The organism is Rhodoligotrophos appendicifer, from assembly GCF_007474605.1.
GTDB lineage: Bacteria > Pseudomonadota > Alphaproteobacteria > Rhizobiales > Im1 > Rhodoligotrophos > Rhodoligotrophos appendicifer.
On sequence record NZ_VHKL01000001.1, the window covers coordinates 341,551 to 799,052 of the forward strand.

Genomic DNA, 457,502 nt, shown 5'->3' on the forward strand with positions numbered 1-457,502 from the left:
TCGGCCGTTTACGTCATCCCGGGGGATCCTGCCACCGTCGCTCTCGGCCCGCGGGCAACCCCGGCCATGCGCGCCGCCTTATGGGAGCGGATGGGGTTGGACCAACCACTCTACATCCAGATCGGCAGTTTTTTCGCGAGGGTTCTTCAAGGTGACCTCGGCCTGGATGTCGTCGGACGACGGGAAGTCTCCACCATCATCGCCGAGACGCTTCCCAACACCCTGATCTTGGCCATCGCTTCCCTTGGCTGGGCATTGATCCTCGGAATTCCCCTCGGCTGCCTGGCGGTTGTTTATCGCGGCAGTTTCATAGACCGGCTGACGGGGATCTTGTCCGTAAGCGTCATCGCCCTGCCCTCCTTCGTGGTGGCGCTCTGCTCCCTGCTGATCTTTGCCGTTCAGCTGCGGTGGTTACCCGCCATGGGCGCCGGCCGGGCTGGCGACATCGGAAGTCAGCTCCGCGCCCTGATCTTGCCAGCCTTTGCTGTCGGCCTCGGCTGGGTCGGCTATCTCGCACGCCTGGTGCGCGCGTCCATGCTCGAGGTCATGAGCGAGACTCATATCAGGACCGCGCGCGCATTCGGACTGAGCGAGAGCCGCATTATATTCAGTTACGCCCTGCCCATCGCCATTGTTCCCACGATCGCCCTCGTTGCAGTGGGGCTTGGAGGCATCTTGTCGAGCTCGGTCTTTGCCGAGATCGTCTTTTCCCGCCCGGGCATCGGCAGTCTGACATATAGCGCTGTTCTCACCCGGAATTACCCGGTCGTCATGGGCGCCGTCCTGGTCATGACCGCCATCTACGTTGCCATAACGATCGCTGCCGATCTGCTGATTGCCGGAATTGATCCAAGGGTCCGTGATGCCCTCAGATAACCTTGCGGAAAATCTTACGGTGCCTCCCGAACGCTTGGCCGTGGCCTCTGTTTCTCCAGCCCGGCCCCGGCCTCGTCAAGCACAACTCCTGCATCGTCTCATCAGGGACCCTGTCGGCGCTTTTGCCCTCGGCATTGTCGCAACGATCCTCCTGATTGCCATTTTCGCGCCGCTCATCGCGCCCCATGACCCGCTGAAGATCAATGTCCTCCACAAACTCGCCAGCCCCAGCTGGTCGCACTGGCTGGGAACGGACAGCCTGGGTCGCGATACTCTCTCTCGCGTGATCTATGGCACCCGCGTGGCGGTATCCGTAGCCATGATTTCCATGGTGATCGCGGCCTCGATTGGCTTGGTACTCGGTATGCTGGCGGGCTATGGACCAAGGTGGCTCGACGCTATTTTCGTCCTCGTCTTCGATTCCGTAAGCTCCTTGCCGATGATCATGCTGGCCTTGGCGATGATCACCGTGCTCGGCCCCAGCACATTTACTCTTGTCCTGGTCATCGTGACCGTTTCCATCCCCGCTTATGCGAGGCTCATCCGCGCTCAGACCTTGAGCATGAAGCGTGCCGAGCACATTCTGGCGGAACGTTCCCTGGGAGCCGGCACGCCGCGGATCATCTTCGTGCATGTCCTCCCCAACGTCGTCGGGCCGCTGCTGATCCTTGTGAGCATGGACATTCCGGTAGTCATCATGCTGGAGGCGGGGCTGAGCTTCCTCGGGATCGGCATTCGGCCGCCTCAGGCCAGCTGGGGAACGATCCTCAATGAGGGTTACAGCAACATTCGCGACACCCCCATGCTGATCATCGCGGGTGGCGTGCCCCTGGTTCTGGCGACCCTGGGCTTCACTTTTCTCGGTGAGACCCTGCGTGATGCGCTGGATCCGCGATTGAAGCGGAGCGACGGTCTATGACGCCGCCGCTCCTCGACATTCGCAGCCTCTCCGTGACCTATGCCTCGGGTGCCGGTGACATCCACGCGCTGCGTGACGTCTCTTTCACCCTCAACGCCGGTCAAGTTCTCGGCATCGTGGGAGAAAGCGGCTGTGGCAAGTCCACTCTGGCCGCCGCAATTACGGGGCTGCTCCCCGACACGGCCCAGCTTTCTGGAGAAATCTTCCTGAACGGTCTAAATCTGTGGGGGATGACGCCGCGCCAGATGCGTCAGATCCGCGGGAGTTCCATCGCGACGGTGTTCCAGGACCCCATGACCACCTTCAACCCGATCAAGCGGATAGGTGATCAGATTGCCGACTACATGCACCACCGGACCGACCTCAATCCCGCTGCCCGCCGCCGCGAGATCATCGCCAAGTTTGAGCGCGTCGGCATCGCCGATGCGGCGCACCGGCTCAACGGTTTTCCTCATGAATTTTCTGGCGGCATGAGGCAAAGAATGTCGATTGCGGCGGCCCTTCTGACCAATCCGAGCCTGCTTGTCGCCGATGAGCCGACAACGGCCCTGGACGTCACCATGGAAGCGCAGATCATTCACCTGCTGCGAGAGCTTCGGAAGGATTTCCATGGTTCGATCGTCATCATCTCGCACCAGCTCGGCGTCATCGCTGAGCTTTGCGACCGCGTCGCCGTGATGTATGCCGCTGAAATCGTGGAACAGGGGACGGTCCACCAGATCTTCCATCGGCCGAGCCATCCCTACACAAAGGCTCTGCTCCGCTGCGATCCCGCGACGATCTCTGATCGACTCGACACCCTTCCGACGATCGAAGGCGAGGTCCCGGACCTGGCCTCTCTGACAGTGGGATGCGCCTTCGCTCCACGCTGTCCGGACGTTCTCCCGGTCTGCGCGGTCTCCCGTCCGCCGGACATTGATCTTGGGGAAACTCACGTCGCACGGTGCCATCGGATGACCTGTCATGACCTTGCTTGAGGTTCAGGAGCTATCCGTCAGCTTCCCCGTCTCCGGCGGACTCTCACTGCGCGCCAACCGGACCCTTGATATCGTCGCCGATATCTCCTTTTCCCTTCGCGCGGGAGAAACCTTGGGCGTCGTAGGGGAGTCGGGTTCGGGCAAGACCACGGTAATCCGAGCCGTCAACGGCCTGGTGGACCATGATCGCGGACGGGTGCTCCTCCAGGGCCAGGAGCTCGGCACGACCGACCGCTCCTACCGCCAAGCGCGCCGTGAAATGGCGATGCTGTTTCAGGATCCCATTGCCTCGCTCAGTCCACGTCTTAGGGTGGGCTCGCTCCTGCTCGAGCCCTTCCGAATTCAGGGCGTACCCGTCGCCGACAAACGCGCCAAAATCGCCGAATTGTTGCATACGGTCGGACTCGGGGCGCAGATCGAAGACCGCTATCCGCATGAACTTTCCGGAGGCCAGGCGCGCCGCGTCGGCATCGCCCGCGCGCTGGCGCTGGTCCCGAAACTAATCCTCGCCGACGAGCCTACGGCAGGGCTGGACGTTTCGATCCAGGGACAGATCTTAAACCTGCTTGTGCGGCTGCAGCGTGAGCGCGGCCTGGGTTATGTCATCGTGACCCACAATCTCGCAGTCGTCCGCCACCTCGCCCATAATCTGATCATCATGTATCTCGGCCGCATCGTCGAAAGCGGCCCCACAGCCGACATCTTCCGAGGTCCCCGCCACCCATACACGAAGATCCTGCTGGACGCCGAACCCAAGCCCGATCCTGACCGGCGCCGCACCGACATCGAGATAAAGGGTGAGATTCCCAGCATATTGCACCGGCCGCCCGGTTGCGCCTTTTCCTCCCGCTGCCCCCGCGTTCGCGATCTCTGTCATCGGCAGGAACCCCCACTGACCACAACAAGCTCGGGAAACCGAACCTTTCGCTGTCACTTTCCCCTTGAAGAGCCCATGGACACTCTCGTGAGCGCGGACATCATACCTCGACCCGTCGCCGTCGGCCGGCGGTAGGAACGATCTCCGGGAGGGAGCTCCCAAGCTGAGCTCCTGTTCGACTGGCTTCTCGAAAGAATCTCACCCTTGCGACGCTGGGGATAACCCTGCGAGCGCTGAAGGTCGATGTCATCATGGGACGGCTTTCCATTTCGCAGCGCAACTAAACTCTCCTCGCTTGTGGCTACTTGTGTTGCATTGCACTATGATAGAGCACAGGTGAGGATATGGAAATGTTGGTCTTAGCGTTCGCAGTCTGCGTTCTTTTCCTCGCGGCCCTCATCGGCAGATGGGCACTCGAGCGGCGGCGGAAGAGGCGTTCGAGGCTTCTTCGATCTCATCACAGGGCTCACGCACCCATTCTGAAACCTGAGGAAAAGAAGCAACCGGACTAATGATCCCACCAGCCTTCGCCCTCCTTGAGCAATGGCTGTGGACTGCGCCGCAGTTTGTCAGGAGCACAGTCGGTGGTAGACAAGCGCTCGAACGCTGTCCTGCCTGATCGAACGAGCGATTGATGCCGACCCTCATTGCGTATGCCCTGGCCGATTTTCCGATGGTCCGCCAAGGCGATGACGTGGCTCAGATGATCATTGATGCCGCCAATGCCATGGACCGGCCCCTGCTCGAAGGCGACAAGATCATTGTCGCCCAGAAGATCATTTCCAAGTCGGAAGGTCGGCTCGTAGATCTGAAGACAGTGCGCCCCTCCAACCGCGCCAAGGAGATCGCGGCTGCGAGCGGCAAGGACCCCAGGTTCGTCGAGGTGATCCTTCAAGAATCAGTCGAGATCCTCCGGGTGGCGCCAGGCATCGTCATTGCCGCCCACCATTGTGGAGCGATCATGGCCAATGCCGGTATCGACCGTTCCAACATCGATGGTGGCGGGACAGATGATTTCATCCTGCTTCTCCCTCAAGATCCCGATGAAAGCTGTCGCAAGTTGCGAGAGGCGATCTTCTTGCGCCTGGGACTGAACGTCGGGCTGATCATTGGCGACAGCTTGGGTCGGCCCTGGCGGATGGGAACCACCGGCACCGCCATCGGATCGAGCGGTCTCCCCGCGCTGCTTGATTTGCGGGGTCGGCCCGATCTCTATGGGCGGACGCTGATGGTCAGCGAGGAGGCCATTGGCGACGAGCTGGCAGCGACCGCATCGCTGCTCCAGGGTCAGGGAAACGAAGGACTACCTGTGGTAATCATCCGCACCGATTTCGATTGGGACGGGCCGGAGCGGCCAGCCGCTGCGCTGGCTCGCCCCAAGAACATGGATCTTTTCCGTTAACGGAGCTTTCGAGTTGGAGATTGCATTTGCCTAAGGTGGTGGCCCTTTCGGGAGGCGTGGGGGGCAGTAAGCTTGTCACGGGTCTAGCGTCCCTGATCGCGGGTGATGACCTCTTGGTCGTGGCCAATACGGGTGACGACTTCAAACACCTTGGCCTCCATGTCTCCCCGGATATCGACACGCTGATCTACGCCTCTACGGGGCGCAGCAATCCCGTGACCGGCTGGGGTCAGGCCAACGAAACCTGGTCCTTCATGGATATGCTCGGCACCCTCGGCGGTCCCGTGTGGTTTAACCTGGGCGACCGGGATCTGGCGCTTCATGTCTGGCGAACCCATCGCCTCAATGAGGGCGCAAGCCTCACCGAGGTGACCGACGAGATCGCAAGGCGCTGCTCTGTCCCCTTCCGCTTGATCCCGATGACGAATGATGAGGTCACCACAGTCGTGGAGACCGAAGTCGGCGCCCTCCCGATGCAGAATTACTTCGTCGAGCGCCGCTGTGTCCCGAGAGTGAAAGGCCTACGCTACGAGGGAGCTGCCGCCGCCAGGCCCAATTCCGAGCTTCTTGCTGCCCTGGCCGACCCCGCTCTCGAACTGATCGTGATCTGCCCGTCGAACCCATTCCTGAGCATTGATCCGATCCTTGCAGTACCGACGCTGCGCGCTGCGATCGAGTCCTCTCCCGCGCCGGTGGTGGGCGTGACACCGATTATCGGCGGCCAGGCGGTGAAGGGCCCAACGGCCAAGATGATGGGTGAGTTGGGCCTCAAGGTCGATGCCGCGACGGTCGCCGAACGCTACGGAAGCCTTCTCGATGCCTATCTTCTCGAGGACGCGGATCATGCATTGGCCGAGCGCGTCCGGAACGCCGGCATCCAACCGGTGCTCGCGCAGACGCTGATGTCGGATATGGACGCGAAGATCGGCCTTGCGAAAGCCGTCTTGGAAGCGGGACAGGCGCTGTTGGCTAGAAGTTCTGGACGATCCAGTCCTTAAACAGCTGCGATTCCCTGTTCGTCTTCCCCAGCCGCTCCACGAAGAAGAAGCCCTTCGGATTCTGCAAGCTCGCTTCGATGGGTCTCACGAGTTTACCCGAGGCAATCAGGTCGTCGGTCAGAACGCTCCAGCCCAATGCGATGCCTTGCCCCTCGCAAGCTGCCTGAATCAGCAGGGGATGGCTGTTGAACTTGAGAGTGCGGGCCGCGCGGCTTCCATCGACGCCGAGGGCCGCAAACCACTCGGGCCAATCGAGCCGTCCCGGTCGATCGTCGTCCATGCGCAGAAGTGTCTCTTCCATCAGATCTCCGACATCCCGCAACCCAGGACGATCATTCGCATACGCTGGCGAGCAGACCGGAAAGACGATGCTCTCCTTGAGGAGTGTTGGTGTGAAGCCTGGCCAGAAACCGTCTCCGAAGGCGACGCCGATATCGACCTGGTCCGCCACGTTGTTGAAGCCTCGGTCCGTGGCCGTAAGGTGCACCTCGATCCCGGGATGCGCGGCTCGAAAAGCAGGAAGCCGGGGAATGAGCCAGAAGGTGGCGACGGCAAACGTGACCCCGATGCGGATCACGGGGGGCCGGCTCGCGGAGCGCAGCGCCTCAGCCGTATGGGCGATCTGGGACAGCGCCGACGTGACCGTGCGAAACATCGCATGCCCGTTCTCGGTGAGTTCAAGGCCACGATGCAAGCGCACGAATAAGTTCACGCCCAATTCAGTCTCGAGAATACGCACCTGCTGACTGACTGCGGCCTGGGTGATCTTGAGCTCCTGCGCCGCGAGGGTGAAGCTCTGCAATCGGGCAGCCGCCTCGAACATCCGCAACCGCGTCAGCCTTGGAAGATGCTGGAGATAAGTGCTCATAGTCCTGTCATGTCGCCAATTCGTGGATCACTCTGCGACCGCGTCGGCGCTGTTGTCCAACGTGATATAGACGATCCAGCCCGGTGTCGCAAAAGCGCAGCTTGGCCAAACCCTCTCAAAAATCTTTGGTTGAGGAACCGCATCGGGCTGTTAGTCTCGTTCGTGCTGCATACCCCGTATTTGCCGCCTAGAGATGTATAAGAAGAATTTGAGACTGACGCTTCTTATCTGAGATCTAGAAGCGTCAACATGGAGAACATCTTGCTGAAGATCGGTTACAAGGCGTCTGCTGAGCAATTTGGCCCTCGCGCGCTTCTTGAGTTCTCGGAATATGCTGAGCAGCTGGGTTTCGACAGCGTGTTCATCAGCGATCACTTCCAGCCCTGGAAGCACACGGATGGCCACGCGCCTGCTGCCTTTGCTTGGCTGGGTGCCCTGGGCGCGCGGACGAGCCGGATCGTCATGGGCACCAGCGTCCTGACGCCAACCTTTCGGTATCACCCCTCCATTGTCGCTCAGACCTTCGCGACCCTGGGCGACCTGTTCCCCGACCGGGTCATTCTTGGTGTAGGGACCGGCGAGTCCCTCAACGAGGTACCTGCAACCGGTATGGACTGGCCCGAAGCCAAGGAGCGTTTCGCTCGCCTTCGTGAATCCCTCGCTCTGATCCGCAAGCTGTGGTCCGAGGACAGGGTGTCCTTCGAGGGCGAATTCTACAGGACCGAGAGCGCGACCATCTATGACCGGCCGGAAAAACCTGTTCCGATCTACATCGCCGGTGCAGGCCCCATGATCGCAAAATACACGGGCCGCACAGCCGAGGGCTTCATCTGCACCAGCGGTAAGGCGCCCGAACTCTATCGCGAGACCTTGCTGCCCAATGTGCAGGCCGGTCTCGACGACCAGAAGCGGTCCCACGACGCCATCGACCGCATGATTGAGATGAAGGTCTCCTACGACACCGATTATGATCGCGCTTTTCAGGACACCCGCCACTGGGCGGCGCTCGCCCTGTCGGCGGAGGAGAAGATGTCGGTCGAGGACCCGCTGGAGATGGAAAAGCTTGCCGATGCCCTTCCGGTGGAACGCGCCGCCAAGCGCTGGATCGTGTCCAGCGACCCCGAGGAGCAGGTCGAGAAGATCCGCCCCTATGTGGAACTCGGCTTCCGCCACCTCGTCTTCCACGCCCCGGGGCCGGATCAGAAGCGCTTTCTGAAGCTCTATGCAGAACAGGTCATTCCAAGACTGCGGAAGGCCTTTGGCTGACGGGGAGCCCCTTGGAGAAAGTGGACAGCTTGGCTGGAATTTGGGCGGTGCTACCCCTGAAGGCCTTCAACCAGGCCAAGGGTCGGCTCGGCTCGGCCTATGATGCGGGCTTCCGCGTACGGCTGGCGGGTGCCATGGCGGAAGACGTGCTGAGCGAGTTGGCAAAAGTTCCGGCCCTCACGGGGGTCTTGGTCGTGAGCGTGGATCCCGCAGCACATGAGTTGGCGAGAAAGTATGGCGCCAAAATACTGGTCGACGATGCGACGGGCTACACCGAAGCGGTCGCGGCGGCGGCCCGAATTCTGAGATCCTCAGGCGTGAAGACGATGCTCGTGGTTCCTGGCGACGTGCCCCTCGTCACCTCTGCGGAACTCGAGCATCTCCTGGACGTGCACGGTGACGACGGCGTCTTCACTCTTGTACCCTCTCGCGATCGTCAAGGGACGAATGCCGTCGTCGTGTCGCCTCCTGACGCGATGGAGCTGGCCTTTGGCCCCGGCAGCTTTGAACGCCATTGCGACATGGCCCACCTTCAAGGCGTCGTTCCGCGGATCGTGGAGAGCGCATTGCTGGCGCTGGACGTGGACACTGCAGCGGATCTGCGCGCGGCCGTTCAGGCCGGACACGATACGCGAACGGCACTTTTCGTCGCCCATGAGGAGGCGCATGCATGATGGTACATGGCGGACTGAGCCGAAGCGACGCTCTGCAGCTTGCAGAATCGTGCGACCTCGAATCTCTGATGGCGGCGGCCGCCAGGCTGCGCGATGAGGGCCACGGAGACCTCGTCTCCTATTCGCGCAAGGTCTTCATTCCTCTGACAAAACTTTGCCGCGATAGTTGTCACTACTGTACTTTTGCCCACCCGCCGAGAAAAGGCGAGCGCGCTTTTCTTCTTCCCGAGGAGGTGCTGGCGATCGCCGAGGCCGGCGCTCGCCTGGGATGCAAGGAAGCCCTTTTCACTCTCGGCGATAAGCCGGAGCTTCGCTACAAGGCAGCAGACACCGAACTGGCGGCACTGGGCCATCCCACGACCTTGTCTTATCTCGCCGCCATGGCGGAAAAAGTGCTGCAGGAGACGGGACTGCTGCCGCATCTGAATCCGGGCGTGATGACCCCCGGCGACCTCGTCGCCCTGCGCCGGGTATCCGTATCCCAGGGGATCATGCTGGAGACGATTTCCGACCGCCTCAGCGAGCGCGGCGGACCGCACTTCGGCTCACCCGACAAACATCCCTCAGCCCGGCTCGCCACGATCGAGGCCGCCGGCGAGGCAGCCATCCCGTTCACATCCGGCTTGCTGATCGGCATCGGCGAAACACGCCGCGAGCGTATCGAGGCCCTGTTGGCGCTCCGCGATCTCAACGAGACCCATGGCCATCTGCAGGAAATCATCATCCAGAATTTCCGTGCAAAGCCGGGAACGCGGATGGCCTTGGCACCGGAACCGACATTCGAGGACCATCTTTGGACGATCGCGGTGGCCCGACTGATCTTTGGCCCGGCCATGACGATCCAGGTGCCGCCGAACTTGAGTGCAGGCAGCCTCCATCGACAGATCGACGCGGGCATCAATGACTGGGGCGGCATTTCCCCCGTGACTCCCGACCACGTGAATCCCGAAGCCCCGTGGCCGGAGATTGCAGCGTTGGAACGGCAGACGGCGGCGGCTGGTAAGATCCTGACCGAGCGCCTGGCCATTTATCCTGCCTATGCCCGCAATCCCGATCGCTGGCTGGACCCCTCCCTGCGAACCACCGTGTTGAAGTCATCCGATGCGGAAGGCTTCGCTCGCGCTGACACCTGGACCCCGGGGACCGCGGTAGACCTACGCCACGCCGTTGAGCCGCCTCCTCCAGCTGCATCACCGTCGAGGAATGAGCTTACGGCGATCCTTGCCAAAGCCTCTCGGGGTGACGACCTCATGGAAGCGGAGATCATCCGGCTGTTTGCGGCGAGGGGGAGCGACGCTTTACGAGTGCGCACTGCTGCGGACCAGCTGCGCCGAGAGGTCGTGGGAGACACGATCGGCTATGTGGTCAATCGCAACATCAACTATACGAACGTCTGCTACTACCGCTGCCAGTTCTGCGCCTTCTCCAAGGGAAAGCTCAGTGAGAATCTGCGCGGGCGCCCTTATGACCTCGACCACGATGAAATCTGCCGCCGCAGCGTCGAGGCATGGGAGCGCGGTGCCTCCGAGGTCTGCTTGCAGGGCGGCATCCATCCCTATTACACCGGTGCGACGTATCTCGGCATCACCAGGGCGTTGAAGGCGGCGGCGCCCAGCATGCATATTCACGCATTCTCGCCACTCGAGATCTGGCAGGGCGCTGCCACGCTTGGCCTGCCTCTGAGGGATTTTCTGGGCGAGCTGAAAGAGGCGGGACTGAGTACGTTGCCGGGAACCGCGGCGGAAATCCTGGACGATGAAGTCCGCGCCGTGATCTGCCCTGATAAGATCACGACCGATCAATGGCTGGAAGTGGTTTCGACGGCTCATGAAGTGGGGCTGAAGACGACCTCCACCATCATGTTCGGGCATGTCGACCATCCTCGGCATTGGGCTCGCCATCTGATCCGCCTCCGGACCCTGCAGAAGCGCACCGGCGGCATCAGCGAATTCGTACCGCTGCCTTTCGTGCCCATGGAAACACCAATCTACCTGAAGGGCCGTGCCCGCAGCGGCCCCACTCTGCGCGAAGCGGTCCTCATGCACGCCGTCGCCCGGCTCGTGCTCCATCCGCATATCGTGAATATCCAAACCTCCTGGGTGAAGATGGGTGAGGTCGGCGCGAGGCTGTGCCTCGAGGCCGGCGCCAATGATTTGGGCGGGACGCTCATGAACGAGACCATCTCCAAGGCGGCCGGTGCCGCCCACGGACAGGAGATGGCGCCTGATCGGATGGAGCGGCTGATCCTGGATATGGGCCGCACGCCTCGCCAGCGGACGACCCTCTATGGCGATGCCGGCGAGGCGCAGCGCCGCATCTCATTCGCCGCTGCTCCGCTGACCGAAGTCATCGCCTCACCAGTGCGGAAATACGAACATTCGCCGACGCGCGCCGTCGGCATCGCCACGCCTGGCATCACGGCAAACTAAAAGGGAGACCAGATGATTGTTCTGTGCGCCTACTACAAAGGAACTGTCGCACCCGAAAATCGGGAGGCATTCGACGACTATGTCCTCAATGTCCATCTGCCGCTTGTCGCCACGTGGCCGCGACTTAAGGGTTTGCGTCTGCTGAAGAACGACCTTCAGCCCTATCTCGGCGAGGCGCCGCAATATTACCAGTGCTTCCAGCTCTTCTACGACAGCCAAGCCGATCTGGACGCCTCTCTCGACTCCGAGGAGCGCGAGGAGACCAAGCGCATCTCCATTGCCGATAGGCCCAAGTTCAAGAACCTTTTTGAGGGCGAGGTCCTCCACATGGTCTTCGACATTACCTCCTTCGACTGCAAGGACGCCAAGCTGGCAGCCTGACCTGACCATTTTCCGGAGATTGTTTCATGTTTGTCCGTTGCGCCCTTTATTACGGCACGGTGAAGCCCGAGAACCGCAAGCACTTTGATGATTATGTCCGCGATATCCATCTGCCGATGGTCGCCGATTGGCCGCACTTGCGCGACCTGAAGCTGCTCAAGAACGAAGGTGCTCCCTTCCTTGCCGAGCAGCCGAAATACTATCATGCCTTCGAGCTCTATTTCGACAATGAGGCCGATATGGACGCCTGCATGGCCTCCGAAGAGCGTAAGGAATGCCGCCGCGTGTCCGCCGAGGACTTCGACAGCTTCAAGGGACTGTTCGAGGGCGAAGTCCATCACGTGAACTTCAAAATCACGGATATCCCCCTCAATCCGAAGTGATGCCGGGCAGCGTCCCATAAGCAGCGCTAGGGCAAGGGGTCGGATTAATCTTTCGTTGTTGCCCCTGAATTGCAGCCGTATCATCTCTGAAACGCGGTTTAACAGAAGTATTCCTTTCCCGGATGATCGATCCGGGGAAGTGCGAAAATTGCTCAGAATTAATAAACAAACGAAAACCGACGGCCTACGATCTACCTAATAGAACACAATGATCTAGCCCAAATAAAAGGAGGTGGGGATGTTCACTCGACGTCATGTTCTGTCACTGTCGGCGGTCTCGACCGCAGCGTTGTTACTGCCAAAGGGCCTTTTGGCACAAACCGCTCCGGCGGTTGGAAAACCCGGGGGCACTCTTTCCGTAGCGATTTTTGCTGATCCGCTGTCTTTCGATCCGCACCTTGCGGCAAACCTCCAGGGTCGGGCGGCATGTCGCGCCATCCACGATGCGCTCTTCACCATCGACGAGCAGGGCCGCCTCGCGCCCGGTCTGGTCGAAAGCTGGGAGACGCCTGACGAAAAGTCGTACCTTCTCAAACTGCGCCAGGGCATCAAGTTTCACGACGGAACCGATTTCAACGCCGAAGCGGTGAAATTCAACATCGACCGCATCGGCGACAAGAGCGTCGGCTCGATCCGCGGTGGTGAGATCACGGCTCTTGAGAAGATCGAAGTCGTCGACGGCTCGACGATCCGTATGACGCTGAAATACCCTTTCGCGGCCTTCCTCTTTCCCTTCACCGACGTGACTGGGTGCATCGGCTCCCCCGCCGCCTTCCAGAAGTATGGCTTGGACTATGGCCTTCATCCCTCGGGGACGGGCCCTTTCAAGCTTGCTGAATACAGCAAGGACAACCAGACGGTCTTGGAGAAGAACGGGAGCTACTGGCGACAGGGTCTGCCCTATCTCGACAAAGTGGTCCTGCGCCCGATCCCGACCGACAGCACACGATTGTCCGAGCTGCGCGCCGGTGCGGTCCAGCTCGCAGAATCGCTCCCCTTGCAGGACATCCAGCGGCTTCGCGCCGCCAAGGAATTCGTCGTGTCCGAGAAGCCCGGTTTCCGCTGGGAATATTTTGGCTTCAACTTGCGCGACCAGTTCCCCGGGAAGTCGAAGCAGTTCCGCCAGGCCTTCCAGTGGGCCATCGACCGCCAGGCCCTGCATCAAGTCGCCTATTTCGGCACGGGTCAGATCGGTTATGACGGCATCCTCCCGGGAAGCCCCTTCTACGATCCTGACTACAAGCCATTCACGCGCGACATGGACAAGGCGAAGAAACTCATCGAGGAGTCGGGTCTCGACACCCCAATCGTCATCGGCGCTCCGCTCCAGCCGGATCCGGTGAAGCAGCGGGCGACGCAGATCTTCCAGGCGAACGCTGCCGAGCTCGGGGTCAAGGTCAATATCGAGCAGGTCGACTCCGCCGGTTACCGCAACCAGCTTCGTGATGGCAGCATGCCCATGGACGCGCAGGGCTGGTGGGGCTACCGCCCGGATCCCGATCAGTACCTGGCGATCCTGCTCCAGTCCTCCGGCTCCTATGCCAAATATCACGGCTATTCCAATCCGGAGATGGACAAGCTGATCCAGGCCGAACGCGCTGGCCGTACGGAGGCCGAGCGTCGCACGGTCTTCCGCAAGGTCTCGGAGCTGATGAACGAGGATGCCGTCTATGTGCCGTGGCACTACAGCTCGGACTTCAAGGGCCTGAGCCCGAAGGTCCAGGGCTTTGTGCACGCCGCCGACGGGATCACCAATTTCGCCATCCTGTCTTTGGCAAGCTGAGCGATTTCGAAGTCGAGCTTCACCGCCACCGCTGGGTCTAGAGCCGGTGTCTGGCGGTGATGCTCGAGCAAAAGAAAACCCTTACAGGAGAATGCAATGCCAGTTGTTCGCGTATCTTTTTTCGCCGGCCGCTCGCCCGAGAAGAAGCGGCAGATCGCCGAAGCCATCACCAGCGCGCTTGTCGACATCGGCGGCTCCAAGCGTGACGCCGTCAATGTGATCTTCGACAATTTTGCCAAGGAAGACTGGGTGATCGGCGGCGCCCCCGAATTCCAGAAAAAGGCCCCAGAATAGTTGGATGGAAGGGAGCGTCCCCATGAATCCGTCCCTCGGCCTGCTTCTCTATTCCGACGGCCCTCTGAGCGAACTCGTCAATTTGGCTCGCCAGAGCGAAACCCTCGGCTATGAATATCTCTGGTACACAGACGTACGTTTCGCTCGTGAATGCTATGTCGGTCTTTCAGCAGTTGCGGCGAACACCACTAAGCTCAAGATGGGACCAGGGGTCACCGACCCCTATTCGCGCCATCCGGCGATTACTGCGGCCGCCATGGCGACCTTGGACGAGTTGAGCAACGGTCGCGCGGTTCTTGGCCTCGGGAGCGGCGGTGCAGGCTTTCGCGAGCTCGGTCTTGAGCGTACGCTGCCCATCGCGGCCATGCGCGAGACGGTGAACATGTTCAAAGGTCTGCTCCGCGGTGAGACGGTGACGAGCCAGGGCAAGGTCGTGTCGCTCGACGGCGGAAAGCTGAGTTTCAAGCCGGTCCGCGATCACATTCCGGTCTACTTCGCGACGCATGGACCACAGATGACGAAGCTCGCCGGCGAGATCGCCGACGGAGTTCTGATCGCCAACACCCTGCAACCAGCGGCTTTCAATTTTTATGTCGGCAAGCTCATGGAGGGTCTTGCCAAAGCTGGTCGGGCGCCTGAGACGCTCGACATCGGCCTGCGCGTCGAGGCCTGCATCGACGAGGATGACGAGAAGGCTTTCACCGTCATGAGCCGTCGGGTCGCCTCCCGGCTGCTGAGTCAGTACCCGCACTGGGACTACCTCGATGAGCTCGGCGTCACCCTGCCTGAGGAGTTTGTCGCGATGGCCCAGGACAGAAGCCTGCACGACACGGCCAAGGCAGCGAAGCTTCTGCCCCCCGAGGTCGTCGAGTCCATGGTCCTGGCGGGCAATCCCAAGCGCGTGGCGGAACAACTGGCCAGGGCGCTGCACCCAAGGGTGACACAGCTCACTTTGCGTCCGCATGCAGTCCCCGGCGGCACCATGGCGTCCGTCGTTGCGGCTTTTGCCGAGCAGGTCTACCCATCCGCGCTGCAGATGAGAGCTGCAGCGGAGGCGGCATGATCCCTCGATGACGAAGTTCATCCTCCAGCGGCTCGCCTCAACGATCCCGGTCCTGATCCTCACGTCCCTGATCATCTTCCTGCTGATGCGGCTTCTGCCGGGAGATCCGATCATCATGATGGTGGGTGATCACACCGAGGTCAGCGAGGAGACGCTGGAGCAGCTGCGCATCCAGAACGGCTTGGATCGCTCTCTCCCGATTCAGTACCTCTATTGGGTGCAGAACGCGGTCCAAGGCGATCTCGGCCGCTCGATCAACGGCCGGCAGCCGGTGTGGGATGTCCTCGCGCCGCGTATTTTGCCGACCGCTCAGATCGGCCTGACCGCCTGGATCCTGGCCATGCTCGTCGCCATTCCGCTGGGTGCCTTGAGTGCTTCGCGGATGAACTCCTGGGCAGACTGGTGCGGCACCGTGCTTGCGCTGATCGGGGCGGCCATGCCCTATTTCCTGCTTGGCGGGCTCTTGATCTATGTCGTGGCCCTCCGCGCGGGATTGCTTCCGGTCTCAGGCTACGTGTCACCCTTCGTCGATGTGGGTCAGAGCATCCGTTCCACGGTTCTGCCGGCCATAACGCTCTCTTTGGCGCTTGCTGCGGTCATCACGCGCCAGGCCCGTTCGAGCTTTGCAGACACACTGCAGCACCCCTTCATCCGCACCGCGCGTGCCAAGGGGCTGTCCGAGACCAACGTCATCATCCGCCATGCGCTTCGCAACGCCATGCTGCCGATCATTACTATCCTTGGCCTCCAGCTCGGCACCCTGTTCAGCGGCGCGGTCGTCACGGAAATGGTCTTCGCGATCCCGGGCATAGGGCGCCTCTTGGTCGATAGCATCCTGAGCCGCGATTACCCCGTGGTGCAGGCAGTGGTTCTCTTCATCACCATGAGTGTCGTCCTGGCAACTCTTCTGGTCGATATCGCCTATGGGCTGCTCGATCCGCGGATGCGGCCGAAATGACAGCTGGCCAGCATCATGAGGACAGCACTGTAGCGCTCTCGATTGCGCCGCCGCCCTGGCGCAGGCTTGTTGCGATCGGAGCCGAGTTCCTCCGCAGCCGTCTCGCGACCGGCGGTCTGATCCTGGTCGCGATCATGGTTGGTTCTGCGGCACTGGCGCCCCTTCTGAGTGCCTATGCCCCTGAGGCCATGGATTACACGGCAATACTTCAGCCACCGAGCTGGGCGCATCTCTTCGGCACCGACGAATTGGGCCGGGACATTTTCAGCCGCTCCCTTTATGGCGCCCGCCTGTCCCTGGCTGTCGGCGTGGGCGCCGTCCTTCTCGCAGCCTCGATCGGCATCCCTCTTGGCTTGATCGCGGGATACAAAGGCGGCTGGCTGGACGCCGTCTTCATGCGCATCCTCGACAGTCTGATGGCTCTACCGCCTCTGGTTCTGGCGCTGACAATCTCCGCCGTTCTCGGGTCCGGCCTCGTGAATGCAACCGTCGCCATTGCGATCGTCTCTGTGCCGACCTTCGCCCGCCTCATTCGAGGGCAGGTCCTCTCACTGAAGCATCACGAGTTCGTTCAGGCGGCGGAATCCGTGGGCGTCCGGACGGTGCTCATCATCTTCCGCCATATTCTGCCCAACGCGGTCAATCCCGCCATCGTGCAGGCGTCCCTTGCCATAGGCTTCGCCATCATCCTTGAATCCAGCCTGAGCTTCATCGGCCTCGGAGCCCAGCCTCCTGCGTCAACCTGGGGCTCCATGGTGCAGGTGGGTTTCCAATATCTGGAGATCGCGCCTTGGTATCCCTTGATCCCGGCCACCCTGATCTTCATCGCGGTCCTCTCGTTCAATTTGTTCGGTGAGGGCTTGCGGCAGCTGCTCGACCCCGCAGCGAGGACGCGAGGATGAGCGGACTTGCGACGGAGACCCCCTTCCCGGCGGCAGTGACCGCACCCGCCCCGCGGGTTCTCGACATCCAGGATTTGCGGACGACGATACGCATGCGCAGCGGTGACATCGCCGCCGTGAATGGTGTGTCGCTTCACCTTGCAGCCAGCGAAACTCTGGGCATCGTAGGCGAAAGCGGCTGCGGCAAGAGCATGACCGCCCTGTCGATCCTGAGGCTTCTTCCTCCCGTGGCGCGCATCGCCGGGGGACGGGTCGAGTTTCAGGGTCGTGACCTGGTCCAGCTCTCTCCTGAAGAGATGCGGAAGGTTCGCGGCAAGGACATCTCGATGATCTTCCAGGAGCCGATGACATCCCTCAACCCGATGATGTCGATTGGCCGCCAGATCGGGGAAGTTCTGACCCTGCATGAAGGCGTGAGCAGCCGCGACGCCATGGACCGGGCCGTGGAGATGCTGCGCCTGGTGCGCATTCCGGAGCCGGAGCGGCGCGTCCATGAGCATCCGCACCAGATGTCTGGCGGCATGCGCCAGCGGGTGATGATCGCGATCGCTCTGGCCTGCAATCCCAAAATTCTCCTGGCGGACGAGCCGACAACGGCGCTGGACGTTACCATTCAGGCGCAGATCATGGAGCTCATGACGGATCTGCAGGAGCGGCTGGACACAGCAGTCGTGCTCATCACCCATGATCTCGGCCTCATCGCCGAGAATGCCGACCGTGTGGTGGTCATGTATGCCGGCAAGAAAGTCGAGGAGGCCGCCGTCAGCGGACTGTTCGAACATCCCTGCCACCCCTACTCACTGGGGCTGCTGGGCTCGATTCCACGCCTCGGCTCATCTGCCATGGGTGCTGGGCGGACGCGCCTCACGGAGATAAAGGGCAGCGTCCCCGCCTTGAGCCGGATGCCCAAAGGCTGCTCCTTCGAACCGCGTTGCCCCTTTGCGACCCAACATTGCCGCGAGCAGGAACCACCCCTCGACGAGAAACTCCCGGGGCAATGGGCAGCCTGCTGGCACACGGATAAAGTTTTGGCGGCCGGCCTATGACCAGCGTGAATGTCTCGAGCGATTCCACTTCTCCGACTTTGGTTGTGGACAGGCTGACTAAGCACTTTCCCCTGGGCGGAAATCTGCTGTCGAAGCCGAGCGAGTTCGTACACGCGGTCGACGGCATTTCCTTCTCCGTTCGCCAAGGCGAGACGCTGGGCCTCGTCGGCGAGAGCGGCTGCGGCAAGTCCACGGCAGGCAAGACCATTCTCCGCCTTCTGGAACCGACATCCGGCAAGATCGAGCTCATGGGTCGTGACATCACCCACCTCAGCCGCGCCCAGCTCCGTCCCCTGCGGCGGCAGATGCAGATGATCTTCCAGGACCCGTATTCATCCCTGAATCCACGGATGTCTGTGGGCAAGACGGTGGCCGAGCCCCTGTCCACCCATGGGCTGGGCAAGGGAAGCCGCGTCGAGATCGTGGCCGAGCTGTTTCGCAAGGTAGGCCTGCGCCCCGATCAGATGGCGGACTATCCTCAGCAATTCTCCGGTGGCCAGCGCCAGCGCATCGCCATCGCCCGCGCTTTGGCGGTGAACCCAAGACTGATTGTCGGAGACGAACCGGTCTCCGCGCTGGATGTCTCAATCCAGGCCCAGGTGATAAATCTGCTGATGGATCTGCAGGAGGAGTACGCACTCTCCTACGTTTTCATCGCCCATGATTTGGCGGTCGTCGAGCAGATCAGTCATCGCATTGCGGTCATGTATCTCGGCCGCATCGTGGAACTTGCCGACACGGCGGCATTGATGAGCACGCCGCTCCATCCCTACACGCAGGCGCTGCTCTCCGCCATCCCGGTGCCACAGCCAAGAAAGAGGCAACACCGGCAGACTCTGGGTGGTGATGTTCCCAGCCCCATCAGAAGGCCGTCGGGCTGCCACTTCCACACCCGCTGTCCCCGGGCAGTCGCGGATTGCCGAGTGACAGCTCCAATTCTGCGCGAGATCCGTCCCGGTCACACGGTCGCCTGCCACCTGGCATGAAGATCAGGCGACGAGCCGCGCTTCCGTTTCGACGTCGAAGAAGCTGAGGCTTTCCTTTGGCGCGAACACGGTCAGAGTGGCACCGGGTTCAGGCATGGGCTCCCGCCACTCAACGATGGCAACCAGTCGCACACCCCCGGGCGCTGTTTCCAGGTCGACGAGCAGGGAGGCGCCGAGAGGCTGCAGGGCAACGACCCGCGTGGGGAAGCTGACCCCCGGGTCCGGCAGCGCACTGAGCCGCAGATCTTCCGGCCGGCAGCCGAGTATGAATTTCGCGAGCCTCGGGATCTCACAGCCTCCGTTGAACTGTGCAGGCGCGCCGCCAATCGTGATCTGCGACGCATCCGTCTGAAAGGTGAGCAGGTTCATCCCCGGACTGCCGATGAACCGGGCCACGAAACTGTTTGCCGGCGTCTTGTAGACTTCGCGCGGAGTGCCGATCTGCTGGATCCTCCCCTCGCGCATGACAACGATCCGCTGTGCCATGGTCATCGCTTCGATCTGGTCATGCGTGACGTAGATCACCGTCTTGCCCTGCTGCTCGTGGAATCGAATGAGCTCTGATCTCATCTCTTCCCGCATGCTGGCATCGAGATTGGACAGAGGCTCGTCAAACAGGAACACATCAGGCTCGCGCACCATCGCTCGCCCCAGAGCGACACGCTGGCGCTGCCCACCCGACAGCTGCTTCGGCTTGCGATCGAGAAGCCGATCCAAGCCGAGCAAGCGGCTGACTTTTTCCACCTGCCGCACGCGCTCCGCCTTGGGGACTTTCTTCACCTTCAGCGGAAACGCGAGGTTCTCGCCAACGGTAAGGTGCGGATAGAGAGCGTAGGACTGGAACACCATGGCGATGTCGCGCTCGCTTGGCCGCAAAGCTGTGACGACACGGTCTCCGATGGCGATGTCTCCCGATGTCGGATCTTCGAGGCCCGCGACCATCCGGAGCAAAGTGGTCTTGCCGCAGCCCGATGGCCCGAGGAGCACCGTGAAGTCACCGCTATGAATGGTGAGGTCCAGCTCCGGAATGACATTGGTCGCGCCAAAGCTTTTGGAAACGCGACGGAAGGTAACGTCGGCCACATAGCCCCCACTTGCTCTGAAGGGACGGCGGCTCCCGCCGCCGCCAAGCTTTACTGCTGATAGCCCAGCGACTTCATGAGTTCGTCCAGTCCTGCATTCGCCTCCGCGATGGCGGCACCGGACTCCTTCTGCCCCGCCCAGGCCGCGAAGAGCTGATCATAGATCAGGCGTTGCATTTCCACATATTCTGCAAGGCCGGACGTCAGCGGCACCAGAACCTCGGTATCCTTCACAGGGACCAGGAACGGAAATTTGTCGAGCCACTTCTGATTGTCATAGACGTCTGTGCGGTAAGCCCCCGAAGCCCCCGCCTCGAGCATGATCTCCTGGCCCTCGTGGCTGGTGACGAAGGCGATGAACTCATAGGCCGCATCAGGTTTCGGCGCATTTGCAGCAATGGCGATTTGGTAGCCGCCGAGATAATCATGCCGCTTTGCGTCCAGAGTTTCCACCGGGGGAAGGGCATAGGCGACCTTGTCCGCGACCTTGCTGGTCTCGGGATTTTCGATATCGGGGAAGAAGCCGTACCAGTTGATGTACATGGCCCCATTGCCTTGCATGTAGGCATTGGTGGCCTCTGCATAGCCCATCTCGTTGGCGCCCGGCGCGGTGAACGGCTTGATCTCCAGCCAGCGATCCAGAGCCTTCTTGCCGTTGCCCTCATGCTCCAGCATGGCGTTGAACTTGCGATCCCATACGAACTGCGTGGAATCCGGAGGCATCGGGAAGCTGGCGAGCCGGACCGTCCATTCCGAATACCCGCCATCCTGCTCGCCAGGCATGGACACCACGCCATAGACGTTGTTGGCGGGATCATTCAGCTTCTCGGCATAGACCTTGAACTCGTCCCAGGTCTTCGGCGGCGCCTTCAGACCCGCTTTCTCGAACAGGTCGGTTCTGTAGGCGAGGACTTCGATGAAGAAGTCGATCGGTGCGGCCCAGTGCTGGCCGTCGATGACGTCATAAGCGTCGACGATACCGGGCAGGAAGGCGTTCCACTCGATCTTCTGCTTGGCCTTCGCCTCCAAAGGCTCCAGCGGCTGCACCCACTTGTTCTTCACAAAGATGGGCAGCCAGATGCAATCGAGCACCATGAGGTCATATTCGTCGGAGCCCGCCGTGCCCAGCAGGACTTCCTTGTTGTAGGCGTCTGAATAGGGAAACTGGTCGACCGAGACTTTGATGCCGGTTTTTTCTTCGAAGACCTTGGCCGCTGCCTTGAGGCCGAGACCATAAGGTTCTCCTGTAGCGATGATCCGAATTTCCTCGGCCGCACGGGCCGGCCCCGTGGCGAACGAGACTGCGCCCAGCATCGTTGCGCCCAGCAACATCGCTGCTGTGCGACGCGTCATAGTGGTGAGACTCACCCTCATCATCTCCCTCCGTCCGGTTGGCCGAGATCGGCAAATCCAGACTAGAGGCATTCAATCATAAAACGCAAATATTATGATCAATAATGATTGCATTCTCGATTTTCGGCGACGCATAGTGAGTTCATGGAGCGATCGAAACGAGCCCCTGGCGTGCGCCGTGCCGAGATCCGCCGCATCCTGCGTACGCAGCGATCGGCGACCGTAGAGGAATTGTGTTCGCTCCTAAAAGCTTCTCCGGCGACGATCCGGCGAGACCTTGCCGCGCTCGAGGAGAACGCGGAGATCGAGCGCAGTCATGGGGGCGCTGTCGTACCTCTGCTGCGCTCGGCGGAGCAGAATTTTGCGCAACGTGAGTCGCGCGATGCAGCCGAAAAGCAGGCAATCGCGGCTGCCATCCTCCCTTTGATCGAGGCAGGAAGCACCTTGTTCCTCAATGACGGTTCCACTGTCATGGCCATAGCCAAGGCAATCGTAGAGGCCGGGATCGAGGTCTTCGTCGCGACACCTGCAGTGAACGTTGCAGCGAAACTTGCGGAAAGCGATGCGGTGACCGCGTGCCTCCTTGGCGGATTCGTCCGGCAATCCTCTCTTGCGACCTCAGGCCCCTTCGCGGAAGCCATGGCGGCACAGATCAATGCAGACTTGGCGATCATCTCTCCCGATGCCCTGCACCCGGAACGCGGCATCACCTTCATCAACGCTGAAGACGCTGCCCTGGCGCGCCGCATGGCTGCACAATCGCGCGACGTCACGGTGGCAGCGACCAGCGCAAAGCTCTTGTCCGTCGCGCGCGTCGGCAGCATTCCCCTGACCGCCGTCAGCCGCCTTGTCTTGGGCTGCCACATTCAGGACGTGCCTCAGGCCATTGCTGAATGCGGTGCGGAGATCCTCGCTGTGCGGAGCCTTCCGGAATGACGGGCGCACAGGCACGATCAGGTCGCCAAGGATTGCTGTTCTTCGCTCCGGCAGCCGTGTTCCTGCTCGTCACCCTGATCTATCCACTCCTCTTTTCACTTTATGCGAGCTTCACGAACCTCCGTCTGACGAGCCCCATCACCCGATTTGTCGGTTTCGATACCTATGCAATGGTGCTCTCCGGCAGCCTGTTCAGGAGCTCCCTGTTTCTCACCGTCATCTTTCTTGTTGCGGCGATCGCTCTCGAATTCGTCATCGGTTTCGCTTTGGCGCTATCGTTCAAGTCCATGCGCCGCACGCATCCGATCCTGCGCGCTTTGTTGATGCTCCCATTGATGGCGACCCCGGTGAGCGTTGGCTTGATCTGGAAACTGATGCTGAACAGCGACTTCGGCATAATCTCCTATGCAGGCCAACAGCTGGGACTAGGCACCCTGCTATGGCTGGCCGATCCGATGCTGTCCATGGTGTCCGTCATCATCATGGACGTGTGGCAATGGACACCTTTCATGTTCCTAATCCTTCTCGCGGGCCTTGAGGGCCTGCCGGAGGATGTGTTCGAGGCCGCGGAGGTGGACGGCTCTCGGTCGTTCAATCTGTTGTGGAACGTGACCCTGCCGCTGATGGCGCGGATCATCGTCATAGCCCTCGCCTTTCGCATCATGTTTGCCATAGCGACCTTCGATACCGTTTTCGTGCTGACCAAAGGTGGGCCTGCTCGGGCGACCGATCTGATCACCCTGCTGATCCAACGGGAGGGATTGGTGAACCTCAACGTGGCCTCGGCATCCGCCATGTCGTTTCTGGTGCTACTGCTTGTGACGATCCTCAGCGCCATCACCTTCAAAAGGGTGATGAGCAATGGCTGAAAGGCGGCGCCCATATCTCCGTGAAGGCGCCCACATTGCGGCCAATGTCGCGGTCGTCGCGCTCTTCCTGTTTCCTCTGGCTTGGATGATCATCGGCGCCTTCAAGTCTCAGGCTGATCTCCTGTCGCCCAGCCCCGTTTGGTTCTTCACCCCGACACTTGAGCACTGGCACTTCATTCTCGACAACTGGAACGTCGAGCGCCATCTCGTGAACAGCTTGATCGTCAGCGTCATGACCACCGTGCTGACATTGACGCTCGGCCTTCCCGCAGCCTATGCGCTCGCCCGATTCCCGATCCGGGGAAAGGATGCCATCACCTTCGAGATCCTGAGCTTGAAGATGATTCCCCCGATCGCCGCCGTCGTTCCTCTTTTCGTGCTCTCTCGACAGACCGGACTCTACAACACACTGACGGTCCTTATCCTTCTCAACACCGCCTTCCAGCTTCCATTCGCCATCCTGGTCCTGAAATCCTTTATCGAGGAAATCCCACGGGAGATCGACGAGGCCGCTACAGTTGACGGCTGCCGTCCCTTTGGGGTTTTGTGGCGCGCCATCTTGCCCCTCTCCGTGCCCGGCATGATTTGCTGCGCAGTCTTCGTCTTCATCTTCAGTTGGAACGAGTTCATGATCGCCAACACCCTCGTCGGAGGAGATTTGCGGCCTTTGCCGCCGATCGTCGGATTGGCCCTGACACATCGCGGCATCCTGTGGGGACCGGCATTGGCACTGGGCGTGGTGGTTTTGGTTCCCGTCTTTGCCCTGACCTTTTCCCTATCGCGCTACATGGCCCGCGGACTGACCTTCGGAGCAGTCAAGGGATGAGCCCGGAAGAGATCTTGGCGACGCTTCCCATCTGGAAGGGAACGCCCGAACTGTCTGCCCTTATGGAGGGACGGACCAACAGGAACTTCATCATTCGAGACGCCGGAAGCACGTATTTTGGTCGTGTCGGCATAGATTTGCCGCATCACAATGTATGGCGCAGCAACGAACGCCTCTGTGCGACCATGGCCGCTGACGGAGGCGTGGCACCCCGGGTTCATTATGCGGCCAGCGGCATCCTGATCACCGACTTCATCCAAGGACGGACGCTGCATCTTCCTGAGATGCATGATGCCGAGGTGATCGCCGAGACGGCACGCACTGTGCAGCGCCTTCATGCCTTGCCCGTCGTGGAGGGGCTCAATTCCTATTGTGGCGTGGCAGTGTGTAAGCACTACCTTGCCGCACTTCCCGACGACGATCTGCCGGTGCCCCGCGCGCGTATCCTGTCCCGACTGGGGGAGCCGAGCCCGCTGGGGACGTGCCTCGTCCATGGCGACATCATCCCCGAGAATTTGATCCGGACGGAGGGGGGCATCATGCTGATCGACTGGGAATATGCCGGGCTCGGCATTCCCGAGGTCGATCTTGCTTCCATCATCGCAAACTGCGACCTGACTGCGCCCGAAATCGGCAATCTGCTTGAAGCCTACGGGCCGCACCGACCCGAACTGCTGGAGCAGCAGCGCGTCGCACTCGTCATACGCGAGGCGCTTTGGTGCCTCACCCAGTTGCGGCACAGCGGTCCGGAAGGCGATCTCGAATCTTATACGACCCTCTGCGTGAACCGCATGCTGAGGGAGTTTTGATGAGCATCTTCGACATTGCCGTCATTGGGGCAGGCGTCGTCGGCACGGCCATCGCCCGTGATCTGTCGCGCCAGGACTTGAAGGTGGTCCTTCTAGAGGCAAACCCCGACTTTGGAGACGAGTCCAGCAAGGGCAACTCAGCCCTCATGACGGAAGGTCACGATACGCCAGTCGGCACTCTCGAGCGCCAGTTGGTCGTTCGCGGCTATCAACGATACGTTGCGGAAGGGCCGGGCCTTGGTCTTCCGATGCGCAAGACCGGCGCCCTCATGCTGGCATGGACCGAGGCCCAGCGCGTCATTGTCGAGCATCATGTCGAGAACGCGAACGCGGAGGGATTTCCCAACGTCCATTTGATGGATGGGGATGAGGTTTCCCGACGCTGGCCTCAGTTTCGACCAGGCGTGCTGTGTGCGCAGTGGATGCCGGACGAGCTGATCGCCGACCCCTTTTCGACCCCCTATGCCTATCTGCTCGATGCCGTCACCAATGGCGTGGAGTACCGCAGCCACTGGCGTGTGAGCAAGGCCGAGCGCCGCTCCGGAGGCTGGCGCCTGGGCAATGATCGTGGCGATGAGATCGAGGCGCGACTGGTGGTGAATGCCGGCGGTCTCCGGGCTGACCATGTGGAGGCACTCGCCGGCTACCGAGACTTCGAGATGCGCCCGAGGCGCGGGCAATACATCCTTCTCGACAAGCCGGCCCAAGCGATCCATGACGTGATTGCCTACCCCACGCCGACCCCGACATCGCGCGGCATTCTGATCGCTCCGACGATTTTCGGGAATGTCCTGGTCGGGCCGACGGCAGAGGAGGTCGAGGATCGGGACGACCGCAGCGTGACAGACTCCGGGCTGGCAGCCCTGCAACAGGCAATCGACGATATGGTCCCGTCTCTGAGGGGCATGCCGGTGAACACGATTTACGCGGGAATGCGGCCGGCGACGAACCACAGCGAATACCAGATCATCCCACGCTTCGATGAAGACTGGCTGACCGTCGCAGGGATCCGTTCGACCGGATTTTCCGGCGCACTCGGTATTGCGGAATATGTGATGTCGCTGATCTTTCCGCAGGTCTTTGACCCTAAGCCCAAGGCCCAGCTGCAGGAGACCCGGGTGCCTGACCTGTCCGAGCAAAGTCTTCGCCCCTGGGCCGACCCCGGAAAGATCAATGCCGATCCCGCCTATGCCGAGATGCTTTGCCACTGCGAACGGATAACGATGGGCGAAGTGCGCGATGCCCTCGCCTCTCCCCTCCCTCCGCAATCGATAAAAGGGCTGAAGCGGCGCACCCGCGCCATGTTCGGGCGCTGCCAGGGTTTCTACTGCGGAGCGCGGGTGCAGGCGATGTTTGATGCCGCCAAAGGCAAACCGCATGCGTGATCCCGCCGTATTGATTGTCGGTGCCGGGCCTGCCGGCCTTGCGGCGGCTGCCGGGCTGAAGCGCCGGGGCATCCACGACATTCTCCTCATCGACCGCGACGATGAACCGGGAGGATTGCCGCGCTTCTGCCATCACCCGGGATTTGGCCTTGGTTATTCCTGGCTGCCGCGCTCCGGCCCCGGCTTCGCCGCCAAGCTCTTGAAGGACGCGGAAGACGTCGAGATTCTCTGCGGCACGACGATGATCTCTTTGGCGGAGGGGCCGATCGTGACGATCTCGGGTCCACTCTGCGGTCATCGCGAACTGCATCCGCGCGCTGTCATCCTGGCGACCGGCATTCGCGAAGCCAATAGGGGCAACAGGCTCGTTCCCGGAGCGCGCCCGGAATCGGGGATCCTCACCACCGGCTTGCTTCAGCAGATGGCGGCCCGCAAAGTTCCCTTTCCGCCCAAGATGAGGTCTCTGTTGGTCGTCGGCACGGAACATGTTTCCTTTTCCGCGATCTGGACGGCCCGCAACGCCGGTCTGAAGGTTGTTGCGATGGTGGACGACCACGCCAAGGTCCAGTCCTTGGCAGCTGCGGCCTGGATGGCCCGAATTGCCAAGATTGATCTTCACCTCGAAACGCGGATCGCCTCAATTGAGGCTGACGCCAACAAGGTGTCCGGCGTGGTGATCGACGGCGCCTCCGGCAGAAGAAAGCTATCCTGCGACGGAATCGTCTTTACGGCGGGATGGATTCCGGAGACGGCGGCTCTCGTTCAAGGTCCGGTCAAGCTCAGTGTGGAAAGCAGAGGCATTGTCGTTGATTCGTCCATGCGCACGAATGTGCCGGGCGTCTTCGCTGCTGGCAACGCACTCGGTTCGGTGAAGTCGAGCGGCACCTGCGCAAAACAGGGCGCCCGCACCGCTGCTAGCTTGGCCCTGTCCCTGAAGCAGCCTTGATCCTAGACCAGTGGTCGCCGACCCTCGAGTCAGCCGGCCGCCATGGCCTCATCCCAGAAGGCCGCCTCGATCTTGTGACCGTCGAGGTCGCGAACGAAGCAGCCGTAATAGGGATCTCCATAATGCGGCCGCGGCCCCGGAGCCCCCTCACCCGACGCACCGGCGTCCAGCGCCGCCTGATAGAAAGCATCGACCTCCGCACGAGATCTGGCGAAGAAACCGAAATGCGTGCCGTTGCCAACGCTGCCGGTTCCGCCGTCCAAGGGTCGCTGCACCCAGAATTCCGGGTAGAGCTTGCCATAGGCCACCGCCCCGTCGTGCTCCAGGATCCGCTTCGCCCCAATGGTGGCCAGAACATCATCGTAAAAGCGCACGGCACGCTTGAAGTCGTTCGTTCCTACGGAGACATGCGACATGATGCTTGGGTTCGGATCCACCATCAGAAACTCCATTAAGTTCTTTGTTTGTTCTCATATCACACGCAGAGAAGGTGGACAAGTCAGGCCCACAAGTCGCTGATCAGTTCGTTACAATCAGCAGTTCGAAAGTCACGCAAACCGGATTGCAGCCGGGCCGAAGCCGACCTTCGGCTATGGAGCCGTCGAGTCCGACCAACGCGATGTCGAGGCTGCAATGCCCCTTCCTCACTTCACCGTCGCGGATCAGCACCTCCGTTGCAAAGGAGTCAAAGAAGGGAGAGGTCTCGAATTCTGCCGAAACCAGGCTTCCGATCCCCATGATCCGAGCTTCCGTGACGTTCTGATTACGGCACAGAGTCTCGATCGACCGGCAAACATCGACATTGGGCTTGAGCACGGCAATGAACGCCCGGCCCCGCCCGACAGGATGTTCAGGCGATGTGATGGGCTGAAACAGACGGAAGTTCGTCTCCGGGTCGTCCTGCACCTCGAAGGCGGCTCCGGACACACCCCAGACCTCCGCCTTCGCCCGACGCGACAATCGCGACTCCAAAGGCAGAAGGTGACCCATGCGCAGGCTGCCATCGGGCAACCTCCAGAGCCCATGACAATGCAGGAACGACTCCCGGTCCCTGAGTCCCACGATGAGGCCGGCATCTTCGATGATGCATACGCCTTGCGGTGCAAACGTCTCGCTGTACCAGGCGGCATGCTGGCCGTCGGGTGAGACCGCAGGAATGACGTAACGCAGGGGCTCGACGGCAGCATCGCGCAGATGGACATATCCGCTGACGAGGCCGGCCGTGGCGAATGCCTCTGCTACGGATTGATTGAGGCTGCATCCGGCTTGCAACTCCATCGTCATTCGGTCGGCGCAACAGGCCATCGAATGCACACGTTCTGCGGCCGAAGGTCCTGGATGTTGAATGGTGCGCATGGTCTCGATCAACGAGCGACGCCCTCGAGGTCGCCCCGCTTCAAGATTTCCTCCCGGATCAGCTTCTTTGACATCTTGCCATAGGCCGACTTCGGAATCGCATCCCACCAGAGAAACCGCTTCGGCATCTTGTATCGGGACAGCTTGCCATCGAGCCATATCTCCAACTCGATGGTGCTGGCGTCGACACCTGCCCTGGCGACGCAGACGGCCACTCCGATCTCGCCCCAGAGAGGATCAGGCACCCCGAGGACCGCCGCCTCGCTTACATCCGGATGCGTCAGGATCTTCTCCTCGATCTCGCGCGGATAGATATTCGAGCCGCCCGAGATGTACATGTCGGAAATTCGACCCGTGATGTAGACGAAGCCTTCCTCATCCATGTGGCCGAGATCGCCCGTGCGGAACCAGCCGTTGCGGAAGGCTTTGGCGTTGGCATCCGGATCATTGTGATAGCCTGCGAAAACCCCAGGCCCGATGACGCAGATTTCCCCCGTCTCACCAGCTGCGCAAGAATTCCCCTGGTCATCCTGGATCTCGACTTGCATCCCCGTGCGCTCGAAGCCGCAGGTTCCGATCCGAGCCGCTTCATCTACAGAGGTATGAAGGTCCGGCGGCAAAACGGTGATGATTCCCGTGACTTCACCAAGACCGTAATACTGCACGAGAACGGGTCCCAAAATGTCGAGGGCCCGCTTCTGGTCCGACCTGTACATGGGAGCGCCGGCATAGATGACGTGACGCAGCGAGGAATGATCGAATTGCTGAACGCTCTCGTCTTCGATGAGCAATTTGAGGATGGTGGGCACAGTGAACGCATTGGTGACGCGCCACCTCTCGACCAGCGCCCAGAAAGCGGCTGCGTCGAGCTTGTCGGTGGGGAGAAGGATCGTCTTGACGCCCCGAGCCACCTGGACGAGCTGGTGGACGCCTGCGCCGTGAGACAGGGGGGCCACAACGATCGAGGCATCTTTTGCGGTGGTCCCGGGCATGAGATCGGACAGTTGATTGGTGACGACAAACGCCATCTGCCCATGGGTCAGAACCGCGGCCTTGGGTCGTCCTGTCGTGCCGGAGGTGAAGAAGAACCAGCAGGGATCGTCACGATTCACCGGAACGCTGCTAAAACGCCGCCCCATGAAACGGTCGACGATATCATCGTAATCTTCCCCAAAGCCGGACTCACCGATCGACAGAACGAAACGCAGCTCGGCAGCGGATTCGAGACTCTTCCTTGCATGCTCTGGAAATGCGGCCCCACAGATCATGCCCCGCGCGCCGCTGGCCTGCGCGAGATAGGCCACGTCTTCGGGCGATTGTCGAAAATTTGCCGGCACCCACACCGCACCAACGCGGAGGCAGGCGAACAGGGACTCGAACATCTGATTGCAGTTTGCTGACTGGATCAGGATCCGGTCGCCCTTGACGATACCGAATTCGGTCGTCAGCGCGACCGCCATGGCCTCGACGCGCGACTCCATCTCATGCCAAGTCCATGCCCGATCGCGCCAGACAAACCCGATATCATCGCGATGACGACGTGCCGTCTGGGTGAGAAGATGAGCCAGGTTCATGACCCGTGTCGAACTGGGCATCATGGCATCACTCACCTCTCGCCTCCCCGATGATATGCTGGCCAGCTTCAGCTCAGGCTGGTCCCAACCGCTTTCTCTAGAATGGCCCACGCATCGTCGCCATACTTCCCTTTCCATTCGGCGTAGAAGCCGGCATCCTTGAGCTTCTGGCGGAAGGAGTCGGGGTCCGTCTCGTTGATCTTCATCCCCTTCGCCGTCAATTGCTCCTTCAGCGTGGCATTCAGCTTTTCAACATCCGCACGTTCCTTCACCCCTGCTTCGTTGATGTTGCGGGCAACGATCTCGCGGACATCTTCCGGCATCCTCTCCCAGGCACGCTTGTTCGCCAAGAACCAGAAGCCATCCCACATGTGGTTGGTGATGGAGCAGTATTGCTGCACCTCGTAGAGCTTCGCCGTTGAGATGATGGCGAGCGGGTTCTCTTGGCCATCGACGATCTTCGTCTGCAACGCTGAATAGACTTCTGCAAAGTTGATGCTGGCTGGGGCGGACTGGAAGGCCTTGAACATGGAAGTCCATAAGGGGCTGACGGGCACCCGGATCTTGAAGTTTTTGAGATCGGCGGCCGTATTGATCGGGCCGATGGAGCTGGTGATCTGCCGGAAGCCGTTGTCCCAGATTTTATCCATGACGACGAGGTTCGACTTCTCGATCTCGCCGCGGACGTACTTCCCGAGCTCTCCATCCATCGCCGGCCAGACCGTCGCGTAGCTGGGAAACGCAAAGCCGATCCCGCTGATCGAGGCCTTCGGGACCAGTGTCGACAGAATGAGGGGAGACAGCGTGAAGAACTCCACGCCACCTGAACGCACCTGGCTCAGCATATCTGTATCTGCACCCAACTGATTGCTGGGGAAGATCTGTATCGCCACGCGTCCGTTCGTCTCCTCACGGATTTTGTCGACGGCCTCCTGCGCCCGAACGTTCATTGGATGGGTGATGGGCAGGTTATTGGCATATTTGTAGTTGAACTCGGCGGTCTGGGCACCCGCGTGGCGAAGGGTGCCGACGAGGGCCACCGATGCCGTGCCCGCCAGCATTGTACGACGTGTAATGGTCATGAGTTTTCCTCCGATATGCGTTCAGTTTCTTGTTCAGAGATAGGCCGTGGAGAGTGCAGGAATGGCGGCGATGAGCAAGAGCCCGACCAGCAGCGCTCCGAGATAGGGCCAGATCGCGCCCATGGCCACATCCGGTGAAACGTTGCCGATCTTGCAGGCGATGTAGAAGCCGATCCCGATGGGCGGCGCCATGAGTCCGATATTCATCGCCGTGACCACGACCATGGAATAATGGACGTCGTTGATTCCGAGATTGGCCGCAATTGGGAACATGATGGGTGCCATGAGCACGATCGCCGGCAGCCCCTCCAGGACGCAGCCGAGCAACATGAAAACGGCGATCGACACCAGCATGAATGTGAACCAGCCGCCGGGCAGCCCGACCATGGAGGTGGCAAGCTGATGGGCAAAGCCCGTCTGGGTCAGCGCCCATGCCATTGCCGACGCCGTTCCCAGGATGAGCAGGATGGCTCCTGATAGGGCGGCGGTATCCACAAGCATCGAATAGAATTTCTTCCAGGTGATACCGCCATACAGAACGATGCCGATGATCAAGGCATAGACGACCGCGATGGTCGAGACCTCGGTGGCAGTCGCGACCCCGCCGCCAACGGCTCCGCGGATGAGGAAGGGCAGCACCAAGGCTGGAACGGCGATGAGGAGCGTATTGCGAACGACGGACAGCGGTGCACGCTTGACCCCTTCCATCCGCTCACCCGATGCCTTCCATCGCGCGAGGATCGCGAGGACAAGCAGCAGCACCATCGCGATGATGAACCCGCTGGTGAACAGCGCCGCAATGGAGACGCCGGCCACGGAACCCAACACGATCAGGACGATGGAGGGTGGGACCGTGTCTGCCATTGCCGCCCCGGTGGCGAGCAAGGCGATCATTTCCTTCGGCTCGTGCCCCCGACGCTTCATCTCCGGGAACAAGGCGGGAGCGACGGTCGCCATGTCCGAAACCTTGGAGCCCGATATGCCGGAGACGAGGAAGAGTGACCCAAGCAGGACATAGGACATCCCTGCTTTGACGTGCCCGAGCAGCGATGCGAGGAAATCGACGATCGCCTTTCCCATGCCGGTGGCATCCAGGATGCAACCCAGCAAGACGAAGATCGGCACGGACAGGAGAATGAGGCTGGACATGCCTTCATCCATGCGGCCAACAAGGACGATCACCGGGACATACGTCGTCAGCACGATGAAGGCCAGGGTCCCCATGCCGAAGCAAAAGGCGATGGGAACGCCGAGCAGAAGGCATACCCCGACGAGACCCACGAGAAAGATCAGGATATTGTAATAGCCGAGCGTCAGCAGCACCGGCGACAGCAACCAGCCGAGGCCCGCAAACGCCGCGATGACTGCGAGCCCCCCAACGAAATTGAGCAATGTCGACTCGCGCACCGCATGGATGATGGCGATGACAAACATCAATGTGAGACCGAAGACGATGGCAGCGGCGCGATAGCTCATCGGAATGTTCAGTGCAGCAGAGGTGACGAACCATTCCTCCTGTACATATTCGATGGCGGGCAGGATGAGCGCCAGAATGACGGCCGCGATGATCTGCAAAGCAAGGGTGCTGACGAATCCCCGCGCCCTCTCAGGGATGAGATTGACGAAAATCGTGAGCCTCAGGTGCTCATTTCGATCGATGGCGATGGCGGAGCCGAGCATGGCGAGCCAAAGAAAGGATATCGACGACGCTTCGTCGATCCATACGATGGGGAGCGAAAGCACGTAGCGCGAGAAGACCCCGAGAAGCAGGAGACCGATGACGAGGACCAGCAGCAGGGAAGCCAGAACTTCGATCGGCCACATGAACCGTGATCCGGGGCGGCCATGGAGGGTCTCGGCCGGCGAGATGACGACCACAGTCTCGTTGCCGGCAGACGCCATGAACCCCCCTTGTTCTTTATCGCCAGTATCTCGGCCCATCTTCAGGATACCGGTCCGGCGTTGTCTTCGCGGTTATCTTCGCTGGGCGCCCCCAGCCGTTCGCATCAAACTAACCTGTTCGCCACAAATTCTCTGATTTTATACGGCTTTTCGCCACCCCTTCGCGACATAGCTGGAGTTCTGCAAGCAGAGAAATGGATATCTCCCTCGACATCAGGGGCAGCGCATTGCAGATCATGGTATGAGAGGAGCCGCCGAAACATTGCGGTCCGGAATGAGTTGAGGCAGCTTTCATTGGCTGGCGGTGAGACGATCATGAACATCCATCCTTTGCTGCCCTGCGAGACCAGACCTACGGACGAGGCGCGCGCGTGGCGCAATGAGGCGATGCGCCAGATCGAAGCCGACTTCAACCGTTCCGCCGATACCCATCTGGTCAGAGTCGAACTGCCGAGAGCTCCTGGAATCACGCTCTACCTCAAGGATGAGTCCAGTCATCCCACCGGCAGCCTCAAACACCGCCTCGCGCGGTCTTTGTTTCTCTACGCTCTTTGCAATGGCTGGATTGGACCTCACACCACGATTATCGAAGCCTCGAGCGGATCGACGGCTGTGTCGGAAGCCTATTTTGCCAAGCTCTTGGGTCTGCGCTTCATCGCCGTCATGCCCAGAACCACGTCGGCGGAGAAGATTGCCGCCATCGCGTTTCAGGGGGGCAAGAGCCACCTGGTCGATGACCCCAAGACCATTTACGCAGAGGCGGCCCGGCTCGCCCACGAAACCGGCGGACTTTTTATTGATCAGTTCACCTTTGCCGAACGGGCGACCGACTGGCGTGGCAACAACAACATTGCAGAATCGATCTTTCTCCAGATGGAACGCGAACCGCAGCCCATACCGGAGTGGATCGTCTGCGGCGCCGGGACGGGCGGGACCTCCGCGACCCTGGGGCGCTACATCCGATATCGCCAATATGCCACCCAGCTTTGCGTGGCCGACCCCCTGGGCTCCGTCTTTCACCGCCACTATGGCGATCGCAGCGTCCGCGAGGTGGAAGCCTGCGGGTCGGTGATTGAGGGCATAGGGCGGCCGCGCGTGGAACCGTCCTTCATCCCCACCGTCGTCGACAGGATGATTGCCGTGACGGATGCCGCGAGCATCGCGGGCAAGCGCATCATCAGCGAAATACTCGGCCGTCGTTGTGGCGGCTCGACCGGCACCAACATCTGGGCCTGCGCCGTCCTCATCTCCGAGATGCTGGCAAGCGGACAAAGCGGATCGATCGTTACTCTGCTCTGTGATTCCGGCGAACGCTACGGCACGACCCTCTATGACGACGTCTGGCTTGACGACCGCAAGATCGACATTGTCGGACCGCTCGCGCAGCTCAGAGAATTCTTCGAGAGAGGCGTCCCGGTCCTCGAGCAATCGGTTTGACCACCACCACGTAACGGGTCTGTCCGATCACTTCCCATATCTGGGGAAAGCACAGGCCAGCTTATTGCCATCCGGATCGCGGACATAGGCGACGTAGAAGTTCGGTCCGTAAGCCTCGCGTAGGCCCGGCTCACCCTCGCAGCTGCCGCCGTTCTGCAATGCCGCCGCATGAAAGGACTTCACCTCCTCAGCGCTCTTGGCCCCGAAGGAGATCATCGTCCCATTGCCAGCGGTCGCCGGTTGACCATCAAACGGTCTGCAGACGTTGAAACTCACACCGTCCTCATAGCTCGGACCCCATGTCGCCCAGCCGCCCGAAGGCTCGCCTTTGCGTCCGTGTCCAATCGCACCGAGAACCGCGTCGTAGAACGCCACGGACCGTGCGAGATCATTGCTGCCTACGCTGAGATAGAGAACTGGTGACATGGAGACTTCCTGGCTTCCAAAAAGATCAGACATTATAAGCGGCCGTCGAGATTTGCGAAGAGGCTAGGCTCCGAATCGAGGCTCCGGCACACCTTTGATTCCGAGATCATAGATCGCGAAAAGACTCCCCCGCAGCACGCCGTCTCCCGGGAATCGCGGCAGTGGCGGCTTTGCCATGGAGGTGATGAAAAGGATGTCGAGGTTCGGACCGCCGAACATGCAGCTCGTCACCTTTTTAACTGGCATCTCGATGATCCGCTCGACGGTCCCATCCGGCCGGTAGCGGACGATCTTCCCGTCATACACCTGCGCGTTCCACAAGCAACCTTCGGCATCGACGGTAGAACCGTCCGCCGCACCGCCTGTCGACGTGTCGAGTTTGGCGAAGGTCCGACGATTGGATACCGCTCCGGTCGCGAGGTCATAGTCATAGGACCAGATCTCGCCCGACCAGGAATCTGCGAAGTAGAAGATCGATCCATCCGGGCTCCAGCATGGGCCATTTGAGCAGATGATGTCCGTATCCAAGGTGTGGACCGAGAAATCCGGGTCCAGCCTGTAGAGGGCCCCATTGGGGCCTTCCTCCATCGTGTCCATGGATCCCGCGACGAAGCGCCCCCGTTTGTCGACCTTTCCGTCATTGATGCGATTCTTCTCTTTCCCGGGCTCCGGATCGACGATCAGGTCCACGTCACCGCTCCTGAAATCGAGCAGATGAAATCCGGTCGCGAGCGATAGTACCGCACCCTGGCCATCCTTGCGCAAAGCCATTGAGCCGATCTTGGCCGGAACGTCCCAGGCACGAACCTCGCTTCCCTCTACGGTGGAGCGAAAGACACGGCCATCGAAACTGTCGATCCAATAAAGACGCTGCTGTTCAACGTCCCAAAGCGGCCCCTCGCCCAGGGTCGTCTTGACGTCGACGAGAACTTCGATACGCATTGCTTCCTCCGCTTTATGTCAGCCGCCGAAGCGAGGTTCCGGGAGCCCACGCACCCCAAGACCATGAACCGCAAACAAACAGCCTGCCTCGCGTTCCCGGTGATATTCATTGCTCATGGGCCGCGCCATAGAGGTGACGTAAGCGATGTCCAGATCGGCACCTCCGAAGATGACGCTGGTCGTCGATTGAACGGGCAAACCTACGATCCGGTCCACAACCCCATGCGGATCGAAGCGAATGAGACGGCCGGAATAGACTTCCACGCTCCACACGTACCCCTCCTCGTCGACCGTTGCCCCATCGGGGAGGCCGCGAAGCTTATCGAAATTCGTGAATTGGCGGCGGGAGCGGACAGTGCCGGTCTCCATGTCATAGTCGTACGCGTAGATCGCGCGTGTACCTGTATCAGCGAAATAAAGCGTCCGCCCATCCGGACTCCAGCAAGGACCGTTGGAGCAGATGATCCCGGTGTCGAGAAGATGCAGCGACAGGTCGGTGTCCAGACTGAAAAGTTTTCCGACGGGATCCCTCTCCTCGAAATCCATGGATCCAGCGATGAAGCGGCCTCGCGCATCGACTTTGCCGTCATTCAGGCGCGGCCGTAACTCACCGGGCTGTGTTTCATTGATGCGCGTGACCTCGCCGCTGTCGAAGTCCAGAAAGTTGAATCCGCTGCGCAAGGCGAGAACTGCTCCACCCTGTCGCCTCAGCGCCATGGAACCGATGGGTTCGGGAACCGGCCATTTGCGCCGGTCCCCGCCACTCGCATCCATGCTGTAGATCGCCGGGGCATAGCTGTCGATCCAGTAGAGACGCTGCTCCTCAACATCCCATAAGGGCCCCTCGCCGAGACTGTCTCGCTGATCGCCGATCTGCTCGATCCGCAGCATGGTGCTTGATCCTCAGAAGTTGACCTGATCGCCACCCTTGAGGCTGAGGATCTCCCGGGCTTCGTCAGGCGTCGCCACTTGCTTGCCCAGACCTTCGATGATCTTTCGCGCCAGGGTGACCTGCTCCGCGTTTGACTTCGCCAAGATGCCCTTACCCGCCCAAAGGCTGTCTTCGAGCCCGACGCGGATGTTGCCGCCCATGGCTGCGGACATGGAAGCGATCCGAAGCTGAGCTGCGCCGGCACCAAGGACCGACCACCGATAATTATTGCCGAACAGGCGGTCGGCAGTCCGCTTCATGTGCATGACGTCTTCCGGATGCGTGCCGATGCCGCCGAGCAAACCGAAGACCGACTGCACGAAGAATGGCGCCTTCACCAGGCCACGATCCGCGAAATGGGCCAAATTGTAGAGATGGGCGATGTCGTAGCATTCGAACTCGAAGCGGGTGCCATTGTCGTAGCAAGTCTCCAGGATGTACTCGATGTCCTTGAAACTGTTCCGGAACACGAGATCACGTGTGGCCTCGAGATGCTGCTTCTCCCAATCGAACTTCCATTCCTTGTACTTGTCGACGAGATGATACAGACCGAAATTGATTGACCCCATGTTCAGCGAGGCAACCTCCGGCTTGAAGTGCGCGGCGGGCCGAACCCGCTCCTCGACCTTCATGTAGGGGCTGCCTCCAGTCGTGATGTTGATGGCCGCATTCGTGTTCTGCTTGATCCGCGGAAGAAACCGGGCGAAGGCCTCGGGCGTCTGGTCCGGTTTGCCAGTTTCGGGGTCTCGCGCATGCAGATGCAGCACCGCGGCACCGGCTTCCGCCGCGGCGATCGCCTCGGCAGCGATCTGATCCGGGGTGATCGGCAGATAGGGCGACATGGTTGGCGTGTGAATCGCGCCTGTGATGGCGCAGGTGATGACGACTTTACCTTCGACTGACATGGAGCTTCGCCCTTTCTTATTCGCCAATGCTCTGGGCCGCGCGCCGCTTGTGAGCGACCAGAGCCATGAGGTTTCGATCGCGCCAGACCTGGCGCTTCTGGAGATCCTCGGCTGCCAACAGCTGACGCCGATCCTTCTCGATGACATCGAGGACCGGACCCGTCCAGTCTGCTCGCCGCTGCATCTGCCCGAATAGGTTTGAATAAAGCGCGTTGTAGCGTTCGACATAGTCCCGCACGCCCGCTGGCGCATTAAGGTCGATGGTCTCGAAAGGACCGATGAATGCCCAACGAAGGGCAAGTCCCTCACGGATTCCGATGTCGACATCTTCGACCGATGCATAGCCGTCGGCCACGAGCCGAAATGCTTCTTCGAGCAGGGCTCCCTGCAGCCGGTTCATGACGAACCCATCCAGCTCCTGCTTCATGACGATGGGGGCTTGCCCGGCCGAGACCATCAGGGCCCGGGCACGCTCCACGGTTTCCGCACTGGTCCATGGCGCAGGGACGATCTCGGCAGCAGGCACCAGATAGGGCGGGTTGATGGGATGCACGACGAGACAGCGATGACGGCCCGGCAGGCTCTCGGTGAAGCGCGAGGGAAGCAAAGCCGAAGTCGAGCTCGCGAGAACGGCCGCCGGTGGTGCAAGGCGGTCCAGCTCGGCAAAGACGGCCTGCTTCACCTCCAGTTTCTCGGGCGTGTTCTCCTGCACATGATCCGCCTCGGCGAGCGCCGCAGCGAGATCAGTCTCCGCACGCAACCTCGACAGGACGTCATCGGCCGTTCGCCCGTTCAACAGGTCGTTCTCGATCAGATCCGGCAGGACAGTCGCGATATAGTCGATGGCTGCGAGAGGAGCCTCCGGAGCGGCATCCCACAACACAACATCATGGCCCCCGCGTGCGAAGGTGATGGCCCAGGCGCGCCCGATGAACCCGCTGCCGATGATAGTGACTTTCGCCATGAAATCCGCCTCACAATGTCTCGACGTTGCCGTCCACGCCGAGCGACTGCCCCGAGATGTTGCTCCCGGCATCGGACAGCAGGAAGGCCACCATGGCGGCGACGTCATGGACGGATACCATCCGGCGCAGGGATACCTTCTCGAGGTACTTCTGCTCCATCTCCTCGTAGGAGAGCTTGAGTTGCTCCGCACGAGCGCGAATGACGCCCGTCATGCGCGGTCCCTCGACGATGCCGGGCAGGATCGCATTGACGCGGATGTTGTCCGGCCCAAGCTCCTTCGCGAGGCTCTGCGTGAAGCCGATGACACCGAACTTGGCCGCGGAATAGGGAGAGCGGAAGGCATATCCATGCCGGCCGGCGGCCGACGACATGTTCACGATGGAGCCGCCTTGGGCCGCCATGAGCATGGGAACGGCCAATCGTGCGCAGAGAAACTGGCCGACCAGACCGACCTCGATGCAGCGGCGCCAGTCGGCCGGATCGAGCTCGTCGACCCGCCCCGTCGGACCGGCAATGCCGGCATTGTTGATCAAGGCATCGAGCCCACCCAGTTTCTTCTGGATCGCATCGAACATCCGCTCCACGTCATCGTCGCTGGAGACATCTGCCTTGATGTGACCGGCAGACGGGAATTCCTTCGCAAAGGACGCGAGCGCTTCCTCGGAGACGTCGCAGACGAACAGCCGAGCTCCATGCTTCGCGAGGCGCTGCGCGATGGCGAGCCCGATGCCGCCGGCCCCCGCCGTGATGAGCACCCGTTGCCCTTCAATTCCTCGAGCCAAGTCAGCTTCAGCCATGAACTATTCCTCTCATATCGTCAGACCCGCCGTTCTCTCAGCGCGATCACGGCGCCGAGGACCACCACACCATAGAGGATCGCACGCGTTGCATAGGGCAGGTTGCTGCCCGCCAGTAAGGTTTGCAGAGCGGTCAACAACAAGACACCACCGAGCATACCCAGATAATGACCGCGACCGCCGGTGATCAGGGCTCCTCCCACCACGACGACGGCAATCGAGGGCAGCAAGTACTCATCGCCCATTCCGAGGCTTGCCTGCCCCGAGAAGCCGGTGAGCATAATGCCGACGATGGCTGCGCAGACCGCGGAAAGGACATAAACCCCAATCAAAGTCCTGCCCACGGCGATGCCAGAGAGCTGAGCGACGCGCAGTCCGTTCCCGATGCCATAGACACGACGCCCGAACGGCGTTCGCGACAGCAGCGTAACCGCGAAGACGGCGAAGACGGCGACGAAAATGACCACCGGCGTCACCAGACCTCCAAGACGCGCCGTCATGAACCAGCGCAGCAGCGGCGATGAGAAGCCGGCCGGTGTCCCCCCGGAATAGAGCAGAGCGAGACCCTGCAAGATACCGTTCGTAGCAAGTGTCATGACGATGGGCGACAGTCCCAGAACCACGATCCCGATGCCGTTGACGAGACCGATCATGACGGCGACGATTAAGACGATCGGCAGAGCGTAGACGAGGGCCTGATCCGAGCCCTGAACGAGGCCGGCAAGCAGGATCCCACAAAAGCCTATGGTCCAGGGCACCGAAAGATCGAGCCCGCCCGTCAGGATCACGGTCCCCTGCCCCAAGGCGAGGATTGCCAGGAAGCTTGAGAGGACGATGAGCGAGTTCCAATACCCCCAGTGGAGGATGGTCCGCCCCAACCAGACCTCCGTCACGATGATGACGAGCATCAGGCAGACATAGGCGGGCAGCGCATAGCGGAGGGTCTCCGCATGCCGTGACCAGAAGCTCGCAGAAACCACCTCGCCTTTGCGGAAAGAAGCGCCCTTCAAGCTGAGCCGCTGGTCGCTCCCACCGATCTGTCGCGGCAAGGTTCCCGCCCGCCAGGCCGAGAATCGCAAGCTCGCGTTCCGGATCTGCCGCGCCAGGATCGAGTGACGACTGAGCGAAGCAGCAAGGACGGCCAGGATCAGGATCAACCCCTCGGCAATGGTGGAATAATAGGCCGAGACGTTCAGGACGAGCAGGATGTTGACGACGATCATCAGGATGTATGCGCCGAAGATCGATCCAACCGGACCTCCGCGCCCGCCGCCGAGGCGCGTGCCACCGACGACGACGGCAGCAAACACCTGCAGCAGCAGGGCGTTGCCCACCAGAGGGTCGCCCGACCCGGTCTGCGCACTGATGAACACGCCCGCCAGACCGTAGAACCCGCCGGCGATCACATAGGTGAAGAAGCGCACCAGGTCGACGCGCACTCCCGCAGAGCGCGCAGCCTCAGGGTCGCTGCCGATGGCATAGATCGCAGTTCCAAACCGCGTGCTTTTGAGCCAGAGCCAAAACAGGATGACGACGCCGAGAAGCACCAAAGGCATCGGCAGCCAGTTGGGGATCGCGTCGCCCATGTAGAATGTGCCGAGGGAAGGCGAGACGAAGCCACCAGGCTTGTCGAGAACGAGCAGCGTGATCCCCTGCAGGATGAACATGGTCGACAGCGTGACCACGATCGGCTGCAGCCGGAGAAATGCGACGAAGAAGCCGTTGAATGCGCCAGTCGCCATACCCACGGAGATGCCGACGAGAGTCCACAGCGCAACCGAAGCCTCCATGTCGGCCATGTCCATGCTCGAGGCGAGCACGGCGTTGACAAGCGATACGACGGCCCCGGCGGAAAGGTCGAACCCTCCGGTGAGGATCACGAGGGTCCCGCCAACCGCCGCGAGCGCCAGAGTCGTCCCGCCGCTTGCCAGGAAACTGACGTCGAAATAGGTCAGCGGCCCTGCATTGATCCCGTCGACCAGCAGAAACAGCACGATGAAGACGACGATGGCTGTGATCAGCCCGCGATGCCGCTGGAGCCACTGGCCCACGGGTAGCCTGCGATGAGCGGGGATGTCGGTGCTGGTCGTCACGCTCATGCCGCGAGACCGTCCAACGCGCTGCCGCCGAGGGCGGCCGTCATGATCGCCTGTTCAGTCGCGGCTTCTGCGTCAAGTTCGGCCGCCACCCGGCCCCCATAGAGCACCATGACTCTGTCGCAGAGATGCACGAGCTCTGGGATTTCCGTGGAATGGAACAGCACCGATCCTCCCGCCTCGGCGAAGTTCCGCATGAGCATATAAAGCTCGTGCTTCGTTCCGACGTCGATGCCTCTGGTGGGATCGAACAACAGCAGGATGCGGGATTCCGCCAGAAGCCATTTGGCGATCGCGATCTTCTGCTGGTTCCCTCCCGAGAATGACTTCACCGACGTCCAGAGAGCCCGCTTATTGACCTCCACCCGGTCGAACACCTCTTCCACGGCAGAAGTTTCCTCCCGATCGCGGATCAGCCCCATGCGGCTGAAGCGGCCGATGACCGGTAGCGAGACATTGTGCTTGCCACTCAGCTTGAGGAAAAGAGCCTCGGTCTTGCGGTCCTCCGGAACGAGCCCGATCCCGATATTGGAGCGCATCGCATCGGCGGGCGATGCGATGGTGACTGGCCGCCCATCGACCTTGATCTGCCCTCGATGGAGGTCGGCCATGCCGAAGCAGGCGAGGAAAAGATCCAGCTGCCCCATGCCCTGCAGCCCGGCAACACCCAGAATTTCGCCGCGGCGAAGGCTGAAGTCCACATCCCGCAACTTTTCGCCGACGGAGAGTTGCTGTGCGCTGAGCACCTCGGGGGCAGGGTCTGGCCTCTTTGGCGGCCGCTTTGGAAAAGCCTGGGACAGCGATCGTCCAACGATCATCTCGATGACCTGGGCTTCGCTCAGAGCGCCGACATCATCGGTTGTGATGTGTTTGCCATTGCGCAGGATCGTGAGCCGATCACAAAAGGCACGCACCTCTCTCATCCTGTGAGAGATGAAGACGATGGTGACGCCCTTTCCCTTCAACGTCGCGATGATCTCACCGAGCCAGTCGACATCCCGACCAGCGAGCGTTGAAGTTGGCTCGTCCAGGAGCAGAATCTTGGGTTGGCGCGATACAGCGCGAGCGATTTCGATCTTCTGTTGGATCGCCAGATCGAGTTCGCCGACCTCCGCCCAGAGATCGACGTCGATGCCGAGTTCGGTAAAGTGAGCTTCGACCCGCTCGCGTGCGGTCCGCCGCCTGATCATGCCGGTGACCCCTTGCGGCGCGTAAGGCAGCAGCATGTTATCGAGCACGGTAAGGTCCGGCACCAGGGTCATCTCCTGGAAGGCGGTTTGGATCCCGCGGGCATGCGCGATGCGTGGTGAGCGAAGACGCACCCGCTCCCCGGCGACCTCCAGGTGCCCCTCGTCCGGCTCGATCAAACCGGACATCATCTTGACGAGAGTGGACTTGCCCGCGCCATTCTCGCCCAGCAGGGCGTGCGCTGTACCGGGCTTGATGTCGAAGCTCACATCGTCGACGGCAACCGTTGCCCCGAAAACTTTGCGAACGCCGACGACGGATATGGCCGTTGCAGTTGGCGCGGACATGCACAAGTCCTGATAGGGGAGCGGAAACGGGGGCCCAGCCGACAAGCGGCCGTGCCCCAGGCGGGGAGGTTCAGTTCTCGGGTTGGCCGACCAACGCGGCGTTCAGGCCGACTTCCGGAGTTTCCTCGGAAAAGATGGACGCGAACCAGCCAGGATTGGGGACGATGGAAGGCTGGAATGCATTGCATCCGGCCTTCATTTCCGCCCAGGTTCCTTCGTCGCACAGCTTGATTGTCTCGTTGGTGACCAGCGGAAGCGGCAGCACGATGTTCTGGTCGACCTGCTTGCCCTCGAGGACCTGCACCGCGAGCTTGAGGGCGAGAGCACCGGAGTAAGGCGGTGAAGCGTAGGAAATGCGGGGAGCGTTCATGGGCGCGTAAGGAGATGCGGCACCCTCGACCTTGGTGTCGGCAGGCAGCATCTGAACGCGTCCGCCATTCGATCCTTCACCTGCGCACGGCAACAGCTGCTCAGGTGTCTTACCCGCCTCGAGCTGCATGGCGTTGGCCGTGTAGCATCCGACCTGCATCCAGAGTCCGTTGATCGAATCCCATCCTTGGGTTGCCAGGATCTTTGAGAGTTCGGTCCGCGCAACCGCCTGGCTCCACATGCCCACCGCTTCGGCGACGATCTTGATGTCGGGATGCTTGGCGAACACTTCCTTCGCCGCCTTGGTCCGCAGGGTGTCGACAGAGGTGCCGGGCACCCCTGTGATCGCCACGATATTGCCCTTTCCGCCAAGCTTCTCGACAAGCCATTCTGCTGTCTTGCGGCCAGCTTCTTCCTGGTCAATCGAGATGTTGTAGGCGCAAGGCTCGGTAATCTGCGCGTCATAGGCGAAGATCTTCACACCCTTCGCGCAGGCGCTTTTGACCACTTGGTTGAGAGCCGTCGGCGAGATCGGGTAGACGACGATCGCCTTCGCTCCGGCCTGAACCATGGCATTGATCTGTTGGATCTGCCGCTGGGCATTCGGACCTGCGACCTGCACCTGGAGATCGACCTTGTCAGCCATGTCCTTCGACGCGGCCATGGCCTTGACCATATTGGCAGCCTCGGCCTGCCAGTCATTGCCGATATAGCTCATGCTGAGAAAAATCTTGTGCTTCTCGGCAGCTTCGGCGCTGGAGCCTTGCCAGACCAAGCCAAGCGCAACGGCGCCAAAGGCCGTGGCGCGGAGAACCTTGCGTATCAATCCCATGGAGAACCTCCCAAAGATCCATCTTTGTTTTTCGTGATCATAGATCACAGATCAAAGATCGTGCAAGGGGGTGAGACCGCGGTTATAAGATTGACGGGATTACGCAGAGCTTGGGCCGACTTGAATGATGACTGATGAAACGGCGGCAAGGGCAGACTTTCAAATCGTGCCGCTGGCACGGGATACGCTTCAGGAGCGGGTCTATCGGCAGATGTCCGATCTCATCCTGGATGGCGAGATTGCTCCCGGCCAGCTGGTAACGATTCAATCTCTTGCCGACTCGTTCCACGTCAGCACGACCCCGGTGCGGGAGGCGTTGAAGCGCCTTGCTGCGGCTGGCGCGCTGACGTTGGTGACCGGCCGTGCCATGGGTATTCCGCGCCTCAGCGTGGAGCGCCTGGATGACTTGCGGAAAGTCCGGCTGGAAGTCGAGGGCCTGGCCGCAGAATGGGCTGCTCGGTCAATCTGCGGCGCGAGTCTGGCGCAACTCGAAAAGGAGGAAGCGAGGCTCGAAAGTTCAGTGGCGCGCAACGAGGTGCAGACCTATTTGCGAGCCAACCGCGCATTCCATTTCGCAATCTACAAGGCGGCGGGATCTCCGACCTTGTTGAGCATGATCGAAACGCTGTGGCTACAGATCAGCCCCTATTTCAATCTGCTTCATGGGTCAGGCAACTATGTATCCGCCAATGCTCAACATCGAGCGATCCTGAACGCTCTGAAGGCTGGCGACGGCAAAGCGGCACGAGCAGCACTTGGCGCCGACATTGATGGGGCCTACGCCGTCCTCTCCGAACTTGTGCGCCGCTAAGGACTGACCATTATACTGCCCTCCAGAGCCACCAGGTCGAAATCCGAAACCAGAATCTCGACTTGGATTTTCCAGAGCCCGGGGACCGGTATTCGGAGAGCGTCGATCCGCCAGACGCCGTCTCCCTCTGCGACCGCTTGTTGTCGCATCTTCTCGATGCCGATGGACGGATTGGCGAGGACGAGCGCGACCTCCTTGGCCTCCAGGGGCAAGTGCACATGGGTCATGACGCTGATCGTAGCCTGCACCACACCGGCCTGCCCCGGCGTGAGCACGACCACCGCCATTGCTGTATCGCCGTAAAGCTCCGCGGATGCGGCGCGGGCAGACGGCACGGGATGGGCGACTTCGACGGGCTGACTGCGCGGTGGAGCGGTGAAACGCCAGCCGGCGACGAGGCCGAGCACGATCAGGAAGAGGACAGTCTCAAGTGCGATTGTCTTGACCAGCAGCCGGCGTGCATCGTCGTCACCGATGTGAGTGCGATGGGTAAGGCGCCAACGATTGAACCCGGCGATGGCAAAGATCGCCAGGAGGAGAGCGAGCTTGGCCAAGAGCAGCTGGCCATAGGCGGTTTCGACAATGTCCCCGAGCCGCGGGACCTGTATCACGATGAGGGTGACGCCGGAGCACACCAGCACGAGCAGCACATAGGGGATGGCGCGCGAGAACTTTCTCAGCGCCTCTAGCGGGTGCCCTGCCGGCGCTTTGAGGAGAAGCAGCAGCGGGAGCAATGCACCGAGCCAGAACGCAACCGTCACGCCGTGGAGAAAGACGACCAACCGCATCCAAGGCTGCGGTTGCGCGGCACTCGCGTGGCCACTGGCTGCCAATGCAAGGCCAAGCCCGGTCAGTGCAGCCACCGCCAAAAGCTTTTGCAGGCTGCCCTTTGCCGCCAGCCCGATACCCGCGATGCAGAAAGCCGCCGCGGCGATGACCGCTGTGAGCCCATAGCTGCTCGCAAGCCCTGCCTCCCACACCGTCGGCGTAAACAAGCGGGACACAGGCTCAGCAAGAGAATCCAGTCCCTGTAAGCAGACGGATATGGGGACGGCAAAAACTCCAGCCGCCAGGAGACAGGCGATCGTCTTCGTCCCCGCTCTGCGGGTCTGAGCAAACCAGGCTCCAAAAAAAGCACCGCCAATCCCGAAGAACAAAGCGCAGTAGAGGACAAGCTTTGTGCTCCATATCATCATCCCTAATGCAACAGGCGGCGCCGTCATCACGCCGGCGCCAGATCCCGCACTTGGTGATCCGATGGAAAAGACCACCGAGCCGCCCACGGGATGCCCGTCTATTGACGTCACCCGCCAGCTCAGCACATGCGTACCGGAGGAAAGATCAGAGGGCATCCGAGCCCGAAGCAGGTTTCCACTGGCTTGAACATCATCAAGGGTGACGCTGGCACCACGTGAATCGATCAGCTTCAGGACGAGCGGTGAGACTGGCTCACTGAAGCTTAAGGTGAAAAACTCCGGAGCCTGTTCCAGGACGGCGCCGGCCTCCGGATCGGACGTTCTGAGAGCCGCATGAGCCCATCCCTGCACAACCGTCGCAAGCATGACGACGGCAACGCAGAGAACGAGGGAAAGCCTCTCCAACACGGTGCCGCGGATTGTGCTTCCCCCCGCCTTCATCACTTGGCCGGCGTAAGCTTCACGCCGGGAGCAGGATGCTCCAGATCATGGGGGTCCTTGCCGGCCGCGGGGATCTCGATCCACCGTTCCGCCCCATTCTCGCACTCCTGGACGGACGGGAAATAGAGGGTCGTCCCAGCAGGGAGGCCATCGCTGATCCTTCCCCGCAGAACGAACTCATCGTAATGCGAATCTACAAGATTTCCGGTCCAGATGACCTCCGTCACCCCCTCGGCGAGCGGCGTGCCATAATAGTCATAAGTCTTCTGGTATTTCCCTTTCACGGTTTCGAGCGTCCACCCCGCTTTGGGCATGGGCTTCACCGCGATGAAGCCCTCCGGAATTTTCACGCGCAGTTTGAGTGTAGGGGATCCATCGCATCCGTGTGGAACCTGGATGATGGCCTTGTAGGTGGAGTTGAGCGGAGCTTCCTGCACGGCGAGGGAAACGTGAGCTTCTGCTGTGGATGCAACCCAGACGAACGCAACGCAGGCAGAAGCGAGATAAGCGCTAACACGGCGCCAAAAGGGCGCCCGAAAATGACCAGACATGAATAGTCTCCGAAACGAACCAGGAGCGGGTGAACCCGCGGCGATCAGGTAGTTCTCTCGGATCTCGGTGGTGCTCGGCTCTGGTGTCGCTCATAGAGAGAGCTATGTTTTCGGGCGCTGGCGACGGCCCGCGGAGCTGGCAGGACCGTTGAACGGCGGTAAAGCTCTACGCCCGCAGACTCCGGAACGTCGGCGGCTGCAAACATACCGCAACTGGCCGAACAGCAGTCCGGGACGGCGTGATGCTTTGCGCCGGACGACGTTCTATCCGAAAGGCTGGCGATACCGCCGGGGGTGCAGAGACTGTGATGATCTTCCTGCTGGTCCCCTGCCAGGAGAGCTGATGCGTATCCGGAAAAGACGAGCTGGATCACGAGCATGTAGCCCGCGAGAAGCGCGAGCCACGAACTCCGCGATGTCCGCTCCCTGATCACAAGATGCGATCCCCCATCCAAAGATTGCCTAGCACGACCCGAGGAAATCCGTGGCGTCAGAATCGCCCATGCGGCGAGGTGGCGCTCCTAGCGCTTTGAGGCGTAATCCGCCAGATCCAGCATGAATTTGGAGCATTTTTCCATCTGTTGCAGGGTGATGAACTCGTTGGGCTGATGCGCCTGGGCGATGTCTCCAGGTCCGCAGACGATGGCCGACATCGCAGCCTCCTGAAACAGGCCGCCTTCGGTCGCATAGGAAACCGCAAAGGTTTGGTTGGTACCGGAGAGAAACAGGGCGAGCCGCTCTGCCTCCGATCCTGCATCCGGTTTCAGAGCCACGACACCCCCCACTTCGCTGGTGACGATGCCGGCTTCCGGATCGACCGCCCTCATATCGGCCATCAATTCATCGGCGAACGCATCGAACCGGCGGGGTATCTCGTTGGGATCTGCGCTCGGGAGGAGACGCATTTCCCAGAAGAAGTGGCAATGCCGGGGAATGATGTTCTGCGCGCCTCCGCCTTCGATGCGGCCCACCTGCAGGGTGGTGTAGGCCGGCTCGAACCGGCCTGACGGATCTCCGCGGTCTCTGAGTTCGCGCGACAGCCGCGCGAGCTCCGCCACAAGTTCGCCGGCCACCATGACAGCATTCACGGCGAGTTGCGGCATGCTGGAATGCGCTTCACGCCCCGTCACATCCGTGCGGAATCGGCGCGTACCCTTATGGGCATCCACCACTGTCATCATGGTGGGCTCCCCCACGATGACGGCCCGAGGCAGAGGATGACGGGCGGCGATCTCCGCGATCATGGGGCGGACACCGAGGCACCCCACCTCTTCATCGTACGACAGCGCCAAATGGATGGGCTGGCGCAGATCGCGGTCGAGAAAATCCGGGACATGGGCAAGGGCTGCAGCAACGAACCCCTTCATGTCGCAGGAGCCGCGTCCATAGAGCTTGCCCTCCCGCTCGGTCAGCGTGAAGGGATCCGTATGCCAGTCCTGCCCTTCGACGGGAACGACGTCGGTATGGCCGGACAAGGCGATGCCGCCTCGATCTTTTGGCCCGATGGTCGCATAGAGCGAGGCCTTGGTATTGTCCTCATTGGGGATGACAAGACTCTCGACGCCCCAGCCGCTCAGATAATCTTGAACGAAGGCGATGAGTGCGAGATTGCTGAGCCGGCTCGTTGTGTCGAAAGCGACGAGGCGGTCAAGCATCTCGACCGCGGTAAAGCGCTGCGGAGTGAATTCGGTCAATGGAGCCTCTTCTTTTCGTATGGGCTTTCAAGCGCAAAGACGGGGACGTCGACGTTGAACATTTCTCCGCCTACGGTTTCCATCTGATACGCCCCGACCATCATGCCCGACGGCGTCGGCAGCGGAGCGCCGCTGGTATACTCGAAACTTTCTCCGGGCTTGAGCAAGGGCTGTTCGCCTACGACGCCCTCCCCCCGGACTTCCTGGCTGCGGCCTAGGGCATCGGTGATCCGCCAATACCGCGTCCTTAGTCGGACGACCTCCTGACCAAGATTCTCTATGACGATCGTATACGCCCAGACGAAGTAATTCTCCTCCGGCGTCGATTGCTCGTCGAGGAAGGCAGGGGTGACAGTCACCCGGATCGCACGCGTCGTCTGATCGTACATCGCACCCTACGCTGAAAGAAGCCAAGCGGCAGCCACTCTGTCGCCCTGGCCGGCAGCAGGTCAAGAGCCGCGCGGATTATACGGCAAAACCATTGCGCCTTTCGGCGTTTCCGCTACGAAGGAGTCGATTTTACAGGCGCATCCAACAGGAGCGGATGAGTGTCCTCAAGCAGCGCATCGAAGATGACACCTGGGATTCTGCCGGCTCACGCCATACGGGGGATGCTGGAAGACGGCTCCCTGAGCACATCTCATCCTCTCGATGCCGATCAGGTGCAGCCGGCGAGCCTCGATCTGAGGCTCGGGGACACAGCCTATCGCGTGCGAGCGAGCTTTCTTCCCGGGACCCAGGCGACGGTTGCCGAGCGATTGGAAGATCTGGCCCTGCATCGCATGCCCCTCGACAACAGCGCGGTGCTCGAGACCGGCTGCGTGTACATCGTGCCCTTGCTGGAGCGGCTTGCCCTGCCCACCGGCATCCATGCACTGGCCAATCCGAAGAGTTCCACGGGACGCATCGACGTCTTCACCCGGGTGATCGCAGATCATGCGCGCGAGTTCGACAAGATCGCTCCAGATTACACGGGCCCTCTCTATGCCGAGATCTCGCCGCGCACCTTCCCGATTCTGGTGCGCACCGGCTCGCGGCTGGCTCAGATGAGGTTCCGGCGCGGCCCCGCCACATTTTCAGATGCAGAGACCGCAAGCCTCAATGAACGCGAACATCTGGTCTCATCGCGCCACATCGATATCGACAACGGCGTAGCGCTGTCCGTCGACCTGGCGGGGAGTGGCGATGGAGGTCCCGCGGGCTACCGCGCCAAGCGCCACTCCGCCCTGATCGACGTAGACCAGAAAGCCTCCCTCGACGTGCTCGACTACTGGGAGCCCATTGCCCGTTGCACGAGCCTGATCCTCGACCCGAACGAGTTCTACATCCTCGCCTCGAAGGAGGCTGTCAGGGTGCCGCCCACCCATGCCGCCGAGATGGTCCCGTTCAACCCTTTGGTGGGGGAATTCCGCGTCCACTATGCAGGCTTTTTCGACCCCGGCTTCGGCCACTCCTCAGGCTCTGGCGAGGGCAGTCGTGCTGTCCTCGAGGTTCGCAGCCACGAGGTCCCCTTCATTCTCGAGGATGGCCAGACCGTTGGCCGACTGATCTACGAAACCCTGACGGAGCCCCCCGAGCACGTCTATGGTTCCGGCATTGGCTCTCACTATCAAAAACAGGGTCTGAAGCTCTCGAAGCATTTCCGCCTGCCCTGAGCCTCATCAGCAGATGCTTTCACTTTGAAAGCATCTGCGCCTCTGCAGCCTTGTAGGCGGAGCTTAGGAGTAGGCCTCTGAGCCTGAAGAAGTCAGAGCCCTGGATTTAAGCGCGATAAAAGGCATCTGCATCACCCCACCGCGACGAGAAGGGCCGCATAGGCACTGCTCCCTATCGCAAAGGGCCAGAAGCGGCTTTCCCGTTCCTCCGGTAACTCCTCTTTGAGGACGTTGAGGACGACACTTCCCGCCAGGAAGGCAAACAGAAATCCGATGACGATCTGTGGAAGCTCGACGAACATCCCAAGGGTCCATCCTGCCATAATGGCCCCGGCAAGCATCCAGCGACCGGAACGGTCATACCGGTGCCTGTGATATTGGCGAAGCCCGAAGTCGCTCGCCATGAAGTGGAGGGCCATGGCTACGAAGTAGAAGACGAGGGACCCCAGGCCGGCCTCCTCCCGATGCAGGAGGAGATATCCAATGATGACGTTGTAAAGACCGAATGAACCTATATGGAGCCAGAATATTTTCATTTCAGCCCGCCCATTCTCTGTGACGCCGGAGATCTGCTTGCGGGATGATTTGGCAGCCTGTTCCAAGCCATAGAAGGTGATCAACCCGGTCAGTGCGAGCAGGTAAACCCATCCTTCGGCAGCCCGTCCGCTAAGTCCCAGGCCTTCGGCGAATGTCTTCTGGTGGCTACTCAGTTCAGGAAGGATGTGCAGGAAGACATAGGCAACGGCGATCCCACCCGCTGCGGACAGCCAGCGGCTGCGCGGCACCACATGGAGGAAGCGCAGCCTACTGATGAAGAGATGGACCAGTGCAAAGGATGCGGCGAAAAGAAGTGTGAGATAGACCATCCGCTTCTCTCAAGAATGTTGCTCGGGGGCAGTCAGCGGCGCGCCCTTATGACCATGGACTACCGCATCGAGCAGTCCGGCCACGCCGAGACCCGCCGTCATAGGATGAACGGTAGCACCCGAAATAGTTTCGATCCGTGAAGTTCAACACGGACGCATGCCCAGAACAGGGCCACTGCGCCGCTGGGAGAGCCCCTGAACAGACTACTCTAGCGTGGGGGTTGATGAAAAGACGGCCGGGGCAGCAGACATGATGGAGCCGATGAGAGCCGATCAGGGAGATGCCTGGATGAGCACGATCCGACGGGGAATTGGCTTGCTCCTGAAGGGACAAACCAAGTAAAAGGAGTCTCACTTTTCCCCTGGAGTGGCATCCACTGGGACAAAGGGGAAAAAGCCGTACAAAATCAACGGCGTTTTTCGCGGGCGTAGTTCAGTGGTAGAACGTCAGCTTCCCAAGCTGAATGTCGTCGGTTCGATCCCGATCGCCCGCTCCAAATTTCTTTTCGCGATCAATGGGTTGACGGCCTACCGCTAATCTCACTTTTCCTAAGCGTCGTTCACCTGCAGTCGTGCGATGCGCAACACGAAGCGTCGATACCGAGCGACTCTTGCCGATCGCGTCGCCGCGATAACGAGCTGGCCGATCTCTGCAGCCCTGAGCCTCAAGTCGAACCAGTGGGGTGGTCATAGCCTCTTCTCTATGGAGGACATCATCATCGGCGCTATTGCAACCGCGCAAAGAGCCCGGCCATGAGTTTCCCTCGCTGAGCAAGGCTTTCGACGATGATATGTTCATCGGCCGTATGCAGATGATCCCCCTGGGCACCCAGACCATCTAAGGTCGGGACGCCCATATGCCCTGTAAAGTTGCCGTCCGATCCACCGCCGGACGTCACCGCATCCACCGAGAAGCCCAACTCGCGAGCGATTACCTTCGCCTCCTGAAAAATCGGGTTCGAAACCTTGTCCTCGTGCCAAAATGGCCGCACTGGTCCGCGTTCGAAATGAAAGGTGGCACCCGCATAATTGGCGACGGCACTTTCAACCGCGTTTTGCAAGTCGAGGAACGCCGATTGTGTCTTGGCAACGATAAGAAGTTCCGCCTCACAGGTCATTGGAATGCAATTGACCCACTTGCCGCCTTTTATCACTCCCACCCGGCAAAATGCGTCTTGATTGGATAAGCCTTCAAGCTCGACAACCTTCTCAGCCATTTCCCGGATCGCTGAAACGCCCATCGCACTCATGTGGCCTGCATGACCCGACTTGCCTTCAGTTCGGAGAATATATCTCGCGACCGTATGTCTTCCGCAAACAAGGCTGCCGTCTGGGCGGGCCGGTTCGGGAACAAGGACATATTTGTTGCGCTGAGCTTCCGCCTCGATCAGAGCGCGGCTCCCCTTGCTCCCAACCTCTTCATCGCTGGTGAACAGGATCGTCACCGGCAGCGGCGTTTGAATGTTCTGGAGCAGGAGAGCCCTCAAGGCATCGACAGCCAGAAAGTTTCCGGCCTTCATGTCGAGAATTCCTGGGCCGTAACAGCGCTCGCCATCACGCCTGAACGCCATTGAGCCGATCGGGTGCACCGTATCGAGATGGCCCAATAAGAGGATGCCAGGTGAACCAGCGGCGGGGTGGGGCAATCGAGCCCGCAACGCGTCACCAAAGCCGGGGATTGGAATCCGGTCTATGCGCGCGTCGAGAAGGCTCAACTCGTCGCTGGCGATGTCAGCCATTCGGTTAACTGCACTCGCGTCCCAGCTTGGGCTTTCACACTCGACCCAGCTCTTCAGCCTGCCGAGCATCTCCTCCGAATCCATCGTCAGGCCAAGGGGGCTGAATTCAGTCATGTTCCGATCCTACGCCGGCAGGGCGGCTACCGTGTTGACCAGCTGTCCGAGGCCGGCAATCGTGGCCTCGATCCTGTCGCCGGGCGCGAGCCAAACGGGATTGGCGTGCCCGGCAATCACTCCGGACGGGCTGCCCGAGGTTATCACATCGCCAGGCTCCAGGGTGATGTTGGACCACCACGAAACAAGGTCGGCAACACCGAAAACCATGTTTTTTGTGCTCGAGTCCTGCCGGATTTCGCCATTAAGCCGAAGGGTCATCTTCAGATCCTGCGGATCTGCGATCTCGTCAATGGTGGTTAGCCACGGCCCCAGGGGACAGGACGTATCGAAGCTCTTTCCCAGAAGGATAACTTTGTTCGCGTGTTCGCGGCTTTGAATGTCGCGCGCGGACACGTCGTTGAAGACACAATACCCGGCGACATAGTCCAATGCGTTTTCCTTGGAGACGTTTTTGGCCTTCTTGCCAATGACGATCGCCAGCTCGATTTCGTAATCCAGCTGCTCCGTGAAAGAGGGAATATAGATCGCCTCTTCGGTTCCGACTGTTGAGGATGGAGCCTGGAGGAAGCCGGTGGGATGCTGATAATGGAAGGAGCCCCAATCCTGCGCTTTCCAGGCATCGCCCTTGAAAGCGGAGGCCACCTCCTTCTTGTGATCAGAAAAATTCACTGAAGTGTGGAGGATCTTGCCCGGCCGCGGAATTGTCGGCAAAAAACGCAACTCGCTTTTCCGCCAGGCAACCTTGCTTGCCGCACGGGCATTGATCTCGTCTGGACTGCCCTTGGCAAATCGGATCACCTCCTCCGCCAAGGGATAATACCGGCCAGGGTTGGAGATCATCTCGATGATATCATTGGGAATCCGATCACCCGAAGCGTCTTTGTGAATGATCGAATCGACGGAGCGAAGATCGATAAAGACATCCTCACTGACAGCCGCAGCCAGAAAGCGGGAGCTCTGATCCGAAGTTTTGGGTTCGCATGTTACAAGCTTCATGTCCTGACCTCAGTAAGTCTGCCGCCCGCCGAGCTACGCTCACGCGCCATAGCATATATGATCCCAGCTTCGCTAATTGTAAAATGTATCCAATCCTGCCAAGATCGTCAGTGTCGATCTTCCATACCGGATGCAGGTTCAATGTTGGGCACCACAAACAGCGCCGTCGAAGAGGTGATCCTGCGTGTCAATGGCGAGGAAGCCACGGTAAGAGTTGACCCGGCAACTCCGCTCCTGTTCGTTCTCAGAAATTCTCTAGGATTGACAGGTGCAAAGCTGGGCTGCGGCCTTGAGCAGTGCGGGGCATGCGCCGTGCTTGTTGACGGTAAGAAGGCGCTCAGCTGCAATGCGCCGGTGGCACAGTTTACGGGTAAGAATATTGTCACGCCGGAGAGTGCTGACGACAACATGCTCGAGATCGTGCGCAACGCCTTTCTCGAAGCCGGCGCGGCACAATGCGGATACTGTATCCCTGGGATGGTGATTGCCGCGGCAGCCTTGCTTCACGCCACCAAACATCCTGACGATGGCGAAATTCGCGACGCTCTTCAACAGCATCTCTGCCGTTGCGGATCGCAGCAGCGCGTTTTTCAGGCGGTCAAGGAATTGGCCAATGGCTGATCACACCGACATCAACGCCAGCTTGGCAGCCTATCCTCATGTCGACGACTGGGTCCGGTTCCGCGAGGACGGCCGCCTGACGATCAGAACCGGTAAGGTCGATATCGGTCAGCGTATCAGTACGGCGTTGGCGCTCATCGCCGCTGAAGAATTCGATGTCGGCTACGACCGCATCGATATTGAGAGCGTCGATACGGATGTCTCGCTGGATGAAGAATATACCTCGGCAAGCAACTCCATCGAGCGCTCCGGGCAGTCGATCCGGCTCGCCGTGGCCACTGCGCGGCGGCATCTCATGACGCTCGCCAGCACAGCGCTGGGGGCGGAGATCAGTAAACTTGAGGTCACAGACGGTCTGGTTAAAAGCCGGGACAGCAATTACACCGTCAGCTATTGGGATCTCATTCAAGCAGATGGCTTTAACATCCCTGTAGACAAGGAAATTTCGACAAAGCGGCCCGAAGACTACAAGCTCATCGGGAGAAAGAAAGTCGTCCCGAAATCACTTCCGGATTTGATTAGCGGGAAAGCGTTATTTGTTCAGGACCTGAGCATGCCTGACATGTTGCATGCCCGGGTCATTCGCCCGCCGCATTACCACGCCCGACTGGAAGGGCTGACAGGGCTGTCGGAAGCGGAGGATGCTGTTCTTGTTCAAGATGGAAGCTTTCTCGCTGTCGCTTCATCCGACGAATACAGGACGATCCGCCTTGCTGAGAAGATCCGGGCCGGCACGCGCTGGACCTGTGAAAAACCCATGGACGACAGCAACATTTATCAGCAGCTCATTTGCAATCGACGCGAAAGCCTGCCGGTGAGCAGTGAGGGTGCTACCTTTGATCCGGTGCAGCCATTGCAAGATCCTCCGCTGTCTGCAGTCGCGACCATCGAAGCGAGAATCATGCGCCCCTACCTCATGCATGGCTCGATCGGACCATCGGCTGCGATGGCGCTCTATAAAGATGAACGGCTTACAATCTGGACCCATTCGCAGGGTGTCTTCCCCCTGAAAATGACCCTTGCAGAAGTGCTCAATCTGGATCCGCAAGCCTTGCGTCTCATCCAGATGCGGGGTCCGGGAACCTATGGCCACAATGGTGCGGACGATGCAGCTTTAGACGCGGCACTCGTTGCTCTGGCGGTTCCAGGAAGGCCGATCCTCCTGAAATGGACGCGATCCGATGAACATTGCTGGGAGCCCTATGGGCCGGCAATGGTCGTCGATATCAGGGCAAGCCTCGATGCTGACGGGATGATCGTCGATTGGTCACACGAGACATACAGCGGAACACACAGGACACGCCCCCGACCGGGGCCGGATAAGGCGGGTCCGAGGCGCATGCTGGCGACCCACCATCTGAGTACTCCAGTGGCCCCGTTTGTCCCTGAACCAGCGCTTTCCGGCCCAATGGCGGGCATTCACCGCGGGGCGTTTCCTTACTACGATGTCCCATCGCCTCGCGTCGTCAAGCACCTGGTCCATGATTTACCGCTGCGGACGTCGACCCTGCGCACGCTGGGAAGTTTCACAAACGTCTTCGCGATCGAGACGATGATGGATCGGCTGGCCGAGGCGGCAGGAAAGGATCCAATAGACTTCCGCCTGTCCCATCTCCGCGACGAGCGGGCCAAATCCGTGATCCGTGCAGCGGCGGACACGGCAAATTGGCCCGGCAGCAACGAGGATTCGCACGGGCGTGGCTTTGCTTTCGCACGCTACAACAATCGAAAAGCCTATGCCGCCGTCATTGCCGACATCGTGCTTGGCGACGATGCGGACTTACGCTTTAAACGGATCACAATCGCTGTAGACGCCGGAGAGATCATCGATCACGACGGGCTTCGCCTGCAAATCGAGGGTGGCGTCCTGCAAGCAGCAAGTTGGATGCGATACGAGGAAGTTCACTACGATCAGGATGGGATCGCCAGTCGCGATTGGGAGACTTATCCCATCCTTCGGTGCGATAACATTCCCCACATTGAGGTGGTGCTGCTCGACCGCCCCGGCAAGCGCTATCTGGGACCCTCGGAATGTTCATTGTCTCCAACGGGTGCCGCCATCGCGAACGCGGTCTATAATGCCACTGGCTTGCGACTGAGTCGGATGCCATTCACGCCTGAATCCATTCGCAGCGCGGCTATGGACACTTAATTGGCCCCGCAAAGAACAACGCCTTGACAATTCACATCCCTCGCAGCGGCAAGCAGCCGTTGACACCCTATGTCCTGCTCACCCTCGCGAGCCTCTTCTGGGGCGGTAACGCCGTTGCCGGACAACTCGCCATTGGCGAGATCTCTCCCATGGCTCTCACCTGTCTGAGATGGCTCGTGGTCGCTGTTGGTTTGCTGACATTCTATTCTCGCGAGGTGATCGAAGCTCTGCCGACGATACGCCAGCACAAATGGGGCCTTCTCCTCACCGGCTCGCTAGGTTTCACAGTATTTAATTTTCTATTCTATTATTCTGCGTATTACACAGAGGCAATGAACATCCTCATCATTCAAGGTGCGTTGCCTTTACCGGTGCTGATTGCTTCTGCAATAATGTATCGGCAGGCAATTACCATCAATCAAATGATTGGAATGGCCCTTGTGATCTTCGGCGTCATCTATCTCGCCACAAGGGGACAGCCGGCGCTGATGCTGGACATGGGCATAAACAAGGGTGATCTCCTGATCATGCTGGCCTGCCTCATCCAAGCAGCCTACACAATTTCAATCGCGCGCAAACCGCCCCTCAGCAATGAAGTGCTTTTCTGTGGTCTGGCGATATCTGCCTTCGTGACGTCTGTCCCCATGCTGGTGGCCGAAATCATCGCAGGAAAAACCCAGATACCCACGTTGGAGGGACTGGGGATCTTGGCCTATGTCGCTGTTTTCCCATCCACACTCGCGCAAATTTTCTTTATTCGCGCCATTGCATGCATCGGGCCAGGTCGCACCGGCTTCTTTGTCAATTTGACGCCGGTCTTTGGCTCAGGCTTGGCAATACTGCTTCTCGGAGAAGTCCCTCACGCCTATCATGCGATCTCCCTCGCCTGTGTGGTTTTGGGAATTGTTGCGGTAGAGATACGCAAACGGCGTTGACCTTCATCCGATGCTGAAAGACTTTCAGTTGGCCATGAATGCCGGCCGTACCCTTTCCGCGATCAGCTTGATTGCCTCGCGTCGATCGGGACCAAGCACTCCATAAAGGAGGGGCCATCGCAGACCGGCGTCGGCAAATTCAAGGAGGCGATCGGTCACCTGCGTCGGGGTGCCGGCGATCGCAACCTTATCCATAAGATCGTCCGACAGCATTTTTGCCGCGGAATCCGGTCCCTCATTCTTCACGCAGGCTGCGATCTTCTTGACCTCATCCTCGTCGACGCCAGCAGCTTTGAGCAGCGTGTCGTTCTTTATGTTCTGAACTTTATTCGCCACATACACCACCGTGAGGCGCCGTATGGCTGCCCGCGCGGAAGCTTCGTCTTCAGCAACGGAAAAGGGGAGCGTACCACCCACCGGGATTGTGTCGGCTGACCGCTGGGACTTGGCCGCACCTTGTGCAATGAGTTCGCGCGCTAGGGTCACGAACCCGGGACTGGTAAAAGTTGGCAACAAGACGATATCCGCGATCTCGCCGCCAAGCTTTATCATCAGAGGACCCGTCGCACCAATTGCTATCGGGACCTGACCCAGCTGTTTGTCTGGTGTGGCCGGCGCGTCAAGCTTGTAAATCTCGCCATGATAATCAACGGGTCGTCCGTCGAGCAATTCCCTCACCAGGCCAATGCTTTCGCGGATCGTCGGTGCCGCCCGCATGGTCTTTTCCGTCCATCCCATATGGAGGGCAGCGGCCTTGGCCGCACCGAGCCCCATGATGAAACGACCGTCGGACAATCGGCTGGTTGTATGACATTCCATCGCCAGAAGACCGGGGTGACGGGTGTAGGGCGGGACAATGCCCAAGCCGATGGTGATGCGCGACGTAACCATCGCCATTGCCGCCGCTAAAGATGTAGAGCTCGAGGGTTCCCCGAGATTTCGAAAATAGTGATATCCCTCGGCGATCCAGAAACCATCCAGACCTTTTTGGTCTGCAAGAACCGCGAGATCAATCATCTCCTTCGCGGGTGTCGTTGTCAGCAAGCAGACGCCAATATGTTTTTCAGGTAACACCACTTTGCAGCCTCCAGCGCGACGCTTCGGGCATCAACTGCCTTGGCCGCGTTCCTTCCTGAGAATGTCAAGCAACCGCCTCCCGGTATTGCGGACGTGCGAGCGCGAGCTGATAGCCGCTTCGTCCGCGTCACCCCTGACGAAGGCTTCAAAGATCGTCCGATGCTCTCGGTGAGCGTCCTTCAGCTGTGAAACGAGCCGTGCGCCCATGCGGACGTATCGTTCGGAATTGTCATGGAGCGTACCGAGCAGGTTGCACATCATCTCTCTTCGGGAGATTGTGAACAGGCGCTCATGAAACGCGCGATTTAACGTCGCGAAGTTGACAAGATCCCGGTTCGAGCGCGGCCGGATCTTTTCCATCTCTTCAATAATTGGGCGAATTTCGGCGATATCCTCATCGGTGCGCTTCGCTGTGGCGACGTAAACAGCGTGCTGTTCAACAATCGCCCGCAGCTCAAAGATCTCGTCGATATCTTCTAAGCTCAGCGAGGCGACCACGAAGCCCTGGCGCGGCCGCAAATGAACGAGCCCCTCGACCTCAAGACGGGTAAGTGCCTCGCGCACCGGCAGTCTGCTGACACCGAGAAGGTTGGCGATCTTCTCTTGTCGCAAGGGCATGCCCTGTTCAAATTCGCCAGAAAAAATCATGTCCCGGACTTTTGCATAGACGAATTCGGGCAATGTCGGCACTTCCGCGCCGCTCTCGAAACGAGAGGCATTATTGCGTGTCGTGAACTTCATCTAGCGCCTTGCATATTGTATCCGATTGCCTATCATGCTCCCGTTGGCGGATCAAGGTTCATGAGGGCCATGCCGCTCGCAGTTAAATAACTTCACGCTCGCGATAAGGAACCGCAAGGTTCGCCAGAAGAGGGGCGCTACAATCGCGCTGCGTCGACCTTGGGACAGGAGGGAGATTATGTTTTTGCGCTCGAAATTTGTGGCAGCCGGAGCGTTTTGCGCCAGCATTCTATTTTCCGGTTACTTGGCCAGTTCAGCACAGGCGGCGGAAGACGTTACCGTTTTTCTGCAGCCCATCGTTCCCTACGACTCCATATGGATGGCCGATGAAAAAGGAATATTCGAGAAAGAAGGACTGAATATCACTTACCGGCTGTTCCCATCGGGGACCACGGCGCTCCAGTCGTTTCGCGTCGGCGAAGGCGATATCCTGCTTGGCGGCGATTTTCCTGGTGTTCAGTACTGGGTGCAGAACAATAAGGATTATCGTTTGATCGCCGTGATTGATCGGGATCCCTCAAGCTATGTTGTGACGGCAAAGAAGGACATTACGAAAGCGGAGGATCTTCGCGGCAAACGGGTCGCCACAAGAGTGGGATCGACGGTCGACTGGTTCCTATCGGCCTATCTCAAGGCACATGGCATGACAAAGGATGACATCGAGGTCATCAATTTGGATGGTCAAGTGATGCCGGCCGCTCTCTGCAACGGTGACATTGACGCCTTCTTCTTCTGGCAGCCCTACAACAATACCGCCATCGAAACCTGCCCGGACATTGCGCATAATCTGTCGGATGCCAAAGGTTATATCCCTGGGTTCTCCATTGCCGCCGCGCGCCCGGAATGGCTGGAAAAGCATCCGGAGATCGCCAAAGCGTTCCTGCGCGGAATGCTTCAGGGCAAGGAGATTGCCGAGAAAGACAAGGAAGCGGTCATCGCTTACGCCGACAAGAACCTGAGCATGCCGCGTGCGATCGTCGAGGCCCAGTGGCCTGTGAAAAACCGCATCATCGCTCTCGATGACGGCGTCTATGCCGATTATTGCAAACTTGCTGAATGGATGCGCGACGAGAAGCTGATGGAGGGTCCCTTCGATCTCAAAGAGTTCGTCTGGACGAAAGGACTTGAAGAGGTCGATCCTTCGAGAGTTACAGCTCCGCCGCCTCCCTGTTAATCGAAGTAGGGCGAAGAATTTGCTTATCGTTGCCGAAAATGTCGAGAAAATCTATGGCGATCCTGAGACTGGATACCATGCACTTGAGGCAATTAATCTTGAGATCAGAGATGGCGAATTCTTCTGCCTTCTAGGAGCCAGCGGGTGTGGCAAGACCACGCTGCTTAACATGCTCGCCGGCTTCGAGCCCGTTTCGAGGGGCAGTCTGACCCTGAATGGCAAGCCCATCACCGGACCCGACAGCTCGCGGATCATGTTCTTTCAAGATGCGAATGAAGCTCTTTTTCCCTGGCTGACGGTTTCGGAAAACGTCGAATTCGGGTTGCGCATCAAAGGCATTCCCGCCGCACAACGCCGGGAGCCTGCGGAACATTATCTCTCGATGGTCGGTTTGTCTCAGCACAAGGACAAGCTGCCTTCAGAACTGTCCGGGGGGATGCGCCAACGTGTGCAGATTGCGCGCGCACTCGTCATGGATCCGGAAATCGTGCTCATGGACGAGCCGTTTGCCGCCCTTGATGCGCTGACGCGGCGCAAGATGAACTTGGAGCTGCTCCGGATCTGGGAAAGCACGCGCAAGACGGTGGTGCTGGTCACCCATGACATTCCGGAGGCGATCCTGCTTTCTGATCGTATCGCGATAATGTCAGTCGGTCCAAAGTCGCACATCGTTGAAATAATGAATATCGATATGCCCCGGCCCCGTGATCCTGGTTCAGCAGTGTTCGGCGAACTCTATAAGACAATCGAGTCAACCCTATCCAGGATTGAGTGAGCTCGTGGCCTGATGGTGGAGAAAGTGCTAAAGAGCCGGAAGATGCGCTTGGAACGCTCAAATTCAGTGCGCAGAAACGCTTTTATGTCACCGACATTTCGAGCTTTCCGCCCCCTTATTGCCACTACACTTTCGCTCATCGCGGCACTTTTTCTGTGGCACATCGTATCCACCTATTTCGTGAATCCAAGGCTGGTCCCCCCGCCGCTGTCGGTGTTCGAAACCGCTATTCCTATGATTAAGAGCGGAGAGCTCTTCAGACACGCGGGCATAAGCTTGTGGAGGATCGCCCTCGGCTTTGCCACCGGGTCCATAGCGGCAATTGTGATCGGCGTCCTCATGGGTAAGCTTCGCATCATCAACGAAGCGCTCGAACCCATAATAGAGGTGCTGCGCTACCTGTCGCCCACGGCGATGATCCCGATCGCGATCATCTGGTTCGGCATCGGTGAGATGTCGAAGTACTTCCTGATTTTTTGGGCAACGTTCTTTTTTGTTCTGATCAACACGATTGCGGGCGTCATCGGGACACCGATACCGAGGCAGCGTGCCGCCCAGTGTTTAGGGGCGAGCCAGCTGCAGATCTTCCTGCTGATCATCATACCGTCGGCTGTGCCGTACATCGTCACCGGCATGCGTGTTGCCATGGCCTCGGCCTTCATGGCGATCATTCCCGCAGAGATGCTCGCCGCGAATTCGGGCATCGGGTATCTCTTGCAGCAGTCCGGGGTGCTGATGCAGACAAATCGCATCTTCGTGGCACTCGCGGTCATCTGCCTGCTCGGCTTCGTCACCGATCGCATTTTCCAATGGCTCATCAACGTGACCATGGCCCGCTACCTGATGAAGCCTCAGGTCAACTAAGAACATATCGCCAGGGCAGCATTTCCAGAAGTGCGCGAAACCTGTCAGCAAGAACAGAATAGCTAAAGACGCTCCGATTGGATGGGCGAGCCGATGATGAACACGATGTGTCGATAACCGCCAGCTGAGCAATCACCCCTTGTTCATGCGAACGGACTGTGGACTGACAGCCTAAATCTGGACTGGAGGATTCACTGCGGAAGACGGTAGGCGACGACCTGATCCGAGACTTCCGGCTTTAAAATGGAATTGCCGCCGACCGCGAACACGACATAGTCCACGCCTTCATGAGTGAACACTGCCGGTATGGAGACGGCGGGAGCTTCAACCAGATCGGACCAGAGCTCGCGTCCCGTTCGTGCATCGAGTGCACGCACGCGGGAATCGACGGATGCCCCGAGGAAAACAACGCCACCCGCAGTGGCCACAGGCCCGCCCAAGGTTGGTGACCCCCATGATCTTAAGCCGTAAAATCCCTTGAGCTGCGCGCGTCCGAACGGCGTTTCGTAGAGCAGTTCGCCGGTGCTCAGATCATAGGCCGAAAAGGTACCAAACGGCGGCTCCCAGCACGGCATACCTGCCCAGTTGCTCCAATCGGTGAGATGAATGCCGTAGGGCGAACCTTTCTGGGGAGAGTGACCTTCTTCGTTTCCGCCTTCTGCGTCCTGTATCTGCTCGTACTTGTCACGCGGAATCAGGCGGATCACCTGAACGATGCGCGAGGCGTTCACATAGAGCGTGGCGCTGCGCGGGTCTACGGCAACGCCGCCCCAGTTCGTCGCTCCGGCTGTGCCGGGGAAGAAGAGGGTCCCCTGTTCAGAGGGTGGCGTGAAGATGCCCTCATAGAGATAGTTTTCCCGATCACGGGAGCACTGGCCGAAGCTCACCAGATCGGCGAGCCACCAAACATCAGGAAGTTCGAGTGGATTTCCGACCGGGCGCGGGGTCAGGGCGAAGGGTTGCGTGGGGGCTGTCACCTCGCCATCGGCAGTGCTTTGCGGTGTCGGGCGATCTTCAACCTTGAACAGCGGCTCGCCGGTCCGGCGGTCGAGCACGAAGAGGAAGCCCTGCTTGGTTGCCTGCACAAGCGCCGGAATTGTCGTCCCGTTTCGTTCGATATCGACGAGGGTTGGCGCGGACGGAGTGTCATAGTCCCAGATGTCGTGGCGCACATGCTGGAAACTCCAGGCGATCTCGCCGCTTTCAATGTTGACGGCGGTCACTGATGTTGCCAATGGGATCGGATCGGTCCGATCACCGCCCCAATAGTTGGGGCTTGGCGAAGAAACCGGCGCGTAGACCAGGCCAAGCTCCGGATCCGCTGTCATCGCCGTCCAGATATTGGCTGTGCCCGTTTTCGAGATCAGCTCTTCGGGAATGAAATTGGCTTCCCATAAAAGTTTGCCGGTGCGCGCATCGATTGCCAGAAGATTTCCTGGAGGCGCGACACGATACTCCCAATCCTTACCGGCCCAGCCAAGGAGAAGAGTGTCGCCCACCACGAGCGGCGGCTGGAGCAGCGAGAAAGGGAAAACGTCGTTGACGGTGTTCCATTGGTTGACGTTCAGCACGCCGCTGTCGCCAAACATGGCGCATCGCTTGCCGGTGTCGGCGTCCACGGCGTGCAACTCTGCGTCCATCGTCCCGATGAATACCCGCTTTTCACAGGCGCCGGCTTGGCCGCTCTGCCAGTAAGCAACGCCGCGATTTTTGAGTGCGGGCTGCGTCAGCGCCTCGAGGGTGGAGTCGCTGTTGTAGGCCCAGCGCTCCTCGCCGGTCGCGGGATCGAGCGCGATGATCCGATAAAATGGCGTTCCAACGTAAAGCGTCTTATTGGCGTAGACCGGTGTGGCAGACCAGACCGTCTCCGGGAGTTCGCCCGAGCCGTCGGACACGTCACCCGTACGATAATCCCAAACCCGCTCAAGGCTGCCGACTGTGTCGGGAGTGAAACTCTGGGCCTTCGAGAATTTTGTGGAGGCCAGGTCGCCGTGAAACGCCGTCCATTCGGATTGCTGCGCAGGGGCAGGACCAACCGTTGCGAACAGAAGAGCGAGAGAAATGGCGGCACAGCGAGCGCTGGAAATCATGAGGCGGTCCTGCGAACGCTTGAGAAAAAGGCAAAGATGAAGCTCAGGAATGCGGCCCCCATCGCAGCAGCAAAGACGAACTGCATGAGGAACCAGGCAGCGACTGCGGTAAGCCCTGCAGCCAAGAGCAAGACAAAAACAAAGACGAGTACACCCCGATTCGGCATCACCCCCAGAACCAGAAGCCCGGTGCCTGCCGCTGTTACCCCCGCGCCGATCAATGCCAGCAGAGCTCCCAGTGACCCGTCGACACCCGTGTTACCAAGCGGCGCAGCATATGCGGCCAAGGCAAGGCCGAGGCCGATAACAGAAAAAAGAAGCGATGCGAGAAACTTGTGCTGCATACCCAAGCCAACGTGAAAAAAAGCGACAGGTTCCAGCCAAACTTTTGCTCCAGTGGTTTAGAGCTCCCTGTCCGATGGCCACCACGCTGATCTCCCACAGACTCTGCCCTAGATTGCTTGTGCACCTGAAGATGGAGACTCCGCTGCAGCGTAGCCTGCGATTGGATACGGTCCGTGGAATAGGATTTTCAGCAGTGTTTAATTGTCCACGGTCCGATCAGCGGATGCGTCTGTTACGGACCGAATGCGCACTCAAGATGATCACCTGCCCCTCCGTTGACTTACGTTATAACATAACATATCGATGAGACGAGTAGAGGGAGGCAACGAGCCCTCGACCGTCCATGGTAAGGAAATGGTGAGATGATCAGAACACTGGCTGGCGCATTGGGTGCAACGAGTTTGCTGCTGCTGGGGAACGTCGCTGCATCTGCCGAGCCGCTCAAGGTCGTCGCCAGCTTCTCCATCATTGCAGATTTCGCGAAAAATGTCGGTGGCGACAGGGTAGAGATCGTCACCCTGGTCGGACCGAATGGCGATGCGCATGTCTATGATCCGAAGCCCTCTGACGCCGCTGCTCTTGCCGCAGCTGACGTGGTGCTCACCAACGGTCTTCAGTTTGAGGGCTTCTTGCCGCGCCTAATCAAGGCTTCGGGCGCGAAAGCGCCGATGGTGGAACTGACGAAAGGCGCCGAGATCCTGAAGGTCGAGGAGGAACCTCACGCGCATGCGGAGGCCGGCGAGCATCAGCATGAAAAGGCTGAGGACCACGACCATGAGGAGGGCCATCACCATCATGGAGAATTTGATCCGCATGCGTGGCAATCGGTCCACAATGCAGAAGTCTACGTAAAGAACATTGCTGACGCCTTCTGCGCCGCGGATAAGGCGGGATGCGACACCTACACGGCAAATGCCAAGATCTACACCAATGCGCTCAAGGCGTTGGATACCGAAATCAAGGCGGCCGTAGCGGAGATCCCTGAGAACAAGCGCACCGTCATCACCTCGCACGACGCCTTCGGCTATTTTGAGCACGAATATCAGATCATCTTGCTCGCCCCCGAGGGCATTTCGACGGATACCGAAGCCTCTGCCGCCGACGTCGCTGCTCTGATCAGACAGATTAGAGAAGACAAGGCTTCCGCGATCTTCGTCGAAAATATCAGCAATCCAAAGCCGATAGAGCGGATCGGCCAGGAGACAAACTTGAAGGTGGGCGGCGAGCTTTTTTCAGACGCACTCTCAGAGGAGAGCGGTCCAGCCGCCACCTATATCGAGATGATGCGCCACAACATCAAAACGATCAGGGGCGCCGTGCTCGGGGACTGACCAGCGCGAAAGGCGACAAGGCGGAGCAATCCCGCTTTCTGTCCACCATAAACTGTTATGTTATAACATATCAATCACAGAGGTCCGAATGCCCTCACTTCTGCCTGTCACCGTTCTCTCAGGCTTTCTCGGAGCCGGAAAGACGACACTGCTCAATCACGTTCTGAACAACCGCGAAGGACGTCGGGTCGCCGTCATCGTCAACGACATGAGCGAAGTCAACATCGATGCCGACCTGTTGCGGGAGGGAGGCGCAAACCTGTCTCGCACGGACGAGAAGTTGATTGAAATGACCAATGGATGCATCTGCTGCACGCTGCGGGACGACTTGCTCGCCGAGGTCCGCCGTCTCAGCGAGGATGGTCGCTTCGACTACCTGCTGATCGAGGGCACTGGCATCGCCGAGCCCCTGCCTATCGCCAGCACCTTCTCGTTTCGTGACGAGGATGGCCAAAGCCTGTCCGACATCGCGCGACTCGATACAATGGTCACCGTGGTCGATGCCGCCAACCTGCTTCAGGACTATGGTTCGCGAGATTTCCTGCGCGATCGTGGAGAGACGGCGGGCGAAGAGGACGAGCGGACTTTGGTCGACCTTCTGGTTGAACAGATCGAGTTTGCAGATGTCGTCGTCATCAACAAAACTTCCGCCGTGTCCCCCGAGCAGCTCTGGCTCGTGCGCAAAGTGGTCGTCGCACTAAATCCGGATGCCCGTATCGTCGAAACCGATTACGGGAGAGTGCTCCTGGGCGATGTTCTCGATACCGGCCTGTTCGACGAGGGCAAGGCCCAGCAGCATCCGCTCTGGTTCAAGGAACTCTACGGGTTCGGAGAGCATGTGCCAGAGACGGAAGAATATGGCATCACGAGCTTCGTCTACCGCGCACGCCGACCGTTCCATCCAGAGAAGTTCAGTTCGGTCATCAACGCGACCTGGCCAGGGCTCATCAGGGCAAAAGGCCATTTCTGGCTGGCCACCCGGCCCAACTGGGTGGGCGAGTTTTCGCTGGCAGGCGCCATCGGTCATGTCAGCGGCATGGGCTTCTGGTGGGCGGCCGTCCCGAAGGAGCGTTGGCCCGACGATGCCGAGTGGCGGTCGATTCTGAATCGCAACTGGGACAGGGTCTGGGGCGATCGGAGACAGGAGCTGGTGTTCATCGGCACCGGCATGGACGAGCTGGCGATACGAACAGCGCTTGACGAGTGCCTTGTCGGATCAGGAACGAACCCAAGCTTCGATCCCCAAGCCTATCGCCATCTGCACGATCCCTTTGCCTCCTGGGAGCGCGTTCATGCAGCCTGAACGGTCTGTTGGTGTGGCTCGCCTGATCGCTGCAGATCTGCATCCGGGAGCTCAGAGGCTTTCGCGAACAAGTCTGGAAGCCGGCCCGATCAGTCTCCTGCCGAGGACGTTGGAGCCCTTCATCCTTCACGCCATCGACTCGATTCCTGTTGCAGCGCTGCCTTGCCTGCGTCTGGAGGGCACTGGCTTCAGCATGAAGGCCGCGCTGCATGGGGCCTTCATCGCCAGCGAATTCGCGCCCGATTGGCTGGCCGACTGGATGTCTGATGATATCGCCTTCCTTGCGCATCTGTTTCAAGACTTGACGGGCGCCCAGACGGTCCAAGTGCGGCTCGAAGCGGTCGACGATGATGGCTGCAGGCGTTTCCACGCCGACGCGGTCCACTTTCGGCTGGTGACCACTTATCGCGGCCCCGGCACCCAGTGGATTTCACCCCGCGCGCTGTGCGGACGGGCTCCAGCAAGCCCTGTCTCCAGAGAGGCGATCCGTCAGCTCGACCGCGGAACGGTGGCCATTCTCCGCGGCAGCAAGGGAGAGACGCCCGAGCGCCCGAGCCTGCTGCATCGTTCACCGCCCATAGAAGGAAGCAACATCGTGCGCTTGTTCTTGGCGATCGATGATGCGGCAGACCACGATCATTCGACACAGGAGAAGAGCCATGATCAGTGAAGCCAAGTGCTTGAGCAGTGCATTCCGTTCTCATTTGGAGCAGCTGCGCAGCTGTGTGACAAACGAAGCTTGAGCCTGACCACGGCTCGCCACGGAGTCCGCCTCATCTCAGGAGATGCCATTCGAGAGCCAGATCCCGCTGGTGAATGTGGACAGGCGAGGCGAGTAGATGTTACAACAAATGTAATGTTATAATATTGCAAGTACGCTTTCTTTGGGGATTTCTCATGCTGCACAGGTTTATCACGGTGCTCGCCACCTTGATATTTGTTGGTCTTTCTCCTGCCTTGGCGGAGAATGACCAGGTGCTGGACGTCGTGGCACCCTTCGAAATCAAAGGGACGGATCCTTCGCTGTCCGGCGACATTTTCCTGAAGATGGGCATCGTCGAGACGCTGGTGGACGCCGACCGCGACGGCAATCCGACCCCGGCTTTGGCCGAGAGCTGGGAGAGGTCGGAGGACGCCACCGTTTGGCGCTTCAAACTGCGGCCGGGCGTGCGCTTTCACGACGGTTCGATGCTCTCGGCTGATAGTGTCGTCAAGTCGTTGACCGTGGCCAGGAGCAAACCCGGCATTCTCGACAAGGCGCCCATTACAAGGATCGAGGCCGATGGCGACGATGTTGTCATCCGGCTGTCCAAGCCCTTTGCTCCCCTGCTGGCTTTTCTTGCCGAAAACCGGGCGCAAATTCTGAGTCTCGGCAGCTTCTCTGCCACCGACGAGGTCACCAGCGTGATCGGAACGGGCGCCTATCGGTTGACCTCCCTGCAGGCGCCCCAGAAGTTGACCACGGAAGTCTTCCCAGACTATTGGGGCGACAAGCCCGTCATCGGCGGCACGACATATCTCGCAGTCGGGCGCGCCGAGACCCGCGCCCTGATGGCCGAAAGTGGCGACGCCGACTATGTCTTGAACCTTGATCCGGCAAGTCGCACGCGGTTGGCGGCGAGCGATAAAGTCGATGTCCTAGCGGTCTCTATTCCCCGCTCGGTGCTCCTCAAGGTTAATGCCGGTCATCCTTTTCTCGACGATGTGAAAGCACGTCAGGCCCTCAGCCTCGCAATCGACCGCGAGGGCATCGCCGCAGCGATCTTGCGATACCCTGCAGCTGCTGACCAGCTCTTCCCGCCAAGCGTCGGCACCTGGCATAACGCGTCGATCGCACCGCTTGCCCATGATGTGGAAAAGGCGAAGGCGTTGCTTGCTGAACTCGGCTGGAAGCCGGGCGCCGATGCCGTGCTCGAACGCGACGGCAAGCGATTCTCGCTGACCCTCACCACCTATCCCGATCGCCCAGAACTTCCCCTGATCGCCGCGGTGCTGCAGGAGCAATTCCGAGAAATCGGAGTCGAGGTGACGATCAACTCGACCAATTCCAGCGAGATCCCCGCCAAGCATCAGGATGGTTCCCTGGAAATCGGGCTTGTGGCCCGGAACTTCGCCCTGGCGCCGGATCCAATTGCGACCGTGTTGCAGGACTATCCGCCGAAGGGCGGCGACTGGGGTGCCATGAATTGGTCGAACCCGGAATTCGAGACGCTGATCGCGGCTCTTGCGACGGCATCGAGCACGGAGGACGGCCAGACGCTGCGCGACAAGGCGGTGGCTATTCTTCAGGATGAGCTCCCGGTCATTCCGATCGCCTGGTATCAGCAGACGGCTGGCGTCTCGAAATCGGTGAAAGGGGCGGCGATCGATCCTTTCGAGCGCAGCTTCGGGATTTCCAAGATGCGATGGGCAGAGTGATCAGGACGCTTGGTTATCGTCTGTTCCAGGCCGTCTTGGTGGCTGTGCTGGTCGGCCTCCTGACCTTCATTCTCGTCCGCTCCCTGCCGGGTGACATGGCCTATCGTATCGCTGCCGGGCGGTACGGCTACGACATGGTCGACACGGCAGCCGCAGAGAGGGTGCGCCAGGAGCTCTCTCTGAGCAGCGGGTTGGGCCTTGAAGCGCTCCTCTCCTGGTTCTGGGACTTGCTTCGGTTCGATCTGGGCACCTCGCTGGTCTCGAGCCAGCCGGTGATCGGCGAAGTTACGCATCAGCTTGGCCATACCCTCGGCCTGGCACTTGCGGCCATCGTCCTCTCGATGCTTATGGCCCGCCGCCCGGCATTCTCGCCGGACTGAAGCCGGACAGCGTGCTCGACCGTGGATTGCTGCTGGTCTCGACGGGCATTCGGGCCCTGCCGCATTTCGTTGTCGGATTGTTGCTCATCATCCTCTTCGCCGCGCATCTCGGCCTGCTTCCCGCAGCGGGGCACGGACGGCAGGAGCACATGATCCTTCCCGCACTGACACTGGCCCTCGGCCTAGCCTCGGTGTCGAGCCGTGTGGCTCGCGACGCGATGGTCGGGGTGGCGGGCTCTGCCTATTATAGCTTCGGCCGAACCAAAGGGCTCTCCGAGGCCCAGATGTTCCGTCGGCATGGGCTGCGCAATGTCAGCGTGCCAATCGTGACCTATCTCGGCATTCAGTTCGTCTATCTTGTCGAGGGCGTAGTGGTGGTGGAAACGCTCTTCGCTTGGCCGGGCATCGGCCATGCCCTGGTCCACGCCATCTTCGCCCGCGATGTTCCCATGATTCAGGGGACAGCGCTGGTGATGGGGCTGATGTTCGTCACGCTGAATGCCTTGATCGATCTCGCCTGTTACTGGCTCGATCCGCGCAGGCAGCCGGCATGATGTCGCCGGGCCTCTCGCTGACCCTGGGCGCGCGCTGGCCCGTCCATCGCATCGTCGGTGTGACGCTGATGACGGCGATCTTCGCCTTCGCCTTTCTCACCCCCCTGTTCTGGCCCGTCGATCCCACCCGTCAGAGCTTGAGGAATGTCCTGGTGGGCCCGAATTGGGCAGAACCTCTCGGTTATGACCATCTCGGCAGGTCGATGCTCGCACGCCTGTCGGCGGCCCTGAGGCTGTCGCTGGGCCTGGCTTTTCTCAGCGTCTTCACTGCCGCTGTGCCAGGGGTCGCGCTCGGCATCCTGGCAGCCTGGAAAGGCGGTCTCGTCGACCGCGCTGTGTCGTTGCTGGCGGATGTCTTTCTGGCACTTCCCGGACTGCTTCTGGTGCTGATGCTGTCTGCGATCGTCCCCAACTCCCCCGCCATGCTCTATGTCGGCATCTCTCTGGTTCTGTGGATCGAGTATTTCCGCCTCACCCGCGCCCTGACTCGCACGCTCGTTACCGCTCCGGCCGTGCAGGCATCGCGCCTTCTCGGTTTCGGCCGGTTTTATATCTTCCGCCGGCACCTCTGGCCGGAAATCGGTCCTTTGCTGCTGACGGTCGGCGCTTTCGGAGCGGCGACCGCTATCATGGCGATCGCAGCCCTGGGCTTCGTCAGCGTGGGTGTGCGCCCCCCGACGCCCGAGCTCGGTCTCATGATGATCGAGCTGCTCCCGTATTATCAGGAAGCACCGCATGCACTCCTGCAGCCGATCTTGGTGCTCTTCCTGCTGGTCCTCAGTCTCAACCTCATCGGCGGAAGCAAGCAGAGATGACGGTGCTCCTCACTGCGAAGGACGTGGCCGTCACCGCCGGCGATACGCTGCTAAAGCCTGCCTCGCTCGTGCTTCACAAAGGCCGCCCATTCACCATTCTGGGCGAAACAGGGTCCGGAAAGAGCCTGCTCGCTCAGGCCATCATGGGGACCTTGCCCAAAGGCCTGTGCGCTTCCGGCTCCGTGACCATCGGCGATCGCATACTGGATCTTTCCCAGGACGGCAACCATCGCAGCCTGTGGGGAACGGTGATCGGTGTGCTGCCGCAGGAGCCTTGGATGGCACTCGACCCGACGATGCGAGCGGTCCGCCAGGTCGAGGAGGGGTATCTGTATGTGCGGGGCGCCGACCGCGACACCGCGCGACGGTCCGCCAACACAGACCTGGCCGAAATCGCCCTCGAAACGGCCAGCGAAAAGCTGCCGTCACAGCTGTCCGGCGGCATGGCGCAACGCGTTGCCTTCGCTGCAGCACGCGCTGGAGGGGCTGCCATCATCATCGCCGATGAGCCGACCAAGGGGCTCGACGTGGCCCGCCGCGACGATGTGATCGCGCTTCTGGCGAAGGAGGTCGCATCCGGGGGTGGGCTGCTCACCATCACCCACGACCTCGAGCTGGCACGGCGCCTTGGGGGTGACGTCGCGATCATGCTGGAGGGCAAAGTGATCGAACAGGGAGCGGCCGAAGCTGTCTTCCGGGCCCCTTCGCATGAATATACCCGGCGGCTCATCGCGGCCGATCCCGCGTCATGGCCGATGCGGGAGAAGACGGCGCCGGCCGGTCGGAGCATTCTGGTCGCGGAAGGGCTTGCCAAACGCCGTGGCGGGCAGCAGCTGTTCAAGGGCCGCGACTTCGCCGTCGGTGCGGGCGAAATTGTTGGCATCACCGGTCCCAGCGGTTGCGGCAAGAGTACATTCGGCGACATCCTTCTCGGTCTGTTGCAGCCCGATGAAGGCATCGTCTCTCGCTCCCCCGATTTCGCTCCGATCCGCTTCCAGAAGCTGTACCAGGATCCGCCCTCCGCCTTTCCGCAGCGGGTCACCCTCCGCTGTGCGCTGGACGACCTGGTGGCGCTGCATCGTCTCGACGAAAAACGCATCGCGCCGCTGTTGCACCGCCTGCGCCTGCCGGCATCCCTGCTCGACCGATTGCCCTCCGAGGTTTCGGGCGGGGAACTGCAACGGCTGGCCTTGCTGCGGGTGCTCTTGCTGGATCCAGTGTTCCTGTTCGCGGATGAACCCACGTCGCGCCTCGACCTCATCACCCAGCGTGAGACGATCGAGCTCTTGATCGAGATCGCCAAGGAGAGCGGCTGCGCTCTCCTGATCGTCAGCCACGATGCGGAGCTTATCGAGAAAACAAGTGATCGGAGTATCGCTTTCACTCTTTGAAAGAGAAGCTGAAACTCTCATCTGGATCCGAGCGTCTTCGCGACATGTCGCTTTCCGTGATAACCGCAGAAGATCTTCTATGGTGCTTCTCGAAGGTGAGACGCCGCGGCAAGCGCGAACCAAATACGGGTCCGTGGAAAGGTGGACGATAGCTCGACAACACGCTCCACACCCCTCTTGATGACAAACTGAACGACGCGATGCTTCAGTCCGACATCTTTCGACGTACACGGGCGACGTTTGGCCTACACCTTCAGCACCATGGCCCGCCGCCGCTGCGTTGCGCAGAGCCACCAGAACTTTGTCGCCGAAAACGGCCACTGCGTGACGATCTTCCCACTGGGGGCGGAAAAATAATTCGTCGTCGATTTGTAGACGGAGGTCTCAAGCCGTTGCTGGAGCCATGAATTGTAGCGGTCGAACACGTCCCGTCTGACTTCAGCGCGGCGAGCCCCTTGGCGCATCATATCGGCAATGGTGTTCGCTGCGAATTTCGCTTGGCATTCCAGCATGAAGATCACGGGGCCAGCATTGGTGTTTGGGCCATACAGCATGAAGAAGTTGGGAAACCCGGGCATGCACGTCCCGAGATACGCCGCGGGTTCGCCGGCCCACACCTCCTGAAGATCGGCGTTCGCTGACCCTTTGACCTCAAGCCGCGAGAGATAGCGCGCCGCGTGGAAGCCGGTCGCTAGGACGACGAGGTCGAGGTGATGGGAATGACCCTGAACGTCGACGACGCCATCAGCGCCGATTTCCCTCACGGCCGGTGCGATGCTCACATTGGGCTGCGCGATCGCTTTATAGTAGAGGTCGTTCACGATCGGACGCTTGCCGTAGAACGGGAAGTCCGGCGTCAGCGTCTCGATCAGGTCGGGTCGACCATCCAGCGCCTGCCTGAGGTGATTTTCGGCGATCTTGCGCATCCGTATGTTGGTGCGGGAGCCCGGCTGATCCTGCTTCCCCAAGATCTTGACCTTCTCGTACTTGTAGTACTCATGGAGGAATTTCATCCGGTATCTAAGCGGCCGGCTTTGGCGCCGCCTCTCCTCGGGAGTATATGTGCGATTGCCCTTGGGCATGGCCCAATTGGGCGAACGCTGGAAGACCGTAACGCTGTCAGCCGCCTTCGTCGCCTCTGCCACCACCTGAACGGCCGATGACCCCGTACCCACGACACCAACCTTCAGGCCGTCAAACCGCAGATCCTTTGGCCATTGCGCCGTGTGGACGATCTTAACGGATGATGCCTTCTGATCCACCCAGTCGGGAAGGAGCGGTACGTTGAGGAAGCCGACGCAGGAGACGACGACATCGAATTCCCGCGTCCCGCCATCGGCGAAGGTAAGCGTGTAGGAACTGCGCTCATCGGACCAGGCTGCAGAACGGACAGCCGCATTGAACTGAAAGTGCCGTCTCAGGTCGAACCGGTCCACCGTCCTTTCCAGATAGGAAAGGATCTCATCATGGGCGGCATAGCGCTGGCTCCAGTCGAAATCGCTGAAGGTGAAGCTGTAGAGGTGCGAGGGCGTGTCGACCTCGGCCCCGGGATAGCGATTGTCGTACCACGTTCCCCCCAGACTCTCGGACGCCTCGAAAATCGTGAACTCCGAAAGCCCTCTTCGCCTCAGATGGTAGGCGGTGGCGATGCCGCTGATCCCCCCGCCGATGACGGCAATGCGGGGCTGTCTCATGGAAACATTTTCCATTCAACGATAATGGCTGGGGCCGTGACCACCCGTCCGCAGCCGCTCTCCCTGACGCTGGGCATGCCAGCCTGGCAGGTGAGATCGGTCCTCTTCAGGGTGACGTCGACGGTCCGGTCCCATTCGTCTTCGGCGATCTTCATGAAGTCGCCGAACTGAAGACCCCGGCGCTGCAGAGCACTCTATCAAGCTCCCCGAAGCTGTCCAGGATCCTCTCCACGCCGCGCCGAAATCGGACTTTCAGTTCTTCGCGCGAAGACTACCAACGCATTTTTCTGCGACGCGTCAAAGGATGCGCTCGCATGATGATCGACATGATGTACTTTCAAACCTCGAGAAGCTGGCTGTTGCGTATGCCGATCACTGGCTGGACCTCCGAGTTGACAATTCCAGTCGCACTGCATCGCAAAAGCATCGATCGGAAACTAAAGCTGCTTGAAGGTTGACTCGACTGCGTCTGCTGCAGCCTTGACGATGATGTCGGCATCTTCTCTCGTAAGACAGAGCGGCGGCGCGAAGCCGAGGATGTCACCTTGCGGCATGGCACGACCGATGACGCCGCGCTCGGCAAGGGCGGACGCAATCTGAGGTCCGACTTTCCGCGACGCATCGAAAAACCTGCGGTCGGGCTTATCCTCGACGAATTCTACCGCCGCAAGCATCCCATCGCCGCGTACATCGCCGACATGTGCGTGGCCGCCGAGTGCTTCGGCGAGCTGCTTGCGGAAATAGGCGCCGACCGTGCCGGCGTTCTCAACAAGTCCCAGGGTGTCGATCAACTCCAAATTGGCGACGCCGGCAGCGGCGCAAATCGGGTGCGCCGAATAGGTCCAGCCATGGCCGAGCGCGCCCATCCTGTCCGATCCCTGAACCAGGACCTTCCACATGCCTTCAGCGACAATCACGCCCGACAGCGGCGCATAGGCAGAGGTCAGCCCTTTGGCGATGGTGATGAGATCGGGCGTCATGCCATAGTGATCGGAGCCGAACATCGTACCGAGCCGGCCGAAACCGGTGACGACCTCATCGGCGACCAGCAGAACATCATATTTCTTGAGCACAGCCTGGATCTTCTGCCAGTAGCCCATGGGCGGCGGGACGATGCCTCCGGTGCCGAGGACGGGTTCGCCGATGAAAGCTGCAACCGTATCCGGCCCCTCGGCAAGAATCATTTCCTCGAGCTTGTCGGCGCAATGCTGCGAGAATTGCTCCTCGCTCATCGAGCGATCCTCGCGCCGGAAATAATAGGGGGCCTCGGTATGCAGGATCGGAGCGCGCGGGAGGTCGAAGGCGTTGTGGAAGAGTTCCAGTCCGGTCAAGGATCCGGTCATCACTCCTGATCCGTGATAGCCGCGCCAGCGGGAGATGATCTTCTTCTTCTCGGGCCGCCCGAGCACATTGTTGTAGTACCAGATCAACTTGATGTTGGTCTCGTTCGCGTCCGAACCGCCAAGACCGAAATAGACGCGGCTCATGCCATCCGGCGCGCGATCGATGATCATTTTGGCAAGCCGGATCGACACTTCCGTGCCGTGTCCTGCATAGGCATGGTAGTAGGCCAGTTGGCGGGCCTGCTCTGCAATGGCATCGCTGATTTCGGTGCGTCCGTAGCCGACATTCACACAATAGAGGCCGGCGAAGGCATCGATGCTCACTTTTCCCGCGGAATCGCGGATGCGCACGCCCTCGCCGCCGGTGATGACGCGCGCCGGGCTCTCGCCGCGCGCATGGGTGCCCATAGGGGTCGACGGGTGAAAGAAGTGGTCGCGGTCCCAGGCGGCGAGTTCGTTTGATCGGTCGAGCATGACAGCTCCTTTTATTTCAGGTTGCGAGACCCGGTCTCAGGCGAGATTCAGGCAGACATATTTCAGGTCGGTAAAGGCTTCCATCCCGCGCCGCGATCCCTCGCAATCGAGACCGGACTGCTTGACGCCGCCAAAGGGGACTGGCGCGCCGGTGATCTTCACCCGGTTGATGGCGACCATGCCATATTCGAGGGCTGCAGCCATGCGGCGCTGGCGCGCGCCGTTTTCGGTCACGACATAGGCGACCAATCCATATTCGGTCTCGTTCGCGCGGGTGACGACCTCCTCCTCCGCATCGAAGGGAGTTACCGCCGCTACCGGGCCAAAAGTCTCCTCGCGCATAATCGCGGCGGCGTCCGGCACGTCGGCCAGCAGGGTCGGCTGCATGAAGAGGTGTCCCGCGTCATGGCGCCGGCCTCCGGCAAGAAGTCGAGCGCCCCGGGCGAGCGCATCGCTGATATGCGCCTCGGATTTTGCAATGGCGCGTTCGTGCATCAGCGGCCCGATCTCGACGCCCGGCTGCAGGCCTGGGCCGACTTTAAGCCTTGAGACCCGCTTCGCAAACGCCTGGCAAAAGGCGTCATAGATAGAGCGTTCGACATAGATGCGGTTGGCGGCGAGGCAATCCTGGCCCGATGTCGCAAACTTGGCCTGGACGGCGATGTCGACGGCTTTCGTCAGGTCTGAATCGGCAAAGACGATCAGCGGCGCATGGCCCCCGAGTTCCATGACGAGGCGCTTAATGGTGGGGGCGCATTGTGCTGCGATCAGGCGGCCGATCTCGGTCGAGCCGGTGAATGACAGGGCACGCACGCGCAGATCGGCACAGAAGGTCCCGACGATGGTCGCGGCGTCGCCGGTGACGATGTTGAGGACGCCGGCTGGAATTCCCGCCCGCGCACCGAGCTCGGCCAGTGCCAGAGCCGAAAGCGGGGTTTCGGTCGAAGGATGAGCCACCACCGTACAGCCGGCCGCGAGAGCGGCCGCGGCCTTGCGCGTCAGCATCGCGGAGGGGAAGTTCCACGGGGTCGCAACACCGACCACGCCGACCGGCTCCCGCCGCACCGCCATCTCGGCGCCCGGCAGGTGGCTGGTCACGCCCTCCACGTTTGAGCGCTTGGCTTCCTCTGCATACCATTCCACGAAGGAGGCTGCGTAGTCGATCTCGCCGAGCGACTCCGAGAGGGGCTTGCCTTGTTCGTGGGTCAAGATCAAAGCGAGGTCGTCGCGCGCCGCCACGATCAGGTCGAACCAGCGGCGCAGAATGACCGATCGCTCCTGTGGCAGGCGCTTCTTCCAATGCTTGAACGCACGGGATGCGGCATCGATCGCGGCGGTCACCTCGGCGCCTTCCAGCGAGGCAACTCGGGCGAGTACGGCACCCGATGCGGGATCCGCCACCTCGAAGCTCAGCGCACGCCCACCTGAGGTCCAGCGCCCGTCCACATAGGCTTGCTCGCGCAACAGGCTGTGGTCAGCCAAACAGGCTGTCAGTATGTCCGCATCTGTGGCAGCGAAGGCCGTTTTCAACGAAGTCTCCTCTTAAGAAGCGGCACCTGCGAGCTCGAAACCCGCTCGAAACAGTTCAAACAAAAATAACCCAGAAAGCGTGGTGTATTTCTGCAAAAGAAACCGTATTTCTGCATAATATCGGTGAAATTCTCTATTTTCTGCAGGAATCCTGAATGAAATCGATAAATCGCGCTGACGTCGCCCTTTTGAACGCTCTTCAACGGGATAACCGCCTCACGTCGGAAGCGATGGCAGAGATCGCAGGGTTGTCCCCCACCGCCTGTCAAAGACGCGTGAAGCGGCTTCGTGAAGAAGGCATCATCGAAGGTGACGTATCAATCGTTTCGCCCGATGCAGTTGGGCGGCCTATAAGCATGATTGTGGCAGTCTCTCTCGAACGCGAGCGCGCCGACATTATCGATCGCTTCAAGCGAGCCATTCGCGAAACACCAGAAGTGATGACCGGCTACTACGTCACCGGGGATTCCGATTTCATATTGATCATCTCGGCCAAGGATATGGCGGGCTACGAAGCGTTCACGCGTCGGTTTTTTTACGAGAATCCCGACATAAAGGGCTTCAAGACGCTTGTGGTGATGGACCGGGTGAAGGCCGGTTTTGCACTTCCGATAGAGGTCTCATCTTAAGAATGGAGGGGGCAAGGGCGCGTCTCGCTTCAGAATTGGCGGCGTGTCACCAGGCGGATTGATGATTAGCCGTCTGCAAGTCATGCGAGTGTGCTCCCCGCGATCTCGATGGGAACGACCGAAAACGGATAGTCCGCTTACGGCCATTACCGTTCAGGAATTCTATAAAACGCTGGATTTTTTCCGGAAACGCACAACATTCAGCAGCCCTAAATTTGTTTATATGTCGACGATCGACCTGCGCCGCGCTTCAGCTGCATCGGTATCAGGAGCAACATTCTGTTGAGGAACGGAATTTACCCTGCACTTATGATGGAATCATTCGCTCTAAGCTTTTCGATATCAAAATCTGAGCAACCCACTTCTTTTAATACTTCGACGGTGTGCTCGCCCAGGCCTGGCGCCGCACGGGGGGTGTTGACAGGCGTCCCTGAAAATTTCACGGGAAAGCCGATGGTTTTCACCCGGCCGCGTCGCGGATGTTCGACGATGGGCACCATGTCGCGGGCAATGACTTGTGGATCATCATGCATTGCCGGCACAGTCAGGATTGGGCCAGCCGGGATGCCGGTCGCCTCGAAATCGGCCAGCCATTCTTGTGCAGTTCGGAGCTTGAACAGCGCCACGAGGATTTCATCAAGTGCAGCCTTATTGGCCATGCGGTCGGTGTTTTGTTTGAAGCGAGGGTCGTCAGCCAGTTCGGGTGCGTTTAGAATTTTGGTCAGCCGCAGCCAGTTCGGTTGGCTTGCCGCACCGACATTGATCCAGCCGTCGGCTGTTTCATAAGCCTGGTATGGCGCGCTGAGGGGATGCGCCGATCCCAAGGCGCCGGGGCTGTCGCCCGTGGCGAATGTGATGGCGGAATGCCAATAGGTGAAGGTCACGCCGGCTTCGAGCAGAGAGGTGTCCACCAATTGTCCGCGCCCCGTACTTTGCCTGGCAAAGAGGGCCGCGGATACGCCCATGGCGGCGAGAATGCCGGCCGTGATATCGGTGATCGGAGGCCCGACTTTCACTGGCGGCCGTCCTTCACCTTCGCCGGTGATACTCATTAACCCACTGATGCCTTGCGCGATGAGATCGAAGCCTCCGCGTGTGGCATAGGGCCCGGTCCGTCCAAAACCGGACACTGAACAATAAACGAGTTGCGGGAATTCCTCGCGCAGTGTTTCCCACCCCAACCCGAGCTTGGACATCGTGTCATGGCGATAATTTTCGATGAGCACATCCGCCCGCGCCAGCAGCCGGCGCAGAATGGCGCGCCCGTCCTCCGTTTTAAGATTGAGGGCTATCCCGCGCTTGTTGCGGTTCATCATCATGAAGGCATGGCTGTCGGGATCGCCGGCCTCATTCGGCATGGTGTCCCGGCGCGTATCGTCGCCGCCCGGCACCCGCTCCACCTTGATCACATCGGCCCCCATATCCGCGAGCATACGTCCGCAGGTTGGCCCGGCCATGACATGGGCCAGCTCGATGACGGTCACGCCCTGCAACGGGCCTGTCAGCTTGTCCTTCATGCTCTCGTCGTCCTCCGGAAATCTTGGATATCGGGCGCTCATCGGCCCTTGAAAACAGGCCTGCGCTTCTCATTGAAGGCAGTCGTACCCTCGCGATAATCTTCGGTGTCGTAGCAAAGATACGGCTCGTCCCGTTCCTCGCTCGACAAGGGCCGGTCATCGCTGAGGCGCTTGATGAAGGCTTTGTGCCAACGGTTCGACAACGGCGCGGCCTGTGCGATCCTCGCGACGCTGCGGTCGACCTCCTCGTCCAGCGCCTCGGGTGCCACGACCCGGCTCACCAACCCCAAATGATAGGCTTCCTCGGCACCGAAAATCCGGCCTTCCAGCAGCATTTCCAGAGCAACCCTGCGCCCGACGAGATCGATCAAAATATCGAGTTCGTCATAATCAAGGGTGAGGCCCAGCCGATTCGGGGGAATGCCGAAGCGGCCGTCGGAGGCGCTGATCCGGATATCGCACATGGCGGCGATCTCGAGGCCGCCGCCGATGCAGACGCCGCGGATCTTGGCCACAGTGGGATGTCGGCAGGATCGCAGATGGACAATCGTCCCCGCCGTCAACTCTGCATACTGCTTCGCCTGCGTCGAGCCCAGCCGGTCCTCGTCGAAGCCTCCGATATCGCTGCCGGCGCAAAATGCCTTGCCGCCCGCTCCCTGGATCAGGATGCAGCGAATGTCATCGGCCTCCGAAAGCTCCCGCAACGCCTCACCGAAATCCTGATACATCGACACCGTGAAGGCGTTCATCTTCTCTGGTCGGTTCATGGTGACCGTTGCGATCCCCGCGTCCCGATGGACGGTGATGAGGTCTGGCATCCGAGCTCCTGACAAAACTTAGGAACCCACCACCAAGGGCTACGTTCCTAATTCTATAATTATATAACTTTTTGATTTCGGGGAGCGCAAGCTGTAAGAATGGTCCAGGTTGAAAATTGCGGACATTTCAGCCGGAAAGAGGTATGGCCTAAAGACAGGCCGTGCCTGTATATGACCGCGAACGAGGCTCGTTGAACCCCCATGCCAACGCGAACCAGCGCAGTTGATCAGGACCAGCCTGTGGGACGAAAGGCACGCCGGCGTCCTTGGCCCGGCGGCGTTCCGAGTAGCCCCCCAGCCGCACAGCTCTCGCGCCGCTCCCTTCATGACGACATTGCCGACCTGCTGCGCGACCGCATCGTGGAAGGCAAAATGCCTCCTGGCTCCTTTATCGACGAGGCGACACTGGTCCAGTCCCTGGGCGTCTCGCGCACCCCGATTCGCGAGGCCCTGAAGGTCTTGGCCTTCGAGGGCTTGGTCACAATCTTCCCGAACCGTGGCAGCTATGTCGCCCGGCTCGCGCCCCAGGATGCCGAAGCCCTGATCGAGGTCCTGGCGGAGCTGGAAGGCTTCTCCGCTTATCTCGCTTGCCAGCGTCTGACGGATGAAGATCTACTGGTCCTGCGCAGGCTGCACGAGGATATGGTCTCTGCCTTCAGGAAGAAGAACAAGCTGGAATATTTCAATCTTAACCAGCGGATTCACGCGAAGATCATTGATTGCAGCCGCAACGATTATCTCGCGGATACGCACCGGGCCTATACCGGACGGCTGCGGCGCGTCCGTTACCTCGGAACGCCGACCCCCAAGCAGTGGCGCAGCTCCGTTCAGGAGCATGAAGAGATCCTCGCCGCCCTTGTGGACCGCGACGCCGAACGAGCGCGCAGCTTGGTGACCGCCCATGTTGCCGGCATCTGGCCGATGGTCGAAGCGGTGCTTCTGGCGGAGAGCGAAGAGCAGACCTCCCTCGACCAGGCCCTCTGAAATCCTCACCGAGCGTTCACCCGACTTGTTTTCCCGGTGATGCCTTCTCTTTCACCGGAACGAGTCCCCCCGGCATCATTGCGGCCAGCGCCACATCCAGTTTGGCAGGCGTTCGCCCTACATCTTCTGCCGCTTCCTTGCGGGCCAGGGCGGCGCGTATAACGCGCGCGCCGACATAACGGAACGGCTCAGGCGGAAACCGCTCAGGTATCTGGCCGACCATCGGTAGGCGCGCATAATCGTCATCCACTCCAAGGCTCAGCGAGGCGAGTATGCGCCCGCCGAGATGGGTGGGGCCGACCCCGTTTCCGGAATAGCCGAAGGCGTAGACAATGTTCTCCGCTCCATTCAGATGGCCGAAAAGCGGCAGCCCCGTCATGGTGCGATCAATCGGGCCGCCCCAGCTCTTGGCATCGGATACACCCTTGAGCTGCGGATAGAACCACTCCATCGTGCCGCGCACCTGATTGCGGAACGGCGACGCGCCCTCGAACAGCGACCCGAACTTCGCCCCGAAGGCGAAAGAGCCGCCGCCCTTGCCGAACACCATCCGTCCATCCAGCGTTCGCCGGTAATAGTTGGTGAAGAGGCGGGAATCCGAGATCGCGATCCCCGAGCGGAGATTGAGTGATTCCAGCAGTTCGGGACAAGGCTGGGTCGCGACGAGGTCGCTGCCCACCACCACCATCAGACGTGCGAGTTCAGGGATCAGACCGCTCCAAGCGTTCATGGCCAAGCCAACGCGCTGTGCATCTACCGATCCATCGCGCGTAATGACCCGTGGCGTCCGACCCCGCACCAGCGCCGTCATCGGCGAACACTCGAAGATGCGCACGCCGTTCTCGATCGCCACCCGGCGCAGTCCCCGCGCTAGGCGGGCGGGCTGCACGGTGGCGGAATTGGCCCCGAATACGCCGCCGATATGTCGACGCGAGCCGCTGCGATGCTGGACCTCGTCCAGAGAAAGCTCCTGAAAAAGACCGAGGCCGTATTTCTCCAACGCCTCCGTCGTCGAGCGCCAGGAGCCGATCTGCACCTCGTTGCTGGCAGTCCACAACCATCCGTCACGGCGGAAATGCGCATCGATCCCGTGCGTCTCGCAGAAGCGCCCGATCTCTCCGATGGAGGCTTCGCCCATTTCGACGATCCGGCGGGCATCCTGTCCCCCGTAAAGCTTGGCAAGGGTCAGGAACTTCGCGGCCCAGGTCAGCATAAAGCCGCCATTGCGGCCGCTGGCACCGCCGCCACAGATGTCGGCCTCGACCAGGACAACATCCGCTGACGGGTCCATCGCCTTGATCCCCAGCGCAGCCCACAGACCGGTGAATCCACCACCGACGATGCAGATGTCAGTCTTGATGTTTTCCCGCAGAATCTGGGGAGGATCGTTCTCCTCCGCCAAGGCCTCGTCGAGCCACAGGCTGCGGCCGCTTGAGGGACTCATTGCGGTTTGGCCACCGACAGCCCGCCGGGAATATGCGGCATTGAGAGTATCCTCAGCTCCACCTCGTCGCCTGGGGCGACACCCAGGACACGGAGGCCGAAGTCGTCGAGGCCGATGTCGTGCCCCGTCTCGCCGACCAACTTCACCCAGGCGCGCAGCGGCGCGGGATTGCGGCCATGCAGTTCGACGAGCGTCCCCCCAGGCGCACCTAACAAAGCGCTCTGGGTCGCAGACAATGCCAAAGTCCGGTGGCGACCCTTACGACCTTCATACGGATCGCTTTCGTCGCTGCGGACCGTGATCCTGATGCGCTGGCCAGCAATCTCCCGCCGGCGCACGGTGGTGGCTTCAGAATCCACCTCGCCATCCGCGCTGAAGATAACACCATAACGCTCCGATGCCCGTTGCATGGACACGTAGCCGCCCGCGACGTCGATGCGCACCTTTTCCGGATCGCGAGTCAGGGGGTCGCCATAGCCGCCGCCGCCGGCAGACTGCATGATGACTGTGTCACCCTGGAGCAGCTTCAAGCCGGTGGTCTTTCCCGGCGTCGCCAGCGGCCGTTCCTCGCCCTCGCGCATGATGGTCGCCCGAACCTGGTGTGAGGCATGCGCCCGTGCCATCCCGTAGGGCGGGATCACCGCCCTGTCGCTGAGGACCGAATATTCGGCTTCTTCGTCGAGCAGTCGAAGTTCGCGATGCATGCCGAGACCCCCGCGGCTCATGCCCTCGCCGCCCGAATCCGTGCGCAGTTCGCAGCGTTCAACCAGGAACGGAATGGTCGCCTCGAGGTTTTCCGCCGTTTCGATGGAGCGCACATTGCCATGGTCCACATTAACGAAGGCGCTGGAACCGTCATGCTCCAGGAAGCCACCATTGCCGCCGGCCGGCACCTCGATAGAGACGTAATTGCGCCTGTGAGCGCTGTGATACCCACCCATATTGTTGGGAAACGAGGTCCCGCAGAGATCACCTGAAACACGATCGAACGCCACCTGGGACAAAGCGCCGAGCATGACCGACAGAGAGCGCTTGCGCACCTCCGCATGGGCCCCCGCAGGAGCATCCGGCTTCACATCCACGATGGAAGCCTCCGGTGCTGTGAATCGAATAGGCCGGAATGAGCCGCCATTGACCGCGCCACCGGGATCAAGCGTCGACTTCAGCGCCACGAACACGCCCGCACCTGCGACCGCAAGCGAGGAGTTCACCGGCCCCGGAACCTGCGGGTTGGAGCCGGCAAAATCGGCGACGATCTCGTCGCCTCGGATGGACAGTTTCAGCTTCATCAGCACGGGATCGAAGACGCCGTCATCGAAGTATTCGAGATAATCTTCATAGACATAATCGCCGTCGGGCAGCTGCGCGATTTGCTCGCGCATGCGCCGCTCCGCTCTGTCGAGGTTGAGATCGATGCAGGTGAGCACCGTCTCTTTCCCGTATTTTTCGATCATCTTCTTGATGCGGTTTTCGGCGATGCGGCACGCACCGATCTGGGAGTTCAAATCGCCCAGCCGCTCTTGCGGAATGCGCATGTTGCAGAGGACCAGATCCTGCACGCCCTTGTTCAGCTTGCCCCGGTCGTAGAGCTTTAGCGGCGGGATGCGGACGCCCTCTTGGAAGATGCTCTTGGCCGCACCTGAGTAACTCCCGGGCACCATGCCGCCGACATCGGCCCAATGGGTCCGCACGCCGGGAAACATGAACAACTCGCCATCTACGAACATCGGGATCAGGACCGTCACGTCGTTGAGATGGGTGCCGCCCCGATAGCTGTCGTTGAACAGGATCACATCGCCCGGCGCGAGGTCGTCGCCGAGATCCTCCATAACGCAGCGCACGCCCCACGGCATGGGGATGATATGGCTGGGGAGGTCGTTGTACTGCGCCACCAACTCCGCATCGGTGCTGAACAGCGCGCAGGAGAAATCGTCCAATTCATAGACGGCGGCCGAGTACGAGGTGCGCACCACATTGGCGCGCATCTCTCGTACGATGGCGATGAGGCCTTCCGTGACCACTTCCAGGGTGATGGGATCGACCTTGTGCATGATGTTCTGGTCCATGGCTCAGTGTCCCTTGGTCAGGATGAGAACGCCAAAGCGCTCGAGCGTGCAACGCCAGCCGGGGGGCACGATGGTGACGGAACCGGATTCCTCCACGATGGCGGGACCCGGAATGGCGGCATCCTTGGGAAGCTTCATCCGATCATAGACGGGCGTTGGCGAGAAGGCGCCGTCGAACAGGACGTCGCGCGTGACGATCAGCGCCTTGTCCAGGCTCCCCTCGACGGTCCACTCCGGCAGCGAGGGTTTCGACATGACGCCGATGACAGCGAGGCGAAAATTCACGATTTCCAGCGGATCTCCCTCCGCGGAATGGCCGTAGCGCTGGTTATGCGCCTGATGAAACGCCTGGCTATAGGCGTCGAGATCGATGGGGCCTGTCGGCAGGTCGACCGCCAGTTCCCAAGACTGCCCCACATAGCGGATGCCGCAGGATCGGCGCATCTCGACGGAACCGGTCGTGACCGCCTCCTTGGCGAGACCGGCCTTCCCGTCGGCCTCCATGTCCCGGAAGATCGTTTCCATCTCGGCCACGTTCTCGGCTGCCACGGCCATCGGATGAGTGCGCACATAGTCGTGCCGGACGTCTGACAAGATCGCCCCATAGGCGGAGAAATTCCCGGGGTTTGGTGGGATGACCACCTTCGGGATCTCCAGCTCCTCGGCGATCGCCGCTGCATGAAGCGGGCCCGCACCGCCATAAGCAAGGAGAGCGAAGTCGCGCGGGTCGTAGCCCATGCCGATGGAAATTTCCTTGATCGCGCTGACCATGCGCGCAACAGCGATGCGCACGATGCCTTCGGCAAGGGTGAGCCGCGTCACGCCGGCCATTTTGGCGACGACGCTGTCTATGGCGGCCTCCGCGAGATCCGGGCGCATCTGCACCGTACCGGCGAGTTTTCCTTGTGGGTCGATGCGGGCCATGACGATGTTGGCGTCGGTCACCGTAGGTTCGGCACCGCCACGATCATAGCAGGCCGGTCCCGGCTGAGCGCCGGCGCTTTGCGGGCCGACCTTCAGGATCGGGCCGCTGTCGAGCCAAGCGATCGACCCCCCGCCGGCACCCACGGTGTTAATCTCGATCTGTGGGGTCCGGTTGGGGAAATCCGAGATGAACTGCTCGTTGGTCAACGGCACCTGCAGGTCGTCCAGAAGGCAGACATCGGTGCTGGTCCCTCCCATGTCGTAGGTGATGAGATTGCGCACTCCGATCGCCTCGCCCAGCGAAGCGGAGGCGGCGACACCTCCCGCGGGACCGGAGAGGATCGTATTGACGGGAAACCGTCCGGCGCGCTCGCCGGTGAAGACCCCGCCATTCGACGTCATGATGAACACTGGCTTGCCGTAGCCACGCTCGCTTAGAGCGCCGTCGAGAGACGACAGGTAACGGCTGACGCGCGGGCCGGTATAGGCGTTCAGGACTGCGGTCGAGAAGCGCTCATATTCACGAAACTCCGGCAGAACATCGGCGGACGTCGTGACGAAGCAGTCGGGCATCGCGGCCTCCAGCCTCCGGGCGATCTGGCGCTCGCTCGCCGGGTTCGCGTAGGAATGGAGCAGGCACACCGCAACCGCTTTTGCTTCCGCGCGTCGAAGCGTAGAGATGATCGTGTCCAGCTCGTCCGCGGGCACATCATGAAGGATGGAGCCGTCGCGAAGGGTGCGCTCCCCGATCTCCAGGATCCGGCTACGCGGCACCAGCGGTGCGGCTTTTAAGGTCTTGATGTTATACAGCACGGGACGGTTGGTGCGGGCGATCTCGAGCGTGTCGCGGAAACCGCGATTGGTGATCACCCAGACATCGGCACCCTTGCGCTCCAGCACTGTATTGGTGGCGAGCGTCAGCCCGTGGATCAGGCGCTCCGCTTGATTGAGATCGATCCCGAGCCGCGCGAGCGCATCCAAGACACCTTGCTGCGGCGCGTGCGGCGTCGTCGGGGCCTTCTCGGAGCGCAACTCCCCTCGGGCCGCGTCATAGGCGACCGCATCCGTGAAGGTGCCGCCGACATCAATTCCTATCCAACTCATCTGCGTAATGCTCCGTCGTGAGCGGGGCCGCATCGCTACGGCCACTTTCGGTGAAAATTCCGAATTAGATCAGCAGCCTGTTGCCGGCGAAGACCAGCCGGCCATCCAGTTCCAAGGCAGCGTTGGTAAGCACGGTGTCGTAGTGGGCGGCAGCCTTGCAAGTCCCGCCGATATAGGCGCTGGTCCCGAGCGCTAGCTGGAACCCACCCCACACGCTCTCGTCGCTCAGCATGGTGCCGTCGAGCGTGCACATCGGATTCATGCCGATGCCGAGCTCTCCGAGATTGTAGACATTGGGGTCGTTGAACCCTTCGAGCAGCTCCCGGAACTGCCGGGCCTCGGCACCCCCACGGATCGACACGGCGAAACCATCGCGAAATTCGATTTCGACCGGCGCATCCTTGATCAGTGCTACGCCGGGAATGCTTGCATTGACTACGATCCGTCCATTGGCGGTGCCTTCGACGGGTGCAAGGCTGGCCTCCAGGCAATAGCCGGCCGAGATGTCCACGCTATTGGCAAAGCCGTTGAGAGACCGCCCTGTCCGGCCGGCAATGCTCATGGTGACGTCGGTGCCGAGATCGGAGGTCACCCGGGCGGTGGAGGCCTCGGTCAGCGCTTGCGCAAGCGTGTCGATCTGCTGTCTCACCGTCTCAAAATCGACGCTCCAGCCTTTCGCGAGGAAGAACCGCTCGTCGTCGGACTCCGGCAACACGATCACCTTCGCACCCTTGGCCTGGGCACCGCGGCGCGCATCCGTATGGGCGATATTACGAACCGTCGCCCCAATGACGAGTTGGCTGGCGGCCATGGCAGCGGCAACCGACTTGGGCAGCTCCGTCCCATGAAAGGTCGATGGCATCATCTGCATGGTCACCGGGCTCGCCCCGACTTCTGTGGCGGCGATCATGAGGGCTTCAACATTGCCCGCCGTCATCGCGTCGTAGAGGATCAGTAACTCAGTCTCGGGCTCGCAGCCGCCGAGAAGCTGTACGACCTTCCGTGCATTGGGCAACTTGAGAAGGGTTGGAATCATGTCTTGCGCCTCTTGGCGGATGGGCCAGCCGGCCGGGTGAGTCTCAGACGCGAGGCCGCGTTGGTGAGATGCGTCAGCATGGCCGCGCGCGCGCCGTCAACATCGCCCGCCTCTACACTGCGATAGACCGTCTCGTGCTCCGCCTCGACCATCCTTCCGAGCCCAGGGAACTGCGCCGTGTTCTGACGTGCAGTCATGATCGCACCACGCACGCTGCTCTCCAGAAAGCTCATGAATTCAATGAAATAATGATTGCCAGAAGCCTCGGCGATGCAACGGTGAAAGAAGGCATCCGCCGTCGTCCCGTCTTCACCCATCTCGATGGCCTGCGCCATTTGCTCCTTGGCCTCTCTGAGCCGCCCGATCTGCGCTTTGGTCCGGTGCGCCGCGGCAAGTCCCGCCGCATCCACCTCAAGCGGCCTGCGGAACTCGAACATCAGGGCCAGCTCGCGACGGTCGAGTCGCGCCGGCTCGATTCGAAACGCCGTGCTGATGCCGGTCTCGGTGACGAAGGCGCCAAGGCCCTGGCGGCTTTGCACCAGCCCGTCCTGCTTGAGCCGCGAAATCGCTTCACGGATAGCGGCCCGACCCACATCGAACATCTCCGCGAGTTGCTGCTCGGTTGGCAGCCGGCTTCCCGGGCTGCGGACGCCCTCGACGATCTCGCGCCTCAAGACTTCTGCGATCTGGTCGGCAAGAAGCCGTTTCACCCTCAGGCCCTCGATCATGCGAAGACCTTTCTATCGCGCGCCATGTTGACAGTGGCGGGGGACAGAACCTTGCCGGGATTCAGGATGTTATTCGGATCGATCAGTCCCTTGATATCGACCATCATCCGGAGCGCGTCGGGCGATGTATAACGCAGCAGCGCGTCGCGCTTCAGCAGGCCGATTCCGTGCTCGGCACTGAAACTTCCTCCGACTGAGGCGACTGCCTCATAGACGATGTCCTCGACGGGTCCGGCGAGGGTGAGGAAGGTCTCCTCCTGCTCCCTGCCGCAACAGACATTGAAGTGGATGTTGCCATCGCCGATATGGCCGAAGGCGACCACCTGCACGGCGGGGAACCGACGCTCGATCGCCCACGTCGCATCCCGGATGAAGGCCGGAATTCTGTCAATCGGCATCGACACGTCATGCTTGAAGCTGGGACCGGCCAGGCGTTGCGCCTCGACGCACGCTTCTCGGATCCGCCAGAAGCTCTGCGCCTCGCGCAGACTCGAGCTGATGATCCCGTCGCGGATGGCACCCGAGACGAGCAGGGCCTCTAGAAAGCCGTCGAGCACCGGCCGGAGCGGCCAGGCGATCTGACTGGAGGAGAGTTCGATGAGGGCATAGAAGGGATAGGCCTCGTCCAGCGGATCCTGCACCTCCGGCACATGATCGATGGCCATCTGAAGCCCGATGCGCGGCACCATTTCGAAGGCTGAGAGAAATTCATCCGCATGCTTCTGGGCACGCTGGTAGACCTCCATCAGGTCATCGAGGCTGCGCAGCGCGACGAAGGCTGTCTCAATCTGGCGACGCGCCGGAAAGAGCTTCAGGGTCGCCGCCGTCACGATTCCCAGCGTCCCTTCCGAACCGATGAAAAGCTGCTTCAGGTCGTAACCGGTATTGTTCTTGCGAAGGCCACGAAGGTCGTTGAAAATCGAGCCATCCGGCAAGACGGCTTCGAGGCCCAGCACGAGGTCTCGCATATTGCCGTAGCGCAATACGGAATGACCGCCGGCATTGGTGGCGATGTTGCCACCAATCTGGCAGGAACCTTCCGCCCCCAGGCTAAGGGGGAAATATCGATCAAGCCCGCTAACGTGTTCTTGCAGCGAATGAAGGATGCAGCCTGCCTCGACGGTGATTGTATTATTGACAACGTCCTGGGCCCGGACTCGGGTCATTCGCTCCAGGCAGAGGATGACGTCGCCCCCGGCCGACGACGGCGCCGTCCCGCCGCACAGACCGGTATTGCCACCATGAGGAATGATGGCATGGCCCCGGCTCTGGCACAGCCGGACCACGTCTGCGACCTGCTCGACCGTAGCAGGTTTGACTACCGCGGCGGCGCGCCCTGCGAAGAGACCACGAAAATCCGAAAGGTACGAAGAGCCCGCACTTGGCGAAGCGATCACATGATCGTCCCCGACGAGCGTCTCCAGCTCACGCACCAATCCGATCGTCGACACCAGCCACCCCTTATCAGCCGTTCCGCGCCCGTGCATGGCGGCCAACTTCATCGCCTCGAAAGCTAGCAGACATTTTTGTTGTCTGACAAGTATAATGAATTCTATGATTTTTTTGAGCTGTTGAAGGTGACTTTTTGGCTGAAAACGCCGTCGGCGCTCGTGCTTCGCCCGTCGAGGATGTGGCACACGGCACACGTCGAGCCCACTAAAGCAGATTGACAATTCATAATTATATAATTCTTATTGAGTCTGGGGGTGGCGGCAGGGGTGCCGCGGAATGGACGACACCAAGATTCAACAAGTGGTCGGGAAGGAATATTCCCAGCTTTCATGACGGCCGACATCGAGGCCGTGGAGTCTGCACTGGATCTCGACCGCGAAGTTTACCGCAAGTTCTAAGAGCGTTGAATAAATGCATTGATCAATCGCAGCGTTGCAGGAGAACAAGATGGTGAGGTCACTCGTTGCAAACAGACGTCAATTCGGTCAGCTCGCGGCAGGGCTTGCCGCAGCTCTGGCCGGCTCTGGGGCCGCTTTCGCTCAAGGAGCGCAGCCCTTCAGGCTCGGCGCCCTGAACTCCATTACTGGCGCGGGCGGAGCCTATGGGCCGGGCATGCTGGAGGCGATCAAGATCGCCATGACCCAGGTGAACGATGCCGGAGGAGCCGCGGGCCGCAAGTTCGAATTGTTCGCGGAGGATGATCAGACCAAGCCTGACGCCGCTGTGCTCGCGGTTAAGAAGCTCGTTGAGATCAACAGGGTCGAGGCCGTCGTCGGCATCTGGCCCTCATCGGTTCAACTCGCCACCCTTCCGATTACCAACGCCGCTGGCATCACGTCCTTCAACACGTGCGGTGCCCCCGAAATCGAGATGGTCGACAAGGAGGATCTTGTTTGGCAGTTCTATGCATCCAACAAGATGATCGGCCGTGTCTTCGCTGAAGTGGCAAAGGCGCGCGGCTTCAAGAACCCGGCAGTGCTGGCCTATAACAACTCGACAATGGTCGCTCAGGCGGAATATTTCCGCAAGACTTGGGAAGAAGGCGGCGGCAAGGTTGGCGAGTTCATCGTCTACGAGCCCAATCAGACCAGCTACCGCACCGAGCTCGACCGTGCCTTGGCGACAAAGCCAGACATCGTCGTCCTAAGCTCCTATACCCCCGACGTCACGATCCTCTTGAAGGAATGGTACCAGTCTGGTGCCGAGAACAAGTTCATCACCCCCGGCTGGGCGGTGACACAGAAAGTCGCCGACATTCTCGGTCCTGAGATCTCCTCTCAGATCACGACGATATCGAACGTGCCGGCCAGCAACAACGACGCCTACGCAAAGTTCGTTGACGCCTTCAAGAAGGTGACGGGCACCGAGCCCGAGATGTTCGCAGCCTGCGCTTACGACATGGTGATTGTCCTGGCGCTCGCCATTGAACTGGCGGGTCCGACAGCGACGCCGAAGGAGATCGCTTCCAAGATCCGCTCCGTGACCAACGCCCCCGGAACCAAGGTAAGCACCTTCATCGAAGGCCGGGACCTGCTCAAAAAGGGCGAGGAAATAGATTACGAAGGGGCTTCATCTTCCCTTGAATTCGGCGAGTTCGGCAATACGACGCCAGCCTTCGGCGTCTATGGCTTCGACGACAACAAGCTGGCCCTCAAGGAAGTAATGACCCTGCCATCATAGCTTGATCGGACGAGAAGATGGACTGGGTCACGATCGTCAATGCCGTCATAAACGGTGCGGTTGTTGGGCTGCTGCTGGCGCTTCCGGCGCTGGCAGTCACGCTCGTCTTCGGCATCGCCCGCTTTCCCAACGCCGCCACTGGCGATTACATGACCTTCGGCGCTTATGCAGCCGTAATGACTCAGATGTTCGTCTCGACCTCGCTGGTCGTGACCGCACTTCTTGCCTCGCTGGCGACTGGCCTGCTGGCTCTGTTCTTCTACGGCTGGGTCTTCCGGTCGCTGGCCAACCGCTCGCCCGTGGCAAGTCTGATCGCCTCGATCGGTATTGCCTTCGTTGTCCGCAGCTCCATAACGTTCTTTGCTGGCCAGTCGCCTTACAACATCCAGGCTCCCCTGGTGCGAGCCTGGAATTTCAGCGGCATCCGGGTCCTGCCTACGGATCTCTACATCGCCGCCACTGCTGCCGTGGCCTTGGCGGCGGTGTTCGGCCTGCTTCACTTCACCTCTCTCGGTCGGCGCATGCGTGCTGTTGCCGACAACCCGGAGCTTGCAAGTGCCAGCGGCATCAGCATCCGGCGCGTAATGCTCACTCTGTGGTCGATCGTCGGCCTGTTCAGCGGCCTCGGCGGCGTCCTTCTCGGGATCAAGGCCGTTGTCATGCCCGAATTGGGCTGGGAGCTGCTGCTGACGATCTTCGCTTCCGTCATCCTCGGCGGTCTCGGCAGCCCGATCGGGGCAGTGTGCGGAATGCTCCTGTTCGGCATCTCACAGGAGGTTGCCTCTCTCTATGTGGGCACGGCCTATAAGATCGTTCTCGCGTTCTTCGTCATTCTCTGCGTGCTTCTGGTCCGGCCGCAGGGAATGTTCGGCAAGATCATCGCGGTGAGGTGATCCCATGGAATTTTATCTCATCGCCATCTCGATCACTGTCCTCATCTACATGCTGATGGCCAGCGGACTTGCGCTGCAATACGGCTTCACGGGACTGATCAATTTTGGTTATGTCGGCTTCTTCGCCATCGGAGCCTATACCTCCGCGATCCTCTCGATGCAGGGGGTTCCCCTCCCCCTCACCTTCTTGGCGGCAACGCTTCTGGCGGCGGTCGTAGCCTATCCTCTAGGAATCATCACCCTTCGCCTCAGCGGTGACTATCTGGCGATCATCACCCTGGGCTTCTCGGAATCCTTGCGCATGGTCCTCCAGAAGGAGGAGTGGCTCACGCGAGGCGTGCATGGAATCCCTGGCATTCCACGGGTCTTCGACAATTGGGCCGGCCCGGTTTCCGGTGACTTGACCTTGCTCGGCCTGCTTCTGATCGTCAATATCGGCGTCTTCGTCCTCATGCGCCACCTGATCACCAGCCCGTTCGGACGCGTCATCGCCTCGATCCGCGACAATGAGGTCGCGGTCAGCGCGCTGGGCAAGAACCCCGCAAGCTTCAAAACCCGGTCCTTAATGCTTGGCTCCGCACTTGGCGGTCTAGCGGGCGCCTTCCAGGCACATTACGTGACTTTCATCAGCCCCGAGCAGTTCGTTCCTCTGATCACCTTCTATGTGTGGATCGCCATCATACTCGGTGGTGCGGGCCGTATCAGCGGAATAATCGTGGGCACGATCATCCTGCTCACCTTCCTCGAGGGCTCCCGATTCTTGCGCGATTTCGTGGGCGGTGTGTCCGAAGTCCAGCTCGCCAGTGTCCGCTTCTGGATCATCGGCATGGCCCTGATCTGCACCATCATCTACCGGCCGCAAGGCTTGTTCCCCGACAAGACAAAGAAGCGAGGCTGACATGTCGCTTCTTTCAGTTAGGAATCTCACGGCGCGCTTCGGGGCTTTCGTTGCCTTCGAGGATGTCTCGATCGAACTGGAGCCCGGGTCCCTCACCGGTCTCATCGGCACCAATGGAGCCGGAAAGAGCACACTATTCTCCGCGATAACGGGCTATATCACCCCGAATGCCGGCAGCGTCCGCTTCGCCGACGAAGATATGCTGAGCCTCTCCATCGAAAAGCGGGTCCAACGCGGATTGGGCCGCACCTTCCAGGTGCCTCGGGAGTTCACTCGCCTCAGCGTCTTCGACAACCTCATGGCGGCTGCGCCGCACCAAATTGGGGAAAAGCTTTTCGGGCTGATCTTCGCCGCCGGAAAAGTGGCCCGCCAGGAGCGAGACCTGGGCGACCGCACCAGCGAGATGCTCCGCTTCCTCAACCTGGCCAAGGTCGCCGATACGCCGGCGGGCAGCCTGTCGGGCGGTCAGAAGAAACTTTTGGAGCTTGGACGCCTGCTGATGCTGGAACCGCGCTGCATCCTCCTGGACGAGCCCTTTGCTGGTGTGAACGCGGTCCTGATCGAAGAGCTGTCCCAGCGCATCGTGGAGCTGAACCAGCGGGGCATCACGCTGCTGATCATCGAGCATGATCTGGCGGGCCTTTCCCGCTTGGTTCCACGGCTCTATGCCATGGACCGAGGCCGCATCATCGCCGAGGGCAGCCCAGCCAAGGTTCTGGCCAACGACAAGGTCCGCGAAGCCTATATGGGAGGCGTGATATGAGCCTCCTCGACATCCGCAACGTTGCCGGCGGCTACGGCGACGTGGACATCATCACCGGCATCGACATGAGCATCGAGGCCCGCGAAATCGTCACCATCGCTGGCACAAATGGCGCGGGCAAGTCGACCTTGGTCAAGGCGATCATGGGCATGCTCAAGCGTCTGTCCGGCTCTATTGTCTTCGACGGCAATGATCTCACCAAGATCGCTACGGAGAAGCGGGTCGGGGCCGGCATCTCCTATGTTCCCCAGGTCCGCAACATATTCGGCGCGCTGACCGTCCAGGAAAACTTGCAGGTCGTTGAGCAGGTGCAGAACCGGCAGGACCGCATTGCGCTCATGTATGAAATGTTTCCGGCTCTTGCCGAGCGGCGCCGAACGCAGGCCGGCAATCTCTCGGGCGGCGAGCGCCAGCAACTCGCCTTTGCGCGGGCGTTGATGTCGATGCCGCGACTGATCCTGCTGGACGAGCCCTCCGCGGCCCTGTCGCCCTCGCTCACCGAACTGGTGTTTTCAGAGGTTCGCAAGCTGCCTGCCACTGGCGCTGCGGTGCTGATGGTCGAACAGCGGGCCCGCCAGGCTCTCGCCTTTAGCGATCGCGGCTACATCCTCGATTCAGGGCGCATTGTCCTGACCGACACCGGCGAGGCGCTGCTGCGGAATGAGAAGATGGCCGAACTCTATTTGGGTAACCGCGCAGCCGCTGCCCAAGCCAATCAAACGAAATAAGGAGTGTCCAACCATGAGCCTCGACGAACAGACCAAGACGAAAGTGGCCCCGAAGCGCCCGGCCCCCTCAAAGGTGGCTGCCATGACCGCTGCCCAAGGCCTACGCGCCGTAGAGGCCGGTGAGCTGACTTTTGAGGCATGGGCGCGCGCCTGCCTCGACCGCATCGAGCAACGCAATGGTGACGTCAAGGCCTGGGTCCACTTCAACCCGAAGGCCCTCGACCATGCCCGAGCCATGGATCGCGGCCCCCGCCCCTCGCCCTTGGCCGGCGTGCCCTTGGGCATCAAGGACATCATGGATACCGCGGATATGCCGACCGAGCTGGGTGACCCCGAGATCTTCCCGGGCCGTCAGCCGACCAAGGATGCCGCCACCGTCACCATGATGCGCGAACTTGGCTTCACTATTCTCGGCAAGAACACTGTCTCGCGCCACTCGATCATGCTGCCCGGACCTGCCCGCAATCCTCATGACCTGTCCCGCACCCCCGGCGCATCCTCGGCCGGATCCGCGGCTGCCGTAGCCGATTTCATGACACCTCTTTCCCTGGGAACTCAGACCGGGGGGTCGATCGTGCGCCCCTCGACCTTTTGCGGCGTCGTCGGTTTCAAGCCCACCATCGATACTTTCCCCTATGCCGGTCTGCGCCGCTATTCGCGGCCGCTCGACACGGTCGGCGTTCTTAGCCGCTCTGTTGAAGACACGACCATGGTGATGCGCGAGGTCCTTGGCGACCCGCGGTTCGATGCCAAAATCCCCGTGCGTCGCGACTTCAAGGTCGGAGTCTGGCGGCCGCTCGCCTGGAACGAAGCCGAGCAGAGCGTTCGGGACGTGTTCGACGAGTCCGTCAAAACCCTGTCCTCTGCCGGGGTCAACGTCACTGTGCTTGAGATGCCGAAGATCTTCGAAACCATGGTCGAGGACCACGACGTCATCATGGCCTATGATCTCGCCCGCTCCTTCAAGGAGATCCGGCGCGATCATCCGGAAAAGTGCGATCCTGAACTCCTCGAGTACCTGGATCTCGGCGACACCTATGGCGACGCCGATTATGCACGCGCGCTGAGCGGCGCCGACCAAGCGCGCCGCGCTTTCTACGATGTCGCCCGCGACGTCGACGTGCTCGTCAGCCCCGCGACCCTCAATGAGGCGCCTGATGCCAGCTATACCGGCAGCAATGCCTTCATCCGGCTTTGGACGATCCTGCACAATCCGGCGCTGACCCTGCCGGTGGCGCGTGGGCCGCACGGCCTGCCCATCGGCGTCCAGGCGATCGGCTTCGTGAACGAGGATGCTTCGTTCCTCTACTGGGCTCGTTGCCTGGAAGCGATCTTGGGGAACAAATCCTCAGAGGTCTGAAACAAAAGGGGGAGAGGGCCTTTGCTCCTCTCCCCGCAACAAGGTCCTTTCACCGAAAGTGAGGTGAAAGATGTTACAGCCTGATCGCTCTTCGCGAGCGGCGTGTAAATCCTATTCCCGTTGAGCGCGGCCTTAGAGCATCATCATTGCAATCTCGGTATCTGGCGACGGATGCTTGCATGATCCAGGGAAACCCCCCACATCCTGGAACCGAGACAACAAGAATGAATGGAGTGGCTCATGCCGGAATACCGGAAGACCCCTGAAGCCATTGCCGCGCTGACGCCCGAGCAATATCGCGTCACTCAGCAAAGCGGCACGGAGCGCCCCGGGACAGGGCCGCTTCTCGACAATAAGGAACCCGGTATCTATGTGGATATCGTCTCTGGCGAGCCGCTCTTCGCATCTTCTGACAAGTTCGAGTCTGGATGCGGGTGGCCGAGTTTCACCAAGCCGATCGAGCATGAGCATGTGAAGGAACTGAGCGACAGTTCCCACGGCATGGTACGCATCGAAGTCCGCTCGAAATTCGGCGACAGCCATCTCGGCCATGTTTTCAATGATGGCCCCCGGGATCGAGGCGGCTTACGCTATTGCATCAACTCGGCTTCACTCCGGTTCATCCCTCGCGACCGGATGGAAGCGGAGGGGTATGGAGCCTATCTCAACCAGGTGGAGGATGTTCGATGACACAGGAACGCGCGGTTCTCGCCGGTGGCTGCTTCTGGGGCATGCAGGATCTGATCCGGCGCTATGACGGGGTGATCACCACCCGCGTCGGCTACACCGGCGGCGATGTTCCCAATGCCACCTATCGCAATCACGGCACTCATGCCGAAGCCATCGAGATTGTCTTCGACCCGGCGCGGATCAGCTATCGCCAGCTCCTGGAGTTCTTCTTTCAGATCCATGATCCTACGACCCTCAACCGGCAGGGCAACGACCGCGGACTGAGCTATCGTTCGGCGATCTACTACACCAGCCCCGAACAGAAGCGCGTCGCCGAGGACACCATTGCGGATGTCGATGCGTCCGGCATTTGGCCCGGGAAGGTCGTCACCGAGATTGAGGCCGCCGGTCCGTTCTGGGAAGCCGAACCGGAGCACCAGGACTATCTGGAGAACTATCCGAACGGCTACACCTGCCATTTTATCCGGCCGAATTGGCGTCTTCCCGCCCGGGCGGCGACTTCAAAGGTGGCTTAACAAGGGACGGCCCGGTGACGGCCTAGATGTCCGTCTTGGTCTCACACAGGGCCGCCTCTCGCGCCTCTTCTCCTCGCCGCATCCACTGCAGGTCGGAGGGCTCCACCAGGGCCGTCAAGACGGCCCAAAACCCCTGAACAGCTGCGGGGCCTGCCTCGGAATATGCCCGCGCCAAGCGTTCGAACTGTCTTTGCGAAAGCTGTTCGAACAGCTCGAGCCCTTTGGACGTCGAGAAGAGCCGTCGCTGGCGACGGTCGACATTGGACATCTGCTGCTCGATGTAGCCTTCGCGCAGGAGATCTCCCATGGCGCGCTGCACATTCTGGTGTGTCACGCGCAACAGCGACGTCATTTCCCCTACCGTAATGCCGGGGGTTCTCACCGTGAAGTAAAGGATCCGATGGTGAGTCCGCCCCATGTCCAATGATGCGAGCTGACGATTGGCGTCCTCGGCGAGATTGAGGTGAGCGAAGAAATGCAGCTCGAGGCCGAGTTGCAGATCCGCGCGCGATGGCGACGCGCTCTCGGAGCGGGTCTCCTCCACATCCTCTTGGCTTTTCTTCTGTTCAGAAATGATCGTCATAAAACCTTCGTCAGCTGCTCCCCCTGCTCATACCTGTGACGATGACGCCGAGAAAGTCATATTCTCTCGATGCAGATATTGATCAAAACAAGATAGTACAAATCGATTGACATATTTTTCGACCCTTTGTTATTGTTTGCCACCCCTCGCCAGAAGGGGCTCAACATTGGGAGGAAGCTTCATGCGTTTCAGCATGTGCACGGCCTTGGGCGCGGCGATCGGTATTGCGGCGCTCTGCAGTCCAGCAGCGGCAAAAGATGAATTCAAGATCGGTGGCGTCGTGGCGCTCAGTGGCCCCTATGGGGTGATAGGCGAGGCCATGCGCAAAGGCGCCGAGTTGGCCGTGGAAATGCGGGGCGGAAAAGTTCTGGGTGCCCCTATTGTCTTTGAGTGGGAAGACAGCGAGACCAAGCCTCAGGTGACGGTTCAGAAGGCCACGCGACTTGCATCCGACGGCGTCGACCTCTTGTTCGGCGAGGTGAGTTCCGGCGCCACCATCGCATTGATGAAGCTCGCCGAACGCCGCAAGATCCCGCTGCTGGTCACCATTTCCGCCAGCGACGAGATCACCGGAAAGGACAAGAACCCCTATACGTTCAGGACGTCCAATCCGGTCGACATGGAGAACCGGATGATGGCCGAGTTCGCCGCGAAGGATGGCGTCAAGCGCGTCTATGGAGTGGTGGCTGATTACGCTGTCGGTCGCGAAATGTGGGACAGCCTGAAGAAGAAGCTTGAAGCCAAGGGCGTGACGATTGCGGGCGAGGATTACCCAGCGCTTGGCAACAAGGACTATTCGCTGATCGCCGACAAAGTTGCGAAATCCGATGCTGACGGCGTGGCGATGATCATGACGGGCAGCGACGCGATCACCTTTCTTAAGCAGTCCGGCCAGATCGGCCTGAAGGATAAGAAAACAGTTTTCGGCACCATGGTGATGGACGAGCTCATGGGCAAGGCCGTGGGCGAGCAGAGCTATGGCGTCAATTCTACCCTCCGCTATCATTTCTCGGAGAAGAGCCCCGCCAACGAAAAATTCGTGGCAGCCTTCAAGGCGAAGTATGGCGAGCTTCCCACACAGTTCGCGGGCGAAGCCTTCGATGGGGTGTCCTGGTTCCTGAAAGTCGTCGACGAGACCGGCGGCTGGGACAAGGAAGCTTGGCTCGAAGCATTCCGCAACAGCACCTACACGGACTCCGTCGAGGGCACCAAGAAGATGCGGGCGTGTGACAATCAGGCGGAGCAGATCGGCCTGTTCGGCAAGGCGATCAAAGGAAGCGATCCCCTCCCTCCGGTGACCATGGAGGTGACCTACACCTTCGAGCCCGGCGTGTTGTTCGACGCCTGCAAATAAGGCGACTCAGCACATGCGGTTGATCGACTATTTTCAGAAGGGGCTTGCCCGCGGAGCCGACCGGCCGGCCTTCGTCGACGACCGCGTGACGCTCACCTATGGCGAGGTCGATCACAGGGCACGGCGAATGGCCTCGTCGCTCCAGGCAAGCGGCCTATCCACCTGCCCACCCATCGCAGTCTTCAGTCCCAATGATCCCCAGGCTTTCGCCTGCATCATCGGGATCCTGTACGCTGGCGGCATCTGGGTTCCGTGCAATGCGCGAAACACGGTAGCGGTGAATGCCCACTTCCTCTCCATGACCAGTGTGGAGGTGCTTTTTTATCATGGCAGCCTGGCGCGGGAAGCCGTTGAGCTGAAAGCGGCCGTTCCGACAATCCGTCTGCTGATCTGTATAGATGGCGACGGCGCAGGCTCGGCCCTGTCCCTGGACGATTTCCTCCAGCGAGGCGACGGCAGCTTGCCGGAGGTGCCGGATGATCCGGAGCGGCTCGCCACCATCTTTCCCACCGGCGGAACGACGGGCCTCTCGAAAGGCGCGCCCTGGACTCATCGGACCTGGGAAGCGTTGATTGGCGCATACTGGCATTGCATGCCCTCGACGACGCCTCCCGTCCATCTGGTGGCGGGTCCCATGACCCATGCCGCCGGTGGATTGGCACTGATGATGATGCCCGGCGGCGCCTGCAACGTCGTTCTTCCCCGCGCCGATCCCTTGCTGATCATGCAGGCGATCGACCGGCACCGGATCACCCATCTCTACCTGCCGCCGACCGTCCTCTACATGATGCTCGCCCATCCGGAAGTGCGCCGCTACGACTACTCCTCGCTGAAATACTTCGTGCTGGCGGCCGCTCCCATAGCACCGGAGAAGCTGCGCGAAGCGATGGACGTGTTCGGGCCCGTCATGTGCCAATCCTTCGGCCAGGCCGAGGCGCCTATGTTCCTCACCTTTCTGACCACCGCCGATCTCCTGGCCGCTGATGGCGACGGACGCCTGTACGCGAGCTGCGGCAGGCCCACGCTCAATGTACGGGTCGAGATCATGGATGATGCCGGGACCATCCTGCCGCCGGGAGAGCGCGGCGAGATTGTCGCCAAAGGCAGCCTCGTCTTTCCCGGCTATTACCGCAACCCCGAAGCCACTGCCGCGGCGTCCACCCATGGCTGGCATCATACGGGGGACATAGGCTACCGCGACGAGCAGGGTTTCATCTACATCGTCGACCGCAAGAAGGACATGATCGTCACTGGCGGCTTCAACGTCTTCTCGGCAGAGGTCGAGCAGGTCTTGCTTTCGCATCCCGCGGTGCGCGATTGCGCCGTGGTCGGCGTTCCCGATGCGAAATGGGGTGAAGCAATCAAGGCGGTCATCGAGCTCAAGGCGAATGCAGACGTCGACCCCCAGGACCTCATCGATCTCGTCAAGCGGGAGCTGGGCGGAGTGCATGCGCCCAAATCGGTCGACTTCTGGGATGAGCTGCCCCGCAGCGGCAATGGCAAGGTCTTGAAGCGTGATGTGCGCGACACATTCTGGAGCGGCCGCGAGCGCGCCGTTTAACAGAGGAATGAACCATGGCGAATGATGTCTACGTTCTCGGCGTGCATACGACCGAGTTCAAGAAGCAGCCCGAGAAAAGCTTCAAGGATCTGGCCCGCGACGCCTATCTGGGCGCCTTGGCGGATGCGGATCTGGAGGATGGACGCGACATTGAGGGAGCCTGGTTCGGGAATTGCCTGATGCATTACTGGGGACAGGCCCTGACGCGCGGCAACGTCTCCTTCATTCCTCTTGTCCGCGATGGACTGTTTCCCGACCGCGCTCCGATCGTCAACGTCGAAGGGGGCTGTGCCACAGGGAGCCTCGCTCTCGCCGGCGCCGCCAAGGAGATCCGCGCGGGCGATGCGGAACTGACGCTCGCGCTGGGTGCGGAGAAACTTTACGACGCGGAAGATCCGCGGCGGATCTTCGCCCATTTCTCCGGCGGCATGGACATGTTGGATCAGCACGAATGGGAGGAGGAATACCGCCGGGTCGGCGAGCAGATCGGCATCCCCTTCGCGCCCGGACCGGACCGAACCATCGCCATGGACACCTATGCCATGCAGGCGAACTATCACATGAAGACATACGGCACGACGGCCGAGCAAATCGCAGTCGGCGCCGCCAAGAATCACTGCAACGGCGCACGCAATCCGAAGGCCCAGTATCGCTTCGAGATGACGCCGGAACAGGTCCTCGCCGACCGTCCCGTGAGCGCGCCGCTGACACGGTCCATGTGCGCGCCCATGGGAGATGGCGCCGCAGCCGCATTGCTCTGCTCGGAAGCCTACCTCAAGACGGTGTCACCGCGGGTACGCGACCGAGCCATCAAGCTCTCCGCTCTTGCCTTGTCTGGCGGCAAATATCGTCGTCTGGACGAGCCGAGCCTGACCCGTGCCGCCGCCGATCGGGCCTATGCCCAAGCCGGCATCGGACCCCGCGACATCGACTTGGCCGAGGTCCACGATGCGACCTCCTTCTGCGAGGTCTACCAGTCGGAGATGATGCGCTTCTGTGAGATCGGCGAGGGCGGCGCCTATGTCGGCAGCGGCGCGACCAAGATCGGCGGTGCGCTCCCCATCAACACCTCCGGTGGGCTCGTCTCCAAGGGCCATCCCATCGGCGCGACGGGACTGTCCATGTGCTACGAACTCGTGACGCAGTTGCGCGGCGAGGCCGGCGAGCGCCAGGTTGAGGGCGCCACGCTGGCCCTTCAGGAGAATGGCGGCGGCATCATCGGCATGGAAGAGGCGGTTGCCGCCGTGGCGATCTACGAACGCACCCGTTAGGTCATGGTCGCGACGGCGCTGATCGGTCTGAGCATCGCGACCCTGCTGTTCCTTCTGGCGGCTGGGCTCACGCTCATTTTCGGCATGCTGGGCGTCATCAACTTTGCCCATGGCGCACTCTACATGCTCGGCGCCTTCATCGCCTATGAGGTCGCCACCCGAACCGGAAGCTTCTGGATCGCCTTGGTTCTGGCCCCAGTGGCCGTCGCCCTCGTCGGCGCGGTGATCGAGGGGCTCCTCTTGCGCCCACTTTATGAACGCGACCACGTCGAACAGCTGCTGATGACGTTCGGCGCGATCCTGGTCATAGAGGAAGCCGTCCGCATGATCTGGGGCTTTGGATATCGCGACGTGCCGCTGCCGCACTCCCTTTCCGGGGCGGTGCCGATCCTGGGCGACGACGTGGCCGTGTACAGGCTCTTCCTTCTGGGGGCGGGTCTGGTGGTCGGCATCGGCCTCTTCCTGCTGATCGAGAAGACGCGGCTGGGCATGGTGCTCAGGGCTGCCATGTCCCATCCGACGATGGTGCGGTCCCTCGGCATCGGCGTCGACAAGGTGCGCACCCTCGTCTTCGCTCTCGGCGCCGGCCTCGCCGCCCTGGGAGGAGCGATCGCCGCCCCGCTCCTGCCGGTGCAGGTGGGCATGGGCTTCACCATCATCATCGACTGCTTCATCGTGGTGATCCTCGGTGGCCTGGGCAACATTAGGGGGGCGGTCGCTGCAGCCGCGTTGCTGGGCTTGGTCCAGGCCTTCGGACAGACTTTCATCCCGGCGTGGATCGATGTTGCCACCTACATGGTACTGATCCTGGTCCTCCTTGTTCGCCCACAGGGACTGTTCAGTCTCGCCCCGGGACGCAAGGCATGAGCCCTTTTCTCCGCAACATTGTCGTCGCCTTCATCGTTGCGGCAGCGGCGAGCGTCCTTGCCCTGACGGGTGATGACGGGCTGAGATACGTGATCGCCCTGGTTCTTGTTTGGGCAATCTTCGCGATCGGCTTTGACTTGGTGTTCGGCGTCTCCGGCATCATCTCCTTTGGCCACGCAGCCTTTTTCGGGACGGGCGCCTATGCCTATGCCATTCTCACCCTGAGCTATGGAACCAGCACGATCGTGGCGCTCTTTGCAGCAGTCGCCGTAGGCACGATCATAGGCTTGGCCTTTGCGGCAGTAACGCTGCGGCAGTCGGGCATCTATCTCGCTCTCACGACCCTGGCTCTTGCGCAGCTCGTGCATATCCTGGCTGAGGTCAAGCTGAAGAACCTGACTGGCGGGACTGACGGCATGGCTGGGGTTCCGCGGCCCGAGTTCCTTGGCATCGATTTCTACGACGATGGCAATTTCGCCTACCTCGTGGCCATCCTCTTCTTTCTTCTGATGGCACTGAACGCACTTCTGCGGGCTTCACCCTTCGGACAGGTCCTGGCCGCCATTCGTCAGAACGAGACTCGGACCAGTCAGCTTGGCTATGACACACGGCGATACAAACTTGGCGCTTTCGCCATCTCGGGAGCCTATTCCGGATTAGCTGGCGCTCTGCTTGGCTGCCTCGTCATGTTCGTGGGCCCCGACATGACCCGGTGGAACACGTCCGGCGATGTCTTGATCATGACTGTCCTCGGGGGGCGCGGACTGTTCCTCGGGCCGGTCGTCGGCGTTGCCGTGTTCGAGACCCTCAAGGAAGGCATCAGCGCCTACACGGATCGCTGGTATGGCCTCCTGGGCACCATCTTCATCCTGGTGACCCTTTACATGCCCGGAGGGATCTCCGGCATGGCGCTGCGTTTGAGGGCTTCCATGCTGACGCGCAGAAGACTGGCTGCCCCTCCCCTCCCGAAACCTGGAGAGACGACACCATGAAAGCGGCATCGCTGGGCTGCCACGATGTAGCGGTGCGCTTCGGCAGCTTTCAGGCTCTGTCGGGCGTCAGCCTCAACTTTCTGGCTGGCAAGACAACCGCCCTGATCGGTCCGAATGGAGCAGGCAAGACCACGCTCCTCAATGTGCTGGCGGGGCTGCAGAAGGCAACCACTGGGACCGTCACGATGGACGGACAGGACATCTCGAACCTTCCGCCCTACGGGAGGGCTCGCGCGGGGATTGCTCGGTCCTTCCAGATCGTCAATGTCTTTCCGCAAATGACGGTTTTCGAGAATCTCCGGCTCACGCTGCAGCGTCGCCACATGCGCTTCTCTGTCCCATGGCGGACGGTCGCCTCCTATTCCGCGCTCTCGGAGGAGGCGGCAAGGCGCCTTGCCCTCTTTGGTTTGGACCGGCTCCGGGATGAGCTTGCCGGATCATTGTCGCACGGCCAGCAAAGAGCGCTGGAGCTCGCTCTGACCCTTGGCACGGATCCGCAGGTACTGCTCCTGGACGAGCCGTTGGCGGGAGTCGGCCAGACTGAACTGCCGAAATTCACGCGCCTGATCAGCGAAATCGTGGCTGGCCGGACGACCCTCCTGGTCGAGCACAACATGGATGTCGTCATGGCCATGGCTGATGAGATCATCGTGCTCGTCGGCGGCAGCGTGCTGGCCCGGGGCTCTGCGGAAACCATCCGTGCCGACCCTCGTGTCCGTGACGCCTATCTGGGACATTGATGATGCTGTCACTTGAGGATGCCTCGGTTTTCTATGGTGGTGCCCAGGTTCTGCATGAGATCTCCATGGCGATTGCGCCTGGAGAATCGCTCGCTCTCGCCGGAAGGAATGGCGCCGGCAAAAGCACAACGCTGAAGACGCTGGCGGGCCAGCTTCGATGCCGCTCCGGCAAGCTGCTGCTCGAAGGATTGCAACTCGACCATCCGACCCCCGAACGCATCAGTCGAGCCGGCATCGCCTTCGTACCGGAGGACCGGCAGGTCTTTCCCACGCTGACGGTGGAGGAGAACCTGCTCATCGCCCAAATTGCGCATCGTCCCGGGGATTGGACCGTCGCACGTGTCTACGAGACCTTTCCAAGACTGTATGAGCGCCGCACCGCGCTCGGCCAGGCTCTATCGGGAGGTGAACAGCAGATGCTGGCCATCGGGCGGGCTCTGGTCTGCAATCCCCGTATCTTGCTGCTTGACGAACCGACTGAGGGTTTGGCGCCCACCGTCGTGCAGATCCTGGTCGATGCCATCAAAGGGATCATTGAAAGCGGGATCGGGCTCATCCTGGTCGAGCAGAACTTCAAGATCCCTAAGATGCTCGCTCACCGGTTCATAATCTTGGACAGCGGCAGAATCGTATGGTCGGGCAACTCTGCTCAGTTAGACGCTAGCGAGGACGTCGTAACTCGGCTGCTCAGCCTTTAGCTGGCCAAAACTGCCGTGTCTGGACTCCGCGACGCCGGGGCAAGACTTCCTGATTCACTTCCGCCGCGCTGCGATGACGGTCAGCAATTCGAACATCATGGTGGCTCCCGCAAGAGCAGTCATGCCCCCGACATCGAAAGGCGGCGCAACCTCGACGACATCGGCACCGACGATGTTCACTCCCTCCAGGAGACGCAGCATGTGTTGTGCTTCTCGCGTGGTGAAACCCCCGATCTCCGGAGTTCCCGTGCCGGGTGCCATGGATGGATCTAGGCAGTCGATATCGAATGAGACATAGGTCGCATCACTGCCGACGATCGATCTCGCTTCCGCCATGACGTCCTCTGGACCGCGGCGGACGAACTCTTCCATGTAGATGATCCGGAGCCCTTGCTGACGGGCCCAATCGTGTTCGCCAGGCTCGTAAATAGAACCGCGGATCCCGATCTGCACGGTCCGCCTTGGGTCCAGCAAACCTTCCTCGATGGCGCGTCGAAACGGCGTGCCGTGCGTATAGAGATTATCGCCGAAATAACGGTCATTCGTATCTGAATGAGCGTCGAAATGGATCATCCCTACCGGCCGCGACTTTGCGACGGCCCGCATGACGGGCAGCGTTGTCAGGTGGTCACCCCCGGCAGCGAGCGGGATTGCACCGGCTTTCACGATCCGAGCCACACCCTCCTCAATCAGGCGCAGACCATCCATCAGATCGATGGGGTTAACGGCAAGATCACCGATATCCGCAATCCTGGCGATCGAGAACGGCTCCGTGCCCGAGACATGATGGACCCGGCGCATGAGGGTGGATTGGCTGCGAATCTCCCGCGGGCCATGCCGCGCACCGGCCCTGTTTGTCGTACCGCCATCCCACGGGATGCCAAAGAGCGCGATGTCGAGACCGTCTGGAGAGGCGACGACGGGTAAGCGCATGAAACTGGCGATGCCGGCGAAACGCGGCACCATACTGGCGTCAATAGGCTGCTGCCCCGTTTGCGAGTCCACGGCGGCCGCTCAGTCGACCAGCTCGTAATGGGCCTCGGTAGGCTTTCCCTCCTTGCCATTGATCGGCAGGATATCCTGCGGACAGCATGACATTGCGACGACGCAGTCCATATGAGCGCGCAGCACGACATAGTCCCCAGGCTTGGACAAAGGCTCGCCCCAACTTGTCTTCCCCTTGGGGTCGACAGGAATGTTCATCCACAGATTGAGCGGACTGGGGGTCTCTGGAGCCCGAAGGCCGATCTGGCGCATCGCGGCGTGTAGATTGTCGGTGCAGTTGTCGTGATACTCTTTGCAGCCGAGCAGTCCGTAACGGTAATCGTCGCACGCTGCCATGATCGTATCGTGGATCCCTGGGGAGGTATCCTCCTCGAAGAACAGGATCGGACGGCGGCGGTTCGTATAAAGCTCGTCACCCTTGGTGGGGAAAATTTTGCCCAGGGTCGGCCGTATATGCTCCATGGACATGAATTCGGTCAGCTCCTCGGAGCTGAAGCACCAAGTGTCGACGACCTGAAGACCATGGGTGTTGATGATCTTGATGGCTTGACCCTTGGTCAGCCGCGCCGCCCTGCCCTTCCGGGCAGGAATTGTCATGAGCTCACGTGTCCCCATCCCAAAGCCTCCTGATGATTTGCCCTCACTTTGATCAGGGTTCGGGGGCAGGTAAAGTCGATAAAGTCGAAGTCAGCTTGTTTATTTCCGACAGTGGGCGGTTATCCGGAAAAGGGGACGCCATAATGAGGCGCCATATGGAAAAGGGCGCCTGAGGCGCCCTTCCACTTACCAGCTTTGGCGGCTGTACCAGCTATCCACGTCGGTGCGAACTTTGTCTTTCTCGACGCCGTAACGCTCCTGGATCTTTCCTTCGAGCTGATCACGACGGCCAGCAATCACGTCAAGATCGTCATCAGTGAGCTTTCCCCACTGTTCCTTGACCTTACCCTTGACCTGCTTCCAATTACCTTCAACACGATTCCAGTCCATGACAGTCTCCAACATTGTCTCTCATAACAACGCCGGGACACCGTCAAAGTTGCCAGGTTATTTAGTTTTCCTGAATCTCCTGGACCGTTGCTTTGCACATCGGATCCATTTGATCCCAGTGCGGAGACAGACAGTCCCACAACGCGTCGAGATCATCGACATCGACCTGAGGACAATACTTTTTGATGCCCTCGCCGCAATAGCTTTGCAACGCGAATTTTTGATCATCCATGAGCTGAGCTGAGGCGCTCAAGCTCGTGAGGACCAGGAGCAAGCCAGAAAGACCGATTAGCTTTCTCATCACCGAAGCCTCCTTCACGGCCGTTAACGAGCCGAGTGTGCTCGTTGGATTATACCACCGTCCGATTGTTTCACAGTCCCGTTTCGGCAAGTAGGTTAGGATCTCGGAACGCAATGCAATCGATCTCAATGCGTGCACCTGCAAGCAAGGAGGCGACGCCGACGCACGTTCGGGCCGGCTGCCGATCGGCCGGGAAGTAGCGGGCATAGACCTGGTTCATTCTCTTGAACTCAGAGAGGTCGGTCATGTAGACCGTGACTCGGACGACATCGGCCATCGAGAGCCCCGCCTCACCCAAAATTCTGGAACAGAGATCAAGGCTCGCCGCCGTCTCACCTTCGATCGTGTTCGGACCTTGCCAAGCCGGGTCATCCTGCGCCAGCTGACCGGCCACGAAAACGAGTTCCCCTGCGGTAACCGCATGGCTGTATGGCGCATCGATGGCCATCAGGCCCGGAAGCTTCAGATGACGATTCCTCTCCATCAGCATTTCTCGATCACCATGAAGCAGTGGACATAATCCATGCCGTGCCCCTCCGGATGTGCGGCGACGTCGGCTTCATAAGCATCGTAGAATTGGTCGATCAGTGCCTGCTTCTCGGCCATGGGGCGGGAGACGTCCAGGGCGCCAAGAAATGTGCTCTCCGACCAGGATCGAAGTGTCGGAATATACGCCTTCGCAAATCGCCTGGCCTCACCATGCCGGGCGTAATCGGCCGCATAGGGGCAGGCGGTAACCCGCGATGACAGGTGCGTCAGGACAAGTCCGGCACGGCTGACGGCCGAGCCGGGATCTCGAAACGGAGCGGCGAATTCGTCCATCGTCTTGTAATATTGCTGGAAGGCAGCTGCCCGATATTCCTCCCGGGAAAGAGCGCCCGCTTCGAACAAGCCTCGCCAATGGCGTGCAAAACTATCATGCATGTTGGCACCACCCGTCCAACCGAGATAGTGCCCGTTTTCGTTCTCCGAGAAGTTCGCCAGGACGAGAACGCCCCCCGGCATCAGCTCGGCGGCACGCGCCAGGAGAATGGTTTCCCAATCCTGCAGGGATTGGGATCTGAAAATCGATTTCTCGGCCGGGGATCCCCCCACGGCATGGGTGTGATCCTCAATGAGGCCGGGCCGGCGACTAAGCCAATGCATGGCGGTCGCCGAAAATCCGAGGGTAAGCGACGAGTCCGGAAGAACTTGACGGTAGAAACTTGTGCCGCTGCCAAAAGTGAAGACGTTTGGCAGCCGGCCCAGCGAGTTTTCATTGTCGTGAAGCTGACCGAAAAGAGCCGAGAAGTCATTTGTCGGCAGATCGGTGTAGGTGATGGATACGGGCTTGTTCGGCACCTGGAGGTGGACCCTGCCGACGACGCGGCGCATCAGGTCCATTGAGGTGCCGCCGTCAGCAGCTCCGAAGTCGGCGACGGTAAACGGGCACGACAACGCTGACAGATCCATCTGGTCAATCGCCCCCACCACCAGGTCGGCAGCCGCGTCGATGACGGCTTTGGCGCCGACCGTGTTGCTGCTGTAGTAACCTGCACCGCGCATTGCGATGGAGCTCTGGTGGGCCGGAACAGAAGTCATGCGGAGATCTCCCGACAGCTGAAAATTATCGCGCCAAGACCATCAGACCGCCTCGAGTGCCACCGCGATGCCTTGGCCGACGCCGACGCACATTGTCGCCAATGCACGCTTGCCCTTTTTAATGGACAGCTCCATGGCTGCCGTTCCCGTTATGCGGGCTCCCGACATCCCGAGCGGGTGGCCAAGGGCAATCGCGCCGCCATTGGGATTCACATGATCGCTGTCCTCCTCGATGCCCAGCTCCCGCAACACCGCGATGCCCTGGCTCGCAAAGGCTTCGTTGAGCTCCAGCACGTCGAAATCCCGAGGTTGAAGGCCCAGTCGCGCGCAGAGCTTCACGGTCGCCGGCACAGGTCCCATGCCCATGATGCGCGGAGCAATTCCGGCTGAAGCACCCCCGAGGATGCGGGCGATGGGGACGAGGCCGTGCCGCCGAGCACCCTCCTCTGAGGTAATGATGAGCGCCGCAGCACCGTCATTGACGCCTGATGCGTTCCCCGCAGTGACAGTGCCGCCGATCTTCTTGAACGGGGTCCCCAGCTTTCTCAATCCATCCAATGTGGTATCGCCCCGGGGATGCTCGTCCTGGTCCACCACGATCGGGTCACCTTTGCGACGCGCAATGCTCACCGGCACGATCTCGCGGGCGAGCCTGCCGTTGTTTTGTGCCGCCACGGCCTTCTGCTGAGATCGCAAGGCGAACGCATCCTGGCTTTCGCGAGACACCTGGAACTGCTCGGCAACGTTCTCCCCGGTCTCGGGCATCGAATCGACGCCATACTGCTCCTTCATGAGCGGATTGACGAAACGCCAACCGATCGTCGTGTCATAGATTTCCGCCGTCCGCGAAAAAGCAGTGTCAGCCTTGGGTTGAACGAAGGGGGCACGCGACATGGATTCGACACCGCCGGCGATGTACAGCTCGCCTTCTCCGGCCTTGATGGCGCGGGCGGCGGTGATGACTGCATCCATGCCCGAACCGCACAACCGATTGATCGTGGATCCCGCCACTGATGTGGGCAATCCGGCTAAGAGCAGAGACATGCGTGCGACGTTGCGATTGTCTTCGCCCGCTTGATTGGCGCAGCCGAAAATCACGTCGTCCACGGCCTCCCAGTCGACCTGCCTCTGCATGTCGATGAGGGCCTTTAAAGGAACGGCACCCAGATCATCAGTACGCACGCTTGAAAGAGATCCAGCGAATCGGCCGATCGGCGTACGGACATAGGCGCAGATATAGGCTTCGGTCATGGATCAGGCCACCTTCTGCTTCGGTCTGCCATGCGCACGGGCAGTGCGTTCGTTGAGATTCCGCAATGTTTCAAGCTCCACAGGAGTGGGAGGAGGTGTCACCGAGAGGTCATCAGCAAAGCGAACTTTCCAGCCGCAAGCGCCCTGCACCGCGTCGCGCGTAACGCCTTCATGAAGCGACACGACTGTGAACTCTTTTGTTTCAGGATCCGGAAGCCACACCGCAAGATCTGTGACCAGCAGGCTCGGACCGGCTGTAGTTATGCCATGCTTCTGGCGATCGTCTCCGCCCCTGCCGTGACCGAACGACGTGAAGAAGTCGATCGTCTCCACCATTCCGCGCAGGCTTTGCTTCATCGTGATAAAGATCTTCTGGCAGGACGTCGCGATCTCCGGGGCACCGCCGCCGCCGGGAAGACGCACCTTGGGCTGGTCATAGGGACCGATCACCGTGGTGTTGATATTGCCGAACCTGTCGAGTTGAGCGGCACCCAAAAACCCGACCGTGATCCGCCCCCCTTGCAGCCAGTACCGAAACATCTCAGGCACAGACACGGTGGTCAGCGCCGTCTCACAGAGTTCCCCATCACCGATCGACAAGGGTAACGTGTTCGGCCGTGTCCCGATGGTTCCGCTTTCATAGATCAAGGTGATGTCGGGGGCATGGGTAAGGCGTGCGACGTTGCATGCTGCCGATGGCGCACCGATGCCCACGAAGCAGACATCCTCATTGCTCAAAGCCCGAGCGGCGGCGATGGTCATCATTTCCGTCGAAGTGAAACTGCTCATCGCTCAAGCTCCTTCACACGGCCGGCAAAGACATCTGGCCCGACGTCCAGCACATGGGTCTTCATCCAATCCGTGAACAAGTCTCGATCGGCTGAGATCTTGTCCCACTCCAGATAGGCAGCATTGTCCCGACCGTAATATCCATGCGTATACGAAGGATGGGCGCCGCCCTTGACTTGGACGATAGCTGACACTGTCCAGTGAGGCAGCACACAGAGATTGGGGTGGAGTCCCTCGAAATCATCGACGATCTCCTCCACTGTGACCACAGATCTTTTTGCCGACAGAACGGCCTCCTTCTGCACGCCGACGATGCCTTCGAACAGGACATCGCCACGACGGCTGGCCTTTTGAGCATGCACGAAGGCGACGTCTGGATGGTGTGCCGGCACCGCTGCGAGTTCCTCGCCGGTAAAGGGACAGATGATGCTCTTGATCTGCGGGTTCACATGCTTGAGCCCCGCCCCCTTGTAGCCCCGGAAGACCGCACAGGGCAGGCCTGCCGCTCCGGCTTCATAGGCATTGGCCATGGAGGCGTGGCTGTACTCGACCGTCTCAATCGCCCGGGGCCACGCATTCTCGATCGCGTCCCGCATCCGCCGTAGCAGACCCACGCCGGGATTTCCGGCGTAGGAGAAGATGACCTTCTTCACCATCCCCATGCCGATCATCTGGTCGCCGACGATGTCCGGCGTCATCCTGATCAGCGTCAGGTCGCGCTTTCCTTGGCGAATGGCCTCATGGGCAGCCGCATGGGGAATGAGATGTGTGAAACCCTCGAATGCGACGACGTCGCCGTCGAAGAGGTTCTCGGCGACAGCGTCGCGCAGGGATTGAAACTTGGCCATGATCTCTCAGATTTTGGGAACGAAGGTTCTGCTTGCGCCTTGCAGGTCGTCGGTGAAGGTGTGGATGAAGCGTATCATTCTTGGCTCACCTCCTTCTCCTCGGGGACAGCGGTCGCGTCTCGTCCACATCAGGCAAGGCCGGACGCCTTCAGATGATCAGCCATCAATCGGATCAGCGCCTCGGGTTGCTCGATGTTCGGCAGGTGACCCGCATCCTTGATGATCTCGAACCGGGCTCCGGGGATGAGGTCCGCCATTGCCCGCACCAGGTCGGGTGGAGTTGAACCATCCTTGTCCCCGACGACGCAGAGGACGGGTGCCTTTATGCGCGAAGCCTCAGTGCGGAAGTCCCCGTCGCGTAATGCTGCACAGGTTCCGATATAGCCGTTGACAGGCGTCCGGACGAGCATGTGACTGTAGCCTTCGCATTCTTCCGTAGCCCGGAACGGTTCGGTGAACCACCGCTCCAGAATCATGGGTGCGATGCTCTCGATGCCCCCTGCACGCACCGCATCGATACGACCGTTCCAGGCGGCGGCGTCCCCGATCTTGACGGCTGTGTCGCACAACACGACGGCTTCGATGCGGTCCGGTACGGAGAGAGCGAGCTGCTGAGCAATGAAGCCGCCCACCGACAGCCCAACAACGCTGAATTTCTCGATGCCCAAGTGATCGAGGAGACCAATGACGTCATTGGCATGATCCTCGATCGTATAATCTCCACCAGGCGCATCGGAAAGCCCATGACCGCGCTTGTCGTAGAGAACTACGCGGAACCGGTCTGAGAAAGCGGGAACGACGGTGTCCCAGATGCGGAAGTCGGTCCCGAGAGAATTGATGAAAACCAATGCCGGCCCATCGACAGGACCGATGGACTGATGATGAATGAGAATGTCGTTGATGCGCTTGAAGGCCATAGAATTCCTCAGGTCAGCAGGCCGAGGCCGGCAGGCGCTCGACGATATTTATGGTCTAGCGAGGTCTCTCGCTGTTCCTCGTTCGTGCAGCAGGGCCTTGCGTCAGAAACATTCCGTCCGAGTAGAGGCCGAACTCGCACTGAGCTATAGCTCGGGGGAACAGAATGGTCATTTCTTTGATGTCGGCAAGCTTTCTCAGCACGGTTATCAACGGCACTCATTGAGGAACGGAAGAACTCGGCGTCACTGCTCCCCGTCAACCTGCTTCGCCCCACCGAGAAGATCATCGGAGACCGCAGAAAGGATCTCGTTTGACAACTCTCGGTCCTCAACCGCCCTGGCCAGGATGATGGCGCCCACCAAGGCGCTAGCCGTCGCAAGGGCGGCCCGCCGACGCTCGGCATCCGATCCCGAAGGCACCATCTCCATGAGCGAATCGATCATCCGCTTCAAGCCGTCAGTGAAACTGTCACGCACCTTTGTGCTCTGCCTGGCCGTTTCCCCGCCAAGCCCAGCCAGTGCACAACCCTGCGCGGAATCGTCACGATGGCGTTCGGAGAGGTACCTCCTCACGAGAACGGACAGGGGGTTCTCGCCGCCGGATCTCGCCAACTCCCGCCATCTTTGCGCCGACTGAGACAATGCAGCGGCGCTGGCCTGCGCGGCCAGATCGTCTTTGGAGGTGAAGTGTCCGTAAAAGCCGCCATGCGTCAGCCCGGCCGCCTTCATGATCTCCGCGACACTGACGCCATCAAAGCCCTTCTCGCGGAACAAAGCACCGGCGACCTCGATGATCTTCTCGCGATTTTCAGCAAACTTCTCCCGCGTCACCTTCATTTCATCCTCCGGCCGACGTAGCGCTATGGCCCCGAAAGAGATCTCGGATCATTGAATGATGACGACTATCATATAATGTCTCTATGAAGTCTCGCGCGATGTATCCACCAAACTCTGGAGCTGACACCAATGTCCATTCCGTACAAGTCCGCCCTGATCATAGGTGCGGGTTCGGGTATCAGCGCGTCGCTGGCGCGAGCTCTACACTCCGCCGGCATAAACGTGGCACTTGCAGCGCGCGACACAGAAAAGCTGAAGCCCTTGGCTGAGGCCACGAACGCTCTCGCTGTGCCGGTGGACGCGTCGGACCCAGCGTCGGTCCTCGCTCTCTTCACCGAGGTTGACCGCGAAATGGGCGAGCCGGACATCGTTGTCTACAATGCAAGCGCGCGAGTGAGAGGCAGTGTGGTTGAGCTTGACCCTGCCGCAGTGCAGGCCGCCTTCGCCACGACGGCTTTCGGCGGATTTCTTGCGGGTCAGCAAGCCGCCAAGCGTATGCTGCCGAAGCGCAACGGCGCCATCTTGTTCACAGGCGCCACCGCCAGCATCAAGGGGTTCCCCAACTCCGGAGCATTCGCCATGGGAAAATTTGCCCTCAGAGGCCTCGCCCAAAGCATGGCTCGCGAGTTGGGGCCACAGGGCATTCATGTGGCCCATTTCATCATTGATGGTGCCGTTCGGAGTGAGAGGCGACCAGAATCTGCCGAACATCCGGATAGCACCCTCGATCCCGACGCAATCGCTGAGACCTATCTTTCGGTGCTGCGCCAGCCGCGGAGCGCGTGGTCTCAAGAAATCGAACTTCGCCCCTGGGTGGAGAAGTTCTGACCTCTAGCAATCCTGGCACACGTCAACCCACTGGGCATCCGCCAACTCTGCGAGGCGCAGTGTGTTGATACGCAAGGCGCTGTTCATGGAGCCGGCGGCAGGGACGACTTCGGCGAAGGCCTTCAGCGACACATCGCAATAGACCTTCAGCGGTGTGGTGAGCCCGAAGGGGCACACTCCCCCGACAGGATGGCCCGTGAGCGTCACGACCTCATCGGGCTCGAGCATGCGGATCTTGCCTCCGAAGACGGCCTTCGACTTCTTGTTGTCGAGCCTAGCGTCGCCTCTTGTGACGACGAGGAAGGCTCGATCACCCACGCGCAAGGAGAGTGTCTTCGCGATCTGTCCAGGCTCGACGCCATAATGCATGGCGGCGAGTGTTACGGTCGCCGTGCTTTCGCTCGACTGCATGATGTCGATATCCGGAGCGTGCTCCGCCAGGAAGGCGCGAACCGACTCGAGGCTCACGATCAGCCCTGCTGTTCGAGCTCGGCGAGCACGCGGTTGGCAATGCGGTGGCACTCCACGCCGACCGGCACGCCGCAATAGATCGTCACCTGTTTGATGACGGCCTTCAGCTCGTCAATGGTGACGCCGTTCCGGATGGCACCGCGAAAATGCAGCTCCCATTCGTGCATCCGGTTCAGGGCCGCGATCATGGAGAGATTGATAATGCTTCGGGTCTTGGGATTGAGCGTTTCGTCGCCCCAGGCAGCGCCCCAGCAATACTCGGTAATAAACTGCTGGAACTCCGCCGAGAACGGGGTGGCATTGGCTAACGCCTTCTCGACATATTCAGGTCCCAAGGTCGACTTGCGCTTTGCCAGGCCCTTGTCGAAAAGCTCTTTGTCCATGATGTCCCCATTTTAGATTTAGTCAGACGATGGCGGGTCGACCTTCACACCATTGGGGCCGATTTCCACCTGGAAGGAGTTCTGGTCCCGCTCATAAGCTTGATAGGCAAAGTAGCCACCGACCACAACCAGCACCAGGATGATCCCATACAGGACACCTTTGTTCATTGCACGCTCCTCATGGCCCCACCGGCCCGAGTACAGGAAACCGACCGCAGAAGATAAGTTCCATCGCTCATCCGCTACGGCCGCTCATGAGGATGTCGCGCTTGCCGGCATGGTTTGCAGCACCAACGATGCCCTCGGTTTCCATCCGCTCCATAATGGAAGCGGCGCGATTGTAGCCGATCTTCAGACGACGCTGGATATAGGATGTGGAAGCCTTGCGGTCGCGCAACACGATAGCGATGGCCTGTTCGTAGTGGTCTCCACCCTCCTCACCAAACGCGCCGGCATCGAAGACCGGCTCGTCCTCATTCGATGCGCTAGGCTCCTCGTCATCCTCGTCGGATACGACCGCGTCGAGATATTCGGGCCGCCCCTGCATCTTGAGGTGATCAACCACCTGCTCGACTTCGAGGTCGGAAACGAAGGGACCATGGACGCGCGTGATTCGGCCGCCCCCTGCCATGTAAAGCATGTCCCCCTGGCCAAGCAGCTGCTCGGCGCCCATCTCGCCGAGAATGGTTCGGCTGTCGATCTTCGAGGTGACTTGGAAGGAGATCCGGGTCGGAAAGTTCGCCTTGATCGTGCCGGTGATGACATCGACGCTCGGCCGCTGCGTGGCCATGATGATGTGGATGCCCGCTGCTCGAGCCATCTGCGCCAGACGCTGGATCGTACTTTCGATCTCCTTGCCTGCTACCATCATCAGGTCGGCCATCTCATCAACGATGACGACGATGTATGGCAGGGCTGTGAGATCCATTTCCTGGGTCTCCAGGACCATCTCTCCCGTCTCGCGGTCGAACCCGGTTTCTACGGTGCGGGTGATGACCTCGCCCGTATCCCTGGCCTCCTCCATGCGCGCATTGTAACCGTCGATGTTGCGCACTCCGAGGTGAGACATCTTCCGATAACGCTCTTCCATCTCCCGGACCGCCCATTTCAAGGCAACGATCGCCTTTTTCGGGTCCGTTACGACGGGCGTCAGAAGATGCGGAATGCCGTCATAGACCGAGAGCTCCAGCATCTTCGGGTCGATCATGATGAGGCGGCAATCCTCCGGCTTGTGACGGAACAGCAGCGACAGAATCATGGTGTTGATGGCAACCGACTTGCCTGAGCCCGTGGTGCCTGCCACCAGCAGATGCGGCATCCGGGCGAGATCTGCGATTACCGGCTCGCCACCGATTGTCTTGCCGAGACAAAGTGCAAGCTTCGCCTTCGCCTCCGCGAAATGCGGGCTGGCCAAAAGTTCTCGCAGCCATACGGTTTCGCGCCGCGGGTTCGGCAATTCTATGCCGATGATGTTGCGGCCTTCGACAACAGCCACGCGGGCTGATACGGCGCTCATGGAGCGCGCGATATCGCTGGAGACCGATATGACCCGACTGAGCTTCGTCCCCGGTGCGGGTTCCAGCTCGTACAGCGTCACCACGGGACCTGGATTGGCATCCATGATCTCGCCTTTGACGCCGAAATCCCGCAACGTCTGCTGCAGCTTGTCGGAATTCTGATCCAGATATTGCTCCGACAATTCATAACAAGGCTCTGCGGGGGGCGGCTCGGACAGGAGCCGCAGCGGCGGCAGCTGATATTCGTTCGAGAAGCTGAAATGCTCGGACGCTCTGTCCTCCGACTCTGCCTCGAACTCTTCCTCGGACTCTGCCTCGATCGCCACTTCGGCTTCCGGCTCTTCCTCGAAGTCCGGACCAGCCAGGACGGAATCGTCCACCGCAAGCGGAGTATCGTCGGATTCCACTGCGCCTGGACCTTCGACCACGCGAGCGCTGAACAGACAATATCCCAGGGATTGAAAGGGGTCCCAAGCGAAGGAGGAGCTGTAGCTGGTGCTGTTCCAGCCATCTTCGTTATCGGGAGAGGGCACCGGCTGCGGTTGGTCTTCCGCAATGACTGAGGCCTCCTCCTCCCACACATCAGAAGCGAAATTGTCCTGGTCATTGGCCCCGGACGGGACTTGGTCCCATTCCAGCTGAATGAGCTTTGCCAGCCGGTCGACCATGGCTTGCTGGTTCAGCCCTTCGGTGAACGTCCCTGCTTTCGTCACTCGCTCTTCATCCTGCGGCTGCGTCTCGGTAAAGGTGATCAGGTCAATTGCAATCTCTTGGTCATCGCCCTCAGGCACCTGCAGCGCCTCGGAAGCTGTGGCCTCCTCGACCTTCGAGGGTTGCCTGAGATGATCGGGGGTCCTGGTGAACCGGGCGTTTGAGCCCAGGGTGAACTGCTGCAACCAGCTGGGTACCGGGGCGGAACCAAGCAGGACCTCATCGAGCTTGCTGCGAATGGAATCCTGCGTGCTCTGCCGGCTCGATCCTGGGCTGGCGCCCCTGGAAAAATGCTGGTGATCAGACACCCGAGGGGCAAGAGGCCGTATCGAAGAACGCATCGTTTTCACCAGACTTGTAGGCGGCAACGCCACCACTTCCACCTCCTTAGTGGATAGCAAGCCCAGCGTTAACGAAGGGTATGGGGAACGGTTAGAAATGAAAATTCTTCTGGGCAGTCGTCCGGCGGCGAAGCCTCGCCGCGTTTAGACTGCCGGCTTTCGCACATCCCGCCAAAGGGGCGTCTAGATGACCGCCTGTTCGAGAAACGGCTCGTTGGCGGGGACACGCTCGTACCGCATCGGGGAGAGGTCTAGGGTCCGATAGCCACCATAGGTGATCAGCTCACTGATCCCACGGCCCACGGCGGGCGACTGTTGCAGGCCATGACCGCTGAAGCCATTGGCAAAGATGAAGTTCGTCACCTCAGGATGGCGCCCCACGATCGCATTGTGATCCATCGTGTTGTAGTCGTAATGGCCCGTCCAGAAATTGGTCACCCGAATCGATTCGAATGGGGGAATGCGATGAGCGAGGCTGGGCCAGATCCGCTCTTCGAATTCCTCGTGCACCGTCTCGAAATCGTCGATGTCTGCCTCTCCATCGACAAGTGGCGTGTTTCCGGTCAGGAAGTAGTCGCCCTCCGGACGGACGAAAGTTCCGGAGATATCGATGACGTTCGGCATCGCCCCTGGGATGGGAGTGGCGCAGGAAAAGATGAAACTGTGACGCCTCCGAGGTTCGACCGGGATCTCCAGGCCAATCATTCGAGCTATTCCGGGTCCGCGTGAACCGGCCGTATTGACGACGGTCCCGCAGGCTATTCGCTCCCCCGTCGATAGCAAGACAGTCGTCACCGCGTTAGTCTCGCGGACCAGACCGACGACTTCGTTCTCGATATACTCAGCCCCGCTTTTGCGGGCGGCCCGGCGAAACCCTTGCATCAGCCCGTTCGCATCGAACCAGCCTTCGGCCTTGCTACCCCAGCTGCCGCCTGCGAGGTCTTCGACATTCACATAGGGGAAGCGCTCGAGAATCTGCCCCGGCGTCAGGAAGACCGTGTGGGCTCCGAGGGACCGTTGCATGTCGACGAGCTCCCGGACGGTCTCGACACCTGCATCGGTACAGCAGATGAGGTAGCCGTTCTCCTTGAAGCTGAGGTCTGGCGCCTCGGGCCCCATGGTTTCGGGGAATGCACGGATGAAGTCCACCCCGAACTGGGAGATCTTGACGTTGATGGGATTGGAGAATTGCTGCCGTATCGAGCTTGTCGACCGGGAGGTGGAAGCGAACTCGTAGGTGGAGTCCCTCTCCACGACCAGGATGGAACCGGCAAAATCAGGATTGTGGGACAGGAAATAGGCGGTGGCGCTGCCCATGACGGCACCACCGATGATCACCACGTCGTAGCGAGACTGCTCTGGTGGACCATAAGGCTTGCGAAGCGGCATTCCTGTCCCACCCGCTCAATCGTCGAAATGCGGCATGCTGGCAAAGGCTCCGCCATGCGCAGCAATGAATGGGCTCTTGGGATCCGGCTCAGGCGTCGAGGCCTCCAGCTTGGCCCGGAAAATCTCGGCATTGTCTTTCGGATGAAAGCCGATGTGAGCCGCCATCCAGTTGTCCCAGAGCTTCTCGTCATTGTTTGAGACGCCGTAAATGACCGTATGGGCGACACGAGGCGACATGATGCAGCGCTCGGTCAGATGCACTAGGTCGGGATAGCTCAGCCAAGTGGTCAGCATCCGGCGATCAACGGGCTCTGGGAAGCAGGATCCGATCCGGATGGACACCGATTCGACGCCATACTTGTCCCAATAATATTGAGCGATTCCCTCTCCGAAGACCTTGGAGACACCGTAGTTCGTGTCAGGACGCGGGGTCACCGACGCGTCGATCACCTGCTCTCTCGGATAGAACCCGATCGCGTGGTTGGAACTGGCCCAGATCACGCGCTTCACACCGTTTTTCCGGGCTCCCTCGTAGACGTTGTAGAAGCCGACGATGTTGGATTGCAGGACCGATTCCCAAGATCCTTCCCGGCTGACACCACCCATGTGGATGATCATGTCGACGTCTCGGGTCATCTCCATGACTGCAGCCGCGTCGGAGACGTCGCATTGCACGACCTCTTCATTGGCCGACGCGGATCCGAGATCGGCCTTATCCGAAACGCGGAGGGTTGTTGCCATGTGAGCTATTTCTTTCCGCAGCAGCGTTCCCAAGGCGCCTGCGGCTCCGGTAAGGAGGATTCGGTTACATTTGGCCACTCGTTTTTCCCTCTTCGATCTCAGCGTTTGTAGTGCTTGGCGGCATCGTCCGCCGAAATATACCCGTGCGTGATGTCACGCTCTACAAGCTCCGGCAGCCGGCGCGCAGGCTCTCCTCGACCGCCGCCTCCGGGCAGATGGAGGACGAGCCGCTTTCCTGCCGGCACATGTTGCCGGCCTTTGCCGCGAAGCTTGGTGCCGTCATTAAGAGCGACGGAGCCAGCAGCGCCCGGCAGCCCGCCGGCTCGCCCCCGCGCCGGATTGTCGACGCGATCGAACATCGCATTGAAATGAAACTCATGTCCCTCTGTCGCCCCGATCTCGATCACTTGGCCGAGACCGCCGCGATACTCTCCAGCACCACCGGATCCTTCGCGGAGCTCCTTGCGCCACACCACGATCGGTCCGACATTCTCTGTGGCTTCCACGGACATGGTGTGAACACCACTGGGAAACGCCGTGGCGCTGAGTCCGTCCAGCTGCGACCGGGCGCCGGAGCCACCGCTGTTGAACATCAGGATCTCTGCCCGGCGGAACCTTCCCCCGGACGACGAGACAGGCGCGTTCATCACCGGCCTTGCGCTGACATGAATGTTCCACAGAGCGCTGGCACCCTCGGCGGGGATCTGATCGGGCAGCATCTTATGCAATGCACCGAGAACCACATCCGGGATGAAATGGCCCAGCACGTGACGCGCCGCGACGGGACTCGGCCGTACCGCGTTGAGGATGCAGCCCTCCGGTGCCGTCACCTCGAAGGGCTGGAGCGAGGCTGCATTGTTGGGAATGTCAGGCGCTAGCGCGCATTTCAGCCCAAAACACGCATAGGCCTTGGTGTAGATCATGGGCACGTTGATGCCCAGGGGGCTCGACGCAGAGGTCCCCGCGAAGTCGGCCAGCACGCCTTTGTCGGACACGTCCAGGCGGATCACCATCTCGACGGGAGAACCATATCCGTCGACGCGCATCGTGTTCTCGTAGGAACCCGCCGGCAGCGCTGCGATCCTCTCCATGGTCGCCTTGAAGCTGTTCTCGAAAATGAAGTCGCGGAGCGCCTCCAAATCCTCGAGCTCGAACTCGGTCATCATGTCGATGAGACGGTTGTGGCCGGTTTCGTTACAGGCAGCGAGCGAATAGATGTCGCCCACGACCTGATCAGCCTCGCGCACGTTGTTCCGCACGATGTTGACAAGGTCGTCGTTGACCTCACCCCGTTTGGCGAATTTCATGATCGGAATGAAGATGCCTTCTTCATAGACCTCGTTCGCATCGGGTCCAAAACCGCGACCGCCCACATCCACCACATGGGCGGTGCAGGCGAAGTAGGCCACGAGCTTTCCGTTCTTGAATGACGGGCTGACGACCGTGATGTCGTGCAGATGCCCAGTCCCCCGCCACGGATCATTGGTGATGTAGACGTCGCCTTCGAAGATATTGTCTTCGCCGATGATGCGGATGAAATGTGCGACCGCCTCCGCCATGGCGTTCACATGGCCAGGCGTACCGGTCACGGCCTGAGCGAGCATCCGGCCACTGCGGTCGAAAACGCCGGCGGACAGATCTCCCGCCTCGCGCACGGAAGTGCTGAAGGCGGTACGAACCAGGGTCAAGGCCTGCTCTTCGACCACGGAGATCAGCCGGTTCCACATGATCTGCATATGGACGTCGGCATAGGCGCTACTGTCGCTCATTACAGGCTCCCTTGCGAGGCAGCGGAACTCTTGGATCTTAGCAGAAGACATCCGTCTGACTGCATGATGGCGTCGAAATCCGTCGTGACGATGGTCGTCGTCTCATTCTCGACGATGACCGCGGGACCATGAACATACATCCCCGCTGAAAGTGCGTCGCGCGCCACGATCGGCGCCTCCACGAAGCCTCGGGTCTTGGCATCGAAGACATGGCGGGAAGCGCCGGATTCAGCTTGTTTGCTGGCATCGGTGACACTCACGGGCTTCGGGGGCGGAAGGACCGATGATGCCCTCAAGGACCAGCTGATGATGTCGACGTCGAGGCCGCCGATCGGCCGGCCGAAGAGTCGCGTATAGGCTTCCTCGAACAGCGACTTGAACAAGGCGCCGTCACCGGGCCCAAACTTTTGATCTGGAACGGAAACGGGGATTTCCCAGCCCTGTCCCGCATACCTCATATAGACAGTGGCTTCCCTGTTTATGGCCCCGTCTTCGACGCCCACACGAACGAAGCTTTCTGCTGTCTCAGTCAGTTCCTTGATCGTCTGGTTGACTATGGCGGCATCGAAATCGCTGAGGCGCATGAAGGCACTCCTCACGGCCTCGAAGCCGAAGGGCGCCCGGAGAAAGCCGATCGCGGACCCAACACCCGCTCCCGGTGGCACGAGCAGCCTTTCGATGCCGAGCTTCTCGCAGAGCCGGGCTGCATGCAGCGGCGCGGCGCCACCAAAAGCGATCATGGTGAAACCCGCCAGATCCTTTCCGCTCTCCACAGCATGGACGCGCGCGGCATTGACCATATTCTCGTCCACGACCTCGCAGATGCCCACGGCTGCCGTCTCGTCGGTCATGCCGAGCTTGTTCGCAACCTCATTGCTGATCGCATCTACCGATTCGTCTCTGGAAAGGCGAATGGAGCCCCCGGCGAAATGATCTGGATCCAATCTGCCCAAAAGCAGGTCTGCATCCGTGACCGTCGGAAGCTTGCCTCCACGCTGATAGCAGGCCGGACCAGGCTCCGAGCCCGCGCTTTGCGGTCCTACCCGAATCTGGCGCATGCTGTCGACATGGGCGATCGAGCCGCCGCCGGCACCGATCTCAACCATTTCGATCACCGGGATCGAAATCGGCATGCCGCTCCCCTTCTTGAACCTGTAGGTCCGGGCAACCTCGAAGGTCTTCGCCGTCTTGGGATTGTGATCCTCGATCAGACAGATCTTTGCCGTCGTTCCTCCCATGTCATAGGAGAGCACATGTTTGAGGCCGTACCGCGCGGCGACATCCGCGGCATAGATCGCACCGCCCGCAGGTCCGGACTCCAGGAGTCGGACCGGGAACTCGACGGCACTCTCGACGGAGATGATGCCGCCGCCGGAATGGATCAGATAGACCGGCGCATCGACCCCCGCCTCTTCCAGCCCCCCCACGAGACGGTTGAGATAAGAGGCCATCAATGGCTTCACATAGGCATTCGCGCAGACCGTATTGAAACGCTCGAACTCCCGCATCTGCGGCGAGACTTCGGAGGAAATTGAGATGGCGATCTCCGGATCCCGGGCGCGAATGATCTCCCTGATGCGCCGCTCGTGGCTGCCATTCGCATACGCATGCATCAGTCCGATCGCGACGCTCTGATACCGCTCCTTGATGATGTGATCGGCGAGAAGCTCGGCGTCCCCATCATCCATCGGCAGAAGGACCTGACCCTCCGCTCCGACGCGCTCGGCGACGACATAGCGGTGATCGCGCGACACCAGCGGCGGGGGCAAGGTGATGTTGAGGTCATATTGCTCGAACCGATTTTCGGTTCGCATCTCGATGACGTCGCGGAAGCCCTTGGTGGTGATAAAGGCCGTCTTGGCTCCGCGCCGCTCGATTAGAGCATTGGTGGCGAGTGTTGTTCCATGGATGACCATGGAGATACGCTTGAGATCGATGCCGGCCATTTCGGCGACGGCCACCACACCCTTGATGATGGCTTGTTCAGGTGCGCCATGCGTTGTCAGAAGCTTTGTGGAATGAAGCGTTCCGTCGACCTCGAGCGCGATGTCGGTGAACGTCCCGCCGATATCGGCGCCCACCTTTGCGTCACGCGCAGTCTTTAGCATCAACGATTTCTCCATAGCGCAACACACAAATCCCTCGCTCTGCAATGCAGCAGGAAGATCCTGCTCATCGTGCAACGGGGGACTGCAAGGAATTTACGCCGGGAGAATAGACGCCACTCGAACAAGATTGCCAGCGATTTGAATCGCTGTTGTGACTAAAGATGCAGCTCCGAGATGATCACAGAAGCGGCAGCGAACCGGAGTCCGCCACCGCTCCTCCACCTCCGACGATTAGGCGGCCGCGCGGTTCACGCGGCGCTCTGCCAATTCCGTAAGCTTTTGGTCGGTCGCCTTTTCTTCTTTGAGGTTTTGTTGCAGGACGGAGGCGCAGTCATCGCGTCCGAGCTCCTTAGCCCAGGCGATCAACGTGCCGTAGCGCGTAATCTCGTAATGCTCCACCGCCTGAGCGGCCGCCACGAGCGCCGCATCAAGGACGGACTTGTCCGCCACATCGCCTGCAACCTCGTCGGCCTCTTTGAGGATACCGTCGATTGCCGGGCAAGTGACCGCATCGGCCTTTACGCCGTGCATCTCGAAGACCTGCTCTACGCGTTTAACATGGCCTTTGCTCTCCTCGAGATGCTGCTCGAAGCCCTTCTTCAACTCAGGGGAAGTCGCCTTCTCGATCATTTTCGGCAGGGAGGATACGATCCGCTTCTCAGCGTAATAAATATCCTTCAGCTGATGCACGAAGAGGTCGTCCATCGTTTTGATGTCTTTGGTGAACAGTCCCATTGAAAGTCTCCTGTAAAAGGGTGGTGGCTCCGCGGCAGCAAATGCATGAGCAATCGCGGTTGCCGAACGCCTCTCCCGGCGTTCACGCTGCCATGTCCTTTGAGAATGCTTTTCGAAGGGAGCGGTTCCAAAGCTTGCGGCTTGGATGACACCCCGGGACTCACTTTCCGCGGGTCAACCATGCAGGATCGAACCAGCGGTCGGCCTCACCGTCATAGGGAAGCCTCGTGATGTCCCAGCGCTCGATGAAAGGAGCATAGACGTCCCATACGGCTGGCCCCCCTCCGATATAGACGACCCTGTCGGCAAATCTGGACAGAGTTTCGACCGGATCCATCGACGACCGTAATTCCACGACCGTCCGATCGCTCAATGCCCAGGGAGGAAATGCGCTTGTCGTTTGCGGTCCAGCGAGGACGACGTGTCCTCTAGTCTCTTCGAAGAAGCGAGCGACATCGGCAGCGAATTCAGGTTCTCGGCGCCCTTCCCATGGCAGTTGCCCCTTGAGGCCAAGCTGTCCCCTCGAACCGATTGCGCACATTGCACGTATTTGAGGCATTCTCCCCCCTGCACTCTTCCGCAGACATCTGCGCACCGCACTAATTCACCGGCCACAACAAGAGGAGCAGCGGGACGCCCACGATGACGACAATGACAGAAAGCGGAAGACCCAGCCTCCAATAATCTCCGAAGCGATAGCCACCCGGGCCCATCACCAAAGTGTTGCACTGATGCCCAATGGGTGTGAGGAAATCACAACCTGCGCCGATCGCTACGGCCATCAGGAAGGCGTCGGGTCTGAACTGCAGCTGCGTCGCAAAGCTCGCGGCGATTGGCGCCATGACCAGCACCGTCGCCGCATTGTTCAGAAACGGTGTCACGGCCATGGCGGTGATCATGATCAAGGCCAGGGCGCCCATCGGTGACATCTGCATTGCCGCAGAGGACAATGCGTCGGCAACCAGTTGCGTGCCGCCCGTAGTTCGTAGCGCATCGCTCACCGGGATCAGGGCCCCCAACATGATGATGATTGGCCATTCGATGGTTTCGTAGAGATCACGCAAAGGAATTCCGCGCGCCAGCACCATCAAGGCGGCCGCCCCGAAGAATGCAATGCTCACGGGGACGATGCCGAAGGCGGTCAGAAGAATGGCCACGGCAAGAATGGCCACGGGGATCAAGGCGCGCCTTACGCTACCGAGCCGAATCGATCTCTCCGCCAGTGGCAAGCAACCGAGCTCCCGGAGGACCTCTGGCAACAGGCGCGAATTTCCTTGCAGGACGATGACGTCCCCGGCCCGCATGGCCGCGGAGCCCAGGCGATCTCGCAGCTTGGTACCTTGCCGACTGATGGCTAGCAGGTTGACTCTAAACACCTCGAACATGCCAATGTCCTTGGCGGACAGACCCACCAACCGCGAATTTTCGCTGATCACCGCCTCGATGGAATCGATCTCATCCTCCGCCTCATCCACCTCGAGAAGGCGGTCGCTGGAGAGCTGGAGGCCCCCTTGCAGGATCAGGCGATCCAAGGCGTCCTGCTTTCCCTCGATCATGATGATGTCGTTTTCCCTCAACTGGGCATCCGGCAGAGAGGGCAGCTCCTTCTCCTTTCTGACAATGGCATTGATTCTTGCATCGCCGCCGGAGAGCTTTTGAAGTTCAGCGACCGTCTTTCCCACCATTTTTGAGGAGGAAGGCAGCAGCGCTTCAGTCATGTAATTCTTGATATCGATGGCAGTTTCGACACCACCTGCGCCGCCTGACCGGAGGGGCAGCAGGCGGTAGCCAACGACCAGGAAGAGGATGCCGGCGACGGTGAGGGCTGCCCCGACGGGGGTGAAATCGAACATGCTGAACGGCGTGCCTGTCATTTCCTCTCGAAGCCGCGAGACAATGATGTTGGGCGACGTGCCGACCAAGGTCATCAGGCCTCCGAGCAAGGCGCCGAATGCCATGGGCATCAAGAAGATGGAGACCGACACCTTCGATCGGTTCGCCATTTGGAATGCCACCGGGAGCATGATTGCTAGAGCACCGATGTTTTTCACGAACGCAGACAGCACAGCAACAGTCGTCACCAAGAGGAAGAGCTGCGTCGGAACACTGCGGACCTGCGGAAACAGCCTGTGAACAACAAGATCCATGATTCCAGTCCGCGAAATGATCGCGCTAACGACTAAAGCGCTGGCGACGATGATCACGATGTCGTCGCTGAAGCCTGAAAAGGCACGGTCATACGGGACGATACCCACGGCGACGGCGGCCAGCAGCGCCATGACCGCGACGAGGTCATAACGAACTCGCCCCCAAACCATGAGAGCCATCATGATCGCGATGGTGGCAAAGGCCGCGATTTGATCGAATGTCACCGAGCCGCTCCTAAATCATTGGCTGGAGCTGAACGCGGCAGGGCGTGAATCAGTCCCGACAAAAGGTCACGATACTTATAATCTTGCTGAGACGATGTGGAGAATGCGTCGGCCGGTCCCCTTTCTTTTTTCGGGGATAAGAGAAGGAACGCTAGCGCAAATTTCCAGCCCGAAAATGCCACCGCCTCCCGTCGCTCCGAAACTCGATAACTCCGAGGGGCTCTATATCGATGTGCCAGAAGGCTTTGCTCGGCGCGTTGAGCACGTCCAGAACGGCCGCCCGCATAACTGCGGAGTGGGTGATCGCCACGATTCGCTCACGGCGAGACACGAGCGTCTTAAGCCAAGCTGACACGCGCAGGCACACAGCGGATAGAGACTCCCCGCCATGCGGAGCAGCATTCATATCCCTGAGCCATTTTTCCAGGGCGACCGGATCCTCGGTATGAAGGTCCGCCAGCTTGCGACCGGCCCAGCGACCGTAATCGCAATCCCTGAGATCGTCGACCGGCAGGGCATCGAGAGAAAGAGCCTCAGAAGTCTGAAGCGCCGCCACAGCAGGGCTTCTATAGGCCACGGTGGCACGCAGGGGCTCCTTTCCCAGGACGCCGGCGGCCTCCATGGCGCGAACCTCCAGCGGCTCGTCATTCGGAAAGGCTGAGCTCTTCACCGCCGCAGTGGTGCCCTGGCAAATAAAGGTGAGACGAGCGGACATACGGATCCCTGCTAATGACGATCGATGGTTCTAAAGCTGATCAGATTGACAGGATTCCCCTCCATCGATACTGTTCCTCCTACCTAAGAGACGGGAAATCGGTGAAAATCCGATACGGTCGCGCCACTGTAACCTAAGCGGTTCGCCTCCGCTCCGGAAGTCAGACCCCTGATCGAAGTCGATGCCTCTAAGACGGGACGCAGTATCCCAGGAGCAGTTATATGGCCGATATCGCACTTGAACCGCATGTTCGTCCCGCGCCTTTGCCCGTCGGCGAAATTATGCCTTGGGCTGTCTTTGCCGGGCTTGTTCTTCTGATCGCGCTCTATTTCATCAGTGCGGAAGATGGTGCAACGGCTCTCTTCTCAGGCGGCTACATACACGAATTCCTTCACGATGGTCGCCATCTCCTTGGTTTTCCCTGCCACTGAGGAGCGCCCGACATGGTTGGAAGTCTTTTACTGCGCGGCATGATAGCCGGCGTAATCGCCGGAATTATTGCCTTTGGCTTCGCCCGCTTCTATGGCGAGCCCCAGATTGATCACGCAATCGCTTTTGAAGAACTCATGAGCGCGACCGAAGCCGATGCTTCGGAGCCGGAGCTGGTCAGCCGTGCCACGCAGGCAGGCATCGGCCTCTTTACCGGACTTGTGATCTATGGTGCGGCGGTCGGCGGACTTCTGTCCCTGGTCTTCGCCTTCACTTATGGCAGGATCAGCTCTCTCAGCGCCCGGGGCACTGCAGCGCTGCTTGCGCTGGGTGCATTCATCGCCATGGTCCTGGTGCCAGACCTGAAATACGCGCCCAATCCCCCAGCCGTCGGCAGCCCCGACACGATCGGCGCGCGGACACAGCTCTTCTTCATCATGCTCGTAGTTTCTCTGCTGACGATGGCCGCAGCAGTCACGATTACGCGTCGCCTTTGGACCTCGCAAGGGGCGTGGAACGCAGCCCTTGCAGGGGGCCTGTTCTTTGTCGCCGTCATCGCAGCGGTCCAGTACGCCATGCCCGACATCAATGAAGTTCCCGAGCAGTTCTCCGCCTTGGTGCTCTGGCGCTTTCGTCTCGCTTCCATCGGCATGCACGCGATCTTGTGGACCGTCCTTGGTATTCTCTTTGGCATCTTGGCGGAACGGACGCTGGCCGATCGTTCAAGCAGCCGATACGCCCCTCGCCCGGCCCTTCGCTAGGGTATGCAGGAGGCGGGAAAGCCAGATGTCAATTCGCCGGGCGCTTGGGCCCGGCTTCTACCAGGATTGCTGAGTATCCTCCTGCTCTTGATGGTTTCTGTGCCCTCAGCCCGTGCTCACAGCCTCGGGGCGCAGAACCATTCCGGCCTGCCCGTCCCTAATCTCACGCACGGTCAGATGGCCGTTATCGCCGACCACAGGAGCGCAATCCTCGCAGTCGCATCGCGTCAGTCGATAACCGACGAGACCTTCAGGCGGCTGCTGAACTACGCGAACATCCAGTACAGCTACTGCCTGTGGGGCATAGTGCCAGGCAGTGTTGAAGACGAGAACAGTCCCTTCAATCATTGCTCCCACGCCTATCTGGCCGCGCTCAAGGCTCTGCTTCTCCACCTCACGGAAGATGGAAACAATCAGGCTGCAGTCACACTGGCAGGGGCCATTGAACTCGACATGTTGAGGAGGAATGCATCTCTCGCCCTCTGCGTTCACAGCGGCGGAAGCTTCAACACGGCGGAGGTCGTTCCTCCGGCATGGGCCGATGTCTTCACCCATCCACCGAGCCTTGTGCTGTTTGGGGGTGTGCTCTTGGCATCCTCCTGCGCAGGGGCTGCGATGCTGCGGCTGGGCCGGTCGCGCAAGAATTGAGCCCAACCCGTTCGAGCGTAGCGCCCGATCACGGTATTAGACTGACACATCACCAGAATTGAGGGATTGAGCGAGATGACCGACAAAGTTGCCGTTGTGACCGCAGGAGGCAGCGGAATGGGCGCCGGCGCGGCCCGCAAGCTTTCCGAGCAAGGATTCAAGATCGCCATTCTCTCGTCCTCCGGAAAAGGCGAGGCCTTGGCCAAGGAACTGGGCGGCATCGGCGTTACCGGATCGAACCAATCCGAGGAGGACGTGAAGCGCCTCATCGATCAGACGATGCAGCGCTGGGGCCGCATTGATGCGCTGGTCAATAGTGCTGGCCATGGCCCACGCGGACCAGTTTTGGAGCTGACGGATGACGACTGGCATCGGGGGATGGACGTATATTTTCTGAGTGCCGTCCGCCCGACTCGGCTCGTGACACCCATCATGCAAAAGCAGAAATCCGGTTCGATCGTGAATATCTCGACCTTCGCGACCTTCGAACCTGACCCCGTATTCCCCACCTCAGGCGTCTTTAGGGTTGGGTTGGCCGCTTACACGAAGCTTTTCTCCGACAAATATGCGGCGGACAACATCCGCATGAACAACGTTCTTCCCGGCTTCATCGACAGTTTGCCGGAAAAGGCGGAGTTCAAGGATCGCATACCGATGGGCCGCTACGGAACGGTGCAAGAGGTCTCCGAATTGATCGCACTGCTTGCATCGGACCGCGGCGGCTACATCACCGGACAGAACATTCGTATCGATGGCGGTATCACGCGTTCCGTGTGAATTGATCAATTTTGCCGTAGTGCCAGGCGACTTTCGCTCTCGAGATCACCGCCAAGCGAAGACGGGCTGCTCGAGAGCGTGAACGCGCACGGTCCGACCCAGCAGCACTTCCCTGAACTGGTAGAGGATGGCTGCGGTCGGCGCGTGGATATAGTCCTCGTTGATCAGGAGCTGGACGACGGGTCGATCGCTCTGTTCGATGGTGATGAACCTGACGGCATCATCATGGGTAATCTGACGAAGGCCGATCCTGAAGATCTCAGCGACTTCATCAGGGTTGGGAACGATCACCGGTGACACGCCACCCCAGAACACGACGGGTGTGATGACATAGCCAGAGCGGGTGGGATAATCGTCGAGAACCCCCATCACGTCATCTGGAGTCAGCCCCATCCCGAGCTCTTCTTCAATTTCCCTCAAAGCAGCCTCGATCGCCGTCTCCTCCAGATCACAGCGGCCACCGGGAAGGGCATATTGTCCTCCATGCGACCTCAGTGTGGAGGCCCTCAAGGTGAGGAGGAAAGCTGTCTCGTCGGATCCCGCCAATTGGACGAGAACGATCCCTACGGCGGCCCGTTTCAGGTCCACCGCTTCGGTGTTGAGCCTTTGAAATGATCCTAGGCTCGTGCTGAGCCGCATTCGAAAAATATCGGAATAAGAGCAATCGAGCGGCGCTGGTTTCTCCAACATGGCAATCGACTCACGAGGATGGGCGTCCACGGCAGGCGCTGGTGGGTGCCGACGGGCCGTGGCTATGGGTGTGTTCGCCTGATGCGTATTCTCAAAAAAGGGTCCCAGCAAGAGCTCATCGCTTAGCTGCTGGAATGTCGGAAACAGTGGATTTGGTGCGCCCTTCTTTGGTCTTTAGACCTCGCAGATCGAAGCAATCCTTCAGACTCTCAGGACCGCTTCCAGGTGCAAGAATCTTCGATTTCTGCAGTTTTTGGGTGCTCGTCATGGGCAGCGAAGAGAAGAAGGCAACCCAGCCCGGCGCTTTGAAATAGGCGATGCGCTGGAGGCAGAAGTTCACGAGGCTCTCTGCAGTGGAAACATCTGCAGCGGCTTCCTCCCTAAGCACGACACAGGCGAGAACCTCTTCCTCACGCAGAGGATCAGGAGCCGGGATGATACCAACCTGCATGACGTCAGGATGGGAAAGCAACACCTGCTCCACCTCAGCCGCTGCAATATTCTGACCCGATCGACGGATCATATGCTTTTTTCGATCGACGAAGATGAAGCCGCCGTCCTCACTGCGTGTCGCGATATCCCCGGTGTGAAACCAGCCGTTCCGCCAGCACTGCTCCGTCTCCGCATCGTCCTTGTAGTATCCCGCGAAAAATCCGGATCTCGGATTGCCGCCTTTGCGTCGGACCGCGAGCTCGCCGGGAACCCCACAGGGCAAGGCGTTATCGTCATCGTCGAGAATGGCAAGCTCCACTCCAGGCAGCGGCTTCCCGATCGAGCGGGCTCCCATCCTTCGGGGTTCATGGTTTTCGGCAGAACAGATTGCGACCTCGGACATGCCCCAGACTTCTATCAAAGGGAATCCGAACCGCTTCTCGAAAGCCTTGTGCTGGGTGGGATCGACGCCGGCACCGACACCGAATCTGACCCTGTGGGCCCTTTCCTGGGGCTCGCTCGGAAGCGACAGAAGGACGGGTGGGATCAACCCGAGATAATGGATGATCGTGGCCCCGGTCGAGACGATATCTGCCCAGAAGCTCCGGGGATGGAACCGATCAGGGAAGATCATGCAGCCCCCGGACAGGATCATGGCCATGTTCGAAATGGCGAGGCTATTGGCATAGAAGAGCGGCAGAGGATTGTAGAGGCGCTCTTGGCCTCGGGTAATTCTCATCAACCCGCCAGCCGCGAGGTAACGTTCACCCGCGAAGAACAGGTAATCGTTGCAGATGCGGCAGCCCTTCGGCTTCCCCGTGGTACCTGACGTATAGAGGATCGCGGACTCTGTCTCCTGTCCCGGACCTCCTGCGTTTGCCGGACGAGGAGCAATGGGCAGAGCGGCGAGCTCTGCATCCGCGGCAAAAATCGGGACGCCTGCATGCTCGCGGGTGATTGCCCTCAAGGCATCACAGCGCTCCGGCAGTGCCACGACCAAGTCGGCCTCGGAATGGGTCAGCAGGAAGCTAAGATCGTCCTTCACGAAGTCTGGGTTGATCGGCACGATCGCCGCTCCAAGCGCATTCAGCGCAAGCCAGTGATAGATGATGAGCGGCCGGTTCTCGAGCGATAGAGCAACGCGATGTCCGAGGCCGTAACCCTGCCTCGCATAGGCATCACGAAGGATATCGACCTTTCTGCGCACCGCGGCGTAACTCTCTTCCATGCCATCGGGAAGATAGGGCCGGCCGGGACGGGATGGTACGGCAAGACAAGGCGCGTCGGGTGTCGCTTGAGCGACCGCGACGAAGGCATCGTAGACGGTCTCAGGCACTGATCCCCTTCCGGCAGTCACGAGCCTGCCTGGTTGTTCCGGAAAGACCTCTGATTGGCGTAGAGCAAGGAGTAGGACCCAGTCAGCAAGCGGTGATCCTTAGAGAGGATTGCCCTCAACTGTGCCACCAAATGATCGATGGCGGCAGTCGTACTCTTGGTGTCCTCACCCTCTACGATCACCAGGCATTCGGGCTCCGTCGCTGCCGGTAAGGTCAGGCCAAGCTGGGTTATTGGAGCATTGACGGCATCAAGGTCGCATTCCGCGAGGAGCGCACCATGCATGCCGCATCGATCGATGACTTCGGGAAAACCTGTCTCCGATAGAAGCTCCCTGACTCGCACGATGTCAGGAGGCACAGGCAATCGGATGATTCCGACTGCCCCCCCTAGACCCCTGGCAAAATCCACCGTGACCGTTGCGCAGAGGCGGCGGTGATAGGTGAAGCGCCCGATGATCTTTCGGCTCCAGGCCGATTGATTCGCCAGCAGCTCGAAGTAAGCCGGCGACGTCAGAACGTCGATGTCCTCGACTTCGTAGAGAGCCATGAAGCGCGGCTTCATGGCCTCTCCCGCGTACCGGCGCGCACGCCGGAAGCCGGCGACGTTCAGGAGGTCGTCGATATGTTCGCGATTATACCACTGATTGAAATCGCGGACGTCCTCCTGGCTTACATCGGTCAAAGTCACAAGCAATGCCTGACCCAATAAACCGCCGGCCTTCATGCTGTCGCTCCGCCCCTTTGCCCTCAGTTGCCGGGCGCCGGAAAGCTGGACACGTAGACGGTCTGAGGATCGTGCTTTGCCACCGACTTCTTGAGCTCTTCGAAGAAAGCGGCCACATCCGCGTTGGTCTTTGTCGATCGAGCCTTGATCCACTCGCCTTCCATGGCGCTTTGGTTGACCCGCTCCTTCCAGGCGGCAACTTCTTCCGGGGTGAATTTGTAGAAGCCGACACCCTCTTTCTTGGCGGCCTCTACCGTCGCCTTGTCGCCTGCCATCACGAAGGCAATCGACTTCGCCGGAAATTCGCGGCGCATCTCTCCGATGACCTTTTTGACGTCATCAGACAGCGCATTATAGACATTGGCGGACATCATCAGGCCGCAGGAATAATATGTTCCGATGCCCGGATCGACGATCGTCTTGGTGTGTGACAGCCAGTTTTCAGGATAAGGCATCCATAGGGGAACTCCGACATATCCGTCGATAACCCCGGTTTGCATGCTCGTCGCAATCTCCGCAGTGCTCATGGGCACAGGGGTCATGCCACCACCCTTGGCGACGATGTTGCCGAGTTCGCCATAGGCACGGACTTTCAGGCCCTTCAGATCGTCGGCGGATTTGATCTCCCGGGACACACCGATGATGGTGGGCGATGGTGCGTCCATCGCGATCGGCACGAGACCCTGCCGCTCGAACTCCGCCTTGAAATCAGCGTTGGTCTCATAGAGCTCGGTTAAGGCCGACGATATGGAATCGCCATGCTGGCTGAGATAAGGCATCTCGCCCATGCCGGTCAGGGGAAACAGGCTTGGCGAGTAGCCGACACAGACATAGCCGACATCAGCAAGTCCCTGCGCAATTCCCTTGGCCTGGTCCGTCGCCTTGATCAGCGCCTGAGAATAGAATTTGTCCTTGATCGTCACCTCGCCATTGGTTCGTTTCGTCAACTCATCGAGGTAGGCATTATACTGTGTTGATGAAATGGAGCCGGGGCCGGTATGCGTAGAGAATACCAGGGCCACCTCTGCGGTGGCGGGGCCGGCCATTGTGACGAAACCAGCGCCAACTGCCGCCAGGGTTAGCGCTTTGAGACGAGTTCTTAAAGAAAGCATTGTTTCCTCCTCTGTTGTTTTATTTCGACTAAGCGCCAGCCATCATCCCATGAGGCTGGGTAAGTACAGTGATATACTCGGGAACAAGATGAGAAGTGCCAAAGTCACGAGCTCAAGACATACAAACAATCCAGCTCCCTTGAAGGCACTCTCAAGGGTGATCTCGGGAGCGACACCTTTTACGACGAAAATATTGACACCCAGGGGTGGCGTAATGTTGGCCAGCTCCGACATTTTAACGATGAGGATCCCAAACCAAATGGGATCGAAGCCGAGGTGCTGTATTATGGGGAAGACGATGGGCAGGGTAATCAGGCACATCGAGATCGGCTCGAGGAACATGCCCAAGGGCACATAGGCGAGAAGGATCAGAAGCAGCAATATGTACCGGTTCCAGTCCGATGCAGCGAGAAGCCGTGCGACGTCTGTGGCAAATCCGGAAAGCGCCACATATTGTCCGAGCAATCCTGCCCCAATCAAGATCAGGAAAATCATGGCGGACGTTGCTGCAGCATCGACCCCGCCTTCGATCAGCGGGCCCAACTTGAAGCCTCTCCTGAACAAAAGGATCAGGAAAGCCGCCACCGAGCCGACCGCCGCCGCTTCATTGGCCGTGAACAGCCCGGCATAGATGCCGCCGATGATGACGAAGAAGAGAACGGCTACAGACCACCCCTCCTTGAGGACCGAGAACCGCTCGCTCCAGGAGTAGCGGTCGGTGGCGACCGGCATAAGTTCGGGCCTGAACCACGCGATGAGGTAAAGCCCACCGGAGAAAACCACCCCCGTCAGCAGCCCCGGCAAAATTCCTGCAAGAAAGAGCCGGCTGATGTCCGTCTGGGTAATCACTCCATACACCACCAGCATGATGCTTGGGGGGATCATGATCCCCAGCAACCCTGCCGCAGCGATTGTTCCGGCACTGATGGCATTGTTGTAGCGAAACCGCTTCATCTCGCCGAAGGCGATCTTTCCGACGGCGGCGGACGTTGCCACACTGGAGCCTGACGTCGCGGCGAAAGCCGCACAGGCCGCGACGGTAGCGATCCCCAGGCCACCGCGAATGTGACCCACCCATCGATAGGCGATTTTGTAGGCGTTTGCGCTGACCCCTGCCTGGCTCGCGAGATAGCCCATGAGGATGAACAGCGGAATGACGGAGAGCGCAACATCCGCCGTCTTGGAGAAGGGCATCGTGGCGAGGGCGTTCATCGCGACGTTGAAGCCGCGGAGCATCACAAGACCGACGAAGGCCGATCCGATGAGCACGAAGGCGATCGGCATACCGGTGACCAAGCCTAGGATGAATATCCCGGCGACCACGATGTTGGAATCGATCATTGCGCAGCCATCCGAGCTCAATGATCCTGTTGATTTGGTTTGGGACCTGTTTCTCCCTGGGCCGGACGACTACGCTCGATGAGCTCCAGGACCTGATAGATCGTGAACAGCAGTATCCCAAATGCGACGGCAGTTTTCGCCGGCCACAATGGGAAGCTCATCGTTCCGTACTGATACTCGCCGCCTTCGTAGGCCGACCAGGCTTGCAGGCTGGTGCCATACAGGATGAGAACCGATAAACTAATGCAGGCGAGGAGCGAGACCAGATCGGCGACCCGTCGACCGCGTGGCGGAAGCATCGAAACCACGGCTTCCATGCGAATGTGGCCACCTTGGCTCTGTGTCACGGTCATGGACAGGAACACCATAAAAACCAGCAGCAACTGGGCAATCTCGTCCGCCCCGATGATTGATATTCCGAGCTGTCTGGCAATGACAGCGACGAAGATCACTGCTGCAAGGATGAGGAGAGCCAGCGCCCCCACAATCCCCGCGGGCCGAACCACGAAGCGGTTGAAGCGCGATAGTGAACCCAACCTCATCACTCGAAATTCCGCCAGCTCGACTCAAGCACCGAAAGCTGTGGGAGTGCACCAGGTGAACGTCCCAAAGCCTCGCCTTCCGTGGCAGAACCATCCGATGCCGGACGAACGCTGAGTTCGTCGCATGCGTGGCTGTTCAATCTCACCCTCCCTTGGAACCCGCGAGCGCAACTCGTGAAAGTCCGCAAACGCGAGACACTAGTCTATGTTGCTTTTCTCTAGTGTTGGAACGAATATTCGTTCGCTTCTGACGCGCTGTCAATCGGTATCGGTTCCGGACTGCGCGCGGCTGTCAGCGGTTTTGCGGGGGGATCTCATGGTGAAGGTGAACAAGAGGCGCGTCGAAGATCCGAAGCTGATCGAACGGCGCCTGCCTCAGATCCTGGACGCAGCGATCGAGCAATTCGGAAGAAACGGCTATCACGCCACAACGATCCGCGACATTGCCGATAAGGCCGGCATAAGCATTGGCATGATTTACCAATATGTTCAGGACAAGGAAGATCTTCTCTACATGTCCATCATGGGGACGATCGACAATTACATACGGGAGATCGAACTCGCCCTGGAAGGTCTAGAGGACCCTCTTGAAAGATTCGTTGCCATTATCGCCGCCCTGACCCGTGTGATCGATCGCAGGCGAGCAGCTGCAGTTCTGGGCTACCGGGAGTCAAAGTCGTTGACACGAGAGCATATGAATTACGTGATCGAGCGCGAGCGTGAGGTCGGCGACATGATTTCTCAATGTGTGAATGACTGCATAGACCGAAGGATATTCCATCAGAGCGATAGCGAAATGCTCATGTATCAGTGTGTGGTTTTCGCCCACAATTGGGCCCTGAACTCATGGCGGTTCAAGCGCGCCATGTCCGTTGACGAATATATCATCAAAGGACTTTCTCTGATCTTGGATGCTGTGCTGGTGAAACCGGGCTCCGTCGACCTGCGTCGGATCATCATGCGCCAGTCGGAAAGACCGACGCTCTCTGCGGCCAAAGTGTAGCGATGATCAACTCCGATCCGGAGGTGTCTGATCTGCAAACCGAAAAAACGAAAATGCTTGGTCGGTTGGCATCATCTCGATCACATTGAGGTTCACGTGCCGCGGCAAGCCCACGGCGAAGAAGAGAACCTCTGCGACGTCTTCTGGCGTGAGCAGACGCCGCTCGCCATAAAAATCTTGTACGCGCTCAGGATCTTGACCCATCCGGACTGCCGCGAACTCTGTCCGCGTTGTTCCCGGTTCGATGCAGAGTACCCGCACACCGCTCCCCGCGAGATCGGCACGAAGGTTCAACGAAAACTGATGGACGAAGGCTTTACTCGCTCCGTAGACATGACCTGTCGGATACGGATAGCTCCCCGCTATCGAACCGATATTGACGATGTCGCCGGCCCCCCGCGCGATCATCTGCGGCAGGATCGCATGAGTAACTGCCGTCAGCCCCATGATGTTCGTCTGGATGGTCCGCTGCAGATCCCCCCATTGGGCGCTCTGGATCGGCCCATCTCCCAGCGCCACACCCGCGGAGTTAACAAGCAGATCGATGGTCCTAAAGGCTTCGGGAAGCTTGTCGGTAATTGAAGTCGCGCTGCTCACATCGGTGACATCGAGCTCGACAGCATGACAATTGGCACCGAGCTCGTCCACCAAGCTCTGGAGGCGCTCCAGCCGTCGCGCCGCAGCGATGATCCGCGACCCCGCGGCCGCAAATCGGCGGGCTGTTGCAAGACCGATGCCCGAAGATGCACCTGTCACCAAGACAGTAGGTGCCTTCTTCGAGGGGTCAGGGACTGTTGCGATGGATCTTGAATCACCGTTCATCACTGGTTCTGCCAACTTCTGGTTCCACGGCATCAGAGAGAGCCGCGATGTTGATTAAGCCTCCACCCTGTGCGGCGCAAGGCACGTCTCACCTACCCAAACGCCTTCACCCTTGACAGCCGGTAGAGTAGCGAACGATCATTCGTTCTGCTATATACGGGGTCGTACAATCTCTCGCGCCTGGAATAAGGCGTACAATCAGATCAAAAGGACGATGGAGCACCCAATCGCAAGCGGCTGTGGCCGCGATCATCCGCTTCTGCCCGTGTCTACCCCGGGAAAGACGTTTGTTAAGGATGCCCGCCGTCTGGAGTACCTTCAGCGCGGCTGGTGGCCCAACGAGACCATTTACGACGTCCTGTCACGACAGTCCAAAATCGTCGCGGACAAGACACTGATCGTCGACCGTGGTCATCGAACGAGCTACGGACAGGCCGTTGAAATTGCGGACCAACTGGCGGCCGGCCTGCATCGACGAGGCGTCGGGCGGGGAGACGTTGTCTCGATCCAGCTACCGAACTGGCGTTGGTTTCCTCTATTGGAGTATGCGCTGGCTCGGCTCGGTGCCGCGTGCAACCCTCTGCCTCCCATCTACCGCCATCGCGAACTGCGCTTCATGCTTGGCTTGGTCAAGCCGAAGCTCGTCATCACATGTGGTGTGTTTCGTGGCTTCGACCACACCGCGATGATGGCTGACTTGCGCCGCGAATTGCCGCTTGGTCGGGTTATTGTCGTCGAAGGTGAAATGCGCGAAGGGATGGAGTCGATAGAGGACCTCCTGGAGGACCCGTCGCAGCTCCCGACTGCCCCTGTCGATCCAGATAGCCTTTCCGAGGTCGCCTTCACCTCCGGCACCACCGGCGAGGCAAAAGGCGTCATGCACACCCATAACAGCAACCTATGCCCAGTTCTTGCGCTCATTCGGCGACAGGGCTTGGGGGCTGACGACGTGATCCTGATGGCATCGACTTTCGGTCATAACACCGGCTTCGTCTATGGTGGCCAGTTGCCCGTCGTTCTTGGCGGCACGGTGGTGCTAATGGAGAGCTGGAACTCCGGCGAGGCCCTGAAGCTGATCACGGAGGAAAAAGTGTCGTGGTGTATGGGGGCGACTCCATTTCTCCAGGACCTTTGCGACGCAGCAGCCCTGCGCGGCCGGGAGGCAACGAGCAGCCTGCGGGTCTTCCTCTGTTCCGGCGCTCCGATTCCGAGAAGCCTCTTGGCCAAGGCCCGCTCGACGATAGGGTGCGCGGTCGTATCGGGATGGGGGATGACGGAAATCGGCCTGATGACCTTGAGCGATGTCGAAGACAAGGGCGATCAGGCGGCAGATACGGATGGTCATACGCTCGAAGGTGTCGCAATCCGCATTCTGGATCCTGAGGGCAACGATGCATCGATCGGTGAGGAAGGGGATATCGTGGCGAAGGGCCCAACCCTCTTTGCCGGCTACTTCGACCGACAAAAGATGACGGAGGAGTCCTTCCTGCCAGGGGGCTGGTTCACGACCGGGGATCGCGGGCGTGTGGATGAGCAGGGTAATCTGCGCATTACCGGGCGGAGCAAAGACATCATCGTACGCGGCGGAGAGAATATCCCCGTCGTGGAAATCGAAGACCTTCTGCACAAGCATCCGAGAATTCGAAACGTTGTCGTCATAGGCATTCCGGACCCACGACTGCAAGAGCGCGCCTGTGCGGTGGTGATCCCGGCCGACGAAGCCCCGCTGACCCTTGAGGAACTAAAGGCATATCTGGCCGAGATGCAGCTGGCCAAACAGTATTTCCCGGAGTTTCTGGTCATCCGAGAGAGTTTTCCCACCACACCCAGTGGCAAGGTCCAGAAATTCATCCTGCGGCAAGAACTCGTGGCGAGTTTTGCCGCCGCTTCCACGAAGGAGAACATGTCGTGATAGCCATCGTCGGAGCTGGCGAAACCAAACCCATGAGAAAGGCGGATGGCGACATCCGCTCCCTCACTCTTGAAGCCGTGATGGCAGCCTTGGACGATGCGGGACTAGATCCCTCCGATGTCGACGGCATCGTCACCGACGCGGGCATTATGCCGACCACCGTGCCGCATGAGTGGATGGCGGCTCAGCTTGGCATCGATAACCACTTTAGTGCCGCCACGTCCTATGGGGGCACGGGCATTGTTGCGGCACCTTTGTTGGCCGAGATGGCAATCAAGCAAGGTCTGGCAAAGGTCGTTCTGTTCTATTTTGGCGTCGATTGGGGAAGCCGGCCCGGCGGCCCCTATGCCTTTCACCACATCTACCCCGCAAAGATGGCATTCGAGAAACCCTATGGTTTCTCCGGGCAGCCGAGCTACTTCGCTCTCTGGGCGAGACGCTACATGCATGAGTATGGGCTGCGTGAGGAGGATTTGGGCCAGATCGCCATCGCCCAGCGGGAAAACGCTCTTCGCCATGGCGGCGGGCAAGTGTCGCGCCCGATGGACATGGAGGGATATTTCGGAAGCCGGATGATCTCCGATCCGCTGCGAACTGCGGATTGCTGCCTGATAACCGATGGGGCAGGCGCCTACATCATGACCAGCAGCGAACGGGCCCGGGACTGTCGCAAGAAGCCTGTTGAAGTTATGGGCGTAGGCTTTGCGACCAGCCCGATCTCTGGTGACGACGTCTTTACGCAGAAGCCGGATCTCCTGCGTCTGTCTGGTGTAACGGGCGCGCGTGACCAGGCCCTGGGAAAAGCAGGTGTCGGCTTGGAGGATATCGACTTCGCCGAAATCTACGACTGCTTCACCATTTCCTGTCTGATGCAGATCGAGGACCTGGGGTTCTGCAAAAAGGGCGAAGGCGCAAGCTTCATCCGCGAACGGGGTATCGGCATCGACGGCGGCTTGCCTGTCAACACCCATGGCGGCTTCTTGTCCTACAGCTACAGACTGGGAATCGAACATGTGATCGAGGCGGTGCGCCAGCTCAGAGGCGAAGGCGGTCCGGCCCAGGTTGCCGACGCCAAAGTCGGAATCGTCAGTGGCCTGTCGGTCCCTGATTACGGCCTTCTGGTACTGGGAAGTTAGAGCGATGACGAAACTCGAATTTGATGATTTCTTCCAGGCTGCGCGAAGCGGCAGTTTGGCCTTTCCCCACTGCAAGAGCTGCGGGCAGTTTCATTGGTACCCGATGAAACGCTGCCCACATTGCCGCAGTGAAGACCTCGAATGGGTTCCCTCCAAGGGACAGGGAACGCTCTACTCTTGGACAGTGGTCCGCCATCCATTCGATGAGGCGATGGCGGGTGATTTGCCCTATATCGTCGCCCTCATCGAATTTCCGGACGCCCCCGGTATTCGGTTGGTGAGCAACCTCGTCGATGTCGACGTCGACGATATCAAAATGGGCATGGAGCTCTCTCCCGTTTATCCGGATCCTGACCAGGATCCCTCCGTGGTTCGCTTTCGGCCGACGGCGAGCTCAGCTGGCGTTCCAGGGGCTTAAGATCAATGCGCACCGCTTTGATCGTAGGCGGCACCGGTGTCGTAGGCTGGGCGCTGCGTGAACGACTCGAAGAAACTCAAGGATGGCGGGTACTGAGCCTGTCGCGGCGGGCACCGACGGGCATTGCGGCCGACACATTCGTCGGAGTGGACTTGTTTGATCGTGACGCCCTCGCGGACGCTCAGAACAGATTGCGCGACGTCACCCATGTATTCATCACACTGAGAGTGCCCGCCAACACTCCTGAGGAAGAGGTCCGAAACAACGTCTTGCCTCTGGAGAATCTGATGTCGGCGCTGGCCGTCGCCGAGGCTCCCCTCGAGCGGGTCTGCCTTATCCATGGCACGAAATGGTATGGCTGCCATCAGGGACCCTATGCGACGCCCGCCAAGGAGCATCATTCTCGGCAATCCTTCGAGCATTATTATTATGCTCAGCACGATCTCATTACCCGGCTACAGCAGGGCCAGGCCTGGAGTTGGGTATCGTTGCGACCTCACACGGTGTGGGGCCGGTCCCAAGGCACAGGCAACAGTATCGTCGCCGCACTCGGCGTGTATGCTTCTCTTTTGAGGGCCCACGGCCGGCCCCTCGATTTCCCCGGCCCTGTGGATACATGGTCAAAGCTCTCGCAGGGCGTGACTGCTGAATTGCTCGCACGAGCCATGGAATGGGCGGCCCTCTCCCCGCAATGCGCCAATCAGGACTTCAACATCACCAATGGAGACAGCTTTCGCTGGCAATATCTCTGGCCTGAGATCGCGAAATTTTTTGACATGCCGGCTGGTGAGGTCGTCCCGCAGGCTCTATCTCAGACAATGGCGGATGAGGGCAAGACATGGTCTGCAATTGCGAAAAAGAACACCCTTCGCGAAGCTGACCTGAAGCGGCTTGTAAGTTGGCCCTATCTCGATAGCCTGCTCCAGCCCACATGGGATGACTTGTCATCGGTGATCAAAGCACGACAATTCGACTTCGAGCCTTCCGCCGATAGCGAGACGGCATTCCTCGCCTGCCTCGAAAATCTGCGCCGAGATCATGTCATCCCGTGACCCGACCCAAACGACGCATTTTCGGCAGTCCAATCAGTAGGACCTCACCCAAGCCGGAAGATTGTCGATCAGCTTAGCCAGGACGGCATCCAAAAAGGCCAACTCAGGCGCCGATAATGTTGCCACCAACTTTGCTTCTTGCTCCGCGAATTGTGGCCACTGAGACTCGTATTCTCTGCGCCCTTCGGGAGTGAGGAAGATCAACCGCTGACGCTTATCCGTCTCGTCCGGAAACCGCTTGATAAGTTTTTTTCTCAGCAATGAATTGACGCCCCGGCTTATGGTTGTCTTGGGCCGACCGACGATATCGCAGATGTCCTGTGCTCGGCTGCCATCGGCTCGGCCCAGGAAGAAAAGAATGCTCGACTCCACCTCGTTGATGCCTCGAGCGGCCTCAAGATGACGGTAAACAGGCCCGGCATACCAGTTGCGCAACACGGCAAATCGATAGGCAATTTTGACTGGCTCAGCGTTTAGCATTGAGAAGTTCTTGGGATGCTGCGCCAAAGTGCCTTGTCTCCAAAATTAGTTTGCCAGTCGCGAGCCGCCAGGCCGGCCGAGTGCTGTGACCGTCCCGCCGCCGAGTCCGAGATTTTTCTTCACCTCCGGCAGGACGTCCTCGCCCAAGACCTGAATGGAGCGCTTCACTGCGGCGGGATCCAGACCGCCCACATTCATCATGAACGCGTAGTGGGTGGCGCGTGTCGCCTGGATTTCTGCCGTCATCTTGTCGATACAAGTCGCCACGTCACCGATCACGGCATTGGCGACGATCTGCTCCAGGGAGGGCTCGTTTTCAGCGGGCACCTCCTGGGCGAAGCTGTTGTCGAATTCCGCATAGTTGAAGCGCGTGGCCGTTGCGATCCTCGTAGAGTATCGGAGGGCTTCCGCCGCCTTCCGGCCATCCTCCTTCGAGTTCGTGACGTGGACGAACCGCATCAGAGCGAAGGGCGTGGAGGCAGGATCGACGCCTTCCTCGGAGGCCAGATTGTCATAGAAGCGTCTGTGCTTGAGCACGAGCTCGAACGGGTTCCAGGCGGGAGAGACCATCGGCACATAGCCCCGTTGCACCACAAGTCGTGGCAGCCTTGGATGGTTGAGCGCCGCAGCCAAATATACGGTTGGCATCGCCTTGGGCGGCGACACCATTCCGGTGGGGGCGATATCATAGAACTTGCCCTGGAAATCGACTTCGCCACGCTCGATGGCCTGGTGAACGATCTCCATGAATTCAACAGTGCGGTCGCCGGCATCCGCCAGCGTCACGCCGAACCGTTCGAACTCGAAGTGCTGGTACCCGACCCCAAAACCGAAATCGATCCGATCGTTTGTGAAAAGATTGGCAAGCCCGAATTCCTGCACCAGCCTCATGGGGTGGTAAAAAGGCAGGACGAGAACCCCAGGTGCCAACCTGATGCGCTTGGTCTTTCCAGCGAGCCAGAGCAGCGTCATCAGGGGTGAAGCGGATAGGCCGTAGTTGGAGAAATGGTGCTCCGCGACCCAGGCGACATCCATTCCCACCTCTTCCGACAATGTTACCTCGTCCACGAGCTGCTTGAGCGTCAGTTCGGGAGGGAGACCGGGGTCGCGTCGTTGGACGAGATTGAACAGGCCAAATTTCATTGCAGACCTATGAGACAATGTTCAAGCCGAACTTTATGGTTTCAGGTGGAACTTGTAAATCTCATTTCTCCTTGAGCGATGCGAACCAGCCCTTCCGCCTTTACAATAGGATTGACCGCATTGAACCACTTTCTCTCTCTCGGCCAAGAGAAGCGATATTGACAATATAGTGCGGAGTGGCACTACATTTGGCCATTGAAACCGGTGTTTCGGAGGGTGCGGTGAAGTTTCGCGACAAAGTTGTTCTCGTCACAGGTGGAACGGGAAGTTTGGGAGCCGAAATGTGCCGCCTCTTTGCATCGGAAGGGGCACGAGTATACGCCGCCGACCGAACCGACGCTCTTGCGGACCCGTCTCTGGACTTCTCATCAGACCGGATACAGCGCAAGGCGCTCGATGTGACGCGCAAGTCCGACTGGGACAGTCTCGTATCGGAGGTCCGTCAGGATGCCGGTCGTCTCGACGTCCTGGTGAACAACGCCGGCGTGACCGGAGGATGGGGAGGTGGCGATGAGGAGATCTCGGAGGAGAGTTGGAACCTGATCTTGGATGTCAATGCCAAGGGGGTCTTCTTCGGGATGCAGGCATGCTCGAAACTAATGGGCGAAGGCGGCGGAGGTGCGATCGTCAACATGTCCTCTATTTCCGGCATCGTTGGTTTTCCGGCCGGTCAATACCCCTACGTCGCCTCGAAGGGCGCGGTGCGCTCCATGACGAAGTCGGCCGCCTTGAAGCTGGCGTCCTTGAACATACGCGTGAACAGCGTCCACCCGGGTGTGTTGCCGCCCATGCGCAGCTCCGTCAGAACTCCCGAGCAGAAGGCAGCATTTCTCTCGATCATTCCCCTCAAACGAGAAGGGGTGCCCGCGGAAGTGGCGAAGCCGGTCCTCTTCCTGTGTTCCGAGGATGCCTCCTATATCACTGGAGCTGAACTCCTCATTGATGGTGGTCTGCTCGCCATGTGATGGGGTGAGAAAACGCGTGAAGAAGACGGAGGCGCCGGTGGTCGCGCCGAATGCGAGGGGAGAAGTTGGATGAAGCTGGCGGTGGTGACGGGTGCGGCGGCCGGGATCGGCAAGGCCTGCGCGGTGGCGTTGGCTCGCTCGGGGATGGCGGTCCTGATCCTCGACAAGGATCCCGCGGCAGTCGAGCAAAGTGTTCGATCTATCCGCTCGGAAAGTTCAAGCGACGAGATCACGGGCCAGGCCGTCGATCTCACCGATGAGTCGGCGACACGGACCATACTGTCGGGTCTGGATGAGGTCTGGTGTCTGGTCAACAACGCGGGCGTCTTCGAGGAAAAGCCGTTCCAGGAGATCAGCGGCCTAGACTTTGACCGAATGCTGAACATTCACCTCAAGGTCCCGGCCAGCCTGTCGCAGCTCCTCGTGCCAAAGATGCGAGACGGCGGGCGCATCGTGAACATTGTCTCTCGATCGATCCTGGGAGCGCGCAATTACTCCCATTACGTCGCTGCCAAGAATGCGCTGGCGGGTCTGACCAAATGCATGGCGATCGAACTTGCCGATCAGCGGATCCTCGTGAACGCCATCGCCCCCGGTCTGATCGAGACCGGAATTTTTGAGCGGATGACCGCGGAGCAGAAGGATCACCATCTTTCCATGCAGCCCGGCCGCCAGATCGGAAAGCCCTCGGATGTCGCTCATCTTGTAAGCTTCCTCGCGAGCCCCGAGACGCAGTTCATCACGGGTCAGACGATCTTCATCGACGGCGGAAGATCCCTTGGCGCTCGCTGATTTGGCCGCGCCTCCGAAGCTTCGGCGTGCGGATAGCTCCCGCGGATAAGCTAGAACAACACCGACCGAGGGTGCTCGTATTTGTCAACATTTCTGGATTTCAGAATGTGGACGGAGTTGATCAAACCAACAGCGCCCAGGCCGAGACCCCACCGCTGTCCATCATCCCTGAAATTATTGGCGCACCCGACACGATTCGAACGTGTGACCTCTGCCTTCGGAGGGCAGCGCTCTATCCAGCTGAGCTACGGGTGCCGCTAGCGCCATCAAGCGCTGGCGCGGAACATAACCCAACGGCGGGCATGGAGCAACTCCGGCCTCAGCCTCTGGTGTCGACAATATCGGCCAGGACGTAACTGCCCTTGGGATCTTCGATCTCGATCACCCAAAGATCGCGATCCCGCGCCTTTTGCCGCTCGATATAGGTGTCGGCGGCCAGCTCGCTGACGGGGACGTCTCCAGTCGCGCAGATCCAGCCGCGTGCGCCGTCGAAATTCGTGGCCTGGCTGAAGACGCGACAATCTTCTCGGTGACGGAAGATTTTAATGAGGATTGCACCCGCATCGGGGTCTCCCCGCTTGGCGACGGTCGCGGAAACCAAAGCCGCGTTGCAGATCCGGAGCTGGGCCATGACCCAGACCTCGGACCGAATGCGTGCTGCAGCTCCGAAATCGCTCATTTCACCAGGGGACAGTCGGCCCACGATTCACCGAGAATTTCGAACGTGGCTGACCCCTGATGCTCCCAAAAGCTGGAGGTTCCGTCGCTATAGCGAGCGCCCGAACCAGAGATCGCAATCGGCAGGCGCAACGATCTTCCTTCGGGGAGATCAATGACCGCAGTTTTCGCGATCCCATCCGATCCGAGGTCGCGGTAATGAACAATGATCGAGATATCGCTGCATTGGAATTTGGCGGGCGGAAGACTGTCTGCCGCTGTCACGCCTGACGCGCCAGTGGCGAACACCGCAAAGAGTGCCGGCGCCCAAGCCCTCATCTAGTTGATCATGGACCTGGGATTGAGGGGCTCCATCCAGGTCACATTCGCCTGGGATACCCGCACTCCATATCCATCGGTGACGGTGGAGGTCCCGAAGGGACTTGCGAAAGCAACCACTGCCAAGCCCACATTGATCAGCACAAGAGCCCCGATCAACAACATCAGGACTCGTTTGTCCTGGCTGATGGCTTTGGCATCCGTTCCAGTAATGTTAGCGTCCGTCCGCATGATCGTGCTCTTTTTCGCTTCCTTAAGCGTGACAATAACACCTCCCTTCGTGAATAGTTCCTGAAGAAGGACCGCCAACTGCCGAGGTCATGTGTTTCCCTGGTTAATGACCTCCTTAAACTGGTATCGGCGCCGCTGAAATGGCATAGTGAGCACCATGAACACTGCTCCTTCCCTGACGACCCTCTCCCCCACGGATCGCATCTTCTTGATCGATGGTTCGGGCTATATTTTTCGCGCCTATCACGCGCTGCCACCCCTGAACCGAAAGAGCGACGGCCTCCCTACGGGCGCGGTGCTTGGCTTCTGCAACATGCTGGCCCGCTTCTTGAAGGACACGAAAAACGGTGACCAACCGACACATCTGGCTGTCGTGTTCGATTATTCCGCGCGGTCCTTCCGGAACGACATCTACAAAGATTATAAGGCCCACCGCCCCGATCTTCCCGAAGATCTGACACCGCAGTTTCCGTTGATCCGGCAAGCAGTGCGCGCCTTCAATGTGCACTGCGTGGAGATGGAAGGCTATGAAGCCGACGACATCATTGCGACCTATGCCTACCAGGCCGCCGAAGCGGGTGCCTTTGTCCGAATAGTCTCCTCCGACAAGGATCTTATGCAGCTCGTCGGCCCTCACGTGGAAATGTTCGACCCGATGCCTGGTAAGGAGAAGGTGATCGGAGAAGCTGAGGTTCTTGAAAAATTTGGGGTGCCTCCGAGCAAAGTTATCGAAGTTCAGGCACTGGCCGGCGATTCCGTCGATAACGTTCCTGGCGTTCCGGGCATCGGTATCAAGACCGGGGCGCAGCTGATCAATGAGTATGGTGATCTGGAAACGCTTCTCAGCCGTGCCGGCGAAATAAAGCAGCAAAAACGCCGCGAAAAATTGATCGAGTTCGCCGAGCAAGCAAGAATTTCGCGCCGGCTCGTGACCCTGATGCATGATGTGCCCGTGGAAGTGAAACTGGCAACACTGACTGTTCAGGAGCCAGACCCCCAGGAGCTGATCGGTTTTCTCAAGGCGATGGAGTTCACGACCCTCACCCGCCGCATGGCCTCGACATATGATGTTGTGGCAGAGGAGGTTGGCGCTGCTCCGGTGAAGGTGGAGAGTTGGTCTGGCCCTTCTGCGCCAGAGGCGGCTGCTGCGGTGTCTTCGTCGTCCGACCGGATGGCCAGTCCAGCAGAAGGGGTTGCCACGACAACGGCCGCCATCCGGGCCATTCCCTTCAATGAAGAGGAGTACAAGACCGTCCAATCCGAGGAGGACCTCTCCCTCTGGATGTCGGCAATCTACGATGCCGGCTATGTCTCGCTGAGCCTGATGACCACTTCTGCCGATACAATGCACAGTGATTTGGCAGGCATTTCGATGGCCACCCGGCCCGGCCAGGCCTGCTACATACCCTTTGGCCATCGCGCGAGCGCAGGTCTTGATTTTGGTGGACAAGACATCCGGCAGCTTTCGCAGCGGCAGGTTTTTTCGACGCTCAAACCAATGTTCGAAGATCCGTCGATCCTGAAGATCGGCCACGATCCGAAAGCGGACCTGGTCGTGCTGCATCGCCATGGCATCCATATGGGGCCGCTGGAAGATACGATGCTCATTTCCTATGCCCTCGACTCGGGCAAGACTGCCCATTCCATCGACGATCTTGCGAAGCGACATCTTGAACATGATGCGATCGCCTTGAAGGCTGTGGTCGGCACCGGCAGGACACAAGTCGCCTTCGATCTTGTTCCCCTGACGGCGGCCACCCCCTATGCGGCAGAAAGAGCGGACATCACTCTCAGGCTCTGGCTGATGCTGAAGCCCCGATTGGCCGCCGAACGCGTGGCGACGGTTTACGAGACCTTGGAAAAGCCCTTAATTCCCGTGCTCGCCGAAATGGAACGCGCGGGGATAATGGTGGATCGGCAGGTTCTCTCGCGCCTCTCGGGAGACTTCGCGCAATCGATGGCTGCTCTTGAGGCGGAGATTTTCGAGGCAGCCGGCGGCGCCTTCAATGTAGGATCGCCACAACAGCTTGGCGTCCTCCTGTTCGAGAAGATGGGCTTGCCCGGCGGAAAGAAAACCAAGACCGGCGCATGGAGCACCGGCGCCGATATTCTCGAGACATTGGCGGCTGAAGGCCATACCCTTCCCGCCCGCGTCCTGGAGTGGCGACAGCTCTCGAAGCTGAAGAGCACCTATACGGACAGTCTGCCGGGGCACATTGATGCCCAGGGACGTGTGCACACAAGTTTTGCACTGGCCTCCACGAGCACCGGGCGCCTATCCTCCCTTGAACCAAATCTGCAGAACATCCCTGTACGGACGGAGGCGGGCCGCAAGATCCGGACGGCGTTCGTCGCATCACCAGGAAACAAGCTGATATCTGCCGACTATAGCCAGATCGAGCTGCGCATCTTGGCCCATATGGCCGACATCCCGCAGCTGACGCGCGCCTTTGCCGAGGGACTGGACATCCATGCCATGACGGCATCCGAAATGTTCAACGTTCCCGTCGAAGGCATGGACCCCCAGGTCAGGCGTCGTGCCAAGGCGATCAATTTCGGCATCATCTACGGCATCTCCGCCTTTGGCCTCGCCAATCAGCTGAGTATCGGTCGCGAGGAAGCAAGCGACTATATAAAGCGATACTTTCTGCGGTTCCCCGGCATCCGCGATTACATGGAAGCGACGAAGGAATATTGCCGACGCACCGGGTTCGTGGAGACGATCTTCGGCCGCCGCTGTCACTTTCCCGGCATCAACATGAAACACCCCACGGAACGCGCCTTCAGTGAGCGCGCCGCCATTAACGCACCGATCCAAGGCTCCGCCGCCGATATCATCCGCCGCGCGATGATCCGGATCCCTGACGCATTGAACAAAGCCGAATTGCCGACGCGGATGCTCCTTCAGGTGCACGACGAGCTGATTTTCGAAGCGCCGACGGAGAATGTCGAGGAAACTATTGCACTCGTGGTGGGCATCATGGAGAAAGCCGCGGAGCCGGCCGCCCATCTCAAGGTTCCTCTTCAAGTTGATGCGCGGGCGGCGGACAATTGGGAAGCGGCGCACTGAGGAGTGGGGCATGTTGATGCGCGAGGACGCAAGGCGAGTGCGCCTGATGGAGATTATTCGGGAACGCTCGTTCAAGGATAATGTGGAGATCACGCTGGCATCCGGCCGCAAGAGCAACTTTTACTTCAACATGAAGCCCACCATGCTTCATCCAGAGGGTGCTGGTTTGCTGGCCGAACTGGTGCTTGACGCGCTCGTCGAGGCAAAGCCCGACTTCATTGGTGGTCTTGAGATGGGGGCGGTGCCGATCGTCTCTTGGACAACCGCGGCGAGCTTCCTGCGAGGGGCACCGGTAAGCGCCTTCTTCGTGAGGAAGAAGGCGAAGGACCATGGAGCGAAACTGCTCGTGGAAGGTTTGGCACCCGGCGAAACACTCCAGGGGAAGCGTGTCGTCATCGTCGAAGACGTGACGACGACCGGAGAATCAGCCCTGAAGGCGGTAGAAGCCGTGCGCGAGGCGGGCGGCCAGATCATGCGCGTCGTGACACTGATCGATCGCCAGGAAGGAGCGCAGGAGACGATGAAGGCAGCCGAACTGCCTTTCACCGCGATCTTCAAAGCCGCCGAGTTCAGGACCAAGGCCTGAATCGATCGTCGATCACCTTACGAGCGCGAGATCCATTGTTGCCGCGCCAACGGCCGCATTGAAGCCGCCGACCTGCTCTTGCATCGCGAGGGGGAGAAGGCTGACCGACTGGTCTCCCTCCCGCATGAAGATGTTGGCTCCTGAGCCGACACCGATCGTAGCCTCAACGGTGAAGCCTCTATAGCTCCCCGACAGCGCGCCCCGCGAGATACGGTTTCGATGGGCCATCACGGTCCAGGAGATCGACGTGTCGCCGATCACGCCGACCTCGATGCCGTATTTTCGAAGCATCCCATCATAGGTCTGGCGACGCCCTCGGCCGTCGGGAACGTAAACGCAGCGAATTTGACGGGAGGAGCCAAAATGCAAAGCGACGTCGGGTCCCATCACTTTGCAGTTCAGGAGACCTACCGCTTTCGCTGCCGGCGCCGACTGTGCAACCGGCATGTTCGCGACCGAGACAAACGACAACACTGTGCAAAGCGGCAAAGCCACCTTCCAAAAAACGCCCATCACCTCTTCCCCTCGCGTTACTCGGCTGCCTCCTTCAACACCGGTGCGGCCGCACGGACCTCCGGATCAACATGCGCCTCGAATCGCTCGAAGTTCCGATTGAACATTTCTACGAGACGTCTGGCTTGCGCATCATAGGCTTTTTTGTCCGGCCACGTGTCGCGAGGAGAAAGGAGGCTCCCATCGACGCCCGGTACGGAAATCGGCACCTCGAAACCGAAATTCGGATCAACCCGAAACTCTGCATTTTCCAGGCTCCCGTCAAGAGCTGCGTTTAGCAGCGCCCGAGTGGCCGCGATTGGCATCCGCTTGCCCACGCCGTACTTGCCTCCGGTCCAGCCGGTATTGACGAGCCAGCATGAGGCACCATGCTGTGCAATGAGATCTCGGAGAAGGTTACCATACTCGCTGGGGTGACGCGGCATGAAGGGCGCACCAAAACAGGCGGAGAAAGTCGCCTCTGGCTCAGTCACACCCTTTTCCGTTCCGGCGACTTTCGCGGTGTAGCCGGAAAGGAAATGGTACATCGCCTGGCTGGGTGATAGCCGCGCGATCGGCGGCATGACGCCGAACGCATCGGCGGTCAGCATGATCACGTTGCGCGGATGTGGCGCAAGGCCGGTTTCGCTCGCATTGGGAATCGCATGCAGAGGATAGGCGGAACGGGTATTTTCGGTCTTCGAGCCATCCGTGAGATCGAGCTCCCGCGTAACGGGGTCCATGCCGACATTCTCGAGCACGGTTCCCCACTGCCGGGTCGTCGCATAGATTTCAGGCTCGGCCGTCGCCGACAGATTGATCACCTTGGCATAGCAGCCACCCTCGAAATTGAAGAGGCCGGACTCAGACCAGCCATGCTCGTCGTCCCCCACGAGAGTCCTGCTGCTATCGGCTGACAGCGTCGTTTTCCCGGTGCCCGATAACCCGAAGAAGATCGCTGCATCACCATCGGGCCCGACATTGGCCGAACAATGCATGGGCATGACGCCCGCGGCCGGCAGAAGGTAATTCAGGGCCGTGAAAACGGACTTTTTCATCTCCCCGGCATAGGAGGTGCCGCCGATAAGCACGAGGCCGCGCTTGAAATCGACAGCGATCACCGTCTCGGAGCGTACCCCATGCCGCTCGGGATCGGCACGAAAGCTTGGCAGGTCGATGATCGTCAGTTTTGGCTGAAACGTTGCGAGGTCGGAGGCCGGCGGCACGATGAGCAAATGCTGGATGAACAAGGCATGCCAAGCACACTCGCAGAACAGACGCGTCGGCAGGCGGTGGGCAGGATCCGCACCTCCGTAGAGGTCCTGCGCAAAGAGCTCCTTGCCCTCGGCATGCGCCAGGAAATCCTTGTACAGTTGATTGAAATGCTGCGGGGAAAGCGGCTTGTTGTTTTCCCACCAGATATTGTCCTCGGTGGTCTCGTCGCGGACGACGAATTTGTCTTTCGGAGACCGTCCCGTATGCTGACCCGTTGAGACGACGAACGCGCCTCCTTGGGCGATCAAGCCTTCCCCACGTCGGGATGCGGTTTCGTAGAGCTCCGCCGCCGTCTGGTTCCAATGCACCTTTGCGAGAGCCCGGAAACCGGTCGCCTCCGCCCCCAAGGCATGATTATACCGCCCGCATTGTTTCACAAGTCTCTCCTGGCCGTTCCGTGCCGATTCTCGGCAATATCATCGATAGTGCTAAGGGCTTTTGCCATTGCTTAAAACAAGGTCCTCATGCGATGCGGCAGACAGCCACAGCGCATCCAGATGGATTAGAAACCGAGATTTAGGCCGCGCTGCGGCGACGGTTTCCAGGACACTATGCGACTTTAGGCAAATATACCAAATTCGACAATGGCCGAAGCGGCTCCACCCGTGCGCGATATTCACTCGGGTACCCGGAGCCCTGCATCGACGGGGACCCGATAGGCTTCCGCCAGCTTATTGGTCATGTTGGCAATGCCGACGATCGCAAACAGCTCATTCATCATCTCTTCGGTGGCACCTTTTTTCCGCGCTGCGGCGCCATGGCTCGCCATGCAGTACTCACAGCTGTTGGTCACGGAAACGGCCACGTAGATCAACTCTTTGACCAGCGGGTCCAAGTGCCCTCCCGGTCCCATGATGTCCTTGATGGACGACCAGACATGCGAGAGCATGCGCGGCTCATTGGCCAGGTATTTCCAGAAATTGTTGACGTCCGGAACGTTCCTCGAATTTTTGATATCATCAAAGATGGCTCGAACCTCGGCAGTCGCGTCCGCATACTCGATAGGCTGCATTCTCTCGCTCCATGCTGCAGAGACCGCCCTTGTGCTTGATGCAGGAGAGGTCCGCCGCTATAACCCCGCGCGACTTTAGGATCTCAAAACTCGCATTCCAAGGGGACGAACGTATGGCGCTGGAGCGCACCTTTTCGATTATCAAGCCGGATGCTACGGCACGTAATCTCACCGGCAAGGTCATTGCCAAGCTTGAAGACGCGGGGCTGCGTGTCGTTGCGCAAAAACGCGTGAAGTGGAGCAAGGCAGACGCGGAAAAATTCTACGCCGTCCACAGCGCCCGTCCATTCTACAATGATCTCGTCGCTTTCATGACGTCGGGCCCGATTGTTCTCCAGGTGCTCGAGGGCGAAAATGCTATCGCCAAGAACCGTGAGGTCATGGGCGCGACGGATCCGGCAAAGGCCGATTCCGGGACGATCCGGAAGGAGTTCGCCGAGAACATCGAGCGGAACTCTGTCCATGGTTCCGATAGCGCCGAGAATGCCGCAGCGGAAATCGCCCTGTGCTTTCGACTGGAAGAAATCGTGGGCTGACACCCCGAAATGAATGAAAAGCCGCCTGAGGGCGGCTTTTTTATTTGTGTCAAAACACTCGATGGCCACTTAGGCCCGCAACCGATCGTTGCCCGGATCATACACGGGAGCGGATTCGAGAAAGGCTTTGCGGCGGCTGCCGAGGATCTCGACTTCGAAGGCGTCCCGTGAGCCGACAAGCTCAGGCTTCACATAACCGAAGGCGAGGCTCTTCTCGGTCGCGTATCCATAGCCGCCGGACGTGGTGACGCCGACAAGCCGGCCATCGGCAAAGATGGGTTCATTGCCCAAAACTTCGGCGTCGCCATCTTCAAGAGAAAAATAGACGAGCGAGATCCGTGGCCCCTGTTGCTTGGCGTTCAGGGTGGCTGCCTTGCCGACGAAGTCGTCCTTGTCCAACCTGACGAAACGCTCCATGTCGGCTTCGATGAGATTGACTTCATTTGTCATCTCCGACCCCCAGCCGCGATAGGCCTTCTCGACTCGCAGGGCATTCATCGCATAGGCACCGAAATCTACGATGCCCTCGCTCGCCCCTTCCCTCATCAAGGCGTCGTAAACCTTGACCAGCCCCTCCATCGGCATGTGCAGCTCCCAGCCGAGCTCGCCGACATAATTCACTCGCAGCGCCCGCGTCCTGACCCCTGCCACATCGATCTCCTGGCCCGTCAGCCAACGGAAAGCGCCGTTGGAGAGATCCGTTGACGTGAGCTTCGAGAGGATAGCGCGAGAGCGGGGTCCAGCCAGAACGAGCACCCCGAATGCTTCGGTGACATCCCGGATCTCGACTTGCTCGCTGTGCTCCTGGCGCTGCGTCAGCATATCGAGATCGCGAAATTCGGCTGCAGCAGCAGAGAGAAGATAGAAACGGTCCATTGCGAGCCGCGTCACGGTCAATTCCCCCTCGATCCGACCGTTCTCGGTCAGCCACTGCGTCAACACGATGCCGCCCACCTTGGCGGGCATCCGATTAGCCAACACACGATTGAGGAAGGACTCTGCATGAGTGCCGGAAACCTCGAACTTCGAAAAACTCGACATGTCCATGACGCCGACGCCCTCACGGACGCCCATTGCCTCAGCCCCGACAGCCTCAAAACTGTTGTTGCGGCGAAAACTGTAAGTCTCGCCGTCCCCCGCTTTGTCGAACCAGCGCGGCCTCTCCCATCCTGCGACCTCCATATACTGAGCCCCCTTGGCCTTGAGCTTCTCGTACAGCGGGGAGGTACGCTTGGGTCGCCCGTCGTGACGATACTCGCCGGGGGCGAGAAGCGCATACATGTTCTGATAGTCGTCGATGGACTTTGCCCGGCAATATTCGCCCCCTGCCCAATTCCCATAGCGTCTGGGATCGACGGGTCCCATGTTGATCTCGGCCGCTCCATGGACCATCCATTGCGCAAGATATTTTCCCGCTCCCGCGCCCTGGCAGATCCCGAAAGATGCCCCGCAAGCCATCCAGTAGTTTCGCAGCCCCGGTGCTGGGCCAAGAAGCAAATTGCCGTCCGGCGTATGTGTGATGGCGCCGGGAACAACGCGACGGATACCCGCTTCGGCGAAGATGGGGAGCCGTTCCGCAGCTTTTTCCAGCCATGGGACTAGTCGATCGAGCTCTGGAGGGAGGAGCTCACTTTCAAAATCCCAGGAAATTCCATCCTTGAAGCAGTCGGTCGCGCCCTCTTGCTCGTAGATGCCGACGACCAGCCCCTTCTGCTCCTGGCGAAGATAACCGGAGAGGTACGGATCTCGGACGACCGGCAGTTCCTTGCTCAAAGCCTCGATCTGCGGCAGGGGATCAGTGACGATGTAGTGATGCAACATGTTGGTGATCGGTACCGTCAGGCCGTTCCAGGCCCCCACGATGTCCGCGTACGATCCTGCGGCATTGACCACATGCTGACAAACGATGGTGCCCTTCTCCGTGATAACTTCCCACTCACCATTTGCGAGCGGACGGACATCGGTGACTCTGGTTCGGCGGTATATCTCCGCACCCAGATCCCGTGCACCCTTGGCCATTGCATTCGTGACACCTGACGGATCGACATGGCCGTCCGTGATGGTCAACGCGCCGAGTTTCACACCGAAGGTCTCGAGATAGGGATGATGTTCCCGAATTTCGTCAGGCCCGATGAGATGCATCTCGAAGCCCACTAATTTCGAGATTCCATGCACATATTTGAACCAGTTGACTTCCTCATCTGTCGTCGCGAGGCGAATGCCGCCGCAACCGTGCCAGGTCGCGGAGACACCGGTCAGTTCCTCGAGCTTGGGGTAGAGCTGGGTTCCGTAATTGTTGATGTGCGCGATGGACAGGGAGCCAACGAATTGGGGGCACTGGCCGGCTGCATGCCACGTCGAGCCGGAGGTGAGCTCGCCCTTCTCAATGAGTGCGATATCGGTCCAGCCTTCCAGGGCCAAATGGTAGAGCAGACCAGCGCCCATCGCTCCACCACCGATGATGACCACCCGAGCATGTGACTTCATAACGAACCTCCGCGCTGATGGCGGGCACTAGAACCCAGCCCCTCGGCAGGCGTCCAGCTTTTTCCAATCATGACGCCGAATCTGCACGGACGGAGAAGACTTGGGTCCAAATTTGGATAAGCCCTAATCGGCGCTTGAAGTAACCGCCGCACTCCGGGCGGAATGCAGCCGAAGTCCCACCACAAATGATTGCAGCATGAGATCCGCTCGCGTGCTGCAATTTCCTGTTGAGAGGATGAGTTGGATGCCAGAAACTGTAAACTCGGCCTCTAGGACTTCGATCCCTGCCGCCGTGTCACAGACCCTGAGGAGTTGGAAGGGACCAGACCGGGCCTCCTATCGCTTTGAGATGGGTGAAAATGGCCAAGGGAGGGGAGAGGGTGACTGGCCGGATGTTGTTGGCCAAAAACTGTCTGCGGCGCAGATCGTTTTGGGAGTGTGCAAGGAAGATGCGGTAAATGCCGGTGTAGAGCCCCTTGCCTTTGGCTCCCGTCTTGCGGCGTCCGGCCAACCTGCGGCAATGGTCTACTCGTCTCTGACCAAAGATGTGCAGCGCGTGATCGACAAAGCGGCGTTGATTTATGCGGGCCGCAGTCACCTAGAGCTTTCTCCTTCAACCAATGATCTGGCCTCCTTGCGGGAGTCCCTGTTGCATGCACTGGAGCGCGAATGGCAGAAAAGCCAGATGTTCCTCCCTCCTTCGCAACCTGGCGAAGGCGATGAGCCTGCCTTCAACGGCTTCACCTTTGTCAATGCGGCTGGGAGCTCCTTCCAGGATCTCTTGTCTGCGCCGAGCGTGATGCACATACCGGGAATGGCCGAGCTGTCCCAAACCCAGCGATCAGCATTAATTGCCGAACGATTGGGTGAACTCGGCATAAACGAGAGCTACAAGGTTGGAACCATTGAGTTCACGCTGGCCAGCGTAGTCACGCTGACGAACCGCGCCCTCGGTCAAGACGTTCCGGAAAACCTTGGCACAAGATCCGAGCTGCTGATGCAGTTCCAGCATTTGGTCGAGCAATGGCAAGCTGCCCCTGAGGCGACGATCAATCCATTTGTCTTCGCAGCGATTCACTTAGCGAAATCCAGCGGGGATAATTTGCTGGGAGCCAACTGGAAGGAGAAATGCGCCGCCGCAGCTACATATTTCGGGGAGCGCTGGCTGGCTAATTTCGGAGCGCCGCCATCTCACTTCGATCGTGTCGAGCAAGCCTATTCAATCATGGAGCGAGAGTCTGGATGGGACGATATAGATCTCGAATATGAGAAGGTGGGGTTCTCTGAGAGCTATGCTTGGTTCCTGACCGAGACCAAGTACATGACCCCCATCGAGCGGTTTCTCTACCTTGCCGACATGCCTGGACCGCTGGGCAAGAAAATGGTGCTCAAATGCGAACATGATGTGAAGCATCGGTCGCATGTTCTCGATCCACAGCAACTTCTCCAGCGAGCCGAGGAAGACCATAACAAGATGGTCGCGGCGCACCCTTGGATCGTGGCTCGCGCCAAAGAGAACTTGCGCCTCTCGGGCCAATCGACGTCAGAGACCGCGGTCGATTCTGAAATGAGCCGGATTGTTGGCCAGCTCGAGGCGGAAACCGAAAGCCATCGTCACCTCGTATCAGGGCTCAATTTTGTAAAGGACTGGTACATCAGCCAGATTCCAATAGTCGGGGGAATATACAACGTCGAAGAGGGAATTCGCCACGGCAACATCAAGCAGATCATTGGCGGAGGTCTGGCGCTGTCACTGGAAGTCGGGGGGATGATGGTCGTCGGGTTGCGGGGCGGCGCAGTGGCGGGGGCTGAACTCAGTCCTCATATCTCCCCTCAGGCCGGCGCCAGCAGCGCGATGGCTCATGTCGTATCGGAGCTGAACATTCCGCGCAGCGAATTGCTTGTGGAGACTGCTCCAGCTCGACTGCCTCCCGTGATCGGCAACGCAGCGCCGCTTGGCATCGAGCTCGCCGGAGTCGACGAGATATTCTCTGAGGTTCCCCCACGCTTCAGCGGCATGCAGCCAGGTGAAAAGATCACCTACATCCACGAGATGAGTGGTCAGCAGCTTGTCGTCACCCGCGTCGAATCCACCGGTGAGACGATTGCTCTGTCTCCTGTCAGCGGCCAGCAGGGGACCTTTCATTTAGCCGATTGGGTGACCGGTGAAGCGGTCAAGAACGGGGAGCTCAACCCCTATCACATGGACCCAAAAACCGGACGTATAGAACCTTCCGGTCGCCTGTGCGGAGGTGGCATCGGTTGTTCGAAGCCATCGCGAGGCCGCACGTCGACCGACGCCGAAATGGAGGATCCACTTCTGCCAAGTGTACAAGTTGTCGAAACGATCCGCGACCAACCCCCTCCGATCGATCCAACGCAGGTTCAGATCCATGAAGGCGCGTCTTCGGGATGGAGGTTGGAGACCGAAGCGGCTGAAGGGCCCAAGCAAATCAGGATCGATGTGGCATCCGAACTGACGGAATCGACTTCCATTGGTCTCCCCTCGCCCTCGGACCTCAACAGCGGCGACTGGTCCGCGAGAAGCCCTCAAGCACTAATCGACAGCCACCGAGGTGTAACCAGGGCCGAAATTCACGCCGGACCCGAATTCCAGGACGCTGGGGCCATTTCCTCCAAACCTGCTATGCCGATCGAAAGCCGCCTTGCGGATCTGCCTTCCAAGTCTGCCGATGTCTTTGTCCAAGTTCCCACTCAGGAAGGCCATCCCACTGCTTTTTGGGATGCCTATCCAAATCTGGACCGGATCCCATCCGATTGGGGCCAGGTGTCGGAGCCGGTGAATTCCGAGGCATTTGCCCGGGGACCCTCGCTGCCCAATCTTAGAAGCCAAGGTCAGTATGTAACGGACGGCGTAGCGGGACAGGCCATCGCCTATGATGGAGAGTATTGGACCGTCATCGGGGGTGACAATCCGGGTCAGCGCGCGGCACGGACCGAGATTGCTGTGACGGCCTGGAATGACCAGTATTCCTCCTATCATATCGGCCACGCGACGGCGTGGGATTTGGGAGATGGCGCTTTTGCAATGCGCACACCCGCCATTCCCTTTCGGGAGGGTTACGCGAAGTCTCTAGACATTCCTCGCGGGACTTATGGCCGCCCTCTGGTGACCACCGTCGACGAAATCTCGTCGAGTGAGGTGATCCCACCACCACTTGAACATTTCAGGAATGAAATGGGAGACCGAGCCGTGGTGATGGCAGGCGGGAAATGGGTCGGCCAGGAAACGAATGAACCGATCTACTGGTACAAGGGCCGGTACTGGACGTTCCAAGAGGGCGAAACGCTGCAGTCTCGCTATGATGCGGCAAAAGCCTTTGTCCAGAATTGGAATGCGGCCTTTTCCAAGAGCAGCGGACAATATGCAAGCGTCAAAATTCTACCGGAAGATGAAGCCGTGGCAGTTCTGACGGTCGGCTTGCCCCCTCACGCTGCCGACATCAAATCTTCCGGCATGCCTTCGCCTGCAACCATCGGCGAATCCACAGCTCAATTAGGACGCCCTGCGGCTCAGGAAAGAGCGGAAGTGGAGGCGACGGCTACCGTCTCGAGAGCGTCGATTTCAGTGGAGGAGCAAAGCCGGGAAGTTACGGATGTCCCTCGAGCCGACGAGCTCGAAAACTGGATCATGTGAGGTGGGTTCTCACTGAGGTGCGCCTTACACTTTGCAAGATATCAGCCGTTTTCCCCGCGGTGGCTCGCTCGGAAAATGGCCCTGGCGAGGCCGACGGTCCGATCAAGGCCCTGTTCTGACCAGCCCATCGACCTAATTCCCTGCTGCATGGTGGTTTTCGAGCGTCAGTCTTCTCCAGAAGGACCATGCATGACTTCGATCGATCCCTCATCAGACATCGACACCAAGGAAGCGCCGAACCGCATTTCCCGGCATTTTCCATTTCGCGATTTGGAACAGCAACTGAACTGGATCGACTGGGAAAGGGCTGGTGCTCGAAAATTTTCAGCGTTGGAGGCACTGACCGCCATTGGTACTCATGATGGCGACCACACCTTTGACCTAAAAGCGATTGCTGCCCGTCTGGCAACGCCGGGCGTCGTACGTTCGGACGTTTACAACTCGCTTACTGACAGCGATCGCGGCTTGATCGACAAGGCTACGGTTCTCTTCTCTGGAAGGGCCCCTGCTGATCTTTGGACGATCAACACCGTTCCTGCCGTGGTCGAAGCCCAACTCGGGAAGATGAGATGGGAGTTCCTCGGGACTCTCGCCCGAGATTGGCAAAAATCGGAGATTTTCTCAGATCCAGGGAGTCAGAGGTCTGACGCAGCCATATACTTCGACGGACTGACGCTCGTTCATGCCACAGGAAAATCCCTGGATGAATTGGCCAAGGACCCCGCCGTTCTGGCTGTGGCTGGCCTCGATCGTATGAATATTGCCGACCGGCGCACCCTTCTGTCGGAAAGGCTGGATGAGTTAGGCCTCAGCGCGGACTTCACTGTTGGCTCCATGGAGTTCAGCCTTGCAGCCACGGTTAAAACGCTGCACCGCGCCATGGGTGATCCGGTACCCGCTGGGCTGGACGATAAGGCGACGGTGGTCAGAGAGTTCTGCAAGCTGGTCGACAAGCACCGCGCAGACCCCGAATCTGTGATGAACCCGGTCATGTTCGCCGGAATCCACTTGAAGGAGACCGCAGGTGCCAAAGTCGACCTCGACCCCTCGTTCGAAGGAGAGCCATGGCGACAGAACGCCGTTGCTGCCGCGACCTACTTTGCGGAACGGTGGAATGGGAATTATGGGACACCGCCCGCCCTCTTCGACCGGGTTCAAGGTGCCTATCGAGCCATATTCCGCGAAACCGGCTGGGATGATGATGATCTGGATGAAAAGCACTGGGTGAACATGACCCACGGCTTTGGTCTCCCCGAGATCAGGCGCATGAGTTATCTTGAAGAATTCTTCGAACTTGCTGACAAACCCGGCGTAACGGGCAAGCAAATGTCTTTGAAGTGTCTGCACTCCGAAAAGCTCGGGCATCGGACACACACAATCGATCCGCAGAAGCTGTTGCAATCCGCAGAAGAACAATACAATGCAAGGCTTGCGCAAGACCCCTGGTTCCGAGCCTACGTCAAGGAACAACTGATCCGCGCCGGTAAGGAGATTACTGAGCAGGACATTGCGGCCGGCGAAGCGAAACTGGTGCAGGATTTTCGCACCGAGACCGAGGCGCATCGGCATCTCGTTCAAGGACTGGAAGTGCTGCGGGACTGGATGATCAGCCAGATCCCGGTCGCCGGAAACATCTACAATATTGTTCAGGGCATACGGCACCACAGCATAAAGCAGATCATAGGCGGCGGAATCGGCCTGACGATTGAAGGCGTCGGCATCGGTGCCGGGCTTACGCGCGGCGGGGGTGCGTCTGGACTTGAGGCGGTGTCGGAGGCGGGCGGGCGCGCAAGCATCGGACATTCCTTAGAGAGACTCGGCGTCTCGAGAAGCGAATTCGAAGCTCCGCGAGGACCTTCGCCGATCTCGATCTTGGGACGGGCAGATCCTCACCAAATAAGCCTGGCGGCGGATGAGGTCTTTTCGGATATGCCTGCCCGGTTTCAGAGGTTGGAACCGGGGGAAGTCGCCAGATACACCCACCCGGAAACAGGCGAGCACCTGACGATTGCACGACTGGAGGGGGCCGACGAACCACTGGCGTTGAAGCCCGTAACCGGCCGGAAGGATGCGTATCAGAGAGTCGATTGGACCACCGGAGAACCGATGCCAGGCGCCGAGATGGGCACCCTCTGGTTGGACCCAGGGACCGGGAAGCTGCGAACCGGTGGAGGCCTTAAGGGCGGCGCCGGAGGTGATGCGCCGGGAGAAGCTCAAGCCGGGCCTGAATCGAGTTCCTCAACACAGGCGCAAGCATCACATGCCCCCGCAGATGCGCAGAGCGGTACCGCCGTCGTCGAGATACACGCTGCGCCCGCAGAGGTCGGCGGAGCAACAGCTGAGGCAACGCCTCCAGAGATCGGCATCCGGCTGCGGAACCTCGAGGAGCGGGCAAAGACGACGCTTTATCACGTCCAGATCGACGGAAGAGACACGGTGTTCTGGGATGATTGCCCACATCTGTCTCGCACCCCAGACGGTTGGTTCGATCCTCCAGGCAGCGGCAGCCTAACCGCCCGGCTTCCTATCGGTCCGGACTTGGCGTTCTTCAAGAACGAGGCCACCAATATGGGTGGAACCGGCAGCGTTTACGCCTATGATGGCGACTACTGGACCATTCCGAACGGCCATACGCCTGCTCAGCGTGCCATGAGGGTTCATCTGGCTGTCGCTGATTGGAATGAGCAGTATGGCGGATACCGCTTCGGCGAAGCCACCGCCTGGAATCTCGGCGACGGTCATTTTGCCATGCGAGTACCGGCCATCCCCTTTCCCGACGGAATGGCGAGACTGCTGTCCGAGCCAAAAGGGGAGTACGCCGCCCCTCCACCCACCGCACGCGCCGCCGAGCCGGTAGCTCCTCCAGATCTCAACAATCGTGCCTACGAGGCAAGCGACCGCGCCGTAGTCAAGGCTGGCGGCCATTCCCTCGATGGAGAGGATGGCGGCGTATACTGGTATCGAAGCCGATACTGGACATTTCAAGATGGTGAAACTGTCCAACAGAGGGTCGGCAACGGAATGGCCGCGGTCGAGCGCTGGAACAGCGCCTATTCTTCGCACACCGGCAAATATGCGGGCTTGAGGATCCTTCCGCAGGACGAATCTGTGGCCGTCGTCACTCCGGGGTTATCACCCGTCGAGCGTCAGGCAGTCTCGCGGGCGGGCATCGAGACGCACGTCGAGATGCAGGAGGCGGGGCCGACGGGCCAGGCAGAAGGTTTGGCCAGCAACCTCGGCTCGCAAGCCGAGGCGATGCGATGGCAGGAGGAATACCGCACAACAGGCAGAACGATCGACCTCAATCCCCGACATGCTCGGGAATTCACAACCTATGTGCAGGGCGACGATTTCTTCACGACTGTCAAAAGGGGATCGGCGGCGGACAAATACGCAAAGGCCGTTGCCTATGCTCAGACATGGAACAAGGCTCATGCCGCTGAGGCTGGGAGATTTGCAATCGTTCACTTTCGGCCGGACACCAAGGAGGTCTGGATCCAGACGCCAAGGCTATTGTCCAGTCATGTTCAGCCCGAAGCCGGCGCAGGGACAGGGGCAGGACAGTTCAGCGCTGGCCACCCAGAAATCAGCCCCGCAGAGCCACCGGAAAGTTCCGGCATGCCTCCCAGGTTCCAGAACGTCGAGCCAGGCGAACAGCGTCCCTATGAACATCCCGCATCGGGCGAGACCTACACGGTCACGCGCATAAAGAGCACCGACGAGGTTGTTTTGCTGCGACCTGTCTCCGGACGCCCCGGCGTTTTTCAGGCTGTCTCATGGGAGACCGGGCTCACGGGTGGTCGCTTTTCCGATCGACCTTACCAGCTCTATTATTTGGACAGGGGTACCGGCCTGATTGAGCCTGGAGCCGGCCTCTTTGGGGGGAGTAGAAAAGGATCTCTCGGACGCGATGTCTCCTCAGAAACCGACAGTGATGGCGATGCGACACAGCCTACCACTCCAACCTCAGCTGGCTCAGACAGCGCGCCCCCTCCACCCCCGGCGGCACGAACCGTCGACTTGGAAGTGGCCGCCTCAAGCCAAACCTCTTCGGGACGTCTGTTCTCCACCGACAGTGGACCTGAGATCACGATCGAGACTCCGCGCGGCAGCCGTCAATATCTGGTGGAACAGAGGTTTCAAACAAAGTCCAAGATCATAGAGCTAAGCCACAATGGCGAGATCATCCGGGGGTTGGATGACTATCCGGAGCTTGATTCCTTGCCGCCGGAATGGGCGAAGGCGCCCGAAGTCGATCTCACTCAACTGGATTCGCCGCTGCCTGGACTGCGCCGGGAAGCTCTCAGTGTCGATGGCGTGAGCGTAGGCCGAAAACTAATGGGTGAAACCTTCGTCTATGAGGGCGAGTACTGGTCCATAGTCGAAGGAAACACATTGGTTCAGAAAATCACCCGTGCTGAGGCGGCAGTCCAACGTTGGAACGACCAATATTCAAAGTATGGCTTCGGGAAGGCAACTGTTGAGGGTCTTCAAGACAACGAAATTGCCATTAGAGTCCCTGCAATCCCGATGAGAGACGGTTTCGCAAAGGATCTAAGTCTACCGAAAGGTAAGTTTCAGGATATAGAAAATCCTTCCGTCGCCTAATCTTAATCACTTCGATATGATCAACAAAATGAATTATCCCTCGGAGATCGCTGATAGATTCATGGTTTTTGCTGGCGGCACGCGTGTCGAGTCTTGGGAAACTGTGTATTGGTACAAAGGGAGATATTGGGTTTTTCAACCGGGGGAAACCTTTCAGGAAAGAGTCAACGCGGCGGAGAACTTTGCCACTCTCTGGACAGAGGCGCATGGAAACCAAGGCTCCGTTCAGTTCAGGTATATGTTGGGTGATGAATCGGTCGCGGTTCTGTTGCCGCCCATCGGAGATCACATCGCTGCCGGTGGAGGTTTTTCATATCCCTCGACTGTTCCGACCCGAGCTGAAATCATCACGTCGCGAAACTATTACATCTGGGACGAGTGGAAAGTCTTCAGGCATGGCGAGGATGTTTACCGACTCTGCGAAACGCGAGACGAAGCCGTCGCAGCCCAGATGGCTTGGGAAGAGACGCGAGCTCAGTACCCGAACCTGAAGATTTCGGAGATCGTGGAGTTCCCCGACGGAGGCTTCGCTCTGAAGACTTTCTTTGAGCAGCCCACTGGCGACGTCTGGCTGAGGGAGACGAAAATACAGCTTGCGATCAACGAGTTGCACCGCGAGGTGAACGAGTTGAAATCCAAACCCGCTAATGGTCAGGAACCAACCGTGGAATCGCCTAACCGAAATGCGGACCAGTCTGCCGACGCGCGGGAACCACAATCTGTCGGGCAAGTCGATCCCAGCGTGGTTTCCCGCCGAGAACTCTTACCAATTCCCGAAGAGACGGACGCTGAAGCCCCTGACCACCTCATGCACCAACACCATGCCGACCCCCTTTCGAGCATGATGATTGGATAAGGAAGCGGCTTGGCGTTATGATTGTGGGGTTGACCAACGGAAACGCCATGAACATCCGCCAAAATGTCAAGATCGGCCATACCGCATGTCCGCATGACTGCCCCTCCACCTGCGCGCTCGACGTGGAGCTCTTCGACGATAGAACGATCGGTCGTGTGCGGGGCGCGCAAGACAATGACTACACGCTTGGGGTGATTTGCGCGAAAGTCGCGCGCTACGCCGAGCGGATCCATCACCCCGACCGATTGACCAAACCTTTGAAACGCAAAGGAAGCAAAGGCTCTGGCGAGTGGATGGAAATCGGCTTCGATGACGCCCTGGACGAGGTTGCCGAGGCCTTCATAAAGGCAGAAGCGACCTATGGCGCAGAGTCGGTGTGGCCGTATTACTACGCGGGCACCATGGGCCTCGTCATGCGGGACGGGATCAATCGTCTCCGCCACGTGAAAAACTATTCCGGCATGTACGACACGTTCTGCGTGACCCTGTCTTGGCCCGGGATGTTGGCAGGGGTGGGCAAACTTGCAGGCCCTGATCCACGTGAAATGTCAAAGTCCGACCTTGTGGTGATCTGGGGCACGAATCCGGTCAACACCCAGGTAAATGTGATGAGTCACGCCCTCAAGGCGCGGAAGGAACGCGGCGCGAAGATTGCCGTGGTCGACATTTATGAAACCGCGACGATCAAACAGGCGGATATCGGCCTGATCATCCGGCCTGGAACCGACGGTGCACTAGCCTGCGCGATAATGCATGTGCTGTTCAGAGACGGCTATGCGAACTGGCCATATCTTGAAAAATACTCTGACTGCCCTCGCGACTTCGAGGCTCACCTGAGAACTCGCACGCCGGAATGGGCGGCCGCCATTACGGGGGCCAGCGTAGAGGAGATCGAGAGCTTCGCCCGCGTCATCGGCGAACGCCCGCGCGCCTTCTTTCGGATTGGCTATGGATTTTCCCGATCGCGCAACGGTTCGGTGAACGTTCACGCCGTGACCTGCATACCGACCGTTACGGGCGCGTGGCTGCACGAAGGCGGCGGCGCCCTTCATTCGAACAGCGCCATCTATCATATGAAGAAATCCATGATTGAAGGCCTCGATGCCATGGATCCTTCCGTCCGCATGCTTGAGCAGGGGCGGCTCGGAGCGGTGCTGCTGGGTGATGAGAACGATCTTCGTGGCGGCCCGCCCGTCAAGGCGATGCTGTTCCAGAACACAAATCCCGTTTCTGTGGCTCCCGATCAGACCCGGGTCAAGCAGGGCATGGCGCGAGAAGATCTGTTCGTCTGTGTCCACGAACAGTTCATGACGGAAACGGCCCAGATGGCCGATATCGTGCTCCCCGCAACCATGTTCATGGAGCACGATGACATCTATGTCGGGAGCGGGCATCAGTATCTGATCGCCGGTCCGAAAATTGTCGAGGCGCCGGGCGAATGCCGCTCGAATCATGATGTGATCAGCGGCCTCGCCGGCCGACTTGGCGCTGAACACCCCGGCTTCAAGATGAGCCCAAGGGAACTGATCGACTGGACTCTGAAGGAGTCAGGCTGGGGAAATATAGAAACTCTCGAGAAGCAGAAATGGATCGATTGCCAGCCGGACTTCGAGACAAGCCACTTCGTGAAGGGTTTCGGGCAAAAGGGAGGGAAGTTCAGGTTCAGGCCGGAATGGCGGAAGCTGAGCCATCGGCCGCGGACGAATGGACCTCTTGGGCCCATTGACGACATGCCGGAGTTCCCTGATCACTGGGCGGTGATCGAAGAAGCGACCGAAAGCCACCCATTTCGCCTGGCAACGAGCCCTGCGCGAAGCTTTTTAAATTCCACGTTCAACGAAACTCCAACGTCGGTGCAGAAGGAGGTTCGGCCTGAACTGCTCATCAATCCAGCCGACGTAAGCCGCCTGAATCTGGTCGACGGTCAGAAAGTGAAGGTGGGAAACGACCGGGGAACCGTTACTCTCCACGCGAAGTCGTTCGCAGGGGTGAAGCCGGGAGTTGTGATCGCTGAATCGATCTGGCCTAACTCCGCCTTTGAAGACGGCCAGGGCATTAACACCTTGACGGGAGCCGACCAACCGGCGCCGCTGAGCGGCTGCGCGTTCCACGACAACCGAGTCTGGATCAGAGCCGCTTAGGGAAAGTATTTCGCCTTCAGCCGTTCGCAATAAGCCACCAGATTGGGCTTTGCGAGTGCGGCCTTCTTCAACGGGCTCTCGAAAGGTGCATCGACGATCGACGCAGTCATCGCATAGACCGAGGCATCCGCCGAGCTGGGCTTATCGCCCATGAAGAAGGGCTTATCGCCGAGCCAGACGGCCACGGTATCAATATCGGCGGATCCCATTTCATAAATTTCCGCGGCGGAATGTCGACCGAGGCCGTGGCCTTTGAGCTGAGACCGGATCTGGCCGCGTGCCACCGGGGGAATGATGAACTTCAAGGGTCCGGGAAGATTCGTGAAGAATGTGCTTTTCACGATGGGCCATCCCGCATCATCGATCCAGCGGGAGTAGACGCCGGCCCAGTAGAGATGCTCATCGACCAGGGAACTAAAAGCATGAGCAGCGGCTCTGTCAGACGCGGATAATCCCTCGTCGAAATCAATCCCATACTTTCGTTCTAGATGACGGCGGATGTAGAACGTATCGGCGATTTCCTTGCCGTCATCCTCGATCACCGGCAACTTGCCCTTGGGAGTTTTCCTGGGATCGTCGATGTCGACGGTTTTGTACTCAATGCCCCCCATCTTTAACAACAGATGCGTCTTCACGCAGAACGGACTGCCACTGGGTTGGCCGAAAGCGGCCTGAAACTGCTTGAGGATGATCATTGGGCACTCGCAAGTTTGACTGTTGCCGGCGAGAATAAGGCAGGTTGCTCCCGCTCAACACCGACATAGCTGATCTTATCATCGGTAATGGAGATCTTCCCTGCAGCAAGAAGCTCCAGGGAGCAGGGATAGAGCAGATGCTCCGCCCGAAGGATGCGCGCCGCCAAGGTCGCTTCTGTATCGCTCGAGAGAACGGGTACAGCCGCCTGCGCAATGATCGGCCCGGTATCGACATCGTCTCTGACGAAATGAACGGTACACCCGGAGATGCGCCCCCCCTCCGCGAGAACCCGCTTATGGGTGTCGAGCCCCGGGTAGGACGGCAACAGCGAAGGGTGGATGTTTATCATCCGATTATGCCAGCTCTTCACGAAGTCGGGTGAAAGCACCCGCATATATCCCGCGAGACACACCAGTTCGATTTCGGCCGCGCGGAGATGCCCATCCATGACCTGGTCGAAATGCCCACGATCTTTGGTGAGTTTGTGATCCAAGGCGACGGTCTTCACACCGTCCGCCTCGGCACGCCGCAAACCCTCGGCCTCTGGCCGGTTGGATATCACCAGAGCGATCTCCGCCGGATAATCTGGGTGAGCCGCAGCGCTGAGAAGAGCACCGAGATTGCTCCCCCGTCCGGAGATCAGAACCCCCACCCTCAACTTCCCCACGAGATCAGACCTCCAGACGCAGGTCGCCGCGGTAAATCACACTGTCCCCGCCTGCGCGGTCGACGATATGGCCGACCTCGAACACAGTTTCGCCACTGGCGCGAAGATGCGCGGTGACGTCGGAAGCCGACTCGGCCGCAACCACGACGATCATGCCAATGCCGCAATTGAAAGTGCGCAGCATCTCGGCGGGTGCAATGCCGCCGATTTTTGCCAACCATCGGAACACTGGCGGCACCTCCACCGAATCGAGGGTGAAGACCGCAGACAAATGCTTGGGCAGAACCCGAGGCACGTTTTCAGTGATGCCACCCCCTGTAATATGGGCCAAGGCTTTGATCGCTCCGGACCGTCGAAGGGCTTCCAGAATGCTGCGGACGTAAATTCGCGTGGGCGTCAACAACGCTTCCGCTAGGCTCACCTCGTGAGCAAAGGGAGCTGGTGCCGCGTAATCGAGCCCTTGGTCCAGCACGAGCCTTCGAATGAGCGAATAACCGTTGGAATGCGCCCCCGACGACGCAAGACCGAGGATGATGTCGCCTTCATTGACATCGATTCGTGGCAAGAGGCGGCTGCGCTCGACCACACCGACGGCGAAACCAGCCAGATCGTAGTCGGCACCAGCATACATGCCGGGCATTTCCGCTGTTTCGCCCCCTATCAGCGCCGCGCCCGCCTGGCGACAGCCCTCCCCTATCCCGGCGATGATCTGACGCCCAACCGAAACGTCCAGGTGTCCGGTCGCAAAATAATCCAGGAAGAAGAGGGGTTCGGCGCCTTGTACGATCAGATCGTTGACGGACATCGCCACGAGATCAATTCCAATCGTCTCATGACGGCCACTATCGATGGCGATCTTGAGCTTCGTGCCAACTCCATCATTGGCGGCCACGAGAACCGGATCCTGGTAGTTTAGCGATTTGAGATCGAAAAGGCCGCCAAACCCGCCCAATGCGGCATCGGCCCCCGGACGGGCCGTGGATGCCGCGATGGGCTTTATCGCCTCAACAAGCGCGTTCCCTGCATTGATGTCGACGCCGGCATCACTATAGGTGTAGCTGTTGGGGTTGACGGTCGATTGATTGGCCATAGTGACCGGGACCCTTGATGATCGAAGTCGTGATTGCAATCTCTGGCGAGAACAAGCAGAAAAGCGCGCTTCGCACAAGCTTGCGGGTGGGGCGAGGAAAGGTTCTACGACAGATGGCGTCTCTCTTGATCCCTGGGCCCTCCCCGGTCTCGTGCGCGCTGCGCGCCGCGACGACAGGATTAATTTTCGCATTGGTGGCGGTCGGGGCGCTTCTCTCGTGGACGCCGACAGCCTACGCCGACCCCTATACTGTCTCCGACGTGGAAGTGGACGCCAAGGCCAAGGATGCGCAGGCCGCCAAGCTGAAGGCTATCAGTGAAGCCCAGGTCAAGGCATTTCAGGAGATGATCCAGCGGATTGCCTCCGCTGATCAGGCTGCCCGTTTGTCCACCCTCGATCCCGGGAAGATTGGCCGCTTGATGTCCAGCATGTCGGTTCAGAAGGAACAGACGGGCCCGGGCCGCTACATTGCCACCCTGACCATCAGCTTTCTCCCCAACAAAGTGCGCCAGCTTTTGGAAACTCAGGGCGTCGAGTTCAGCGAGAATCAAGCACCACCGACGACGGTCGTTCCGGTTTGGATCGGACGTGACGGCGCCGTACTCTGGAACGGTGATAATCCTTGGCTAACAGCCTGGCGCAGCTTGGATTTGAAGAACACGGTTGCGCCGGTCATCTTGCCCTTGGGGGATGCGGTCGATCAGGCGTCGATAACCACCGATCAAGCCGCCGTCAGTGATCCCGGCGCCCTGAGTGCCGTGGCTCAACGCTACCATACGGACACAGTCCTCGTAGCTGCGGCGGAGCTTGTTGCAATCAACGTGATTCGCGTAACCGCAAGCGGCCTGAGCGCCGCCGGACCCGTCGCCTTCGACAACACATTCAATATCACCGATGGTAATCTGCAACAGGCAGCACTGGCGGGAGCCAACGCCGTCATGTCCTCCATACAAGAACAGTGGAAGTCGACCGGCGCACAGCGTTTTCAGCCAGCCGTCCCGGCGCAGAAGATAAAGCTTGCAGTCCCGTTTACCTCGCTGGCGGAATGGAATTCCATAAGGTCTCGCCTGATGGCCACCTCCGGCATCCAAAGTGTCGATGTGCAATCACTATCGGGGACGGGTGCGATCACGACTTTAGAGTTCAAGATGACCATGCCGGAGTTGCAGGATGGACTGGCCCGCAACGGCTTCGTCCTCTCGGCAGTCGGTGACACTTGGGTGCTGCAGCCACGACGCTGAGAGGGATTTAAAGATTTTCTACCGCATCACGTTCGCCTGATGTGATTGAACCTTATCAACGAGCTCTGGCGTGACAATACCGAATATCATCACGATCGGCCGGATTCTGCTCGTCCCCTTGACCATATGGCTAATCTTTACGAGCCAGTTTCTCATCGCTTTTATCGTCTTTCTGGCGGCCGGGATCAGCGATGCTGTCGATGGCTTCATTGCAAAACGATACGGCTTGACCACCGAACTCGGAGCGTATCTAGACCCTCTGGCTGACAAGCTGTTACTTGTCAGCATCTACGTCTCGTTGAGTATTCTCAGCACTTTGCCTCTTTGGCTTGTGATCCTCGTCGTGAGTCGTGACATACTGATCATCGGCGCGGTGATGCTGTCATGGGTCCTGGACAAGCCAGTACAAATGCGGCCGCTGTGGATCAGCAAGTTCAACACAACCGCTCAGATCCTTTTGGCAGGAATGATCTTGGCCGTCCTGGGCCTTGGGGCGAATCTTGGTATCTTTACGACGGCGGCGGTCTACGGCGTGGGAGCACTGACGGTTCTGTCCGGCGCCGCCTATATGCGAGAATGGGTTCGGCACATGGCGAACGGCGTCTAGAAATCCTCTGAGGACCTGATGGTGTTGCATCGGCAAATGATCTTCTGGATCGCAGCGTTAGTCGCGATGATCCTGATGCTGTACATATTCAGCACCATCCTGCTGCCGTTTATTGCAGGCTTCGCGATTGCCTATTTCCTGGATCCCGTTGCCGACTGGCTTCAACGTCGCGGAATGAACCGTCTGGCTGCGACGTTTACGATTCTTCTCCTGTTCATTCTTCTCATCGTCGTGGTGGCCCTCAGCCTCGTGCCGACCCTGAGCGAGCAGCTCTCAGGTCTGGCTCAGAAACTGCCCGACTACATCAAGTCACTTATCGACCTCTATCAGCGAGTCGCACCCGACTGGCTCAAGGACGTCTTCACGTCCCCCGACCAACAACAGCTGACAAGCAACCTTTCCGATGTGGCTTCCAAAGGAGCGGGATGGCTTGCAACCATCCTGTCGTCGCTATGGTCGGGTGGGATGGCGGTCATCAATATTGTCTCGCTTCTCGTGATCACCCCGATTGTCGTCTTCTACATGCTGAACGATTGGGACCGCATGGTCGCAATGATCGACGCACTGCTCCCGAGAGGTCACGTTGAGACGATCCGGGGTCTTGCCCGCGAAATGGACCGGGCCGTGGCGGGCTTCATTCGCGGACAGGGGACCGTCTGCCTCGTCCTGGGATCGTTTTATGCCGCGGCCCTGACGGCGGCAGGCCTGAGCTTCGGACTGCTCATAGGCATTACCGCCGGCATTTTGAGCTTCATCCCTTATGTCGGGTCCATAACCGGTTTCGTTCTTTCAATAGGCATGGCCCTGGTTCAGTTCTGGCCAGAATGGACCATGGTCCTGGTCGTATTCGGCATTTTCGTTTTTGGACAGTTCGTCGAAGGTAATTTTCTGCAGCCGGTGCTCGTAGGAGATAGGGTAGGTCTCCACCCCGTCTGGTTGATGTTTGCCCTGTTTGCCTTCGGCTATCTCTTCGGATTTGCCGGCCTGTTGCTCGCCGTCCCGTTGGCAGCCTGTGTTGGCGTTTTGGTTCGTTTCGCTGTCCGAAGATATAGAGAGAGCCCTCTATATCTGGAGCCAGATACCCTCGCATTGGCAACGGGCGAGCAAGGGTTGCCACCCTTACCGCCCTCCAAGTCCGTCGTTCAGATCACTCACGGCGAGGAGGCGCGCTGAAGTGCCGGAGAATTCGAGAGTGGTAGGTCGTGCAAGTCAGCTTGCACTGAAGCTACCCTTTCGACCCGCGATGAACCGCGAGGATTTTTTGGTAGCGGAGAGCAATCGTATGGCGGTCGATGCGATCGATCGCTGGCCTGCTTGGCGCGCCCGTACTCTTGTTCTGGTTGGTCCCGAAGGGAGTGGGAAAAGTCATCTGGCCCGGGTCTGGCGGATGAAGTCCGGGGCGACCCTGGTCACGTCCCCGGAGCTGACGATCGATAATGTGCCAGACCTCTCGCGGAACGGCGCCGTCATCGTTGAAGACGCCCCCTTCGAACTCGAAGAGCGGGCCCTGTTTCATCTCATCAACATGACCAAGGAGAATGGTGGCCATCTCCTGATCACCTCGCGAAGCTTTCCGGCCCACTGGGACATAAAGCTGCCCGATCTTGGCACACGATTGAAGGCTGTCGAGCTTGCATCGCTGCAGCCCCCTGATGATCAGCTGCTTCGATCCGTGCTGGTCAAGCTCTTCGGCGATCGCCAGCTCTTAGTAAACGACTCGGTGCTCGAATACCTTCTGATGAGAATGGAACGGTCGGGGGCTGTCGCCAAGATCCTTGTCAACGCGATCGATAGAGTGAGCTTGGAGCGTCATGCCCCTGTCACAAAGGCTCTTGTACGACTTGTACTCAAGGAGACCGAGGTAAGATCGGATTGACCGGCGACGTGCCGCAACAGAATAAGATTGCATTCTCACCGGGTCGGCACGTCTGCTTATTGTGACGGTCGCATTGTCGGAAAGGTAACACGAATGAGCGCTGGCATCGCCAAGGGAACAAGGGATGAAGTTGCCTTCCTCGAAAAAGAGGATGGTGACCTGGCTCAAAGGGAAGCGATCGCCTCTCCCGTTGTGAAGACGATCATTCCGTCCATCGCCGCCGACAGCCCCGACCGTTTTATCAATCGCGAAGTGTCGTGGCTCGGCTTCAATTTCCGGGTTTTGGGTGAGTCGAAGAACCTGAACCATCCACTGTTGGAGCGTCTTCGCTTTCTCTCAATTTCAGCCAATAATCTTGATGAATTCTACATGGTTCGAGTGGCCGGATTGATCGGCCAGATTCGCGCGGGCGTCAGCGCCGTCAGCGAGGATGGCCTGACCGCAGCCGAACAGCTCGAGAAAGTGCGGGTTCTGGCCCAGGAACTCATGACGCAGCAGGACGATCATTGGCTCACCTTACGCCGGGAGCTTGCTGAGGCGGGAATTCATCTTGTCGACCCTGTGGAAATTACCGCGGAGGAAAGAGTTGAGCTGGAGCTCCGTTTCCTCGAACATATCTTCCCCATCCTCACCCCCATTGCTATTGATCCCGCCCATCCCTTTCCGTTCATTCCCAACAAGGGCCTGACATTCTGCCTGCGCTTGCGGAGATCATCGGACGAACACAGCATGAATGCGCTCATTCCCATCCCGGGAATGCTGGAGCGCTTCCTTCGACTTCCGGGATCGACCTCTCCCGAGTCTGGGTCGGCCACGGTTCGCTTTATCCGCCTTGAGGATGTCCTCTCAATCTTCGTCTCTCGGCTGTTTCCAGGATATGAGATTCTCGGCAGAGGCGTCTTCCGGGTGATCCGTGACAGCGACCTCGAGATCGAGGAAGAGGCTGAAGACCTGGTTCGCGAATTCGAAAGCGCCTTGAAGCGGCGCCGACGCGGCTCAGTCATCCGCCTGGAAATGGAAGCCGCCATGCCGGAGAAGCTCAGCGATTTCATCGCCGAGGAGCTCAGGGTCGCCCAGGAGAACATTGTTCGATGTGGCGGGCTGGTAGGCTATGCCGATACGTCCCAGCTCATTCTTGACGAACGCCCGGACCTGAAATTCAAGCCCTACAATCCCAGGTTCCCCGAGCGCATTCGAGACCTTGGCGGCGACTGCTTTGCGGCGATCCGGCAAAAAGACCTGATCGTCCACCATCCCTATGAATCCTTCGACGTCGTCGTCCAGTTCCTTCGGCAGGCCGCCGAGGATCCCGACGTGGTGGCGATTAAGCAGACGCTCTATCGGACCTCACCGGGCTCGCCGATTGTGGCCGCTCTGGCCAAGGCGGCAGAAGCCGGCAAATCGGTGACGGCCATTGTGGAACTCAAAGCACGTTTCGACGAAGCTGCAAATATTCAATGGTCTCGCGATCTTGAGCGCGCCGGTGCCCAGGTGGTGTACGGCTTCCTGGAGCTCAAGACGCACGCCAAAGTGTCTCTCGTGGTTCGACGGGAAGGCAGCGGGTTGCGCACCTATGTCCATTTCGGAACCGGCAACTATCATCCCATCACTGCAAAGGTTTACACCGACCTCTCATTCTTCACCTGTGATCCAGCCATCGGTCGGGACGCTATAAAGCTGTTCAACTTCATTTCCGGTTATGCACCGCCCACGGATTTGGAAGAAATCTCGATCTCGCCGCTCAATCTTCACACGAAGATCCTGAAAAGCATCGATGAGGAAATCCAACACGCTCGTGCCGGTAGACCGGCTCAGATTTGGGCGAAACTAAACTCGCTCGTGGACCCGGAGGTCATCGATAAGCTGTACGAGGCGAGTGGAGCGGGCGTGCAGATCGATCTTGTCGTGCGAGGAATTTGCTGTTTGAGGCCTGGCGTGCCTAAACTTTCCGAGACCATCCGCGTTAAAAGCATTATCGGACGTTTCCTGGAACATTCGCGCATTGTTTGCTTCGGGGCCGGTCATGGCCTGCCGTCTGACAAGGCGAAAGTCTATATCTCCTCTGCGGACTGGATGCAGAGAAATTTACACCGCCGATGCGAGACCATGGTCCCTATCCACAACTTGACGGTGCATCAACAGGTGCTGGATCAAATCATGATCGCTTCATTGCAGGATAATCAGCAGAGCTGGGAACTTCTGCCCGATGGCCGCTCGCGGCGGATCGAGCCGGGGCCGACAGATGAATTGTTCAATGCGCATGAATATTTTATGACCAATCCGAGCCTTTCGGGGCGGGGCAGTTCTCTCAGGGACAGTCTGCCTCCAGCGTTAATTCACAGGATCTCTCAGCATGCGAGGGCGGTACAGGGCGGACAATAGGTGAAACGAAAGAAACTGGCCCGGGCAGAACCGCCAAAATATCAGCCCGTCGGAATCGTCGATATCGGTTCGAATTCCGTGCGTCTCGTGGTTTACGATGGGCCAAATCGTGCACCGGCACCGATTTTCAACGAGAAGATCGCTTGCGGGCTAGGCCGCGGTTTAGCGCTCACCGGGCGACTGAGCGACGATGCGACACAGCGAGCTGTCAAAGCGCTGCGCCGTTTCCGTCTGCTTTGCGAACAGATGGGCGCTGAGAAGATCTACGCGGTGGCTACGGCTGCAGCCCGGGATGCGGAGAACGGGCCCAATTTCATCGAAATGGCCACGGAGGCTCTGGGTCACCGCATCAATGTTCTCTCCGGTAAGAAGGAGGCGGAACTCGCTGCGCGGGGCGTCCTTTCGGGCATTCCTGACGCTGACGGGATTGTCGGCGACCTCGGCGGGGGCAGCCTCGAACTCGTTGAGGTCAAGGATGGGGAAATTACCGACGGCGTCACCGTACCTCTCGGGCCACTCCGCCTGATGGACTTGTCGGGAAACTCCATGGAGAAAGCCCGCAAGATCGTCGACGATACCTTTGCGGATCTCCCGATCCTCCAACGTCAGAAGGGCCGATCATTCTACTCGGTCGGCGGCACATGGCGAAATCTGGCCAAGCTTCACATGGCGCAGACGAACTACCCTCTGCAGGTGCTTCATCATTACCGCATGACCAGACCGGCCGCCCGTAGCCTCGCTTCCTTGGTGAGCGGCCTGTCAGCAGACACTGTGCGTGAGATACCGGCAATTCAGAAAACGCGTGCCGACACCCTGCCCTACGGTGCCCTCGTACTGGACCGGATGCTCAAGAAGGGCAAGGCAAAGGACGTCATCGTTTCTGCATTCGGCCTTCGCGAAGGCTTGATTTTTTCGAAGCTGGAGAAGAACAAGCGCAAACGCGATCCGCTCATCGTCGCCTGCATCGACTTTGCTCGCCGGTATGCGCGGTCTGTTGAACACGAATATGAGCTCTGTGATTGGACGGACCAGCTTTTCGGTGGTCCCACCGACAAGGAGACTCCAGAGGAACAGCGACTGCGGTACGCCGCATGCTTTTTGGCAGACATCGGCTGGCGAACTCATCCGAACTACCGCGGGGAGCGAAGCGTATCCCTGATCTCCCAGGCCTCCTTTGTTGGCGTCGACCATCCTGGCCGCATCTTTCTCGCCTTCACAGTCTTCTTCCGCTACGAAGGTCCTCTCAGCGACTCGGCGCCGCAAGACCTCATGCGCATGGTGGATGACGACGTGATCGCTCGTGCCCGCCTGATCAGCGCGGCCCAAAGATTGGCTTATGTCATGTCTGGTGCAATGCCGGGAATGCTGCCACGCATCGGCTTGAGCATGGAAACACCGAAAGCCCTAACGCTCACTGTTCCAAAAAGTCTGGAGCCCTTGCTCGGAGAACGCGTCGAGCGTGCATTCTCCGAACTTGCCTTACTCGCCGGCCGGGCGCCCCTGACCAAAATTGTTGACGACTAAACCACTGGAAGGGTTTCTAAGGCTCTGGCCTTCTTGACCAGATCGACCAGATTTTTGCGGACCTCCCCTGCATCTTTGGCTGGTCTCTCGAAAGCGAGCCGGACGCACTCCTGTCCCTTGACAAGGTCGCACCCATCGGGATCGCAACCCGTCATCTTCCAGTCACCGGGTTCGGCACCCATTAATTTAACTGCGTACAGTGCAACCGCATCGCTGTGATCTTCGTTCATATGGTCGATGATACCGCTTTCGGCGGCTGCGACGGCTTCGTGCTGGGCACCGTCCAAAATGAATTCGCCCGCTGGGAAGGTGACGATGCGTCCGAAGCCGCCAATGGAGTGGCCGCCTTCGACATGCAGTTTGTAAAGAGAGAAATCTTTGGACCCGATGTAGAAATCCGAGGCAGGTTGGTGGGCTAGAAACCTTGCCTTCGATAGACTGTCAGTCACGGGAGCGACAGTGCCCCATAGGGAAACCCGGATGCCTTCGAGAGGATCGCCGCTCGGCCCCGTACCGTCGATCAGCAGGGAGGCTCTCTCATCGCGCTTCAAATTCTTGGTATGCCAAGCCAAGTCCGAGAGCAGCAGGATGGGCGTGCCAAACGAATCCGTTGCGACCGTGACAAGGGTGACCAGGGGCGCACCGCCGTCTTGCTGGATTGTGCCCAAAGCTCCTTTCCTTGCCGATCTAAGGAGATATCTGGCTGATTCACCTGGAGATTTAGTAACGGTTTGTTCTTCCAATTGTATGCCTCCTGGTACGCGCAATAGTTGCGTTACATCATTGTCGTAGGGTATAGATCGCCAGCTGCGTTATTGTCGCGTTATCAGTTTCATTCATGTGCCAGTCATTTCAGCCTTTGTAACGCATGATATGCGCCACATTTTACCCTTGTTCGCCCACTAGAGCGCTTTGATAGGATCCATGGCCATGGGCAAAAAGATGCCGATAATCGCACTGGTCGATGACGACCGGCACATTTTGACCTCGGTGAGCATGGCCCTCGAGGCTGAGGGCTACCAGACTCAGACCTATGCCGACGGGGTCGCCGCACTGAAGGGCCTGGAGGATAACCCTCCTGACGTGGCCATCTTCGACATTAAGATGCCGCGGATGGATGGAATGGAGCTTCTGCGTCGGCTTCGCCAGCGGACGGATATGCCTGTCATCTTCCTCACGTCGAAGGACGACGAGATCGATGAGCTTTTCGGTCTTAAAATGGGCGCTGATGATTACATCAGGAAGCCCTTCTCTCAACGACTGCTGATCGAACGCGTTCGTGCGGTTCTGCGGCGCTCCCAGCCTCGTGAGGCGTCCGCGACTGGTGACACCACCGCGAAGAAGATCGAGCGCGGGGCGTTGATCATGGATCCTGAACGCCATTCCTGCACCTGGAACGGCAAAGGCGTGACCTTGACGGTCACGGAGTTTTTGATCCTTCAAGCTCTTGCTCAGCGCCCCGGCGTGGTGAAGAGCCGAGATGCGCTGATGGATGCGGCCTATGATGATCAAGTGTATGTCGACGACCGCACCATCGACAGCCACATCAAAAGACTGAGAAAAAAGTTTAAGGTCACTGACGACGACTTTGATGCCATCGAGACGTTGTATGGTGTTGGCTACCGCTTCAAGGAAATGTAAAGCGGTCCTTGTCTAGAGGGCCAAGCGCAAAAAGATGGTTGCAGAAGTCCGGCACGAATCCGGTGTTGATGACGATGATCGCGCATTGGATGCGGTCGAACGGCGTGATCAGCTCTCGGCGGCTCGGTCATTCTTCACCTTAAGTCCGTCCAGTCTCACCGCTCGCATCATCCTGCTGAACATCGCAGGATTGATCATCCTCGTGTCCGGCATTCTGTACTTCAACCAGTTTCGGCAAGGCCTCATCGACGCCCGCGTCCAGAGCTTGATGACCCAGGGCCATATCATCGCCGGCGCCATCGCGGCCTCTGCGACGGTTGATACGGACTCGATCGTCGTGGACCCTGACCGCCTGCTGGATCTTCAGACAGGCAATCGGTCAGGGCCGGACGCCGACGAATCCAGAAGTTTCGAATTTCCGATAAACCCGGAGAGAGCTGGCCAGATTCTCCGACGCCTGATTTCTCCCACCAAGACCCGCGCTCGCATTTATGATCGTGAGGGCATCCTGGTCGTCGATTCTCACTATCTCTATGGCCGCGGCGAGATCCTGCGCTTCGAACTTCCCCCGCCAGATAGTTCGCCGCAGAGCGTTGTCATCGACCTCTGGCATGGCTTTAACAACTGGCTGTTTTCAAACGAATATCCGCTCCAGAAGGAATACGGAAATGACAACGGGAAGGATTTTCCGGAAGTCACTGCATCGCTGAACGGTGCGGCCGTCAGCGTCGTAAGGGTCAACGAAAAGCACGAAATCATCGTTTCTGTGGCAGTGCCGATCCAACGCTTCAGAGCTGTCCTCGGCGCCTTGGTGCTCTCCACCCAGGGCGGCGACATCGACGACACCTTGCGTGGGGAGCGACGCATAATTCTCTTCACCTTTATGTTCGCTGCGCTCGTGACTGTGCTTCTGTCGGTGCTGCTGGCAGGCACCATCGCGGAACCGATCCGACGTCTGGCTTTGGCGGCCGAGCGGGTCCGGCATGGGGTGAACAAGCGCGTGGAGATCCCGGATTTCTCATCTAGGCGGGATGAGATCGGGCATCTGTCGATCGCCCTGCGTGACATGACCAATGCCCTCTATAGCCGCATCGCGGCCATTGAGAATTTTGCAGCCGATGTCTCGCACGAACTGAAAAATCCTCTCACATCGTTGCGCAGCGCCGTCGAAACACTGGACTACATCAAGAATGATGGTCAGCGGCAGCGTCTTCTCGCTATCATCAAGGACGACCTGAAGCGGCTGGATCGGCTGATCACGGATATCTCGGATGCCTCGCGCCTGGACGCGGAATTGGCTCGTTCCGAGTCCAGGACCATCGATATCGTTGAACTGCTTAACATGGTGATCAGCATTGCGAATGAAACGCGCAATGGCGATCAGGCGGAGATCGTTCTCCGGATCATTCCACCTCCTGACAATGTTGAAGATGCCTTCCTTGTAACGGGGCATGACATCCGGCTAGGTCAGGTCATTCGCAATTTGTTGGACAATGCTCGCTCGTTCTCGCCCGCTGACAGCACCATACGGGTGCGCCTGCGCCGCGTGAGTGGTGAAGTGGAGATTTGTGTCGACGACGATGGTACCGGCATCCGCCCCGAAAGCATGGACAAGATCTTTGATCGTTTCCACACCGATCGTCCCGAGGGGTCATTCGGTCAGAACAGCGGTCTTGGCTTGAGCATTTCAAAACAGATCGTCGAGGCTCATCGCGGCAGGATCTGGGCCGAGAACCGATATGGGCCGCCTTCCGGCGAATTCGGCGAGAAGCCGGTCCTCGGGGCGAGGTTCCTGGTGCGCCTGCGTCCCATCGACAACGACGAGTGATCCTGTGCAGAACGATGCGCAGACGCTTTGTCATGCCACGTGCGTAGCTTATGGCAGGCAGGCTATTTTAATCATCGGTCCGTCCGGCTCTGGCAAGTCGGACTTGGCACTCCGCCTTCTTGATGGGCCGCCTCTAAGGAGGGATGGTCTAGAGTTCCATCCTGCCTTGGTGAGTGATGACCAAGTCCTTCTTCAGCTGGGAGGTGATGAACTTCTCGCCTCCGCTCCGGCGTCCATCCGCGGTAAGCTGGAAGTCAGAGGCCTTGGTATCGTCGATCACTTTCCCTTGTGCGCATCCGCTGGCGTGCGTGCCGTTGTCACACTGGTGCCCAATGCCCAGGTCGAGCGAATGCCAGATTTTTCGGCTGTTCGCTGGCAAATGAGCGGCGTATCCTTGCCTCTTCTACACATCGATCCGTGGCAGGCCTCTGCCACGGTGAAGATCCGGACGGCACTTCGCACTCTCTGTTGATTGAGAATTCTGGCAGCCTTGCTTACAGGACGCATATTATTGCATGCGCACGCCCTTGCGGACATGATACGGCCTCTTCGCCGGGCGGGTTGATGAAATAGAGAGTGACTTGATGATCGGACTGGTATTGGTAACCCACGGCCAGCTGGCGGCGGAATTTCGCGCTGCCATGGAGCATGTGGTTGGTCCTCAGTCCCAGGTCGAAACAATCTCCATTGGTCCTGATGACGACATGGAGAAGCGTCGCGCCGACATCCTGGCGGCTGTAGGTCATGTGGACACGGGAGAGGGTGTTATCCTTCTCACGGACATGTTTGGTGGCACACCTTCAAATTTAGCCATCTCAATCATGCAGAGTGCCAAAGTCGAGGTCATCGCCGGGATCAATCTTCCTATGCTGATCAAGTTGGCGAGCGTTCGCAATGACATGAGCATTGCGGAGGCCGTCGAGCAGGCGCAGGATGCCGGCCGCAAATACATCAACATCGCCAGCCGTGTCCTTTCCGGAGACGTCTAATCCACACGGCAATCGAAAAATCATGAACAACAAAACGGAATCGGGCTTCCTTGGAAGGGAGCTCACGATCATTAACAGTCGCGGACTTCATGCACGCGCCTCGGCGAAATTCGTCAAATGCGCCGAAAAGTACAACGCCGACGTTACCGTGACGCGCGATGGTCAGACGGTTGTGGGAACGTCGATCATGGGCTTGATGATGCTTGCAGCACATCCTGGCTCGAAGATTCTGGTATCAGCCACGGGGCCAGAGGCAGTCGACGCGCTGAATGCCCTCCAGGATCTCGTCGAGGCAAAATTTCACGAAGATTGAGGGCATGGAGATATAAAGACTTCTTTATATCTTTTATTGCCCTCTCCCCCAGCTCTTGCTATACCCCGTGCGCTGAATTGGCGCTCGATCTGCGCGCCGTTGGTGTCACCAGATCCTGAGGTCTCAGACATGAGTTCGTTCAAAGATTACATCGTCAAGGACATTGCACTCGCCGATTGGGGCCGCAAGGAGATCCAGATGGCTGAAGTGGAAATGCCGGGATTGATGGCGATCCGCGAGGAATTCGGCCCCCAGCAGCCGCTGAAGGGCGCTCGCATCGCGGGCAGCCTGCACATGACCATCCAGACTGCGGTTCTGATCGAAACGCTCGTGGCCTTGGGCGCAGAAGTCCGTTGGGTGTCGTGCAACATCTTCTCGACGCAAGACCACGCTGCGGCGGCCATTGCGGCGGCTGGCATCCCGGTCTTTGCGGTCAAGGGGGAGACACTTGCGGAGTATTGGGATTATTCAGACAGAATTTTTGATTGGGGAAACGGTGAAACCGCCAACATGATTCTCGACGATGGTGGCGACGCAACCATGCTCGTCCTCTTGGGATCGAAGGCTGAAACTGACCCTTCCGTGTTGGCGTCGCCGGCGAATGAAGAAGAGGAATGCCTCTTTGCGACGATCCGCCAGCGGCTGGAAAGCAATCCTGGCTGGTTCTCGAAGGTGAAAGCGACCATCCGCGGTGTCTCTGAAGAGACCACGACGGGTGTCCACCGACTTTATGAATTGCAGAAGAAGGGTGAGCTTCCGTTCCCCGCCATCAATGTCAACGACAGTGTGACGAAGTCCAAGTTCGACAATCGCTATGGCTGCCGCGAGTCCCTGGTCGATGGTATCCGTCGTGCGACCGACGTAATGATGGCCGGCAAAGTTGCCGTCATTTGTGGCTATGGCGATGTGGGCAAAGGCTCCGCGCAGAGCCTGAGTGGCGCTGGCGCCAGGATCATCGTGACCGAGATCGACCCCATCTGCGCCCTCCAGGCCGCTATGGACGGTTACTCGGTCATGACGCTGGAAGATGCCGCACCCTTTGCCGATATCTTCGTGACGGCCACCGGCAACAAGGATGTGATCACCCTTGATCACATGCGCCAGATGAAGGACATGGCGATCGTCTGCAACATTGGTCATTTCGACAACGAGATACAGATCGGGACGCTCAAGAACCTCAAGTGGGATAATGTGAAACCGCAAGTGGACATGGTTCACTTCCCGGATGGCAAGCGCATGATCCTGCTCTCAGAAGGGCGCTTGGTTAACTTGGGCAATGCTACTGGTCATCCAAGCTTTGTCATGTCCGCGTCGTTCACCAATCAGGTATTGGCGCAGATTGAACTCTGGAATGGCGCCGGCACCTACAGCAATGAAGTCTATGTGCTTCCCAAACACTTGGACGAGAAGGTGGCTCGCCTTCATCTTGCCAAACTTGGCGTGAAGCTTACCGAGCTCACATCCGAGCAGGCCAGCTACATCGGCGTTAACAAACAAGGTCCGTTCAAGGCCGATTATTACCGGTACTGATGCTAATCAGCATCAAGGGAATGATGGCCACGGAAGCTTGAAACCCTAGGGTTTCTGTGGCTCACCTCCTGCTTGGGGAGGTAAGCGCAATCCTGTCGGTCATTGCTTGTATGTTGGGCAATTAACCAATTCCCTGTATACCTCTGCTTATCGTTTTGCGCGTGATTCGCGCCTTCAGCGTGTGTATCGCGTAGGGCTGCGGGCTCGTGAGATCGCGCCTTAGAGGCTTATCAAGGGGAAGTGGCCGGGCTCCGATGGTGTTGACGGGCGCAACACAAGCCATGGCTTCGTCGCGTTGGCTGCTGCCAACGGTGCAGCTTGTAGGCTCCGTACTGGTTCTATCCGCTCTTCCTGCTCGAGCGGAACTGAGCCTGCCGTCCACCGTTCGGGTGGTGGGCGACACCGAGTTGATCTGGCTCGGCGTCGCAGTTCTCGTCTTCGCGATATTCCTTTGGGCATTGCTGGCGACTTGGCGGCTAGAGCGAAAGCTTGGCAAGGAGCGCAGACGCAGAGCGGAGCTTGAGGCCCAATTAAACGATGCTGAGGCAGCGTTATCGGCTGAACCTCATCTTCTGTTCATCTGGCGCGGCGGTAGCGAAGCCGTTGAGCGGATTGTCGGGGACATGCGCGAGACATGCACCTGCCCGCTGGACCGGCAGGCGCAAGCTGACTTTGAAAGCTGGCTGGAACTGGAATCCGTTGCCACTCTTGGGGAGGCCTTGAGGGATCTCAAGTCGCGGGGGACGGCATTCAATATCGGCGTAAAGACCCTTGCTGGAGAACTGCTCGAGGCGGATGGACGCGCGGCAGGCGGCTTGGCAACGCTTCGGCTTCGCCCACTCGCGGGGGAACGACGCGAAATCACAAAACTCGCCCATGAGAGCCGAAAGCTGGCGCGCCAAGTGGAGCGCCTCACGGCAATCCTGGATAATGCTCCGTTACCGATCTGGCTGCGCGATGAAGAGCACAGGCTGACTTGGGCCAATCAGGCCTATGTCCAGGCAGTGGATGCCGAGACGATATCCACAGTTCTCGCCGCAGGAATAGAGCTCGTAAACCCCGAACGAAAACTGAACGCCCGCCTCGCCGCGAATGGGCGTTCTCAGGGTGCAGTCGATCGTCGGCGAAGCCACACGGTGATCAATGGGACGAAGCGAGCCCTTGATGTGGTCGAAGTCGCCGTGACCGACGGTGAGGCTGGTTTCGCACTCGATGTCACCGCCCTGGAAGACGTCGAGAGGGAGCTGAAGCGTCATATAAGAGCTCATGCGAGCACCCTGGACAAGCTCACGACCGCCATTGCCATTTTTGGTCAGGATCAGCGGTTGCGATTCAGCAATTCGGCGTTCGCAAAACTATGGCGGCTGGACACTGAATGGCTTGCGACCAACCCGAGCGATGGGGAGATCCTCGATCGCCTGAGGGAGGAAAGAAGCTTACCCGAACAGGCGAACTATAGAGATTGGCGTGCCCGGCATCTCGATGTCTATAAATCCATCGATACGAGAGAGGATTGGTGGCATCTGCCAGATGGCCGGACGTTGCGCGTCATCGCTGAGCAACATCCCTTTGGGGGCGTGACTTATCTGTATGAGAACATTACCGAGCAGATCCGGCTCGAAAGCCAATACAACCAACTGATCGATGTTCAGAGAGAAACTCTGGATAATCTCCACGAGGCCTTGGCCCTCTTCGGCACAGATGGGCGACTGAAACTATTTAATCCCGCCTATTCGGCGTTGTGGGGCCTCGATACGGACTTTTTAGCCTCCGAACCCCACATCGATGCGGTCTTCTCTGTCTGTCGTCAGCGCTTGCCCGATGATTTGATGTGGGATGAGCTGAAATATGCCGTGACCTCCGTCGATGACGATCGACGACCTCTCCAGGGTCGGATCGAGCGGCCGGATGGCAATATTTTTGATTTCTCGCTCGTGCCTCTCCCCGATGGCAACACGTTGCTGACTTACACCGATGTGACGGATTCATCGCGGATCGAACGGGCATTGCGTGAGCGCACCGATGCTCTGGAAGCGGCTGACCGCCTCAAGACTGATTTCCTCCAGAACGTGTCCTATGAATTGCGAACGCCCCTCACGAACATCATCGGATTCGCTGACAGCCTGTGCTTGGGGCTGGCTGGTGAGTTGCTGCCGAAGCAGCGCGAATATACGAACGACATTCTCGTTTCCTCTGCCGATCTCCTGAGTATCATTGACGCAATCCTTGATTTGACGACGATTGATGCCGGTGCCATGGAGCTCCGGTTCGAAGAAGTTGAAATTACAGAATTGATGACCGATGCAGCTCAGATGCTGCGCTCTCGCATAGAGAAGCGCGGCATCACACTGCAAGTTGAGATCCCCGAAGCTGCGGGAACCTTCATCGCCGACAAGAAGCGTCTCAAGCAGATCCTCTTCAACCTCTTGTCCAACGCGATCGGCTTCAGCCTGGATCACAGCACAATTCGCATGGGAGCGCGCCGCGAAGGTGACGACGTCGTAATGTGGGTGAGTGACCTCGGGAAAGGCATGGATCCCGAATTCCAGAAGGCTGCCTTCGAGCGGTTCAAGTCACGCCCCGGCATTTCTGGTCACCGAGGACCGGGACTGGGTCTGTCCCTCGTCAAGAGCTTCGTCGAGTTGCATGATGGGACGGTGTCCTTGCGATCCCGGCTCGACAAGGGGACGACGGTGATCTGCCGGCTGCCATCACGGGGGCCGCGATCCTATCTTCATCGGAACAGCCTGGCAGAGAGACTGCCAAAAGTTCGCGCGTTGTGACGATGCCGACCGAGAAGATCACGCTTGAAGACGTGAACGCAACCGAGATTTTCGGTCAGGAAATTGCGGGCATTGTCCAACCGGGGGACGTCATTCTCCTGAGCGGCGATCTGGGAGCCGGCAAGACCAGTCTGGCTCGTTCCATCATACGGGCGCTCGCGCCTGCCCATGGCGACTTCGAGGTTCCAAGCCCGACATTTACCCTTGTCCAGAGCTATGATTTCACGCGGGTTCCAGTGAACCACGTCGATTTGTACCGAGTGGGCGGCTCAGAGGAAGCTCGTGAACTCGGGCTGGAAGAGCGCCAAAGCGAAATGCTGACCCTGGTGGAGTGGCCCGACCGCGCAAACGGACTGTTCCGCGACGATCACCTGGAGATCACCCTTCATGAGGCCCTGAGCGGTAACGCCCGCTTGGCGACCGTCGCCGGGAGCGGTAGGTGGCGTGAAGTTTTACCGCGCATGGCGAAACTGCGGGGTTTTCTGGAGTCAGCCGGTTGGGGCTCTGCTCACAGGCACTTCCTCCAAGGGGATGCCTCGTCGCGCCGCTACGAGCGGCTGTCACACCCGGATGGCCGGTCAGCAGTCCTCATGGACATGCCCCCGAGACCAGATGGACCTCCCGTTCGAGACGGCCTTCCATACAGTAAAATAGCGCATCTTGCCGAAGGCGTCCGTCCATTCGCCGCGATCGGAAGTCTGCTGCGGAGCCAAGGGCTGAGCGCACCAGCTGTCTACGACATGGATTTGGACGAGGGATTTCTCCTTTTGGAGGACCTTGGCGATTCTGTCTACAGCCAGATATCCGCCGAGAAATTCGACATGTCGGCGCCCATGACCGCGGCCGTAGACGTATTGCTCAGTCTGGCCTCTGCGAGAATACCCGACCGCATTTCTTTACCGGATGGCTCCGAATTTGCCATTCCTCCATATGACAGGCGAGCCCGAGAAATCGAGGTCGAACTTTTACTCGACTGGTACTTTCCGACTGTGAAGGGACATGCGGCATCAGGCGAGCTTCGCACCTCTTTTCTGACGGGATGGCGCAAACTATGGCCGGCAGTCGAGCTTGATGAACCAACCCTGGTCCTGCGAGACTACCACTCGCCGAACCTCCTCTGGCTGCCACAGCGCGAGGGGTTGGCCCGCGTTGGTATCATCGACTATCAGGACGCCATGATCGGCCATGCGGCTTATGATCTTGTGTCCCTCTTGCAAGACGCTCGGATTGATGTGTCCGCAGCGACGGAGACGGACCTGCTCGATTATTATTTGGCGGGGCGGCAGACTTCACGCGATGATTTTGATGCCGAACGGTTCCTGACCGCCTATGCCATCATGGGCGCCCAGCGAGCAGCAAAAATACTTGGCATATTTACGCGCCTCTCAAAGCGCGACGGAAAGCATGGGTATCTTCGCCATATGCCCCGCATCCGGCGCTATCTCGCCAGGAACCTCCGTCATCAAAACCTCAATGAGCTCCGTCACTGGTTCGAACATCATCTGCCGGAAGCATTGATCGAAGCTTCATCGTGAGGTCTAGCGTGTATCGAACGGAAGCACAGACTAAAGACGCAAAGCGGAAAACGAAGCCTGCCTTGATCGTGACCAACGCGATGGTTCTTGCGGCGGGCATGGGCCAGAGAATGCGGCCGCTCACCAACGACCGGCCCAAGCCCCTCGTTCCCGTCCTGGGCCGCCCGCTCCTGGAACACGTGCTGCAGCGGTTGGTCGAAGACGGGATCACGACCGCCGTCATAAATGTCCATTATCTCGCAGAACAGATCGAGCGATACGTCGAGGACATCAGTCGTCCCAAGATCATTATCTCCGATGAGCGGTCGATGCTGCTGGACACGGGCGGTGGCACTGCACGCGCTTTACCTCTTCTGGGTGACGGCCCCTTTGCAGTCGTCAACTCCGACAGCGCATGGATCGAGGGCGCCAAGCCAGCGCTGCAGCGCCTGCGCGAGCATTGGCGCGACGAAGAGATGGACTGCCTCATGCTCTTGGCGAGCACGGTAACCAGCATAGGCTATGATGGCGCCGGGGATTTCACCATGGACCCGTCTGGGCGGCTCGTTCGGCGGGCGCAGGGCGAGGTCGCGCCTTTTGCCTTTGCAGGCGTGTATATTGTGCACCCCCGACTTTTCCGTGATGCGCCCGACGGTGCCTTTTCGATGAATGTCTTGTGGGATCGTGCGATAGAGGCCGGACGCCTTTTTGGCCTGCGCCATGACGGCGTCTGGCTTCACGTGGGCACTCCCCAGGGCTTGATCCTGGCAGAGCAGGCTCTGCAGAAAGTGTAATCATGTCAACCTCGCACGGCACGACAGCGCCGCGCGTCTTCACCGTGCCTCCCGGCGAGCCCTTCTTGGATCGGCTTGCGGCAGCCGTCCTTTCCTCTGAGCTGGTTCCTCCTTTGCCGATCTCAGAGCCCTTCGGCTTGGCACGTACCACTATTCTCTTGCCCACCCGGCGCTCTTCCCGGGTCTTGACGGATTGTTTTCTCGCGCTCGGCGGAGGAGCCACCCTTCTTCCGCGCATCAGGCCATTGGGCGACATCGACGAGGATGAATTTGTTCTCGCCTCCGGAAACAATGTGGAGGAGCTGCATCTCCCCCCCGCTGTCTCTACGCTCGAACGGGATCTGACCCTTGCGCGCATCCTGTTGGAATGGTCGGCACGAAACCCGGACCATCTTTTAGGCCATACGCTGACCACCGGACCGGCTCAGTCCATCAAATTAGCAAAATCCCTCGGACAGCTTCTAGCCGCTTTTGAGACCGAGGGCCTGACCCTGGATATGCTTGGGGCACTTCGCGACGGCGACTATCCGGAACATCGTGCTGCGATGGTCGACTTTCTGTCCGTCGTACAAGACCTGTTGCCGCATGAGTTTGCTCAGCGCGGCGTGATTGGTGCTCTGGCTCGCAGAAATCTTCTCCTGGAGGCCGAGGCCTCCAGACTTGCCCTGACGTTGCCCAATGTCCCGATGATCGCGGCGGGCTCTACCGGCTCGATCCCGGCGACAGCTCGCCTTCTATCAGCCATATCACGACTGCCCCGGGGCGCCGTCATCCTGCCCGGTCTGGATCAAGACCTCGACGATCACAGCTGGGACCAACTCCCACCTCAGCACCCCCAATACGGGCTAAAAATGCTGCTGGAGAAGATCGGAATTGATCGGCAGGATGTTAGAGTTCTACCGGGCTGTCGTCCCTCCCGCCGAGGCCGGTTTCTGAGTGAGGTCATGCGCCCCGCTGAAACAACGGAACTGTGGCAGGCGGCGATCTCAAGTTTCACGTCCCGAGACTTGGAGGCGGCAACCAACGGCCTGGAGCTGATCCCAGCGGCCACGCACCGGGAAGAGGCTCTTTGCATTGCGATGATCATGCGCCAGGTCTTGGAGGAACCGGCTCGGCAAGCGGCATTGATCACGCCCGACAGACGGCTGGCCCGCCGGGTAGCCTCCGAACTGGCGCGGTGGAATATCTTTGTAGACGACAGTGCTGGCGTGCCGCTGTCGCAGACGTCCGCAGGATCCTTTGCATTTTTGCTCCTGGACGCCAGTTTGAACAAGTTTGCGCCAGTGCAAATGCTTGCGCTTCTGAAGCACCCCCTGGCCGCCTTTGGCTTTGAGCGTGCAGATCTGCGTCGGCGGGCTCGGTCATTCGAGATGGTCGCGTTGCGCGGACTTCGACCTCCTCCGGGCCTTCAAGGGCTGCAGAACGCTTTGCAGAACGCCCGCAAGGGCCAGCACCGCCGAAATGGAAGGATCTCGGAGCAGACGTGGATAGAGCTCGATGAGCTCATGATCGCGCTGGCGGAACGGCTTCAGCCCTTCCAGGCGGTGATGGATGGAACGGACCGAACCTCACTCCAAACTCTCACCGAAGCTCATTTGAAAGCAGCCGAGGCCTGTGCTCCTTCGGATCCCCAGGGCTGCTATCTCTGGCGGGGCGAAGAGGGCGAGGGCCTGGCGGCGCTGTTCGCAACTCTGATCGAAGCCTCGTCACACGGACCAAAAATCGAGCCATTCCTTTATCCCTCTTTGTTACGCGAAGTCATGGCTGGCCAAGTTGTGCGGCCCAATGCAAATCAGCATCCCCGTTTGTCAATTTACGGACTTCTCGAGGCGCGGCTGATCACCTCTGACGTGATCATCCTTGGCGGTCTTAACGAGGGTGTTTGGCCGCCGGAGTCCCAGGAGGACCCATGGCTGAGCCGCCCAATGCGGGCCGCTATGGGCTTACTCTCACCCGAGCGACGGCAAGGGCTTGCGGCCCATGATTTCGTCCAGGCAATGGCTGGACAGAAAGTGTACGGCACCTGGTCGGCCAAGATTGACGGCGCTCCGGCGACTGCATCTCGGTGGATACTGAGGCTAAAGGCCCTTCTGGATGCATCCAGGGCAGGACACCTGATTGCGTCCACGAGCCCCTGGGTGGCGTGGGCCCGGATGATAGACGACAGCTCGACGCCAGCTGTACTGGCGATACCGAAGCCGCGACCTGCCACTTCACTGCGCCCGCGACGTCTGAGCGTCACGGAAATTGAAACCTGGATCCGAGATCCCTATGCCATTTTTGCCAAACATATTTTGAAGCTTCGTCGGCTGGATGAACTCGATCGCATACCAGGCCCGGCGGAACGCGGCGTTCTGGTTCATGCAGCCCTCCAGCGGTTCTCGGAAAGCTATCCGGAAGCCCTTCCGCAGGACATCGAGCGCACCCTTCTGGCCTGTGGCGAGGCTGAGTTCGCTGACTGGCTTGAATATACCGACGTTCGCAGCTTTTGGTGGCCACAGTTCCAGCGCATGGCCTCTTGGTTTGCCGTAGTCGAAAGAGGTTTGCGAGAAGGCGTGTCCAGGAGCTTGGTTGAACTTGGCGGCCGGATCGAAGTGCCGGGCCCCATGGGACCCTTCGAGTTGACGGCACGAGCCGACCGATTTGATATCTTTGCAGACGGCTCAGTACGCATCCTTGATTACAAGACTGGCAGACTTCCTACGCATAAGCAGGAACAGGCAAATTTCAGTCCGCAGCTGCTGCTTGAAGTGAAAATGGCAGAACATGGAGGTTTCGAGCTCGTTGGTCCCGTGGATGTGAAAGAGTTCGCCTATGTGAGATTGAGCGGCGGTAACCCTCCGGGAGAAATCCGGACAGCACCGGCGGATGATGCCATTACGGACATGACCATGCAGGGCCTCAGTGATCTGGTGGCAGCCTACGACGACGAAAATCAGCCCTATATTCCGAGGGTCCGGATCGAGAGGCAGGACGCCGAACTCGACTATGACCACCTCTCCCGCTTCCGTGAGTGGTCCTCAATCAGCGCAGTCACCGGGACGGAGGTTGTCGATGAGTGATGCGGCGTCGACGGCAAGCGCCCTGCAATCCCGAGCCTCCAACCCCGCAGTCTCAGCATGGGTTTCCGCCAGCGCCGGATCCGGCAAGACCCGTGTCCTCGTGGATCGAGTGATTCGCCTTTTGCTGGGGGGCACAGAACCTGCCCGCATTCTATGCCTGACCTTCACCCGCGCTGCGGCCGGTGAGATGTCGAACCGCCTGTTTGCCGTGCTTAGCGGGTGGATCGGTCTTGAGGATGCAGCTCTGATCCAAAAAATCACAGAGCTGACGGGCACCGTACCGCGAGCGAGCGAGTTGAGCGCTGCTCGCCGACTTTTTACGAGAGCCTTGGAAACGCCAGGGGGCCTGAAGATTCAGACGATCCATGCCTTCTGTGAAAAACTCTTGCAACGATTTCCCGTGGAGGCGGGGATCGTGCCGGGATTTTCGGTGATGGACGAACGGTCGGCGGATGAAGTGATCTCGACGGTCCGAGATGAGTTCCTCCGAAAGATGGCTTTGGATCCTCGATCGCTCCAGGCTCAGGCGTTCGATACGGTGTCCTCCTACGTCAACGAATTGTCCTTCGATCGCATTCTCAAGGAGATCCTTGATCAGCGGCGTCAGTTGGTAGAGCTGTTGGAACCCCGTTCCTTTCAGGAAGCGCTGGCGCGGTTGCGGATCTTTTTTGATCTCCAGGAGGACACAACCCTCGGCTCCATCGCCCGTGAGGCTTGCAACGGAGCTGACCGCAGCCAGCTGGCCGCGGCCATGGAGCTCCTTGCCGGTGCTGGTACGCGAATGGAAGCTCAGTCCGCTCGCATTGATGCCTTCCTGAAAGCTGCCGACGACGATGCTGCTTTTGCCGCCGCCAAAGATATCTTCTGCAAGAGCGACGGAGGCCCCCGGGCGGATGCCTACGTTATCTCAACCTCTCTGGCCGCAAAGAACCCTGGAGTGGCGGACGCCCTTTTTGCCGAGCGTGACCGCATCCTGAGACTGTGCGAGCAGGAACGCGCAATGCACGTGGTCACGGCGACGGAGGCATTGCTGATCGTGGCCCTGTCGATGCTGGGTGCGTACGAGCACCAGAAGCGTCAACAGGGTCAGTACGACTATGATGACCTCATCGACCAGACCCTCTCGATGCTTTCGCGGATGCATGGTGCCGCTTGGGTCCTGTTCAAGCTCGACGGCGGCATTGACCATATTCTTATTGATGAAGCGCAGGACACAAGTCCGGTGCAGTGGCAGATCGTCGAAAAAATAGCCGAGGAGTTTTTTGCCGGCAGCGGCGCGCGCGGCGACGTCGCCCGGACCTTGTTCGTGGTCGGCGACCATAAGCAATCGATCTACAGTTTCCAGGGCGCCGATCCTCAGGCATTCGACGACATGCATCGCGCCTTTCGCAGCAGGATCCACGCGGCCTCACGTCTCTTCGAGGATGTGCCGCTGAGTGTTTCTTTCCGCTCGACGGCGGACGTTCTAAGGGCTGTGGACTGGGTATTCGCACAGGTGGGAGCGCAGGCGGGCCTAATACCGTTTGGTGGAGAGTTGCGTCCTCACGAGCCGACCCGACGGGGTCACGCAGGATTGGTTGAGATCTGGTCCAAGGAAATCCCGCTTCCGAAGGCCCCCCGACCCATTTGGGATGCGCCAGTGGATCATGAGGATGCTGGCCATCCTCGGCTTCGCCTCGCGGAGAAGATTTCGGCTACGATTTCGGGGTGGCTCCAGGAGGGCAGCATGCTCGAAGCGCATGGCCGCCCCATCCGGCCCGGCGACATCATGATCCTTGTTCGCCGTCGCGACCGCTTCGTCGATGCTCTGCTGCGCAGTCTCAAACGGCGAGGAGTGCCGGTCGCAGGCGCCGATCGGCTGGTGCTGACCGAGCACATCGCCATCATGGATCTTATTGCGCTGGGGCGCTTTGTGCTTCTGCCAGAGGACGACCTGACACTTGCCTGTGTTCTAAAGAGCCCGCTGCTCGCGCGCGACGACGGTAATCCTATAGACGATGACGATCTGATCGATCTTTGCCACTCTCGAGCGGGGACTTTGTGGACCTCGTTAAACAGCGGGGTGAATAAGGGGCTCCCGTATGCCGCAGCACTCAATCGCTTGAGAGGATGGTTCAACAAGGTCGACTTCAAACCTCCTTTTACCTTCTTCTCCGAGATTCTCGGCGCCGACGGTGGGCGCCGAAATTTTGTCCGTCGCTTAGGGGCGGAAGTCAACGACCCGCTCGATGAATTCCTACGACTGACACTGGAGTACGAACAAGCGCACACGCCTTCTTTGCAAGGCTTCCTCCACTGGCTCACTTCAGCAGAGACATCCATCAAGCGGGATATGGAACATGGCTCCGATGAAGTGCGCATCATGACTGTGCATGGAGCTAAGGGGCTTGAAGCAAATATCGTCTTTCTTCCCGACACCTGCTCGCCACCGCGAAAGCAGAATGACCCTGCGATCTTGTTCTCACCGCACGACAGCCGGGGAGCCGGGATCCCCTTTTGGCGCCTCACCACCGATTATCAGGGAAGTGCAATCGAAAGCCTCAGAGAGAGAGAACAGGAGGCTCAGCGCCAAGAATACAACCGACTGCTCTATGTCGCCATGACCCGCGCCCGTGACCGTCTGTATGTGTGCGGCTACGACAGTGTGAGGAAAGCCAGCGGTGTTACATGGTACGACATGATCTTCGAGGCGCTCGCCCCCAATGCCGAGGAGCTGCCACAGGCTGATGGATCGACCATTTGGCGCATCCAAAGCAAGCAGACGGCAGAGATCTCTTCGGCTGCAAAAGATGTCATATGCGACATTCCTGGATCTTTACCGCAGTGGTTGCACACTCCTCCGCCTTCGGAATCCGAGGTCAAACCCTTGCTCGCGACCTCCCTTGCTTCTACTGACGGCGAGGATGATGTCCCGCTCTCGCCATTGGCCGGGATGGCCGACTCAGCTCGATTAACGCGCGGACGCTTGATACATAAGCTTCTCGAGGCCTTGCCGGAGCTGTCGCTCACGGCTCGGGAGACGGCTGCACGAAAATTCCTCGCTCATCCCGCTCACAAGCTCCGCGAGGACCAGCAGAACAACATCTGGGAAGAAGTCTCAGCCATATTGGAGGACACGAGATTCGCAGCCGTCTTTGCTCCTGGCAGTTTGGCCGAGGTGCCCTTGGCGGGCTTCTCGAGGGACGATGGCGTGAAGCTGGTGGGCCGCATCGATCGCCTGGCCGTCACCGATGACGAAGTTCTGATCGTTGATTACAAGACCAACCAATCCCCGCCCTTATCTCAGAATGAGGTCCCGGAGGCTTATAGGAGGCAACTTGGGATCTACGCCGAACTGGCCGGCAGGATCTTCCCAAGCCGGCATGTCCGTTGCGCACTTCTTTGGACGTATGGCCCCCACCTGATGGAAGTCTCAAGCTGACTGTCGTCAAACTGTAGCAAACCACCATACAATGTCACAATCGGTGTATCGCCTAGGGTCGTGAGCCTAATAATGAGTGATAACAAGAGCGCTCTCTGGGGAATGGCGATCCTCCTGCTTTCCGCCATGGCAACGCTCCTGGTCATGCAAGACCTGACGATGCCGGTGATTACCGCGGCTGTGTTTATAGGCCTGGCCCTGATCGTGTTGCTTGTGAGCACCCGCCGAGTCAATGTACAGCCTCAAGGCGACCAACTCGTGATGGCCGCCGGTCGGAACGCATGGGCAGTAGAGCGGATTTTGCCGCTGATTGGCGATGCCATTCCCGATCCTATGATCATCCTCGATCAGCGCGGAACAGTCCTCCTTTGCAACATGTCAGCACGCCGTCTGCTGGAGATGGATCCGCGCGGACAACATGTCTCGACCGGCATCCGGGCACCGTCAATTCTCGATGCCATAGATGAGGTCGCTGCGACACGGACGGTCCAACAAGTCGATTATGAAGTGCGTGTGCCCATTGAACGCCGCTTCGAAGCTCTGGTCGCTCCGCTGCAGTGGATGGAAGCTCGCAAGGGGGAGTCGATCCCGTCGGTCCTCGTGCTCATGCGGGATCTAACGCGCGCCTACCAAGTCGAGCGTATGCGCGCAGACTTCATCGCCAACGCGAGCCACGAGCTCCGCACGCCCCTGGCCTCGGTGCTGGGTTTCATAGAGACCCTCCAGGGCGCCGCAAAGAATGACACGGCAGCCCGCGAGCGCTTCCTGGAGCTCATGCGGATCCAGGGCTATCGGATGACCAGGCTGATCGATGATCTGCTGTCCCTGAGCCGGATAGAGATGAATGCACATCTCTTGCCGACCGAAACAATCAATGTTGAACAGATCGTCCGCCACGTCGTCGATGTCCTGTCCCCCCTGGCGACCGAACACGGCGTCGAAGTCAAACTGTCCATCTCGACAGATGTACCGCCCTTAACACGCGGGGCACGCGATGAGTTGGTGCAAGTATTCGAAAACCTCATCGAGAACGCTCTGAAATATTCTCATGACGGCAAACTCATTGAAGTCAATTTCGAGACAAAGGCGGGGTTTGTAGATGTGTCCATTCGCGACCACGGGCCCGGTATCCCTGAGGAGCATCTTCCCCGTCTCACGGAGCGCTTTTATCGCGTCAGCACGCAGGATAGCCGAGCCCGAGGGGGCACGGGTCTGGGCCTGGCAATCGTCAAGCACATCCTCAATCGGCATCGTGGAAAGTTGAGGATCAAGAGCACTGTCGGTGAAGGCTCGACCTTCACGGTTCGACTGCCGCTGGCACCAAACCCAAATCCCGTTTCTAATCAGTAACTTAAGGTGTTATAAAACTGTTACCCTCCTGACATAGAACAGCATTGGAAGGCCCATAGGTTACCGAGGCGAGTTCGGGCGAGCTCCACAGACAGAGAGGCTAACAAATGAAATTCATCAGCCGTACTATGCTTGGCGGCATGGTTGCGGGAGCAATGGCTCTTGCCACCATCGGCCTCGCACAAGCCACAGATATTGCCGGCGCTGGCGCGACGTTCCCTTACCCGATCTACGCTAAGTGGGCGGACAGCTACAAAAAGGAAACCGGCGACAGCTTGAACTATCAATCCATTGGCTCTGGTGGCGGCATCAAGCAGATCAAGGCGAAGACCGTAACCTTTGGTGCCTCTGATATGCCCCTCAAAGCCGAGGATCTCGAGGCGGCGGGATTGATCCAGTTCCCGATGGTCATGGGTGGCGTTGTCCCCGTGGTGAACCTCGATGGCATTCAGCCAGGTGGAATCACGCTGAGTGGTGAAGTGCTCTCGCAGATTTTCCAGGGCAAGATTGCGGCTTGGAACGATGACGCAATCAAAGCTTTGAACCCGGGCGTGGAGCTTCCTTCGAGTGCGATCGCCGTGGTTCACCGTTCTGACGGATCCGGCACCACCTTCATTTTCACCGACTATCTGTCGAAGGTGAGCCCCAACTGGAAAGGCGAAGTGGGCGCTGCGACTTCAGTCCAATGGCCAGTGGGCATTGGCGCCAAAGGTAACGAGGGCGTTGCCAACAACGTCAAGCAGACCAAAGGCTCGATTGGCTATGTCGAATATGCCTATGCGAAGCAGAATGGTCTGACTCACGCCAAACTGCTCAACAAGGACGGCAAGGCCGTAAGTCCCGAAGCACCGACCTTCCAGGCTGCCGCGGCCAATGCCGATTGGAAGGGCACTCCTGGTTTCAACGTCATTCTCACCGACGAGCCGGGTGCCGATAGCTGGCCGATTTCTGGAGCCACCTTCATTCTGATGCACAAGAAGGCGGCAAACCCAGAAGAGTCAGCAGCCGCGCTGAAGTTCTTCGCCTGGGCTTACAAGAATGGCGATGCAGCGGCTGAAGAGCTGGCCTATGTCCCCATGCCAGACGATGTCGTCGCGCTCGTTGAAGAGGCTTGGAAGCAGGTCGTCGGTCCCGACGGCAATCCTGTCTTCAAAGGCATGTAAGAACAGTCTCGAGGTGCCTGGATCGCAGATACGGATCCAGGCGCTTTATCCTTCCAATTTTCGTTGCCAACAACGACACTTCGGCCAGGTGAAACGATGTCGAGTCAGTCGATTATGACGCAAGACGTGCTTGCCAAGGGCCGCAATGTCGATCGCGCCCGGACGCTGAAACGCTTCAATACGATGGATGCCGCCTTTCGCGGCGTCACCTTCTCGGCAGCCGTGCTGGTGCTTGTGCTGCTGGGTGGGGTTATCGTCGCGCTTGTTGAGGGCTCCCTGCCAGCTTGGAGAGCGTTTGGGTTTGGGTTCCTCACCACGGAATCCTGGAACCCGGTCACAGAGCGGTTCGGTGCGCTGGCACCCATTTACGGCACTGTCGTTACCTCCATCATCGCTCTGATCCTTGCCGTGCCCGTGGGTCTTGGCATTGCGATCTTCCTGACGGAGCTGTGCCCCGCATTCCTTCGCCGCCCCATTGGCATCGCGATTGAACTGCTGGCGGGCATTCCCAGCATTATCTATGGAATCTGGGGTCTCTTCGTGTTTGCCCCCTTCTTGCAGGTCTATGTCCAGCCGGCCCTGATCAATTTGTTCGGCGACATTCCCGTGCTGAACAGTTTGTTCGCCGGACCGCCTTACGGCATCGGCATCCTGACCGCTTCGCTCATTCTCGCGATCATGATTCTTCCTTTCATCACAGCCATTACGCGAGATGTATTCGAGACCACACCTCCCATGTTGAAGGAGTCCGCCTACGGGCTTGGATGCACCACCTGGGAGGTGGTCTACAAGGTCGTGCTGCCCTTTACTCGCGTCGGCGTCATCGGTGGCGTCATGCTGGGCTTGGGCCGGGCTCTTGGTGAGACGATGGCCGTCACATTTGTGATCGGAAACGCACATCGGATCAGCGCCTCGATCTTGGCGCCGGGCACGACCATCTCCGCCTCAATCGCCAATGAGTTCACGGAGGCCGTCGGGGATCTCTACACATCCTCGCTCATCGCGCTGGGTTTGATCCTCTTCATCATCACTTTCATTGTGCTCGCCGCAGCACGCTACATGCTGATGCGCATTGAGCGCCGCTTGGGGAACTGACCATGTACGCACGTCGGCGCTTCAAGAACTCGCTCGCCATGGGTCTGTCGTTCACAGCCGCAGCGATCGGCCTGGGCTGGCTTGTGCTGATCCTGGGGGTCCTGGTGTACAAGGGCGTATCGGGCCTCAGCCTGGCCGTGTTCACCGAAATGACGCCGCCTCCTGGGAGCGACGGCGGCTTGCTGAACGCGATCGTCGGCAGCATCATCATGACAGCGATCGCAATTGCGCTCGGCACGCCCATCGGCATGTTGGCTGGCACCTACATGGCCGAATACGGCCGCGACAACAAACTGACCACCACCGTCCGGTTCATCAACGATATCCTTCTTTCGGCACCGTCGATTGTCATCGGGCTTTTCGTCTACGAGATCATGGTCGTGCCCATGGGTCATTTCTCGGGCATTGCCGGGGCCGTGGCCTTGGCCATCCTCGTCATTCCCGTTGTCGTCCGGACCACGGAGGACATGCTCCTTCTTGTTCCCAGCACCCTGCGCGAGGCAGCATCGGCCTTGGGTGCGCCACGCTGGTACGTCATCTCGAAGGTTGCATATCGGGCCGCTCAGACGGGCATCATCACTGGCGTCCTGCTGGCCATTGCCCGCATTTCGGGAGAGACGGCACCGTTGCTCTTCACGGCATTGAACAATCAGTTCTTCAGCGCTGATCTCAATTCGCCGATGCCGAGTCTACCGGTGGTCATCTTCCAGTTTGCACTGAGCCCCTATGACGACTGGCAGCAGCTCGCTTGGACGGGCGCTCTCATAATCACTGTCGCGGTGCTGACGCTGAGCATCTTCGCCCGCGTCCTTACGGCTAAGAAAGCGGAAAGATAATCATGGCCCAGGTTCAAGCATTGAAAAAGTCCGCCTCCCAGCTGGAGGAGCGAGTTTCCATCAACAACGTCTCCTTCTTCTACGGCGACTCTCAGGCACTGAAGGCGATCAGTCTTCCCCTCTATGACCGCGAGGTCACCGCTTTCATCGGCCCGTCCGGTTGCGGAAAATCGACCCTGCTACGGCTGCTGAACAGAATGTACGACCTGTATCCAAAGCAGCGAGCCGAGGGTGAGATCCTGCTGGACGGACAGAACATTCTGGACCCGGCTCTAGACCTGAATCTGCTCCGTTCGAAGGTCGGTATGGTTTTTCAGAAACCGACGCCCTTTCCCATGTCGATCTACGACAATATCGCCTTCGGCATTCGGCTCTACGAAAAGCTTCCGAAATCCGAGATGGATGACCGGGTGGAGGACGCCCTCCGGCGGGGAGCACTTTGGAATGAAGTAAAGGACAAGCTGAGCTCCAGTGGAATGGGTTTGTCGGGGGGTCAGCAACAGCGCCTGTGCATCGCCCGCAGTGTCGCGGTCCGACCGGAAGTCATTCTCTTCGATGAACCCTGTTCAGCGCTGGATCCGATTTCTACGGGACGCATAGAAGAACTGATCGAGCAACTTAAGGCTGATTACACGATTGCGATCGTGACTCACAATATGCAGCAGGCAGCCCGTGTGTCGAAATACACGGCCTTCATGTATTTGGGTGAGTTGATGGAATTCGATGTCACTGAGAAGATCTTTACAGCTCCTTCGAACAAGAAAACTGAAGAATACATCACAGGCCGCTTCGGCTGATTGTGCCCATTGAAAAGGATAATGACGTGAGCGAACACATCGTCAAATCATTCGACGAAGAAATCGCTGCTTTCAACACCCGCTTAGCCCAAATGGGTGGGCTGGCTGAGGAGCAACTCGCGGGCGCGATCGATGCGTTGGAAAAGCGCGACGTGGAACGCGCATCGGAGATCATCAAGCGGGACCAGAAGCTCGATGACCTCGAACATCAGGTCGAAGAACGTTCGATCCTGCTCATCGCCAAGCGGCAGCCGATGGCGCGCGATTTGCGGCATGTCGTCGTCGGCCTGCGCACTGCAATGGATCTTGAGCGCATCGGCGATCTCGCCAAGAACATCGCTAAACGCAGCTTCGCCATTTCGGATGGAAGGCCGACATCTGGATACTCCGGCATTAATCAGATGGGGCGGCTTGCTCTCGAGCAGCTCAAGCTGGTTCTTGATGCCCTCGTCCAGCATGATGCAGACAAGGCAATGGAAGTCTGGCGCTCCGACGAAGCTATTGATAGCCTCTATAATGCACTGTTCCGGGAATTGTTGACCTATATGATGGAAGATCCAAGAACGATTGGATCGTGCACGCACCTGTTATTTGCCGCCAAAAATATAGAGCGCATCGGTGATCACTGCACAAACATAGCCGAGAATGTCTACTACTTGGTTCATGGTCAAACTCTTAATGATGACCGTCCCAAGAGCGATACCACGAGTATGACTAATATCCGCTACGCTGGAAATGGTAATAAGACAAGTGTAGATCAATGAACGCATCGATTTTGATTGTAGAAGACGAGGAACCCCTGCAGGTTCTGCTGTCCTACAATTTTGAAGCGGAAGGCTTTCGTGCCCGGAGTGCCATGAACGGGGATGAAGTCGAGGTCCTGGTAGAAGAGGAACGCCCGGACCTCATCATCCTGGATTGGATGCTGCCGGGGCTTTCAGGGATCGAGCTGTGTCGCCGCTTGCGCTCTCGGAGTGAGACACGCGACATTCCCATCATCATGCTGACAGCCCGCGGTGAAGAACAGGAGCGCGTCCGAGGCTTGGCAACAGGGGCCGACGACTATGTCGTCAAACCATTTTCTGTGCCGGAACTGGTAGCACGAGTGCGAACGGTTCTCCGTCGGTCAAATCCGGAAATAGTGGCTGACGTGTTGCGTGCTGGTGAACTTCAGGTTGACCTGAGAACGAGGCGCGTCACCCGCAATGGCCGCGACATCCCACTCTCGCCGACGGAGTTCAAGCTTCTCGAGCATCTTTTGCGGAATGCAGGCCGCGTTTATAGTCGCGAGCAGCTTCTAAACGCGGTGTGGGGTCGTGATATCTACATCGATGAGAGAACGGTCGACGTGCATGTCGGACGTTTGCGCAACGTCCTGAATCGGGGCAAGGAAGCAGACCCGATCAGGACCGTACGCGGGGTGGGTTATTCGTTCGACGAAAGGTTCACTTGATATCCCAGACCCGGGTTTGAAAATCAGGCTGCGCCTCTGACCTTCAGGCGACGCCGATCTTGAAGCGGCTGATAGGCCAAGCGAGCGTGGGTATCGCAATAGGGAAGACCGCTTTTCGGCAAGCATCCGCAGAAGTGGAAGGTTTCGGTTCCCGGCTCACCCAGAGGCCATCTGCACGTCTTATCGCTCAATTGCAGGATACTGACACGATCGCTCGTCGATGTATTCACTTGCCGCAGAGGCATCGGCTTCGGCGCGGGCGAAGCCTCCGCGACGGTCTCAACTTCGACCTTCAGAGCGCTTGATCCCATTGTCGGGAACTGGGTTATTTTACCCGGCGCGCCGTGCGTCCGGCTCTTTACGCGCGGTCGGCTATGCTGCGTTCGTGCTGGCGTCCCTCGGCCGGAGAGGCCCAAGCGGTGAACTTTGCCGATTACCGCGTTTCGAGTGACTTCTCCTAGCTTATTAGCAATTTGGCTGGCACTGAGGCCTTCGTTCCAAAGTTGCTTCAGAAGATCAACCCGTTCATCGGTCCACATTAAAATACCCCGCTGAAAGTGTTGGCAGAATCGCCTGACGCTTGCCGGCGAAAAGATCCACTCCGACGCAAAACGACTATACCTAGTTAAAATGACAATATTTCGTAGTTCCCAGGGATTCACCCTACTAGTTTTGGGGTCTCTTAGCAATCGCGACACCTCGAATCGGAGGGGTTTTCCCCAAGAGGAAATTCTCCGGCGCCCGATATCGGAATTGGTTAATTAAAAGTTACGGGTTGCAGGACTCCTCAGTCCATGTGGCGCTCTGACTCAGGCCCCGGCAATTCGCCCTTCGCGTTGACCTTAGCTCTCAAAAAGCCTATAAAAACTAAGCTTGACCTGGGATTTCAGCCTCATGTGCCGCCGGAACACCGGCGGCACTTTGATTTTTGGAGTGACGAATGGTTGCGGCGGTCCTGCCCACCTATGCTCGCATGCCCGTAGCGTTCGATCGGGGCGTCGGTGCACATCTCTTTACAGCCGAGGGCGAAAGCTACCTCGATTTCGGCTCCGGCATTGCCGTCAACGCGCTTGGCCATGCACATCCTCATCTGGTGCAGGCGCTGAAAGACCAGGCTGAGAAGCTCTGGCATACCTCGAATATCTTCGAGATCCCGGGTCAGCAAAGACTCGCGGAGCGATTGATCGCAGCAAGCTTCGCCGACACGGTGTTCTTCTGTAACTCTGGCGCCGAGGCAATCGAATGTGCCGTCAAGATGGCGCGTCGATATCATTGGGCAAAAGGTGCCCCGGAACGCTATCGCATTGTGACCATCGAAGGCGCGTTTCACGGCCGAACACTCGCGACGATCGCGGCCGGCGGCCAGCAGAAGCATTTGGAGGGTTTCGGACCCCCCGTGGAAGGCTTCGATCAAGTGGCCTTCGGTGACATAGCAGCCATTAAGGCCGCGATCGGACCTGAGACGGCAGGCGTTTTGATCGAACCCATCCTCGGTGAGGGCGGCCTGCGCGTCTGGCCTCACAGCAGCTTGCGCGCACTGCGCGCTCTTTGCGATGAAGAGGGCATCCTGCTCCTCTGCGATGAGGTCCAGTGCGGAATGGGTCGGACCGGGAAGCTGTTCGCGCATGAATGGGCCGGCATAATTCCCGACATCGTCGCCGTAGCAAAGGGTCTTGGCGGCGGCTTTCCGGTGGGTGCCTGTCTGGCGACGGAGAATGCGGCATCAGGCATGGTGGCCGGCACCCATGGCTCAACCTTTGGGGGAAACCCCTTAGCCATGGCAATCGGCAACGCGGTCCTGGATATCATCCTCGCAGATGGCTTCCTCGAAAGGGTCCAGCACGCGTCGAAACTGTTTTCACAGAAGCTGGCACAGGTGCAGGACGAGCATCCTGACATCATCGAGGAGGTGCGCGGAGAGGGCCTGATGCGGGCCGTGAAGTGCAAGGTCCCGAACAAGGATCTTTTGGAAGCCTGTCTGCAGGAGCATCTCCTCACCGTCGGCGGCGGCGACAACGTGCTGCGGCTGCTGCCGCCTCTTATCATTAAGGATGAAGAGATCGAGGACGGCGTGAGGCGGCTATCGCGAGCCTGTACGGCGCTTGCGCGCGGGAACGGTGTCGCAACCTAGGAGGCAATGATGGCATCTCAGCCCCGGCATTTCTTGGACATCCAGGACTTCAAGGCGGACACGCTACGCCAGTTGCTTTCGCACAGCCGCGCTATGAAACAAGCACGGAATGGCAGCTCGCAGGGAGTGGTGGAGCCGAACCGGCCGCTTGACGGGCGTGTGCTCGCAATGATCTTCGAAAAGCCGTCAACACGCACCCGTGTTTCGTTTGATGTTGCAATGCGCCAACTCGGCGGCTCGACCCTCGTCCTTTCCGCCAACGACATGCAGCTCGGTCGCGGCGAAACGATTTCCGACACCGCCAAGGTGCTTTCGCGTTATGTCGACGCCATCATGATCAGAAGCCACAGCCACAGCAATCTGATGGAACTTGCGGAGCATGCTACGATCCCGGTCATAAACGGCCTGACAGATCGCTCTCATCCCTGTCAGGTGATGGCCGATCTCCTGACCCTGGAAGAAAAAAAGGGCACGATTGGTCCCCAGATCGTCGCCTGGAGCGGTGATGGTAACAATGTCGCGAATTCCTGGATCCACGCATCCGCTCGGCTTGGATTTGAGCTGCGGCTGGCCTGTCCGGAGGCGCTGAGCCCTGATCCGATGCTGATGAAGTGGGCGCGCCGGGAAAACGCCAACGTCTCGTTGATGACGGACCCGCGAAGGGCCGTGGAGCAGGCAGACTGCGTCGTTGCAGATACGTGGGTGTCGATGAATGACGCCCATGGCAACAAGCACAATTTGCTCCAGCCTTATCAAGTCAATGCAGCCTTGATGGAACTCGCCAAGCCGGATGCAATCTTTATGCATTGCTTGCCTGCACATCGCGAAGAGGAAGTGACCACAGAGGTGATCGACGGACCTCAATCCGTAGTCTTTGACGAAGCGGAGAACCGTCTCCATATACAGAAGGGCATACTCGCCTGGTGTCTCGGCGCCTCTGCATAATCTAACACGCGCGGGCTTGATCCCGCTGTATATGGTCGAACAATGACTGCACCTTTTACCACCCAAGGCCGGCCTCAGGGAATGAGGACCGGCGACGATATTATACTTCCTTTCGAGGTTAAGCGCCTCGGCGTGCGCGGTCGCATTATTCGTCTGGGCGCGACGGTCGATGACATCATCGGTCGTCATGAATATCCAGCGTCGGTGTCCGCCCTCCTCGCCGAAGCCGTGGCACTCACAGCAATGCTCGGATCATCCCTGAAGTTCGATGGCAAGTTGATCCTCCAGACCAGCACGGATGGGCCGGTGGACCTGTTGGTAGCCGATTTCAACACCCCCGGCGAGGTGAGAGCCTATGCCCACTTCGACGCTGACCGGGTCAAGGAGCTCGAAGATGCCGGCAAGGCGACGCCCGAGGCTCTGATCGGGAATGGCCGTCTCGCCATGACCATCGACCAGGGCGGCGACATGGACCGCTATCAGGGCATTGTGCCCTTGGAAGGAGTCTCGCTGTCCTCGGCAGCCAATGTTTATTTCCATCAATCGGAGCAACTTCCAACCGATGTGCGCTTGGCCGCAGGCCCGATCTTTTCTCGTGGAGAGGGCGGCGTGCAACATTGGCGTGCCGGCGGCATCATGATTCAGCATCTACCCCGAGAAGGGGCAGCCTCCCCCCTCGCTCTTTCGTCGGGCGATATGCCCGGTGATGGTGAAGAAGAGGAGTTTGAAGAGAATGACGACTGGGTGCGCGCCCGTCTGTTCCTAGCGACCGTAGAGGATCATGAGCTCCTCGATCCGACCTTGGCGCCAGAAGTCCTGCTCTATCGGCTCTTCCATGAGGATGGTGTAACGGCATACACGCCGTCGCAGGTGTCTCGTTACTGTCAATGCTCGCGAGAGAGGGTCGCCGATATCGTCACCCAATTCGGATCGGAGGCCATATCCGATATGGTCGAGCAGGGTAAGGTCTCGGTGACATGCGAGTTCTGTTCGACGATCTATGAGTTTGAGTTGCCGGAGCTTGTGAAGACCAGCTAGCAACCGCTGAGGCTTGCAACCAGTCCGGTGAGAACAAATCTACCGTTAACTCGTCGATTCAGACCCGTCGGTGCTCGTCGCGAAAGGAAGAGCAGTGCTTCCAATATCAGTCCTCGACCTCGCCCATGTTCCTGAGGGATCGACGCCAGCCGACGCTCTACGCAACACCCTTGAGCTGGCGCGCCATGTTGAAACCTTGGGCTATGAAAGATTTTGGCTCGCCGAACACCACAATATGGTTGGCATCGCCAGTGCCGCGACCTCTGTCGTCATTGGCTATGTCGCTGCCCATACGACCAAAATCCGTGTTGGCGCCGGCGGCATTATGCTTCCCAATCACTCGCCGATGGTGATTGCAGAGCAGTTCGGGACACTTGCTACCCTCTTCCCAGGACGCATAGATCTTGGACTTGGCAGGGCCCCCGGCACCGATCAGAGGACATTGCGCGCGCTCAGGCGTGACCCAAATTCCGCCGATACTTTTCCGCAGGACGTCCTCGAATTGCAGGCATTGTTGGGACCGGTTCAGCCGGGCCAGGTTGTGCAGGCAGTGCCGGGATCGGATACGAATGTTCCACTATGGATTCTCGGCTCGAGCCTTTTCGGCGCACAACTGGCTGCCATGCTCGGCCTGCCCTACGGTTTCGCCTCTCATTTTGCTCCCGATGCGCTGATGCAGGCCCTCCAGGTCTATCGAGCGAAATTTCAGCCATCGCCTCAGCTTTCAAAGCCCTATGCCATTGTCGGTGTGAACGTGTTCCTGGCCGACACGGATCTCGAAGCGCAGTACTTGTTCACATCAGTGCAACAGACGTTTGCCAATATGTTTCGTGGTGCCCGAGGCAAGCTCCCCGCTCCCATCGACGACATTGAGACCTATTGGAGTCCCATGGAGAAGATGCAGGCAGAACGAATGCTCGCTTGTTCGTTCGTGGGATCAGCCGATACGGTGACCGAGAAGCTGAACCGGTTCCTGGCTCAGACAGGAGCAGACGAACTTATGGTCGCATCCGCGATGCATGATCCGGCAGCGAGGCAGCGTTCCTACAGCATGCTTTCTGAAATCAGGCCCGCCCTCAATCCGTCGACAGCCTTGTTCAAGGCGTCTTGACAGTCAGCGGCGTGGCCGAGAGCTTTCCTGACTTGACCGCCGACATGTTAAATGACCGCGGTCGATCTGCCCAGGTGATGTAGAAAGCTCTGACATGCTACGCGGTCTGAATCCGGCACACTCCGCTTGGGTCTTCTTTTGCAGGACCGCCGTAGCAATCTCCCTTGTATTCGTGGCGGTGGTTCTAAACCCAGTAGGCGCCGAAGCCCAGGACAAGCCACTCGTCATCGCGCGAAGCTTCGATCTGAACTCCCTCGATCCCCACCGGGCCTTCTGCGAAACATGCCAGATCCTGCTCTCGAGCACCTATGAGACGCTCGTGTCCCTGGACGCCGATAACAAGCTTGTGCCCCTCCTTGCGGAAAGCTGGTCAGCCAATTCCGATCAAACCAGGTTCACGTTCAAACTGGCGCCAAACGCTAAATTTTCTGACGGCACGCCCGTAGAAGCGAAGGATGTGAAGTGGTCGTGGGAGCGCTTGAAAAACCTCAAGGGCGCTGCCTCGTTCTTGTTGGAGACCCTCACCTCCATTGAAGCGCCCGACAATGAGACCGTGATTGCCATCATGGGATCGCCCAACTCCGAATTTCTCAATCTCATCGCCGCTCCCTACGCCGCCATCGTGAACAGCGACATCGCTATGGAGAATGGCGCCCGCGCCGGGGTGGATGCACCGACGGCAGATAAGGCGGAAGCCTGGTTCTTGAGGAACTCTGCGGGCAGTGCCCCCTTTGTATTGGGCTCCTATCTGGCCGGTGCCGAGCTACGCCTTAAGAAGAACGACAAATACTGGCGATCTGAGCCAGCGTTCTCCGAAGTGGTCATTCGCGAAGTCAAAGATCCGGCTCTGCGAGCCAAGTTGCTGGACCGGGGCGAAGTTGACATCGCGATGCAGATCGAGCTCGACGCCGCGAAGGCCATAAAGAACCCCGATATTACGGTGCGGGCGTTACCGTCGTTCAGTTTCATCTATTTGGCGCTGTCAGCAGGGGCCAAAGACAATGACGTGCCCCTCACGAAGGAGGTTCGCGAAGCCATCGGCTACGGCATCAATCGAAAGGCTATTCTTGAATTGATGATCGACGGGGAGGGTCAATTGATCACCGCCCCGATCCCCTACGGTTTTCCTGGAGGCACCGGTTATCCAGACCCTGTCTATGATCCTGCCAGAGCAAAAGCCATGCTTACTTCCGCAGGACATCCCAATGGCTTTAATCTCGAAGCCATATTTCCTGATCTCAAAGCTTTCGGAGTAGATTTTCCCCTTTTATTCAAAAGGATTAAGGATGACTTGTCCTTGATTAATGTGAAGGTGAACCTCCAATCGGTGCCCTTCTCCGCTTGGCGGAGCAAAATCATTAAGGACGGCATACCGTTGACGGCGGCATTTTACTCTCCAGACTACTTCGGCACCGCTCAGTTTTTTGAGTATTTCGGAATGATGGAGAAAAGCCCATGGGCGATCTTCGCTCATCTCAAGGACAAGGATGATTTGAACGTCAACGAGACGGAACTCTACAAGGAAGCGCTGTCGTCCGACGCCAGGGCAACAGAGGGGATCTGGCATGAGCTTGGTCTGCATATGATTGACGACAAGATCATCTTCCCCATTATGAGCCCGCATCTCATTCTCGCATACCGGAGCGACATCAAAGGCGTTCGTCACAGCCCCTGCTGTAATCTGCCCCTGTCGGAAATCAGCAGATAGGTTACAAGGCTAGCCGATGCCGTCTGATGTCGATAGACAGGTCGAGACCGGCTACGATGGCTTGAGACGAGGCTTGATTAGCCTGGCTTCAGACCGCATTTGATGTAGGAACTGCGATCATGACGCTGACCAACGAGGGACATCAATGAGCATTGCCGACCCCTATAAAATCCTTGGGGTGGCTAAAGATGCGTCTGAGAAGGACATCCAAAAGGCCTATCGCAATCTCGCAAAGAAGCATCATCCCGATCTCAACCCTGGAAATGCGGCCGCTGAGGCCAAGTTCAAGGAGATCGCCGCCGCCTACGGCCTCCTGAGCGATCCTGAGAAACGTGGCCGCTTCGACCGCGGCGAGATCGATGCCTCCGGAAATGAGCAGGCCACGCAACAGCGTCGATACTATCGTGACTACGCTGGCGGCAGTGGTGCCAATGCTTATTCCAACGATTCTGGCTATGCCGACTTTTCCAATCTGGACGATGTTCTCTCTGAATTTTTCACACGCAACCGCGCCCGGGGTGCCAACATGCGCGGAGCCGACAACCGCTACCGGCTTGAAGTGGAGTTCTTGGATGCGGTCAATGGTGCAAAACAGCGCCTGACGCTCCCGGATGCATCGACGATCGACGTCAATATCCCCGCGGGGACGCGCGACGGCCAAGTCTTGCGGTTGGCTGGGAAGGGCGACGCCGGAATGGGAACGGGTCCGGCTGGCGATGCCCTGATCGAGATCGCGGTTAGGCCTCACCCTCTTTTCACCCGTGATGGCGATGACATCCGGCTCGAGGTTCCCATCTCACTTTCTCAAGCCGTACTGGGCGGGAAGATTCAGGTGCCAACGCCCACGGGGCAAGTGAGCCTGACGCTACCGAAATGGTCAAACACCGGAAAGGTGATGCGGCTCAAGGGTAAGGGAGTGCCTAAACGTGGCGGCACGGCCGGTGATGAATATATTACCTTGAAGATCGTCCTGCCGGAGAAGCCAGACGCGGAGTTGGAGAAGCTGATAGACACCTGGTCAGCAGGGAAGGCTGAAAGCTCGCGCCGTGGAATGGAGGTCTGAATGTACAGCGCCAGAGAATTCACAGCCCGAACCCGGTTGGAACACAGCGTTCTTGAAGCCTGGATCGATGCAGGCTGGCTGATGCCCTCGCGGTCGGGGGACGTCCTGGTCTACACTGAAGTCGACATTGCCCGTGTTCATCTCATTCAAGATCTGTCAGGCGAACTCGGCGTCAATGAAGAGGGCGTCGGAGTTATACTTTCACTGCTCGACCAGATCCATGGCTTGCGCTTCACCATGAGCGAGATGATGTCGGCTCTTTCCGCCCAACCGGACGAAGTCAAGTCGCGGGTCACCTCGGAGCTCCGCCAGATCCGTAAGCGATCGACGTAAGAGCCCCCGCATTCCTCAAGGACTAGACCGTATGTCTCTGCCAAAGCTGCGCGCCGCCATCATCCCCGTGACTCCTTTTCAGCAGAATTGCACCCTTCTCTGGTGCATGGAGACAAATCAGGCAGCGGTTATCGACCCAGGCGGCGATTTGGATCATGTCCTAAAGGCGATCGAACAAACTGAGGTAAATGTGCAGAAGATCGTCCTCACACACGGGCATATCGACCATGCCGGTGGCGCTGCTGAATTAGCTGCGAAGCTCAGCGTTTCCGTTGAGGGCCCCCACCGCGACGATCTTTTTCTCCTTGAGGATCTCGAACGCAGCGGCCGAAGTTACGGACTTGTTGGGTCGAAAAACATGGTTCCGGATCGGTGGCTTGAGGAGGGAGATCAGCTTGCCGTCGGCAATCTCCGCTTCAAAGTCCTCCATTGCCCCGGTCATTCTCCCGGCAGCGTCGCGTTTGTCAATGAAGCCAACAAGTTCGCAGTCGTCGGAGATGTTTTGTTCAATGGCTCGATCGGGCGAACCGATCTACCCAGGGGCGACCACGCCACCCTTTTGACGTCGATCGTCACGAAGCTCATGCCTCTGGACGATGACGTCGCCTTTATCTGCGGCCATGGTCCGACAAGCACCATTGGTCATGAGCGAGCAACCAATCCCTTCCTGCGGGGAGCCGCTTGAAACTCGGGGTGGCAAGATGAGGAGGCTCCTCGTCATCGGCATTGGCACCGGCAATCCCGAACATCTTACCGTACAAGCCATCAAGGCCCTGAACGAAGTCGATGTCTTCTTCGTTATGGAGAAAGGCTCGGAAAAGTCTGACCTGGTAGACGTCAGAAAGATGATCTGCCACCGCTACATCACTGATCATGACTACAAAACGCTCGAAATCGAGGACCCGCCACGCGAGAAAGACGCTGGATCTTACATACAGTCGGTGCAGTCCTGGCACGAGCAGCGCGCTGACCGCTTGGAAACGGCGTTATTGGAGGAAGTGCAGGAAAGCGGTTGTGGAGGCCTTCTCGCTTGGGGCGATCCCACTCTTTACGACAGTGTCATCAGAATACTCGAGCAGCTGAGGGCCCGTGGCAACGTTGCATTCGATTACGAGGTCATTCCCGGAATCAGCAGTTTGCAGATGCTCACCGCTCGTCACCGGATCCCCATGAACCGCATAGGCGAGACAATCCGGATCACCACTGGCCGGCAATTGGCTGAGCGAGCGCAGGATATTGACAACGTGTTTGTCATGCTGGACGGCGACTGCTCCTTTCGCCACGCGCTTGGCCAGGACCTGGACATCTTCTGGGGGGCGTATCTTGGAACTCCAGATGAAATTCTGATCCGGGGCAAGCTCGACAATGTGGCGGAAGACATCCAGCGTCGCCGACGCGAGGCGCGGGAGCGGCATGGCTGGATTATGGATATCTACCTGCTTAGAAGGCCCGGGTCAGCCACCGCCTGATAGGCTCTCCCGTACCACAGCCTCGATCTTGAACCCATCAAGATCCAATACGAAGCATCCGAAGAAGCCCGCAGCATAGAGGGGGCGGGATCCTGGCTCTCCGGCATCTTTCCCGCCGTGCTTCAGTGCAACGGCATGGAAGTTCCGGACTTCGATCCGGTTCTTTGCCCGGAAGCCAATGTGGAGGCCGATGCCTGGCGTGGCCGAGCTCTGTGCCACCCGCCCCAGGATCCAGAAGATCGGCGGAGCGATAGGATCGGGTCCGTACCCGATGGCACCTTCTCTTTCCTTTCGCCGACACAGACCGAGCGTAGCCAGAACCGGATCGTAAAACGCGCCAGCGGCCTTCAGGTCGCGGACAGGAATGGAGACGTGGTCGATGAATGAGGACAACGCATCAGCTCCTTTGCACGCACCCAAGAGTATGCGACTCTAGGATAGACTTGGACAGGGTAGCCACCATGCTGAATGATCTTCGCTCTCACGGACTCTGGGAGATGAGCGCTGCACCCGCCCCATCAACCGCGTCCTTAGTTGGCGACTTGTCAGCAGATGTCGTCATCATCGGCGGTGGGTTTACTGGACTATCCGCTGCATTGCATCTCGCCTCCTCCGGGACGAATGCCGTCGTTCTTGAGGGCGTGGAGATCGGATTTGGGGCATCGGGACGAAATGCGGGCCTGGTCAATGCTGGATTGTGGCTGCCGCCTGCCAAGGTGATGGAAGGTTTTGGTCCCACCTACGGGGATCGAATGCTGACCCTGCTCGGCGATGCCCCGAAGCTGGTATTTGACATCATTGAGCGAAACCAGATCAGCTGTGAAGTGCAGCGTTCCGGCACTTTGCATTGTGCCGTGGGAGCGGCAGGAGTGGAGGAGCTGGAGCAGCGCACCGAGCAGTGGGCGGCGCGGGGCGCCGCAGTCCGCCTGCTGGATGCAGAGGAGACCGCGGCGAAGACGGGTACGACTGTTTTTTCAGCATCACTTCTCGACGACCGCGCAGGAACGATCCAGCCCTTGGGATACGTACGCGGCCTCGCCCGCGCAGCGATCAATGCTGGAGCACAGGTATTCACCAACAGCCCAGTCATCGGGGCAGATCGCCAAGGAACTAAATGGGTCGTTAAAACCAGCTCAGGAACGGTGACCGCCGATTGGATCCTCGTCGCTACGAACTCCTACACCGTATCGCCGTGGAATGAAATTCGGGCAGAGCTTGTTGTCTTGTCCTATTTTCAATTTGCGACCACGCCGCTTGAAGGGAAGCTGCTGGCCTCGATCCTGCCGGAGCGGCAGGGAGCTTGGGATACCCGACAAGTCCTCAGTTCTTTTCGCTTTGATAAGGCGGGGCGATTGATTGTCGGGAGTGTAGGGGCATTGCAGGGGACGGGCGCAACCGTTCATGAGGCCTGGGCCAGGCGGGCGATACGAAAGCTGTTTCCGGACTTTGGCCCAATCGAATTCGAAGCAGGATGGTATGGTCGTATCGGCATGACGAGCGATGATCTGCCGAGACTTCATCGCCTCGACCATAATGTTATCAGCTTCAGTGGCGACAACGGTCGCGGTATCGGACCAGGAACCGCATTCGGTCGCGTTCTCGCTCAATACATCAACGGGGCCATGACGGAGGATGATCTCCCGATGCCGATCACCGATCCGAAATCCCAGAGCTTCGGTGCAATCCGAGAGGCCTATTACGAGCTCGGCGCACAAGCTGCTCACTTCGTGGATGCGCGGTTCTAAATCGCCCGTTCAGTTGACGGGGCCATCATCTCTGTTTGCCGCCACGTCTGCTTCCATCTTGTCAGCCAGGATGTTCAGGGTCTTTCCCAACTCGCGGGCCTGCTCCGCCGTGAGCACACATTGCAGGGCTGAACGCTGTCCCCCCTGCAGGTCGAGCGCATAGACAAGCTTCAAACCACCTGCGACGCCCTGCGAGAAACTTGCGATGTCCCATCCGACCACAGGCACAACTTTTATGTTCCCGTTGGGCAGTGTTTCCCAACCTCTCCATGCCATTCTCAAATCTCCTTGCCTGACCGGAGAGCGGCAGTGGCGTCGCTCCGGTCGTACCCACGCAGCGGTACCCTAAATCAATCACCCAGCAAATGGGTGCCGTGAGTCACTGCCGCTCCCGCCCGAAGCGCCGCGGCCACGAAAACCGTCTCCGCCAGCTCCTCGTCGCTCGCACCGGCCGCTTTGGCTGCTTTCTTATGCACCTCCAGGCAATAGGGGCATTGCGTGGTGAGTGCCACAGCCAGCGCCATCAGCTCCTTGTATTTCTTCGGAATGACACCGTCCGCCAGTGCTGCTTTGTCGAACTCCTGGAATCCCGACATCGCCGACGGTGCGAGTTTGCGAAACTGCGGAAGCCTCGTCAGGTTCTTGACATCGTACATAGTTTCTCACTCCTATCCTTTGTGAAGAGCGGGGGGGTATCCTCGGCGACTGTTGATCACAGCCACCTTTTCCTGCGCTTGAAGGATTTGAGATTCTTGAAGGATCGGCGCTCTTCTCCACCGCCCTGACCAAGATAGAACTCCTTCACATCCTCATTTGATCGAAGCGCCTCGGCGGACCCGTCGAGGACGATCTTCCCCTGTTCCATGATGTAACCGTAGTCAGCGACTGAGAGCGCCACGCGCGCATTTTGCTCGACCAAAAGGATCGTGACTCCCAGATCGCGGTTAAGCTGCTTGATGATTTGGAAGACCTCCTTCACCAGCAGAGGGGACAAACCCATGGATGGTTCGTCCATCAGGATAAGCCTTGGCTTTGCCATAATGGCTCGCCCGATGGCGAGCATCTGCTGCTCGCCCCCTGACAGATATCCGGCAAGGCCGGTCCTTTCCTTCAGTCGTGGGAAATACTCGTAGACACGCTCGATATCGCCTTTCACCCCATTGTCGCGGCGCGTAAACGCGCCCAGGCGCAGATTTTCGAGAACCGTCATGTCTGAGATGATGCGACGGCCCTCCATGACCTGGAAGATCCCCTTCCGAACGATCCGGTCGGGTTCGATACCGTTGATCTTCTCGCCAAGAAAGGTGACGTCACCGCGGGTAATCTGACCGTCTTCAGACTTCAACAGGCCGGAGATCGCCTTGAGGGTCGTCGATTTCCCCGCTCCATTGGAGCCCAGAAGCGCAATGATTTCTCCTTTTGGCACCTTAAGCGAGAGACCGCGCAGAACCAAGATGACGTCGCTATAGACGACCTCGATATTGTTGACGGACAGCATGAGGTCGGCCGTGTCGAAGGATGGCACGGAGCTCGCTGAAATATCTGCCATGACAACCTCGACGCTCTTCCCGCGTCTCCCTTCCGTCGCATGGAAGGGAGACCGATGGGCTCACCAAAGGAGACGACTACCAGCCCTGCAGCTCAGTTTTCCTCGGCAATTCGATAGTGGTGACCTTCTCAAGCTTGATGGTGCCGTTCTTCACCAGGTCCGCCAAGGCACCATCGGTTGCTCCGGTAACGACGGAGCGATAGAGATCGACTTTCGTCGTGGGTCGGTGATCCGTCTTAGTCCAGGTCGAGGGATTGCAAACGCCTTCGGTCCCGGCTGGCACCCAGTCTGCCTTCTGATACATGCCATCTCGGATCTTGACGCCGGTGACCCCACCGTTTTTCTCGGCCCAGTCCATGGCTTCCTTCATGTACATGACAGTACAGACGGCAGCCAAGTAGTGGACGGAGCGGTAGGCCTCACCACTCGGGTCAGACATTTTGGAGACGTCCTTGAACATGGCTAGGCCCGGCGCATCGCCGGTCCACGTCACCGCTGTGCGCACCGGAAACACCACGCCATTGGCAGCCGAACCGGCAGCCTTCATGGCATCCTCACCCATGCCCCACACGTTGCCTAGAAACTGCACATCGACGCCTGCCGTTTCACAAGCCTTCAGCACCGATATGTTGGAACCGGCCGTATTGCCAAGATAGGCATAATTTGCACCGGACTGCTTCAGCGTAAGGCACTGAGCCGTATAATCCCCTGGGGTGAGAGCAAAGGTGATGGGCTCAAGAACCTCGAAGCCGAGGTCCTTCGCATAGGCCTCTGCCGCTGCCTTGGGCGAATTCGGATAGGGATGATTTGCGCCCATATGCACCCATTTCGGCTTACCCTCTTTGCCTTTGGCCTTCCAGTCATCGGCTGCCCATTGCACCATGGCGCGCGCTGCATCTGAGTAGGATGGACCGTAGAAGAAGTTGAAGGGCGCCGCCCGCTCGCTGTGCTCGTTCACCTTGCCCACCGGATCCGTCAGTGAGGCGGAATAGGAGCCGGAATAGTAAGGAATTTCCTCCTTTGTCACCATGGCGACCAGTGCCTCAGTGTCGGCTGTACCCCAGCCCTGGATGGCCACGACCTTATCGCCCCCGACCCACTTCTTGAACGCTGCGAGAGCTCGAGGAACTTGATAGCCATACTCATTGAAGTCCGAATTGATCGGCTTGCCGTTCACTCCACCGTTTTTGTTGATCCAGGCGACTGTATCTTGAACACCCTGCCCATAAGGCTTGCCCACATCCGAGGTTCCCCCCGAATAGTCGGCGAGATGCCCAATATTGATCGCGTCTTGAGCCTGGGCGGAGACTGACAGCGACAGCGAAAGAGTCGAAGCCAGGAGTAATGCAACGTTCCTCATGTTTCCTCCGTGTTTAACATTTAAATTTTCGAACGGTCGAGCGCCGTCCTTCGACCAGCTTAGTAAGAAAACGGATAGAGCTTCCAGTATGCCTTGATCTGCCTCCAACGATGAGCAAGACCATCGGGCTCGAATATCAAGAAGAGAATAATGACTGCGCCGATCATCATCTCACGCAAATAAGTAATCCCGTCTTTCAGATGAAGGGCATTATCGATTGCACTTCCCTGAAGAGCACTTGCCATCGCGCCGGTTAGCTCCGGCAGCAAGACAATAAAGATCGTCCCAAGGAGCGAGCCCATGATCGACCCAAGCCCACCGATAATGATCATGGCCAGGAACTGGATGGAGAACAGGATGTCTATGCCCTCGACGGACATATAGCCGATGTAATGAGCGTACAGAGCTCCGCCGATCCCCGCATAGAACGAAGAGATTCCGAACGCCATCGTTCGATATTTTGTGAGATTGATCCCCATCATCTCAGCTGAGAGATAATGATCGCGCACTGCGATCAGGGCTCGGCCATCTCGTGTCCGCATGAGATTGGCCGCCAAGACGTACAGCACGACGACAAACACCAGAACCACATAGAAATAGCGCTCGTCACCGGAAAGGTCGAAACCGAAAATTTCGAACGGCGCCACAACCGATCCTGCTGTTCCTCCGGTGAACCAAGTGGCCCGGACGAAGAAATCTTGGAGGATGAACTGGGCGGCCAGAGTCGCAATCGCGAGATAGAGCCCCTTCACGCGGGCTGCGGGAATACCGAAAAGCAGGCCCACAGCTGTCGTCCACAGACCAGCAAGAACGATTGCGATCGGCACGGGTACGCCGTGCTCGGCAAGAAAGGCAGATGAGAAACCGCCAAAGCCGAAGAAGACAGCATGACCAATGGAGATCTGGCCAGAGAAACCCACTAGGAGGTTCAACCCGAGCGCCGCGATTCCGAGATACCCAATCTGGATCAAGAGACTGAGCAGATAATTGCTGAGGAACAACGGCGCCAGCGAGAGGATAACAACTCCTCCAATCAGGAAGGCCAGCGTAAGCCGGGTAGAAAAAATAGACTGATCGCTGCGGTAAGTGGTCCGGAAATCGCCACATGGCCGCATGATGTCGATCGCCATTTCTCAGACCCTCTCGATGTCGCGGGTTCCAAACAAACCGTAGGGCCTGATCATGAGAATGATGATCAGAACATAGAAGGGGACGATCTCATAGAGGTTGCCCCAATGTAGAAACTGGCTGTCGACATAATGCGCCAGGTTTTCCAGCAGCCCCATAATGAGGCCTCCCACCACAGCGCCCAGGATTGAATCCAGCCCCCCGAGGATAACCGCTGGAAACACTTTGATGCCGAAATAAGACAGCGCGGACGAGACGCCATTCACCATGCCCACGACCACGCCGGCCACTGCAGAGACTGCCGCAGAAATTCCCCACGACAAGGCGAAGACCTGTCGAACCGAGATGCCGAGTGATTGTGCCACTTGCTGAGAGAAGGCCGTGGCTCTCATGGCCAGGCCCATTCTTGAGAATTTAAAGAACCATGCAAATCCGGCCATGATGACCAGGCTGACGCTCGTGGACATGATGTAGGCGGTCTTGACCTCGAGTCCCCCGATATTCACTTGCTGGACCGAAAAGGTCTGAGGAAACGGCTGAGCAAATGTGCCAAACATCCACTTCATCAGCGCTTGGAAGAAGATCGACAAGCCGATTGTGACCATGATCACGGAGATGATCGGTTCCCCGATCAAGGGCCGCAGGACGATCATCTGTACGGCAAGCCCAAAGATCATCATGAAGGCCAGCGAGATGAGAAAGCCCCAGAAGAAGGGGATCTGCCAGTAGGTGAGTAACCACCAGCACACCCAGGCGCCGATGAGCAGGAACTCACCCTGAGCGAAGTTCACGACCTGCGAGGCCTTGTAGATCAGCACAAAGCACATGCCGACGACCCCGTAGAGCGTGCCTATGATCAGGCCGTTGATCACCAGTTGGAGCAGGAGTTGGGTATCCATCAGGCCGCCCTTCGATTACCTGCAGCCGCCGGGGAAGCAGTGCGTTTGAGGTCGATGACCTTGATTTGCGTCTTGATCCGCTGCTTGGTTCCATCCTGGAAGGCGATGGTGGTGTCGATATCGATCTTTTCCTCGCCCCGATACATGGCCTCGATGATCTCACGATAACGTTCGTTGATCACTCCGCGTCTGACCTTGCGGGTTCGCGTCAGTTCTCCGTCATCCGCATCCAACTCCTTGTAAAGGAGGATGAATTTTTCGATCCTGTGCTTCTCGGGTAGCGTTTTATTGACAGCCTCGATTTCACTCGTCAGCAGCGTGGTGACTTCCGGGCGGGACGAAAGATCGGTGTAGGTGGTGAATGATATTCGCTTCTTCTCTGCCCACTTCGCCACAATGGGGAACCGTATGCAGATGATGGCCGACAAGTGCTCGCGCCCATCTCCCAAAACGACCGCCTCGGCAACATAGGGTGAGAATTTCATCTTGTTTTCGATGTATTGCGGCGAGAAGCGGTGACCCTGGGAGGTCGTGGCCAAGTCTCTGATCCGGTCGATGACGACCAAATGCCCGCGATCATTGACGAAGCCAGCGTCGCCCGTATGCAACCACCCGTCAGTGCCCATCGCTTTCGCTGTTTCGTCTGTGTCTCGGTAGTACCCAACATACATGTTATCGTGCCGCGTCGAGATTTCGCCGAGCCCGCTCGGATCGGGATCGTCAATCCTGATCTCCACACCCGTCATCGGCACACCCACCGTATCGAAGTCGACGTCGGTTGCTGTGTGAATGGTGTAGGCGCCAAGCAGCTCCGTCTGGCCATAAAGCTGACGCAAGGGTACGCCGAGGGCGAGAAAGAACCGGAAGGTTTCCGGGCCAAGCGCGGCGCCACCCGTTGCTGCAGACTTGAGGCGCGAGAAACCAAGGCGATCCCGCAGCCCCTTGAACAGAATGAGATCAGCCAAAGCGGAGCGCTGGCCTTTTTCGAGAGCCTTCAATCCCAGCTTCATCCCGATGTCGAACATCAGCCGCTTGAAGCGCGACGCATCCATCATGCGCGCTCTCACATCTGCTGCAGTCTGCTCCCAGACGCGGGGCGCGAAAAGAACGAAGGTGGGTCCGATCTCTCGCATGTCCGATATCATGGTGTCGGGCTCCTCCACGAAATTCACCTTCATTCGTGAAAGAAGCGCCTGCCCGAACGCGTAGATCTGCTCCATGATCCACGGCATTTGCAGGACGCTGACATATTCGTCTTCTGCCGTTCGCATATCGGCTTCGAGATAGGCTGCACAATGCCGCAACAGCGCGCCGCCGGTAAGCATTGCCAGTTTGGGATGCGACGTCGTTCCTGAAGTGGTGCAGAGAATTGCCACATCGGCACCGCGACCAGCGGCGACCATTTCCGCGTAGCGGCCCGGCTTTTCTTCCTCTCGTTTTCTCCCCCTGTGCTCGATGTCGGCCAAAGAGATGAGGCGTGGATCCTCGTATTTTCGGATTCCCCTCGCATCCTCATAAATGATGTGGAAGACGGTGGGGATGCGATCCTCGAGTTGAAGCAGTTTATCGACCTGCTCCTCATCCTCCGCAAATACAACCCTCACGCCTGAATAGTCGATGAGATAGGCAACCTCCTCCGCCAGCGCATCGCGATAGATCCCCAGCGACAGGCCGCCTATGGCATGTGTGGCGATCTCGCCCATGAGCCACTCCGGCCGATTGTCCCCGATAAGTCCGACAACGTCTCCTCGCTTGACGCCGATGTCCTCAAGGCCAAGCGCGATGCATTTCACGCGCTCATGAACCTCTCGCCAGCTGAAAGCCCGCCAGATGCCGAATTGTTTCTCCCGTAGCCAGACGTCATCGCCGTGCTCTGACGCATGCAAGGCGAGCAGCTTTGGCAGGGTGTCATGCACCTTTGTATCCGGCAGCATCTCTCTGCCACTTGAGGCGGGAGTCGTCATTCGGCCCTCACGACGCGGACCGGTCCTGAGGCTGTCTCAAGTCATCCTCAGGCTCGTCTTCACCAAGATAAGCCTTCCGCACCTCTTCGTTCTTGAGAACTTCCGATGGCAGGCCTTCCGCTATCTTCTTCCCGAAATCGAGCACCATGACACGTTGAGAGATATCCATGACGACGCTCATGTCGTGTTCGATCATGATGATGGTCATGCCCCATTCCTCGTTTAGGTCGACGATGTATCGGGCCATATCCTCCTTTTCTTCGAGGTTCATGCCTGCCATCGGCTCATCGAGAAGGATCAGTCTCGGCTCCAACGCCACGGCTCGGGCAAGTTCCACCCGCTTTCGCAGTCCATAGGAAAGTGTGCCGGCCACAGCCTTTCGAACATGCTGGATCTCGAGAAAATCGATGATGTCTTCCACCTTTCGGCGGTGCTCGAGTTCCTCTTTCTGCGCGCCTCCAATCCAATAGAACGCCCCATTGAAGAGGTTGTTCTTCAGCAGATGGTGCCGGCCGACCATGATGTTGTCGAGCACGCTCATGTGATTGAAGAGCGCCAGATTTTGAAAGGTCCGGCCGATACCCAGAGCGGCACGCTTGTTTGGCCTTATTCGAGTGATATCGCGGCCTTCGAAAAAGACCCGCCCCTCGCTCGGCGAATATCTCCCGGAGATGCAGTTCAAGAGCGAAGTTTTACCTGCGCCATTGGGCCCGATAATGGAGAAGAGCTCTCCTCGGCGCACCTCGAAACCCACAGCGCTGAGTGCTTTCAGACCCCCAAACCGCAGCGAGATGTCACGCATCTCGAGCAGCACCGTGGCCGCCGCAGTCCCTGCCGCAGCAATATTTCTGTCGACTTGCGTGATGTGCAAGCCCCTCCTCGTCTCCTGGAGACGCGGCAATGCCGGCGCCTCCTTCCCATAATGTCCGACCGGTCGAAGCCGAGACAACCTGCTCGATCACCGCCGAGCTTAGGCCTACTCAATCGACCTTTAGATCGAGGGTCAAGTTAGCCTTTGGCTTAAGGATGAAGGAGTGATCAGCAGAGGGGCTAGAGAAACCACCGGAGCCAGGGTGGCCGTCGAGGATGAACCTGGAGCCCGGCGAGGTCTCGCCAAGACTGCCCCCCTCGGCACATCAACCTCTAGAGCGGGCTGTAGGTGTCAAAATGGCGGGGATTCAAGGAACGATATTCTGTCTGGTTCTGGCGGAGGGAGAGGGATTCGAACCCTCGATACGGTTTCCCGTATACACACTTTCCAGGCGTGCGCCTTCAACCACTCGGCCACCCCTCCGTGCCGACGCAATTCCGTCCGGCGCGCCGGCAATATACGCAACATGGGGGGTCATGCAAGCAGTCGTCGCTGCAAATCTTGACATTCCCCGGTTGCTTGCATCGCTTCTGAGCGTAGCCATGGTGTTTTCATCAGCGGAGAGAGGCCATCATGCTCGATGGACCAGTGGGAAGTCTCAAGTCCCCTGGCCACTGGGAGGTACGCTAGTTAGGTGCTAACTGTTGAGAGATGCTTCTGAGATTGACCAAAAGTCCGATTGTGTCCGTGCGAAGAGCTGACACCATGGCTCCCTTTGTTTTTGGCCTACAAGGCTCGTCGCGCCTTGATGGCGGCAGTCAAAGTCCCCTCGTCCAGATAGTCCAGCTCGCCTCCAACCGGAACGCCGTGCGCAAGTCTTGAGACCGTCACCTCCAGCCCCTTCAGCCGATCCATGATGTAATAGGCTGTGGTTTGGCCATCGACCGTTGCATTGACGGCCAGTATGACCTCCTTGACGTCTGCTGCGGCACTGCGACGGATCAAAGCGTCGATGGAGAGATCATTGGGACCCACGCCTTCGATCGCAGACATGACGCCCCCGAGCACGTGGTAAAGGCCGCTATTGGCCCTTGCGCGCTCCAATGCCCAAAGATCACTCACATCCTCCACGACGCAAAGGATTGAGCGATCCCGCCGCGGATCGGAGCAGATGCCACAAGGATCCGTTGTGTCTACATTTCCGCAGTTTCCACAGATCCTCACCGCCTCATCAACCTTCCGCAGGGCAGTAGCGATGGGATCCAGGAGTCGTGCACGATTTTTTATGAGGTGGAGAACAACCCGCCGGGCCGACCGAGGGCCAAGGCCTGGTAGTTTCGCCAAGAGGTGAATAAGGCCTTCGATCTCTTCGCCGACAACTTGTCTGGTCATACCCTCAAAAGCCGAGATTGAGGCCCGGTGGTAAAGCGATACCTCCCGTCAACTCCTTCATCTGCTCGGCGACGACTCCCTCCATCTTCTGCCGGGCATCCGCGTGCGCTGCAATAATCAGATCTTCCAGGATCTCGGGATCGTCGCTGAGAACGGTCGGGTCGAGCTTGATACCTTTCATCGCACCCTTCCCGTTGAGAGTCACGGTCACCAGGCCGGCCCCCGAACTCCCTTCGATGTCCAAGGATTCGAGACGAGACTGCATATCCTGCATACGCGACTGCATGTCTTGGAATTGTTTCATCATGTCGCCGATGTTCTTCATCTCTCAGGAGTCTCCTCTACGAATTTCGTCATCGACGGCATCTTCCGCCAATCTCTGGTCAATGGCCGACAAGTCCTTCACGTCAACGATTTCGGCTCCCTTGAACCGCTCGAGGAACGCCTGCACCGACGGGTGGCTGCGAGCCTCCTCGAAGAGGCTCTCCCTTCGATAACGATCTTGTTCGGCGATAGGTTTCTCACCCCCCGCCTTAGTGACCGATACCATCCATCTTTGACCCGTCCATTGCTCGAGCTTCCTCGACAACTCATTCGCCAGACCCTGTGGGGCTCCGGGTTCGAGGGCGATGTCGAGTTGGCGCGCGCGCATCTGGACGGGTCTCACATACCGTTCCAGGGAATCCTTCAGCTTGAGATCCCGTTTATCTCCCGCCAGCGTGGCGATATCGCGAAACGATGTGAGCCGAACCCCATCATCAACTGTTGTCGGTTGAGAAACCGGCTCTGCGACGGCCAGTATCGTCTGCGAATGTGCTGCAGCTCTCGAAGCGAGAGTGTTCGGGGGCGTTGATTGCCGGGTCTCGATGCTCTGCGGAGGTTGAGAAATGTGTCCAGTCGGCTCCGATTTCTGTTCCGGGCGGCGCGCCACACTACCTTCTGCTATTTCCCGAGGCGTCGGGAGATCAGCGACGTAGGCCATCCTGATGATAACCATTTCGGCCGCAGCCAGGGCATGGCTCGCCTGACTGACCTCCTCCGTTCCCTTGAGCAGCATCTGCCAAGCCCGAGTGAGGACGGGAATAGACAGGCGGTCAGCGAGCGAGGCGCCTTGGAGACGCTCCACTTCTGATCGGGATGGGTCCTGCGCAGAACTTGGCACGACTTTAAGACGAGTGACCCAATGCGTCAGCTCGGCGAGGTCGCCCAGAATTGTCACCGGTTCGGCGCCTAACTCGTAGAGATGCTTGAGTTGACCCAGGGCCGCTGGAACATCGCCCCGCATGACAGTCTCGAACAAGGAGAGCGTTTGCCCACGATCTGCCAAACCCAACATGGAGCGCACCGTGTCGGCGCTCACATGATCGAGCCCGTACGCGATTGCTTGGTCCAGGAGCGAAAGACCATCTCGGACGGAGCCTTCCGACGCCCTTGAGATCAAGGCGAGTGCCTCGTCGTCGGCTGTTACGCCTTCGCTCTCACTGACCCTTCGGAAGTGCTTGATCAGGAGTTCGACATCGAGCCTTTTGAGATCAAACCGCTGACATCGCGAAAGAACCGTCACCGGAACTTTTCTGACTTCTGTCGTGGCAAAGATGAACTTTACGTGCTCCGGTGGCTCTTCGAGCGTCTTGAGCAGCGCATTGAACGCTGCCTTGGAGAGCATGTGAACTTCATCGATGATGTAAACTTTATAGCGGGCATCGATCGGGCGGTAACGCACGCCTTCGATCAACTCTCGAATGTCGTCCACTCCGGTGCGGGACGCAGCATCCATTTCGATGACATCGGGGTGGCGCGACTCCAGAATCGCCGCGCAATGATCGCCGACCTTTTCCATGTGGACAGTCGGGGCGCCTGGGCCGGAATAGTTGAGAGCCCGAGCGATGAGGCGCGCTGTGGTTGTCTTCCCGATCCCGCGGACACCGGTCAGCATGTAGGCCTGAGCGATTCGACCGGTCGCAAACGCATTATCAAGCGTATGCACCATAGCATCTTGGCCGATCAGGTGCTCAAAGGTGGTAGGCCGATACTTCCGAGCCAGGACTCTGTAAGGCGATCCGGGAGCGGCGCTGGCTGAGTTTCCCAAAAGATCCGGCAGCGACGTACCCGGGCGGTCACTGTCGTTTGGAATGGTCAAGATCCGACGATCCGTGCACGAAATATGTTGGTCGGCACAATCCGACTGCGAAAATCCTGCAGTTTTAACGGCAGGCGAGAGGCTGGGCAAACGACCCGTGCCGGATTCGTTAGGGCTGCTTCCTTCCGGACCTGACCCAGTTGGCGAGCGGCACGCCCGCCGCCAGCCTCTCAAGGGGACTATATCAGTATTTTGGGGTGAACGCACAAGCCCTTGCGTGGTATCTTCATTTTTCCAGCAAAGGCATTCGCATTTAATGATTGCCGTCCCGAAGGTCGCCCTCGTAAGCTCCGCTACCTGTCATCCGGGTATCTTGTTTCACATGAAAAATGAAGATTTGCTGGCCTTTACGGGCAATCCGCTCGATCGCATGGCTGTCCGTCGTGTCGATGAGCACTGGCTCCAAGAACAAGTGGGGGCGACAGGCACCATCCACTTGGGTTTTCTGGCCGACCGCCCTCTCCTCTTGGTCGATGATCCCTTGGGGACCAGACCATATTCGATCTCGATGGATTGGGTCAGGGAGCCGGTTTTCCTGGGCAGGAACGACCAAGATGATCTGATGTTCGCCTCGCTCATCACCGAAGGCACGCCAGAGACTGATTTCGGACCCAATGTGAAGGCAATCGACCTCCGCAGCCTGGCCATCCAGGGGATATTGCCGCCGCCGGTCCTCGGCATCTTGGCTCAGGCTCGGACCCTCCTCCATTGGCACGCCACCCATCGCTTCTGTTCGAAATGCGGGAATCGAAGCGAGATCCGCGAGGGGGGGTACAAGCGGGTCTGTCGAACTTGCCAGAGCGAGCATTTCCCTCGGACCGACCCGGTATCGATCATGCTGGTGACCCGGGGTGACTTGTGCCTTCTTGGACGGCAGTCGAGATTTGCTCCGGGAATGTATTCGGCGCTGGCAGGCTTCATCGAACCCGGGGAGACCATAGAAGACGCGGCACGGCGGGAAGTATTCGAAGAAGCGGGGATCCGCATCGGCTCGGTACACTATCACTCGAGCCAACCCTGGCCATTCCCTGCTAATCTGATGATCGGTGTCATTGCCGAGGCGCTCACTGAGGAAATTGTCGTCGATTACACCGAACTCGAAGACGCTCGCTGGTTTCATCGCGAGGAGGTGAGATCAATGATCCGTGGCACCCATCCGCAGGGTCTGGCCGCACCAGGACCCTTTGCAATCGCCAGTCGCCTGCTCAAGTCTTTTGTCGACCAAGATGTCGCGGCAACGGTGTCCTGATTCTCAGAGTTGATGTAATCTTGGGCGAGCTGACTCGATGCAATTGGAGGTGACTGATGCGGTATACCGGAATCGTAAAGAATCAACGGCGCATTCTTTGTGTTTTTCCGGGCTACACGCCATCCTTCGGCACATTCCAGCACGCTTTCAAACTCATGGGGAATGTGAAGGCATTCATGCCTCCGCAGGGGCTCCTGGTCATCGCAGCCTATCTTCCGGCGAGTTGGGAAGTTCGATTTGTCGATGAGAACATAAAGTCCGCGACCACAGATGATTTTACATGGGCCGATGTCGTCTTCGCCAGCGGGATGCACATCCAGGCTCCTCAGATAAATGACATCCGAGCCCGGGCTCAGGCTGCGGGGAAAGTCACCGTCCTGGGCGGTCCATCCGTTTCCGGGGCCCCGGAAATGTATCCAGAATTCGATTACCTCCATGTAGGCGAGCTAGGAGATTCGACGGATAAACTCATCGCCATCTTGGATGAGAGCATCGTCCCGCCGGCGACGCAGATGCGCCTGGAGACCATCGAACGGACCCCGCTCCACGACTTTCCCCTACCGGCCTATGACAAGATCGGCCTTGGAAAATATCTTATTGGAAGCTTGCAGTTCTCCAGCGGATGCCCCTATCGCTGCGAATTCTGCGATATTCCTCAGCTCTATGGCCGGCAACCGCGATTGAAGACACCCGAGCAGTTGACGGCTGAGTTAGATGGCATGATGTCCCAGACGTTCCGTCCTTCCGCTGTCTACTTCGTCGATGACAACTTCATCGGGAACCGTAAGGCCACCAAGGACATGCTGCCCCACCTGATCGAGTGGCAGAAGCGGCACGGATATCCGCTTCAGTTCGCATGTGAGGCAACCCTCAACATCGCCAAGCAGCCCGAAATCCTTCAGATGATGCGTGAGGCCGGCTTCATCACGATCTTCGTGGGCATCGAAACCCCCGAAGCCGGAGCGTTGAAGGATATGCGGAAGGAGCACAACACCACGCTTCCCATGTTCGAAGCCATCAACATCATCAACAGTTACGGCCTCGAGGTCACCTCAGGAATGATCCTGGGACTGGATTCCGACACGGACAACACCGAGGCAGCGCTCACCACGTTCATTGACGCGTCCAATATTCCTGTACTGACCATCAACTTGTTGCAGGCCCTGCCGAAGACACCATTATGGGACCGGCTTCATAAGGCAGGCCGCTTGGTGGAAAGTGATGGACTTGAGTCCAATGTACGCTTTCTGCGGCCCTATGAAGAGGTTATCGGATCATGGCAAAGGTGCATCGAACACGCTTATGCGCCTGAACGATTGTTCGAACGGTTCCGCTATCAGGTCGACGCGACGTACTCGAACCGCATCAAGACACCGCTTCGAGGCAAGCTGTCACTGGCAAATTTGGTCCGGGGCTTAGCGCTCACCTGGAATACCTTGATATATCTAGGAATTAAGCCGAAATACCGGGGCATCTTCTGGAGGGCTGCACTGCATGCGCTCAAACGCGGACAAATAGATACGGTGTTCAACATGGCCTTTGTAGGCCATCACCTCATTACGTTCACCAAAGAGGCTCTCGAAGGCGAGCAGAATGCATCCTTCTATTCAAAGCACACGAAGGCTCCCAGCAAGCGTATGGCTGCATGAGATGCATCGCCAAGAGCGGAGTTAAGCCATGAGCATCAGTACTGAAAATCAAATTCTCATTGAGACCCGCGTGGCCAATGAAGGCCCCAGCATCGTCGTTGCTTATCTGCTATGGCTGTTTCTGTGGTTTGTGTCTGCTCATCGCTTTTATCTCGGCCGGCCAGGATCTGCGATCCTACAAATTCTCAGCTTTTTAATCGTAATCGGTTTTATCTGGGTTGTGATCGACGCCTTCTTGATGCCCGGGATGGTTCGCGAGAAGCAAGATGAGATCCGGCGTCGATTGAGCACGCAACTCCCGAGTGGGATCAGGTGAGGCCCCTGGCGTCACCTCCATTGACGGCCTTTGTTAAGAGACCTAATTTATGTCGACCTACGCCGCGATAATGGTCGCTGAGAGGCTGGCGACAGCCAATTGAGCATGGATGAACGCCTTTCCGGCTTAGCCGGTTTAGACAAGCGCTCTCGAGAAATCTTCCGTCGGCTTGTCGAAACGTATCTTTCGACAGGCGGCCCGGTCGGATCCCGAACCATATCCAAATCCCTTCCGATGAGCTTGTCTCCGGCATCAATCCGCAATGTGATGACCGATCTGGAAGCTATCGGGTTGATCACCTCGCCACATACGAGTGCGGGTCGACTGCCGACGGAGCTCGGCTTACGGTTTTTTGTCGATGCCTTGCTGGAAATCGGAAACATCAACGAGGATGAGCGCTCCCAGATCGAAGCACGGGTGAGCGGTGCGAACCGCCACCGCATTGACGACGTTCTGACATCCGCGACGAACATGCTGTCGGGGTTGAGCCAATGTGCCGGTGTGCTGATGGCGCCGAAAATCAATATGAGGCTGAAGCATATTGAATTCGTGAAGCTTGATGCGGAGCGAGGGTTGGTCATCCTGGTGGGCGATGACGGGACCGTCGAGAACCGCATCATGGCGCTGCCCCCGGGGCTGCTTCCGTCCTCTCTCGTTGCCGCCTCCAATTATCTGGGTACGCGCTTCATCGGTAAGACGCTCAGCGAAATCCAGCGATCGATGAAGAGCGAGATCCAGCTCTTGAGGCGCGAGATCGACGAGTTGACCGCCACAGTCGTCGAGGAGGGATTGGTCAATTGGTCGTCCGATGCCCCTGAGAGTGAGAAAACCCTGATCGTACGCGGCCGCGCCAATCTCATTGATGATATCGATGCTCTCCAAGATCTGGAGCGCGTCCGGAGCTTGTTGGACGATCTCGAGACGAAGAAGGATCTCATTCGTCTTCTGGGCATGGCTGAAGAGGGAGAGGGTGTTCGGATATTTATCGGCTCGGAGAACAAGCTGTTTTCATTATCCGGCTCCTCTATCATCATCGCGCCCTATCGAGACGCGGAAGAGCGCGTCGTGGGCGTGCTGGGCGTGATCGGTCCCACGCGGATCAATTACGCTCGGATTATTCCCATGGTCGATTACACGGCGAAGATGGTCAGTCGGCTCTTGTCTTGATTTTTCGACCCTTACCGTCGATATCCGGTTCGCGCTTTGCGCGAGACTGAGGATGAATGATGAGCGATAAGAACAAGCCCGAAACGTCCCTCCACGATCAGCCGACGAACGAGTCTCATGACCCGTACGCGGAATCGGGGAGCGGTGTCGGTTCTTCCGACACGGACAGAGAGAATTTGAGTTCCGAAACCATGGTTGCAGCCATTGAGGCCCTTCAAGCTGAGAATGACGGCCTCAAGGACCGGGTTCTCAGAACCATGGCTGACATGGAGAATCTGCGACGCCGAGCGGAGCGGGAAAAGACGGAAACTGCGCAATATGCCACAACGTCCTTCGCGCGCGACATGGTCACCGTCGCCGACAACTTCAGCCGGGCTCTGGCCGCAATGCCTTCAGAGGCGCTGGACAGCGCCGACGAGGCCACCAGAAATCTGGTTGCCGGCATCGAGATGACCGAGCGGGAGATGCAAAACGTCCTTGAGCGGCATGGCGTGAAGAGATTTGATCCATCTGGCGAACGCTTCGACCCCAATCTGCATCAGGCCATGTTTGAGGTGGATGATCCAAACACGCCCTCTGGGACTGTGGTGCAGGTCATGCAGACAGGCTACAAAATCGGCGAACGTGTGTTACGGCCGGCCTTGGTGGGGGTCTCTAAGGGTGGGCCAAGACTGACGAATTCCTAGAACTCGGCTTTCGGCGACGTTGCCGCTGCAGGCTTGATGAGCTTGAAAAGCGTAGAGAATTGCGGCGCAACCCGCCTTGCAGCCTTGTAAAGACGCACATATATAGACCGCAACTTCCAGGTCGAGTTTCTGATCGAGTTGGAGGAGGCCGGCCACCGCGGAGGCGGAGCTTCTTCGGACATAAAGGTGCTTGCGATAAGGCCTTTGAGCCGGCCTGCCGCAAAGGAGGTAGAGAGAATGGCTAAAGTAATTGGTATTGACCTCGGGACCACAAATTCCTGTGTGGCCGTGATGGAGGGTCAGACCCCCAGAGTGATCGAAAACGCGGAGGGTGCGCGCACCACTCCGTCGATGGTAGCATTTTCGGAAGACGGAGAAGTGCTTGTCGGGCAACCGGCAAAGCGTCAGGCTGTTACGAATCCTGAGAATACGTTTTTCGCGATCAAGCGTCTTGTCGGCCGCCGTTACGCGGATAAGGAAGTCGATAAGGCCAAAGGTCTTGTTTCCTACAATATCGTCAAGGCGGACAATGGCGACGCCTGGGTTGAGGCGCGGGGAAAGAAATACGCTCCCTCGCAGATCTCCGCCTACATTCTGCAGAAGATGAAGGAAACCGCCGAACGCCATCTCGGGGAGAAGGTCGAACAGGCGGTTATTACAGTTCCTGCCTATTTCAATGACAGTCAGCGCCAGGCAACGAAGGATGCGGGCAAAATTGCCGGCTTGGATGTCCTCCGTATCATCAATGAGCCAACCGCTGCCGCTCTCGCCTATGGCTTGGATAAGCAGAACCATGGTGTGATCGCCGTTTACGATCTGGGCGGCGGCACGTTTGACGTGTCGATTCTCGAGATCGGTGATGGTGTTTTCGAAGTTAAATCCACGAACGGTGACACGTTCCTTGGCGGCGAAGACTTCGATATGCGCCTGGTCGATTACCTCGCGGATGAGTTCAAGAAGGAGAACGGGATCGATCTCCGGAAGGACAAGCTTGCTCTTCAGAGGCTGAAGGAAGCCGCTGAAAAAGCGAAGATCGAGCTGTCCTCCGCGACCCAGACCGAGATCAATCTTCCCTTCATTACCGCCGATCAGTCCGGCCCAAAGCATCTCACACTGAAGCTCACCCGAGCGAAGCTCGAGGCCTTGGTTGATGATCTTATCCAAAAGACCATCGCGCCTTGCAAGGCCGCTCTTAAGGATGCGGGTCTGAGCGCTGGGGAGATCCAGGAGGTGATCCTGGTCGGCGGCATGACCCGCATGCCGAAGGTTATTGAGACCGTAAAGAACTTCTTCGGCAAGGAGCCCCACAAGGGCGTCAATCCGGACGAAGTCGTGGCAATCGGCGCGGCAATTCAGGCCGGTGTGCTGCAAGGCGACGTCAAGGATGTCCTGCTGCTCGACGTGACCCCCTTGTCATTGGGCATCGAAACCCTTGGTGGCGTCTTCACGCGATTGATCGATCGCAACACCACCATTCCGACCAAGAAGTCACAAACCTTCTCGACGGCTGAGGACAGTCAGACAGCGGTGACGATCCGGGTGTTCCAGGGTGAGCGCGAGATGGCGGCTCACAATAAGATCCTCGGTCAGTTCGATTTGGTAGGAATTCCTCCGGCCCCGCGGGGAATGCCCCAGATTGAAGTTACGTTCGATATCGATGCCAACGGCATAGTGAATGTTTCGGCGAAAGATAAGGCCACGGGCAAGGAACAGGCCATTAGGATCCAGGCGTCGGGTGGACTATCCGACGACGAGATCAGGAACATGGTCAGTGATGCCGAAGCACATGCGGCGGAGGACAAGGAACGCCGCGCTCTTGTGGAGGCACGAAACCACGCTGAGGGCTTAATTCACCAGACGGAAAAGTCATTGGCGGAATTCGGCGCAAAAGTCAGTCAGGCTGACAGGAGCACCGTCGAAACGGCGATTGCTGACTTGAGATCGGTGCTCGAAGGGGAAGACACCTCGGCCATACAAGCCAAGACTCAGGCTCTGACCCAGGCGGCGATGAAACTGGGGGAGGCCATGTATCAACAGGCTCCTGAAGGTGGCGACGATGCCGGAGGTGAGGCTGGCGGACAGGGTGCCCGCAGTAGCGACGATGTCGTCGATGCCGACTTCGAGGAAGTGCGCGACGACGACAGGAGATCAACAGGATCGTAAGTCCTGGTTGTTAGGTAATGCTGACTGAACCTGCCTGTCTGAAGGACGGCTTTGAATAGACATGTTGGACCTCGCTGCTTCGATCGAAACGGGAAGCAGCGGGGTCTTTTACATGTATGAGTTTTGAACCATGGCGAAACGCGATTTCTACGAAGTCCTTGGGGTGGAGCGCAGCGCTGACGAGAAGCAGCTGAAAGCCGCCTATCGGAGCATGGCGAAGAAGTATCATCCTGACGCCAATCCGGGTAACGCTGAAGCCGAGCACCGCTTTAAAGAAATAAATGAAGCTTATGAGACCCTGAAGGACCCGCAGAAGCGGGCCGCATACGATCAGTTCGGGCACGCAGCTTTCGAAGCGGGTGGTTTCGGACGCGGTGGCGCAGGGTTCGGGCCCGATTTCTCAAGCTCCATGTCTGACATGTTTGACGATCTCTTTGGCGAGTTCATGGGAGGACGTCGCGCCGGTGGTGGACGTCGCCAGAACGCTGCCAGCCGAGGATCCGATCTCCGCTACAATATGGAAATCACGCTGCAGGATGCCTATGAGGGTAAGGCCGCCCAGATCAGGGTACCGACCAGCATCACCTGCGAAGTCTGCGATGGGTCAGGGGCTAAGCCGGGCACGTCACCGAAAGCTTGTTCCACATGCGGCGGTGCGGGGCGCGTTCGCGCGACGCAGGGCTTCTTTACGGTCGAGAGAACCTGTCCGACCTGCCAGGGACGGGGCGAGGTGATCGCTGAGCCTTGCTCGGCCTGTAGTGGAAACGGCCGTGTCATGCGTGAGCGGACGCTTTCCGTGAATATCCCGGCAGGGGTTGAAGACGGGACCCGGATTCGACTTGCCGCCGAGGGAGAAGCGGGGCTGCGAGGCGGTCCCCCAGGCGATCTTTATATTTTTCTATCGCTCAAACCGCACGAGTTCTTTCAGCGGGATGGCGCGGATCTGTTCTCCCGCGTACCGATATCGCTGACCACTGCAGCCCTAGGGGGCGAAATCGAGGTCCCTTGTCTCGACGGCAAGAAGGCTCGCCTTCGAATCCCGGAAGGAACTCAAGCGGGTAAGCAGTTCAGGCTGAAAGCAAAGGGAATGCCGGTTCTTCGCTCCCACCAGCATGGTGACCTGTATATTCAGGTGGCAGTCGAAACACCGGTAAATCTTTCCCGGCGGCAGAGAGAGATTTTAGAGGAGTTCGACCGGGAGTCTCACAATAAGAACAATCCCGAGTCGGAAGGATTCTTTGCTAAGGCGAAGGCCTTTTGGGATGGCTTCAACGAGTAGTTTTGTCAGCCAGTCACGAGTTGAACTGCTTCCGCAAGGCGTCTAGGCCCGTGCTGTAAATCGAATCCACGACTTGGATGGCCTTGTCTTCCGTCGCGTCCTTCGCTGAGAATTTGCCGACCCATTCGACAATGCACCCCTCCGCCTGAGGTTTCACTGTGATCGTCGAGACGTAATCTTGGACAGGGAGAGGCCCCTCGATGATGCTGTAGGTATAAGTCATGCCTTGGTCGTCACGGCTCTCAAGTCGTTCGGTCAGAGTCCCGCCTCCCGCAATGGTGAGAACTCTGAACACCTTCCCGTCCTTTTCTTCGATTTGCCCAGCATCCACGACGGGGTGCCACTGAGGAAGGCTATCGAAGCGACCAATCTTGGACCAGACTTCCGCGGCTTCTGCTTGTAGATCGGCCGACCTAGATACCTCAGCCATGTCCATCTCCCCTCTTATTTCTATCCGCACCATATGGCGCGGAATCGCCAGCAGCAAGCGGACCCTTCTTTTCATTCGGCGCCCTCGCTGGTATAGGCCGCTCTCATGTTTGGTAAAGGAACCTGATTGGGATGAAGCTTGCCATCGCCGGCGCGGGTGGGCGCATGGGTCGCGCATTGGCGCGCATAATCCACCAGACCGAGGGTTGCGAGGTCGCGGGTGGTCTCGAAGCCCCTGGGTCCCCTCACATCGGCGCTGATCTTGGTGAGTTGGCCGGGATCGGTCCGATCGGAGCAACGGTCAATGACGATCCATTGGCGCTGATCACCCATATTGACGGGATCGTGGACTTTACAGCGCCAGCCGCATCCGTGGCCCTTGTTGAACTTTCTGCGCAGGCTCGGATTGTCCATGTAATTGGCACAACGGGACTTTCGCCCGACGATGACACAAAGATCCTCGCAGCGGCGCGGCATGCCACGATCGTAAAATCTGGCAACATGAGCCTGGGTGTTAATGTGCTTGCCGCAGTTGTTCGGAAGGTTGCGGCAGCGCTCGACGAGAGCTTTGACATAGAGATCGTGGAGATGCATCACCGACATAAGATCGATGCGCCATCGGGAACCGCTCTGCTGTTGGGCCAGGCTGCCGCGGATGGCCGCGGAGTTTCTCTAGCGGAATGCTCTGTCCGCGGACGCGATGGCATCACCGGACCGAGACCAAAAGGGACGATCGGGTTTGCCTCGCTTCGCGGCGGCAGCGTGATTGGTGAGCATTCTGTCATCTTTGCGGGAGACGCCGAGCGGATAGAGTTGGCTCATCGCGCGGAATCGCGCGACGTCTTTGCCCAAGGCGCTGTGAAAGCAGCGTTGTGGGCGAAAGGCCGCAAGCCCGGCTTATATTCTATGATCGATGTCCTTGGCTTGACGAATTAATCGATAGGGGAATTGTATGGATCACCTTCTGGTACTGGTGCGTCACGGCCAAAGCGAATGGAACCTTAAGAACCTCTTTACCGGATGGGCTGATCCGGATCTTACGGACCTCGGCAGAAGCGAGGCGGAAGACGCGGGCAAACGTCTGAAAGCGCTTGGCCTGTCCTTTGACGTCGCCTTCACCAGCATGCTCAAGAGAGCACAGAACACTTGCCAGTACATTCTCGCCGCTCTCGGACAAGAACATCTTCAGACGGTCCGGGAACAGGCTCTGAACGAACGCGACTACGGAGATCTCACAGGGCTCAACAAGGATCAAGCGCGCGAGAAATGGGGCAAGGAGCAAGTGTTCAAATGGCGCCGCTCTTTCGACATCCCCCCGCCAGGAGGGGAAAGTCTTAAGGACACAGCCGCTCGCGTTATTCCGTACTATGAAAGCGCAATCGTACCCAGGCTGAGGAATGGCGAGCGGGTGTTGGTCGTCGCGCACGGAAATTCGTTGCGTGCACTGATCATGCATCTCGAAAACTTGCCGGGGGAAGAGATTGCCCAGCGCGAGCTGGCAACCGGGATTCCGATAATTTACCGTCTCGACGGCGAGTTGAAGGTCAAGACGCGTGAAGAGGTGTCCGGGCAGTTATAGGGAGCCTCTCGAAGCGATCTGTCGCTCCCAGGCTAAGATGGATTGCTTCCTCTCAAGCCCCCAGTGATAGCCGCAGAGATTTCCTGATCTGCCAAGGACCCTGTGACAGGGGACGAGCATCGATATTGGATTCCGTCCGACTGCCGTTCCCACCGCCCGCGTTGCCGTAGGCGAGCTGAGCTCATGGGCGATACTGCTATATGTCGTCGTCCGCCCGAATGGGATTGCGAGGAGCCGCTGCCAGACCTTGAGCTGAAAACCCGTGCCTATCAGCAATAAGGAAAGAGGCTCGTCCGCCGTCCAGCTCCCCGGTTCAAAAATCCGATCGATGAAGCCTGCAGTGTACTCCGAATCCTCAACGAAGTCCGCTGCCGGCCACCGCCGCGTCATATCAAGAAGAGCATCCGCTCGCTGCTCCGAGTCTGCAAAGCCCAATCCTGTGATAGACGAGCCGGCAGTCATGAGCAGAACGTCCCCGAACGGCGACGGATGATATCCATATTGCATCGCCAGCGTGGCCCCGCGCTCGCGCCTATCCTCTGAGACAAAGCTCTCTGAGACGACGAAAACACCTGTCACCTGAGACCCCGGATCCGTTTCCTCAGGGGACCTTTATCGCAGCAGTGATCGCGGAGGCAAGACCCCGGCGCTCTCCGGGGGAAAGGAACGATCCGATTTCCAACTGCGTACCGTGGGATCGCATGAAGAGCGGGCCGCATGTTTCTAGGGTTTCGTTCTCCTCGAGATCAACCCGGACCCAATAGCGAATGAACCGCCATTCCTTTACCGGTCGCCGAGCACCGCCCTTGCGAACGATGACGGCATCCTTCGTGACGTCGACACTCTCGAAGATCTGAGCGTCCCCATAGCTCCTCCGGAACGCCCAGTAGAGCAGGGCGACATCCAAGCCAAAGTATCCAAAGACCGGCCACGCGCCCATCATTACGAACGCCACGCCGGCTGCAAAACTGACGATCCCGAAGGCGCTCATCAGAATAAGGAACCCGCGGGGACCCAGCGACCGATGTGGTGTGAGGACGACGGAGAAGAGCCTCTCGTTGTCATCGTTTGCATGTTCGTCGATGTTTTTCATCGTGCGTTTCCCGGCACCGTTGACCAAATAGAGCAATCGGCTGCATAAGACGGGCCAGTCAGCCTGGAGATGGTCTCTATGCCTGCCCATTCCAGGCTCAACACTAGCCTCATCAAAGAAATATTTGCTCGATTCCAACGGTCAGAACCAGAACCGAAAGGCGAGCTCGAATATGTCAATGACTTCACTCTGCTCGTTGCCGTGGTTCTATCCGCGCAAGCGACCGACGTCAGCGTTAACAAGGCAACCCGCCCCCTCTTCAAAGTCGCAGACTCTCCCCAGAAAATGCTCGATTTGGGCGAAGAACGGCTTAGCCAATATATCAGGACGATAGGCCTGTATCGCACCAAGGCGAAGAACGTCATCGCTCTGTCTCAGCTTATCTTGGCCAACCATGATGGCCGAGTGCCGCGCCATCGAGACGCCTTGGAGGCCCTGCCCGGGGTTGGGAGAAAGACCGCTAACGTGGTTCTTAACATTGCCTTTGGGGAGCCGACGATCGCTGTCGATACGCACCTCTTTCGGGTTTCGAATCGAACGGGACTTGCTCCTGGAAAAACTCCTTTGGAGGTGGAGGAAACGCTGAACTCTGTCGTTCCCTCTGAGTACAAGCAGTATGCACATCACTGGTTGATCCTGCATGGCAGGTACATCTGCAAGGCCCGGGTCCCGGATTGCCCGCAGTGTCTGATCAACGATATCTGCCTTTTTCCGGAGAAGACACCTCCAAAAACCCTCTGACATCACCGAGAGCGCGCGCTGATCTGCTTGTAGATGTGAACCATGTAAGCCGTGGCAAAAAGTGGCACCAGAAGGTTCACGATCGGAACAAGGGCGAGAAGGGCAGGCACGAAACCTGCGGCAAGGACCCGCGGACTGTTCTCCAGTCTGAGTTGCTTGGCCTCCGGGGGCGGCATATGTCTCATGGCGATCATTTCAAAATACTCGCGCCCCAGCAAATACGCATTTGCGAGAATTATAGCAAAAATTCCAACGCCTAGAAAAACCACCGGCAGAAGCAGTATATTGATTGCTAAAACCAAAAGTCCGAACTGAATACCGGTAAACAATGCCTGCCTGAACGGTAGATCTTGTCCGGTTCGATCCATCGGGTAATGCTTAACCTCGACCATCGCGGCAATACCGTCCAAAAACAACCCTGCGAAAATAGCGGTGACTGGCGAGATCATTAAAACCGCAAGAGCAAAGAGACCGAGCCCCGCAGCGACGGTTATCAATGTGTTTGCCCATTCCCAGGGTGCAAGAGCCAATCCACTGATGACAACTTCCAGCACGATCCAGAGCCCTGCCAGAAGCAGAACGGTCAGTCCGAGGGACTTCCACAACACCGCACGAAAAGGGGGTGATAGGACATCCGATAGCGCCTTGAGCGCTGCGCTAATCATGTCAAGATTCTGCCGCTCGTAGAGGAAGGGGGTTCAGAATTTGATGAGGTGCCTTTATAGATCGCGAGTCCAAGTCATTTCCTCCTGAATCCGGTATTTTGATGGCCCATAACAAGATCGACGTTTTAGGTATCGGCAATGCAATCGTCGATGTCCTCAGCCGCACAGACGATGCGTTCCTCACGAAGCACTCCATGGTCAAGGGATCGATGAGACTCATCGATGAAGAGACCGCCCATTCTCTTTATGAGGATATGGGGCCAGCCGTTGAAATTTCAGGAGGATCTGCCGCGAATACGATAGCCGGTGTCGCGGCTTTGGGGTCTTCTGCAGCATTCATCGGAAAAGTCCGCAACGATCAGCTGGGAGAAGTCTTCGGTCACGACATTCGCGCAGTGGGGGTGGAATTCAACTCGCCGCCATCGGCTGAGGGTCCCGCCACCGCGCGCTGTTTGATATTGGTGACGGCGGATGGCGAAAGGACCATGAATACATTTCTCGGGGCGAGTACAGCGCTTACCCCTGAAGATATTGACGACGAGCTGGTCGCACGCTCTGCGATAACCTATCTGGAGGGCTATCTGTGGGATCCAGAGCAGGCCAAGCAGGCCTTCTTAAAGGCTGCCAGGACCGCACGACGCTCCGGAAATAAGGTTGCTCTCAGTCTTTCGGACGCGTTCTGCGTTGATCGCCATCGAGATTCCTTTTTGGAGCTCGTCAATTCCGACGTTGATATCCTCTTTGCGAATGAATCGGAGATCACATCGCTGTATCAGACACGAACCTTCGATGAGGCTCTCGGCAGGGCAAAGGCTAGCGGAAAGCTCATCGTGCTGACCCGGAGCGAGAAAGGATGCGTTGTTGTGGAGGGTGAACGCGCGACCGCGGTCGCTGCGCATCCAGTTGGCGATGTCGTTGACACAACGGGAGCAGGCGACCTCTTTGCGGCGGGCTTTCTCTTCGGATTGACGAAAGGGAGGGCGCTCGAAAACTGTGCCGCAATCGGGGCACTCGCTGCCGCCGAAATCATCAGCCACATCGGAGCTCGGCCTGAGAAGAACCTGATCGAACTTGCGAGGCAGAATAAGCTGCTCTGAGGCTCACAGCCGACGGAGCTGCACCTCGTGAATGCGATGGTCCGGTCCCTTCGTCAGGATGAGGTCGGCCCGTTGCCGCGTAGGTAAGATATTCTCTCGAAGATTGACGAGATTGATGGTGTCCCAGAGTTTGATTGCCACGGCGCGCGTTTCTTCATCGCTGAACGTCGAGTAGCGATGGAAGTAAGAGCGCGGATCTCGGAAAGCCGTCTCCCGAAGCCGGAAAAATCGCTCGATATACCAGTCTTTGAGCATGTGCTCGTCGGCATCGAGGTAAATGGAGAAATCAAAATAGTCGGACACGAAAGGGATGGACTTGCCGTCTCGGGAGTGTTTCGCAGGCTGCAGAACGTTGAGCCCCTCGACGATCAGAATGTCCGGCTGGTCGATGGAGATCCACTCGGTTCCCAAGACGTCGTAAGAGAGATGCGAGTAGATCGGAGCCCGGACATGCCGCTTCCCCGACTTCACGTCATGCATGAAACGAAGCAGCATCGAGACGTCGTAGCTTTCCGGAAAGCCTTTCCGGGACATCAGGCCTTCACGTTCAAGGACGGAATTGGAGAAGAGAAAGCCGTCGGTCGGCAACAGCGCAACGTGAGGATGGCCTGGAGCACGTGACAACAGCGCCTGTAGAATACGCGCCATGGTGCTCTTGCCCACAGCCACGCTTCCACCCATTCCGATGATGAAAGGGACCTTCGTGCCATTGCGGCCGAGAAACTTCTGTGTTTCCAGGAAGAGATCGTAGGTATTCTCAACATAGAGATTGAGCAGCCGGGCAACAGGCAGATAGATCTCGACGACTTCGTCGATCTGGATGCGTTCGTTGAGACCCCGCAGCGTGCGCACTTCGGCTTCGGTGAGGGTCAGGGGCGTATCGGCACGCAGCTTCGCCCATTCTTGCCGTGAAAACACGAGGTAGGGCGAGAATTTGACTTGCGTAGTCATGGGTTGGATCGCTGTGCCTTTTCAACGATGCCGCTGGTGCCTTCGCGGCGCTCCAGCTCGTTCATGACGCTCTCCAGGGAGACGTCTGTGATCTCGAGCAGAGCGAGAAAATGAAACAGAAGGTCGGCCGCCTCTGCTGCAACGGCCGCCTTGTCTTGGGAGACCGCTGCTATGACCAATTCCACAGCCTCTTCACCCAACTTCTTGGCGCAGGTCGTGCTTCCTTGGGCGAAGAGCTTGGACGTATATGAGCCGTCTGGCATTGCCTGCCGGCGCTGCTGAATCGTCTGATACAAACGTGCTAGCACCTCGAGACGATTTTCGACCGCGACTTTCATTGATGAGTGCCCTGCCCCAGACGACGCCCGATTATCAGCATAGGGCCGCCTTGTCACCGTCAGATCGGTCGGATGGGTATACCGGCATCCTTTAGAGATTGCTTGGCCTGAGCAATCGTAAACGTGCCGAAGTGGAAAATGGAGGCGGCGAGCACTGCGCTGGCATGGCCCTGGGTAACCCCTTCGACCAGATGCTCCAGCGTGCCCACCCCTCCGCTCGCAATAACGGGGACCGAGACCGCATCTGCAATGGTTCGCGTCAGCTGCAGATCGAAACCCGATTTCGTCCCGTCCTGATCCATGGATGTCAGTAAGATCTCGCCTGCACCGAGGGACACGACTTCTCGTGCAAATTCAACGGCATCGATTCCCGTCTGGTTGCGGCCGCCATGGGTGAAGATCTCCCAGCGATCTCCTTCACCGGGTTTCGACACCCGCCGCGCATCGATGGCGACGACGATGCACTGACTGCCAAACTTCTCGGCTGCCTTTGCCACAAACGGCCGATCGTTGACCGCAGCGGTGTTGATCGAGACTTTGTCGGCCCCGGCGAGCAACAGCTTTCTAATATCTTCAATGGTCCGGATGCCGCCCCCTACGGTAAGCGGCATGAAGCAGTGTTCTGCCGTCTGCGCCACGATGTCGAATAGGATCCCCCTATTCTCATGGCTGGCGGTGATGTCAAGGAAGCAAAGCTCATCGGCGCCGGCAGCATCATAGCCTATGGCAGCGGCCACGGGGTCGCCGGCATCACGCAGTTCCAAGAATTGCACGCCCTTCACAACCCGACCGTCCTTGACGTCCAGGCAAGGGATGACTCGAGCTTTAAGCATTGGTGACCCTTGCTTCAGCAATGAGTTTCAAGGCCAGTTGGGGATCGAGGCGGCCATCATAGAGGGCTCTGCCGGAAATCGCGCCCTCCAAGACAGCGCAGTCCGGCTGTAGCAGCCGCTTCACATCGTCGATCGAGGCCAGCCCCCCCGATGCGATGACCGGAATGGAAACGGATCGGGCGAGCTCGAGTGTCGCTGCAATGTTCAATCCTGTGAGCACGCCGTCCCGGTCAATGTCGGTGTAGATAATCGCCGCAACCCCTGCATCCTCGAACTGCTTGGCGAGATCGACAGCCTGTACGTCGGAAGTTTCCGCCCAACCTTCGACGGCCACTCGGCCTCCGCGCGCATCGATGCCGACGGCGACTTGGCCAGGAAAGGTGACGCAGGCCTGTTTGACAAGCTGAGGATCTCGCAACGCGGCGGTTCCCAGGATGACCCGCGAAATCCCTTTCTCGAGCCACTGCTCGATGCTTTGGAGGTCACGAAGACCGCCCCCGAGCTGAATGGGAATATCAATGGCGGCGATGATGGCCTCGACCGCTGCAGCATTTCTGCTCTTGCCATCGAAGGCACCGTTCAGATCAACGACGTGCAGCCACTCGAAACCGAGCCGTGCGAAATCTGCCGCTTGCGCCGCCGGATCATCATTGTAGACGGTGGCCTGCTGCATCTCACCTCGTTTGAGGCGGACACAGGTTCCGTCCTTGAGATCGATAGCCGGAAACAGGATCATGGCCGCCATTTCAAGAAGTTGCCGATGAGGGCCAATCCGAGTGTCTGGCTCTTTTCAGGGTGAAACTGAGTACCAACGACCGAACCGTCAGCAACGATTGCAGTGACCGCTCCACCATACTCCGTCTCGGCGACCACCTGCGACCGATCCGCGGCCTTGAGGCGGTAGGAATGGACAAAATAGGCGTGGAGACCCTCTTCTCCGAGCTGCAGACCCTGCACCACTGGATGATCTGTGACGAGGGTGAGGCTGTTCCACCCCATGTGGGGAACCTTGAGCTCTGGCTCTACGGGATCGATCTTGACGACATCACCCTTGATCCAGCCGAAACCCTCCCACGTTCCAAACTCGAGTCCGCGCTCCGCCATCAGCTGCATGCCGACGCAGATTCCAAAGAACGGTCGCGCCTTGGTCCGCGCCACGTCTTCGAGCGTCTCCCACATCCCCTCAATTGCAAGAATCCCCGCACGGCAGTCGGCAAAGGCGCCGACGCCGGGAAGGACCACGCGATCGGCCTCGGCAACGTCACGGGGATTGCTGGTGACCTCGATCTTGGCATCCACTTCAGCTTCCCGAGCGGCGCGTTCGAACGCCTTGTGGGCTGAGCGAAGATTGCCCGAACCATAATCGACAATGGCCACTCGCATCACGTCCGCCCTGGTTCGGGTAGAATGCTGTATTGGACCGGGACGATCCCCGGAAGTGGAGGTGCAACCCTGCTGACGGGCGGTGTCACCGCACTCAAACCGGAAGCAAGCAAGCTGAAGAACCGATGCTCGGCGGCCAGGAGATCGTCGCCCATCACCACCCCCACCTCTGCTTTTCCACGCCGGGCAAGTGTCCAGCGGCGAAGGTCATTTCCCTGCAGTCCCATGAACAGATTGACGGCAAGGGCAACGAAAGTTTCCGCAGCGCCCGGCATCGGCCAAAGAACACCGATGACGGCCAAGGCTGCATTGACGACGAGGAAGAGCACCAGCACCAACCACATGCGCTTGTAGATGAGCCAGAGCAGCGGAATGAAGAAGGCTGGCCAGGAGAAACCTTCCTTCACCACCTCGAGACCGTCAGGATCGGCCAGAATGGCTTCTGGATTTCTCTCGCGATGATGGACCGTAAAAGTTTTCATGAAGATCGTCTCGCTCAGCTGTCGCCGAGTCGTCCCTTGGTCGAAGGAATGACACCCACTGTCCGTGGATCAAGTTCCACGGCACTTCTCAGGGCACGCGCTAGGCCCTTGAAACAGGTCTCCGCAATGTGATGACTGTTGAGGCCATAGAGATTGTCGACATGCAGCGTGATCCCGGAATTGAACGCGAAGGCCTGAAACCATTCACGGAAGAGCTCCGTGTCGAAGTCACCGATCTTTTGGGTTGGGAACTCGACCCGCCACACGAGGTAGGGGCGACCTGAAACATCGAGAGCGACACGAGTCAATGTCTCGTCCATAGGCAGATCGATGCAGGCATAGCGCCGGATGCCGGCCTTATCGCCGAGCGCCTTCACGATGGCCTGTCCGAGCGCAATAGCACTGTCTTCTGTCGTGTGGTGCATGTCGATGTGAAGATCACCGCGGGCCTCGATTGTCACATCGATCAGTGAATGACGCGAAAGCTGCTCGAGCATATGGTCCAGAAAACCAATTCCCGTCGAGATCTCGTGACGCCCGCTGCCATCGAGATCGATGGATACGGATATGGTCGTCTCTGTGGTCTTGCGTTCGATTTTTGCAGTTCGCACGTGCAGGGCTCCGTCGCCTGGGCTTTCTCAGCCGCGGGCGACTTGTAACAGCTGGCGAGATCTCGGCAAAGATTTCTGTCCAGGCGACTCGTGAATTGTCTAGGCTTTTATTTATGGCCATGACTGCATAAGTGTTGCGGCGCTGACCAAGATTTAAGAGGGCTGTGTGTCCGAGCGTGAACAGATGCCGCAATGGCATGGAACGACCATTCTGACCGTCCGCAAGCAGGGAAAGGTCGTCATCGCTGGCGACGGCCAGGTGAGTTTCGGCAATACGGTCATGAAATCAAATGCACGCAAAGTGCGGCCATTGGGAACCGGCAAGGTGATCTCGGGCTTCGCGGGGGCCACAGCGGACGCGATGACGCTCTTCGAGAGGCTCGAGACCAAGCTTGAGAAGCATCCGGGCCAGTTGACACGCGCCTGCGTTGAGCTCGCGAAAGACTGGCGCACCGACCGGTACCTTCGCCGCCTGGAAGCCATGATGATTGTGGCGGACCCGCAGGTGACCTTGGTCCTGACCGGAAACGGCGATGTTCTGGAGCCCGAGAACGGGTTGATGGGCATCGGATCAGGGGGTCAGTTCGCATTGGCGGCTGCGCGCGCGCTCATCGACAGTGAGCACGACCCGGAGGAAATCGCCCGGCGTGCCATGCGCATCGCCGCCGACATCTGTATCTACACGAACAACAACATTGTCGTCGAAACACTCGAAGACGCCGACACTTGAGCCCTTTTCTAGCGAGACGTAAATGACCGACTTCTCACCCCGTGAGATCGTATCCGAACTTGACCGCTACATCGTCGGGCAACGTGATGCCAAACGCGCGGTGGCCATCGCCTTGCGCAACCGCTGGCGGCGCCAGCAGTTGGAAGATGGCCTTCGCGAGGAGGTTCTGCCGAAGAACATTCTCATGATCGGGCCCACCGGCGTCGGCAAGACCGAGATCGCACGCCGCTTGGCCAAGCTCGCCAACGCCCCCTTCATCAAGGTGGAGGCCACGAAATTCACCGAGGTTGGCTATGTCGGCCGCGACGTTGAGCAGATCATTCGTGACTTGATGGAGGTTTCTCTCGGTCTCGTTCGGCAGCGACGGCGCAAGGAAGTTGAGGCTTCCGCCCAGCTTCACGCGGAAGAGCGAGTGCTCGACGCCCTCGTCGGAAAGAATGCAGCCGCCAGCACTCGTGAAAGCTTCCGGCGCAGACTGCGCACCGGAGAGCTTGACGAAAAGGAAATCGAGATTCAGGTCGCCGATACCGGCGGAATGCCAGCCTTCGACATTCCCGGGATGCCCGGTGCCCAGGTCGGCATGGTCAATCTCAGTGACATGCTGGGCAAGGCTTTCGGTCAGCGGATGAAGGCGCGCAGGACGAGTGTCCGCGCCAGCTATGAGGTGCTTATCGCCGAAGAATCCGACAAGCTCCTCGACCAGGATCAAATCACCCAGGAGGCCATTCATCTCGTTGAAAACAATGGCATTGTCTTCCTGGATGAGCTGGACAAGGTCTGTGCCCGCTCCGGCGAGAGATCTGGCGGCGACGTCAGCCGCGAAGGCGTGCAGCGCGATTTGCTCCCCCTGCTCGAGGGCACCACGGTCGCGACGAAATATGGGCCGGTGAAGACCGACCACGTCTTGTTTATCGCTTCGGGCGCTTTCCATATCGCCAAGCCATCCGACCTGCTGCCCGAACTGCAGGGAAGATTGCCGATACGGGTCGAATTGAACCCCCTGACCCGCAGTGATTTCCGCCGGATCCTGACCGAGCCAGAGGCCAGTTTGATCAAGCAATACAAAGCCTTGCTGGCGACCGAAGGGGTCACCGTCGAGTTCGAAGACGATGGTATCGATGCTCTGGCGGACTTCGCGGCCGAGATCAACTCGACGGTCGAGAACATCGGTGCGCGCCGGCTTCAGACAGTGATGGAGCGGGTGTTGGACGAGATCAGCTTCGAGGCCTCCGACCGGCCGGGATCGAGCCTCACCATCAATGCGGCCTATGTCCAGGACAGGATCGGCGACTTGGCAAAGAACACGGATCTATCGAAGTTCATCCTGTGATCTCAGTATAGTCGCAATATTCTCTAATTGTTCCTCGGACAGTTTAGCTATTCGCTCGGACATCAGGTTGGCCGTCTCTGTCGCTCGTGCCGTGAGATGTGATGTGTCGATGACGACCCGGGGATGAGATCTTTGTGCCAGAGCCGCCAAGTCTTCGGCTTCATCCCAGATGACGTTGAAATAGGTGATGATCCTTTGCAACAGCGTCCAGCTTGGCCGCCCGCGGCGGCCGTGCTCCAGAGCTGAGAGATAGGCGCTGGACACCCCGACAGAGGCGGCCATTTCCTTGAGGGAGATGCCCCTTAATTCCCGCAACTCCCGCATTTTTTGTCCGAACGGGGTCATGCGGCGAGGCTGGGATTGCGCCGCAGCCGGACATAGAGCGCGCCGCCGCCGCCATGCTTGGGATGTGCCGGTTGAAACCCCGACACTATGTTCCGAAAATGCGACTCATTCAGCCATTCCGGCACGGCTCGGCGCAGCCTCCCCCCGCGCTCCGGCGTGTCATAAGAATTGAGACCATGGAGCATATGTCTGGAGATCGGTCCCGAGCCCTTTCCGGTGATCACGATGACAAAGCGCTGACCTCTCTCGAAAGAGGCTGAAAGATAAGAGAAAAGTTTTACACGCGCCGTTTCCAGGGTTTCCCCGTGAAGGTCGATGCGGGCCTCGATGGAGATTTGGCCGCGTAATAACTTCTGCCCCGTCCGCCGATCGATGCCCGAGAGAGGCGGCGTCAGGCGCTTTACAGGCGTTTTGAGAACAGGAATGGGAACGGCGTGTTTCGGTATGTTTTTGCGCCGTTCCGGGGGAGAAATCGCCTGTTCCGCGATCGGTACGACAAGGGTCGTGTCTTTCGCCTCCTCGGCAATCTTTTTAGTCGGCTTGCTGATGGGGGTGACCGTCTCGATCACCCGGTCCCAAAGCTCCATATCGGGGATAAGTCGCTTGCGTCGCCCGGCCATGATCGTCAATTTGCAAGACGGCTTGCAACCGATGGAGGTACGAGGATGATCATGCGACCTTCGCTTTGCATGAGCCCGGCAATGTGACCGGCGCGCGCTCCGGCCCCCCAGAACACATCACCCCTCACCTGCCCTTTTATGGCGGTCCCCGTGTCCTGAGCAACCATCAAGCGGTTCATCGGCACGAGGCTGTCATTGGGTCCTGCGGGAACGGCGCTGCTCAACCAGATAGGAGTGCCATAGGCATAGAAGCGCCGGTCGACCGCAAGGCTGCGCTCCGGGGTCAGCTGCACATGCTGCGCGCCGGGAGGACCCAGATCGGCACGATCAAGTTCGATGCGCCGGAAGAACACGAAGGATTCGTTCTTCCACATCAGCGCGCGGGCCTGACCGGGATGCCGCGCCAACCAGTCGAGGATGGTCTGCATCGAGACCTTGTCGCGGGCCAACTCGCCCCGCTCGACGAGAATCCGTCCGATCGGTGTATAGGGAAGCCCGCTTTTGCCGGCAAAACCGACTCGCAAGATGCGGCCATCGGCCAGCCGCACCCGACCCGAGCCCTGGATCTGCAGGAAGAAGGCGTCCTCCCACCGTTTGAGCCAGACAAGCTCGAGGCCCCGCCCGGCAAGCTTGCCCTGTTCGATCTCCTGCCTCGTCCAGTAGGGCTGCGGTCGGCCGGCGACCGTCCGGCCGTACCGAACGCCGATCCGCTTTTCCGTTGCGGCATCGAATGCCACGAGGTCGGAAGGTTTCCCATAGAGCGGCACGACATACTCGCCGCCCCGCTTCAGGGCACCCTCCACTTCTGGCTCGTAATACCCCGTGAACAACCCGGCATCAGGGCCGGAGGAGACGTTCAACGGACGCAAACTCTTCTCGAAGAAGGCGCGCGCCTGGGTGTCGGACACTTCCTCGGGCATCGTCAGTGCAGAGTTGCAGACGGGAAGCCACTCGGCCCGCTTTCCCGTAAACTGGGGCGAGCCGGCGAAGCCGCGGCCCGTCGCCACCACTTCCCGGCAGGACCGGTGAAAGGTGGCAAAGGCGGCGGCATGTGCATCCTGTGCCCAGCCCGGGATGGCCGCGAAGCTCATGGCGGTCACCGACCGGGCATCGGCAGCGCTCATCATGGACCACCAGAGAAAGAGTGGCAGCAGGGCCGCCAGTCGGAAAGCGCTCATGGTGAATGAATCTCTTATCGCTTCGGGACGATTGTCCTTAACGCGACTTGTTGATCATTCCCTTAACAAGGCGGCTGATCAATTCGGCGCTTCGGTGCCCACGAGTTTCCAGTTCGGATCGCGCGACGAGGTATCGCGGGCGAACGTCCAGATGTCCTTCACCTCACGAACCTTCTTCGGATCGCCGTCGACGATGTTGCCTTCGCGATCCTTTGTCGATGTGATCAACTCGCTCGTAAAGCGGATCGTGACATTCGCCTGTCGCCGGTCAAGCCGGGCGTCGATGATCGTGGCATCATCAATGCCCACAAAGGTCGTCTCGTTGACCTGGCCTTCCTGCTCCCGCTCATCCAGAGCGGCGGAGAAACCCTCGAACACCTCGGCGCTCAACAGATTGTTGAGCGTCTGCCGGTCGCCCTCCGCAAAAGCGGTCACGACCATCTCATAGGCCGCCTTCGCGCCCTCGAGGAAGGATTTCGGTGCAAAGCTCGGATCTGCTGCGGCAATCGCTTCGATCCCGGCTGCGACGGAAGAGCCTTCCGTAGCGTAGCCTTTCCAGATCGGCGGACGATCATCCTCCACATTGGCATTGGCGGCTGACCCCGGAGCTCTTACATCGCGCTCCGGAAGGCTGACGACTTTTCCGTCCTGGCTGACGGTCGCAGGCTGAGTCCGCTCCCGCTCGTTGCGGGCAAACGGATCAACCGGGGGACGCTCGTGTCCGGTGCGACGTCCAAGCACACTACGCAGGCGCAAGAACACCACGACGGCGATCCCCAGAAGGAGAAGATTGAGTGGGTCGAATGCTTCATTCATGATGCTGGCTCGGCCGCTTTCCGTGTGGTCGGTCACAGTCACGGCAAGGTGACCACGATAAAGGCGGCCCGTTGCGTGCTCCTGCTCTCGACAAGATATAAGACATCTTGGAGACCGTCCAACGGCTCCGGTGGTCTATCACTAACATTTTGCCGCGTCGAAGGCCCAATTCTTTGTGTAAAATAGCGGCAATGGTTGCAAGGTAAGGTTCCGTGCCCCTCTTTCTTTTACTCGCGGCACTCGCGCTGCCGCTACTGGAAATTGCCGTCTTCATCCTGGTGGGCGAGGAGATCGGCGCTTTTGCGACCATTGGCTTGATCATTCTCTCCGCGGTTGCCGGACTTTTGATCATCCGCTGGCAGGGTGTGTCGATCCTCATGGAGACGCAGCGTTCCCTGGGACAAAATGGCATACCGGTCGCCCCGGCGATTCATGGCGCTTTTTTGGCAATCGCGGGATTCCTGCTTCTCATACCCGGCTTCATCACGGATGCCGTGGCCTTTGCGCTGCTCATCCCGCCGGTCCGGCTGGCACTCGGCCGAACGATCCTGGAGCGGATCAGACGCTCGAAACGCTTTTCAGTTCATGTCTCCGGCGGGCCACCCTTCGGTCAGGGCCGCGAGGGCTTCAGAGCCGGTCCGAGTACCGGCCCGGTCATCGAAGGTGAGGTCATCGAAGATCTCACGCCAGCAGACGACGATCCCCCGAATTCCAGGATCCCGGGGGCGACGGGCAGTGATCAATCGCCGTGGCGGAGATAGAGGGCGAGCCTCCGCTTCGCCTTGCGAGCGCCATTGAACCGTGTTAGCCCACGAGCCGAGCGGCTCGCTGAGCCAGAAATACCCTCAGGATATGGACCGTCCCGCAATGGCCGACGACAACACGAACTTCAATCGGAACGGCGCTGGAAACGGCATTCCCGGCGCGCCGAATCCGAACGCTGCCCAGGGCCAAAAGCCTTCGATGCGGGTTCTGGCTCAGTATCTGAAGGATCTGTCCTTTGAGAATCCCAATGCGCCGCAATCCCTGAGCGGCCAGGCGACGCAGCCGAAAATCGACATCTCGGTGAATGTGAACGCGAAGAACCTCACACCGACGGATTACGAGGTCGAGATTCATATCGAAGTGAAGGCATCCGGCGCCGATGCGATCGTGTTCCAGGCGGAGATGCTGTATGCGGGCGTGTTCCGGCTGGAGAACATCCCCCAGGAGATGCTGCATCCGGTGGTCCTGATCGAATGCCCCCGCATGCTCTTCCCCTTTGCCCGTCAGATCCTCTCCGACGCCACGCGCAATGGCGGTTTCCCGCCCCTCATGCTCGATCCCATCGATTTCGCCGCCATGTATCAGCAGCGCTCTGAGCAGATGCGCCCCGCCGAGGGCAATTTTCAGCAGGCCTGATCCTGCATCACTCTCCGAGGCGGACGTAATCCAGCCAAACCGCCTCGGCTCCCAAGGTACCGACGAAAGCAAGGTGGGCCTGTTCCTCCTCCGCCGTAAGCCGCGGCGTCAACGGCCTCGGCCGAACCGGCAGAGACATGCCGCGGCTGCCTCTGTCATAGGCCGCCGCCTGGGCCACGGTGACCAAAGTGAGGTTTGGCTGGCGCGCACCGATGAGCTCGACATAGACGTCGGCGAGCAGTTCCGCATCCAGCAACGCGCCATGCTTCGTCCGCTTGGTATTGTCCACATTGTAGCGCCGGCACAGGGCATCCAGGCTGTTCTGGCTCATGGGATGGCGTTGGCGGGCGATGACGAGCGTGTCGATCAGCTGGTCTTCGACGATGAGCGGCATCGACAGCCGCTTCAGCTCTGAATTCAGAAAACCTGCATCGAAGGCTGCATTGTGGATGACCAGCGCGGCCCCCTCGATGAAAGCCAGGAATTCCTCGGCGATCTCCGCAAATCTCGGCTTGTCCTGCAGGAAGTCCAGGGTGATGCCGTGGACGGCGATCGCATCAGGGTGAATGTCCCGGTCGGGATTGAGATATTTATGAAAGATCCGGCCGGTTGGGATGTGGTTGATCATCTCGATGCCGCCGATCTCGATCAGCCGGTCGCCCATTTCGTGGGACAAGCCGGTCGTTTCGGTATCGAGGACGATATACTTCATCGGGACTGCTCTGTGCCGTCGGTGGATCTCAGAGTCTGTACGATTCGGCGCACCTGTTCAAAGGCATCCTCCAATCCCCTGGAGCTGTCCACAATGAAGTCGGCCCGCGTCCGCTTCTCCTGATCCGGCACTTGACGGCTCAGGATCGAGTCGAGCTTCTCTTCGGTCATTCCAGGTCGCGATAATGCCCGTTTCCGTTGGATATCGCTGGGTGCGCTGACCACCACGACCGCATCGACGCTGTCGCCCCGCCGGGTCTCGTAAAACAGGGGGATGTCGAGCACCACCAGGGGTTCGCCCTCTGCCTTGGCTCGTTCAAGAAAGAGAAGCTGCTCCTCGCGCACCAAGGGATGCACGATCGCCTCGAGGGCCTTGAGCCGGGCGCTGTCCCCCAGCACGAGCTTTCCGAGGCTGTCACGGTCCACCGCCCCATCCCGGATGACCGTGGGAAACAGCGCCCCCACAGGCTCCACGGCGCGTCCCCCCCTCGCATAGAGCGCGTGGACGCAGGAATCGGCATCGAAGACGGGCACGTCGAGCCGTCGGAACATATCGGCCGTTGCCGATTTTCCCATGGCGATCGAACCGGTGAGAGCAACGACCTTCATGCTCTACCCCTGCAGATCAGCAATCACGAGCGCCCGCAGCGCCGGCGTCACCTGTGGCCGCACGCCGAACCAGCGCTCGAAGGCGGGAACAGCCTGGTGGAGGAGCATTCCCAACCCATCCACGATGCGCAAGCCGCGTGTGGCGGCCTCGGTAAGCAGGGGCGTCATGAGCGGCACATAGACGATATCACAGACAACCAGGGCCTCGGTGGCACCCTCGAAGCTGAACGCGAGCGGGTCCTTGCCCGTCATGCCGAGGGATGTCGTATTCACCAGCAGATCACAGCCATCCAGCATGTCCTCTCGGCTGTCCCAAGGCACTACTCTGACAGTAGTGCCGAACTGCGATGCAACATCCTCGGCCCGCTGCATCGATCGATTCGCCAGCGCAATGGATTTGACCCCCTCCTCCAGGAGGGCTCCGACGACGGCACGCGCTGCACCGCCAGCACCGAGTATGGCGACATTCGCCCCGTGTAGGGACAGATCCGGAACCGCCTGCTTCAGGTTCGCCAGGAAGCCATAGCCATCGGTATTCGTGCCCATCAGCCGCCCATCCTGGAGATAGAGCGTGTTCACCGCCTGGAGGCTGTTGCTGAACCTGTCTTCGACCGTGACGCTGCGAAACACGGTCTCCTTGTGCGGGATCGTGACATTGGCGCCGATGAGCCCTTGCTCGGCGAAGCGCGCCAGGAATTCGGGCAGGTCCTCCGGCGCGACGGCCCGCTTCTCGTAACGGGCATCGATGCCGTACTGCCGGAGCCAGTAATTGTGGATGAGCGGCGAGCGCGAATGGTGGATGGGCCATCCGATGACGCAGACTTGAGCAGGCTCGTTCATGTCAACAGGATGTGCTCTGACCGCAGAAATCCGAGGAGGGGAAGGAGAGGCAGCCCGAGAATGGTGAAGTAATCGCCCTCGATATGCTCGAACAATTGGGCCCCGAAGCCCTCCAGCTGATAGCCACCGGCGCTCTCCATGACCTTGTCATCGAGGGCGGCCAGATAGGCACCAAGAAAATCCGTGCTGAAGGCGCGCATTGTGAGTTGCGCTTCGGAATCCTGGCTCCAGACCACGGCGCCGCCTGTCGCGCAGGCCACCGCGCTGATCAGCGTATGCCGTTGCCCACGAAGGTCGAGGAGTTGCTCCCTCGCCTCTTCGCGCGAGGCTGGTTTATTGAAGATCCGTCCATCCAGGGAAAGAACCTGGTCGGCCCCGACAACCAGAGCCGATGGATTCGCCTCCGAAACCGAAAGGGCTTTCGCATGGGCGAGGATCATGGCGAGATCAGCCGGGTCGCTGTCACCCACGGCTTCCTTGACCGTGCCCTCGTCCACCGTATGGGGAGTGACGACCACCTTTAATCCGGCAGCCTCGAGCAGACGACGGCGGGCCGGACTGGCAGAGGCAAGGACGACCTGGCTGCGGCTGAGCGTCATGGACGGGCCCTCGCATGTTGGCGTTGAGAATACAGATTCATGACTGCGGCCGCGGTCTCCTCGATCGATCGGCGGGTCACGTCGATGATGGGCCAGTTATGGCGCGCGCAGAGCTTCCTCGTAAAGACGAGTTCCTCGGCGATGGCCTCCCGGTCGACATAGCGGGTATTGCCCGTGTCGTTCAGAGACAGGAGCCGGTTGCGCCGGATCTGCGCGATCCGCTCTGCCGTTGCCACCAGTGCGACGACCAGAGGCCGGCCCAGCTTGTCCATATCCGAGGGCAGCGGGGCGCCGGGAACGATGGGAACATTCGCAGCTTTGATCCCGCGATTGGCAAGATAGATGCTGGTCGGCGTCTTCGACGTCCGGCTGACCCCGAGCAGGATGACATCGGCTCCGGCCAGATCGTGGCTTTGCTGCCCGTCATCATGGGCCATGGTGTAGTTCAGCGCCTCGATCCGCTTGAAATACTCGGCATCGAGCGTGTGCTGGCCGCCGATGCGCGGATGGGATTCTGCATTGAGATAAGATGCGAGAGCCGCCACCACCGGATCAAGGATCGAGATGTAGGGCAGTTCGAGGCGCCGGCAATGGCTTTCGAGGGCTGTGCGCAGCTCAGCATCCACCAGAGTGAACAGCACGATGCCCGGCGTATCCTCGATGTCCTGCAGCACCCGGTTCAGCTGTTTTGCGGTGCGCACGAGAGCGTAGGTATGCTCGATCGGGCGAAATTCATCATAATGTGCAACCGCAGCCCGGGCCACGGTGTTTAAGGTTTCTCCGGTCGAATCCGAGATGAGATGCAGATGGAAATAGGTCTTCAATTGATTATCCACACCGGGCACTGGAGACCGCAGGACACTATGTGGATAACCCCGGCCGGCTGCTAGACATTGGCAATCTTGTCGTCCCTGTCCAGATTTTAATTAACAATCCGGACGCAGAGCAGCGCTCCTGGACTCGAATCGTGGATAATCTGCAAAAGCTTGGTCAGTCCGTGCACGACCTGTTAATAAAATATTAAGCATGCGGACGACCCATCGAACGCATCCGCACGGTTCCGGTCCTTTTTTGACCGTACCGGAAACAAGTGGAATGCGAGAAGGTGAACAGGGATAAATGCGGGAGCCTGTGGGCAACTCCAACCACGTCTTGAAGCACCGATTCCCACCGTCCACTATCAAGAACAATCCTATTAGAAGATTCTTTAAGATTTGGTAAAAGCCCTTCATGTCCATCTCTCCCGCGACGCCCCAGGCGCCCTCCTCGAAAGCGTTGCTCGCGGTTCTGAGCAGCACTCCTGCCCGTCGTCGCCCCATTTGGATGATGCGGCAAGCCGGCCGCTATCTTCCCGAATATCGGGCGTTGAGAGAGCAGGCCGGCTCCTTTCTCAATCTCTGCTATAATCCGCCCTTGGCCGCCGAGGTGACGCTGCAGCCTTTGCAGCGTTTCGATCTCGATGCAGCCATCCTGTTTGCGGATATTCTCCTCATACCTCAGGCTCTCGGCGTCGACTTGACCTTTGCCGAGGGTGAAGGCCCCGTTCTGTCGACGGTGACCGATGCTGCTGGTGTCGCGGCTTTGAAGTCAGACGGAGCAGCGAGCCGGCTGTCTCCGGTCTATGAGACTGTGGAGCGCGTGGCCGCCGCCAAGGCCGACCACGTGACCCTCATTGGCTTCTGTGGCGCACCGTGGACGGTCGCGAGCTACATGATCGAGGGCCGCGGGTCGAACCGGCAGAAGGCCAGGCTGGCCGCGATCCGCGGGGAAGACTGGTTTGCTCACCTCATGGACATCGTGACGGAGGCCTCGATCGACTATCTCGTTGCCCAGCTGAAGGCCGGTGCCGAAGCTGTGCAGATCTTCGACAGTTGGGCCGGAGACCTTCCCGCCCGGCAGTTTGAGCGATGGTCCATTCAGCCGATCCAGCGCATGGTTGACGGCATTCGCGCAGCCGTTCCCGATGCCAGGATCATCGGCTTTCCCAAGGGCGTTGGCAGTGCGGCACTCTCCTTCGCGAAGGCGACGAATGTCGATGCGGTCGGCGTCGATTCCGCCGTGGCCCTGGACACCATGAAGGATCTATCCCGCCATTGCGCCGTTCAGGGGAACATCGACCCCCTCACCCTCGTCGCCGGAGGAGCCGCCCTCGACGAAGCCGTGGATGATCTGGTGGGTGCCTTGCCGCAGGACCGGCACATCGTCAATCTCGGCCATGGCATCGTGCCGGAGACCCCGATCCAGCATGTGGCGCAATTCGTCGATCGGGTGCGGCGGGGCGACCGGAGCTGATCCGTGGCAGAATGGTATCCCTGGCTCAAGGCCTTCCACATCATCTTCATGGTCAGCTGGATGGCCGGCCTGCTCTACCTCCCCCGGCTCTTCGTCTATCACTGCGGCGCGGTTGCCGGCAGCGATCAGAGCGAGACCTTCAAGATCATGGAGCGGCGCCTCTACCGGGGCATCATGGGTCCGTCGTTCATCGGGACCTGGCTTTTCGGCCTCTCCCTCGCCTATACCCTCAGTCCCGGCATCTGGTCCGATGGTTGGTTTCACATGAAGCTGACGCTCGTCATCATCATGAGCGGCGTCCATGGTTTTCTGGGCGGGCAGGTCAAGACTTTCGCCGCCGACGGAAATCGTCGCTCCGCGCGTTTCTTCAGGATTATCAACGAGGTGCCCGCCGTGATCCTCGTTATCGTGGTCATCCTGGTGGTTGTTAAGCCATTTTAAGGGGCCGACGCGTGAAACCTATTTAAATTCAGTTTGCAATTTGCTACATTGCGCAAAACCGTAAGGCAAATCACTTGCCCATGAAGCGGTGACGGTACGTAATTTCGGTACCCACTCAGCGTCTCTCCTTCCATTCGCCGAGTTCTGTAAAAGGGCGCAAACAGCGCGTTTTTCACCTTTCCGCAGTTCCTCGGACGATCCCCACTCTCTCTTTTGTTACCGGTGCACCATGACCGACCTCTCTGGACTCAAAGAAACCAAGCTTCACGAATTGAAGATGAAGCCGCCGGCAGAATTATTGACGCTCGCCGAAGAGCTCGAGATCGAGAATGCCAGTGCCCTGCGCAAGCAGGAACTGATGTTCGCGATCCTCAAGAGCCTGGCGACGCGCGATGTGGAAATCATCGGCGAAGGCGTCGTCGAAGTTCTCCAGGACGGCTTTGGGTTTCTGAGATCCCCCGATGCCAACTACCTTCCCGGACCTGACGACATCTATGTCAGTCCCAGCCAGATCCGCCGGTTCAACCTGCGCACCGGAGACACCGTCGAAGGCCAGATCAGAAGTCCGAAGGATGGCGAGCGCTATTTCGCGCTGCTGAAGGTCAACACGATCAATTTCGAAGATCCCGACCAGACCCGGCACAAGATCCATTTCGACAATCTGACGCCTCTCTATCCCGATGAGCGGCTGGAGATGGAGATCGGCGATCCCACCGTGAGGGACATGAGCTCGCGGGTCATCGGACTGGTCGCTCCTCTCGGCAAAGGCCAGCGCGGTCTCATCGTCGCTCCGCCCCGCACCGGTAAGACCGTTCTGCTGCAGAACATCGCCCATTCCATCACGACGAACCATCCCGAGGCCTACCTGATCGTGCTGCTCATCGACGAGCGGCCGGAGGAAGTCACGGACATGAAGCGCTCGGTCAAAGGCGAGGTCGTCAGCTCCACCTTCGACGAACCCGCCTCGCGGCACGTCCAGGTGGCGGAAATGGTCATCGAGAAGGCCAAGCGCCTGGTCGAGCACCGCCGTGATGTCGTCATCCTGCTGGATTCCATCACCCGGCTGGGCCGAGCCTACAACACGGTAGTGCCGTCATCGGGCAAGGTGCTGACCGGCGGTGTCGACGCCAATGCTCTCCAGCGCCCCAAGCGCTTCTTCGGCGCCGCGCGCAATATCGAAGAGGGGGGATCGCTCACCATCATCGCGACCGCACTCATCGATACCGGCAGCCGCATGGACGAGGTGATCTTCGAGGAATTCAAGGGCACTGGCAATTCGGAGCTCATCCTGGACCGCAAGGTTGCCGACAAGCGCGTGTTCCCGGCCATCGATATCGTCCGTTCCGGGACCCGGAAGGAAGAGCTTCTGGTTCGTCCCGACGAACTCAAGAGGATGTACGTCTTGCGCCGGATCCTGTCGCAGATGGGCACCGTGGATGCCATCGAGTTCCTGCTCGACAAGATCAAGCAGACCAAGAGCAATGCCGATCTGTTCTCCATGATGAACAACTAGACGGCCTCGGCTGCCCCGGGAATTGGGTGTTTATGAACCCGATCCCCGGTGGGCTGGCCGGCAGGTTATTTCGAGATGCAGGACGTCATAGCCCTCTCGCTCAGCTGTGAGGGCGCTTGATCAACGCTGCAACCTCCTCCGTTTCGGTGACCGGGAGCGAACAGGTCGTACCCCTGCAGAGATACAGGGTAGGGCGACCATCCACCATGGTCTTACCCGCGGCGGGGTGGTCCCGACCGAGCTGGCTCGTCGTCTTCAGCGTGAGGATCATACGGCTGGGGATCGACTGCGCCAACACCGCGCGTCGCAGGGAGCTCGCCTCATCAAAGTCAGAGGCGACGATGATGACCTGGGTGAGCGCCACGAGGTCTTCGAAGCCGTTCAGCATCCCGGCATGGGAGAAGATGTTGCCCACGGCGTCACCGCTGAAGGTGGCGAGAATGGCCTCGGCACGCCGGGTATGCTCGGTATGGCCGGTCGCTAGAGCAAGACGGGCCAGATTGCCGACCATCGTGGCGTTTGCATTGGGTGTGGCATCGTCGAGGGAGAGCTTCTGTCGCGTGATGAGCGCCTCCGCATCGCTGGCCGTGTAGAAATATCCGCCGTCTCGGACATCCCAATAATATGTGTTGAAGGGCTCAATCAGGTCTTCGGCATCAGCGATGAACCGGTCCTCGCCCGTCGCCTCGTAGAGCGAGAGTGCTGCCTTGATGAGGTTCGCGTAATCATCGGCGATCGCGGTATGGCGGGCATGGCCCTCCCGTAAGGAATGACGGAGTCTGCCCTCGATCCTCATCTGCGTCAGGATGACGTCGAACGCGTCGCGAGCTGCCTGGATCCAGGATGGGTTTTCGAAAGCCGCCCCGGCTTCCGCCAGAGTTGCGATCATGAGACCATTCCAATCCGCTAGAACCTTGTCGTCCCAACCGGGCCGAATACGGCCCTCCCGGGCTTTGAGGAGCACGGATCGGGCGTCCCTCAGTTGCGACTCCCGTGCGTCATCAAGGAGGGCCGGGTGATTCAGGCGATTGAGGATGGTATGTCCATCCCAATTCCCCCGTTCCGTGACATCATAGACGGAACAGAAGAGCGCGCTCATCTCAGGCGGCAGAATGGCTTCGATCTCTGCGCGCGACCAGACATAGAACTTGCCTTCGACGCCTTCGGAATCCGCATCAAGGCTGGCGGCGAACCCGCCGGAGGGTGCGATCATCTCTGAGAGCAGCCACGTCACGGTCTCCTCGATTCGGGTCCGGAACAGGTCATTGCCGGTGTCCTGCCATACCAGGATCATGAGGTCGAGGATCTGGGCATTGTCGTAGAGCATCTTTTCGAAATGCGGGACCAGCCAGGCCGCATCGACGGAGTAGCGGGAGAAGCCGCCTGCCAGATGATCATAGATCCCGCCTTGGCCCATATGGGTGAGGGTGGTGACGACGCTGTCGCGGAACCTGTCCTCCCCCCTGCGCAGATAGGCGCGCCACAGCAGGCTGAACAGCGGCACTTGTGGAAACTTCGGGGCGCCGCGCAAGCCTCCCTGGATGGGATCGGTGATGTCGACGATCTGGCTCGCCGCCTGATCGAGCAGATCCAGCGACAGGGGTGCCGGCTGTGACCGTGGCGGCGCGCGGAGGGCTGCTGCGAGCGCCTCGCTGTTATGGCGAACCTTGTCGGGCTCGGTGTGGTAGATCCGCGAGATCTCGGTCAAGACATGAGGGAAGCCCGGCCGGCCATAGCCCGACTCCGGTGGAAAATAGGTGCCGCCCCAGAATGGCTCCCCCTGCGGAGTCAGGAACATGGTGAGGGGCCATCCGCCCTGCTCGCCAAGTCGGTGCAGGGCATCCATATAGATCTTGTCGATGTCGGGCCGTTCCTCGCGATCGACCTTGATATTGACGAACCGCTCGTTCATGAGTGCCGCGATTTCTGGGTTTTCGAAGCTCTCATGGGCCATGACATGGCACCAGTGGCAGGCGGCATAGCCCACGGAGAGCAGGATCGGCCGGTCCAGCGACTGGGCAAGCGCCAAGGCGTCAGGCCCCCAGGGCATCCAATGCACCGGGTTGTCCTTGTGCTGGAGGAGATAGGGACTGGTTTCCCGGGCGAGGAGGTTGGATGACATTGGACTTTCCTGGGCTTCGTCGGAACACCCGATGGTAACGGCGAAATGCGCACATGGTGCCGGAGCTTTTGTTTCACGTGAATCCTGATCGCGCAGTGAATCGAACGGTCGACACGATCTTTGCCCCCTCTTCCGGTGCCGGACGGGCCGCAATTGCGGTTGTCCGGTTGACCGGACCTGAATGCAAGACCGTCTGTATAAGGATCTGCGGTGACGTCCCGCCCCCGCGTCGTGCGTCGCTGCGCAGAATCCGCAACCCCGATACGAGTGTCGTTATCGACCAGGCACTCGTGCTCTGGCTGCCTGGCCCCTCGACCTTTTCGGGCGAGGATATGCTTGAGCTTCACCTCCATGGCGGCCCTGCCGTCGTCGCAGCGGTGCTCCGCACTCTGACCAGTCAGCCGGGACTGAGGCCTGCGGAGGCCGGGGAGTTCAGCCGCCGCGCCTTGGACAATGGTCGGATGAGCCTCGTCGACCTTGAAGGACTGAGCGATTTGATCGCGGCAGAGACCGAGGGTCAGCGCCTTCAGGCACTGCGTCAGTCCAGTGGCGAACTCGACCGGGTCTTCGAGGGCTGGCGCGCGAGGGCCCTGGGCCTTCTGGGTCATCTGGAAGCCCATATCGATTTCGTGGACGAAGAGGGCGTGCCGGACGAGGTTGCTGCGGAAGTGCGCCGGCGCGCAGGAGAGCTTGCCCGCGACATCACCGGCTATCTCGGCGATGGCCGTGGGGGAGAGCGTTTGCGCGAGGGCTTCACCATCGTGCTTGCCGGACCGCCCAACGTCGGCAAGTCCAGCCTGATGAACCGTATCGCCAAGAGAGATGTGGCGATCGTCGCCAATCGCCCGGGAACCACCCGTGATGTCCTCGAAGTGCACCTCGATCTCAACGGTTATCCCGTCATCCTCATCGACACCGCTGGAATCCGGGACGCCGAGACGGACGAGGTTGAGGCGGAAGGAATGCGCCGGGCGAGGGACCGTATGGCTCGGGCCGATCTGACCCTCTGGGTCGAAAGTCCGGACGTGGCCCTACCCCCGCTGCCCCCGTTCGATTCGCCCGTGATCCGATTGGCAAACAAGGCCGATCTCTTTGGCCATACCGTGGATGACACGGTGATTCCTGTGTCCGCGCGGACGGGTGAGGGGCTTGATCGCCTGCTGGAGGTCATGGGCGCCTGGGTGTCCGACAGCCTGAGCCGAGCGCTTCAAGAGCCCCTGGTCACGCGCGAACGCCATCGCCATGCCTTGCAGGCTTGCATCGCCGCCCTCGCTCGTGCAGAGCAGGGGATGGTGCCGGAACTGATCGGCGAGGATCTTCGCGCAGCCTGCCTGTCTCTTGGACGGGTGGTGGGTCGCATCGATGTCGAAGATGTCCTGGGGGCGATCTTCGCCGAATTCTGCATTGGGAAGTAGTTTCACGTGAAACACGTAGAGATTGAAGACGCGACGCTGCCGAACCAGGAGAGCCTGGCCTTCGACGTCCTGGTGATCGGCGGAGGTCACGCCGGATGCGAAGCCGCCGCTGCCTCGGCACGCTTCGGCGCGCGCACCGCCTTGGTCACCCATAAACGGGCCACCATCGGCGAGATGTCCTGCAACCCGGCCATCGGAGGGCTGGGCAAGGGCCATCTGGTGCGCGAGGTCGATGCTCTCGATGGCCTCATGGGAAGAGTGGCGGATCAGGCCGGCATCCAGTACCGGCTGCTCAACCGCAGCAAGGGCCCGGCGGTTCGCGGGCCTCGGGCCCAGGCCGATCGCCGCCTCTACCGTCAGGCCATGCAGGACGAACTCGCCCAGACCCCGGGGCTCTCAATCGTCGAGGGCGCGGTAGCCGATCTCCGGATGACCGGGGACCTCGTGACGGGCGTAATTCTGGAGGATGGCCGGCAGATCGCTGCCAAGGCCGTCGTGCTGACCACCGGAACCTTCCTGCGCGGCGTCATTCACATCGGTGAGCAGCGCGTCCCCGCAGGCCGCGTTGGAGAGGCGCCGGCAGCCCTGCTGGGCGAGCGGCTCTATGCCTCGGGATTGGCCATGGGCCGCCTGAAGACCGGGACGCCTGCCCGTCTCGATGGCCGCACCATCGCCTGGGAGCGGCTCGAGGAGCAGCCCGGAGACGCGGAGCCCGTCCCGTTCTCATTCCTGACCACGGTCCTCCCGCAGCGTCAGGTCTCCTGCCATATCACCCACACAACGGCGGCGACTCACCGCGTCATCGAGGAGAATTTGGGCCGCTCGGCCCTGTTCGCAGGGGCGATCACCGGGACCGGACCGCGCTATTGCCCGTCGATCGAAGACAAGATCACCCGCTTTCGCGAGAAGGGCTCGCATCAAATCTTCCTCGAGCCCGAAGGCTTGGACGACCCCACGATCTATCCTAACGGTATTTCCACGTCGCTGCCGGCGGATGTGCAGGAGGAATTCCTCCGCACCATTCCGGGCCTTGAAGCGGTCGCCATCATCCGCCCGGGTTATGCCATCGAGTATGACTATGTCGATCCGCGCGAACTCCAGCCGACCCTGGAAGCCAAACGCTTTCCCGGTCTTTTCCTGGCGGGCCAGGTCAACGGCACGACCGGGTACGAAGAGGCTGCCGCACAAGGCCTGCTCGCGGGACTGAATGCGGCTCGCCGGGCGGGGGACGGCGACGCCGTCGTTATCGACCGCGCTGAGGCCTATCTCGGGGTCATGGTCGACGACCTCGTCACCAAAGGTGTCACCGAGCCCTACCGGATGTTCACCTCGCGGGCCGAGTATCGCCTGAGTCTGCGCGCGGACAATGCCGATCAGCGCCTGACCCCGCGCGGCATTGCCTGGGGGATCGTCGGGCGCCCGCGTGCCACCGCCTACGCCGAGAAGTTGAACAATCTCGATGTTTCACGTGAAATGGCCCGCCAGCGAAGCTTGACCCCTGACGAGGCGGCGCGCCACGGGATCAAGGTCAATCACGATGGGATCAGACGCAACGCCCTGGAGCTTCTGGCCTTCCCCGGAATTACCTATGAGGACCTCGGCCGCGTCTGGCCCGAGCTGCTGGAGCTGCCCCGCTTCGCCCGGGAGGAGTTGGAAGCGACGGCGCTCTATGCCGGCTATCTCGATCGCCAGCGCCAGGACGTCTTGGCCTTCCGGCGCGATGAGGGAAAGCCCATCCCGCTTGATCTCGATTACGAGGCCATCCCGGGCCTGTCCACAGAGATCCGGCAGAAGCTGCTGCGGATCCGCCCGGCAACGCTGGGTCAGGCGGGACGGATCGACGGGGTGACGCCGGCCGCCCTCACTTTGCTGCTCGCGCACCTCAAACGGGAGACGGCCCGGCGGTCGGCATGACGTCCTCTGATCTCAGCACTCCGGAAGGCGTGGCCGATGCCTTCGATGTTTCACGTGAATCTCTTGGCCGTCTGCAGATCTATGTGGACCTCCTCGGCAAGTGGAACGCCTCCATCAATCTGGTGGCGGATGCGTCTCCCGAGATTGTTTGGCGCCGCCATATCGCCGACAGTCTGCAAATCCGCCGCTTCATCCCCCATGGGATATCGGTCATCGACCTCGGCTCCGGTGCTGGCTTCCCCGGACTTCCACTCGCCATCCTCTTCGGACCGAATCCCAGTCAGATCTGCCATCTGGTCGAGAGCAACCGCAAAAAATGCGCCTTCCTCTTGAATGCGATCCGACTGACCGACGCAGCTGCAGTCGTGCATGCCACACGTATCGAATCAGTTGCCACACAAGAACTTAACCCACCGCCTGGGGTGATAACCGCTCGTGCAGTGGCACCCCTCACGAAGCTGCTGGAATTATCGGAGGTTTTCCTCAGGAAAGGCGCCATTGCCGTCTTCCTCAAGGGTCAAGATGTGGGCAGCGAGTTGACGGAAGCCGCTAAATCTTGGAGAATCGAGGCTGATATTCATCCAAGCGTGGTCGACCCCTCTGGGCGCGTCGTGGTGGTCCACCAAGCAAGATTTATTGGCCAATAGACATGACGTTCCCTCAGACGCCTTCGCCCAAGCCGCGTATTCTGGCCATTGCAAATCAGAAAGGCGGGGTCGGCAAGACGACGACCGCCATCAATCTGGGAACCGCACTCGCCGCCGTTGGCGAGCAGGTTCTCATCGTCGACCTGGATCCGCAGGGGAATGCCAGCACCGGTCTCGGCGTCACCCGCACCTCGCAAATGCGCTCGACCTACCACGTGCTGGTAGGCGAAGCGCAGCTGCATCATGTTGTCGTAGAAACCGGCATTCCGCGCCTGGATTGCGCTCCCTCGACCATGGATTTGCTCGGGGCTGAGATCGAGCTCTCCGACATGGAGCGGAAGACATATCGGCTTGCCGACGCCATCGGCATTTTGTCCGGCCAGACCGGACTCGGTTATACTTATATTCTGATCGACTGCCCTCCCTCGCTGAACCTGTTGACGATTAACTCCTTCTGCGCCGCCGACGCCATTCTGGTGCCCCTGCAATGCGAATTTTTCGCCTTGGAGGGTCTGAGCCAACTGCTGAAGACCGTCGAACGCGTCCGTGCGAGCCTCAATCCCCGCCTGGTCATCCAGGGCGTCGTTCTCACGATGTTCGATCGCCGTAACAGTCTGTCGGAACAGGTTGCCCAAGACGTGCGCGGCGTCCTCGGTGAAAAGGTCTACGAGACGGTCATACCGCGAAATGTTCGGGTGTCCGAGGCGCCGTCTTACGGAAAACCGGTGCTATTATACGATAATACCTGTATAGGCAGCCAAGCCTATATTCGTCTCGCATCCGAAATAATCCGCCGGGAAAAGGAACTTCGGGCAGCATGACCAGGCTCGACGAGGTTCAGGTGGCGGGGAGCACGACTATGATACCATCGAAGAAGCGCCTCGGCCGAGGCCTTGCCGCATTGATCGGCGACGACGCGAGCGAGGAGGGGTTCGTCCAGGACGCCCGCAGCCTGCGCCATTTGCCGATTGAATTCCTGAACCGCAGCGACCGCAATCCTCGACGGGTGTTCAACGAGCAGGACATTGCCGACCTCTCGCAATCCATCGCCAAGCGCGGCTTGCTGCAGCCGCTGGTGGTGCGGCCGCGAGGCGAGGATAGCTACGAGATCGTTGCCGGCGAACGCCGCTGGCGCGCCGCGCAGATGGCGGGCCTGCACGAAGTCCCCGTCATTATCCGACAGCTCACCGACGCGGAAGCCCTCGAAGTTGCGCTGATCGAGAACATCCAGCGGGCGGACCTCAACCCGATCGAGGAGGCCGAGGGCTATCGCCAGCTGATGGAAGGCTACTCCTACACCCAACAGCAGCTCGCCGATGCCGTCGGCAAGAGCCGTAGCCACATCGCGAACACGTTGCGACTCCTCACCCTGCCCCGCAGGGTCCTGACCATGGTGGAGCAGGGTGACCTCACGGCAGGACATGCCCGCGCCCTCATCGCGACCGACAGGTCCGAAGCTCTGGCGGACCGCATCGTCAGCAAGGGCCTCACGGTTCGCGACGCTGAAGCGTTGGCAAGAGAGGCTCAGGACAAGCCAGCAAAGCCGTCATCGAAACGTGCTCCGGCCAAGGATGCCGACACCGCAGCGCTGGAACGGCAGCTCTCCGATCATCTCGGGCTGGTCGTCGAGATAACGTTCCAAGGAGCCAAAGGCGGAGCAATTTCAATTCGCTACAGCGATCTCGACCAGCTCGACGACGTCTGCCGCCGGCTGACGCGGGCCTGAGGACGGACCCTAGCGGAGGCGGGCCTTGCGGCTCGCCGCTGCTCTGGACAATGTCAGAAAGAGCCGCCCGACGAGATCCTCTGCGAGACGGGCGTGCTGCCGGGTTTTCAGCTCGCACTCCGCCACCGAAGCGCCGGCCGAGAGGAGCGAGGCAAGATCCCAAAGGCTGAGCTGGCGGGCAAGCCCCGCCTTCCGCTGGTAGAAGATGGGTGGACGGGCATTGTTCACGACCGTCGAGGCGTCGGATCCCGAATGCATCTGCGATCGAAGCCGTCGCAGCAGGGCGAGATGATTGGCGGCACTGATCACCAGCATGGCCGGGGCCGTGCCGCCCGCCAGAAGCCGCCACAGCCTGAGATCGGCACCGGGCATGTCGCCCTCGAACACGCAATCCATGAAATCATCCACCGCCAGACCCGAAGCATCGCCACTGATGAGCCCGATATCGGCAACGGTGATCTCGCCGCGTCCCCGGCCATAGAGGCAGAGCTTCTCAATCTCCATCCGCGACAGGGATCTGTCACCCCCGAGCAGGGTAACGAAATGCTCCAAGGCGTCCGGGCTGATCCGCACATTCTCTCGGGCCAGGGACTGCTCCACCAGATCCCGCAGATTGGCTTGGCTATCGGCATAGCAGGCGATGGAGACGACGTTGTCGGCGCGCTCAGCAAGCTGCCGCAGCTTGTCGCTCTTCTTCAGATTGCCACTTTCGATGACGGTCAGCGTATCGCCGGAGGCATGGGGCAGATAGGCCGCCAAAGCCTTCGCCGTGCCACTGCCACCGTCCCGGATCCAAACCACGCGTCTGCCGCCGCCAAGCGAAATGGCTTGGCTCTCGTCTGCAAGCTGGCCGGGATCGGAGTTGAGAACGTCGTCGTCAAGCCGTGCCACCGTGAAGGGATCATCCAGGCTGCCGGCGACAGCCTGTACAACGGTTTTCGCGCGCTCGCGAACGAGACCTTCATCGCTGCCATGGATCAGCACAGCTCGGATCTCGACCCCGGGGAGGCGAAGGAACGACTGGGCGCGCGGGTCCTTCAACTCGACCATGGCTATGGCCGGGTGAAGGGACGTGCCTGGCGGAACATGCGCTCGACCGAACGAAGCTCGTCGAGAGACTGGTCGACGCGACTGGTCACGGCTCCCAGAATGATCTCGGCAAAATCTGGGAACTCTTCAGCCACCCGGTAGAACAGTTGGCGCGACAGCCTCAGCGAGCGGACCGGGGTGACGGCTGTAACCGAGACATTGTAGGGCAGATTGGCCACCATCGAGAGCTCACCGATGCAGGCTCCCCGTTCGGCGACGCCGATGACGCGCTCTTCGCCATCCTTGGTCTGAGTGATCTCCGCGGTGCCGTCCTCGAGCAGGAAGGCATTCTGCCCCAACTCGCCCTCGCGAATGAGGGTCTCTCCCGTTTCGATCTCGATCGATTCCATGGCGAAGGCGAGGAGTTGCAGATGCGCGTCTGCAGCATCCGCAAAAAGCGGAATGTGCCTCAGCAGCTCCACCCTGGATCGAACGCTCATGGAACGAGCTTGTACCCGCCGGCTTCGGTCACCAACAGCGCTGCGTTCGAAGGATCGTTCTCGATCTTCTGGCGCAGGCGATAGATGTGGGTCTCGAGCGTATGGGTGGTCACTCCGGCATTATAGCCCCAGACCTCGTGCAGCAGCACGTCGCGGCCGACCACCTGCTGTCCTGCTCGATAGAGATATTTGAGGATCGAGGCTTCCTTTTCGGTCAGGCGGATCTTCGACTTGTCGTCGCGGAGCAACAGCTTGGCGCTGGGGCGAAAGCTGTATTGCCCGATCGAAAACACCGCATCCTCGCTCTGCTCGTGTTGCCGGAGCTGAGCCCGGATGCGTGCCAATAATTCGCCGAACCGAAACGGCTTGGTGACATAGTCGTTCGCCCCGGACTCGAGGCCCTGGATCGTGTCCGCCTCGCTGTCCTGCCCCGTGAGCATGATGACCGGGCCCTTATAGCCGCCCTCCCGCATCTCCCGGCAGGCCTCGCGGCCATCCTGGTCGGGCAGATTGACGTCCAGCAGCACGAGATCGATATGTTCCTTGCGGACGGCAGCCTTCGCACCGGCGGCGTCTTCGCAATCGCGGACGTCGAATTCTTGATGGAGGGAAAACTGCTCCGCGAGGGATTCGCGCAGGGCGCCGTCATCATCGACGACGAGGATTTTCGTTATGGTGGCCATTTTTTGCCGTTTCGTAAGAGCCTCAGTGATGCGCTGTACTAAAGCGCTCGCCCAGCCTTGTTCAAGGAACCGCATATTCGCGGCAAGATCAACATTTCGCTCATTCCCAAACACAGAAACCCACGATAATCTAAGGGATTATCAATATGCCGTCGGCAAGCTGACCAGTTCATGGCAAATTCGGTCCCCCATCTTCGCCTCATTACCGTGCGACCGCGCGAATCACGTGCGTCTCTACAGGTCGGGACGGCGACCTTTCCTTGCGCCATCGGCCGCAGCGGCATCCGCCGCCGCAAGCGGGAAGGCGACGGCGCGACGCCCATCGGGTCCTGGCCGATCCGCAGGGTTCTCTATCGGGCCGACAAGCTGTCCTTGCCGGCAACCGGGCTGGAGAACTGGGCCATCGATCGGCATGATGGCTGGTGTGATGCGCCGGCCGACCGCAGGTATAACCTGCCGGTGCGACTGCCCTATGGCGCGAGCACGGAGAGCTTGTGGCGCGACGACGACCTCTATGATGTGGTGGTCGTGCTGGGCCAGAATGACGACCCCGTCATACCGGGATTGGGGAGCGCCATCTTCATGCATGTGGCCCGGCCGGACTACGGCCCGACCGAGGGCTGCGTGGCGCTGAAGCGGGAGGACCTGCTCCAGGTGCTCTCCCGCGTCACGCCTGACACCCGGCTTCTCGTCGGCTAGAACTCACACCACGTTCAGCTCGAAGATCGGCTCGTGCTTGGTCACGCGCTGATAGCCGAGACGGGTCAAGTCGATCGTCTGGTAGGCCCCGTGGACGATAAGTTCGGCGATCGCGCGCCCTGAAGCCGGGCCGTGTTGGAAGCCGTGGCCGGACGAGCCGTTCATGAGATAGAGGTTCGCGAAGTCTGGATGGCGGCCGATGATGGCGTTCTGATCGAGCGTATTATAGTCGTAGTAACCGGCCCAGGCACCCGTGACCTTGATCGTCTCGAAGGCGGGCACGCGTGCCGCCAGCTTCGGCCACATATCCGTGTCGAACCAGTCATGGTCGATGTCGAAATTGTCCGTATCCCACTCGCTGCCATCCGCCGGCGAGAGACCGGAGATGAACTGGTGTCCTTCGGGCCGGAAATAGATGCCGGTGGGATCGAAGGTCAACGGGCAGCGCGGCGGCGGATCCTTGCAATCGAAGACGAAGACCAGGCGTTTGCGGCGCTCCACCGGCAGCGGGAAGCCCAGGACCGCAGCCAGCCTCCCGGCATCGGGCCCGGCTGCATTGACCAGCGATTCGCATCCGTAACGACGCCCATCCGCCAGGATGACGTCGGTAATACTCTCGCCATCCCTCTCGAAACCGGTGACCGTGCCATGGATCAGGGTCACACCCTTCGCCTGAGCGGCCTTCCGCATCAGGGTCATCATGGTCACCGGATCCATCCAGCCTTCGCCGCTTCGGCCATAGGCTCCCACTGCGATGCCCTCGGTGGAGAGCCAGGGAAACGCCGTCTCGAGTTCGCTGGCGTCATGGAGAACGATGTCGGCGCCATGGGCCCGCTGCATCTCGACGCAGGAGGCAAGGATGTCGGCACCGGTGGGGGAGGCGAGGCTCAGATAGCCCTGTTCGCGGAACGAGACATCCGCCTCCGGCCCGAAGCGGTTCTTGAGGGTGCGGACGAAATCGAGCCCGAACATGGACATCTGAATGTTTTCGAGCGTCGAGAACTGCTGTCGCAATCCGCCACAGGACCGCGCAGTCGAACAATCGGCATAGCTCGTATCCCGCTCAATGATCGCGATTCGGCCGGAAAACTGCGGGTCCTGCGTCAGGAAATAAGCGGTGGCGCTGCCCATGATGGCGCCGCCGACGATCACCACGTCGAAACTATCCGTCTTGAGTGTCATGAAGCCCTCGATAACGCGACCGCAGCATAGTGCTGGAACCGGATCCGATCATCTAATACGGTCTCGCGCGACCGAAAAGAGTGGGGAGCCGATGCTGATCAGACCACGCCGCAGCGTATTGTACATGCCGGGGTCGAATGCCCGGGCGCTGGAGAAGGCCAAGACCATCGATGCCGATGCCCTGATCCTGGATCTTGAGGATGCCGTTGCACCAGATGCCAAGCAGCAGGCGCGCGAACAAGTCGCAGCTGCCGTGAAGGGCAGGGGCTATGGCCGCCGGGAATTGGTGATCCGCCTCAACGGGGCTGGAACGCCATGGGCCCGGGATGATCTGAAGGCGGCGATCGACGCTGGGCCGGATGGCATTTTGATCCCCAAGGTCAATCGTCCCGAGGACATCGCCGACGTCGCTCATGAGGTGAACGCGGCCGGTGCGCCCGCAACTGTGCGGCTTTGGGCGATGATGGAGACGCCGCTCGCCATGCTGAATGCGCGAGACATCGCCGGCGCCGCGGCCGACCCGCAGTCCCGTCTGGCCGTTCTCGTCATGGGCACCAACGACCTCGCCAAGGAGACCCGCGCCAGCCTTGCCCAGGATCGCCAAGCCATGGTGCCCTGGCTGATGACGTGTGTTGCCGCCGCCCGCGCCTTCGGCCTCGACATCGTCGACGGCGTCTACAATGACTTCCGCAACGAGGCAGGCTTCAGGGCGGAATGCGCACAGGGGCGCCTCTTCGGCTTCGACGGCAAGACGCTGATCCATCCCGGCCAGGTCGCCCCCTGCAATGACGCCTTCCGGCCATCCGACCAGGAGATCGCCTCCGCCCGCACCATCATCGATGCTTTCGACCGGCCGGAAAACGCAGCCAAGGGCGCAATCGAGCTGGACGGCCGCATGGTCGAGCGCCTCCATCTCGACGTCGCCCGGCGCACCGTGGCGATCGCCGAAGCCATCATCGCAAGCGAGACGATCCTGACATGAGCAAGACAAATCCCGGCAATTTCTTCGAGGACTTTCGGATCGGCCAGGAGATCCGCCACGCGACGCCGCGCACCGTGACCGTGGGCGACGTGGCGCTTTATACGGCGCTGTACGGGTCGCGATTTGCCCTCCAATCCTCCGATGCCTTCGCTGAGGCCGTGGGCTATCCGCGCGCGCCCATCGACGACCTGCTCGTGTTCCACATCGTGTTCGGCAAGACGGTGCCCGACATCTCGCTCAATGCGGTCGCCAATTTGGGGTACGCCGACTGCCGGTTTCTTCAGCCCGTCTTTCCCGGTGACACCTTGTCGGCCCGGTCACAGGTTCTGGGGGTGAAGGAGAACTCCAACGGCAAGACCGGCGTGGTCTATGTGCGGTCGGAGGGTTTCAACCAGACCGGTGATTTGGTCCTGAGCTATGCCCGCTGGGTCATGGTGAAGAAGCGCGACGATGCGTCGCAAGCGCCGGAGGCTCAGATCCCCGCTCTCCCCGACAGGGTCGCGCCCGAGCACTTCGCCCATGTGTGCCCGCCGTTAGAGGCCGGCTCGTGGAACGATGACTTGGCGGGGTCGAGCTTCCGCTGGCATGACTATGAGGTGGGCGAGCGGATCGATCACGTGGATGGCGTGACCGTGGAAGAAGCCGAGCACATGCTCGCAGCCCGGCTCTACCAGAATACGGCCAAGGGTCACTTCAATCAGTTTTCGGAATCCAAGGGCCGCTTCGGACGGCGTCTCGTCTATGGCGGACATGTCATCAGTCTGGCCCGGGCGCTGTCGTTCAACGGCTTTGCCAATGCAGCGCGCATCGGCGCGATCAATGGCGGACGTCACATTGCCCCCCTCTTCGCAGGTGCAACCGTCTTTGCCTGGTCGCAGGTTCAAGACCGTCAGCCGGTGCCGGGACGCGAGGATGTCGGTGCCTTGCGTCTTCTGACATATGCGACCTCCGACCGCCCCTGTGACGACTTCCCCGGACGAAACGAGACCGGCTTTGCCGAGGCGGTCATCCTTGAACTCGATTATTGGGTTCTGATTCCTCGGTAAGATCGGCCACATGCCGGAAATGCGCCAAATGCATGGCTCGGCTGGATTATTTGACTTGAGTTGAGAGCAGTTCTAAATCAGGAACATGGACGTCGCCTTTCGGCGTGAGCCCGCCCTCCGATCCGGATGATTATGAGACCAGTCGACCGCCCCTTATCGCCGCATCTGCAAATTTTCCGGCCGTGGATCACGATGACCATGTCGATCGTGCACCGGATCACCGGATGCGCGAATTATTTCGGCATGGCGCTTCTCGCCTGGTGGCTGATCGCAGCCGTCTCTGGCCCGGAGGCCTTCGCGACCGCACAATGGTTTCTCGGATCCTGGATCGGTCTTCTGCTCATGTTCGGCTACACCTGGAGCGTGCTTCACCACATGGTCGGCGGTGTGCGCCATCTGGTCTGGGACACGGGCCGCGGGCTCAACCGCCAATCCGCCAACATGATTGCTTGGTTGACCCTTGCCGCTTCGATCCTGTTGACCCTCGCCGTGTGGGTCATCGGCTTTGCCTTGAGGGGATGAGCATATGGCAACCATAAAAACACCTCTCGCCCGGGCTCGCGGACTGGGCGCGGCCCATGGCGGCACCGGCCACTGGATCCGTCAGCGCGTTACGGCGGTCTCGAACATTCCCCTGGTCCTGTTCCTGATCCTGACGATCGCCATGAATATCGGCGCCACTCATGCCGAGATGATCGCTTGGATCAGCCAGCCTCTTGTCGCGCTTTTGTTGATCGCTTGCGTTTTGTCCATCACCTACCACATGCGTTTGGGCATGCAGGTGGTGATCGAGGATTACGTTCACGGCGAAGGTTGGAAAATATCCCTTCTGTTAGCCAATACGTTTTACACGCTCGCCATCGCGCTCATCTGCTCCTACGCCATCATCGGCATGGCTTTCACGGCGCCGCTGCAGCCTGCAGCCACAGTCGCGCCATCGACACTGACGAACTGAACCTGGGAAATCGCTATGGCCTCCAACGGCACCAACGGTCATGCGTCCGGACCCGCCCCTAAGGAATTTACCATCGGCGGTCGCGCCTATCCGATTATCGACCATTCCTTCGACGTGGTCGTGGTCGGTGCGGGAGGCGCTGGGCTCCGGGCTGCATTGGGCTGCTCCCAGGCGGGCCTGCGCACCGCCTGCATCAGCAAGGTCTTCCCGACGCGGTCGCACACGGTCGCGGCTCAGGGCGGCGTGGCCGCCTCTCTGGGCAATATGGGCCCGGATGACTGGCGCTGGCACATGTATGACACGGTGAAGGGCTCGGACTGGCTCGGAGATCAGGATTCGATCGAGTATCTCTGCCGCGAGGCCCCGAAGGCCGTCTATGAGCTGGAACATTTCGGCCTGCCGTTCAGCCGGACCGAGGATGGCCGCATCTATCAGCGCCCCTTTGGCGGTATGACCACCCAGTATGGCGAGGGGCCGCCGGCACAGCGCACCTGCGCGGCGGCCGACCGCACGGGCCATGCGATGCTGCATACGCTCTATGGTCAGTCCCTGCGCTACTCCACGGAATTCTTCATCGAGTATTTCGCCCTCGACCTGATCATGGAGGACGGCGCCTGCCGCGGCGTCATGGCCCTCTGTCTGGCCGATGGCGCCATCCACCGCTTCCGCGCGCACAAGACCATCCTCGCCACCGGTGGGTATGGCCGTGCCTATTTCTCCTGCACCTCGGCGCATACCTGCACCGGCGACGGCAATGCCATGGTGCTCCGGGCCGGGCTGCCGCTCCAGGACATGGAGTTCGTGCAGTTCCACCCCACAGGCATCTACGGAGCCGGCGTCCTGATCACCGAGGGAGTGCGCGGTGAGGGTGGCTATCTCACCAATTCGGAGGGTGAGCGCTTCATGGAGCGTTATGCCCCCCACGCCAAGGATCTCGCCTCGCGCGACGTCGTTTCACGCTCCATGACCGTCGAGATCCGCGAAGGCCGCGGTGTCGGCCCGGAGAAGGATCACATCTACCTCCATCTTGAGCATCTGGATCCCAAGATCATCCATGCGCGGCTTCCCGGCATTACCGAAAGCGCGAAGGTGTTCTCCGGCGTCGACGTGACGAAGGAGCCGATCCCCGTCTTGCCGACGGTTCATTACAACATGGGCGGCATCCCCACGAACTATCATGGCGAGGTGGTGGCACCCCGTCCGGGCGATCCCGACGCCATCGTTCCGGGTCTCATGGCGATTGGTGAGGCGGCCTGCGTCTCCGTCCATGGCGCCAACCGCCTGGGTTCCAACTCTCTGATCGATCTCGTCGTCTTCGGCCGGGCGGCCGGCCTGCGCTGCGCCGAGCTGGTGGAGGCCAATTCCAGCCATGCGGATTTGCCTCGCAATGCCGGGGAATCGGCGATCGCCCGCCTCGACCGCTTCCGTCATGCGCAGGGCAGCACGTCGACAGCCACGTTGCGCGGCAAGATGCAGCGCATCATGCAGAACAATTGCGCCGTCTTCCGGACCGGCGACGTGCTCGAGGAAGGCCGCCATCTGATCAATGGCCTGTGGAAGGAGACCGGGGACATCCGCGTCACCGACCGGTCACTGATCTGGAACACCGACCTCGTCGAGACGTTGGAATACGACAATCTGATTGGTCAGGCCGTGGTCACCGTCGAAGGGGCTGCGAACCGGGAGGAAAGCCGGGGCGCTCATGCCCGCGAAGACCACCCCGACCGGGACGATGTGAACTGGATGAAGCATACGCTGGCCTGGGCGGACGATGCCCGCCATGAGATCCGCTTGGATTACCGGCCGGTGCATACTTACACCATGACCAACGAGGTCCAGTACATCGAGCCGAAGGCACGGGTGTACTGAGCCTTTCATACGATTGTTTCACGTGAACCAAGCTTGCGGGCGGAAGACCACATGGTCCAGCTGACATTGCCGAAGAAATCCAAGGTCGTTAAGGGCAAGACCTGGCCAAAACCCGCCGCCGCCAAGCGGGTGAGGGAGTTCCAGGTCTATCGCTACAACCCCGATTCGGGGGAAAACCCGCGACTGGACAGCTACTACGTCGACCTCGACACATGCGGTCCTATGGTTCTCGACGCCATCATCAAGATCAAGAACGAGATCGATCCGACCCTGTCCTTCCGCCGCTCCTGCCGCGAGGGCATCTGCGGGTCCTGCTCGATGAACATCGACGGCATCAACACGCTGGCCTGCCTGCAGGCCATTGACGAGATCAAGGGCGTCGTAAAGATCTACCCCCTGCCGCATATGGCGGTCGTGCGGGACCTCGTGCCCGACATGACCAATTTCTATGCTCAGCACCAGCTGATCGAACCCTGGCTCCAGACCTCGACGCCGGCACCGGAAAAGGAATGGCGCCAGACCAGCGATGACCGCGAGAAGCTGGATGGGCTTTACGAGTGCATCCTCTGTGCCTGCTGCTCGACCTCCTGCCCGAGCTACTGGTGGAACAGCGACCGCTTCCTCGGACCGGCCGCCCTGCTTCAGGCCTATCGCTGGGTCAATGACAGCCGCGACGAGGCGACCGGCGACCGGCTGGACCAGCTTCAGGATCCGTTCCGGCTCTATCGGTGCCATACGATCATGAACTGCACCCAGACCTGTCCGAAGCATCTGAGCCCGGCCAAGGCCATTGCCGAGCTGAAGAAGCTGCTGGTCGAACGCGAGGTCTAGGGTCGATCGGGATGACTGGACCGGCCGCCACCGTTCTCTTGGTCAGTCTCGCCCGCGGACACCACTTCACCAAGCCGGCAGCGCTTCAGATCGAGCTCAAGGCCGATCATGGCGTCATCGGCGATGCCCATGCGGGAACGACCGTCAAGCACCGCTCTCGCGTCATGCGCGACCCCACGGCGCCCAATCTGCGCCAGATCCACCTGCTGCATTCGGAGCTTCTGGACGAGCTGCAGGCCGCAGGATTCGACGTCGGCTGGGGAACGCTCGGCGAAAACGTCACGACCCGGGGCGTCGACCTGCTGGGACTGCCTCAAGGGGCCCGGCTGCGGCTCGGCGCGGAGGCTCTCGTGGAGGTGACGGGGCTGCGCAATCCCTGCATCCAGCTCGACCGCTACCAGGACGGGCTGATGCAGGCGACCCTGGGCCGCGATGAGCAGGGTCGCCTGATCCGGAAAGCAGGGATCATGGGGATCGTCCTGGCCGGCGGCAGCGTCTATCCGGGGGACGCGATCACGATCACGCTTCCCCCGCTGCCGCATCGGCCCCTGGTGCCGGTCTAGAGGCCCCTTTCGAACAACATGCCTTTGCCGGGGACCACGTCGTTCACCCCGCCGAGGCGCAGGCTGTGCCAGGCCAGAGCGTGGTCGCTGGAGGTGACGGGAATGCCGATCTCCGCCTCGATGGCCGCCACTTGTTCACAGAGCCTCAGGCTGGTGCAGGACACGAAGACCGCGTCGAGCTTGGCCTGGGTCGCGAGGGTCTTGATCCCCGCCGCAATGGACGCCGGCGAAATCCGGGCGGCGTCGCGGTCGTCGATCTTGTCGAAAGTGGCGAAGGCGGCCACATGGGCACCCTTGGACGTCATGTAGGAGCGGACCGTCTCGTTCACCTCGGCCGAATAAGGCGTCAGCACGCCGATCCGCTCGGCACCGAAGGTCTTGAAGGCGGCGAAGGCCGCCGTGATCGGGGTGGTGCAGGCGATGCCCGGCCGCGCCTTGCGGATCTCCTCGAAGATCACCTCCTCGCCCATGGCCATGCTCGCCGAGGTGCAGCCGAAGGCCACCACGTCGAGCGGCAGCCCGGGCAGGATCAGCTCGGTTGCGGGCGCGATCTTGTCGCGCATGGCCCGCAGCGTCTCGTTGGTGATCATGACGTCGTTGTAGAGGCGGCTGGCGAAGAGGCCGACGCCCTCGATCCCCATCACCTGAGCGAATTCGTGCTCCATGGTCTGGTCCGTGCAGAGCACCAGCAGGCCGAGGGCGGCGCGATGGGCGAGCCCCTTGTCCATGGTACAGTCAAGGACGCCGAGATCGGTGAAGTCGGGATCGGAAAAGAGCGGTTTTTTCTGCGGGCTTGCCATAAGGGTCTCCTGTCAGGCGGCGAGGCCATCCAAAGGGATCGCGGGGGTGCGGCCGGCGATCATGTCGGCGGCGAGACGCGCAGAGCCGTGCGACATCGTCCATCCGATATGGCCGTGACCGGTGTTCATGAACAGATTGCGGTACTTGCTGGGACCGATGATGGGCATGTTGGTCGGCGTCATGGGGCGCAGGCCGGCCCACATATGCGCCCGGTCGTAATCGGCGCCGTCCGGGAACAGGTCCTGCACGACCCCCTTCATGAAGGTGAAGTCGCTGGGCTTGTGGCTCGTATTGTAGCCCGCGAACTCGGCCGTGGCGGTGACCCGCACCCGGTCGCCCATGCGCGTGATGGCCACGAGATTGTTCTCGTCCACCGCGCCGATCGTCGGGGCTGCCCCATGATTGCCGATGGGAATGGTGAGCGAATAGCCCTTCACCGGATAGATCGGCAGGTTGATCCCCACGGTGCGCGCGATGATCGGGCTGTAATTGCCCATGGACAGCACATAGAGGTCGCCCTTGACGTCGCCCTTGTTCGTCTTCACCGCGGTGATGCCGGACGGGCCCGTCTCCAATCCGGTGACGGTGGTGTTGACCATGAACTTCGCGCCACGCTGTTCGCAGATCTTGGCCAGGCCCTGGGTGAACTTGTTGCAATCGCCGGTCTCGTCCGTCGGACAATAGATGCCGCCGGCGATCTTGTGCGCGGAATGGGCAAGCGAAGGGTCGAGCTTGACGATCTCCTCGCGGGTGACGGTGCGCATCTCCTGGCCGTCATCGGCAAGGATCTTCATATGCGCGATGCCGCGTTCGAGAGAGGCCTGATCACGGTAGAAATAGAGAACGCCCTTGGCATTGTTGTCGAAGGCCACGTTCTCCTTGGCGATGGTCTCATGCAGCACGCCTTGCGAATAGAGCGCCAGCCGATGCTTGCGCAACGTGTTCAGCGACGCCCGGGCGGAGGTGCATTGCGCCAGGAACAGCGCCGACCACGTCCAAAGCCGGAGATCGGCTGAAGGCGTGAACCGCAGAGCCTGATTCTTCTGAAACAGCGATTTCAACAGGATCATGGGCGCCTGGGGTGACGACCAGGCAAAGGAATGGCCTGGTGCGACCATACCGGCATTGCCCCAGCTGGTTTCCTCAGCCACCGCCTCGCGTTGCTCGATCAGAGTGACTTCATGCCCATCACGTTGCATCTCATAGGCGGTGGTGACGCCCACAACCCCACCCCCCAACACCACGACCTTCATTCCGTAGATCTCCCTGTCGCCCTGCCTGGAAAGAGCGGATGGCATCGCGCCCAACGGCAGAATTGAGGTTATGGTGAGGCCGGCAAGGCGTCAATCTCTTCCCCCCAATTGACTGCGCAAGAGAGGAGTGCAAGGACACGCGTCGCCATAGCGATGTTAGGACGATTGACATGGGTGGAAATGCGCTGGCCTGGGCCACATTGTTCCTGGCGGGCCTGCTGGAGATCGGCTGGGCCGTCGGATTGAAATACACCGAGGGCTTCACGCGCCTGTGGCCGACCGTGCTGACTGCAGCCAGCATGATCATAAGCCTTCTCCTTCTGGGCATCGCGGTGCGCAGTTTGCCGATCGGGACGGCCTACGCGGTCTGGACCGGCATCGGCACGGTCGGCACGGCGATCTTGGGGCTCTACCTCTTCGGCGAGCCGGCGACGGTCGTGCGATTGGGCTGCATCGGCCTGATCATTGCGGGGATCGTCGGCTTGAAGTTTCTATCGCCGCACTGACGGCCGTCACTCTGCGGCATCCGCCATCTCGCCGCGGCCGGCATCGGCAAGCCAATGATCCATGAAGCGGGTGAGCCAGACCCTCACGGCTGCATCATGAAGACGGCGGCCCTCGAAATGGGCGTCGCGAGGCTGGGCGCCCGGCAGCGACGTCCGCGCCACCCCTCGCGTGGTCCAGCGATGGAGCATCTGCAGGGTGATTTCCGGGTGAAACTGGATGCCATAGGCATTCTTGCCGTAGCGGAACGCCTGGTTCTCGAAATCCGTGCCCTGGGCCAGCAGCGTGGCGCCGGACGGCAGACTGAAGCCTTCCCGATGCCAATGATAGACGTGGCTTGGCCAATGCATCAGCGCGCGGCCCTCCGCCGTCGCCTCGATGGGATAATAACCGATCTCGACGAGACCCTCGGGATGCGGCTTCACTTCCCCGCCGAGATGGCGCGACAGCATTTGGGCGCCGAGACAAATCCCGAGAAACGGCTTCTCTTCCTTCAGGGCTTGGCCGATCCACTCCGTCTCCTGCCGAATGAACTCGGAGCAGTCATTGGCGCTCATGGGACCGCCGAAGATGACAACGCCTTCGTGGTCTTCAAGGGTTTCGGGGAGGGGCTGGCCAAGGCAGGGCCGCCGGATATCAAGGCCGAAGCCACGCTCGCGAAGCATGAGGCCGACGCGGCCAGGGCTCGAGGTTTCTTGGTGGACGACGATGAGGATACGGTTCGTCGAACTACTCATGATGGCAACCAGTCCCGGGGTTCAACCTGACGAATCACTGGGGAAGCTGGGGACTCATGTTTACATAGCTTCCAAGTCAGGTCGAGTGCGGTGTCCACACACCCGTAATGATAATATAGTCGCATATGGTTAATGAAGAATGGCCGGCCGAAGCCGCCGCAAATTGGCCTAAAGAGAAATGGGCGGCCGAAGCCGCCCACTGAAGACATCAGGCGGACGTGATCCGATCGCGCTCATTGCGGCCCTGTCCGAGGAATTTCTTTCCGACCCATGCCGCCAAGGCAAGCATGATAAGACGTTTAATCATAGCCATCTCCGGGTTTCAGTGTGCGCGCGACGACAAGCGCGATCGGGAAAACAACGCCGACCCCCTGGCATCGTTGCATCACGCCTCCGCTAGCAGCGGAGGGCCTGAGGTCATGTTCCGAGCCGGAGAGAGATCTCGATGATGGCCTTGTCGCCGGGGAGGGCGCTTGGCAGGCGACGGAAAGGGGCAGCGCTCCTGATGGCTTTCAGGCCGACCTGATCGAGATCCTTGAAGCCGGAGGATTCGACCACCTGTACGCTTTGCAGCTGGCCATTGCGGCTGATCACGGCCTGAAACACGGCCACGCCGCGGCGCGATTCGCTGCCCGGGGGATAAGCGAGGTTAGCCACGATCTTGTCGCGCAACGAATTGAGATAGGGATCGCCGCCGCCGCCGGGGGAACTGCTGAAGCCGGAAAAACCGCGGCGCGGGGTGGGAAGCTCGAAGGCTGGCGGCAGATCCGGAATGGGGGCGCCCTGGAAGGCCTTGGCCATCTCCTGCACCTTGGGCTCCGTCCCGGTTTCCGATTCCCGGAGTTTTGGCTGCTCCGGCGCCGGCTTCTCGACCTTTTCCTCCTGGGGCGAGAGTTCCTGCTTGGCAGGCTCGGGCGTCTTCTCCGCCGTCTCCACCTTGGGGGCGTCTCCCGCAGGGATATCGGTTTTGTCGGTGGCTCCGCTCTTGCGAGCGAGGGGCTCGGGTTTCTTCTCCTCCTTTTTCTCTTCCTGCTTCGGCTCTTCCTGCTTCTGGGCCTCCTGCTTCTTCTCCGGTTCGGGCGGGAGCTGAACGATCTCGATCGGGATGGACGGCGGAGGCGTGTACTGGTTCTCCCGGGGCATCTCCATGATGATGAGGGCGAGGACGGCGATGTGAAAAAGCAACGCGAGCGCGCAGGTGATCGTCCAGCGCCAGAACTCCCGCCGCCGATAAACCGGATTTCGCGGGACCATGGGCTCCGGATGGACGCTTTCCAGAATGGCAACGTCGGCGGTGCTCAGATCTTTTTCCCTGTCAGTGGACAATGCTGCCTGCGCATATAGGATAATCAGCCGCAAGCTAGCAGCAAATCCTGCACAGGTCAGCCTGCGCCCGATCATCGCGCCAAGGGAAGGACCTCGCTGACATCGAGCGCTTTTGGTCCTATGCTTCTGGCTGGTCCAGGGGATGTAGACATGAAGATACTCGCCGTCATTACCGTGATGCTGCTGCTTGCAGGCTGCGAGAGCATGAAACCGAATGCGGGAGTGAGGGGTGACTCAGACCTCATGGGCGGCCAGGCAGGAGTGGGCATTGCTCTATGAGGCTGGTGTTCGGTGCGTTGTTTTTCTGCCTCGCTTGGGGGACGCTGACCTCGGCACGGGCTCAGCCGCCAGTGTCCTATTCTGACGCCAATTCGGGTGTCTTCCTTCGCTATCTGAATGCGCCCGAGCCCGGCGACGACATCACCGAGAGCCCGTTTCTCGCGCTGAGCCTCGACGGCGGCGAGACGCATCGGGCCATCATGGATACAGGCTCCACCGGCATTGTGGTCGCCGCGCACTCCATTCCGGACTTCGACAACCTCCCTTCCCTCGGGCCGGGCAAGCTGACCTATACGAGCTCCGGCCGGGTGATGAATGGCCAGTGGGTTTCCACCACCGCGACCATCGCAGACGCGGATGGGGCGAGCATTGTCACAAGGCCTCTCCCGGTTCTCGCGGTCACCGAGGTGACCTGCCTGGAGGACGCCAGGGACTGCACGCCCGATCCGGATCCGCGCCGCGTCGCCATGATCGGCATCGGCTTTGCCCGCGAAGGCGACCGCCAGGGCCAGAGCACGCCGGACAAGAATCCTTTCCTCAATCCCGATGTCGGCGACAGGACTCTGCATCAGGGCTACGTGGTGACCCGGGAAGGCGTTCACGTAGGCTTGACCGCGGCCAACACTGGCGGCGGCTTCGCCTATAGCAAGCTGCAGCGTCAGGAGACCATCGAGGACTGGGCAGCGGCGCCCATGTGCGTCGACGTCGATGACACCCCCGCCGGCTGCGGCACGATCCTTGTCGATACCGGAGTCACCCGCATGTTTCTGGGTCTGGCCGAAGGGTCGGCCCCGCCCATGGGGGACGGGGGTCGTCTGGCCGATGGGACGAAGCTGGCCTTCTACGTGCCGGAAAAAGCCGATTCTGTGGCCCGTTATTCATTCACTTTGGGGGAGGACGGCAATCCGCTCGCACCGCGGGCCGTCATCTTGACGCGGCCGCGGGCCGCCGCCTTCGTGAACACGACCGTCTATTTTCTCAATGGTTTCGACTATCTGTTCGATGCCGAGGCTGGTTACGTCGCCTTCCGCTGGACGGGCCACGCGCTCGGAGCGACCGGTCAGTGACGATGCCTGCCACTTTTGGACGAGTTGGTCTCCGCCGAAAAAGCTGGTATGCGCTTAATTCACGCCAGCAATAACGAAAAGAAGCATCGGCGCAGCCTAGGGTTTTGAGAGGGTGTGTTCATGGAGCCCCTGCTGGTCATCAGCCGCGGCATCGATCGGCTGACCGCGGGATTCGCCGTCATTGCGTTTTATCTGGTGTTGTTTGCGGTGCTGATCAGCGCCGGCAATGCCACGGTGCGCTATCTCTTCAACTACAGCTCCAATGCCTTCCTCGAAATCCAATGGTACATGTTTGCCGGCATCGTGATGCTGGGAACGGCCTACACCTTCCAGAAGAATGGGCATGTCCGCGTGGACTTGCTCTATTCCGCACTCAGCGATCGCGGCCGCCTCTATATCGATATCTTCGGGATCCTGGTCTTCCTCATACCGGTTGTCGGCTACCTGATTTATCTGACGGTTCCGTTCTTCGTGAACTCCCTCAATAGCGGGGAGGTGTCGATGAATGCGGGCGGCTTGGTGCTATGGCCCGCAAAGCTCATGCTGCCCCTGGGCTTCATTCTGCTGGAACTTCAGGCGATCTCCGAACTGATCAAGCGTCTCAGTGCGCTGCAAGGCGTCATCACCGTCGATACTACTTACGAGAAGCCGCTCCAGTAAGCGGCCGACAAAGGGAACGTTCGAGGGAAGAGAAGCGTGCATGTTTGAATATGGGGTCATGCCCCCGCTGATGTTTGCGGGGCTCATCGTCTTTTTGATCATCGGCTTCCCCGTCGCCTTTTCTCTGGCGGCAGCGGGTCTCTTCTTCGGCTTCATCGGCATCCTCACGGGACATTTCGATGCGGTCTTCCTGCAAGCCCTGCCCCTCCGCTTCTTCGGGACCCTGTCGAACGACCTGCTGCTGGCGATCCCGTTCTTCACCTTCATGGGCGCCATTCTCGAGCGCTGCGGCCTCGCCGAGGATCTCCTGGAAGGGGCAGGTCAGCTGTTTGGACCGCTGCCGGGTGGCCTTGCCTATGCGGTCGTCTTCGTCGGAGCCATCCTCGGCGCCGTGACAGGGACGGTGGCGGCCTCGGTGATCGCCATGGGTGTGGTCTCCCTGCCGATCATGATCCGTTATAACTACAACATGCGGGTGGCGACGGGGGTCATCGCCGCGTCCGGCACGATCGCGCAGCTGATCCCGCCCTCCCTCGTTCTGATCATCCTGGCAGACCAGCTCGGCCGCTCCGTCGGCGACATGTATGCAGGGGCCGTCGGGCCGTCGATCCTGCAGGTCGTCTTGTTCCTGCTCTTCATCCTCGGAATGTCCATCGTCCGTCCCCAGTTCATGCCGCCCATTCCCAAATCCGCCCGCACGGAGGAGAGCTGGCGGCTGGTGCTGAAGGTTGCCAAGGGAATCGTCCCGTCGCTGGCCCTCATGTTCCTGGTGCTGGGGACGATCTTCCTGGGCCTTGCGACGCCGACCGAAGCCGGCGCCATGGGTGCGACCGGCGCGCTGGTGCTGGCGGCCGCCCATCGACGGCTCACATGGCCCCTGGTGCGGCAAGGGATGGAATCGACCACCCGCATCACCGCCATGGTGCTGTTCATCCTGATCGGCTCGACCGTCTTCAGCCTGGTGTTCCAGGGCATGGATGGCGGTCACTGGATTCAGTATCTGCTGTCGTCATTGCCCGGCGGTGTCCTCGGCTTCCTCATCTTCGTCAACGTCTTCATCTTCTTCCTCGCCTTCTTTCTGGACTTCTTCGAGATCGCGTTCATCGTCATCCCGCTGCTGGTGCCGGCGGCCGTGGCGCTGGACATTGATCTCGTCTGGTTCGGCGTGCTGCTCTGCGTGAATCTGCAGACCTCCTTCATGCACCCGCCCTTCGGCTTCGCCCTCTTTTACCTCCGCGGCATCGCACCCCCGGTCGTGAAGACCTCCGACATCTATATGGGCGCGATCCCCTGGGTCGGACTGCAGCTCATCTTGGTCGCCATTGTGATCATCTGGCCGGAGACGGTGACCCACTGGATCAAGAAGGAACGGCTGGTCGACCCCAGCACCATCCAGCTCAACGTCCCCATGCCGGGGGCGGGCAGCGTCAATCCCTATGCACCGCCCCAGCAGCCGAGCTTCGGTGCCCCGAGTGGCGGGACGACGCCTCCGGCTCCGAGCTTTGGTGCTCCCAGCGGCACGACGCCGCCCCCGGCTCCGAGCTTCGGTGCTCCCAGCAGCGGGACGACGCCCCCGGCTCCCAGCTTCGGCGCTCCGCAGCCGCAGCCGCAGCCTTTGCCCCAACCCAGCTTCGGAGCCCCGGCGCCGCAACAGTAAAAGGGCGTGTGGTGGTCGACCACACGCCCTCGGTTCATGGACGAGGAAGGCTGGGGGGCTTGACGCCCCCCGCGGGATTATTCCCGCTCGCCGGTGAAGTTCAGCAGCAGCTGGAAGATGTTCACGAAGTTCAGATAGAGCGAGAAGGCTCCGAACACGGCCATCTTCTGGCGCGATTCCGCATCGAAATTCTCGGCATACTGCTCCTTGATCCGCTGCGTATCCCAGGCGGTGAGCCCGACAAACACGAGGATGCCGATCACCGAGACGACGAATTGGACCGCACTCGACTGCAGGAACAGGTTCACCAGACTGGCGATGACCACGCCGATCAGGCCCATGATGAGGAGCGAGCCGAATTTCGACAGGTCCGCCTTCGTCGTGTAGCCATAGAGGCTGGTGGCCCCGAACATGGCGGCCGCGATGAAGAATGTGCGGGCGATGCTGTTCCCGGTGAAGACCAGGAAGATCGACGCCATGGACAAGCCCATCACGCCGCAGAAGGCCCAGAACATCATCTGTGCGGAAGAAGCGGACATCTTCTCGATGCGGAAAGAGAAGAACAGCACGAAAGCGAGAGGCGCCAGCATCACCACCCATTTGAGCGGGGACTGGAAGATCGGCACATAGAGGGCCGGCGTATTGCCGACCACGAAGGCGACGATGCCGGTGAGCACCAGGCCCAGCGCCATGTAGTTGTAGACGCGCAGCATATGCTGGCGCAGGCCCTCGTCGAAGAGGGCAGCGTCGACGCGCGGCGTCGCGTTCGACCGGCCGAAGCCGTAGTTGGGTGTGTTCATGTCAGCTCGTCTCCATCACAGGTCAATACAAAGTCTTGGCCAGGTTCACCGCCACCTGTTCCAGTTTACGGCCCTCCACATCGGCGATGAGCACATAGGCGACCTCACCGATTTGCCAGTAGGCCGCCGTCTGTCCGTCGCGGGCGACGGTCGCGGGAATGACGTCGAAGGATCCGGGCCGCACCGCGAACAGGGCCAGCGAGCCCAGCGTGTCGGCCTTGATCGCCACCTCGACGCTGGGACCGAAGGTCGAGGGAAAGATCTGAGCATCTTCGACCGTCCACCCGGCGGGCAGCTCGGGCAGGGCGATCGCGGTGGCGGCGCGGATCTCCTCCCGGTCATAGGCTGCAGACTTCGCCGCAGACGGAAGCGTGGCCCGGACCAGGCTTGCCTGGTAGGCCTGCCGCGCATCCGCGACATAGCGGGGTGCCGGGGTCGACGCGTTCACCGTGCCGATCGACAGCGTGCCGAGCTGCGCATGGGCAACCCAGCCCACGCCGATGCAGGCGATGAGGCCCGCGGCGCGTGAGACCCGAGTGAACCAGCGATCCTGCGAAATGCCTCGTTCCAGCCGCCGGGCCGCATCCATGGTGCCGATGCGCCCGATGCGCGGCATGTCAGCCAGTGCCAGCCTGAGCTCGTCCCGAGACCGGAGATCCGCCATCACCCGCGCCGCCGTTTCCGGCTCGCGCGACAGGTAGGCTTCCACCTCGATGCGCCGCTGCACCTCGAGCTGATCGTCCACATAGGCGTGCAGATCGGTCTCGGTGATGGGGTCAATCGGTACGGTCATCGGATCCTCCCACAATGCGAAGAGTGGGGGTGCCCAGATGATGCTCCGGCCCCTCTTCCATTGCTCGCAAACTTGTACGGGCCCTGGCGATGCGCGACATCACGGTGCCGATGGGCACGCCCAGGGTGACGGCAGCCTCCGCATAGGAAAACCCTTCGATCGCCACCAGGTGAAGGGCCGCGCGCTGCTCTTCCGGCAAGTCCAGAAAGGCGTCGCGAACCTGGGCCAGGCGGACCGCATGGTCCTGCTCGGGGTCAATGCCGCCATCACTCGCATCGGCCGCCTGGTCCAAACGGCGCGTCTCCGCTTGGCGCGACCGAATGCGATCGACGAACATGTTGTGCAGGATCGTCATGAGCCAGGTCCGCAGGTTACGGTCCGGCCGGAAGCTCGACCGCTTCTCATAGGCCCGCACCAGCGTGTCCTGCACGAGATCTTCGGCATCCGCATCGTTCCGCGTCAACGACCGCGCATAGCGGCGCAGCGCGCCGATCTGGCCCAGGACGTCGAAACGGGACTTTCCTTGCTTCATACCCTACATACGGAGCCGACCCCGTTCCTCATCCCTCGCGCGCATGTTTTTTTTTGCAAGTCTTCCAGCATCGCCCGGTCCATTGTCAAACCGGCGGCTGACCGCTAGTTTCCACCTCCCCAAGCCACACGGGATCCAAGCCTCATGGCCAAGACCGTCTTCATCCTGAACGGCCCCAATCTCAATCTTCTGGGCAAGCGTGAGCCGGAGGTCTATGGGCGCACCACTTTGGCCGAGATCGAGCAGATGCTGACCGCCGCCGCCGGGCCTCTGGGCTTAGCGATCGACTTCCGTCAATCGAACCATGAAGGGATGCTGGTCGACTGGATCCATGAAGCCAGGGAGAGTGCGGCGGGGATCATCATAAATCCGGCCGCTTTGACCCACACCTCGGTGGCCATTCTCGACGCCTTGAAAACCTTCGAAGGGCCCATCGCCGAGGTTCACCTGTCGAATGTGCATCAACGCGAGGCGTTCCGTCACCATTCCTATGTCTCGCCGGTCGCAACCGGGGTCCTCTGCGGCTTCGGTCCCCATGGCTATAGAATGGCGCTGGACTGGATGGCCCAGCGCCTGACGTCGACGGATTAGGCTTCGGCGGCGAGTGCGGCCTTGACCTTGGGCCGCTCTGCGACGCGGTCCATATAGGCCTTCACATGGGGATATTTGCCCATGTCGAAGCCGGTATATTGGGTCCAGCGCAGGACAGTGAAGGCATAGCCATCCACGATGGTGAACTGGTCTCCCGTCAGGTACTTATTCTTCTCGAGCGCCTTGTCCATGTAACTGAGCTTCTGCTCGATGGTGCTGCGCGAATAGGCCTTGACCGCCTCGTCCACGTCCTTCTTGAACAGCGGTCCGAAGGGCTTGTGCAGCTCTGCGGAAACATAGTTCAGCCACTCGATGAGATGGTAGCGATCGAGGCTGCCCGGGGCAGGCGCGAGATGAGCCTCGGGTGCCTTGTCGGCGATATAGTTGAGGATGGCGGGATTTTCCGTCAGGACGGAGCCGTCGTCCAGGACCAGAGTGGGCACTTGGCCCTTGGGATTGATCTGAAAGAAGTCAGCCCCGCTTGCCGTTTTCTTCGTGCCGAGATTGACCTTTTCGATCTCGTGGGCGAGGCCCGCCTCGTGCAGGGCGATATGCGGCGCGAGCGAACAGGCTCCCGGTGACAAATAGAGTTTCATGATATTTCACTCAAATAGCTGATGAGGCGCAGACCTTATCACTGATGCCCGAAATAGCGGAACAGCGTCTGCTTCCACCATTCCCCGCGGATGGTCCCGAGCAGCGCCAGATTGAGATCCTCCCTCAACGGGCTCCCATTCGGCATGGCGATCGCATAGGTCTGGGTATCGAGGACGACGTCGAGCAGGTCCAAAGTCGATGAAAACTGTTGCAGGATCAGCCACGCCAGCAAGGGCCTGTCATAGACGAACGCATCGATCCGCCGCTCCTCGAGAGCCTGCAAGCCCTCTTCCACGCTGGCGAAATCCTGGTGAAGTATACTTGCTTCGTCGAGATATTCGATGGCTGCCGAGCCGCTGACGGTGCCGATCCGCTGGGCGGCCAGATCAGCCACAGTCCGGATCTCGCCATGGGATGTCCGGCCGGTGATGGCGGACACCATCGCCGCGGCGAGAAGTGTCAGAACGATGAGCGAGATCGCCATCCCCACGACGCCGAGGAAGCGAGGTGAGGTCCTTTTTCCTGGCTGTGGCGGGAGCTTTGGCTGCGGCAGCATCTCCTTGCGCGGGCGCTGCGGCGGCCCGTGCTGAAGATCCCCATCCCCGGCCTTGCCCGACTTGCGCTCGAAGGCCCAAACGAGGGTGCCGATGACCAGGACGACAGCCACCAGGGCCATGATGATCTGCATGAATCCGAATGAGCTCATCGACCGCATGATGGTCACCCAGTTGGTCTTCCCATCGATGCTGACCGCGATGCCGAGGCCCGTCGTGTAGAAGGGCTGGGTGAAATCGAGGATCCGTTCGCGCTCTGCGGTGACCGTCAGGGCCGAAACCGCGAGGTCATAGGTGCCTGTGGAGGTGCCTGCGACCAAGGCATCGATCGAAGCGGCTTCCTCGATGCGGAAATCCACCCGCATAGCGGCTGCCATCTTGCGCCACAGATCGATGCTGATGCCGCTCCAGGACCCGTCGGCGGCCTTGAGAGAAAAGGGCGGGGCAACCAGAGTGCCGACGACGAGCGGGTGGGGCGGGGCAGTGACAGCCGTTTGAGCGCGCAATGCGGGTGACGCTCCGACAAGGAGCATCACGGTTAGGGCGATCAATGCCCGACACACCTTCGCGGTCATCGTCTACGCTGCCTCTGCGTCGTGAAGCTGCGCTGATTAGCAGTCATCCGGCAAGGGCGGTAGGGTTCTTATCATTGCGGCCGTGGCCGTCCATTACTGAGCGGAGCCGACAACGTTGTTCGAGTCGTAGAACTCGACGGGGACACCCGGCTTGACCAGATGGACGAGCTCCTCCACGTCCCAGTTCGTCAGCCGGACGCAACCATGGCTGTTCGTCTTGTCGATCTTGGATGGCTCGGGCGTGCCGTGGATCCCGAAGGTGGGCTTATCCAGGCCGATCCACGTCGAACCGATCGGATTGTTGGGCCCAGGAGCGAGGCGCAGGACCTCGGTGTTCTTGCCCTGCTGGAAATTCACCTTGGGCCGATACCAATATTCCGCCTTGGTGGCGATGGCCTTCACCGCGTGCGTGCCGGCGGGGGAGGGCATGTCGGAGGACCCGATGGTGGCGGGATAGGCCACGAGCAGGCGGGCGTCGCTGCCATAACCCAAAAGCTGCTTGCGCTGCTTGTCGGCGATGAGGTGCACCACGTTCGCCTTGAAGGGTTTGCCGGTGTCGGCAATGATGATCTCGTCACCGGCATTGAAACCCGATTTCGGATTGAGCTGGCGGACCAGCTTCTCGTCCATGTGGAATTTCTCGCCGATCATTTCTTCGATGGTGCGATAGGCGATCGTCTCCATCTTCGACAGCTCGGCATAGTCTCTGGGCGTCTTTGCTACGAAGGGACCGGCGACGTCCTTCTCGGTGACGACATAGGTTCGCAGCGGCGGTGTCGTGTCCAGGCCGGCGAGCACGTCCCAGAGCTGCTGGTCGATGCGGCCGGTGATGGGAAGGCCGTGCATCTCCTGCGCCGCGGTGACCGCCTTGCGGACATTGTCGCCCCAGAAGCCATCGATCACCCCGGGCGATGCGTGAGCACGATCGAGCATGACCTGCAGCTTCAGCACGATGGGGTCCTGCTTTTCCGCCTTGAAGGGCCGCGACTGGAACACCGCTGCATTGGTGAGCGGGATCAGATCCTCGGCCGGAACCGTCTGTGCTTTGAGGTTGACGCCTGCGGCAAGGTCCTGGTCTGGCCTTTGCGGGTCGACGATCTCGGCGTCCTGAGGAATGCTTCCTGTCGTCAGGCTGGGATCCTGGCTTGCCGGCACCGTCTGAGCGGTAGCGAAGGTCATGAGGCTGGCGTAGAAACTCAAGGGGACTACAAAATATTTAACCAACTTGACCATGGCAGTTCTCGCAACCCCAAACGTGCCTGCACGAAGTAGTAAGCAGGCAAGACTCTTTCACTACTAGGGTTAAGAAACAGTTTGGCTGGCATGTGGTTCGACAGGAGGAACTGTGTACGAGGTTGACTTCATTAGGCGGTTGGAGAGCGGGCTGAAGTCTTCGCTGTCCCTGTGGAGCATCTCCGATCAGACCCAGCTCTCCCTGCTGACGGTCTCCGAGAACGCCACGTTCCGCGGCACCGAGACCGGACTGGGCCATGACATCGTCTTTCGCGTCCACCGCCCCCACTACCACACCCGCGAGGAGATCCTAGCGGAGCTCGCTTGGATCGATGCATTGCGCCAGGGGCGGACGGTCGAGACGCCTCGCCCCATCCCGCTGCGCGACGGATCGCTCGTCGCCGAATTCGACGACGAGGGCATGACGCGCCATGTGGTCGCCTTCGAATTCGTCGCGGGCCGAGAGCCGGCGCCCGGAGATGATCTGGTCGGATGGTTTGCCAAGCTGGGCGCCATCCATGCGACACTGCACGGTCACGCCAAGACGTGGCGTCGGCCGGATGCCTTCGTGCGGAAGGTCTGGAACTTCAACAGCATGCTGGGCAACGCTCCCCTGTGGGGCGATTGGCGCGACGCTCTCGGCCTCACCGTGGAGGGCCGCGAAATCCTCTCCCGCACGACGGCCTTGTTGGAGCGTCAGCTCGCGGAGATCGGCGAAGGGCCCGACGATTTCGGCTTGGTGCACGCCGATCTCAGGCTTGCCAATCTTCTCGTCGAGGGCGACCGGATGGCGCTGATCGATTTCGACGATTGCGGCTTCAGCTGGTTCCTCTACGATTTTGCCTCGGCGATCAGCTTCATCGAGCACGAGGACTATATCCCAGCGCTTGAAGCCGCCTGGATCGAGGGCTATCGCAGTGTAGCCCCGCTCTCCGAGGCGCGCGCAGAACAGCTGCCGATCTTCGTCATGCTGCGGCGGATTCTCCTCACGGCCTGGATCGCCTCTCACCGGGAGACGGAGACGGCCCAGCTCCTTGGCGACGCCTATACGCAGGGAACGGTCGCCCTCGCCTACGACTTCCTCGAGCGGTATCGAAAGGGCTGATGATGAGCCGGAAACCCCGCGAGATCCTTGCGCTCAATGCCTTTGACGCCGGCAATCCCGCGCCCCTCGCCGCCGACGTCCAGGACCTGCTCGCACGCCGCGACCGCAGCTTTGGCGCGACCTCGATGCTGTTCTACGAAGAGCCGCTGCACGTGGTATCCGCGAGCGGGGTCCATTTGCATACCGCCGACGGCAGGACATATCTCGACCTCTACAACAACGTCCCCTCGGTGGGACACTGCCATCCGCGGGTCGTGGACGCCGTGTCCCGGCAGATGGGGCTCCTGAATTCCCACACCCGCTATCTCTACGACGTGCTTCACGACTACGCCGAGCGGCTGCTGGCGACGTTTTCGGCACCGCTGACCAATGTCGCCTTCACCTGCACCGGCAGCGAGAGCAATGACCTGGCCCTGCGCCTGGCACGAGGCATGACGGGCAGCACGGGGGTCATCGTCACCGAGACGGCCTATCACGGCAATACCACTGCCGTGACCGAGGTCTCCCCCTCCTCTTACAAGCGCGGCCGCCCCCCGAGCTATGTCCGCACCATACCGGCGCCCGACGCGCGGCATTACGGCTCCGACATCGGGGCTGGCCTTGCCGCAGCCGTTACGGCAGAGATCGAGACATTGCGCAGCGAAGGCTTTGGCTTTGCCGCTTTGCTGGTGGATTCGATCTTTTCCAGCGATGGCATCTTTTCCGATCCCGCCGGCTTCCTCGCGCCTGCCGTCGCGGCTGCGCATGAGGCGGGGGGACTGTTCATCGCCGATGAGGTCCAGCCTGGTTTCGGCCGCACCGGTGACGGCATGTGGGGCTATGACAGACACGGGGTCCGTCCTGATATCGTGACGCTGGGCAAACCCATGGGCAATGGCTTCCCCATGGGAGCGGTCGTCACGCGGCCCGAGATCCTGACGCGTTTTGCGGAAGAATTCGGCTATTTCAATACGTTCGGCGGCAATCCGGTGGCCTCGGCCGCAGGCATCGCCGTGCTCGACGTGATCGCCGACGAAGGCTTGATCGACAATGCCCGAACGGTCGGAGCGCAGCTGAAGCAGGGCCTGGTCGAACTGGCCAAGGATCATGCCGGATTGGGGGAGATCCGCGGCACCGGGCTCTATCTGGGCGTCGAGATCGCGGGGGAAGGGGGCCCGGACGCCGAGGCGGCGACTCGGCTCATCAATGGCCTGCGGAGAAAGGGGATCTTGATCGGAGCGGCCGGGCGTTTCGGCAATGTGCTGAAGATCCGCCCGCCGCTCTGCCTGACGCGCGGCCATGGCGACGAATTTCTGACCGTCCTCGACGAGCTTCTCGGAGCGACTGGTCAATCATGAGGATTCAGAAAAAGAAATGGGCGCTCGGTCGGGGTCCCGAGCGCCCAGCGCTTGTGCGCATTTTGCGTCGGGAGGGGAATACCGACGCGTTTCACGGTTGTCAGTGGTCATCGAGCGGGGGGCAGATGGACCACTTTGAGAGAGAGAGGGGAACAACCGCTACCCCCCATAAATGGCCCAGCAGCTGTTGCGTTTCAATCACGATGTGAAAAAATATTTGTGATAAGGTGAATTTTTCCTGAAATAGACACCTATGCTCTTGATTTTTCTTCGAAAATAAAAATTAACGCCGGTCTTGCCCCGTATCGATATTTCGCGGAGCATTGAAGACGAAGAGCTTCGGATCGGGCGCAACGCCCGTTTCGACGTTGGAAAGCGAGATCGTCGTGCGGTTCTTGTCGCTGTCCACGATGACCCACTGAACGAGGCTTTGCTTCGTCTCGTCGAAGACGAGGATGAGCTGGCCAGGCACGAAAGCTGACTTGTCTTCCAGGGTGACGGCGACCAGATCATCCTGGCGGCGGACGTCGACGACATTGGCTTCCTGGAGCAGGTTCACCTTCGGCGCGAGGACGAGTTGCAGGGGGGTCTTGGACAGAGGGTAGAAATCGCTCTTCTCATTCTTGCGGTTGGCGACGATCACATAATCGCCATCGGACACCACGAGGAACGGGTTCGGCGGCGCATATTCGAACCGCAGCTTCCCGGGCTTGCTGATGAAGAACAGCCCCTGGGACACATGACCCTTGGGTCCCACCTGGATGAAGTCCCCCTGGATGTAATTGAAATTGTTGAAATAGTTCGAAATCGCCTGAACGGACTGCGTCTGTTCGGCGGTGAGTTTGGCGGGAGCGGCGGCGTGGGCGCGCTCCATTGACGGCGTCGTCAGGGTGAGGGCGGCACCGAGGGTGAGCGCCCCGACGGCGCACATCGCCATCCGCGTCGCGCGCTTGATTCTGTTCAACATGCTTGACCTGCTCCGTTCAATCTTCTGATTCGCGCAAACCTGTGGGCGCAAGGGCCACCTGACTGCGCCTGAGACTAATCCTCATCCGCCCGACCTTCGCCCACGAGGACGGCACGCTTTCCTGCGTGATTGGCGGCACTGATGATCCCTTCTTGTTCCATTCTCTCGACCAGGGAGGCTGCCCGGTTGTAGCCGATCTGCAGTCGCCGCTGGATATAGCTCGTCGACACCTTGCGATCCTTCAAGACGACGGCCACCGCCTGAGCATAGACATCGTCGGAATCCTCGGGCAGGCCGATATCGGAATCCGACGATCCGCCGGACTCGCTCTCCACCTCCTCGGTGATATCCTGCAGATATTCGGGCGAGCCCTGGGATTTCAAGTGCTCGACGATGCTCTCTACTTCCTGATCTGAAACAAAGGCGCCATGAAGGCGGGTAATCCTACCCCCGCCCGCCATGTAGAGCATGTCACCTTGGCCCAGCAGCTGTTCGGCACCCTGCTCGCCGAGAATGGTGCGGCTGTCGATCTTGGAGGTGACCTGGAAGGAGATGCGGGTCGGAAAATTGGCCTTGATGGTGCCGGTGATGACGTCGACGCTCGGCCGCTGCGTCGCGGTGATGATGTGGATCCCCGCCGCGCGCGCCATCTGGGCGAGCCGCTGGATGGCCCCTTCGATCTCCTTGCCCGCCACCATCATCAAATCGGCCATTTCGTCGACGATCACGACGATGAAGGGCAGCGGGGCGAGCGACATCTCCTCTTGTTCGTAGAGCGGCTCCCCGGTCTCCGGGTTGAAGCCGGTCTGCACGGTCCGGGTCAAGGTCTCACCCTTGCGCACCGCCTGCTCGACGCGTTGATTGAAGCCGTCGATGTTGCGCACCCCGACCTTCGACATCTTGCGATAGCGGTCCTCCATCTCCCGCACCGCCCATTTGAGCGCGACGATGGCCTTGCGCGGATCGGTGACCACGGGGGTCAGGAGATGCGGGATGCCTTCATAGATCGACAGCTCCAGCATCTTCGGATCGATCATGATCAGCTTGCAGCGATCCGGTGGCAGCCGATAGAGCAGCGACAGGATCATGGTATTGATCCCCACCGACTTTCCCGAACCCGTGGTTCCCGCGATCAGCAGATGCGGCATGCGGGCGAGATCGGCAAAGACGGGCTCGCCGCCGATGTTCTTGCCGAGAGCGAGAGCGAGATCCTGGTTCGTCTTCTCGAAGGCCTCTGAGGCCAGCAATTCGCGGAAATAGACGGTCTCCCGACGGGAGTTGGGAAGTTCGATGCCAATGACATTGCGCCCTGGCACGACGGCGACGCGGGCCGAGATCGCGCTCATGGAGCGCGCGATATCGTCGGCGAGCCCGATCACCCGCGAGGATTTGATGCCCGGCGCTGGTTCAAGCTCATAGAGGGTGACGACCGGACCCGGGCGCACATTGATGATCTGTCCGCGGACACCGAAATCTTCCAGCACACCTTCCAGCATCCGCGCGTTCTGCTGAAGCGCTTCGTCGGTCAGATCTGTGGGCTTGCGCTGCTGCTTTGGCTCCGCCAGCAGAGTGAGCGGCGGCAACTCGAAGGCCCGTGCGGAGGAGAAGGGGAAGGAGGGTTGCATCTCCTGCTTGATGCGCTTCCCCTGTTTGAGCGGTTTGTCCGTTCGAGTAACAAAATGGCCGCCCGGAAGCGGCTGCGGGTCGAAACTGCGCCCGTCGTCCATATCCTGCTCGTCGGCCAGGGCCTCGGCCTCGGGAAAGGCTTGGACGAGCCGCGGTTCCGCCCGCGAGCCGACGGTTGCAGGCTGCAGGTAAGGGGGCTCTTCCTCATCAGTACCGAGGAACCGGCGGCGCAATCCCTGCATCAGCCCGCCGACCCTGGGCATGATGCCGCCGGTCCGTGGCGTCCGACGAGCGCGCGGGGCGGACTGGGCGGGTCCGGCATAGGCAGGCAGCTGGCGATTTTGCAGGAGGCTCTGGCCCCGAAGAAACAGATGCGAGATGCCGCCGACCGTGCGCTCCGCACCTTCATAGGCGGTGTCGCCGAAGACGCTGGTGAGGCGCAAGACGTTTTCCGTGCGGACGGCGCAGGCATGGCACAGCAGGATGACGGTCAAGAGGGTCAGCAAGCCGCCGGCGATCGTCGCACCAAGGGAGGATCCCAGGAAGAAGCCGAAAGCCGCCGCCAGCGACTCGCCCACCAGGTCTCCCGTCATGCCGCCGAGACCGGTTGGCAGCGGCCACCCCTCGGGCTTCGCAATGAGGGTCAGCATGCCCGACGCCAGAATGGTCGTGAGGATCCACGAGATCAGCCGTCGAAAGGGCCGGGAAATGGTGAGATGGCTGAGAAGCCGCAGGCCCCAGGCCACAGGCGGCGTCACCAGGATGACGACGCCGAGACCGAAGAGCTGCATCATCATGTCTGCCGCGACGGCTCCGGGATAGCCCAGCCAATTGTCGGGGGCGGCATCGACGGCATGATTGAGGCTGGGATCCTGCACCGACCAGCTCGCAAGGCACAAGGCGGCCGCTGCCGCAGTGACGAGCAGCGTCATGCCGGCCAGCTCCGAGAGTCGGTTCCGCATGAACCGCTTCAGCCGGGCCGGTACGGGAGAATCATCTGTGTCGAGTACCCTAGTCCGCGCCATCCCGCCTCACCTGCATTTGCAACTGCAGCTCGGAAAGGCACGCATGGGTCACGCCGATTACACCCTGTCGCGAGGAGCTTACCCGGCGATACGGCTCTCTTCGAAAGAAAATCGGAGGATCCGTGCTGCCATTGCCGTCAACCTGACCATGGAGCGAACGTGGTTAAGAAGCGGTTAAACAAGGCCGATGGCAGGACGGATCTGGTCTCTTTTTGGCAAGTGATTTCCCCTGTCGTCAAAGCAAACCCCGGGATTGGAAGGGGAACCAATCCCGGGGTTTCCCCAGAGGGGATCAGGCGCTGATGGCTGGAGACATCTTCGCCTGACGCAGTTTCGTGGGCGACTTACGGCACCACTTCGCCGTGGAGGTTCAGGTCGAGACCTTCGACTTCCACTTCGCGGCTGACACGCAAGCCGATCACCAGGTCGATGACCTTGAGGATCACGAACGTCGCCACGGCGCACCAGATGACGGTGGCGGCAATGCCGTAGAGCTGCGTGCCGATCTGGCCCACATTCCCTTCGAGGGCACCGGCCGTGCCGCCGATGGCCTCGACGGCGAAGACACCGGTCAGGATTGCGCCGACGATGCCGCCGACACCATGGATGCCGAAAACGTCGAGGGAGTCGTCATAGCCGAGCATCGGCTTGAGCACCGTGGCGGCCCAGAAGCATGCGGCACCGGCGACCAGGCCGATCACCAGGGCTCCGCCGAAGCCGACAAAGCCGCAAGCAGGTGTGATGGCCACAAGACCGGCCACCGCGCCCGAGATGATGCCGAGCACGCTCGGACGCTTGTGGAACATCCATTCCGCGAACATCCAGGCCAGCCCGGCGGCAGCTGCCGCGATCTGGGTGTTGGCCATGGCGATGCCGGCGGTCTCGTTGGCCGCGACGGCCGAGCCCGCATTGAAGCCGAACCAGCCGACCCACAGCAAGGAGGCGCCGATGACGCTGAGCACCAGATTATGCGGGATCATCGGCTCGCTGGGATAACCGACGCGCTTGCCGAGGACGAGGCAGGCCACCAGGGCTGCAACACCGGAGTTGATGTGGACGACCGTGCCGCCGGCGAAGTCGAGAACGCCGTCACCCATGAGGAAGCCGCCGCCCCAGACCCAATGGCAGATCGGCGCATAGACGACGATCAGCCAGATGCCCAGGAACCATAGCAGTGCCGAGAACTTCATGCGGTCGGCGAAGGCGCCGCAGATCAGCGCAGGCGTGATGATCGCGAAGGTCATCTGGAAGGTCATGAAGACTGTTTCCGGAATCGTGCCGCTGAGCGAGGCCTTCTCCACGCCCGCCAGGAAGAACTTGCTGAAGCCGCCGACATAGGCGTTCAGGCTGCCGCCATCGGTGAAGGCGAGGGAATAGCCCACCACCATCCAAAGGATCGAGATAAGACAGGCCGCCGCGAAGCTCTGCATGAGCGTCGAGAGGATGTTCTTTTTGCGCACCAGTCCGCCATAGAACAGCGCGAGTCCCGGAATCGTCATCATCAGCACGATGACGGTCGAGACGAGCATCCAAGCGGTGTTGCCGGTGTCTATCGTGGGAGGAGGCGTGGCCGTAGTCGCGTCCTGCGCGAAGACCGGGATCACTGCCATCCCGAGGCTGAGTGCGATGGTGGCTAGAGCCGCCGTTGTCTTCTTGAATGGTTGCATGGCTGTTTGAACTTCCCCTTTGCGCACCGTTTCGACGGAACGGATACCCCGATGCGCTTGCTACGACCGTAGTGAGGGAATCAACCTTCGTGCCACATTGAAGACAAAATCTATAAGCCTGGGGAATCAACCGCTTAACAGATGAGTCGAGCAGCTGGCATCCCGACAACCTGCGGGTTCTGCCTAAAAATTGACCAGTACACCTCATGCCTGCGCAAAAAATATACTGCCATCCACGAGATTGATCTCCACCTCGCTCGCTGCCACTGTCGGCCGGAGATAGATAGTCACGTGAAAGGACCGTCATGACGGTGAGAGAGACCGGCGCTATGGCGCTCGACATTCCCCGCGAGGAGCCTCTTGGGGACCGCTTGGAGGCGTATCTCGCCAAATGCGAGGAGAAGCTCGGCTTTGTCCCGAACGTGCTGCGAGCCTATAGCTTCAGCCCCGCGAAGCTCCAGGCCTTTGCCGATATGTATAACGACCTGATGCTGGGCGCCTCAGGGCTCACGAAGCTCGAGCGGGAAATGATTGCCGTTGTCGTGAGCTCCTCCAATCATTGCTACTATTGCCTCTCGGCACATGGGGCTGCGGTACGGCAGCTGTCGAACGATCCTGCCCTTGGCGAAATGCTCGTGATGAACTATCGGGCAGCAGATCTGGACCCGCGGCGCAAGGCCATGCTGGATTTTGCCGTGAAGCTGACGGAACGGCCCGACGAGATCGAGGAAGCGGACCGGCAGGGTCTCAGGGACGGCGGCTTCAGTGACCGGGATATCTGGGACATCGCGGCCACCGCCAGTTTCTTCAACATGTCGAACCGCATGGCCGCCGCAATCGACATGCGGCCAAACCCGGAATATCGGACCCTGGCGCGATAGGGCGCCCTACAGCCAGCCTTTATGCTTGAAGTAGAAATACGGCATGATCGCGGTGAGGATCATGAGGCCAATGGCGAAGGGATAGCCGAACTGCCATTCCAGCTCCGGCATGACGGAGAAATTCATACCGTAGATGGAGGCGATGAGGGTTGGGGGCAGGAAGACGACCGCGGCCACTGAGAAGATTTTGATGATCCCGGTCTGCTCGATGTTGATCATCCCCAAAGTGGCATCCAGCAGGAAGTTGATGTTGCTGGTGAGAAACAGCGCGTGATCCGACAGGGCGAGAACGTCGCGGGCGACGGTCTTGAAGTTGCGCGCGAGGGCCTTGTCGGCCTTCTGTTCGGCCGGCCGGATCAGGAAGGCGCTCAGCCGTGTCAACGTCAACAAGCTCTCGCGCACGCGGCTGACCAGCACCTGGCTCGTGCCAACCCGGCGTAAAATGTCCTCGTAATCGATCCCGCGGTGGGTCTTGCCGGCATTGCGGGGCGAGAAGATCTCATGGGCGACCTTGTCGAGATTGCGCTGGGTCGCCTCGAGCAGATCCGCCAGCCGGTCAGAGATGGCATCCAGCAATCCCGCCAGGATGCCTTCGCCGCTGATATTGGAGAAGCCCTGCCGCTGACACATCATCGCGAAATTGCGAAAGGGAAGTGGATCCGAATAGCGGATCGTCACCAGACGATGACCGACCAGGATGAAGGTCACGGGGTCGAGACCAGGCGTATCGGTATCGGCCTTGGACAGGACCGCAGCCGTCAGGAAATAGGCATTGTCTTCCTGGTACAGCCGGCTCGACGCCTCGATTTCCGACATCTCCTCATGGGTCGGGAGTTCCACCTTGAGGGCGACCTCGACACAACGCTCCTCCTCGGCCGTCGGACTGAGGAGATCGACCCAGATCACGGTGTCGGGGAGGGGGTCGCCCGGATTCCAGCTTACTCGCGTCAAAGTGCCCGTGGCCGTGGTCATATAGGCGTTGATCATGTGCCGGATCCGTAACGCAGGACAGGGAAACGAAGCTTCGGTGGGTCGTCTAGACCAACGTCACCGAAGCGCCAATGTATTTGTCCTCCCGGATGAATTTATGACGGGCGCAACGCGAAGGCCACACTTGCGGCAAAAAGCAAATCGGCCCACGGGCCGATCCTACCTTTAGGTAAACAAATCCTGTACAGCTCGCGGCGATTTCCGAGGAAACGAGAATGTCGAGGATCGTACAGGGCTTCGGGCTGGCAATGGTCGCAGTGCTCGGCCTTTTGTTGTCCGGCTGCGGCATCAACACCATCCCCACCTATGAGGAGCAGGCGAAGGCGGCCTGGAGCGAGGTGTTGAACCAATATCAGCGCCGCGCCGACCTCGTGCCCAACCTCGTGGAGACGGTGAAGGGTTATGCGGCGCAGGAGAAGGACGTCCTGACCTCCGTCGTCGAGGCCCGCGCCAAGGCGACACAAATCACTCTTCCGCCCGAGGCGCTGAGCAATCCTGAGCTGATGAAGCAGTTCCAGGACAATCAGGCGGCATTGAGCAGCGCCCTGTCCAGGCTGCTCGCGGTCGTCGAGGCCTATCCCGACCTGAAGTCGAACCAGAATTTCCTGGCGCTCCAGTCGCAGCTCGAAGGCACGGAGAACCGCATCGCCATCGCCCGCCGCGACTACATCGAAGCGGTGCGGAAATACAATACGGAGCTCCGGACCATTCCCGGACGGTGGTGGGCCGCGGTCTTCTACTCCGACGCAAAGCCCATGGCGACGTTCGACATTCCGGCGGAGCAGCAGCAAGCTCCCAAAGTCCAGTTCAACTGAGGTCGCTGTCATGTCCGACATCGGCGAAATCGCCCCTGCCCATCGCCTCCCCTTCTGGCGCTCCTTCGTCTATTTCGTCATGTCCATCGTGGCCGCGACCTTCTGGTTCGGCCTCTGTTATGCCGCCCCGAGCTTCCCGGCTCTCACCGGTCGGGTGGTCGACCAGACGGCCATGCTCGATGCCCCGGCAACGGCAGCGGTCACAGCCAAGCTCGCGGCGCTTGAACAGAAGACGGGCGTCCAGCTTGTCGTCGCGATCCTGCGGGATCTCCAGGGCTACGAAATTCGCGACTACGGCTATCAGCTGGGTCGCTTCTGGCAGCTGGGTCAGAAGGACAAGAACAACGGCATCCTGCTCCTGATCATACCCTCCCAGAACAATGTCGCCATCGAGGTGGGCTACGGGCTCGAACCCGTGCTGACCGATGCGACGTCTCGCGTGATCATCGAGAATGCGATCATCCCCAACTTCCGAGCCGGCAATTTCGCGGCCGGGGTCGAGGCCGCCATCGACGACATCACCAAGGTGGTGAGCGGCGAGGCCCTGGAGGTTCGGCCGCAGGCCGTTCAAGACGATCGCAGCTTCAGCGAAGAGGACATCCTCCCGCTGATCTTCATCCTGTTCGTGGTCTTCATCATCCTGATGTCGTCGCGCGGTAGGCCGGGAGGCCGTCGTGGCGCCCGCTGGGGGACCGGCGGCTTCGGGTCGTCCTCCGGTGGCTTCGGCGGCTCCAGCGGCGGCTTTTCGGGTGGTGGCGGAAGTTTCGGCGGCGGCGGCGCCTCCGGCCGCTGGTAATGCTCGCCGCAGGTGACATGGCGCGCATCAATGCGGCGATCACCGCGGCCGAAAAGCGCACCAGCGGTGAGATCGTCATCGTCCTGGCGCATCAGAGCGACGACTATGTCCATGTGCCGATCCTCTGGGCAAGTCTGATCGCCCTGGTCGCACCCCTGCCTCTGATCTACCTGACCACCCTCGGCCTGGTCGACATCTACACCCTGCAGCTCGCGACGTTCCTGGTGCTGGCGCTGCTGTTTGAGCTGTCCTTCATCCGACCGCATCTGATCCCGCGGCGGCTTCAGGCCCTGCGCGCCCATCAGCGTGCCGCGGAGCAGTTTCTGGCCCGCAACCTTCATACGACGAGCGGCCGCACCGGCGTGCTGCTGTTCATCTCCCTCACCGAGCGCCATGCAGAAGTGCTCGCCGACGAGGGGATCTCTTCCAAGGTGGCGGTGGGGACCTGGCAGGAAATCGTCAGGCGCCTGACGATCCGCATCGGCAGCGGCAACCTCGCGGATGCCATAACCGCCGCCATCGACGAATGCGGTACGGTGCTGGCTGCAAGCTTTCCCCCGGAAGCCGGCGATCGCGACGAACTGCCGAACCACCTCATCGTCTTGTGACGCTTCTGTAACGGCTGCTTCGGGGCTTAACTGCCTTGCGAGAAGAAGGCGCCGAGCCGGATCTGGATGTTGTCGGCCACCTCGTGCGCCGCCCGCTGCTGCGCATTGCGCAGCGCCTGCAGGTTGGCAAATTCGGATTGAACGCGATCATAGGAGACGCGCGAGAAGGTCTGTCCCTCGAGGATCTGGGCGCCGGAGCCGAGGTCGATCAGCGCATAGCTTGACTTCAAGGTATAGGCGCGCCGGTTCACATCGGTATTCTTTTCGATCGAGACGTCGAACTCGTCCTGGGCCACGCTGAAATCGAGGCGATACCGCTCGTTCTGGCCCTGGCCCACCGGAGCGATCTTTTCGAGCAGGGCATTGCGGACGAGTTGCCCGACACGGCTCTGCTTCTCCGGAATCCCGATGCCCGCCAATGTCAGCGCCACGGAAGAGCCGTCGGCCTGGGTCGCATACATCGGCTTGAAGCCGCAGCCGGACACACCGAGTGCGGCTATGCCGACCATCGCCACGAGCCCCGCTCGCCAGCTATTCCCCAAGAGCTATCCCCTTCGTGCTAGCCCGCTACGACGTTGACGATCCTGTCGGGCACGACAATGACCTTCCGAACCGCCAACTCTCCGATTGCCCGCCGGACATTATCCAGGTTAAGGGCCGCCGCTTCAATCTGATCCTTCGGAGCCCCCCGTGGAATTGTCAGATCGTCGCGACGCTTCCCATTAACCTGGACTGCAATGGTTACCGTATCGTCGACGATGAGGGACGGCTCGGGCTTTGTCCATTGCGTCTCGGCAAGCATGGTCTCATGCCCCAGAAGCTGCCAGCACTCCTCCGTGAGATGCGGCATCATCGGATTGGCGATCTGACACAGGATGTCTGCCGCCTCCCGCAAGGCCCAGGCCGTGTCGGGGGCGAGCCCCTCCGCGCGCACCATAGGCTGCAGGCTGTTCACCAACTCGTAAATGCGCGCAATGGCACGATTGAAACGGAGGCCCTCGATATCCTGCGCCACGGCCTGCAGGGCCTTGTGGGCCGCCCGGCGGATGTCGGTGGCCGGCGCCCCGAAGCTGTCGGGAACGGCTCCTTGAGCGGTGGTTGCCTCGACGATCTCGCTCACCAGACGCCAGAAGCGCTGAACGAAACGGAAGGAGCCCTCGACGCCGGCCTCCGTCCATTCCATGTCCCGCTCGGGCGGCGTGTCGGAGAGCATGAACCAGCGCGCCGTATCGGCGCCGAACTCCTCGATGATCGATACGGGATCGACCACGTTGCGCTTCGACTTGGACATGGATTCGATCGAGCCGACGGTGACCGGTTCACCGGTCTTGATATGCACGGCGCCCGTCTCCGATTTCACCACCTCCTCCGGGAAGAGCCAGCGGCCAGCCTGGTCCTTGTAGGTCTCGTGCGTGACCATGCCCTGGGTGAAGAGGCCGGCAAAGGGCTCCTCGAGATGCATGTGCCCGGTCTTGGTCATGGCGCGGACATAGAAGCGCGAATAGAGCAGATGCAGGATCGCGTGCTCGACACCGCCGATATACTGATCGACGGGCATCCAGTATTTGGCGGCCTCCTCCGACACCGGCAGATCGGCATGCGGCGACACGAAACGGGCGAAGTACCAGGAACTGTCGACGAAGGTGTCGAACGTGTCGGTCTCGCGCGTGGCCTTGCCGCCGCAGGTCGGGCAGCTCACATGCTTCCAGGTCGGGTGATGATCCAGCGGATTGCCCGGCTTGTCGAAACTCACGTCCTCGGGCAGCACGACCGGCAGATCCTGCTTGGGCACGGGCACGATGCCGCAGCTTGGACAATGGATGACGGGAACCGGACATCCCCAATAGCGCTGGCGCGATACGCCCCAATCCCGCAGGCGGAAATTCACCATGCGGCTGCCGATGCCCATCTCCTCCATGCGGCGCGCCACTTCGGCCTTGGCTTCGGCAACGCTCATGCCGTTGAGGAAGTCGGAATTGATCAGCACGACGGAATCGCCCTCGGTGTCGAGGAAGGCCTCGTCGCCGATGGTGAAGGTTGCGGGATCGACATCGCGCGGCGCCACCACCGGGATGACGTCCAGGCCATATTTGCGGGCGAAGTCCAGATCGCGCTGATCATGGGCGGGGCAGCCGAAGATGGCGCCCTCGCCATAGCCCATGAGCACGAAATTGGCGGCATAGACGGGCAGACGGACGCCCTTCCGGAACGGATGGCGCGCATAGAGCCCCAGGAACACGCCCTTCTTCTCGGCGCGCTCGATGACCTCTTCGCTGGTGCCGAGCGCCGCGACCTCTGCCCGGAAGGAGGCGATCTCGTTGGAGCCCTGTGAAAGCTTCTTCGTCAGCTCGTGATCGGCCGCCAGCGCACAGAAGCTGGCCCCGAAGATCGTGTCGTGGCGTGTGGTATAGACGGTCAGCTGCTCGTTGAGCGGTGTCCCGTCCTCGCGCTCCAGGTCGAAGGAGAAGCGCATGCCTTCCGAGCGCCCGATCCAGTTGCGCTGCATGAGGCGCACCTTCTCGGGCCACCGCTCCAAGGTGTCGAGGGCGTCCAGGAGCTCCTGGGCATAATCGGTGATCTTGAAGAACCACTGCGCCAGTTCGCGCTTTTCGACGGCCGCTCCCGAGCGCCAGCCCTTCCCGTCGATGACCTGCTCATTGGCGAGGACGGTGTGGTCGACCGGGTCCCAGTTCACCATGGAGACTTTGCGCTCGACGAGTCCCGCTTCCATGAAGTCGATGAACATCGCCTGCTCGTGGCGGTAATATTTCGGATCGCAGGTTGCGAGCTCCCGCGACCAGTCCAGCGACAGCCCCATCAGCTTCAGCTGCCCGCGCATCGTGTCGATGTTTTCGTAGGTCCATTTTGCCGGATGGATGCCCCGCTCGATGGCGGCATTCTCGGCCGGCATGCCGAAGGCGTCCCAGCCCATGGGGTGCAGCACATTATAGCCCTGGGCGCGCATGTAGCGGGCGGTGACGTCGCCCATGGTGTAGTTGCGCACATGCCCCATGTGGATCTTGCCCGAGGGATACGGAAACATCTCGAGCACGTAGTATTTCGGCTTGTCCGAAATTTCCGCAGCCTCGAAGCTGCGGTGATCGTCCCATTTCTGGCGCCAGCGGGGCTCGCTGTCGCGCGGATTGTAGCGCTCCATCGGGGATGCCTTGTCTCGGGCCGTCCGCCTCAACCGGAAAGGCGGCGTGGGTGCTGGACTTACACGCACTTGATTGGCGTCGCAAGGTCGGCTTTAGCTAGGGCGCCACGCAAGAAGGACCATCATGACACTGCTTTCCGGCCATATCAGTCACCCCGGCCTCGCCGATGTCCTCACCCGGATCGACACGGCCGCCAGGCAGGCGGGTCGGAGCCGCGACGAGATCACGCTGATCGCTGTCTCCAAGACCTTCGATGCCCCCGACATTCGACCCGTGCTGGAGGCCGGCCAGAGGGCCTTCGGCGAAAACCGGGTGCAGGAGGCCAAGGGCAAATGGCCGGCCCTGCACGACGCGTTCCCGGGCGTCGAAGTGCATCTCATCGGTCCCCTGCAGACGAACAAGGTGAAGGAGGCCGTCGCCCTGTTCGACGCCATCCACACCCTCGACCGCCCGAAGCTGGCGGGGGAGCTGGCCAAGGAGATCGCCAAGCAGGGCCGCGCGCCTAAACTCTTCATCGAGGTGAACACGGGCGGCGAGCCGCAGAAAGCCGGTATCCTGCCCGAGGCGACCGATGCCTTCGTGACCCAGTGCCGACAGGAATTCGGGCTGACGATCGAGGGCCTCATGTGCATTCCCCCGGTCGACGAGGAGCCGTCGCTCCACTTCGCCCTGCTGGACAAGATCGCCAGACGCAACGGCCTCCCTGGCCTCAGCATGGGCATGAGCAGTGATTTCGAGGTCGCAGTAGCATTCGGGGCGACCCACGTCAGGGTGGGAAGTGCGATTTTCGGGAGTAGGAGTTACGCTGGGTAGATAGGATTTCCCCACACACCGCCGCGGGGTCCTAAGGCGACCCATGTCGCAATCCGCGTGCTCTCCGTCGCTCAGCCTTGTGCCTGGGATGGCACGTTCCCTATGCTGCGGATCGATCGAGGGAACTCAAGACAGGGCAGTCATTCATGAAGAGCCAAGCGCGCGTGGTGGTCATCGGCGGCGGTGTGGTCGGCGTGTCCACGCTCTACCATCTGGCCAAGAAAGGCTGGTCCGACGTCGTGCTTGTCGAGCGCAAGGAGCTCACCTCCGGATCGACCTGGCATGCCGCCGGCCTGCTCCCGCTGTTCAACATGAGCTACTCGGTGGGCCAGATCCACAAATACTCGGTCAAGCTCTACAAGACCCTGGAGGAGGAAACGGGCCAGCATGTAGGCTTCCGCCAGGTCTCCAACATTCGGCTCGCCCGGACCAAGGATCGCTGGGACGAGTTCATGTATTATGCCGGCATCGCCAAGACCCTCGGCATCACCGTCAATGTCCTCACCCCTGCCCAGGTCAAGGAGATCTGGCCGCTGGTGAACACCGACACCCTGATCGGCGCGATCCAGCACCCGGATGACGGCTACATCCAGCCCGCCGACCTGACGCAGGCGCTGGCCAAGGGCGCGCGCTCGCGGGGCGCCGAGATCTACCGCAACACCACCGTCACCGGCATCGAGCAGCAGAAGGATGGCACCTGGCTGGTGAAGACCGACAAGGGCGACATCGCAGCCGAGCATGTGGTGTCCGCCAGCGGCAACTTCGCCCGGAAGACCGGCGCGATGGTGGGCGTCGACGTGCCGGTGATCCCTGTGGAGCACCAGTACATCGTCACCGAGCCGCATCCCGAGATCGTGGCGCGCCAGAAGGCCGGCTTGCCCGAAATGGGGGTTCTCCGCGAATCCGACAGTTCCTGGTACATGCGCGAGGAGAATGGCGGTCTACTGCTCGGTCCTTATGAGGTCGGCGCACCCGCCTGCTATGTGGACGGGCCGAGCGAGGACTCCGAATTCGAGCTGTTCCAGGAGGATCTCGAGCGGCTCGAGCCCTATATCGAGACCGCCATCACCCGGGTGCCGGCCTTCGGCGAAGTCGGCATCAAGAGGGTCTATAACGGCGCCATCGCCTATACGCCGGACGGCTCCCCCATCATCGGCCCGGCCTGGGACGTGAAGAATTTCTGGCTGAACGAGGGCCATTCCTTCGGCGTAACCGCGGCCGGCGGCGCCGGCTGGCAGCTGGCGGAGTGGATCGTCGATGGCGAGCCCACCATCGACATGATGGGCGTCGATCCCCGCCGCTTCGGGCCCTATGCCACCCGTGGCTACCTCAAGACCAAGAATGAGGAGGCCTATGCAAATGTGTTCACCGTCCATTACCCCGACGAGGAACGCGCCGCCGCCCGGCCCCTGAAGCGCACTCCCTGCTACGACCGGATGAAGGACCTCGGCGCCGTCTTCGGCTCGGTCTATGGCTGGGAGCGTCCCAACTGGTTTGCACCGAAGGGCTTGGCTCTGAGCGCGGCCGAACTCGACCAGCCCGACACGCTGCTCCATGAGAACCATGCCCCGGTGAAGCCGGGCGAGCCGGTGCGGGAGAAATATGCCTTCCGCCGCTCCAACTATTTCGAGCATGTCGGCCGCGAAGCGCGCCATGTGCATGAAAAGGTGGGCCTGCTGGACATGTCCGCCTTCGCCAAGTTCGAGGTCTCGGGGCCCGGCGCGGAAGCCTGGCTCGATTATCTCGTCGCCAATCGCATTCCGAAGAAGATCGGCCGCATCGCCCTCACCCACATGCTGTCGAAGAATGGCGGGGTGCGGTCGGAATTCACGATCTTCCGGGCTGGGCCGCAAAGCTTCTATCTGGTCTCGGCCGGCGCCTTCGAGCGCCACGACTTCGACTATCTGCAGAAGAACCTGCCCACCGACGGCAGCGTGCGCCTGTCGAAGGTGACGACGCAATATGGCGTGCTGGTGCTCGCCGGTCCGCGCTCGCGCGACGTGCTCGCGAAGGTCACGGATGCGGATCTCTCCAGCCCCAAATTTCCCTGGCTGTCCGGCCAGTTCATCAATGTCGGCATCGCCTCGGCACTGGCGATCCGGGTGAATTTCGTCGGCGAGCTCGGCTGGGAGCTGCATCACCCGATCGAGATGCAGAACACCATCTTCGACACCGTGATGGAAGCAGGCGCCGAATTCGACATCAAGCCCTTCGGCATCCGCGCCATGGACAGCCTGCGGCTGGAGAAGTCCTACCGGTTGATCCCGCGCGAGTTGTCGATCGAATATTCGGCCATCGAATCCGGCCTCGAGAAGTTCGTGAACCTCAACAAGGCCGACTTCATCGGCCGCGACGCATTGACGAAGTGGCAGGCGGAAGGGTTCAAGAACCAGTTCGTCACCATGGAGGTCCACGGCGTCACCGATGCCGATGCCCGGGGGTCCGAGGCGATCTATCGCGATGGCAGGCTGGTGGGCCGCGCCACGTCCGGCGGCTATGGCTGGCGCCTGGGGAAATCCCTGGCGCTCGCCATGGTGCCGCCGGAGATGGCGGCGCTGGGCACCGAGTTCGAAATCGAGATCCTGGGACGGCGCCACAAGACGACGATCATCCCCGAGTCACCCTTCGACCCTGAGAACGAGCGGCTGCGGGGGTAACGGCCCTCTCCCCACCCAGTCGGTCATCCCGGCCGAAGCGAAGCGCAGAGCCGGGATCCCGGACAGCACAGGGATCCCGGGGGAATTGCTCCACCGGTTGATCGCTAAGGACATTCAGGAAGACTTAGCAGGTTGTTCGGCTCATCCCGATCGGGTTCTGTCTTGAGATACTTGTTACCGTAAGGACTGAGTGCAACTATAACCCATACGCTTTTGCCTCCCGCGCTTACAAAAAAACGCCATTCGCCGCTTTCTATCAGGCCAATTGCTTGAGGTTGCGTGATCTTCCACTGCTTGGGCGTAGCACCCCCTACATGGGTAATTCGCTCGTAGGGATTATATCTATCCTGTTTGTTGATGCAGGAGATTTGAGCTGTTTGTGTCAACTTCAATCCTTTCCAAAGGGCTGCCGCGACAACGCTTGGGCTGGACGAAGGATTCTGCTTCCCCTAAGGTAAATCTGCGTGACTAGGGGTCTATCCTGGTCCTGCCGCAAGTTTGATTGCGGATCTAAGCTCGCGGTGTTGGGGTTGCCGCCCCGGCACCGCGTCAGCGAATCGCTGTAGTTGTATTTTATGAATAATTTACGCGTTTAGCGAGTCTTGGTTGTCAACAACCCATTGACGTTTAGTTTGCTGGCAAATGAACTGTGCGGTCGACCTCTCCCACAAGGGGAGAGGTAAGGAAAGGCTCACCCCGCCTTCTTCTTGTTCGCCCTGTTGTTCACGAGGTCGTCCACCACCGCGGGGTCGGCCAGCGTGGAAGTGTCTCCCAGATTGCTGAAATCGTCCTCGGCGATCTTGCGGAGGATGCGGCGCATGATCTTGCCGGACCGGGTCTTCGGCAATCCCGGTGCGAACTGGATCATGTCGGGTGAGGCGATGGCGCCGATTTCGGTGCGCACCCATTGCCGGAGTTCCGCCCGCAGCTCCTCGCCGCCCTGCTCGCCCGACATCAGCGTGACGTAGCAGTAGATGCCCTGGCCCTTGATGTCGTGGGGGAAGCCGACCACGGCGGCCTCGGAGACCTTGGGATGGGCTACGAGGGCGGATTCGACCTCGGCTGTGCCCATGCGATGGCCGGAGACGTTGAGCACGTCGTCGACGCGGCCGGTGATCCAGTAATAGCCGTCCTCGTCCCGACGGCAGCCGTCGCCGGTGAAATACTTGCCCTTATAGGTCGAGAAATAGGTCTGCACGAAGCGCTCGTGATCGCCATAGACCGTGCGCATCTGGCCCGGCCATGAGTCGAGGATCACGAGATTGCCTTGGGTCGCGCCGTCCAGGATGGTGCCTTCGCCGTCGACGATGGCCGGCTCGATGCCGAAGAAGGGCAGGGTCGCAGACCCCGGCTTCAGGTCGGTCGCGCCAGGCAGCGGCGTGATGAGGATGCCGCCGGTCTCGGTCTGCCACCAGGTATCGACGACGGGACAGCGATTGTCGCCCACCACCCGGTAATACCACTCCCAGGCCTCGGGGTTGATCGGTTCGCCGACGCTGCCGAGAAGCCGCAAGCTCGAGCGGCTGGTCTTCTTCACGAAGTCGTCGCCGGCACCCATCAGCGCGCGGATGGCGGTGGGCGCGGTGTAGAAGATATTGACCTTGTGCTTGTCGATCACCTGCCAGAAGCGCGAGGCGTCGGGATAATTCGGCACGCCCTCGAACATGAGCGTCGTGGCGCCATTGGCCAGCGGTCCATAGAGGATGTAGCTGTGGCCGGTCACCCAGCCCACGTCCGCCGTGCACCAGTAGATGTCGTCCTCATGATAGTCGAAGACGTAGTGATGGGTCATCGAGGTATAGACGAGATAGCCGCCGGAGGTGTGCAGCACCCCCTTGGGGCTTCCCGTCGATCCCGAGGTATAGAGGATGAACAGCGGATCCTCTGCGCTCATCTCCTCGGGCGGACAGTCGGCCGAGGCCTTCGCCACCTCCTCGTGATACCAGAGGTCACGGCCGCCATGCCACTCCACCGGCCCGCCGGTATGGCGCACGACCAGCACCGTCTCGCTTCCCTGGGTCCGCTGCAGAGCCTTGTCGGTGTTCGCCTTCAGCGGCACCTTCTTGCCGCCGCGCAGGCCTTCGTCGGCGGTGATGATGAAACTCGACTTCGCGTCTTGAATGCGGCCGGCCAGCGAATCCGGCGAGAAGCCGCCAAAGACCACGGAGTGGACCGCACCGATGCGCGCGCAGGCCAGCATCGCATAGGCCGCTTCGGGGATCATCGGCAGATAGATCGTGACCCGATCGCCGCGCTTGACCCCGTTATTCTTCAGGACATTGGCGAATTTGCACACATGGCCATGCAGCTCGCGATAGGTGATGTGCTGGGAATTCTTGGGATCGTCTCCCTCCCAGATGATCGCCACCTTGTCGCCGCGCGTCGCCAGATGCCGGTCGATGCAATTGGCGCTGACATTGAGCGTGCCGTCCTCGTACCATTTGATCGAGACGTCCGGATAATCGTAATTGACGTTCTTGATCTTGCTGTAGGGCTTGATCCAGTCGACGCGTTTGCCGTGCTCGCCCCAGAAGGCCTCCGGATCGGCGACCGAGTCCGCATACATGCGATCGTAATCCGCCTTGTTGACATAGGCGCGGCTCTTCCAGGCATCCTGAACCGGATGAAACTTTTCGTCGGACATAGTGCCCCTTCCTCCCAACGGCTTCTTGGCCCTGATTATGAGCCGTGGCGCTGCAGCCGACAAGATAGGCTAAAGGTCACGTCGCGGGATCGGCAAGGCGCCAGACGGAGGTGCGCTTGACTTCCGAATCCTCGAGGTCCCGGCTCACCTGGATCTGATATTCCGCCAGCTTTTCGAGGCGATCGCGCGGCAGATAGGCACGGCCGGGATCGCCCAGCAGAACGAGTGTGCCTTCAGCGCGATACGCCTCCAGCCAGGCGAGCACCTTCTCTGCCAGCGGCTTTTCATAGCAGATGTCACCCGCGAGAATGATGTCGTAGGGCAGCCGCGGCAGGCCCAGTATGTCCTCGCAGCGGACCCGGATCGACACGTCGTTGGCCGCAGCGTTGAGCGTGATGGCGGCGGCCGCAAAGGCATCGATGTCGGCAGCGCAGACGGAGGCCGCACCGGCCAATGCGGCGGCGATGGCCACCACGCCGGATCCGGCGCCGAAATCCAGCACGTGTCGGCCGGCGACGATGTCGGGAGTGTCGAGGATGTAGCGGGCCAAGGCCTGACCGCCTGCCCATGCAAAGGCCCAATAGGGTGGCGGAAGGCCGATCTGCTCGAGCTCCTCCTCCGTCTTCGTCCAAAGGGGGAGTGCTTCATGCGCCAGATGCAATCGGATCGAGGGAGCATGCGGAACCGGCAGAAGCTCCGTATTCGACTGCACGAACATATGGGCGTGATTGCCCGCAGAGGCGGGCGGGGCAGGCTCAGATACCGAACTCACAGCTCACCTCGCCTCCGCCAATTCCTGACTTATGCCATGGCGGGGCGGGTGAGTCTCGCGCAGCTTGGGCCTCAGAGGGTCCAGCGGCGCAGCTGCTGGGAGATGATGTCGATGATCGAAATGCTGACGACCACGATGATCATCACCGCCGCCGTCTCGGAATAGTAGAAACCGCGGACATATTCCCACAGGATCTGGCCGATCCCGCCGGCGCCGACAATGCCCAGCACGGTGGCCGAGCGCACATTCGTCTCGAAGCGGTAGAGCGAGTAGGAGATCCACAGCGGCACCACCTGCGGCACGACCCCGTAGATGATCTCCTGCAATTTACTGGCCCCGGTCGCGCGAATGGCCTCCACAGGGCGCGGATCGATGGCCTCAACGGCCTCCGAGAACAGCTTGGCCACGATGCCGGTGTTGTGGATGAACAGGGCCATGACGCCGGCAAAGGGTCCGAGCCCCACGGCGACGACGAAGAGCAGCGCAAAGACCATCTCGTTGATGGCGCGGCAGGCATCCATCACGCGCCGGATGGGCTGGGCAATCCAGACCGGGGTGATGTTTTCAGAGCTCAGCAGTCCAAAGGGGATGCCGAGCACAACGGCGAGCACCGTTCCCCAGACCGCGATCTGGATGGTGACCACCATCTCCGAGACATAGAGCCGCCAATCCTTGAAGCTCGGGCTGAGGAAACCCCCGGCAAACGACCCCATATTGTCTGCGTCAGTGAACAGATGCGTCCACAGATACATCTCTGTCGGCGACCAGCTCCAGGCGAGCAACGCCGCAAGCGCGATCCATATGCCCCAGGTCCGAATCCTATGGCTCAGCGGCTCGCGTGGGATCTCCACGGCAGGTCGGGTTGGTCGGATGTCGCTGAGGCTCATCGGGGCGTTCCTTGGATATGAAAAAGCGCCCGCCCCAGTGGAGCGGGCGCCGTCGAATTACGCCACTTACATGCTGGGAGTTTCAGTCGCCTGCTTGTTCACTTCGGCGATCTTGGCCTCGAGCTCGGCGACTTTCGCCTGGCGATCGGCTTCGGCAAGCGTTTGGTCACCCTTCACCTTGAAGAGCTGCTTGGTCAGCTCCAGCGTGCGGATCGGATAGAGTTGGGCGTTGGACGAGGGCCGGAAGGGTGCCCATTGCAGTGCCTTGAGCACCTGACGGTCATGGGCGATTTCTTCCGGAGTGCCGTTGCGGCCATAGGTCATGATGAAGGTATAGAGCTTGTCCTTCGTCGCCTGATCGAGATCGGAGCGCCAGACGAGCGGATCGGCCGGGATCAGCGGCGACTGCCAGATGACCTTGAGCTTCTTGAAGGCCTCGGGATTGGTGACCTCGAGGCGGCGCATGTTTTCGGTGTTGTTGGCGGCGACATCCACCTGCTTGTTGGCGGCCGCCATGGCGTTGGTCTCGTGATTGGCGTTACGAACCGTCTTGAAGCATTCTTTCGGTTCGACGTTCTTCTCGGCGAAGATATAGGTCATGGGCACGAGGTAGCCCGACGTCGAATTCGGGTCGCCGATACCGAAATTGAGTGTCTTGTCGCATTTGAGGACGTCATTGAGGTCATTCAGCGGGCTGTCGACACTGGTGACGAGCACTGACCAGTAGCCAGGATTGCCTTCTGCGTCGGCTGTCTGAGCAAAGATTTCAGCATCGGCGCGATCGACGGCTTCCATGGCGGATTTGTTGCCGTACCAGGCGAGCTGCACCTTGCCGAAGCGCATCGCCTCGATGACGCCGGCATAATCAGTGGCGAAGAAGGGCTTCACGTTGAGGCCGGTTTCCTTCGCCATGTCGGCGATGAAGGGCTCCCAGGTGGTCTTCAGGTTCTGGCTCGACTCCGTCGAGATGATCCCGAAGTTTATGGTTTGGGCATCCTGGGCTTGGGCGAGCGTGAGCACGGGCAGGACCGTAAGGGCGAGACCTGCGAAGAAGGACTTCAACATGGGGGATGGGCTCCTGTGATACTTTGCGGTGTGGGGATCAAGCCGGCTGCAGAACCGGCAGGCGGCGGGGAACGGTGACCTTCTCGGGCGACGCCACAGGCATGCTGGGCAGGAACAGCTCCTCGCTTTCAGCGCCGTAGAGCTCGCCCAGGAATTCCCGCGTCAGCGCCGTCGACGGCCCGTCATAGACGAGCTCACCATGACGCAGGGCGATGGTGCGGGGGCAGTAGCGGATTGCATACTCAACCTGATGCAGGGAGACGACGACGGTGATGCCGTCCTTGCTGTTGAGCTCGTTGAGGATGTCCATCACCCGTCGCGCCGCATGCGGATCGAGGGAGGCGATCGGCTCGTCGGCGATGAGGACTCTCGCCCCCTGCACGAGAGTGCGGGCGATGGCGGCGCGTTGCTGCTGGCCGCCGGAGAGGAGGCTGCCGCGCTGCAAGGCTTGCGGGGCGATTCCGACCCGCTGCAGGGCCTCCATTGCGATCGCCTTCTCGGCTTGGGTGAACCATCCCATGGTGCCGCGCCAGCGGGGGACGCGTCCCAGCGTCCCGGTCAGGACATTTGTCAGCACCGACAACCGACCCACGAGGTTGAACTGCTGGAAGATCATGCCGATGGACGAGCGGATCTCGCGGGCGGTCGACGATATGGCGCCATTGCTCTGCAGCGCCTTGCCATGCACTTTGACTTCGCAGGCGCTGCCCCGATCGGCGGGAACGAGGCCGGCGATGTGACGGAGCAAGGTCGACTTGCCGGAGCCGGAGGCGCCGATCAGGGCCACCATCTCCCCGGGCTGGATCGTGAACGATACGTCTTTCAGTGCCTTGGCACCGCCGAGAAAGGTTTTCGAAAGGCGAGCGATCTCGATCGCAGGAGCCGTCATTATGCCATCCCTCACATTTGCCGGGATGCTAGCGGGCGTTTGCAACAGTTCCGTTCGGATTTGATGACGGTTGAATGAAGGCGAGCGATGTCATGCAAGCGAGACAGAGAAAAAGTATGTGCCCCCTCGTCAGCCGGCAGTTTGAGAACCCATGACCCAGCCCCGCTACGCGATCTATTTCTGCCCGCGGCCGGACGCCGCCCTGGACCGGTTCGGCACGTCTTGGCTGGGCTCCGACGCGGCGACCGGCACGAGCCGGGAACGGCGTGCGGAAACCGCTGCACCGGCGCGATATGGATTCCACGCGACCCTCAAGGCACCTTTTCACCTGAAGGAGGGCTGCAGCCTCGACGATCTCCTGGCGGCGGTGACCACCTTCGCAACAGGCTGGCGGGGGCTGGTCCTGCCGCCACTGGCCTTGCGCAGTCTGCAGGATTTCGTGGCTCTCGTGCCGTCAGGTTTCTGGCCTGACCTGCAGGCGCTCGCTGCGGCAAGCGTTCTTGAATTTGAGAACATGCGTGCGCCTTTGTCGGCTGAGGCGATCGCGCGCCGCAAAGCCAACGGACTGAGCCCGCGCCAAGCGGTCTATCTCGAACTCTATGGCTATCCCTACGTGCTCGACGAGTTCCGTTTCCACATGACCCTCTCCGGGCCTCTGCCGGCTCCACAGCGCGACCGCCTTTTGGCCGAACTCGCGGAAGGAGCGGAAGCAGCGACTGCCGAGGGAACGCACGTGCTGGATCTGACGATCATGGAGGAACCGGCGCCAGCTGAAACCTTCAGGCTGGTTGAACGGATCGCACTTCTGCCGCCGCGGCGATGAGCGCGTCGAGAAAGGCCGCCTGAGCGATTTCGATGGGCCCGCTATTGTCGATGGTCATCACGGGGGATGTGGTGGGCAGCGTCGTCTCGAACCGTGCGATTCGGCTGTCCATCTCGGGCCCCACCTCGCGGCCGCGCGCCGCCAGCCGGGATGCGAGCACCGCGGGAGGTGCCGTCACATGGACGATCCGGACCTCGCCGAAGATCCCCGGCAGATCGGGCAGCACGGAGCGCGAGACATTGGCGACGACGCAGCGGCCGTCCTCGACCGCGCCCAGCACATTGCGCCTCAGCCCGTAACCGAGCCCATGAGCGCGCCAACTGAGCGAGAAGCTGCCCGCCTGGTCCCAGGCATCGAACTCGATCCGGCTCAGACTGTCGAAGATCTCTCCGCCGGCTTGCGGGTGGCGGGTGACGACGCGTCGGGGAAACACGAAGCGGTCGTCCTCGATCAGCTGCAACCGCGCATGGTCGAGCAGAGTGTCCTTGCCGACGCCGCTGGGGCCGACGACGGCGATGAAGATGCCGCTCATGGCTGCAGCCTCGCCAGCGGTTGGGCATAGGCGAGGAAATGATCGAGATCGGGCGTGACGAGATCGAGCTCCTTGGCCCTGTCGTCCCATAGCCTCAGGCGGACGGCGTCTTCGGCAAAGGGTGCCGCGATGAAGGCCGCCGCCTCCGCCGGGCTCATCACCCCGCCTTGCAGCGCCAGGCTGTGGCGCGATGCCGGTGAGAGCCCGTCGAGATAGGCCGGATCGACCGCACAAAGATAGCGCTTGGCCGCCACGTGCAGCCGTGCCGGCTCGGTGACGTCCGGTCCGAACCAGCGGCTCAGGAACATGTCCCCCAGCATTTCATGACGATGATCATCCTCCGGCGCGGCTTCATTGATGAAGGCGTCATCGAGAAGATGCCCCACATCATGCAGGAGTGCAGCAACGATCAGGGAGGGGGGCGCCTTTTCCGATTCCGCCAGGAATGCGCATTGGAGCGCATGTTGTTCCTGGGTCACCGCTTCTCCGCCATAGAGCTCCTGCCCGCGAGCGATCACCATTTGCTTCAGCTGATGAACGAGGTCCTCTTCCATCATGCGACCCTCTCACCTTCGCGCCAGACTTCGCGCACCACCGGTCCGGCGGCATCCGGCCGGAAACGAACGAGGTCAGCCCGCTTCCCAGCGGCAATCTCTCCACGGTCGTCGAGCCCCAATCGCCTGGCGGGAACCGTGGTCACCATCCCGATGGCCTGGGGCAAGGCGATGCCGTCCTCGCCTTCGGTCAGCATCAGGGCGCCGAAGAGAAGAGAGGCGGGAACATAGTCGCTGGAGAGAATGTCGAGGCAGCCGAGACGCGCGAGCTCCCGGGCGGCGACATTGCCGCTGTGCGAACCCCCGCGAACGACGTTCGGGGCCCCCATCAGCACCGCGAGATCATGGGTGCGGCAGGCTTGGGCGGCCTCGATGGTGGTGGGAAATTCGGCAATGACGACGCTGTCATTGGCGGCTTCTGCGACATGGTCGAACGTGGCATCGTCATGGCTGGCGAGGGGGAGGCCGCGCTCGCGCGCCATGTCGACGACCTTGCGCCGCTGGGCGACGCCATAGCGCTCGAAATCTTCCCGGCGTTCGATGATGAAACGTCTCAACGCCTCATCCGTAAGGGCGTATTTCCCCTGATAATAGGTGGTGTACTGCTCCAGGCTGACGAACTGGCGCTGGCCTGGGGTATGGTCCATCACGGACATGAGGCCGACGCTCGGATGGTCGATCAGGGGCTCCAGCAGGTCCATCAGGTCGCTGCCGCTGACTTCGCAGCGCAGATGCAGCCGATGCTCGGCCTTTAGCGCGCCGGAAGCGGCCTGCCGGTCCAACGCCGAGAGCATGGCACCAAGACCCTCTGCCGTACTGGTCGGCCGCACATGGCCGATGGTGAGCGCATTGTAGACGGTCGTGATGCCGGCCGCGATGATCTCCCGGTCATGGTTGATGGCAGCCGAGCCCGCCGGCCAGGAGGCCTTGGGGCGGGGCATCATGTGCCGTTCGAGATTGTCGGTATGAAGCTCCACAAGGCCCGGCACCAACAGGTCACCCTCGCAATCGATGGCGGAGGTGCTGCGAACGCGTCCTGCGGAGACGTCTTTGATCTCGGCTCCGGAGATGGCCAGGGAGCCCTCGATGACTTCATCGCGCATCACGATGCGCGCATTGGTGAACACGGTCTCAGGCATGTCCGAAATCCTTGAATGCACTGATGTCCAGGGTGCCTGTCGCCAGCTCGTTGCGCTCCTCCTCGTCATGGAAGATGCCGAGCATGGCGGTGCCGCCGCGGCGCGTGGCATGAATCAATTCGAGCACCCGCTCGCGGTTGGCGGCATCCAGCGAGGCGGTCGGCTCGTCCAGCAGCAGGATTGAATGGGCGCCGCAGAAGCCGCGGGCGATATTGACCCGCTGCTGTTCGCCGCCGGAGAAGGTGACCGGAGACAACGGCCAGAGCCGTTCGGGCACGTTGAGGAGCCGCAGCAGTTCGCGTGCCCGCTCGCGGGCCTCATCCTCCGGCTTGCCTTGCTCGATGGCGGGCTCCGCCACGATGTCGAGCGTCGGCACTCTGGGGATCACGCGCAGGAACTGGCTGACATAGCCGATCGTGTGCCGCCGGACATCCAGCACGATGCGCGGATCGGCGCTGGCGAGATCGACGATGTCGGCCCCATGGCGCACGCGGATGGAACCGCGCTCGGTCTTGTAGGTGCCGAACAGGAGTTTGAGGAGCGAACTCTTGCCCGCGCCCGAAGGTCCGACGAGAATTCTGAGCTCCGCCGGCTCGAGCTCGAGCTCGACATTGCGGAACACCGGGATTTCGGCGCTGTCCTGAGCATGGAGGACGAAGCGTTTGTCCACCGACTCGACTTTGAGAACCCAAGGCATCGTCATACCTGCAGCACTGAGGAAACGAGAAGCTGCGTGTAGGGCGCCTGCGGATCGTCCAGGACCTGATCGGTCAGTCCATGCTCGATCACGCGTCCGCCCTGCATCACCATGAGCCGGGTCGACAACAGCCGTGCGACGGCCAGGTCGTGGGTGACGATGATGGCCGAGAGGCCGAGCCTGCGGACGAGGCCGCGGATCATGTCGAGCAGCCGCGCCTGCACCGAGACATCGAGGCCGCCGGTGGGCTCGTCCATGAACACGAGGCGAGGACCCGACACGAGGTTTCGCGCGATCTGCAGCCGCTGCTGCATCCCGCCGGAAAAAGTCCGCGGCAGGTCATCGATCCGACCCTCGGCGATCTCGACGGCGGAGAGCCAGTGCAACGCCTGGGCCCGGATATCACCGTAATGCCGCGCTCCCACGGCCATCAGTCGCTCGCCGACATTCGCTCCCGCAGAGACCCCCATGCGCAGGCCATCGCGCGGATTCTGATGGACGAACGCCAACTCGGTCCGCTGGAGATGGCGTCGTTCGGATTCGGCGATGCCCCAGAAATCCCGCGGGACACCGTCGCGCGGCACATAGCTCACCGCGCCGGTCGCGGGCTCGAGATCGCCGGCGATGCATTTGAGCAGTGTCGTCTTGCCTGACCCGGATTCCCCCACGATCCCGAGCACTTCGCCACGATGCAATGTGAAAGAGACATCCCGGCAGGCCGTGAGGGTGCCATACCGGTGCGACAGGCCCCGGACCGTCAGCAGCGGCGTATCATGCCCGCTCATTCCGCGGCCTCCCTGCTGCGTTCGGCTTGGTTCTGCCGACAGAAATCCGTGTCCGAGCAGACGAACATCCGACCGCCCCGGTCATCGAGCACGATCTCGTCGAGATAGCTCGTATGCGAACCGCACAGGGCACAGGGCTTGTTCCACCGCTGCACGGAGAACGGATGGTCCTCGAAATCCAGGCTGACCACGTCGGTGAAGGGCGGGATCGCGTAGATGCGCTTCTCGCGACCGGCGCCGAAGAGCTGCAGGGCGGGGATCCGATGCATCTTCGGATTGTCGAATTTCGGCGTCGGCGAGGGGTCCATGACATAGCGGCCGGCCACCATCACCGGATAGGCATAGGTGGTGGCGATGTGGCCGTGACGGGCGATGTCTTCGTAAAGTTTCACGTGCATCAACCCGTAATCGCTCATGGCATGCATGCGGCGGGTCTCGGTCTCGCGCGGTTCGAGGAAGCGCAAGGGCTCGGGAATCGGAACCTGGAAGACGATAATCTGTGCTTCCGACAGCGTCGCTTCGGGAATCCGGTGCCGCGTCTGGATGATGGTCGCCGCGGCCGTCTCCTCGGTTGTGGCAATGCCGGCCGTCTTCTGGAAGAACTTGCGGATGCTCACCGCGTTCGTGGTGTCGTCGGCCCCTTGGTCGATCACCTTGAGCGTGTCGCTCTTGCGCAGGATCGAGGCGGTGACCTGGACGCCTCCGGTCCCCCAGCCATAGGGCATGGGCATCTCCCGGCTGGCGAACGGCACTTGGTAGCCAGGGATCGCGACGGCCTTCAGCAGCGCCCGCCGGATCATCCGCTTGGTCTGTTCGTTGAGATAGGCAAAGTTTGAAAGGGGTCCGGTCATTCGGCAGCCTCCGCCAGCCCGGCGTGCTCACGGCGAAGACGACGCACCAGGTCGAGCTCGGCCTGAAAATCGACGTAATGCGGCAGCTTCAGATGCTCCACGAAGCCGGTCGCCTGGATATTGTCCGAATGGGCGAGCACGAACTCTTCGTCCTGTGCGGGGGCGACGCGGTCTTCGCCCAATTCGCCTGCCCGCAATGAGCGGTCTACCAGGGCCATGGCCATGGCCTTGCGCTCGCACTGGCCAAAGGTGAGGCCATACCCACGAGTGAACTGCGGAGGTTGCGCTGCCGTGCCCTTGAACTGGTTGACCATCTGGCATTCAGTGAGCGTCACCTCGCCGAGCTCGATGGCAAATCCGAGATCTTCGGGGACGAATTCGACGGTGACTTCGCCCATGCGCAGCTCGCCGGCAAAGGGATGGCTGCGGCCATATCCGCGTTGGGTGGAATAGGCGAGCGCCAACAGGAACCCTTCGTCGCCGCGTGCGAGATTTTGGAGCCGCAAGCTGCGGTCGGCGGGAAAGTCCAGCGGCTCACGGGTGAGGTCGCCGGGTTCGGCCTCTTGGGCTGACGCGGGTTCGATCAACCCCTCCTGACCGAGTATGTCCAGCACCCGCGGCATCGGTTCACCGTCGGCGTCGCCCCGATCCGCAGTCTCTGGCACCGAATCGGCGCGCAGGGCAGGATCGAGCAGGCGATGGGTGTAATCGAAGGTCGGACCCAGCATCTGTCCACCGGGCATGTCCTTGTAAGTCGCTGAGACCCGCCGCCGGATGGCCATGCGCGCCGTATCCATCGGTTCGCTATAACCAAAGCGCGGCAGCGTCGTGCGGCTGGCGCGAATGAGGAAGATCGCCTCGATCATGTCCCCCCGCGCCTGCTTCAGGGCCAATGCTGCCAGATCCCGGTCATAGAGAGAGCCCTCCGTCATGACGCGGTCGACGGCGAGGCTGAGCTGCTGTGCGATCTGGGGGATCGAGATCTCCGGCACGTCGAGATCGCCCCGACGCTCCTCGGCCAGGAGACGGTGGGCATTGTCGATGGCTTTCTCGCCGCCCTTGACCGCCACATACATCAGGAATGCTCCTCGAACTGAATGGTCGTGCTCCTGGGAATGGCGGCGATCGCGTTGGGTGCGGCGAAGATCACGTCGCAACCCATGGGAAAGCGGCGATGATTTGCAGACAGCTCCGCCCAGAAGGGAGGATGGTCGGGTGAAACGCCGAGCCGATGGTCCGTCTCGATCCCGGGGCCCGTGAGGATCAGGGATCCTGCAGGCTGCAGCGCATCCACCTGCACGATGAGCGTGGTCGAGCGGTCCGAATATTCGGGTGTTCCCAGACTGAAGGCGTCCAGAGGTCCCACGCTTTGGGGATCTGCAATGACCGCAAAGGCCGCCCGGGCGCGGCTCTCCACCAGGGGCGCGCCGCAATGAAAGCGAAGGAACCCTGCGACCGCGGCGTTATCGAGGGGAGCATCGAGCCACAGGGGCGTGTCCATGTCCGCCAGTGTCAGAAGCAGGATCGCCGTGGTGAGGTGGAGCGGCGGCGGAGCCTGTTCCAGGCCGACGAGGGTCTTGATGTGACCGGGGCGCGATACGGCCTCCAGGATCTGGCGGAAGGCGTCTGCGGATTGTGTGTCGGGTGCCGCAAATCCTGGGACCGGCATGTCGAGCCTCATTCGTCTTCACCGCGAACCAGCGTGAAGAAATCGACCTTTGTCGCGGCAGCCTTCGACGCCCGTTCGTGCCGCTTTCGGGCTTGGGCGGCGGCCAGGGGAGTGATGACCGAATCCAGGATCCGCGCCCGCGCTTCGCCGTGCTGAAGCAGGGCGTCATAGACCGCGGCGATCTCCGCATGCCTCAGATCCGTCCCCATCACATAGGCCTGTCCGAGGACCGCAGCGCCGTCGAGCTCGACCGCACAGCGCGTCACCGTGGCCTCTCCGACATTGAAGGGCGCACCTGACCCGCCGATCCTGCCGCGCAGCATGACGAGCCCCGTTTCCGGCGCCCTGAGCATGCGATAGGAGGGACGTGTCGGTTCCTCCGCCCAATGCCGCGCCAGGGTCTCGCTCGGCGCCTTGGCGAGGACGGACATCCAGTGCTGTCGCAAGGGGGTGGAGGGTTCAGTGTCTGAAAGCAAAGTCGTCATCGGCACCTTCAATCACGCGCAGTTGAAGGTTTGGTGACGGTCGGATCTCGATCGCATGACACCCGAAACGGGCCTTTGGTCAATTTGGCGTGATTTTTCGCGGATTCCTCGGCCGTGGAGGTGATTATCGGCTGTGATCACCCCAGTTGAGGGCGATGCAGCGCAGAACCTTCTTGTCTCTCCTCCTGACCGCCCCTTTGGTGCCCGGTGCAGCAATGGCCGCACCGTCGCGCGAAGCCTATGCGGCGGTGATACAGAAGGCGGCGGAGCTCGACCCTTTGCGGACCCTCATCATCGCCAAAGACGGGGACGTCGTCGGGGAACAGGCCTATGGCGGCGCTTCCCTTTCAGCGCCGAGGAACATCAAGTCGGCGTCGAAGTCGGTCGTTTCGGCCTTGGTCGGCATCGCGATCGACAAGGGCGTGCTGTCCGACACGGACCAGAAAATTGCGCCTCTCCTGAAGCGTGACCTGCCGCAGGATGCCGATCCGCGCCTCGAAGACGTCACCATCGGAAATCTCCTCTCCATGCAGGCGGGACTGGGACGCACCTCCGGTCCCAATTACGGCCGCTGGGTGTCGAGCGCCAACTGGGTCCGGTCGGCATTGGCACAGCCCTTTGCAGACGATCCGGGCGGGCAGATGCTCTATTCGACCGGCTCGACGCACCTTCTGTCGGCAATTTTGACCCGCGAGACCGGCCGTTCCACCTTCGCCCTTGCGCAGGACTGGCTGGGCCCGGTCGACGGATTTGCCATCAGTGCCTGGGCACGCGACCCGCAGGGCGTCTATCTCGGCGGCAACGAAATGGCGATGCGTCCGAGCTCGCTGCTGGCCTTTGGCGAACTCTACCGCAATGGCGGCAAGACGCCTGAGGGACAGCAGGTCGTCCCCGCCGCTTGGATCCAGCAGTCCTGGCAGCAGCGCACCACCTCCCGTTACAATGGTGACGGTTATGGATATGGCTGGTTCCTGCGCCGGATCGCCGATCACGATGTGCGTTACGCCTGGGGCTATGGCGGGCAGATGCTGTATATCATTCCATCGCTGGAACTGACGGTGGTCATCACTTCCGACCCTGGGCAGCCTTCGGCGCGGACCGGCTACCGCGACGGTCTGCACGGCTTGGTGGCGGAAATCATTGCGGAAACAGAGGCCGGGGGCGGGCGATCGTGAGGATCCGTGACATGTCGGTGATCAGGCATACAGGGGCGATTTTCTTACTCTTTCTAACAATGACTTTCCCAATCTCGCCGGGAGTGGCGGCGGAACAAAATCCCATTTTCGCCTATAACGGCAACCGCTTCATCGTGCAGACGCGCACCTCGGGACCCACCATCTACCTTCAGGCGTTCCGCGCCGCTGGCGAACTCGTCTGGGAACCCTTTGCGCGCGTCTCCTATCCGTCTCAAGCTGCGCTGGAGGCGCGCCGCAAGCAAGTCCGAGGCGGTCAGGCCCAGGGTAATCTCGCAGAGCGGATCTACTTCACCGGCAAACCCGCCGGGTTCTCTGACGTCGACCTCTATCGGAGCGAGAATACCCGCATGCATGGTGAAATCGGACGCTAGCAGAGCGGGAATTCACAGCCTCAGCCTGTGAATTCCTGCTGGCCAGCCCTCGGGAATTCTGGCAGTTCTTCGGCACAATTGGGCCATGTCCATGGTCATGCCAGGGAATCGCGGATGCTCGACAGTCGGGGAAACAAGGTCCTCCTCTTTCAGGACGCAAGTCTGAAGCGTTTTTTCCACAATGCCGTGGTCAAGACGCAGCGGGTCAGGATCGTGTCCTTCCCGCGCTCGGGTCGGACTTGGCTGCGGGTCATGCTGCATGATCTGGGGGTTGATCCGCAGTTCACCCATGCCGGCGCCAAGGGCGACATGCGGCTGCTGCCATCGGAAGTCTCTCGCTTCAACGAGCGGCTCTACAACAAACGCGTGGTCCATCTCACGCGCGATCCGCGCGACGTGATCGTTTCCTATTTCTATCACATGACGAAGAAGGACGGCTGGGGCGGGACCTTCAAGGAAATGATCCGGGACGACCGCCATGGCTTCGAGAGGATCGTGGCGTTTCAAAAGGTGATCCGCGACGACCGCGAGCGGTTCCGGGATTATCATGAGGTGAGTTACGAGGATCTTCGGACCAAGCCGGTCGAGACCCTAAAAGCCCTGACGGATTTCCTGCACTGCCCCTTCGTCACGGAACCCACCATCCGCAAAGCGGTCGAGGCAGCGAGCTTCGAGAATATGAAGCAACGGGAGCGCTCGGGTGAACTGAAGGAGCAATTCGGCGAACGCTTTCGTCGCACGAATGCACCGGACGGCCAGATGGTCGTCCGCAGTGGCAAGGTCGGCGGCTTCACGAACTCGCTGGACGATGACGACCTGGCTTATTGCAAGGACCTCATGACACGCTATGGCGTCAACGGCTGAGCCGCCTCAGCCTGCAAGTCGCACGAGTTCGCTCCCATCGCTCGACGCGATGGTGAAATGCTCGCCGGCATACTTCCCGCTGACCTCGAACCATTCCTGGTAGAGTGACTCGACCATCTCCGGGCTGCCGTACATCTCGGCGATCTTCTTGTGCTTAGGCGTGCCCTTGAAGTGACCGGCGACGGTCTGAGGCTTCATCGTGCCGTCCTCATGCTGGCGCAGGAGGCGGTCTTGTGGAAGCTTCAGCGTCAGGAATGTCACCTTGTCAGCGATCGAGATGAGGTCGTGCAGGTCATACTGCGAACGCGCGATGGGATTTCCGAACTGCCGGCGGGTGATGTCGTAATGCAGAATGAGATTGCGGCTCCCAGTCCCATCCAGCGGCGGCAAGGACCGGATCCCCGCGGTAACCCAGGATTTCGGATCATCTATGCCGAGCTGCTGCGCGATTTCCTTGCGGGTGCCATTGGAAATGTTCTCCAGGAGCGTCGATTTTCCTGCCGATGTCGGGCCGGCAATCACAACGAGATTGTCGATGCGGCGCTTCTGGGCGATGACGATGAAGCGCCCATCCTTGTGCCCCGAGGGAAAGACATCAACCTTGGCGAACATCTTCCGATGCTCCATCAGCAAATTCTTGATCGCCGCGGGTGTGAAGAAGAAAAGCTCGTTGCTGCCGCGACGTTTGCCGGCGGCATTCGTCACATACATGATGGGAAACCGCTTCAGGAAGGCGGCCGAAAGCCTGGCTATGCCGAGCTTCCGCCGGTCGCCTTCGCCGAGCGAAGCAACTTCGAGGACGAGGCGATCTCTCGTGGCGGCAATCAGCTTCTCGAGCACGCCAATCGGATTGCGCATGTGATGGAGGACATTCAGGCAGAAGATGTCGTCGAACTTTTCGCCCAGTTCGGCCGCCTCGATGTCGAGCTTTCGAAATTCGGCCTTGGATCCAAGGACCTGGCCGAGAAGACTGGAGTTCTCGACATTCAACGGCTCGATATCGACGCCCAACATTCGCGTTGCGCCCCGCTTTTCCGCCTCGAAGCAAAAATATCCGTACATGCAGCCGATATCCAGGACTGATCGACCTTTCATGTCCTTCAGCATGATAGCCTCCGCCGTGGGCGAACGATCCGCACCACCGGTCGAAAGACCAAACGGTAAATCCACATTTTGATAAGTGAGCTTACGACTGGCGAGGAGTTCCTCGATTTGAGACTTGGTCCACTCGATGCTCAAACTAATGACTCCAACGAATTCTTACACGACTGAAAAAGTCGCAATGCGTTACCGCCTCCGCCCTCGACTTGCAAGTCTAGCTGGCTCATAGCATGAGCTGATTTCGTCGTTTTGGACCGCACAACTTGACCGGATACTGGAATTGACCGTCTCAGCCGCATCCGCAGCCCTTGGCCCGGGTGGAGTTCTCCATAATCTGAACGCTCGAACTGTGGCGGAAATTGGAGGCGATGGAACGATTGCCGCTGCCGCTGCTCGGCAAGGCGTGGAGCGGGTGGTCTATCTCGGACAACGGGAGATTAGGTCAGGCGAGGGTGTCGAGCACCTGGGGAAAACCTTGGCAGACTGGCAGGATGGTGGCGAAACCTTCGATCTGGTGTTCTGCAGCGGCGTGCTCGATCGGGCGCCGGAGCCTGTATCGGTGCTGCGAAGGCTCATCTCTCTGACCCGGAGCAGACTGGCCGTGGATCTGCCGATTTTCACCTGGCGTGATGCGTTACGGGGACAAATCTCCCCGCTCGCAGCCATGGCGTCCGGCGAAGCTCTCATGCTTGTGCGTCAGGACAGGGATGCGCAAGGCTCAGGCGTCTCCGTTCGCCGGTTTACCAGATCCGCCATCGAGACGCTGGTGAACGGCGAATCACCGCTGTTCGAGCCTTTACGCTGGTGTCCTTACGATGGCCATCGGCGCGCTGTGATGATCGCCGATAAGCGACGCATCGGGCACATGGTCGTCGTCTGTGCGCCGACGTCGGGGGGAAAGAGCACGATTGCCGAAAGAATCCTGCGGGATCCTCTTTTCCGGCGCCGGCTGGCCCTGGACGAGGCGGACTGGGAGATCGTGAAGGCCGAGGATTTCTTCAGCGGCTGGATCCCGAAGACCCAGAATGTCATCGTCATGTATAATTTGTTGCGCCGCCTCAACAAATCTCTCGATCCGGAGCATGGCGACCCGTTGCCCGCGATCCTGGCGGAGCCGGAGAGGGTGACGTTCGTCACGCTCCTGCCGCCGCCTGATCGACTGCGCCAGCAGTTCCAGCGGAGCGAGATGGCTGATCCCGATGCGCGCTACAGCGCGAAGATCCTGAGGCTCAGAGACTCCTATCAGGACGATCGTTTTCTTTTGCCCTGGTACGAAGACTGGTTCGCCCTGGCGGAAAATCAGAAACGCCCAGAGACGCGCCGCTGGCTCGTTCGCTTCGATACGGATGACGGCTCGATCCAGGACGGCGCGCACTGGCGGGACGCCGTCCGGGACCTGTACGGCACTTGAGGATCGATCAATCCAGGGACAGTGCCATGGTCTGGATCTCGTCCAGGCCAAGTTGCTTCTTGAGCTTTTCGGTGGGCCAGACGGTTGGAAGCTGCTCGGGAACCGTATGCGGAGTGTATTGGATCAGCAGGGCGACGCGGGTCGTCTTGTTCCGGTTCGAGCCGTAATGCAGGCATCGCGAGGTATCGACGAGGAAACCCGAGCCGGCCGGACCCATGACCTGGACCTGTCCTGACTCGCCAACGACGCCGGTCACCTCCTCCAGGGACAGACGGCCACGGTCATAGCCGAACTTCTTCACCAGCGTCTCGCTTTCGGCCACCGGAACGAAGGTGAAGGGGCCGCTCTCGGGACCAACATCATGCACATAGGTGAAGAACTTCACCTGCTTCTCGTCGGCGAAATCGAGATGATAGAGCTGACTTCCGATCTGGCTCTCATTGGGAGGACTGACAAGGACGGAAATCTGACTGACGATGGGCACAGCACCGAGATATTTCGAAACGGCATCGAGGACGTCGCGATTGACCGCAAGGCGCATGATGTCCGTGTACTGAGCGAGATCGGCCCCGCGGGCCATCGGGAAAAGATAATTCTTATCCTTGCCTTGACCGGCTTTCTTGCCCGCATCCACGGCCGCATTGTAGATGGCCTCGGCCTGTTTGATGGCCGGCAGAACGTCGGGAATTTCCGTCGGCCCGATGAGGCGGTAGCCCTGCTCCTGCGACAGCGCAAACTTTGCGCCACTTGCCGCCGGCAGCGATTCGGCCGCGCGCTTGCGACGGAGCTGCGCCATGGGGCTCATCAGGACATTGAAGGCTTTGCTGGCTCGAATGGCGGGAACGCGCGCCACCTTCAGCTTCTTGGCGAGGAAGAGATTGATCCGCCGGCTCATCCTGTAGCGATAGGGGGTCTCAGCGGTCAGAAAGCCCTCGGCATCCATCGTTCACTCCTGCGAAGATCTCGCATTACCGATAAAGCAGTACGGCCCTCCTTTACAGATGGCAAGCCAAGTTCTCAACCTGCAGGATCGGATTTCGCGCCTGCTCGTTATTTTGCGAGAAGAGTTGCCTCGGTTGCTGTTTCAGATAAAACGCAGCGAGATCGATCAAAAGCAGAAGTCTAAGCTCGTGCAATTCCTGAACCCGATGTCTACGGCCGAACTCGAGTCCTATGTGCGGGCTGCACAACTCGACGCCCTCATCACTTTTGGTGACGTCGAAAGTGCCTATGACAGCGTCAACCCTTCGAATAATACCCCCTTTCCCCCTCAATGGGCGGATCTGGTGCGGCTGCACAAGCTGGTGCGCGAGCGCAAGGTCACGACGGTGCTCGAATTTGGTGTTGGCCGGTCGACCTTGATCCTCGCTCACGCCCTTGCCCTCAATCGAGCCGACTATGCCGGTGAGGTCGCGGCATTGCGGCGGAGCAACCCCTTCGAGCTGCATTCCCTCGACGACATGCAGGAGTTCATCGATCTCACCCTGCAGTCGCTGACGGCCGAATTGAAGCCCGTCGTGACACTGCATTTCAGCCCCTGCGAGATGGCCAGTTTTGCAGACCGTATCTGCACCCTGTACCGGACGCTGCCGAATATCTGCCCCGACTTCATCTATCTCGATGCACCAAGCCAGTTTTCAGTGGACGGCGACGTGAGGGGCATCTCGACAAGGGCTCCCGATCGGATGCCCATGGCGGCCGACATTCTGACCATTGAGCATTTCCTGCTGCCGGGAACATTGATCCTTGTCGACGGCCGGACCGCCAATGCTCGGTTTCTGAAAGCCAACCTCCAGCGCAACTGGACCTACCGGTATGAGGCGGCCGGCGATATCCACCTGTTTGAACTGGTTGAACTGCCGCTTGGTAAGATCAACCGCCGCCAGATAGAATTCGCCCTCGGGCGCGAGTGGCTGGAGCGTCTCTAGAACACATCCCCGAACAGCTCTCTCTCCCCGGGATACCAGCTCTCCACCAGCGCCTTCGTCTCGTCATCGTAATAATCTCGATAGGAGCGCTCGCGCCGGGGACGGATCTCGCCTTTGGCGAAAGGCATCTCGGCGGGCTCCGGGAGGCCGATCAACTTCATCACGGCACGAAGATCGGGTTCGAGCGTCTCATAGCGCCCCATGAAATCGACAACGGGTCGTCCTTCAATCGTATAGATCAGGAAATTATCGATCTTGGCTCTGGGCGACCGCATGAGGAAGGTGCGAAAGTCTGGCCATTTCCGCGCATGCTCGGGTTTCTTGGTGCGATAATGATACCAGGACACCTGGCGATCATAGATGTTCCGCTCGAAGCTGAACTTGAAATAGCTGTTCCAGATCTTCTCGCCGACATAGCTCCGAACGTCACGCGCATGAATGTGATCGTGGAAATCGATGCTGCGACTTCCCTCGACCGGCCGAAAACGATGGATGAGCGGCCGTGGATCGAACGGAAAGGTCGATCTCAGATGATTGCGGGCGCGGTGCCCATATCGGCGCGTCAGGTCCGTGGGTGTGAGCGGCGTGATGATATCCCCGTCCCCGCAGTGAGGGAAAAGGACGAGCTCTGTACTTGTGCTCGCGGTCTTGCGGGTCTTCAGGAAAATGAAGCGGTGCTTGTGCGAGACGATCAAGGCCTTCGCACTCCCTCCGCCACTGCCCGGCGCAACTGCGGGTAATCGAGCCTGTATCGGGGATTGACCTTGGAGAGCCGGGACGTCGCTTTCACCACGAACTGCTCCCTTTTGGTCAGGCCCTCGAACCATTCCCTGTCCTCGACAAAAACCTCCTTGTCGCTCCGTGAGGCCGTGCGCACGACGACATCTTCACCGAAGATCGTCGGCCTTGTGAAGACATCCTCCATCTGAATGCCCAGAAAACTCGCGACCCTGGCCATCACTGCGCGCGGATCCCGGACGAGATCTTCATAGGACAGGGCAAAGACGTCGCGGTCGCCGAGGTAGCGGGACTGAGCGGCGACCACGCGCAGGGGATCCAGTGTCTCGTGGGCGATTTCGGCAGCCGACAGCGTAATCCCCTTGCGCCGCCGATCGTTGAGAACCGCCCGGGTGATCATCAGAGGATCGCGGAAGATGAAGAGGATGCGTCCCAGTGGGAACATTTTCCGCCAGAGCGAGACGATCTTGTCCGTATCGCCCCCGACCTCCTTGGCGCACCAGAGGCTCAGGCGGGACGGTTTGGCACCACAATTCTCCAGAACGGTTTCGGCATCCAGCCGGATGAGCTCACGCAGGTCTGGATGCCAGTCGGCACGCTCCGCCGCCTTGCGCCAGCTGCTGCGATAGCCTTCGATGGACAAAAGCCGCGAGTTGACTTCCGGTACACGCGACGTCTGGGCATAACGTGACACCGCCTCGCCCCTGAGCGGGTATTTCACGAACGCCTTCAGCTTCAGTTCGGCAGGATAGGCAAGCAGCTCCTGACCCCCGTCGAGCAGGTTTTGAAACAGCGTCGTCCCGGCCTTGCGCGGCCCATATACCAGGACCGCGTGATCAACCCAGTCCGGATTGCCGGAATCGACGTCGATCTTCGCCTTCTCGTTCAACGGCCCCTCCAGCCCAGTTGCTTCAAATTTTCTCGGCGCGCTCCAACAGGAAGTTTGCCCAGAGCAGATCCAGCTCCGTATCGATATTGGCGACCTCTCCCTCGATCACGATGGCGCCTGTGCGGGCCGGAAGGATCGTCTTGTCCTCGAGCAGCGTCTTTCTACGAAAGGCATAGGCAATGCCGTTGCGATGATACACAGGCTGCAATTGCTGCCGGGCGATGATCGTCGCGCCCGCCTGGTCATAGAGCCCGAGTGCACCGTCGCCCGAGATCGTCATCTGCTTCAAGGGATGCGCCTTGCTGTCAGTTTCGCTCACGGTCCACGTCGCATCCAGCTTCTCTTCGATCAGCCGATGGATTGTCCGCTCGACATGCTCCGGCGTCCGGCTGGGCGATGTCGGCTGCAGCATGACGATGACGTCGTAGACGCAACCGTCCCGCCTCTCCATTTCCTCGGTGGCATGGGTCAGAACCTCAAGGTCTCCGATGCGCGGCCCGGAAAGACTTTCCGGCCGCCGGAAAGGCGCCTCCAGTCCCGATGATTCGGCGACGCGGGCGATCTCCTCATGGTCCGTCGAAACGACCGCGCGGTCAATGAGACTGAGAGCCCTGACGACGGCGCCGACGCGCGCGACAAGCGGCACGCCCCCGACTTCGCGCAGGTTCTTGAGCTTCACGCCTTGGCTGCCGCCGCGCGCCGGCACCACCACGAGAATGCGATGCCCGTCGATCATGTAAACAGCGCCTTGTTCAGCTCGATGAGCGCATCGGCGCCGCGGACGGGAAAGAACTCCGTGCCGGCCCGCCGAGCCGCATCTGCATCGCTGGGGCCGTCGCCCACCATCATGATCCGGTCCGGCGTTGTTTCATGCGAGAGCAGGAGCGACAGCAGGACGTCGGCCTTGCGATGTGGAAAGCCGAAGGCGCCCGACAGAAGATCGGTCCAGCCACGCTCTTGAAGAAGCGCCTTCAGGGGAGCATCGAGCGTGTTCGAAGCGACATAGACGGCAGTCTGGTTGTGCAGGGCATGCAGCAGATCGGTCGCGCCGGCCATTTCGGGGCAGACGGCGACGCGCCGGAAGACCTCCTCGCCATAGGCGTCGATGCGGTCTTGCGGAGATTGACCGGCCGGCAGTGGCAGGCCAGCCTCGACCATGCGCTGCCACATGATGGGGATGACGCGGGTCCGCGATCCATCGGGGTCCTCGGTGAGCACGCCACCGATGATTTTCTTGTACTCGACCGACCCTGGGAACACGTCGAAAAAGGCCTGAGCCTTGATGTCCACCGACTGCACCAGGGTCCCGTCGAAGTCGAAAACGATCACGTCAAAGCGCATGCTGGGTGCGGAAATAGGCCAGCCAGTTATCGACCTTGGTCTTCCGCTGGTCGCGGTCCTGCTTGGCGATCGCCGGATCCTCGTAGAAGCTGTCATTGTTGAAATGCGTCGTCGAGACCTCTTCGAAAATCGCACCGTCCAGGGTGTGGAACTTGTGCCAGGTCGAAGGCTCCACCAGCAGCGTGTCGCCCGGCTGCATCGAGAAGCGCTTGCCTTCCTTCGAGATCTCCAGATCGCCATCGAGGAGCTGGAACGTCTCCTCCTTTTGCTTGTGGAAATGATAGGGATGCTTCTGGCGCGGCAGCTGGATGACGAGCTTCTTCGCATAGGTCCGGTTGATGCAGGTGATGATCACCGCGCCATATTCGCGGAAGCGCCGTAGGCCGTAATGATGTGAAATCTCGATGGAGGCGTCTTCGTTGATATGGATGCCCGCCTTGTTCAGCATGGCGCGGACCTGCAACATGATCTGATAGACCAGATGCTCATCGTCCATGTCCTGCGTGGACAAAGTTTCCGACAGGGCTTCGTTCACCGCGTAGTCGCGGTCGGCGACGAGGCCCTCGCGGAACTGGCCGCTGAACAGCTGTCCCTCCTGGGTCGGCATGGCAAAGAACACGTCCTCCTCACCGATGGTCTCGCCCTTCGCGATCGGACGGCGGACGAAGGCTCCGCGCTTGAGGTCCGCCAGGGTCTTGCGCTCCTCCAGCGACGAGGGCGAGCGCTCGTCGCCCCCCAGCATCGCCCGGGCGGATTGATAGGCGGCGAGCCATGTGTCGAGCTGCTCGGGCGTCGAGGAATAGTCGTTGAGCCTATAGGTCTCCGTATTCAGGCCGACATGGCGCTCGAACAGCCTCGCCCCCTTGGCATAGGCGATCTGGATCGCGGCCGTATTGTTCTGGTCCTCATGGGTCGACCAGCCGATCGGAACCGTCGGATAGCGCTTCACGAAAGCACCGACCTGGTTCAGCTGAAGCTTATCGTCCGGTGTCGGATACAGCGCCACGCAATGCATGAGGGCAAATTCGACCCGCTCGCTCTCGAGGAAGTTCACCAGCCAATCGACCTCCTCGATGCGCAGGCCGGCAGTCGAGGCCACCACCGGCATGCGCGCACGGGCGACCTTCTCCAGCAGCGGCCGGTCGTCTGCCGAGCAACTGGCGATCTTGATGATGTCCAGGCCCATGTCGCGGATGATATCGACGCTTTCCTCATCGAAAGGCGTGCTCATGGTCAGCATGCCTTCGGCCCGTACTGCATCCGCGAGCTCGGCGAACGCGTCCATGGACAGCCGCGTCTCGCTGAAGCGCTTGATGAACTTGATGTCCGTCCTGGTCTGATAGTCTGGATGGATGAAGGAATCGAGCTGGCGGAACTGGAACTTCAGGGCGCCACGAACGCCGGCCTCCCGATTGGCACGCCCGACTTGGCGGACGATGTTGCGGGCATGCTCCATGTCGCCCTGATGATTGTTGGCGAGATCATAGATGAAGAGTTCGTCGAACTTGACCTGGGGACGCATGGATCATTTACCTCTATGTCAGCGCAGGGCCTCGGGCCGGTAGCCGCGGCTCCAGTCAATGGAAACGGTACGCCGATCCGCATTGGATTTGAATGCGGCGGCGATGACCATCATGGTGTCCAGCCCGCGCTCGAGGGAAATGGGGGACGATGTGACCTTTCCCTCCAGCACCTGCTCCATATGGGCGATTTCCGCCTTGAAGTCGTCGGGCCGGGTCTTTTCGATGATGAGCTCGTCAGGCTTTTCTGCGCCCTTGGCCGACAGGACGGCGTCGGCGCCGGGGCGGTAGCCGATGCGCCAGTCGACATAGCCGCCCTCGCCCTGGATGCGGACGCGCTTCTCGGACGGCGCGGTCACGACGTCCTGGAGGACGTCTCCCATGAGGCCCTCTTCGGTCTTCAGGGTCGCGAAGCAAAGGCGATCATAATTGCAGCCATTCTCTTCGACCATCTCGAGCCTCGCTGTGACCTCCGCGACCTTGCCGGCACCGAGGACATGAGCGAAATGCTGCCAGATGTTGAAGCCGTGGGAATGCTCCCCGGCGGCACCCCCGCCGCGAGTCGAAAATCCGAGATAGGAGGCCGCGGGACCGCTGAGCCAGGGATGCGCCTGGAAGATGCCCGCCCAATGCTCGCGAATAGAGGCTGAGATCGTGGATACCCGGCCAAGCATGCCGCTGGCGATGATCGTCTCCGCTTCGATGGTGTTCCGCCCCAGCGTGTGATTATAGCCGACGCCGAGGAAGACGCCCTTGGCGCGTCCAAGCTCGAACAGGTCCTGACACCCAGCGAGGTCGGGTCCGCAAACCGGCTTCTCGATGAGGATGGCCTTCGTCTTCGCCTGATCCAGGGTGGCCATGGCCAGGGCGATATGACTGTCGGGCGGTGTGCCGATGAAGACGAGGTCGGCCGCATCGGCCAGGGCCGAGGCGCTGTCTGTGAGTTCGATCTCTGCGTCCCAGGCCCCGTAGCGTTGCGGGTAGATGCTGTCCCGGGCACGATCCAGGGCGGCGGGATCATTGTCGGTCAGCACCACCGCCCATCCACGGCTTCGGGCCGCATGGGCGAGATGATTGCCGATAGACCCGGCGCCGATGATCCTGATGCGATGCATGCACTAAATTCCTAACCAAGCTCCGGGGCTCTCTTTGCACGGTCGGCCAGACTCGTTCAACGCGAATAAATTCCGTTAAACCCGCTCGATGGCAAAGATGTCCGTGGAAATCTGTCGCGCCTCCACGGCGGGGAGCTCCGGCCGCACGCCGCGAAACCGAGCGATCCGCCGGTTGACTTCGGCGACGGAGATGCCCGGAAATTTATGCGCAGTATACTCCCGACTGCTTTTGTTGCCGCGGATGCGGCTGCGGACCGCACGAAGTGCATTGCGCCGGTAAAGCTTGATCATGCCTTTCCAGCGGGAGCCTTCCGACGGACGGCTCTCCTGCAAAAGGCTGCGGTGATCGTCCAGACTGTCCAGGATGCGCTCGCAGCTGAGCGAGCCCTCGAGAGAGGCGATATGATGGGCCAGGAGAATTCTCTGCTCCGCTTCGAGCCTGCCCGCACCCGGCTTGCCTTTGACCACCTGGCACACCCGCTCGATGAGGTCGTCTGGATCCGCGCAGCAGATGCTCACCTCGTTGGGCAGCGCGGCCTCGCCCGAGAGGCTGTCCATGGGGCGGAAGGCGAAGGCGGGCGTATCCAGGACTGCGGCTTCGACGCCGCTGGTGCACCCGCTATGGACAAGCGCGGTCGCCGCGGCGAGCCAAGGGGCGATCGGCCCTTCATGGACGACGATGATATTCTCATGCCCTTCCGCCAACGCCTTCCATACGCCGGCATCCTCGGAGGGATGCGGGCGGATGATCAGGGCTTTCGGAGCGATGGCCTGACCGAGCCGCGGCAATAGACGCTTGAACGCTTCGAACAACGCGCGTTTGTGGTCGAGCAACGTGCTGCGGAAGGACGTCGCCTCCTCCTCGTCGGCCCCTTCGGCAAAGCGCATTCGCACGTGATCGGGAATGTAATGATTGACCAGCGAGAAATTGCTGCTGAACAGCACGAACTCACCGAAACGCTCCCGAAGCTCGGCGACATCCTCGTTGAAGTACCCCCTGACCTCCGGCCGCAGAAGGTCCATTCTCGGATTACCGACATTGAGGATCGGCGTCGCGCGGTAGCCGCTGAATTTTCGCCACACCGCGGCATTGCTTTCGCCCCAGGCATAGAGCAGTCGGCAGCGGTTGAAGGTAACCTCGTCCAGCATCATCAGGAGGGCGTCGTCATCGACCCGGATCAAGGCTTCTTCGTCGAGCGCGACCACGACATGACCGAGGGATTCGAGCAGCGCCATGATGGCTTTGTTGCCGGTCCGGATGCCTTTCGACAGATAGATCGACGTCGGCAGACGCCCGAGAGAGGCATGGATCTTTGTGCGGCCGCCGATAATGGGCTTTAAACCACGCTGTACCGCCAGCATCGACAGGAGAAGCTTGCCGTCGAACTCCCGGTTCAAGGTTTCGACGGGAAGCAGCAGATTACTCGGCAGCGCGCGAGACATTTTCGATGAAGATCCGAGGCATGCGAAGGCTATGCGCCTCAAAATTGATGCTCTGAGCGCGGACCTCCTACCACTCCTGGAAGGTAAAGGCAAACTGCACAGCCTGGTTGCAGGCTTCGGTGGCCGGCAACTCTTTCCTACATTAGGCCTCTATTCCGCCGCAAAGCTGTACTGGAACGGAAGTTCGGTTCAGTTTAGGGATGGAAGCGAATCGGTCCCAACAGACTACGATCCCAGTGTTCAGTGTCATTTGTATAACGACCATCCGAGATGGTCAGGGGTATCTCGATGACGGTTGCCGACGACACAGCCATGGTCAGGGCGCAATACGCCTGCTTCATAGGGGCGACACCTGTCCTTCTTTGGAATCTCCCCCCGGCTGAGCGAACCCGCCGACTGCTCGCGCGTTTCGCGATCCAGGTCATCGAAAACGCTCCCCAGGGCCCTGGCCCGGTAATGCTCATCCGGGCGGAGGCCGTACTCGACGATATCGTCATCGATGCCTTGGCTGACCGTCCCGGAACCCTCTTGGTCATGGATGACGGCCGGCCCGTGGCGTGTTGCTGTACACCGGATCAGATCGCCCAGGCAAAAGCGCTGCTTGGCGACCGAGGCGCTTGGCAGAATTCTGGAAGTTTTCGGGCGCTGACAGCTCCGCAATTGGCGGGATCGCATAATAAATTTCTCCGCAAGCGGCAGGATGCCTTCGCCGAGCTGGTGACGCCCGCGGCGGCCCCGGTCATTGAACGCAAGCTGTTCGATGCGTCCTACAAGGGCGTGACCGACGCCGTGACCAAATATCTTTGGCCGAGCATCGCCTTCCGTCTCGTGAAATTCTGTGCGTGGGCAGGCATCTCGCCGAACCAGGTCACCTTCGTCAGCCTGCTGGCTTCCATAGCGACCCTGCTCCTCTTCTATCAGGGCTCCTTTCTCTCCGGTCTCGCCTGCGCCTGGCTGATGGCGCTGTTGGATACAGTCGATGGCAAGCTCGCTCGCGTCACCGCGACCTCAAGCAAGTGGGGCAATATTTTCGACCACGGCATCGACCTGATTGCACCGCCGTTGTGGTGGGTGGCGTGGTGGTACGGACTCCAAGATTATTCTCTCGGAGCGCACGACCTCGTTCTGGTCGCTGTCGTGTTCGGCCATATCGCGGGCAAGCTCGTGGAAAAGACCTTCATTTCCAGTTTCGGTCTGAAGATCCATGTATGGCGGGAGCTGGATTCCAATTTTCGCCTGATCACGGCGCGGCGTAATCCCAACGTGGTCATTCTCACCGTAGTGACGCTGCTGGCGAATCCGTCCACAGCCTACATGACGATGATGGTGTGGATCTATTTCTGCCTGTTCTTCCATCTCTATCGTCTGGGATATGCATATTACCTCCGCTCCCAGGGGATCTCGATCCAGAGCTGGCTCGAAGATATCGAGCTGACGGATCCGGACCTGGGTTATCAATCCGGCAAGGCGGCATGAAAAAGGCCGGTTCGAAACCGGCCTTTTCCGTCAGTGAGTTATGAGTTACTTGCCGGCCGCCTGCTGACCGTAGACGTAGCTGTCATAGGTGTATTCGGCGACCCTGAACCACTCATAGGCCTGCGAGCGGAAGGTTTTCCAGGGCTCGTAGATGGCCTTCCAGGCCTCGTTGCTCGCGGTGAGCTCGTCATAGAGCTTGAAGGCCTGGGTATAGGAGGCATCGAGGACATCGCGGGGCAGGGGCCGCAACTGAACTCCTTTGCCCACCAGACTGCGGATCGCCTGCATGTTCTTGACGTCGTAGAGCGCCAGCATGTTGATGTTGACCGCCTTGGCAGCCGTGTCGAGCGCGGCCTTATAGGCCGGCGGAAGCGCCTCGAACTTTTCCTTGTTGAACATGAAGTGGACGGTCGGTCCACCCTCCCAGAAGGCCGGATAATAGTAGAACTTGGCCACCTGGTAGAAACCGAGCTTCTCGTCGTCATAGGGCCCGACCCACTCCGTGGCATCGATCGTGCCGCGCTCGAGAGCAGGATAGATGTCGCCGCCCGCAAGTTGCTGTGGAACGACACCCAGTGGCTGCAGCACGCGTCCTGCAATGCCGGCAATGCGCATCTTCAGGCCGTTGAGATCTGCGAGGCTGTTGACCTCGCGGCGAAACCAGCCACCCATCTGGGTGCCCGTATTGCCGCCCGGCATGCCGACGACGTTGTATTTGCTCAGAAATGTGTTCACGAGCTCATTGCCACCGCCGTGGTAGAGCCATGCATTCTGCTGGCGCGCATTGAGCCCGAAGGGAATCGAGGAGGGGATCGCGAAGGTCGGATCCTTGCCTACATAGTAATAGCAGACCGTATGGGCCGCCTCGACGGTGTTGTTCTGGACCGCATCCAGGGCCTGAAGGCCGGGAACCAGCTCGCCTGCAGGAAAGACGTCGATGGTGAACTTGCCGTCGGTCATGGCCGAGACGGCTTCGGAGAGGACCTTGGCGCCGCCGAAGATGGTGTCCAGTGTGTTCGGAAAGCTCGAGGTCAGGCGCCATTTGACGACCGGGGCGTCCTGGGCAATCGCCGGTGCAGCCAGTGGTATGGCGGCAGCAGCCGCAGCGCCGGTGACCAGTCCGGCGTTTTTGATGAGCGTACGACGATCCATGAAACGGTATCCTCCCAAAAGGGCTTTTTGTCTCCCCGGACGGCCGGCGAGCGTGCCCGCATTAAAAACGCAAGGGTCGGCCAAACACAAGCGCCAGCAACGCCGGAGCTCTGCAACCAAAGTCTATGCCTGTGCCGAAAACCCGGGACCCGGGATCGGACTCAACGGCTGAAGATCGTGCTGAACGCCGTGTCGGCCGCCTCGATCAGGCGAGAGAACGCGAAAGCATCCTCGCCACTCCCGAGGATGAAGCAAACTGCTCCGACTGCGAGCGACCCGAAAAGGATGATGTCGCGTGCTCGTTTGCTCATGATGATCCGTCATAAAGAAGAAGTTGCCCCCATCTGGCTGCAAGCTTCTTACCGAAAGATGAACGAAGGTCCCGATCAGGATCATGCGGGCATCCCAAGGCACAAAAAAGGCGCGTCTCGAAAGACGCGCCCTGTGAGCCTGAAGGCCCCTTTCGAGTGAAAGGAAACCTACCCGGCGTTCGTCTCCAGCTCCTCGGCATCGTCGCGAGCTTCCGTCTTTGCGGTCGACTCGCCCGTCGCCGCGGAGGGGCTCCGCCTGCGGCGCGTGGCGGGCTTCGCCGCGACAACCGCTTCACCTTCGGTATCGGTGGCAACGTCCACCGGCGCCGCGGCCGCCTTCTTGGCCCGGGGAGCCCGCTTGGGCTTGGCCGGCACGTCGGCGGCTTCAGAAGACACGGGCGCCGCACTGGCCTCCCTCGTCTCTTTGACCTCCATGCTGGGCGCCGCCTGGGGAATGTTGTCCGCCGGCAACAGGGAAATCTGCTCTACGACTTCTGACGGTGCCGCCTCGGCGGGCTGTGATCGGGCCTGATTGAAATCTCGCTGGCCACCCTCGCGCGGCTCACGGCGAGGCCGGTCGCGATTGTCCCGGCGCGGCTCGAATTCACGGCGCGGCTCACGCTGCTCGCCATCCCGCCTCGGCTCGCGAGCATCGCGCGGTTCGAACTCCCGGCGCGGCTCACGGACCTCACGCGGCTCCCGGACTTCACGGGGTTCGCGCACTTCCCGAGGCTGACGGTTGTCGGGACGATCGGCGCCGCGATTGTCGCGCCACTCCCCCCGGGGCTCGCGATCGGGCCGGTTCTCTCTCCATTCCGGGCGCGGGCTGCTGCGGTCGCCACGCGGGGCATCGCGATTGTCGCGTTGACCGTCGCCACGCGGGGCATCGCGATTGTCGCGTTGACCATCGCCACGCGTCTCGCGCCACTCGGACCGCTGCTCGCGGGGCTGTTGGCGCTCTTCCTGCCGATACTCGCCGCCGCGCTGTCCAAACTGGGTGTCGCTGCGATCGTTGAAGTCGTCGCCGTCACCTTCGTCGTCATCCTCGGCCCCAGCGCGTCCAAGCTCTGGATTCTGCTGCAGCAGATAGGCCTGGGTCGCTGAAACGATGCGGAGGTAATGCTCGGCGTGCTGAAAATAGTTTTCGGCCTGGACGATGTCGCCGGAGGATTGTGCGTCACGACCAAGGGTCAAATATTTTTCAGCAACATGGGATGCGGTGCCGCGCACCCGCACGTCGGGCCCGTTCGACTCGAACACCCGCGTAGACGGATTGGGCTGTCTGCGTCCTCTGTTACGCGAACGCTTATTGTTATTGTTATTGTTGTTGTTGTGCTGGCCTTGTCTCATTGGCGTGAACACTCTTTGCTTAAGTTCATAATGGGCAATACGTCAAACTCCACCCTCCGGAGGAGCGATCGGCAGATCACGCCTCGGAATTCGTGTGAACCGGGCTGGAGTGGGTCCTTCTCGTGCGCGATCAATCTCAAGCGACACAGAGCGTCCGGACACTAGCCGCAGTCAAAGAAGCGGCGGCAGTTTTCTCAGCTCGTATTTATTTGCCTTGGCTCGATACCCCAGCCCATGTGCCCTGAGCGCGGAGCGCACATGCGCCCTGACCTGCTGAAGCTCGTCCCCACAGATCGAAAACACGCGACATCAAGAGATCTTTGCCAAGTCGCTATGCCGGAATTTCGTGAGACGCCATCAGCGTCGCTCTGGCTCTCAGGCCTCAAATGTCGTTCGGGGGCTTCTCTCGGTCGCCCTCAACTGTTGAAACGTTAGCGGTTAGCCGGTTGCTTTCCAACCCCTTTTTTAGCCGCACCTCAACTCGTTCAAGCGAGTTGCATGCTTACCACACGCACCAGACCGGCCAGATCCCGGGCCTGCGGAGCAACTTCAGGATGTGCTGAAAATCCGCACAATCCGCAAAGCTCCGAAACGGCATCTGCCTGCCCATCGCCTGTTTCCAGCAACACCCACCCCCCGGGGTTCAGGAGATCTCTGGCTGAGGGGACGAGATGCCGATAGGCGTCCAGGCCATCGAGGCCACCGTCAAGAGCCAACAAGGGATCATGGCACCGGACCTCGGGGCTCAACGTCGCGATGTCGTTGGTCGGTATATAGGGTGGATTGGAGAGGATTACATCCATGCGACACGACAAGGTGTCCATCCAGTTGCACTGCACCAGGGACAGCCGCTCGCCCACCCCAAGCCTTTCCGCATTGGCGCGCGCCATCATCAGCGCGTCGAACTCCAGGTCCGTGGCGACGCCGGAGGCATGCGGCAGTTCAGCGAGCAGAGTGATGATGATGGCTCCGCTCCCCGTGCCCACATCGAGAAGGCGCAAGGATTTGTCCCGCCAGCCCATGACATCGACGATCGCAAGGCATTGGTCGATCAGCGTCTCGGTATCGGGCCGGGGATCCAACGTGGCCGCCGAAAGGGCGAACTTCCGTCCGTAAAATTCCCGAGCGCCGAGAATTCTTGAAACGGGCTCACCCGCCAGCCGCCGGTCGATCAGCCCCTCGAGTCGCTCGATGTCTTCCTGAGAAACGATGCGATCAGGATCGGCAATGAAGGCTTCGTGCGAGACGCCGGTTGCCGCGAGGAGCAGGAGCCGGGCATCGAGGTCGGGCGTCCCATTGGCGCTCGCACGAAGCCGATCCCGACTTCGACGCAACAAATGTCCGAGCGATATGTCGCAGTCGACCCTATGCGCCATCACCTTCGGCCTCTGCCAGAAGCCCGGCCTGATGCTCGGTCACCAGCGCCTGGATGAGCTCACCCAGCGCGTCGCCGCGGATCACCTGATCGAGCTTGTAGAGGGTCAGATTGATGCGATGGTCGGTCACCCTTCCCTGCGGAAAATTATAGGTGCGGATGCGCTCGGACCGATCGCCGGAGCCGACTTGCCCGCGACGGGCCGCCGAGCGCGCCGAATCAAGCCGTTCGCGCTCAAGATCATACAAACGCGCCCGCAGGACCTTCAGCGCCTTCGCCTTGTTTTTGTGCTGGGATTTCTCATCCTGCTGCGTGACGACGACGCCGGTCGGCAGATGGGTGATGCGCACGGCGCTGTCCGTCGTGTTGACGGACTGGCCACCGGGCCCGCTCGAGCGATAGACATCGATGCGCAGATCCTTTTCATCGATGGCGATGTCGACCTCTTCGGCTTCGGGAAGCACGGCCACCGTCGCGGCGGACGTATGAATGCGCCCCTGGTTCTCCGTCTCCGGGACGCGCTGCACCCGATGCACACCGGACTCGAATTTGAGGTCGGCAAACACGCCGCGGCCGGCGATCGTGGCGATGACTTCCTTATAGCCGCCCATTTCCGCCTCGCTCGCCGTCAGGACCTCCACGGTCCAGCCCTTTAGCGAGGCATAGCGCTGATACATGCGGAAGAGATCGCCGGCGAACAAAGCAGCCTCGTCACCACCGGTCCCGGCCCGAACTTCGAGGATGACGTTCCGCTCGTCCGCCGCATCCTTCGGGATCAGCAGCAGCTTGACCGAGCGTTCGAGGGCCTCCAGCCGCTGGGCGAGTTCCGCCCGCTCCTCCTCCGCCATCGACTTGAGCTCCCGGTCGGTGTCGGGAGCCTCGATCAGCTTGGCGAGCTCGTCATTCTCGGTCATGGCACGCCGCAGGGCCTCTGCAGCCTGGGCGACAGGCTCGAGTTCCGCATATTCTTTGGACAGCTTGACGAACTGGCTTGCCTCGGGGCCGCCAGACAGCTCCGCCTCGATGGTCCGGAACCGGTCGAGCATCCGGTCGAGCTTGTCGCTTTTCAACATGAGTTAAAAACCATAAGGGACCGCTGACGGGTCACCGCCAACGATCCTCAGCTTTTTCGTTCGCTGCGTTCTAAAGCAAAACGCGCTGCCGGGTCAGCTTTTCTTGTTCAGGGCAGCGAGATCCAGTGAGCGACCCACGAGGATCTCGCCCGGAGCGCCGAGAGTGCCGCTCTCTTTGCCGTCCACGATATAGGTCAGGGCACCGCCGTCGCGAGCGATGACGACCAGATCATTTCGGTTGGGCACCCGGTAGGCGTCGCCCACCATCATCGTCTTCGTCAGCACCACATTGCCCTGACGATCCTCGATGCGCACCCAGACCGGCGCATTGGCTTTCAGAACCAAGCGGGAATTGTCGTTCTCCGTTCCGAAGACACGGCTCTGCTGGTCTTTGCTGGCGGAAGGCTTCGACACCGGCTCGGTCGCTACGGTCCCCGAAACATTCTGCTGGATGAATTCTGTCAGCCCGCCGAGCTCATCATCCCCCGCGGGTGTGCCCCCGGCCGGAGCGGCATCCTGAGACGTGAGATTGTCAGCCGCCGGCTCCATTTGAGGAGCTGTCTCGGTGGCCGCCGTATCGTCGGCACCGCTATTCACGCTCGCCGTAGTGATAGGGTCGCCGACCTCGACAGGAGTGCCATCCGCCCGCACGACGGGCAGGGACCCGGAGGAGCCGCCTGTCAGTCCCGGAATAATGATCCACGCCGCACCGCCGAAGATGCCTGTCGCCACGAAAACGGCCAAGAGCACGCCCATCGTACTGGATCGAAGTGTGCCGATCCCTGGAAAGGCCACCACTTTGCCGGTGCTGCGCAAAGCACGCTCGGCCGGGCTGTGGATCCGGATGCGATCCAGCACCGTGACGTAATGCTGTGCCAAGGGTGCGGGTTCGAAGCCCAGGAATGACGCATAAGTCGTCAGATACCGCAGGGCATCGTCGGGATCTGGAAACGCAATGAGGTCACCGTCCTCGATTGCAGCAAGATAGCGGCGATTGATCCGCGTCGCGAGAGCTGCATCTTCAAGCGAGCAGTTGAAACGCTCGCGTTCGCGGCGCAGGAACCAACCGACTTCGGCAGCCGGATTGCTCTTGTCGGGTCGACGTGCCGGCGAAGTTTTCCGTTCGGTCGTCGGGTGGGATTGATTGATCGAGTCCATGGATCCCGGTCTCGCCTGTACTGCCAGCGGATAGTCAGGCGGCAAATCCGGGGTCACCCCGTCATCACGCCCAACTCATGCGTGAAAGATGACCGAGAAAGGTAAGCAATTGATAAACAGCGTTAACCGTAACCCCTAAAATACCACCTTAAACGGGAATTTCATTGTCCCGGGCGAATTTCATCATATAGGGCCGCAGGCTGTGCTCGGGCAGTTCCAGCAAGGGGATCAGGTATTCGGCCAGTTTGTCGGCCCTCAGCTTGAGGATCATCTCCTTGACCGGACCCACGGCAGCAGGCGCCATCGAAATGGACCGCAAGCCCAGTCCGATCAGCGTCATCGCCTCGATCGGCCGCCCCGCCATTTCGCCGCAGAGATTGACCGGCACCCCATAAGTGATCCCCGCACGGACGATATCGCGAATGATCGAGAGGGGTGCAGGGCTCAGCGGATCGTAACGACCGGCCAGCCGGGGATGGCCACGGTCGCTCGCAAACAGAAACTGCACCAGATCGTTCGATCCGATCGAGACGAAATCCACCAGCTCCATCAAACGGTCGAGTTGCCAGACCAGGGCAGGGACTTCGATCATGGTCCCGGCGCGAACCACTTTCGGCAGCTCGTATCCTTTGCCGGCGAGATAATCATATTGCTCGTCGAGAAGCTCCCGCGCGCGGCGGAACTCGTCGACCTCGGCCACCATGGGAAACATCACGGCCAATTCCCGGCCGCCGGCGGCCTTCAGCAGCGCACGCAGCTGCAGCTTCATCAACGCCGGGCGGTCGAGAGCCATGCGGATGGCGCGCCACCCCAATGCCGGGTTTTCCTCTTTGGCCTGACGGAGATACGGAAGGACCTTGTCGGCGCCGATGTCGAGTGAGCGGAAAACGACCGGCTTGCCGCTGGCGGCATCGAGAACGCCTCGATAATGCGCCACCTGCTCGTCCATGCGCGGAAACGAGGAGGAGATCATGAACTGCAGCTCGGTGCGGAACAGCCCGATGCCGTCGGCTCCCGACTCGACCAGATGCGGAAGGTCGACCAGCAGCCCCGCATTGATGGACATCGTGATGCGGACGCCGTCCGCCGTGACCGGAGCGATATCCCGCGATGCGGCATATTGTTCCTGGCGCTTCGCATAGAAGCGCACTTTTTCGGCATAGGCCTGCTCGATGTCGCCGGAAGGCCTGACATGCACTTCGCCGCCGCCGCCGTCGACGATGATGGCATCGCCGGTGTCGACGACATCGATGACGCCCGCAGCTTGGCCGACCAAAGGAATTCCAAGGGCGCGCGCGACAATCGCCACATGGCTGGTCAGACCGCCCTCCTCCAGGACGACGCCGCGCAGTTTTAGCCGGTCGTAATCGAGAAGCTCAGCGGGTCCCATCGTCCGCGCCACCAGGATTGCGTCCTTCGGCAGATCACCGGAGGCAGCAGTGCGCGATTGTCCCGTCAGAACCCGGAGCAGCCGGTTGGCCAGATCGTCGAAATCATGCAGCCGATCCCGGAGATAGGGATCCTTCTGCCGCAGCATCCGGGCGCGGTTGTCGCTATGGACGCGCTCGACGGCGGCTTCCGCCGTAAGCCCCGTACGCACCGCCTCCTGCATCCGGTTGAGCCAGCCGCGATCATGGGCGAACATCCGATAGGTTTCGAGCACATCGCGGTGATCGCCTCGCGGAGCCTCGAGGCCCTGAACCATCGCATCGATCGAATGCTGCAGTTCGGCGATCGAGGTATTGAGGCGAAGCATCTCAGCCGGGATGTCTTCGGCGATGAGATTGGTGACGATGACGCGGGGTTCATGCAGGACCGCGTGGCCCAGTGCGATGCCGTCCGCCAGGGCCTCTCCCTTGATGTGATGGGACCTCACATGCGCGACGTCGACCTCGACATCGGCTGCGATATTCTCCAGCTCGCCCGAAGCAATCACTTCGGCCAATACCATCGCCGTGATCTGCAAGGCCTCCTCCTCATCCTCGCTATAGAGGCGAGAGGTGCGATTCTGGACGACGAGGACGCCCAAAGTGAGGCCGGCGCGAAGCAGGGGAACGCCAAGGAAGGATTTGTAGATTTCTTCGCCGGTTTCCGGGAGATATTTGAACGCGGGGTGAGTGTGGGCGTCTTGCAGGTTGAGTGACTCAGCCTGGGCGGCGATGGTGCCGACGAGGCCTTCGCCGATCCGCAGTTTGCTCTGGTGAACGGCAGTCGGGTTCAATCCCTCGGTCGCATAGAGTTCAAGGACTCCGCCCGGCCGCATGACATAGATCGAGCAGACCTCCGCGACCATGTTGGAGGCAATCAGAGCGGCAATCTTGTCGAGCCGCTTCTGCGCAGCTTCCGGCTCCGCCATAACCTCGCGCAGCCGCCTGAGCAGAATACGCGGGCCAGCTGCGGATACTGGCATCAGGGTGCATCCCCTCCGCTGATGTCTGCGGCCGGTTTAATGGGCGTCGTCCATCGTTCGATCCGGGCTCTCATGCCAGCCACAGTCACTCCCCGTCCAGGTCGTAAGTCGTATGCAGCGTGCGTACGGCCAGCTCAGTATAGGCCGCATCGATCAAAACGCTGACCTTGATCTCAGAGGTCGTAATGGCCTGAATGTTGATGCTCTTTTCAGCCAACGCCTTGAACATGTCGGCGGCGACTCCCGCATGGCTCCGCATGCCGACGCCGATGACCGAGATCTTCGCCACGTCCTGGGACGAGCGGATCCTCTCATAGCCGATCATGTCCTTGGATTCGTCGATCGCCTTCAGGGCGCGGTCGAGATCCTTCTGGGGCACGGTGAAGGTCACGTCCGTCAGCCCGTCTTCGGACACATTCTGAACGATCATGTCGACGCTGATGCCCCGATCCGCCAGGGGACCGAAAATGGCAGCGGAGACGCCAGGCCGGTCGGGGACCCGCACCACGGTCACTTTGCCCTCATCCCGGGAATAGGCGATGCCGGTGACGACTTGCTGTTCCACTATGTCTTCCTCATCGCAAACGAGGGTGCCTGGCCCGCCGCCATCGCTGGTGTTCTGGTTCGGCGAGTCCGGCGCCTCGAAGCTTGATCGCACTTGCAGGGGCACGCGATAGACCATCGCCAATTCGACGGATCGCGTCTGTAGGACCTTCGCCCCGAGCGAAGCCATTTCGAGCATCTCTTCGTAAGAGATCCTAGCGATCTTCTGCGCCTTGGCAACGATCCGAGGATCCGTCGTGTAGACGCCGTCGACATCCGTATAGATATCGCATCGCGCATTCAATGCAGCCGCCAGAGCGACCGCACTCGTGTCGGAGCCGCCGCGTCCCAGTGTCGTGATCCGCCCATCGGTGCTGATCCCCTGGAAGCCGGCCATGACGGCAACCTGGCCTTGGGCAAAGCGCTCGATGATGCCCACGGGGTTGATCCGCATGATCCTGGCGGCGCCGTGCATTCCATCGGTTTCGAGCGGGACCTGCCAACCCTGCCACGATCGGGCGGGAATGCCCATCTCCTGCAGGACGATGGCGGTGAGGCCCGCGGTCACTTGCTCACCCGATGCAACGACGGCATCATATTCGCGCGCATCGTGGAGGGCGGCGGCCTCGCGTGTCCAGCCCACCAGCCGGTCCGTCGTGCCGGCCATGGCGGAAACGACGACGGCGACTTCGTGACCGGCATTGACCTCTCGGGCCACATGGCGCGCGACATTGCGGATGCGGGCGATATCCGCAACCGACGTCCCGCCGAACTTCATGACCAGACGGCCCATGACCCGCCTTTGACGCGGCGCAAAGAGCCGCGACCCTTAGATGAATTGTGACCCGACATATGAGAGAATCTGACCCCAGCCGGCGGCCGTAGTCATACTCATCGCCCCTCGGATATGCAATTAGTACGTGGCGATAAAAAGCGAGAAGGATCCATGGCAACGCCCCGCTCCGTAAAACGAACGACGATCGACGACGGTGAGGTCGCAAAATTCTCGGCCCTGGCGGCGCAATGGTGGGACCCCAAGGGCAAGTTTGCGGTCTTGCACAAGTTCAATCCTGTGCGCCTGGGCTACATCAAATCCCAGCTCTGCGCCCAGTTTGACCGAGACGACCTCTCCCTCAAGCCTTTCGCGGGACTGCGCATCCTGGACATAGGGTGCGGCGGCGGCCTGCTCTGCGAACCCATGGCACGGTTGGGAGCGACTGTTGTGGGCGTCGATCCCGCAGAAAAGAATATTCGCACCGCCCAGGTGCACGCGGAAGATCAGGGCCTCGCCATCGATTATCGCGTCGCCACGGCCGAAGCATTGGCGGATGCGGGCGAGCGCTTCGACGTGATCCTCAACATGGAGGTCATTGAACATGTGGCGAACCCTGAGCACTTTGTCGCCCGCTGCGCCGAAATGCTGGTTCCGGGGAGTCTGATGTTCATCGCGACCATCAATCGGAGCCTCAGGTCCTTTGCCTTGGCCATTGTCGGCGCCGAGTATGTGCTGGGCTGGCTCCCGCGCGGCACCCATCAATGGGAGAAGTTCATAACGCCCGCAGAGCTCGAAGCCATGACGGTCGCAGCAGGGCTGGCGACCCGGGATGTGACGGGGGTCATTTACAACCCGCTGGCCTCGAGCTGGAAACGCTCCGAGGATAGCTCCGTCAACTACATGATGCTGGCGGAACGCATCTAATTGCCGTCTTCGGGCAGTCTCGGCAGAGCTTGGATCTGGATTCCCTCTTCGACCAGCGCATGGGCATCCTCCGCAGTGGCCTCGCCATAGATGCTGCGCTGTTCGGCCTCGTCGTAATGCATCTTGCGGGCTTCTTCGGCGAAACGGGGGCCGACATTCTCCGAATTCGCCTCGATATGCTTCTTGATGCTGCGCAGCGCCTCGATCATGGCGGCCAACCGTGGATCCGGCGCCGGGGCGGCGACGAAGCTCGCGGCCTCCACCGGACTTTGAGCCTGGCCCCCGACGCTGGGAGACATGATCGCTTTCTTGACGTCCGCCGTCCCGCAATGAGGGCAGGTGACGAGGGAGGCGTCCAGCTGCCGGTCGAAGCCGGCAATGCTCCCGAACCACCCGTCGAATTCGTGGCCCTCGCTGCAGATCAGGTCATAACGGATCATGAGGCGACCTTGAGCTTCCCTCGGCTGTCTTCGGCCACGGAAAACCGCCGGCCATGGGTGAGGGACGGCACACGCCCACGCGCCTGACGCACCGCCGCCATGTCGACCTCCGCCAGGATCACTCCAGGTTCGGTCCCGGCTTCCGCGAGCACGTCTCCCCATGGCGACACGATCAGGCTGTGACCATAGGTTTCACGACCGCTGTCATGGGTCCCGCCCTGGGCAGGGGCGATCACGAAGGCGCCATTCTCGATGGCCCGAGCCCGCAACAAGATGTGCCAGTGGGCTTCTCCCGTCTGCCGCGTGAAGGCGGCCGGGACCGTCAGCACCGAGGCACCCTGCTCCGCAAGGCTGCGGTAAAGGTGGGGGAAGCGCAGATCATAGCAGACGGTCATCCCCAGGGTGGCCCATGGCAGATCCGTCACCACGGCCCTGTCTCCTGGTTCGAAGCTGTTCGACTCGCGATAGCTCTCCCCATTGGCCAGATCCACATCGAACATGTGGATCTTGTCGTACCAGGCTGCGACCTCGCCCTGCGGGTTGATGAGAAAGGAGCGATTCGCCGCCTTGGCGCCGACTTTGACCGGCAGGGAGCCGATGAGCAGCCAGATGGAGAGTTCACGCGCCCGCGCCGACAGTCTGGCAAGCGCGATGTCTTCCTCGGGAGCGGTAAGGCTCGCAAGCAGCTTCTGCTTGTCCTGTTCGATGATCGACGTCATCTCCGGCGTTCCGATGAATTCGGCGCCAGAGCGGGCGGCTTCGGTGATCAAGGCCTCGGCGGCCTCGATGTTGAGCAACACGTCGCGGCCGGAGCACATCTGCACGCAGGCGACGGTGAATGTGCTGGCCGTTTGATCGGTCACCATGGCCTCAAGACGCTTGCAGCAAGGGGTCGAGCTTGCCCGCACGGTCCATGGCGTTCATGTCGTCAAATCCGCCCACATGTGTCTCACCGATGAAGATCTGGGGCACGGTTCGCTGTCCATTGGCGCGCTGGGTCATCGACTGCCGCAATTCGGGCTGACCGGAGACGTCGATCTCCTCGAATGGCACGCCCTTTCTGCCGAGGAGATCCTTGGCAGCATGGCAGTACGGGCAAAAGCTCGTCGTATAGATCGTCACTTTAGGCATGGATCACTCGGCAGCACGGGGACCATGTGACGCAAATGCGCCTTCCGATCGTCATATATGGATGCGGGCGGGGTCGAACACAAGCGCGAAGACGAGCACGTCAACGGCTCTGGCCCCCGCTTTCATGCATGTTTCCGCACAGGCTTCGGTGGTGGCCCCGGTCGTCAGGACGTCGTCCACCAACACGATGCGGCGACCCTCGATCCGCGCGCGGCCCTTCTCCGAAATGGCAAAGGCTCGCTTCACGTTCTTGCGCCGCGCATGGTCGTTGAGGGACGTCTGCGACTGCGTCGCTTTCACCCGCCTCAACGAAAACAGGTCGACCGGGCGCCCGCTCAGCTTTGCAAGCCGCTGAGCGAGCACGGCCGACTGATTGTAACGCCGCGTCCAAAGTCGTCCCCGGTGGAGGGGCACCGGCATGATGAGGTCGCATTCTCTCAAGAGCTGAGCACCGGATCGCGCCATCATCCGGCTCATCAGCTCGAACACTTCATGCCGGTCCCCGTATTTGGCGGCATGAATGAGCGTCCGGGAGACGTCGTCGAAGATCACGGCCCCGCGGGCTCGATTGAACTTCGGGGGCCGTGCCAGCGCCAGGGCACTCACCGCGCCCTCGCCCGGATCATAGGCGAACGGCACTCCAAGGCGATTGCAGAGCGGTGCGTCGATGACCGTCAGTTTCTGCCAGCACGATGCACACAGAGCGCGCGGCGTCGCGATCTCCTCTTTGCAGGAGAGGCACTGTGGCGGCAGCACGAGATCCACGACGAGACGGCCCATGCTGCCGGCGATGTTGAAAAGAGAGTCCATCCCCGACCTCCTCGCCAATCACGCCGGAGCCCGGTGATCGAAAGCAAGGTCCCCGAAAGCTATCCACATTTCCTCCAAAGGAAATCCACAGCTCTTCCACAAGCGCTCTGGCGGTTTGGGCCGTCAGGGCCATATTGAGTTCTATGAAGCCGACGCCCGATTCCGGTAACGCCTTTCCGATCGTCTTTGACCGGCGCCTCGTACGTGCCAGGAGGTCACGGGCGCTCCGGCAGTTGAAGGATGTGGATTTCCTCACGGACGCGGTGATTCCGGAATTGGCCGACAGGCTGGCCTTGATCAACCGCACATTCGAGATGGGCATGGTCATGGGGGCCGGTGCCGCTCACATCGCGCGGGGCCTGGCGTCAGCGGGACGGATCGAACGCATGATCGTCGCCGATGTCGCGGCAGCCAACGATGCCGACCTCGTCTGCGATGATGAAGTTCTGCCCTTGGCGCCGGAAAGCCTCGACTGTCTCGTCAGTGGTCTGGCCTTCCACTGGATCAACGACCTTCCCGGAAGTCTCGTTCAGATGCGGCGGGCATTGAAAGCGGATGGTCTGCTTCTCGCAGCTCTCTTTGGCGGCGAAACTCTGTTCGAGCTGCGGACATCCTTGCTGATGGCCGAGGCCGACAGTCCGTTCGGTGCCGCCCCGCGGGTCTCGCCCTTCCTTGATGTCCGCGATGCGGGAGCACTGCTGCAGCGCGCAGGCTTCGCTCTGCCGGTGGTGGACTCCGATCGCCTGACCGTCCGCTATCCCGACCCGCTCGCCTTGATGCGCGAATTGCGGCTGTTGGGCGCGACCAACGCGATGGTGGACCGGAGCCGCCGGCCCCTGACGCGCAGCGTCCTCATGAAGGCCTGCGAGCATTACGCCGCCCACTTCTCCGACCCCGATGGAAAGGTGAGGGCGACCTTCCAGGTCTTGTACCTCACGGGCTGGGCTCCCCACGAGAGCCAGCAGAAGCCGCTGCGCCCAGGGAGCGCCACGGCTCGGCTCGCCGATGCCTTGCAGACCGTCGAGAAGAACTTTCCCGCGCGCTAGCTGAAGGCCTCAGAGAGCGTCCCGCAGATGCGGGATGAGCGGCAGATCGGCGGGGGGCATGGGATAGTCCCGCATCCGCTGCGGCTTGACCCAGGCCAGCTCTTGAGCCTCTTGAGCGGCAACAGTGCCCGACCAGCGGCGGCAGATATAAAGCGGCATCAACAGATGGAAGTGCTCATAGGCATGACTGGCGAACGTCAAGGGCGCCAGACAGGCGGCGGAGACCTCGATCCCGAGCTCTTCCCGCAGCTCTCGGATCAGGGCGATCTCCGGCGTCTCGTCCGGCTCCACCTTTCCGCCGGGAAATTCCCAGAGACCAGCCAAGGCCTTGCCTTCCGGGCGCTTCGCAAGCAGCACCCGGCCATCGGCGTCCACGAGAGCGCAAGCTGCCACCAGGACCATCTTCATCGGCCAGGCACCCCGGCGGCTTCGACTGTCGGTCTCAGCTGCGATAATCCGCATTGATGTCGATATAGCCGTGGGTCAGGTCGCAGGACCAGACCGTGGCACGCCCGTCGCCGACGCCGACATCGACGTCGATCGTGATGTCGCGACCCTTCATATGCGGCACGACATCCGGCTCGTGATAGTCGGGATCGCGCATGCCGGCGACGGCGACCTGGATCCCGCCGATGGCGATGCGGAGCTTGTCGCGCGATGCCGCCTCCCCCGACTTGCCCACTGCCATGACGATCCTTCCCCAATTCGCATCGGCCCCGGCGATTGCCGTTTTGACCAGCGGCGAATTGCCGATCGTCAGCCCGATCCGTCGAGCCGCGAGGTCGCTCTCGGCTCCCGTGACCGTGATCGTCATCAGCTTCTGTGCGCCCTCGCCATCGCGAACGACGAGCAGGGCCAGTTCCCGGGTGACCGTGTCCAAGGCCTGGCGGAAATCATCCAGTTCCGGATCCGTCTCGGAGACGTCGGCCGCATTGCCGGCTTGTCCGGTGGCGAAGATCAGCACCGTGTCGCTGGTCGACGTGTCCCCGTCCACCGTGGTGCAGTTGAAGCTCTTGTCGACGCTCGCCGTGAGCAGAGCCTGCAGGATCGGCTGAGGCAGGGCTGCATCGGTAAAGAGGAAGGCCAGCATGGTCGCCATGTCCGGGGCGATCATGCCGGAGCCCTTGGCGATGCCGTTGATGGTCACGGACTTGCCCCCGAGCCGGGCCGTGGCCGTGGCGCTCTTGGGGAACGTGTCGGTGGTCATGATCGCCCGGGCGGCCTCGGCCCATTTCGTCTCGTCGACCGCAGCGGCAAGACTGTCGAGGGCCGCGAGAATGGGCGCCGTGGGCAGGGGCTCGCCGATGACCCCGGTCGAGGCGAGATAGACTTCCTCACGCCGGCATCCTACGGCCCGCGCGACGGCGTCGGCCGAGATCGCGACGGCCTCGTCGCCGATCCGGCCGGTGAAGGCATTTGCATTGCCGGAGTTGACCAGCAGGGCGCGGGCGCCGCCATGGCCAAGCTGTTGGCGGCACCAATCGACGGGTGCGGATGCGGTCTTGGAGCGGGTGAGGCTCCCTGCGGCCACGGTGCCCGGGGGCAGCACCGCCAGCATCAAATCGGTCCGTCCCTTGTAGCGTATCCCGGCCTCGACGGCCGCAAGGCGGACGCCGGCGATGGGGTTCAGCGAAGGATTTGAGTCGGGGGCAAGAGGAGATACGGGCAGCTTGGTCGCCATGAGCATGTCCACAAATGAACGCGGCATGCCCGGTTGGCATGCCGCTGGTTTTTCATATCATAGCGCTGCGGAGAGTGTCGTCTATTGCGCCGGTTTCGCCTGCGCCGGTGGTTGTCCCGGTTGCGTGGGTTGCTGGCCCTTCTGCATCTCTTCCATCTGGGTCTTGAGACGCTTCAGATCGGGATCCACGAGCTCCACGTCCGAAGCCTTGCGGAGCTCGGCCACCTTCTCCTGGACCTTTTGCCGGAGGACGATGAGCGTCAGACCGTTCTTGACCTTCTCATAGGGTTCCGCGCCTCCCTGCTTGCGCTCGACGACCTTGATGATATGCCAGCCATACTGGGTCTTCACGGGATCCGAAATCTCACCCGGCTTAAGCGCGAAGGCGACCTGGGAAAATTCCGGAACCATCTCGTCAGCGCTGAAGAAATCGAGGTCGCCTCCATATTGGGCGGACCCGTCCTTGCTGATCTGCTTGGCAAGGTCTTCGAAATTCGCGCCCGCTTTGATTTTGGTGAGCGCGTCCTGTGCCTGCTCTTCGGTGTCGACGAGGATGTGCTTGGCATGAACGCGCTCGGAGGCGTTCACTTTGGCCGCTTGCTCGTCATAGATCTTGCGGACTTCCTCTTCCTTCACTGTCGGCTGGATCTTCGCCTGGAAGAAGGCGTCGCGAAGCGCCTTGGCCTGATAGAAAGCGAGCCGGCGCTTGTACTCGTTCGTATCGGCGATCGATTCCTTGACGCCCTCCTGAGCCATCAGGTGACGTTCGATGAGGTATTCGACCACGAAGGCATAGCGCAGCTGCGGGGGCACTTCCGAGAGCTGCGGGAGATCGTCGGCAGCCAGCTTCACCTCGGAGGCATGGATCTCGTATCCGTTGACCTTGGCGACGACGGGATCCTCGGGGGGAACCTGCTGCGCCATCGCCATCGGCGATAGGGTCAAAGCGATTGCGACTGCTGCGACGGAGCACAGTCCCTTCTTCAACGTCATGGTTTCTCCCAATCCTCTGCCGGCCGCACTTGTCTGCGCGCCATGCTGGAGCCCTCTTGAACCCAGATTTCGGCGACAATGTGCCAGGGATCTCGCGTCCAACTGGCCCAACCTCCATGTCGCATGCCCGAACAATGGCGATAAAGGTCCCGGCATGCAAGCATGGAAACCTGTCCCCGATGCAGCGTCGAGACGCCTCACGAGCTGCTTCGTCAATTGAAAGTGAACGTCTCCCGTTCTATGTGATGTGCCATATCGTTACCCTTTGCCGCATTTGCTTCACTCCTGGTCTGAGGCCTGAGCGCCTTGCAATGTCGACGGGTCGCGACGAGATCGCAAATTGCACGGATTGCGCCGCTCCAGTAGAACACGGCGGAAAACGTGCGGGATGCATTGCAGCCGACATCAGCGGCCACAAGGACTCTGCCTATGGTTTCCTTCTCAGCGCTTGCCTCGAAGATCTTTGGAACCTCCAACGAGAAGCGGCTAAAGCGCTATTACGACACAGTCGCCTCCATCAACGCGATGGAACCGGAGATCGCGCGCCTCACGGACGAGGAGCTTCGGGGGCAGACAGTGAAATTTCGCGAGCAGCTCGCGGCCGGAAAGAACCTCAATGACCTGCTCGTGCCGGCATTCGCCACGATTCGCGAAGCCGCCAAGCGGGTCTTGGGGCAGCGGCATTTCGACGTCCAGCTCATCGGCGGCATGGTCCAGCATGAGGGCAAGATCTCGGAGATGCGCACCGGCGAGGGCAAGACGCTGGTGTCGACCGCCCCCGGCTATCTCAACGCCCTGACAGGCCAGGGCGTGCATGTCGTGACGGTGAACGACTACCTGGCCAGCCGCGACGCGGAATGGATGGGGCGCGTCTATAAATTCCTTGGGCTGACGGTGGGATGCATCATTCACGGCCTCGACGACCAGCAGCGGCGCGAGGCCTACCACTGCGACATCACCTACGGCACGAACAACGAGTTCGGCTTCGACTATCTTCGCGACAACATGAAGTTCCATCTCGAGGACATGGTCCAGCGCGGACATGTCTTCGCGATCGTCGATGAGGTCGATTCGATCCTGATCGATGAGGCGCGGACGCCTCTGATCATCTCCGGTCCCCTGGAAGATCGCTCCGAGCTGTACCTCAAAGTCGATGATTTCATTCCCCTGCTTCTGCCGGAGCATTATGAGGTCGACGAGAAGCAGAAGACGGTCTCGCTGACGGAAGACGGCAACCAGCTCTTGGAAAGCCAGCTGCAGGAAGCCGGCATGCTGGAGGGCGATTCGCTCTATGACGTCGAGAATGTCTCCGTCGTCCACCACATCAATCAGGCCCTGAGGGCCCATAAGCTCTTCCAGAAGGACCGGGACTATATCGTTAAGGATGCCCAGGTCATCATCATCGACGAGTTTACGGGCCGCATGATGCCCGGTCGCCGCTATTCCGAGGGTCTTCATCAGGCGCTCGAGGCCAAGGAGCGGGTGCAGATTCAGCCCGAAAACCAGACCCTCGCCTCGATCACCTTCCAGAACTACTTCCGCCTCTACAAGAAGCTCGCCGGAATGACCGGCACGGCCGCGACGGAGGCCAACGAGTTTGACGACATCTACAAGCTGCAGGTCTTGGAGATACCGACCAACCTGCCCGTCAAGCGGATCGATGACGATGATGAAGTCTACCGGACGGCCCGCGAGAAATATCTGTCGATCATCGAGCTGGTGAAGCAGTGCCGCGAACGCGGCCAGCCCCTGCTGGTCGGCACCGCCTCGATCGAGAAGTCCGAAGTCCTGTCTGCCATGCTCAAGGAGCAGAAGGTCGTTCACAGCGTTCTGAATGCCCGCTACCACGAGCAGGAAGCCCAGATCATCGCTCAGGCCGGCGTCCCGGGCGCCGTGACGATCGCCACGAACATGGCCGGTCGCGGCACCGACATCCAGCTTGGTGGCAATGCGGACATGCGGATTGCAGCCGAGCTTTCCGACGTGACGGATGAAGCGGAATTCGCTCGCCGCGCTCAGGCGATACGGGAGGAAGTGGCCAGGCACAAGGAGACGGTGCTCGCCGCGGGAGGCCTCTATGTCGTGGGCACGGAGCGGCATGAGAGTCGCCGCATCGACAATCAGCTGCGGGGCCGTTCGGGACGCCAGGGCGATCCGGGACATTCGCGTTTCTTCCTGTCCCTTGAAGACGACCTCATGCGGATCTTTGGCTCCGAGCGCATGGACACCATGCTGCAGCGGCTCGGCATCCAGGAAGGTGAGGCGATCATCCATCCCTGGATCAACAAGGCTCTTGAGAAGGCGCAGCAGAAGGTCGAGGCACGCAACTTCGACATCCGCAAGAACGTCCTCAAATATGACGACGTCATGAACGACCAGCGCAAGGTGATCTTCGAGCAGCGTATCGAGATCATGCGTGGCCAGGAGATTTCGGACACCGTCGACGACATGCGCCACCAGGTCATCCATGATTTGGTGGCAGAGCACATTCCCGAGCGCGCCTATGCCGAGCAATGGGATGTGACTGGGCTGCATGAACGCGTCATCGAAGTGCTGGCCTATGATCTGCCGATCGAGGATTGGGCGAAGGAAGAAGGCATCGCGGACGAGGAAATCCGCGAGCGCATCGCGACCCATGTGAATGGCGGATACGAGGCCAAGCGGGAGCGCTACACACCGGACATCATGCAGCAGATCGAGAAGGCCGTTCTGCTCCAGACCTTGGACCATCTGTGGCGCGAGCACCTCGTGACCCTGGATCACCTGCGTCAAGCCGTCAGTCTGCGCGGATACGCTCAGCGCGATCCGCTGAACGAGTACAAGACCGAGGCCTTTACCCTCTTTGAATCCGTGCTTGCCAGACTACGCGAAGCGGTGACCGCCCAGCTGATGCGTGTCGAGCTCGCGCAGGACGTCCCTCCGGAATTCCTGGAGCATGATGAACTCCCGATGATGGAGGCCCATCATGCCAATCCGTTTACCGGCGAGGACGAGATGAACGAGCCCGCGCTCGCCTTTGCCGGCGGCGCACAATGGGGCGGCCCCTCGCGGATGGCGGCGGAACCGGTAGCCCTGAATCCGAATAATCCCGCGACATGGGGCAAAGTTCAGCGCAACGCGCCGTGCCCCTGCGGGTCAGGACGGAAATACAAGCATTGTCATGGAGCTCAGGCCTGAGCCGGACGCGACGTCCGGATCAGGCCGTCTGATCTACATGTGGATGGCGCGCCCTTCGACGGCCATCGCAGCCTCTTTGACGGCCTCTGAGAGGGTCGGGTGGGCATGGCAGGTGCGGGCGAGATCTTCTGATGAGCCGCCGAACTCCATCAGAACGGCAACCTCGTGGATCATCTCACCGGCATTGGTGCCGATGATGTGGCACCCGAGCACCCGGTCGGTTTTCGAATCCGCCAGAAACTTAACGTAGCCGTCGGTGGTGCGATTGGCCTTGGCGCGACCATTGGCCATGAAGGGAAACTTGCCGACTTTGTAATCGATTCCCGCGGCTTTGAGCTCTTCTTCGGTCTGCCCGACACTGGCCACCTCGGGCGAGGTGTAGATGACGCTGGGAATGACGCCGTAATTCACATGCCCGGCTTTGCCGGCGATGATCTCGGCAACGGCCACACCCTCGTCCTCACCCTTATGGGCCAGCATGGGGCCGCGGACCACGTCGCCGATGGCATAGACGCCGGCGAGACTGGTCTGGAAATGATCGTCGACGTCGACACGGCCCCTGTCGTCGCGCTTGATGCCGGCCTCATCGAGGCCGAGGCCCTCAGTGAAGGGCACCCGTCCGATCGCGACGAGTACGACATCGGCATCGAGCACGGTGGCCTCGCCGCCTTGCGCCGGCTCCGTGGTCACCTTCAGGCCCTTCTTCTGCTTTTCGACTCCCGTGACCTTGGTCGACATCAGGAAATCGATGCCCTGCTTCTTCAGGAGACGCTGGAAATCCTTGGAGATGCCCGCATCCATGCCAGGCGTGATGCGATCCAGAAACTCGACGACCGTGACCCGCGCGCCCAGACGCCGCCAGACGGATCCGAGTTCGAGACCGATGATCCCTGCGCCGATGACGACCAGCTTCTCCGGCACCTTATCGAGAGTGAGCGCGCCGGTCGAAGAGACGATCTGCTTCTCGTCGATCTCGACACCCTTGAGGCGTGTGACGTCCGACCCGGTCGCGATCACGATCGCTTTTGTTTCGATGGTCTCGGTCTTGTCGCCGTCTGCCACCTCGACCGTGCCGGCACCGAGAATGCGGCCCTTGCCCTTGAAGGCTGTGACCTTGTTCTTCTTCAGAAGGAACTCGACGCCCTTCACATTCCCAGAGACGCCGTCGTCCTTGAACGCCATCATCGTGGCGAGATCGAGCTTGGGCGCTTCGATCTTGATTCCCATCTCGGCGAAATGATGAGCGGCCTTCTCGAATTCCTCGCTTGCATGAAGCAAGGCCTTCGAGGGAATGCAGCCGATATTCAGGCAAGTTCCGCCGAATGTGGGGTTTTTCTCCACGACGGCCACCTTCAATCCCAGCTGCGCCGCACGGATCGCGCACACATAGCCGCCTGGGCCGGTCCCGATAACCACGAGATCGAAGCTCTCCGCCATCTCAAACCTTTCTACTCGGTATCCTGATGTTTGCCCAAAGGACCGCTCAGGGACCAGATATGGCCGAACGGATCCCGGATCCGTCCGTAACGATCACCCCAAGGGGCATCCTTCATCGCCACGACCATCTCGGCACCGGCCTGGATCGCCCTGTCGAATCCGGCATCGGCATCACGCGCCGATGTGAAATGGAGCTGAAGCGCCACGGGGGTGCCGCCTAGCGTGGCCGGCGCCGGTGTGCCATTGGGGCCGAATTCGGGAAACTCGTCGCAAATATAGACTTGGCCACCATGGATGTTGATGACGGCGTGCAGCACACGCTCCCCGTCATCCGCCATCACCTTCCTCTTCAGCACGGCCCCGAACGCTGCTTCGTAGAAGTCGAGCGCCTTGCCCCCGCCCTTCACCGTCAGATGGGGGACAAGCGGAGGCACTGCTAGTTCCGGTGCTGGTGTCATGGACCGCCCTTAGAGATCGAGGAAGAGGCGCTGCGGCGCCTCCAGGGACTCCTTAACGCGAACCAGGAAAGTGACCGCTTCCTTACCATCGACGATTCGGTGATCGTAGGACAGAGCAAGATACATCATCGGCCGCGCCTCGATCTTACCATCGAGAACCACCGGCCGCTGTTGAATCTTGTGCATCCCGAGAATGCCCGACTGCGGAGCGTTCAGGATCGGGGTCGACATCAGCGAACCGTAGATCCCGCCATTCGAGATGGTGAAGGTCCCTCCCTGCATCTCGTCGATGCGGAGCTGGCCGTCGCGGGCGCGCTTGCCGAAATCGTTGATGGATTTCTCGATGCCGGCCAAGCTCATGCGGTCGGCATCGCGCACCACAGGAACGACCAGGCCCTTGTCGGTGCCGACGGCGACACCGATGTGGTAGTAATTCTTATAGACCATTTCGTCCCCGTCGATCTCGGCATTGACCGCCGGGATCTCCCGCAGGGCATGGACGCAGGCCTTGACGAAGAAGCTCATGAAGCCAAGCTTCACGCCGTGTTTCTTCTCGAACAGGTCTTTGTATTCGTTGCGCAGCGCCATGACGGCCGACATGTCCACCTCGTTGAAGGTGGTGAGCATGGCGGCTGTGTTCTGAGCATCCTTCAGGCGACGGGCGATGGTCAGGCGAAGACGGCTCATCCGGACCCGCTCTTCGAGCCCTTCTGAAGCGGTCTCGGAGGGTGCCTTTGCTGTAGCGGGAGCCTCGGCTCGGGTCGCCGCCTCGGCTTCGGGGCGGCCGCCGCGCTCCATGAATTCGAGGATGTCTCCCTTGAGAACGCGCTGATCCTTGCCGGTGCCCTCGATGGCCTTGATATCGACCTTGCTCTCTTCAGCCAGGCGACGGACTGCGGGCGACTGAGTGTCGGCGGCTCCTGAGCGGCTGCTACCGTCGCGCGGGGCGACGGGTTCCGGCCCCACGACGGGCTCGGGATGATCAGCCTTCACGTCCGGGCGTTGCGGTTCCTTGGGCGGCTCCACGATGCGGCCCTTGGCCTGCGGTCCTGACTTCTTGGCCGCGGCCCCCGCTTCGGCGATGGCACCAAGGATCGCACCGACATTGACCGTCTCGCCATCCTTGACCCGAATGTCGGAGAGCACTCCGCCAGCGGGAGCCGGAACCTCGATCGTGACCTTGTCGGTCTCGAGCTCGACCAGCGGCTCGTCGGCCTTGACCGTGTCGCCTTCTTTCTTGAACCACTGAGCGATCGTGGCTTCCGTGACGGATTCGCCGAGGCTCGGAACACGAATTTCGGTGGGCATCTCTGGCCTTTCAAAGTGATGCAGCCGGGCTGCCGGCTGCGACGGATCAGTTGCGCAGGGCCTCGGGGCTCAGCGCTTCATTCAGGAAATTCTCGAGCTCACGCTGATGCTTCGAATGCAGCCCCGTGGCCGTTGCCGCCGAGGCGGAGCGGCCCACGTAACGCGGACGCTTATGCTTGGCGTCAACATATTGAAGCACCCATTCGAGATTGGGTTGCACGAACGTCCAGGCGCCCATGTTGTAGGGTTCCTCCTGGCACCAGATGATCTCGGCATCCGGAAAGCGTCCCAGTTCCGTTACCAATGCCTTGGCAGGGAACGGATAGAGCTGCTCCAGGCGCATGAGATAGATGTCGTCGACACCCCGCTTCTCGCGCTCCTCATAGAGATCGTAATAAACCTTGCCGGTGCACAGGACGACGCGACGGATCTTCTTATCCTCGACGAGCTTGATCTTCTGGTCCGGCAGGAGCTCCGCATCATCATAGAGGACACGGTGGAAGCTGGTCTCCGGACCCATCTCATCCAGGCGTGAGACCACCCGCTTGTGCCGCAGCAGCGACTTCGGCGTCATGATGATCAGCGGCTTGCGGAAGTCGCGATGCAGCTGCCGCCTGAGGATGTGAAAATAGTTCGAAGGCGTCGTGCAGTTGGCCACCTGCATGTTGTCTTCGGCGCAGAGCTGCAGGTAGCGCTCGAGCCGGGCCGAGGAATGCTCCGGTCCCTGACCCTCGTAGCCGTGGGGGAGCAGCATCACCAGCCCCGACATCCGCAACCATTTGCGTTCGCCGGAGGAAATGAACTGGTCCACCACCACCTGGGCGCCATTGGCGAAATCGCCGAACTGCGCCTCCCACAGCACCAGCGTCTTCGGCTCCGACAGGCTGTAACCATATTCGAAGCCGAGAACGGCCTCTTCCGAGAGCGCCGTATTGATGATCTCAGCCTGCGCCTGGTCAGGCGCCAGATTGTTGATCGGAGTGTAGGGCTCTTCGGTTTCCTGATCGACGATGACGGAATGGCGTTGCGAGAAGGTGCCGCGCTGGCTGTCCTGTCCGGACAGACGCACCGGATAGCCCTCCACGAGGAGTGAGCCATAGGCCAACTGCTCGGCGGTGGCCCAATCGATCCCGGCGCCTTCGTCGATCGTCTTGCGGCGCTGCATGAAGATGCGCTTGATCGTGCGATGGGCGTTGAAACCCTCGGGGATCTCGGTGAGTTTCGTACCGATCTCCTTCAGCATGTCCATCGGCACGCCGGTCACGCCCTTGCGCGGGCCTTCATCCTTGGGCTGGGTAAATCCTGCCCAGCGACCATCGAGCCAATCGGCTTTGTTGGGCTTGTAGCTGTCTGAGCTTTCAAACTCCTCGTCGAGCTGACGTCGGAAGCCGGAGCGCATAGCCTCTGCTTCTTCCGCGGTGACGACGCCTTCCTCGACCAGCCTCTTCGAATAGATCTCGACGACGGAGGGCTGCTGCGCAATGCGCTTGTACATCAACGGCTGGGTGAAGGAGGGCTCGTCGGCCTCGTTGTGGCCGAAGCGGCGATAGCAGAACATGTCCACCACCACCGGCTTGTGGAAGCGTTGGCGGAACTCCACGGCGATCTTCGCCGCATAGACCACCGCTTCCGGATCATCGCCATTCACATGGAAGATGGGGGCCTCGATCATCTTCGCGACATCCGAAGGATAGGGCGAGGACCGGGCATGAAGCGGATTGGTGGTGAAGCCGATCTGGTTGTTGATGATGAAGTGGACAGAGCCTCCGGCCCGATGGCCGCGGACGCCCGACAGCGCCAGGCACTCTGCCACCACGCCCTGGCCGGCAAAGGCGGCATCGCCATGGATCAGCAACGGCAGGACGGTCGTGCGTTCGCGATCGCCTCTCTGATCCTGCTTGGCGCGCGCCTTTCCGAGCACGACCGGATCCACGATCTCGAGATGAGAGGGGTTCGCGCTCAGCGACAGGTGCACCTTGTTGCCGTCGAACTCCCGATCGGAGGACGAGCCGAGGTGATACTTGACGTCACCCGAGCCCTCCACATCGTCCGGGTTGGCGGAGCCGCCCTTGAACTCGTTGAAGATGGCCCGGAAGGGCTTGCCCATGACGTTGCCGAGCACGTTCAGCCGGCCACGATGGGCCATGCCGAGGACGATCTCGCTGACCCCCAGCGAACCGCCCCGCTTGATGATTTGCTCGAGCGCCGGAATGACGGATTCCCCGCCATCCAGCCCGAAGCGCTTTGTGCCGGTATATTTGAGGTTCAGGAACCCTTCGAAGCCTTCCGCCTCGACCAGTTTGTTGAGGATCGCCTTCTTACCCTGGGGCGTGAACGTGATCTCTTTGTCCGGCCCCTCGATCCGCTCCTGGATCCAGGCCTTCTGCTCGGGATCGGAAATGTGCATGAACTCGACGCCGAACGTCGAGCAATAGGTGCGCTGCAGGATGTCGAGGATCTCCCGCAGCGAGGCGCTTTCGACTCCGAGCACGAAATCGATGAAGATTGGCCGATCCAGGTCGTCCGCGCCGAACCCATAGGTGCGCGGGTCGAGTTCCGGATGGCTTTGCTTCGGCTTCTGTTGGAGCGGGTCCAGATCGGCGGCGAGATGGCCGCGGATCCGATAGGCCCGGATCATCATCAGCGCCCGGATTGAATCCAGGGTCGCCCGCCGCAGATCGTCCGAGGGAAGAGCATCCCCTTTTGCGCGCGCCGAGATATCGATTCTCTTGGCGATCGATTTCTCGAAGGGCGCCCAGTTTGAATCAAGGGCCGAAACGAGCTCGCCATTGATCTGAGGCGGCCAATCCGACCGTTCCCAGGAGGCACGTGTTTCGACGGTGGCCGGATCTTTCTCGTCTTCCAGATCGGCGAAGAAGGATTGCCACTCCGCGTCGACCGAATTGGGATCGCTCTGGAAGCGCGAGTAGAGATGCTCGATAAACTCGGCGTTGCCGCCCGTAAGGAATGAGGTGCGACGGAGCACGTCACTCTGTTCAGTCTTTGCCATTGCCTTTCCGACCCGCGGTTTCGGCCACGGACCGTCCTGTTCTGCGGTCGGGGATTACATAATGGGCGGAACGGATTAACACAGTTTCTCTAAGGGATCGCACCCGCGCTCACTTATTTAGGACCTCGACCAGTGTAGTTCCAAGGGCCGCCGGTGAATTAGATACGACGATGCCCGCCGATCGCATAGCTTCAATCTTGTCTGAGGCAGCGCCCTTGCCTCCTGCAATGATAGCGCCAGCATGGCCCATCCGCCGGCCGGGAGGCGCCGTGACCCCCGCGATGAAGCCGACCATGGGCTTTTTCACTTTCGAGTGACGGATAAACTCCGCCGCCTCCTCCTCGGCGCTCCCACCGATTTCGCCGATCATAATGATCGACTGGGTCTCCGGATCGGCCAGGAACAGTTCCAGGACTTCGGTGAAGTCCAGGCCCTTGACCGGATCGCCGCCGATGCCCACGCAGGTCGACTGGCCGAGCCCTGCTGCCGTCGTCTGCGCGACGGCCTCATAGGTCAACGTTCCCGAGCGCGAAACGATGCCGACGGACCCGCGTTTGTGGATATGGCCGGGCATGATGCCGATCTTGCACTCGTTGGGCGTGATGACGCCGGGGCAGTTCGGTCCCACGAGACGTGACTTGGAGCCGGACAGAGCCCGCTTCACCTTGACCATGTCGAGCGCCGGAATGCCTTCGGTGATGCAGACGATGAGCTCAATCTCGGCATCGATGGCCTCGAGGATCGAATCCGCAGCGAAGGGGGGCGGCACATAAATCACGGATGCAGTGGCACCGGTCGCCTGCTTGGCCTCGCCCACCGTGTCGAAGACAGGCAGGCCGATATGAGTCTGGCCGCCCTTGCCCGGCGTCACGCCGCCGACCATCTTCGTCCCGTAGGCGACGGCCTGTTCAGTATGGAAAGTCCCGTTCTTGCCGGTGATGCCCTGGCAGATGACCTTCGTGTTCTTGTCGATCAGAATGGCCATCAGGCAGCTTCCTTCACAGCAGCGACGATCTTCTTTGCGGCATCATCGAGATTGTCCGCCGCAATCACGTTGAGTTTGGAATCGCGCAGGATCTGCTTGCCCTGCTCGACATTGGTGCCTTCAAGGCGCACCACCAGCGGGACCTTGAGACCGACCTCCCTGACGGCAGCGACCACGCCATCCGCGATCACGTCGCAGCGCATGATGCCGCCGAAGATATTGACGAGGATGCCGTTCACCTGAGGATCCGCGGTAATGATCTTGAAGGCCGCCGTCACCTTTTCCTTGGTCGCTCCACCCCCCACATCCAGGAAGTTCGCAGGCTCGGACCCGTAGAGCTTGATGATGTCCATGGTCGCCATGGCCAGGCCGGCGCCGTTCACCATGCAGCCGATCGTGCCGTCGAGAGCCACGTAGTTGAGGTCGTAGCGAGCAGCCTCCAGCTCCTTGGAATCCTCTTCCGTCTCATCGCGCAAGGCGGCGATGTCCTTGTGACGGAAGAGCCCGTTGTCGTCGAAGTTGATCTTCGCGTCGAGGCAGAGCAGGGAGCCCTCCTCGGTGACGATCAGCGGATTGATCTCCAGCTGGCTCATGTCCGTGGCGACGAAAGCCTCATAGAGCTTGGCCACCAGGCTCACGCATTGCTTCACCTGATCGCCCTCGAGCTTCAGGGCGTAGGCAATGTTGCGGCCGATATAGCTGCTGTAGCCCGCTGCCGGATCCACGTGAAACGTGAGGATTTTCTCCGGGTTCGAATGGGCGACCTCCTCGATGTCCATGCCGCCTTCGGTGGACACGATAAAGGCAATCCGCGATGATGCGCGGTCTAACACTGCCGAGAGATAGAGCTCGCGAGCGATTTTGGAGCCTTCCTCCACATAGAGGCGGTTCACCTGCTTGCCCTGGGGACCGGTCTGATGCGTGACGAGGGTGAGACCCAGCATGCGCTCGGCTTCCTTGCGCACGTCGGCGACCGATTTTACGACCTTCACCCCACCGGCTTTGCCGCGACCGCCGGCATGGATCTGAGCCTTCACGACCCAGACGGGGCCACCGAGTTGCTCGGCACCCTTCACCGCTTCCTCCACCGACAGGGCCGGATATCCCCGCGGAACCGGAACGCCGAACTCCGCAAGAACGGCCTTGGCTTGATATTCGTGAATGTTCATCTCGTCTCCAAAGCCTCAAGGGGCCTAGAAATTACGCGAGGTCGGGCGCGAGCTCGCGAGATTTGGCAATCAGACCCTCAACCGATTTGACTGAGTTCTGGAACATGACCTTCTCGTCGCGGGTGAGGTCGATTTCGACGATGCGCTCGACACCGCCGGCGCCGATCACGACGGGAACGCCCACATAGGTGTCCTTCACCCCATACTCCCCGTTCAGATGGACGGCGCAGGGCAGGACGCGCTTCTTGTCGAAGATGTAGGATTCCGCCATGGCGATCGCCGAGGTGGCCGGGGCGTAATACGCCGAGCCGTTCTTCAACAGGCTGACGATCTCCGCGCCTCCGTCGCGCGTGCGCTGCACGATGTCGTCGATGCGCTGCTGCGTCGTCCACTTCATGGCGACGAGATCCGGTACGGGAATGCCAGCCACGGAGGAATACCGCACCAGCGGCACCATGGTATCGCCGTGACCCCCGAGGACGAAGGCGGTCACATCTTCCACGGAGACATTGAACTCCTGGGCCAAGAAGTAACGGAAGCGCGCGCTGTCGAGCACGCCGGCCATTCCGACCACATGGGACGTGGGCAGCCGCGAGAACTTCTGCAGCGCCCAGACCATGGCGTCCAGGGGATTGGTGATGCAGATCACGAACGCGTCGGGCGCATACTTGCTGATCCCGGCGCCGACCTGGCTCATGACCTTCAAGTTGATTTCGACCAGGTCGTCACGGCTCATGCCGGGCTTGCGAGGCACCCCGGCGGTGACGATGACCACATCGGCGCCTTCGATCCCGCCATATTCGTTGACGCCCGTGAAATTCACGTCGAAGCCCTCGACCGGGGAGGACTGCGCGATATCAAGGGATTTGCCCTGTGGTAATCCGTCCACGATATCGAAGAGGACGACATCACCCAGCTGTTTCAGGCCGACCAGGTGAGCGAGCGTGCCCCCGATCATCCCGCCGCCGATAAGAGCAATCTTCTTGCGCGCCATGCGTCCCCCTTGCCTCGTGTTGGCTTCCATCTTGGTCCGGGTCAGCGGCGCAGCGCCGAAATCCTGTCACTTTGCGCCGCAAAAGTGCGGTCATGTAACGCGATTGAGGCAGGCTTGCAAGCGTCCATCCGGCCGGGATGGCCATCATGGAACACGCAGCTCCACGGACTGTTCCGTCTCGGTCCGACTGCCTGATTTTTGGGCGTTCGCCCAGTATTCATCGGTGCGCATCTCGCTCAGTCGCGAAGCGGTTCTCTGGAACGCGCTCGCATTGTCACCGCGCATGTAAAGGGCGTCGGGTTCGGCTTCGGCGGAGATGACGAGGCGGATCTTTTGATCGTAGAACGCATCGATCAATTTGATGAAGCGCGTGGCCTCGTTGCGCTGATGGTGGCGCAACACGGGAACGGCCTCGAGAAAAACGACGTCGAAGGCTTTCGCAACCGCGAGATAATCGCCGGCACCCAGGGGTCTTTCACACAGATCGGCAAAGCTGAAACGCGCCATTCTGCCGACCGCATGGGGCACGATGACGTCACGGCCCTTGACGCGCAGAACCCGCGATTCACCGTGAGAGCCTCCCGAGAGACGCAGCCACAAGGTCTCGAAGCGTGCGGCCGTCCGGTCGGTGAGCGGCGACAGATAGACGTCTTCGCCAGCAGCATGGCGCTGGCGGTAATCATTGTCGCCGTCCAGGGAGACCACGTCGAGCCGTTCTTCGATCAGCTTGATGAAGGGCACGAAGAGAGAGCGGTTGAGGCCATCGCGATACAACTGCGACGGCTCTGTATTGGAAGTGGCCACGATCACGACGCCACGCTTGAACAGGGCCTCGAACAGACGCCCGAGGATCATCGCATCGGTGATGTCGGACACCTGAAATTCGTCGAAACAGAGCAGGCTTGCCTGCTTGGCGATCGCCTTGGCGACAGGCGGGATCGGATCGTCTCCGGTCTCGCTGCCCGCCTTCACTGCCTGTCGATGGCTGTGGATGCGGTCATGGACATCTTGCATGAAGGCGTGGAAATGCACGCGCCGCTTCGTCTCGACGCGGACCACCTCGAAGAACAGATCCATGAGCATGGTCTTGCCGCGACCCACCTCGCCATGGACGTACAGGCCCTTGGGTGCAGGCTTCGGCTTGATGAAGACTGCACGCAGGCCGGTCGGCTGCTTCTGCGCCCGATAGCCATCGAGCGCGGTGGCAAGGTCATCCAGTCGCTGCGCCACCAGACGCTGGGCGTCGTCGGCCGCAAGCATCCCCGATGCCAACCGTGCTTGGTAGGCTTCGAGGACGCTCATGGCCGGCGATGCTTCAAGGGGCTCGCCCTCAGCCCATGGTCGGGATGACGAACTCGGCACTGTCTTTGATGCCCGACGGCCAGCGCGAGGTGACCGTCTTGGTCTTGGTGTAGAAGCGGATCGAGTCGGGTCCGTGCTGGTTCAGATCGCCGAAGCCCGAACGCTTCCAGCCGCCGAAGGTGTGATAGGCCAGCGGCACGGGGATCGGCACGTTGATGCCGACCATCCCCACATTGATGCGGGTCGAGAAGTCGCGGGCGGCATCCCCGTCGCGGGTGAAGATGGCGACGCCATTGCCGTATTCATGGTCGTTCGGCAGCGAGACTGCATCCTCATAGTCATGCGCGCGCACCACCGACAACACCGGACCGAAGATCTCTTCCTTGTAGATCCGCATGTCTCGGGTCACGTTGTCGAACAGGCAGCCGCCCATGAAGAAGCCGTTCTCGTAGCCCTGCATGGAGAAATCGCGACCATCCACCAGGAGGCTTGCTCCCTCCTGGATGCCGATATCGACGTAATCCTTGACCTTGTCGCGGTGCTGGCGCGTGACCAGCGGTCCGAAATCGGCATCCTTGTCGGAGGACGGGCCGATCCGCAGCGATTCCACACGAGGGATGAGCTTCTCGATCAGGGCGTCGGCCGTCTGCTTGCCCACGGGTACGGCCACTGAAATGGCCATGCAACGTTCGCCGGCCGAACCGTAGCCGGCCCCGACCAGAGCGTTGACGGCCTGGTCCATATCCGCATCCGGCATGATGATCATATGGTTCTTCGCGCCGCCGAACGCCTGCACGCGCTTTCCGTGGGCGGTGCCGGTCGTATAGACATATTCGGCGATCGGGGTGGAGCCGACGAAACCGATGGCCTGGATGTCGGGATGCGTGAGGATCGCGTCCACGACCTCCTTGCCGCCGTTGACGACGTTCAGGACGCCTTCGGGCAGACCGGCTTCGATCAACAGCTCCGCGAGGCGCATCGGCACCGAGGGATCACGCTCCGAGGGCTTCAGGATGTAGGAATTGCCACAGGCCAGCGCCGGGGCGAATTTCCACATGGGAATCATCGCCGGGAAATTGAACGGCGTAATTCCAGCGACCACTCCGAGTGGCTGGCGCAGCGAGTACATGTCGATGTTGGGGCCGGCTCCCACGGAGAACTCGCCCTTCAGCAGATGCGGAATGCCGATGGCGAACTCGACCACCTCGAGGCCACGCTGGATGTCGCCATGCGCGTCGGGAATGGTCTTGCCATGCTCGGAAGACAGCATTGCTGCCAGATTGTCCTTGTCGCGATTGAGGAGCTCGACGAACTTCATCATCACGCGGGCGCGGACCTGGGGATTTTTTTCTGCCCAACCGAGCTGCGCCTTCTTGGCGACCTGCACAGCGTGATCGAGTTCCTTGGCTGTAGCCAGGGCCACCTTGGCTTGAACTTCGCCGGTGTTGGGGTCGAACACGTCACCGAAGCGGCCCGACGAGCCGGCGACATTCTTCCCACCCACAAAGTGCCCGATTTCTTTCACCATCTCCCTGATCCTTGCTGTGTTTTAACTGGCCGGATGACATCATTGCCGAAATGTGGCCGGACCCTAGCGATGTCGAGCTAAATCGGCAAGTGAGGTGCAAGATTGTGCATCAATTGACGCGAAGGTAAGGTATTTGTGCGATGCAACTAATCTGGCATTGATCGTGTTGCGATGCAGCATCATATAGAAGCTGTCGATGGGAGGAGCTTTTACCAGCCTCGTTGAGGCGTGTAGGAACTCTGATGAACGAAAGTGATAATACCCCCACCTTGGCTTGCAGCTATCGCAAGCTCTGGATCCGGGATCTCGAAATTCTTTTGGACCATTATAAGCGGCTGGACCGCGACGCACGCCATCTGCGCTTCGGCGGTTTCGTCCCGGACAGCTTCATCGATGGCTATGCGCGGCAGGCTCTGAGGCTTTCGGGCACTGTCATCGGGTGCTTCATCGATGGGAAACTGCGGGGGGCGGGCGAACTTCAGCCCATCGTCGACACCTGGCCCATCGAAGCCGAGGCTGCCTTCACCGTGGAGCAACCCTTCCGCGGAAAGGGCATCGGGAGCGAACTCATGCGCCGGCTGATCTTGACGGCGCAGAACCGCTCCATCAAGACGATCTACACGATCTGTGCGCAGGAGAACATGCGGATGCGCCGGCTGGCGCAGAAGTACAAGGCGGAGCTGAAGATCGAGCACAGCGAAGTGGCGGCCACTCTCCGAACCCCCCTTCCGACATATGGCAGTCTCATGGAGGAGTGGGCGGGGAACGCCGGAGGCCTCCTCCATGCCGTACTGTCTCGCTAATCTCTAGGATCAGGGCGTGCAGGAGGACAAGCGCGAACGGTCCTCTCGATTAAGAGCACGCTTGAGTTGTGTCGAGGGCCGGAGCAGAGTTGCTTCGGCCATCTGACGAATTTCCGCGAACAGATCCAGCAGCTCTGCCCGCCGGCTCGCTCCCAAGGCGGCCTCGATCGAGCGGTCTGAAATCGGCCAATGCGTCACCTTGGTCTTGGTTTTGAGCTCCGTGATCTCTGGCCTCTCGGTGTCTCCGATATGGATGGCGTAATCAAAGGCCGGTCCGTCTGGCGCGGTGAACTTGCGCCATGACTTCGGATGCAGGCCGCGCGCCCGAATGCCGACTTGGGCGATGACTTCAAGTGCATCCGCATCAGCTGACGCTGCTGGATTGAAACCGGCGCTGAAGGCCCGGAACCGGCTGCGGGCCGCGGAGTTGACGAAGGCTTCGGCCATGAGGCTTCGCGCAGCATTGTCGTCACACAGGAACAGAATCGTCTTCGGGTCCATACGAACCTCCAAAATCGGCGCGGGCGGGCGCTCGCTGTCAATCGAATCTCTAAATACCCAGGCATTGCTGCAGTACTGTGAACCGTCCCAGGCGAAGATGAGATCAGGAGCGAGTGAATTCAACCTAGGATTGTGTTCATAGTGGGGGCATGTGGAGAAAAGATGGGAAATCTGAGGCTGGACGGAATCGTCGTTATGCGTTTTGCTAAACAGATGATGAACGCTTTCCTTACAGGGCTCAGGCACTTGGCTCCCGCATTGAGAATGAGATGAAATCCCATTTTGAAATGCTCTCTGCGTACAATAAGTGGGCAAATCGGCGCCTTTACGATGCGGCCGAGCGACTGTCGGACTCTGATTATCGCAGCGACCGGGGCGCCTTTTTCGGCTCCCTCCATGGGACGTTGAATCACCTCCTCGTCGGTGACCGCATCTGGATGCAGAGATTTACGGGAGGAGGCCAAGCTCCGGCGAGGCTTGATCTGATCCTTTGCGAAAGCCTGCCGGAACTTAGGGTCGCCCGCGAGGCCGAGGATGAGCGCATTGAGACGTTCATCGCCGGGCTCACCCCCGACAGGTTAGCCGGGACCATTGTCTATCGCAGCACCCGCAGCCCCGTGGAGTTGGAACAGCACTTTGCGCCGCTGCTCACGCATTTCTTCAATCATCAGACCCATCATCGGGGTCAGGCACACTGCATTGTGACCGGCCTAACCGGAGAAGCGCCTTCGTTGGATCTGTTGGTGTTTCAACGGGAAACCGGCTTGGGGATGGTCCGGGGTCACGGAGGTGCGTTCAATGTGCCCGAGCGTCGGCCGGCCACGGGTCCGCGCTAGAAGCTTGCGATCCAGGCGATCCAGCCATGGATGACGCCAACGGGGAAGATGAGCAGGCCTGCTGCAAGGAGCCACCAGCTTGACGTGAGGACGCAGACGACGATGTGAGTGATCCAGCCGGCAAGGGCCGCGAGACAGAAAAGGCTAGCGAGGAGGTAACCGACGGCTCCTCGCCGCAGTGTATGTGTAGCCCCGAATGCGGCGAGCTTGAATGGTGGCTTTGTGTCCATGCGAGAGCGGAAAGGCCGCGCCCATTCAAGATTGGGTCAGGCCGGTTGCCGAAAATTCGTCGATCAAGACACCGCCGCCCCGCCGCTGTCCTGATCACAACTGTGCCATATAAGGACATCTTCGTAAAGCTCAACTAAAAGTGAATTTTTGGGATCTCGCGAGGAAAGGTTGAAGACGTGTCTGCAATGAAGACGGAACTGATGATAGAGACCGACGATGGGACCGCACCGGCCGCGTTATTCCAGCCTGAGGCAGATGCCTCGGCAAAGCGTCCGGGGGTGATCCTCTATATGGATGCTTTCGGGCTGCGGGCGGGTTTGGACGAGATGGCTCAGCGCCTTGCGGACTCCGGATATCTGGTCCTGGTTCCTGATCTCTTTTACCGCAACGGACGATACGGGCCCTACGACCCGAAGACGGCGTTCTCAGATGAAGCGACCAAGGCCCAGATTCTCGGCATGGTGACGGGCACGTCCCAGGAAATGACCAAGCGGGATGGGCAGGCGTTCTTGAGCGCTCTGGACTCCTACGGAGCATCGGCCAAGATCGGCACTGTGGGCTACTGCATGGGCGGTGGCAGGGCGATCAGGGCGGCCTCCGCCTTTCCCGATCGCATCGCCGCGGCCGCAAGTTTCCATGGCGGCAACCTGGCCAGCGACTCTGAGGAGAGTCCCCACCGCCATCTGACTGGCATCCGAGGCCGGATCTATGTTGGGGTCTCCGGCGTGGACAGAAGCTTTCCCCCCGAGCAATCCGCGCGTCTGGCTGAAGCCCTCCGCGTGGCGGAGACGGACCACATCATCGAGAACTACGTGGGCATGGCCCATGGTTGGGCCGTGCCGGATCACAGCGTTTTTGATGCCCGTGGGGCGGAGCGCCACTGGCAGCGGCTACTGACGCTCTTCGCAGAAACGTTGCACTGAAGGGTCGTCGCACCGGGCAACAAGAACCTGCACCGGAACATCCATGACAAATTGCGCCTGCGCAAATCTCTGGGCTGCTCTGGAGGCAGCCAGAGAGTCGGGATAGATCGACGAGTAGAAGTCCCCGATCCTAAAGGCCCAACCGTCGTCCCGCGGGACGACGTAATAGATCTTGCTCAGCATGACCGTCGCTTTCATTCATCTCGCGCAACCACCATTAACGTGCCTCGGGGCTGAATGCGAGATGAACGAAAAACCTGCTTAACGGCCGGAGGTCACGCCTCTTCTTCGAAGGTGACAGCGATGTCCGCATTGGCGGACAGGCGGACTTTTTGGCCTTCGACTTCGGCGACCAGGGCGCCGGGGACGAAGTGGTGATGACCCTTGTGCTTGCCTTCGCCGCTGTCCTTCTTCGTCAGCTTGATGCGATCACCCTCGACACGGTCGACAGTGCCGACATGAACGCCATCGGCCCCGATGACTTCCATATGTTCTTTGATTTGACTGAGATGGCCCATAGCATCCTCCAATGACGCGAATGCTCCATTGAACGCCCGATGCCCGGCGATCGATCCCAGCGAAATGGAAAAGCAGGCGATGGGGGAGGGGAATCGAGACTGAACCTAAGTCTTGGGCTCAGGTGCAACGCGATGGTCTCGGAGGAAGTGGTGCCGCTTGCGTGACTCGAACACGCGACCCCATCATTACGAATGATGTGCTCTACCAACTGAGCTAAAGCGGCTTAACTTTTCGCAGCCACACGTGACGTCATGGCCTCAGTGGCCGACTGATACCGCGTCGCTTGCGAAATGGCAACTGGAGCGCTGCGGACTGCGATAAAAACTCCGGTCAGGGTTCAACGCGGCAGAGCCGATCCAAGCCACTCCGTTCCGCCAACGGGACGGCTCGGCGCGGCCGAAGGATCGGGTCCCGGATCATCGGGCTGGCTGCGCAGGCTTGGACGATTGCCTTTCGGCGCATCACTGGCGGGTGTCTCGAGATCAGGCGTTGGTGCCGAAATCGGAACACCCACAGGGACCGGCGGCTTGGCAGGGACGGCCGTCACGACGCTGGGGCGAACCTGAACGGCGACCGGCGGCGCGCCCGGGGCTTCCGAAGCGGGCGGCTGGTCGCCGTCGTGATCGAATGGGCCGGGGTGTGCTACCGCGGGTTCTTCCTGTTCAGGCTCGGGAGTGTCATTGGACAGGAGCGCTACAGGGGGTTCCGCCGGTGTCGGCTGAAAGGACAGACCCTCGACGGGCCTCTTCCAGACGAAGGCATCCAACTCGCCCGTCACGGGCGACATGGGCTCCCATATGTCCGACACGTAACCATCCGCAGTCCACGCCGCATCTCGAGGAGCCGAGACGGCACGCGCTAGCCACTCGCGTTCCTTGCCCCGGTCCTTATTCTGCACCCGCTCCAACTCCGCCATGTGCATGCAAATGCCGGCGCTTGGGCGATCGGCGATGCTCGAGGCCAGGGCGTCGCGGGCCTCGCCATACTCATGCGCTTCCATCGCCGCTCGCGCCAGAGCGATGACGCTTTCATCACTATGCGGCGTTTGTCCTACGAGAGAGCGCACGCGCTTCAGGCGATCCAATGCCGAATCGCCGGGCCGGACATGGGCATAGGCGTCTGCAAGGTCCCGATGGGGGCTCAAGTTCCAGGTTTTTTCCACCATTCGCATGGCTTTGCGGACGCCGCCCCGCGAGGCCAGGATGCGCGCCGCGACGATCACGGGAGGCGCCAATTCGGGTGCAGCCTTGTGAGCTTTGACCGCCAGCCGCAACGCCTCGTCGGGATTCGTCTGCTCCATCTCCATAGCCTCGGCGGTCTCCACCACAGCCCTTTTGCGCTGTGCTTGGCTTGCCGTTATCAGGCCGGCGCGTTTCTGGTTTTCGATGATGGTGATCACGCCGGGCCAGTCGCGAGTCGCCGACCGGACGGCCAGCATGGCGTTTGATGCCCAGGGAAGTTCCGGCTTCGTCCGCAGCGCCCTCTCGGCAATCTGGCGGGCCTCGTCATACTGTCCGGCTTGTCGCGCCTGATTGAACAGGCCCCTGAGGCCGAGAACCTCGGTTTCCGGTGACGCGGCCATGCTTTCGAAGATCCGCTTGACCTTGGCGTTGTCACCTTCGAGCTGCGCCGTCTGCGCTTCGAGGACGCGAACCAAAGGCTCTTCGGGAAGGTTGCGCACGGCGATCTGCGCTTGACGGCGCGCATTGTGGAGGTCGCCGGCGCCGATGGCAATGATGCCGCGGCTGAGCGCTTTATGCCCCTTGCGCCGCCGCCGGTGGTCGAAATAGCCCGTCATCGCGGCAGGCGCGAAGAAGAGACGACGCAACACGCTCCACACGGCAGCGATGATGATCATGACCGCCAGCAGGGCGAAAACTGCCGCCAGCATGGGCATTTCGATACGATAGCCCAACCAGACGATGTTGATTTCGCCCGGCCGATCGGCCAGCCACGCCACTCCCGCGGCGATCAGGGCGATGACGATGAAACGGAAGATCATGGACCACATGGAACCGTCTCTCAGCCGCCGGATTGGGGAGAAGATTGAATTCGACCAAGCGCCTGGGCGGTCACGGTCTGCAAGTTGCGTTCGGCATCGATCCGCGCCTTTGCACTCGTGAGCCAATCGGACAGCGGTGGCTGCGGGGCAGCGCCCGCCATATCGGCCAGGCGCACCGCGCCTGCGATGTCGCCGGCATCGACCAGAGGAGCCATGCGAGTCGCGACCTCCGACCAGTCGGTCTCCCCGACCGGCCGCACGCGGACGATGCTCTTCAGACGATCGACCAGGGCTGCCCATGTCCCTTGCGCCGCAGCCGGAGCGGGGGCGCGTTGAAGCTGTTCGCGGACCGTGGTGAAGCGCTGAGCCAGAGCCTCGCGGCTCGGCACTCCCATTTTCGCGTACTGCTCGAGCTGGCTCAACTCGGCCGATGATTGCAGATTGCTCTGCAGGGTTTTAATCTCACCCTCGTAAGGCTGCCCGCCGGCAATCCGCTGACGAAGGGAATCGAGAGCTGTCGCGATCGCCGCCGACGCCCGGGCCTGCTCTGCGATCTGGGCCTGTTGCTGGGTGATCTGGGTACTCGTCGCCTCTTCCACCGCCTTCAGTCGTGTCTCGAGGGCCGTGATGTCAGGACCGCTGCTGGCGTCTCCCTGTGCCTGCTTCAGAGCCGCGACCTCGCCGCTGAGCCCTTGGAACTGCGAGGCGAGAGCCTGGAGCTGCTGGTCGGTCTCGCCATTGGCCCCCGAGCCCGCAGACCCTACCGTCTCCCGCAGCTCGTTCATCGCCTGCCCATTGGCTTGAACAGTCTTCTGAACGTCGTCGACTGCTGCTCTCAGCGCCGACATGTTCTGCTGAATCCCGGTGAGGCTTTCTTCTGCGGTGGCCAGACGGGTGCGGAGGGATTCAATGGTCTCCGAGAATGTGTCCAGCCGATTGCGATTGTCCCGGATGGACTGCTCAAGCCCCGGCATGCGTCCGAGCATCTCCGTGGTTTGAGGCGTGGGAAAATACCGTGCGCCGAATTCTCGGTAGGCCAGGATGCCGGCAAGAATGCCGGCGGCGACCAACAGGACGCCGATACTGACCAACGTGACGCGGCGGAGCGGATCCGACGACATCGCATCCTGCGTCACCGCGGCAGTCTCTTCTGGAGTGGGATCCCGATGAGGGGTGGGCTCGACGATCTCGGGCCGCGAACGCATTGGTTTCCCATCGCCCTGCGTCTCCGAAGCGCGGGCAGCCTCGTCGGACGGCGGGGTCTTATCCTTGCGGACCTCCTCCGCATGAAGGTCAATGATGGGCGGTTGGCGACCCGGTCGGCCCGCCGCTTCGCTCTTCTTGTCGTTAGCTTCGTCAGTCATTCATTTTCTCAGAAGTCTTTTGCGTTGCAACTTGAAGCACCGACGGCTCACGCTGTACCGACAAGCTCTATCATACTGTCGAAAGTGGGCGCCGCAGCAACAGTGATCCGCAGCGAAATAATCTCATCTTCTTTCAGCGCGGAAGCAACTGCTGCCGATAAACAGAAATGAGTGAGGTCTGCCAAGCGTTCCTCGCGCCCGTCATGATGGACGGCTTTGCGCCAAGTCGTTGCGGTCCGGGGCGAGAAGAGGAGCACACCATCCACTTTGCGCTGATCCAAAGCCGCGATCAGACCGGCGCTGAGAGACTTGGCAGCCTTCGCCTCATAGACGATGACGCGGATGACTTCAAAACCATACGGGGGAAGCGTCTGGGAAAGATCCTTGGCGACGTCGCGCCCAGTGGCATACAGCAGCGGCCCCGCCTTAGGATTAAGCGTCTCGACGATCAGCGCCTGAAGAGCCTCACCATCGCCTCCCGCGGTGATGACCTCTCTAAATCCCGCCTCCCGAGCCGCTTCTGCGGTCTTCTCTCCGACGGCGATCAGCTGAGTCCCATGCAGCTTGGCGTGGCTGCCGACTGCTCTGGCACCATGAGCGCTGGTCACGATGATGGCCTGATAGGCCGCCGCCGGAAGTGTCGCGTGCGGAAGGGGCCGAATCGACAAGAGCGGCTCGGTCAGAACCTCGTGGCCTAATTGTTCAAGTTGGGACTGCAACGGAGCGGCATCTTCCAGAGGACGAGTGATCACGAGCCGCATCTTAGTGTGGTTCCGTGAAGAATGCCTTGCCGGCGCGGCGCAATATTTCCTCACCCGCATCACGCCCGAGAGCGGCCGCCTCGCTGATCAAGCCCTCCCGTACGGTCTCGCAGCTGTCGCTTCCGTCTGGCGCGAGCACCATGCCGCGAAACTGAATTCTTTCACCCTCGAGCTGACACAGCCCGGCAATCGGCGTGCGGCAGGATCCATCGAGAACACCGAGAAAGGAACGTTCACAAAGCACGGCAATGGATGTCGGCCCATGATCGAGCGCCGCCAGAAGCCCGGCAATCCGCTCATCGTCTTGCCGCAACTCGAGGCCAATGGCTCCTTGAGCCAGAGCGGGTAACATCTCTTCAGGCTCGATGATCGAGGTGATTTCGTGGTCGAGCCCCATGCGTTTGAGGCCGGCGCTGGCGAGCAGAGTTGCCTGTGCCACCCCAGCGCGGAGCTTGCTCAGCCGAGTGTCCACATTGCCGCGGAACTCGACTGTCAGGATGTCCGGCCGAAGCCGTTTGACCTGCGCGCGACGCCGGACGGAGGATGTGCCGAGAACGGATCCCGGCGGGAGATCTGAGATCCGTGTCGCGACCATGCTCAGGAAAGCATCCCTCGGATCTTCGCGAGGCAGCATGGCCCCCATGATCAATCCATCGGGAAGAACGGTCGGCATGTCCTTCATCGAGTGCACGGCAAGATCGATCTCGCCGTCGAGAAGGGCAGCTTCGATCTCCTTGGTGAACAAGCCCTTGCCGCCGATCTCCGACAGCGAGCGGTCCTTGATGCGGTCGCCCGTCGTGCTGATGGGGACCACGGTGACGTCGTCGGCCGCCAATCCATGCGCATCGATGAGGCGCCGTTTGGTCTCTTCGGCCTGAATGAGGGCCAGCCTGCTGCCGCGCGTGCCGATCCGAATGGGAAGAGTTTGCACCTATGCTCGATCCAATGTTAGTGGCTGTCCGAATTGGGCAGCACTATAGCGTTCGATACCGGCTGCGGAAGTCTCGGCGATAGGGGAACAATGCGCGAAATGTCTCACGAAGGGCCTCCTACGCTCGGCGGATGCCTTACAGTGCTAGGCATCGAGACGTCCTGCGACGAGACGGCGGCAGCCCTTGTGAGGCGGCATCCTCAGGGTGGAGCGGAGATCCTCAGCGAACGTGTGCTCTCTCAAAACGACGACCATGCCCCCTTCGGCGGCGTGGTCCCGGAGATCGCCGCGCGCGCCCATGTCGCCCATCTCGATCGCCTGATCGCCGCTGTGATGGCCGAGAGCGGAATGGACTTCAAGGATCTCGATGGGATCGCTGCAACTGCCGGACCCGGTCTGATCGGAGGTTTGCTGGTGGGGTTGACGACCGCCAAGGCGATTGCTCTGGTGCACGACCTGCCGCTGCTCGCGATCAACCATCTCGAAGGCCACGCCTTGACGGCAAGGCTCACCGACGGCCTCGCTTTCCCCTATTTGCTCCTGCTGGTGTCGGGTGGGCATACTCAGCTGCTGGTGGTCGAAGGCGTCGGCCGTTACAGCCGACTGGGGACGACGATCGACGACGCCCTGGGAGAAGCCTTCGACAAGACGGCCAAGATCCTGGGGCTGGGATATCCGGGAGGCCCCGAGGTTGAGCGCCGCGCCAAAACCGGTGATCCGAAGCGCTTCCCTTTTCCACGGCCATTGCTGGGACGCGACGGGTGCGACTTCTCGTTCTCGGGACTGAAAACCTCCTTGCGCCGTTCGGCCCAATCCCTGGAACCACTGACCGAGGGGGACGTCGACGACATCTGCGCGAGCTTCCAGGCAGCCATCTCGGATTGCGTCGCGGACAGGATGCGACGGGCCATGGATCAGTTCCGGCTGCGCTTTCCTGGTAAAACCGATCCTGTGGTGGTCGTTGCCGGTGGCGTTGCGGCCAATCAGGCGCTGCGCGCGATGATGGCTCAGGAGGCCGCGCGCGGCGGCTTTACACTGAGCATACCGCCTTTGCATCTGTGCACAGACAATGCGGTGATGATCGCCTGGGCTGGCGCCGAACGCCTCGCCCTACGCCTCACCGATGCCCTGGATGTGGCGGCTCGACCTCGCTGGCCGCTGGATCCCGACGCCGCTCCTGCCATTGGTGCTGGGGTGAAGGCATGAGCCGGGTCGGAGTCATCGGCGGCGGCGCCTGGGGGACCGCGCTCGCTTGTCTCGCGCGCAGGGCCGGTTCGGAGGTTATGCTTTGGGCCCGGGAGCCGGAGGTCGTCGCCAGCATCAACACGGTGCATGTCAATGAAGTGTTTCTACCGGGCATCGCCCTCGACAGCCGGATCAGGGCCACCGCAGACATGGCCGAGGCTCTCGAAGTCGACATGGTGCTGCTTGTCTGTCCCGCCCAGGCGCAGCGGGCCGTGGCCACGGCGATGGCGCCTCATTTGCCAGCGGACACGCCGGTCGCCATCTGCGCCAAAGGGCTGGAACGCGGCACGAACAAGCTCATGAGCGAAGTGCTGGCGGAGGTTTTGCCCCAGGCGGAGCCGATGGTGCTCTCAGGACCCAGTTTTGCGGCCGATGTCGCACGGGGCCTGCCCACGGCGGTCACGCTGGCGGCACGGAACCGTGAGCATGCCCTGGACGTGGCAGCGGGGCTTGCCGGCCCGACGTTTCGCCCCTATGCGGGAGATGATCTGATCGGAGCGCAAATCGGGGGTGCGGTGAAGAATGTGCTCGCCATTGCCTGCGGTATTGTCGATGGCCGCGGTCTCGGCGACAGCGCGCGCGCTTCGCTGACGACGCGGGCTTTCGCGGAGCTGGTGCGCTTCGGCCGCGCTTTCGGTGCGCGGACGGAAACCCTGACCGGCTTGTCCGGCCTTGGCGACCTGATCCTGACCTGTTCCAGCCTCCAGTCGCGCAACATGTCGCTGGGCTTCGCTTTGGGCCAGGGCCGCACCATGGACGAAATCCTGGGAGAGCGCCGCTCCGTAAGCGAGGGGGTCTACACCGCAGCCGTCGTCACCGAACTGGCGCGGGACCGGGGGATCGAAATGCCCATCGCCGAAGCGGTTCACCAGATCGTCGATGGTCATAGCAGCATCGATACTGTCATCGAAGCCTTGTTGAACCGGCCGCTGAAGGCCGAACATCTGTAGAGAGGAAGCCAATGCCATTATTTACCGTGATCAACCGCGACAAGCCGAATTCGGGCGAGATTCGTGCGTCCAACCGCCCTGTCCACATCGAGTATCTGAAATCCCTCGGTGAGCGGTTGAGGATTGCCGGTCCCTTCATCGACGACGCCGGCAACGGTATCGGCAGTCTCCTGATCATCGAGGCCGACACGATCGAACAGGCCAAGGCCGATGCGGCGGGCGATCCTTTCGCGAAGGCCGGTCTCTTCCAGAGCGTTGAGGTGCAGCCATGGCGCTGGGTGTTCACGGACGGCAAGCTCGTCTGATCAGGGATTGGTGAAATGGCATATTGGCTGTTCAAGACCGAGCCCGGCTCCTGGTCCTGGGAGGACCAGAAGCGCAAAGGCAAGGACGGCGAGCCCTGGACCGGTGTGCGCAACTACCAGGCCAGGAACAATATGCTGGCGATGAAGGTCGGCGATCTCGGTTTTTTCTACCATTCGGTAGACGAAAAGCAGGTCGTCGGCATCGTCAGGGTGATTGCGGAGGCACACCCTGACGCCACCGCGACCGACGGCAAATGGTCTTGTGTCGACGTCGCGGCGGTCGAGGATATGCCGAAGCCGGTCACCTTGGATGCGGTGAAGTCGGAGCCGAAGCTGAAGGACATGGTGCTGGCCAACAACTCCAGGCTATCGGTGCAGCCCGTTTCGGCTGAGGAGTGGAGCACGGTCTGCAAGCTGGGCGGCCTCTCCAAAGTGCCGAAATAGCGACGGCGGAGCGCCGTCAGGCACGCTCGTACAAGATGAACTCCGTGTGCCTTCCGATCTTGTCGTAGAGCGCACGGCCCCGATAATTGTTCTCCTGTGTCGCCCAATACACGCGAGACCATCCATTCCGGTCCGCGCGGCGGTAGACCTCCTCGAAGAGGGCTTGGCCGATTCCAGTGCGCCGCCTTTCCGGATCGACGAACAAATCTTCGAGATAACAATAGGATCCTGTCGTCCACGTGGATGGATGGACGACGTAATGGGCAAGGCCGAGGGGACGATCCTGGGCATCGACGGCCACCAGGGCGACGAAATGCGGATCCCCGGAAATCAGCCGCTGCCAGACGTTTTTGGTAACGGCTTCGGGAAGCTCATGCTTGTAGAATCGCAGATATCCGTCCCACAGCTCTCGCCATTCCGCCTCATCCGCCGGGCGGGCGTCTCGGACTGTCACCGCGTCGGCCATGGTCGCATCCTTCCGATTTGTAATGGTCCCGATCTGTACATTTGGCACATCCGTAATTAACAACGCAGCATGTGGCAGTTTCTCAAGAACCTTATTCCGGTCGAACATCCCGCCGCCAGAGACGAGAAGGCGCTCGAGCTCGCGATGGCGGCACTGTTGGTGCGCGCCAGCGTCATCGACGACACCATCAACGACGCCGAGTCTGAGCGCATCAGGATCCTACTGACGAGTCGTTTCGGTCTGTCCGAGCAGGATGTGTCGAGTCTGATCCAGGAAGCGCGTGAGGCCGAGGCCGAGGCGATCGACCTTTATCGCTTTACCCGCGTGATCACCGACGCCCTCGACCAAGACGGCCGCAAGCAGCTGATCGAGATGCTGTGGGAGGTCGTGCTCGCCGATGGCAAGGTGGATCCCTTCGAGGAGAATCTCGTCTGGCGGGTCGCGGAGCTCATCGGCGTCTCCACGCGCGACCGCGTGACCATGCGCAAAGCGGTGGAAACCCGGCTCTAATCGGGCAGCGAGAGGTCGAATTCGGCCAGCACCGGCACATGGTCCGAAGGCTGAGTCCAGCCTCGCGCCTCCTTGAGAATCTGGACCCCGGTACATTTCGAGCCCAGCACCGGGCTCGTCCAGATGTGGTCGAGCCGACGGCCGCGGTCTGCCGCCGCCCAGTCCTTCGCGCGATAGCTCCACCAGGAGTAAAGCTTCTCGGCAGGGTCTACATGACGGCGCACGACGTCGACCCAATCATGGGATGCACGCACCCCTTCGAGATGCTCGACCTCGATGGGCGTGTGACTGACGACCTTCAGCAGCTGCTTGTGTGACCAGACGTCGGTTTCTAGCGGAGCAATGTTGAGATCGCCGACCATGATCATCGGCGTTGGATGACTTGCGGCATCGGCGAACCACCCCCTCATCTCCTTGAGGAAGGAAAGCTTATGCGCGAATTTCTCGTTGATGACGGGGTCTGGCTCGTCGCCGCCGGCGGGGACGTAGAAATTGTGGAGGGTCACCGGCGTTCCGATGCCCTGGATCGCGACCGAGACGTGGCGGGCGTCGTCTTTCTCGCAGAATAATCGGTGCGTCACGTCGATGAACGGGATCTTCGAGATCGTCGCCACCCCGTGATAGCCCTTCTGACCACGGCAGGCGAGATGGTGATATCCAGCCGCGCGAAAGGCCTTCGACGGAAAGCTGTCGTCGATGCACTTGATCTCCTGCAGGCACAGGATGTCAGGCTGGTGCTCAGCGAGGAGCCTCTCGACGAGGCCGATCCGCAGGCGGACCGAATTGATGTTCCAGGTGGCGATCTTGAAACGCATGGGCACTCTTTTTGTCCCGAGTTCCATGACCGGCGCAATCACCCGGGTCAAGCAGAACCTGCCAGACCCGGGCTGATCTTGTGAGTGGACGCCTCAGAAATCCTTGAAAATGCCCGTTTGTTCGTAGCCGATCGCATCCCAGAACGGGCAGCTGGCTTCAAGATCGTTCGCATACTCGATGGGAGTGTCCAACACTTGGCGCACCGGAGTCTGCGCCGTGAACGGTTGCCATGCGGGCTTTGCCCGGGACAGATCGTGATGCGTGGCGAAGCTCGTCCAATACGCGATCATCTCGTCCGACAGCTTCTGCTCGGCCGCCGTGAACGCATGGCGCTGCGGTGCGCGTTGATCCGACAACGTATAGGGATTTCCGAAGACGAAGGGCAGCTCGGCCGTGTGGCAAGCCTGGAAGCGGCCATCGGGCGTGTCGCAGAAGGGAAGGCCAGGCCAGACTTTGTAGGACGTCTCATGGGTGAACAGATAACCGTAAACACGGCTCGCGGCCTTCGACATCATGTGCTTGTTGGCGCAGGTGAACAGGTAATCCGTCGTCATCCGGCCGAAGACTTCCGAATTGTCACCGGGCCGCGGTGCATAGACGGGATTGGCGCGGATCGCAGCCGAGGCCTGGTCCGAGAAGAGAAGGTCGATGGCGGCATTGTACTGCCGCTCGGTCACTTCAGCTTCTGCCGTGTCGATGACGCCGGCGAAGGCCATCCCCTCAAGCTTGTTGGTACCGATGATGACGGGCTTGGAGATCCTCATGGCGATGGGCTGATTGGGAATGTTCTCTCTGTCGATCACCGGAGCCCATTGCAGAATGTCGGTCATGCTGGTCAGCAGGCCCTCCAGCTCGACTCCCTTGGAATTCTGGTACTTGATGATCAGGTCGACCGAGGCTGCCTGCATGCACTGAAGGTTGTGGCTGGGGTCGCCATCGCAGCCGATGTCGCGCTCGACCATCTTGCCCGAGCGATTGCTCATGTCGATGGAGCGGTAGGGCAGGGCGTAAGGATTGCTCTCCATGATGGCCGCATGGAACAGCGGCTCGCTTCGGGGTGAGATCAGATGGAGCCCGATCGACATGGCGCCCGCGCTCTCCCCGAACAGGGTCACATTCCCGGGATCCCCACCAAACTGAGCGATGTTCTCACGAACCCATTCCAGCGCGAGCTGCTGATCCAGGAAGCCGTAATTTCCCGTCAGTCCAGCAACGCCGGACAGGAATCCGAGGGCACCGAGGCGATAGTTCAAGGTGACGACGACGACGTCGCCCCGGGAAGCGATGTTTTCTCCTTGATACAGCATCGCTGCGGCGGTGCCCTCCACGAAGGCCCCCCCGTGGATGAACACCATCACTGGACGGCGCTCCGCCTTTTGCGGAGCCCAGATATTGAGGCTGAGGCAATCCTCGCTCTGACGATAGGGAGACGTTGCGCCGCGCTTCTGCGGGCATGCGGGTCCGAACTCGGTGGCTGCGATGACTCCGCCGGAAGGTTGGGCGGGAGAGGGCGCCCGCCATCTGTTCGGGCCGACCGGCGGTTGGGCATAGGGAATGCCGCGATACGACCGGACGGCACCGCCCGAGGCGGACTGCATCGCGCCGCAGACAGGTCCGCTGCTTGTTTGAATGACGGGAGTGTTGCAGCCCGGGCCCTGCGCGGAAGCCTCCGGGCTTGCCGTGGTCCAAACGGCCGCGACGATTGCAAGTCCGATGAGGCGCGCTCGCGCTGAAGCAATGCCTTTAAGATCCATCCCACTTCCCCAGAATATAACCCGGCAATCGATATTGCTCGGACGGTGATCACAGCCAGCAGGACCTTACTGACAAAGACGCTTTGTCACCAAGTCCGTTTGTTGGGCTTAGTTTATGCTCGGATATGGCGCAGCCACTGCAGGGCACCTTCGGCCGCCCTTCGGCCTGTCGCGAATGTCGCCTGCAGGAGGTAGCCTCCCGTCGGCGCCTCCCAGTCCAGCATTTCTCCGGCGACGAATACGCCCGGCAGTCGCTTCAGCATGAACGTGCTGTCGAGCTCCGTGAAAGCGACACCTCCCGCAGTCGAAATGGCACGATCAATCGACTGCACTCCACTCAGCTTCAGCGGAGCCCTTTTGATCGCGGCCGCCAGCTCCTGTGGATCGCGAGGGAGCTGACCATGAACCTCGCGCAGGAGGTTTATGGCGAGTGGGCTTAACCGGGCCGCCTTTCTCAGGATGTTTGACTGCGATTCGCCCTTCCGGCTTTTGCCGAGCCGCTCGGTCAACTGTTCGAGGCTGAGATCGGGACGCAGATCGATGATGAGTTCGGCGGTGCCGTTCCGGTGCAGCATCTCGCGCAGCCCAGCGGACAAGGCATAGACCGCACCCCCCTCGATGCCGTAGCCGGTGACCATGGCCTCGCCCACCATGCGCTGATCCCCGAAGCTGAGCGCGATGCGTTTCAGAGGCTGGCCGGCGAAGCGGTCCCGGAAGCGGCTCGTCCACGCGACGGTGAAGCCGCAATTGGCCGGGCGCAGGGGGCTGATCAGCACGTCCTTGGGCTCGAGCAGGTCTACCCATCCGCCATCGGATCCGAGTCGGGGCCAACTTGCCCCGCCCAGTGCCAGCAGCGTGACGGCTGGCCGAACGTGAAGAAGTGCGTCCGCCGGTCCGTGGAAGCTCAGGGCGCCGTCCGGCGTCCATCCGGCCCAGCGATGGCGCAGGCGAAACTGGACGCCCTGACGATCGAGGTCTCGAAGCCATTGTCTCAGCAGCGGCGAGGCTTTCATGGCGCGCGGAAAGACCCGTCCGCTCGATCCCACGAAAGTGTCCTGTCCCAAGGCGTCTGCCCACGCCCGCAGAGCGTCTGGCGGAAAAGCCTGAAGGGCATCGCCGAGAAGCGGGGGCATCTCGGGAAATCGGCTCAAAAAGCGGCCGATGTCCTCGCTATGGGTCAGGTTGAGCCCGCCGCGGCCTGCCATGAGGAGTTTTCTCCCCACCGAAGGCATCCGCTCGAAGACCGTCACTGACAGCCCCTCTTTGCTGAGCACATCGGCGGCCATGAGCCCTGCGGGCCCTCCGCCGATGATCGCAACATCAATGTCCATGCGGCATTTCCTTTGCTCCGCCTTACAAACCGGCTAAAGACCGCCGTCATGAAGTTCCTTGATCGCGCCAAGATCTATATTCGCTCCGGCGATGGCGGCAACGGCAGCGTCAGCTTCCGACGCGAGAAATTTATCGAGTATGGCGGGCCCAACGGTGGAGACGGGGGGCGCGGCGGCGATGTCTGGGTCGAGGCAGTCGACGGGCTGAACACCCTGATCGACTACCGCTATCAGCAACATTTCAAGGCTGAGCGCGGGACCAACGGAATGGGCCAGAACCGGACCGGTCCCTCCGGCGATGACGCGACCCTCAAGGTCCCCGTCGGGACCCAGATCTATGAGAGCGACGAAGAGACCTTGATCGCAGACCTGACCGAAGTTGGCCAGCGCGTTTGCCTGGCCAGGGGTGGAAACGGCGGTTTCGGCAATACGCACTTCAAGTCCTCGACCAATCGGGCTCCACGTCGCGCCAATCCGGGTTTGGCCGGTGAGGAGCGGTGGATCTGGCTGCAGCTGAAGCTGATCGCCGATGCGGGCCTCGTCGGCCTCCCCAACGCCGGCAAGTCGACCATGCTGGCCGCGGTGACGGCAGCAAAGCCCAAGATCGCGGACTATCCCTTCACGACGCTGTCACCGATTTTGGGTGTGGTGAGGATCGACACCCATGAATTCGTTCTCGCCGATATTCCGGGGTTGATCGAAGGCGCTCATGAAGGCGTTGGTCTGGGGCACCGCTTCCTGAGCCATGTGGAACGCTGTGCCGTGCTCCTGCATCTGATCGATGCCACGCATGAGGACCCGGAACAGGCCTATCGAACCGTTCGCTCGGAGCTTGAGCTTTACGGCCACGGGCTGACCGAGAAGCCCGAGATCATCGCGTTGAACAAAGTTGATGCCTTGACCGCTGAGGAAATCGAATCCAAGCGGGCCGAAATGAGCGCAGGACTCGGCAAGCCGGTGCTGCTGCTGTCGGGTGCGGCCAGTATCGGTGTCCAGGCGGCGATGCGTGAATTGTTTCGGGTCATCAGCGCGAACAAGAAGACCCTCGCGGAGCCTCAGGCGGGCCCGGTCACCGAGCCCAAAGGCTGGCATCCATGAAACGGCTCGAGCTCGCACGCCGGCTGGTCGTGAAGATCGGCTCGGCGCTGCTGGTCAATGGCGACGGTCAGATCAACCGCGACTGGCTTGCAAGCCTGGTGGCTGACCTGTCCCACCTCCGGACGGGCGGGACCGAAATCGTCATCGTGTCATCCGGCGCCATTGCCCTTGGGCGACGGACACTGGGTTGGGCACCGGGACCGCTGAAACTCGACGAAAGCCAGGCGGCAGCCGCCGTCGGCCAGATCGCCTTGGCCCACGCCTATCAGCAGATATTGGGCGCCGACAATCTCGTCGCGGCGCAGATCCTCCTGACGCTCTATGATACGGAGGAACGGCGCCGCTATCTCAACGCGCGCTCGACCCTGACGACCCTGCTCCGCGAAGGCGCGGTGCCGGTGATCAACGAGAACGATACGGTGGCCACCTCGGAGATCCGTTACGGCGACAATGACCGCCTGGCGGCGCGCGTGAGCAGCATGATTTCGGCGGATTGCCTTGTATTGCTGTCGGACATCGACGGTCTCTATACAGCGCCACCAGGCTCGCCGGAGGCGAAGCTGATCCCGGAAGTTCTCGACATCACGCCGGAAATCGCCGCCATGGCAGGCAAGCCTGTGAGCGGTGTTGGCTCCGGCGGCATGATCACAAAGATCGAGGCCGCGCGCATCGCCATCGGGGCAGGCGCTCACATGGTGATTGCCTCCGGTCGCGAACTACATCCCTTGAAACGGATATCGGAAGGGGGCAACTGCACCTGGTTCCGGCCCAAAGCCACGCCCATCGCCTCTCGCAAGCGCTGGATTGCGGGCGCCTTGGAGCCTGTTGGCCGCCTTGTCGTCGATGATGGCGCAGTCAAGGCGCTCCTCGCCGGCCGCAGCCTCCTGCCATCGGGCGTCCGACGGATCGAGGGAGTGTTTTCCCGTGGCGACACGGTGAGCGTCATGACGCTGACGGGCGGCGAGATCGCGCGTGGACTTGTCGCGTATGACAAAAGCGATGCGGAACGGATCGCCGGCCTCCGCAGCAGCGATTTCGAGGAACGGCTTGGCTGGCGCGGGCGGGATGAAATGATTCATCGGGACGATCTGGTGGTGATCGGGAGTTTTCATCATGAGCCTGGCTGAGACGACCGATCAGGTCTTCGGTCTCGAGAGGACGATGCGGGAGATCGGCCAGACGGCACGCTCCGCCGCCCGGACTTTGGCGACCGCCACCACCCCGCAGAAGAACGATGCCCTCCGCTTCATGGCGGAAGCCATTCGCAGCGGCTCATCAAAGATTATTGCGGAAAACGAGGGCGATGTCCGGCGCGCGAAGGAGAGCGATCTCGCCGCGTCGTTCATCGATCGCCTGATCCTGACACCCGATCGCATAGAAGCCATGGCGACAGGGCTGGATGACATCGCTGCCCTGCCTGATCCCGTCGGCCAGGCCATCGCCGAATGGACGAGACCGAACGGCCTGGCGATTTCGAGGATCCGCACACCCATCGGCGTGATCGGCGTGATCTACGAGAGCCGGCCTAACGTGACGGCAGATGCCGGAGCCTTGTGCATGAAGGCAGGCAACGCCGTGATCCTGCGCGGTGGTAAGGATAGTTTCGCAAGCAGCTCCGCCATTGCCGATTGCTTGCGATCCGGCTTGGCCAGGGCCGGCCTGCCGGAGGGAGCCATTCAACTGGTCCCGACATCCGACAGGGCCGCCGTCGGCATGATGCTGGCGGGCCTTGATGGCGCCATCGACCTCATCGTTCCCCGTGGTGGGAAGAGCCTTGTCGCAAGGGTCCAGCTCGATGCCCGGGTGCCCGTTTTCAGTCATTTGGAAGGGCTCTGCCATGTCTATGTCGACAAGGCTGCAGATGCCCGCATGGCGCGTGACATCGTGGTCAATGCCAAGATGCGCCGCACCGGGATTTGCGGAGCGGCGGAAACCGTACTGGTGGACAAGGCAGGTGCGGACACTCAACTCAAGCCGCTGATCGGCGCATTGATCGAGGCCGGCTGCGAAGTCCGTGGCTGCCCTTTGGCCATGGCGGCCGACCCGCGAGTGCTAAGAGCGGGCGAAGCCGACTGGTCGACCGAATACCTCGACGCGATCGTTTCGCTGAAGGTGGTGGATGGGGTCGGCGGGGCGATCTCCCATATCGGCCATTACGGATCCCAGCATACGGAATCAATCATCACCGATGATGCCGAGACGGCAGAGCGCTTCCTGCGTGAGGTTGACAGCGCCATCGTTCTGCATAATGCCTCCACCCAGTTCGCCGACGGGGGAGAATTCGGCATGGGCGCGGAGATCGGCATCGCTACGGGGCGCCTTCATGCGCGGGGACCGGTTGGGCTGGAACAGCTGACCACCTTCAAATATGTGGTGCGGGGCACCGGTCAGATCCGTCCGTGACCGGCCGCTTCCGCCCATGAGCGCGCTGCCCCTGCCATTTCCCCTCGTCTATCCGTCCATGCGCATCGGCCTGTTCGGAGGGTCGTTCAATCCTGCTCATGCGGGCCATCTTGCTGTGAGCCTCGCCGCCCTGAAGGAGCTCGATCTGCATCAGCTATGGTGGATGGTCTCGCCGCAAAATCCGCTGAAGGACCCTGCCGACACCGATGATTTTGAAAAGCGAGTGGCCCGCGCCAAGGCCCTGGCGTTGCATCCGCGTCTGCGCGTGCTCGAGATCGAGAAGCGCTTGGGAACCGGCAATACGGCAGCCACCCTGCGCGCGCTGTCACCACTTCTCAACCGGGCGCGGTTCGTCTGGGTTATGGGCGCCGACAGTTTTGCGACGCTCCATCACTGGCATTATTGGCTGGAAATCCCGTTCACCCTGCCGCTGGCAGTTTTTGATCGCCCCGGCTACACAATTGCCGCGCTGACCTCCCCGGCAGCCCAAAGGCTCGGCCGTTATCGCGTCTCGTCGAACCTGTGTGCGACCCTGCCGGACCGGAGAGCGCCGGCTTGGAGTTTCCTCTCCATGAGACGTCGGATGGACAGTTCCACGGCGATTCGACGAACAACCGCCGCAAAATAGGTGCAGGCTGTTTCATCATTCTTTAGTCATTGTGTTGCAGTGGCGCTATTGCACATCATATTAGCCGCGGTAATCTAAGCGGGTCAGAGCGTTCATTCTGTTGTCGTGTCGTGCGTAGAAGATTGTAACGTTGAGCGCGGAGTATGAAGTCTCCCGTAGGCGTGCTGGCGAAAGTGAAAGGATCATAACCCTGACAGCCCATGTAGACGGGCACGGTGCCTCGCATCGTGGTCCAGAGAATGGAGCCTTGCCTCATGGCGTGGCTTCACCGATCATTGCCTCGGTTCTCGAGTGTCTCGATGACGCGAAGGCAGAAGAGGTCGTCTCGATCGATCTCACCGGAAAGACCCCCCTTGCAGATCATATGGTCATCGCGTCCGGTCGCTCGCAGCGGCACGTGGGCGCGATTGCCGATCAACTCCTGGAGTCCTTGAAGGAACAGGGGTGTCAGAATGTGCGTGTGCAGGGAATCCCGCATTGCGATTGGGTGCTGATCGATACGGGCGACATCATCGTCCACGTCTTCCGGCCCGAGGTGCGCGGATTTTACAATCTTGAGAAGCTCTGGTCGGCGAATGCTCCCATGGAGCGGCTTGCCGGCTGAACTGAGCTTCGAGGAAGGCGAGACGCGATGCGCGTTTCGATCGTGGCTGTTGGGCGGCTCAGAGGTCGAGCCGAGCAGGAGCTGTTTGACGAATATCGAAAACGTGCGCTAGCCCAGGGTCGCAGCCTCGGGATATCGAGCATCGATCTGCGCGAACTGCCTGAATCCTCGGCGCAGACGGTGACTCTGCGGAAGGCGGACGAAGCTCAGCGGATCCTGTCGGCGCTGCCCTCTCGGGCAACGCTCATTGCGCTCGATGAGGGCGGAGAGCAGGTGAGCAGTGTCGAGCTGTCAGGACGCGTTCGGGCTTGGCTCGACGGCGGTGTGAATGACCTGGGATTTGCCATTGGCGGCCCCGACGGCCATGGCGAAGAGGTCCTTTCCAAGGCGTCGCTGAGGGTCGCTTTTGGCCGAATGACATGGCCTCACGGTTTGACCCGGGTGATGCTGGCTGAACAGATTTACCGTTCGGTTACCATTTTGCTGAATCATCCCTATCACAGAGCGTAACGGTTCAGTCTGGAGTGAGGTCGCGCCGGAAGCATGATGCGCTTGGGTGTCCCAATGGGCGTGCCGTCACAGTTTCGTGCCGGGCCGGCGCGGCTATTTGTCGCGTTCGTGGTCGTGGGCCTGAGCCTTCTCGCGCAGCCTGCCTTTGCACAGGAAACCGGCGCGGACCTCGAGCAGAAACAAAACGAGCTGGAGGCGATCACCTCTGAGATCGAGAGCGGCAAGGCGCGTCAGTCGGAACTGACGGAGAAGGTCGCCGCCCTCATGAAGGAATCGGCAGAGCTGTCGGAGCGGCTCGTGGCCTTGGCCGGCAAGATTCAATCGCGTGAAGGCGCCATCACGGCAGCCGAGCAGCGTCTCGTGACATTCGACGATCAAGCGCGAAAGCTGCAGGAGAGACTGGCTGAACGCCGCAATTTCCTCTCGGAACTATTGGCCGGTCTGCAGCGCCTCGAGCGGAATCCGCCGCCGGCGCTTGCCGTCCGGCCCGACGATGCGCTGGAGGCCGTCCGCGGAGCGATTCTGATTGGCAACGTGATCCCCGAGCTCAAGGCACAGGCCGACGCCCTGACGGCAGATATCACCAGTCTCGCCGAGCTTCGGCGGCGCATGCTCCGCGAGGGCCAGGTGCTTGAGACGAATGTGAGCGGGCTCGAATCGGAGAAGACCCAGATCGCCGCCATTCTGGAGCAGAAGCGATCTTTGGTCAGTGCCACCAATAATGCTCTGCAGGACGAAAGGAAGCGTGTTGAGGGCCTCGCCGCCAAAGCTGCATCCCTGAAAGAACTGCTCTCCCAGATTGAACAGCGGCGACTCGCCGCGGCAGAACAGGCCCGGCAGGCGGAAGAGGAACGGCTCGCCGCCCAAATGAAGCCGCAAATACCCTTCACTCGTGCAAAAGGAAAACTGAGCTTCCCAGCACAGGGGACCTTGGTTCGCGGCTATGGTGATGGCAATGGATTCGGTGGCCACACGCAGGGCGTCTCGATTGCGACTCGTGCGGAGGCTCAGGTCACCTCGCCGACGGATGGGCGCGTTGAGTATGCTGGATCGTTTAGAAGTTACGGCGAACTCTTGATCCTGGACGTCGGCGAAGGATATCATGTTCTTCTCGCCGGCCTTGAAGGCATGACAGTGCAGACCGGTCAGTTTGTTCGTGCTGGCGAGCCGATTGGCGTGATGGGCAAGGAACCTGCGCGCGCAACATTGATCGGCGATCGTATGGGCGATCCTCGGCCAGTATTGTATGTAGAATTTCGGAAGAACGGCGATACGATCGATCCTGCACCTTGGTGGGCCGGAACGGGTAGAGAGGCACGGAAATAATGCGAAGCAAGACCTTGAGCGCTGTGGGCTACGCTGCGATCGGCGCGATCGTCGCCACCGTTGCCTGGAATGGGGCATCTGCGTTGGACGCCGCGACCGCGTCGAAGACGGATACCTATCGTCAGCTGAACCTATTCGGGGACGTGTTCGACCGCGTCCGTTCGGACTATGTCGAAGCGCCGAACGAGGAAGAACTGATCGATTCGGCGATCAACGGCATGCTCGCCTCTCTCGATCCGCATTCGAGCTACATGAATGCAGAGCGCTTCCGCGAGATGCAGGTGCAGACCCGTGGCGAGTTTGGCGGCCTCGGAATTGAGGTCACCATGGAGAATGGCTTGGTGAAGGTGGTTTATCCCATCGAGGATACGCCAGCCTCTCGTGCCGGCGTGAAGCCCAACGATCTCATCATCGGCATCGATGGAACGGATGTTCAAGGGCTGACCCTGAACGAGGCCGTGGACATGATGCGGGGCCCGGTAAACACGACGATCAAGCTGCAGATCCAGCGTCAGGGCGCCGACAAGCCCCTGGAGCTCCAGCTTAAGCGCGATGTCATCCGCATCCGCGCCGTGCGCTCCGAGATTGAGGACGACGTCGGATACATCCGGGTGACCTCCTTTAACGAGCAGACCCAGGAAGGCCTCGAAAACGCAGTCCGGGACATCAAGGCCAAGCTCGGCAGCAAGGCCAAGGGCTACATTCTTGATCTTCGCAACAATCCCGGCGGTTTGCTCGATGGAGCGATCTCCGTCTCCGACAGCTTGCTTGACCGCGGCGAGATCGTATCGACGCGCGGCCGAAATGCGGATGAGACCCAGCGCTACAACGCCCAGCCTGGCGACTTGTTCGATGGCAAGCCGGTGGTCATTCTTGTGAATGGCGGTTCTGCCTCAGCCTCTGAAATCGTGGCCGGCGCCCTCCAGGACCACAAACGGGCGACCATCATCGGCACCAAATCCTTCGGCAAGGGTTCGGTTCAGACCATCATTCCCATGGGCAGCTACGGTGCATTGAGGCTCACGACCGCTCGCTACTTTACGCCCTCGGGCCGTTCCATCCAGGCTCAGGGTATCGACCCCGATATCAAGGTCGATCAAGCGATCCCGGCCGAGGAAGCGGACAAGGTCCCGAGCACCACTCGTGGCGAGGCCAGTCTTCGGGGCCACCTCACCAACGAGAATGGAACCGAGGAGGCGACGGGCTCCCCGGCTTATGTCCCGAAGGACAAGGCCAAGGACACGCAGCTGCAATATGCGTTGAACTTCCTGCGCGGCGGTGCCGTGAGCGAGGCGACCAAGACCGCCAAACCGAACACACCGCAGGTGAAGGCCAACTGATCCTGAAAGGGTCCGAAATGTCATCAAGCGGGGCGCCCTCACGCCCCGCTTTTCCTTTAAGGAAATCTGTAGTCCTCGGTTTTATAATCACCCCTACACGAACAACCGGCGACCAGAGCAGGCGATGCTCGACAACGATCTTCGCAGGCCACTCCAACCGAAGCGGCTCAGGATGACCGCTCACCGTGGTTCAGTGTCGGCACTGCAGATTGCCGTAGCAGCCCTGGCAGCTTTATTGCTGATGGTCTTCGCCTGGCTGGTCCTCGCCCATGACCTCAGTGGTGGCCAGCCGAGAGTAGTGGCCAAGATCCAAAAGAGCGACCCTATGGCGACGGGCTCGGTCCGCTCTTCCACGGGGCCCTCGAGCCTCAGAAAAGCGCCGCTTTCCCTCCTCTTGGAGCCTGGACGATACGGGGCCTTGCCTCGAATTTCAGGCGACGAAACCCCGCTGAGCGCATATTCCCGACCGATCTCTGCCGAGGCCATGGCGTCGCCATTGCCGAAAGTGGCGTTGATCATCGGCGGCGTCGGCGGAAATGATGAAATGTCTGCCGCAGCGATCGAACGGCTGCCTGAGGAGGTCACCCTCGCGATCGATTCGAACGGCCGGAATTTGCAAAGCTGGGTCGATCGCGCCCGCCTTTCGGGGCACGAGGTCCTCCTTCAGCTTCCCATGGAGGCGCTCGCTCATCCAAACGCCGGCCCGGGAGCCCGCACCTTGCTGGCGAGCATGTCGCCTGCCGAGATCCAGGATGATCTTCACTGGCATCTCGCGCGCGCTGCGGGATATTTCGGTGTCATCAATCAACTGGGCGGCAAGTTCCTCGGAAGTGAGGCGGCACTGGAGCCCCTGGCGCATGAACTGAAGCGGCGAGGGCTTTTATTCGTCGAGGACATGCCGTCCGGTCAAAGCAAGGCGGCAGCGGTTGCTGATGATGTGGACATGAAGTATCTGGGCGCGGACATCGTCATCGACGAAGACTCGGATCCTGCAGCCATCGATGCGGCCCTGGAGGAACTCTTGAACATCGCCGAGCGTAAAGGCTTTGCCTTGGCGGTCGGCTCGGCCTTTCCGGCGACCCTGGAACGGGTTGAACTTTGGACGAAGCGAGCGATGGTGACGAAGCGGGTTATGATTGTGCCTGCAAGCGCAGCCCTTGTTCTTGAGCCTCAATGATCGAAAGCTTTCCCTATGAGTGAGAAGTTGGACGACGCGCAGATCGCTGCCATGCCGTATCGGCCCTGCGTTGGAATCATGCTGATGAACGCCGAGAACAGGGTCTGGCTGGGCAAACGCGTGCCCAAGTGGGAATGTGATCTGGGGTTCGATCTCTGGCAGATGCCTCAGGGAGGCATCGATGAGGGCGAGAATCCGCGCGAAGCGGCGTTCCGCGAGCTGTTTGAGGAGGTGGGAACGCGCGAGGCCTCCATCATCGCCGACACCCAGGGTTGGCTTCATTACGATCTGCCGCGGTCGGCAATCGGCAAGGCACTGCACGGTCGCTACCGCGGCCAGCGGCAGAAATGGTTCCTGATGCGCTATGAAGGGCGCGACAGCGACTTCAATCTGATCCCGGCCGATGGCGGAGAAATCGAATTCGACGAGTGGCGCTGGGTGGATATCTCGGAGGTCACGAGTCTGGTGGTCCCCTTCAAACGCCACGTCTATGAGCAGGTCGTGGCGACGTTCGCTCCCCTCGTCAGATCGATCTGAGCCTAAGTTTCGGCGGACTTCCCTCTCGCCCTCTGCACAATTGACCAGCATTCACCCGGCAGGGGTCGGGGACAGCATCCATTGGAGCGAGAATGTCTGACAACGCCGCAATAAGCAATTCTGAGCCTGAGAAGCCGGAGTCTTCCATCTCCGCGGAGAACAAGAACGAACCGGAAATGGAGAGCGAAGTGTCGATCAATATCGGGACCATGAATTTTCACATCGACAAGGTCGTCATAGCCCAGATCGATGAATTGAATTTATCTCAGGGCTTGTCGAACCTTTTCAATATGGGTCACGGATCTTCGGCACCCCGAGCAGGCAGTGCTCCGTCGCGATCGATGAGGTCGATCGACGAAGGAGATGCTCGCCCGTCCAATTACGGCATTGAATTCCTGGATGACGGAACATCGATGTCGATCTAGGCGCCGGTCGATGCCACCCTCTTAGCCTGAAGGAGGGTGGCATCTCGCCTCAAGCTGGTTATGATGCCTCATCGCACAAGAAACTCGAGGGAAACGATGAGGAAGTTGTTCAATCGCCGCCATGTCATTGGCGCCATCGCTGCCGCCGGACTGGCCATTGGGACACCGGCCAGTGCTGCCGAATTCGTCAACATCGTGACCGGCGGAACCAGCGGCGTCTACTACCCGCTGGGCGTGGCGCTCTCGAAGCTTTACGGCGCCGCACTGCCGGATGCGAAGATTTCCGTCCAGTCGACCAAGGCATCGGTTGAAAATCTGAACCTTCTGGAAGCGGGCCGTGCGGAAGTGGCCTTCAGCCTCGGCGATGCCGTTGCCGACGCGTGGAACGGGGAAAAGGAAGCTGGCTTCCCGAATAAGCTCGAGAAGCTTCGCGCCATCGGCGGTCTGTACAACAATTATGTTCAGATCATTGCGACCGAAGCCTCCGGCATCAAGACGCTGGCTGATCTCAAGGGCAAGCGGATCTCTGTCGGTGCGCCGCGCTCCGGCACCGAGCTCAATGCTCGTGCCGTGCTGAAGGCCGCGGGTCTCACTTACGAGGATTTCAGCAAGGTCGAGTACCTGCCCTTCGGCGAATCCGTGGACCTGATGAAGAACCGCCAGCTGGATGTGACCCTGCAATCTGCGGGGCTCGGCGTCTCCTCGATCCGCGACTTGGCCACGTCAGTGCCGATCGTCGTCGTTCCGGTGCCGGCGGATGTCGTGGAGAAGATTGGCAATCCGGCATACCAGGCCGCCAATATCCCGGCGAGTACCTATGATGGCCAGTCCGCAGACGTGCCGGCGGTAGCGATCACGAACATCCTGGTGACCCGCGAGGGGGTCGCCGAAGAGACTGTCTATCTTCTCACCAAGGCCATGTTCGACCATCTGGACCAGCTGTCCATGGCGCATTCGGCTGCGAAGGCGATCAATGCAAAACAGGCCATCAAAGGCCTGCCGATCCCGCTGCATCCCGGTGCAGCCCGCTATTACAAGGAAGCGGGGATCGAATAGCGCTGACGGTTGACCTGAGCCCTTCACGGTCTCAGGAAGGTAAAGAAGAGTGCTGGTGAGCGACGCCCATGGATCGTAATCTCGAGCTTGAGGTCGAGCTTCCCGCTGAGAGCACCGATGTCAGACGCGGCGGGTCGGCCTGGGCACTCTACGCCATCGGCATCGCCTTCTCCGTCTTTCAGATATGGACCGCCGCCTACAGCCCCATCTCAAGCCTGGTTGTTCGCTCGGTCCATGTCGGCTTCCTCGTCCTGATGATCTTCGGCATCTCCGCCGAACTCACGAAAAACAAAGCCCACGCCACGCTGCTCTGGTCGCTTGGTATCCTGGGCTTTGTTCTCGGACTCTATCATTGGGTCTACGAGACCGAGATCATGCTTCGGTCTGGAATACCGTCAATGACCGATCTCGTCATCGGCGTGATCGTCATCATATTGGTCTTCGACGCGACCCGACGCCTGATGGGATGGGCGCTGCCGATCCTGTGTGGGCTGGCGCTTCTCTATGGCCTTTTCGGCGAATATCTCCCAGGCGCGCTCGCCACCCGCGGCTATGGCCTCGATCAGATCATCGAGCAGATGTTCATGGGGACCGAGGGTATCTACGGCACGCCGATCTATGTGTCTTCGACCTACATCTTCCTCTTCATCCTGTTCGGGACGTTTCTGGAACGGGCCGGGATGATCAAGCTGTTCACCGATGTGTCCATGGGGTTGGTCGGGCATCTCAAAGGCGGCCCGGCCAAAGTCTCCGTGTTCTCCTCCGGCCTCATGGGCACGATCAACGGCTCCGGTGTTGCCAATGTCGTCACGACGGGCCAGTTCACCATCCCGTTGATGAAGCGCTTCGGCTACTCCTCCGTTTTTTCCGGCGCCGTCGAGGCCACCTCCAGCATGGGTGGTCAGATCATGCCGCCGGTCATGGGCGCCGTGGCCTTCATCATGGCGGAGACCCTGGGCGTCCCCTATGTGGAAATCGTCAAGGCCGCGATCATTCCCGCTCTCCTCTATTTTGCGGCGGCCTTTTGGGCCGTCCACTTGGAGGCGGGCCACAAGAATTTGCGCGGTCTTCCGAAGGAGATGTGTCCGAGCGCTTGGGGCGCTCTCAAGGCAGGTTGGTATCTCATCCTGCCTCTGGCCATCCTCGTCTATCTGCTCTTCTCCGGATATACCCCCCTATTCTCGGGAACGGTGGGATTGGCGCTGACAATCGTTCTGATCCTCGGCGCCGCCATAGCCTTGAACCTGAGTGGCACCGCCCTTCGCGTCATATTCTGGGTGGTGCTGGGACTGCTCTGTGGGTCGTTCTTCGAATTCGGCATCACCGCTATTGGCTTGATCATCATTGCGCTCATCGCGGGCAATCTGTTCGTCAAGGGGGGCCGCGAGACCGTGCGGCTTTCGGTCGACAGCCTGGCTGAAGGGGCACGGCATGCCGTCAGCGTCGGCATCGCCTGCGCCATCGTCGGCGTGTTGATCGGCATTTTCACCCTGACGGGAGTCGCCGTTCAGTTCGCGGAAATGATTCTGGCCTTCGGTCGCAGCAGCCTGTTTCTGAGCCTCGTGCTGACGATGATCGCCTGCCTGCTCCTGGGGACGGGGCTCCCGACGATCCCGAACTACATCATCACCAGCGCCATCGCCGCCCCCGCTCTCCTGGAACTGGGTGTGCCGCTGCTGGTCTCCCATATGTTCGTCTTCTATTTCGGCATCATGGCGGACCTGACGCCGCCTGTGGCCTTGGCTGCCTTCGCCGCCGCGCCGATCGCCAGGGCATCGGGCATGGCTATCGGCTGGCAGGCCTCGAAGATCGCGATCCCGGGCTATGTCGTCCCCTTCATGGCGGTCTATGACCCAGCCCTTATGGCCCAGACCGGAGACTGGCTGGCCACGGCCTATATGGCATTCAAGGCAATCGTCTCCATCGGCCTTTGGGGCGCAGCCATGGTCGGCTTCCTCCACACGAAGCTCAACTGGCCCGAGCGTATCTGGGCCACCGCTGCTGCCTTCCTCCTCGTCCTGGCGCTTCCCATCACCGATGAGCTTGGCTTCGGTTTAGGGTTTCTCTTCATCGTCTGGCATTGGTGGCGGTCGCGCGGGGCAACCCAGAGCGAACCCGCTTGAGCCTCCTGCTGTGCCTCGTGACGGGGGCCGCTCTCACTTCGCTCGACCTTCCCAGCAATCGCTTCACCCTTGCTTGGACCCACTCGGTGGAAAAAATCCGCTGGGAGGAGGACTATGTGGCCGGAGCGCATGGGTTCACGCTCGAGAGGGCGAGAGTGCGCGGTTCGGGCGCGGGAATGGAGCCTCCGCCCGACGCGGTGAAGATTCCGGGAGGATGGTGGCAATACAGCCCCGCCGAATTGCGTCTGACTGAGGTGAATCTCGCGGCCTCGGCCTTTACGGGCGATTATGAGATTTGCGTCGAGGGGTCATGCCGTCCCCTGGGGCAACTGGTGACGATCCCGAGCGACAGCGGCGTGACCCTCCGGGTATGCGATTCCGCGACGCGGCGTGCGAAGTGATGCGGCCCGGGCTCACACGGCCGACTGAGCCAGCTTCTGTTTCTGGCGGGACATGTACCACCAGGCGAGGCTCTGGATCCTCGTTGTGAGGAAGCCGTGCGGGTCCAGTCCCCCAGCCTTGGCGACCATGGAGATCAGCCTGTCCATATGCTGTCTCTGATACACGCCCATGGCCCGCTTCTGATAGGCGTCGGCGAAGGTCTTGCGATGATAGGGGGTCTCGCTGTCCGCGGAGTAATTGGCGCAGTAGAAGGCCCCCGCGAGCTCGTCGTCATCCGCTTCGTTCACCCGCCCCACTGCAACCTTCAACCGCCCGATCCGTCCTGGCAGCTCTGAGGCGTATTTCTTGTAGATCTCGTAGAAGCAACGGTAATGGGCGAACTCGTCCGCTGCCATGAAGGTCACGATCTGCTTGAGGCAGGGCTCGTCCGTCTGATCCTTGATCGCCGTGTAGAAGGACGAGGTACCGCTTTCGACCACGCAGCGGGCGATCATTTCACCGGCTTTGGAGCCTCGCAGCGATTCATTGGCACTCGTATCGATGCTTTGGATCGTGCGAAACCGGGCGAAGGAATCTTCGAAGTCGAAGCTGGGATCGGCGAGCTTGGCCCACGCGGCTAAAGCGCGGCCGTGCTGGGCCTCTTCCTTGCCCCATTGATCGATATTCTGCTGGACGGTCTCGTCGTCGCGAAAGACGTTGGACAGATAGGTGACGTAGTCCGGCGCATTGAATTCGACGAGAGCGGCGGCCTTGACCGCCTTCAACATCTCGGGATCGACCTTGGAGCCGTCGAAGGCTCCCCAGTTAATGCGATCAAGTGTCCAGCGCATGGTACCTGGATCGCCATGCATCGATGCTGTCCTCTGGCGTCCTCCGCCCGGAGCGGGCGTGTAATCGTCTAAACCGGTGCTGATAGGGCCGCCTGCAATTGCCTGAGATGGTCGAGCACTTCCTGAGCCCGGCGCCGCTTCTCGTCGTCCTTGGCGTCCGCGACGTCTTCCGCTGCGTTCTTGAACTGCACCTCGAACGCGGCGCGATCAAGCTCTGCTAAGGGAATAGCCTCTTCAGCCAACACGGTGAGGCCCCGCGGATTGATCTCCGCAAAACCGCCGCGCAAGAAGATCTTCTCCGGCGCACCGCTCTCCTTGCGGATCACAAGCAGACCGGGCTTCAACGTGGCGACCAAGGGAGCATGGCGCACGAGAACGGTGAACTCTCCCTCGCTGCCGGGGACCGTAACTTCGGCGACCTCACCGGAGAAAAGCAGTCTCTCCGGTGACACGAGTTCGAAATGCAGCAATTCAGCCATTAGCCGGCGATCCTTTTGCCGTCACGCTTCAGACAAACGGCTCAGGCCGCTTCCGCCGCAAGGCGCTCGGCCTTTTCGACGGCTTCCTCGATCGTGCCAACCATGTAGAAGGCCGATTCCGGCAAGTGATCATACTTGCCTTCGCACAAGCCACTGAACCCTTTGATGGTGTCTTCGAGGTTGACGAACTTACCGGGCGAACCGGTGAAGATTTCGGCCACGAAGAAGGGCTGCGACAGGAAACGCTCGATCTTGCGGGCGCGACTGACCACGAGCTTGTCTTCTTCCGACAGCTCATCCATGCCGAGAATGGCGATGATGTCCTGGAGCGCCTTGTAACGCTGCAGGATCTCCTGAACGCGGCGGGCGGTGCCGTAATGCTCGTCGCCGATGACGCGGGCATCCAGCATGCGCGAGGTGGAGTCCAGCGGATCCACGGCCGGATAGATGCCCTTCTCGGCAATCGAGCGCGAAAGCACGGTCGTCGCGTCCAAGTGAGCGAAGGAGGTCGCAGGCGCAGGGTCGGTCAAGTCGTCGGCCGGCACGTAGATGGCCTGCACCGAAGTGATCGAACCCTTCGTCGTCGTCGTGATGCGCTCCTGCAGGGCGCCCATGTCGGTCGCCAGTGTCGGCTGATAGCCCACGGCCGAGGGAATGCGGCCGAGCAGAGCGGACACTTCCGAGCCCGCCTGGGTGAAGCGGAAGATGTTGTCGACGAAGAACAGCACGTCCTGCCCCTGGTCGCGGAAATCCTCGGCGATCGTGAGGCCCGACAGCGCGACGCGGGCGCGGGCTCCGGGGGGCTCGTTCATCTGGCCGAAGACGAGGGCGCATTTGGAGCCTTCGCCGCCGCCCTTCTTGTTCACGCCGGACTCGATGAACTCGTGATAGAGGTCGTTCCCCTCGCGGGTCCGCTCGCCGACGCCGGCGAACACCGAGTAACCGCCGTGAGCCTTGGCGACGTTGTTGATCAGTTCCTGAATGAGCACGGTCTTGCCCACGCCGGCACCGCCGAACAGGCCGATCTTGCCGCCCTTGGCGTAAGGCGCGAGGAGGTCGACGACCTTGATCCCGGTGACGAGGATCTCGGCTTCGGTCGACTGGTCGACGAAGGGAGGAGCCGCCTGGTGAATGCCGCGCGTATACTCATGCGGCACGGGGCCGGCTTCATCGACGGGCTCGCCGATCACGTTCATGATGCGGCCGAGCGTGCCCGGTCCCACCGGCACCGAGATCGCGGCTCCGGTATCCCGCACCAGATGGCCACGCACGAGGCCTTCGGTGGAGTCCATGGCGATCGTCCGCACGGTGCTTTCGCCCAGATGCTGCGCCACTTCCAGGACGAGACGGCTGCCGTTGTTGTCGGTTTCCAGCGCGTTCAGGATTTCCGGCAGATGACCTTCAAACTGAACGTCGACGACGGCGCCCGTCACCTGACGGATACGGCCGGTCGGGTTGTTCGGCATCTTTGCCTCGGGGTTCTTCGGCTTGCTGGTCTTCTTGAGGGTCGTTGTCATCGGTCAATCCCTGCCTGTATTCGTTTTGCTCGCGCGCTTCCCTGGAGAAACTCGCGCCCTTGAGCGCCTTATACCGCTTCGGCACCCGAAATGATTTCGATCAGTTCCTTGGTGATCATCGCCTGGCGGGTGCGGTTGTAGCGCAGCGTCAGCTTGTTGATCATGTCACCGGCATTGCGGGTCGCGGCATCCATGGCCGACATCCGCGCACCCTGCTCCCCGGCGGCGTTCTCGAGCAGCGCCCGGAACACCTGCACGGACAGGTTCCGAGGCAGCAGGTCTGCCAGGATCTCGGTTTCTTCGGGCTCATACTCGTAGATGGCGCCGCCCAAATCCAGCGCGGGGCCCCCGGCCGCTTTCGCCGGCGGCACGCGCACCGGAATCAACTGCAGCGCAGTCGGCTTCTGCGTAATGACGTTCTTGAACTCGGAATAGAAGAGAGTGGCGACATCGAACTCGCCAGCCTCGAACATCGACAGAACCCGGCGGGAGACCTCCTGGGCCTCAGTGAAGCCGACGCGGCGAACGGTGCGGAAGTCGATCGTATCCACGATCTGGGGCCCGAACGTCCGGCGCAGCATGTCCCGGCCTTTCCGGCCGACGCACAGGATCTTGACCGTCTTGCCCTCGCGGGTCAGGCGCATGGCATGATCCCGGGCGAGCTTCGCGATGTTGGAGTTGAAACCACCGCAGAGCCCGCGCTCCGCCGTCACCACGACGAGAAGATGGACCTGATCCTTGCCTGTGCCGGAGAACAGCACGGGTGCATCCTCGCGGCCTTCCAGGCCGGTTGCCAAATTGGCGAGGACTGCATCCATCCGCTCGGCATAGGGGCGTGCGGCTTCGGCAGCCTCCTGCGCACGGCGCAGCTTGGCTGCAGCCACCATCTGCATCGCCTTGGTGATCTTCTGCGTCGAGCGGACGCTGGTGATCCGGTTCCTGAGTTCTTTCAAGCTCGGCATCTAGGCCGCTTTCCTTGTGCTCGATTGCCGATGGGTCTCAGGCGGCGAAAGACTTCGAGAAGCTCTCGACCGCGGCCTTCAGTTTCTCGGTCGTCCCCGCACTCAGCTCCTTCTCGGTGCGGATGGCGTCGAGAATTTCGTTGTGGCGATCATGCATGAACCGCAGGAACTCTTCCTCGAAGGCACGGATCTGATTGACCGGCAGCTTGTCGAGATAGCCGTTCACGCCGGCATAGATCACGACCACCTGCTCCTCGACCGCGAGAGGCGAGAATTGCGGCTGCTTCAGAAGTTCGGTCAAACGCTGTCCGCGTGCCAGCAAACGCTGAGTCGAGGCATCGAGGTCGGAGCCGAACTGGGCGAAGGCAGCCATTTCGCGATACTGCGCGAGCTCGCCTTTGATTCGGCCGGCAACCTGCTTCATGGCCTTGATCTGGGCTGCTGAGCCCACGCGGGACACGGACAGACCGACATTCACCGCGGGACGAATGCCCTGATAGAACAGATCCGTCTCGAGGAAGATCTGGCCGTCGGTGATCGAGATGACATTCGTCGGGATATAGGCCGAGACGTCGTTCGCCTGGGTTTCCACCACGGGCAACGCCGTGAGCGAACCGCCGCCGAGGGAGTCGTTCAGCTTCGCGGCACGCTCGAGCAGGCGGGAATGGAGATAGAAGACGTCGCCCGGATAGGCTTCGCGTCCAGGCGGACGGCGCAGCAGCAGGGACATCTGCCGATAGGCGACGGCCTGCTTGGACAGATCGTCATAGGCAAGCAGGGCATGCATGCCGTTGTCGCGGAAGAACTCGCCGATGGTGCAGCCCGTATAGGGAGCCAGATACTGCATCGGGGCCGGCTCGGACGCCGTGGCGGCAACCACCACGGAATATTCGAGAGCGCCGTTCTCCTCCAGGGTCTTCACCAGCTGGGCGACGGTCGAACGCTTCTGGCCGCAGGCCACGTAGACGCAATAGAGCTTCTGGCTCTCTTCGCCGCGCTGGTTGATGTTCTTCTGGTTGAGGATGGTATCGAGAATGATCGCCGTCTTGCCGGTCTGGCGATCGCCGATGATCAGCTCACGCTGGCCCCGGCCGATCGGGATCAGGGCATCGATGGCCTTGAGGCCGGTCTGCATCGGCTCGTTCACCGACTTCCGCGGGATGATGCCCGGCGCCTTGACGTCGACGCGCTTGCGGACGTCGGAAGCGATGGGACCCTTGCCGTCGATGGGATTCCCGAGCGCATCGACGACGCGGCCGAGCATGCCCCGTCCGACGGGAACTTCCACGATGGCGCCGGTGCGCTTGACGGTATCGCCTTCCTTGATCTCTCGGTCGGAGCCAAAGATCACGATGCCGACATTGTCGACTTCAAGGTTCAAGGCCATGCCGCGCACGCCGTTGGTGAATTCCACCATCTCGCCGGCCTGCACATTATCCAAGCCATAGACGCGCGCGATGCCGTCACCGACCGACAGGACCTGGCCGACCTCGGAGACTTCGGCTTCACGGCCGAAATTCTTGATCTGCTCCTTGAGGATCGCAGAAATTTCCGCGGGACGGATTTCCATCACCCAACCTCTTTCATAGCAATGCGAAGATTTTGAAGTTTTGTTCGTAGCGAATTGTCGATCATCCGGCTTCCGATCTTCACGATCAGGCCGCCAATGATGTCGGGGTCGACTTTGGTCTCGAGCATGATGTCGCGCCCGGAGCCGGTTTTCAGCGTTTCCTTGATGCGCGTCACCTGCTCGTCGGAGAGCGGTTCGGCAGAAGTCACCTCGGCGGTCTCTTCACCGCGGTGGGCCGCCAGCAACTTGCGATATCCGGCGATCATGTCGCTGATGGCAAAGAGGCGGCGATTGCGGGCGACGAGCGAAATGAAGTTTGCGGTCAACCCGGTAATGCCGGCGGCGCTGAGCACGGCGCCGATTGCCCGCGACTGTTCGTCAGGCGTGAAAACCGGGCTTCGAACGAGCCGCCTGAGCTCGTTGGACTCCTCCATGAGTGCCGAAAACCGCCTGAGGTCCTCCGCAACGGCATCGAATTGCCCATCGGACTGCGCCAGCTCGAAAAGAGCCGTCGCGTAACGCCCTGGCATTCCTTCTACTGTCGAACCCGTTCCCGCCACCTTGAACCGTCTCTTTACATGGTTCCGACCGGTTCGCGCATTCTTGAACGGCGATACCAACGGACTGATTTAACTTGGTAATCTTACGAAGGAACAGGCGTGTAGCTTAGCGTTCCCCGTCTTGGGCTCCATCTAACACAGGAAGTAGGCCCTGGCAACGCAGGCAAGACGCCTGATTGTCGCAACAATAAGGCCGGTCCCATAGAATGCTTACAGGAAACTGTATGGATCGATGTCCACATCCACCCGCAGCGAGCCTCTCGGCTTCACAGGCGCCAGCCATGTGGCAAGAAACGCCTGGATATTGAAGTCTCGCCCCGCCTCGACGAGGAACCTGAAACGGTATCGGCTTCGCACCAGGGCCATGGGGGCCGGCGAGGGGCCGTAGACGCGAGCGCCCTGCGCGGTGGGGATCAGACGCGCGAGGTCTTTGGCGAACCGTTCGGTTTCGATTTGATCCCGGCCCGACACGATCAGGGCGGCCAGTCGCCCATAGGGCGGGAGGCCCCCCCCTTGGCGGATCTGCTTTTCCTTGGCCAGAAAACCGTCCCGATCCCCCTCTTTCAGGGCCTTCATCAAGGGATGGTCGGGCATATAGGTTTGGATGATCGCTCGGCCCGGCAAAGCCTCCCGGCCTGCCCGCCCCGCCACCTGGGTCAGCAGCTGGTAGGTCCGCTCGGCCGCCCGCGGATCTGCGGTGCTGAGGGCGAGATCCGCATCGACCACTCCCACCAGAGTGAGGCCGGGAAAGTGATGGCCCTTGGCGACCAGCTGTGTTCCGATGATGATGTCGAAACGGCGCTCCGCTATCGCACGGATGACGTCGCGCAGGCCAAAACCCCGCAGAAGATCGCTGGAGAGGAGGGCGATCCGCGCAGTGGGAAACCGCTCGGCAACCTCTTCGGCCAGACGTTCTACGCCTGGTCCACAGGGGACGAGGCTGTTTTCTGTTCCGCATGACGGGCAGGCCTCCGGCACCGGCTCGTCATGCCCACAGTGGTGGCACAGCAATCTGCGGCGGAAGCGGTGTTCGACCAGCCAGCTGTCGCAGTTCGGACACTGCATGCGATGCCCACAGACTCGGCACAGAGTGACGGGCGCATACCCTCGACGGTTCAGGAACAGCAGAACCTGCTCGCCATCACCCAGGGTCTTGACGACCTCCGCCACCAGCGGCTCGGACATCCAGCGGCCGCGCTCCAGGGCCGCGCTGCGCATGTCCATGAGATCGACCGAGGGCAGCAGAGCGGCTCCGTGCCGTGCCGTCAGGGCGACGTAGCGGTAACGGCCACGATCCACATTCGCCAGGGATTCCAACGATGGCGTCGCCGATGACAAGATGACCGGGAACTGCCCGAGCGATCCGTAGACCACGGCCATGTCGCGGGCATGGTAGGTGACCCCCTCTTCCTGTTTGAACGCGGATTCGTGTTCCTCGTCGACCACGATCAATCCGAGATTGCGGAACGGCAGGAACAAAGCCGACCGCGCGCCGATCACAATCTTGGCATCGCCCGAGGCTATGCCGCGCCACACCCTCTCCCGCTCGGTCGATTTGAGGGCGGAATGCCACTCCGCCGGCTCTGCCGCGAACCGCTCCTCGAGCCGCCGGATGAATTCGGAGGTGAGGGCGATCTCGGGCAAGAGGATAAGGACCTGGCGTCCTGCGGCAATCGTGGCGGCCACCGCCTCGCAATAGACTTCGGTCTTGCCCGCACCGGTCACACCGTCCAGCACGGTGACTGAGAAGGCCCGTTCGGCCACGGTGGCGCGCAGGATCTTTGCGGCAGCGGCCTGTTCCTTGGAGAGGCCCCGATGCGCCTGCGCCTGCGGCACGCCGAAATCACGGTCGGCGGGAAAGGGCTCCGGCACCAGCGTGCCGGAGGCGACCAGGCCTCTGATCACTGCGGATGTTACGCCGGCCTCTTCGGCGAGTTCGTTCGATCGCCACAGCAGGCCGTTTGAGGCGACGTCGATGACGCGCTGCCGCTGCGGTGTCATCCGCTGGGGAGGCAATCCGACATACCGGTACCCCGTTTGCATCCGCGGATCGCCGAGAGCGGCTGGCGAGCGCAGGCACATCCGCAGGACCATGCCCGCAGGCACGAGATTATAGGCCGCCACCCAGTCGACGAAGCGACGATGAACCTCGGCCATGGGTGGGGCATCGTAGCGCTCGCGGACAGCCCGCAAGCGCGGCCCGCCAGGCTCGTTCGTCGCGAGCGCAGGCCCACTCCAGATGACGCCGATCATGTCGCGCGGGCCCAGCGGCACGCGGACATAGTCCCCGGGCTGCAGCTCCATGCCGGACGGCACCAGATAGGAGTAGGCGCTCGAAAGGGCGAGAGGCAGGAGCACTTCGACGCGCAACTGCCCCGCCGCGCTCTCAACTTCATTTTCCGCCGTATCGACCTGCATGGATGCAACCTGATCGCAACGGCCTCTTAATTCAATGCGCTCATGATCGTTGTGAACACCCAGTCAGGTGGACGCGCCCTCCACCCAGTGCAACTGAGTCTCCATGACGATTGCCACGACTCCCGACATTTTGATTCTGTCCATGCCGGCGTGCCCGGACGCTGCCGGGGAAGTGTCGGCTTGGTTTGACTATCTCAAGGGCGAAAAGCGATCCTCACCGCAGACGCTCGTCGCCTACCACCGGGACATGCGCCAGTTTTTCGGCTTTCTGGCGGAGTATTTGGGGGAGCCCGCCTCGATCAGCATTTTGGCCGAGCTTCGGACCGCCGATTTCAGATCCTTCCTCGCGTCGCGTCGTCGGTCGGGTGTGGAGAGCCGCAGTCTCGCCCGACAGCTTTCCTCCATCCGGGGGCTATACCGCTTTCTTGAGCGCAAGGGTGTGCTCGACAATGCCGCTCTCGGCGCCGTGCGTTCGCCGAAGATTGCCCATTCGGTGCCGAAGCCGCTCAACCTGACGGCCGCCAGGCGGCTGGTCTCAGGCGAGGCTGACGAGGAGGATGGTGAGACCCTCCCCTGGGTGAAGGCGCGGAATGTCGCCGTCCTCACACTTCTCTATGGCTGCGGCCTGCGGATTTCGGAAGCTCTCGGCCTGAACCGCAATGAAGCCCCCGGTCCCGCACAGGACATCCTCACCATCACCGGAAAGGGCAACAAGACCCGCATTGTCCCCGTGCTGCCGATCGTACGGACCGCCATTGAGGCCTATCTTGCCCTCTGTCCCGCTGGCAAAGCGGCCAATGGCCCGCTGTTCGTCGGAGTGCGCGGTGCTCGCCTCAACCCGCGGATCGTGCAGCGCCTGATCGAGCGGCTCAGAGGCGCCTTGGCTCTCCCGGAGACGGCGACGCCCCATGCGTTGCGGCATTCCTTCGCCACGCATCTCCTCGGGGCTGGAGCCGACTTGCGCTCAATCCAGGAATTGCTGGGCCACGCAAGTCTGTCCACCACGCAGATCTATACCGAAGTCGATCGCGCCCACCTCCTTAGGCAATATGAGACCGCTCACCCGCGGGCGTAGCACTTCATTTCAAGGAAGAGTGAACCTCGGGCGCTTGTGAAGTGTTGTGCTCGTGTTAGTCTGAAGGTTCTTCCCCATGATGATGGAGAGACGCATGATGAAATCGACCGTCTTCGCCCTGGCAATCGCGGCGTCTGCCGTCTCGTTTGCCGCGGGTGCGCATGCCTGCAGCTATCAGAAGAATGTCCAGGCCTCGAGCGCGCCCATGACAGTGGCGGAAGTGCCCGCGCCGATGACTCCGGCACCGTCCAGCACGTCTACGCAATAAGCTTTTTCTTCAAGTCTTCAGCCGGGTTTTTGGCAGGACTGCCGAACCCGGCTTCTTTGTGCCGCGCTTTTCGCCGACCGCAAACCTCTCTATGACTGTCCTCGTAACGGGGAGAGTTCATGATGCTTGCGGACATCGCGCCGGTTCCGTCCGACGAAAAGCTGCCTGAGCGTGCCGATGTCGTCATCATCGGTGGCGGCATCATCGGCGCTTCGCTTGCTCTTTTTCTGGCCGAGCGCAAAGTCTCGGTCGTGCTCTGTGAGAAAGGGATCATCGCCGGCGAGCAGTCCAGCCGGAACTGGGGCTGGTGCCGCCAGATGGGGCGCGATCCCCGCGAAATCCCGCTGATTATCGAATCCCTCGGCCTCTGGCGCCAGATGAACGAGCGCATTGGCGAGGAGACCGGCTTCCGCACCACGGGCATACTTTACCTCGCCAAGACCGACCAGGATCTGGAGGGCCATCAGGCATGGATGAAGCATGCCCGGGCCTATCAGCTCGATTCGCAAATCATTGACGGAAAGCGGGTTGCCGAGCTGATCCCGCAATCTGCGACCAGCTGGAAGGGTGCGCTTTATACCCCGAGTGACGGAAAGGGCGAGCCGTTCATCGCCGCGCCCGCGATCGCCCGTGGCGCGCAGAAGCAGGGAGCGAAGATTTTTACGCGTTGTGCGGTCCGCGGCATCGAGCGCGAGGGGGGTCGCATCTCCGGAGTGGTGACGGAAAAGGGCCGCATCGCCTGCTCGCAGGTCGTTCTTGCCGGCGGCGCATGGTCCGGAGTGTTTTGTCGATCCTTAGGACTGAGGCTGCCCCAGTTGAAAGTGCTCTCATCGGTGCTGAGGACGACACCGGTCGACGGCCCCGTGCCGTCCGCGTGGGCTCCGGGCTTTGCGTATCGGAAGCGCGCCGACGGAGGCTACACCGTCGCCCATGGTGACGTGACCGTGCCGGAGCTCGTGCCCGACAGTTTCCGCTTCTTCTTCGACTATCTGCCGATGCTGAAGATGGAATGGAAGAGCCTGCGGCCGCGGCTCAGCGAGCGTTTCATGGAGGAGTGGAACACTCCGAAGAGCTGGGCGCTCGACAAGGAGAGCCCCTTCGAGCGCATCCGCACCTTCGACCCCAAGCCGCTCCCACACGTGCTGGATGATGCGATGAAGCATCTGCGAGCAGCGTTCCCGCTGTTCGATTCAGTGAAGGTGGCCGACAGTTGGGCAGGCTATATCGATGCAATGCCCGATGCCGTGCCGGTTATCTCGCCCATCGACCAGATCCCCGGCTTCTTCGTCGCAACGGGCTTTTCGGGCCACGGCTTTGGGATCGGCCCGGGGGCGGGGAGGCTCATGGCGGACCTGGTCACCGGCTCCACGCCGATCGTGGATCCGACACCCTTCCGGTTCACGCGCTTTTCCGATGGGACAAAAATCGCGCCCTCGACCGGCGTTTAGACCTACCAGCCCTGGATGAGTCGCGGTGCACCGCTCTGGGCGCTCGCCGCACTGACTCTGAAGGCCTCCGGCACCGAATCATTGCCGTCGAAGAAAACGTACTTCTTGTCCTGCACTCCGACGACGGGCGGGTACTGATGCTTTTCGAAGAAGTCGTAGCCCTGCTTCAGGTTGGCCCAGAAGGGGTACCACTTGTTGGTCTTCCGGAACGCCATGTTGTCGGCGGTCATCTTGAAGGGATAGGCCGAGATCGGAAACTCACGTTGGCCCGCGATGAAGGCCTCTCGTGCCAGGGCAAAGATTTCTGACACCGCGTCGTCCGTCATGGCATAGCAACCGGCCGAGCGGCAGCCGCCATGGACCATGAGAGCAGTGCCCGTCCGGTCATTGGCTTTGTCGAAGGCATTGGGATAGCCGATGTTGAACGAAAGGTGATAGGCGCTCTTCGGATTCATCTGTGCCGGGGTGACCACATAGTAGCCCTCCGGCGCTTGCCGATCGCCTTCCTTCACCTTGGGTCCGAGGTCGCCCGACCAGTTGCAGACATTATAGGTCTTGAAGAAGGTGTAGGTGCCGGAGCCATTGGCCATCCACACCTCGAATTCGGATTCCTGCTTGAAGATCCGTACATACATCGCTGCACCGGGCTTCAAACCCTTGGCGGCGAGCAAGGCCCTGGCCTCTTCCGACAACGGCTTCATGGCCTTGTCGGGCTCCGTACTCATTTTGCACCCGGCGAAGGCGAGTCCGCCAAACACCAGGACCAGCATTTTCACTAACAAGCGTAACGTCACGGCGGCGAACACCCTTTTCCCCCGGCGGGGAGAGCCTGCGCGAAACCTATTATGAAAGCATTAACTTTGCGGAGGGCGAATGGCAATGCGATCCCACGTCCCACCGACAGCGAATGCTTCTGCTACAAGTTCCTGCCGATGGCCAGGAACTTCTCACGGCGCGCCCGGCGCAGTTCGTCGGGATTGAGGTGGCGCAGGCGCAGCAAGTTGGAGGAAATGGCCTCGCCGACCGCCGTCATCGCCTCGTCGGGTGAGCGATGAGCCCCCCCGACCGGCTCGTGAATGATGTCGTCGATCACGCCCAGCCGCTTCAAGTCGTCTGCTGTGATCTTCATCGCCGTTGCCGCATCCTTCGCGCGCGTCGAATCGCGCCATAGGATGGATGAAGCGCCTTCAGGGGAAATCACCGAATAGATCGCATGCTCGAGCATGAGCACGACATTGGCCGTCGCCAGGGCCACGGCGCCGCCGGACCCGCCTTCCCCGATGATGATGGAGATGAGGGGCACCCCGACCCGCAGGCAGCATTCGGTCGACCGGGCGATCGCTTCGGCTTGGCCCCGCTCTTCGGCGCCGATGCCGGGATAGGCGCCGGCGGTGTCGATGAAGCTGATGATGGGCAGGGAAAAGCGATCGGCCATTTCCATCAACCGAACGGCTTTGCGATACCCTTCCGGTCTGGCCATGCCGAAATTGTGATTGAGCCGTGAGGCCGTATCCGCGCCCTTCTCGTGACCGATGATGAGCACCGACTCGCCTTGGAAGCGAGCAGGACCGCCGATGATCGCGCGATCCTCGGAAAACTTGCGGTCGCCCGACAAGGGCGTGAAGTCAGTGAACAGGAAGCGGGCATAGTCGACGAAATGCGGCCGCTCGGGATGCCGCGCCACCTGCATCTTTTGCCAGGGCTGCAGACTGTCATAGATCTGCGTCAGGCTGCGGGAGACTTTTTGCTCGAGTTGCCGGACCTCTTCGTCCATCTGGATCGAATTGCCCTCGGCGCCGATCGCCTTCAATTCGGCGATCTTGCCTTCGAGCTCGGCGATCGAGCTTTCGAAGTCAAGAAAGGTTCGCATATTCTTCAGTGATCCTTGAGCGTCGCGCGTTTCTTCGAAGAAGCCTCTGCAAAGCGGCCGGACAGTGGCGGCCAAGCCTGCAGATGTCAACTCGGCAGCGGCGAATGGGCTAATGGGTGCTGCGACAGAACTTGTTTCAGCCGCTCCGCCAGCACGTGAGTATAGATCTGCGTGGTCGAAATGTCTGCATGCCCCAGCATTTGCTGTACGGCGCGGAGATCGGCGCCTCCGGCGAGCAGGTGGCTGGCAAAGGCATGGCGCAGGACATGGGGTGAAATCCTCGCGGGGTCGATGCCGGCGCGGGCTGCCAAGCCTTTCAATTCGAGGGCAAAATACTGCCGGGTCAGATATCCGCTGCTGCCTTGTGACGGAAACAGCCAGCCCTGATCCGGCGTTCCGTTCTTGCCCTGGCGCAGCAGGCCGATATAGGTCTGAAGCGCCTCTCTTGCCTTGGAATTCAGCGGCACCAGCCGCTCTCGCCCGCCCTTGCCGCGAATGGTGAGGAAGCGGTCGTCGGTCTGCACCGTCTTCAATGTGAGGCTGACGAGCTCCGAGACGCGCATGCCCGTGGCGTAAAGAAGCTCCATCAGGCAATTCATCCGCACGGCCCGGAACTGATCGGGCTTCAGCCGGGCCTGCGTCACTTCTTCGCGAGCCAATGCCAAGAGGCGATCGACCTCTTCGACCGAAAGGATCTTGGGCAACGGCCGCCGCGCTCCGGGGCTCTCGAGGACGCTGCTGGGATCGTCGTCGCGCAGACCCTCGGCATAGAGAAACTTGTGAAATTGACGCAGGGCCGAGAGCCGTCTCGAACTGGTTGCCGCAGACAGACCATTGGCCTCTAGGCTGGAAAGATAGGCGCGCAGGTCGTCACTGGTCGCGCGCCCGATGATCTGCTTGCGCTGCGTGAGAAACACCCGGTAATCGGAAAGATCCCGCTGATAGGCATCGAGCGTGTTGCGCGCCGCGCCGCGTTCCGCGCTGAGCATCTCGAGAAAACCCTCGATCAGGCGCCCATCGCGGGCGCCCTCAACGGAAGAGGCGTTCATTCGGGACGAGCTTTACGACCTCGCTCTGTTCGGGGCGCATTGTCGCCAGCGTATAGACCGCGCCATACGCGATTCCAGCCAAACATCCCAAGATCAATAAGAAGCGCAAACTGCCGGGCATGAACCTCACACTCCAATGTGCCCGAATTATACAGTGTATTTGTTAAGTTCGCATAGACAGACATAAACGCCTTGGCAACCCTGAGACATTCCGCACTGCGGAGGCCCTTGCCCTTTTCGATTTGGAACAGGCGGTTTACAACGGACGCGAGGGACGAGGTTTTCAAAGCGATGAGCGTCGCAGGCGTGGGGCAGGTCCCCAGAGATCATAATGGTGTGACCGAGGCGCTAGGGTCCCGCAGCATTGTGCTGATCGGGCTCATGGGTGCGGGCAAGACCACCGTGGGCCGCCGCCTTGCTCAGCGCTTGGGGCTGCCTTTCGTCGATGCGGATCAGGAAATCGAAGCCGCCGCCGGCAAGACCATTCCCGAGATCTTTGCCGATCATGGAGAGGCCTATTTCCGGGAGGGCGAACGTCGGGTCATCGGGCGCCTGATGCTCAGGGGTCCTCAGGTGCTGGCCACGGGCGGCGGTGCTTTCATGGATCCGGCGACGCGAGCCGCCATTGCAGAGCATGGCGTCCCCATCTGGCTCCGCGCTGACTTGCCGCTGCTAATGAAACGGGTTCGCCGGCGCTCCAACCGACCGTTGCTGAACAACGAAGACCCGGAAGGGGTCATGAAGCGCCTTATGGATGAGCGATATCCGGTTTATTCGCAGGCTCGCTTCGTCGTTGACAGCAGGGACGTGCCGCACGACCTGATCGTCAACGAAATTCTGCGGCTTCTGGCCGAGACGCAATCTTTTGAGAGTTAACCAATCCATGAACGCCGAAGCAGAGACGGGTCTCGTTTCGCCGACTGAGGTCGTCGGCGTCGAATTGGGCCGGCGTCGCTATGACATCCATATAGGATCCCACCTCCTGGAACGCGCCGGCGAACTGGTGGAGCCGATTCTCGCCCGTCCGCGGACTGCGATCGTGACGGACGAGACTGTGGCGGAGCTGCACCTTCGGCGCCTGCAGGAGGGGCTCAGCGCCCGTGGCATCGAGGCGAAGGCGATCGTCCTGCCGGCGGGAGAACGAAGCAAGAGCTTCGCCACCCTGGAGGTGCTGTGCGACGGACTGCTCCAGGCCGGGATCGAACGGCGGGACCATGTGATCGCCCTAGGCGGCGGCGTGATGGGCGATCTGGTCGGCTTCGCCGCGGCGATCCTGAGGCGGGGCGTGCGGTTCATTCAGATACCGACGACGCTCCTGGCGCAGGTCGATTCATCCGTTGGGGGCAAGACCGGCATCAACGCCAAAGCGGGCAAAAACCTCATCGGAGCATTTCATCAGCCGGATCTGGTCATCGCCGATACCAGCCTGCTTGACACCCTCCCGCCTCGTCAGTTTCGGGCAGGCTATGCGGAAGTCGTGAAATACGGTCTGCTCGGCGATCGCGGCTTCTATGATTGGCTCGATGCGCACCTGGAGAATATCGTCAATCAGGATGGAGCCGATCGCCTCCACGCCATTGCAACATGCTGCCGGGCGAAAGCGGAAATCGTGGTGGAGGATGAGTTTGAGACGGGACGTCGTGCCCTTCTGAACCTGGGCCACACCTTTGGCCACGCCCTGGAGGCGGCAACGGGCTATTCCGACCGGTTGATCCATGGTGAAGCGGTGGCAATCGGCACGGCCCAGGCCTTTCGCTTCTCGGAACGTCTGGGGCTCTGTGCAGGAGGAACGGCACTTCGCGTTGAAACGCATCTGCGAAGGGCGGGCCTCCCGATCGACGTTTCTGCGATTCCTGGTGATTTGCCGGGGGCAGGAGAGCTTGTTGAGATCATGCGCCAGGACAAGAAGGCGATCGCGGGAAAGCTCACCTTCATCCTCGTCCGTGGCATCGGTGAGGCTTTTGTCAGCCGCGACGTCGATGAAGGCGATGTGAGACGTTTTCTGGAGGAGGAATTGGCGGGGCGCCAATCAGCGAGAGGGTGAGGTTGCGACGCCTGGCCGAGCCGGCTTCCTCATTCCTCCCCGGGGACGCGTGCGGTAATCGCCAAAGCGTGTACCCGGTCTCGCAACTCTTCGGACAGAGCGCGATTGACCATGCGATGCCGCTCGATCGGCCGCTTGCCGACGAAGGCATCTGAGACGATTGAAACCCGAAAGTGAGTTTCGCCTCCCGGACGATGGCCCTGATGTCCAGCGTGCAGATCCGATTCGTCCAGGATTTCCAGCTGATTCGGACCGAACTCCCGCGTCAGTTTCTCTCTGATCGATGCTGCCACTCGGCCGGTTGCCGTCATATCGATGCCCACCTGCGTGAAGAAACCTATCGTAGAGGATGTAGGGGTTCTATGAGAGGCTTGTCCAGAGGGCTGATCGTCGCCTTGCAGCGCTCAATCCACATACCCATAATCGCCGGACCATGAAACTCGACTCGAAATATTTTGATCGCATTCGCGTAAAGCCGAACAAGGACCGCACCGCGCAGGCCAATGGGCCGCGTTGCGAATGGCCTGACTGTGGAGCTCCCGCGACCCATCCCGCCCCCAAGGGGCGCGGCAAGGATGGCGAGTACCATCAGTTCTGCTTTGACCATGTGCGGGAATACAATTCCTCCTATAATTATTTCAAAGGCATGCGCGACAACGAATTCATCGATTATCAGCGTGACGCCTTGCATGGCCACCGGCCCACTTGGAAGATCGGGTCCAACCCCTGGTCTTCACAGAAGGCCGAGCAGAGAGCCCGCCGTGCCGGCGGCTTTCGCTATAATCAGGAATTCTATGATCCCCATGAGGTGTTCGGCAGCGGCGCCGCCTACACGGCGGATCCTTCGCGCCCGACGCGTCAGGTCCGCAACGCCGAGCGGAAGGCTCTCGACGTGATGGGATTGGACGAGAATGTCACGGCCGAAGAGGTCAAGGCGCAGTTCAAATTGTTGGTGAAACGCCATCATCCGGACGCCAATGGCGGGAGTCGGGAGGGCGAGGACAAGCTTAGGGCGGTGATTAATGCCTACAACTATCTCAAATCTGCAGGATTTTGCTGAGACGGCGGCGGTTTGACGCTTGCGGGCGGTACCGTGGCCGGACTACACATCGTCATCCGAGAGTACCACCTTAGGTCTTGAACCCTCGCAGCCGCGCCAGACACCGGGTTGGGCGCAATCGAACGCTCAGGAAGGATTTCGATGAACCCTCAGGTAAATGGGGAAGTGGCCGGCACGCCAGACATGAAGGTTTCTGTCCGTCAGGTCTTTGGCTTGGACAGCGACTTGGAAGTGCCAGCCTTCTCACAGACCAGCGAGCATGTGCCTGATCTGGACGAGGACTACTTGTTCAATCGCGAGACCACGCTCGCGATCCTCGCCGGCTTTGCGCACAATCGTCGTGTGATGATTACGGGCTACCATGGGACGGGAAAATCCACCCATATCGAGCAGGTGGCGGCGCGGCTGAACTGGCCTTGCGTCCGCGTCAACCTCGACAGCCACATCAGCCGAATCGATCTTGTCGGGAAGGACGCCATCGTTCTGCGCGAGGGCAAGCAGGTGACGGAGTTCCGCGAGGGCATCCTGCCCTGGGCGCTGCAGACCAACACCGCTCTTGTCTTCGACGAGTATGATGCCGGCCGTCCGGACGTCATGTTCGTCATTCAGCGCGTGCTGGAAGTCTCCGGCAAGCTCACGCTTTTGGACCAAAACCGGGTGATCCGTCCGCATCCTTCGTTCCGGCTGTTCTCGACGGCGAATACCGTCGGTCTGGGCGATACATCGGGACTTTACCACGGCACCCAGCAGATCAATCAGGGCCAGATGGACCGCTGGAGCATCGTCACCACCTTGAACTACCTGCCGCTGGAGCAGGAGAATTCGATCGTGCTGTCGAAATGCAAGAGCCTGGACAATCCGCAGGGCCGTAAAGTTGTGACGGATATGGTGCGCCTGGCCGACATGACCCGCTCAGCCTTCATGAACGGTGATCTCTCAACCGTCATGAGCCCGCGCACGGTGATCACCTGGGCAGAGAACACCGAGATATTCCGTGATCGGGGCTTTGCCTTCCGGGTGACCTTCTTGAACAAATGCGACGAGCTCGAGCGCGGCTTGGTGGCTGAGTTCTACCAGCGATGCTTCGGCGAGGAGCTGCCGGAATCGACCGCGCATGTGGGACTCTCTTGATATCGGAGGTTTTCCGGTAAGACATGGCTACGGACAAGGAAGCACCCTCCGCCCCGTTTAAGCGCGCCCTCTCTCTGGCGATGCGAACCATTGCCCACGAGCCGGAACTCCAGGTCACCTTCGGTGGCGAGGCGCCGGGTCTTTCGGGCACGCGGGCTCGGCTTCCCCAAGTCGACCATGACCTCGATCCGGCCAATGTCGCGGTGACGCGTGGCGTTGCGGATTCATTTGCCTTGCGCCTCGCCAACCACAACAACGATGTCCACAGCCGCTATCGTCCCGAAGGACGCAATGCCCGTGCCGTGTTCGAGGCCGTGGAGCAGGCGCGCGTCGAGGCGATCGGAGCGCGGGACATGCGCGGCATGGCGGATAACCTCACCGCCATGCTGGATGACCGGTACCAGAGACGATCGGTCTCCCAGGTGCGCGACCGCAAGGAAGCACCCCTCGACGAAGCCGTGGGGCTCCTTGTGCGGGAGAGGCTCACAGGGGCCGAACCGCCCGACAATGCGCGTCTGCTGGTCGATCTCTGGCGCCCCTGGATCGAGGAGAAGGCGGGTGCGCGCCTTGATGGCCTCACCAATGCGCTGACCGATCAGACGGCCTTCGCGCGCCTGACCCGAGATATCATCGCTTCACTCGATATGGCCGACGAGCTCGGGCAGGATCCGGATGAGGGCGAGGAAAATTCCGAGGATGGAGAGACGGCCGAAGGCAGCGAGCCTGACCAGGGCCAGGAGAGTGACGGCGAGGAGTCGGAGGACTCCCAGAGTGACGATGTCCAGGACGCCCAGGGCGAGCTTGAGAGCAGTGATCAGCAGACGACCGACGCGGATGTCGAGGAGGTCCCGGAAGACGGTGAATCCGAAGAAGCTCCCGACGGCAGCGAGCCTTGGCGTCCTCAACTCCCCTTCTCCAGCGCGAACAACGAGGACTTCTACAAAGTCTTCACTCCGGCTTTCGACGAGGAAATAGCAGCGGAAGACCTGTGCGACGCCGACGAGCTCCAAAGGCTGCGCAACTATCTGGACAAGCAGCTGGCGCACCTCCAGGGCGTGGTCGCACGCTTGGCGAATCGACTGCAGCGTCGTCTCCTCGCCAAGCAGAACCGCTCCTGGGACTTTGACTTGGAGGAAGGCATTCTGGACGCTGCGCGCCTGTCGCGCGTGATGACCGATCCCATGCACCCCTTGTCGTTCAAGATGGAGCAGGACACGAATTTCCGTGACACGGTGGTGACGCTGCTGTTGGACAATTCCGGGTCCATGCGCGGCCGCCCGATCACGGTGGCGGCGACCTGCGCGGATATATTGGCGCGCACGTTGGAGCGGTGCGGCGTGAAGGTCGAGATCCTGGGCTTCACCACCCGGGCCTGGAAGGGCGGTCAGGCCCGCGAGCGGTGGCTCGCCTCGGGCAAGCCGGCAGTGCCGGGGCGACTGAACGATCTCCGACACATCATCTACAAATCGGCCGACATGCCCTGGCGTCGCGCCCGCCGTAACCTCGGCCTGATGATGCGCGAAGGGCTGCTGAAGGAGAACATCGACGGCGAAGCGCTGATCTGGGCGCATAACCGCTTGCTCGGCCGACGGGAGCAGCGACGCATCCTGATGGTGATCTCAGACGGCGCTCCGGTCGATGATTCCACCTTGTCGGTCAATCCGGGCAACTACCTGGAGCGGCACCTCCGGCAGGTCATCAACGACATCGAGACGCGTTCGCCGGTGGAGCTGATCGCCATCGGCATCGGCCATGACGTCACCCGCTACTATCGCCGGGCTGTGACCATCGTCGATGCCGAGGAGCTCGGAGGAGCCATGACGGACAAGTTGGCCGAGCTGTTCGATGACGACGCTCCCTTACCCCAGGGGCGTTCGATGCGGCCACGCAGGAAAAAAGTCGCGTGATGTCGTCGTCGCCGTTTTCGGTTCCGCTAAACTGAGGTTGTACCGCCTCGTCTTCTCAGCCTGTTGGGGTCCTATGCGCCGCCTGCTCGGGTCGTTTCTGCTCGTCGGACTTCTTCTGGTCTCTCTGAACGCACATTGGGCCTCCGGGCAGGAAACTGCCCCAGGTCCTATTGCCCTCAGTTTCAGGCCCATCGATTTCGTGGTGGGTGCCCCCGAGGAGACTCGTTTCGGCAAGCTGGAATGGCGTGGCGGTCTGCAGATCAGCAGCACTGATCCCCGCTTTGGCGGCTTTTCAAGTCTGGCCGTCTCAAGCGACGGCGACCGGCTCCTGTCCACCAGCGACCAGGGTTGGTGGCTGAAGCTCGGCCTGAAATATGATGCTGGAGGCAAGCTCGCCGGCGTTGAGAATGGCGAAATGGCCGCCATTTTGGACAAGGATGGCAACCCCTATCAACGTAAATATGAACGTGATACCGAAGCGATGACCCCCTTGTCCGACAAGGGCATTGATGGGCCCGTCGCAGTTGGTTTTGAAAGCAAGGTGCGTATCGATCGCTACGACATCGGCGCCGAAGGCTTTGCCGCTCGACCGCAGCCGGTCGATGTGACGATCCCGAAGATGATGAAGAACGGTCCGGGCAATGCCCAGCTGGAGGCGATGGCCCGCTTCCCCTCGGGAAAAATGGCCGACAAGCTGGTCGCCATCAGTGAGGCCAATCTCGACAAGGCCGGCAATATTAGAGCCTGGCTGTTGGACAAGCGGAAGTCTGTCGCCTTTGCGGTCGAGAGGCTCGAGACTTTCAAGATCACCGACGTGGCCGTGCTGCCGAACCAGGATCTGGTCACGGTCGAGCGGGATTTTTCGGCCACCGAGCGACGCCTCCGGATGGCCATCCGGCGCTTCTCCTCGTCTGATATCGCAGAGGGAAAGACGATCAAGGGCGAGATTCTGATGAAGGCGGAGTGGCCCCGCACCAGCATCGACAATATGGAGGCACTCGCCACCTATCGATCAGCCGATGGCGAGCAGCGCCTTCTCGTTATGTCGGATGACAACTACAATGGATTCCTGCAGCGAACGCTTCTTCTGCAGTTTGCTCTCAAAGATTGAGGCTAGGCGTTGCCGGTGCGGACGGCTTCGAGCGGAGGAATCAACCGCCGCAGCGCCGCGAAGGGGACGAGCAGGATGACGGCGACGAGCAGCTTCACCAACAGGTCGCCGAATGCCCATCCGACCCATATGGGGAGTTCAAGGCTTGCGGAGCCGATGCCATAAACCGCCAGGGGCAGGCCGGTCGCTGCGAACGCAAGTGAAAAGAAGATCACGGTATCGAGCAACGAGCCCATCACCGATGAAACCAGCGGTGGCTTCCACCAGGCCTCGCGCCGGAGCCGGTTGAACACCAGAACGTCCAGCAATTGCGCACAGAGAAACGCCGTGCCCGACGCCAGGGCGATCCGCGGCGTCGCCAGAAGGATCGACAGCAGCACGGCAAGGCCGAAGCCGACATAGACCACATGCCGCGCGCGCTCTGGGCCGAAGCGGCGGTTCGTCAGTTCAGTGACGAAAAAGCTCAGCGGATAGGTGAACGCGCCCCAGGTCAGAAGCTCGCCCAGCCCGAAAGGCGTGAACGGGTATTGGACCAGAACATTGGAGGCGGCGACGACGGCGACCATGGCCGCCACCGGAACAATCAGCTGGGTCGCGGATTGCCGTAAAGCGGCCATCGCTCCTGCCTCCCGAGGTCTGCCGTCAGGATGCTGGGGCAGCAGTCTCTGGCGTCGCAGCTGCAGTGGCCGCAGCCGCAGAGTCAGTCTTTTTCTTGATCTGACGCTTCAGCCGGCGTGCATGCAGCGACAGCTCGAGGTCGCGAGCCTTCAGCAGGAATGCATCCAGTCCGCCACGGTGTTCGACCGCCTTCAAGGCGCTCGCGCTGACCCGGAAGCGGTAGGACTGGTTCAGCTGCTCGCTCATCAGATGAACGCTGCACAGATTCGGGAGGAACCGGCGACGGCTCTTATTGTTGGCGTGACTGACATTGTTGCCACTCTGCACGCCTTTCCCGGTTAGTTCGCAACGGCGGGACATTACTCTGCTCCGGTTGTTCTGCAATGAAGAGCCGGTCCCAGAGGACAAACGAGCTCATGGCGCCCAAGGCGCCTGCCATAAGGATGCGATGCTATAAGGCGCGATCCCGGGCCAAGTCAAGTCGGCAGCCATATTCAGCCCGCATTCATGGGCTGAAATGAGAATGTGAAAGACAGGGGTGTGTCTTGACCTTCCGCTCCCTGGTTAGCACATGCGCTTGAGCAGAATGACAGTGATGGATGGACGATGAAGTTAGACCGCCCCACCGCACAGACCGGACGCGCTTTCAGCATCGCCATCGGCGGCCTGTTCTTGGGTATGCTGCCATTCGTGTCGATCGCCACAGCTGAGCCCTCGGAAAAGATTTCCCTGCGCTTTGACGTGATCTCCCGGAATACCACCGTCTACGATATCGGCATCGACTTCCAATTGTCTCCCACGCGCTACACCGCTGAAGCGACCGCCGGGACCACCGGCGTGATCGGCTTCTTCGTGGATGAACAGATGACCATGTCGGCACAGGGAGCCTTGGCCGACGCCACCGCCCGCCCGGCCCATTTCATCTACAATGAAAAATCGGGCAAGGAACTCGGGAGCGCAAAGCTCTCCTGGAGCGATGCGAGGATCGATGTCGATCGGAGCTTCAAGATCGATGAAGATCGTGCCCAGGACCTGGACGATGTGGTGACGCCCGCACTCGCAGATCCCCTCAGCGCGGTCCTGAGCGCGACGCTGACGGCGTCGGACTCGCCCTGCTCAGGCAGCCACAGGGTTTATAATGGCAGGGAAGTGTTCGACCTCGCTTTTTCCCATCTCGGCAAGACGACCTTCGAGGGGGATGACGGCGGCGTCTATCGAGGGCCAGTTCACAAATGTGAGGTCCAGTATCTTCCGGTTGCAGGGCTGTCCAAGAAGAAGATGAAGCGATACTCGGCCAATCCGCCGACCTACACCATCTGGTTTGCCGAAGTGCCGGTCCCTGCTCTGGGCCGCGACATTTTGCTTCCCGTCGCCGCCAGGGGAAAAATCAAGGACACCGACGTGAAGATCATCGCCCGGACGGCGAGCATCGATGGCCGGCCCCTGAACAGCCAATCTTTGGTCAGTCGGTGAGTGTCCCATTGTGAGGCAAATTCGTTAAAGTGAAGGAGCGTCAGCGGCGGTGCGTGCCGCGCCGTTCCCTTGCGGCATGGCACATCTAGCGGGCGGAGATCCTGATTTGCCGATATCTGGTAAAGAACAGATCCTGAATACCGAAGAATCGCCGATTCGGGCACCCTCTGTTCTGGTTTGTTTCGGTTTATTAAAACCGCTGTGGAAGCAGCCCTCTTGTGTTGAAACGAAGAATTAAGCCTATTGACTCTCTGTTAACCTTGGGGTTCCGGAATCGACATGAATCATGGCTGCTCCCATCCAGTGACTAGACTATCCAGATCAGCTGAATCGGCGGAAATCTCATGAATCTTCAAGTGAACAAATGAGGAAGATCGATGGAGTCACCGATTCGGACGAGTTTTGTTCTCACCGCGTTCCAAAGATGAAGATTGGAAGCCCGATCGTGCCCGCAGCGGCCTCTTCTCTCCCGCTCCATGGCGCACGGCCGCTGCAATGTGGACCGCTTTTCCGCAGAGGCTGCTTGCCCTTCAGGCTCTCTTGACCTTATCTGCCCGTGCATACGCTCACTCAAGATCCTTCCAAGGCTGAAGCAAAGCATCTGAAATGAAAACCATCACCGCGGTTCTCGGTCCCACGAATACAGGCAAGACCCATCTCGCCGTTGAGCGCATGCTGGGCTACGAGACCGGCATGATCGGCCTGCCCCTCCGGCTCCTGGCCCGCGAAGTTTATGACAAGGTTCGCGCCAAGGTCGGAGAACAGGCCGTTGCGCTGGTGACCGGGGAGGAGAAGATCGTCCCCAGCTCCCCTCGCTTCTGGGTGTGCACGGTGGAGGCCATGCCGCCCGAGCTTCAGGTTGACTTCCTGGCGATCGACGAGGTGCAGCTTGCCGCGGACCTCGACCGCGGCCACATCTTCACGGATCGGATCCTGCATCGCCGCGGCAGCCAGGAGACGATGCTCCTCGGCTCCAGCACGATGCGGCCGATGATCGAGCGCCTCCTGCCGGGCACGAATTACATCACCCGACCGCGCTTCTCTAAGTTGAGCTTCTCCGGCAGCAAAAAAATTACGCGCCTGCCGCCACGCAGCGCTGTGGTCGCGTTCTCGGCAGATCAGGTCTACAGCATCGCCGAACTGATCCGTCGGCAGCGGGGTGGCGCCGCCGTCGTTCTCGGTGCGCTGTCGCCTCGAACCCGCAATGCGCAGGTCGCCCTCTACGAATCCGGTGACGTCGACTTTCTCGTGGCCACCGATGCGATCGGCATGGGCCTCAATATGGATGTGGACCACATCGCCTTCGCTCAAGCGAGGAAGTTTGACGGGTTCAACTTCCGTGACCTGACGCCGGCGGAGCTTGCCCAGATCGCTGGCCGCGCGGGGCGGCACATGAATGATGGGACCTTTGGCGTCACAGGAGAGGTGGATCCCTTCTCCCGGGAGATCATCGATCGCATCGAGAATCACAATTTCGAGTCGATCAAATACATCCAGTGGCGCAATCGTGAGCTTGATTTCTCCACTGTGGAGTCCCTGATGCGAAGCCTTGCTGAGGCACCCTCCATCGCAGGGCTGATGCGGGCGCAGTCGGGTGCCGACCAGCTGGCCCTGGAACAGCTGGCCAACGACCCCGATGTCAGGAACGCGGCAAAGGGGAGGGAGGCGGTCACGAAGCTCTGGGAAGTCTGCCAGATCCCGGACTATCGCAACATCACCGGCAACGAACATGCAAATCTGGTGGGTCGGGTCTACGGCTTCCTGACCTCCGCCGAAGGCAAGATCCCTGCGGACTGGTTCGAGGGGCAGCTGAAGCAGGCCGACAATGTCGAGGGCGACATCGACACTCTCGCGACCCGGATCGCGCATGTGCGCACCTGGACCTTCATCGCCAATCGCAGCGATTGGCTGGAAGATGCCGATGGCTGGCGGGAAAAGGCTCGGGCCACCGAGGACCGGCTCTCGGATGCTCTCCACGAACGTCTCTCACAGCGGTTCATCGACCGCCGCACCAGCGTTCTGATGAAGCGGTTGAGGGAGAAGGATCGACTGGCCTCTTCGGTCGACACGGGCGGCGAGATCCTCGTCGAGGGTGTCTTCGTCGGACAGATCAAGGGTTTTCATTTCATTCCGGATACGAGCAGCGATGCCTCTGAAGGACGGACGTTGCGGGCTGCTTCCATGCAGGCCGTAGCCGCGGAGATTGCAGACCGTGCGAAGCAGCTCGTGGAAGACAGGGTCGAAGTCTTTGCTCTGGGACGGGAGGGCTCGATCCGCTGGCGCGATACCCGCATTGCCCGCCTCGTCGCCGGTCGCAGCGTTCTGAAGCCTCAGGTCGAACTGATCGCCGACGAGCAGCTCTCCGGTGCCGATCGGGAAGCCGTGCAGAAGCGGCTGGAGCAGTTCGTGGAATATCGCATCGGCGAGGTCTTGAAGCCGCTGGTGCAGCTGGAATCGGCTCAGGATCTGGAGGGGCTTGCCCGGGGGCTCGCCTTCCGCCTCGTGGAGCAGCTGGGCGTTCTGAGCCGGGAAGAGGTCAAGGACGACGTCAAGCAGCTCGACCAGGCCGCGCGGGCCGGACTGCGGAACTACGGTATTCGCTTCGGAGCCTTCAACATCTTCATGCCCCTGCTGCTGAAGCCGGCGGCGATGGAACTGAAGCTGCTCCTCTGGGCCTTGACGGAACAGCAGGCGGGGCGTCTCGACCTGGATAAATTGCCTGAGCCCCCCACCCAGGGCTTGACGTCGGTCGCCTTCGATCAATCGACGCCGAAGGGTTTCTACAGAGCCGTCGGCTTCCGGGTCTGCGGCACTCGTGCCGTTCGCATCGACATGCTGGAACGTCTCGCCGACGTGATCAGGCCGCGTGTGTTTTGGCGGCCCCAATTCGATGGCGACACGCGTCCCAACGGCTCGGTCGAAGGCGGCGGTTTCACCGTGGTCCCCGATATGATGTCGCTGGTCGGATGTTCCGGCGAGGAGTTTGCCAGCATTCTCCGGACGCTGGGGTTCCGATGTGAGAACCGGGTGATCGAACCATCGCCTCCGGAAGTGCCGGAAACAGCGGCATCGAGTGAGACACCTTTACCCGACGAAGCACCGGTGGCTGAGCAGTTCGGGAGCGAGGCGATCACTGAGGCGCCGGCAGAGCTCCTGGCGGAAGCACCGGCAGAGATCCTGGCGGAGAATGGGGAAGGTGCCGAGCCTTCCGCTGTCGAGGCCACTCCCAACGCTGCCCCGGAGCAGGGTGAGGCTGAGAATGCCGATGGTGAGACGAAGCCCGAGACGCCCGCTGCAGCGACGGCGATCGAGGGCGATGTGACCCCTTCGGCTGTCGAGGCCCATCAGGAACCGGAGGGGATCGAGTCGTCGCCCCCGGCAGCTGCCTCGGACGCAGGCGTCGTCGACCCCTCCGTAGACGCGCCGATCGATGTGCCAGCGAAGCCCCTGGAACCCACCGTCCTCGAGGTCTGGTGGCCAAAGGATGCGGGTCCGTTCAAGCGCGCGGAAGGCGGCGGCCGCAGGGACGCCAGGCGCCAGCAGCAGGAACGGCCTGGCGCGGAGAAGCGTGCGGGCGGTGCTCATCCCCGGCAGGAGGGTGACCGGCCCCGCGAAGCGCGAGGCCCGCGTCCGGAGCGAAACCGCAATGATCCGTCGCGGCATGAAAAGCCGAGGCATGAGGGAGGCCGGCCGGAGAAACCGCGACATGAAAGGCCGGACAAGCCGCGCCAAGACGAGCGCCACGCGGCCCGGCAGAGGCGCGAGGAGTCGGTTCGCGCGGATTCCCCGTTTGCAGTTTTGGGCGCCCTCAAAGCGGAGTTGCTGCAGAAGCGTAAGACCGGCCAATGATCCATGGGTCAGCGCATCGACAAATGGCTTGTCTATGCACGGATGGTCAAGACGCGGACCGCTGCGACGGAGCTGGTGGAGCGTGGGCGCGTCAGAGTGAATAGGGAGCGCGTGACGAAGACGAGCCAAATGGTCGGCGAGGGAGATGTGCTGACGCTCGCTTTTCCCCGCAATATCCGAATCATCAGAATTGTCGGCATCGGTGAACGTCGTGGACCCCCGAGTGAGGCCCAGCTTCTCTATGAGGATCTGACGCGGCCGGCCGCACCGGGCGAAGGGTGATGCCGCGTCTGGAGACGGGAGTTGCGCCTGACCGACGCAACGCTTTAAACATCCTTGCGCAGACTGCCGATCTCTGCCCTAAAGCAGGGAGATTCGCTTCTTGTTACCCAACTGGATTTAGGGACCTCCGGAGCCAAGGATGACTTACGTCGTCACCGACAACTGCATCAAATGCAAATACATGGATTGCGTGGAAGTCTGTCCTGTGGACTGCTTCTACGAGGGTGAGAACATGCTGGTGATCCACCCGGACGAATGTATCGATTGCGGGGTCTGTGAGCCGGAATGCCCGGCGGAGGCGATCAAGCCGGACACGGAGCCGGGACTGGAGAAGTGGCTCGGTGTAAACGCGGACTATGCGAGCAGATGGCCGAACATCACGGCAAAGAAGGACGCCCCGCCGGATGCGGCGGACTTTGACGGCGAGGCGGACAAGTTCGAGAAGTATTTTTCCGCGGAACCGGGAGAGGGTGACTGAACGCCGCAGGCTTTGTGCTTGAGCGATTGCGCCTGACGTTTTAACGGGTTTAGTACGGAACGAATCGGCCTGCACGGCCAAGCAGCAACCACTTTGGACCGCCAGGGCCGAAGGTTAACGCTGATTAAGGCATCATCGGGACGGGGCTTCAAATTGCCCCGCGATTATGCTATTGTTTTCAACAGTTAGACATTAACTACCCAGGAACACGCCGAGCTCTCCCCTGGCTCGGATTTTTTTCGCCACAGGCTTCGATCGGTTTCGTTGCACGACTACGGCGTAAAAGAGGACAGGTCAAGGAGGCGGGAGAGCGTTGACGGCCTTTATTCCTTCGCGCCGCGCGGGCGTGCGGGTTCGATGCGTTGTAGCAGCGAAAGGCTTGTTCTCGTCGGGCTACGTCGAAAGTCGCAGCGCGATAAGCATCTGGGTCCGCGAACGGTGTTCAGGGCGGCGGAGATGGTGGAGAGTATGGCAGCAACACAAAAAAAAGCGGGTCTTAAGTTCAAGACCAACGAATTTGTGGTCTATCCTGCGCATGGCGTAGGCAAGATCGTCGATATCGAGGAGCAAGAGATCGCCGGCGCGAAGCTCGAGCTCTACGTCATCGACTTCGATCGTGAGAAAATGCGTCTCCGCGTCCCCACGGGAAAATGCGAAGCCGTCGGCATGCGCAAGCTGTCGGATCAGGATAAGATCGAGCAGGCGCTGAAGACGTTGAAGGGCCGTGCCCGTGTTCGCCGCACGATGTGGAGCCGTCGCGCTCAGGAATACGAAGCAAAGATCAATTCTGGCGATATCATTGCTGTCGCCGAAGTCGTGCGCGACCTGTTCCGCTCCGACCGCCAGCCGGAGCAATCCTACAGCGAGCGTCAGCTTTACGAAGCAGCCTTGGATCGCATGGCCCGCGAAGTTGCCGCCGTTAAAGTTCTTGATGAACCCACCGCCGTTAAGGAAATCGAGAATTTGCTTCTGACGAGCCCGAAGCGCTTGAAGGGCACCGAAGCCGAGGTCGAAGCCGAAGGCGAGGCGGAAGACGCCACCGAGGAAGCGGCCTGACGGTTTCTTTACGGATTGGATGAAATTGAGCGCGGCATCGATGCCGCGCTCTTATTGTTTCGGGACGAACTCTACCTGCTCGGCGACGTCGACCGTGACCATGGGACCGTTTCTGCGCTCGATGAACCCGCGCACGCGGATCGGACGGCCCGCCAAGCTTTCCATGGTGAAACCCCGCCGCTCCAGATCCTCTCGAGCGTCCGCCGTGAGCGCTACGGTGAAGTCGGTCCGCCAGTCGTCACCGAAGTTGAGATAGGTGAGCCTCTTCGTGCTCGACACGTCGCGGATCGTACCCGCGACGATCTCATACCGGTCAAGTCGCTCGAGCAGGGCGCGTGTCCCCTCCGCTGATCGGGGTGCGAACTCGCTCAGCGCCCACAAGCCCTGACCGCGCGCCCGGGCATTGGCCTCTGCTGCGAGCAGCTCACCGACGCAGTCGGTCTGCCCCACAAGCGGCATCACGCGCACGAGCCCCTGCGCGACGAGCATTTTCTGGATCCAGGACCCATCCTCTGTCGCCACCTGCACGACCAGCCGGCCATGCCGATCCGGGGTCTTGGTCCCCGACAATGTCACCTTGGAGCCCACAAGACTATCCTGCAGCAGAGTGTCGGCGGCGCGCTCGATGGCACGGGCGCCTCGGCCGGGGGAGGGCCGCGCATGGGGAGGCTCGATGGCGGCCAGCCGCACGGTCCGGCCATCGGCGAGTGTGATCTGCTCCATCCCCCGGACTTTGGCGATGGTCGCGGTCTCGCGCGGCTGCCCGCACACCTCCTCCGCTTGCAGCACAGCATGGGCGCTCCCCAGCGACGTGCATGCGATCGAGGCCAGCATCAGTATCGGGCGGCGAAGCAAGTCCATCATGAGCCGGAATCTACAGAGAGGCACCGCTCTTGTCGTGCCCGATGCAAGCCACACGAAGGTTTTGCTCGATGATTTTTACAGGTATAAGCATTGCGGCTGGTCCCCGTAGCTCAGCAGGATAGAGCATCAGATTCCTAATCTGAGGGTCGCACGTTCGAATCGTGCCGGGGACGCCAAAAAAATCAGATAGTTAAGGGGTAGCTGGATCTGCCGAGAAAGCTCTCGGTCATCACTGGGTCATCATTGGCGCTTATCTGATACGCTTTCGGCTCTTTGAGAACGCTAATTCCTTCGCCGCTTTTGCTGACTTTTCGGCGACCAAGTTCCGGCCCTTGCTCCATGGCGGCGTGGTCGATTTCTTGCGCATCGTTCCGTCTTTCTTGGCCTGCCGCAAATAGCGCCGTAGACGCTTGAGCACGATCAAGGCGTCAGCGCCGACAGTTTCATTGATCTGGGGGATAGCGCCATATACCTGATCGCGGATCGGAGCCATACGCCTGATCCAGCCGATTGTATTTTCGACAAGCTTCAAATCGCCATCGGTACAGACCCGCTTGTCCATGCACCCGTAGACGCGATCGAGTCGATTCGCCAAATCTCTTTGATAGCCGCCGCCCATCTTCGCGATTAAGTTTGCGGCTTGATCTACCTTAGCGGCAAAGCCCTGCCGCGAATTAGGGATGGCCCTAACATAGGCTTTGTAAAGCTCAACTATTGCTTCGATTTCGCGTTGCGGGTCCTCCAGTGTCTCGATGTGGAGAAGCTGCGGCAATGCTTGATTGAAGGCGTCCTGTGCAGCGAGGAAGGGATCAACCGGCTTTATTTTTCGCGGCCTAGGCATCTGACGCCGGCTCGATGTTGCCGTAGTGGTAGAGTTCCTTGATTGCCTCGATGAGGATCTCTAGCTCGGTGACTGCGTCTTCGCCAACCGTTGTGAAGACAAAGGGCGCTGCTCTGAACATCTGATCACGCTGGCGCGCCGCCGGCTTGATCCGGTGAAGGATGTTCGAGAGGTCGACGTGTGTTCGCCGCTTCGGTTCGTTGCGGATTAGTCGTTGCGCAATGCGATCTATCTGAACAGCAGCGCTGCGGCAGACGGGCGAGGGCAGTGAAGAAACCAAACCTGCCGCGTGGATCAGCTTAAGGACTATTCCATCCGGGTATATGGGAGCAGCTCGAACCAAGGCCCGATGAGTGTCGTGTATACGCGTCTGTGCCGCCTTATGGAGCATGCCGGGTCCGCTGACCATTTCAGCAACGGCGGCCTCCCAATAGCCGCTCAAATCAACAACAGGATCACGGTGCATTTCATCCCCTCGTGTGGCTTGCAGGCAAAAGAAAAGCGCCCGGCTGTTAGCCGAGCGCCATGGAAGTAGCTTCGTTAGGCGACTGCTTCGCGCACGGGCGATACGAGTTTAAGCGCCGGGCGCCCCATGACGTCTAAAATGCTATGCAGACTGGGTGTGGTGGCGCGCGCAGTCTCTTGGAGATGGCTGAGCCCTTTAATCAAAGACCGAAGCTGCCAAGCAGTATCGAACGCCCCGTAATTGTCGCAGAAGGCTGCGGCCTGGGAAAATTGAAGAGACGCCAGAACCGGGTTGTCCCGAGGCAGCATTTCGCGGCAAGCTTCACACGCAGCGCTCACCCCGAGCCACACATCGAACCAGGGGTAGTTCTCTGCCCCATCAAAGGCCAGCCAAGCTTCTGCTTCGTCAAACAGGTCTGCGAGTAAGGCTTGCACACCGGCGATAGTGGTCGGCGGCGTCTTCAATATCTCATCTTCGAGAGCATTAGCGGCGTTGAGCAGCGCTTGGGCTGCGCGAGGCGCTTCAGCCTGGATGACCTCAGCCAGATCCGCCAGACGGTTAGATTCGGCCTTCAAAGTGTTGACTGCTTTCGTCATGTCCCACTCTCCCGCGGCTAGGTGAATACATGACAACGGTACACAATATAAAAGTGCTTGCAAGAGTATATTTTTGATATTACTTTTGAATAAATTATGTTTTTTACACCTGAAGATTACTGTCTTGTTTGTCGCAAATGTCTCCGCTTGATCAACAGAATTTATATTACATAAACGTGGTAATAACTTAAGTGTCGCACGCGTGCGACAATGAGGGCCCCACCCCCTGGGGCGGGGGCGGCGAGGGATACTGGGAAGACCTGCAGGCGCCTCGAGAAATTTTAGGTCAAACCAAAAATGTAATGGCGCTGGCGATATGCGCGAGCGGCCGAGGGAACCCTCTCGCCAAAGCTGCCCAAAGATGTCAACAATGTGTCCGCGACGGGGAGGATAAAAAAGATGCAAGCGATCGAGCAAGCCTCGATTGCCAAGCGCTGTGGCATTCAGTTCCGATCGGCGCCGCCGGTGACTTGAGCGAATGGGCAAATTAGCGAGTTGACCAATACATGTCACAAGATCACCTGGGAAAACTATAGCATCTCAGCGCCAAAAGAATTCCGGCCGATACGTTAAGGGCTAAACTTTGAGGCTGCGGTTAATCTCTAAGTGCTGCCGCTCCGCCTCAAGTTCACGATCTAAGCGCTTACGCTGGTCAACCTCCTTCTGCTGGGCTTCTCGCTCTAAACTATGCTTCAAGACCCTGGACGCCTGAGGTAGCCACACTTTGAAATGATCGATGACATCTTGAGCTCGATTTGCTTGCGTACCAACCATTACTTCGGTGCCATTGAATCGAAACGCCTGTGGATCCGCCCCAGGAACCGAAGAGTAGTGCCCCATATTATGCAGCGCATGGACCCAGTTTGAGTTTACTGGGCGGTCTAGGGTGAGGCGAAGTGTTCCTCTGTCAAAATTGGCCCCGATTAGCTGCGGAGGCTGATGCGCAAGGGGATCATCGACTTCGCCGGCTGGGATCACGACGTTCTTAAACTCACTGAGTTTTTGGAGTGATACCGCCTCGGCGCGATGCCTCTGTATTAACTGCTTTACAGAGACAATCGAGCCTGGGCGGGAGGCTGGATTCTGCTGTAGCATTTCGACGACAATCGGGTCTAGGAAGGTGAAATCGGCCGCCACTGAGGCGATCGTTCGATATGCAGTGCCGTGCGGGACACTCCCGGTAAACAGCTCATTCAAAATGAGACCTAACGCATAGATATCCGCAGGAGTACCCACGGTATGCCCGCCGGCGCGCTGCTCTGGTGCTGCGTACTGAAAATTAGCCAGCCTAGCGGTGGGGTGGGTTTGGACTAACGTGTGGAGCTGCTCCTCGGTAAATCTAGCAACTCCGAAATCGGCAACCGCCGCTCTGCTTTTATTACTATCAATCAGTACATTTTCCGGTTTCAGGTCACGGTGAGTGACTTGTTGAAGGTGGGCTGCTTCTACTCCATCAAGTATCTGGCTGAATAATTTCATCGCTTCATTTGGAGAAGGCGTCTGCTTAATCACGTCTCGCAAACTGCAAGAAAACCTTGGCATCACATAAAAGGGCCCCTTGATCGGGTCCGAGGTCGCCACCCCGTGATCGGTTACTGTCACAATGTTTGGATGCGAGTTGCGCTGAAGAAATGCTATTTCGTTCTTGAACCGGCGACGCTTGTCCCCACCTGGTGCCGTCAGTACCTTTACGGCGACGGGCTCACCGGCAGCGTCCAGTCCACCATAAACGCAGCCAGCCCCTCCTTGGCCGAGCTGCTCTATAAGCCGATAAGTATTGAACGTCGTTTCAATCTCGACCGGCTTCTTAAGTTTGCTCATGGTTGATCCGGAACCTGTTTCGTTCGCGCCCGCGTGCGGGTTAAGTTTGCTCTCACACTGTCGCGCCAGAATCGCCAGCGCTCAATGTGGCAGCTTTTACATTCGGCATTCAAGTTTGCGCGATGATTTCGTGGTCGTCGGCTATGAGCCAGGCGTTGGGGGTGCCGTGAACAAGCTCGAGTGGCCCGGCGGGACGAGGACGGCGTCCTGCACTATGCCGGCGGTGTCGGCAGCGGGCTGTCGGAACGCTTATCGAAGGGCCTGAAGGCGCGCCTGGACACGATTGCGATCGCCAAGCCGGTGATCAAGGGCTTGCGGGAGAAGGGGATCGTCTGGACTGAGCCGAAGGTAGTAGTCGAGGTGGAGTATCGAGGCCTTACAACGGCAGATCAGAAGCTGAGGCACCCAGCGTTCAAGGGCGTGCGGGAGGATAAGTAGAGTTGTCCCTCGAATCACCGAAAAGCTGCAGTAACCTACTGCGTTCGATGACGTGCAGGAGGAACTTGCGCGGGTGGAGTGAGGAGCCCCTTCCCTTGAGGTTCGAACACCACAATAACCTTCACCCCCACAAGGTGCTCGGCTATCGTTCGCTTCGCGAGTTCATCGGCGGTCCCACCCAGCCCCAATCGTGTCCGATCGGTCGGGGGGCAACAATAGATCTGGGCGTTGTCTGGCACATATACCGCATGCAAGGTTGAGAGTGATGACACGTCTCATTGTTTCGCTAGGAATTTCTGCCGCAATGCTGATTTCGGGAACTGCATTTTCATTCGCTTCAAAAGTCGATGACAACCCCCGTGCGTCAATAATCCAAGCAGGAGATTTCGCCGAACTGACGAGGAAGTGGTGTTCGGCAAACCCCGACGTCGAGCACATTCTGGTGCTCCCTGCCGCGATGTTCGTTGATAGCGAACAACTGACTTGTGATAGCGGACCGTACAAACTGTACCGATTAATCGAGCATGACGACCCGGATGATTTTGAGTATTTCTTGGACCCACCATTCGGTAACAAGACACGGTTAGGGTGTGATGGAAAAGCCGGTCGGGCGATGAAGACTGTAGCCCTGAATTGCCGGCCATTGCATCCAGTGCCGTAGACTTGACATCTTTCAAGCTGGAGAGTGGCGTGCCCGGGACGTATCACAGTCGCCGCGAAATACTGAAACGCCTGGCACTGCTCTCCGCAGGCCTCGCACCCGCAACGCTACCGTTCCGAAAACTACACGCGAGTGATCTCGTGGCCGGCTTCGTCTATGTCGGCCCTCGTCTCGATTGGGGATGGAATCAGTCGTTTGCGGCAGCGGCGGAGGCGCTCAGGGGCCTGCCAGGAATAACCGTTTACCAGGCTGGATATATTCCGGAGAGCACCGATTACGACAGCGGCAATGACAATGAGGAGACGAGGGCCTACGCAGCGGCCATAGAGGGACTGGCCGCTAATGGCGCGGGTCTGGTCGTCTCGACCTCATTCGGCCACGATCCATTTCTTTGGGCTGCAGCAAAGAGGCATCCCAACGTCATGTTCCGGCAGGCCTCGGCACTAGCCAATGAGGAGACCCCAGCGAATGTGGGCAGCCAGAATGCCCTCATCAATCAAGGGCACTATATCAATGGCGTAGCGGCCGGGCTGTGTACGACCTCCAACAGACTCGGCTTTGTCGCGGGCCTCCCCTTCCCACCCGTCCTGCTCAATGTAAATTCGTTTCTTCTCGGCTGCCGTCGCACAAATCCGAAGGCCACGGTGAGGGTCATCTTCACCGGCGGTTGGGAGGATGAAGCGCATGATGCGGCCGCGACAAATGCGTTGGTCGATGCCGGTTGCGACGTCATCACATGTCATCTCGATGCGCCTCGGGTTGCGATAGAAACGGCGGAGGGGCGCGGCGTAAAGAGCTGCGGTCATGCCTTCAACCAGAACGCGCTCGCTCCTAAGGGCTATATTACCGGCGCCGACTACAATTGGACCGGCTTGTTCGATGCGTTTGCAAAATCGGTGCGGCGCGGCGGCGCCCTGCCGAAATTCGTTACCGGCGGATACGATGAGGACCTCGTGCGCTCGAGCCCATTCGGTGAGGGAGCGACGCCGGAGGCCATCACTGCTGCAACGGCCGCGGTGCAGGACATGAAACGCGGCGAAGCTATCTTTGTCGGTCCGATTACTGACAACACCGGCAGACAGGTGATGCCGCCGGGAACGACTTTCGGTCCCTATGCCGACGAACTGCAGCGGACCGATTATCTGATCGATGGCGTTATCGGATCGCTCACATCTCCCGGATGACGCGATAATTATTTCCAAGCCCTACGATCTCGACCACCTCAGCAGGCTCCGTGACTGAGAAGTGTGAAGCGGATGCCGGGCGGGTCCCATTGGCCGACGGTATACCTTCCCAATCCGGACAATTTTTGCGAACGGACCGCGGACGGATTATCCTAAGCTGTGGACTGAGAAGCCATTCCGCCGCTCGTCGAACTTGACTTGGGGCGGCCATGTGTTCTTGCTTTGTTCTCATGAGCGAAGCAAACACCAAGACCCTCAAGGACGCCTACCGACTCGGTTGGACAGTGCATGTGAAGTGCGTCTTCGGCAAACGAGACGGGATGAAAAGCATCCGCGAATGCATTGACAACCAGCAGCTGGATTTGCGGTCCTTGATGTGGACGCGCGGTGCTGAGTTTCCCATCGACATGCTGGCGAGCCGGCTCAAATGTCCGTCTTGCGGGTCGCGGCGGGTTTTGGTGGTCTTTGGTCCGCGCGGCGGGACGGCGACAATGATGGCAGGGGAATGATTCCGCGGAGGGGGCGGGAGCATGCCGTGGCCGATGAAGGGAGAGATGATGGCCGGAGCACCCTAAAACCGTGAGGGCCTGGAACAAACGACTATGAAGTGCGTTGCGTTGTGCTGGCCCGACGCAGAGACAGCGTTCACGTATCGATATGGCCTCAAGATGACATTCCAAACTGTCGTCGCGGATCGGAGTATTCAATGTTTTTCACACGGTTCGCAATGTCACTCGCGCTGTTTGGCGCGTTGGGATTCGGTCCAGCTATGGCTTACTGCAACATTTCCGATGCTAAGCTTGAAGAAGCTATCTTGAAAAAGCCGGAGTTCCGGGATCCGGCGAACCGGCATCTTGTACGGGATCTCCGCACTTTGCGTGATGCCGCCTTTCTTTTGTGGTCGTATGGATTGGCGGACGATTGCGAGCGCTTGATCGGCAACATCCGGCAATTGATTGCGGCTCCTGCAATGGGGCAACTCGGTTCAACCGACGAAGACGAAGCCGATCAGCAAATTGCGGCAGGCGAACCGCAAAATCATAGTGGCGGCCAGACTCGAGGCAATCGTGGCGCAGCGAATGAACAACCGCTGATCGACATCAACGAGCTTGGTCCAGGGTTGCTGGTCGACGAAATAGTGGGGGCCGAAGTCCGCAGCTCCGATGACAAGATCGTCGGAGAGGTAAGGAACGTCGTCATTGGGACTAAGGACCGATGGGACTATGCCATTATCGCCTCGGGCGGTTTCTTCATTGCCGGAAAGGATAGCATCGTTGTTCCCCTCCGGTATTTACAGGTCAACCAGCAGCGAAACAGTTTCTTCCTGCGCATCTCAAGCGCCCAGGTAAAGACCGTTCCTCTCATGCCCGATCAGAACTATCTTTGGCTTAAGGACGAAGACTGGCGCGCAACGAATGACGCTATCTTCCGGAGCCTGGTTCCCGATCCGATCCGCTGAGGCCCTGCACGACAAGGACACGATAACAACCTCGAAGTCACCAGCCGTCACCGGCAACCGTGGGCTCGGGACCGCAAATCGTTGTCTCGTCCCGTTTACGAGCTTCTCGGAATTCCATGCCGGTGATCCTCACCACGGCTGAGGAGCGCGATGTCTGGATGCGGGCGGACTGGTCGGAGGCTTCCGCGCTGCAGCGGCCGCTGCGCGATGGGATGCTGCAGATCGTGGCGCGGGGCCGGAAGTTGGATGGAGTGGGTCTGTTGGAAGGTCCGAATGAGGCCGGATTGCTCCTCTAGAAACGGGAGCGCATGTTTATACAATGGTGACCAGGAAAAAAGCGACTAAGACCGTGGATCATATTCCTTTGGTCGTCGCGCCAGGACAAGACCAGTATCCGGATCAGTCACTGTTGAGTCAAACAGACATCTTTCTAAGTGAATAGGCTTAATGGACGCAAGCTTCTTATCGCCAACAAGCTTACCCATTTCTTTGCTATGGCCGGCGTTGGGGGGCGATATTATTTTCAAACTCTTGTCGGGAAAATCTTCCAAAAGCAGTCTCATGGCAGGAATTAAATCACTATCTCTGCTGACAATAAATGCTTCATCAAAATTGTTTTTATAAGCCTCTCTGATTAAAGTTAAAGCGATATTGACGTCTGTTTCCTTTTCCTCGTGACCGACGAATGTATTTCGGCAATTTTTACAATAAATATCCTTTTCCTTGAATCGGCCAAGAACGGGAATTACTTTTGCAACCTTAAGCGCTTCGACATACTGTTGATGTCGCGCATAGGGACCTGGAAGCCACGTAGCAAATGCCGAGAAATAGAACACCACTCGAAGCTCGTGCCGGGCTGGATCAACGAAAGTCTCCATGAGCTTCCAAAGATTGACCCATTTTAATTCTGGCCGACTGAGCTTAGCAATGGCGTGATAAAGATTGAAGCCGTCTATAAAGCACGCAATGCGCGTTCTTCTAGTCATCCGACCCCGGATATGGAAACCCCCGAGCCTTGGCCCGGGGGAGGCGCCTCAGCCGAGGCCAAGGCGGGATTACTAATGCCCTATATATGTGATTTTTGAAAGCTCGTAAAGGGAATCGTATTATCCCCTTAAAGATTCGCCGAAAGGTCAATCTTCTGATTCTATTTTGTCACAGCTTTTTAAGAGCTAGTGCGGTCACCTTGACACGCGAGAGTGCATTAGCGGCACGGGTCCATCCAAGCTGACGACGGACTCCTCTCAAGTTGCAAGCCACGATCCTCATTGGTGACAGCTAAAGCTTCATCGCGATTTTCCAGTCGATATCAAATCCGGCCGCTTCTAGCTCGCGGCAAAGCTTTGCTTTCCAACCGCCACCTGCGTCGAAATCCTCCCAAACCACGCCGGCGAAGTCACTTGGGAGGTCCATCTCTCCAGCCTTAAGTGTGAAAACTAGCGGGCGACCGAGCCTTCCCAAAAAGTAACCCAGTTCAAGAAGTACATTCTGACGGGGTCGAGAGGCAGGATTGAACCCCACCTTGCCTCCAAAGTCGTCTGGAGTTAGCAGAACGACAGCAAAGCCAACATCTTTATACCGCTCGATTTTTTCGATGATCGTAGAACCTTGATTTGCCTGTTCCATCAGGATGATTGCTTGGAAATGCAAACGTTCGAGCAATCGGGCAACTGCTTCACGAGGATGCCCGTCGTGTCCATGCACAATGAAAACTTTCCTGCTTCTCATCGTCTGTTCAGAAGCCGAGGTGTTATCAGCGGGGGCGGTGATAATGCGGTCGCTCACGCTTTCCATGGCCGCGTATAACAGCCGAAGAGACTGTTCTTTGCACTCGTTCAACGAAGACACAATCTCCTCGTGTGGCGTGGGGAAATTCACATTCGTTTGCCAAAGAAAATCAGTGGCAGCGCGGTAGCGAAGAAACTCTGGGGTGTCTTGTCCGAACACCTGGGCAAGACCGTCGTCTATGTAGGCCGAAAGGGCCTGAACTTCCGCCCAAGGATTTGTTCTTGAAATTTTCTCCGGATCGAAAGCTTTTACACGATCGTAACGGCGCCAGAGAATGTCCATTCCCGCCTTCCACCGATCCATAGACATGGCATATTCCAAACTGGGCAAATCAGTTGATGGTGAGCCGTGCCCGGCGGCACGGAAGACGAATCAAAGACATAACTTATTCTTCTTCTTCCCCGAAACGTCATTGAATTTCGACAGCCCTCGCCCCCGTTGCCTTGCCCTAACCCCAGATTTCTGCTATCATTCTCAACTTGGTCGTATCGAGAATTCGCCGCTCCCACCGCACTTTAGCCCTCTCGTGCGCACGACCATGTCCCAAGCTTCCAAGCGACTGATCTGCATTGCACGAGACCTCACCCGGGCCGCCGTTTGGCCGCCTTTTTGAAGGGTTTCGTCAATGCCTCGTATAATCGGCGGGTCGACGGCTCCGGCAGATTTCGGCAAGATGCTAGGGGACCTCGCCACAACTATGTACGGCGACACCGCGCGGACTGAGTTCAATAGACAGAGAATCTACGCAGCGCAGCGCGAGAACGTTGAAACCGACAACGCCGGCCGGATGCTGGCCGATCCGAACTTTAGTGATGCGGCGAGGCTGCAAGCCACGCTACATTTGGCGGGTAAGGAGCCGATCGACATCGGCAGAGCACTGCTCACCAAATTTGCCTACAAGCTGAAACCTAAGGATCCGATGCTTTCTCAGGCCTGGGTCGGCGCCGGCAACGATTACGGCTCGTCTCCCATGGGATTTGATGAGCAGATGGCTCAGAAGGACCGCTTCAAGAACATGAACATCGGCCAGCGCCGATGGGAGACCGAGCAGAACATAGGTCAGCAGCGGTATGAATTCGATCAGACGCCGGTCGAGGCACTCGTCGGCGGCCGGCCAGCATACGTTCCGCGGTCGGGTGCATTTGCACCAGAGGTAGCGCCCGTTCTCGCGGAAACGGAGATCAAGGCAGCACTCGCCGGCCGGTCCTTCGACAACGGCTTTGAAGGGCTGAACGCGCCACAGCAGCGTTACCTCGGTGTCGACGCCGACCTCGGCGACGACCCAGCCGCCGCCTTCGACACCTATCAGCGGCTCGCTGTCGAGCAAGGCATGGCGCCAAAGGCAGCGCGGCAGTACGCGCTCAGCCAGGCCAGCCGCCGCGGTAACGGGATGAGCGTTACGACCAGCCCTGACGGTGCCACAACAATCGAGATGGGTGGCACTCCGGGGCTTGAGCGTGGGGTCCGAGCGGACCTGCAGAAGGCTGACTTCGCCAATGCTCGGTTCAAAACCCTTCTGGAGAAGACCCGGGAAGCAGCGCTAAAAGACCCGAGCAACTTCGGCATAGTCGGCGTGGGAAAAGGCATTTTCCAGGACACGCGCGAGGTGCTGGGGACCGTTGCGAGGGAGGCGGGCTATCACGACCCCGAAGAGATGCTTGGTCAGATGCGGAACTCGGCTCTGCGCCAGGGCATCAATCCGGATCTGTTGCCGAGCGCATACGATAGCGACTTGCCCGCCCTGCAAACACTGTCCGACCTCCTGGTTTTCTCGGCGGCCGAGGCGCTCGCCGGTCAGAAGGGACGCGACGTCTCGAATGCTGATGTTGAACGCTTCCGCAGAATCGCCGGCGGAGCCGATGACTGGCTGATGAGCCAGACCAAATACCTCTCCAAATTGCAGACGCTCGGCGAAGCCCTGTCCGCAGCCCAGCAGCCCGTGGATCAATATCTAGGCCGTGCAGCGCCACCGCCGGCAGCGCCACCTCCAGCAGAGGCAGCCGCCGCGCCGAGCGTCGTCTACGAGTATGTGCCCGGCCAGGGCCTCAGGAGGAAACCATGATCGAGGTTCGCGGCCCCAATGGCCTTGTGGTTCAGTTTCCTGACGGCACTGATGAGGGCACCATCTCCAGCGCCATGGAGGGAGCGATCGCGCAGCACAGCGGCGCCGCCTCCATGCCAACCGCGCCGACCGCTGAAGTCGATGTACAATGGGCACCACAGCAGCCCGTGCCTGTGGAGGCAGACAACAATCCACTGATCGGCGGCTTCAACACGGTCAGCTCGCTTATGTCGGGTGTGCCTGTCGAGGCTCTCAACGCAGGCGCCGCCAGAACAGCGCGCCCGCTACAGATAGGAGCGCAGGCCGTCGGGCGTGGCGCGGCCGATCTTGTCAGCATGCCGTTTGATCTCTCAGCTGCCGCAATCAACACCGGTGTCGGTGCAGCCAACATGTTCGGCGCCGACCTGGAGCCGATCCGGCCGAACGTCAGCGGCACGCTGGCCGACCTTGCGTCAAGCGGCATGCGTGCCGCCGGGGTCGAACCTATAGATCCCGAAGACATGAGCTGGGCGGAGCGTACGGCTTACAACATCGGCCGCTTCGGCAGCCAGGCCGTGACGGGCGCGGGCGCCACAGTGCCGCTCGCCGTCGCCAGAGGCTCCACAATCGCCGGCGGTTCAGCCGTTCCAAACGTCGGGGACGCTATGCTGCGACCCTACTTTGACAACGCTGCACGGACTTTCGCAGGCGACGCGGCTGCCGGTATGGGCGCGGGCGCCGGTGTGACTGCGGCGCAGGCCGTAGCACCTGACAGCCCGCTTGCGGAAGGTGTCGGCGCGTTCGGCGGCGGCATGGCTGGCGCTGGCGCCGCGGGGCTTACCGGATGGCTTGGCAACTTGGTGGCCGGCATTGCGCGGCGCAGCGCGGACCCACACATCCCTATGGATGCGGAGAGCGGGCAACCTTACCGGCGGGGCGATGTGAACACGGCGGCGCAGTTGCTGCAGGACGCCACATCGAACCCCAGCGTCGCCGGCCAAAACATCCTCGAGAATGCCGGCTACTTCCGGAAGGCCGATCTCCCGATCCCGACCACAGGTCTCCTGGCCGACGACAAGGGCTTTGCCGCCGCGGAGGGTGCCGCTCGATCGGTCGACCCGGTTCCCTTCGCTGAACGTGATGCGCGCGTTCAGGCTGGCGCGAATGACCGCGTAGCCTCCCTCAGCAATCCTGCTGCGGATCCCATGGCGGCACGGCGCTTCGCCGAACAGACTGCGGCCGAGCGCATCGGTGCTGCAGAGGCAGGCGAGCTGACCGCGCGTGATGCATCGGAGTTCGCCGCTCGCGCCGAGCGTGATCTTGGCGCGCCGCTCCAGCCGATCGCCAACGCGGAATCCCGGGCGAACGCCAGCGGCGCGCTGGACGAGGCATTGGTCGATCAGACCTATCGCCCCATGCGGGCCCAGAAGAACGAGCTCTACAACGCGATCGATCCGGAGGGCTCGGTCCAGCGCTCCACTCAGCCGCTGGTCGAGGCCGTGCAGACGGTGCGTCAGGCTGAGGCGGGGCTTCCGCCAAGCATGCGCACGAACAGCGCCATCCTGAACGACATTGCGCGCCTCGTGGATGAGGAAGGCAACGCGGCGCAGATGAGCTTCGCCGACATGCAGTCCATGCGCCAGCGGCTCTCGCAGGAGGCCCAGGTGGCGCGTATGGCGCAGCAGTTCTCCCTGGCCGACGCCTATGACGGCGTCCGGGCAGCGATCGGGCAGGATGCTCGCCGGCTTGCTGAGGAAGGTACGGAGGCTGGAGCGCGCGCCAGGGAGGCGAACCGCTTCTATGCCGAGGATTACGCCCCACTGTTCCGCGCCGGCCCTGGCGACCCCGCTGAGCAACTCACGCGAGGCATCGAGCGCGATCCTACACGGTCGACCACACCGCCGTCGCAGACTGCGCGGCTGTTCCTGTCGCAGCCGGAAAAGGTCGAGAGCCTGCAGCGTGTGTTGCAGGCGTCGCCTTCGAAGGCTGTCGGCGAAAAGGCTGTGGGGGATTATCTCCGATCGGAGTTCGCCACACAGTCGGTCAACGCCGACGGTTCGCTGCACAGGGGCCGAGCGGGCAAGTGGCTGAATGACAACGCGTCGGTGCTCGAGCGCTTCCCCGCTGCGCAACAGGAGCTCCGCGCGATCTTCGATGAGGCCGGCAAGCGTGGCGCCACGGCGCAACAGACGCGGGAACAGCTCGAGCAAGCCCGCAAGGCGGTCCGCGCTACAGAGCGCGAGATCGAACAGGGCGCGGCTGGCCTGCTGATCGGCAATGATCCGGCGAAGGTCGCTGCGAAGGCGCTGCGGGATAACCTTCGCGATCGTGCCGAGGTGATGCGCGAGGTCGGTGCTCTCGTGAAGACCGATCCTGTTGCACGAGCGGGCTGGAAGCAGGCTGTCGCCGAGGCCGTCATCAGCAAGGTGACCAGTGCCACAAAGACCAGCGGCAGCGAGGGCTTCGATGTCACTTACCGGCGACTCGCATCCGAATTCAAGGACAGTGAGAAAGCGCTCGCTGAGGTGTTCGACCCCGAAGAAATGAACACGCTACGGCAGTCGCACAAGCTGCTCGAGACATTCGAGAAGATGCCGAAATCCAGAGGCCGAGCTTTGACCGCAGAGAAGAAGGACAGCCTCGCAATGAAGCTGTTCGAGCTCGGCTCAAAAGGTATGTACGGCGTCCTAAAGGGCGGCGGCATTACCCGAACGGCGAAGATCGCCCTCTCTGTGATGCCAAACAAGCGGCAGCGCGTCGATGATCTGATGACGCTGGCGTTCTTCGATCCGGAGGTGGCGACTTACCTGTTGGGCAAGCAGATGCCAAAGGCCGGCAAGACTTCCAACCCGTGGATCCGGCGCTTCCTGGCGGCTGCTGCGGCGTCGCGGGAAGAGGATAACGGCGAGGAAGAAGTGGGGCTGGATTCGCTTGAAATCACGACCCGGGCGGCAGGAGAACGGAGGGAGGTCCCCTGAAGGATGGGGCCATTTTCAAGCCAAGCCCAGCCCAGCTATGTGTCGCTAGGCGTAGTCGAGGTGCTTGCACTGAGCGAAGCGAATCGATCATCGTAGTCGCGTAGGCGCGATACTGCCTGAAGCCGCAGCTCTCCGGTCCAGCAGTGGTTCAAGAGCTGCTGAGTATCAACAGAAAGCTTTCGCGCCTGCCATACCGAGACCCAGCGCAACTGCGCCTTCAGTGAAGGCCCCGGGGTTTTCAGTGACCATGCCCATGGTCATCAGTCCTGCGCCGCCCGCGATTGCGATTTTTGCCCCTAAACAGCCTAGAGAGCTGTTAGCCAAGATCATCGGTTCATCGATACCCAGATCTTGTCCCGCGGAAACACTCCTCCAGTTCTGCGACAGCTCACTCCGAAGCATCGGAAGAACGCCGCCTTTGGTGCGTTCACTGTTGCGAAAAGCATCCAAAACACTCGCGTCCGTTATGCCTGCCTCATCAATGGCGCGCTGTAAGCCCGCTTCTCCCACAAACTCGACCGCCTCTAGGAGAAAGGTGACGTTACCATCGAGCCGCCGCAAAGCATCGCTAACATTCTTTGGTGGGTTTTGCCGAGCGCCGGCCTGTGTCGAGCCTGGCAGTGATGCCACCGCTTTCTGAAACTCAAGTATGGCTTGTGAGTCGGCAATGGCCTCACGGAGGCGCGATATATCGAGCTCGGCTCTTTCACCCATTTTGTCCCCCGACATGCTCTGAACCTCTTTTTCATCAACTCTTATCAAGTCGAAGCGAAACCTCGGACCTATTTGAAGGCGGGTCAAGCTAACAACTGCTGCGGGAACCGGTCCGAAAAGACCGCTTATGGAAACTATTTCACAGGAGCCAGCGCCAATTGATCACGGAGCAAGTAGCCGTGACATCGTAATCGTCTCCCCGTCTGGTCATCGCACTGAGGTCGTCCTCTGCACAGTGCTGATCTGTCCGATCCTGCGGAAAGCGCCGCGTAAGAAGATCCACTAAGCTTAACGGATCCCCGACGTGGAGGCGGCCAACCTGGGCAATGTTTGGCGAATGCTCACAGGGGGCTTGAGTCCGGCGGGGCCCATGGGCAATTTGCACACCGCCGCGGTCGCGTTACCCTTACGGTGCCGGCCATCGCCCAAATCCCCGAAGCAGGTTCGTACTTTTTTCTACGAAGCGAAGAGTCAACGGTGCAATGGATCGAGATGACAGTCACCCTGGAAGAAATTGAAGCTGCACATTCGCGAATAGCGGGCAAAATCGAGCAGACCTCAATTGTCGCCTCCGCCTCTTTGACGGACAGCGAAGGCTCTCCGGTCCATCTGAAGCTCGAGCATCGGCAGGTCACCGGTAGCTTCAAGCTCAGAGGGGCTACGAATGCCATCACCCTCCTGACCCCCGAGGAGCGGCGCCGGGGCGTCGTAACCATGTCGACCGGCAATCACGGTAAGGCCTTAGCCTTCGCAGCATGCAGGGAGGGCATCCGGACAATAATCTGCATGTCCAGCATGGTACCTTCCAACAAAGTTGAGGCTATCAGAAGTACCGGCGCGGAGGTGCGCATCATCGGCGCGAGCCAAGACGAGGCGGAGGACGAGGTATACCGGCTCGTCGAAGCCGAGGGAGTAAGGCTTATTTCGCCGTTCGACGATGCTGCTGTGATCGCTGGTCAAGGCACGATTGGGCTGGAGATTGCACACGCTATTCCGAGGTCACCGCTCGTGCTCGTTCCGCTGTCGGGCGGAGGACTCGCGGCAGGCACCGCGATCGCTTTGAAAGCTTCGGATCCATCGGCCCGCGTCGTTGGTGTGTCGATGGAACGTGGCGCTGCGATGAAGGCGAGCCTCGACGCGGGAAAGCCTGTTCGTGTGGAAGAGCTTCCCTCGCTCGCTGACGCGCTTGGCGGTGGGATCGGTCTCGGGAACCGGCTGACCTTTCAACTCTGCAAGGATCTCCTGGATGATGTCATGCTGGTGACAGAAGACGAGATCGCCGGCGCCATAAGCCACATTTATCGCGTGGAGAGGGAAGTGGTCGAAGGCGCCGGCGCCGTGGGAGTGGCTGCTTTGCTATCCGGCAAGGTTAAGCCTGATGGACCGGTCGTTGCGGTCCTGTCCGGCCGTAACATCGACATGGCTTCGCATAACAGGATTGTGGGCTTACATCGCACACCAACCGAGGGGCCTCCTCGACTGGTCTACCCGCTCTAGTGTCGCATCGCCTTTGCTCTTACAGGCTGTTTCCGGCCGGCTCCGGGATCTTTGCCACCGTGATCATCGTCTCGGCGAAGGGGCTTCTGAAGCGAAGCTTCAGGCTGAATCTTAAGACGAAGCGCGGACCCTCCGAGGCAAATCTTTCATTGATGTCATCACCTGATAACCCCATGCAGGATCCAGATTTTCATCAACGATCCCCCGTAAAGTTTTCAGCTGTTGCTCGTTGAAATAATCGACATATCCATGCACTTTGCCCCGGCGGACTTTGAAGGAGCGTGGATCGGAAGGATCAGTCGGACGTAGACCTGAGTTTTGATAATAATGATCGCGTTCCAGCCGCTGTAGATTTTCGAAGGCGCAAAAGTCGACAGCTTCTCGGATTTGTTCGGCAGTAAAACTCTCGCCAAGGAAGCGGCTGATCCTGCCCAATTCCAGCTCCGACGACTCCCTCATCTCCTCATACTTTACGAGCATCATTCCAGGCAATTGATGGGTCGCATAAAGCCAATGGTTCATGTAGGCGATAATCGTGTTGATCCCGAAGCCAGGCTGAGTGGCAAACGTGAAAAGGTCTTTCCCTTCAGATAAGTTTTCGCGCCTGCCTGGACCACGCATTGTGATCTGATGATATTGCGACACGGCGACGTCCAGCGGGTGGCGGCCAAGAAACAGTACGCGCGACTTCCGGTACCGGCTCTTATCGGCCTGAAGTGCCGCTACGCCGCCCAAGGGCAAACAATCATGGCTGAAATAGATATTCGGAATCCGCGGGTTTAGGAGGTGTAAATCGCTGTATCCAATCAGAAGACCATCTGGCAGGTCGTAAGTTACCTGATAGAGGCGAGTGAGCATGGCCCGCAGCCATGTTCGACCAGACTTTGGAAATGAGACGACAACGAAATCTGCGCTCTTGACGCGCTGTCTGTCTTGAAGCACCTCCCGAAACTGCTTTCGAGCCTTCGGAGAATTTATCAGCTTTGGGATTAGCCTGAACGCCGGGTGCATTTTTCCCCCTACAGAAACATTAGTTTAGCCGGTGCAGTCGAGAGGCCGAAGCCGAGATTTCTCAGTCCCCTTTGTCTCGCTTTAATGACATCTCACTCTAACCACTCTGATCATTGTCGGTGCCACATTTGGCCCGAGTTTCCGCAACGCTGAGCTCGCAAGAACTTGGTCCTCCCGATAGAGAGCAGCGCAGCTCACGGAACAAGGTAATTGGTCTTGTTGGGAAGTTTGACGAGGCTTGCAAGACCCGGCATACAGAGGCTGTATGGCGTTTTTCATTGCACATACGTCGCCTCCATTAAACCGTATCTGGCATAGGTTGAGCAGCCACGTATGATTATTGCTTATGCCATTTGCGAGGGCGTTCTGCAGCAGCTGGACCTTATTGATGGTCGAATTCCGGAGGCCGCTCTTTGGCTGGACCTTTTCGAGCCTACTCCCGAGGAGGAGCAACTCGTAGAAGCCTCGTTGCAGCTCGATGTGCCCACCTTAGACGAGATGCGTGAGATCGAGGAATCGGCCAGGCTTTATCAAGACGATCAAACGTTATTTATGGTCGCAAGCATTGTGACGGGAATTTCCGAACGGCGGCCCGTCATCAGCGAGGTGACGTTTGTTCTGACTCGCGAACATCTTGTAACCGTTCGGTATGCAGATCCGCTTCCCTTTAGAACCTTTGACTCCAAGTGCAAGAGAGAGCCACTGGCACATACCTCAAGTGATGCCATCTTCGCCTCCTTATTGGAGCACCTGACAAATCGCATCGCGGACGTTCTCGAAAAGGTTGAAGCGACCCTTACTCATTTATCGCGAGAGATCTTCGAGGAGGACGCTGATCAGTTGCCTTCGAAAAATTCGGCTCGGGCTGATCTTCAGAAGGTGATTAAGCAGCTAGGGCGAACCAGTACTCTTACAATGAAACTGCGGGAAAGCCTCTTGAGCTTAAACAGGATCATCCCTTATGCGCGAAGTGGAGCGAAAGATTGGCTGACGGGAAAGGCAGGGGCAATCCTTGATACCGTGGAGCGGGATGTTCGCTCACTGACTGAGTTTCAGGATCACGTCGCCGGGGAAATAAGCTTTTTGCTCGAAGCAACGTTGGGCCTCATTAACATAGAGCAGAACAGGATCATCAAGGTGTTCTCAATTGCCGCTGTCCTGTTCTTGCCGCCGACGCTGGTGGCGACCGCCTACGGGATGAATTTTGATCACATGCCGGAGCTGCACTGGACGTTCGGATATCCCTTTGCCTTGCTTATTATGATCTTGTCGGCAACGCTTCCCTATTATCTATTTAAGCGCAATAAGTGGCTATGATGTTTAAGGCGGACAACGCTGCGAACAGCCTCAAAGGGGACTAAGAGGCCTCACGGTCTTGTCTGTCAGCCTCAGCGTGATTTGCTTTGACTGCAGCATTGGTGCGCGCGATTGTCTCGGGCGTGTTCCTTTTGCTGCGCCACTGCTGGGTCCCATAGCTAATGGCGCCTGCGAGATTGGGCGGCGTACTCTGGTCGCTTGTGACGGTGATTGGCGTGATCGTGCCGGCATCGGATATCCGCCCAGTTGGCTGGAGCCCCTTAAGATCACGCGGGGCGTGAAGATCACGCGGAGCTAGAACGATATCTTAGCCCCTGGGACCACATTCGTTCTACATGCCTGCCTGCTGGACGAGGCCGAGCGCATCGGCGTGCTGGTCGGCGGCACCTATGCGATGACAGAAACCGGCTCCGAACTGCTCTCGGCCGCCGGTGATGTGGACCTCTGCTGAGAGCCTCTGACGGAGGCCGCGTGCTTCACCATCGGATATAGCCGTAATCTGACAACCGTATCCAATGCATCAACACTATTCGCCATCACGCCGACCCGCCAAAAGCATCGGGTGTGTAAACTCGTTTTAAAAAGGATATGCTGGCTTTCCAGCGGTTGTAATAAGCTTCGCTGTTAGGCCTCTCGGGACTACTCGGCGATGCAACAGATTGTCCGCGCCCCCAATTACCCCCGACCAAACGTGAGAGAGATTGAATGACCGACGAATATGCGAATGGCTGGTTTCAGAGTCAATCTGTGGGCGACGGAATTACTTTGATTCGAGAGACTAAAATAAAGCCCCAGTATCGTGCGAATATTTGGTTTGTTCGGGGGAAAGATCGAAACATGATCGTTGATACCGGTTTTGGTTTAGTTAGCCTGCTAAAAAACATCAATTTTCTGTCTGAAAAGCCCATTTTGGCTGTGGCTACCCATAGTCACTGCGATCATATCGGTGGTCATTACGAGTTTTCTCACTCCGAGATTCATGAAGCTGAAGCTGATATTCTTGAGCGTCCTACCAACAGCAATACTGTTGCTCAAGGCTATGTAAGCCGTGAAATGTATGTGGACGATAAAGATCGTGAGCTTTTTAATCTGGATGCCTACTTCATCCACGGTACGCATCCGAAGCGATTGCTGGCTGAGGGAGACCTGATCGACCTCGGGGATCGAACCTTCGAAATCTTGCATCTGCCGGGTCACTCTCCAGGAGGGATCGGCTTGTTTGAACGAGCGACCGGAATTTTATTTTCCGGTGACATGGTGCACAATGGCGAGACTGGTATCGGTCGCTATATGCTCTATCACTCTGATCTTGACGACTGGCTCACAAGCGTCGAGCGGCTGCAACAGCTGCCGGTGAAAAAGGTTCACGCTGGCCATTACGACAGCTTTGACGGCGACCGCTATTCTGAGATTCTCGATGAGTATCTGGAGCGCCGCAGGACACCGAACTTTCCGCTGGTGCTTAACTCGTACGACGTCGGCGAAAAGAAGTAATCAGGCTTCAAGAACCGCCTTCAGAAATACCTGTGTCCGCTCATTCTTCGGATTTCCGAGAACACTTTCCGGCGGACCCTCTTCAAGAATGCGTCCATCGTCGAAAAAGCAAACCCGATCCGCGATTTCTTTAGCGAAGCCCATCTGATGAGTTACTAGGATCATAGCAACAGAATGCTCGGCGGCAAGCTTTCGAATGACCTCCAGAACTTCCCCGACCACTTCTGGATCGAGTGCGCTGGTCACCTCGTCGAACAACATGATTTTCGGCCGCATCGCTAGTGCTCGGGCAATCGCCACCCGCTGCTGCTGACCGCCGGAAAGTTGGGCCGGGTATGCTTTTAGCTTATCAGCCAGGCCCACACTGGCTAGAAGCTCGGTCGCTCGCACTCTAGAAGCGTCGCGAGATAATTTGCCCACTAGGTGAGGCGCCAATGCCACATTCTCCAGAGCAGTTTTGTGCGGGAACAGATTAAATTGTTGAAACACCATACCTATTCGAGAACGGATAGCGCGAACAGTTGCCGCCTCTGCTCGTTTTACTCCGCCTTTCGATGATGGTTCCCAAAGGTTTACACCCTCGATCTCGACAAGCCCTTCGTCCACATCCTCTAAGGTCATTAGCACCCGCAGAAGTGTGGATTTGCCCGATCCACTCCGCCCGATAATGGCAACCTTTTCGTTGTCCGCTAAATCGAAATTGAGTTTGTCCAGAACTACGTGCGCTCCGTATCTCTTCGACAATCCGCGGCACTTAACGAGCAATGACATATGCCTGAAGCCCCCTTTTTCCAATCCGAGCTTCTATTGCGCGTATGATCATCGCTGAAATCACTGACATGGCGAGAAAGAGCACGCCGATGATCGTAATTGGCTCAAGGTACCGGAAAGATTCTGAGCCGATGATCTTGGCAGTCATCATGAGTTCCATGACTGTAATTGCCGAAAGGAGGGGCGTCTCCTTGAACATTGCGATTAAATAATTCCCTAAAGGCGCGACGATCGGAGGGAGCGCCTGGGGGATGATGACATAGCGATATGCATTCCACCGGGATAAATTCAAAGAAACTGCCGCGTCCCATTGCCCTTTACCGATGCTCTCAAGGCCGGCTCGGTAAACTTCGGCGGTGTAGCAGGCATAGTGAACACCTAATGCGAAAATGCCGGTAGTTAGTGCCGAAAGTGCGATGCCGTATTCTGGTAAAACAAAATAAAGAAAGTAGAGTTGAACAAGAAGTGGCGTACTGCGCACGAAGCTAATGAAGACTGTAACTGGCCATGCAATTATCCGCCAGGAGGAGCGGCGGGCAAGCGCAAACGCGAGCCCCAATACCAGCGCCAGCAGGAACCCGGCAACGGCAGCTTCGACTGCCACCACTGCTGCTTGGGCTAGCAAGGGAAATACCTTCAGAGCGTACGTCCAGTTGAACATCAGCGTGCAATGCCCGGTTCAATGCCGACGTTAAATCGCCGTTCAAGGAGGCGCATGAAGCCATTGATTATCATAGAGAGAATAAAATAAAGCACTAGTACACTGGTGAATATAGGCACCACCCTTAATGTCACTGCATTGATAGATGCAGCCTGAAAAGTTAGATCCTGAAGGGTAATCAAAGAAACCAAGGAGCTAATCTTGAGAAGCTCAATGAAGAGGTTGCCAAAAGAAGGAAGCATAATTCTTACAGCTTGAGGCATGACAACATGCCATATCATCTGCGCCGAAGAGAGGTTAAGTGCTGCAGCACTTTCAATCTGGGCTTTGGGGACAGCCAAGATACCTGCCCGAACGACTTCAGCGCCATAAGCGCCGACACACAGCCCCAGGCCTCCGATGCCTGCAATCATTGGAGAGAGCGTGACGCCAAAGAATGGTAGGACAAAAAACAGCCAGAATAATTGAACGAGCGCTGATGTTCCTCGAAAGAACTCAATATAGCATACTGAAAGGACGCGTACCGTCCGGAATCGAGATAATCTGCCTAATCCAGCAGTGAATGCCATGAGCAAAGCGACAACCGCCGCTCCCAGGGTTACTTGAATGGTTACCGCCAAACCATCAAGCAACTGCCAAGAGTTTTCGAAAATTACGTCCACTATCAATACGCGAGGTGAGCGTCAGCCGACGCGGTCAACGGGCTGCCAAACCATTTCATGCTGCTCCCCGAGGCCCTCACGGCTTGCAAAGCTGTTCAAGAGATTTCACCCCCATAGCAGGGCGAATTTCCTCTTCAGTGAAGCCAAATGGCCGGACCAACGCCAAATGCTCGGGAGTACCGACAAAAGCATTAAGATGCTTATTGAACTCTTCGTAAAAGTCCTTGTCCTCCATCCGGAAACCGAGTCCGCCGAACCCTAAAAGCGGTTTGCCGTCCTTCTCCGGCTGGGTAAAGGGCACAGCGCGTTCCAGGGTTGAATCCTTGGCCTTGTCAAGCAGTGCTTGGTTCCCGATAGCTGTGGATCCAAATCCATCGATACGGCCGGTTTTGACACCTGCAAGTGCACTTTCAGGAGTGGCGAAATAGACGATCTGCCCGTCTGTGATCCCATCGTTTTTCATGTGATCGATGTTGCCGGTACCGCCTGTCAGTACACCGATTTTGATCTCTGGGTTGGCAGCGACATCCTTGTAGCTGTGAATATTTTTTGGATTTCCCGCTTTAACAATTACAGCGTCGCCCACAGCCCAGACCGGATCCGTAAAAAGTATCTGTTCACAGCGACTTGGCCGAATATACATTGTGCTGTTGACATCAAAGCGCTTCGCAAGCAGGCCCGGGATCAGCGACTGGAATTCTGTCAACACGCCAACAACTTCCGTGATCCCCATTTTGGCCAGGATCACACGTGCGACTTCGGTGTCTGCGCCTGTTAGCTTGCCTTCCTCCGAGAAGCTGTAGGGAATTTCATTCGTGAAGCCCATTGTGACATAACCTTGAGAACGAGCTTTCTCGAGTGTAGTCTCCGCTTCCACCCCCTTGCCCCCTGCCAAGGTGGTCGCTACAAGCATAAAAATTGCAATCAAAGAGCTGCGCGTCTTCATTACTTCGTCCCCTCTGAATTCAATAAGCTTAAACTAGAAAAAGAACTTTTTGTGCAGCCTATGCCACGTGCATCAACTCTATCGAAGAAATGAAGTCGGTCGACAGTGCAGTCGTACCGAAAACCCCGCTGGGCTTGCGCATCAGAGAGAGTGCCGCGTCGTGGTGATCTGAGTTGGCACTGCCGATGCAGTCAGCCAATACAAGACAGTCATAACCGCGATCCAGTGCTTCTCGCAAAGTTGAGGTAACGCAACAGTCCGTAGTGACGCCTGTTAGCACAAGATGCTTTATGCCCCAGCTTGCCAAGGTTTGACCTAGTTCAGTCGAAACAAACGCACCATAGCTGGGTTTGTCGAAAACTGCTTCTCCCGGGATCGGAGCCAACTCCGACACGATGTCCCATCCAGCTTCGCCGCGTATCAGAAACCGGCCGTGGGGCCCAGCATCTCCGATGCTTACGGCATCATTCGGAGCGCCACCAATTTTCCATGGTTGCAGATCCGATAGGTCTTGGGCATAGCCTTCGCGAGTATGTATTACGCGGCAACCCCACGATCTTGCGGCAGTTAAAACATTGCGAATTGGTTCAATAGGAGCACGTAGCCCCGCCAAACTGACACCGAGTGCGTGCATGTAGCCACCAGGGCTGACAAAGTCGTGCTGCATATCGATAACAACAACCGCCGTCGTCTCGGGACGCAAGTCTCCTTTCAGGGGGAAAGCGTGTGGAATACCTGGGACTTTGCGGGTCGACATAGGTTTCATGTGTTTGTCTCCGGAATTTTCTCCAGAATCGATGACCATTCACTTTCATCGAATGCCGGTAGAATCAGCGGGTCCACATAACCGTCCCTACGTGCGGTCATCACATACTGCATCATAGATGAGTCATCCGGCATTTCGAAGATCTGCACGAGATCATAAGACCCCAGGGTGGCAAACAGCTGGATGCTTCGCCCCCCCACACTTTCGACGCGATCGCGACTAATTTTAATACGATCTCCAGTGTTCTTTATTTCACGAAGACCTTTTTCGGTAAATTTCATTAAAGATATAAAATAAGGCATTTTTCTTAATCTCGCGGCCCTTTAGAGTGGTTTATTTGGAGATCATTTGTACTTGACTACAGGCGTGACCAGGAAACTCATGGAGAACTTAATTGCTCCTAATGCACTAGTTTCTGAACCTGGAGATAAACTTTAAAGTAGCACATTCGGGTCCGCTCGAGCGTTCTTCAAACCCATGGTAGCGGGAAACTTGTGCATTGCATCATGATAACGCCTCTGAGATCAAGCCAAATGAGCGTGGAGCACCATGAAGATGCCGAGGAGTGCCTCCTCGTGCCAAGAATCGAGGTCCTGCTCAAAAAGGCTAGTTGGGGTGCAGCGGGTCGGAGATAAATCATCTAGACATGCGCGTGATAGCTTTGATGTTCTTGCCATTGATGTGAACGGCAAGGCGATAGCCGTCCCATTTGATCTCATGGACCCATTGTGGGCCCTTGGGTGCTGACGGAACCAGCGTAGGCAAACATGGTTCTATTCGCGCAGGCAGCTCGTCTTTGCGGCGTGGCATCGTCAGCCCTCAGTGGACGTTCCCCGAGGTCAACTTATCCGGTCGCTTATTAACGGAGGTCGAAGATGGCAGACGACAAGAGCAAGACAGACGCAAGTGATCGGCGCATGGTGTCGGCCGAGCAGGACTATGAGGTCCAGCATTTTGCCAAGAAGCACAATCTGACCACTGAGGAGGTTGTCGCTCTCATCGCCATCCATGGCAACGATCGCGCGACTCTTGGGGCGGCAGTGCAAAAGCGCACTAAGACGGCCTAATAGGTCTAGGTGGTCTCACTCAGAGGGCGCTTATGCGCCTCCTCGATGATTTTTTTGTTTAAAATGCGCACGCTGCCGACCATCAAAAGGCGCATGTCGCGGACGATGTAATCCGCCAACTCCTGGTCGCTAATGTCGTCACCCTCAATGTCGAGGCGAAAGCCTTGACCCTGAATGCCTCCACCATTTGAGAAATCTATTTCAAAGTCGAAACACACGCGCTTTTCGGTCATTGGCTCCTCCCGAAATCGGAGGATAATGCGAGGGGTTGCATCGGTCCATCGTCAGGGCTGCTCTAGCCATTGGCAAAGCAGTCCATTCTCTTGGCGTCTGTCGGTGAGAAGGCGCGAT

The 457,502-nt window shown here is 60.1% G+C and carries 442 protein-coding genes, 5 tRNA genes, 1 other RNA gene and 1 riboswitch (1 of these 449 running past the window's edge); of the genes, 217 read left to right on the plus strand and 231 right to left on the minus strand.

Annotated elements, in window-relative coordinates:
- The 6 genes from FKM97_RS01600 to cofD all read left to right on the plus strand — a co-directional run.
- On the plus strand, window positions 1-876 hold the 3' portion of the coding sequence (locus tag FKM97_RS01600) for an ABC transporter permease (RefSeq protein ID WP_143957385.1). The gene continues 72 nt to the left of window position 1, outside the view; the window shows 876 of its 948 coding nt (coding positions 73-948); its start codon lies off the left edge, out of view; its stop codon occupies window positions 874-876.
- The gene (locus FKM97_RS01605) at window positions 863-1,795 is read left to right on the plus strand and encodes an ABC transporter permease (protein ID WP_143957386.1); all 933 of its coding nucleotides are present in this window, start codon (window positions 863-865) and stop codon (window positions 1,793-1,795) included. The genes FKM97_RS01600 and FKM97_RS01605 overlap by 14 nt, the downstream gene beginning before the upstream one ends.
- Complete coding sequence (locus FKM97_RS01610) at window positions 1,792-2,772, plus strand: ABC transporter ATP-binding protein (protein WP_143957387.1); 981 nt, start codon at window positions 1,792-1,794, stop codon at window positions 2,770-2,772. Before FKM97_RS01605 ends, FKM97_RS01610 begins: the two co-directional genes overlap by 4 nt.
- The gene (locus FKM97_RS01615; RefSeq protein WP_143957388.1) at window positions 2,759-3,784 is read left to right on the plus strand and encodes an oligopeptide/dipeptide ABC transporter ATP-binding protein; all 1,026 of its coding nucleotides are present in this window, start codon (window positions 2,759-2,761) and stop codon (window positions 3,782-3,784) included. The genes FKM97_RS01610 and FKM97_RS01615 overlap by 14 nt, the downstream gene beginning before the upstream one ends.
- A gap of 499 nt (window positions 3,785-4,283) precedes the next feature.
- On the plus strand, window positions 4,284-5,051 hold the full coding sequence (gene cofE, locus FKM97_RS01620) for a coenzyme F420-0:L-glutamate ligase (protein WP_143957389.1): 768 nt from the start codon (window positions 4,284-4,286) through the stop codon (window positions 5,049-5,051).
- Window positions 5,052-5,086: 35 nt separating this feature from the next.
- The gene (gene cofD / locus FKM97_RS01625) at window positions 5,087-6,049 is read left to right on the plus strand and encodes a 2-phospho-L-lactate transferase (RefSeq protein ID WP_246104923.1); all 963 of its coding nucleotides are present in this window, start codon (window positions 5,087-5,089) and stop codon (window positions 6,047-6,049) included.
- On the opposite strand, the gene FKM97_RS01630 is transcribed toward cofD, so the two are convergent.
- Window positions 6,021-6,917, minus strand: a complete 897-nt coding sequence (locus tag FKM97_RS01630) for a LysR substrate-binding domain-containing protein (RefSeq protein WP_143957391.1) — start codon at window positions 6,915-6,917, stop codon at window positions 6,021-6,023. The genes cofD and FKM97_RS01630 overlap by 29 nt on opposite strands.
- Before the next feature lie 249 nt (window positions 6,918-7,166).
- On the opposite strand from FKM97_RS01630, the gene fgd reads away from it, so the two are divergent.
- The 12 genes from fgd to FKM97_RS01690 all read left to right on the plus strand — a co-directional run bounded on the left by fgd (window position 7,167) and on the right by FKM97_RS01690 (window position 19,082).
- Window positions 7,167-8,183, plus strand: a complete 1,017-nt coding sequence (gene fgd / locus FKM97_RS01635) for a glucose-6-phosphate dehydrogenase (coenzyme-F420) (protein WP_246104893.1) — start codon at window positions 7,167-7,169, stop codon at window positions 8,181-8,183.
- A 20-nt stretch (window positions 8,184-8,203) separates the two neighbouring features.
- Window positions 8,204-8,857, plus strand: coding sequence for a 2-phospho-L-lactate guanylyltransferase (gene cofC / locus FKM97_RS01640; RefSeq protein WP_246104924.1), 654 nt, complete (start codon window positions 8,204-8,206; stop codon window positions 8,855-8,857).
- Window positions 8,854-11,286: a 5-amino-6-(D-ribitylamino)uracil--L-tyrosine 4-hydroxyphenyl transferase CofH gene (gene cofH / locus FKM97_RS01645; RefSeq protein WP_143957393.1), complete on the plus strand. Its 2,433-nt coding sequence runs from the start codon at window positions 8,854-8,856 to the stop codon at window positions 11,284-11,286. The genes cofC and cofH overlap by 4 nt, the downstream gene beginning before the upstream one ends.
- 12 nt (window positions 11,287-11,298) lie before the next feature.
- Window positions 11,299-11,667 carry an EthD family reductase gene (locus tag FKM97_RS01650; protein ID WP_143957394.1) on the plus strand — a complete coding sequence of 123 codons (369 nt, stop codon included), beginning with the start codon at window positions 11,299-11,301 and terminating at the stop codon, window positions 11,665-11,667.
- Window positions 11,668-11,693: 26 nt separating this feature from the next.
- Complete coding sequence (locus FKM97_RS01655) at window positions 11,694-12,050, plus strand: EthD family reductase (protein ID WP_143957395.1); 357 nt, start codon at window positions 11,694-11,696, stop codon at window positions 12,048-12,050.
- Window positions 12,051-12,288: 238 nt separating this feature from the next.
- Entirely contained in the window at window positions 12,289-13,833 is a 1,545-nt protein-coding gene (locus FKM97_RS01660) for an ABC transporter substrate-binding protein (RefSeq protein WP_143957396.1), read from the plus strand.
- A 96-nt stretch (window positions 13,834-13,929) separates the two neighbouring features.
- Complete coding sequence (locus FKM97_RS01665) at window positions 13,930-14,127, plus strand: tautomerase family protein (protein WP_143957397.1); 198 nt, start codon at window positions 13,930-13,932, stop codon at window positions 14,125-14,127.
- A gap of 22 nt (window positions 14,128-14,149) precedes the next feature.
- Window positions 14,150-15,190, plus strand: a complete 1,041-nt coding sequence (locus tag FKM97_RS01670; protein ID WP_170240686.1) for an LLM class flavin-dependent oxidoreductase — start codon at window positions 14,150-14,152, stop codon at window positions 15,188-15,190.
- Between the two features lie 7 nt (window positions 15,191-15,197).
- Window positions 15,198-16,148, plus strand: coding sequence for an ABC transporter permease (locus tag FKM97_RS01675; RefSeq protein ID WP_143957399.1), 951 nt, complete (start codon window positions 15,198-15,200; stop codon window positions 16,146-16,148).
- Entirely contained in the window at window positions 16,145-17,050 is a 906-nt protein-coding gene (locus FKM97_RS01680; protein WP_143957400.1) for an ABC transporter permease, read from the plus strand. Before FKM97_RS01675 ends, FKM97_RS01680 begins: the two co-directional genes overlap by 4 nt.
- Window positions 17,047-18,096, plus strand: coding sequence for an ABC transporter ATP-binding protein (locus FKM97_RS01685; RefSeq protein ID WP_143957401.1), 1,050 nt, complete (start codon window positions 17,047-17,049; stop codon window positions 18,094-18,096). The genes FKM97_RS01680 and FKM97_RS01685 overlap by 4 nt, the downstream gene beginning before the upstream one ends.
- Window positions 18,093-19,082 (plus strand): ABC transporter ATP-binding protein, encoded by a 990-nt coding sequence (locus FKM97_RS01690; protein ID WP_143957402.1) that lies wholly within the window; start codon window positions 18,093-18,095, stop codon window positions 19,080-19,082. The genes FKM97_RS01685 and FKM97_RS01690 overlap by 4 nt, the downstream gene beginning before the upstream one ends.
- A 3-nt stretch (window positions 19,083-19,085) precedes the next feature.
- On the opposite strand, the gene FKM97_RS01695 is transcribed toward FKM97_RS01690, so the two are convergent.
- Together FKM97_RS01695 and FKM97_RS01700 are read right to left on the minus strand one after the other, a co-directional pair.
- Window positions 19,086-20,165, minus strand: coding sequence for an ABC transporter ATP-binding protein (locus FKM97_RS01695; protein WP_143957403.1), 1,080 nt, complete (start codon window positions 20,163-20,165; stop codon window positions 19,086-19,088).
- A 50-nt stretch (window positions 20,166-20,215) separates the two neighbouring features.
- Complete coding sequence (locus FKM97_RS01700; protein ID WP_205014649.1) at window positions 20,216-21,541, minus strand: ABC transporter substrate-binding protein; 1,326 nt, start codon at window positions 21,539-21,541, stop codon at window positions 20,216-20,218.
- A gap of 147 nt (window positions 21,542-21,688) precedes the next feature.
- Here FKM97_RS01700 and FKM97_RS01705 point away from each other — a divergent pair, with 147 nt between their 5' ends.
- From FKM97_RS01705 to FKM97_RS01730, 6 genes are read left to right on the plus strand one after another with little or no spacing between them, the layout of a single operon-like run.
- A complete protein-coding gene (locus FKM97_RS01705; protein WP_170240688.1) occupies window positions 21,689-22,453 on the plus strand; it encodes a DeoR/GlpR family DNA-binding transcription regulator in 765 nt (254 codons plus the stop codon).
- The gene (locus tag FKM97_RS01710) at window positions 22,450-23,322 is read left to right on the plus strand and encodes a carbohydrate ABC transporter permease (protein ID WP_170240689.1); all 873 of its coding nucleotides are present in this window, start codon (window positions 22,450-22,452) and stop codon (window positions 23,320-23,322) included. The genes FKM97_RS01705 and FKM97_RS01710 overlap by 4 nt, the downstream gene beginning before the upstream one ends.
- Window positions 23,315-24,148 carry a carbohydrate ABC transporter permease gene (locus tag FKM97_RS01715; RefSeq protein WP_143957407.1) on the plus strand — a complete coding sequence of 278 codons (834 nt, stop codon included), beginning with the start codon at window positions 23,315-23,317 and terminating at the stop codon, window positions 24,146-24,148. Before FKM97_RS01710 ends, FKM97_RS01715 begins: the two co-directional genes overlap by 8 nt.
- A complete protein-coding gene (locus FKM97_RS01720) occupies window positions 24,145-24,957 on the plus strand; it encodes a choline/ethanolamine kinase family protein (protein ID WP_143957408.1) in 813 nt (270 codons plus the stop codon). Before FKM97_RS01715 ends, FKM97_RS01720 begins: the two co-directional genes overlap by 4 nt.
- A complete protein-coding gene (locus FKM97_RS01725) occupies window positions 24,957-26,342 on the plus strand; it encodes an NAD(P)/FAD-dependent oxidoreductase (protein ID WP_143957409.1) in 1,386 nt (461 codons plus the stop codon). The genes FKM97_RS01720 and FKM97_RS01725 overlap by 1 nt, the downstream gene beginning before the upstream one ends.
- Window positions 26,335-27,288 (plus strand): FAD-dependent oxidoreductase, encoded by a 954-nt coding sequence (locus FKM97_RS01730; protein ID WP_170240690.1) that lies wholly within the window; start codon window positions 26,335-26,337, stop codon window positions 27,286-27,288. Before FKM97_RS01725 ends, FKM97_RS01730 begins: the two co-directional genes overlap by 8 nt.
- A gap of 29 nt (window positions 27,289-27,317) precedes the next feature.
- Here FKM97_RS01730 and FKM97_RS01735 read toward each other — a convergent pair whose 3' ends face one another.
- From FKM97_RS01735 to FKM97_RS01755, 5 genes are all read right to left on the minus strand, one after another.
- Window positions 27,318-27,728 (minus strand): VOC family protein, encoded by a 411-nt coding sequence (locus FKM97_RS01735; protein WP_143957411.1) that lies wholly within the window; start codon window positions 27,726-27,728, stop codon window positions 27,318-27,320.
- Window positions 27,729-27,807: 79 nt separating this feature from the next.
- Window positions 27,808-28,566, minus strand: a complete 759-nt coding sequence (locus tag FKM97_RS01740) for a PCC domain-containing protein (protein WP_170240691.1) — start codon at window positions 28,564-28,566, stop codon at window positions 27,808-27,810.
- 86 nt (window positions 28,567-28,652) lie between these two features.
- The gene (locus FKM97_RS01745) at window positions 28,653-30,356 is read right to left on the minus strand and encodes an acyl-CoA synthetase (protein ID WP_143957413.1); all 1,704 of its coding nucleotides are present in this window, start codon (window positions 30,354-30,356) and stop codon (window positions 28,653-28,655) included.
- A complete protein-coding gene (locus tag FKM97_RS01750; RefSeq protein ID WP_143957414.1) occupies window positions 30,287-31,300 on the minus strand; it encodes a TRAP transporter substrate-binding protein in 1,014 nt (337 codons plus the stop codon). The genes FKM97_RS01745 and FKM97_RS01750 overlap by 70 nt, the downstream gene beginning before the upstream one ends.
- Before the next feature lie 33 nt (window positions 31,301-31,333).
- Window positions 31,334-33,202 carry a TRAP transporter large permease gene (locus FKM97_RS01755; RefSeq protein ID WP_143957415.1) on the minus strand — a complete coding sequence of 623 codons (1,869 nt, stop codon included), beginning with the start codon at window positions 33,200-33,202 and terminating at the stop codon, window positions 31,334-31,336.
- Between the two features lie 315 nt (window positions 33,203-33,517).
- Here FKM97_RS01755 and FKM97_RS01760 point away from each other — a divergent pair, with 315 nt between their 5' ends.
- Window positions 33,518-34,639, plus strand: a complete 1,122-nt coding sequence (locus tag FKM97_RS01760) for a PLP-dependent cysteine synthase family protein (protein WP_281290054.1) — start codon at window positions 33,518-33,520, stop codon at window positions 34,637-34,639.
- 27 nt (window positions 34,640-34,666) lie between these two features.
- Here the strand turns inward: FKM97_RS01760 and FKM97_RS01765 are convergent, their stop codons facing one another.
- From FKM97_RS01765 to FKM97_RS01805, 9 genes are all read right to left on the minus strand, one after another.
- Window positions 34,667-35,065 (minus strand): VOC family protein, encoded by a 399-nt coding sequence (locus FKM97_RS01765; protein WP_143957416.1) that lies wholly within the window; start codon window positions 35,063-35,065, stop codon window positions 34,667-34,669.
- A 63-nt stretch (window positions 35,066-35,128) separates the two neighbouring features.
- Complete coding sequence (locus tag FKM97_RS01770; protein ID WP_143957417.1) at window positions 35,129-36,007, minus strand: SMP-30/gluconolactonase/LRE family protein; 879 nt, start codon at window positions 36,005-36,007, stop codon at window positions 35,129-35,131.
- Between the two features lie 18 nt (window positions 36,008-36,025).
- Entirely contained in the window at window positions 36,026-36,898 is an 873-nt protein-coding gene (locus FKM97_RS01775; protein ID WP_170240692.1) for an SMP-30/gluconolactonase/LRE family protein, read from the minus strand.
- Between the two features lie 12 nt (window positions 36,899-36,910).
- Window positions 36,911-37,843: a 3,5-dioxohexanoate:acetyl-CoA acetone transferase gene (kce, locus tag FKM97_RS01780; protein ID WP_143957418.1), complete on the minus strand. Its 933-nt coding sequence runs from the start codon at window positions 37,841-37,843 to the stop codon at window positions 36,911-36,913.
- A gap of 16 nt (window positions 37,844-37,859) precedes the next feature.
- Window positions 37,860-38,807, minus strand: coding sequence for a 3-hydroxyacyl-CoA dehydrogenase (locus FKM97_RS01785; protein WP_143957419.1), 948 nt, complete (start codon window positions 38,805-38,807; stop codon window positions 37,860-37,862).
- 10 nt (window positions 38,808-38,817) lie between these two features.
- Window positions 38,818-39,606, minus strand: a complete 789-nt coding sequence (locus tag FKM97_RS01790) for an SDR family oxidoreductase (RefSeq protein WP_143957420.1) — start codon at window positions 39,604-39,606, stop codon at window positions 38,818-38,820.
- Between the two features lie 20 nt (window positions 39,607-39,626).
- Window positions 39,627-41,705 carry an ABC transporter permease gene (locus FKM97_RS01795; protein WP_143957421.1) on the minus strand — a complete coding sequence of 693 codons (2,079 nt, stop codon included), beginning with the start codon at window positions 41,703-41,705 and terminating at the stop codon, window positions 39,627-39,629.
- Window positions 41,702-43,237: a sugar ABC transporter ATP-binding protein gene (locus FKM97_RS01800; protein WP_143957422.1), complete on the minus strand. Its 1,536-nt coding sequence runs from the start codon at window positions 43,235-43,237 to the stop codon at window positions 41,702-41,704. The genes FKM97_RS01795 and FKM97_RS01800 overlap by 4 nt, the downstream gene beginning before the upstream one ends.
- A gap of 70 nt (window positions 43,238-43,307) precedes the next feature.
- A complete protein-coding gene (locus FKM97_RS01805; protein WP_143957423.1) occupies window positions 43,308-44,438 on the minus strand; it encodes a sugar ABC transporter substrate-binding protein in 1,131 nt (376 codons plus the stop codon).
- A 124-nt stretch (window positions 44,439-44,562) separates the two neighbouring features.
- Here FKM97_RS01805 and FKM97_RS01810 point away from each other — a divergent pair, with 124 nt between their 5' ends.
- A complete protein-coding gene (locus FKM97_RS01810; RefSeq protein ID WP_246104894.1) occupies window positions 44,563-45,249 on the plus strand; it encodes a GntR family transcriptional regulator in 687 nt (228 codons plus the stop codon).
- On the opposite strand, the gene FKM97_RS01815 is transcribed toward FKM97_RS01810, so the two are convergent.
- The 5 genes from FKM97_RS01815 to apaG form a co-directional block, all read right to left on the minus strand.
- On the minus strand, window positions 45,246-46,886 hold the full coding sequence (locus FKM97_RS01815; protein WP_143957424.1) for a copper resistance CopC/CopD family protein: 1,641 nt from the start codon (window positions 46,884-46,886) through the stop codon (window positions 45,246-45,248). The two genes, FKM97_RS01810 and FKM97_RS01815, sit on opposite strands and share 4 nt — an antisense overlap.
- On the minus strand, window positions 46,886-47,437 hold the full coding sequence (locus FKM97_RS01820) for a YcnI family copper-binding membrane protein (RefSeq protein ID WP_143957425.1): 552 nt from the start codon (window positions 47,435-47,437) through the stop codon (window positions 46,886-46,888). Before FKM97_RS01820 ends, FKM97_RS01815 begins: the two co-directional genes overlap by 1 nt.
- A 44-nt stretch (window positions 47,438-47,481) precedes the next feature.
- Window positions 47,482-47,871, minus strand: coding sequence for a DUF2946 family protein (locus FKM97_RS27140; protein ID WP_428977877.1), 390 nt, complete (start codon window positions 47,869-47,871; stop codon window positions 47,482-47,484).
- 87 nt (window positions 47,872-47,958) lie between these two features.
- Window positions 47,959-49,131, minus strand: a complete 1,173-nt coding sequence (argE, locus tag FKM97_RS01825) for an acetylornithine deacetylase (protein WP_281290055.1) — start codon at window positions 49,129-49,131, stop codon at window positions 47,959-47,961.
- Complete coding sequence (gene apaG / locus FKM97_RS01830; protein ID WP_143957426.1) at window positions 49,128-49,520, minus strand: Co2+/Mg2+ efflux protein ApaG; 393 nt, start codon at window positions 49,518-49,520, stop codon at window positions 49,128-49,130. The genes argE and apaG overlap by 4 nt, the downstream gene beginning before the upstream one ends.
- Before the next feature lie 183 nt (window positions 49,521-49,703).
- Here apaG and FKM97_RS01835 point away from each other — a divergent pair, with 183 nt between their 5' ends.
- Complete coding sequence (locus tag FKM97_RS01835; protein ID WP_143957855.1) at window positions 49,704-50,786, plus strand: 2'-deoxycytidine 5'-triphosphate deaminase; 1,083 nt, start codon at window positions 49,704-49,706, stop codon at window positions 50,784-50,786.
- 131 nt (window positions 50,787-50,917) lie between these two features.
- Here FKM97_RS01835 and FKM97_RS01840 read toward each other — a convergent pair whose 3' ends face one another.
- Window positions 50,918-51,652: a hypothetical protein gene (locus FKM97_RS01840; RefSeq protein ID WP_143957427.1), complete on the minus strand. Its 735-nt coding sequence runs from the start codon at window positions 51,650-51,652 to the stop codon at window positions 50,918-50,920.
- A gap of 422 nt (window positions 51,653-52,074) precedes the next feature.
- Between FKM97_RS01840 and FKM97_RS01845 the strand changes: the two genes are divergently transcribed.
- Window positions 52,075-52,149, plus strand: a tRNA-Gly gene (locus FKM97_RS01845).
- A 228-nt stretch (window positions 52,150-52,377) separates the two neighbouring features.
- Here FKM97_RS01845 and FKM97_RS01850 read toward each other — a convergent pair.
- Window positions 52,378-53,505 carry a M20/M25/M40 family metallo-hydrolase gene (locus FKM97_RS01850; RefSeq protein ID WP_143957428.1) on the minus strand — a complete coding sequence of 376 codons (1,128 nt, stop codon included), beginning with the start codon at window positions 53,503-53,505 and terminating at the stop codon, window positions 52,378-52,380.
- A 9-nt stretch (window positions 53,506-53,514) separates the two neighbouring features.
- On the minus strand, window positions 53,515-54,504 hold the full coding sequence (locus FKM97_RS01855; RefSeq protein ID WP_143957429.1) for a fumarylacetoacetate hydrolase family protein: 990 nt from the start codon (window positions 54,502-54,504) through the stop codon (window positions 53,515-53,517).
- A gap of 141 nt (window positions 54,505-54,645) precedes the next feature.
- On the opposite strand from FKM97_RS01855, the gene FKM97_RS01860 reads away from it, so the two are divergent.
- From FKM97_RS01860 to FKM97_RS01870, 3 genes are read left to right on the plus strand one after another with little or no spacing between them, the layout of a single operon-like run.
- Window positions 54,646-55,125, plus strand: a complete 480-nt coding sequence (locus tag FKM97_RS01860) for a (2Fe-2S)-binding protein (RefSeq protein ID WP_143957430.1) — start codon at window positions 54,646-54,648, stop codon at window positions 55,123-55,125.
- Window positions 55,118-57,277: a xanthine dehydrogenase family protein molybdopterin-binding subunit gene (locus tag FKM97_RS01865; RefSeq protein WP_170240693.1), complete on the plus strand. Its 2,160-nt coding sequence runs from the start codon at window positions 55,118-55,120 to the stop codon at window positions 57,275-57,277. Before FKM97_RS01860 ends, FKM97_RS01865 begins: the two co-directional genes overlap by 8 nt.
- Before the next feature lie 23 nt (window positions 57,278-57,300).
- Window positions 57,301-58,212 (plus strand): DMT family transporter, encoded by a 912-nt coding sequence (locus tag FKM97_RS01870; protein ID WP_143957432.1) that lies wholly within the window; start codon window positions 57,301-57,303, stop codon window positions 58,210-58,212.
- 24 nt (window positions 58,213-58,236) lie between these two features.
- Here the strand turns inward: FKM97_RS01870 and FKM97_RS01875 are convergent, their stop codons facing one another.
- Both FKM97_RS01875 and FKM97_RS01880 read right to left on the minus strand, forming a co-directional pair.
- Window positions 58,237-59,286 carry an LLM class flavin-dependent oxidoreductase gene (locus FKM97_RS01875; RefSeq protein ID WP_143957433.1) on the minus strand — a complete coding sequence of 350 codons (1,050 nt, stop codon included), beginning with the start codon at window positions 59,284-59,286 and terminating at the stop codon, window positions 58,237-58,239.
- 33 nt (window positions 59,287-59,319) lie between these two features.
- The gene (locus FKM97_RS01880; protein WP_143957434.1) at window positions 59,320-60,030 is read right to left on the minus strand and encodes a GntR family transcriptional regulator; all 711 of its coding nucleotides are present in this window, start codon (window positions 60,028-60,030) and stop codon (window positions 59,320-59,322) included.
- A 178-nt stretch (window positions 60,031-60,208) separates the two neighbouring features.
- Between FKM97_RS01880 and FKM97_RS01885 the strand changes: the two genes are divergently transcribed.
- The 3 genes from FKM97_RS01885 (at window position 60,209) to FKM97_RS01895 (ending at window position 62,843) form a co-directional block, all read left to right on the plus strand.
- Window positions 60,209-61,204 carry an ABC transporter substrate-binding protein gene (locus FKM97_RS01885; RefSeq protein WP_143957435.1) on the plus strand — a complete coding sequence of 332 codons (996 nt, stop codon included), beginning with the start codon at window positions 60,209-60,211 and terminating at the stop codon, window positions 61,202-61,204.
- 19 nt (window positions 61,205-61,223) lie between these two features.
- Window positions 61,224-61,979, plus strand: a complete 756-nt coding sequence (locus FKM97_RS01890) for an ABC transporter ATP-binding protein (protein WP_143957436.1) — start codon at window positions 61,224-61,226, stop codon at window positions 61,977-61,979.
- Between the two features lie 84 nt (window positions 61,980-62,063).
- Complete coding sequence (locus FKM97_RS01895; protein WP_170240694.1) at window positions 62,064-62,843, plus strand: ABC transporter permease; 780 nt, start codon at window positions 62,064-62,066, stop codon at window positions 62,841-62,843.
- Window positions 62,844-63,034: 191 nt separating this feature from the next.
- Here the strand turns inward: FKM97_RS01895 and FKM97_RS01900 are convergent, their stop codons facing one another.
- Together FKM97_RS01900 and FKM97_RS01905 are read right to left on the minus strand one after the other, a co-directional pair.
- Window positions 63,035-64,933, minus strand: coding sequence for an outer membrane protein assembly factor BamB family protein (locus tag FKM97_RS01900; protein WP_143957438.1), 1,899 nt, complete (start codon window positions 64,931-64,933; stop codon window positions 63,035-63,037).
- Window positions 64,930-65,277 (minus strand): hypothetical protein, encoded by a 348-nt coding sequence (locus tag FKM97_RS01905; RefSeq protein WP_143957439.1) that lies wholly within the window; start codon window positions 65,275-65,277, stop codon window positions 64,930-64,932. Before FKM97_RS01905 ends, FKM97_RS01900 begins: the two co-directional genes overlap by 4 nt.
- Window positions 65,278-65,640: 363 nt before the next feature.
- Here FKM97_RS01905 and aztC point away from each other — a divergent pair, with 363 nt between their 5' ends.
- The 8 genes from aztC to FKM97_RS01940 all read left to right on the plus strand — a co-directional run bounded on the left by aztC (window position 65,641) and on the right by FKM97_RS01940 (window position 73,470).
- Window positions 65,641-66,609, plus strand: a complete 969-nt coding sequence (gene aztC, locus FKM97_RS01910; RefSeq protein ID WP_143957440.1) for a zinc ABC transporter substrate-binding protein AztC — start codon at window positions 65,641-65,643, stop codon at window positions 66,607-66,609.
- A gap of 88 nt (window positions 66,610-66,697) precedes the next feature.
- The gene (zigA, locus tag FKM97_RS01915) at window positions 66,698-67,912 is read left to right on the plus strand and encodes a zinc metallochaperone GTPase ZigA (RefSeq protein ID WP_143957441.1); all 1,215 of its coding nucleotides are present in this window, start codon (window positions 66,698-66,700) and stop codon (window positions 67,910-67,912) included.
- A complete protein-coding gene (locus FKM97_RS01920; protein WP_143957442.1) occupies window positions 67,902-68,582 on the plus strand; it encodes a DUF1826 domain-containing protein in 681 nt (226 codons plus the stop codon). Before zigA ends, FKM97_RS01920 begins: the two co-directional genes overlap by 11 nt.
- Window positions 68,583-68,809: 227 nt before the next feature.
- Entirely contained in the window at window positions 68,810-70,330 is a 1,521-nt protein-coding gene (locus FKM97_RS01925) for an ABC transporter substrate-binding protein (RefSeq protein WP_205014652.1), read from the plus strand.
- Entirely contained in the window at window positions 70,327-70,710 is a 384-nt protein-coding gene (locus FKM97_RS27025; protein ID WP_342783529.1) for an ABC transporter permease family protein, read from the plus strand. The genes FKM97_RS01925 and FKM97_RS27025 overlap by 4 nt, the downstream gene beginning before the upstream one ends.
- A gap of 11 nt (window positions 70,711-70,721) precedes the next feature.
- Complete coding sequence (locus FKM97_RS27030; RefSeq protein ID WP_342783530.1) at window positions 70,722-71,264, plus strand: ABC transporter permease; 543 nt, start codon at window positions 70,722-70,724, stop codon at window positions 71,262-71,264.
- Window positions 71,261-72,079 (plus strand): ABC transporter permease, encoded by an 819-nt coding sequence (locus tag FKM97_RS01935; protein WP_205014654.1) that lies wholly within the window; start codon window positions 71,261-71,263, stop codon window positions 72,077-72,079. The genes FKM97_RS27030 and FKM97_RS01935 overlap by 4 nt, the downstream gene beginning before the upstream one ends.
- Window positions 72,076-73,470 carry an ABC transporter ATP-binding protein gene (locus FKM97_RS01940; RefSeq protein WP_143957443.1) on the plus strand — a complete coding sequence of 465 codons (1,395 nt, stop codon included), beginning with the start codon at window positions 72,076-72,078 and terminating at the stop codon, window positions 73,468-73,470. Before FKM97_RS01935 ends, FKM97_RS01940 begins: the two co-directional genes overlap by 4 nt.
- A 245-nt stretch (window positions 73,471-73,715) precedes the next feature.
- Here FKM97_RS01940 and FKM97_RS01945 read toward each other — a convergent pair whose 3' ends face one another.
- Together FKM97_RS01945 and FKM97_RS26175 are read right to left on the minus strand one after the other, a co-directional pair.
- The gene (locus FKM97_RS01945; RefSeq protein WP_170240695.1) at window positions 73,716-75,164 is read right to left on the minus strand and encodes a flavin-containing monooxygenase; all 1,449 of its coding nucleotides are present in this window, start codon (window positions 75,162-75,164) and stop codon (window positions 73,716-73,718) included.
- Window positions 75,161-75,319 (minus strand): hypothetical protein, encoded by a 159-nt coding sequence (locus tag FKM97_RS26175; RefSeq protein ID WP_170240696.1) that lies wholly within the window; start codon window positions 75,317-75,319, stop codon window positions 75,161-75,163. The genes FKM97_RS01945 and FKM97_RS26175 overlap by 4 nt, the downstream gene beginning before the upstream one ends.
- 159 nt (window positions 75,320-75,478) lie before the next feature.
- Between FKM97_RS26175 and FKM97_RS26180 the strand changes: the two genes are divergently transcribed.
- Window positions 75,479-75,622 (plus strand): hypothetical protein, encoded by a 144-nt coding sequence (locus FKM97_RS26180; protein ID WP_170240697.1) that lies wholly within the window; start codon window positions 75,479-75,481, stop codon window positions 75,620-75,622.
- Here FKM97_RS26180 and FKM97_RS01950 read toward each other — a convergent pair.
- Together FKM97_RS01950 and FKM97_RS01955 are read right to left on the minus strand one after the other, a co-directional pair.
- Window positions 75,602-76,981, minus strand: a complete 1,380-nt coding sequence (locus FKM97_RS01950) for an aspartate aminotransferase family protein (protein ID WP_143957445.1) — start codon at window positions 76,979-76,981, stop codon at window positions 75,602-75,604. The genes FKM97_RS26180 and FKM97_RS01950 overlap by 21 nt on opposite strands.
- Before the next feature lie 36 nt (window positions 76,982-77,017).
- On the minus strand, window positions 77,018-78,511 hold the full coding sequence (locus FKM97_RS01955; RefSeq protein ID WP_143957446.1) for an NAD-dependent succinate-semialdehyde dehydrogenase: 1,494 nt from the start codon (window positions 78,509-78,511) through the stop codon (window positions 77,018-77,020).
- 155 nt (window positions 78,512-78,666) lie between these two features.
- Here FKM97_RS01955 and FKM97_RS01960 point away from each other — a divergent pair, with 155 nt between their 5' ends.
- Complete coding sequence (locus FKM97_RS01960; protein WP_143957447.1) at window positions 78,667-79,140, plus strand: Lrp/AsnC family transcriptional regulator; 474 nt, start codon at window positions 78,667-78,669, stop codon at window positions 79,138-79,140.
- Window positions 79,141-79,436: 296 nt separating this feature from the next.
- Here FKM97_RS01960 and FKM97_RS01965 read toward each other — a convergent pair whose 3' ends face one another.
- On the minus strand, window positions 79,437-80,657 hold the full coding sequence (locus FKM97_RS01965; RefSeq protein ID WP_143957448.1) for a CaiB/BaiF CoA transferase family protein: 1,221 nt from the start codon (window positions 80,655-80,657) through the stop codon (window positions 79,437-79,439).
- 38 nt (window positions 80,658-80,695) lie between these two features.
- A complete protein-coding gene (locus FKM97_RS01970; RefSeq protein WP_143957449.1) occupies window positions 80,696-81,475 on the minus strand; it encodes an enoyl-CoA hydratase/isomerase family protein in 780 nt (259 codons plus the stop codon).
- A gap of 201 nt (window positions 81,476-81,676) precedes the next feature.
- On the opposite strand from FKM97_RS01970, the gene FKM97_RS01975 reads away from it, so the two are divergent.
- Window positions 81,677-82,459 (plus strand): GntR family transcriptional regulator, encoded by a 783-nt coding sequence (locus tag FKM97_RS01975; RefSeq protein WP_143957450.1) that lies wholly within the window; start codon window positions 81,677-81,679, stop codon window positions 82,457-82,459.
- Between the two features lie 16 nt (window positions 82,460-82,475).
- On the opposite strand, the gene FKM97_RS01980 is transcribed toward FKM97_RS01975, so the two are convergent.
- The 6 genes from FKM97_RS01980 to FKM97_RS02005 form a co-directional block, all read right to left on the minus strand.
- A complete protein-coding gene (locus FKM97_RS01980) occupies window positions 82,476-83,903 on the minus strand; it encodes an FAD-dependent oxidoreductase (RefSeq protein ID WP_143957451.1) in 1,428 nt (475 codons plus the stop codon).
- Complete coding sequence (locus tag FKM97_RS01985) at window positions 83,900-85,969, minus strand: hydantoinase B/oxoprolinase family protein (RefSeq protein WP_143957452.1); 2,070 nt, start codon at window positions 85,967-85,969, stop codon at window positions 83,900-83,902. Before FKM97_RS01985 ends, FKM97_RS01980 begins: the two co-directional genes overlap by 4 nt.
- 3 nt (window positions 85,970-85,972) lie before the next feature.
- Entirely contained in the window at window positions 85,973-87,997 is a 2,025-nt protein-coding gene (locus FKM97_RS01990) for a hydantoinase/oxoprolinase family protein (protein WP_170240698.1), read from the minus strand.
- Between the two features lie 64 nt (window positions 87,998-88,061).
- On the minus strand, window positions 88,062-89,033 hold the full coding sequence (locus FKM97_RS01995) for an aminopeptidase (RefSeq protein ID WP_205014655.1): 972 nt from the start codon (window positions 89,031-89,033) through the stop codon (window positions 88,062-88,064).
- Window positions 89,030-89,761, minus strand: a complete 732-nt coding sequence (locus tag FKM97_RS02000; protein WP_143957454.1) for a FadR/GntR family transcriptional regulator — start codon at window positions 89,759-89,761, stop codon at window positions 89,030-89,032. Before FKM97_RS02000 ends, FKM97_RS01995 begins: the two co-directional genes overlap by 4 nt.
- The gene (locus FKM97_RS02005; protein WP_205014656.1) at window positions 89,758-91,212 is read right to left on the minus strand and encodes an FAD-binding oxidoreductase; all 1,455 of its coding nucleotides are present in this window, start codon (window positions 91,210-91,212) and stop codon (window positions 89,758-89,760) included. Before FKM97_RS02005 ends, FKM97_RS02000 begins: the two co-directional genes overlap by 4 nt.
- A gap of 448 nt (window positions 91,213-91,660) precedes the next feature.
- Between FKM97_RS02005 and FKM97_RS02010 the strand changes: the two genes are divergently transcribed.
- The 8 genes from FKM97_RS02010 (at window position 91,661) to msrA (ending at window position 98,740) form a co-directional block, all read left to right on the plus strand.
- A complete protein-coding gene (locus FKM97_RS02010; protein WP_143957456.1) occupies window positions 91,661-92,893 on the plus strand; it encodes an ABC transporter substrate-binding protein in 1,233 nt (410 codons plus the stop codon).
- 17 nt (window positions 92,894-92,910) lie between these two features.
- Window positions 92,911-93,786 (plus strand): branched-chain amino acid ABC transporter permease, encoded by an 876-nt coding sequence (locus FKM97_RS02015; RefSeq protein WP_143957457.1) that lies wholly within the window; start codon window positions 92,911-92,913, stop codon window positions 93,784-93,786.
- A 4-nt stretch (window positions 93,787-93,790) separates the two neighbouring features.
- Window positions 93,791-94,684, plus strand: a complete 894-nt coding sequence (locus FKM97_RS02020) for a branched-chain amino acid ABC transporter permease (protein WP_143957458.1) — start codon at window positions 93,791-93,793, stop codon at window positions 94,682-94,684.
- A 1-nt stretch (window position 94,685) separates the two neighbouring features.
- Window positions 94,686-95,447, plus strand: a complete 762-nt coding sequence (locus FKM97_RS02025; RefSeq protein WP_143957459.1) for an ABC transporter ATP-binding protein — start codon at window positions 94,686-94,688, stop codon at window positions 95,445-95,447.
- Complete coding sequence (locus FKM97_RS02030) at window positions 95,444-96,175, plus strand: ABC transporter ATP-binding protein (RefSeq protein ID WP_143957460.1); 732 nt, start codon at window positions 95,444-95,446, stop codon at window positions 96,173-96,175. The genes FKM97_RS02025 and FKM97_RS02030 overlap by 4 nt, the downstream gene beginning before the upstream one ends.
- 13 nt (window positions 96,176-96,188) lie before the next feature.
- Window positions 96,189-97,535 (plus strand): amidase, encoded by a 1,347-nt coding sequence (locus FKM97_RS02035; protein ID WP_143957461.1) that lies wholly within the window; start codon window positions 96,189-96,191, stop codon window positions 97,533-97,535.
- 240 nt (window positions 97,536-97,775) lie between these two features.
- Window positions 97,776-98,225, plus strand: a complete 450-nt coding sequence (gene msrB / locus FKM97_RS02040; RefSeq protein ID WP_143957462.1) for a peptide-methionine (R)-S-oxide reductase MsrB — start codon at window positions 97,776-97,778, stop codon at window positions 98,223-98,225.
- On the plus strand, window positions 98,222-98,740 hold the full coding sequence (gene msrA, locus FKM97_RS02045) for a peptide-methionine (S)-S-oxide reductase MsrA (RefSeq protein WP_143957463.1): 519 nt from the start codon (window positions 98,222-98,224) through the stop codon (window positions 98,738-98,740). Before msrB ends, msrA begins: the two co-directional genes overlap by 4 nt.
- A 22-nt stretch (window positions 98,741-98,762) precedes the next feature.
- Here the strand turns inward: msrA and FKM97_RS02050 are convergent, their stop codons facing one another.
- Entirely contained in the window at window positions 98,763-99,323 is a 561-nt protein-coding gene (locus tag FKM97_RS02050; protein WP_143957464.1) for a MarR family winged helix-turn-helix transcriptional regulator, read from the minus strand.
- A gap of 181 nt (window positions 99,324-99,504) precedes the next feature.
- Here FKM97_RS02050 and FKM97_RS02055 point away from each other — a divergent pair, with 181 nt between their 5' ends.
- From FKM97_RS02055 to FKM97_RS02085, 7 genes are read left to right on the plus strand one after another with little or no spacing between them, the layout of a single operon-like run.
- The gene (locus FKM97_RS02055) at window positions 99,505-100,677 is read left to right on the plus strand and encodes an ABC transporter substrate-binding protein (RefSeq protein ID WP_143957465.1); all 1,173 of its coding nucleotides are present in this window, start codon (window positions 99,505-99,507) and stop codon (window positions 100,675-100,677) included.
- A 13-nt stretch (window positions 100,678-100,690) separates the two neighbouring features.
- Window positions 100,691-102,238: a class I adenylate-forming enzyme family protein gene (locus FKM97_RS02060; RefSeq protein WP_143957466.1), complete on the plus strand. Its 1,548-nt coding sequence runs from the start codon at window positions 100,691-100,693 to the stop codon at window positions 102,236-102,238.
- A gap of 14 nt (window positions 102,239-102,252) precedes the next feature.
- Window positions 102,253-103,509, plus strand: a complete 1,257-nt coding sequence (locus tag FKM97_RS02065; RefSeq protein WP_143957467.1) for a thiolase family protein — start codon at window positions 102,253-102,255, stop codon at window positions 103,507-103,509.
- A 3-nt stretch (window positions 103,510-103,512) separates the two neighbouring features.
- Window positions 103,513-104,376 (plus strand): branched-chain amino acid ABC transporter permease, encoded by an 864-nt coding sequence (locus FKM97_RS02070; RefSeq protein WP_143957468.1) that lies wholly within the window; start codon window positions 103,513-103,515, stop codon window positions 104,374-104,376.
- Window positions 104,373-105,368, plus strand: coding sequence for a branched-chain amino acid ABC transporter permease (locus tag FKM97_RS02075; protein WP_143957469.1), 996 nt, complete (start codon window positions 104,373-104,375; stop codon window positions 105,366-105,368). The genes FKM97_RS02070 and FKM97_RS02075 overlap by 4 nt, the downstream gene beginning before the upstream one ends.
- Window positions 105,365-106,108: an ABC transporter ATP-binding protein gene (locus FKM97_RS02080; protein ID WP_143957470.1), complete on the plus strand. Its 744-nt coding sequence runs from the start codon at window positions 105,365-105,367 to the stop codon at window positions 106,106-106,108. Before FKM97_RS02075 ends, FKM97_RS02080 begins: the two co-directional genes overlap by 4 nt.
- The gene (locus FKM97_RS02085) at window positions 106,108-106,806 is read left to right on the plus strand and encodes an ABC transporter ATP-binding protein (protein WP_246104895.1); all 699 of its coding nucleotides are present in this window, start codon (window positions 106,108-106,110) and stop codon (window positions 106,804-106,806) included. The genes FKM97_RS02080 and FKM97_RS02085 overlap by 1 nt, the downstream gene beginning before the upstream one ends.
- 54 nt (window positions 106,807-106,860) lie before the next feature.
- On the opposite strand, the gene speB is transcribed toward FKM97_RS02085, so the two are convergent.
- The 11 genes from speB to FKM97_RS02140 form a co-directional block, all read right to left on the minus strand.
- Window positions 106,861-107,772 (minus strand): agmatinase, encoded by a 912-nt coding sequence (gene speB / locus FKM97_RS02090; protein WP_428977886.1) that lies wholly within the window; start codon window positions 107,770-107,772, stop codon window positions 106,861-106,863.
- Window positions 107,773-107,820: 48 nt separating this feature from the next.
- Window positions 107,821-108,426: a DUF1989 domain-containing protein gene (locus FKM97_RS02095; RefSeq protein WP_143957471.1), complete on the minus strand. Its 606-nt coding sequence runs from the start codon at window positions 108,424-108,426 to the stop codon at window positions 107,821-107,823.
- Window positions 108,427-108,594: 168 nt separating this feature from the next.
- Complete coding sequence (locus FKM97_RS02100) at window positions 108,595-108,798, minus strand: CsbD family protein (RefSeq protein ID WP_143957472.1); 204 nt, start codon at window positions 108,796-108,798, stop codon at window positions 108,595-108,597.
- Window positions 108,799-108,859: 61 nt separating this feature from the next.
- Window positions 108,860-109,099, minus strand: a complete 240-nt coding sequence (locus tag FKM97_RS02105; protein WP_143957473.1) for a barstar family protein — start codon at window positions 109,097-109,099, stop codon at window positions 108,860-108,862.
- 70 nt (window positions 109,100-109,169) lie between these two features.
- A complete protein-coding gene (locus FKM97_RS02110) occupies window positions 109,170-109,583 on the minus strand; it encodes a RidA family protein (protein WP_170240699.1) in 414 nt (137 codons plus the stop codon).
- Window positions 109,583-110,680 carry a class I SAM-dependent methyltransferase gene (locus FKM97_RS02115; RefSeq protein ID WP_143957475.1) on the minus strand — a complete coding sequence of 366 codons (1,098 nt, stop codon included), beginning with the start codon at window positions 110,678-110,680 and terminating at the stop codon, window positions 109,583-109,585. Before FKM97_RS02115 ends, FKM97_RS02110 begins: the two co-directional genes overlap by 1 nt.
- Before the next feature lie 42 nt (window positions 110,681-110,722).
- On the minus strand, window positions 110,723-111,931 hold the full coding sequence (gene pcaF, locus FKM97_RS02120) for a 3-oxoadipyl-CoA thiolase (protein WP_143957476.1): 1,209 nt from the start codon (window positions 111,929-111,931) through the stop codon (window positions 110,723-110,725).
- A gap of 3 nt (window positions 111,932-111,934) precedes the next feature.
- Entirely contained in the window at window positions 111,935-112,720 is a 786-nt protein-coding gene (locus FKM97_RS02125) for a CoA-transferase subunit beta (RefSeq protein ID WP_143957477.1), read from the minus strand.
- The gene (locus FKM97_RS02130) at window positions 112,717-113,568 is read right to left on the minus strand and encodes a CoA transferase subunit A (protein ID WP_143957478.1); all 852 of its coding nucleotides are present in this window, start codon (window positions 113,566-113,568) and stop codon (window positions 112,717-112,719) included. Before FKM97_RS02130 ends, FKM97_RS02125 begins: the two co-directional genes overlap by 4 nt.
- A 128-nt stretch (window positions 113,569-113,696) precedes the next feature.
- On the minus strand, window positions 113,697-114,485 hold the full coding sequence (gene pcaD, locus FKM97_RS02135; protein ID WP_143957479.1) for a 3-oxoadipate enol-lactonase: 789 nt from the start codon (window positions 114,483-114,485) through the stop codon (window positions 113,697-113,699).
- A gap of 243 nt (window positions 114,486-114,728) precedes the next feature.
- On the minus strand, window positions 114,729-115,322 hold the full coding sequence (locus FKM97_RS02140) for a TetR/AcrR family transcriptional regulator (protein ID WP_143957480.1): 594 nt from the start codon (window positions 115,320-115,322) through the stop codon (window positions 114,729-114,731).
- Between the two features lie 129 nt (window positions 115,323-115,451).
- On the opposite strand from FKM97_RS02140, the gene FKM97_RS02145 reads away from it, so the two are divergent.
- On the plus strand, window positions 115,452-116,150 hold the full coding sequence (locus FKM97_RS02145; RefSeq protein ID WP_143957481.1) for an SDR family NAD(P)-dependent oxidoreductase: 699 nt from the start codon (window positions 115,452-115,454) through the stop codon (window positions 116,148-116,150).
- A 3-nt stretch (window positions 116,151-116,153) separates the two neighbouring features.
- On the opposite strand, the gene FKM97_RS02150 is transcribed toward FKM97_RS02145, so the two are convergent.
- From FKM97_RS02150 to FKM97_RS02200, 12 genes are all read right to left on the minus strand, one after another.
- Window positions 116,154-116,618 carry a YbaK/EbsC family protein gene (locus FKM97_RS02150; protein WP_143957482.1) on the minus strand — a complete coding sequence of 155 codons (465 nt, stop codon included), beginning with the start codon at window positions 116,616-116,618 and terminating at the stop codon, window positions 116,154-116,156.
- A gap of 2 nt (window positions 116,619-116,620) precedes the next feature.
- Window positions 116,621-117,004, minus strand: a complete 384-nt coding sequence (locus tag FKM97_RS02155; RefSeq protein ID WP_143957483.1) for a carboxymuconolactone decarboxylase family protein — start codon at window positions 117,002-117,004, stop codon at window positions 116,621-116,623.
- Window positions 117,005-117,022: 18 nt separating this feature from the next.
- Window positions 117,023-117,172, minus strand: a complete 150-nt coding sequence (locus FKM97_RS26185) for a hypothetical protein (protein WP_170240700.1) — start codon at window positions 117,170-117,172, stop codon at window positions 117,023-117,025.
- Between the two features lie 67 nt (window positions 117,173-117,239).
- On the minus strand, window positions 117,240-119,573 hold the full coding sequence (locus tag FKM97_RS02160; RefSeq protein ID WP_170240701.1) for a DNA translocase FtsK: 2,334 nt from the start codon (window positions 119,571-119,573) through the stop codon (window positions 117,240-117,242).
- Between the two features lie 183 nt (window positions 119,574-119,756).
- Complete coding sequence (locus FKM97_RS02165) at window positions 119,757-120,962, minus strand: NAD(P)/FAD-dependent oxidoreductase (RefSeq protein ID WP_143957484.1); 1,206 nt, start codon at window positions 120,960-120,962, stop codon at window positions 119,757-119,759.
- 15 nt (window positions 120,963-120,977) lie between these two features.
- Window positions 120,978-121,781, minus strand: a complete 804-nt coding sequence (locus FKM97_RS02170; RefSeq protein WP_143957485.1) for an NAD-dependent epimerase/dehydratase family protein — start codon at window positions 121,779-121,781, stop codon at window positions 120,978-120,980.
- Between the two features lie 20 nt (window positions 121,782-121,801).
- On the minus strand, window positions 121,802-123,472 hold the full coding sequence (locus FKM97_RS02175) for a hydantoinase B/oxoprolinase family protein (protein WP_143957486.1): 1,671 nt from the start codon (window positions 123,470-123,472) through the stop codon (window positions 121,802-121,804).
- Window positions 123,472-125,580, minus strand: coding sequence for a hydantoinase/oxoprolinase family protein (locus FKM97_RS02180; protein ID WP_143957861.1), 2,109 nt, complete (start codon window positions 125,578-125,580; stop codon window positions 123,472-123,474). The genes FKM97_RS02175 and FKM97_RS02180 overlap by 1 nt, the downstream gene beginning before the upstream one ends.
- Before the next feature lie 231 nt (window positions 125,581-125,811).
- Window positions 125,812-126,315, minus strand: coding sequence for a YciE/YciF ferroxidase family protein (locus tag FKM97_RS02185; protein ID WP_143957487.1), 504 nt, complete (start codon window positions 126,313-126,315; stop codon window positions 125,812-125,814).
- 160 nt (window positions 126,316-126,475) lie between these two features.
- Window positions 126,476-126,874: a dihydrofolate reductase family protein gene (locus tag FKM97_RS02190; RefSeq protein ID WP_143957488.1), complete on the minus strand. Its 399-nt coding sequence runs from the start codon at window positions 126,872-126,874 to the stop codon at window positions 126,476-126,478.
- A 40-nt stretch (window positions 126,875-126,914) separates the two neighbouring features.
- A complete protein-coding gene (locus FKM97_RS02195; RefSeq protein WP_143957489.1) occupies window positions 126,915-128,687 on the minus strand; it encodes an SLC13 family permease in 1,773 nt (590 codons plus the stop codon).
- A gap of 151 nt (window positions 128,688-128,838) precedes the next feature.
- Complete coding sequence (locus FKM97_RS02200) at window positions 128,839-129,402, minus strand: histidine phosphatase family protein (RefSeq protein ID WP_143957490.1); 564 nt, start codon at window positions 129,400-129,402, stop codon at window positions 128,839-128,841.
- 53 nt (window positions 129,403-129,455) lie between these two features.
- Window positions 129,456-129,621: riboswitch (cobalamin riboswitch) on the plus strand.
- Between the two features lie 2 nt (window positions 129,622-129,623).
- On the opposite strand from FKM97_RS02200, the gene FKM97_RS02205 reads away from it, so the two are divergent.
- The 4 genes from FKM97_RS02205 to FKM97_RS02220 all read left to right on the plus strand — a co-directional run bounded on the left by FKM97_RS02205 (window position 129,624) and on the right by FKM97_RS02220 (window position 132,017).
- The gene (locus FKM97_RS02205) at window positions 129,624-129,833 is read left to right on the plus strand and encodes a CbtB domain-containing protein (RefSeq protein WP_143957491.1); all 210 of its coding nucleotides are present in this window, start codon (window positions 129,624-129,626) and stop codon (window positions 129,831-129,833) included.
- A 12-nt stretch (window positions 129,834-129,845) separates the two neighbouring features.
- The gene (locus FKM97_RS02210; protein ID WP_143957492.1) at window positions 129,846-130,592 is read left to right on the plus strand and encodes a CbtA family protein; all 747 of its coding nucleotides are present in this window, start codon (window positions 129,846-129,848) and stop codon (window positions 130,590-130,592) included.
- 177 nt (window positions 130,593-130,769) lie between these two features.
- Window positions 130,770-131,240: a hypothetical protein gene (locus FKM97_RS02215; RefSeq protein ID WP_143957493.1), complete on the plus strand. Its 471-nt coding sequence runs from the start codon at window positions 130,770-130,772 to the stop codon at window positions 131,238-131,240.
- 66 nt (window positions 131,241-131,306) lie between these two features.
- Window positions 131,307-132,017: an SDR family oxidoreductase gene (locus tag FKM97_RS02220; protein ID WP_143957494.1), complete on the plus strand. Its 711-nt coding sequence runs from the start codon at window positions 131,307-131,309 to the stop codon at window positions 132,015-132,017.
- Between the two features lie 45 nt (window positions 132,018-132,062).
- On the opposite strand, the gene FKM97_RS02225 is transcribed toward FKM97_RS02220, so the two are convergent.
- The 6 genes from FKM97_RS02225 to FKM97_RS02250 all read right to left on the minus strand — a co-directional run bounded on the left by FKM97_RS02225 (window position 132,063) and on the right by FKM97_RS02250 (window position 138,195).
- Complete coding sequence (locus FKM97_RS02225) at window positions 132,063-132,707, minus strand: NUDIX hydrolase (protein ID WP_428977878.1); 645 nt, start codon at window positions 132,705-132,707, stop codon at window positions 132,063-132,065.
- Between the two features lie 115 nt (window positions 132,708-132,822).
- Complete coding sequence (locus tag FKM97_RS02230; RefSeq protein ID WP_170240703.1) at window positions 132,823-134,475, minus strand: AMP-binding protein; 1,653 nt, start codon at window positions 134,473-134,475, stop codon at window positions 132,823-132,825.
- Between the two features lie 17 nt (window positions 134,476-134,492).
- A complete protein-coding gene (locus FKM97_RS02235) occupies window positions 134,493-135,200 on the minus strand; it encodes a DUF4286 family protein (protein ID WP_143957497.1) in 708 nt (235 codons plus the stop codon).
- A gap of 23 nt (window positions 135,201-135,223) precedes the next feature.
- The gene (dctP, locus tag FKM97_RS02240) at window positions 135,224-136,312 is read right to left on the minus strand and encodes a TRAP transporter substrate-binding protein DctP (RefSeq protein ID WP_143957498.1); all 1,089 of its coding nucleotides are present in this window, start codon (window positions 136,310-136,312) and stop codon (window positions 135,224-135,226) included.
- Window positions 136,313-136,354: 42 nt separating this feature from the next.
- The gene (locus FKM97_RS02245; protein ID WP_143957499.1) at window positions 136,355-137,653 is read right to left on the minus strand and encodes a TRAP transporter large permease; all 1,299 of its coding nucleotides are present in this window, start codon (window positions 137,651-137,653) and stop codon (window positions 136,355-136,357) included.
- A 17-nt stretch (window positions 137,654-137,670) separates the two neighbouring features.
- A complete protein-coding gene (locus FKM97_RS02250; protein ID WP_143957500.1) occupies window positions 137,671-138,195 on the minus strand; it encodes a TRAP transporter small permease in 525 nt (174 codons plus the stop codon).
- Window positions 138,196-138,511: 316 nt separating this feature from the next.
- On the opposite strand from FKM97_RS02250, the gene FKM97_RS02255 reads away from it, so the two are divergent.
- Window positions 138,512-139,198 (plus strand): TetR/AcrR family transcriptional regulator, encoded by a 687-nt coding sequence (locus FKM97_RS02255; RefSeq protein WP_170240704.1) that lies wholly within the window; start codon window positions 138,512-138,514, stop codon window positions 139,196-139,198.
- A 6-nt stretch (window positions 139,199-139,204) separates the two neighbouring features.
- On the opposite strand, the gene FKM97_RS02260 is transcribed toward FKM97_RS02255, so the two are convergent.
- Window positions 139,205-140,020: an SDR family NAD(P)-dependent oxidoreductase gene (locus FKM97_RS02260; RefSeq protein ID WP_143957502.1), complete on the minus strand. Its 816-nt coding sequence runs from the start codon at window positions 140,018-140,020 to the stop codon at window positions 139,205-139,207.
- Window positions 140,021-140,234: 214 nt separating this feature from the next.
- Between FKM97_RS02260 and FKM97_RS02265 the strand changes: the two genes are divergently transcribed.
- From FKM97_RS02265 to FKM97_RS02280, 4 genes are read left to right on the plus strand one after another with little or no spacing between them, the layout of a single operon-like run.
- Entirely contained in the window at window positions 140,235-141,932 is a 1,698-nt protein-coding gene (locus FKM97_RS02265; protein WP_143957503.1) for an AMP-binding protein, read from the plus strand.
- Window positions 141,929-143,068 carry a thiolase family protein gene (locus FKM97_RS02270; RefSeq protein ID WP_143957504.1) on the plus strand — a complete coding sequence of 380 codons (1,140 nt, stop codon included), beginning with the start codon at window positions 141,929-141,931 and terminating at the stop codon, window positions 143,066-143,068. Before FKM97_RS02265 ends, FKM97_RS02270 begins: the two co-directional genes overlap by 4 nt.
- A gap of 4 nt (window positions 143,069-143,072) precedes the next feature.
- Window positions 143,073-143,486: a Zn-ribbon domain-containing OB-fold protein gene (locus FKM97_RS02275; protein ID WP_143957505.1), complete on the plus strand. Its 414-nt coding sequence runs from the start codon at window positions 143,073-143,075 to the stop codon at window positions 143,484-143,486.
- A gap of 5 nt (window positions 143,487-143,491) precedes the next feature.
- Window positions 143,492-144,538 (plus strand): SDR family oxidoreductase, encoded by a 1,047-nt coding sequence (locus FKM97_RS02280; protein ID WP_143957506.1) that lies wholly within the window; start codon window positions 143,492-143,494, stop codon window positions 144,536-144,538.
- A 33-nt stretch (window positions 144,539-144,571) separates the two neighbouring features.
- Here FKM97_RS02280 and FKM97_RS02285 read toward each other — a convergent pair whose 3' ends face one another.
- Window positions 144,572-145,045 carry a MarR family winged helix-turn-helix transcriptional regulator gene (locus tag FKM97_RS02285; RefSeq protein ID WP_143957507.1) on the minus strand — a complete coding sequence of 158 codons (474 nt, stop codon included), beginning with the start codon at window positions 145,043-145,045 and terminating at the stop codon, window positions 144,572-144,574.
- Window positions 145,046-145,063: 18 nt separating this feature from the next.
- Window positions 145,064-146,161 carry an LLM class flavin-dependent oxidoreductase gene (locus FKM97_RS02290; RefSeq protein ID WP_143957508.1) on the minus strand — a complete coding sequence of 366 codons (1,098 nt, stop codon included), beginning with the start codon at window positions 146,159-146,161 and terminating at the stop codon, window positions 145,064-145,066.
- Between the two features lie 188 nt (window positions 146,162-146,349).
- On the opposite strand from FKM97_RS02290, the gene FKM97_RS02295 reads away from it, so the two are divergent.
- Both FKM97_RS02295 and FKM97_RS02300 read left to right on the plus strand, forming a co-directional pair.
- Window positions 146,350-147,126, plus strand: coding sequence for an SDR family NAD(P)-dependent oxidoreductase (locus FKM97_RS02295; RefSeq protein ID WP_143957509.1), 777 nt, complete (start codon window positions 146,350-146,352; stop codon window positions 147,124-147,126).
- Between the two features lie 69 nt (window positions 147,127-147,195).
- Entirely contained in the window at window positions 147,196-147,918 is a 723-nt protein-coding gene (locus tag FKM97_RS02300; RefSeq protein WP_143957510.1) for an SDR family NAD(P)-dependent oxidoreductase, read from the plus strand.
- A 178-nt stretch (window positions 147,919-148,096) separates the two neighbouring features.
- Here the strand turns inward: FKM97_RS02300 and FKM97_RS02305 are convergent.
- The 4 genes from FKM97_RS02305 to FKM97_RS02320 all read right to left on the minus strand — a co-directional run bounded on the left by FKM97_RS02305 (window position 148,097) and on the right by FKM97_RS02320 (window position 149,145).
- A tRNA-Arg gene (locus tag FKM97_RS02305) sits at window positions 148,097-148,173 on the minus strand.
- Between the two features lie 64 nt (window positions 148,174-148,237).
- Window positions 148,238-148,597, minus strand: coding sequence for a DUF1491 family protein (locus FKM97_RS02310; RefSeq protein WP_143957511.1), 360 nt, complete (start codon window positions 148,595-148,597; stop codon window positions 148,238-148,240).
- Complete coding sequence (locus FKM97_RS27145; RefSeq protein ID WP_143957512.1) at window positions 148,594-148,914, minus strand: MliC family protein; 321 nt, start codon at window positions 148,912-148,914, stop codon at window positions 148,594-148,596. Before FKM97_RS27145 ends, FKM97_RS02310 begins: the two co-directional genes overlap by 4 nt.
- Window positions 148,915-149,145 (minus strand): hypothetical protein, encoded by a 231-nt coding sequence (locus tag FKM97_RS02320; RefSeq protein ID WP_143957513.1) that lies wholly within the window; start codon window positions 149,143-149,145, stop codon window positions 148,915-148,917. It abuts the gene before it with no gap.
- Window positions 149,146-149,302: 157 nt separating this feature from the next.
- On the opposite strand from FKM97_RS02320, the gene polA reads away from it, so the two are divergent.
- Together polA and pyrE are read left to right on the plus strand one after the other, a co-directional pair.
- Entirely contained in the window at window positions 149,303-152,215 is a 2,913-nt protein-coding gene (polA, locus tag FKM97_RS02325; RefSeq protein ID WP_143957514.1) for a DNA polymerase I, read from the plus strand.
- 16 nt (window positions 152,216-152,231) lie between these two features.
- The gene (pyrE, locus tag FKM97_RS02330) at window positions 152,232-152,801 is read left to right on the plus strand and encodes an orotate phosphoribosyltransferase (protein WP_143957862.1); all 570 of its coding nucleotides are present in this window, start codon (window positions 152,232-152,234) and stop codon (window positions 152,799-152,801) included.
- 12 nt (window positions 152,802-152,813) lie between these two features.
- On the opposite strand, the gene FKM97_RS02335 is transcribed toward pyrE, so the two are convergent.
- From FKM97_RS02335 to FKM97_RS02345, 3 genes are all read right to left on the minus strand, one after another.
- Window positions 152,814-153,314: a DUF992 domain-containing protein gene (locus tag FKM97_RS02335; protein WP_143957515.1), complete on the minus strand. Its 501-nt coding sequence runs from the start codon at window positions 153,312-153,314 to the stop codon at window positions 152,814-152,816.
- A gap of 17 nt (window positions 153,315-153,331) precedes the next feature.
- Complete coding sequence (locus tag FKM97_RS02340; RefSeq protein ID WP_143957516.1) at window positions 153,332-154,945, minus strand: phosphoenolpyruvate carboxykinase; 1,614 nt, start codon at window positions 154,943-154,945, stop codon at window positions 153,332-153,334.
- Window positions 154,946-155,184: 239 nt separating this feature from the next.
- Window positions 155,185-155,580 (minus strand): carboxymuconolactone decarboxylase family protein, encoded by a 396-nt coding sequence (locus FKM97_RS02345; RefSeq protein ID WP_143957517.1) that lies wholly within the window; start codon window positions 155,578-155,580, stop codon window positions 155,185-155,187.
- 113 nt (window positions 155,581-155,693) lie between these two features.
- Here FKM97_RS02345 and ndk point away from each other — a divergent pair, with 113 nt between their 5' ends.
- Entirely contained in the window at window positions 155,694-156,116 is a 423-nt protein-coding gene (ndk, locus tag FKM97_RS02350; protein WP_143957518.1) for a nucleoside-diphosphate kinase, read from the plus strand.
- A gap of 69 nt (window positions 156,117-156,185) precedes the next feature.
- Here ndk and FKM97_RS02355 read toward each other — a convergent pair whose 3' ends face one another.
- Window positions 156,186-158,603, minus strand: a complete 2,418-nt coding sequence (locus tag FKM97_RS02355; RefSeq protein ID WP_143957519.1) for a GcvT family protein — start codon at window positions 158,601-158,603, stop codon at window positions 156,186-156,188.
- A gap of 244 nt (window positions 158,604-158,847) precedes the next feature.
- Between FKM97_RS02355 and FKM97_RS02360 the strand changes: the two genes are divergently transcribed.
- From FKM97_RS02360 to FKM97_RS02375, 4 genes are all read left to right on the plus strand, one after another.
- Complete coding sequence (locus FKM97_RS02360; protein ID WP_143957520.1) at window positions 158,848-162,261, plus strand: hypothetical protein; 3,414 nt, start codon at window positions 158,848-158,850, stop codon at window positions 162,259-162,261.
- A 189-nt stretch (window positions 162,262-162,450) separates the two neighbouring features.
- Window positions 162,451-166,869, plus strand: coding sequence for a hypothetical protein (locus FKM97_RS02365; protein ID WP_143957521.1), 4,419 nt, complete (start codon window positions 162,451-162,453; stop codon window positions 166,867-166,869).
- Between the two features lie 28 nt (window positions 166,870-166,897).
- Window positions 166,898-167,725 (plus strand): hypothetical protein, encoded by an 828-nt coding sequence (locus tag FKM97_RS02370; protein ID WP_143957522.1) that lies wholly within the window; start codon window positions 166,898-166,900, stop codon window positions 167,723-167,725.
- Window positions 167,726-167,772: 47 nt separating this feature from the next.
- Entirely contained in the window at window positions 167,773-169,866 is a 2,094-nt protein-coding gene (locus FKM97_RS02375) for a molybdopterin-containing oxidoreductase family protein (protein WP_143957523.1), read from the plus strand.
- Here FKM97_RS02375 and FKM97_RS02380 read toward each other — a convergent pair.
- The 3 genes from FKM97_RS02380 to purM are packed head-to-tail and all read right to left on the minus strand — an operon-like array spanning window position 169,863 to window position 172,319.
- Window positions 169,863-170,561, minus strand: a complete 699-nt coding sequence (locus FKM97_RS02380; RefSeq protein ID WP_143957524.1) for a glutathione S-transferase family protein — start codon at window positions 170,559-170,561, stop codon at window positions 169,863-169,865. The genes FKM97_RS02375 and FKM97_RS02380 overlap by 4 nt on opposite strands.
- The gene (gene purN, locus FKM97_RS02385) at window positions 170,558-171,229 is read right to left on the minus strand and encodes a phosphoribosylglycinamide formyltransferase (RefSeq protein WP_143957525.1); all 672 of its coding nucleotides are present in this window, start codon (window positions 171,227-171,229) and stop codon (window positions 170,558-170,560) included. The genes FKM97_RS02380 and purN overlap by 4 nt, the downstream gene beginning before the upstream one ends.
- Window positions 171,230-171,233: 4 nt before the next feature.
- Window positions 171,234-172,319 (minus strand): phosphoribosylformylglycinamidine cyclo-ligase, encoded by a 1,086-nt coding sequence (purM, locus tag FKM97_RS02390; protein WP_143957526.1) that lies wholly within the window; start codon window positions 172,317-172,319, stop codon window positions 171,234-171,236.
- A gap of 17 nt (window positions 172,320-172,336) precedes the next feature.
- Between purM and FKM97_RS02395 the strand changes: the two genes are divergently transcribed.
- The 6 genes from FKM97_RS02395 (at window position 172,337) to ppx (ending at window position 179,949) form a co-directional block, all read left to right on the plus strand.
- Entirely contained in the window at window positions 172,337-173,560 is a 1,224-nt protein-coding gene (locus tag FKM97_RS02395) for a DUF2066 domain-containing protein (protein ID WP_143957527.1), read from the plus strand.
- 70 nt (window positions 173,561-173,630) lie between these two features.
- A complete protein-coding gene (locus FKM97_RS02400) occupies window positions 173,631-174,167 on the plus strand; it encodes a CDP-alcohol phosphatidyltransferase family protein (RefSeq protein ID WP_143957528.1) in 537 nt (178 codons plus the stop codon).
- A gap of 18 nt (window positions 174,168-174,185) precedes the next feature.
- Window positions 174,186-175,340 (plus strand): AI-2E family transporter, encoded by a 1,155-nt coding sequence (locus FKM97_RS02405; RefSeq protein ID WP_143957529.1) that lies wholly within the window; start codon window positions 174,186-174,188, stop codon window positions 175,338-175,340.
- Between the two features lie 109 nt (window positions 175,341-175,449).
- On the plus strand, window positions 175,450-176,043 hold the full coding sequence (locus FKM97_RS02410; RefSeq protein ID WP_143957530.1) for a P-loop NTPase family protein: 594 nt from the start codon (window positions 175,450-175,452) through the stop codon (window positions 176,041-176,043).
- A 93-nt stretch (window positions 176,044-176,136) separates the two neighbouring features.
- A complete protein-coding gene (locus tag FKM97_RS02415; protein ID WP_143957531.1) occupies window positions 176,137-178,425 on the plus strand; it encodes an RNA degradosome polyphosphate kinase in 2,289 nt (762 codons plus the stop codon).
- Window positions 178,426-179,949, plus strand: coding sequence for an exopolyphosphatase (gene ppx / locus FKM97_RS02420; protein ID WP_143957532.1), 1,524 nt, complete (start codon window positions 178,426-178,428; stop codon window positions 179,947-179,949).
- Here ppx and FKM97_RS02425 read toward each other — a convergent pair.
- Window positions 179,946-180,692, minus strand: a complete 747-nt coding sequence (locus tag FKM97_RS02425; RefSeq protein WP_143957533.1) for a HugZ family pyridoxamine 5'-phosphate oxidase — start codon at window positions 180,690-180,692, stop codon at window positions 179,946-179,948. The two genes, ppx and FKM97_RS02425, sit on opposite strands and share 4 nt — an antisense overlap.
- 199 nt (window positions 180,693-180,891) lie before the next feature.
- Here FKM97_RS02425 and FKM97_RS02430 point away from each other — a divergent pair, with 199 nt between their 5' ends.
- The 18 genes from FKM97_RS02430 (at window position 180,892) to phoB (ending at window position 204,518) form a co-directional block, all read left to right on the plus strand.
- Entirely contained in the window at window positions 180,892-181,590 is a 699-nt protein-coding gene (locus tag FKM97_RS02430) for a response regulator transcription factor (RefSeq protein ID WP_143957863.1), read from the plus strand.
- Between the two features lie 34 nt (window positions 181,591-181,624).
- A complete protein-coding gene (locus FKM97_RS02435) occupies window positions 181,625-183,418 on the plus strand; it encodes a sensor histidine kinase (RefSeq protein ID WP_143957534.1) in 1,794 nt (597 codons plus the stop codon).
- On the plus strand, window positions 183,330-183,890 hold the full coding sequence (locus FKM97_RS02440) for an HPr kinase/phosphorylase (protein ID WP_143957535.1): 561 nt from the start codon (window positions 183,330-183,332) through the stop codon (window positions 183,888-183,890). The genes FKM97_RS02435 and FKM97_RS02440 overlap by 89 nt, the downstream gene beginning before the upstream one ends.
- Before the next feature lie 112 nt (window positions 183,891-184,002).
- Window positions 184,003-184,407, plus strand: a complete 405-nt coding sequence (locus FKM97_RS02445; protein WP_143957536.1) for a PTS sugar transporter subunit IIA — start codon at window positions 184,003-184,005, stop codon at window positions 184,405-184,407.
- A 22-nt stretch (window positions 184,408-184,429) separates the two neighbouring features.
- Entirely contained in the window at window positions 184,430-184,720 is a 291-nt protein-coding gene (locus FKM97_RS02450; RefSeq protein ID WP_246104896.1) for an HPr family phosphocarrier protein, read from the plus strand.
- A 129-nt stretch (window positions 184,721-184,849) separates the two neighbouring features.
- Complete coding sequence (gene ahcY, locus FKM97_RS02455; protein ID WP_143957538.1) at window positions 184,850-186,250, plus strand: adenosylhomocysteinase; 1,401 nt, start codon at window positions 184,850-184,852, stop codon at window positions 186,248-186,250.
- A 281-nt stretch (window positions 186,251-186,531) separates the two neighbouring features.
- Entirely contained in the window at window positions 186,532-189,033 is a 2,502-nt protein-coding gene (locus FKM97_RS02460) for a sensor histidine kinase (RefSeq protein ID WP_170240706.1), read from the plus strand.
- A gap of 2 nt (window positions 189,034-189,035) precedes the next feature.
- Window positions 189,036-190,568: a tRNA (adenosine(37)-N6)-threonylcarbamoyltransferase complex ATPase subunit type 1 TsaE gene (gene tsaE, locus FKM97_RS02465; RefSeq protein WP_143957540.1), complete on the plus strand. Its 1,533-nt coding sequence runs from the start codon at window positions 189,036-189,038 to the stop codon at window positions 190,566-190,568.
- 80 nt (window positions 190,569-190,648) lie between these two features.
- Window positions 190,649-191,341, plus strand: coding sequence for a nucleotidyltransferase family protein (locus FKM97_RS02470; RefSeq protein ID WP_143957864.1), 693 nt, complete (start codon window positions 190,649-190,651; stop codon window positions 191,339-191,341).
- 2 nt (window positions 191,342-191,343) lie between these two features.
- Window positions 191,344-194,403, plus strand: a complete 3,060-nt coding sequence (addB, locus tag FKM97_RS02475) for a double-strand break repair protein AddB (RefSeq protein WP_143957541.1) — start codon at window positions 191,344-191,346, stop codon at window positions 194,401-194,403.
- Window positions 194,396-197,824 carry a double-strand break repair helicase AddA gene (gene addA, locus FKM97_RS02480; RefSeq protein ID WP_170240707.1) on the plus strand — a complete coding sequence of 1,143 codons (3,429 nt, stop codon included), beginning with the start codon at window positions 194,396-194,398 and terminating at the stop codon, window positions 197,822-197,824. The genes addB and addA overlap by 8 nt, the downstream gene beginning before the upstream one ends.
- Window positions 197,825-197,896: 72 nt before the next feature.
- Complete coding sequence (phoR, locus tag FKM97_RS02485) at window positions 197,897-199,174, plus strand: phosphate regulon sensor histidine kinase PhoR (protein WP_143957543.1); 1,278 nt, start codon at window positions 197,897-197,899, stop codon at window positions 199,172-199,174.
- Between the two features lie 107 nt (window positions 199,175-199,281).
- Window positions 199,282-200,337 (plus strand): phosphate ABC transporter substrate-binding protein PstS, encoded by a 1,056-nt coding sequence (gene pstS / locus FKM97_RS02490; RefSeq protein ID WP_205014658.1) that lies wholly within the window; start codon window positions 199,282-199,284, stop codon window positions 200,335-200,337.
- Between the two features lie 114 nt (window positions 200,338-200,451).
- A complete protein-coding gene (gene pstC / locus FKM97_RS02495) occupies window positions 200,452-201,432 on the plus strand; it encodes a phosphate ABC transporter permease subunit PstC (RefSeq protein WP_143957544.1) in 981 nt (326 codons plus the stop codon).
- Window positions 201,433-201,434: 2 nt separating this feature from the next.
- A complete protein-coding gene (gene pstA / locus FKM97_RS02500; protein ID WP_143957545.1) occupies window positions 201,435-202,268 on the plus strand; it encodes a phosphate ABC transporter permease PstA in 834 nt (277 codons plus the stop codon).
- 2 nt (window positions 202,269-202,270) lie between these two features.
- A complete protein-coding gene (gene pstB / locus FKM97_RS02505; protein WP_143957546.1) occupies window positions 202,271-203,065 on the plus strand; it encodes a phosphate ABC transporter ATP-binding protein PstB in 795 nt (264 codons plus the stop codon).
- 26 nt (window positions 203,066-203,091) lie between these two features.
- Window positions 203,092-203,829 carry a phosphate signaling complex protein PhoU gene (gene phoU, locus FKM97_RS02510; protein ID WP_143957547.1) on the plus strand — a complete coding sequence of 246 codons (738 nt, stop codon included), beginning with the start codon at window positions 203,092-203,094 and terminating at the stop codon, window positions 203,827-203,829.
- The gene (gene phoB, locus FKM97_RS02515; protein ID WP_143957548.1) at window positions 203,826-204,518 is read left to right on the plus strand and encodes a phosphate regulon transcriptional regulator PhoB; all 693 of its coding nucleotides are present in this window, start codon (window positions 203,826-203,828) and stop codon (window positions 204,516-204,518) included. The genes phoU and phoB overlap by 4 nt, the downstream gene beginning before the upstream one ends.
- Window positions 204,519-204,541: 23 nt before the next feature.
- Here phoB and FKM97_RS02520 read toward each other — a convergent pair whose 3' ends face one another.
- Entirely contained in the window at window positions 204,542-205,057 is a 516-nt protein-coding gene (locus FKM97_RS02520) for a GcrA family cell cycle regulator (RefSeq protein ID WP_143957866.1), read from the minus strand.
- 401 nt (window positions 205,058-205,458) lie between these two features.
- Between FKM97_RS02520 and FKM97_RS02525 the strand changes: the two genes are divergently transcribed.
- From FKM97_RS02525 to cobF, 9 genes are all read left to right on the plus strand, one after another.
- Window positions 205,459-206,649 carry an aspartate aminotransferase family protein gene (locus FKM97_RS02525; protein ID WP_143957549.1) on the plus strand — a complete coding sequence of 397 codons (1,191 nt, stop codon included), beginning with the start codon at window positions 205,459-205,461 and terminating at the stop codon, window positions 206,647-206,649.
- A gap of 9 nt (window positions 206,650-206,658) precedes the next feature.
- Window positions 206,659-207,594, plus strand: a complete 936-nt coding sequence (argF, locus tag FKM97_RS02530) for an ornithine carbamoyltransferase (protein WP_143957867.1) — start codon at window positions 206,659-206,661, stop codon at window positions 207,592-207,594.
- 42 nt (window positions 207,595-207,636) lie between these two features.
- A complete protein-coding gene (locus tag FKM97_RS02535) occupies window positions 207,637-208,632 on the plus strand; it encodes an Hsp33 family molecular chaperone (protein ID WP_143957550.1) in 996 nt (331 codons plus the stop codon).
- A 94-nt stretch (window positions 208,633-208,726) separates the two neighbouring features.
- Window positions 208,727-209,743 (plus strand): LLM class flavin-dependent oxidoreductase, encoded by a 1,017-nt coding sequence (locus FKM97_RS02540; RefSeq protein WP_143957551.1) that lies wholly within the window; start codon window positions 208,727-208,729, stop codon window positions 209,741-209,743.
- 319 nt (window positions 209,744-210,062) lie between these two features.
- Window positions 210,063-211,451, plus strand: a complete 1,389-nt coding sequence (locus FKM97_RS02545) for an ABC transporter substrate-binding protein (RefSeq protein ID WP_246104897.1) — start codon at window positions 210,063-210,065, stop codon at window positions 211,449-211,451.
- A 145-nt stretch (window positions 211,452-211,596) separates the two neighbouring features.
- The gene (locus FKM97_RS02550) at window positions 211,597-212,514 is read left to right on the plus strand and encodes a DnaJ C-terminal domain-containing protein (RefSeq protein ID WP_143957553.1); all 918 of its coding nucleotides are present in this window, start codon (window positions 211,597-211,599) and stop codon (window positions 212,512-212,514) included.
- Window positions 212,515-212,847, plus strand: a complete 333-nt coding sequence (locus tag FKM97_RS02555; RefSeq protein WP_143957554.1) for a chaperone modulator CbpM — start codon at window positions 212,515-212,517, stop codon at window positions 212,845-212,847.
- A gap of 31 nt (window positions 212,848-212,878) precedes the next feature.
- Window positions 212,879-213,532, plus strand: a complete 654-nt coding sequence (locus FKM97_RS02560) for an MBL fold metallo-hydrolase (protein WP_143957555.1) — start codon at window positions 212,879-212,881, stop codon at window positions 213,530-213,532.
- Window positions 213,533-213,548: 16 nt separating this feature from the next.
- Window positions 213,549-214,316, plus strand: a complete 768-nt coding sequence (gene cobF, locus FKM97_RS02565; protein ID WP_143957556.1) for a precorrin-6A synthase (deacetylating) — start codon at window positions 213,549-213,551, stop codon at window positions 214,314-214,316.
- Here the strand turns inward: cobF and FKM97_RS02570 are convergent.
- Window positions 214,302-214,709 carry a VOC family protein gene (locus tag FKM97_RS02570; protein WP_143957557.1) on the minus strand — a complete coding sequence of 136 codons (408 nt, stop codon included), beginning with the start codon at window positions 214,707-214,709 and terminating at the stop codon, window positions 214,302-214,304. The two genes, cobF and FKM97_RS02570, sit on opposite strands and share 15 nt — an antisense overlap.
- Window positions 214,710-214,777: 68 nt before the next feature.
- On the opposite strand from FKM97_RS02570, the gene FKM97_RS02575 reads away from it, so the two are divergent.
- Window positions 214,778-216,061 (plus strand): NAD(P)/FAD-dependent oxidoreductase, encoded by a 1,284-nt coding sequence (locus tag FKM97_RS02575; RefSeq protein ID WP_143957558.1) that lies wholly within the window; start codon window positions 214,778-214,780, stop codon window positions 216,059-216,061.
- A gap of 9 nt (window positions 216,062-216,070) precedes the next feature.
- Here FKM97_RS02575 and FKM97_RS02580 read toward each other — a convergent pair whose 3' ends face one another.
- From FKM97_RS02580 to ffs, 13 genes are all read right to left on the minus strand, one after another.
- Window positions 216,071-216,337 carry a hypothetical protein gene (locus tag FKM97_RS02580; RefSeq protein WP_143957559.1) on the minus strand — a complete coding sequence of 89 codons (267 nt, stop codon included), beginning with the start codon at window positions 216,335-216,337 and terminating at the stop codon, window positions 216,071-216,073.
- 74 nt (window positions 216,338-216,411) lie between these two features.
- A complete protein-coding gene (locus FKM97_RS02585) occupies window positions 216,412-216,717 on the minus strand; it encodes a carboxymuconolactone decarboxylase family protein (protein WP_143957560.1) in 306 nt (101 codons plus the stop codon).
- 56 nt (window positions 216,718-216,773) lie between these two features.
- Window positions 216,774-217,610, minus strand: coding sequence for an ABC transporter ATP-binding protein (locus tag FKM97_RS02590; protein WP_143957561.1), 837 nt, complete (start codon window positions 217,608-217,610; stop codon window positions 216,774-216,776).
- 76 nt (window positions 217,611-217,686) lie between these two features.
- The gene (locus FKM97_RS02595) at window positions 217,687-218,970 is read right to left on the minus strand and encodes an ABC transporter substrate-binding protein (protein WP_143957562.1); all 1,284 of its coding nucleotides are present in this window, start codon (window positions 218,968-218,970) and stop codon (window positions 217,687-217,689) included.
- Between the two features lie 59 nt (window positions 218,971-219,029).
- Window positions 219,030-220,100, minus strand: a complete 1,071-nt coding sequence (locus FKM97_RS02600) for a branched-chain amino acid ABC transporter permease (protein WP_143957563.1) — start codon at window positions 220,098-220,100, stop codon at window positions 219,030-219,032.
- Between the two features lie 3 nt (window positions 220,101-220,103).
- Window positions 220,104-220,997, minus strand: coding sequence for a branched-chain amino acid ABC transporter permease (locus FKM97_RS02605; protein WP_143957564.1), 894 nt, complete (start codon window positions 220,995-220,997; stop codon window positions 220,104-220,106).
- Window positions 220,997-222,961: a long-chain fatty acid--CoA ligase gene (locus tag FKM97_RS02610; RefSeq protein ID WP_246104898.1), complete on the minus strand. Its 1,965-nt coding sequence runs from the start codon at window positions 222,959-222,961 to the stop codon at window positions 220,997-220,999. Before FKM97_RS02610 ends, FKM97_RS02605 begins: the two co-directional genes overlap by 1 nt.
- A 7-nt stretch (window positions 222,962-222,968) precedes the next feature.
- Entirely contained in the window at window positions 222,969-223,763 is a 795-nt protein-coding gene (locus FKM97_RS02615; protein ID WP_143957869.1) for an ABC transporter ATP-binding protein, read from the minus strand.
- 402 nt (window positions 223,764-224,165) lie between these two features.
- A tRNA-Ser gene (locus tag FKM97_RS02620) sits at window positions 224,166-224,255 on the minus strand.
- Between the two features lie 303 nt (window positions 224,256-224,558).
- Window positions 224,559-225,164, minus strand: coding sequence for a recombination mediator RecR (recR, locus tag FKM97_RS02625; RefSeq protein WP_143957565.1), 606 nt, complete (start codon window positions 225,162-225,164; stop codon window positions 224,559-224,561).
- Window positions 225,165-225,168: 4 nt separating this feature from the next.
- Window positions 225,169-225,489, minus strand: a complete 321-nt coding sequence (locus FKM97_RS02630) for a YbaB/EbfC family nucleoid-associated protein (protein WP_143957566.1) — start codon at window positions 225,487-225,489, stop codon at window positions 225,169-225,171.
- Window positions 225,490-225,492: 3 nt separating this feature from the next.
- Window positions 225,493-227,304, minus strand: coding sequence for a DNA polymerase III subunit gamma/tau (locus tag FKM97_RS02635; protein ID WP_170240708.1), 1,812 nt, complete (start codon window positions 227,302-227,304; stop codon window positions 225,493-225,495).
- 74 nt (window positions 227,305-227,378) lie between these two features.
- Window positions 227,379-227,475: signal recognition particle sRNA small type (gene ffs, locus FKM97_RS02640), an RNA gene on the minus strand.
- A 151-nt stretch (window positions 227,476-227,626) separates the two neighbouring features.
- On the opposite strand from ffs, the gene nudC reads away from it, so the two are divergent.
- The 7 genes from nudC to dnaJ all read left to right on the plus strand — a co-directional run bounded on the left by nudC (window position 227,627) and on the right by dnaJ (window position 235,813).
- Window positions 227,627-228,553, plus strand: a complete 927-nt coding sequence (gene nudC / locus FKM97_RS02645; protein ID WP_143957567.1) for an NAD(+) diphosphatase — start codon at window positions 227,627-227,629, stop codon at window positions 228,551-228,553.
- 56 nt (window positions 228,554-228,609) lie between these two features.
- Window positions 228,610-230,202, plus strand: coding sequence for a B12-binding domain-containing radical SAM protein (locus FKM97_RS02650; RefSeq protein WP_143957568.1), 1,593 nt, complete (start codon window positions 228,610-228,612; stop codon window positions 230,200-230,202).
- 28 nt (window positions 230,203-230,230) lie between these two features.
- The gene (locus tag FKM97_RS02655) at window positions 230,231-230,518 is read left to right on the plus strand and encodes a TM2 domain-containing protein (protein ID WP_143957569.1); all 288 of its coding nucleotides are present in this window, start codon (window positions 230,231-230,233) and stop codon (window positions 230,516-230,518) included.
- 105 nt (window positions 230,519-230,623) lie between these two features.
- Window positions 230,624-231,685, plus strand: a complete 1,062-nt coding sequence (hrcA, locus tag FKM97_RS02660; RefSeq protein ID WP_143957570.1) for a heat-inducible transcriptional repressor HrcA — start codon at window positions 230,624-230,626, stop codon at window positions 231,683-231,685.
- A gap of 56 nt (window positions 231,686-231,741) precedes the next feature.
- On the plus strand, window positions 231,742-232,371 hold the full coding sequence (gene grpE / locus FKM97_RS02665; RefSeq protein WP_246104899.1) for a nucleotide exchange factor GrpE: 630 nt from the start codon (window positions 231,742-231,744) through the stop codon (window positions 232,369-232,371).
- A gap of 204 nt (window positions 232,372-232,575) precedes the next feature.
- Window positions 232,576-234,534, plus strand: coding sequence for a molecular chaperone DnaK (gene dnaK, locus FKM97_RS02670; protein WP_281290061.1), 1,959 nt, complete (start codon window positions 232,576-232,578; stop codon window positions 234,532-234,534).
- 130 nt (window positions 234,535-234,664) lie between these two features.
- Window positions 234,665-235,813 (plus strand): molecular chaperone DnaJ, encoded by a 1,149-nt coding sequence (dnaJ, locus tag FKM97_RS02675; protein WP_143957572.1) that lies wholly within the window; start codon window positions 234,665-234,667, stop codon window positions 235,811-235,813.
- Window positions 235,814-235,826: 13 nt separating this feature from the next.
- Here the strand turns inward: dnaJ and FKM97_RS02680 are convergent, their stop codons facing one another.
- On the minus strand, window positions 235,827-236,243 hold the full coding sequence (locus tag FKM97_RS02680) for an SRPBCC family protein (protein ID WP_170240709.1): 417 nt from the start codon (window positions 236,241-236,243) through the stop codon (window positions 235,827-235,829).
- Between the two features lie 131 nt (window positions 236,244-236,374).
- Between FKM97_RS02680 and dapB the strand changes: the two genes are divergently transcribed.
- Together dapB and FKM97_RS02690 are read left to right on the plus strand one after the other, a co-directional pair.
- Window positions 236,375-237,178, plus strand: a complete 804-nt coding sequence (gene dapB / locus FKM97_RS02685; protein WP_143957574.1) for a 4-hydroxy-tetrahydrodipicolinate reductase — start codon at window positions 236,375-236,377, stop codon at window positions 237,176-237,178.
- Window positions 237,179-237,194: 16 nt separating this feature from the next.
- Entirely contained in the window at window positions 237,195-237,821 is a 627-nt protein-coding gene (locus tag FKM97_RS02690) for a 2,3-bisphosphoglycerate-dependent phosphoglycerate mutase (protein WP_143957575.1), read from the plus strand.
- Here the strand turns inward: FKM97_RS02690 and FKM97_RS02695 are convergent.
- Window positions 237,816-238,400 carry a methylated-DNA--[protein]-cysteine S-methyltransferase gene (locus FKM97_RS02695; protein WP_205014660.1) on the minus strand — a complete coding sequence of 195 codons (585 nt, stop codon included), beginning with the start codon at window positions 238,398-238,400 and terminating at the stop codon, window positions 237,816-237,818. The genes FKM97_RS02690 and FKM97_RS02695 overlap by 6 nt on opposite strands.
- A 22-nt stretch (window positions 238,401-238,422) precedes the next feature.
- A complete protein-coding gene (locus FKM97_RS02700) occupies window positions 238,423-238,914 on the minus strand; it encodes a DUF2244 domain-containing protein (protein WP_170240710.1) in 492 nt (163 codons plus the stop codon).
- A gap of 78 nt (window positions 238,915-238,992) precedes the next feature.
- Between FKM97_RS02700 and nth the strand changes: the two genes are divergently transcribed.
- The gene (gene nth / locus FKM97_RS02705; RefSeq protein ID WP_246104900.1) at window positions 238,993-239,655 is read left to right on the plus strand and encodes an endonuclease III; all 663 of its coding nucleotides are present in this window, start codon (window positions 238,993-238,995) and stop codon (window positions 239,653-239,655) included.
- A gap of 2 nt (window positions 239,656-239,657) precedes the next feature.
- On the opposite strand, the gene FKM97_RS02710 is transcribed toward nth, so the two are convergent.
- Window positions 239,658-240,320, minus strand: a complete 663-nt coding sequence (locus tag FKM97_RS02710; RefSeq protein WP_143957578.1) for a sulfate transporter family protein — start codon at window positions 240,318-240,320, stop codon at window positions 239,658-239,660.
- Between the two features lie 101 nt (window positions 240,321-240,421).
- On the opposite strand from FKM97_RS02710, the gene FKM97_RS02715 reads away from it, so the two are divergent.
- The gene (locus FKM97_RS02715; protein WP_143957579.1) at window positions 240,422-241,417 is read left to right on the plus strand and encodes an adenosine kinase; all 996 of its coding nucleotides are present in this window, start codon (window positions 240,422-240,424) and stop codon (window positions 241,415-241,417) included.
- Window positions 241,418-241,420: 3 nt separating this feature from the next.
- Here the strand turns inward: FKM97_RS02715 and coaA are convergent, their stop codons facing one another.
- From coaA to hisB, 7 genes are read right to left on the minus strand one after another with little or no spacing between them, the layout of a single operon-like run.
- Window positions 241,421-242,368, minus strand: coding sequence for a type I pantothenate kinase (gene coaA / locus FKM97_RS02720; RefSeq protein WP_143957580.1), 948 nt, complete (start codon window positions 242,366-242,368; stop codon window positions 241,421-241,423).
- Window positions 242,365-242,706 carry a phosphoribosyl-ATP diphosphatase gene (locus tag FKM97_RS02725; RefSeq protein WP_143957581.1) on the minus strand — a complete coding sequence of 114 codons (342 nt, stop codon included), beginning with the start codon at window positions 242,704-242,706 and terminating at the stop codon, window positions 242,365-242,367. Before FKM97_RS02725 ends, coaA begins: the two co-directional genes overlap by 4 nt.
- Before the next feature lie 59 nt (window positions 242,707-242,765).
- Window positions 242,766-243,539 (minus strand): imidazole glycerol phosphate synthase subunit HisF, encoded by a 774-nt coding sequence (gene hisF / locus FKM97_RS02730; protein ID WP_143957582.1) that lies wholly within the window; start codon window positions 243,537-243,539, stop codon window positions 242,766-242,768.
- Window positions 243,532-244,275 (minus strand): 1-(5-phosphoribosyl)-5-[(5-phosphoribosylamino)methylideneamino]imidazole-4-carboxamide isomerase, encoded by a 744-nt coding sequence (gene hisA, locus FKM97_RS02735; RefSeq protein ID WP_143957583.1) that lies wholly within the window; start codon window positions 244,273-244,275, stop codon window positions 243,532-243,534. The genes hisF and hisA overlap by 8 nt, the downstream gene beginning before the upstream one ends.
- Entirely contained in the window at window positions 244,272-244,922 is a 651-nt protein-coding gene (gene hisH, locus FKM97_RS02740; RefSeq protein WP_143957584.1) for an imidazole glycerol phosphate synthase subunit HisH, read from the minus strand. Before hisH ends, hisA begins: the two co-directional genes overlap by 4 nt.
- On the minus strand, window positions 244,922-245,404 hold the full coding sequence (locus FKM97_RS02745) for a DUF2628 domain-containing protein (protein WP_143957585.1): 483 nt from the start codon (window positions 245,402-245,404) through the stop codon (window positions 244,922-244,924). Before FKM97_RS02745 ends, hisH begins: the two co-directional genes overlap by 1 nt.
- Window positions 245,405-245,418: 14 nt before the next feature.
- The gene (hisB, locus tag FKM97_RS02750) at window positions 245,419-246,015 is read right to left on the minus strand and encodes an imidazoleglycerol-phosphate dehydratase HisB (protein WP_143957586.1); all 597 of its coding nucleotides are present in this window, start codon (window positions 246,013-246,015) and stop codon (window positions 245,419-245,421) included.
- A 184-nt stretch (window positions 246,016-246,199) separates the two neighbouring features.
- Here hisB and hslV point away from each other — a divergent pair, with 184 nt between their 5' ends.
- Window positions 246,200-246,745 carry an ATP-dependent protease subunit HslV gene (gene hslV / locus FKM97_RS02755; RefSeq protein WP_143957873.1) on the plus strand — a complete coding sequence of 182 codons (546 nt, stop codon included), beginning with the start codon at window positions 246,200-246,202 and terminating at the stop codon, window positions 246,743-246,745.
- Between the two features lie 22 nt (window positions 246,746-246,767).
- Window positions 246,768-248,075, plus strand: coding sequence for an ATP-dependent protease ATPase subunit HslU (hslU, locus tag FKM97_RS02760; protein ID WP_143957587.1), 1,308 nt, complete (start codon window positions 246,768-246,770; stop codon window positions 248,073-248,075).
- On the opposite strand, the gene FKM97_RS02765 is transcribed toward hslU, so the two are convergent.
- From FKM97_RS02765 to FKM97_RS02780, 4 genes are all read right to left on the minus strand, one after another.
- Window positions 248,055-248,420 (minus strand): helix-turn-helix domain-containing protein, encoded by a 366-nt coding sequence (locus tag FKM97_RS02765; RefSeq protein WP_143957588.1) that lies wholly within the window; start codon window positions 248,418-248,420, stop codon window positions 248,055-248,057. The genes hslU and FKM97_RS02765 overlap by 21 nt on opposite strands.
- The gene (locus FKM97_RS02770; protein ID WP_143957589.1) at window positions 248,417-249,040 is read right to left on the minus strand and encodes a Smr/MutS family protein; all 624 of its coding nucleotides are present in this window, start codon (window positions 249,038-249,040) and stop codon (window positions 248,417-248,419) included. Before FKM97_RS02770 ends, FKM97_RS02765 begins: the two co-directional genes overlap by 4 nt.
- 5 nt (window positions 249,041-249,045) lie before the next feature.
- Entirely contained in the window at window positions 249,046-250,218 is a 1,173-nt protein-coding gene (mltA, locus tag FKM97_RS02775; RefSeq protein WP_143957590.1) for a murein transglycosylase A, read from the minus strand.
- Between the two features lie 78 nt (window positions 250,219-250,296).
- Window positions 250,297-251,034 (minus strand): Tim44/TimA family putative adaptor protein, encoded by a 738-nt coding sequence (locus tag FKM97_RS02780; protein ID WP_143957591.1) that lies wholly within the window; start codon window positions 251,032-251,034, stop codon window positions 250,297-250,299.
- A 212-nt stretch (window positions 251,035-251,246) separates the two neighbouring features.
- Between FKM97_RS02780 and FKM97_RS02785 the strand changes: the two genes are divergently transcribed.
- Both FKM97_RS02785 and secB read left to right on the plus strand, forming a co-directional pair.
- Complete coding sequence (locus FKM97_RS02785; RefSeq protein ID WP_143957592.1) at window positions 251,247-251,795, plus strand: FxsA family protein; 549 nt, start codon at window positions 251,247-251,249, stop codon at window positions 251,793-251,795.
- Between the two features lie 106 nt (window positions 251,796-251,901).
- Window positions 251,902-252,435, plus strand: a complete 534-nt coding sequence (gene secB, locus FKM97_RS02790; RefSeq protein ID WP_143957593.1) for a protein-export chaperone SecB — start codon at window positions 251,902-251,904, stop codon at window positions 252,433-252,435.
- 7 nt (window positions 252,436-252,442) lie between these two features.
- On the opposite strand, the gene dnaQ is transcribed toward secB, so the two are convergent.
- The 5 genes from dnaQ to FKM97_RS02815 are packed head-to-tail and all read right to left on the minus strand — an operon-like array spanning window position 252,443 to window position 256,018.
- Entirely contained in the window at window positions 252,443-253,147 is a 705-nt protein-coding gene (dnaQ, locus tag FKM97_RS02795) for a DNA polymerase III subunit epsilon (protein WP_143957594.1), read from the minus strand.
- Window positions 253,144-253,755, minus strand: a complete 612-nt coding sequence (gene coaE / locus FKM97_RS02800; RefSeq protein ID WP_143957595.1) for a dephospho-CoA kinase — start codon at window positions 253,753-253,755, stop codon at window positions 253,144-253,146. The genes dnaQ and coaE overlap by 4 nt, the downstream gene beginning before the upstream one ends.
- 3 nt (window positions 253,756-253,758) lie before the next feature.
- Complete coding sequence (locus tag FKM97_RS02805) at window positions 253,759-254,595, minus strand: shikimate dehydrogenase (RefSeq protein ID WP_143957596.1); 837 nt, start codon at window positions 254,593-254,595, stop codon at window positions 253,759-253,761.
- Complete coding sequence (locus FKM97_RS02810; RefSeq protein WP_143957597.1) at window positions 254,592-255,194, minus strand: Maf family protein; 603 nt, start codon at window positions 255,192-255,194, stop codon at window positions 254,592-254,594. The genes FKM97_RS02805 and FKM97_RS02810 overlap by 4 nt, the downstream gene beginning before the upstream one ends.
- Entirely contained in the window at window positions 255,191-256,018 is an 828-nt protein-coding gene (locus tag FKM97_RS02815; RefSeq protein WP_246104901.1) for a pyruvate, water dikinase regulatory protein, read from the minus strand. Before FKM97_RS02815 ends, FKM97_RS02810 begins: the two co-directional genes overlap by 4 nt.
- A gap of 406 nt (window positions 256,019-256,424) precedes the next feature.
- Here FKM97_RS02815 and hemE point away from each other — a divergent pair, with 406 nt between their 5' ends.
- From hemE to rho, 3 genes are all read left to right on the plus strand, one after another.
- Window positions 256,425-257,486, plus strand: coding sequence for a uroporphyrinogen decarboxylase (gene hemE, locus FKM97_RS02820; protein ID WP_143957599.1), 1,062 nt, complete (start codon window positions 256,425-256,427; stop codon window positions 257,484-257,486).
- Between the two features lie 3 nt (window positions 257,487-257,489).
- The gene (gene hemJ, locus FKM97_RS02825; RefSeq protein WP_143957600.1) at window positions 257,490-257,927 is read left to right on the plus strand and encodes a protoporphyrinogen oxidase HemJ; all 438 of its coding nucleotides are present in this window, start codon (window positions 257,490-257,492) and stop codon (window positions 257,925-257,927) included.
- 229 nt (window positions 257,928-258,156) lie between these two features.
- Window positions 258,157-259,440 carry a transcription termination factor Rho gene (gene rho, locus FKM97_RS02830; RefSeq protein WP_143957601.1) on the plus strand — a complete coding sequence of 428 codons (1,284 nt, stop codon included), beginning with the start codon at window positions 258,157-258,159 and terminating at the stop codon, window positions 259,438-259,440.
- Between the two features lie 100 nt (window positions 259,441-259,540).
- Here the strand turns inward: rho and FKM97_RS02835 are convergent, their stop codons facing one another.
- Complete coding sequence (locus FKM97_RS02835; RefSeq protein WP_143957602.1) at window positions 259,541-261,562, minus strand: thioredoxin domain-containing protein; 2,022 nt, start codon at window positions 261,560-261,562, stop codon at window positions 259,541-259,543.
- 77 nt (window positions 261,563-261,639) lie between these two features.
- Between FKM97_RS02835 and mnmE the strand changes: the two genes are divergently transcribed.
- From mnmE to FKM97_RS02860, 5 genes are read left to right on the plus strand one after another with little or no spacing between them, the layout of a single operon-like run.
- Window positions 261,640-262,977 carry a tRNA uridine-5-carboxymethylaminomethyl(34) synthesis GTPase MnmE gene (gene mnmE / locus FKM97_RS02840; protein ID WP_246104902.1) on the plus strand — a complete coding sequence of 446 codons (1,338 nt, stop codon included), beginning with the start codon at window positions 261,640-261,642 and terminating at the stop codon, window positions 262,975-262,977.
- A 6-nt stretch (window positions 262,978-262,983) separates the two neighbouring features.
- The gene (gene mnmG, locus FKM97_RS02845; RefSeq protein ID WP_246104903.1) at window positions 262,984-264,891 is read left to right on the plus strand and encodes a tRNA uridine-5-carboxymethylaminomethyl(34) synthesis enzyme MnmG; all 1,908 of its coding nucleotides are present in this window, start codon (window positions 262,984-262,986) and stop codon (window positions 264,889-264,891) included.
- Window positions 264,892-264,920: 29 nt separating this feature from the next.
- Window positions 264,921-265,538 carry a 16S rRNA (guanine(527)-N(7))-methyltransferase RsmG gene (rsmG, locus tag FKM97_RS02850; protein WP_205014667.1) on the plus strand — a complete coding sequence of 206 codons (618 nt, stop codon included), beginning with the start codon at window positions 264,921-264,923 and terminating at the stop codon, window positions 265,536-265,538.
- 2 nt (window positions 265,539-265,540) lie between these two features.
- Window positions 265,541-266,359 (plus strand): ParA family protein, encoded by an 819-nt coding sequence (locus tag FKM97_RS02855; protein WP_143957605.1) that lies wholly within the window; start codon window positions 265,541-265,543, stop codon window positions 266,357-266,359.
- On the plus strand, window positions 266,356-267,264 hold the full coding sequence (locus FKM97_RS02860) for a ParB/RepB/Spo0J family partition protein (RefSeq protein WP_428977879.1): 909 nt from the start codon (window positions 266,356-266,358) through the stop codon (window positions 267,262-267,264). Before FKM97_RS02855 ends, FKM97_RS02860 begins: the two co-directional genes overlap by 4 nt.
- Before the next feature lie 9 nt (window positions 267,265-267,273).
- Here FKM97_RS02860 and holA read toward each other — a convergent pair whose 3' ends face one another.
- The 3 genes from holA to FKM97_RS02875 are packed head-to-tail and all read right to left on the minus strand — an operon-like array spanning window position 267,274 to window position 269,476.
- Window positions 267,274-268,314 carry a DNA polymerase III subunit delta gene (gene holA, locus FKM97_RS02865; protein WP_143957606.1) on the minus strand — a complete coding sequence of 347 codons (1,041 nt, stop codon included), beginning with the start codon at window positions 268,312-268,314 and terminating at the stop codon, window positions 267,274-267,276.
- Between the two features lie 2 nt (window positions 268,315-268,316).
- Window positions 268,317-268,793, minus strand: a complete 477-nt coding sequence (locus FKM97_RS02870; protein ID WP_143957607.1) for a cyclic nucleotide-binding domain-containing protein — start codon at window positions 268,791-268,793, stop codon at window positions 268,317-268,319.
- Complete coding sequence (locus tag FKM97_RS02875) at window positions 268,790-269,476, minus strand: response regulator transcription factor (RefSeq protein ID WP_143957608.1); 687 nt, start codon at window positions 269,474-269,476, stop codon at window positions 268,790-268,792. The genes FKM97_RS02870 and FKM97_RS02875 overlap by 4 nt, the downstream gene beginning before the upstream one ends.
- 171 nt (window positions 269,477-269,647) lie before the next feature.
- Between FKM97_RS02875 and FKM97_RS02880 the strand changes: the two genes are divergently transcribed.
- Window positions 269,648-270,175: a L,D-transpeptidase family protein gene (locus FKM97_RS02880; RefSeq protein ID WP_143957609.1), complete on the plus strand. Its 528-nt coding sequence runs from the start codon at window positions 269,648-269,650 to the stop codon at window positions 270,173-270,175.
- A 3-nt stretch (window positions 270,176-270,178) separates the two neighbouring features.
- On the opposite strand, the gene FKM97_RS02885 is transcribed toward FKM97_RS02880, so the two are convergent.
- On the minus strand, window positions 270,179-271,357 hold the full coding sequence (locus FKM97_RS02885) for an NAD(P)/FAD-dependent oxidoreductase (RefSeq protein ID WP_143957610.1): 1,179 nt from the start codon (window positions 271,355-271,357) through the stop codon (window positions 270,179-270,181).
- Between the two features lie 91 nt (window positions 271,358-271,448).
- On the opposite strand from FKM97_RS02885, the gene FKM97_RS02890 reads away from it, so the two are divergent.
- The 7 genes from FKM97_RS02890 (at window position 271,449) to FKM97_RS02920 (ending at window position 277,603) form a co-directional block, all read left to right on the plus strand.
- A complete protein-coding gene (locus tag FKM97_RS02890; protein ID WP_143957611.1) occupies window positions 271,449-272,339 on the plus strand; it encodes an HpcH/HpaI aldolase/citrate lyase family protein in 891 nt (296 codons plus the stop codon).
- Window positions 272,336-273,385, plus strand: coding sequence for a MaoC family dehydratase (locus tag FKM97_RS02895; protein WP_143957612.1), 1,050 nt, complete (start codon window positions 272,336-272,338; stop codon window positions 273,383-273,385). Before FKM97_RS02890 ends, FKM97_RS02895 begins: the two co-directional genes overlap by 4 nt.
- A 126-nt stretch (window positions 273,386-273,511) precedes the next feature.
- A complete protein-coding gene (gene sdhC / locus FKM97_RS02900) occupies window positions 273,512-273,907 on the plus strand; it encodes a succinate dehydrogenase, cytochrome b556 subunit (protein WP_143957613.1) in 396 nt (131 codons plus the stop codon).
- 4 nt (window positions 273,908-273,911) lie between these two features.
- A complete protein-coding gene (gene sdhD / locus FKM97_RS02905; RefSeq protein ID WP_143957614.1) occupies window positions 273,912-274,340 on the plus strand; it encodes a succinate dehydrogenase, hydrophobic membrane anchor protein in 429 nt (142 codons plus the stop codon).
- A gap of 15 nt (window positions 274,341-274,355) precedes the next feature.
- On the plus strand, window positions 274,356-276,209 hold the full coding sequence (sdhA, locus tag FKM97_RS02910) for a succinate dehydrogenase flavoprotein subunit (protein ID WP_143957615.1): 1,854 nt from the start codon (window positions 274,356-274,358) through the stop codon (window positions 276,207-276,209).
- 51 nt (window positions 276,210-276,260) lie between these two features.
- The gene (locus tag FKM97_RS02915; RefSeq protein WP_143957616.1) at window positions 276,261-277,040 is read left to right on the plus strand and encodes a succinate dehydrogenase iron-sulfur subunit; all 780 of its coding nucleotides are present in this window, start codon (window positions 276,261-276,263) and stop codon (window positions 277,038-277,040) included.
- Window positions 277,041-277,051: 11 nt separating this feature from the next.
- The gene (locus FKM97_RS02920; protein WP_143957617.1) at window positions 277,052-277,603 is read left to right on the plus strand and encodes an MOSC domain-containing protein; all 552 of its coding nucleotides are present in this window, start codon (window positions 277,052-277,054) and stop codon (window positions 277,601-277,603) included.
- Here the strand turns inward: FKM97_RS02920 and FKM97_RS02925 are convergent.
- Window positions 277,600-278,403, minus strand: a complete 804-nt coding sequence (locus FKM97_RS02925) for a maleate cis-trans isomerase family protein (RefSeq protein ID WP_205014669.1) — start codon at window positions 278,401-278,403, stop codon at window positions 277,600-277,602. The genes FKM97_RS02920 and FKM97_RS02925 overlap by 4 nt on opposite strands.
- 12 nt (window positions 278,404-278,415) lie before the next feature.
- Window positions 278,416-279,657: a D-amino acid dehydrogenase gene (locus FKM97_RS02930; protein ID WP_143957618.1), complete on the minus strand. Its 1,242-nt coding sequence runs from the start codon at window positions 279,655-279,657 to the stop codon at window positions 278,416-278,418.
- Window positions 279,658-279,842: 185 nt separating this feature from the next.
- Here FKM97_RS02930 and sugE point away from each other — a divergent pair, with 185 nt between their 5' ends.
- Window positions 279,843-280,163 carry a quaternary ammonium compound efflux SMR transporter SugE gene (gene sugE, locus FKM97_RS02935; RefSeq protein WP_143957877.1) on the plus strand — a complete coding sequence of 107 codons (321 nt, stop codon included), beginning with the start codon at window positions 279,843-279,845 and terminating at the stop codon, window positions 280,161-280,163.
- 6 nt (window positions 280,164-280,169) lie between these two features.
- On the opposite strand, the gene FKM97_RS02940 is transcribed toward sugE, so the two are convergent.
- A complete protein-coding gene (locus tag FKM97_RS02940; protein ID WP_143957619.1) occupies window positions 280,170-280,898 on the minus strand; it encodes a glutamine amidotransferase in 729 nt (242 codons plus the stop codon).
- Window positions 280,899-281,315: 417 nt separating this feature from the next.
- Window positions 281,316-282,224 carry a TonB family protein gene (locus FKM97_RS02945; protein WP_170240711.1) on the minus strand — a complete coding sequence of 303 codons (909 nt, stop codon included), beginning with the start codon at window positions 282,222-282,224 and terminating at the stop codon, window positions 281,316-281,318.
- Window positions 282,225-282,374: 150 nt separating this feature from the next.
- Here FKM97_RS02945 and FKM97_RS26865 point away from each other — a divergent pair, with 150 nt between their 5' ends.
- The 4 genes from FKM97_RS26865 to FKM97_RS02960 all read left to right on the plus strand — a co-directional run bounded on the left by FKM97_RS26865 (window position 282,375) and on the right by FKM97_RS02960 (window position 285,887).
- Window positions 282,375-282,503 (plus strand): hypothetical protein, encoded by a 129-nt coding sequence (locus tag FKM97_RS26865; protein WP_281290063.1) that lies wholly within the window; start codon window positions 282,375-282,377, stop codon window positions 282,501-282,503.
- The gene (locus tag FKM97_RS02950) at window positions 282,500-283,570 is read left to right on the plus strand and encodes a hypothetical protein (protein ID WP_246104904.1); all 1,071 of its coding nucleotides are present in this window, start codon (window positions 282,500-282,502) and stop codon (window positions 283,568-283,570) included. The genes FKM97_RS26865 and FKM97_RS02950 overlap by 4 nt, the downstream gene beginning before the upstream one ends.
- Window positions 283,571-283,690: 120 nt before the next feature.
- Window positions 283,691-284,230, plus strand: a complete 540-nt coding sequence (locus FKM97_RS02955; RefSeq protein WP_143957621.1) for a TRAP transporter small permease subunit — start codon at window positions 283,691-283,693, stop codon at window positions 284,228-284,230.
- A 40-nt stretch (window positions 284,231-284,270) separates the two neighbouring features.
- Window positions 284,271-285,887 (plus strand): TRAP transporter large permease, encoded by a 1,617-nt coding sequence (locus FKM97_RS02960; protein WP_143957622.1) that lies wholly within the window; start codon window positions 284,271-284,273, stop codon window positions 285,885-285,887.
- 77 nt (window positions 285,888-285,964) lie between these two features.
- Here the strand turns inward: FKM97_RS02960 and FKM97_RS02965 are convergent, their stop codons facing one another.
- From FKM97_RS02965 to FKM97_RS02975, 3 genes are read right to left on the minus strand one after another with little or no spacing between them, the layout of a single operon-like run.
- Window positions 285,965-286,687 (minus strand): Bax inhibitor-1/YccA family protein, encoded by a 723-nt coding sequence (locus tag FKM97_RS02965; RefSeq protein WP_143957623.1) that lies wholly within the window; start codon window positions 286,685-286,687, stop codon window positions 285,965-285,967.
- A gap of 22 nt (window positions 286,688-286,709) precedes the next feature.
- On the minus strand, window positions 286,710-287,480 hold the full coding sequence (locus FKM97_RS02970; RefSeq protein WP_143957624.1) for an anti-sigma factor family protein: 771 nt from the start codon (window positions 287,478-287,480) through the stop codon (window positions 286,710-286,712).
- A complete protein-coding gene (locus FKM97_RS02975; RefSeq protein ID WP_143957625.1) occupies window positions 287,464-288,012 on the minus strand; it encodes a sigma-70 family RNA polymerase sigma factor in 549 nt (182 codons plus the stop codon). The genes FKM97_RS02970 and FKM97_RS02975 overlap by 17 nt, the downstream gene beginning before the upstream one ends.
- Window positions 288,013-288,156: 144 nt before the next feature.
- Here FKM97_RS02975 and aroQ point away from each other — a divergent pair, with 144 nt between their 5' ends.
- Window positions 288,157-288,603, plus strand: coding sequence for a type II 3-dehydroquinate dehydratase (gene aroQ / locus FKM97_RS02980; RefSeq protein WP_143957626.1), 447 nt, complete (start codon window positions 288,157-288,159; stop codon window positions 288,601-288,603).
- Here aroQ and gstA read toward each other — a convergent pair.
- The 3 genes from gstA to FKM97_RS02995 all read right to left on the minus strand — a co-directional run bounded on the left by gstA (window position 288,600) and on the right by FKM97_RS02995 (window position 291,562).
- On the minus strand, window positions 288,600-289,199 hold the full coding sequence (gstA, locus tag FKM97_RS02985) for a glutathione transferase GstA (RefSeq protein ID WP_143957627.1): 600 nt from the start codon (window positions 289,197-289,199) through the stop codon (window positions 288,600-288,602). The two genes, aroQ and gstA, sit on opposite strands and share 4 nt — an antisense overlap.
- 38 nt (window positions 289,200-289,237) lie before the next feature.
- The gene (locus tag FKM97_RS02990) at window positions 289,238-290,329 is read right to left on the minus strand and encodes a transporter substrate-binding domain-containing protein (RefSeq protein ID WP_143957628.1); all 1,092 of its coding nucleotides are present in this window, start codon (window positions 290,327-290,329) and stop codon (window positions 289,238-289,240) included.
- Between the two features lie 93 nt (window positions 290,330-290,422).
- On the minus strand, window positions 290,423-291,562 hold the full coding sequence (locus tag FKM97_RS02995; protein ID WP_246104905.1) for a L,D-transpeptidase family protein: 1,140 nt from the start codon (window positions 291,560-291,562) through the stop codon (window positions 290,423-290,425).
- Window positions 291,563-291,674: 112 nt separating this feature from the next.
- Here FKM97_RS02995 and FKM97_RS03000 point away from each other — a divergent pair, with 112 nt between their 5' ends.
- Together FKM97_RS03000 and FKM97_RS03005 are read left to right on the plus strand one after the other, a co-directional pair.
- Complete coding sequence (locus FKM97_RS03000; protein ID WP_143957629.1) at window positions 291,675-292,667, plus strand: phosphotransferase enzyme family protein; 993 nt, start codon at window positions 291,675-291,677, stop codon at window positions 292,665-292,667.
- Window positions 292,668-292,669: 2 nt separating this feature from the next.
- Window positions 292,670-294,004, plus strand: a complete 1,335-nt coding sequence (locus tag FKM97_RS03005; protein ID WP_143957880.1) for an aspartate aminotransferase family protein — start codon at window positions 292,670-292,672, stop codon at window positions 294,002-294,004.
- Window positions 294,005-294,287: 283 nt separating this feature from the next.
- On the opposite strand, the gene FKM97_RS03010 is transcribed toward FKM97_RS03005, so the two are convergent.
- The 3 genes from FKM97_RS03010 to FKM97_RS03020 form a co-directional block, all read right to left on the minus strand.
- On the minus strand, window positions 294,288-294,971 hold the full coding sequence (locus FKM97_RS03010) for a LolA family protein (RefSeq protein WP_143957630.1): 684 nt from the start codon (window positions 294,969-294,971) through the stop codon (window positions 294,288-294,290).
- A gap of 74 nt (window positions 294,972-295,045) precedes the next feature.
- Window positions 295,046-297,559 (minus strand): DNA translocase FtsK, encoded by a 2,514-nt coding sequence (locus FKM97_RS03015; RefSeq protein WP_205014671.1) that lies wholly within the window; start codon window positions 297,557-297,559, stop codon window positions 295,046-295,048.
- Between the two features lie 407 nt (window positions 297,560-297,966).
- On the minus strand, window positions 297,967-299,289 hold the full coding sequence (locus FKM97_RS03020; RefSeq protein ID WP_143957632.1) for an ammonium transporter: 1,323 nt from the start codon (window positions 299,287-299,289) through the stop codon (window positions 297,967-297,969).
- A 329-nt stretch (window positions 299,290-299,618) separates the two neighbouring features.
- On the opposite strand from FKM97_RS03020, the gene FKM97_RS03025 reads away from it, so the two are divergent.
- A complete protein-coding gene (locus FKM97_RS03025; protein ID WP_428977887.1) occupies window positions 299,619-300,170 on the plus strand; it encodes a peroxidase-related enzyme in 552 nt (183 codons plus the stop codon).
- A 6-nt stretch (window positions 300,171-300,176) separates the two neighbouring features.
- On the opposite strand, the gene FKM97_RS03030 is transcribed toward FKM97_RS03025, so the two are convergent.
- Window positions 300,177-301,157, minus strand: a complete 981-nt coding sequence (locus FKM97_RS03030; protein WP_143957634.1) for a magnesium transporter CorA family protein — start codon at window positions 301,155-301,157, stop codon at window positions 300,177-300,179.
- Window positions 301,158-301,375: 218 nt separating this feature from the next.
- On the opposite strand from FKM97_RS03030, the gene FKM97_RS03035 reads away from it, so the two are divergent.
- Genes FKM97_RS03035 through FKM97_RS03045 form a run of 3 tightly spaced genes read left to right on the plus strand, consistent with a single transcriptional unit; the run spans window position 301,376 to window position 303,379 of the window.
- The gene (locus FKM97_RS03035) at window positions 301,376-301,975 is read left to right on the plus strand and encodes a LemA family protein (RefSeq protein ID WP_143957635.1); all 600 of its coding nucleotides are present in this window, start codon (window positions 301,376-301,378) and stop codon (window positions 301,973-301,975) included.
- A 10-nt stretch (window positions 301,976-301,985) separates the two neighbouring features.
- Window positions 301,986-302,771, plus strand: coding sequence for a TPM domain-containing protein (locus tag FKM97_RS03040; protein WP_246104906.1), 786 nt, complete (start codon window positions 301,986-301,988; stop codon window positions 302,769-302,771).
- A gap of 17 nt (window positions 302,772-302,788) precedes the next feature.
- Window positions 302,789-303,379 (plus strand): TPM domain-containing protein, encoded by a 591-nt coding sequence (locus tag FKM97_RS03045; protein WP_246104907.1) that lies wholly within the window; start codon window positions 302,789-302,791, stop codon window positions 303,377-303,379.
- Between the two features lie 26 nt (window positions 303,380-303,405).
- Here FKM97_RS03045 and FKM97_RS03050 read toward each other — a convergent pair whose 3' ends face one another.
- Window positions 303,406-303,921, minus strand: a complete 516-nt coding sequence (locus FKM97_RS03050; RefSeq protein WP_143957637.1) for a hypothetical protein — start codon at window positions 303,919-303,921, stop codon at window positions 303,406-303,408.
- Window positions 303,922-303,938: 17 nt separating this feature from the next.
- On the minus strand, window positions 303,939-306,536 hold the full coding sequence (gene leuS, locus FKM97_RS03055) for a leucine--tRNA ligase (RefSeq protein ID WP_143957638.1): 2,598 nt from the start codon (window positions 306,534-306,536) through the stop codon (window positions 303,939-303,941).
- A gap of 124 nt (window positions 306,537-306,660) precedes the next feature.
- On the opposite strand from leuS, the gene FKM97_RS03060 reads away from it, so the two are divergent.
- Window positions 306,661-307,350, plus strand: coding sequence for a YggS family pyridoxal phosphate-dependent enzyme (locus FKM97_RS03060; RefSeq protein WP_143957639.1), 690 nt, complete (start codon window positions 306,661-306,663; stop codon window positions 307,348-307,350).
- Window positions 307,351-307,496: 146 nt separating this feature from the next.
- Window positions 307,497-310,007 carry a GcvT family protein gene (locus tag FKM97_RS03065; protein ID WP_143957640.1) on the plus strand — a complete coding sequence of 837 codons (2,511 nt, stop codon included), beginning with the start codon at window positions 307,497-307,499 and terminating at the stop codon, window positions 310,005-310,007.
- A 104-nt stretch (window positions 310,008-310,111) separates the two neighbouring features.
- Here the strand turns inward: FKM97_RS03065 and FKM97_RS03070 are convergent, their stop codons facing one another.
- The 6 genes from FKM97_RS03070 to phnC all read right to left on the minus strand — a co-directional run bounded on the left by FKM97_RS03070 (window position 310,112) and on the right by phnC (window position 316,264).
- Entirely contained in the window at window positions 310,112-310,399 is a 288-nt protein-coding gene (locus tag FKM97_RS03070) for a DUF3892 domain-containing protein (RefSeq protein WP_342783531.1), read from the minus strand.
- A gap of 299 nt (window positions 310,400-310,698) precedes the next feature.
- A complete protein-coding gene (acs, locus tag FKM97_RS03075) occupies window positions 310,699-312,651 on the minus strand; it encodes an acetate--CoA ligase (RefSeq protein ID WP_143957642.1) in 1,953 nt (650 codons plus the stop codon).
- A gap of 76 nt (window positions 312,652-312,727) precedes the next feature.
- Window positions 312,728-313,369: a class I SAM-dependent methyltransferase gene (locus FKM97_RS03080; protein WP_143957882.1), complete on the minus strand. Its 642-nt coding sequence runs from the start codon at window positions 313,367-313,369 to the stop codon at window positions 312,728-312,730.
- Between the two features lie 125 nt (window positions 313,370-313,494).
- A complete protein-coding gene (gene phnE / locus FKM97_RS03085) occupies window positions 313,495-314,310 on the minus strand; it encodes a phosphonate ABC transporter, permease protein PhnE (RefSeq protein WP_143957643.1) in 816 nt (271 codons plus the stop codon).
- Window positions 314,311-314,376: 66 nt separating this feature from the next.
- Window positions 314,377-315,375 carry a phosphonate ABC transporter substrate-binding protein gene (gene phnD / locus FKM97_RS03090; RefSeq protein WP_143957644.1) on the minus strand — a complete coding sequence of 333 codons (999 nt, stop codon included), beginning with the start codon at window positions 315,373-315,375 and terminating at the stop codon, window positions 314,377-314,379.
- A 37-nt stretch (window positions 315,376-315,412) separates the two neighbouring features.
- Window positions 315,413-316,264: a phosphonate ABC transporter ATP-binding protein gene (gene phnC / locus FKM97_RS03095; protein WP_143957645.1), complete on the minus strand. Its 852-nt coding sequence runs from the start codon at window positions 316,262-316,264 to the stop codon at window positions 315,413-315,415.
- 151 nt (window positions 316,265-316,415) lie between these two features.
- Between phnC and FKM97_RS03100 the strand changes: the two genes are divergently transcribed.
- The gene (locus tag FKM97_RS03100) at window positions 316,416-317,087 is read left to right on the plus strand and encodes a DUF1045 domain-containing protein (RefSeq protein ID WP_143957646.1); all 672 of its coding nucleotides are present in this window, start codon (window positions 316,416-316,418) and stop codon (window positions 317,085-317,087) included.
- Here FKM97_RS03100 and phnN read toward each other — a convergent pair.
- Genes phnN through phnG form a run of 9 tightly spaced genes read right to left on the minus strand, consistent with a single transcriptional unit; the run spans window position 317,044 to window position 323,799 of the window.
- Entirely contained in the window at window positions 317,044-317,619 is a 576-nt protein-coding gene (gene phnN / locus FKM97_RS03105; RefSeq protein ID WP_143957647.1) for a phosphonate metabolism protein/1,5-bisphosphokinase (PRPP-forming) PhnN, read from the minus strand. The two genes, FKM97_RS03100 and phnN, sit on opposite strands and share 44 nt — an antisense overlap.
- Window positions 317,616-318,176 (minus strand): phosphonate degradation HD-domain oxygenase, encoded by a 561-nt coding sequence (locus tag FKM97_RS03110; RefSeq protein ID WP_205014673.1) that lies wholly within the window; start codon window positions 318,174-318,176, stop codon window positions 317,616-317,618. The genes phnN and FKM97_RS03110 overlap by 4 nt, the downstream gene beginning before the upstream one ends.
- Window positions 318,173-319,312, minus strand: coding sequence for an alpha-D-ribose 1-methylphosphonate 5-triphosphate diphosphatase (locus FKM97_RS03115; protein ID WP_143957648.1), 1,140 nt, complete (start codon window positions 319,310-319,312; stop codon window positions 318,173-318,175). Before FKM97_RS03115 ends, FKM97_RS03110 begins: the two co-directional genes overlap by 4 nt.
- Entirely contained in the window at window positions 319,305-320,009 is a 705-nt protein-coding gene (gene phnL, locus FKM97_RS03120; protein WP_143957649.1) for a phosphonate C-P lyase system protein PhnL, read from the minus strand. The genes FKM97_RS03115 and phnL overlap by 8 nt, the downstream gene beginning before the upstream one ends.
- Before the next feature lie 2 nt (window positions 320,010-320,011).
- Window positions 320,012-320,794 (minus strand): phosphonate C-P lyase system protein PhnK, encoded by a 783-nt coding sequence (gene phnK, locus FKM97_RS03125; RefSeq protein ID WP_143957650.1) that lies wholly within the window; start codon window positions 320,792-320,794, stop codon window positions 320,012-320,014.
- Window positions 320,791-321,645 (minus strand): alpha-D-ribose 1-methylphosphonate 5-phosphate C-P-lyase PhnJ, encoded by an 855-nt coding sequence (locus tag FKM97_RS03130; protein WP_143957651.1) that lies wholly within the window; start codon window positions 321,643-321,645, stop codon window positions 320,791-320,793. The genes phnK and FKM97_RS03130 overlap by 4 nt, the downstream gene beginning before the upstream one ends.
- The gene (locus FKM97_RS03135) at window positions 321,642-322,721 is read right to left on the minus strand and encodes a carbon-phosphorus lyase complex subunit (RefSeq protein ID WP_143957652.1); all 1,080 of its coding nucleotides are present in this window, start codon (window positions 322,719-322,721) and stop codon (window positions 321,642-321,644) included. Before FKM97_RS03135 ends, FKM97_RS03130 begins: the two co-directional genes overlap by 4 nt.
- The gene (gene phnH / locus FKM97_RS03140) at window positions 322,721-323,314 is read right to left on the minus strand and encodes a phosphonate C-P lyase system protein PhnH (protein WP_170240712.1); all 594 of its coding nucleotides are present in this window, start codon (window positions 323,312-323,314) and stop codon (window positions 322,721-322,723) included. Before phnH ends, FKM97_RS03135 begins: the two co-directional genes overlap by 1 nt.
- 8 nt (window positions 323,315-323,322) lie before the next feature.
- The gene (gene phnG, locus FKM97_RS03145) at window positions 323,323-323,799 is read right to left on the minus strand and encodes a phosphonate C-P lyase system protein PhnG (protein ID WP_143957654.1); all 477 of its coding nucleotides are present in this window, start codon (window positions 323,797-323,799) and stop codon (window positions 323,323-323,325) included.
- A 155-nt stretch (window positions 323,800-323,954) separates the two neighbouring features.
- On the opposite strand from phnG, the gene FKM97_RS03150 reads away from it, so the two are divergent.
- The 3 genes from FKM97_RS03150 to FKM97_RS03160 all read left to right on the plus strand — a co-directional run bounded on the left by FKM97_RS03150 (window position 323,955) and on the right by FKM97_RS03160 (window position 326,230).
- Complete coding sequence (locus FKM97_RS03150) at window positions 323,955-324,974, plus strand: serine hydrolase domain-containing protein (protein WP_143957655.1); 1,020 nt, start codon at window positions 323,955-323,957, stop codon at window positions 324,972-324,974.
- Window positions 324,975-324,985: 11 nt separating this feature from the next.
- Window positions 324,986-325,366 (plus strand): hypothetical protein, encoded by a 381-nt coding sequence (locus FKM97_RS03155; RefSeq protein WP_143957656.1) that lies wholly within the window; start codon window positions 324,986-324,988, stop codon window positions 325,364-325,366.
- A gap of 114 nt (window positions 325,367-325,480) precedes the next feature.
- On the plus strand, window positions 325,481-326,230 hold the full coding sequence (locus FKM97_RS03160; RefSeq protein ID WP_143957657.1) for a sulfotransferase domain-containing protein: 750 nt from the start codon (window positions 325,481-325,483) through the stop codon (window positions 326,228-326,230).
- A 6-nt stretch (window positions 326,231-326,236) separates the two neighbouring features.
- On the opposite strand, the gene FKM97_RS03165 is transcribed toward FKM97_RS03160, so the two are convergent.
- Complete coding sequence (locus tag FKM97_RS03165) at window positions 326,237-327,337, minus strand: DUF1698 domain-containing protein (RefSeq protein WP_143957658.1); 1,101 nt, start codon at window positions 327,335-327,337, stop codon at window positions 326,237-326,239.
- Between the two features lie 274 nt (window positions 327,338-327,611).
- On the opposite strand from FKM97_RS03165, the gene FKM97_RS03170 reads away from it, so the two are divergent.
- Window positions 327,612-328,742 carry a class I SAM-dependent methyltransferase gene (locus FKM97_RS03170; RefSeq protein WP_143957659.1) on the plus strand — a complete coding sequence of 377 codons (1,131 nt, stop codon included), beginning with the start codon at window positions 327,612-327,614 and terminating at the stop codon, window positions 328,740-328,742.
- A gap of 7 nt (window positions 328,743-328,749) precedes the next feature.
- Here the strand turns inward: FKM97_RS03170 and FKM97_RS03175 are convergent, their stop codons facing one another.
- Window positions 328,750-329,685 carry a phytanoyl-CoA dioxygenase family protein gene (locus tag FKM97_RS03175; RefSeq protein WP_143957660.1) on the minus strand — a complete coding sequence of 312 codons (936 nt, stop codon included), beginning with the start codon at window positions 329,683-329,685 and terminating at the stop codon, window positions 328,750-328,752.
- A 187-nt stretch (window positions 329,686-329,872) separates the two neighbouring features.
- Between FKM97_RS03175 and FKM97_RS03180 the strand changes: the two genes are divergently transcribed.
- The gene (locus FKM97_RS03180; protein ID WP_143957661.1) at window positions 329,873-330,670 is read left to right on the plus strand and encodes a class I SAM-dependent methyltransferase; all 798 of its coding nucleotides are present in this window, start codon (window positions 329,873-329,875) and stop codon (window positions 330,668-330,670) included.
- Here the strand turns inward: FKM97_RS03180 and FKM97_RS03185 are convergent.
- The 7 genes from FKM97_RS03185 to FKM97_RS03215 all read right to left on the minus strand — a co-directional run bounded on the left by FKM97_RS03185 (window position 330,667) and on the right by FKM97_RS03215 (window position 337,716).
- The gene (locus FKM97_RS03185) at window positions 330,667-331,365 is read right to left on the minus strand and encodes a sulfotransferase family protein (RefSeq protein ID WP_143957662.1); all 699 of its coding nucleotides are present in this window, start codon (window positions 331,363-331,365) and stop codon (window positions 330,667-330,669) included. The two genes, FKM97_RS03180 and FKM97_RS03185, sit on opposite strands and share 4 nt — an antisense overlap.
- Window positions 331,362-332,297, minus strand: a complete 936-nt coding sequence (locus FKM97_RS03190; protein ID WP_170240713.1) for a sulfotransferase — start codon at window positions 332,295-332,297, stop codon at window positions 331,362-331,364. The genes FKM97_RS03185 and FKM97_RS03190 overlap by 4 nt, the downstream gene beginning before the upstream one ends.
- Before the next feature lie 22 nt (window positions 332,298-332,319).
- Entirely contained in the window at window positions 332,320-333,033 is a 714-nt protein-coding gene (locus tag FKM97_RS03195) for an acylneuraminate cytidylyltransferase family protein (protein ID WP_143957664.1), read from the minus strand.
- Complete coding sequence (locus FKM97_RS03200) at window positions 333,030-333,626, minus strand: HAD family hydrolase (RefSeq protein ID WP_170240714.1); 597 nt, start codon at window positions 333,624-333,626, stop codon at window positions 333,030-333,032. The genes FKM97_RS03195 and FKM97_RS03200 overlap by 4 nt, the downstream gene beginning before the upstream one ends.
- Window position 333,627: 1 nt before the next feature.
- A complete protein-coding gene (locus tag FKM97_RS03205) occupies window positions 333,628-335,160 on the minus strand; it encodes an N-acetylneuraminate synthase family protein (RefSeq protein ID WP_143957666.1) in 1,533 nt (510 codons plus the stop codon).
- A gap of 18 nt (window positions 335,161-335,178) precedes the next feature.
- Window positions 335,179-336,273 carry a Gfo/Idh/MocA family protein gene (locus FKM97_RS03210; RefSeq protein WP_143957667.1) on the minus strand — a complete coding sequence of 365 codons (1,095 nt, stop codon included), beginning with the start codon at window positions 336,271-336,273 and terminating at the stop codon, window positions 335,179-335,181.
- Window positions 336,274-336,348: 75 nt separating this feature from the next.
- Window positions 336,349-337,716, minus strand: coding sequence for a surface carbohydrate biosynthesis protein (locus FKM97_RS03215; RefSeq protein WP_143957668.1), 1,368 nt, complete (start codon window positions 337,714-337,716; stop codon window positions 336,349-336,351).
- A 288-nt stretch (window positions 337,717-338,004) separates the two neighbouring features.
- On the opposite strand from FKM97_RS03215, the gene FKM97_RS03220 reads away from it, so the two are divergent.
- On the plus strand, window positions 338,005-339,192 hold the full coding sequence (locus tag FKM97_RS03220; protein ID WP_170240715.1) for a CDP-alcohol phosphatidyltransferase family protein: 1,188 nt from the start codon (window positions 338,005-338,007) through the stop codon (window positions 339,190-339,192).
- Window positions 339,193-339,237: 45 nt separating this feature from the next.
- Here FKM97_RS03220 and FKM97_RS03225 read toward each other — a convergent pair whose 3' ends face one another.
- The 8 genes from FKM97_RS03225 to FKM97_RS03255 all read right to left on the minus strand — a co-directional run bounded on the left by FKM97_RS03225 (window position 339,238) and on the right by FKM97_RS03255 (window position 349,357).
- On the minus strand, window positions 339,238-340,344 hold the full coding sequence (locus tag FKM97_RS03225; protein WP_143957670.1) for a TRAP transporter substrate-binding protein: 1,107 nt from the start codon (window positions 340,342-340,344) through the stop codon (window positions 339,238-339,240).
- A 161-nt stretch (window positions 340,345-340,505) separates the two neighbouring features.
- Window positions 340,506-340,655 carry a hypothetical protein gene (locus FKM97_RS26190; protein ID WP_170240716.1) on the minus strand — a complete coding sequence of 50 codons (150 nt, stop codon included), beginning with the start codon at window positions 340,653-340,655 and terminating at the stop codon, window positions 340,506-340,508.
- A gap of 168 nt (window positions 340,656-340,823) precedes the next feature.
- Window positions 340,824-342,005 (minus strand): DUF4167 domain-containing protein, encoded by a 1,182-nt coding sequence (locus FKM97_RS03230; protein WP_143957671.1) that lies wholly within the window; start codon window positions 342,003-342,005, stop codon window positions 340,824-340,826.
- 485 nt (window positions 342,006-342,490) lie between these two features.
- Window positions 342,491-343,381: a peptide chain release factor N(5)-glutamine methyltransferase gene (gene prmC, locus FKM97_RS03235; RefSeq protein ID WP_246104932.1), complete on the minus strand. Its 891-nt coding sequence runs from the start codon at window positions 343,379-343,381 to the stop codon at window positions 342,491-342,493.
- On the minus strand, window positions 343,371-344,453 hold the full coding sequence (gene prfA / locus FKM97_RS03240; RefSeq protein ID WP_143957673.1) for a peptide chain release factor 1: 1,083 nt from the start codon (window positions 344,451-344,453) through the stop codon (window positions 343,371-343,373). Before prfA ends, prmC begins: the two co-directional genes overlap by 11 nt.
- 93 nt (window positions 344,454-344,546) lie before the next feature.
- The gene (locus FKM97_RS03245; protein ID WP_143957674.1) at window positions 344,547-345,611 is read right to left on the minus strand and encodes a helix-turn-helix domain-containing protein; all 1,065 of its coding nucleotides are present in this window, start codon (window positions 345,609-345,611) and stop codon (window positions 344,547-344,549) included.
- 148 nt (window positions 345,612-345,759) lie between these two features.
- Window positions 345,760-348,021 (minus strand): phosphoenolpyruvate--protein phosphotransferase, encoded by a 2,262-nt coding sequence (ptsP, locus tag FKM97_RS03250; protein WP_143957675.1) that lies wholly within the window; start codon window positions 348,019-348,021, stop codon window positions 345,760-345,762.
- Window positions 348,022-348,106: 85 nt separating this feature from the next.
- On the minus strand, window positions 348,107-349,357 hold the full coding sequence (locus FKM97_RS03255) for an aspartate kinase (protein ID WP_143957676.1): 1,251 nt from the start codon (window positions 349,355-349,357) through the stop codon (window positions 348,107-348,109).
- 153 nt (window positions 349,358-349,510) lie between these two features.
- On the opposite strand from FKM97_RS03255, the gene ubiG reads away from it, so the two are divergent.
- Window positions 349,511-350,263 (plus strand): bifunctional 2-polyprenyl-6-hydroxyphenol methylase/3-demethylubiquinol 3-O-methyltransferase UbiG, encoded by a 753-nt coding sequence (gene ubiG, locus FKM97_RS03260; RefSeq protein WP_143957677.1) that lies wholly within the window; start codon window positions 349,511-349,513, stop codon window positions 350,261-350,263.
- Here the strand turns inward: ubiG and FKM97_RS03265 are convergent.
- The 4 genes from FKM97_RS03265 to FKM97_RS03280 are packed head-to-tail and all read right to left on the minus strand — an operon-like array spanning window position 350,260 to window position 352,644.
- Window positions 350,260-350,703, minus strand: coding sequence for a DUF1178 family protein (locus tag FKM97_RS03265; protein ID WP_143957678.1), 444 nt, complete (start codon window positions 350,701-350,703; stop codon window positions 350,260-350,262). The genes ubiG and FKM97_RS03265 overlap by 4 nt on opposite strands.
- On the minus strand, window positions 350,700-351,569 hold the full coding sequence (locus FKM97_RS03270) for a carbon-nitrogen hydrolase family protein (RefSeq protein ID WP_143957679.1): 870 nt from the start codon (window positions 351,567-351,569) through the stop codon (window positions 350,700-350,702). The genes FKM97_RS03265 and FKM97_RS03270 overlap by 4 nt, the downstream gene beginning before the upstream one ends.
- A 4-nt stretch (window positions 351,570-351,573) precedes the next feature.
- Window positions 351,574-351,834 (minus strand): glutaredoxin 3, encoded by a 261-nt coding sequence (gene grxC / locus FKM97_RS03275; RefSeq protein WP_143957680.1) that lies wholly within the window; start codon window positions 351,832-351,834, stop codon window positions 351,574-351,576.
- A 51-nt stretch (window positions 351,835-351,885) separates the two neighbouring features.
- Window positions 351,886-352,644, minus strand: a complete 759-nt coding sequence (locus FKM97_RS03280) for a ComF family protein (protein WP_246104908.1) — start codon at window positions 352,642-352,644, stop codon at window positions 351,886-351,888.
- Window positions 352,645-352,787: 143 nt separating this feature from the next.
- Between FKM97_RS03280 and FKM97_RS03285 the strand changes: the two genes are divergently transcribed.
- On the plus strand, window positions 352,788-353,690 hold the full coding sequence (locus tag FKM97_RS03285) for a methyltransferase domain-containing protein (RefSeq protein WP_143957681.1): 903 nt from the start codon (window positions 352,788-352,790) through the stop codon (window positions 353,688-353,690).
- 9 nt (window positions 353,691-353,699) lie between these two features.
- Here the strand turns inward: FKM97_RS03285 and FKM97_RS03290 are convergent, their stop codons facing one another.
- From FKM97_RS03290 to FKM97_RS03300, 3 genes are all read right to left on the minus strand, one after another.
- The gene (locus FKM97_RS03290; protein WP_143957682.1) at window positions 353,700-354,098 is read right to left on the minus strand and encodes a (deoxy)nucleoside triphosphate pyrophosphohydrolase; all 399 of its coding nucleotides are present in this window, start codon (window positions 354,096-354,098) and stop codon (window positions 353,700-353,702) included.
- A 34-nt stretch (window positions 354,099-354,132) separates the two neighbouring features.
- A complete protein-coding gene (argJ, locus tag FKM97_RS03295) occupies window positions 354,133-355,377 on the minus strand; it encodes a bifunctional glutamate N-acetyltransferase/amino-acid acetyltransferase ArgJ (protein WP_428977888.1) in 1,245 nt (414 codons plus the stop codon).
- 75 nt (window positions 355,378-355,452) lie between these two features.
- Window positions 355,453-356,364: a peptidylprolyl isomerase gene (locus tag FKM97_RS03300; RefSeq protein WP_170240717.1), complete on the minus strand. Its 912-nt coding sequence runs from the start codon at window positions 356,362-356,364 to the stop codon at window positions 355,453-355,455.
- Window positions 356,365-356,793: 429 nt separating this feature from the next.
- On the opposite strand from FKM97_RS03300, the gene secA reads away from it, so the two are divergent.
- Complete coding sequence (gene secA / locus FKM97_RS03305; protein ID WP_143957685.1) at window positions 356,794-359,541, plus strand: preprotein translocase subunit SecA; 2,748 nt, start codon at window positions 356,794-356,796, stop codon at window positions 359,539-359,541.
- 33 nt (window positions 359,542-359,574) lie between these two features.
- On the opposite strand, the gene lpdA is transcribed toward secA, so the two are convergent.
- The 9 genes from lpdA to FKM97_RS03350 all read right to left on the minus strand — a co-directional run bounded on the left by lpdA (window position 359,575) and on the right by FKM97_RS03350 (window position 371,729).
- Window positions 359,575-360,978 carry a dihydrolipoyl dehydrogenase gene (gene lpdA, locus FKM97_RS03310; RefSeq protein ID WP_143957686.1) on the minus strand — a complete coding sequence of 468 codons (1,404 nt, stop codon included), beginning with the start codon at window positions 360,976-360,978 and terminating at the stop codon, window positions 359,575-359,577.
- A gap of 11 nt (window positions 360,979-360,989) precedes the next feature.
- Window positions 360,990-361,412, minus strand: a complete 423-nt coding sequence (locus tag FKM97_RS03315; protein ID WP_170240718.1) for a VOC family protein — start codon at window positions 361,410-361,412, stop codon at window positions 360,990-360,992.
- 33 nt (window positions 361,413-361,445) lie between these two features.
- A complete protein-coding gene (gene odhB, locus FKM97_RS03320) occupies window positions 361,446-362,744 on the minus strand; it encodes a 2-oxoglutarate dehydrogenase complex dihydrolipoyllysine-residue succinyltransferase (protein ID WP_143957688.1) in 1,299 nt (432 codons plus the stop codon).
- 46 nt (window positions 362,745-362,790) lie between these two features.
- Window positions 362,791-365,754 carry a 2-oxoglutarate dehydrogenase E1 component gene (locus FKM97_RS03325; RefSeq protein WP_143957689.1) on the minus strand — a complete coding sequence of 988 codons (2,964 nt, stop codon included), beginning with the start codon at window positions 365,752-365,754 and terminating at the stop codon, window positions 362,791-362,793.
- 109 nt (window positions 365,755-365,863) lie between these two features.
- Window positions 365,864-366,739 (minus strand): succinate--CoA ligase subunit alpha, encoded by an 876-nt coding sequence (sucD, locus tag FKM97_RS03330; RefSeq protein WP_143957690.1) that lies wholly within the window; start codon window positions 366,737-366,739, stop codon window positions 365,864-365,866.
- Window positions 366,739-367,908, minus strand: a complete 1,170-nt coding sequence (gene sucC / locus FKM97_RS03335; RefSeq protein ID WP_143957691.1) for an ADP-forming succinate--CoA ligase subunit beta — start codon at window positions 367,906-367,908, stop codon at window positions 366,739-366,741. Before sucC ends, sucD begins: the two co-directional genes overlap by 1 nt.
- A 31-nt stretch (window positions 367,909-367,939) precedes the next feature.
- The gene (gene mdh / locus FKM97_RS03340) at window positions 367,940-368,902 is read right to left on the minus strand and encodes a malate dehydrogenase (protein WP_143957692.1); all 963 of its coding nucleotides are present in this window, start codon (window positions 368,900-368,902) and stop codon (window positions 367,940-367,942) included.
- A gap of 144 nt (window positions 368,903-369,046) precedes the next feature.
- Window positions 369,047-370,204 (minus strand): cell division protein ZapE, encoded by a 1,158-nt coding sequence (zapE, locus tag FKM97_RS03345; protein WP_143957693.1) that lies wholly within the window; start codon window positions 370,202-370,204, stop codon window positions 369,047-369,049.
- 28 nt (window positions 370,205-370,232) lie between these two features.
- Entirely contained in the window at window positions 370,233-371,729 is a 1,497-nt protein-coding gene (locus FKM97_RS03350; protein ID WP_143957885.1) for a CoA-acylating methylmalonate-semialdehyde dehydrogenase, read from the minus strand.
- Window positions 371,730-371,974: 245 nt separating this feature from the next.
- Between FKM97_RS03350 and FKM97_RS03355 the strand changes: the two genes are divergently transcribed.
- Window positions 371,975-372,535 carry a GNAT family N-acetyltransferase gene (locus FKM97_RS03355; RefSeq protein WP_143957694.1) on the plus strand — a complete coding sequence of 187 codons (561 nt, stop codon included), beginning with the start codon at window positions 371,975-371,977 and terminating at the stop codon, window positions 372,533-372,535.
- A 9-nt stretch (window positions 372,536-372,544) separates the two neighbouring features.
- Here FKM97_RS03355 and FKM97_RS03360 read toward each other — a convergent pair whose 3' ends face one another.
- Window positions 372,545-373,036: an arsenate reductase/protein-tyrosine-phosphatase family protein gene (locus FKM97_RS03360; RefSeq protein WP_143957695.1), complete on the minus strand. Its 492-nt coding sequence runs from the start codon at window positions 373,034-373,036 to the stop codon at window positions 372,545-372,547.
- Window positions 373,037-373,305: 269 nt separating this feature from the next.
- Between FKM97_RS03360 and FKM97_RS03365 the strand changes: the two genes are divergently transcribed.
- On the plus strand, window positions 373,306-373,872 hold the full coding sequence (locus FKM97_RS03365; protein WP_143957696.1) for a DinB family protein: 567 nt from the start codon (window positions 373,306-373,308) through the stop codon (window positions 373,870-373,872).
- On the opposite strand, the gene FKM97_RS03370 is transcribed toward FKM97_RS03365, so the two are convergent.
- Complete coding sequence (locus FKM97_RS03370) at window positions 373,869-374,102, minus strand: hypothetical protein (protein WP_246104909.1); 234 nt, start codon at window positions 374,100-374,102, stop codon at window positions 373,869-373,871. The genes FKM97_RS03365 and FKM97_RS03370 overlap by 4 nt on opposite strands.
- A gap of 186 nt (window positions 374,103-374,288) precedes the next feature.
- On the opposite strand from FKM97_RS03370, the gene FKM97_RS03375 reads away from it, so the two are divergent.
- Entirely contained in the window at window positions 374,289-375,026 is a 738-nt protein-coding gene (locus tag FKM97_RS03375; protein WP_143957697.1) for a dienelactone hydrolase family protein, read from the plus strand.
- Between the two features lie 275 nt (window positions 375,027-375,301).
- Here FKM97_RS03375 and FKM97_RS03385 read toward each other — a convergent pair whose 3' ends face one another.
- The 6 genes from FKM97_RS03385 to hemC all read right to left on the minus strand — a co-directional run bounded on the left by FKM97_RS03385 (window position 375,302) and on the right by hemC (window position 380,603).
- Window positions 375,302-375,544, minus strand: coding sequence for a DUF2171 domain-containing protein (locus FKM97_RS03385; protein WP_143957699.1), 243 nt, complete (start codon window positions 375,542-375,544; stop codon window positions 375,302-375,304).
- 148 nt (window positions 375,545-375,692) lie between these two features.
- A tRNA-Thr gene (locus FKM97_RS03390) sits at window positions 375,693-375,768 on the minus strand.
- Window positions 375,769-375,882: 114 nt separating this feature from the next.
- The gene (locus FKM97_RS03395) at window positions 375,883-377,556 is read right to left on the minus strand and encodes a heme biosynthesis protein HemY (RefSeq protein WP_143957700.1); all 1,674 of its coding nucleotides are present in this window, start codon (window positions 377,554-377,556) and stop codon (window positions 375,883-375,885) included.
- Window positions 377,557-377,567: 11 nt separating this feature from the next.
- On the minus strand, window positions 377,568-378,911 hold the full coding sequence (locus FKM97_RS03400) for a COG4223 family protein (protein WP_143957701.1): 1,344 nt from the start codon (window positions 378,909-378,911) through the stop codon (window positions 377,568-377,570).
- 47 nt (window positions 378,912-378,958) lie between these two features.
- Window positions 378,959-379,672 (minus strand): uroporphyrinogen-III synthase, encoded by a 714-nt coding sequence (locus FKM97_RS03405; protein WP_205014676.1) that lies wholly within the window; start codon window positions 379,670-379,672, stop codon window positions 378,959-378,961.
- Window position 379,673: 1 nt separating this feature from the next.
- Window positions 379,674-380,603 (minus strand): hydroxymethylbilane synthase, encoded by a 930-nt coding sequence (hemC, locus tag FKM97_RS03410; protein ID WP_143957703.1) that lies wholly within the window; start codon window positions 380,601-380,603, stop codon window positions 379,674-379,676.
- 99 nt (window positions 380,604-380,702) lie between these two features.
- Here hemC and tsaD point away from each other — a divergent pair, with 99 nt between their 5' ends.
- From tsaD to FKM97_RS03430, 4 genes are read left to right on the plus strand one after another with little or no spacing between them, the layout of a single operon-like run.
- Complete coding sequence (gene tsaD, locus FKM97_RS03415; RefSeq protein ID WP_143957704.1) at window positions 380,703-381,809, plus strand: tRNA (adenosine(37)-N6)-threonylcarbamoyltransferase complex transferase subunit TsaD; 1,107 nt, start codon at window positions 380,703-380,705, stop codon at window positions 381,807-381,809.
- Window positions 381,806-382,798: an NAD(P)H-dependent glycerol-3-phosphate dehydrogenase gene (locus FKM97_RS03420; protein WP_143957705.1), complete on the plus strand. Its 993-nt coding sequence runs from the start codon at window positions 381,806-381,808 to the stop codon at window positions 382,796-382,798. The genes tsaD and FKM97_RS03420 overlap by 4 nt, the downstream gene beginning before the upstream one ends.
- 11 nt (window positions 382,799-382,809) lie before the next feature.
- Window positions 382,810-383,103 (plus strand): YciI family protein, encoded by a 294-nt coding sequence (locus FKM97_RS03425; protein WP_143957706.1) that lies wholly within the window; start codon window positions 382,810-382,812, stop codon window positions 383,101-383,103.
- A gap of 15 nt (window positions 383,104-383,118) precedes the next feature.
- Window positions 383,119-383,547 (plus strand): EVE domain-containing protein, encoded by a 429-nt coding sequence (locus FKM97_RS03430; protein ID WP_143957707.1) that lies wholly within the window; start codon window positions 383,119-383,121, stop codon window positions 383,545-383,547.
- Between the two features lie 16 nt (window positions 383,548-383,563).
- On the opposite strand, the gene FKM97_RS03435 is transcribed toward FKM97_RS03430, so the two are convergent.
- Window positions 383,564-384,013 (minus strand): GNAT family N-acetyltransferase, encoded by a 450-nt coding sequence (locus tag FKM97_RS03435; RefSeq protein WP_170240720.1) that lies wholly within the window; start codon window positions 384,011-384,013, stop codon window positions 383,564-383,566.
- Window positions 384,014-384,082: 69 nt separating this feature from the next.
- Between FKM97_RS03435 and FKM97_RS03440 the strand changes: the two genes are divergently transcribed.
- A complete protein-coding gene (locus FKM97_RS03440; RefSeq protein ID WP_143957709.1) occupies window positions 384,083-384,523 on the plus strand; it encodes a tellurite resistance TerB family protein in 441 nt (146 codons plus the stop codon).
- Here the strand turns inward: FKM97_RS03440 and xth are convergent.
- The 3 genes from xth to FKM97_RS03455 form a co-directional block, all read right to left on the minus strand.
- The gene (gene xth, locus FKM97_RS03445) at window positions 384,520-385,338 is read right to left on the minus strand and encodes an exodeoxyribonuclease III (protein ID WP_143957710.1); all 819 of its coding nucleotides are present in this window, start codon (window positions 385,336-385,338) and stop codon (window positions 384,520-384,522) included. The genes FKM97_RS03440 and xth overlap by 4 nt on opposite strands.
- 93 nt (window positions 385,339-385,431) lie before the next feature.
- Complete coding sequence (locus FKM97_RS03450; protein WP_143957711.1) at window positions 385,432-387,093, minus strand: carboxylesterase/lipase family protein; 1,662 nt, start codon at window positions 387,091-387,093, stop codon at window positions 385,432-385,434.
- A gap of 113 nt (window positions 387,094-387,206) precedes the next feature.
- On the minus strand, window positions 387,207-388,424 hold the full coding sequence (locus FKM97_RS03455; RefSeq protein WP_143957712.1) for a TIGR03862 family flavoprotein: 1,218 nt from the start codon (window positions 388,422-388,424) through the stop codon (window positions 387,207-387,209).
- Window positions 388,425-388,472: 48 nt separating this feature from the next.
- Here FKM97_RS03455 and obgE point away from each other — a divergent pair, with 48 nt between their 5' ends.
- The 14 genes from obgE (at window position 388,473) to FKM97_RS03525 (ending at window position 402,052) form a co-directional block, all read left to right on the plus strand.
- Entirely contained in the window at window positions 388,473-389,522 is a 1,050-nt protein-coding gene (obgE, locus tag FKM97_RS03460; protein WP_143957713.1) for a GTPase ObgE, read from the plus strand.
- A complete protein-coding gene (proB, locus tag FKM97_RS03465; RefSeq protein ID WP_143957714.1) occupies window positions 389,519-390,649 on the plus strand; it encodes a glutamate 5-kinase in 1,131 nt (376 codons plus the stop codon). Before obgE ends, proB begins: the two co-directional genes overlap by 4 nt.
- Window positions 390,642-391,925 (plus strand): glutamate-5-semialdehyde dehydrogenase, encoded by a 1,284-nt coding sequence (locus tag FKM97_RS03470; RefSeq protein WP_428977889.1) that lies wholly within the window; start codon window positions 390,642-390,644, stop codon window positions 391,923-391,925. Before proB ends, FKM97_RS03470 begins: the two co-directional genes overlap by 8 nt.
- 16 nt (window positions 391,926-391,941) lie before the next feature.
- Window positions 391,942-392,553 carry a nicotinate-nucleotide adenylyltransferase gene (locus tag FKM97_RS03475; RefSeq protein ID WP_143957716.1) on the plus strand — a complete coding sequence of 204 codons (612 nt, stop codon included), beginning with the start codon at window positions 391,942-391,944 and terminating at the stop codon, window positions 392,551-392,553.
- 259 nt (window positions 392,554-392,812) lie between these two features.
- Window positions 392,813-393,157 carry a ribosome silencing factor gene (gene rsfS / locus FKM97_RS03480; RefSeq protein ID WP_342783533.1) on the plus strand — a complete coding sequence of 115 codons (345 nt, stop codon included), beginning with the start codon at window positions 392,813-392,815 and terminating at the stop codon, window positions 393,155-393,157.
- Window positions 393,158-393,184: 27 nt separating this feature from the next.
- Window positions 393,185-393,667 carry a 23S rRNA (pseudouridine(1915)-N(3))-methyltransferase RlmH gene (gene rlmH / locus FKM97_RS03485; RefSeq protein WP_143957717.1) on the plus strand — a complete coding sequence of 161 codons (483 nt, stop codon included), beginning with the start codon at window positions 393,185-393,187 and terminating at the stop codon, window positions 393,665-393,667.
- Between the two features lie 54 nt (window positions 393,668-393,721).
- Window positions 393,722-394,993, plus strand: coding sequence for a murein hydrolase activator EnvC family protein (locus FKM97_RS03490; protein ID WP_170240721.1), 1,272 nt, complete (start codon window positions 393,722-393,724; stop codon window positions 394,991-394,993).
- Complete coding sequence (locus tag FKM97_RS03495; protein ID WP_143957719.1) at window positions 394,990-396,333, plus strand: S41 family peptidase; 1,344 nt, start codon at window positions 394,990-394,992, stop codon at window positions 396,331-396,333. Before FKM97_RS03490 ends, FKM97_RS03495 begins: the two co-directional genes overlap by 4 nt.
- Window positions 396,334-396,505: 172 nt before the next feature.
- Complete coding sequence (locus FKM97_RS03500) at window positions 396,506-397,510, plus strand: divergent polysaccharide deacetylase family protein (protein WP_170240722.1); 1,005 nt, start codon at window positions 396,506-396,508, stop codon at window positions 397,508-397,510.
- Window positions 397,511-397,525: 15 nt separating this feature from the next.
- Window positions 397,526-398,047, plus strand: a complete 522-nt coding sequence (locus FKM97_RS03505) for an RNA pyrophosphohydrolase (RefSeq protein WP_143957721.1) — start codon at window positions 397,526-397,528, stop codon at window positions 398,045-398,047.
- A gap of 92 nt (window positions 398,048-398,139) precedes the next feature.
- Window positions 398,140-398,472, plus strand: a complete 333-nt coding sequence (locus tag FKM97_RS03510) for a hypothetical protein (RefSeq protein ID WP_143957722.1) — start codon at window positions 398,140-398,142, stop codon at window positions 398,470-398,472.
- A 105-nt stretch (window positions 398,473-398,577) separates the two neighbouring features.
- The gene (locus tag FKM97_RS03515) at window positions 398,578-399,528 is read left to right on the plus strand and encodes a TAXI family TRAP transporter solute-binding subunit (protein WP_428977890.1); all 951 of its coding nucleotides are present in this window, start codon (window positions 398,578-398,580) and stop codon (window positions 399,526-399,528) included.
- A gap of 68 nt (window positions 399,529-399,596) precedes the next feature.
- Window positions 399,597-401,651 (plus strand): TRAP transporter permease, encoded by a 2,055-nt coding sequence (locus tag FKM97_RS03520; protein ID WP_143957724.1) that lies wholly within the window; start codon window positions 399,597-399,599, stop codon window positions 401,649-401,651.
- Window positions 401,648-402,052 carry a DUF1850 domain-containing protein gene (locus FKM97_RS03525; RefSeq protein ID WP_143957725.1) on the plus strand — a complete coding sequence of 135 codons (405 nt, stop codon included), beginning with the start codon at window positions 401,648-401,650 and terminating at the stop codon, window positions 402,050-402,052. Before FKM97_RS03520 ends, FKM97_RS03525 begins: the two co-directional genes overlap by 4 nt.
- Before the next feature lie 12 nt (window positions 402,053-402,064).
- On the opposite strand, the gene FKM97_RS03530 is transcribed toward FKM97_RS03525, so the two are convergent.
- The 7 genes from FKM97_RS03530 to FKM97_RS03560 all read right to left on the minus strand — a co-directional run bounded on the left by FKM97_RS03530 (window position 402,065) and on the right by FKM97_RS03560 (window position 410,389).
- Window positions 402,065-402,904: a ferritin-like domain-containing protein gene (locus FKM97_RS03530; RefSeq protein WP_246104910.1), complete on the minus strand. Its 840-nt coding sequence runs from the start codon at window positions 402,902-402,904 to the stop codon at window positions 402,065-402,067.
- 47 nt (window positions 402,905-402,951) lie between these two features.
- Window positions 402,952-403,362 carry a F0F1 ATP synthase subunit epsilon gene (locus FKM97_RS03535; protein ID WP_143957726.1) on the minus strand — a complete coding sequence of 137 codons (411 nt, stop codon included), beginning with the start codon at window positions 403,360-403,362 and terminating at the stop codon, window positions 402,952-402,954.
- A gap of 41 nt (window positions 403,363-403,403) precedes the next feature.
- The gene (atpD, locus tag FKM97_RS03540; RefSeq protein ID WP_143957889.1) at window positions 403,404-404,828 is read right to left on the minus strand and encodes a F0F1 ATP synthase subunit beta; all 1,425 of its coding nucleotides are present in this window, start codon (window positions 404,826-404,828) and stop codon (window positions 403,404-403,406) included.
- Between the two features lie 119 nt (window positions 404,829-404,947).
- Window positions 404,948-405,841 carry a F0F1 ATP synthase subunit gamma gene (locus FKM97_RS03545; protein WP_143957727.1) on the minus strand — a complete coding sequence of 298 codons (894 nt, stop codon included), beginning with the start codon at window positions 405,839-405,841 and terminating at the stop codon, window positions 404,948-404,950.
- A gap of 37 nt (window positions 405,842-405,878) precedes the next feature.
- A complete protein-coding gene (atpA, locus tag FKM97_RS03550; RefSeq protein ID WP_143957728.1) occupies window positions 405,879-407,411 on the minus strand; it encodes a F0F1 ATP synthase subunit alpha in 1,533 nt (510 codons plus the stop codon).
- Window positions 407,411-407,971 (minus strand): F0F1 ATP synthase subunit delta, encoded by a 561-nt coding sequence (locus FKM97_RS03555; RefSeq protein ID WP_143957729.1) that lies wholly within the window; start codon window positions 407,969-407,971, stop codon window positions 407,411-407,413. The genes atpA and FKM97_RS03555 overlap by 1 nt, the downstream gene beginning before the upstream one ends.
- A gap of 210 nt (window positions 407,972-408,181) precedes the next feature.
- Window positions 408,182-410,389: a primosomal protein N' gene (locus tag FKM97_RS03560; protein WP_143957730.1), complete on the minus strand. Its 2,208-nt coding sequence runs from the start codon at window positions 410,387-410,389 to the stop codon at window positions 408,182-408,184.
- A gap of 103 nt (window positions 410,390-410,492) precedes the next feature.
- Here FKM97_RS03560 and FKM97_RS03565 point away from each other — a divergent pair, with 103 nt between their 5' ends.
- From FKM97_RS03565 to FKM97_RS03570, 3 genes are all read left to right on the plus strand, one after another.
- Window positions 410,493-411,464, plus strand: a complete 972-nt coding sequence (locus tag FKM97_RS03565; protein WP_143957731.1) for a tyrosine recombinase XerC — start codon at window positions 410,493-410,495, stop codon at window positions 411,462-411,464.
- Between the two features lie 94 nt (window positions 411,465-411,558).
- Window positions 411,559-411,732 carry a hypothetical protein gene (locus FKM97_RS26195; protein WP_170240723.1) on the plus strand — a complete coding sequence of 58 codons (174 nt, stop codon included), beginning with the start codon at window positions 411,559-411,561 and terminating at the stop codon, window positions 411,730-411,732.
- A 122-nt stretch (window positions 411,733-411,854) separates the two neighbouring features.
- Window positions 411,855-413,180 carry an NAD(P)/FAD-dependent oxidoreductase gene (locus tag FKM97_RS03570; protein WP_143957890.1) on the plus strand — a complete coding sequence of 442 codons (1,326 nt, stop codon included), beginning with the start codon at window positions 411,855-411,857 and terminating at the stop codon, window positions 413,178-413,180.
- Window positions 413,181-413,182: 2 nt separating this feature from the next.
- Here the strand turns inward: FKM97_RS03570 and FKM97_RS03575 are convergent, their stop codons facing one another.
- The 3 genes from FKM97_RS03575 to xerD all read right to left on the minus strand — a co-directional run bounded on the left by FKM97_RS03575 (window position 413,183) and on the right by xerD (window position 416,099).
- Window positions 413,183-413,905 (minus strand): L,D-transpeptidase family protein, encoded by a 723-nt coding sequence (locus tag FKM97_RS03575; RefSeq protein ID WP_143957732.1) that lies wholly within the window; start codon window positions 413,903-413,905, stop codon window positions 413,183-413,185.
- A gap of 191 nt (window positions 413,906-414,096) precedes the next feature.
- On the minus strand, window positions 414,097-415,050 hold the full coding sequence (locus tag FKM97_RS03580) for an acetyl-CoA carboxylase carboxyltransferase subunit alpha (RefSeq protein ID WP_143957733.1): 954 nt from the start codon (window positions 415,048-415,050) through the stop codon (window positions 414,097-414,099).
- Window positions 415,051-415,136: 86 nt separating this feature from the next.
- Window positions 415,137-416,099 carry a site-specific tyrosine recombinase XerD gene (xerD, locus tag FKM97_RS03585; protein WP_143957734.1) on the minus strand — a complete coding sequence of 321 codons (963 nt, stop codon included), beginning with the start codon at window positions 416,097-416,099 and terminating at the stop codon, window positions 415,137-415,139.
- Between the two features lie 291 nt (window positions 416,100-416,390).
- Between xerD and FKM97_RS03590 the strand changes: the two genes are divergently transcribed.
- Window positions 416,391-416,975 (plus strand): shikimate kinase, encoded by a 585-nt coding sequence (locus FKM97_RS03590; protein WP_143957735.1) that lies wholly within the window; start codon window positions 416,391-416,393, stop codon window positions 416,973-416,975.
- Window positions 416,976-416,982: 7 nt separating this feature from the next.
- Window positions 416,983-418,143, plus strand: a complete 1,161-nt coding sequence (gene aroB / locus FKM97_RS03595; protein WP_143957736.1) for a 3-dehydroquinate synthase — start codon at window positions 416,983-416,985, stop codon at window positions 418,141-418,143.
- A gap of 29 nt (window positions 418,144-418,172) precedes the next feature.
- Here the strand turns inward: aroB and FKM97_RS03600 are convergent, their stop codons facing one another.
- A complete protein-coding gene (locus tag FKM97_RS03600) occupies window positions 418,173-418,454 on the minus strand; it encodes a BolA family protein (protein ID WP_143957737.1) in 282 nt (93 codons plus the stop codon).
- A 122-nt stretch (window positions 418,455-418,576) separates the two neighbouring features.
- On the opposite strand from FKM97_RS03600, the gene FKM97_RS03605 reads away from it, so the two are divergent.
- The 4 genes from FKM97_RS03605 (at window position 418,577) to FKM97_RS03620 (ending at window position 423,352) form a co-directional block, all read left to right on the plus strand.
- Window positions 418,577-419,203, plus strand: a complete 627-nt coding sequence (locus FKM97_RS03605; protein ID WP_143957738.1) for a J domain-containing protein — start codon at window positions 418,577-418,579, stop codon at window positions 419,201-419,203.
- Between the two features lie 141 nt (window positions 419,204-419,344).
- Window positions 419,345-420,334 carry a cobaltochelatase subunit CobS gene (gene cobS / locus FKM97_RS03610; protein WP_143957739.1) on the plus strand — a complete coding sequence of 330 codons (990 nt, stop codon included), beginning with the start codon at window positions 419,345-419,347 and terminating at the stop codon, window positions 420,332-420,334.
- Window positions 420,335-420,357: 23 nt separating this feature from the next.
- Complete coding sequence (gene cobT / locus FKM97_RS03615) at window positions 420,358-422,241, plus strand: cobaltochelatase subunit CobT (RefSeq protein ID WP_143957740.1); 1,884 nt, start codon at window positions 420,358-420,360, stop codon at window positions 422,239-422,241.
- Between the two features lie 73 nt (window positions 422,242-422,314).
- Window positions 422,315-423,352, plus strand: coding sequence for an esterase-like activity of phytase family protein (locus tag FKM97_RS03620; protein ID WP_170240724.1), 1,038 nt, complete (start codon window positions 422,315-422,317; stop codon window positions 423,350-423,352).
- Window positions 423,353-423,354: 2 nt separating this feature from the next.
- Here FKM97_RS03620 and FKM97_RS03625 read toward each other — a convergent pair whose 3' ends face one another.
- The gene (locus FKM97_RS03625) at window positions 423,355-423,969 is read right to left on the minus strand and encodes a queuosine precursor transporter (protein WP_143957742.1); all 615 of its coding nucleotides are present in this window, start codon (window positions 423,967-423,969) and stop codon (window positions 423,355-423,357) included.
- A 25-nt stretch (window positions 423,970-423,994) separates the two neighbouring features.
- Window positions 423,995-424,330 (minus strand): 50S ribosomal protein L28, encoded by a 336-nt coding sequence (gene rpmB, locus FKM97_RS03630; RefSeq protein WP_143957743.1) that lies wholly within the window; start codon window positions 424,328-424,330, stop codon window positions 423,995-423,997.
- 246 nt (window positions 424,331-424,576) lie between these two features.
- On the opposite strand from rpmB, the gene FKM97_RS03635 reads away from it, so the two are divergent.
- The 5 genes from FKM97_RS03635 (at window position 424,577) to FKM97_RS03655 (ending at window position 431,108) form a co-directional block, all read left to right on the plus strand.
- Window positions 424,577-425,443, plus strand: a complete 867-nt coding sequence (locus tag FKM97_RS03635; RefSeq protein ID WP_143957744.1) for a DUF3108 domain-containing protein — start codon at window positions 424,577-424,579, stop codon at window positions 425,441-425,443.
- A gap of 606 nt (window positions 425,444-426,049) precedes the next feature.
- Window positions 426,050-429,292, plus strand: coding sequence for a helicase-related protein (locus FKM97_RS03640; protein ID WP_143957745.1), 3,243 nt, complete (start codon window positions 426,050-426,052; stop codon window positions 429,290-429,292).
- A 3-nt stretch (window positions 429,293-429,295) separates the two neighbouring features.
- Complete coding sequence (locus FKM97_RS03645) at window positions 429,296-429,574, plus strand: RNA-binding S4 domain-containing protein (RefSeq protein ID WP_143957746.1); 279 nt, start codon at window positions 429,296-429,298, stop codon at window positions 429,572-429,574.
- A 139-nt stretch (window positions 429,575-429,713) separates the two neighbouring features.
- The gene (fdxA, locus tag FKM97_RS03650) at window positions 429,714-430,052 is read left to right on the plus strand and encodes a ferredoxin FdxA (RefSeq protein ID WP_143957747.1); all 339 of its coding nucleotides are present in this window, start codon (window positions 429,714-429,716) and stop codon (window positions 430,050-430,052) included.
- 264 nt (window positions 430,053-430,316) lie between these two features.
- On the plus strand, window positions 430,317-431,108 hold the full coding sequence (locus tag FKM97_RS03655; protein WP_428977882.1) for a CarD family transcriptional regulator: 792 nt from the start codon (window positions 430,317-430,319) through the stop codon (window positions 431,106-431,108).
- Window positions 431,109-431,159: 51 nt separating this feature from the next.
- On the opposite strand, the gene FKM97_RS03660 is transcribed toward FKM97_RS03655, so the two are convergent.
- Window positions 431,160-431,972 (minus strand): thermonuclease family protein, encoded by an 813-nt coding sequence (locus FKM97_RS03660; protein ID WP_143957748.1) that lies wholly within the window; start codon window positions 431,970-431,972, stop codon window positions 431,160-431,162.
- A gap of 99 nt (window positions 431,973-432,071) precedes the next feature.
- On the opposite strand from FKM97_RS03660, the gene FKM97_RS03665 reads away from it, so the two are divergent.
- A tRNA-Arg gene (locus FKM97_RS03665) sits at window positions 432,072-432,148 on the plus strand.
- Between the two features lie 74 nt (window positions 432,149-432,222).
- Here FKM97_RS03665 and FKM97_RS03670 read toward each other — a convergent pair.
- From FKM97_RS03670 to FKM97_RS03685, 4 genes are all read right to left on the minus strand, one after another.
- Entirely contained in the window at window positions 432,223-432,813 is a 591-nt protein-coding gene (locus tag FKM97_RS03670; protein WP_143957749.1) for a hypothetical protein, read from the minus strand.
- Window positions 432,806-433,279: a hypothetical protein gene (locus FKM97_RS03675; RefSeq protein WP_143957750.1), complete on the minus strand. Its 474-nt coding sequence runs from the start codon at window positions 433,277-433,279 to the stop codon at window positions 432,806-432,808. The genes FKM97_RS03670 and FKM97_RS03675 overlap by 8 nt, the downstream gene beginning before the upstream one ends.
- 74 nt (window positions 433,280-433,353) lie before the next feature.
- Window positions 433,354-433,875, minus strand: a complete 522-nt coding sequence (locus FKM97_RS03680; protein WP_143957751.1) for a hypothetical protein — start codon at window positions 433,873-433,875, stop codon at window positions 433,354-433,356.
- A 576-nt stretch (window positions 433,876-434,451) separates the two neighbouring features.
- Complete coding sequence (locus FKM97_RS03685; protein ID WP_143957752.1) at window positions 434,452-435,696, minus strand: serine/threonine-protein kinase; 1,245 nt, start codon at window positions 435,694-435,696, stop codon at window positions 434,452-434,454.
- 180 nt (window positions 435,697-435,876) lie between these two features.
- Here FKM97_RS03685 and FKM97_RS03690 point away from each other — a divergent pair, with 180 nt between their 5' ends.
- The 6 genes from FKM97_RS03690 (at window position 435,877) to FKM97_RS03720 (ending at window position 439,734) form a co-directional block, all read left to right on the plus strand.
- Window positions 435,877-436,134, plus strand: coding sequence for an ATP dependent DNA ligase (locus FKM97_RS03690; RefSeq protein WP_143957753.1), 258 nt, complete (start codon window positions 435,877-435,879; stop codon window positions 436,132-436,134).
- A gap of 265 nt (window positions 436,135-436,399) precedes the next feature.
- The gene (locus tag FKM97_RS03700; RefSeq protein ID WP_143957755.1) at window positions 436,400-436,795 is read left to right on the plus strand and encodes a hypothetical protein; all 396 of its coding nucleotides are present in this window, start codon (window positions 436,400-436,402) and stop codon (window positions 436,793-436,795) included.
- A gap of 29 nt (window positions 436,796-436,824) precedes the next feature.
- Window positions 436,825-437,979 carry a BMP family ABC transporter substrate-binding protein gene (locus FKM97_RS03705; protein ID WP_143957756.1) on the plus strand — a complete coding sequence of 385 codons (1,155 nt, stop codon included), beginning with the start codon at window positions 436,825-436,827 and terminating at the stop codon, window positions 437,977-437,979.
- A gap of 320 nt (window positions 437,980-438,299) precedes the next feature.
- Window positions 438,300-438,488: a hypothetical protein gene (locus tag FKM97_RS26625; RefSeq protein WP_246104912.1), complete on the plus strand. Its 189-nt coding sequence runs from the start codon at window positions 438,300-438,302 to the stop codon at window positions 438,486-438,488.
- A 197-nt stretch (window positions 438,489-438,685) separates the two neighbouring features.
- Complete coding sequence (locus FKM97_RS03715) at window positions 438,686-439,438, plus strand: PRC-barrel domain-containing protein (protein WP_143957758.1); 753 nt, start codon at window positions 438,686-438,688, stop codon at window positions 439,436-439,438.
- Window positions 439,439-439,554: 116 nt separating this feature from the next.
- Window positions 439,555-439,734, plus strand: coding sequence for an SOS response-associated peptidase family protein (locus tag FKM97_RS03720; protein WP_428977883.1), 180 nt, complete (start codon window positions 439,555-439,557; stop codon window positions 439,732-439,734).
- 45 nt (window positions 439,735-439,779) lie between these two features.
- Here the strand turns inward: FKM97_RS03720 and FKM97_RS03725 are convergent, their stop codons facing one another.
- Window positions 439,780-440,424, minus strand: a complete 645-nt coding sequence (locus FKM97_RS03725; RefSeq protein WP_143957759.1) for an NYN domain-containing protein — start codon at window positions 440,422-440,424, stop codon at window positions 439,780-439,782.
- Window positions 440,425-440,716: 292 nt separating this feature from the next.
- Complete coding sequence (locus tag FKM97_RS03730) at window positions 440,717-441,508, minus strand: TIR domain-containing protein (RefSeq protein ID WP_143957760.1); 792 nt, start codon at window positions 441,506-441,508, stop codon at window positions 440,717-440,719.
- Window positions 441,509-441,851: 343 nt separating this feature from the next.
- Between FKM97_RS03730 and FKM97_RS03735 the strand changes: the two genes are divergently transcribed.
- Together FKM97_RS03735 and FKM97_RS03740 are read left to right on the plus strand one after the other, a co-directional pair.
- The gene (locus FKM97_RS03735; RefSeq protein ID WP_143957761.1) at window positions 441,852-443,288 is read left to right on the plus strand and encodes a hypothetical protein; all 1,437 of its coding nucleotides are present in this window, start codon (window positions 441,852-441,854) and stop codon (window positions 443,286-443,288) included.
- On the plus strand, window positions 443,285-446,245 hold the full coding sequence (locus FKM97_RS03740; protein WP_143957762.1) for a hypothetical protein: 2,961 nt from the start codon (window positions 443,285-443,287) through the stop codon (window positions 446,243-446,245). The genes FKM97_RS03735 and FKM97_RS03740 overlap by 4 nt, the downstream gene beginning before the upstream one ends.
- A 165-nt stretch (window positions 446,246-446,410) precedes the next feature.
- On the opposite strand, the gene FKM97_RS03745 is transcribed toward FKM97_RS03740, so the two are convergent.
- A complete protein-coding gene (locus FKM97_RS03745; protein WP_143957763.1) occupies window positions 446,411-447,046 on the minus strand; it encodes a hypothetical protein in 636 nt (211 codons plus the stop codon).
- 405 nt (window positions 447,047-447,451) lie between these two features.
- Here FKM97_RS03745 and eutB point away from each other — a divergent pair, with 405 nt between their 5' ends.
- The gene (gene eutB, locus FKM97_RS03750) at window positions 447,452-448,456 is read left to right on the plus strand and encodes a hydroxyectoine utilization dehydratase EutB (protein WP_143957892.1); all 1,005 of its coding nucleotides are present in this window, start codon (window positions 447,452-447,454) and stop codon (window positions 448,454-448,456) included.
- Between the two features lie 111 nt (window positions 448,457-448,567).
- Here eutB and FKM97_RS03755 read toward each other — a convergent pair whose 3' ends face one another.
- Window positions 448,568-449,314 carry a sulfotransferase domain-containing protein gene (locus FKM97_RS03755; protein WP_170240725.1) on the minus strand — a complete coding sequence of 249 codons (747 nt, stop codon included), beginning with the start codon at window positions 449,312-449,314 and terminating at the stop codon, window positions 448,568-448,570.
- Window positions 449,315-449,800: 486 nt separating this feature from the next.
- Here FKM97_RS03755 and FKM97_RS03760 point away from each other — a divergent pair, with 486 nt between their 5' ends.
- Window positions 449,801-450,784: a magnesium transporter CorA family protein gene (locus FKM97_RS03760; protein WP_143957765.1), complete on the plus strand. Its 984-nt coding sequence runs from the start codon at window positions 449,801-449,803 to the stop codon at window positions 450,782-450,784.
- 705 nt (window positions 450,785-451,489) lie between these two features.
- Window positions 451,490-452,278, plus strand: a complete 789-nt coding sequence (locus tag FKM97_RS03765; protein WP_143957766.1) for an MBL fold metallo-hydrolase — start codon at window positions 451,490-451,492, stop codon at window positions 452,276-452,278.
- On the opposite strand, the gene ehuA is transcribed toward FKM97_RS03765, so the two are convergent.
- The 6 genes from ehuA to FKM97_RS03795 form a co-directional block, all read right to left on the minus strand.
- Complete coding sequence (ehuA, locus tag FKM97_RS03770; protein WP_143957767.1) at window positions 452,279-453,049, minus strand: ectoine/hydroxyectoine ABC transporter ATP-binding protein EhuA; 771 nt, start codon at window positions 453,047-453,049, stop codon at window positions 452,279-452,281.
- Window positions 453,033-453,710, minus strand: a complete 678-nt coding sequence (gene ehuD, locus FKM97_RS03775; RefSeq protein ID WP_143957768.1) for an ectoine/hydroxyectoine ABC transporter permease subunit EhuD — start codon at window positions 453,708-453,710, stop codon at window positions 453,033-453,035. Before ehuD ends, ehuA begins: the two co-directional genes overlap by 17 nt.
- Window positions 453,710-454,372: an ectoine/hydroxyectoine ABC transporter permease subunit EhuC gene (gene ehuC / locus FKM97_RS03780; RefSeq protein ID WP_143957769.1), complete on the minus strand. Its 663-nt coding sequence runs from the start codon at window positions 454,370-454,372 to the stop codon at window positions 453,710-453,712. Before ehuC ends, ehuD begins: the two co-directional genes overlap by 1 nt.
- Window positions 454,373-454,448: 76 nt before the next feature.
- Window positions 454,449-455,318 (minus strand): ectoine/hydroxyectoine ABC transporter substrate-binding protein EhuB, encoded by an 870-nt coding sequence (gene ehuB, locus FKM97_RS03785; RefSeq protein WP_143957770.1) that lies wholly within the window; start codon window positions 455,316-455,318, stop codon window positions 454,449-454,451.
- A 58-nt stretch (window positions 455,319-455,376) separates the two neighbouring features.
- Window positions 455,377-456,084, minus strand: a complete 708-nt coding sequence (locus FKM97_RS03790; protein WP_246104914.1) for a cysteine hydrolase family protein — start codon at window positions 456,082-456,084, stop codon at window positions 455,377-455,379.
- Window positions 456,081-456,386: a GYD domain-containing protein gene (locus tag FKM97_RS03795; protein WP_143957771.1), complete on the minus strand. Its 306-nt coding sequence runs from the start codon at window positions 456,384-456,386 to the stop codon at window positions 456,081-456,083. Before FKM97_RS03795 ends, FKM97_RS03790 begins: the two co-directional genes overlap by 4 nt.
- A gap of 573 nt (window positions 456,387-456,959) precedes the next feature.
- Between FKM97_RS03795 and FKM97_RS03800 the strand changes: the two genes are divergently transcribed.
- On the plus strand, window positions 456,960-457,151 hold the full coding sequence (locus tag FKM97_RS03800; RefSeq protein WP_143957772.1) for a DUF3606 domain-containing protein: 192 nt from the start codon (window positions 456,960-456,962) through the stop codon (window positions 457,149-457,151).
- Between the two features lie 5 nt (window positions 457,152-457,156).
- On the opposite strand, the gene FKM97_RS03805 is transcribed toward FKM97_RS03800, so the two are convergent.
- The gene (locus FKM97_RS03805; protein ID WP_143957773.1) at window positions 457,157-457,384 is read right to left on the minus strand and encodes a cyclase; all 228 of its coding nucleotides are present in this window, start codon (window positions 457,382-457,384) and stop codon (window positions 457,157-457,159) included.
- Window positions 457,385-457,502 lie beyond the last annotated feature (118 nt).

Coding starts and splice junctions, on each gene's coding strand:
- FKM97_RS01605 (WP_143957386.1), top strand. CDS start 863: ATGCCCTCAGATAACCTTGCGGAAAATCTTACGGTGCCTCCCGAACGC.
- FKM97_RS01610 (WP_143957387.1), top strand. CDS start 1,792: ATGACGCCGCCGCTCCTCGACATTCGCAGCCTCTCCGTGACCTATGCC.
- FKM97_RS01615 (WP_143957388.1), top strand. CDS start 2,759: ATGACCTTGCTTGAGGTTCAGGAGCTATCCGTCAGCTTCCCCGTCTCC.
- cofE (WP_143957389.1), top strand. CDS start 4,284: ATGCCGACCCTCATTGCGTATGCCCTGGCCGATTTTCCGATGGTCCGC.
- FKM97_RS01630 (WP_143957391.1), bottom strand. CDS start 6,917: ATGAGCACTTATCTCCAGCATCTTCCAAGGCTGACGCGGTTGCGGATG.
- fgd (WP_246104893.1), top strand. CDS start 7,167: ATGGAGAACATCTTGCTGAAGATCGGTTACAAGGCGTCTGCTGAGCAA.
- cofH (WP_143957393.1), top strand. CDS start 8,854: ATGATGGTACATGGCGGACTGAGCCGAAGCGACGCTCTGCAGCTTGCA.
- FKM97_RS01650 (WP_143957394.1), top strand. CDS start 11,299: ATGATTGTTCTGTGCGCCTACTACAAAGGAACTGTCGCACCCGAAAAT.
- FKM97_RS01655 (WP_143957395.1), top strand. CDS start 11,694: ATGTTTGTCCGTTGCGCCCTTTATTACGGCACGGTGAAGCCCGAGAAC.
- FKM97_RS01660 (WP_143957396.1), top strand. CDS start 12,289: ATGTTCACTCGACGTCATGTTCTGTCACTGTCGGCGGTCTCGACCGCA.
- FKM97_RS01665 (WP_143957397.1), top strand. CDS start 13,930: ATGCCAGTTGTTCGCGTATCTTTTTTCGCCGGCCGCTCGCCCGAGAAG.
- FKM97_RS01670 (WP_170240686.1), top strand. CDS start 14,150: ATGAATCCGTCCCTCGGCCTGCTTCTCTATTCCGACGGCCCTCTGAGC.
- FKM97_RS01675 (WP_143957399.1), top strand. CDS start 15,198: ATGACGAAGTTCATCCTCCAGCGGCTCGCCTCAACGATCCCGGTCCTG.
- FKM97_RS01680 (WP_143957400.1), top strand. CDS start 16,145: ATGACAGCTGGCCAGCATCATGAGGACAGCACTGTAGCGCTCTCGATT.
- FKM97_RS01685 (WP_143957401.1), top strand. CDS start 17,047: ATGAGCGGACTTGCGACGGAGACCCCCTTCCCGGCGGCAGTGACCGCA.
- FKM97_RS01690 (WP_143957402.1), top strand. CDS start 18,093: ATGACCAGCGTGAATGTCTCGAGCGATTCCACTTCTCCGACTTTGGTT.
- FKM97_RS01700 (WP_205014649.1), bottom strand. CDS start 21,541: ATGATGAGGGTGAGTCTCACCACTATGACGCGTCGCACAGCAGCGATG.
- FKM97_RS01710 (WP_170240689.1), top strand. CDS start 22,450: ATGACGGGCGCACAGGCACGATCAGGTCGCCAAGGATTGCTGTTCTTC.
- FKM97_RS01715 (WP_143957407.1), top strand. CDS start 23,315: ATGGCTGAAAGGCGGCGCCCATATCTCCGTGAAGGCGCCCACATTGCG.
- FKM97_RS01720 (WP_143957408.1), top strand. CDS start 24,145: ATGAGCCCGGAAGAGATCTTGGCGACGCTTCCCATCTGGAAGGGAACG.
- FKM97_RS01725 (WP_143957409.1), top strand. CDS start 24,957: ATGAGCATCTTCGACATTGCCGTCATTGGGGCAGGCGTCGTCGGCACG.
- FKM97_RS01730 (WP_170240690.1), top strand. CDS start 26,335: ATGCGTGATCCCGCCGTATTGATTGTCGGTGCCGGGCCTGCCGGCCTT.
- FKM97_RS01735 (WP_143957411.1), bottom strand. CDS start 27,728: ATGGTGGATCCGAACCCAAGCATCATGTCGCATGTCTCCGTAGGAACG.
- FKM97_RS01740 (WP_170240691.1), bottom strand. CDS start 28,566: ATGGAGTTGCAAGCCGGATGCAGCCTCAATCAATCCGTAGCAGAGGCA.
- FKM97_RS01745 (WP_143957413.1), bottom strand. CDS start 30,356: ATGGAAAGGGAAGTATGGCGACGATGCGTGGGCCATTCTAGAGAAAGC.
- FKM97_RS01750 (WP_143957414.1), bottom strand. CDS start 31,300: ATGACCATTACACGTCGTACAATGCTGGCGGGCACGGCATCGGTGGCC.
- FKM97_RS01755 (WP_143957415.1), bottom strand. CDS start 33,202: ATGGCGTCTGCCGGCAACGAGACTGTGGTCGTCATCTCGCCGGCCGAG.
- FKM97_RS01760 (WP_281290054.1), top strand. CDS start 33,518: ATGAACATCCATCCTTTGCTGCCCTGCGAGACCAGACCTACGGACGAG.
- FKM97_RS01765 (WP_143957416.1), bottom strand. CDS start 35,065: ATGTCACCAGTTCTCTATCTCAGCGTAGGCAGCAATGATCTCGCACGG.
- FKM97_RS01770 (WP_143957417.1), bottom strand. CDS start 36,007: ATGCGTATCGAAGTTCTCGTCGACGTCAAGACGACCCTGGGCGAGGGG.
- FKM97_RS01775 (WP_170240692.1), bottom strand. CDS start 36,898: ATGCTGCGGATCGAGCAGATCGGCGATCAGCGAGACAGTCTCGGCGAG.
- kce (WP_143957418.1), bottom strand. CDS start 37,843: ATGTCAGTCGAAGGTAAAGTCGTCATCACCTGCGCCATCACAGGCGCG.
- FKM97_RS01785 (WP_143957419.1), bottom strand. CDS start 38,807: ATGGCGAAAGTCACTATCATCGGCAGCGGGTTCATCGGGCGCGCCTGG.
- FKM97_RS01790 (WP_143957420.1), bottom strand. CDS start 39,606: ATGGCTGAAGCTGACTTGGCTCGAGGAATTGAAGGGCAACGGGTGCTC.
- FKM97_RS01795 (WP_143957421.1), bottom strand. CDS start 41,705: ATGAGCGTGACGACCAGCACCGACATCCCCGCTCATCGCAGGCTACCC.
- FKM97_RS01800 (WP_143957422.1), bottom strand. CDS start 43,237: ATGTCCGCGCCAACTGCAACGGCCATATCCGTCGTCGGCGTTCGCAAA.
- FKM97_RS01805 (WP_143957423.1), bottom strand. CDS start 44,438: ATGGGATTGATACGCAAGGTTCTCCGCGCCACGGCCTTTGGCGCCGTT.
- FKM97_RS01810 (WP_246104894.1), top strand. CDS start 44,563: ATGATGACTGATGAAACGGCGGCAAGGGCAGACTTTCAAATCGTGCCG.
- FKM97_RS01815 (WP_143957424.1), bottom strand. CDS start 46,886: ATGAAGGCGGGGGGAAGCACAATCCGCGGCACCGTGTTGGAGAGGCTT.
- FKM97_RS01820 (WP_143957425.1), bottom strand. CDS start 47,437: ATGTCTGGTCATTTTCGGGCGCCCTTTTGGCGCCGTGTTAGCGCTTAT.
- apaG (WP_143957426.1), bottom strand. CDS start 49,520: ATGTACGATCAGACGACGCGTGCGATCCGGGTGACTGTCACCCCTGCC.
- FKM97_RS01835 (WP_143957855.1), top strand. CDS start 49,704: ATGACACCTGGGATTCTGCCGGCTCACGCCATACGGGGGATGCTGGAA.
- FKM97_RS01840 (WP_143957427.1), bottom strand. CDS start 51,652: ATGGTCTATCTCACACTTCTTTTCGCCGCATCCTTTGCACTGGTCCAT.
- FKM97_RS01850 (WP_143957428.1), bottom strand. CDS start 53,505: ATGACTGAATTCAGCCCCCTTGGCCTGACGATGGATTCGGAGGAGATG.
- FKM97_RS01855 (WP_143957429.1), bottom strand. CDS start 54,504: ATGAAGCTTGTAACATGCGAACCCAAAACTTCGGATCAGAGCTCCCGC.
- FKM97_RS01860 (WP_143957430.1), top strand. CDS start 54,646: ATGTTGGGCACCACAAACAGCGCCGTCGAAGAGGTGATCCTGCGTGTC.
- FKM97_RS01865 (WP_170240693.1), top strand. CDS start 55,118: ATGGCTGATCACACCGACATCAACGCCAGCTTGGCAGCCTATCCTCAT.
- FKM97_RS01880 (WP_143957434.1), bottom strand. CDS start 60,030: ATGAAGTTCACGACACGCAATAATGCCTCTCGTTTCGAGAGCGGCGCG.
- FKM97_RS01885 (WP_143957435.1), top strand. CDS start 60,209: ATGTTTTTGCGCTCGAAATTTGTGGCAGCCGGAGCGTTTTGCGCCAGC.
- FKM97_RS01895 (WP_170240694.1), top strand. CDS start 62,064: ATGTCACCGACATTTCGAGCTTTCCGCCCCCTTATTGCCACTACACTT.
- FKM97_RS01900 (WP_143957438.1), bottom strand. CDS start 64,933: ATGATTTCCAGCGCTCGCTGTGCCGCCATTTCTCTCGCTCTTCTGTTC.
- FKM97_RS01905 (WP_143957439.1), bottom strand. CDS start 65,277: ATGCAGCACAAGTTTCTCGCATCGCTTCTTTTTTCTGTTATCGGCCTC.
- aztC (WP_143957440.1), top strand. CDS start 65,641: ATGATCAGAACACTGGCTGGCGCATTGGGTGCAACGAGTTTGCTGCTG.
- zigA (WP_143957441.1), top strand. CDS start 66,698: ATGCCCTCACTTCTGCCTGTCACCGTTCTCTCAGGCTTTCTCGGAGCC.
- FKM97_RS01920 (WP_143957442.1), top strand. CDS start 67,902: ATGCAGCCTGAACGGTCTGTTGGTGTGGCTCGCCTGATCGCTGCAGAT.
- FKM97_RS01925 (WP_205014652.1), top strand. CDS start 68,810: ATGCTGCACAGGTTTATCACGGTGCTCGCCACCTTGATATTTGTTGGT.
- FKM97_RS01935 (WP_205014654.1), top strand. CDS start 71,261: ATGATGTCGCCGGGCCTCTCGCTGACCCTGGGCGCGCGCTGGCCCGTC.
- FKM97_RS01940 (WP_143957443.1), top strand. CDS start 72,076: ATGACGGTGCTCCTCACTGCGAAGGACGTGGCCGTCACCGCCGGCGAT.
- FKM97_RS01945 (WP_170240695.1), bottom strand. CDS start 75,164: ATGAGACAGCCCCGCATTGCCGTCATCGGCGGGGGGATCAGCGGCATC.
- FKM97_RS26175 (WP_170240696.1), bottom strand. CDS start 75,319: ATGAAGATCGCCGAAGACGAATGGGACCGGACCGTCGACGTCACCCTG.
- FKM97_RS26180 (WP_170240697.1), top strand. CDS start 75,479: ATGATGATCGACATGATGTACTTTCAAACCTCGAGAAGCTGGCTGTTG.
- FKM97_RS01950 (WP_143957445.1), bottom strand. CDS start 76,981: ATGCTCGACCGATCAAACGAACTCGCCGCCTGGGACCGCGACCACTTC.
- FKM97_RS01960 (WP_143957447.1), top strand. CDS start 78,667: ATGAAATCGATAAATCGCGCTGACGTCGCCCTTTTGAACGCTCTTCAA.
- FKM97_RS01965 (WP_143957448.1), bottom strand. CDS start 80,657: ATGAAGGACAAGCTGACAGGCCCGTTGCAGGGCGTGACCGTCATCGAG.
- FKM97_RS01970 (WP_143957449.1), bottom strand. CDS start 81,475: ATGCCAGACCTCATCACCGTCCATCGGGACGCGGGGATCGCAACGGTC.
- FKM97_RS01975 (WP_143957450.1), top strand. CDS start 81,677: ATGCCAACGCGAACCAGCGCAGTTGATCAGGACCAGCCTGTGGGACGA.
- FKM97_RS01980 (WP_143957451.1), bottom strand. CDS start 83,903: ATGAGTCCCTCAAGCGGCCGCAGCCTGTGGCTCGACGAGGCCTTGGCG.
- FKM97_RS01985 (WP_143957452.1), bottom strand. CDS start 85,969: ATGGACCAGAACATCATGCACAAGGTCGATCCCATCACCCTGGAAGTG.
- FKM97_RS01990 (WP_170240698.1), bottom strand. CDS start 87,997: ATGAGTTGGATAGGAATTGATGTCGGCGGCACCTTCACGGATGCGGTC.
- FKM97_RS01995 (WP_205014655.1), bottom strand. CDS start 89,033: ATGATTCCAACCCTTCTCAAGTTGCCCAATGCACGGAAGGTCGTACAG.
- FKM97_RS02000 (WP_143957454.1), bottom strand. CDS start 89,761: ATGATCGAGGGCCTGAGGGTGAAACGGCTTCTTGCCGACCAGATCGCA.
- FKM97_RS02010 (WP_143957456.1), top strand. CDS start 91,661: ATGGTGAGGTCACTCGTTGCAAACAGACGTCAATTCGGTCAGCTCGCG.
- FKM97_RS02015 (WP_143957457.1), top strand. CDS start 92,911: ATGGACTGGGTCACGATCGTCAATGCCGTCATAAACGGTGCGGTTGTT.
- FKM97_RS02020 (WP_143957458.1), top strand. CDS start 93,791: ATGGAATTTTATCTCATCGCCATCTCGATCACTGTCCTCATCTACATG.
- FKM97_RS02025 (WP_143957459.1), top strand. CDS start 94,686: ATGTCGCTTCTTTCAGTTAGGAATCTCACGGCGCGCTTCGGGGCTTTC.
- FKM97_RS02030 (WP_143957460.1), top strand. CDS start 95,444: ATGAGCCTCCTCGACATCCGCAACGTTGCCGGCGGCTACGGCGACGTG.
- FKM97_RS02035 (WP_143957461.1), top strand. CDS start 96,189: ATGAGCCTCGACGAACAGACCAAGACGAAAGTGGCCCCGAAGCGCCCG.
- msrB (WP_143957462.1), top strand. CDS start 97,776: ATGCCGGAATACCGGAAGACCCCTGAAGCCATTGCCGCGCTGACGCCC.
- msrA (WP_143957463.1), top strand. CDS start 98,222: ATGACACAGGAACGCGCGGTTCTCGCCGGTGGCTGCTTCTGGGGCATG.
- FKM97_RS02050 (WP_143957464.1), bottom strand. CDS start 99,323: ATGACGATCATTTCTGAACAGAAGAAAAGCCAAGAGGATGTGGAGGAG.
- FKM97_RS02055 (WP_143957465.1), top strand. CDS start 99,505: ATGCGTTTCAGCATGTGCACGGCCTTGGGCGCGGCGATCGGTATTGCG.
- FKM97_RS02060 (WP_143957466.1), top strand. CDS start 100,691: ATGCGGTTGATCGACTATTTTCAGAAGGGGCTTGCCCGCGGAGCCGAC.
- FKM97_RS02065 (WP_143957467.1), top strand. CDS start 102,253: ATGGCGAATGATGTCTACGTTCTCGGCGTGCATACGACCGAGTTCAAG.
- FKM97_RS02070 (WP_143957468.1), top strand. CDS start 103,513: ATGGTCGCGACGGCGCTGATCGGTCTGAGCATCGCGACCCTGCTGTTC.
- FKM97_RS02075 (WP_143957469.1), top strand. CDS start 104,373: ATGAGCCCTTTTCTCCGCAACATTGTCGTCGCCTTCATCGTTGCGGCA.
- FKM97_RS02080 (WP_143957470.1), top strand. CDS start 105,365: ATGAAAGCGGCATCGCTGGGCTGCCACGATGTAGCGGTGCGCTTCGGC.
- FKM97_RS02085 (WP_246104895.1), top strand. CDS start 106,108: ATGATGCTGTCACTTGAGGATGCCTCGGTTTTCTATGGTGGTGCCCAG.
- speB (WP_428977886.1), bottom strand. CDS start 107,772: ATGGTGCCGCGTTTCGCCGGCATCGCCAGTTTCATGCGCTTACCCGTC.
- FKM97_RS02095 (WP_143957471.1), bottom strand. CDS start 108,426: ATGGGGACACGTGAGCTCATGACAATTCCTGCCCGGAAGGGCAGGGCG.
- FKM97_RS02100 (WP_143957472.1), bottom strand. CDS start 108,798: ATGGACTGGAATCGTGTTGAAGGTAATTGGAAGCAGGTCAAGGGTAAG.
- FKM97_RS02105 (WP_143957473.1), bottom strand. CDS start 109,099: ATGAGAAAGCTAATCGGTCTTTCTGGCTTGCTCCTGGTCCTCACGAGC.
- FKM97_RS02110 (WP_170240699.1), bottom strand. CDS start 109,583: ATGGAGAGGAATCGTCATCTGAAGCTTCCGGGCCTGATGGCCATCGAT.
- FKM97_RS02115 (WP_143957475.1), bottom strand. CDS start 110,680: ATGACTTCTGTTCCGGCCCACCAGAGCTCCATCGCAATGCGCGGTGCA.
- pcaF (WP_143957476.1), bottom strand. CDS start 111,931: ATGACCGAAGCCTATATCTGCGCCTATGTCCGTACGCCGATCGGCCGA.
- FKM97_RS02125 (WP_143957477.1), bottom strand. CDS start 112,720: ATGAGCAGTTTCACTTCGACGGAAATGATGACCATCGCCGCCGCTCGG.
- FKM97_RS02130 (WP_143957478.1), bottom strand. CDS start 113,568: ATGGCCAAGTTTCAATCCCTGCGCGACGCTGTCGCCGAGAACCTCTTC.
- pcaD (WP_143957479.1), bottom strand. CDS start 114,485: ATGGCCTTCAAGCGCATCAACGACATTCTCATTCATCATCAGTCCATC.
- FKM97_RS02140 (WP_143957480.1), bottom strand. CDS start 115,322: ATGAAGGTGACGCGGGAGAAGTTTGCTGAAAATCGCGAGAAGATCATC.
- FKM97_RS02145 (WP_143957481.1), top strand. CDS start 115,452: ATGTCCATTCCGTACAAGTCCGCCCTGATCATAGGTGCGGGTTCGGGT.
- FKM97_RS02155 (WP_143957483.1), bottom strand. CDS start 117,004: ATGGACAAAGAGCTTTTCGACAAGGGCCTGGCAAAGCGCAAGTCGACC.
- FKM97_RS26185 (WP_170240700.1), bottom strand. CDS start 117,172: ATGAACAAAGGTGTCCTGTATGGGATCATCCTGGTGCTGGTTGTGGTC.
- FKM97_RS02160 (WP_170240701.1), bottom strand. CDS start 119,573: ATGCGTTCTTCGATACGGCCTCTTGCCCCTCGGGTGTCTGATCACCAG.
- FKM97_RS02165 (WP_143957484.1), bottom strand. CDS start 120,962: ATGCCGCTTCGCAAGCCTTATGGTCCACCAGAGCAGTCTCGCTACGAC.
- FKM97_RS02175 (WP_143957486.1), bottom strand. CDS start 123,472: ATGAGCGACAGTAGCGCCTATGCCGACGTCCATATGCAGATCATGTGG.
- FKM97_RS02180 (WP_143957861.1), bottom strand. CDS start 125,580: ATGCTAAAGACTGCGCGTGACGCAAAGGTGGGCGCCGATATCGGCGGG.
- FKM97_RS02185 (WP_143957487.1), bottom strand. CDS start 126,315: ATGGGACTGTTCACCAAAGACATCAAAACGATGGACGACCTCTTCGTG.
- FKM97_RS02190 (WP_143957488.1), bottom strand. CDS start 126,874: ATGCCTCAAATACGTGCAATGTGCGCAATCGGTTCGAGGGGACAGCTT.
- FKM97_RS02200 (WP_143957490.1), bottom strand. CDS start 129,402: ATGTCCGCTCGTCTCACCTTTATTTGCCAGGGCACCACTGCGGCGGTG.
- FKM97_RS02205 (WP_143957491.1), top strand. CDS start 129,624: ATGGCCGATATCGCACTTGAACCGCATGTTCGTCCCGCGCCTTTGCCC.
- FKM97_RS02210 (WP_143957492.1), top strand. CDS start 129,846: ATGGTTGGAAGTCTTTTACTGCGCGGCATGATAGCCGGCGTAATCGCC.
- FKM97_RS02215 (WP_143957493.1), top strand. CDS start 130,770: ATGGCCGTTATCGCCGACCACAGGAGCGCAATCCTCGCAGTCGCATCG.
- FKM97_RS02225 (WP_428977878.1), bottom strand. CDS start 132,707: ATGTTGGAGAAACCAGCGCCGCTCGATTGCTCTTATTCCGATATTTTT.
- FKM97_RS02235 (WP_143957497.1), bottom strand. CDS start 135,200: ATGAAGGCCGGCGGTTTATTGGGTCAGGCATTGCTTGTGACTTTGACC.
- dctP (WP_143957498.1), bottom strand. CDS start 136,312: ATGCTTTCTTTAAGAACTCGTCTCAAAGCGCTAACCCTGGCGGCAGTT.
- FKM97_RS02245 (WP_143957499.1), bottom strand. CDS start 137,653: ATGATCGATTCCAACATCGTGGTCGCCGGGATATTCATCCTAGGCTTG.
- FKM97_RS02250 (WP_143957500.1), bottom strand. CDS start 138,195: ATGAGGTTGGGTTCACTATCGCGCTTCAACCGCTTCGTGGTTCGGCCC.
- FKM97_RS02255 (WP_170240704.1), top strand. CDS start 138,512: ATGGTGAAGGTGAACAAGAGGCGCGTCGAAGATCCGAAGCTGATCGAA.
- FKM97_RS02260 (WP_143957502.1), bottom strand. CDS start 140,020: ATGAACGGTGATTCAAGATCCATCGCAACAGTCCCTGACCCCTCGAAG.
- FKM97_RS02265 (WP_143957503.1), top strand. CDS start 140,235: ATGGAGCACCCAATCGCAAGCGGCTGTGGCCGCGATCATCCGCTTCTG.
- FKM97_RS02275 (WP_143957505.1), top strand. CDS start 143,073: ATGACGAAACTCGAATTTGATGATTTCTTCCAGGCTGCGCGAAGCGGC.
- FKM97_RS02280 (WP_143957506.1), top strand. CDS start 143,492: ATGCGCACCGCTTTGATCGTAGGCGGCACCGGTGTCGTAGGCTGGGCG.
- FKM97_RS02290 (WP_143957508.1), bottom strand. CDS start 146,161: ATGAAATTTGGCCTGTTCAATCTCGTCCAACGACGCGACCCCGGTCTC.
- FKM97_RS02300 (WP_143957510.1), top strand. CDS start 147,196: ATGAAGCTGGCGGTGGTGACGGGTGCGGCGGCCGGGATCGGCAAGGCC.
- FKM97_RS02310 (WP_143957511.1), bottom strand. CDS start 148,597: ATGAGCGATTTCGGAGCTGCAGCACGCATTCGGTCCGAGGTCTGGGTC.
- FKM97_RS27145 (WP_143957512.1), bottom strand. CDS start 148,914: ATGAGGGCTTGGGCGCCGGCACTCTTTGCGGTGTTCGCCACTGGCGCG.
- FKM97_RS02320 (WP_143957513.1), bottom strand. CDS start 149,145: ATGCGGACGGACGCTAACATTACTGGAACGGATGCCAAAGCCATCAGC.
- polA (WP_143957514.1), top strand. CDS start 149,303: ATGAACACTGCTCCTTCCCTGACGACCCTCTCCCCCACGGATCGCATC.
- pyrE (WP_143957862.1), top strand. CDS start 152,232: ATGCGCGAGGACGCAAGGCGAGTGCGCCTGATGGAGATTATTCGGGAA.
- FKM97_RS02335 (WP_143957515.1), bottom strand. CDS start 153,314: ATGGGCGTTTTTTGGAAGGTGGCTTTGCCGCTTTGCACAGTGTTGTCG.
- FKM97_RS02345 (WP_143957517.1), bottom strand. CDS start 155,580: ATGCAGCCTATCGAGTATGCGGACGCGACTGCCGAGGTTCGAGCCATC.
- ndk (WP_143957518.1), top strand. CDS start 155,694: ATGGCGCTGGAGCGCACCTTTTCGATTATCAAGCCGGATGCTACGGCA.
- FKM97_RS02355 (WP_143957519.1), bottom strand. CDS start 158,603: ATGAAGTCACATGCTCGGGTGGTCATCATCGGTGGTGGAGCGATGGGC.
- FKM97_RS02360 (WP_143957520.1), top strand. CDS start 158,848: ATGCCAGAAACTGTAAACTCGGCCTCTAGGACTTCGATCCCTGCCGCC.
- FKM97_RS02365 (WP_143957521.1), top strand. CDS start 162,451: ATGACTTCGATCGATCCCTCATCAGACATCGACACCAAGGAAGCGCCG.
- FKM97_RS02370 (WP_143957522.1), top strand. CDS start 166,898: ATGAATTATCCCTCGGAGATCGCTGATAGATTCATGGTTTTTGCTGGC.
- FKM97_RS02375 (WP_143957523.1), top strand. CDS start 167,773: ATGAACATCCGCCAAAATGTCAAGATCGGCCATACCGCATGTCCGCAT.
- FKM97_RS02380 (WP_143957524.1), bottom strand. CDS start 170,561: ATGATCATCCTCAAGCAGTTTCAGGCCGCTTTCGGCCAACCCAGTGGC.
- purM (WP_143957526.1), bottom strand. CDS start 172,319: ATGGCCAATCAATCGACCGTCAACCCCAACAGCTACACCTATAGTGAT.
- FKM97_RS02395 (WP_143957527.1), top strand. CDS start 172,337: ATGATCGAAGTCGTGATTGCAATCTCTGGCGAGAACAAGCAGAAAAGC.
- FKM97_RS02405 (WP_143957529.1), top strand. CDS start 174,186: ATGGTGTTGCATCGGCAAATGATCTTCTGGATCGCAGCGTTAGTCGCG.
- FKM97_RS02410 (WP_143957530.1), top strand. CDS start 175,450: ATGGCGGTCGATGCGATCGATCGCTGGCCTGCTTGGCGCGCCCGTACT.
- FKM97_RS02415 (WP_143957531.1), top strand. CDS start 176,137: ATGAGCGCTGGCATCGCCAAGGGAACAAGGGATGAAGTTGCCTTCCTC.
- FKM97_RS02430 (WP_143957863.1), top strand. CDS start 180,892: ATGCCGATAATCGCACTGGTCGATGACGACCGGCACATTTTGACCTCG.
- FKM97_RS02435 (WP_143957534.1), top strand. CDS start 181,625: ATGGTTGCAGAAGTCCGGCACGAATCCGGTGTTGATGACGATGATCGC.
- FKM97_RS02440 (WP_143957535.1), top strand. CDS start 183,330: ATGGGCCGCCTTCCGGCGAATTCGGCGAGAAGCCGGTCCTCGGGGCGA.
- FKM97_RS02445 (WP_143957536.1), top strand. CDS start 184,003: ATGATCGGACTGGTATTGGTAACCCACGGCCAGCTGGCGGCGGAATTT.
- FKM97_RS02450 (WP_246104896.1), top strand. CDS start 184,430: ATGAACAACAAAACGGAATCGGGCTTCCTTGGAAGGGAGCTCACGATC.
- ahcY (WP_143957538.1), top strand. CDS start 184,850: ATGAGTTCGTTCAAAGATTACATCGTCAAGGACATTGCACTCGCCGAT.
- FKM97_RS02460 (WP_170240706.1), top strand. CDS start 186,532: ATGGCTTCGTCGCGTTGGCTGCTGCCAACGGTGCAGCTTGTAGGCTCC.
- tsaE (WP_143957540.1), top strand. CDS start 189,036: ATGCCGACCGAGAAGATCACGCTTGAAGACGTGAACGCAACCGAGATT.
- FKM97_RS02470 (WP_143957864.1), top strand. CDS start 190,649: ATGGTTCTTGCGGCGGGCATGGGCCAGAGAATGCGGCCGCTCACCAAC.
- addB (WP_143957541.1), top strand. CDS start 191,344: ATGTCAACCTCGCACGGCACGACAGCGCCGCGCGTCTTCACCGTGCCT.
- addA (WP_170240707.1), top strand. CDS start 194,396: ATGAGTGATGCGGCGTCGACGGCAAGCGCCCTGCAATCCCGAGCCTCC.
- phoR (WP_143957543.1), top strand. CDS start 197,897: ATGAGTGATAACAAGAGCGCTCTCTGGGGAATGGCGATCCTCCTGCTT.
- pstS (WP_205014658.1), top strand. CDS start 199,282: ATGAAATTCATCAGCCGTACTATGCTTGGCGGCATGGTTGCGGGAGCA.
- pstC (WP_143957544.1), top strand. CDS start 200,452: ATGACGCAAGACGTGCTTGCCAAGGGCCGCAATGTCGATCGCGCCCGG.
- pstA (WP_143957545.1), top strand. CDS start 201,435: ATGTACGCACGTCGGCGCTTCAAGAACTCGCTCGCCATGGGTCTGTCG.
- pstB (WP_143957546.1), top strand. CDS start 202,271: ATGGCCCAGGTTCAAGCATTGAAAAAGTCCGCCTCCCAGCTGGAGGAG.
- phoB (WP_143957548.1), top strand. CDS start 203,826: ATGAACGCATCGATTTTGATTGTAGAAGACGAGGAACCCCTGCAGGTT.
- FKM97_RS02520 (WP_143957866.1), bottom strand. CDS start 205,057: ATGTGGACCGATGAACGGGTTGATCTTCTGAAGCAACTTTGGAACGAA.
- FKM97_RS02525 (WP_143957549.1), top strand. CDS start 205,459: ATGGTTGCGGCGGTCCTGCCCACCTATGCTCGCATGCCCGTAGCGTTC.
- argF (WP_143957867.1), top strand. CDS start 206,659: ATGGCATCTCAGCCCCGGCATTTCTTGGACATCCAGGACTTCAAGGCG.
- FKM97_RS02535 (WP_143957550.1), top strand. CDS start 207,637: ATGACTGCACCTTTTACCACCCAAGGCCGGCCTCAGGGAATGAGGACC.
- FKM97_RS02550 (WP_143957553.1), top strand. CDS start 211,597: ATGAGCATTGCCGACCCCTATAAAATCCTTGGGGTGGCTAAAGATGCG.
- FKM97_RS02555 (WP_143957554.1), top strand. CDS start 212,515: ATGTACAGCGCCAGAGAATTCACAGCCCGAACCCGGTTGGAACACAGC.
- FKM97_RS02560 (WP_143957555.1), top strand. CDS start 212,879: ATGTCTCTGCCAAAGCTGCGCGCCGCCATCATCCCCGTGACTCCTTTT.
- cobF (WP_143957556.1), top strand. CDS start 213,549: ATGAGGAGGCTCCTCGTCATCGGCATTGGCACCGGCAATCCCGAACAT.
- FKM97_RS02575 (WP_143957558.1), top strand. CDS start 214,778: ATGCTGAATGATCTTCGCTCTCACGGACTCTGGGAGATGAGCGCTGCA.
- FKM97_RS02580 (WP_143957559.1), bottom strand. CDS start 216,337: ATGGCATGGAGAGGTTGGGAAACACTGCCCAACGGGAACATAAAAGTT.
- FKM97_RS02585 (WP_143957560.1), bottom strand. CDS start 216,717: ATGTACGATGTCAAGAACCTGACGAGGCTTCCGCAGTTTCGCAAACTC.
- FKM97_RS02590 (WP_143957561.1), bottom strand. CDS start 217,610: ATGGCAGATATTTCAGCGAGCTCCGTGCCATCCTTCGACACGGCCGAC.
- FKM97_RS02595 (WP_143957562.1), bottom strand. CDS start 218,970: ATGAGGAACGTTGCATTACTCCTGGCTTCGACTCTTTCGCTGTCGCTG.
- FKM97_RS02600 (WP_143957563.1), bottom strand. CDS start 220,100: ATGGCGATCGACATCATGCGGCCATGTGGCGATTTCCGGACCACTTAC.
- FKM97_RS02605 (WP_143957564.1), bottom strand. CDS start 220,997: ATGGATACCCAACTCCTGCTCCAACTGGTGATCAACGGCCTGATCATA.
- FKM97_RS02610 (WP_246104898.1), bottom strand. CDS start 222,961: ATGACGACTCCCGCCTCAAGTGGCAGAGAGATGCTGCCGGATACAAAG.
- FKM97_RS02615 (WP_143957869.1), bottom strand. CDS start 223,763: ATGCGTGACATCTCGCTGCGGTTTGGGGGTCTGAAAGCACTCAGCGCT.
- recR (WP_143957565.1), bottom strand. CDS start 225,164: ATGACCAGACAAGTTGTCGGCGAAGAGATCGAAGGCCTTATTCACCTC.
- FKM97_RS02630 (WP_143957566.1), bottom strand. CDS start 225,489: ATGAAGAACATCGGCGACATGATGAAACAATTCCAAGACATGCAGTCG.
- nudC (WP_143957567.1), top strand. CDS start 227,627: ATGAAAAATGAAGATTTGCTGGCCTTTACGGGCAATCCGCTCGATCGC.
- FKM97_RS02650 (WP_143957568.1), top strand. CDS start 228,610: ATGCGGTATACCGGAATCGTAAAGAATCAACGGCGCATTCTTTGTGTT.
- FKM97_RS02655 (WP_143957569.1), top strand. CDS start 230,231: ATGAGCATCAGTACTGAAAATCAAATTCTCATTGAGACCCGCGTGGCC.
- hrcA (WP_143957570.1), top strand. CDS start 230,624: ATGGATGAACGCCTTTCCGGCTTAGCCGGTTTAGACAAGCGCTCTCGA.
- grpE (WP_246104899.1), top strand. CDS start 231,742: ATGATGAGCGATAAGAACAAGCCCGAAACGTCCCTCCACGATCAGCCG.
- dnaJ (WP_143957572.1), top strand. CDS start 234,665: ATGGCGAAACGCGATTTCTACGAAGTCCTTGGGGTGGAGCGCAGCGCT.
- FKM97_RS02680 (WP_170240709.1), bottom strand. CDS start 236,243: ATGGCTGAGGTATCTAGGTCGGCCGATCTACAAGCAGAAGCCGCGGAA.
- dapB (WP_143957574.1), top strand. CDS start 236,375: ATGAAGCTTGCCATCGCCGGCGCGGGTGGGCGCATGGGTCGCGCATTG.
- FKM97_RS02690 (WP_143957575.1), top strand. CDS start 237,195: ATGGATCACCTTCTGGTACTGGTGCGTCACGGCCAAAGCGAATGGAAC.
- FKM97_RS02700 (WP_170240710.1), bottom strand. CDS start 238,914: ATGAAAAACATCGACGAACATGCAAACGATGACAACGAGAGGCTCTTC.
- nth (WP_246104900.1), top strand. CDS start 238,993: ATGCCTGCCCATTCCAGGCTCAACACTAGCCTCATCAAAGAAATATTT.
- FKM97_RS02710 (WP_143957578.1), bottom strand. CDS start 240,320: ATGATTAGCGCAGCGCTCAAGGCGCTATCGGATGTCCTATCACCCCCT.
- FKM97_RS02715 (WP_143957579.1), top strand. CDS start 240,422: ATGGCCCATAACAAGATCGACGTTTTAGGTATCGGCAATGCAATCGTC.
- coaA (WP_143957580.1), bottom strand. CDS start 242,368: ATGACTACGCAAGTCAAATTCTCGCCCTACCTCGTGTTTTCACGGCAA.
- FKM97_RS02725 (WP_143957581.1), bottom strand. CDS start 242,706: ATGAAAGTCGCGGTCGAAAATCGTCTCGAGGTGCTAGCACGTTTGTAT.
- hisF (WP_143957582.1), bottom strand. CDS start 243,539: ATGCTTAAAGCTCGAGTCATCCCTTGCCTGGACGTCAAGGACGGTCGG.
- hisA (WP_143957583.1), bottom strand. CDS start 244,275: ATGATCCTGTTTCCGGCTATCGATCTCAAGGACGGAACCTGTGTCCGC.
- hisH (WP_143957584.1), bottom strand. CDS start 244,922: ATGCGAGTGGCCATTGTCGATTATGGTTCGGGCAATCTTCGCTCAGCC.
- FKM97_RS02745 (WP_143957585.1), bottom strand. CDS start 245,404: ATGAAAACTTTTACGGTCCATCATCGCGAGAGAAATCCAGAAGCCATT.
- hslV (WP_143957873.1), top strand. CDS start 246,200: ATGCCGCAATGGCATGGAACGACCATTCTGACCGTCCGCAAGCAGGGA.
- hslU (WP_143957587.1), top strand. CDS start 246,768: ATGACCGACTTCTCACCCCGTGAGATCGTATCCGAACTTGACCGCTAC.
- FKM97_RS02765 (WP_143957588.1), bottom strand. CDS start 248,420: ATGACCCCGTTCGGACAAAAAATGCGGGAGTTGCGGGAATTAAGGGGC.
- FKM97_RS02770 (WP_143957589.1), bottom strand. CDS start 249,040: ATGGCCGGGCGACGCAAGCGACTTATCCCCGATATGGAGCTTTGGGAC.
- mltA (WP_143957590.1), bottom strand. CDS start 250,218: ATGAGCGCTTTCCGACTGGCGGCCCTGCTGCCACTCTTTCTCTGGTGG.
- FKM97_RS02780 (WP_143957591.1), bottom strand. CDS start 251,034: ATGAATGAAGCATTCGACCCACTCAATCTTCTCCTTCTGGGGATCGCC.
- secB (WP_143957593.1), top strand. CDS start 251,902: ATGGCCGACGACAACACGAACTTCAATCGGAACGGCGCTGGAAACGGC.
- dnaQ (WP_143957594.1), bottom strand. CDS start 253,147: ATGAAGTATATCGTCCTCGATACCGAAACGACCGGCTTGTCCCACGAA.
- coaE (WP_143957595.1), bottom strand. CDS start 253,755: ATGAAGGTCGTTGCTCTCACCGGTTCGATCGCCATGGGAAAATCGGCA.
- FKM97_RS02805 (WP_143957596.1), bottom strand. CDS start 254,595: ATGAACGAGCCTGCTCAAGTCTGCGTCATCGGATGGCCCATCCACCAT.
- FKM97_RS02810 (WP_143957597.1), bottom strand. CDS start 255,194: ATGACGCTCAGCCGCAGCCAGGTCGTCCTTGCCTCTGCCAGTCCGGCC.
- hemE (WP_143957599.1), top strand. CDS start 256,425: ATGTCCATCTCTCCCGCGACGCCCCAGGCGCCCTCCTCGAAAGCGTTG.
- rho (WP_143957601.1), top strand. CDS start 258,157: ATGACCGACCTCTCTGGACTCAAAGAAACCAAGCTTCACGAATTGAAG.
- FKM97_RS02835 (WP_143957602.1), bottom strand. CDS start 261,562: ATGTCATCCAACCTCCTCGCCCGGGAAACCAGTCCCTATCTCCTCCAG.
- FKM97_RS02855 (WP_143957605.1), top strand. CDS start 265,541: ATGACGTTCCCTCAGACGCCTTCGCCCAAGCCGCGTATTCTGGCCATT.
- FKM97_RS02860 (WP_428977879.1), top strand. CDS start 266,356: ATGACCAGGCTCGACGAGGTTCAGGTGGCGGGGAGCACGACTATGATA.
- holA (WP_143957606.1), bottom strand. CDS start 268,314: ATGGTCGAGTTGAAGGACCCGCGCGCCCAGTCGTTCCTTCGCCTCCCC.
- FKM97_RS02870 (WP_143957607.1), bottom strand. CDS start 268,793: ATGAGCGTTCGATCCAGGGTGGAGCTGCTGAGGCACATTCCGCTTTTT.
- FKM97_RS02875 (WP_143957608.1), bottom strand. CDS start 269,476: ATGGCCACCATAACGAAAATCCTCGTCGTCGATGATGACGGCGCCCTG.
- FKM97_RS02880 (WP_143957609.1), top strand. CDS start 269,648: ATGGCAAATTCGGTCCCCCATCTTCGCCTCATTACCGTGCGACCGCGC.
- FKM97_RS02885 (WP_143957610.1), bottom strand. CDS start 271,357: ATGACACTCAAGACGGATAGTTTCGACGTGGTGATCGTCGGCGGCGCC.
- FKM97_RS02890 (WP_143957611.1), top strand. CDS start 271,449: ATGCTGATCAGACCACGCCGCAGCGTATTGTACATGCCGGGGTCGAAT.
- FKM97_RS02895 (WP_143957612.1), top strand. CDS start 272,336: ATGAGCAAGACAAATCCCGGCAATTTCTTCGAGGACTTTCGGATCGGC.
- sdhC (WP_143957613.1), top strand. CDS start 273,512: ATGATTATGAGACCAGTCGACCGCCCCTTATCGCCGCATCTGCAAATT.
- sdhD (WP_143957614.1), top strand. CDS start 273,912: ATGGCAACCATAAAAACACCTCTCGCCCGGGCTCGCGGACTGGGCGCG.
- sdhA (WP_143957615.1), top strand. CDS start 274,356: ATGGCCTCCAACGGCACCAACGGTCATGCGTCCGGACCCGCCCCTAAG.
- FKM97_RS02915 (WP_143957616.1), top strand. CDS start 276,261: ATGGTCCAGCTGACATTGCCGAAGAAATCCAAGGTCGTTAAGGGCAAG.
- FKM97_RS02920 (WP_143957617.1), top strand. CDS start 277,052: ATGACTGGACCGGCCGCCACCGTTCTCTTGGTCAGTCTCGCCCGCGGA.
- FKM97_RS02925 (WP_205014669.1), bottom strand. CDS start 278,403: ATGGCAAGCCCGCAGAAAAAACCGCTCTTTTCCGATCCCGACTTCACC.
- FKM97_RS02930 (WP_143957618.1), bottom strand. CDS start 279,657: ATGAAGGTCGTGGTGTTGGGGGGTGGGGTTGTGGGCGTCACCACCGCC.
- FKM97_RS02940 (WP_143957619.1), bottom strand. CDS start 280,898: ATGAGTAGTTCGACGAACCGTATCCTCATCGTCGTCCACCAAGAAACC.
- FKM97_RS26865 (WP_281290063.1), top strand. CDS start 282,375: ATGAAGATACTCGCCGTCATTACCGTGATGCTGCTGCTTGCAGGCTGC.
- FKM97_RS02950 (WP_246104904.1), top strand. CDS start 282,500: ATGAGGCTGGTGTTCGGTGCGTTGTTTTTCTGCCTCGCTTGGGGGACG.
- FKM97_RS02955 (WP_143957621.1), top strand. CDS start 283,691: ATGGAGCCCCTGCTGGTCATCAGCCGCGGCATCGATCGGCTGACCGCG.
- FKM97_RS02960 (WP_143957622.1), top strand. CDS start 284,271: ATGTTTGAATATGGGGTCATGCCCCCGCTGATGTTTGCGGGGCTCATC.
- FKM97_RS02965 (WP_143957623.1), bottom strand. CDS start 286,687: ATGAACACACCCAACTACGGCTTCGGCCGGTCGAACGCGACGCCGCGC.
- FKM97_RS02970 (WP_143957624.1), bottom strand. CDS start 287,480: ATGACCGTACCGATTGACCCCATCACCGAGACCGATCTGCACGCCTAT.
- FKM97_RS02975 (WP_143957625.1), bottom strand. CDS start 288,012: ATGAAGCAAGGAAAGTCCCGTTTCGACGTCCTGGGCCAGATCGGCGCG.
- aroQ (WP_143957626.1), top strand. CDS start 288,157: ATGGCCAAGACCGTCTTCATCCTGAACGGCCCCAATCTCAATCTTCTG.
- gstA (WP_143957627.1), bottom strand. CDS start 289,199: ATGAAACTCTATTTGTCACCGGGAGCCTGTTCGCTCGCGCCGCATATC.
- FKM97_RS02990 (WP_143957628.1), bottom strand. CDS start 290,329: ATGACCGCGAAGGTGTGTCGGGCATTGATCGCCCTAACCGTGATGCTC.
- FKM97_RS02995 (WP_246104905.1), bottom strand. CDS start 291,562: ATGGTCAAGTTGGTTAAATATTTTGTAGTCCCCTTGAGTTTCTACGCC.
- FKM97_RS03005 (WP_143957880.1), top strand. CDS start 292,670: ATGAGCCGGAAACCCCGCGAGATCCTTGCGCTCAATGCCTTTGACGCC.
- FKM97_RS03010 (WP_143957630.1), bottom strand. CDS start 294,971: ATGTTGAACAGAATCAAGCGCGCGACGCGGATGGCGATGTGCGCCGTC.
- FKM97_RS03015 (WP_205014671.1), bottom strand. CDS start 297,559: ATGCGGAACCGACTCTCGGAGCTGGCCGGCATGACGCTGCTCGTCACT.
- FKM97_RS03020 (WP_143957632.1), bottom strand. CDS start 299,289: ATGCAACCATTCAAGAAGACAACGGCGGCTCTAGCCACCATCGCACTC.
- FKM97_RS03025 (WP_428977887.1), top strand. CDS start 299,619: ATGGCGCTCGACATTCCCCGCGAGGAGCCTCTTGGGGACCGCTTGGAG.
- FKM97_RS03030 (WP_143957634.1), bottom strand. CDS start 301,157: ATGATCAACGCCTATATGACCACGGCCACGGGCACTTTGACGCGAGTA.
- FKM97_RS03035 (WP_143957635.1), top strand. CDS start 301,376: ATGTCGAGGATCGTACAGGGCTTCGGGCTGGCAATGGTCGCAGTGCTC.
- FKM97_RS03040 (WP_246104906.1), top strand. CDS start 301,986: ATGTCCGACATCGGCGAAATCGCCCCTGCCCATCGCCTCCCCTTCTGG.
- FKM97_RS03045 (WP_246104907.1), top strand. CDS start 302,789: ATGGCGCGCATCAATGCGGCGATCACCGCGGCCGAAAAGCGCACCAGC.
- leuS (WP_143957638.1), bottom strand. CDS start 306,536: ATGGAGCGCTACAATCCGCGCGACAGCGAGCCCCGCTGGCGCCAGAAA.
- FKM97_RS03060 (WP_143957639.1), top strand. CDS start 306,661: ATGACACTGCTTTCCGGCCATATCAGTCACCCCGGCCTCGCCGATGTC.
- FKM97_RS03065 (WP_143957640.1), top strand. CDS start 307,497: ATGAAGAGCCAAGCGCGCGTGGTGGTCATCGGCGGCGGTGTGGTCGGC.
- acs (WP_143957642.1), bottom strand. CDS start 312,651: ATGTCCGACGAAAAGTTTCATCCGGTTCAGGATGCCTGGAAGAGCCGC.
- FKM97_RS03080 (WP_143957882.1), bottom strand. CDS start 313,369: ATGTTCGTGCAGTCGAATACGGAGCTTCTGCCGGTTCCGCATGCTCCC.
- phnE (WP_143957643.1), bottom strand. CDS start 314,310: ATGAGCCTCAGCGACATCCGACCAACCCGACCTGCCGTGGAGATCCCA.
- phnD (WP_143957644.1), bottom strand. CDS start 315,375: ATGTTGAAGTCCTTCTTCGCAGGTCTCGCCCTTACGGTCCTGCCCGTG.
- phnC (WP_143957645.1), bottom strand. CDS start 316,264: ATGACGGCTCCTGCGATCGAGATCGCTCGCCTTTCGAAAACCTTTCTC.
- FKM97_RS03100 (WP_143957646.1), top strand. CDS start 316,416: ATGACCCAGCCCCGCTACGCGATCTATTTCTGCCCGCGGCCGGACGCC.
- phnN (WP_143957647.1), bottom strand. CDS start 317,619: ATGAGCGGCATCTTCATCGCCGTCGTCGGCCCCAGCGGCGTCGGCAAG.
- FKM97_RS03110 (WP_205014673.1), bottom strand. CDS start 318,176: ATGATGGAAGAGGACCTCGTTCATCAGCTGAAGCAAATGGTGATCGCT.
- FKM97_RS03115 (WP_143957648.1), bottom strand. CDS start 319,312: ATGCCTGAGACCGTGTTCACCAATGCGCGCATCGTGATGCGCGATGAA.
- phnL (WP_143957649.1), bottom strand. CDS start 320,009: ATGCCTTGGGTTCTCAAAGTCGAGTCGGTGGACAAACGCTTCGTCCTC.
- phnK (WP_143957650.1), bottom strand. CDS start 320,794: ATGAGCGGGCATGATACGCCGCTGCTGACGGTCCGGGGCCTGTCGCAC.
- FKM97_RS03130 (WP_143957651.1), bottom strand. CDS start 321,645: ATGACCGGACCCCTTTCAAACTTTGCCTATCTCAACGAACAGACCAAG.
- FKM97_RS03135 (WP_143957652.1), bottom strand. CDS start 322,721: ATGTATGTGGCGGTCAAGGGCGGCGAGAAAGCCATCGACAATGCCCAC.
- phnH (WP_170240712.1), bottom strand. CDS start 323,314: ATGCCGGTCCCAGGATTTGCGGCACCCGACACACAATCCGCAGACGCC.
- phnG (WP_143957654.1), bottom strand. CDS start 323,799: ATGACGACTTTGCTTTCAGACACTGAACCCTCCACCCCCTTGCGACAG.
- FKM97_RS03150 (WP_143957655.1), top strand. CDS start 323,955: ATGCAGCGCAGAACCTTCTTGTCTCTCCTCCTGACCGCCCCTTTGGTG.
- FKM97_RS03155 (WP_143957656.1), top strand. CDS start 324,986: ATGTCGGTGATCAGGCATACAGGGGCGATTTTCTTACTCTTTCTAACA.
- FKM97_RS03160 (WP_143957657.1), top strand. CDS start 325,481: ATGCTCGACAGTCGGGGAAACAAGGTCCTCCTCTTTCAGGACGCAAGT.
- FKM97_RS03165 (WP_143957658.1), bottom strand. CDS start 327,337: ATGCTGAAGGACATGAAAGGTCGATCAGTCCTGGATATCGGCTGCATG.
- FKM97_RS03175 (WP_143957660.1), bottom strand. CDS start 329,685: ATGGATGCCGAGGGCTTTCTGACCGCTGAGACCCCCTATCGCTACAGG.
- FKM97_RS03195 (WP_143957664.1), bottom strand. CDS start 333,033: ATGATCGACGGGCATCGCATTCTCGTGGTGGTGCCGGCGCGCGGCGGC.
- FKM97_RS03205 (WP_143957666.1), bottom strand. CDS start 335,160: ATGCGTCCCCAGGTCAAGTTCGACGAACTCTTCATCTATGATCTCGCC.
- FKM97_RS03210 (WP_143957667.1), bottom strand. CDS start 336,273: ATGCATCGCATCAGGATCATCGGCGCCGGGTCTATCGGCAATCATCTC.
- FKM97_RS03215 (WP_143957668.1), bottom strand. CDS start 337,716: ATGTCTCGCGCGCTGCCGAGTAATCTGCTGCTTCCCGTCGAAACCTTG.
- FKM97_RS03220 (WP_170240715.1), top strand. CDS start 338,005: ATGACGGTTGCCGACGACACAGCCATGGTCAGGGCGCAATACGCCTGC.
- FKM97_RS03225 (WP_143957670.1), bottom strand. CDS start 340,344: ATGGATCGTCGTACGCTCATCAAAAACGCCGGACTGGTCACCGGCGCT.
- FKM97_RS26190 (WP_170240716.1), bottom strand. CDS start 340,655: ATGAGCAAACGAGCACGCGACATCATCCTTTTCGGGTCGCTCGCAGTC.
- FKM97_RS03230 (WP_143957671.1), bottom strand. CDS start 342,005: ATGAGACAAGGCCAGCACAACAACAACAATAACAATAACAATAAGCGT.
- prmC (WP_246104932.1), bottom strand. CDS start 343,381: ATGGCGCATAGGGTCGACTGCGACATATCGCTCGGACATTTGTTGCGT.
- prfA (WP_143957673.1), bottom strand. CDS start 344,453: ATGTTGAAAAGCGACAAGCTCGACCGGATGCTCGACCGGTTCCGGACC.
- FKM97_RS03245 (WP_143957674.1), bottom strand. CDS start 345,611: ATGGACTCGATCAATCAATCCCACCCGACGACCGAACGGAAAACTTCG.
- ptsP (WP_143957675.1), bottom strand. CDS start 348,021: ATGCCAGTATCCGCAGCTGGCCCGCGTATTCTGCTCAGGCGGCTGCGC.
- FKM97_RS03255 (WP_143957676.1), bottom strand. CDS start 349,357: ATGGGCCGTCTGGTCATGAAGTTCGGCGGGACGTCGGTTGCGGATATC.
- ubiG (WP_143957677.1), top strand. CDS start 349,511: ATGGCAACGCCCCGCTCCGTAAAACGAACGACGATCGACGACGGTGAG.
- FKM97_RS03265 (WP_143957678.1), bottom strand. CDS start 350,703: ATGATCCGTTATGACCTGATCTGCAGCGAGGGCCACGAATTCGACGGG.
- FKM97_RS03270 (WP_143957679.1), bottom strand. CDS start 351,569: ATGGTGACCGATCAAACGGCCAGCACATTCACCGTCGCCTGCGTGCAG.
- grxC (WP_143957680.1), bottom strand. CDS start 351,834: ATGCCTAAAGTGACGATCTATACGACGAGCTTTTGCCCGTACTGCCAT.
- FKM97_RS03280 (WP_246104908.1), bottom strand. CDS start 352,644: ATGGACTCTCTTTTCAACATCGCCGGCAGCATGGGCCGTCTCGTCGTG.
- FKM97_RS03285 (WP_143957681.1), top strand. CDS start 352,788: ATGAAGCCGACGCCCGATTCCGGTAACGCCTTTCCGATCGTCTTTGAC.
- FKM97_RS03290 (WP_143957682.1), bottom strand. CDS start 354,098: ATGAAGATGGTCCTGGTGGCAGCTTGCGCTCTCGTGGACGCCGATGGC.
- argJ (WP_428977888.1), bottom strand. CDS start 355,377: ATGCTCATGGCGACCAAGCTGCCCGTATCTCCTCTTGCCCCCGACTCA.
- FKM97_RS03300 (WP_170240717.1), bottom strand. CDS start 356,364: ATGACGTTGAAGAAGGGACTGTGCTCCGTCGCAGCAGTCGCAATCGCT.
- secA (WP_143957685.1), top strand. CDS start 356,794: ATGGTTTCCTTCTCAGCGCTTGCCTCGAAGATCTTTGGAACCTCCAAC.
- lpdA (WP_143957686.1), bottom strand. CDS start 360,978: ATGGCGGAGAGCTTCGATCTCGTGGTTATCGGGACCGGCCCAGGCGGC.
- odhB (WP_143957688.1), bottom strand. CDS start 362,744: ATGCCCACCGAAATTCGTGTTCCGAGCCTCGGCGAATCCGTCACGGAA.
- FKM97_RS03325 (WP_143957689.1), bottom strand. CDS start 365,754: ATGGCAAAGACTGAACAGAGTGACGTGCTCCGTCGCACCTCATTCCTT.
- sucD (WP_143957690.1), bottom strand. CDS start 366,739: ATGGCCATTCTGATCGACAAGAACACGAAGGTCATCTGCCAGGGCATC.
- sucC (WP_143957691.1), bottom strand. CDS start 367,908: ATGAACATTCACGAATATCAAGCCAAGGCCGTTCTTGCGGAGTTCGGC.
- mdh (WP_143957692.1), bottom strand. CDS start 368,902: ATGGCGCGCAAGAAGATTGCTCTTATCGGCGGCGGGATGATCGGGGGC.
- zapE (WP_143957693.1), bottom strand. CDS start 370,204: ATGAGCGTCCTCGAAGCCTACCAAGCACGGTTGGCATCGGGGATGCTT.
- FKM97_RS03355 (WP_143957694.1), top strand. CDS start 371,975: ATGAACGAAAGTGATAATACCCCCACCTTGGCTTGCAGCTATCGCAAG.
- FKM97_RS03360 (WP_143957695.1), bottom strand. CDS start 373,036: ATGGACCCGAAGACGATTCTGTTCCTGTGTGACGACAATGCTGCGCGA.
- FKM97_RS03365 (WP_143957696.1), top strand. CDS start 373,306: ATGAAATCCCATTTTGAAATGCTCTCTGCGTACAATAAGTGGGCAAAT.
- FKM97_RS03370 (WP_246104909.1), bottom strand. CDS start 374,102: ATGGACACAAAGCCACCATTCAAGCTCGCCGCATTCGGGGCTACACAT.
- FKM97_RS03375 (WP_143957697.1), top strand. CDS start 374,289: ATGAAGACGGAACTGATGATAGAGACCGACGATGGGACCGCACCGGCC.
- FKM97_RS03385 (WP_143957699.1), bottom strand. CDS start 375,544: ATGGGCCATCTCAGTCAAATCAAAGAACATATGGAAGTCATCGGGGCC.
- FKM97_RS03395 (WP_143957700.1), bottom strand. CDS start 377,556: ATGTGGTCCATGATCTTCCGTTTCATCGTCATCGCCCTGATCGCCGCG.
- FKM97_RS03400 (WP_143957701.1), bottom strand. CDS start 378,911: ATGACTGACGAAGCTAACGACAAGAAGAGCGAAGCGGCGGGCCGACCG.
- FKM97_RS03405 (WP_205014676.1), bottom strand. CDS start 379,672: ATGCGGCTCGTGATCACTCGTCCTCTGGAAGATGCCGCTCCGTTGCAG.
- tsaD (WP_143957704.1), top strand. CDS start 380,703: ATGTCTCACGAAGGGCCTCCTACGCTCGGCGGATGCCTTACAGTGCTA.
- FKM97_RS03420 (WP_143957705.1), top strand. CDS start 381,806: ATGAGCCGGGTCGGAGTCATCGGCGGCGGCGCCTGGGGGACCGCGCTC.
- FKM97_RS03425 (WP_143957706.1), top strand. CDS start 382,810: ATGCCATTATTTACCGTGATCAACCGCGACAAGCCGAATTCGGGCGAG.
- FKM97_RS03430 (WP_143957707.1), top strand. CDS start 383,119: ATGGCATATTGGCTGTTCAAGACCGAGCCCGGCTCCTGGTCCTGGGAG.
- FKM97_RS03435 (WP_170240720.1), bottom strand. CDS start 384,013: ATGGCCGACGCGGTGACAGTCCGAGACGCCCGCCCGGCGGATGAGGCG.
- FKM97_RS03440 (WP_143957709.1), top strand. CDS start 384,083: ATGTGGCAGTTTCTCAAGAACCTTATTCCGGTCGAACATCCCGCCGCC.
- xth (WP_143957710.1), bottom strand. CDS start 385,338: ATGCGTTTCAAGATCGCCACCTGGAACATCAATTCGGTCCGCCTGCGG.
- FKM97_RS03450 (WP_143957711.1), bottom strand. CDS start 387,093: ATGGATCTTAAAGGCATTGCTTCAGCGCGAGCGCGCCTCATCGGACTT.
- FKM97_RS03455 (WP_143957712.1), bottom strand. CDS start 388,424: ATGGACATTGATGTTGCGATCATCGGCGGAGGGCCCGCAGGGCTCATG.
- obgE (WP_143957713.1), top strand. CDS start 388,473: ATGAAGTTCCTTGATCGCGCCAAGATCTATATTCGCTCCGGCGATGGC.
- proB (WP_143957714.1), top strand. CDS start 389,519: ATGAAACGGCTCGAGCTCGCACGCCGGCTGGTCGTGAAGATCGGCTCG.
- FKM97_RS03475 (WP_143957716.1), top strand. CDS start 391,942: ATGAGCGCGCTGCCCCTGCCATTTCCCCTCGTCTATCCGTCCATGCGC.
- rlmH (WP_143957717.1), top strand. CDS start 393,185: ATGCGCGTTTCGATCGTGGCTGTTGGGCGGCTCAGAGGTCGAGCCGAG.
- FKM97_RS03490 (WP_170240721.1), top strand. CDS start 393,722: ATGGGCGTGCCGTCACAGTTTCGTGCCGGGCCGGCGCGGCTATTTGTC.
- FKM97_RS03500 (WP_170240722.1), top strand. CDS start 396,506: ATGACCGCTCACCGTGGTTCAGTGTCGGCACTGCAGATTGCCGTAGCA.
- FKM97_RS03505 (WP_143957721.1), top strand. CDS start 397,526: ATGAGTGAGAAGTTGGACGACGCGCAGATCGCTGCCATGCCGTATCGG.
- FKM97_RS03510 (WP_143957722.1), top strand. CDS start 398,140: ATGTCTGACAACGCCGCAATAAGCAATTCTGAGCCTGAGAAGCCGGAG.
- FKM97_RS03520 (WP_143957724.1), top strand. CDS start 399,597: ATGGATCGTAATCTCGAGCTTGAGGTCGAGCTTCCCGCTGAGAGCACC.
- FKM97_RS03530 (WP_246104910.1), bottom strand. CDS start 402,904: ATGCATGGCGATCCAGGTACCATGCGCTGGACACTTGATCGCATTAAC.
- FKM97_RS03535 (WP_143957726.1), bottom strand. CDS start 403,362: ATGGCTGAATTGCTGCATTTCGAACTCGTGTCACCGGAGAGACTGCTT.
- atpD (WP_143957889.1), bottom strand. CDS start 404,828: ATGCCGAACAACCCGACCGGCCGTATCCGTCAGGTGACGGGCGCCGTC.
- FKM97_RS03545 (WP_143957727.1), bottom strand. CDS start 405,841: ATGCCGAGCTTGAAAGAACTCAGGAACCGGATCACCAGCGTCCGCTCG.
- atpA (WP_143957728.1), bottom strand. CDS start 407,411: ATGGAAATCCGTCCCGCGGAAATTTCTGCGATCCTCAAGGAGCAGATC.
- FKM97_RS03560 (WP_143957730.1), bottom strand. CDS start 410,389: ATGCAGGTCGATACGGCGGAAAATGAAGTTGAGAGCGCGGCGGGGCAG.
- FKM97_RS03565 (WP_143957731.1), top strand. CDS start 410,493: ATGACGATTGCCACGACTCCCGACATTTTGATTCTGTCCATGCCGGCG.
- FKM97_RS26195 (WP_170240723.1), top strand. CDS start 411,559: ATGATGAAATCGACCGTCTTCGCCCTGGCAATCGCGGCGTCTGCCGTC.
- FKM97_RS03570 (WP_143957890.1), top strand. CDS start 411,855: ATGCTTGCGGACATCGCGCCGGTTCCGTCCGACGAAAAGCTGCCTGAG.
- FKM97_RS03575 (WP_143957732.1), bottom strand. CDS start 413,905: ATGAGTACGGAGCCCGACAAGGCCATGAAGCCGTTGTCGGAAGAGGCC.
- FKM97_RS03580 (WP_143957733.1), bottom strand. CDS start 415,050: ATGCGAACCTTTCTTGACTTCGAAAGCTCGATCGCCGAGCTCGAAGGC.
- xerD (WP_143957734.1), bottom strand. CDS start 416,099: ATGAACGCCTCTTCCGTTGAGGGCGCCCGCGATGGGCGCCTGATCGAG.
- FKM97_RS03590 (WP_143957735.1), top strand. CDS start 416,391: ATGAGCGTCGCAGGCGTGGGGCAGGTCCCCAGAGATCATAATGGTGTG.
- aroB (WP_143957736.1), top strand. CDS start 416,983: ATGAACGCCGAAGCAGAGACGGGTCTCGTTTCGCCGACTGAGGTCGTC.
- FKM97_RS03600 (WP_143957737.1), bottom strand. CDS start 418,454: ATGACGGCAACCGGCCGAGTGGCAGCATCGATCAGAGAGAAACTGACG.
- FKM97_RS03605 (WP_143957738.1), top strand. CDS start 418,577: ATGAAACTCGACTCGAAATATTTTGATCGCATTCGCGTAAAGCCGAAC.
- cobS (WP_143957739.1), top strand. CDS start 419,345: ATGAACCCTCAGGTAAATGGGGAAGTGGCCGGCACGCCAGACATGAAG.
- cobT (WP_143957740.1), top strand. CDS start 420,358: ATGGCTACGGACAAGGAAGCACCCTCCGCCCCGTTTAAGCGCGCCCTC.
- FKM97_RS03620 (WP_170240724.1), top strand. CDS start 422,315: ATGCGCCGCCTGCTCGGGTCGTTTCTGCTCGTCGGACTTCTTCTGGTC.
- FKM97_RS03625 (WP_143957742.1), bottom strand. CDS start 423,969: ATGGCCGCTTTACGGCAATCCGCGACCCAGCTGATTGTTCCGGTGGCG.
- rpmB (WP_143957743.1), bottom strand. CDS start 424,330: ATGTCCCGCCGTTGCGAACTAACCGGGAAAGGCGTGCAGAGTGGCAAC.
- FKM97_RS03635 (WP_143957744.1), top strand. CDS start 424,577: ATGAAGTTAGACCGCCCCACCGCACAGACCGGACGCGCTTTCAGCATC.
- FKM97_RS03640 (WP_143957745.1), top strand. CDS start 426,050: ATGAAAACCATCACCGCGGTTCTCGGTCCCACGAATACAGGCAAGACC.
- FKM97_RS03645 (WP_143957746.1), top strand. CDS start 429,296: ATGGGTCAGCGCATCGACAAATGGCTTGTCTATGCACGGATGGTCAAG.
- fdxA (WP_143957747.1), top strand. CDS start 429,714: ATGACTTACGTCGTCACCGACAACTGCATCAAATGCAAATACATGGAT.
- FKM97_RS03660 (WP_143957748.1), bottom strand. CDS start 431,972: ATGATGGACTTGCTTCGCCGCCCGATACTGATGCTGGCCTCGATCGCA.
- FKM97_RS03670 (WP_143957749.1), bottom strand. CDS start 432,813: ATGCCTAGGCCGCGAAAAATAAAGCCGGTTGATCCCTTCCTCGCTGCA.
- FKM97_RS03675 (WP_143957750.1), bottom strand. CDS start 433,279: ATGCACCGTGATCCTGTTGTTGATTTGAGCGGCTATTGGGAGGCCGCC.
- FKM97_RS03680 (WP_143957751.1), bottom strand. CDS start 433,875: ATGACGAAAGCAGTCAACACTTTGAAGGCCGAATCTAACCGTCTGGCG.
- FKM97_RS03685 (WP_143957752.1), bottom strand. CDS start 435,696: ATGAGCAAACTTAAGAAGCCGGTCGAGATTGAAACGACGTTCAATACT.
- FKM97_RS03700 (WP_143957755.1), top strand. CDS start 436,400: ATGACACGTCTCATTGTTTCGCTAGGAATTTCTGCCGCAATGCTGATT.
- FKM97_RS26625 (WP_246104912.1), top strand. CDS start 438,300: ATGAAAAGCATCCGCGAATGCATTGACAACCAGCAGCTGGATTTGCGG.
- FKM97_RS03715 (WP_143957758.1), top strand. CDS start 438,686: ATGTTTTTCACACGGTTCGCAATGTCACTCGCGCTGTTTGGCGCGTTG.
- FKM97_RS03720 (WP_428977883.1), top strand. CDS start 439,555: ATGCCGGTGATCCTCACCACGGCTGAGGAGCGCGATGTCTGGATGCGG.
- FKM97_RS03725 (WP_143957759.1), bottom strand. CDS start 440,424: ATGACTAGAAGAACGCGCATTGCGTGCTTTATAGACGGCTTCAATCTT.
- FKM97_RS03730 (WP_143957760.1), bottom strand. CDS start 441,508: ATGGACATTCTCTGGCGCCGTTACGATCGTGTAAAAGCTTTCGATCCG.
- FKM97_RS03735 (WP_143957761.1), top strand. CDS start 441,852: ATGCCTCGTATAATCGGCGGGTCGACGGCTCCGGCAGATTTCGGCAAG.
- FKM97_RS03740 (WP_143957762.1), top strand. CDS start 443,285: ATGATCGAGGTTCGCGGCCCCAATGGCCTTGTGGTTCAGTTTCCTGAC.
- eutB (WP_143957892.1), top strand. CDS start 447,452: ATGACAGTCACCCTGGAAGAAATTGAAGCTGCACATTCGCGAATAGCG.
- FKM97_RS03755 (WP_170240725.1), bottom strand. CDS start 449,314: ATGCTCACTCGCCTCTATCAGGTAACTTACGACCTGCCAGATGGTCTT.
- FKM97_RS03760 (WP_143957765.1), top strand. CDS start 449,801: ATGATTATTGCTTATGCCATTTGCGAGGGCGTTCTGCAGCAGCTGGAC.
- FKM97_RS03765 (WP_143957766.1), top strand. CDS start 451,490: ATGACCGACGAATATGCGAATGGCTGGTTTCAGAGTCAATCTGTGGGC.
- ehuA (WP_143957767.1), bottom strand. CDS start 453,049: ATGTCATTGCTCGTTAAGTGCCGCGGATTGTCGAAGAGATACGGAGCG.
- ehuD (WP_143957768.1), bottom strand. CDS start 453,710: ATGTTCAACTGGACGTACGCTCTGAAGGTATTTCCCTTGCTAGCCCAA.
- ehuB (WP_143957770.1), bottom strand. CDS start 455,318: ATGAAGACGCGCAGCTCTTTGATTGCAATTTTTATGCTTGTAGCGACC.
- FKM97_RS03790 (WP_246104914.1), bottom strand. CDS start 456,084: ATGAAACCTATGTCGACCCGCAAAGTCCCAGGTATTCCACACGCTTTC.
- FKM97_RS03795 (WP_143957771.1), bottom strand. CDS start 456,386: ATGCCTTATTTTATATCTTTAATGAAATTTACCGAAAAAGGTCTTCGT.
- FKM97_RS03800 (WP_143957772.1), top strand. CDS start 456,960: ATGGCAGACGACAAGAGCAAGACAGACGCAAGTGATCGGCGCATGGTG.
- FKM97_RS03805 (WP_143957773.1), bottom strand. CDS start 457,384: ATGACCGAAAAGCGCGTGTGTTTCGACTTTGAAATAGATTTCTCAAAT.